Below are 461373 nucleotides of genomic sequence, written 5' to 3'. Positions count from 1 at the left end.
TTTTACTTACGAAAGAGATATTTATTCCGCTTACGCCACTTATAGTAAGTCATTTGAAAAATGGACAGTTCAAGTTGGAGCAAGGGCAGAAACAGTGAGCGAAAATGCTAATGGTATAAAAACTTTTGAAAGTTCAAAAGAAGAAACGCCTTTTGAAAATGATTATTTTCAAATATATCCGTCTGCCTTTTTTACCTTTTCTCCAAGTGAAAACAACTCGTATCAAGCCAGTTTTAGTCGCCGAGTAGACCGACCAGGCTTAGAACAAGTTAACCCCATTAGAGAATGGAGTACCCCATTAATTTCTTCTTACGGAAATCCAGAATTACAACCACAATTCACCAATTCCTTTGAAATTAACTACACCAGGAAATTAGAAAAAGGCAGTATCACTTCTGGGATTTTTTACAGAATAGTGGAGGATGAAATTAATAGAGTTTTATTTATTGATCGTTTAGATTTGAATAAAAGCATTTTAAGTTTTGATAATTTTAATAACACCACGGCTTATGGTTTAGAGTTAAGTTCAAATTATAAACCAACAAATTGGTGGAACTTCAATGCCAGTTTTGATTTGTATTCAAGAAAGCAGAAAGGCATTGTAGAGTCATTGGATGTGCCAATTGAAACGGCTGCGCCAAATGATATTTTAATATCTACTATTGAAGTTGATAATGTGGTATGGAATTTTAGAGTATTTAATAATTTTAAAGCTACCAAAAAACTGAACCTATCCTTATTTGCAATGTATAGAGGAGAAGAACAAGGTTTACAAATTAACAGAAAACCCATGTTTATGGTCAATACAGGTTTAAGATATAGTTTCTTGGAAGATAACAGAGCGACCTTTAGTTTTAATTACAATGATATTTTTAATACCATGAAATTTAAATTTGACGGTGACAGACCTTTCCCTTCAGTTGGACAATTTAATTGGGAAAGTAACACATGGAATATAGCTTTATCATATAGATTTGGTGGCGGAAAATATAGAGCGCTACAACGCAAAAACAGAGATAATAATGAAAAATCTGGCGGTGGTGGTTTTATATAAACAATATTTAATAACCTTCATAATAGTTGATGGTTAGTGTAATGTTTGGTTATTAAATAACAAAGTCCAAGGTAGAAATACTTTGGACTTTACATTTTAAAAATTCTAATCAATTGGGTTACAAACGTTAAAGTGTGTTAAAATTTATGTTTTAACACAACAAAAACACAATATCTTCGTTAACGGTATAATACTATCTATTTCTTCAACGTAATATTTTTTTTAGAATTAGTCAGCTTAATAAAATTCAAAAACGTTAAAAGATAGTATTCCCAAAAAAATAGCGCTAAAACTCGAAATACCTTATTTCGAGTTTTTTTATGTGTTAAAAAAAGTTAAATCTATAATGACACACAATAAATATTAAAATTTTACGTCTTAACAATAGTAACTTCTACTAGGTTAAAGTGTTAATGGGAGTTGGTTAATAGCAAAAAAAAATCCGAAATGTTAAATTTTCGGATTTTTTGTTTTTAAAGTATTACCATTTAATAATGGCACTAGCCCAGGTAAAACCACTTCCAAAAGCTGCTAATACTACATGATCACCTTCTTTTATTTTTCCTTGTTCCCAAGCTTCAGTCAAAGCAATAATAACAGAAGCGGCTGTTGTATTGCCATACTTCATAATATTATTAAAAACCTTATCATCACTCAATACAAATTTCTTTTGAATAAATTGAGCGATTCTCAAATTAGCTTGATGCGGAATTAACATGTCAATATCCTCTTTAGATAGATTATTTTTTATCAAACCTTCCATAATGACTTCGCTAAATCTTACTACGGCATGTTTAAACACAAAAGTACCATCCATATATGGGTAATAAGAAATATCTTCTTCTTCTGATTCAATAATTTCAGGAACCCAATGCTTAATACTTGGCGACGCCACAATTAATTTATCAGCATATTTTCCTTCACTATGTAAATGTGTAGACAAAATACCTTTCGTAGTATCTTCTTCTCTTGACAACACGCAAGCCCCTGCTCCATCTCCAAAAATAACGGTAACACCTCGTCCTCTGGTCGTTTTATCTAATCCATTACTGTGGTATTCAGCTCCAATCACCAATATATTTTTGTACATCCCTGTTTTTATAAATTGGTCTGCTACAGATAAGGCATATACAAATCCAGAACACTGATTTCTAACATCTAAAGCACCGACAGTGGGCATATCCAACAAATCTTGAATTTGCACGCCACAACCAGGAAAATAATAGTCAGGACTTAAGGTTGCAAATACAATAAAGTCTATATCATCCTTAGTTAAACCAGCACGTTCAATGGCAATTTTTGCAGCCTTAGCACCCATCACAGAAGAAGTGTCATCACTTCCTTCTGGAATCCATCGACGCTCTTGAATACCGGTTCTTTCCTGTATCCATTCATCACTGGTATCCATAAACTTGGATAAATCGTCATTGGTAACTATGTTATCAGGAACATATTTACCTAAACCTGTAATCTTTGAATTATACATAATTAGCTTAATTTATAAAGCAAAGTACAAAATTAAAACTTTATTGTACAATCATTAAAACACCTTTTTGACATTTTATTTTTATTTAAAACTGTGTCAGTTTGTCACCTTTTGACTCTTGGTACTTTTTTTGTCTATAAGAGAGTCATATTAATAAACATAATTAAAACTTATATAACATGACAAAAGGAAATATTAATGTATCAGTTGAAAATATTTTTCCACTTATTAAAAAATTCCTGTATAGTGATCACGAAATCTTTTTACGTGAGTTAATTAGTAATGCTACAGATGCAACTTTAAAATTAAAACATTTAACAAGTGTCGGTGATGCTAAAGTTGAATATGGCACTCCTCTAATTGAAGTTAAAGTTGATAAGAAAGGAAAAAAATTGCACATTATTGATCAGGGTTTAGGTATGACCGCTGAAGAAGTTGAAAAATACATTAACCAGATTGCATTTTCTGGAGCTGAAGAGTTTTTAGACAAATATAAAGACTCCGCTAAAGATTCTGGAATTATTGGTCATTTTGGCCTTGGTTTTTACTCAGCCTTTATGGTAGCTAAAAAAGTTGAGATTATCACTAAATCTTATACAGATGCTCCGGCTGCACACTGGACCTGTGATGGAAGTCCAGAATTTAGTCTAACTAAATCTAAAAAAACAGAAAGAGGTACTGAAATTATTCTTCACATAGCGGATGATTCTACAGAATTTTTAGAAGAAGCAAGAATTCGTGCTCTACTTTTAAAATATAACAAGTTTATGCCTATTCCAATTAAATTTGGAACAAAGGAAATCAATGACCCTGACTTTACACCTAAAACAACCAAGGATAAAGATGGTAAAGAAACTACTGAACCTCACAAAAAAATAACGGTAGATAACATAATTAATAATCCTAATCCTGCATGGACTAAACAACCGGCAGATTTAAAGGATGAAGATTATAAAGACTTTTACAGAGAATTGTATCCAATGCAATTTGAAGAGCCTTTATTCAACATTCATTTAAATGTTGATTACCCATTCCATTTAACAGGGATTTTATATTTTCCTAAAATGACGAATGATTTAAACATTCAAAAGGATAAAATTCAACTTTACCAAAATCAGGTATATGTAACCGATAATGTGGAAGGTATAGTGCCAGAATTTTTAACCATGTTGCGTGGTGTCATAGATTCACCAGACATTCCTTTGAACGTGTCAAGAAGTTATCTACAAGCCGATGGCGCCGTTAAAAAAATATCATCCTATATCACCAGAAAAGTAGCTGATAAATTAAAATCTCTTTTCAATAACAACAGAGAAGATTTTGAAGCTAAGTGGAATGATATTAAGATTGTAATTGAATACGGGATGCTTTCTGAAGAAAAATTCTTTGAAAAAGCAGATGCTTTTGCCTTGTATCCAACGGTTGATAATAAGTATTATACTTATGAAGAATTATTTAACAAAATTAAAGCCAACCAAACTGACAAAGATGGTAAACTGATTATTTTATACGCATCAAATAAAGATGCTCAACATAGTTATATTGATGCGGCTAAAGCAAAAGGATATGAAGTCCTTCTTTTAGATTCGCCAATTATATCACACTTAATGCAAAAATTAGAAAGTACTAAAGAAAATATTACTTTCTCTCGTGTTGATGCAGACAATATTGATAAATTAATTAGTAAAGACGATACTAAAATTTCTAAACTAACTGATGAGCAAAAGACAGAGTTAGAAACTGTACTTAAAGAAGTCATTCCATCGGAAAAATTCATGGTACAATTAGAACCTATGGATAGTGATGCCACACCTTTCATGATTACACAGCCAGAATTTATGCGCCGTATGAAAGAAATGCAGGCAACTGGCGGTGGCGGTATGTTTGGTATGGGTAATTTCCCTGAAATGTATAACCTGGTGGTAAATACAAACTCGCCTTTAGTCTCAGAAATTCTTGAAACAAAAACTAAAAAGAAGCAAGAACGACTGATAAATCAAAGTTTAGATTTAGCAAGGTTATCGCAAGGATTGTTAAAAGGTGAAGAACTCACCAACTTTATCAAACGTAGTTACGAAATGATCAAGTAAGAAGATTTTTGTTCTGTATTTTTTTGAAAAAATACAGATAACAAAAATGAACTTACAAAATTATTCAGCGAAGCTAAATGATAAAATAGTTGTTGATGCAAATATATATCTCGACTGCGTCGAGTTAAATCATATTAAAACCATTTATTACTCAATTCTAGTTAGTATTAAAGTGGTTTTTTTATTTTTTAACTTTATAAAGTATTAATAAATAGATTTTATAAAACATGAATGTACAAAATCAAAATAAAATACAAGTTTCAAATAATCCGGCTTTAGTTTCAATTATAATTTGCACTTACAATAGAGCCAATTATTTAAACAAATGCATATCGAGTATTTTAGCTCAAACTAATCAACAATGGGAATTAATAATTGTGGATGATGGTAGTGATGACCATACTTTTAATATTGTAAATACTTATGTTGAAAAATATTCAAACATAAGATATGTAAAACATAAAAATTTAAAACTTGCTTTATCAAGAAACGTCGGGCTCCTGTTAGCTACAGGAAAATATATTACGTTTTTAGATAGTGATGATACCTATAAAGAAAACCACATAGAAAGTCGCTTAGATTTCATGAAAAAAAATAGTCAAGTTGATTTAATTTATGGAGGTGTTGATTTACACGAAGAAATATTTGTAACAGACTATTATAAAGATTCCCTTTTAATTAATGTAAAAGACTGTGTGTTAGGTTCAACATTTTTTGGAAAAAGAAATGTTTTTATTGAACTTGGTGGTTTTGAGAACCTCAACTATGGTGAAGATACAGAATTTTTAGAAAGAGCTTCTAAAACATTTGCAACCAAAAAAATAACGCATCCACGAACTTATGTTTACACGCGAGCCAATGACAGTATCACTATTAAAAAAGAGCTCGAAAAAAATCATGACACCCTAATTTAATCACATTTGAAATTAAAACACGATTTATATTTTAGTTTTTTTTGAAAAATTGTAGTATAAAATAATAATAGTAAATTCGCAAACTAGTTTGGAATAATTCATGTAACAACCTCATATTCAACGTAACTTTTAAAAATGATGAAACGCCTTTCTTTTGTATGTCTTTTTTTTATCAGCCTTCTGTTGGTTTCACAAACCAATTCAGGTTTAAAAACTGATAGCATCAGTAATAACATTAGAACCAATCGTATTATAGATAGTTTAAATCATAATGATGGTCCATATATGTTTATTGATAAAGAGAAGATAATTGAAAAAAATATTGTCAATGGTAATGTAGAAACTAAAATATTAGAATTAAATACAATAAATACGGAATTTGAATATGACCCTTTTATATACCATAATGTTTCCAAAATTGCCGTTATAAGTGATGTTCACGGCCAATACGATTTAACTTTTAACATTTTAAAAAACAACCATATTATTGACGAAAACTTAAATTGGGTATTTGGCACTGGGCATTTGGTTATTGTTGGTGATATTTTTGACAGAGGCCCTAAAACAACTGAATTATTATGGCTTGTTTATAATCTTGAAAAACAAGCTGAAAATAATGGTGGAAAAGTACATTTTATTTTGGGCAACCATGAGTATATGGTCATGCAAAATGATTTAAGATATATTAATAAAAAATACTGGTTAACCTCTAAACTATTAAACACACCTTATAATGAACTTTATGGAAAGGAAACAGTACTTGGAAGGTGGTTGCGATCAAAGAACACCATACTAAAAATAGATGACAATTTATTTTTACACGCGGGCATTTCTGAAGTATTTATTTCCAATGGATTTAATTTGGAAGAAACGAATCAAAAAATGAGACAATCCCTATTTGATGACGACAGTGAACCTATGTGGCATACGTTATATGACAAATATTATGACAATAACGGTCCTATTTGGTATCGTGGTTATTTTAGTGCGGATTTTAAAAAAAGTGACATCAACAAGTTATTAAGAAAACTTGATGTAAAACATGTCATCGTTGGACATACTTCACAAAAACAAATTGAATCTTTATTTCACAATAAAATATTAGCTGTCGATTCAAGTATCAAAAATGGTATTTATGGAGAAATGCTTTTTATTGAAAACGGAACATACTACCGCCATACTATGGAAGGATATATAATCAAATTACACTAGTTTTCTTAAACTTCAAATTAAGCCTTATTCATTTCTTGCCTGATCTAAAATTTCATTTTTATAACTGCTATCCTTAACTATGATTTCAAAAAAACTAAGAATGTATTCCTTAGCAATTGAAAAAGCCCTTGGGTCTTCAAAATAGTTGGCATGAGCATCTAAAATTGCCAGCATTTCTATTTTATTAGCTAAAAATTCACGCCTTACTTGGTCAAAAATAGTTTTATCTCTTATAAATCCTCTATATTTTCTGTCAGTAACTGAATTAGTTCCTATACTTTCTCCTTGAATCTGAGATACTACTGCATAACTAGCATTGACAAATCCAGCCATATCAAAATCATAAGGTACAGGTGTCATTTTTTTATCAATATAAAAGATTTTGACATTATGCTGATAGGCCTGAGAAAAATCAGTATTCCCTATCATAAACTGAAAAAATGCATTGCGCACTGAAGTCAAGTCGTCCTGATTTAATGGATGTACAGATCGATCATAAACTTTTCCATCCACCCGCTTTGCTAAAGTTTTATCATCTTCAATAAAAAACCCCTTTAACAGATGCACTTTGGTCTTATTATTTTTTATTTGTTCAAAATCAATATCGACCAATCTTGTTTTAAAATGATATGGAGAAACAATCTCAAATAATTTATAGACTAAATATTCTTTAATCACATTATCATCATTATCACTTTTAAGTAAACAAGGCAGAACCGCTTTAAAGTTTTTATTCCCTTCAAACGGCGTATTATTTGAAATTGATTTTTTTATTTTAATTTTTAAGGGCGCGAAATAACAATTTTTAAGTCTATAATTCCCTCTTGCCCTTAACTCAATGGGCAGACTTTCCCATGAACCATTACTAAGTTGATACGATAGATTAGAATCTAAATAGGTAGAATCATTAGTTTCCTTTTTAATCTCGTTTATTGAATACGATAATTTTATGGGTAAAATCTTTTCTTCTGAAAAGATTCCTGAATTTACTTTTGAATCATCTGTTTTTAATGACTCTTGCGAATAAGCACTATTCAAAATAAACGTTGTTATAAAAACGAGGAGAAATCCTATTTGCTTTTTCATATTAATAGATTAACTTTATCAAATATAATAATTTAAAAATAGCGTATCAGACAATATTTATCCATAATAAATTTCAGGACTTATCTGGCCTTGATGATTGCATTTACGGTGACTTTTTTTTTCTGTAGATACAATATCAGCTTTGATTTAGATTTGACACTCTTAAGTATTGCCATCATATTCCCATTGGTTTTTACTATTAGAGGATCATTTAGACGGAGGGAAAACGCCTTGGAACATTTGAGTGATTTCAGAAGTTCACTTAAAACCCTGCACTATTTTTTTATGGGTCATGAACGTTTATCTCATGAAGATAAAGCTGAAATTCAAAAAATATTACTTGAAATAAATACGGATACTTTAGCTCATTTAAGAAATAAAGATTGTACAATTAAAGACCTTGATGACATTGTAGACAAAGTTTATCAGTTCACCGTTGATAAAAAAGAATTCATGACCAGAAATTTACGTGATAAAGTATTTCGCTTTTTGAAAGATCTACATGAGTCCATAGAAAATGTCTACGCTATCCACACCCACAGAACACCCATAAGTTTAAAAGCCTATTGTCAGGTTTTTATTTATGTTTTCCCGCTTATTTATGCACCAACCATTATTTATAGTATTAGTCCAAATAATTCAACTTGGATTACTTATTTTATTGTTTTACTTACCGAGTTTATTTTAATTTCTCTTTACAATATCCAAAATCAATTAGAATATCCTTTTGATAATGTTGGTATGGATGATATCAATCTGGATAGTTTTAAAATTCACAGGTAATTCACAAATTTCTATGAATACCAGATATAAAGTTGTTCTAACATGATAACATAAATAGCCCCTTTTAACTCTTAGCCATCAATTATATTTTAAAACATGCAAATCATATCCACCAACATAGCGCAACCAACCACCATTGTTTGGAATGGGCAAGAAGTTGTTACCGGCATTTTTAAAACACCAATAAATAAATCAATTTTTTTAGGAAAGCATGATGTTAAAGGTGATGAAGTAACTGATAGAATACATCATGGAGGTGAATATAAAGCATGCTATATGTTTTCAGCTGACCAATACCCTTATTGGAAAAACCTGTATCCGCATTTAAATTGGCAATATGGTATGCTTGGTGAAAACCTTACTGTTTCAGGTTTTGATGAATGCCAAATTATGATCGGTAGTATTTACAAAATAGGAAAGACCTTAATTCAAATTACCCAACCCAGAGAACCTTGTTTTAAATTCGGGGTTAAGTTTGGCACTCAAGAAGTGCTCAAACAATTTATTGATCATGGCTTTCCAGGAACTTATGTACGGGTTTTGGAAGAAGGATTGGTGAAAACTGGTGACACTTTTAAACTCATTGAATCTGCGAAAGACAGGCTTTCTGTTTATGATTTTTTCAATTTGCTTTTTTTAAAAGTTAAAGACCAGAAACTTTTAAAGCTTGCTATTGAAAATGAAGCCATTCCTTTAAAAAAAAGAGTGCAATTGAAAGCTTTTATTCATTAATCACGTTGATTAGATGCGCTTATTTTTATAAATCCAACTCATAAACTTTTGAGCTATCTTTGTGATAAATAACACCGTTGCATTTTGAAAGACCTTTTACTTATTACACCACCTTTCACTCAATTAAACACACCTTACCCTGCAACGGCCTATTTAAAAGGATTTCTAAAAACAAAAAATATCAATGCCTTTCAAATGGATTTGGGTATTGAAGTGATTTTAAAATTATTTTCAAAAGAAATATTGAAAGATGTTTTTTCACTGGCTTTAAGAACAAATACTATTCAATCTGAAAATGCTCAAAGAATTTACGCATTAAAAGACAGTTACCTAAATCCATTATATGATGTTATTGCTTTTCTTCAAGGAAAAAACGCCAGTTTTGCCAGACAAATTTGTACAGATAATTTTTTACCGCAAGCCTCACGCTTTCAGCAATTAGATGATTTAGACTGGGCTTTTGGGACCATGGGAATTCAGGATAAGGCTAAACATTTAGCCACCTTATTTCTTGAAGATTTATCGGACTTTATAGTAGAATGTGTTGATGAAAATTTTGGATTTAGCCGGTACGCGGAGCGTTTAGGACAAAGTGCCAACTCCTTTGATGAGCTATACACCTATTTGCAACAAGAACTAACTTTTATAGATACTCTTACATTAAATATTCTTGAAGAAAGACTTCAAGAAATACATCCCAAAATGGTTTGTTTTTCCGTACCCTTTCCCGGAAATTTATATAGTGCCTTTCGTTGTGCACAATTTATAAAAACCAACTATCCAAAGATTAAAATAGCCATGGGCGGTGGTTTCCCAAATACCGAATTACGTTCGGTTTCTGATGTACGGGTGTTTGACTTTTTTGATTTTATTACCCTTGATGATGGCGAGTTACCCATAGAGTTGTTACATCAATCGATTTCACATCCAAAAATAAATGAATTCAAAAGAACCTTACTTTTGGAGAATGGTCAAGTTATTTATAAAAACAACACCACAAGGTTAGACTATAAGCAAGCACAAGTTGGAACACCGGATTATTCTGATTTGTTACTAGACCAGTATATTTCTGTCATTGAAATAGCCAACCCCATGCATAGTCTTTGGAGTGACGGCCGCTGGAATAAACTCACCATGGCTCATGGCTGCTATTGGGGCAAGTGCACTTTTTGCGATATTTCCTTAGACTATATAAAACTTTATGAGCCAATAGCTGCAAACCTTTTAGTTGATAGGATGGAAGAGCTCATTGAACAAACAGGTGAAACAGGATTCCATTTTGTTGATGAAGCAGCGCCACCTTCTTTAATGAAAGCTTTGGCACTTGAGATTTTAAAACGTCAGATAACAGTAACCTGGTGGACTAATATTAGATTTGAAAAGAACTTTACTAAAGACCTTTGTGTATTGCTAAAAGCATCAGGTTGTATTGCTGTTTCTGGTGGCCTGGAAGTGGCTTCAGATAGATTATTAGCTTTGATAGATAAAGGTGTTACCGTTGAACAAGTAGCTCAGGTTACCAGAAACTTTACTGAGGCAAACGTCATGGTCCATGCCTATTTAATGTATGGCTACCCTACACAAACAATTCAGGAAACAATAGACAGTTTAGAAATGGTACGCCAACTTTTTGAGATAGGTGTATTACAATCAGGTTTCTGGCATCAATTTGCCTTAACGGCACATAGTCCAATAGGTTTAAACCCATCAGATTATGGCGTTAAACCAAACTATAAAGACATCTCATTCGCCAATAATGATATTGATTTTACTGACCAAACAGGAATTGATCACAACCAATTTAGCTTTGGGCTTAAAAAGTCGTTATATAATTTCATGCATGGTATCGGGTTTGAATTACCTCTTCAAGACTGGTTTGATTTTAAAGTTCCTAAAACCCAGATAAAACCAGATTATATTTATAATTGTCTAGAAACAAATATAGATTTCACTATTAAGCCAACAGCAAAAGTAGTCTGGTTAGGCAATACACCAAAAGTAAGTTCTCAGACCAAAACTAAAAAAGGAAAAACTATTGAATTGCTTAAATTGACCTTTTATGACAAGTCAGATAATTTTCAAATTACTCTAGATAAAGACCATGGTTTATGGTTTTTGAATACTCTGGAAACGCTATCACCAAGGCATAACAGACAACATACTTTTGTGAATTTAAAAACTCATTTTGAAACCCAGTTTGAAAATTTTGAATTGTTTTGGTTTTCAAAACCCCTGTTAAAATTAAGAGATTCTGGACTTTTGGTACTTTAAAGCATATATTAAATATGCCAAAAATTTTCAACTAACTGGTTTAACAAGTTGATCTCCTTATATATGAAGACCATTAAGCAAAACCATAAAACAAACTTCTTTACAATAAAACTGGAGTTATATCAGTGATACTAAATAATTTCTTCAACATGTATTTTAATGTTCGCCGAAATTTTTTCAATTGGTAAATCATTAGCGTCAAACCCAAAAGGTTCTTCAATTTCTTCGGCAATTAACTCCAAACTTGTTAATACGTAAAAAATAAAAACAACTACTGGTATGGCATAATACCCCAAACTAAACACATACCCAAACGGTAAGGTCATAACATAAAAAAAGATGAATTTTTTTATAAAGGCACTATATGAATATGGAATTGGTGTGTTTTTAATTCGTTCGCAAGCACCACAAATATCTGTAAACGACTGTATTTCATTATTTAAAATTATAAGTTGGTCGCCCGTGATTTTTTTCTGCTCATGTAAATCGTTAATCTTTTGGAAAATCATTGTAGCAACTTGGTTTGGCCAATGTTTATGGTGGTCTAAATCTATTCCCTCATAAAGAACCAAACTTGTTTCCACATCGGTTAAATGCTTTGACAAAATAGAGGCATAACCTGGTATCAATTTTCTAAAATACATCCTATCATGTTCTTCTTTTAAAATAACACTTAGTTTAATAGTAAAATTTCTACTGGTATTTACCAATGAACCCCACAATTTTCTGCCTTCCCACCAACGATCATAAGCTGTATTAGTCCTAAACACTAACAGCAAGGAAATTACAAAACCCAACATATTGTGCATCATAGTAATATTTGACAATGGATCCTTTTCGGATATTTTCCAATAAATAAGTTCCAAATAACACACGGCAAACGTATAAATTCCGATAAAAATCATCATGGGTATAAGTTTCCTAAACGTATCCGATTTATGGAATCTAAAAATAAAAGTAATCCAACCTTTAGGTTTGTATCGAATCATTGATAATGGTTTTAATAATTAATTTGAGACGTAAATTTAAATAATGTTTTATTTAGATTTTTTAAAAATAATAAAAATTGGCCGTATAAGTTTTCTTTACCTTTGTAACAAATTATAATACATGTCATTTAAAGACTTACAACTTAACAAACCCATTTTAAGAGCGGTTGCGGAAGCTGGATATGATAATCCAACTTTAGTCCAAGAACAAACTATCCCATTAGTTCTTGCTAAAAAAGATGTTGTTTGTACCGCACAAACAGGAACTGGTAAAACTGCGGCCTTTGCATTACCTATTATTCAATTATTGTTCGATAGGCAAGATGCCCCTAAAAAAGGTAAAAAAATAAAAGCATTAGTAGTAAGTCCTACCCGAGAATTGGCTGTTCAAATAGGTGAAAATTTTAAAACTTATGGTTCTTACAGCAATTTAAGAAGCACCGTGGTTTTTGGAGGGACCAGTATAGAACCACAAATTGATGTACTTACTAAAGGTGTAGACATTTTGGTGGCTACTCCAGGAAGACTCTTAGATTTACACAAACAAGATATTATTAATTTAGACTATATAGAAATCCTAGTACTTGATGAAGCCGATTTGATGCTGGACATGGGCTTTATAGACGACATTAAAAAAATTGAGCGTTTGTGTCCAAATGACAAGCAAATTTTATTGTTTTCTGCTACCATGCCTTTTAAAGTAGAACAACTGGCTAATACTATTTTAAAAACGCCTCAACGCGTAGAAGTAACGCCTACCTCATCAGCAGCAAAAAATGTAAGTCAGGTACTATATTATGTTCCAAAACGCAATAAAATAGAATTGTGTTTACATTTATTACGCAATACAATTAAAGGATCTATATTAATTTTTAGACGGACTAAATTTGGTGTAGATAAGTTAGAACAAACTTTAGTTAAAAACGGTTATAAAGTTGAAACTATTCATGGTGATAAAGCACAAAATTTAAGGCATGATGCTTTAAATAAGTTTAAAAACGGCTATGTGAATATTTTAATTGCTACTGATGTTGCAGCGCGTGGTATTGATATTAATGAACTTGATGCCGTAGTAAATTTTGACATGCCAAACGTTCCTGAAACCTATGTTCATAGAATTGGAAGAACAGGTCGTGCTGAAAGTTTTGGGAAGTCTTATTCTATGTGCTCAGAAGACGAAAAATCGTATGTAAAACTCATAGAACAATTGATAAATGTTCAAATCCCAGTGGAACATAATCATCCCTATCCATTAGATCCAAAAGCAAAACCACAGATTCATAAATCTAAAAAAACAGGAAGTAAGCATAAAAAAGGCCGTAAAAGTGAAAGCTCCAAAAAGAACAAGAAACGCTGGTATTAATTTCTGTTTTTAACTATAATTCCAAACGTTTACCCATATGATGTTTTAAAATAGGAATTTGAATAAAAAGCATAACAGTTAATAATATACAGGCATATAAAGTAGTTCGCGAAAAATGCAAACCAGAGAAAATGTTAGACATCCTAAACTTTGGCAAAGTTCCAAAATTATATTTTTCAAATAAACCACCAGATACTGTTGAATCATTAAATGACAGATAGGTTATTAACCCCAACATACTAATTAAAATGCCATACCAGATCCATTTTGAAATCAGCGGTTTATAAACCGTTACCTTATTAGTTTTAATCTTTAAAACCTGAGACATTACTTGAGAAGTAAAATCTAATGAAGGGGATTCTAAAGTGGTTTCCTTCATCATTTTATCTATCAATTTCTCTATTTCTTTATCTGCTTTAGCTTTCATAATATTCAATTATTTCTGGTTCTAATCGCTCCCTTAAAATAGTGGTCAACTTTTTTCTGCTTCTAAAGAGCTTCACTTTTACATTATTTGCTGTTAATCCTATTACTTTGGCAATTTCCTCTAAAGATTGTTCCTCAAAATAAAATAAGGTTAACAAAAAAGCATCATCACTTGGTAATAGATTAATACAATCTTGAATAGCCTTTTCACGCTCTTCATCTTCCATCTTGTCTAGGGCATTATCAATACTTTTTATTTGATTTGTATTAAAATCATCAATTGAAACCACTTGCTGTTCCCTTTTTGTTTTTTTCAATCTATCCAAACAGGTGTTATAAGTCACTTTATAAATCCATGTTGAAAATTTAGAATCGCCTTTAAATTGACTTAATGATTTAAATACTTTTATAAAAGTATCTTGTGCAACTTCCTCTGCTTCTTCCCTATTCTTAACCATTTTCAACGCTAATGAAAATACCAAATCCTTATAACGGTCAACTAAAATGTTAAATGCATTTGAGTTGCCTTCAATAATTAAATTGATATAATGTATGTCGTCGTTGGTGGTCATTTGAAAGTAAGACGATAATAAATAGTTTTAGGTTACATCACATTTAAAAAAAATTTAATTAAACGTGTAACCTAATTTAAAAAGGCGTCGTCATAAGCTATGAACACATTAAATATAATCAATTAAAAACAAACAATTATGGAAGAAATTTTAATCCCAATCAGCATGTTCCTTGCAATTTTCGGAATCGTATATTTATACTTATCTACAAGAAACAAAGAACGTTTAGCTCTCATTGAAAAAGGTGCGGATGCCAGTATTTTTATGAGAGACAGAAGTAATGCGTCTCCAATCTGGAAAATACTCTTATTGAATTTAGCCTTATTATTAATGGCAATTGGACTCGGAGTATTTATTGCTTCAATATTGCATTACAATATGGGTGTTGATGAAGACGTAGCTTATCCAGGAACCATATTTCTAATGTCAGGAATAGGTTTATTTGTGGGCTTTACGATGACCAAAAATCTTGATAAAAAGAACTAATCAAATATTAAGGTAAAACTAAAAACTGCTTTTGTATCAAAAGCAGTTTTTTTATTCAATAACAAAATCAAAATAAGTATCAGGAAATGGTTCCTGTATTAAAGTAAAATGCCACCATTCCTTTGGGTAATTTCTAAAACCATATTTTAACATGACTTTTTGTAACAACTCCCTGTTTTCCTTTTGTTTAAGTGTAATACCATCAAAATAGACCCAGGACTCTACTCCAAAAAAATCATAAGGACTACCCATATCTAAAGCCTCACCCGTATTGCCATCAATAATAGTTAAATCTAAAGTACTACCTCGACTATGTCCAGATCGGCTCGCTATATATGATTCCATAAACAAGTTTTTTTTATCTACGTTTGGATAAAATATTTTTTTGTTAATAGTGTCATTTAAATTCCGAGCCCAACGCATAAAATGATTTACGGCACGCTGAGGTCGATACCCATCATAAACTTTTAAGCATAAATTTTGATTTTCTAATTCTTCTTGCACTTGTTTTAAGGCATCAGCCGCTTCATTTGTTAAGATAAGTTTATTAGCCTGATAGCCATCTATTGGTGAACCAACAAAATTATTTGAGGTGTTATATCTTAATTCTACAGTTATATCTGGAATCACCTTTTCAACACTAATAAACCCTTCTGGTAATTGTGAAAAACAAGAGAATCCAACCAAAAATAATATGAAAAATAATTTAGATTTCATAAACGTTGCAATTTATGCTAAATTAGAAAAATTAATTTTTAGTTATGGCCTATCCTTGGCATTTATACTTCATGGCATTAATATATATAGTTGCGGGAATTAATCATTTTATAAACCCTAAAATATATCTTAGAATTATGCCAAAATACCTTCCTTACCATAAAGTTTTGATTGATTTAAGTGGTCTTTTTGAAATAGCGTTAGGTATCAGTGTTTGTATTCCTTCGCTGAAAAATGCTTCTATTTATGGTATCATAACCATGTTAATTGTTTTTTTGTTGGTTCATGTATATATGCTGTCCGGTAAAAAAGCATCAGCTGGAATCCCTCTATGGATTTTAATAATAAGAATACCTATTCAGTTTGGATTGATTTATTGGGCCTATTGGTATTTAAAATTGTAATTGGCATGCTTTTTAAAGAACCTATCAACTTAAATTTAAAAGATGCTGATGTCGTTTACTATCCTAATTTTTTTAATTCAGAATTATCAAATTATTATTTCAAAACACTTCTAAAAAATATTGAATGGCAACAAGATACTATCACTCTCTTTGGAAAGACTCATTTACAGCCACGACTAACAGCTCTATATGCCAATAATAATTTGCCATATTCCTATTCAAATATTATCATGTATCCAAAAACATTTAATCAAGAATTAGCACAAATAAAAGAAACTATAGAAAAGTTGCTTGATGTAAGCTTTACTAGTTGTTTAGCTAACCTCTATAGAAACGGACAAGACAGTAACGGATGGCACGCCGATGATGAAAAAGAATTAGGACAACACCCTATTATTGCTTCAGTAACATTTGGCATTGAACGTATATTCCATCTTAAGCATAAAAATGAATCAAATCATAAAGCCAAAATAATTTTACAAAATGGCAGTTTACTTGTCATGAAAGGCAGTACACAGAAATATTGGCTGCACCAATTACCAAAAACCAATAAAGATATAGGGGAACGCATTAATTTGACTTTTAGAATTATTACATAAAAAAAACCAAGATCCCTCAATCTTGGTTTTCTGTCAATTTGCTTTTTTATTTTGAAGATAGATTTAGGGTCGCTATAACTACAACAAAACGCAAATATTAATTAATTAATCCATTGAACTAAAAAGTATGTTATTTAGTACAGATCAAATATAAATCTATTTTTTATTTTAAACGTTTAAATGTTATTTTTTTCGTTGTAATGCATTTTTTTTTAACATTTAAAAGAAATCGTATGAAAATATACTATTTTTCTTCTGGAAGAACCTTTATAAGAAACCAGATACATAAACCTATATTTTGGACATAAAAAAACCGAGATCCCTCAATCTCGGTTTTTTCTCAATTTGCTTTTTCTTATTACGAAGATAGATTTAGGGTTACTTCATCTACAACATAATGCAAATATTAATTAATTAATCCATTGAACTAAAAAGTATGTTATTTAGTACAGATCAAAAGTAAAATTATATTTCAATTTAACCGTTTAAATGTATATTTTTTCGATGTAATACCACTTTTTTTAACAATTATCGTTTAAATATAGTTTATAATCGACGAAATACATGTTTTTTCATTAAATATAATATTCAAAATTCTTTATAAATTATCTTAAATTTTAGTATATTTTTACTTCTACAAATACTAAAACTGATAGTTCCAATGTTTATACACCTAAACCCAAAATCCTAAGTCAAAACAAAAATGAAAAATAGAATTTTAATTTTTACACTTTTTTGCTTTTTAAAAACATTTTCACAAAACACTAATTTTATAACTCAACAGATTGCAATTAATAATTTAATTGACGGAACACTCTTAATTCCAAATAATGAAGAAAAACCAAATTTAGTAATCATTATAGGTGGCTCCGGACCAACAGATAGAAATGGTAACCAAAGTTTTTTAAAGAATAACTCTCTAAAAAATCTGGCCGAAGGACTTTCCTCTAATAACATTGCTACGTTTAGATATGATAAACGGATTGTAAAACAAATTAAGCAGGGAAATATAGACCGTAATATTTTGTTTGATGATTTTGTAACGGATGCCATATCAGTTTTAACCTATTTTAAAAAGCCTAATTCATTTAATCATATTTTCATACTAGGTCATAGCCAAGGTAGCCTGGTTGGGATGCTTGCTGCTCAAGGACGGGCAGATGGTTTTATTTCTCTTGCAGGAGCGGCTCAATCCATAGATAATATAGTTATAGAGCAAATAGCTAAAACCTACCCAAGCCTTTCAAAAGAGGCTGAAAGTGTGTTCGACTATTTAAGGAAAGGCAAAAAGACAGATAATTACCCGATAGAATTAGCCTCTGTATTTAATAAGGATATTCAATCCTTTATGATGAATTGGATGCAATACAATCCACAAGAAGAAATAAAAAAACTTCAAATGCCTATTTTAATAATTAATGGTACAAAAGATTTGCAAGTTGAGCCCAAAGAAGCACAACTATTACATGAGGCCGTACCCAGCTCTAGTTTAGAATTAATTGATAATATGAATCATGTTTTAGTAACTATTGAAGGTGATAATATTGAAAACTCAAAATCTTATAATGAGTCATTTAGAAAAACTGCTCCTCAACTTATGGAAGCCCTATTAAGATTTGTTAAATAAAAGCACAAAAAAAGCACCCTTTACAGGGTGCTTTCTTACTAACCAACCAAAAATATAATTACAATTCTAAAGTTTAAAGTAACCACTCAATAAACCTTTTTTTACAAATTGAATGTAATTAATATAAGTATGACAATCTCTATGCCAAACATATTAAAATTACATTTTATTTTGGAAAGAAAATGTGAATAAATAGTTAAAAGACATTAGTAATTATAGCATATTTATAAGATATTTGCGATTCAAAATAAATCACAGAATTCATGAAAAAGTTACTGCCTTTAATCTTAACACTATTATTTCTATCCTGTTCAAATGAAGTACACGATTTGACAGTTAAAGCTAAGATAAAAGGATTAAAAAAAGGAATTGTTTATCTAAAAAAAGTTCAGGATACAATGTTAGTAACTGTAGACTCCATTGTAATAAATGGTAATTCAGAATTTGAATTATACAGTGATTTAGAATCACCTGAGGTCTTCTTTTTATACCTAGACAAAAACAGTGACGAAAATGACAGAATCAGTTTTTTTGCTGACAAAGGAATAACTGAAATTAATACGACTTTGAAAAACTTTGTGTTTGATGCCAAAATAAATGGTTCCAAACAACAAAAAACGCTCGAGGAATACCAATTAATGATGTCTCGTTTTAATGAGAAAAACCTTAATCTTATCAAAGAAAATTTTGAAGCCCAAAAAGATGGTGATACTTCTAGATTTAATAGCATTCAAAAAGAATTTGATAATCTTTTAAAACGAAAATATTTATATACTGTAAATTTCGCCCTTAATAATAAGGATAGTGAAGTAGCACCATATCTTGCTCTTACAGAAATTTACAATGCTCAAATTAAATATTTGGACACCATCAACACTTCTTTAACACCAGAGGTTAAAAATTCAAAATACGGAAAAGAATTACAATTATTTGTAGATAATATTAAAAAGGGAAATGCTGAAAAGTAATTTTTAAATACTGTTAAAATAAAAGGACCATTCAATTGAATGGTCCTTTTTATTTAGAGCCGATAGAGGGACTCGAACCCACGACCTGCTGATTACAAATCAGCTGCTCTAGCCAGCTGAGCTACATCGGCGTATTTAACGGATGCAAATATAATCGCAAAATTTAAATTTGCAATAACTCCGTTAAAATAATTATCCTAGTGTATTGATTTTTTCAATAAGAGCTCTCCCCTTATCTTCCAGCTCAGCACTTATTGCTTTAAAGTGAGCTTTTTTGTTTTCAACTTTCTTATCATTGATCTTTGCAATTAATCCATCAAAAGTGCTAATAGCTTCATCAATAATAGCCTGACTCTTTTTGGTTTCTTTGCTTGCGTTTGTCAATTCCCAAACATAAACCGCTTCAATAATATCACCTAAAACATAATTAATGTCTTTTTTTAGGTCTCTAACATTTGCCATATATAAAATTTTTATTTCATGCAAAATTACACATAAACTTCTAATAGATATAGAATTTTATAACTAATTTAAATATTGAATTAATCAATGATATAAAGCTCAATTTTCGCAGGTAATAAAGCTATTTACCTGAATAGGTCACAAAATTGCGAGGTGTTTCATAAAGAACCACCTCCAGATCAAATTTAGTATCTAACTTGGCTTTAATCTTATTATATATAATAACAACTATGTTCTCAGCTGTTGGATTTAAATCTTTAAATTCAGCAACATCTAGATTCAGATTTTTATGATCAAAGGCATCTTCAACCTCAGCCTTTATAATATCTTTTAAAATTTTCACATCAATCACATAACCTGTTTCTTGGTCAATATCACCTGTAACACTGGCAATTAACTCATAATTATGACCATGATAATTTGGATTATTGCATAACCCGAAAATTTCGTCATTTTTTTCAAAACTCCAGTCCTTTCTATACAATCTATGGGCCGCATTAAAATGGGCTCTTCTACTTACGGTTACCTTCATTGTCTAGAATATTTATATGTTGATAAAACTTTTCAAAAATAATCTTAAACCATTCCGTGTACAAATGTGGATGCAAAATCATATCTTCTTTAACTGCTTCCAAAGGCATCCATTTCCAGTTGGCCACTTCTGACATATTAATATTTGGTGTATCATTATATTTACCGATCAATATATGGTCATATTCATGCTCTGTTAAACCATTTTCAAATGGAGCTTTATAAATAAATGAAATGGATTCTTGCAAATCAACAACAAACCCCATTTCCTCTTGTAATCTTCTCTTCCCTGCTTGAATATTAGTTTCTCCAGCACGCTGGTGACTGCAACAAGTATTGGTCCAAAGCCCTGGAGAATGGTATTTATCTAATGCCCGTTGTTGTAACATGAGCTCATTATCATCATTAAAAACAAAAACTGAAAAAGCCCTGTGTAATACCCCTTTTACGTGAGCTTCCATTTTAGGCATTAACCCAATTTGTTCATCTTTTTCGTTAACTAAAATTACATTTTCTTCTGTCATAGTGTAAAAATACCAAGTTAATTTATAAAATCATCAATCTTATGATAAATTTAAAAAGCAGTATTATCAATTATTCTTATTGACGTTAATAATAGTATCTTTGCAACCGATTTGCAATTAAGAATATGAGTTTTATTAAAGAAATAAATAGACGACGTACATTTGGAATTATATCCCATCCTGATGCTGGTAAAACAACTTTAACTGAAAAGCTTCTACTTTTTGGTGGTGCCATTCAGGAAGCTGGTGCTGTAAAAAGCAATAAAATAAAAAAAGGTGCTACTAGTGATTTCATGGAGATTGAACGGCAACGTGGAATTTCGGTCGCTACTTCGGTATTAGCTTTTGAATATGATGGCATCAAAATTAATATTTTAGACACCCCTGGTCACAAAGATTTTGCTGAAGACACTTTTAGAACGCTTACTGCTGTTGATAGCGTTATTGTAGTTATTGATGTTGCAAAAGGAGTTGAAGAACAAACAGAAAAGCTTGTTGAAGTCTGCAGAATGCGCAACATCCCTATTATCATTTTTATTAACAAAATGGATAGAGAAGGTAAGGATGCCTTTGATTTATTAGATGAAGTTGAACAAAAATTAGGTCTTAAAGTAGTTCCTTTAAGTTTTCCTATTGGAATGGGATACGATTTTAAGGGTATATACAATATTTGGGAAAAGAACATCAATTTATTTAGTGGAGACAGCAGAAAGAATATTGAAGAAACCATTGAAATTTCAGACTTAGAATCTCCCCAATTAAATAAAATTATAGGTGATAAGGCAGCCATTACTTTACGTGAAAATCTGGAATTGGTTCATGGTATTTATCCTGAATTTGATAAGCAAGAATATTTAAATGGCCATTTACAACCTGTGTTTTTTGGTTCAGCCTTAAATAATTTTGGCGTACGTGAACTATTAGACTGTTTTGTTGAAATTGCTCCAAAACCTAGACCTAAACAAAGTGAAGAACGGTTAATAAAACCAGATGAAGATAAGTTTACTGGTTTTGTTTTTAAAATCCATGCTAATATGGATCCAAATCACAGAGACCGTTTAGCTTTTGTGAAAATTGTTTCTGGAGTATTTAAAAGAAATACCCCGTACCTGCATGTAAGGCAAGGGAAAAAATTAAAATTTTCAAGCCCTAATGCCTTTTTTGCTGAGAAAAAAGAAATTGTAGATATTTCATATGCCGGCGATATCGTTGGCTTACATGACACCGGCAATTTTAAAATTGGTGACACTTTAACGGAAGGTGAAGTTATTAATTATAAAGGGGTTCCTAGCTTTTCTCCGGAACATTTTAGATATATTAACAATGCAGACCCTTTAAAATCAAAACAACTATTTAAAGGGATCGATCAATTAATGGATGAAGGAGTAGCCCAATTATTTACACTAGAACTTAACGGAAGAAAAGTTATAGGTACTGTTGGAGCACTGCAATATGAAGTAATTCAGTATAGATTAGAACATGAGTATGGTGCTAAATGTACTTATGAAAATTTAAATGTTTATAAAGCCTGTTGGGTTGATCCTAAGGAATCAAAAAGTGAAGAATATAAAGAGTTTGTAAGAGTAAAACAACGCTACTTAGCTAAGGACAAACAAAATCAATTAGTCTTTTTGGCAGATTCTGCTTTTTCACTACAAATGACTCAACAGAAATATCCAAGTATAAAATTTCATTTTACCTCAGAATTTTAGCATATTAACGAAATTATTTTTATTTTTTTAAACTATTGATAATATTTAGAGCGTATTAATGTCAATTATACATTTTAGTAGATGTATTTTATGATTTTAATAATTCATAACCCCAAATATGAACGCCTATGGATTTTTATACTAATGAATTCAGTAATAATGACATAACTGTAACTTACAAACCTAGCATTTGCATTCACGCAGAAAAATGTGCAAAAGAATTATCTAGTGTTTTTAGAACTTCCATTATTCCTTGGATAAATCTTGATTATGCAGAAACTAATACTGTTATAGATCAGATAAAAAAATGTCCTTCAGGAGCTTTAAAATATTTTAAAAACAACACTAAAAAGGCAAGCTAATTTTTCTATTAAAGAGTATTTTAACAAAAAAGCCCTTTGTGATTTTCAAAGGGCTTTTTTATTTAAGCTTGTCCGGCTGGTCCAAAATTTAGTGGGATTGGTGGTTGCTCATAATCTTTAATTTCCCCATGAGCATTTTCAAATCTTGCAATATTCTCTCCCAAAGCTTTAAGCAGTCGCTTAGCATGCTGCGGAGTTAAAATTATTCTAGACTTCACTTTATTTTTTGGAACCCCTGGCATAATATTTACAAAATCAACAACAAACTCAGATACCGAATGATTAATTATAGCTAAATTAGAATACGTTCCTTCAGCTACTTTTTCATCTAACTCAATATTAATTTGGCCTTGTTTTGGTGTATTTTTATCTTCTGCCATGATACTAAATATTAGTAAAAAGAAAAGGATTTCCATATGGAAATCCTTTTCTTTTTTTTAATTATAATTTACTTCTTTTCTAGCTTGCATCATTTCATCAAACTCTTCTTTAGAACCTACTATAATATTGGTGTATTTACGCATACCGGTTCCGGCAGGTATTCTATGACCAACAATTACATTTTCTTTAAGTCCTTCTAGATCATCAATTTTTCCAGCAACAGCAGCTTCGTTAAGAACTTTTGTGGTCTCTTGGAAAGAGGCCGCTGAAATAAAGGATTTAGTTTGAAGTGACGCTCTAGTAATACCCTGCAATATTGGTGTTGCAGTTGCAGGCTTCGCATCTCTAGCTACTATAAGTTTCTTATCTTCTCTAAGTAAAATAGAGTTCTCATCTCTTAACTGTCGTGCATTAAGAATCTGCCCTGCTTTCACAGTAACAGAATCACCAGAATCTTCAACCACTTTTAATCCAAATATTTCATCATTTTGTTCAATGAAATCTGATTTATGAACTAATTGATCTTCTAAGAATAATGTATCACCAGAATCAATAATTCTAACTTTACGCATCATCTGTCTAACAACAACTTCAAAATGCTTGTCATTAATTTTCACACCTTGTAAACGATATACTTCTTGTACTTCATTTACCAAGTATTGTTGCACTGCAGAAGGCCCTTTAATATTTAAAATATCGTCGGGAGTTATTGAACCATCAGAAAGAGGCATACCAGCTTTTACATAATCATTCTCTTGAACAAGAATCTGACTAGATAATTTAACTAAGTATTTTTTAACTTCACCTAACTTAGATTCTACAACAATCTCACGGTTACCTCTCTTAATTTTACCAAAAGAAATAACACCATCAATTTCACTTACAACAGCTGGATTAGAAGGATTACGTGCTTCAAACAATTCAGTTACACGTGGTAAACCTCCAGTAATATCACCAGATTTAGCTGACTTACGTGGAATCTTAACTAAAATCTTACCTACTTTAATTTTCTCACCATCCTCAATCATTAAATGGGCACCAACTGGTAAGTTATAAGATCTTAGAACATTTCCTTTACCATCTTCGATATGAAGCGTTGGTATTAATCTTTTATTTCTTGATTCAGATATTACCTTTTCTTGGAAACCTGTTTGTTCATCAATTTCAACTTGGAAAGTCATCCCCTGCTCAATATTCTCATAAGAAACTTTACCAGCAAATTCAGAAATGATGACACCGTTATATGGATCCCATGAACAAACCACATCTCCTTTACTCAACTCATCACCATTTTTCACAAATACTGTTGAACCGTAAGGAATGTTATTTGTACTTAAAGTAATTCCAGATTTTTTATCGACAAGTTTTAACTCAGAAGTACGAGAAATTACAATATCTATAGATTTTCCTTCACTATCTTCACCTTTAACAGTTTTAAGATCTTCAATTTCAGCTATACCATTAAATTTAACTGCTAATTTATTCTCTTCTGATATGTTTCCTGCAATACCTCCCACGTGGAAAGTACGAAGTGTTAACTGAGTACCTGGCTCTCCAATAGACTGTGCAGCTACTACACCCACAGCTTCTCCTCGTTGAACCATTTTACCGGTTGCCAAATTACGTCCGTAACATTTAGCACAAATACCTTTTAAAGCTTCACAAGTTAATGCAGAACGTACTTCTAAACTTTCAATTGGCGATTCTTCAATTGCTTTTGCAATGTCATCTTCAATTAATTGTCCAGATGATACCAGTAACTCTTCTGTAATTGGGCTATATACATCATTCAATGCTACACGTCCAACAATTCTTTCTTCAAGAGTTTCAACAATTTCATCATTTTTCTTTAATGCTTCAACTTCAACACCTCTTAATGTTCCACAGTCTTCTGTATTAATAATAACATCTTGAGAAACATCAACCAGACGACGGGTTAAATAACCTGCATCGGCAGTTTTAAGCGCTGTATCGGCAAGACCTTTACGAGCACCGTGAGTAGAAATAAAGTATTCTAAAATTGAAAGTCCTTCCTTAAAGTTAGAAAGAATTGGGTTTTCAATAATTTCACCACCACCTGCATTTGACTTTTTAGGTTTAGCCATTAATCCACGCATACCTGTAAGCTGACGAATCTGTTCTTTAGATCCACGAGCCCCAGAATCAAGCATCATATAAACTGAGTTAAACCCTTGCTGGTCTTCACGAATACGTTTCATTGACAATTCAGTCAATGCAGCGTTTGTAGAAGTCCAGATATCAATAACCTGATTATAACGTTCGTTATTAGTTATAAGTCCCATGTTATAGTTAGCCATAATGCCATCTACCTGCTTATTCGCAGCAGCAATCATGTCAGGCTTTTCTGGTGGTATAATAATATCACCTAAACTAAAAGATAATCCCCCTTGGAATGCAAATTTGAATCCTAAGGTTCTGATTTCATCCAAAAATTCAGCCGTTTCAGGAACTGAAGTATATTTTAAAATATTACCAATAATATCTCTTAAAGATTTTTTAGTAAGAACTGCATTAATATATCCAGCTGCAACAGGAACCTTTTGGTTAAATAACACACGTCCAACAGTTGTATTGATAATTGTTGGAGCAAGTTTTCCGTCGGCATTAATATCTAAGGTTCTAACTCTAATAGAAGCATTTAAATCAACTTTCTTTTCATTAAAAGCAATCTCTACTTCTTCTGGAGCATAAAACGTAAGACCTTCCCCTTTTACAGGTGCTTCCGGAGTTGATTTACGTTCTTTGGTCATATAATATAATCCAAGAACCATGTCTTGAGAAGGCACAGTAACCGGTGATCCGTTTGCAGGGTTTAAGATGTTATGAGAAGCCAACATTAATAATTGACATTCTAAAATAGCTTCTGGCCCTAATGGTAAATGTACCGCCATCTGGTCACCATCAAAATCCGCGTTAAATGCAGTACACACTAATGGGTGTAATTGAATCGCTTTTCCTTCAATTAATTTTGGTTGGAATGCCTGAATACCTAATCTATGTAATGTAGGAGCACGGTTTAGCAATACTGGATGTCCTTTTAAAACATTTTCCAATATGTCCCACACTACAGGCTCTCTTTTATCAATGATTTTTTTAGCTGATTTTACTGTTTTTACAATACCTCTTTCAATTAATTTTCTAATTACAAAAGGTTTGTAAAGTTCTGCAGCCATATTTTTTGGTAAACCACACTCAAACAATTTTAATTCTGGTCCAACGACAATTACTGAACGTGCAGAATAATCAACACGCTTTCCTAATAAGTTTTGACGGAAACGTCCTTGTTTCCCTTTTAAGGAATCAGACAAAGATTTTAGTGGTCTGTTTGAATCTGTTTTAACAGCAGATGATTTACGTGTATTGTCAAATAATGAATCCACCGATTCTTGAAGCATACGTTTTTCATTACGTAAAATAACTTCAGGAGCCTTAATTTCAACCAATCTTTTCAAACGGTTGTTTCTAATAATTACTCTACGATATAGGTCATTTAAATCTGACGTTGCAAAACGACCACCATCTAAAGGCACTAACGGACGTAATTCTGGTGGAATTACCGGAATCACTTTCATAATCATCCATTCTGGACGATTTTCTCTATTTTGATTAGATTCACGTAATGATTCGACAACTTGTAAACGTTTTAATGCCTCTGTTTTACGCTGTTTAGACGTTTCTGTATTCGCTTTATGACGTAATTCATAAGACAAGGCTTCTAAATCAATTCTTGATAATAATTCAATCAAACATTCAGCTCCCATTTTTGCAAGGAACTTGTTTGGATCATTATCATCTAAATATTGATTTTCTTGCGGAAGTGTCTCAAGGATATTTAAATACTCCTCTTCTGTTAAGAAATCCATTTGTTGCAATGGCTCTCCATCTACGTTTTTAGCATTACCTGGCTGAATAACTACATATCTTTCGTAGTAGATTATCATATCTAATTTCTTAGAAGGTAATCCTAATAAATAGCCTATTTTATTTGGTAAAGAACGGAAGTACCAGATATGCGCAATTGGCACCACCAAATTGATGTGTCCTACTCTATCACGACGTACTTTCTTTTCAGTGACTTCAACACCACAACGGTCACAAACAATACCTTTGTAGCGAATTCTTTTATATTTCCCACAAGCACATTCGTAGTCTTTCACAGGACCAAAAATACGTTCGCAGAACAAACCATCTCTCTCTGGTTTGTGAGTTCGATAATTGATAGTTTCTGGCTTTAACACCTCCCCTTTAGATTCTGCTAAAATAGATTCTGGTGATGCTAAACCAATGGAGATTTTATTAAATCTCTGTACTGTATTCTTATCTTGTTTTCTTGCCATAATATATGGTGATATCGAATTATTTGTAAACTGTTAGCACATCACTTAAAAAAAGTGATGTGCAATGTATTATTCCTCTAATCTTATGTCTAATCCAAGTCCTTTCAATTCATGCATTAATACATTGAAAGATTCTGGTAGTCCAGGTTCTGGCATTGGTTCTCCTTTAACAATAGCTTCATACGTTTTAGCTCTACCAATAACATCATCAGATTTTACTGTTAAGATTTCACGTAATGTTGAAGAAGCTCCATAGGCTTCAAGTGCCCAAACCTCCATCTCACCAAAACGTTGACCACCAAATTGTGCTTTACCACCAAGAGGTTGCTGTGTGATTAATGAGTAAGGTCCAATTGAACGTGCATGCATTTTATCATCAACCATATGTCCTAATTTCAACATATAGATAACCCCAACAGTTGCTGGTTGATCAAAACGATCTCCAGTACCACCATCGTATAAATACGTATGACCATATCTAGGAATGCCAGCTTCATCTGTAAAACCATTAATTTGATCAATGGTTGCTCCATCAAAAATAGGGGTTGCATAAGTGCGACCTAATTTTTGACCAGCCCAACCTAATACGGTTTCATAAATCTGTCCAATGTTCATACGAGATGGTACACCAAGTGGATTTAATACAATATCAACAGGCGTTCCATCTTCTAAGAAAGGCATATCTTCTTGACGAACAATACGTGCTACAATACCCTTGTTTCCGTGACGTCCAGCCATTTTATCACCTACTTTAAGTTTACGTTTCTTCGCAATATAAACTTTAGCTAGTTTGATAATTCCAGCAGGTAATTCATCACCAACAGAAATAGTAAACTTCTCACGTCTTAAAGATCCTTGTAAATCGTTTTCTTTAATTTTATAATTATGGATCAAGTCAGCTACTAAGTCGTTTGTATGATCATCTGTAGTCCATTTTCCAGATACCAAATGCGCATAATCATCGACAGCATTTAACATTTTAAGTGTGAACTTTTTACCTTTTGGTAATACCTCTTCACCTAAATCATTATAAATACCTTGAGCTGTTTTTCCATTTACAATATTGAATAATTTGTCAATTAAAACATTCTTTAATTCTTCAAATTTAGCATCATAGATCGCCTCAAGTTGTGCGATATCATCCTTATCCTGAGCTCTCTTACGCTTATCTTTAACGGCACGAGCAAATAATTTTTTATCAATTACAACCCCATTTAATGATGGAGAAGCTTTTAAAGACGCATCTTTAACATCTCCAGCCTTATCACCAAAAATGGCACGCAATAATTTTTCTTCAGGAGTTGGATCACTTTCTCCCTTCGGAGTAATTTTTCCAATAAGAATATCACCAGGTTTCACTTCGGCTCCAATACGAATCATACCATTTTCATCCAAATCTTTTGTCGCTTCTTCTGAAACGTTTGGAATATCATTGGTTAATTCTTCATTACCTAACTTAGTGTCTCTTACTTCTAAAGAATATTCATCAATATGAATAGATGTGAAAATATCTTCTCTCACCACTTTTTCAGAAATCACAATGGCATCTTCAAAGTTATACCCTTTCCAAGGCATAAAGGCTACTTTCATGTTTCTACCTAATGCCAACTCACCTTTTTGAGTTGCATAACCTTCACATAACACTTGACCTTTAGTCACTTTATCACCTTTTACCACAATTGGTTTTAGGTTGATACTAGTTCCTTGGTTTGTTTTTCTGAACTTTACAAGAGGATATGATTTAACATCACTGTCAAAACTTACTTTCGCTTCATCTTCAGTACGATTGTACTTAATAATGATCTCAGTAGCATCAACGTATTGCACAACACCATCGCCTTCCGCATTTATTAATACTCTTGAATCTGAAGCTACTTGACGTTCTAATCCAGTTCCAACAATTGGTGCTTGAGGTAATAATAATGGCACTGCTTGACGCATCATGTTTGATCCCATCAATGCTCTGTTCGCATCATCATGTTCCAAAAATGGAATTAATGAAGCCGATATAGAAGAAATTTGATTAGGTGCTACATCCGTAAAATGAAGGTTTGCCGGATCAATTACCGGGAAATCTCCTTCCATTCGTGCAATTACCTTTTCATGCAATATTTTTCCATTATCATCAACCTTAACCGTTGCTTGAGCGATTAATTTTCCTTCCTCTTCTTCAGCACTTAAGTATATAGGAGTGTTTTTAATATCAACTACGCCGTTAGTAACAGGACGGTATGGTGTTTCAATGAATCCCATAGAATTCACTTTTGCATATACAGAAAGTGAAGAAATCAAACCAATGTTCGGTCCTTCTGGGGTTTCAATTGGACATAAACGCCCGTAATGTGTATAATGAACGTCACGAACCTCAAACCCAGCTCTTTCTCTAGATAAACCTCCAGGTCCTAGGGCGGATAAACGACGTTTGTGCGTGATTTCAGCCAATGGATTGGTTTGATCCATAAACTGAGATAACTGGTTAGTACCAAAAAATGAATTAATTACTGAAGACAAGGTCTTAGCATTAATCAAATCTATAGGGGTAAACACTTCGTTATCACGAACGTTCATACGCTCACGAATAGTACGTGCCATACGAGCTAAACCTACACCAAACTGTTGAGATAATTGTTCACCAACAGTACGTACACGACGGTTTGATAAGTGATCAATATCATCAATTTCTGCTTTAGAGTTAATAAGCTCTATTAAATATTTAATAATGGTGATGATATCTTCTTTGGTAAGCACTTGCTTATCCATTCCAATATCAAGACCTAATTTTTTGTTCATTCTGTAACGCCCAACTTCACCTAAAGAGTAACGTTGATCACTAAAGAATAATTTATCTATAATTCCACGCGCTGTTTCCTCATCTGGTGGCTCAGCATTACGTAATTGTCTATAAATATGTTCAACAGCCTCTTTTTCAGAATTTGTTGGATCCTTTTGCAAGGTATTATGTATGATGGCATAATCCCCTTGTTGTGCACTTTCTTTATGTAAAAGAATCGTCTGAACATCAGCTTCTATAATTTCTTCAACATTATCTTTATCAAGAACCGTGTCACGATCAAGTACGATTTCATTACGCTCAATAGAAACCACTTCTCCTGTATCTTCATCTACGAAATCTTCATGCCATGTGTTAAGAACACGGGCAGCAAGCTTGCGACCTAGTACTTTCTTTAATCCAGATTTTGATACTTTTACTTCTTCAGCAAGATCAAAAATCTCTAATATATCTTTATCACGTTCAAAACCTATAGCTCTGAACAATGTTGTAACAGGTAACTTTTTCTTTCTATCAATGTAAGCATACATTACCTGATTAATATCTGTTGCAAATTCTATCCAAGAACCCTTAAATGGAATTACCCTAGCAGAATATAATTTTGTTCCGTTAGCATGGAAAGATTGTCCAAAGAAAACACCTGGTGAACGATGCAATTGTGATACAACAACACGCTCGGCACCATTAATAACAAAAGTACCACTTGGTGTCATATAAGGAATTGTACCTAAATACACATCTTGTACAATGGTTTCAAAATCCTCATGCTCAGGATCAGTACAATACAATTTTAACCTTGCCTTTAGCGGAACGCTATATGTAAGTCCTCTTTCAATACACTCATCAATAGCATATCTTGGTGGGTCTACAAAGTAATCTAAAAATTCTAATACGAATTGATTACGTGAATCTGTAATAGGAAAGTTTTCCATAAAGGTATTATACAGACCTTCATCTCCTCTTTCTTCAGATTTTGTTTCTAATTGGAAAAAATCCTGGAAGGATTTAATCTGAATATCCAGAAAATCTGGGTATTCGGTTCTATTTACAATAGATGAGAAATTTAATCTTTCAGCTTGTGTTGATAACATCAATGGACGGAATTATGATTAAAAAAAATATTTAAAGCGTATCTAATGATTATATACGCAAAATGGTCTAGGTCTTGAAGTTAACCTTCAGACCTAAACCTTTGTATTGTCAGAATGCTAAGCTTACTTAAGCTCAACCTCAGCTCCAGCTTCTTCTAATGAAGCTTTTAATCCTTCTGCTTCGTCTTTAGAAACAGCTTCTTTTACTGGGCTTGGTGCATTATCAACTAGTTCTTTAGCTTCTTTTAAACCTAAACCAGTTAATTCTTTTACTAATTTTACTACAGCTAATTTAGAAGCACCTGCTGCTTTTAAGATTACTGTAAATTCAGTTTGAGCTTCAGCAGCATCTTCACCACCTCCTGCAGGACCAGCAGCAACAGCTACAGCTGCAGCAGCAGGCTCAATGCCATACTCTTCTTTTAAAATAGTAGCTAACTCATTTACTTCTTTTACTGTTAAGTTAACTAATTGTTCTGCGAAATTTTTTAAATCTGCCATTTTTCTATCGTTTTAATAAATTTTTAATTTTAATATAATTGTTATAGTGCGTACTATTTAATGTTATCTCTATTTTTCAGATAACGTTTTTAATATACCTGCCAGTTTACCACCACTTGATTTAAGCGCTGAAACAACATTTTTAGCTGGAGATTGTAGTAATCCTATAATCTCTCCTATCATCTCTTCTTTAGATTTGATATCTACTAAGGCATCTAATTGCTCATCACCAATATAAATCGCTTGTTCAATGAAAGCCCCCTTTAATAAAGGTTTGTCCGATTTTTTACGAAACGCTTTAATGATTTTGGCTGGAGCATTTCCAGTCTCAGAATACATTACAGAGGTATTGCCTTTTAAAACCTTTGGTAAGTCTCCAAAATCTTTATCTGAAGCTTCCATTGCTTTTGCAAGTAATGTATTTTTAATTACTGCTAATTTTACGTTTGATTTAAAACAAATTCGACGTAAATCTGAAGTGCTACCTGCATTTAATCCTGAAATATCTGCTAAATAAATATTAGCATTATCGGCTAATTGTAAAGTTAACTCTTCAATTACTTGTGATTTTTCTTCTCTTGTCATAATAAAAGTTTTTAACTAATTAACCAACTTTAGGATCAACAGCAACACTTGGACTCATAGTACTAGAGATATAAATACTCTTTACATAAGTTCCTTTAGATGCAGTTGGCTTTAATTTAATTAATGTATGTATTAGTTCATTTGCATTACCTGCAATTTTATCAGCACTAAATGATGCTTTTCCTATTGGTGCATGTACAATACCTGTTTTATCAACTTTAAAGTCAATTTTACCAGCTTTTACTTCTGTAACAGCTTTTGCTACATCCATAGTAACTGTACCTGTTTTTGGGTTTGGCATTAAGCCACGTGGACCTAATATACGTCCTAAGGGACCTAATTTACCCATAACACTTGGCATTGTAATAATAACATCAACATCTGTCCAACCATTTTTGATCTTATCCAGATATTCATCTAATCCAACATAGTCAGCACCAGCTTCTTTAGCTTCTGCTTCTTTATCTGGTGTTACTAATGCTAAAACTTTCATGTCTTTACCAGTACCATGAGGTAATGATACAACACCTCTTACCATCTGATTCGCTTTTCTAGGATCGACTCCTAATTTTACAGCGATATCTACAGAGGCATCAAATTTAGTAAACGTAATATCCTTTACTAATGCTGATGCTTCGTTAATAGAATAAAGTTTTCCTTTTTCTATTTTTGCTAAAGCTTCTTTTTGCTTTTTTGTTAATCTTGCCATTTCTTAATGTCTTTAATAGATTAATTTGGTGCGTTTCCGGTTACGGTTATACCCATAGACCTTGCGGTACCTGCAATCATTCTCATAGCTGACTCAATTGTAAATGCATTTAAATCTACCATTTTGTCTTCTGCTATAGTCTTGATTTGATCCCATGAAACTTTAGCTACTTTTTTTCGGTTTGGTTCTCCTGAACCTTTCTTTAACTTGGCCGCTTCTAATAATTGTACTGCAGCTGGAGGAGTTTTAATTACAAAGTCAAATGATTTGTCTTTGTAAACCGTGATAGCCACAGGTAATACTTTACCTGGCTTATCTTGTGTTCTAGCATTAAATTGCTTACAGAACTCCATAATGTTAACTCCAGCAGCACCTAAAGCGGGTCCAACCGGTGGCGACGGATTCGCAGCACCTCCCCGAACTTGTAACTTAACTACTTTACTAATTTCTTTTGCCATTTTAAATAATTTAATTTGATACGCTTCTTAAAATGAAGCTGAAGAGCGTATCGATATATTTGTGTAACAATTATTATACTTTTTCTACTTGCATAAAACTTAATTCTAATGGTGTTTTTCTTCCGAAGATTTTTACCATTACTTCCAGCTTACGCTTCTCTTCATTAATTTTCTCAATCGTTCCATCAAAACCATTAAATGGTCCATCTATAACTTTAACGGTTTCACCTTTCGTAAATGGTATTGACACATTAGAATCTGCATCCACCGCCAATTCATCAACTTTACCTAACATTCTATTCACTTCAGATTGTCTTAACGGCACCGGATCACCACCTTTAGTTTCTCCTAAAAAGCCAATAACATTTGTTACAGATCTAATAATGTGAGGCACTTCTCCAGTCAAGTTGGCTTGAATCATAATATATCCAGGAAAGAAAACTTTTTCTTTATGAATTTTTTTTCCGTTTCTTATTTGAATAACTCTTTCTGTAGGAACTAATACTTGATCAACATAATCTTGAAGACCTAAACGAGCAATCTCATTCTCTATGTAAGTCTTAATTTTATTTTCTTGACCACTTACGGCTCTAACTACATACCATTTTTTACCACCTGCTTCAGACATAGAATTTAATTTTACTGTTAATTAATTAATTGAAAGTAAAACGCTATCACTTTACTGAATACAGTATCAACGCCCCAAATTGCCAAAGAAAAAATAATTGAAAATACAGCCACTAAAACTGTTAAACTCTGAGCCTCAGCCCAAGGTGTCCAACTTACATTGTTTTTAAGCTCTCCAAATGATTCTTTGATATAATTTACAATTCCAGTCATTTATTTTCTTTATTAGAAAGGTTCAAAATTTATTCTTTATGAATAAATTCCTTTTATCTCATTTTTAACTTCTGAAATTTTTACAATTCAAAAGATATAATTTTCCAAGCACGGGTTGAGAGACTCGAACTCCCGACACCTGGTTTTGGAGACCAGTGCTCTACCAACTGAGCTAAACCCGTAAATATAAGTCAAGGTATTCCGTTTTATACGGAATACCTTAACTTCTTATTTTACTAAATTAATTAGTCTAAAATCTCAGTTACCTGACCAGCACCTACAGTTCTACCTCCTTCACGGATAGCGAAACGTAGACCAAGATTCATTGCAATTGGTTGAATTAAATCAACAGTAATTGTCAAGTTATCTCCAGGCATAACCATTTCTACGCCAGATGGTAAAGAAATAGTTCCAGTTACGTCAGTTGTACGCACATAAAATTGTGGACGATAGTTATTATGGAATGGCGTATGACGACCACCTTCTTCTTTTTTCAAGATATAAACCTCAGCTTTAAATTTAGCATGTGGTGTTACAGAACCTTTTTTACAGATAACCATACCTCTAGATATTTGAGTTTTCTCAATACCTCTTAATAAGATACCTACGTTATCTCCAGCTTCACCTCTATCCAAAATTTTACGGAACATTTCAACTCCAGTAATTGTAGAAGTCAATTTTTCAGCACCCATACCAATAATGTCAACAACATCTCCAGTATTAGCAATTCCAGTTTCGATACGACCTGTAGCAACAGTTCCACGACCAGTAATTGAGAATACATCTTCTATTGGCATTAAGAATGGTTTTTCAACATCACGTACTGGTAATTCAATCCATGAATCAACAGCTTCCATTAATTGCATCACTGTATCAACCCATTTATCTTCACCATTTAAAGCACCTAAAGCAGAACCAGCAATAACAGGACCATTATCTCCATCATACTCATAGAAACTTAATAAGTCTCTGATTTCCATTTCTACTAACTCTAGTAACTCATCATCATCAACCATATCCACTTTGTTCATGAAAACAACCATACGTGGAATACCTACTTGACGACCTAATAAGATGTGCTCACGAGTTTGTGGCATAGGACCATCAGTAGCCGCAACCACTAAAATAGCACCATCCATTTGAGCAGCACCAGTTACCATGTTCTTAACGTAATCCGCGTGACCTGGACAGTCAACGTGTGCATAGTGACGGTTTGCAGTTGAATACTCAACGTGTGATGTATTAATAGTAATACCTCTTTCTTTTTCTTCAGGAGCGTTATCGATAGAATCGAAACTTCTCATTTCAGACAATCCTGCTTTCGCTAATACAGTTGTAATAGCTGCAGTTAAAGTTGTTTTACCGTGATCAACGTGTCCAATTGTACCAATATTTAAGTGTGGTTTGGAACGATCAAAATTTGCCTTTGCCATGTTTAATTTATTTAATCTTAGTTATATAATAATATTAGTGTCTATTTTTAAAACTTTGATAGAGCCAATGACGGGAATTGAACCCGTGACCTCTTCCTTACCAAGGAAACGCTCTACCCCTGAGCTACACCGGCTTTAAAAAAGAGCGGGAGACCGGGTTCGAACCGGCGACATTCAGCTTGGAAGGCTGACGCTCTACCAACTGAGCTACTCCCGCAATTAATTACAAAATCCAATGTTTAAAATGTGGGGAGAGCAGGATTCGAACCTGCGAAGGTGAAACCAACAGATTTACAGTCTGTCCTCGTTGGCCGCTTGAGTATCTCCCCAATTAAAAACTTTTCACTCTATTTAAAGAACTTGAGCCGATAGAGGGACTCGAACCCACGACCTGCTGATTACAAATCAGCTGCTCTAGCCAGCTGAGCTACATCGGCTTTTTCTTGCTTTTTTCACATAAAAAAAGCCCGCTATTTCTAACGGACTGCAAATGTATAGAATTATTTTTTTAATCAAAACATTTTTCAATAAATTTTATTACAAATGTGGCCTTAATTTTTCTTTTCTCTTTTTTAATTGTCTTTCTAAGGAAGCTACAGCCATATCTACACCTTCTTCAAAGGTTTTGCATTGCTTTTTTACTACTAAACTATCTCCAGGCACACTTACTCTCGCTTCAAATATTTTATTTTCTTTATCACTTGTGTTTTCAACTTTTAAAAAAACATCCGAAGAAATGATTTTATCATAAAATAAATCCAACTTATCCATACGCTTTTGAACAAAATCTATCAGTTTCTGATCTGCATTAAAATTCACTGATTGCGTGTTTACTTTCATACTTTTTATTTTTCGGTTAGACAATAATTATTGCTGTTCTATTTTTTACTCCTAGGGTGCGCATTCACATGTACTTTTTTTAACTCTGCTATACTATTATGTGTATAAACCTGAGTAGCAGCTAAACTTGAATGTCCTAAAAGTTCTTTAACAGCATTTAAATCAGCACCTTGATTCAGCAAATGTGTTGCAAAAGAATGCCTTAATATATGTGGGCTCTTTTTTACCTTTGAAGATGCTATACTAAAATAATCATTTATTATTCTGTAAACAAGTGTTTCATATATTTTAACTCCCTTTTTTGTTAAAAACAAACGATCATTATCATATATAAATTCAAGACCATCTCGTGATTTCAAGTATTGATTCATTGTTTCTAGAACTGGCTTGATTAAAGGCACAATACGTTCTTTATTACGTTTTCCTAATACCTTTAAAGTTTTATTATTAAAATCAACACTGTTTAGTTTTAATTCAACCAATTCTATGCGTCTAATACCAGTTGAGTAAAAGAGTTCAATAATTAACCTGTTGCGTATTCCTTCAAAATCATCTTCAAAATGCAATTCATCAAGCACCATATTTATCTCGGCCTCTGAAAAAGGTATTTGAATTTTTTTGCTTGTTTTTAATGCCTTATGTTTTGCTAATGGATTAGCTTGAATCTCACCTATCTTCATCAAAAATTTATAATAGGTGTTTAATGAAGACATTTTCCTGTTGATACTTCTATTTGAAATATTGCTTTCAACCAGAAAAACTATCCAATTCCTTATTTGTGGATAATTAATACTTTGTATATCACTTGAAGCATACTCCTCTTTAATGAATTTTTTAAAACTTTCTAAATCATTTTCATAAGCAGAAACTGTAAGTTTTGAGTATTTTTTTTCTAACAGTAAATAATCTGTAAATGAATTAAATGACATTTATGGAAATTTTAGGCACAAAGCTAAATGTACAAAGTTTTATTGGTATTTGGAGTGAGATCAAAAAAAATCCCGCTAGACGCGGGATTTCATTTTATATAAGTACTGTAGATTATATATCTTCAGCATCTCTTAATCCTTGAATGTATTGAGCTTTTTGAATTTGAGCTCTACGTTCAACAGAAGGCTTTGTAAATTGCTTACGAGCTTGTAACTGACGTTTTGTTCCAGTCTTATCAAACTTTCTTTTAAAACGCTTTAACGCTCTATCTATATTTTCTCCTTCTTTAATTGGTATTATTAACATAGTGTCTTAACCTCCTCTCTTTTAAATTTCGGTCTGCAAATATAAAAACTAATTAATAATTAACAATTAAATTTTAAAAAATTATGTTGCTGGTTTATATTCTTTTTTATCGATTATAATTTTAGCCAAAATTTCTCTAAGTATTTCTGAGGTCCCTCCTCCTATTGGTCCCAATCTGCTATCTCTTAAAAGACGAGCCATTGGATAATTTTCCATATAACCATAACCTCCTAAAAATTGTAAGCATTGATAAATTACATCATCAGCCATTTTAGTTGATTTTAATTTGGACATGGTAGCCTCTTTTACCACATACTGATTTTTATTCAATCTGTATGCCACTGAGTAATTAAACTCTTTACATATTTCCATTTCAGTATATAAATCTGCTATATTATGCCTCAGCGCTTGAAACTTATCAATTGATCTTCCAAAAGCTTCTCTTTCAGACATATATTGTAACGCATATTCTAAAGCAAATTCAGCTCGCGCATGTGCATTGATTCCCATAATTAGCCGTTCCAAAGAAAAGTGTTGCATAATATATCCAAAACCTCCATTCTCATCTCCTAAAAGATTAGTGAGAGGCACTTTAACATTATCAAATGCAATTTCACCGGTATCTGAAGCTCTCCAACCTAATTTATCTAGTTTAGTAGCCGACAAACCTTCAGATTCTCTATCTACTACAAAAATACTGATCCCTTTATTTCCTAATTCTGGACTTGTTTTTGCTGCAACTATCAAATAATCGCTGTAAAACCCATTGGTAATAAAGGTCTTTGAACCATTTAATATATAATGATCTCCTTGTTTAACAGCTGTTGATCGCATTCCTGCCACATCGCTTCCACCAAAAGGCTCTGTTATGCATAAACAACCGATTTTATCTCCAGAAATACTTGGCGTTAAATAACGTTGTTTCATATCATGATTACCTTCTTTATTAAGATGCGTCATTGCTAAATAAACATGAGCCCAAATGGCAGCCGCAAAGCCACCAGAATTAATTTTTTGAAGCTCTTCTAACAGAATGACCGCATAAAAAAGATCTAAGTTTAAACCACCATAGGCTTCTGGGTATGAAATTCCAAAAAAACCCATATCGCCAAATTTCTTCCAAATAAACCTATCTATAGTTCCGGACTTTTCCCATTTTTCAATATGTGGGACAACCTCCTTTTTTAAAAAATCTTGAATACTCTCTCTAAAAAGTTTATGTTCTTCGGTGAAGTACAAACTATTCATAAGCCTTAATTTTTGTTTTTTTTAATCGAGGGACAAATATAATTTAATTATCTCGATTTTATTTACAGGGAAGTCTTTAACTTTTGTTAATTCGTCTATAGATTTATAACCTTCTCGAAGTTGCCTTTGCTCTATAATATTATAAGCAACCTCATAATCTATATGTTGTATAGTTACTAGCTGATCAACGGTGGCTGTATTTAAATTTATTTTTTGGATTTGTCTTGGAGTTTTGACTGTAAATTCATTGGTTATTTTTTCAATGACTTCTGGTGTTAATCCATTGACATCTTGCAATTGTACATCAGCTATAAACCCACCACCAAATTTACTTCTTAGCTTTATTATTTGCTCTGAATAATACGCTCCAATACCGTTTATGGTTTGTAATTGTTCTGCAGTGGCTTTATTTAAATCCTTTTTTTCTGCGAAAGTTTTTGTTTTATTATTTGAATATGAATTATTTTGTTTTGGACTGGTAACCCATTCCGGAAATTTAAAATAAGGTGAGATTTGATTTAATAAAGAATCTGAAACTTTGGTCACCTCTTGAAATTGTTTTATCGAATTAATCCAATCTCCTTGATCTCTAAACCTTAATAACCTGTCAATTTCATCAGTACTCATTCCTAAAGTATAACCTTTATAATCGGTAATATAATTTGGATTAAAAGGGTAAATCTTTAGAGCACTTTCTTCTCTCTCAATTTGTTTTAAAGAATCTATTTCCTGTTCATACCTTTTTAATTCCTCAGTATTGACTGGGTATTCTGAATTAGAAAAATCGACAAAAAAATAAATACATTGTAATGTCACAATGATTATAACCAATAAAAAAATCCCATTCCGTTGACTTTTAGAAAACTTGAAATGGGATTTCATTTTAAAACAAATTTATTGTTACATGTGTTTCGTAATATCAACTGCGCCGTCCTGAATCGCTTCCTTTTTAATTGAAATAGCATCCAGATATCGTTTCATCTCTTTTTTAACTCTTGGGAATAAAAATAACAATCCTATCATATTTGGGAATACTAAAGCCAAAATCATGGCATCTGAGAATTTAATAACCGCATCCAACGTTGCAGCAGCACCAATAACCACAAATAATAAAAATAAAACTTTATAAACTAAATCAGCTGTTTTACCCTTTCCAAACAAATATTTCCATGATTGCAGTCCATAATACGACCAAGAAATCATTGTTGAAAACGCAAATAGCACAATAGCAATTGTAAGCACATAAGAAAAATGTGGAATCACTGAATCAAATGCCAATGAGGTTAAATCAACACCACTGATAGGTAGTTCTGTAGCTTTTAAAATAACGCTACTACCGTGTGCTGCAGTATAGTCAAATACAGATTGTGGATCAGTACCATTAATATTAAAGAAAATAATAACCAAAGCGGTCATGGTACAAATTACAACCGTATCAATAAATGGTTCTAGTAAAGCAACCACTCCTTCTGAAGCCGGATATTTAGTTCGTACTGCTGAATGTGCAATTGCTGCTGAACCAGCACCTGCCTCATTTGAGAAAGCTGCTCTTTGGAACCCAACAATTAAAACTCCAACGAGTCCACCTAGGCCAGCCATTGGCGAAAACGCCCCGTCAATTATTAATGAGAACGCCAAACCGATATCACTAAAGTTAGCGAAAATGATTATTAAGGAAGCAACAATATATAAACCTGCCATGAAAGGCACAATTTTTTCTGTAATACTAGCAATACGCTTTATACCACCAATAATTACAACACCTACCACTATTGCCAGGATTATTCCGATAATAAAACCTGAAGAACCACCTGTTAAACCTAATAAGGAAGAAATTTGAACAGCTGCCTGATTAGATTGAAAAGCGTTGCCACCTCCAAAAGAAGCCCCTACGCAAAGTAAGGCGAAAATAAAAGCCAGAATTTTTCCAAAGGTTGCGAATCCCTTTTCTTTTAATCCTTTTGACAGATAATACATGGGGCCCCCATAAACCGTTCCGTCCTTACCAATATCTCTATATGTTACTCCTAAGGTACATTCAACAAATTTAGTAGACATTCCCAGTAATCCACAGACTATCATCCAAAAAGTAGCACCTGGTCCACCAAGACCTATAGCCACCGCAACACCCGCAATATTTCCTAAACCTACCGTACCAGAAACTGCCGTTGCTAAAGCCTGAAAATGACTCACTTCGCCATGCGCACTTTCATCTCTTATGGTATCAGGAATATCTTCAAGAGCTAAAGCTTCATCATTATTATAAAGTTTATCCACACCATGCTTTTCAATATCAACGTATTTACCACGCACTGTACTTATAGCAGTCCAAAACTTAGTAATACTTGGAAATTTAAAATAAATCGTAAAAAATGTTGCCCCAAATACTAACAGAAGTACTACAAAAGGAATATGATATTCTCCTAGAGGAACTTTTGTTAAAACAAATCCTTCCCACCACGTTGCAATAGGCATAAAGGCATCATTTATTTTTTCATCAAGCCCCTTTTCAACAGACTCTTGAGCAAAAATTAGATACGGTAAAAATAAAGTGACAATGGAAAGAAAATATTTCTTCATAAGGATCGGGTGTTAGTTAGTTTTTAATTGAATAATTAATATTAAAAGCAGGCAAGATGCTAAAAATAATTCATTTTTTAAAACATCTGTTGTTAAAATAAAGATTTCAATTAATTAATGTTGTATTCCGTATTGAGGCCTTCTATTTGTTCTGGTCTGCCTAAAACAATTATTTTAGATTTAGGAGTTAATTTAAGATCAGCCTCTGGATTTACTATGTATTCACCATTTTCATCTTTATAACCAATAACCGTACAACCCGTTTTTCTTCTTAAATCTAAATCCTTAATTGTTTTTACTTCTTTGGTATTATATAATTTTTCTACGGCAACCTCTTCAATATTGATATTCGTTTTACCAACGATAGATAAATTATCAAGAAATTCCATTAAACCAGGAACCACAACTAGAGAAGCCATGTGGTCACCACCAATTTTATCAGGTAAGATCACATTATTAGCACCTGCAAGTTTTAATTTTTCATAAGAAGATTCCTGAGAGGCTCTGCTTATAATATTTATGTTTTTATTAATCTGTCTCGTTGAAAGTACCACAAAAAGATTGTCTGCATCACTAGGTAAGGCTGATATAAAGCAAGAGGCTCTATCAACACCCGCCTGCAATAAAATATCGTCTTCATTGGCATTACCTATTACATAGGGCACATTATCTGATTGTAATCTTTCAAGCAAATCTTTATCCTTTTCTATAACAACAAACGGTTTTTTATAAGCTGCTAATTTAGTTGCTGCCTGTTTTCCATTTCTTCCATAACCACAAATAATGATATGGTTTTTTAAACTATCAATCAATTTTTGCATCTTTTTTTGATTTAATTCGTCAACATTATTTTTACTCAAAATATATTCAGTGATAACAGATAAGGCGTAACCAACTATTACAATACTTATTAAAATTAAAAAAACAGTAAATATTTTTGATTCATTGTCTAGGGGAACAACCTCACCAAAACCCACTGTTGTTATGGTAATAACAGTCATATACAAGGCATCAATCCAGGAATAATCTGAAACCACTTTAAAGCCTACAATACCAATAGTCAATAAGGCGAATAATAAAAATACTGCGGTGTAAATCTTTTTTTTAAAAAAAAACAAAAGTGGATTCATAAATCAAATACAGATGAGCGTTTAGTATACAATAAATCTTTAATACCCATCCAAAATGCAATAAACACATAGAGCGCAAAACCAAACCCAACAGTCACAAAGGTTAAATATATAAACGACGTTCTAACTATTTTTGCCCTAATACCTAATCTATCTGCGATACGCTGACACACATAGTAACCGTGTTTTTGAAAATATAATAAGATTCTATAAAATATATTCATTAGTTAATTTTTATTGCTTCCTAATGGTTGTTGAAATGTCATTATTAAAACGCAGCATACTTACCACTTTGTTAAGAGACATTTCACGCCGCAAATTAATGATTTCCTGTTAATATTGCACTACCTATCGCACATTGTAAACACCTATTTTTAATACAATATTCATTTTTTAGTTCAATTAAGCCCTGAGATTGTAAAGCAGTAGAAGAAACTGGTTTTAAAGACTCAAATTTTTCTACTATAGTATTTGCTTCTGAAGGTATTTGCTCAACCAAACTAATAATTTCGTCATTTATAGTTTCCCCGGTTTGCATGGCATAATTAAACTTTATTGGAATTATCGTATTGATCAATAATAAATTTATAAATGATTTTGTCAATGGTTTTTTTGCTGATTTTGAACCTTTCCCAAAGGTGTAATGCGATTCCCAATAAGATGAAGCAGCGACTGAAAACAAATCATAAAATTCATTTAAATTTTGGCAATCAACGACTTGTGAAAACAGATTTTGAGATTGGTGATATAAACCGGCAAACTGTGATAACCGTATCGTTGGAAAATTAGGAGGCCGTAATCTGAAAAACTGAATAGGCATCACGTTTTGGTTTGATAACTTAAATTTGTGTTTTAAAAAATGATATTCTTGAACCAGATTTAAATAATACGCCTCTTCAATATCATCTTCCAGCAAACCTGCCTGACCAAATAAAAGCGCCTCTAAAGCGGTTTGATTAGACTGTAATTTTCTAATTATTGAAAAGTCTATAGCTTTTGCCATGCTAAAAAAAGCTTCTCCATTTACTTTAAGTCCAAAGTTTTTGGCAAGCATATTAAACAGCACAGCTTCCCAGTTGTTTTTTGAATCGGCTAAAAGCTGATTGATACTTTCCGTTTTTCTTTCCAATCGTTCCAGATACAATCGTTCCAGCCAGTTTTTAAAAATAAAATTATCAACTCCGTAAAAATCGTTTTCACAATTAATCCATTTTTGAGATTTTGAAAATAATTTTTCATAATTATTTAAAGCGGTTTTAGAAACATAATGCTTTATCTCCAGCGTTGGAATCAACGAATTATCTTTTCTAAACACCTCGGTGTCATGCTCCCATACCACATGCAGAATGACATTATCATAATTGGAATCTGTTTCATGATTGTGTACATACCAGTCTGATGCCTTTACATGAATCTCAACCATGCCAGCCCATAGTTGATTGCCAATGTTTAGTTGTGCATTAAAAAAATCAGGACCCGTATTTTCATTATAAGTTCCTACAGAAATAATTGAAATAGATTCATTACCCGTAGTTTGTAAATTTGAAGTATCAAATTTTTTATGCTGCCATAAGTAATGTAAAAAGTCTTCTTGCATATTACTAAGCTAATAAAAGGAATGAGAATTAAATCTAAATTATTTATTTTTTCTATTTTTTTATTTTGGCTCAACCTATTTAATAAAAGTGAAGTCTAAATTATAAAATATTCAAGTCCTTAAACACCCTTATAAGTATTCCTTTAAAATTAATAACAAAATTTTAAAATTTTGAACTAGGTTATAATTTTTACTTTCCTTCTCTAGTTAAAACTGCACCCAACTTAAAAAGAAACAATTTCTTTAAATTTCTAATTGGTTATTTAATAGATTTTAGATAATGACTACAACAACACCCTAATTTCACGTAAATTGAGTTGATTTTGTCAGATATAACCGCTAACTTTGCTTAGGGTATAACGTTAAACACTAAGATGTTACATGCAAATAATCGTCAGTTTTTAATTGAAAAATACTACATATATCAATTCTAAAACACTAAAAAATGTCTACAGAAGTTGTAATCATTATTGTTGGGGCTATATTAGTTCTCCTTGCCATTGGAGATAGCATAAAACCTCTTGGTCTATTAAATGCAAAATTGAGAATTCCATTGGGTGCCATCGGTATTTTATTGATCATTTATGGCGGTTACTCTTATGGGTCTATTCATCTTCAAGGTCAAATTGAACAAGTCGCAGTTGGCAAAAAATCACCAATTCAGTACCCAATTGAAAAGGTTCAAGTCATATCGCCGGTTGCAGGTGATTCTGTTAAATGCCGAATTTTAACCATGGGCGTTTACCCAAATTCACATGATAAAGATATTTGGGTATTATTAAAACCCTCTAATAATAAATATTATCCGCAATCAGATCATACTAACACCTCCTATAAAAGGGATGGAGAATGGCAAGTTATTACCAGATTTGGTGGAGATAAAGGAGAGTCCTATGACATCATTGTTTATGAAACTGATTCAATAGCATCTCAATTTTTTAGTAAAACCATTCAAGACTGGAAAGACGCACTTTTATATCCTGGTCTTGAATTTGAAGAGCTTCCTGAAGGCGCCAAGGAAGTTGACAGACTGGCTGTGTATTTAAAAAATGGCTGTAGAGGCGTATTTTAAACACTTATGCGCAAACAATAATTTCCATAGTACAAAACATAGGAATTGGGTTCCGTTTTTTTGCATGAAACTCAATAAATGAGTAATTTTATCTAATATTAAAAAACATGCAAAATAAACTAGTAATCATCTATTCATCGGTAGATGGTCAGACCTTAAAAATTTGTAATGCTATTACAAAACAATTAAAAGAACACAACCAGCAAGTTGACCTTTTTTCAATTGACACTTTTGAAGGCGATTTAAAAGATTACGACAAAATTGTGATTGGTTCAAGTATTCGCTATGGGGTTCATCATAAAAAAATAATTGAATTCATTAAAGCCCATAAAACGGAACTAGAAGCTACAAAATCGGTCTTCTTTTCAGTAAACTTAGTGGCGCGTAAAGAAGAAAAAAGTGCACCAGATACCAATCCATATGTGATTAAGTTCTTTAAAACCATAGATTGGAAACCTACTTTGGTTGAATGCTTTGCCGGAAAAATTGATTATAAAAAATATACATTTTTTGATAGGCTCATGATTCAACTCATTATGTATATGACTAAAGGCCCAACTAATAAGGATGCCGAAATAGAATATACCAACTGGGATAAGGTAAAAGCCTTTGGCTTGAAGCTTATTGATTTATAAAAAAGCATCAAAACCAGATTTACTAAATGGAACAATTATCGCTTACTACACCTGCCCTATTATTTTCAGCCATCTCATTAATCATGCTTGCTTATACCAATAGATTTTTAGCTTACGCTGCAGTGGTTAGAAATTTACACGACAAATACCTTGAAAAAAAAGACAAAGCGCTTATAAAGCAAATTAAAAATCTGAAAAAACGTCTGTATCTTACGCGGTCCATGCAAATTTTTGGCATTAGCAGTTTATTACTTTGTGTAGTAACCATGTTTTTAGTTTATATACAGCAACACACCATTGCCGTTTGGGTTTTTGGGTTAGCCTTGATTTTATTAATTCTTTCATTAGCCTTTTTAATCAGAGAAATTCAAATATCAGTTGAAGCCTTAGAGCATCATATTAGTGATATTGAAAATAATTAGAAAATATTATAAACAATAACAAAAGAACCTATTATCCAGTAAATTTTTAGTATAATAAGCACATAAACTTCATATATAACTAGTTGGCAACAATTATGACAGAATGACGAAAAAGGAGCTACTTTCGAATTTGAAGTAACCAAAGAAAATTTTGAATTTATGGAAAGTTGGTTTGAGAGACCTAGTGAAAAAGAAATCGTTGACGGAATAATTATTACGGAATAAAAACGTATGGCAACACCTTATAAAATTAATTGTTATTTTAGTGCTTAAACAAAGACCGTTGCTATTTCGTTACGTCTGATTTTCCTACGGAAAATCCTCACACACAAAACCGCAACTAACCTTATAAAAACACTTTAAACAAACATCAAATTGAATAAAATACTATCACTAATTTTTATATTAACCTTATTTCAAAATACCATGACCCTTTTTAATTTTAATGACCAAAGTGACATTTCTAATTGGAACATTGTGGATGATGTGGTGATGGGTGGACGCTCTAATGGTACTTTTGGTTTAAGCAATTCTGGAAAAGGACTTTTTAAAGGTAAGGTGTCTTTAGAAAATAATGGTGGTTTCTCAATGGTGCAATATCGATTTAATGCTAAACAGGTTAATAATTTCACCAAGGTTAGCATCAGATTAAAAGGTGATGGGAAATCTTATCAATTCAGAATTAAAACTAATAATAGCAATGACTATTCCTATGTTGCCCCCTTTCAAACCTCTGGTGAATGGGAAACCATAGAAATACCTTTTAACAGCATGTATCCGGCTTTTCGTGGCAGAAAATTAAATATAGGAAACTACCGAGGCGAACAAATGGAACTAATTGCCTTTTTAATAGGCAATAAAAAAGCCGAGTCTTTTCAATTGGAAATAGAAAACATCGAGTTAAAATAGAAAAAGTCTATATTAATTTTATAAACAGATTGCTTTGTGACTTTATTTCTCGAAATAACGTTTTTTATTTTTAATCCTTATAACCCATTTTGCGCATCCAGTCGTCATTGAACATTTTAGCCACATAACGGCTGCCGTGGTCATGAAATAATACTACTACCACATCCTCTTTTGTGAAATGTTCTTTTAACTGGAGCACCCCTTTTATAGCTGCCCCTGCTGAATTACCTAAAAACATGCCTTCTTCCTTGGCTAAACGCTGCGTATAAATGGCAGCATCTTTATCGGTTACTTTTGTAAAACCATCAATAATACTGAAATCCACATTTTTAGGAAGGATATCTTCTCCTATACCTTCAGTGACATAAGGATAAATTTCTTTCTCATCAAAAACACCTGTTTCATGATATTTTTTAAAAACACTTCCATAGGTATCAATTCCCCAAATTTTAATATCAGGGTTTTGTTCTTTTAAATATTTACCAACCCCTGAAATAGTACCTCCCGTGCCTACACCCACTACAAAATGAGTGATTTTACCATCGGTCTGTTCCCAGATTTCTGGCCCCGTAGATTCATAATGCGCTAAGGCATTACTTGGGTTATCATATTGATTGACATACCATGAATTTGGTGTCTCCTCAGCTAAACGCTTAGAAACAGAATAATAAGACCGTGGATCTGTTGGTTCTACATCTGTTGGACACACCACCACTTCGGCTCCAACCGCACGCAGGATATCCATTTTCTCCTTGGATTGCTTATCACTTATTACAAATACGCATTTATATCCTTTGACTATAGCTGCTAAAGCCAGACCCATACCTGTATTTCCTGAAGTTCCTTCAATAATAGTTCCTCCCGGTTTTAAACGACCATCAGCCTCAGCATCTTCAATCATTTTAACAGCCATCCTATCTTTAGTTGAATTGCCAGGATTAAAGGTTTCATACTTTGCAAGTACCAAGCAAGGTAACTCTTTGGTGAGTCTGTTAATTTTAACTAAGGGTGTATTACCAATCGTTTCTAATATGTTTTCTGCGTACTTCATAAAATATTTTCAGTTGGCAAAATTAACAAAAACCCACTAGTAAAATGTTAATTGTTTACTATAATTGTGTTAGTGATGGAGCAACTGTTGGAGCTGTTTGAAAAAAGCGACTTGCAAGAGCACGACCATACTTGTAGTATGGGAACACCCAAATTATTCAAACCTAATGGCTTTTACCGGTGATATTTTTGTGATAACGTAAGACGGCACTAACAACATGATTAAACATAACACAAGGGTGCATATATTTAATGCCAATATATACCCGAAATTAATGTATATCGGGGCCTCACTCACATAGTACACACTGGGGTCCAGTGGAAATAGTTTAAAGTATTTCTGAGCAAATAACAAACTTAAGCCTATCAGGTTTCCCCAAAACAAACCTAAAACGATTAAGTAAGAGGCATTATATAAAAACAACTTACGGATACTCCAGTTATTGCTTCCCAGGGCTTTCAGAATCCCTATCATCTGCGTTCGCTCTAAAATTAACACCAGCAAAGCGGTAATCATGTTAATCCCTGCCACTAAAATCATAATGGCAATAATGGCATAAATGTTTTTATCAAATATTTTTATCCATTCAAAAATGGAAACATACTTTTCGCTAATGGTTTGTGTATTAAAAGTTGAAGGTGTGTTATGATATATTTCAATGCCTTTTTCTTGAAGCTGGTTGTAATCATCAACAAATACTTCAAAACTCCCCACCTGGTCACTATCCCAGTTATTAATGCGCTGTAAATGTCGAATATCGCCAATCACATAAGTCGCATCAAAATCCTGAAATCCCGAATTATATATACCCACAATAGTATAAGTAATAATATTTGGTAATTTCTCTGGGTCATCTTTGGCAAAAATCATTTGAAAAGTATCACCAAGTTTAAATTTTAAACGATTGGCAATGTATTCAGACATTAAAACCTCTTCATTTCTCTCTCCCGTATAGTCCGGCAATCTGCCCTCAAGTAAAAAATCTTTAAAATAATTCCAGCTGTAATCGGCGCCAACGCCTTTTAAAACAACCCCTTCAAAATCAGTCTCCGTTCTAATAACACCGAATTTTGTTGCTACCGCCTGAATATGCTTTATGCCTTCAACAGTTTTGAACTCCGGATAAAAATCTTGCTTAGTTGAAATAGGAAAAATACTTTCCTGTGAATTATTACTGTCAAAATTTGAAATGATCACATGACCATTAAATGCTACTACTTTATCACGGATTTTTTGTTGCAGTCCAATACCCGTTGCAATAGCGATCATCATGACCACTATACCAATGGCAATAGCAGAAATTCCAATTTTTATTATTGGTGCCGAAATACTACTTTTATACGCTTTACTACCAATAATGCGTTTTGCTATAAAATACTCGTAATTCAAATTTTGTAATGATATTTAATGTTTTCAAAAATACAGTTTTATTATTTCTTTTAGTATTGATTTCGTGCGGAAACTTTTCAAAAGGTGAATCAAAACAAGAAATGATCACCATTCAAAACCCAGAAGTAATTGTGGGTGCTAATCAGACGGACCACTATTTAAAGCTATTAGAAGGAAAACGAGTTGGTATTGTGGCTAACCAGAGTAGTGTAATTTTTAAAGACTCTGAACAAAATACATACTCTCATTTAGTGGATTCTTTACTAAAACTAAAAATTAATATCGTAAAAGTATTTTCTCCAGAACATGGTTTTAGAGGAAAAGCAGATGCTGGTGAATTAGTTGATGATAGTAAAGACAATAAAACGGGCTTATCCATCATTTCGCTTCATGGTAAAAATAGAAAACCAACGACGGAACAACTTAAGGATGTAGATGTAGTAGTTTTTGATCTTCAAGATGTAGGTGTACGCTTTTACACCTATTTATCTACCATGCACTATGTAATGGAAGCTTGCGCAGAAGCCAATATACCTATGATTGTTCTTGACAGACCAAATCCCAACGGGTACTACATTGATGGTCCTGTTTTAGATCTTACCTATAAAAGTTTTGTTGGTATGCATCCCGTTCCACTAGTCTATGGCATGACTATTGGGGAATATGCTCTAATGATAAACGGGGAACATTGGTTAGAAAATAAGTTAGTTTGTAATCTCACGGTTATTCGTTTAAAAAACTATACCCATAAAACCTATTATAGTCTGCCTATCAAACCATCACCCAATTTACCAAATGATAAAGCCATCAACTTATATCCCAGCTTAGATATTTTTAGAGGAACCATTATTAATGTGGGACGCGGCACTAATTTGCAGATGCAGTGTTATGGCGCTCCCTTTTTTCCGAAAAGTGATTTTAGTTATATTCCTAAACCTAATGAAGGTGATAAACATCCCAGGTTTGAGAATAAAATTTGTTATGGAGTAGATTTAAGAAAGGAACCAAAACTTCATAAATTCACTTTAAAATATATTATTGACGCCTATAATAAGACACCAAAAAGTGAAATATTCTTTGGCACTACATTTACTGTTCACGCTGGTAATGAAATTTTACAAAAACAAATAGAATCAGGATTAACTGAAGAAGAGATAAGAGCTACTTGGCAAGAAGATCTTGAAAATTTTAAGAAAATCAGAGTCAAATATTTAATTTACAAGTAAGTAACAAAAATAATAGCTTAAATGAAAAAGATTATGGCATTCATCATGCTGGCTTTAAGTTCTTTTGGTTTTAGTCAAACAACTGAGAAGCCTCCAGAAGTTAAACCAAAAACTGCAAAAAAAATAGCGAAAGAATTTTTAAAAACCAATCATATTCCTGGTATGGCCATTTCTGTTTCCAGACATGGAAAACTTATTTGGTCAAAAGGTTTTGGTTATGCCAGTTTAAAGCCAAAAAAACGAGTGAAACCAAACAAGACCATCTTTAGAATTGCCAGTATTTCTAAATCAATAACGGCCGTTGCATTGGTTAAATTAGCAGATGATAAAGTAATTGATTTAGACACTGGTATCTATAAATATCTGCATGATTACCCAAAGAAAAATTATGATTTTACGGTACGTCAATTAGGTGGAAATATTGCTGGTATTAGACATTATAAGAATGACAGTGAATATGCTTTAAACAAAAAAATGAGTATCACAGATGGTTTATCTCTTTTCAAAGATGATCCTTTGTTATTTGAACCTGGCACAGAATATAATTATAGTTCTCCTGGATACGTTTTATTAAGTGAAATTATTCAAAAGACATCCAAGCTGCCTTATGCCACTTTCGTAAGCGATTCCATTTTCAGACCCTTAGGAATGTCTCATTCCATGGTTGATGATTCAGAAAATAAAATTCCTAACAAATCCCAGTTTTATAGTTCTTCAGTAATGAATGGACCGGTTGTGGCCAAACCTGTTGCAAACGGATATAAAGCTGCCAGTGGTGGGTTTTTATCTACTTCAGAAGATATCATCAAATTTGGAAATGAAATAATTAACCCAAAAATAGTATCTAAACAAGCTGTTTCTGAAATTGTAACCAGTCAAAAATTGAATAATGGTTATAAAACGGGCTATGGCATTGGTTTTTCTGTTGAAAAATCAAAAAATGGCACACCTAAATATTATCATACCGGTGGTGGTATAGGAGCATCAAGTATTTTATTAATTTACCCTGAAGAAGAACTCGTAATAACGGTTCTCACGAATCTCACTGGAGTGAATATGAAAGAATTTGCAAATCAGTTAGAATGGTACTTTATGGATTAATAATGGTTGGTCTTTTATATTTTTGAAAAGGTTGTTTCAGTAAATTAGTGATTTGTCCATTTTCAACCTCATCAGGAAATACATCAACACCATATACCAGTTTTTCTCTATCTAAATGCCTGTAGGTTCCCAATAAACGATCCCATATTGAAAAAATATTTCCATAATTAGAATCCGTATAAGGCAACACATAATGATGATGCACTTTATGCATATCTGGTGAAACCAAAAAATAACTCAGTACTTTATCAATTTGCTTAGGTAGCTTTATATTGGCATGTGTAAATTGTGTCGCCACTAATGACATAGACTGATATAACATGACAATTCCCATTGGTACTCCTATCACAAATACCCCAAATAGTGTAAATGCAAAACGAATAACACTTTCTAAAGGATGATGTCTGTTAGCCGTGGTTGTATCAACATTGTGATCTGTATGATGCACTAAATGAATCATCCACAAAGATTTCACTTTGTGCTCCATAAAATGCGGTAAATAAGCCCCGAAAAAATCCATAAACAAAACCCCTAAAATGATATATAACCATAGTGGCAATTCCGGCAACCAATTAAGAATTCCAAAATTGTTCGCCATGACCCAATCCGCCGACATTAACAATAGAAAGGCCAAGACAAAATTGATGATGATGGTGGTTACAGTAAAAAATAAATTAGGAATGGCATGCCTCCACTTTTTATATTTGAATTTAAATAAAGGAACTGCACCTTCTAAAACCCAGAAAAATGTTAAACCACCCACTAAAATCAAGCTTCTATGTAAAGAAGGTATGGTCTCAAAATAATTTAAAAATTCTTGCATAGCATCTATCATTAATTTTTAAATATAACAAAAATAATAGTTCACTTTATCAACTTCTTCATCTCTTCAACGATATTAAAGGCCGCCGGGCAAATAGCCACATTTTTCAATGTAAGGTTTGATATTTGTTGAAACTTTTTTCTGTCGGTATGAGGAAACTCACTACAAGCCTTGGGTCTTACTTCATAAATTGAGCAATAATTATCAGCACTTAAAAAGGCACAGGGCACATTTTGTAACACATAATCATTCTCCTCATCCATGCGCAAATACTGACTTATAAATTGCTGTGGCTTCAACTTAAAATGTTTTGAAATCCGCTCAATATCTTTATCAGTAAATAATGGACCTGTAGTTTTACAGCAATTGGCACATTTCAAACAATCGGTACGTTCAAATTCCTGTTCATGTAACTCCTGCATGATATAATCCAAATTCTTTGGTGTTTTCTTTTTTAGCTTATCAAAGAATTTTTTGTTTTCGTTATGCTTATCTTTGGCCAGCTTAGGGAGATTATTTATAAAGTCTTGCATGGCGCAAAAATACTATTTTTAATGAAGGATTTATTTGGGCAAGCGCTTTTAGATTTTCAAAAAGGTGAATTTACTGAAGATATCATTACCTCTACAAATATTTCTGATGATGATATCCTTCCAATCTCCTATCTTTTCAGAGACTTCAAGGACATGCCAAAACTTGAGCAAAAAGCCATAAAATTAGTAAAAGGATCAATTCTTGATGTCGGTTGTGGCGCGGGAAGTCATAGTTTATATCTTCAAGAAAAAGGGTTTCAATTAAAAAGCATTGATATCTCAAAAGGCGCCATTGAAGTATGTAAACTGAGAGGTTTAAAAAATGTAGAAGTAAAAAATATTCTGAATGAAACAGAAACCTTTGATACTATTTTACTCCTCATGAATGGCACCGGTATTTTTCAAGAATTGTCTCAGGTTTCAAAATACCTAACCCATTTAAAATCATTACTCAATCCGCAAGGACAAATTTTAATAGACTCTTCAGATATTAAATACATGTATGAAGATGATGATGGTGGATTCTGGATTGATGCACATGCCAATTACTATGGAGAACTTGATTATTTTTTAAGTTATAAAGGCGAAAAAGAAACCCCTATGAAATGGCTATACTTAGATTTTGACACTTTGAAATTAGCTTGTGAAACCATTGGACTCAGCTGTGAACTTATTTTAGAAGGGGACCATTTTGATTATTTAGCTAAGTTGTCTTTACCATAAACAGATTGACCATCTATAACTGTATTTATTACTTTTATGTTTGGTATTTCATCTTCAGGAGCTTCCATAATATTTTTATCCAGAATTATGAAATCTGCAAATTTGCCTGCTTCTATACTTCCTTTTTCATGTTCTTCAAAGTTTGAATAAGCCGCCCAAATAGTCATGCCTTTTAAGGTTTCTTCTCTGGTCAACGCATTTTCCTTTTGAAACCCCTCTTTTGGATATCCTTTTAAATCCTGTCTAGAAACTGCGGCATAAAAGGTTAAAAACGGACTCACCTGTTCCACAGGGAAATCAGTTCCTAAAGCTACTTTTCCATATTTATTTAATAAATCTTTAAAGGCATAAGCGCCTTTGATACGGTCATGACCTAATCTATCTTCTGCCCAATACATATCACTGGTGGCATGTGTTGGTTGCACCGAAGGTATAATATCGCTAAATAACTCAAAATCGTCTGGAGAGATTACTTGAGCATGTTCTATTCTCCAACGTCTGCCCTCTTTACCTTCCAAAACATTTTTGTAAATATTCAACACGGCATGATTGGCTGAATCTCCAATAGCATGGGTATTCATTTGATATTCTGAATTAGCGATTCTCATGGCGCCTGATTTAATATCCTCAGCTGACATTACCGGAAGCCCAAATGAATGATTATTATCATGATATGGATTTCTTAATAACGCGCCACGTGAACCTAAAGCACCATCAGCATAAAATTTAAAGGAACGAACATTAAGTTTATTCGTTTTAATAATTCCTTTATCCAAAAAATAATTTAGGTTTTGTTCAGTTCCGGGAACCATCATATATAATCTAATCTTTAAATCTTCGGATTTTTGTAAGCTATCGATAACATTTATTGTTTCAATCCATGGGGATGTAAAAATATCGGGGCCGGCATCAGACAATGATGTGAGACCATTACTTAAACAAATATCCTGAGCTTTCAATAAAGCATCTATGAGTTCCATAGAGGTTGCCTTTGGCCAGTTTTTTTCAATTAATTGCTCTGCATTATCTATTAAAACACCGGTCAATTCACCGTTTTTAATAACAACTTCACCACCGTCAATTTTACTATCAATAGTTACTTTACCCAAATCTAAAGCTGCTTGATTGCATAAAACAGCATGTCCATCTATACGGGTTAAAGCAATAGGAGTGTCTGGAAATAAATTATCTAATAGTGTTTTTGACGGCATTTCCTTATTCTCCCAATCATTTTGATCCCAACCTCTGCCCTTAATTTGTGGCAAATTATATTTTTCTTGAAATTCAACAACTCGGTTAACAACCTCCTCAAAACTCAAAGTACCGACTAAATTAACCCGCTGTTGTAACTGCCCTAAACTTAAAAAATGGCAATGGGCATCTATAAATCCTGGAACAATAGTTTGTCCATCCACATCCGTAACATTCTTTGAAAAATACTTTCCTTGAATATCCTTAGCATTGCCAACTTCAACAAATTTTCCATCTTTAATAGCAAATGCTTCTGCTTTTTCAAAATTTGAATTTACAGTATAGACATTGGCGTTTACATAAATTGAATCCACTTCAATTTTTTTCTTACAGGAGACTATTGCAATGACAACAAAAATTAAAAGATACTTTTTCATTTTATATTTATTGAATTGATGTAAAAATACAAAAAGCGTTCAAAATTGAACGCTTCTTATTATTCTTTAAGATTTAGCAGATTAAAAATCAAACTTATAGGTCGCCCCGGCTAAAAACTGAATACTCTGCACTGGAAAATTTTGCCAGCGCTCATAACCTTTATTAGCTAAATTATTGCCCTTTGCATATATGGATAATTGCTCATTAACGTGATAGCCCAAATGCAAATTGGCATCAAAAAAACTCTCAAGTGTTACCGTAAATGGTGTTGAAGCAATTAAAGGATTATTCAGATAGAACTGATCTTTTCTTTCTCCTGTATAAAATAAATTAGCACCCGTAAACCAATGCTCATCTATTTGATAATCTAAGAACAGAGACCCTTTCATATCCGGCAAATTCCATGCTTCGTTTTGCGCACCTGTGGCATAGCTGAAATATTCAGCTTTAATTCCCAATTTAAAATTTCTATTAACATCTACATTTATTTCTCCGGCAAAACTAAAAGTATCTACATCATCATAAACAATTCCAAACGAGTTTCCGTAGGAATAGTTTTGAGAAGTAGCAGTAATTTCATTATTTATAAAAAGGGCCTTATTCCTATCTGCTACATATTTCCCACTTATATTATAACTCATGTTACTTGATACTTTACCTTGTAAACCAACGTAAGCATTATACAATTGATCTGTTGGTTTAATAATTAAGGTTGGTGAAACAAATGGATTTTCAGAAGCAAAATCATAATAGGAGTTTTGAATTAATCCTCCTTTTATGCCCCCATAAGCTATTAAAATATCATTGACCAACCTATAGGAAGCGGTCACATTAGGATAAATATAAAAATTACTCTCACTAGCTTCGTTATCATTTAAATAAAACAATGACAGCCCTAAAGAGATACTTAAATCATCCTGTTTAAATTCATACTTTGACGTTACTCCAATTTGAAAATTAGCATATTTTAATTCATCAGCCGTCATATAATTTCTATCAAAAGAACCCCCTAAATAATCAAAAACAACATCGGTTGAAATTTCTTCTTGGTTAACAGGAATATCAAAAGTCGATTTTACAACAAATCTGTTTTCTCCCGAACCTTGATTATCACCAAAACGTCTGAATAAGAAACTTCCTGAATTAATATACGTGTTTTCAAAAGTGACATCACTCCCAAAATGAGCTCCAAAAAACGAATGGCCGCCTTTAATATTATTAGTACTTGCTTCGTCAACCATAGCCTGTGGCAATCCATACCAGTTAAATTGTTGTTGTTGAAAACCCCCTTCAGCAGTCCATGTTAAATCTCTTAACCTATTGGCATAATTTACATTGACCTTTGAATCTGAAAAATTATCATCTAAAAGTAAATCTGGAATACCCCCTTGTGAAGAATGATGCCTAAAATAACCACCAACACTTTGCGACCGGCTGATAGCGTGATTCAAATAAACTTCACCTAAAATGGAGGTATAAGTTCCAACGCCCACAGAAGCATAATTATCGAATAATTTTGAAGGTTTATCTTTCTCAACAATAGCAGCTTTTCCTTTTGCCGGCGTAAATGTTGATGCGACCGGAAAAGAGAAGATATTATATTTTATTTCCTTTTTAGTACTTGTTTCTTCGTCATCAATTGAGGGAACTTCCTTAACCTTAAAGGCATCTGAAATTGTTGGTGTATAGGGTTTTACAACATTAATAACACCAGTACCAATAGTGTCCTTTTCTTGAGAAAACACAAGTGTAGAACTGAATGCTAAAACGGTTAATATTATTTTATTCAAGTGCTTGCGCATAGGTTTTGTTGTTTGATTTGATTTATGATTGATGAAAAAATTAATCTTTAGTTTTAATAGAGGCATTTGTTTTTGATTCTTCAGCCTTTATACTATTTAATTCTGATTGGGCTTCAGACACTACTTCTTCAAATTCTTTAAAGTTTTCAATGACACTCTGTAAGATATAAGTTGCTTGATAGGCATCCTTAAGAGCATAAAAATTCTTAGCCATAAGAACTAACCCTTTAGCGCTGTAAAATTTATACCCTGAAAAATCTTTAGCTAATTTTTGAACTGTCGTATTAGAGGCTTCATATTTTCCTTCTTTGTTTTTAAAATAGGCATTATAATATAACGCTTCAGCAGCCATTTCACCTGTAGCCACTTTTTCAACTTTTTCATAATTTCTTTTGGCTTTAATTTCATCACCTGTTTTCATAGCGGAACGGGCCATTATAATATGGGCATCTGCCTCAATTTTGTTATCAATTTTTACATTTGATAACACTTTTTCAGCATAAGTCACGGCTTCTTTATATTTCTCTAATTGATAATTAGCCTTCATTAAATTAGACTGTGCAAATACTACATTTTGAGGAAAATTGGCTTCTTTCTCTAATCTTAACAATAATGGCATGGATTCTTTATAGTTTTTACCTTCCAAATAAAATTGTGATAAACGCAGTAACGCCTCTTCTGTAAACTCGTTTTGAGAAGCTTCAACCACATATTTATAATGAGAAGCTGCATTTGAACCCAAATCATTTTTATAATACAATTGCGCTAAATAAAAATGAGCCTGTAAAGCATGCAATCCATTTGAGAATTGATTAATATAATTGTTAAATTGAGTAATGGCCTTTTCAGTATTACTATCTAAATATTGTTTCTCTGCTGCTTCATAAGTAGCATTATCTAAATCTGAATCGGATACTTCTACATAACCAAGTGTTTTCACCCAGGTGGCGTAATCATTAACACGACCTAAATCAATATAAATTAAACGCGCAGTAGAAACTGCTTGAGCCGCTTCTGGTGTATTGGGGAAATCAACAGCTACTTTTTTAAATTTAATTAAAGCTTGTTCATTTTGACTTGAATTATAATACACCAACCCTTGGCGTAATAAGGACTTTGACACGAATGAACTCATTCTATATTCGTCATTTAAACGATTATACATATGTAAGGCCTTATCTGTTTGATTCGCTTTTACATAAGAATTACCTAATTCATACATGGCGTCATCCCTGAGTTTAGAACTTTTATATTCAGAGATAAACTGCTCCAATTCAGAAATCTTTTTTGCATCCTGTCCAATATAACCTGCACTTATTGCCTTTTGAAAAAAAGCATAATCAGAATCTATCTCATTGAGCTTATTTGCATTGTTGTACGCCGAAATGGCTTTACTATAATCACTTGATACAAAATACGAATCTCCTAAACGCAAATAAGCATCATTCAATCTAACTTTATCATCCTTTTTACCAGCTATAAATTGATTAAAATAGCGAATGGCTGGTTCATAGTTTTTTAGTTTAAAATAGGTGTATCCTAAATTATAATCTAAATTCTTAAATTCTGGTGTTGACCTAGAAACGGCTTGCTGTTCAAATTGCTTGAAACCAATTAATGCCTCTTCATAATTAGTCAGATTATATTCTGTTTCTGCTTTCCAAAAAGTAGCTCTAGAGGTATATTTATCATTTCTCGGTTCTTTCAAGGATTGACTAAAAAGCACTCGTGCATCTACATATTTGCCCTCGTTGTAAATTTCAATTCCTCTATAAAAAGCAACTTTCTGATAAGCAACCTTATTTTCAAAACTTCTTTTTCCTTCTAATAATTTTAAAGCTTCAACATAATTTTTTGAGGTTATATAACTATCTATTAAAAGAGTTTCCAATTCTTCCTTGTGGGTTGAATTTGGATACTTAGCGACATAATCTGACAAAACCTGAGAGGCTGATTGATAGGGATTTCCAATTTCATAACTAATCTTAGCATAATTTAACCAAGCATCTTCCTGAATTTTTAAATCAAAACTCATTTGTGATGCGTTTCTAAAAGCATTTAGTGCTTCTTGTTTTTTATTAAGATTAATATAACTTTCGCCTAAATGATAATAGGCATTTTGTGCAGTGGCATCTTTTCCTCCAACTATTTTATTGAATTCTGAAATAGCCTTTTCATAATCCTTTTGTTTATAATAGGCATATCCTAATTGGTAAAAATCAGTGTTATTCCATTTCCCATTTTTACCTTTGTATTGATTTAAATAAGGAATAGCTTCAGCATATTTTTCTAAATTAAAATAACTTTCGCCTATAATTTTTGAGAGTTCAGAAACTTCATTACTATCACTTACCTCAAGTCTTTCTTTTGCTAATTCAATAGCCTTTTCAAATTTTCCTAATTTAAAATTAAGATCGGCCTGATAATAAGACAGCTTTTCCTTGTACTTTTCTTGATCGCTTACCTGCTCAAAATAGGCATTAGCCTGAGTATAATCATCGCCTTCATAAGCCATGAAACCAATATAATATTTCGCTTGAGAACCATATTCTTTGGAGTTTTCAACACGACTCAAATACTTTTTAGCGTCTTTATTTTGCTTGGATGCAAATGCTGAATACCCATTATTAAAATTAAATTTATCAATTTCCCTACCAGACAAAGCTTCTTCATTCACCTTTGCATACCATTTACGGGCATAAGCATATTTTGAATTTTCATAATAATAATCGCCTACATCAACATAAGCCGTATTGCATTTAGTACTTGTTGGATATTTTTTTACAAAGTCTTCAATTAATTTATCAGCATTTTGTTGGTTTAATCTGACTGCGCAATTGGCAATGTAATAAGCACAATCTGACTGTAAAGCATCTTCCTTCGATGTTTTTTCAATAGATTCAAACAATGATTGAGAAGCTAAATATTGCTGATTGTTATAAAGCGTTAATGCTTTTTGATAATCTGCCAAATCATTAGTAAAAATTTCTGATTGTTGTGCGCTTAATTGAAAGCTAATGATTGTTGCAACACCAAAGAAAACAATGTTTTTAAAAGTCATTAAAATTGTGGTTTTAATTTAAAAATCAAAGATAAATTAATCTAAATCTTATAACGTAAGAATCGCATTATAATTATAAACCGAGTTATTAAAACTTAAATAAAGATAATTATGCTTAAATTATAGCTAAAGTTTTACTGATCAGTTTTTAGGTTTTGACTTTTTAGTGATACATTTACAGATGTAAATTTATCTTATGCCCATGTCCAATCCTATATTACAATTAAAAGATGCTTCTATTTCACAAGGCGATAATTTGGTGCTTTCGAATGTTAACGTAGAAATCAATAAAGGCGAATTTGTTTATTTGATAGGAAAAACCGGATCCGGGAAAAGTAGTTTTATGAAAATCCTTTATGGGGATTTAATACTTACCGAAGGAGAAGGACATATTGTGGGTCATAATTTAAAAAACCTAAAAGATAAAGATATTCCGTTTTTGAGAAGAAAATTAGGGATTGTATTTCAAGATTTTAAATTACTGACGGACAGAACTATTAACGATAATTTATTGTTTGTTTTAAAGGCTACTGGTTGGAAAGATAAAAGTGAAATGAATAAGCGAGTTGAAGAAGTTTTAAACAAGGTAGGTATGAAAACTAAAGGCTTTAAATACCCTCATGAACTTTCTGGTGGCGAGCAGCAGCGCATTGCCATTGCTAGAGCTTTATTGAATAATCCGGAACTCATCCTAGCCGATGAACCAACTGGAAATCTTGATCCGCAAACTAGTATTGAGGTGATGGAGGTTTTGCAAGACATCAATAAACATGGTAATACTATTTTAATGGCTACGCATGACTATGCCTTGCTTTTAAAATATCCAAGTAAAACGCTGAAATGTGATGAAAATCAAGTTTTTGAAGTAGTTCAGAGAAGAGTTTAAATATGCTTTCTGTCTTAATCCCTACATATAATTATGACATTACTTATTTAGTTCATGAGCTTCATAAGCAAGCAACAAAAGCAGAAATTGATTTTGAAATTATATGTTTGGATGATGGATCAAAAGCAGAAATTAATTCTAAAAACGACTCAATAAACCAATTAAATTATTGCAAATTTAAAGTGTTGCCTTTAAATATTGGCAGAAGTGCCATTAGAAACTTACTTGCCAAAGAAGCTCAATATGAAAATCTTTTATTTATTGATGCGGGTACATTTCCAAAAAAAGACACTTTTGTAAAGGATTACATCCCTTTTATGGCAAAAGAAGCTTCAAGTGGTGGCATGACTTATATAGAAAAAGAGCCAGAATCAAAGTATAAACTGCGCTGGATTTACACAAAAAAAAGAGAACAAAACACATTATGTTCTTCAAATTTTATGATTAAAAAAAAAGTAGTACTAAATATAACGTTTGATGAATCTTTAATACAATATGGATATGAAGATGTACTCTTTTTTGAAACATTAAGAAAAAATAATATTGAAGTATTTTCTTTTAATAATCCAGTAATTCATGACTGCACAGATGATTGTTTAACCTTTTTAAAGAAAACTGAGTTTGCCATTCAAAATCTTAAATTACTTGCAGAAAGTAAAAAATTAGATAAAACGCAATCAAATATTTTAAAATATTATAGCATTATAGATAAAATAAAATTTGTTAAGATTACTGCATTTTGCTTTAAATTGATAAACCCAATTTTAAAAAGGAATCTTTGTTCTAAATTTTTATTATTGAGTGTATATGATTTCTACCGGCTGGGCTACTATTGTTTAATTAAAACAAAGGATAAATGACTTTTTTTTCTGTAATAATTCCTTTATATAATAAGGAAGACTATATTGAAGAAACTATTAAAAGTGTTCTAAATCAATCATTTAATGATTTTGAAATTATAATAGTTGATGATGGAAGTACCGATGACAGCTTAAAACTTGCATCTCAATTTACAGATTCAAAAATTACTCTTATAAAACAAAAAAATCTAGGAGCTTCAGTAGCTAGAAATAAAGCAATAGAAACTGCAAAAGGCAAATACATCGCCCCTTTAGATGCAGATGACATTTGGCACAAAAATCATCTTTTAGAATTAAAGAGCTTAATTAATTCTTTTCCAAATGCAGGCTTGTTTTGCAATAATTATGAAATTAAACTTAATGATAATTTTGTTATAAAAGCAAATTTTAATTTTAGTTATGGCTCAGATCATTTAGAAATACCAGATTTTTTTGATGCTAATATTATTAATTATATTCCGTCATCGTCATCTACGGCTTTTTTAAAATCTTCATTTGTTAAACTCGGAGCTTATGATACTAGTTTAAGAACTGGGCAAGACCTTGATTTATGGATTAGATTTGCGCTTCAATACAAAGTAGTGTTTAATCCAACTATAACAATGGTCTATAATAATTATGATGATTCAAGCCTTTCTAAAAGTGATTATAATTTAGATAGATATAATTATATTTCTAACTTCAATACAGAAGAACAACAAAACCCTTCTTTAAAAAAATATTTAGATGTTAATAGGTATGCTGTAGCTTTAAGATGTAAAATAAATAATGAAAAAAAGCTATATAGAAAGTTAAAAAACGAAATTGATTATAAAAATTTAAACATAAAACAAAAATTCCTTATTAACATACCTGCTTTTGGACTAAAACTTATAAAAAGGTTTCAATGTTTCCTGATAAACAGAAAAATCTATGTCACTGCTTTTAAATAATTCAAAAATCAATTTAGTAGATTTTTCCAGTCTTTAGAAATCTTTTTTATTGAAAATTGATTGACGCTACCAGTCGCATTTATTTTACATTGAGTGTATAGTGATTCGTTTTCTACAAAAAGATTAAAGGCTTCTGATAAAACATTTGGATTATAATTTTCTACTAAAAGACCATTAAATTTATGTTGAATAACTTCTTGAGGGCCAGATTTACAGTTAACAGAAATCACCGGAGTTCCACAAGCCAAAGATTCTATTAAAACCATTGGAAAACCTTCATATCTGCTCGTTAGAGTACAAAATTTTGCGTTTTTAACATATGGAAATGGATTTTTGAGAAAAGATATGAATTTTACACTATCCTCAATTTGCAAATCTTTAACCGTTTTTTTTACTTTAAAAGTATCCTTCCCATCTCCTATCATGTATAATTTAATTCCTCTACCTATCAAAATAGACTTTTTATATGCCTGAAAGAGCAGTTCAAAATTTTTAACAGCATCATCAATTCTCCCATAAAACAATATATAGTTATCTTTTATTTTAATCTTTTTATTCGATTTATTTGTGATGTCTTCTATATCAACTGGATTGTAAATTTGAGTACAATTATTAAACCCATATTTTGAAATAATCGCCGATTGAATTTCTTTACTGACAGCTATTAATTTAAAATTTTTCCTATAAAGTAACTTTGCCAAAAAAATGGATTCTGGTAAATAATTTAATAAATAATAGCTATGCACTATGGAGATTATCCTTTTCGCCTTAAACACATAATTATAAAGTACAAATTCTTTAAAAAACTGGCTCCTTGGTCTATTATCAATAATTACATCAAAGGCATGATCTTGAAAATATCGTTTTAAAATTTTTAATTTTTTGTAATTAGAACGATCCCCTTTTAATTTTTCTTCCAAATTAAATAAGGTCCCTTTAAATTCATATTCAATTAGATTTTTAGTACTCAGAATATGAACATCATAATTTAAGGCAGATAGAATTATTGAAAGTGAAGCACTGAATCGTTCCGCGCCTCCGGCACCTAATGATGTAGTAACAATGCAAATTCTTTCCATAATTTGTTTTTATATAAAAAAATTAGAAAAATAGAATTATGAAAAAATTATTTAAAAAAAGTGTCATAATCAATTGTGTCCCTTATTATTCGTTTCCGCTCTTTAAAATGTTCACTAAAAATACTTCGTGTTGAATCCACTTCCGTACTTCTTACCTGACATAAATCTGCAATGCTATGAAATATATCATCAATCATATACTTTACTTCTTTATTAATTGAGATGTCTTTATGGTGCTTAAAATCTTCTGAAAGCCACACAAACATGGGGATTTCATAAATATTTCTGGTTATTATCTGATCTGCTGAATGTCCAAAAAAATCTATGTCATCATAAACTTCTTCGCCATGATCTGAAAAATAAAAAACAAAGCTACTTACTGAAAGTTTTTTAGTTAATTCAATAACTTCTCTAATAACATAATCTGAATACCTTATGGCGTTATCATAAGAATTAATTTTTTTAAAGACTTCCTTGTTATTAAATTTAGTTCTTGGGGTATTTTTAAAATGATTGTACTCTTTTGGATATCTTTTACTATAATCAATATGAGCACCAATCATCTGCAAAAAAATAACCTTCTTATCTCCTTCTTCTAAAAACACTTTCTTTAACTGATCTATGAGGTCTTGATCAAAATTAGTTGTTTCATTGGTGTGCTTTGAATTTAAAAAAAATGACTTGTCTGCACCTAAACCAATTTTAGTTACCTGTGTATCAAATACGCCAATGGGCCGCTGGTTTGAAATCCAGTAAGTTTTAAAATTTGCTTGATTTAACAACTGAATAATAGAACCCTTGTATTTAATCTCTGTATTTTCAAAATTACCTAAAGTCAACCCTTTTGTTAGAGAAGCAATTGTATATGTATGAGGACTAATCACATTATTATAGATAATCATTTCTTTCTTAATTTCTTCAAGCAGTGGGGTGGTATTTCTATAATAATTATAAATTCCCATATGAGACCTAGACGTAGATTCCCCAATAATAATTATATATACTTCCTGCTTACTTATATTAGATTCTCGAGACACATTTTTAAAAGCTCCATTTTTATTGATTCTATAATCACTAAACTTTTTGGAATCCAAATAATATTCAATACTTGATTTAATTACTAAGTAGGGAAGGTTAAAACTAATTAAAGTAGATACTTTTAAAAAAATGAATATGGCCACCAGCGCAGCTAATATTCTAAATTTGTGCTTTTTTGAGGTCAACAAAGCTTTATGGCATTCCCTTCTTATAAATATTATTGAAATTATTGCTACTATTAAAAATAAAACAGTCAAAACAATAATTTGTGCATCTAAATATGAACTAGTAAACTCTTTGATTTCATTAGTGTTAGATTCCATGGCAATAAAAATAGCCGATGAACTAAAAAATGATTTAAAGAGATAATAATAAACTGTTTCTAAATAAAGAAAAATAGAAAAAACCAAATAAGCAAAAATTAAATAATATTTAAATAGATTCTTCCTACTTATAAAATACAGAGGACAAATAATCGCTAAAGCAAATAAAATGTTTTCTATTACAACATATAGAATCCTCAGGCTAATTCCTTCAAAAACTAATTCAAAGAAGAATACTAATAAAATAAGTAAACCAAACTTCAAAAATATTTTTAAAAATACTCTCATATTGTACAAAACTACATTCAATTTTATCTAATTATTTGAATTCTCGGTTTTCTCCATAAAAACTATTTCTCATAATGTAAATGACCACTAATAAATATAAAATATATCTTACAAAATGTGCAATAACAACCCCTTCTGTCCCATAAATATTAATAAAATAAACGGAAAAAACATAAAACAAAAACACTGATAATAGCTCTGTAAAAACAAAATATCCAATTTGTCTTTTTGCCAAAAATTGATAAGAAAGAACTATGGCAACAAATTTTATAAAATCACCTACAAGTTGCCATCTAAACAAATTGGACATAGCTAAGAAGTCTTCAGTATAAAGGGACTTAATTAAAAATATTCTAAATAAATATACCAGTAGCATACCTATAATAATTAGGGGAAGTAACATTTTATATATCATCATGACTTCTTTCCTAAATTCAAAAGTATTTTTGATATTTGAATATTTAGGCAAAATATACAACGGAAAAATGGCCGCTAAAAACTGCATATAAATTTTAGACACAGAGGTCATGGCTGTCCAGTAACCTGCATCAGATTTACTCACGGTTTTTTCAATCAAATTTCTAATAAAAACATCAGTGGTATTAATAAAAAAAACGACAATTATAGTCATAAAACTGTATGATAATAATTTATTTTTAAAACTAAAACTTGAGAATATTTTAGATAAATTAATATATACCATACTCTCCTTTAAAAAGAAAATAAGATAGCTTAAGAATTGTATTATTGGAATTAAACAAATGGCTAACAAAGCTCCGCTGATTCCATTAATCATGGTTAAACACACTATCACTATCGTGCTTACTATTATTGCAAATAAATTTAATCTTGAGTATAATTTATAATTCGACAGGCTGTTTATTAAGGAGCCCAAAATGGCATTTATTCCAATGAAAGGAATTAAAAATGAAAGAATTTTAAAAATGTACTCATATTTGTTGTCCGTTCCAAAGACTAAATCATTTAATAATCCTGAACCAAAAAACAAAATTATAAAAGAGAAGAAACTAGCTATTGCGGCAAAAATAAAAGTTGTTGAAAACAGACGATTGAGTTGTTTCTTGTCATCCTTGTTTTCAGAAATATATTTCACCAACCCATTGGAAGTTCCCAAAATTGAAAATTGATCAAGAAAACTTATAATATTTTTTAAATCACCAACTTGAGCGATTCCATCAGCTCCAATATATATTGCAAATATTTTTTGTGTAAATAAAGAAAAACCCATTCTTACCGCAACTAAAAAGGCATTAGCTGATGCAATCTTAAATAACAAATTATTCTTTATATAACCAGGTATATTCAATAATGATGGTGGATAATATTTTTATTATAAATCTATCTTTCAGTTTCAACCCCAAAAAGCGAACTACCGAATATTAATAAAACAACGCCATAATATAGCAAATAACTAACAAAATGGGCCATAACAGCACCTTTAACACCATATAAATCGATAAAGTAGATACTTGTTAAATACATTATAATAACTAAAAACGCTTCTGTGACTATATAATGCCAAAACATTTTTTTTGCTAAAAACTGATAGGCAATAACAAGAGATAAAACCTTTACAAAATCGCCTAATAATTGCCATAAAAATAGATCTTCCACAGGTTGAAATTCATTTGAAAATACACCTTGTACTATGTAAGGTTTTAAAAAGTAAATAAGAATCAAACCTAACCCAAAAAGTGGCATAACCGTTTTGTAAAAACTAAAAACTTCCCTTCTAAACTCTTTAATACCATCAATTTCACTAAATCTGGGCAAAATATAAAGCGCCATTAGCGAACTAACCAGCATTAAATAATATTTTGAAATTCTAGTCATAGCTTCCCAAAAGCCCGCATCCTTATAACCAATATTATCAATAATATAATTACGAATAGCCAATAAGACCAGCGGTAAAATGACAGCTGAAAACAATGCCATCACGGTATAAGAACTCATTTTTTTTAAAAAGCTAAAACTTATTTGTTTTACTGAAATTAAACCAACTAAACTACGCCTGTTTATAATGGCCACTAAGGTGATTAAACAAATCAGCGATTCTGAAATGGCCACAGAAATTAAGGCCCCTTGGATTTTATTTTGATATATTAATAATAACGTAATGGCTACAACCAAAATTTGACCTATTATATTTATCACAATAAGCATCTTGTAATTTGAAAACCCGTTCATTATTGAAAAGGAAAACATATTCAATGCATAAAAAGGCAGAACAATTGCGAAAATTTTTATGACGTATGGATAATTATTATACGTTGGAAAAATGATATCATTAATACTCTGAGCATTAAAATAACAAAAAAATGAGACTGAAATTGTAGCAATAAAACCAAGGTAAAACACCGTAGATAGCGCTTTACTTAACCTAACAGTGTTATCTTTAAACTCAGCAAAATATTTTACCGCGCCATTATAAAACCCTAAAATAGAAATAGTTTGAAATGAACTTACAAAATTCCTTAAATTACCAATTAAGGCTAAGCCCTCAGCTCCAATAAAAATAGCAATAGCTTTTGAAGTTAAAATTCCCGCAATTATTTTAGTCAATAAAGATACCGTTTGTAAAGACGTCACTCTAACTAAAACATTTTTGTTTATGTAAGCTATTAATTTCTTCAATTAATATAATTATTTATTAATTATGGAGAAAACAGATATTCACTACAAAAATTGTATGAAATCTAAAAAATTATATTTTTTTCAATTAGTCCAAATATACAAAATCATTTCAAGCAGCTTCCTTTAAAAAGGCCTATGATCTATATTTTGAAACAAATTAAAGAAACTAATTTTTCTTAAAAAATAAATAGTAAATATTAATCCCAAAAATTATGGTATTGGTAATAATAATGGGTTTTGATAAAGGTTCAAGTAAAAAACCATAAAGCACAAAAACTAAGCATCCCAGAGAGTTCACTATTCGCAGTTTCACTACTGATTTCATTAAAAAAGAAATCAGCACCGTTGTCATAGCCAAATAACCAACCCATTCAGTTATTGAAATTCCAAACACATCCATATTTTATAGTTGGGCTCTTAGAATTTAAACGCTTTTTTTACGTTTCCTTTCAACTTCAGTTAAGTATATTTTACGCAAACGCAAATGTTTAGGTGTCACCTCAACGTATTCATCTTTTTGAATATATTCCAAAGCTTCTTCTAATGAAAATTTAATAGCAGGAACAATTTTCGCCTTATCATCTGCACCAGAAGAACGCACGTTACTTAATTTTTTCGTTTTGGTAACATTCACAGTCATATCGTCACCACGTGAATTCTCACCAATAACCTGACCTTCATAAATATCTTCTCCTGGATCTACAAAAAACTTGCCTCTATCTTGTAATTTATCAATGGAGTAAGGAATCGCTTGACCTTTTTCCATAGACACCAAACTTCCATTTTGACGCTCAGGAATACCTCCTTTTAAGGGTTGGTATTCTTTATAACGATGCGCCATAATAGCCTCACCAGCAGTTGCAGTCAATAAATTATTACGCAACCCTATAATGCCTCTTGATGGAATCATGAATTTACAAATCATTCGATCACCTTTGGCCTCCATACTCAACATTTCCCCTTTTCTTAAAGAAACCATTTCAATTGCTTTACCCGATACTTCTTCCGGTAAATCAATAGTCATTTCTTCAATTGGCTCACATTTCACACCATTAATTTCTTTGATGATAACCTGTGGCTGACCAATCTGCATTTCATATCCTTCGCGTCTCATCGTTTCAATTAAAACAGATAAATGCAATACACCTCTGCCAAAAACTATAAACTTATCAGCACTCTCCGTTTCACTTAAGCGCAATGCCAAGTTTTTCTCAAGCTCTTTATATAATCGTTCTTTTATATGACGAGAAGTAACAAATTTTCCGTCTTTCCCAAAAAAGGGTGAATCATTAATTGTGAACAACATGCTCATGGTTGGTTCATCTATGGCAATCGTTTTTAAAGCCTCAGGATTTTCAAAATCAGCAACTGTATCACCAATTTCAAAACCTTCTAATCCTACTAAGGCACATATATCTCCAGCTTGAACCGATTCTACTTTTTTACGACCTAATCCTTCAAAAATATGAAGTTCTTTAATTTTAGATTTTGTGATTTTACCATCTCTTTTAACTAAAGAAATGTTCATACCTGTTCTCAATTCACCACGTTGTAAACGACCAATGGCAATTCTACCTGTAAAAGATGAATAATCTAATGAAGTGATGAGCATTTGCGTAGATCCTTCATCAATTTTTGGAGAAGGGATATGCGCAATGACCATATCTAATAAAGGCTCGATATTTGTTGTTGGTTTCTTCCAGTCATCACTCATCCAGTTATGCTTTGCAGACCCATAAACAGTAGGGAAATCTAACTGCCATTCTTCAGCACCCAATTCAAACATTAAATCAAAAACAGACTCATGCACCTCTTCCGGGGTACAGTTTTCTTTATCCACTTTATTTATAACCACACATGGCTTTAAACCTAAATCAATGGCTTTCTGCAATACAAATCGGGTTTGTGGCATAGGTCCTTCAAAGGCATCAACTAATAATAAAACACCATCAGCCATATTTAGTACACGTTCCACTTCACCACCAAAATCGGCGTGACCTGGGGTATCTATGATATTAATTTTTGTGTCCTTATATATCACCGAAACGTTTTTTGAAGTAATGGTAATACCTCTTTCACGTTCCAAATCATTGTTATCAAGAATTAAATCACCTGTATTTTCATTGTCACGAAATAAATGACAGTGATACATGATTTTATCAACCAAGGTGGTTTTACCGTGATCTACGTGCGCAATGATTGCAATGTTTTTTATATTAGCCATAATAGTGCCTTATTTTAAGCGTGCAAAGGTAATTATAAATAATGGATAAATTATACATTACTATTATTTTGGGTATTCCCTTTTTTTATCTATTAAAAAAAGGGCGTGCTATCCACTGTATCTTTCTTGTTTTTAACATATTAAAACCAGAAAGGATGCCGTTTCTATCGCTAATACAATCAAAAACCCAAATCCATTTTCGCATAATACATATTACCTAATAATTAAGTTTTAATAGTATCTTTGCTCAGAAATAATCAGAAACCCTCTTATTTATGACACTTAATGATGTCCCAAAATTAAAATACACCAATTCCAATAACTTTTTCTTGTTATGTGGCCCATGTGCTATTGAAGGAGAAGATATGGCTTTAAGGATCGCCGAAAAAGTAGTAAAAATAACAGATTCACTTCAAATTCCATACGTATTCAAGGGGAGTTTTAAAAAAGCTAACCGCAGTAGAATTGATAGTTTTACAGGAATTGGAGATGAAAAAGCCTTAAAAATACTTCAAAAAGTTTCTAAGACTTTTGATATTCCAACGGTCACTGACATTCATGAAATTTCTGATGCCGCTTTGGCTGCAGAATATGTTGATGTGTTGCAAATTCCCGCGTTTTTAGTTCGACAAACAGATTTAGTGGTAGCTGCTGCCAAAACCGGAAAAGTGGTGAACCTTAAAAAAGGGCAATTCATGAGTCCCGAAAGCATGAAACATGCCGTACAAAAAGTAAAAGACGCTGGTAATGATAAAGCATGGATCACTGATAGAGGTACCATGTTTGGCTATCAAGACATGATTGTTGATTTTAGAGGCATCCCAACCATGAGGGCCTATGCGCCTACCGTTCTGGATGTAACCCATTCCTTGCAGCAACCTAATCAGATGAGTGGTGTAACTGGAGGCAGACCAGACATGATTGAAACTATTGCCAGAGCTGGCGTGGTTAATCATGTAGACGGTTTATTTATTGAAACGCATTTTGATCCTGCCAATGCCAAAAGTGATGGAGCGAATATGTTACATCTTGATTATTTAGAAAAACTCTTAACTAATTTAGTGAGCATAAGAAAAACGATTAATTCACTCTAATTTTTTTTATAACAATAACTACCAGTCAGAAACCTGTTTTGGTTGTACTTTTTTCATCATTTTCAATAAATTGGCTATTTCATTTCTGATTGCTAAAGCATTTCTTTTATTTAAGATGGATGCTCTCTGTACGAGGTCTTTTCATAATTTAAGTGAAACGCTAGTTAATTTTTATTTCTGGGTAATGCCTCCTCAGGGAATGGGAATAATATCGTAGAGTTCTTTTCTGCAGCAATATGAGATAAGGTTTGATACAATCTTAATTTTATTGCTGATGGTGATTGATCTATAAGTTTACCAGCTGCTAATAAATTTCCGGCAGCTTGTTCTTCAGCTAGTGCTAATATTATTCGGGCACGTCTAGACCGTTCTGCTTCCGCCTGATTGGCCATCATTCTTTTCATGTTTTCCGGCAACTGAATATCTTTAATCTTTACATCAATAATCTCAATGCCCCAACCCTTAGTTTCAACTTCAACGATCTTCTTAATATTTTTACCCATCTCTTCCCGCTTTGACAAAATGGTATCTAACTCAACCTTTCCACAAACATCGCGCAAAGCAGCCTGAGATAACTGCGTAATAGCAAAATTGTACTCTTCAACTTCAAGTACGGCCATTTCGGGATCAGTCACTTTAAAAAACACCACACCATCAATGCTACATGGCACATTGTCCTCAGTCATGACTTCTTGAGATACTATATTTATTGTGATCACCCTAATATCTACTATTTGAATGGTATCCACCAATGGAATAATCCATCTAAAGCCCGGTTGTAATGTTTCAACGTATTTACCAAACCTAAATTTTAACGCCCGTTTATATTCAAAAATAATGCGAATTCCAGATAATAGAAAAACGGAAAAAATAACAAAAAGTATTAAAGGTGGAAACATGACATATATTTTTTAATTTACTAAATAAAAGGTTTTATAATATCACTCTTTTTTATGAAGTAAACAATGACATTTGTCATATTGATCTATAGTAAGTTACTATTTAAAACCAACGTTAAAAGTTATTTAAATCTGCCTTTTTAAATTTTGAGAATCATTTTTAAAAAACAGAACGCGCTATTATGCTTTTCTGTTCTTTTCCTGAAGGTTTCTAACAATTGTTGTAGCCATATCTCTGGAAACAAAGCGATGTAAACTTGCTAAAAATTTATTAAGGAATCCAGGAATAGCTACTGTTTTTCCTTTTTGCATGGCCTCATAACCATAAAGTGCCACCTCTGAAGGACATGCCATATTAAAGCCAATTTTATTATCGGCTGCTGATTCTGAAACAACTTCTTGAAAGGCTGTTTTAGTAGGTCCAGGACACAACACCGTAACCGTTACACCAGTTCCTTTCAGTTCATTCGCAATGGCTTCAGAAAATGATAATAAATAAGATTTAGAAGCATAATAAATGGCCATGAGCGGACCGGGCTGAAAAGCAGCTAAAGATGAAATATTTAGAATTTTACCCGAACCCCTTTTTATCATGCCTTCAAGTAATAATTTAGTTAAATGTGTACTGGTTATAACATGCACATGAATCATATCTAACTCTCGGTGCCATTCTGTGTTATTAAATGGTCCAAATAATCCAAAACCGGCATTATTAATTAAAACATCAATACTCACGTTTTTTATAGCTTCAAATATTTCAACAGCAACATTGGGCATACTTAAATCTTTGACAAGAACATCTACCTTACAGTTGTTTGCTTTATTAATTTCCTGTTTTACTAAATGCAGTTTATCAAAATCAATATCAACTAAAATTAAATTATAAGAATCTTGAGCTAACAATAATGATAACTCATAGCCCAATCCTGAAGCTGCTCCAGTTATCAATGCCGTTTTAACCATACTTTGAAATAAATTTGAGAATAAGTATAAGGTATAAAGTTAAGCTTTTCAATTAACTTCCTTAAGCATTCGTGCATAAGCTAAAGAATAATTAAAGAAAACACTTGCTAACATATCTAATAGCAACCAATCATTTATTTATCATATTTCAATTTAACTAAATAACTATATTTGTAACAACACTATAAAAAAGAAGTCCATAACACATGGAATCATTATCATTACAAAATTTTATAAGTTTAATTATTGTGTTTGTTTCATGGCTTTTGGTCATTTTTCTATTAACAGCTAAAACAAAAAATAAGACAAGCAATATAATTCTAGCATTATTTTTAATAGTAAATGCCCAAGATTCAAGTGGTTTGTTTGCCCATTTCTTAATATATCCTAAATTTCCGGGTTGGGGTATGATGATTAATTCTACCGTTGATTTTAAGCTACCACTGCTTTATTTATATATTCAATCCGTGGTATATGCAGATTTTAAGTTTAAAAAGATTCATTTATTCCATCTTACTGCCTGGATTCTTAATACAATAGTGTTAACTCCTCGCTTTTATGCTGTTGATTTTGATGCAAAATGGGCTTTTTTAAATGCAATCGACTTCCGTGAAACGATTGAAATTAGACTTTCATACATAATTGTACATATCCAAATTTTTGTTTATTTTATTATGAGTTTTATACTGATTAAAAAATATAAAACACTTTTACTTGAAAACTACTCAAACGCCAGCTTATTTAATTATAAATGGCTATATCAACTAGTTTTTCTATTTGCAGTTATAGCTTTTATCGCTACATTTAAAAATATGTTTCTTTTTTTACATCTAGAAAACATCCTCTTCTATACAAAAATAACAGTATCCTTTATTGCCTTAGGTTTTATGTGTTGGTTTGTGCTTAAAGTAATGCACTCACCAGAGATATTTAGAGGTGTCAACTCAAATTTGCAATTGGTAAAAAGTATTGTTCAAGAAGGTCAACAAATAAGAGAAGAAGACAGCATTGAGTCTCCAATAATAGTTGCTCTTAAAAAACATATGGTAGAAGAGAAACCTTATTTAAATGCCACATTAACTATTGAAGATCTATCTAAACAAATTAATTTTGAAACCAAAGATCTGTCTATTTTAATTAACCATCAATTAAACCAACATTTTTTTGATTTTATAAATGGCTATCGTATTAGAAAAGCTATGGATATTTTAAAGGATCCAGAGAAAAATGAGTTAACAATTCTTGAAATTTTATATAAGGTTGGTTTTAATTCTAAATCTTCATTTAATACGGCTTTTAAAAAATATACTAAACTCACGCCTACTCAATTTAGAAAAAGGGCTTTTAATAATTTATAGATAGTGAACCTAAATATTGATAACATATATCACCTTATTACCATTTGTTTGGCTTTGTTGTTTTCAATGTATCTGTTTTTTAACAAAACTAAAGAGCGTTTAGGCAATATTTTTTTAGGCTACTTTATTTTAGATTTTGCCCTTGAAAGTTTTGATGTACTATTGAGCAAAACCTCTTTCTATACAGAACACCCAAATTTTTATTTAATAATCCCTGCATTTGCATTTTTAATCTATCCGAGTTGGTTCTTTTATATTAAGACAACTGCCTTTAAAGATTATAAATTAAGAAAAGTTGATTTATTACATTTAATTCCTTTTATAGCCATTACAATTATCTTTCTTTTCAGTTATCACTTACAACCCGATGAAATTAAATTAGAGATAAGAACTAACCCTTATAATACGCCATTGTTTGTAAGTTTTATTTACTATCTATTAAGAATTCAAGGGATAGTTTATGGCATCTGGTCAATTAAGATAGTATATAGATTTAAAAAGATAGTCAACGAGAACTATTCAAATATTAACGATAAAAACTACAAATGGATATTGCAGCTAACCATTGTATTTGTTTATTTTATATTAACTGCTTTGGTCTATAACATTTTCAAATTTGGCTTTAAAGAATTGTATGAAGAACAAAACATTCATCATCATATATCATCTATTATAACTCTTATTTTTCTGTCTTGGATTGTTTATAAAGGAATGTCTCAGCCTTATTTATTTAATGGTGTAGATTCTAATATAAAATTATTAGAAGAATATCTAAAAGAGAAAAAGGGAGAAGAGAAAAAATCTAAAAGCAATGAAATCACCACTCAAGATTCAGCCTTAAAAGACAAAATAGAAGAATATGTAATCACAAATAAAATATATACCAACTCTTCAATTACACTTTTTGAATTGGCCAATGGGCTTGGAATGAGTAGTTATGAATTATCTCTTTTTTTAAACAAAACCTTAAACAAGAATTTCTTTGACTATATAAATGAGTTTAGAATAAAAAATGCCATGGAAATTTTGCAAAATCCAGACAAAAAAAACCTTACTATTCTTGAAATTTTATACGAAGTTGGTTTTAATTCTAAATCATCTTTTAATACTGCATTTAAAAAGTTCACAAAACAAACACCTACACAATATCGCGAAAACACATTAAAATCAAGGTCTTAAATAAAGTCGAACGCCTTGATTGAAAAAGTCGAACCAATTTGTTTTAAATAAAGGGTTTGACTTTTTTTATTCGGTCGATTCTCAATGATTTCTATCAGACATTTGCTTCATGAAACATAATCAACATGTTTTTACTGTAACGCTAAAAAAAATGGAATGTCTTTATTAAAAATCATAAAAATCATGATACAATCAAAAATCAAACAGTTAATCTTAGGATTCTTTTTAATATCAAATATCTTATCTGCAACAGATGTTAAATGGCAAATTACAGGTAAAATAATTGAAGACAAAACAGAAGAAGCTATTCCGTATGCAACAGTCGCCATTTATAATAAAATCGACTCTAGTGTTATTACCGGAACTATTAGTGATGAACATGGTCAATTTACTTTAGAAAAAATTTCTCTTGGTGACTATTATTTAAAAATCAGTTTTATGGGTTATCAAGATTATATTCTAAATAATTTAGTTTTAACTGAAAACATTAAAATTGTAGACCTCGGTACTATTACTTTAAAACCAAGCCTTGAAGAACTTGAAGCTGTTCAAGTAAAAGCCAAAGTTTCATCTATTAAAAATACCGTTGATAAACAAATACTTAATGTTGGATCTAATTTGTCTGCAATTGGTGGCACAGCAGTAGATGCTTTAAAAATGTCTCCATCCATACAAACCGATTCAGACGGCAATGTAAAACTTCGCGGAAGCGCCAACTTTATCGTATTAATTAATGGTAAACCAACTACTTTAACACCAACCGAGGTACTAAAACAAACGCCTGCCAATTCTATAAACAAGATAGAAGTTATCACAAATCCTTCCGTAAAATATAGTGCTGAAGGGGGTGCCGGAATTATTAATATTATTTTGAAAAAAGGCATTGAAAGTGGGTTAAATGGAATAATAAATGCCACTATAGGTTCAAGAAGTAAATATTCCAGCGATGCGAACTTTAACCTAAATAAAAAGAAGATTAGTTATTCCCTTGGTTTTGATTGGAGAGACTTTACAAAAGTTGCCTACAATAATTATTACAGAACCCTCTATAATGAAGATAATACACATTACGCTCAGATGCTTCAAGACAGAAGGTTTACCGAATCAAACTTAGGCTTTAGATTTGGATTAGATTATAACCCAAACGAAAAAAACAACTTCACGTACTCTTTTCATACAGGATATAATAAAGTGGATGGATACGTCCTTAACACAAACTCTGGTTATACCATTCCTGCCAGTACCGAAGAACATAAATACAATCCGTTTTACCTTAAAATGAAACCTGTTTTTTTTACAAATAATTTAGGATATACTAGAACATTAAATGAAGGAGATAATCTAGCTTTTAATTTATACTATTCCTATATAGACTATGATTTTAATAATCAGCAAGCCTCATATATTACCGACGAAAACGCAGTTATAATTGACACAGAACCTTACAGATTAAACGTTCTAAATAAAAACAACAGTAATGATGTAAGGTTTGATATTGATTATACCAATACCCTTAAAGAAAATACAACCCTTGAAACAGGCATGTCATTTCACCAATACAATCGGTTTTTAGATATAACCTATGCACAATATGATTATAACGTAAACGACTTTGTGAATCATCCAGATTATACCAATAAATATAATTTTGATGAAGCTGTTTATGCAGCGTATGTAAATTTAAATAGTTCCGTTTTAGGCTTAAACACCTCATTTGGTTTACGAATTGAATATACAGACAGATTGTTAAAACGTAAAAACTCAAATGAGAAATACGCATTTGACAGAGTTAATTATTTTCCAGGATTTTCAATTTCTAAAAATCTGAATGATAATAACAGTATTAAACTTGCTATGACAAATAGAATAAACAGACCCGATGAGTATATGATGAATCCATTTCCAGAATTTCAGGATGATTATTTTTATGCGGAAGGAAACCCATACTTAATCCCAGAAATAGTTAGAAATATTGAGGTTGGGTATAACTATTCAAAAAACAAAACCTCATTTTCTTCTAATTTATATTACAGACAAACAACCGATAAATTAGAGCAAAAATTAACAGTTCGAGAAGACGACAAAATTGGAACCATTTTTCATAACGACGCAGCCGACAAAGCATTTGGTCTTGAATTAATGGGGAACTTTCAAATAAATGATTGGTGGAGTGTGAACGCAAACACTAATTTATTTCATTATGATATTTGGGCCATTGTTGAAGATGTAAAAACATCACGTAATAATTTTACCTGGAGCGCTCAATTAGTCAACTCTATTAATATAAGTGAATCTACTTCCCTTCAACTTACAGGTTATTACAACAGTAAATCAGTTAGATCACAAGGAGAATTAAGCAGCTTCTATTTTCTAGATATTGCGCTTAAACAACAATTTATGAATGATAGATTATCTATTAGCTTACAATGTAAAGACATTTTACAGTCTTTAAACTATGAGCTAACAACTTATACAGCTAACATGGATTTATTAGGAGACTTTAACAATGAATCTCCAATCGTATTATTTGGTGTTAGCTACAAGTTAAGTAACTATAAAAAGAAAACTAAAGATGTTCAAACAGAATTTGACATGTAATCTGCAACCAAAATTTAAACAAAATGAAAACAAAAACTATTAAAACAAAACATGTGTATTCAGACAAGAAATAGAATACAGTTTATTAAAAAATAACCAAGAATGGTTTCCTATCAATTTCCTATGGATACCAGTATTAAAATTAAACCGTGAATTAAATTTAAAAGCAAACAAAATGAAACAAATACTTTTTTTACCAATACTATTCTTAGCAATCTTAGTATCATCATGTTCTCATGATACAATCAATGGTTCTGGCAATCTAAGTTCAGAAATAAGAACTATTTCTGCTTTCAATAAAGTAAGTATTGAAGGTGTTTTTGAAGTAACCATTACCCAAGGTGATACACAATCTGTAGAAATAATTGCAGACGACAACATCATGCATAAGGTTATTACAAGAGTCCTTAACAACGAGCTTAGACTATATCTTGATGATGATAATAATTACAGAAACATCAGTTTAAAGGCAAATATTACAGTACCAGTTATTACCGGTTTGAAAAACTCTGGTGCCGGAAATGTACTTATATTAAATGTTGAAAATGGCTCAGAATTTAACTTATTCAATTCTGGCTCAGGTGATATTAGTATAGAAGGCAGTGCACAAAGCCTTTCCTTAAAAAATGAAGGTTCAGGAACATTTGAAGGATTTTCCTTTTCCGTTTATGATTGTAATATAAAAATTATCGGAAGTGGCGATTGTAAAGTACATTGCACTAATAATTTAAACGCTAAAATTGAAGGAAGTGGTGATGTTCACTATTTAGGATCGCCAGCCATTGAAGCGGATATTTCTGGTTCTGGCAAAATAGTTAATGCTAATTAATATTAACATAAACCCTGAAAATAATCTTTCAGGGTTCTTTTTTTTATTCCAAGTCGTCCACATAGTCCTGTAAATACGAAAACCTTTCAGTAAGTTTTCCGTTTTCAGTCATTCTGGCACGTTTTAAAATACCCTCTTGATCATTATTAAAAAATGCTGGTATAACATATTGCAAAAACATGTCACCAAAGCCTTCACTGGCATCTTTTGGGAGTTCGCACGGCAGGTTATCTACTGACATCACAGCAATGGCATTTTTGTTTTTATAGTCAGTTTCTTCTCCAGTTTCTTTATCATAACCAAAAACAGGGTCGGCAATGGTGGACGCCTTAATGGTTGTAGCAATGGGCCCATTCACATCACAGCTAATATCGGCCACTACTTTAATATTGAAGTCAGCCGATTTTACGTCTTCTTTGGTATAAAACTTAGGCGCTCCGTTTCCATAAAAGTGTCCTGCAATATAATAATCGGTCACCTTTGCAAAACGCATAAAGTCTGACACATACTCTTGTGGGTTATCAAAAAAATCAAACATGTCTTTTACCTTGCCATCTTTGCGCTTATTATAATCTAACACATCAATTTTACAATATACCGGTTCACTAAATGTTTTATGTAAATAATCATCTACTGAAACACTTTTTAAGTGCATGCCATCCAGCATTTCTTGCGCGCCACTAGCAACCTTTCCGCTTCCTGTTAAAAGGATTTTTATGTTTGGTAACTTAAGCGTATTTAAAACAGCAATCAGTTTTTTCTGATCATGCAAAGTTTCAGCTTTAGGCAAATTGAAAGAATCATATTTTAAACCCCAGGCTCTAAATCCGTTATAGGTTCCAACAATACCTGCATAACGTCCAAAACCTATTAAACGAAATCCTTTTGCATTTACTATCGTTTCGTGATCATATAACTCTATGTTTTTTTCTAAAATGGCTTTTAGTAGTTTTCTGTTATAAGGCTGCTTTTTGATGGTATGCGAAAAGAAAAAATATTTTTTGTTAGGAATTAAGTTTTCAATAGGAACTTCTTTAACCCCAATCATCACATCACAATCAGACACATCATTGGTTACTGCAAAACCAGCCTCTTGATAGGCTTTATCTGGAAATACTCTAATATCACTCGCCTCGACTTTAAAGATGGCGTCTGGAAACTGCATTTTTGCAATAATTAATTCTGATGGCGAAAACACTACCCGTCTGTCTGGCGGATTTTTACGTTCTTTTATGATGGCGAATTTTATGCTCATATATTAAATTATTTGTTAGCTAATAAAACATTAGCTGCCAATTTTTTGTTTGGTATAAATTTTGCACTAAAGTAATAGGATTTGGAAGGTTATACAAACTTTTTGATACCTTTGCAATCCGCGTTAAGGATTAAGGCATTGTTGGAGCTCATTTTTGTTTTTTACAAAAAAAGCGACAGCCGAAAGCCTGACCCTTTAGGGTAACGCCTAAATACAATAATTAATGGGGTCGACTGGTTTTGACAGCGAGATTAATTAAACTGTAAGCACGTCGTGTAATGACTTTGAAACACGTAAAAGGCTAGGTCAAAATTTAAACGGCGAGAATAACTACGCTTTAGCTGCTTAATCTGAATAAAGTAAGATGAGCCTCGTCCTACTAGGTAGGAGAGCTAAATGTCTCTAGAAAGCCTTGGTTAGCGGCGGTCTGTATAGAGGCATCGTAAAAGTTAACATAGATTGGGTAGCGCTTTGATGCCCTTTTGAAACTAAAAAGCTAAGTTGTAAGTAGAGTGTTTTTAATCAGCTTGCAAACGAAAATCATGAAAAAACTAAACGTGTAGAAAGCCTTTTGGTTACTTGTTTGGACGAGAGTTCGATTCTCTCCGACTCCACAATTAAAAACCGTAATTGCTTTATTATTAAAGTATTACGGTTTTTTCATTTACTTTTTAGTCAACATTTAGTCAGTAATTTAGGAATAAGGGGAGGGGTACTCTTTTTTACCTTTGTAAAAACAGTTTCTTAAATCAATACAATTATGTTTTTGAAAGTTAGTTTTTAAAACTTCAATTAAAAAGATAGGAATTATATGACTTTTGTTAGGTTGTGAATGGTAAGTATAGAGCATAAAAAAAAAATCATTCTAACCAGAACAATTCTCAATTTCATACTATTAATTAATAGGGGATTATCATTAATCAACATTACAAAGTAAGCAGTCTTTTATTTGTTGAAATATGAGAAATATCATTCTTTTACACCTATAATTAAGTGGTTCAACAAAAAAAGTTCACAATTCATGTAAAGTACATACTTTAGATGCACCATAACATAAGTAGGTTAATTAATTACCCTACCTTTCAAGAAACAACTAACTAGTGATAAAATTCTTTAGAAAAATTAGATATAGCTTAATGGAGAAAAATAAAACCAGTAAATATTTTAAATATGCCATTGGTGAAATTATCCATGTTATGATAGGTATTCTGTTAGCTATACCAGTAAATAATTGGAATAACCTTAGAAAAGAAAGCTTAATAAAGAATAATTTATTAAATGCACTTGAAACTATCTCCGTAAACAACCAGAAATGAAAAATATTTTCATCCTTTATCTGCTACTTAGCCCATTCGTTTCACTCACACAAAACCCAAAAATCGACTCCCTGAACCAGGTTTTAAGAGCCGCGAAGGAAGACACGAATAAACTTAAAACGCTCAACGCTTTGGGAGATGAATATTTAATCAGAAGAGATTTTGAAATGATACCCAAGTATACCGGAGAAAATATAATTCTGGCAAATAAGCTACTGAGCTATGCAGAAAAAGGAAATGCGGTGTGGCTTGCTGCAAAAAAAGCACAGCAACGCTCATTCTACCAAATAGGAATCATGCATTATCATCAAGGGAATTACAGTGAATCAATTGAAAATCATTATAAGTCAAGAAAAATATCTGAAGAATTAAAAGACACCATTTCAATTGGTAAAACCTATATTAACTTAGGTAATATTTATATGAGTCAGGGAAATGGTCCTAAGGCACTTGATAATTTTTTTTCTGGTCTTAGAATAATGGAGAAATTTGATCAAAAACTAGATATAGCAAAGGCCTACATCAGTATTGGCGGTGTCTATTCTATGCTGAACACAACCCCGGAAGCGCGTCAATATTACCATCGCGCTTTAAAAATCATGCAAGAACTCGGCGATGAGCAGGGGGAGGCACATATCTACTTAAACCTAGGTAATTCATCTGGCAATATGGGCGAATTTAATGAAAGTTTAAAACAATACTTTGAAGCACTGCGCATTTATGAAAAACTGGGTATCAAAAATGGTATTGCCACTGCTGATTTAAATATTGGCGATACATATACCTACTTGGGCAATACCACCGAAGCGCTTCCTTACCTCACCAAAGCATTGTATTTGAACACTGAAATTGGAGATAAAAAAGGAATAGCGGTTGCCTCTATTTATCTGGGTAATGTTTATTTAAAATTAAAGAATTACGCTCTTTCAAGAAAGTATTTTACCAATGGTCTTGAACTTTCTAAAGAAATAGAAAGTTTAAAATATGTTATGGAAGCCTATGTCGGTCTTACAGCAGTTGATGAGCAGACCGGAAATTGGAAAGCCGCTTTTGAAAATCACCAATTGGTTATAATGCATAAAGACAGCCTTCTGAATGAAGAAAGTTCAAATAAGATGGTTAAACTCCAGATGCAATATGAGTTTGATAAAAAAGAAGTTAAAACGAAAGCAGAGCAGGAAAAGAAAGATGTTGTAGCAACACAAGAGCTAAAGCGGCAGAAATTGATGCGTAATGGTTTCATGAGCGGTTTTACCATTGTACTTTTATTTGCGGGGGTTTTTTTCGTGCAACGCAATCGTATCGGGAAGGAGAAGAAGCGCAGCGAGGAACTACTACTGAACATCTTACCTGAAGAAGTTGCTGAAGAACTAAAAGAAAAAGGCCATTCGGATGCCCAGCTAATTGATGAGGTAACAGTGTTATTTACAGATTTTAAAGGATTTACCGACTTGAGCGAGAGAGTGACACCCAAAGCACTCGTTGCCGACCTTCACGAGTACTTCTCAGCATTTGATAACATATGCGAAACGTATGGAATTGAAAAGATCAAAACCATAGGTGATGCCTACATGGCTGCCGGTGGTTTACCTACTCCCAACACAACCCATGCAAAAGATGTCGTGAAGGCGGCTCTGGAAATGGCGGAAGTAATTGAAAAAGGTAAAGCCGAGAGGATTGCTGCGAATTTACCCTACTTCGAAGTACGCATTGGCGTGCATACTGGTCCTGTGGTAGCAGGCATCGTAGGTGTCAAGAAATTTCAATACGACATTTGGGGCGATACGGTGAATACTGCCAGCCGCATGGAAAGCAGCGGAGAAGTGGGAAAAGTGAATGTTAGCGAAAACACCTTTGAACTTTTAAAATTTGAGAATGACTTGAGTTTTGAACCAAGAGGCAAAATTGAAGCGAAAGGAAAAGGTAAGATGGACATGTATTTTGTATTTAAGAACGGTAATAGTCTAGCTTAAAAGCGCGATTCAACAATGGCTAAAAAAACATGGCGACTACCCTACTCGCTCCATGGGGCGACAACGGGCACATCGAGTGAACGACTTTTAACGAACTTTGATCATCGCCACGATTACTTCGTGAGCTCCATTGTTTATCCAGACTTTGTCTTGACTATTAGTGGATTGCATGTGATTTTTTATATGTGGAGGTTTAAAAAGGTTTTTTGGGGGAAATTGCAAAAAGAAGTAAAATAGGATTTTGAATTTTGCAATAAATGAGAGTACCTATATTCTAACTATTAATATCAAAAAAGGCACAAATAATATTTAAAATCTACCAAAAAGAATTAGAATTTTAAATTCCTTTTCTTTGGTTATTTGAATACTTATCAAGGCTACCACCATATTTAAAACTTCTAACTTCTGTTATGGTGTTATGTTCTCCATCATAAATTACCTCAACGAAGAACTTATCTATGGCATAACAGTTATTGATTGATAATTATCATTGAAAACAAGTAAAATTACTCCTAGGTTTAAATAATATTTTAATTCTAATTTATTTATTATTATGTCAACAATAAGAACATATATTGAACATTTAGTTTTGATATTTATAACATTAATCCTTCTCCAAAGTTGTGTAGTCTATCAGAAAAATTCAGTTTCATTAGAGGCAGCAGTATTGCAAGAATTAAAGTCAAAAGTTGAAATGAAAACGAAGGAAACCTACAAATTTCAACGTATTGTATTTGAAGACGACCCTTTTTATGGCATTCAGGATATAATAGGGGAAAAAATAAAAAGACCTTTACAAGCAAACAACCTCACTTAAAATACTATTAAAAATCTAAAAAAGAATTAAAATATACTCAATTTGAGTATTGCGTGCGATACTTATTTTATCGTTTTTTGTAATGCTATTAATTAATTCTTTGGGAGAATTTAAATTGTGTCTAATAGGAAGAAATTCTTTTTAGGCACTTTTTGTTTTATACCCCCCTCATTTTATGGCGTGAGTAAAATATTTACTGTAATGCGATGTAACATTTGAAAGGTCTGTAGGGATCTGATAGTATCCCCCCTAAATTATACTGCAATCTCAAAAAGTTGTTGTTGCTTTGGTGGGTAAAGTCATTGTTGGGCAATCGTATTTTTAATTCAATATTAATTTCGATGATATTACTTTGGTATTTTCAAAATTTACTTTTATGAAGTATAACCCTTTTCTAAAATTCGACACATTAATTTTTATATCAGAGATATTAAAAACATTCCTATAGTAAATACGTTGACCTAAAGCATTATAAAATTCAATGAACTCAACTTTTTCAGAAACATTAGATTTAATATTCACAAAATCATTTGCTGGGTTTGGATATATTGATATTTCTTTTTCCAAATCAAAATATGTAAGACTCAATGTGCCTGTTGTATATTGATAAGTATCTGAATAAATGATATTCCCATTATTAGTTGCAACTAATCTGTAGTAATAAGTTTGATTTGGCAATGGGTTGTTGATTGAACCAGTTATCAAGTTAGTATTATAACCATAAGCAAAATTTGGTGTACCTGCTATTGATGAACCAAAACTGTTTGTGATGCCATATTCGAAATGAATATTTGTTAAATAAGCACCATAACTATTAATTAAGCCTTTTAACTCTAAAGAATTTGCTTGAGCTTCTTCTATTGTGCAGTTAACCATTATAATATCTCCTGAAAAATTGAAAATTCTTTCTTCACTATAAATAGCTTCACGATTATGCATAGCCTTTAATCTATAATAGTAATTTAAATTTGTATCTAAGTTAGTTATTGTTGTACTAATATAGTTTGAACTGTTAGCGTTGACTTGTGAAGGATTGGTCAAAGCATTATTTTCGTAATCAATAGTTCCGTATTCAAAGACGATATCAGTTAAATCTTGATTATAAGAAGTTAAATATGCTGATAATGTAACATCTGTTCCATTAATATTTGGATTGTTAAGATTTATATTGAACTCTGGATATGTTGTGAAAGACAGAATGTCACCATAAATATCTTCTCCTTGATGTGTCGCCTTTATTCTATAGAAATATTGTGTTTCAGGTTCTAAATTAATTAAATTCGCTGTAACATTTTCTGTTGTATTTCCTAAAACAGATGTTGGTGTTCCAGTTAAAGTTCTATCAAGAATATCAGAACTTGTTCCATATTGAAACGCTACATTTGTAATGTCATATCCATTAGAAACTATATTACCTGAAATCTCCGAAGTAGTTGATGAATAATTATAAGTGAAATTTGTTGTTATTTCATAATCGGGAAGAGTTGTGAAACTTAAAATTTGGCTAGTACTAATATTTGAGTTCTGTGTTCCCTTTAATCTATAGTAATGTGTTGTGTTTGGTTCTAAGTTTATTAAATCAATAGAAACATTCAAAGATTCATTTGCATCAACTGTGCTAGGTTTTGTAGAAATAATATTACTAAAAGAATAATCAATACTATACTCAAATTGAATGTTAGAAATAGATTCTCCATTAGAGGTAGCATTACCAGTTAAGCTAGTACTAGAATTAGTGATGTTTTCAGCAGCATTAACATGTAAAATTATGGTTTCATATTCTACAACACTTCTATAAATTTTACCATTTGTACCTGCTGTATAGATTTTGTCATTAATAAGTTCAATTGAATTTATAGTATATTGTTGGGTAAGATATTTCCAATTTAAACCTCCATTTTCTGTTTTATAGAGTTTTCCATCCTCGTCAGCTATATAACCTACATTTTTTGAATAAAAATTAACCTTAGTATACCATTCATAAGGGATTTCTAATTCTTCCCAGTTAGTTCCTCCATCATTTGTTTTATAGATTAAACCTTGGTCACCAACAAAATATCCATTGTTTTCATTGACAAAATGAAAAGCATTGATTTCTTCATCTACTTCAATACTTATGTTCCAGGTATTTCCACCGTCAGTAGTTTTATACATTCTACCATTAGAATACCCAACCCTATGCGCATAACCTATTTGATTATTGATGAATTGTATTTGTCCAAATGAAATTGATTCAACTTGTGTCCAAGTAGAACCTCCATTGATGGTTTTCATTACTTTTTTTTGATTGAAACCTCCAGAAATAAACCCAACATTTTCATCTATAAAAAAGACTGAACTTAAACCTTCGTCAACATAAATATTTAATTGACTCCAAGTATTACCGCCATCGGTAGTTTTAAAAACGTCACCAGATGGGCTGTTGGTTCCGCCTCCAATAGAGTATCCAATATTTTCATTAACAAAATAGAATCCGCTACAATATGTAAAATGATTAACAGATGATATATAAGACCAATTGTCTCCAAAATCAGTTGTCTTATAGTAATTAATTCCAGATCTAGCAAAACCAGTACCATTATCAAATATTTTTAGATCATTAAAATCATTGTAGTTTTCGGAATGTGATACCCAAGTATTACCACCATCTGTAGTTTTAATGATACGACCGCGTGCACCAGTTGCATAACCAATATTACTATCTTGAAAATGAATTCCATACATAGAAGTACCACCTACAAAACCATTCTGAAAAAAGATTTGCCCCCAAGTAGTTCCGCCATCATTTGTTTTATAAGTAGCACCATATTCACCAGTAGCAAAACCATTATTTTCGTCCAAAAAATGAAAGTCAAATATTGCTTGACTTGTTCCTGAAATTTCCACCCAAGTTTCACCTGCATCTGTTGTTTTGTACATGTAATCATGTTCTCTTGTTGCGAAGCCTATGTTCTCATTAATAAAATAAACCGTAAAATAATCTGAAGGTGAAATATTACTGTTATTTATTGTTGTATACCAATTCTCTCCACCATCTATAGTTTTTAGTATGATTCCATTATTACAAACTGCATGCCCAACTAAAGAACTGGTAAAAGACGTTTTATTTACTGCAGAGTTTGAAATACTCCAACTTTCCCATGTAGTTCCTCCATCATCAGTCTTTACAATACTATTTGAAGTTGACAAAATAATATTGTTATCATCAATAATATTAATAGTATTAAAACTGCTATTAAATCCTGTAGATATTTGACTCCATGATGCTCCGTTATCTACAGATTTTAGCACATATCCATAATTACCAACAATATAACCTGTTGTATTGTAGAAATTCATATCATTTCCACTAGAAATATTTTGCTTTTTTAACCATGTGTTACCAGCGTCAAGAGTTTCTAATAATTCATTAGATGTAATAATGTATCCAATATTATTTGTGACAAAATCAACATTCTTTCCTGTATTAGCAGTTGGTTTTGGATTTAGTAATTCCCAATTTATTTGAGAGTGAATTTTATTTGTGCATATAATAATACAAAATAGGATAAGTAGGTTTTTTTTCATTTCAGTTTTAATTTTGAGTTTATTCAACATGTTGCCCAACAATTGGATATAGGTATTAACTATATCCACAATATATGCTTAAATGTAACTTTGTTTTTGACAGTATTTTATGACAAAAGTCATACCTCATAACAATTGAGAATTTTATATTTGATAACATTATGGGAATACTATCGTACATTTTAGGAACCCCTGAAAAATTACCTATTAAAAAAACCTATCGATTTGAGAGAAACAAATCTGAATTTGATGTTAACATAGGAGAAGAACTCAATATTTGGAATAAACCAAATACAAAACAAGTAAATTTATATGCAAAAGGTTCTTCTGTAGGAGAAGGACTAGTTGGAACTATGTCAAATTCAGTAATAAGTCATCATTTAAGTAAAACAGAATATTTATTTATTGAGAATAAAGTTATTGGATTAACAGAAAATTCAATTGACTTATTTATCAATATGTACGCTGACAAAAAAGCCGTACAAGAAACCCAACAGAATTATAAAAAAGAATGGATTGAAAATCTAAACAAAAAATACAATCCCAAATCAAGTTGGGAACTTCGCTTTTTATCTGAAAACAAAATCGGAAAAAATGACTTTGTAATACAAACAATCGATAAAAGTCAGATAGAAGAATTTTATCAAAGAGACGTGGAAACAATTTGGTTAACTGACAAAAACGGAGAAAAACTTTTAGCGGAAAATCATATACGTTCTGGCGGAACTGAAAAAACATTAAAAGCAATATTCTCAGGTCACGAACTTGAAGTAATAAATTTTAAAAAGGACTATTTTTGGTATTACATAGAGGTTGGAATAAAAAAAGAGAGGTAATAATTACCTCCCTTATAATGAAACTAAATAAAAGCCTTAGGTATTAAATTCTCAAGGAATAAGTGAACCTCTTGAACAATAAAATAAGGCTTCTCTTTGAAGGTTTCATGCATCTAAACCGCACAAAAACACTTTGCGTGTAAGATTGAAGACCCTTTTATTTTGCAAAGATGCCATAAAATTAGCCTATTTAAGCTAGTCAATAACTTTTTAGAGTAAAACCAAAAGTCAAAAACCTATCTTCTTGTTTTTGGTTTTCTATCACAATACTTTCAAATGTATGACGGTAGTTTATTTTAAAATTCAAATGCTTCCAAACGGGTAATTCGAAACCAACATCAGCTTGCCAACGAAAATTATTACTTCGCTCAAGAGAAGGCTGAAAATAAATTTCATGATTTAAAATTATTTTCTTTTTAAGTACATGATATTTACCATTTACCCATATGGTGCTGCGAAAAGTATTAATAGATTTGCTTCCATCATACATTGAATAGTTAAAGTTAGTTTCGGAAAAATTAGTCTGTTCATATTCACTTGAAATTGACAATTTAAGCCAGTCGTTTTTTTTATTTAGAATTTGAAAAGTGGCTCCTGCTCCTAACAGATAGCGCAAGTCAATTTCCCTTCTAAAATTAGTGCTTACGAAACCCAATACAAACGGATATATTTTTCGCTCAGGGTTAAGATATAAAAAGTTAAGACTTAATAGATCTTCATCTGCCTTTTTCTTATCAAATGCTTGATAGACATATGAATTTTGATTTTTGAAAACCCAATTCTTCCAAGGCTTAAAACTCAAATCAGTTTTTGCTCTAAAAATCAAGGTTTCAACATTTCCACCTTGATAAAATCCAGTTATAGAAAGACTTGCTTTCACCCGAAGCGTATCACTTTCATTTATTTGTGCTGAAAGCAAGATGGGGAAAATTAAGAAATAATATAATATCTTTTTCATTCTATTTCACTTTGAAATTACTCTTCTTAATGACGCTCGAAATATAATTATTTATAAAATACTTACTACTCGTTTATTAAAAAAATTCTGTAACATAATTCAAGGTATCAGTAAATCTTTAATAGATTAAATTATAATTAAGAAGAATAGTTAATTTCATTTAACAATAATAAATCTCACGTCAAAAACCAGAAATAAGCCAAATGAAAAGCCAACACATATCAAAGTGTATATTCAATTACTGGTTTTAGCTAACCCAAAGTTTATTACTTGTTTGCTTACATCTGATTTTCCTGCGGAAAACCCTAGCTAGATGTTTAGGCAGAAGATTTTTGCTTACTTCACTTTTTCAATTTAAAATATAAACTTTGAATTTTATTTATCCCTTCAAACAAGATAATCTATGTAAATCCTTTTGAAAAAGTTCAACTTTTTTACTTTTAGTAAACAACAGCACCTTAAACCCTTTAAAATAATTTAGAGGTTTTTTTGTATTTTTAAAACTCATTTATTTCAATGAATATCTTTTGAAATGATTATTTTTAAAAAAAACAACTTGGTTCATGGATTACTTTTTTATCATTACAATTCTTATTGCTTTATCAGCTTTTTTCGGATATATCAATGTGCGGTTTCTAAAATTTCCTAATAGTATCGGATTGATGGTGATCACCATCCTGTTCACTTTAGCCATATTTGCATTGAGTTATTTTGATACAAGGCTCCTGGATGCTGAAAAGTTTATAATCAGTCAGATTAATTTTAAAAGTGTTCTCTTAGATATCATGCTTAGCTTTCTTCTGTTTGCAGGTGCTTTACACACCAATTTTGAGCAGTTAAAGATACATAGATGGCCCGTTTTAGTATTTTCCACATTAGGCGTTTTGGTCTCCACTTTTTTAGTTGGAACCACCATGTTCTTTATTCTCAAATGGTTAGGACTTGACATTAACTATATTTATTGTTTATTATTTGGCGCTTTAATTTCGCCCACAGATCCTATAGCGGTACTAGGTATTCTTAAAAAAGCGGGGGTTCCTAAAAAGCTTGAAACAAAAATAGTGGGAGAATCACTTTTTAATGATGGCATAGGTGTCGTGGTTTTTCTCACACTATTCCAGATTGCCTCTTTTGGTAACCAAAATATAGAAGTAAGTGATGTTCTTAAACTGTTTGGTCAAGAGGTGATTGGTGGTATAGCTCTTGGATTATTTCTAGGATGGGTAACCTATAGGTTGTTAAAATCTATTGATGATTATGATATTGAAGTTATTATTACGCTGGCAACCGTTATGGTAGGAACGGCCATTGCACAAAAACTACATCTTTCTGCGCCCTTAGCCATGGTGGCAGCCGGTCTTTTTGTAGGTAACGATACCGTACGCGTGAATGCCATGTCAGGCACTACAGAAACCTATGTAGATAAATTTTGGGAACTTATAGATATTTTACTCAATACCATCCTTTTTGTACTTATTGGAATGGAAATGTTAGTATTGGTATACGAAGGAAATTATATTATTGCAGGGTTATTAGCCATCCCAGTTATTTTGATATGCCGCTATGCTTCTTTAATGATGCCTATTAATTTCTTTAAAAAGAAACTTGATTTTGTCCCCTATACCAATCTGATTATGACCTGGGGAGGCTTGCGCGGTGGCATTTCTATAGCCTTAGCATTAGGTTTAACCCAAGAAATGCACAGAGATCTTTTTTTGGTAATCACCTACATAGTAGTTGTTTTTTCAATAATAGTTCAAGGATTAACTGTGGGAACATTGGTTGAAAGACTGGAGAAATTGCCTCATAAATATTTGTAAGCCTAAAGCTTAGGCTCTATAAAAATCTTATTCTTTGTCTGAAGACTCCTGAAAGTTATTATGTCCAATTAATTTCAAATTGACCAATATCAATTTATATGTCTTTAATTTTTATTTAATTAGATGTAGATAAATTTAGGGTTTGAAAAACCTGCTTGTTTTCCTCAAAAACAAGTTTTGTAATAAAAGGTTTTTTATAAATTAATTAACGAAAAAGAGATGTACTCTCATACATCTCTTTTTTATTTTTAGTTATTGATGGAAGTAGCATTAATTAATAAAATAACCCAACACTAAACTTATAACAAACAACAATAAAACGCCGCATATAATTACCAGTGCATCTTTTAAAAGCTGAGCAAAGCCTCCTTCATTTTTATAAGCAATATACGTTCTGATGGAGCCGAAAGCGATATAAATAAAAAGACACCCGTGAAAAAACAGAGAAAACCGGCCTCTAATTAAGAAAAATATTATGGCAACGGCAACGGCGGTTAACGTTGCTAAAGGAAGTGCTGCCCTTCCCATTGAAAATTTATTTAAAACCTGAAACACCTCCACTTATTTTATATTAAATAACAAAGCTACGCTTTTATACCATTTACAAAATACATTTTCATCATGCCTTTGTTTTTAACTTCTAATTCCCCGCGGTATTCGCAATCAAACTGATCTTTAATCAACTCATACGTATTTTCAGAAATATTTATTTTTCCAGGTTCTGAATTAGATTCCATGCGCGATGCAATATTTACAGTATCACCCCAAATATCATAAGCAAATTTCTTAGCGCCTACCACTCCTGCAACAACTGGCCCTGTATTAATACCAATGCGCACATCAAAATTCATTTCTGTGGCCTTTACATTTTTTTTGGTCTCTGCCACAAAATCGGCAATTTCCATGGCAGCCTTTACCATGTTTTCAGCATGATTTTCTGTGGGAAATGGCAAACCACCAGCGCACATATAGGCATCTCCTATCGTTTTAATTTTTTCCAAGCCATATTTTTCTACAATGGCATCAAATTTTGAAAAATAGAAACCAATGGTTTCCACCAGGACTTCCGGCGATAAATTGTTTGAATAACTGGTAAAACCTTTAAAATCAGTAAACAAAACCGTCACTGACTCAAACTTTTTAGCTTTAACCTTGCCACTTTCTTTTAATTCCTGAGCGGTTTCTTCAGGCAGAATATTAAGCAATAAATTATCTGAACGATTCTTTTCTTCTTCAATAATCTGCTTGGTTCTTTGTATAAATTTATTACGCCTAAATAACCCAAAAGCTAATATCCCTATTAAAAATAGCGCAATAGCCGTGGCAATCATCACCACGCGCTGGTTCTTTTTTTGCTGATTTGAAAGATTTAGTTCTGCATCTTTTAAATTGAGTTCCGTTTGTTTTTGAGAAACTTCAAAATCAGTTCGCAAATTGGCCATTTGCTGAACCTTTGCGACATTTTGCACACTATCTCTATAAACTATATGATCTTTATAATATTTATAAGCGGTTATCTTGTCTCCTGCCTTTTCATAGAGTTCAGATAATTTAAAATTTGCATCGCTAATCTCCTTTTTAAGGTTATATTTTGTTGCCAGAACTAAACTCTTTTTGGCATAAGATAACGCGGTTTTTATATTCCCTTTTCTAACATAAATATCTGCCATAAAAGTGAGAAAAATAGAAATAGGAGAATAATCTTGCATTTCTTCTAGCATATTTATAGCTTCATTGATATTTTGTTCGGCCAACGCATCCTTACCTTGCTCAGCATAGACCATACCCACATTACCTATATTATAAGCTGTACCTGATAAATAATTTTTCTCTCTAAAAATTTGACCCGACTCTTGGAAATTCTCAAGAGCTAAATCATATTCTTCTATATTAAAATAAAGGTCTCCTTGGTTTAATAATGCCGATGCTAATTCAATTGAAAATTCAGTATCTCTAAATAATTGTATGGCTTTATTATAATAGGTTATGGCATTATCAGGGTTATTCATTGTAGCATATACATCTGCTATTGAAAGGTAGGCTGCCCCTTCTCCAGAAATGAATTTTTCTTGCTTAGCAATCTCAGCAGACTTAAAAAAAGCTTCTAAGGCCTTTTCCAAATCCCCCATTTTATTATGGGCATTCCCCTTTCGAAGAAAACCTTGAGCTAAATACTTAAAATTTTTCTCGGAATCCGCTAGCGAGATTAACTCTTCAGCATATTTTAATGACAATTGATAATCATTAATTTGATTGAAAGATAAATCTCTTAATAATGCCATTTTGGCCTCACCTTCAAGATTACCCTTTAAATATATTTGAGCCAGACTATCCGCTTCCTTCTGATTTTGGCCAGAAGCATGGGGAATAAAGAAACAAAAGAAGCCTATTAAAACATAATAGGCTTGTTTTCTTAATTTCATAATAATTAATTAGACTGTCTGTGTAGGATTGATACTGATTTTAGGGTCAAAAGAATATGGACCCCTTTCAGGAGACTCATCAGTATACCAGGTTATTGTATAATTTTCAATACTTCCTCTCGCTATACCAGAATTAATTGTTCCTCTCCAATTTCCTGAACCACCACCTTGGGGTGCCGGCTCATTAGAAGAAGGCGGTCCAAATACATCTGTAGAACCCGCATCATCTGTTATTGCGGAAATCCTCCCAACGCCAGAACCTGTTCCAATTTTCCAAGTTATTTGATCCCCTGGATCTGCATAGGTGTTTCCGTTATCATCTAATGTTAATGAGCTATCCGCAGGGTTAGCATCATTTGGAAAACTTGCTGTAATTGTAATATTATAATTTTGTGCCATAACAAAAAATATTGGTTGGTTAATAATACTTCAATATATAAAATTAAAATAGAAAAATTAAATATTTTTAAGAAAAATATATGTATTAAGTACTCATACAGACTTAATAAAGAGGTTACTGACTTTTGTCATATGCCAACAGTTTATGATTGGTAATTTTGCATTAAACTAAAAAATTATGAATCTTCCATACGCTGAACCCTATAAAACCAAAATGGTTGAATATATAAAACCCTCAACTATTGAAGAACGCAAACAATGGATCAAGGAAGCTGATTATAATTTATTCAACTTAACTTCAGAAAAAGTATTTATTGATCTGTTAACCGATTCTGGAACCGGTGCCATGAGCGATAAGCAATGGGCAGAAATGATGGTTGGTGATGAAAGTTATGCCGGATCGCAATCCTTTTTAAAATTAAAAGAGACTGTAAAACGTATCACCGGATTCGACTATTTTTTACCAACCCATCAAGGAAGAGCAGCTGAAAATGTCTTATTTTCAGTTTTGGTAAAAGAAGGGGATGTGATTCCTGGCAACTCCCATTTTGATACTACCAAAGGCCATATTGAATTCAGAAAAGCGTCAACCTTAGACTGCACTATTGATGAAGCTTTCAATACCACCGTATATCATCCTTTTAAAGGCAACGTGAATATTGAAAAATTAGAAACGGCCTTAAAAAACAATCCAAAGAATAACATTCCTTTTGTTATTGTTACGGTAACCTGCAACTCGGCAGGCGGGCAACCCGTTTCCATGCAAAACATAAAAGAGGTTTCTAAAATTTGCAAAAAATATCACATTCCATTAATCATTGATGCGGCACGGTTTGCTGAAAATGCGTACTTTATTAAAATAAGGGAAGACCGCTATAAAGAGGCCACTATTAAGGAAATTGTCAAAGAATTCTTCTCATATGCCGATGGTATGACCATGAGCGCAAAAAAAGATGGTCTGGTAAATATGGGCGGATTTATTGCGCTTAATGATGAAGAGGTTTACAAAAAAGCGACGGTTTATAATATCATGTTTGAAGGCTTTATCACCTATGGTGGATTAAACGGAAGAGATATGGGAGCCCTGGCAGTAGGTTTAGATGAAGCTACAGAATTTGATTATCTGGAAACCAGAATAAAACAAGTGGCCTATTTAGGAACCCAATTAGTGGAATTTGGAGTCCCAGTTCAACAACCTTTTGGGGGTCACGCTATATTTTTAGATGCCAACAAATTTGTACCAACCATACCAAGAGATGAATTTAGAGCACAAGCTTTAGCCATAGAACTTTATATTGTTGGGGGCATTAGAGGTGTTGAGATTGGCACCATACTGGCAGACAGAGATCCTTTTACTCATAAAAACAGATATCCGGAATTAGAATTGGTTCGTTTGGCAATTCCTCGCAGAACCTATTCTTTAAACCATATGAAATATATTGCCTCGGTAATTAAAGAGATTTATGCAACTCGAAGCGAAGCAAAAAGAGGTTATAGAATCATTGAAGAAGCGCCCATTATGAGACACTTTACTGTAAAACTGGAAAAAATAACAGATTAATTTATGCTCACCTAATAAAAAAAATCCTTCATTTAAGTAAATTAAATAATGGATTTTAATGAGTAAAATAATTTATAATTTTACTGATATTTTTTTTCTAAGGTTTTAATTTTGTTTAGAATATAATCAGAGTTTTTGTCCATCCATTTTTTTTGTTCTTCGCTGGCCCTTATATATTGGTTGCAATACAAAGAATAAGGATTGTTAACATCATTAGCTACTTTTTTAAAATCATCCGATTTCTTAAGAGTATTTAATTTATTTAGAAAAACACTATCCATATTATTTCTTTTAAAAACGTTTAATTAATCGTTTAAATTATCCATTTTTAATTTATTTTTCCATGACAAAAGTCATGTTTTAATCAACTCTTTTTTTGTTAATTTGCATTGTAATATTGAGGTATCTTAAAATCAACAAAACCTGATATTATGGAAGAAAAAGGAAAGGCATTACGATGTGTTTCCTTTTTCTATTTCATATTTTATCTTCTTCATAAAATATGGAATGCCATTGTATTCTATTCTATTTCAAATTATATTTATCGAAAATTAAGGACACCATTCTATGAAAGCCATTTTGACCATTTGTCTTCTTGTATTAAGCAATACTTTTATGGTCATAGCCTGGTATGGCCATTTAAAATTTTCGGAATGGAAGTGGTCCAGCAAATTAGGCCTTATTTCAATAATTCTAATTAGCTGGGGTATTGCCTTGTTTGAATACATGTTTCAAGTACCCGCCAACAAAATAGGGTTCAAAAATAATGGGGGTCCTTTTACTTTAATTCAGCTTAAGGTTATTCAAGAAGTGATTACCCTTTTAGTTTTTGCTGTTTTTACTTTGGTAGTGTTCAAAACAGAAACCTTTAGATTTAATCATGTCATAGCTTTTATCCTATTGATTTTAGCAGTGTATTTTATGTTTAAAAAATAAACCCTGGTAATAAACCTATAAAAATTTACTATTTTTTTACTATCACACCATTTTCTAATATCAAATCATACTTATAACCAGCACCAAAGTCTTTATCTAAAACCACCTCTGCTCTGAGGGTCACTACAGAACCAACATCCACCATTTCATCTGAAGTGATGACTAGATCATAAGCATCTTGACTTCCATCTTTCAAATGAATCCAGTTCTTGCCCATGATTCCAAGATTGATTTTTGTGCATTCACCATCAATCTGAACGGTTTGTCCTTCATATTTTTTTGGGTTATTTACAATTTCAGAAATTTTAATCGATCCTTTTTGTCTTGTTATATTTATTTTCTCAGATTTAGCTGCCAACTCTTTAGGTGTTGAATTATTAGCCGTTATGTCACCAGATTGCTCACCATGATTTGAAGAAACTAAATTCCCAACCAAATACAATTCATCAAACACTTTATTTAATGCTTTACTTTCAAAATTATTTTTCAAAAGACCCCCAACGTAAAAATAAGTGTCTCCTATTTTCGCATCTGTGCTACTTACAGCAATCCAAAAGACTTTCTCTCCTTCTGTGACATTTAGATAGGTGTAATTTGAAGTAGGAAGAATCTCATTTACCACTACGGTATGTAATTTAGAAGATTCAGGGTTCACTACTTGATTTGTGTTTTCTACATTATTATTTATAACTTCTGAAGGAATTGTTTTGTATTGGTCTTTACACGAGAAAAACAAAAAAACAGTAAGAACAAAAGTAACTCTGAAATATTTCATGCTGTGATATTTATTATGATTAGAAAAATATGATGTTTAAATTATAAAGCAATATTACCTATAATTAATTAAATATTTTGTGACAGATATCATGTTAAATCACAAAAAAACCTAACTGTATTTTTACAGTTAGGTTTTAAATTTTTCTTTAAAAGATATTTTAATTATTCTTCCATTTCTGCCATGTCACCCTTGTCTTCATCAATATGATGCAATTTCATCATTAATCCACCAAAATCACCATAAACTTGTTGGTATAATATTTTACCATCAGCATCAAAATCAAAAGATTCATAAAGTTTTAATTGACCGGATTTGGCCTCAGTTGAATCTGTAGCAGGAAGTGTGATTTCCCATGTACTATAATGTCTTACTGAACCATCTGGTTTTTTAGTATCTGGATTAACCCCTGGTAGTAAAACCGGAGGACTGGTAAGTAGTTTAAAATCATAATACTCCCACATTCTCTTATCATTCGCTATAACCTCATCTAATGTTAAGGAATCTTTCTCTGCTCCTACACCAGTTTCTAACATGATAAAATCTTTGGAATACATTGAATAATCAATGTTTTCATTTTGCCACCCTTCAAGGTTAGCTAAAACGGTTTGTGAATTTTTTTCAAACGCTTCCTGAGCGGAATTGTCAGGTTTTTGTTGGCAACCTATAAGAATAGTTGCGCAGAATAAAATGAAAATAATTTGTTTCATAATGTTGATTTTAGTTTGTTATTTCGTTTAAAGTTAAGTAAAATATGCTCAAATTTATTAGAAAGAACTGGAAATCAACAATATCAGCTCAGTTAATGTTGTTTAATTAAAAGAATGCTGAAATGATTTTAGCTTATTTTAAGCCTTTTCACTTCTTTTTCCTTTTTCTTTTGTTCAAGGTTTTCAAGCTCAAGTCTTATTTCTTCACTTCGCTTATTTAACTGACTCATCTTTTCATCTCTGGCTTTCTGCTTGATAGCTTTCTCTTCAAGTCTCAATTGTTCCTTTTTAAGTTCCATTTTAAGAGCTTTTTTTTCTTGAATTTTTTCTAAAGCAACAGAAGCATAAGCATAACCATACATACTGATAAATAATAAGGCAACAATACCTAAAATAACGTAACCATTTTCCATGAGGGTAAGGGATTAAAATAATTAATTAATAAAAAAGCTACTTTAAAATTACATATTCCTAAAATAAAAACTGATAACTAAGAATAATTAATTTATTATAAAAGTATATAAATAGATGTTTTGAATAAAAATTAATAGTTGAAGGACTTAAAAAGTAGTTAAAAATAAGTTTATAACAATAAAAACCCCCATTTCATGACAAAATGGAGGTTTTTAATTTATTAGTGTAGGTTTATTATATGACCCTGAGTACAGAATTATTGACCGCTCATTTGAGCATTATATACCCAAATTTCATCCCATGAATTTTTAAAAGTGATATTGAATAAATCTTGTTGATTTTGCCAAGAATTTTCGCCATTAACTTTATTAAAGGTTTCTACCCAGTTGACATCTCTATCAAAATCGGCCCAGTTTGGACTAAAACTAAACGTTGCAATATGACGACCAAGATTTCCTTGTCTGAACTCATTGTAATATACGCCCCAAGGGTTTACACCATCTAATGCCTTAACTGTTTTACTTACTCTTTCAAAGAATTCATTGACTCCAGGTGCTGGTCCGTCAACAACTTCAAAATATCTTACAAAAGCTATTGGATATTTAGAATTATCATCATCCAACATATCCGTATTATTTAATTTTTTATCAGCAGTCCAATATTCAATTGTTTGAATCTTTTTTATATAAGGCATCACATTATCTCTCCAATCGGCATCATGAGCACCTTCTCCCGGACGTGAATCATTATGCTTATACATCATGGGTCCCATTTCCCAAATAATATTTCCAGCATTTGGTCCGGAGCTAATATTATAAACAGTGGCCTTAGATGGTCCTGCTTTGTGATAAGTCATATTATGCTTTCTCATATTTTCTTGTAAAACCTTCAGTTTTGTATTGTCTGGAGTTAACATAATATCTTCCCACATTTTGTAATCCTTAGATTCATCTTGGGCTTTTACTGTAAACATGGAGCCAAATACAATGGCAACCATACACATTAATGAAATTGATTTTTTAATCATAATTAAAATTATTTGGTTGGTTAATTAGCCATATAATTATTATATGGTCTGTGTGAAAAAAATTATAAATAATAGCTATATAATAAATGACAATACTATTTGATCATTTAAGATAAAGGGTCATCATTTGGAGTAAATCAAATATAAGAAATTTTTTATATACTGTTAAAAATGAATTATTTTATTAATATTTTGACTCAAAAATAAAACTGCTGAGCAAAAAAAACCTCTCAAAATTGAGAGGTTTTTTTTATTTGTTAGTTATTTCTTTGCCTTCATGTTCCCACTGGATAATACCACCTTCTAAGTTGTATATTTTTTGAAAACCTGCCTCTAATAGTTTTTCAGAGCAGTCCCTGCTCCTTTTACCACTGCGACAATATACAATCACAGGCTTATTCTTGTCAAGTTTAAGAATATCTTCATCAATAGTAGGAGAATAATAATCTATGTTTTGAGCATTAGCGATATAACCTGCTTTAAATTCTTCAGGGGTCCTAACATCTACCAACTGTACATCATCAATTTTTAACAAAGATTGCATTTCTTCAACAGAAATATCTTTTATACCTGATTCTAACTGGCCTTTACAACCAATTACGAAGAAAAAAATTAAGCCAAAAACAATTAATAACTTTTTCATTTTTATAATAATTATTCGATTTCACCTTGCCATTGCATGATACCACCAATAAGGTTGTAAGCATTTTTAAAACCTAATTGATCCATAATTTTGCAGGCCTGTCCGCTTCTATTTCCAGATCTACAATATACATAATAGTTTTTATCTTTATCGAGCTTTTGAATTTCGGCTATAAAATCATGTCCTCTATAAAAATCAATATGAATGGCATTTGGAATTATTCCAGCAGCTACTTCGTTATCTGTTCTTACATCAATTATAACAGCTTTATCATCATTTTCAAGCTGCTCAGCCCATTCATCTTGTGTTAGTTCTTCCATTTTAAAAAATAATAAGGGACAAAAATAACATATCTACATAACTTTTAATAGAAAAATTTATTTTGGATTCAATAGTGCTTATTTGTCATTATACTTTAATAGTACAACCAATGGCTTTCGTTTCTGTCTGCTTAATCTCTTCTCCCATTAATAAGGCATCAACAGCATTTTCAACATACTTTGTTTTAACAGCAGAGGCATCCTGATAATTATCATCAATGGCTCCAATATACTTCACAACAATTCCTTTTTTAGTTTTGTGCAAAACATACATGTGCGGTGTTTTGGTTGCACCATATTTTGGATATACTTTCTGACCCTCATCTACTAAATAAGGAAATGTAAACCCTTTTTCTATCGCTCTTTGTTGCATAGCCTTAAAACTATCACCTGGTTGAACAAGTGGATTGTTAGGATTAATAGCGATTACCGGATATCCTTTTGAGGCATACTTTTTATCAAGTGCTATGATTCTATCTTCATAAGCTACTGCAAAAGGACAGGTATTACAGGTAAACGTAATAATAAAGCCTTTTGCTTCATTATAATCTGAAAGCGAAATCATTTTACCATCCACATTTTTTAATTCAAAATCAGACACCACATCGCCTATTTGGTAACCTGAATCAATAACGGCATTATTGTTTGTAAAATCGCTAATAAATGAAATCATCATGATTGATAATATTACTGGTGTTTTCATAAGTCTTTATTTTAAAAATTTAAGTATTTCATTTTCTAATGTTTTATAAGTAAACGATTGTTCAAAAAACTTGGAGTTATCATTTTTATAAATGATGGTTGCAGGTATGGAACCTGACCAATCTGGATTAACCAACGGTATCCAGGTGTTCATATCAACATCATCCAACGCGATCACTTTGGATTTGATCTGATGTTCAACTATAAATGGTTTTAGTTTCGACTCATACAAATGTGGAAAATCTAAACTCACCAAAATAACCTCTACATTTTTATCACGGTATTCCTTATTTATCTTTTCAAAAAACGGTAACTCTTTTACACAAGGCGCGCACCAAGTAGCCCAAAAATTGACAATATATACTTTATCATCTTTCTGGTTTAAATATTTTTTAAAACCATTAAAATCATATATTTCAAGATCAATATTTCCTGTTTTTATAGTGTCATTTTTTACTTCAGAAGCCTTTTCTTGTTCTGTATTAATTGATGGTTTATTTTCTTTACAAGAAGTGAAAAAGAAAGCAAAAAGTATAATCCAAGTATATTTCATAGTCATAAATTTAAATATTACTTCGGCATTCAAAGGACGTTTAACATATTTTTAATTAAAAATTAATGAAACTATTGCGTAATTATATTTTCATTTCTATATTTGACCGAAATAACAAATATGAATACAATTTTAAATAATACTTGGTGGTGGTGCTTTCAGAAAATTAATTTCGTGAAGTAGTCGCTTAGTATATTTAAAAATAGAAATATCAAAAAGGCTTGTCATTCACGACAAGCCTTTTTTAATGTATAAAAATGAAAACATTTAACTTATTTACCCATTACAAAAAAATTCTGGCAGACACTATTACACCTGTTAGTATATATTTAAAAATAAGGGACAACTATCCTAACAGCATTTTGCTTGAGAGTAGCGATTACCATGCTAATGACAATAGTTTTTCTTATATCTGTTTTAATCCAATAGCTTCTATAAAAGTAGAAAATGAAACTATCATTCAAACATTTCCTGATGCCAGTTCAACAAGTTCTCCTATTTCTAAAACAGCAGATGTTACCGAACAAATACATCAATTCACCAAACGTTTTGAGGTAACTTCAGAAACAGCATTTAAGTTCATTAATAACGGCATTTTTGGCTATATAGCTTATGATGCCGTTAGATATTTTGAAGATATAAATATTTCAAAAAAAGATCATTCGGTAAACATTCCTGATATTTACTATGCTGTTTATCAAAATATTATAGCTATTAATCATCATAAAAACGAAGCTTATATATTTGCCCATTGTTATGAAAATGAAAGTAATATTGAGGATATATTTCAACTCATAAAGGCAAGAAACTTTGCCTCCTATGACTTTTCTTCAAAAGGGCAAATTGAATCCAACTTAACAGATGATGAATACAAACATCATGTTGAGTTAGCCAAAAAACATTGTGGCCGTGGTGATGTATTTCAGTTGGTTTTATCAAAAAGTTTTAGACAAGAATTTAAAGGTGATGAATTTAATGTCTATCGTGCCTTAAGAAGTATCAATCCGTCTCCTTATTTGTTTTATTTTGATTATGGAAATTTTAAAATTTTTGGAAGTTCACCAGAAGCGCAACTCATAGTAAATGACGGCAAAGCAGAAATTCACCCCATTGCCGGAACTTTTAAACGCACAGGAAATGATTTGCAAGATGCTGAATTAGCAAAACAATTAAAGATTGATGATAAAGAAAATGCCGAACATGTGATGCTGGTAGATTTGGCAAGAAATGATTTAAGCAGAAATGGGAGTCAAGTAGTGGTTGACACCTATAGGGAAGTCCAGTTTTTTTCTCATGTCATACATTTAGTCAGCAAAGTAACTGGACAAAAGCACAAAAAGGTTTCAACCATGCAAGTAGTTGCCGATACATTTCCGGCAGGCACTCTTAGTGGCGCGCCAAAACACAGAGCCATGCAGCTCATTGAACAATATGAAAAAACAAGCCGTTCCTTTTATGGGGGCGCCATCGGTTTTATGGATTTTGACGGTAATTTTAATCATGCCATCATGATTAGAACCTTCTTAAGCAAGAATCACAAATTACATTGGCAAGCAGGTGCTGGTATTGTATCTAAATCGATTCCGGAAACTGAATTACAAGAAGTATATAATAAATTAGGAGCCCTAACAAAAGCTATTGAATTAGCAGAAAATATTTGATATGACGAAAGTATTAGTGATAGACAATTATGATAGTTTTACCTATAATCTGGTTCATTATTTAGAAGATTTAGATTGTGAAGTGACCGTAGTTAGAAATGACAAACTAACATTAGATGACGTGGAGCCTTTTGACAAAATTGTGCTATCTCCTGGTCCGGGAATCCCTGATGAAGCAGGCTTATTAAAACCCATTATTGAAAGGTTTGCACCCACGAAAAGTATTTTAGGCGTTTGTTTAGGACAACAAGCCATTGGGGAAGTTTTTGGTGGCACACTTATTAACTTAGATAATGTGTATCATGGCGTGGCTACTAAAGTATCCATAACCGTTGAAGATGAACCATTGTTTAAGGGGTTAGGAAAAGAAATTGAAGTTGGTCGTTATCATTCCTGGGTGGTCAATCCAAATTTACCTAATGTTTTAGAAGCAACTTCAGTTGATGAAAATGGTCAAATCATGTCTTTACGTCATAAAGTGTATGATGTAAAAGGTGTACAATATCATCCGGAGTCAGTTTTAACACCGCATGGTAAACAAATTCTAAAAAACTGGATACATTCTTAAGCTATGAAGCACTTATTAAACAGACTTATAAATCATGAAAGCATTTCAAGCGAAGAAGCTAAGCAGGCCTTAGTTAATATTTCAAATGGCATGTATAACCAGAGTCAGATCGCTTCCTTTTTGACGGTTTATATGATGCGAAATATTACACTAGATGAATTAAGAGGTTTTAGAGATGCCCTTTTAGACTTGTGTATTCCTATAGATTTAAAAGAATTTAATGCCATTGATTTATGTGGAACAGGTGGCGACGGAAAAGACACCTTTAATATTTCTACCTTAGCTTCTTTTGTCACCGCAGGAGCTGGTGTGAAAGTAGCTAAGCATGGAAATTATGGTGTTTCATCGGCCTGTGGTTCTTCCAATGTTATGGAATATTTAGGCATCAAGTTTTCAAATGATGAAGCTTTCTTAAAACGCTCTATCGATAAAGCTGGAATTTGTGTGCTGCACGCACCATTATTTCATCCGGCCATGAAAAACGTAGGTCCTATTAGACGTGAATTAGGTGTAAAAACCTTTTTTAATATGCTGGGCCCAATGGTAAACCCTTCCTTTCCAAAAAACCAGATGGTAGGTGTTTTTAATTTAGAATTGCTTCGCCTTTATGGTTATTTATATCAAAATACAGATAAAAATTATTCCATAGTTCATGCCTTAGATGGCTATGACGAAATCTCTTTAACTGGAAAAACCAAAGTGATTTCCAATCAATCTGAAACTATGTTTTCACCTGAAGATTTGGGTGTTTCGCAAATTAAACAAGAAGCTATTTTTGGAGGAAGTACCGTTGAAGATGCCGCTAAAATCTTTATGAATGTTATTAATGGTAAAGGAACAGAGGCTCAAAATAATGTGGTTTGTGCAAATGCCGGTTTAGCTATTGCTACCACCAATCATATCGAACATAAAAAAGGTTTTGAATTAGCGAAGGAATCATTGCTTTCGGGTAAAGGACTAAAAGCATTACAAATCATTCAAGAATTAAGCAAATAGCATGACTATTTTAGATAACATAGTAAATGATAAACGAACAGAAGTTGATTTGAGAAAATCGCTTATTCCAATAAAACAATTGGAAGCTTCTGTACTGTTTCATAGAAATACCATTTCCTTAGCAGCTAATTTAAGACACAGTGATTCAGGAATCATTGCTGAACATAAACGCCGATCGCCTTCAAAATCTGTTATCAATCAAAATTTAAACGTATTTGATGTTGCTAAAGGCTATGAAGAAGCAGGAGTTTGTGGCATGTCTGTATTAACAGATAGTAAATATTTTGGGGGCTCGTTGGATGATTTATTAATAGCCAGAGCAAGTTGTAATTTGCCATTATTACGTAAAGAATTTATCATTAATGAATATCAGATTCTTGAAGCAAAAGCCCATGGAGCCGATGTTATTTTATTAATTGCTGCCATTTTAACCAGAGAAGAAATAAAACAATTTTCTGAATTAGCTAAAAGTTTACATCTTGATGTTTTATTGGAAGTTCATAATAAAGAGGAGTTGCATAAATCGCTCATGCCTAGTTTAGATATGCTTGGAGTTAATAATAGAAACTTAAAAACATTTGAAGTCAGTTTAGAAGTTAGTAAAAATTTAAGCACGTTTATTCCAAACGAATTTGTAAAAGTTTCTGAAAGTGGCATCAGCCATATTCAAGCTATTAAGGAATTGAAGCCTTATGGTTATCAAGGGTTTCTTATTGGTGAAAATTTTATGAAAACAGATAATGCCGGCCAAAGTGCTGAACAATTCATTAAAGACCTAACCCAATGAAACTAAAGGTTTGTGGGATGAAATATCAAGATAACATTAAAATGGTGGCCGCTTTGCAACCAGATTATCTTGGCTTTATTTTTTATGATAAATCTATAAGATATTTTCAAGGTGATATTCCTGAAATTTCACAAACAATAAAAAAAGTCGGTGTATTTGTTGATGCTGAATTACAGGAGGTCATTAAAACCATTAAAAAACATAAATTAAATGCGGTTCAGCTTCATGGTGCTGAATCTCCTGAATATTGTAAAAATCTCAAATCTCAAAACCTAGAAATCATAAAGGTTTTCTCAATAAAAGATCAGTTTAATTTTGATGACTTAAAACCTTTTGAGTTGGTGTGTGATTATTATTTGTTTGACACCAAAGGAAAATTACCCGGTGGCAATGGCTATACTTTTGATTGGAATATTTTAAAAAACTATCCTTATACCAAACCTTATTTTTTAAGCGGTGGTATAGGGCTTGATGAAATTGAAAATATTAAAGCATTTCTAAAAAGTGACGCATCAAAATACTGTTTTTCTATTGATGTGAATAGTCAATTTGAAATAGAACCTGGACTAAAAAAAATTGAAAAACTAAAAGAATTTAAATCTCAACTATGAGCTATAATGTAAATGAAAAAGGATATTACGGTGAGTTTGGTGGGGCATACATCCCAGAAATGCTCTATCCAAATGTAGAGGAATTACGTCAAAACTATCTTAAAATAATGGCGGAGCCTACCTTTAAAAAAGAATTTGACCAGCTTTTAAAAGATTACGTTGGCAGGCCCTCTCCTCTTTATTTAGCCAAACGCCTTTCAGAAAAATATAACACCAATATATATTTAAAGCGTGAAGACCTCAATCATACGGGTGCGCATAAAATAAACAATACCATTGGACAGATTTTAGTTGCAAAACGTTTGGGTAAACACAGAATAATTGCTGAAACCGGAGCGGGTCAGCATGGCGTTGCTACTGCAACTGTTTGCGCCCTCATGGGATTGGAATGTATTGTGTATATGGGTGAAATAGATATTGCCAGACAAGCTCCTAATGTAGCCAGAATGAAAATGCTTGGAGCAAAAGTAGTCCCTGCATTGTCAGGAAGCCGTACTTTAAAAGATGCCACTAATGAGGCTATACGTGATTGGATTAACAATCCGGTTGATACTCATTATATTATTGGTTCTGCCATAGGACCTCATCCGTATCCGGATATGGTAACTAGGTTTCAATCAGTAATTTCAGAAGAGATTAAATGGCAATTAAAAGAACAATTGGGTCGAGAAAATCCAGATTATGTGGTAGCATGCATAGGCGGCGGCAGCAACGCTGCAGGAACTTATTATCATTTTCTTCATGAGGAGGACGTTCAAATTATAGCCGTTGAAGCCGCCGGATTGGGAATTGATTCCGGTGAAAGTGCCGCGACTTCTGTATTAGGTAAAGAGGGCATTATTCATGGCTGTAAAACCTTATTGATGCAAACTAAAGACGGTCAAATTACGGAGCCCTACTCCATTTCGGCGGGATTAGATTATCCAGGTGTTGGCCCAATGCATGCTCATTTGTCTAGAACTGGGCGCGCCAAATTTATGTCTATTACAGATGCAGATGCTATGAAAGCCGGATTAGAATTATGTCAGTTAGAAGGCATCATTCCTGCTATTGAAACTGCACATGCGCTAGCCATTTTTGAATATAAAAAGTTCAAAAAAGACGATGTTGTTGTGGTTAGTTTATCCGGACGTGGAGATAAAGATTTAAACACCTATATAGATTATTTTAAATTATAATTTAGTTTTAAATGAACAGGATTAAACAAAAATTACAGGAAAATAAAAAACTGCTTTCTATATATTTCACTGCAGGATATCCCAGTTTAAATGATACGTCAGCCATCATTCAGAATTTAGAAGCAAATGGAGTTGATATGATTGAAATCGGCTTGCCTTTTAGCGATCCCCTAGCAGATGGCCCGACCATTCAAGCCAGTTCTACACAGGCTCTTAAAAATGGTATGACTACAGAAATACTTTTTAATCAGTTAAAGAATATTAGAAAAACTGTTGAAATTCCGCTCATTATTATGGGTTATTTCAACCCTATGTTGCAATATGGTGTAGAAGCCTTTTGTAAAAAATGCCATGAACTAGGCATTGATGGCTTAATAATCCCAGACTTACCGGTTGATGTCTATAAAGAAGACTATCAAGAAACCTTTGAAAAATACGGCCTGATTAATGTATTTTTAATAACGCCACAAACATCCAACGAGCGTATTCATTTTATAGATTCTATATCAAATGGGTTTATTTATATGGTAAGTAGCTCCAGTGTTACCGGAAGTCAATCTGGTTTTGGTGACAACCAAAAACATTATTTTGAGCGTATATCTAATATGAATTTAAAAAACCCGCAAATTGTTGGTTTTGGAATTAATAATAATGCCTCTTTTAATCAAGCAACTAAATATGCAAAAGGGGCCATTATTGGAAGTGCATTTATAAAATTCCTAACTAATCATTCTGTAAGCGAGATTGACAAATTCATTAAATCTATTAGATAAATAAATATTATAATTAATCCTTTACCCTCATGAAAAAAAATCTGAACGCCATCGTTTTTGCTATATCTATTGTAGCTGCTTCAATTATTCTAGGAAATGCTGTCATTAATAGAAATAAAAAAGTGGGAACTATTTCAGTGACTGGTTTAGGTGAAACTAACTTTACTTCTGATCTTATTGTTTGGGAGGCCCGATTTTCTCAAGTTAACAAAGATTTAAAACAAGCATATTCCGATTTGAAAACGGATAAAGAAACCATCGCTGAGTACCTTAATTCAAAGGGCTTAAGTGATAGCGTCATCATATTTAATGCGGTTAACACCGAAAAAAATATGAAGCAAAACTATTCAACCGACGGGAAATATTTAGGTCAAGAATTTATAGGGTATATTTTGAGTCAAACGGTTCAGATTAATTCTAAAGAAGTTGAAAAAGTTGAAAAAATCTCCAGAGAAGTTACAGAATTATTAAATAAAGGCATTCAGTTATATTCTATGTCTCCCAGATATTATTACACGAAACTTGAAGATTTAAAAATTGAAATGGTATCACGGGCAACTGAAAATGCCTTGCTTAGAGCCAAAAGCATTTCTGAAAATTCGGGTGCACAACTTGGAAATCTTTCTTTGGCACAAATGGGTATTTTTCAAATAACAGGCCAAAATTCAAATGAAGACTATTCCTGGGGTGGTGCTTATAACACCTCTTCAAAAGAGAAAACAGCTTCTATTACAATGAAACTTACATATCTTATAAAATAATTTATAAAATATGTACTTTCGCGATCTAATTTAAAACTATATTAAACATAAAACTTGCTATTCTCTTAACTTTTTTTAATTGAGATATCAGCAGAAAACATATAATGATCAACCTATGGAAGATATTGAGAATATTGAGTTAGCCTATTTAAACCTAAAGGACTATCAGGAGTTAAAACAAGCCATGATTGAGTCATATACTACCATGCCTGATTCTATCTGGAAAGAAGAACAAATCAGAACATTAATTCATAAATTTCCAGAAGGGCAAGCGGTCATAAAAGTGAATAATCAAATTGCAGGCTGTGCATTAAGCATTATTGTGGATTACGATAAATTTGATCACAATCATACATACGAGCAAATTACTGGTAATTATACTTTCAGCACGCATACCAATGATGGAGATATTATTTATGGAATTGATGTGTTCATAAAACCAGAGTTTAGAGGTTTACGTTTAGGCCGCCGTTTATACGACTACAGAAAAGATTTATGTGAACGATTAAATTTAAAAGGTTTAGCATTCGGTGGGCGTATCCCCAACTATCATAAATATGCTGATACGCTCAGTCCAAAAGAATATATTGATAAAGTAAGAAGAAAAGAAATTCACGATCCCGTTTTAAATTTTCAAATTTCAAACGATTTTCATCCGGCGCGTATTTTAACCAATTACCTTGAAGGAGATGCTTCTTCGCATGAATATGCCGTATTACTTGAATGGGACAACATTTATTATGAAAAGAAAAATAAATTAGCGACTACCATAAAAAAAATAGTACGTTTAGGATTGGTGCAATGGCAAATGCGCCCTTATAAAAGTTTAGATGATGTGATGGAGCAAGCTGAATTTTTTATAGACGCCGTCTCTGGTTACAGAAGTGATTTTGCTTTATTTCCTGAATTTTTCAATGCGCCTCTGATGGCAGAAAATAATCACTTGTCTACACCGGAAGCTATTAGAGAACTGGCCAAACACACCTCTGAAATGGTACAACGCTTTTCAAAATTAGCCATTTCCTATAATATCAATATCATTACTGGAAGTATGCCAGAAATGGTTGATGGAAAACTTCATAATGCCGGATATTTATGCAGACGTGATGGCACGATGGAACGTTATGAAAAACTACATGTTACTCCAGATGAAGCGAAGGTTTGGGGGATGGTTGGAGGCAATCAAGTGATTGCATTTGACACAGATTGTGGTAAAATAGGTATTTTAATTTGTTATGATGTTGAATTCCCTGAATTAAGCAGAATATTAGCTGATGAAGGCATGGATATTTTATTTGTCCCGTTTTTAACTGATACACAAAACGGATTTTCACGTGTACGGCATTGCGCTCAGGCAAGAGCCATTGAGAACGAATGTTATGTAGCAATAGCCGGTAGTGTTGGTAACTTGCCTAAAGTTCAAAATATGGACATTCAGTTTGCACAATCTATGGTGTTTACACCTTGTGACTTTGCCTTTCCAACAAACGGTGTAAAAGCGGAGGCGACTCAAAACTCTGAAATGATTTTAATTGCTGATGTGGATATTGATTTGCTTAGAGAGCTCAATCAATTTGGTAGCGTAAGAAATTTAAAAGATAGACGTTTAGATCTTTTTGAATTAAGGAAAAAATAAAATTAATATATGTATGTCAGCCTTTAACAACTGGAAACTTATTTTATTACTATGTTTAACCTTAGGACTGGCACCATACTTTCCTGAACCTCATGTACTGGGCAAATTACGTTGGGTATTAGGCGGAGCAAAAGGAATGCAATTAATGGATTGGTTTGATTTAGTACTTCATGGATTTCCTTTTATACTTTTAATCAGATTTATTATTTTGAAATTTTTGAGAAAAAATGCCAATTAATATCGTTTTAATTGAACCTGAGATTCCTAATAATACGGGTAACATTGGAAGATTAGCTTTGGCAACAGGTTCAACTTTACATTTAGTAAAACCTTTTGGGTTTGAAATTGATGACACCAGACTTAAAAGAGCCGGATTAGATTACTGGCAACATCTTGAGATAATTTATTATGATGATATTGCTTCTTTTTTAGAAATAAACAAAACTGCCGACTTAGTCTTTTTATCAAGTCATGGCAACAAATCACACTGGGATATTCCTTTTAAAGATAATATGTTTCTTGTGTTTGGAAAAGAATCCGTGGGATTACCAAAATCGATTTTAGAAACTAACGCTGACTCATTATTTAAAATCCCTTTATATAGTGAACATGTTAGAAGTCTAAACCTTGCAAATGCGGTTGGTATTGTAGTTTATGAAGGTTTAAAACATTTAAGATAATTACATACGTTCAGGCACTTCAATACCTAATAACTTAAAGGCATTTTTTATAGTTAATGCCACCTTTTTTGAAAGTTGAACTCTAAAAATCTTTTTATTTAAATAGTCTGCCCCCAAAATAGACACATTCTGGTAAAATGAATTAAATTCCTTAACCAAGTCATAAGTATAATTGGCTATTAACGCCGGACTATGGGTTTCTGCAGCATTTTGAATAACCTCTGGAAATAGTTGTAATTGTTTTAATAATTCCTTTTCCTTTTCATGCAATTCAATGTCCGTTAACACCACTGAATAATCAAAATCTGCTTTTCTTATTATAGATTGTATTCTGGCATAGGTATATTGAATAAAAGGACCTGTATTTCCCTGAAAATCAATAGACTCCTTAGGATCAAATAAAATGCGTTTTTTAGGATCTACTTTTAAGATATAATATTTCAAAGCACCCAAGCCAATAGTTTTATATAGTTCCTGCTTTTCTTCATCCGAATACCCCTCAAGTTTACCAAGTTCTTCTGAAATTTCTCCAGCCGTAGTTGCCATTTCTTCAATTAAATCATCGGCATCCACAACAGTTCCTTCTCTACTCTTCATTTTTCCAGAAGGTAGATCAACCATACCATAGCTTAGATGATATAAGTTTTCGGCCCATTCAAACCCCAACTTTTTCAAGATTAAAAACAAGACCTTAAAATGATAATCCTGCTCGTTACCGACGGTATAAACCATGCCACCAACATCAGGATAATCTTTAATTCGCTGTATCGCTGTTCCAATATCTTGAGTCATATAGACCGCCGTTCCATCACCACGTTGCACAATTTTTTTATCCAATCCATCTTGCGTTAAATCACACCAGACTGACCCATCATCTTCTTTTGTAAAGACCCCCGATCTTAAACCTTGAGCAACAAATTCCTTTCCCAATAAGTAGGTGTTACTTTCATAATAAAGGGTGTCAAAATCAACTCCTAAATTTTTATAAGTGATATCAAAACCCTCATAAACCCATTGGTTCATAGTTTTCCATAAATTCACTGTTTCTTCATCTCCTGCTTCCCATTTTAAAAGCATATTTTGTGCTTCCAATAAAATAGGAGCCTCCTTTTTAGCAACTTCTTCAGATTTCCCTTCTTGAATTAAATTACCAATCTCCTTTTTATATTCCTGGTCAAACTTAACGTAATAGTTTCCTACTAATTTATCGCCTTTCAACCCGGCACTTTCAGGCGTTTCCCCATTTCCAAATCGCTTCCAGGCTAACATACTTTTACAAATATGAATCCCCCTGTCGTTAATGATTTGTGTTTTGTAAACTTTCTTCCCTGAAGCCTTCAAAATTTCAGCAACACTATAGCCTAATAAATTATTTCTAATATGTCCTAAATGCAGTGGTTTGTTAGTGTTTGGCGAAGAATATTCCACCATGATTGCTTTTGAATTTGGTTTTACATTGATATAACCATACTGTTGATTAGCATTTATCTCATTAAAAAAATGAACATAATAAGCATCTATAATTTCAATGTTTAAAAAACCTTTAACAACATTAAAAGCTTTAACCTCTTTAACATTATCAACTAAATAATTTCCAATATCAGTTCCAATTTGTACAGGATTGCCTTTAATAAAGCGCAGCATTGGAAAAATAACCACGGTAATATCCCCTGTAAAATCCTTCCTAGTCGATTGAAATTCAATGTCATCTATTGCTGTATTGTATCTTGTCAGTAAGGCTTGTTTAATTTTTATTGATAAAGTCTCTTGAAGGCTCATTAACTCATGTTTTTTATAAGAAAACAAAGATAAAACATTTATTAAAGTTTGATTGTATAAAAAGGTTTAATAAAAAAGTGAAAATATTGTGAAAATTTCAACATGATTATAATTGAAGGCGTGTCGTTTTTCCGAGTTTTTTGCCGTTCAACTATTCGTCGGTTTTTTGCAAAATTTTCAAAGTCATTTAATCTAATTTATTGGTAGAAAAACGCAGAAATTAGATTTTTAACAGGCTTTTTACAACTTTTGTTAAGGTATTGCTATTGCTCTCTGATTAAATTGAGATGAATATAAATTAACTAACATAATACAACTATATAGCGTAGTCTTAATTCCCTCAACAAGAAACATTGTATGATTATAATATTGATGGTTGTATGTTAAATATTGTATGAGGAAAATAATTACTCTTTTTCTATTATTTTTTGTTTACTCTAGTTTCTCTCAAACTAAAGAGATAGACAGTTTATACATACAATTAGCTTTTGAGGAATCTGACACCTTAAAAGTAGACACCTCCTTAAAACTTATTAAACGCCTTTATGAAATTAAAGATTATGATAAAGCGTTAAAATATATTTATGAAAGTGAAAAATTGTCAAACGCCATGAATTACACCTATGGTATTGCTGAAATCACTTATTTTAAATCTTTAATTTACGCCAGTAAAAATGATTACATAAATGCAGTGACTGGTTATGCTAAATCAAAAGCGTTATTTGGTAATTTAAAAGACACCTTAGGAATTGCAAAAGTTAATAACAGTATAGGTTTAATTGAAATAAAAAGAGGCAACTATTCAAAAGGATTACAGTATTCTCTATCGGCCATTAACGAACTTGAAAAAAGAAACCTTAAACCAGAGCTCTCATTGGCTTATAATAATTTAGCAAAAGCTTATTTTAATATTAATGCCCAGGAAAAAGCCATTGAATTTTATGTTAAAGCTTTACAACTGCAAAAAGAGCTAAAACAAAATGATGCCATCATTGAATCGAACAGTCGCTTGGCTGAGTTATATTCTGCCAAACAGGAGTATAGAAAATCTATTGAATATTACGAAACCGTTTTAAAACAAGTTGGTGATTCCAATGATTCCATTAAGGGAAGTATACTTCCTAAATTAGGTGGCGAATATTTAAAATTTAATGATTTTGACAAGGCCACTGCCTATTTACTTGAAGGCTTAAATTTAAATAGAAAAATAAAAAACAAAACGGGACTAACCATTGCATTAAATAACCTTGGAGAATTAAATCTTAACCTAAAAAAGACGAAACTTGCTGAAGTGCAACTGCTTGAAGCGGGATCACTTGCTAAGTCTATTAATAATAATCAGGAATTACTCAAGTTTTATAAACTGATGAAAGATTTAGACTCAACCAAAAAAGATTTTTTTGGAGCTTACATTTGGCAACGAGAATATTATGACCTAAAACAAATCCTAGAAAAGAAAAGTATTATTAAAGACACCCTCACAGATGCCTCACTTGAACTAAGTCCTGACTTTGACCTGAGTTTGTCAAATGAAAAATCAAAAGATTTACAATACACTTCAATGGCTGAAAAGGATAATGAAATTAATCGTTTTCAGCTTATTTTTTATGCTTTATTAGGTGCCTTAGCCATTGTGTCAACCTTCTTAATTTTAATTTATTTAAAACGAAATAACAGTATCAAGTATACCCAAGAATTAGAAGAGAAAAATATTAAAATTGAACTACAAAACAAGGCCTTTCAAGAGCAAACCAAACATCTTGAAAATGTAAATAACGTAAAAGACAAGTTGTTTTCAATCATTTCACATGATTTGAAAGATTCACTCTCCTCAATTAACGGCTTTATAGATTTATTAAAAGAAGGATCCTTATCTAGAGAAGAGTTTGACAATTTAATTCCGGAATTAAGTGAAAATGCTAACAATGCCTCTTTATTACTTTTTAATTTACTTAACTGGTCAAAATCTCAAATGCATTCACTAGAACCTAAACCTACATTATTTGATGTTCAAGAAGTCTTTGAAGATAAAGCAAAATTAATTGAGCAACGTTTAGATAGTAAAGGCATTGATTTGATTGACCATTCCTTGCGCGACTTTGTGTATGCTGATAGAAGTATGATTGAGATAGTAATACAAAATTTACTGGCCAATGCTGTAAAATTCTGTAATAAAGGTGATTCTATAACCATTTCAAACCATATAAGCAATGGTAGTTGCATAATTAGTATCGCAGATACTGGTGTTGGGATTTCTAAGGAGAATATGGAAAAACTTTTTAAAAGCAACTCTTTCACCACCATAGGAACCAATAATGAAAAGGGAACCGGGTTAGGTCTTTCTATTTGTAAAGAATTGGTAGAATTAAACAATGGCAAAATTTGGGTTGAAAGTAATTTAAATGTAGGAAGCACATTTTATGTACAGCTTCCTAAATCTAAATAGATCAAAGGGATTAGGTTTTAGGCAAAAACACTTCAGCCATCATACAACGCGCACTTCCGCCACCACAAGCTTCAATAGTATCTAAAGAACTTGATACAATAGCCTTATTATGCCTTTTAAGCTTCTCAATTTGAGAACTGGTAAGTGAGTTAAAAGCTGATTGACTCATAACTAAATACAAGTCACCATTTGTTCCTTTTACCTGAAGCATATTACCAGCAAAATTATTAACCTGTTCTTCCGTAATATCTATAACTTCTTTACCATCTTCTTTTAAATGCTGAACCACATTTTTGCGCTCTTGTATATCATCAATACTAGATAGGCAAATCACCGCAAAAGTTTCACCCAGACACATCATTACATTGGTATGATAAATGGCTTTACGCACACCATCAACCGTTTGATTGGCATTAAATATAACAGGTGTAAATTCAAAATCTTCACAAAACTCAATAAACAAGTCTTCATCAGCTCTGGGAGAAAGAGCACAATAGGCTTTCCCATGAACTCTGTCTAACAATAAACTTCCGGTACCTTCAAGAAACACACCTTCTTCTTCTGCACTGGTGTAATCAACAATGTTATTGATGACATAACCTTTTGACTCAAGTGTTTCTAAAATATCTTCCCGTCGTTCTAAACGTCTGTTTTCTGCAAACATAGGATACAATCCTACATTACCATTTTGGTGAAAAGAAATCCAGTTATTTGGAAAAATAGAATCTGGAGTATCAAACGCCTTACTATCATCAATAACAATGACATTGACACCAACATTTTGAAGTTTTTCAACTAAGGTATCAAATTCCTGCTGTGCTTTTTTATTAACCGTTTCAGGCAATAAATTATCCAAAACCTTTTGGTAATAATTGTTTACAGCGGTTTGTTCATTCATCCTAAAATTAATTGGACGAATCATTAAAATAGTATTTGTAGTTTGTTGCATTAGAGTTAAATTACTTTACAAAAGTAAAACTTATTGACTTGATTTTTTGAGATCTATTCATTTATTAATCTATAGATCAATATAGCCGTTCTTTTTGTGAGTGCTTCAATGGTTTTTAAATTTACTGTTTCTTGAGGGGTATGTGCACCGCTTCCCATAGTACCAAGTCCGTCTAAACAATCCACATATTCTGCAACAAATGAGGTGTCTGCTGCACCGCGTTTTCCTGGATCATAAGCCTGAACACCGCCTTGATTTAAATCTAAACTCACCTGATTTAATGTTTTTAATAACCTATAATTTCCGTCCGTGGCTTCCATTGCTGGATAACTATCTGTAAATGTAATTTTTGCGCTTGTTTTAGGTAAGCTATTAGCTACTATGGCCTTCATTTTATTACGTGCAGTTTGCTTTTGTTCCTCAGAAATAAAACGCAATCCTCCCTCAACTACCGCCGTTTGCGCCACTACATTTCTTTTACCAAATGCTGTCCCTGCATTATGAGTTTCATCATAATTAACAGTAGTTCCGCCTAAAATAACACCTGGATTGAAGGTTAAATAGTCTTCACCCCGCACTTCATTATAAAAACTATTAAGGATTCTTGACATTTCAAAAATTGCGCCTGCGCCAATGTTTTCGTTAAAAATCCCGGAGGAATGCGCTCGCTTCCCTTCCACTTCAACTTTCCAATCTGAGGAACCTCTTCTGGCAACCGTGGCATAATTAAAGCCTGTTGATGTTTCAAAACATAAGGCAATATCACTTCGTTTAGCCGCATCTATAAGGTGCGACCTACTTATCTCTAAGGGTTTCCCTGTAGATTCTTCATCTCCTGTTAAGGCCACAATAATTTGATTGTTTTTTAATAAGCCATTATCCTTTAGTGCTTTTAATGCATAGAGTATAATAATGTCACCTCCTTTCATGTCGTTGCCCCCTGGCGCTTGTGCCATGCTATCATTCAACATTTTAAACTCTTGAAAAGGACTATCAGCTTCAAAGACGGTGTCTAAATGACCTATTAACAATAATTTCTTTCCCTCTTTTCCTTCATTTTCAGCAAATAAATGGCCTGAACGATTCACTTGTGACATGTCATACCATGCGGTATTAAAACCCATATTTGCATAGGCATGATCAAATTCCATCCCTACTTTCTTGACACCATCATGATTCATGGTCCCACTATTAATATTAACTACCTTTTCAAGAAAATTAATCGCCTCAGCGTTATTAGTTTCTATAGTTTTAAGTATTTTATTTTCTGTTTTACTTAATTTTTGTCCAAATGAAGAATAACATGAACTTATTAGGATCAAGGCTGCAAGTTTTAATAAATATTTAGTAAACATAGTTGAGAATTTATAAAATTAGTCTCTAATTAAAGGCATTGTTGAACAACGCAGTAAACCTTCTTGTTTTGCTATTTCAGCATAAGGTACTTCTTCAACAGTAAAACCTTGCTGGCGTAACCAGGTATTTAAACGCGTAAAGTTTCTTTCAGATACGATTACCGTTTCAGAAATAGAAAATACGTTGCTGTTCATGTTATACATCTCTTCTTTAGTGATTTCAAAAATATTTTCTTTTCCAAAAAAATCAACCAACCATTGGTATTCACGTTCAATCAAAAATCCGTTTTTGTGTAAAATGGCTTTGTTGGTTCCAATAGGTTGAAAACAGCAATCTAAATGTAGTGCATTTTCTTTTGCGTCAGCATTTGATTTCCTTAACTCAAAACTTTTAACCATTTTATCTGGAAACAATTCCTGTAAAGCAATAACTGCATCCATGTTTGTTCTGGCCGTTATATAATCTGAATAGTCATCACCTGAATAGGTTCCAACAAATATATAATCATTCCAAGGCATTACATCTCCTCCTTCTGCATGGCACTCTTTTGGCAGAATAATACGCTTATCAGGTTCTATTTGATTCCAGATGTAATCAATAGCCCTTATTTCTTCTTCCCTATTAGGCAAAATATTAGCTCTTATTATTTTATCTTCAATGACAAAAGCAATATCTCTAGAGAAAATCTGATTACAATCTTTTATAACCTCAGGTCGGTAAACTTTAACACCATATTTTTCTAAAATAGCCGCAAAAGCATCCATCTCTAAAATCATATCTTCTTCCTTAGGATAAGTACCCGCTTTTACGTGCTCAATACTTTTTGGATCATAACACTCCTCTATTTTAGGCACGGGACCATTACTCTTAGCAATTCCTAAGACAACTGCCTTTAGACGAGAAGTTTCATTATTTACATTTAGTTTTAACATAAGGCTAATATAAAAAAAAGCTTCATAGAAAATATGAAGCTCTTAATTTTGAATTTATAAAATTTATCTTTTATCAATTTCTACAAAAGTCCTTTTTGTAGCCCCAACATAAAGCTGTCTTGGCCTTCCTATTGGCTCTTTATTCAATCTCATTTCTTTCCATTGTGCTATCCAACCAGGTAATCTGCCTAAAGCAAACATAACTGTAAACATATCTGTTGGTATACCCATTCCTCTATAAATAATTCCAGAATAAAAATCTACATTCGGATATAATTTGCGGTCAACAAAATAAGAATCTTTTAAAGCTTCTTGCTCTAATCCTTTTGCTATATCTAAAATGGGGTCTTCAATACCTAAATCTTCTAAAACTTCATCAGCCGCCTTTTTAATGATTCTTGCACGAGGATCAAAGTTTTTATATACTCTATGTCCAAAGCCCATTAAGCGGAAAGGATCGTCTTTATCTTTTGCTTTCGCCATATATTTCTTTGTATCCCCACCATCAATTTTAATTGCTTCAAGCATTTCTAAAACCGCCTGATTTGCACCGCCATGAAGTGGTCCCCAAAGTGCAGAGATACCCGCAGAAATTGAAGCAAATAATCCTGCGTGAGAAGAACCAACTATTCTAACAGTTGATGTAGAACAATTTTGTTCATGATCTGCATGTAAAATTAACAACTTATCTAAAGCATCGACCAAAACCTTATTTTGAATATATTCCTCATTTGGTTGTCTGAACATCATTTTTAATACATTTTCAACATAACCAAGATTCTTATCACCATAATCTAAAGGCAATCCTTGTTTCCTGCGATGAGTCCAGGCAACTAATACCGGGAATTTACCCATAATTTTAACTATGGCTTTATACATATCCTCTTCTGAATTCACATTCACAGAGGATGGATTAAATGCCGTTAGAGCACTTGTAAGAGAAGATAAAACACCCATAGGATGCGCAGATTTAGGAAATGCCTCCAAAATCCTTTTAATATCTTCATCAACTACCGATTGCGCTTTAATATCAGCATGAAATTTATCACGTTGTTCTTTTGTGGGAAGTTCACCAAAAATTAAAAGAAATGCTACTTCTAAAAAATCAGCCTTTTCAGCTAATTCTTCAATGGAATAACCTCTATATCTTAAAATACCTTTTTCTCCATCTAAAAAAGTAATAGCACTTTCGCAAGAACCTGTATTTTTAAATCCAGAATCGAGGGTAGATATACCTCCCGTTAAACTCCTTAGATTTGAAATATCTATAACCACTTCATTTTCAGTCCCTGTTTTTAATGGGAATTCATATTTCTGAGCATTAATTTCTAAGATAGCTTTATCTGACATAATTTATAGCGTTTTATTTTTTCTGTGAGTTGCTAAATTACAAAAATTACAATTATTATTTGACCTACCATATACAAATGTTGGGAGTTTTTTAACAACAAAAAGCGTTTATTTTCAATAAACGCTTTTAAAAATTTCTTCGAAAATTATTAAGATTATTTTATATGAATTTAAGTCATGCTTGCTAATTCGTTCTTAGGTTCAACCATTTTTTCCAACATTTCAGTGGTTATGGATTTTGGCCTTTCAAGAGGATAACCTAAAGCTCTATCCCAAATGATATTAGATAAAACTCCAAAAGATCTACCTATTGCAAATAAAACGGTATAAAAATCATATTGAGTAACCCCATAATGCCATTGGACTACACCAGATTGTGCATCAACATTGGGCCAAGGGTTCTTTGCCTTACCTTGTTCTCTTAAAATATCTGGAACTACTTTGTATAAAGCATCAACATATTTAAATAATGGATCCTCTGGCATGTTTTTTAAACAAAATTCTCTTTGAACTGTATATCGAGGATCTGTTTTACGAAGCACTGCATGACCATAACCAGGAATGACTTGACCACTATTTAAAGTATCCCACACGTAGGCCTTCAAATCTTCTTCTGATGGTATTTCCCCTTTCATTTGCTCCATCAATCCTTGCAACCATCTTAGAACTTCTTGATTTGCCAATCCGTGAAGAGGACCTGCCAACCCATTTATCATGGCTGAAGTTGCATAATAAATATCGGAAAGTGAACTTGCTACTAAATGGCCCGTATGCGCACTGACATTTCCACTTTCATGGTCTGCATGAATAATAAAATACATCCTTGATACATCATCATAAGGACTATCTTTACCCATCATATAAGCAAAATTTCCTCCTAAATCCAAGGAAGGATCTGGGTAACGATGACCTTTTTCGGGGTGATATAATTTGTTATAAATATAGGCTCCAATTAACGGCATTTTTGCAAGCAAATTAGTGGCATCCTCATACGTAGTGCTCCAATAATCCATCTTGTTGATTCCATTTTTATAGTTGGAACTAAAATGAGATTCTCTTTCTAAACTCATCACTGCTGCAGACAAAATAGCCATTGGATGACTGTTACTAGGAAAAGCATCAATAACGTCCCAAACATATCTTGGTACGACCCTTCTGTTTTTAAAATCTACTACTAAAGATTCAACTTCTTCTTTTGTTGGTATTTCACCTGTTAACAATAAATAATATAATCCTTCAACAAAAGGCATATTGGCTCGATCTGGCTTTGGCAGTTTAGCTAGCACCTCTGGCAATGTGAATCCTCTATAACGAATACCTTCAAAAGGATCTAAATATGAAATATCTGTAACTAAACTTTTAATACCTCTCATACCCCCTATCACTTGCGCAACCGTAACATTATCAATAACCGTATCTCCATGTTCTTCCAAAAGTTGAGTAATTCTAGGTCTGTGCTCTTGAATTTTTTGGTATAATTTTTCTTTTAAATTATTCATGACCTTATATTTATATGTTTATTTGAAGAGTTAATTTTATAAATTTATCAATAATTTAACACAAAAAATATGACTTATGTCACTTAATAACAGTCATGTAACAAATGTTACATTAATAGAATAATAATATTGATAAAATAAAAAAAGCCAAATTCACAAATGAATTTGGCTTTTTAAAATCTATTAGTTTGATTTATTTTATCTTAAATGCTTTTTCTTGAGGGAAATAGGCCGTTGAACCTAGTTCTTCTTCAATGCGAAGTAATTGATTGTATTTAGCCATACGATCACTACGGGATGCAGATCCTGTTTTAATTTGACCACAATTTAAAGCTACTGCTAAATCAGCAATAGTGGTATCCTCAGTTTCACCAGAGCGATGAGACATAACTGAGGTATATCCTGCATTTTTGGCCATATTAACTGCTGCAATCGTTTCTGAAAGTGACCCTATTTGATTTACTTTTACCAGAATTGAATTAGCAATACCTTCTTTAATACCACGAGATAAACGTGTTACGTTAGTAACAAATAAATCATCGCCTACTAATTGTACTTTACTACCTATTTTATCTGTTAGCAATTTCCAACCTGCCCAATCATTTTCATCCATTCCATCTTCAATTGAAATAATTGGATATTTAGAGGCTAATTCAGCTAAATATTCGGCTTGTTCTTGACTGGTTCTTACCTTTCCTTTATCGCCCTCAAATTTTGTATAATCATATTTTCCATCTACGTAAAATTCAGCAGAAGCACAATCCAAAGCAATCATCACATCGCCTCCAAATGTATAACCAGCGTTTTCAACAGCTAATTTAATACTGTCTAAAGCATCTTCAGTTCCGCCTGCCAAGGTCGGTGCAAAACCACCCTCATCACCAACGGCAGTACTTAAACCTCTGTCATGTAACACCTTTTTCAGATGATGAAAAATCTCTGTTCCCATTTGCATAGCATGAGTAAAATTTTTGGCCTTTACTGGCATAATCATAAACTCCTGAAAAGCGATAGGCGCATCACTATGTGAACCTCCATTTATGATATTCATCATGGGTACGGGAAGCGTATTTGCAGAAACACCACCAATATAACGATATAAAGGCAACCCTAATTCAGCAGCAGCAGCTTTTGCAACCGCTAAAGAAACTCCTAAAATGGCATTAGCCCCTAATTTTGATTTGTTTGGAGTACCATCTAAATCAATCATGATCTGATCAATTAGATTTTGTTCAAAAACAGAAACACCAAGAAGCTCTTGCGCAATAATAGAATTAACATTATCAACTGCTTTTAAAACACCTTTTCCCATATATGCATTACCACCGTCTCTTAACTCAACCGCTTCATGTTCTCCTGTAGAGGCTCCTGATGGTACCGCAGCTCTTCCTAAAATATCATTTTCTGTTATTACATCTACTTCAATAGTAGGATTTCCTCTAGAATCTAAAATTTGTCTAGCATGGATATTAATTATTATACTCATAAGTACAGTTTTTTAACTTTAATTATTCAAATTTACGTTTTAATCTTATTTTAATTTGCGTATTTCTAAAGAATTACACAAATTCTTATCTATAACGTTTTAGTAATATAAAAGCCTCAAAACAAATGATATTTTGAGGCTTTATTTCTATTAATTCTTTTTTAAATTTTCAATAAATAGATCAAAGAGATAGGACGAGTCATGTGGCCCAGGGCTCGCTTCCGGATGATATTGTACTGAAAAACAATTTTTAGATTTCATTGCTAATCCCGCCACCGTATTATCATTTAAGTGTAAATGAGTAATTTCTAAATCTAAATGTGATTCAGCTTCTTCTCTATTCACTGCAAAACCATGATTTTGAGACGTTATTTCTCCTTTACCCGTTTTTAAATTTTTCACAGGATGATTAATTCCCCTATGACCATTATGCATTTTATAGGTAGAAACGCCATTAGCCAATGCTATTACTTGATGACCTAAACAGATTCCAAAAAGTGGTAAATTCCTTTTTATGATTTCCTTTGCCACATTTTGAGCATCTACTAAAGGTTCAGGATCTCCAGGTCCATTTGATAAAAAATAACCATCAGGATTAAAAGACTCTAAATCTTCAAAGGTTGCATTATAAGGAAATACTTTGATGTAAACATCTCTTTTGGCAATATTCCTTAGGATATTCTTTTTGATTCCAATATCAAGAGCTGACACCTTATAAGTTGCATTTTCGTTACCAAAATAATAAGGTTCCTTTGTAGACACTTTTGAAGCCAATTCTAAGCCATTCATACTTGGAAATTGAGCTAGCTGATCTTTTATCTGTTCTAAATTATCAACATCGGTAGTTATCACAGCATTCATGGCGCCATGATCTCTAATATAACTAACTAAAGCTCTAGTATCAACATCTGAAATTGCAAACAAATTATTGGTATTTAAAAAATCTTCTAAAGAGCTATCCGCCACATCTCTAGAATATTCATAACTAAAGTTTTTACAGATTAACCCAGCTATTTTAATTGAATCAGATTCTACTTCATCTTTTTGAGTCCCATAATTTCCAATGTGTGCATTGGTGGTTACCATGAGCTGTCCGAAATAAGATGGATCAGTGAAAATTTCTTGATAACCGGTCATTCCCGTATTGAAACATACTTCTCCAAAAGCTGTTCCTTGCTTGTTTCCAACAGATTTCCCATAAAAAATGGTGCCATCAGCTAGTAAAATAATTGCGATTTGTCTTTTTTGGTATTTCATTTTTTCGAAAGGTTTGGCAAAATTGCAAAAAAAAGGATAAACTTAAAAGTTTATCCTCTAATATTTTACCTGTGAACTAACATTATAAAGTATCACAGTAGTTTAAGATTTTAATAACATCATCATTTTTCTTATAGCTAAGCATGTGTTCTTTAACAAATTCCTTCACTTTAGCTTTATTATTCTCTTCCACTAAAGATAAAATAGCAGATTTATTTAGTTTAATTTTATCCAATTTATCTGAATCATCTTTTAAAATATAATATTGTTCCTTTTTAATATATTGATCATTTTGCAATTTTTGCATGGTCAAAGGATTAATTTGAGATTCCTTTATTGTTAGTTCATGCTTTTTCAACAAATATTTATCATTAAAATGAATAATATCTTCAAAATATGTATTTCTTTGAAAATCCGGATCTAAATGTCGTGAAAACGATTTACCCTTAACTTTTACTTTATCAAAACTTCCATGGTTTAGTACAAAAACAGAGTCTTCTGATATCTTTACTTCAAAACGTTCCACTTGAATGTTATAATTAAGTGCACTTAAAGTATAAACCTGATTCCCAATAAATATATCCCCTTTTTGTGACCAGTTATCAAATAAATAAGGAGAACCCTTGATTTGTTTAGTATTATTTTGGGCTGACACCCAAAATCCATGATCTCCTTGACCTATTATATAACTATTTGTTGGTGTATTTTGTGAAAAAGATACAAACTGTGTTAAAAGTAGGCTAAAAAAAACTATTAAATATTTATGCATTTTAAAATTGAGTGTTTTCTATAAGGTATTATAGTAGTTTAAAATAGTTTGAAAATTTCTTTCATCTTTTATCGAAACATTGTTTTTTGAAATATATTTTTTGATAGCCTCTGATTTTTCTCCAAACATATTTATAAAAGGCTTTTTAGCCAATTTTAATTCCTTTATTTTACCATGATTATAAAAATAATATGTTATAACATCAACATAATTATCAGGTGATGTCTGTTGCGTAAAAGGGTTTAATATTCCTTTTTTTAATTTCTTTTCATATTTCTTAAGAATTTCAATGTCATTACTAACCGCAACAACTTCAAAATAAGTTTTCATTCCAGTATTTAAATACCTTTTGAATTTTTTTCTGTTAATAATGACCTCCTTAATATTTTCATTATTAAAAACATACACAGAATCTTCAGATACTTTTGCTACAAAAGAATTAGTTTTGGTATCATAATTTAATCCTGTCAAGGATAGGTTTTGATCGTTATTTGTTATTAAGATTCCCTGTATACTCCAATCTTTAAACAGATAAAAACTTCCTTGAACATTATTAACTTCATTATTATATATCCAAGCCCCAGATAAATTTTGATTTAATGCCGAATAATCGTTTCTAATTCTTACTTCGGAGTTATTTTGTCCCAAAGCAAAAGTTATAAAAAGCAAGAAAATAATGACAACTCTCATGATGAAAAAATTTTTAGTTAATAATAATTATACAAAAAAAGGATAAACTTAAAATGTCTATCCTTTTTTATATTTTTATGTTAAGAACACTTATTCTTCTTCGTTTGAAGCTGGAGTCTCTTTTGCAGGAGATTCCACAACCGGTTTTTCAGCTTTACTTCCACCTCTTCTACTTCTACGAGTCGTTTTCTTAACAGCTTTATCAGCATTGTAAATTTCGTTGTAATCCACAAGCTCAATCATTGCCATATCAGCATTATCACCTAAACGGTTACCTAATTTTATGATTCTGGTATAACCTCCTGGTCTATCTCCAATTTTGGCAGCAACATCTCTAAACAACTCAGCAACCGCTTCTTTTTGTCTCAAACGAGCCATAACAAGACGTCTGTTTGCTGTAGTATCTGCTTTAGATTTAGTAATCATTGGCTCTACAAATTGTTTTAAAGCTTTTGCTTTGGCAACAGTTGTATTGATGCGTTTATGTTCAATTAATGAACATGCCATATTGGCCAACATTGACTTTCTGTGCGCTGTCTTTCTACCTAAATGGTTTATTTTTTTTCCGTGTCTCATGACTTTTTTTTAAATCTTCATCTTGCTTCAACCCATTATTGAGGAGCAAAATATGAAGTAATTAATCTTTATCTAATTTATATTTGCTTAAATCCATTCCAAAATTAAGACCTTTAACAATTACAAGCTCTTCAAGCTCTGTTAAAGATTTCTTTCCAAAATTACGGAACTTCATTAAGTCATTTTTATTGAATGATACTAAGTCGCCTAATGTATCAACTTCTGCCGCTTTTAAACAGTTTAATGCACGAACTGATAAATCCATATCAATTAACTTCGTTTTAAGCAACTGTCTCATGTGAAGTGATTCTTCATCATAAGTTTCTGTTTGTGCAATTTCATCAGCTTCTAAGGTAATTCTTTCATCAGAGAATAACATAAAGTGATGAATTAATGTTTTAGCCGCCTCTGTTAAAGCATCTTGAGGCGTAATTGAACCATCAGTAATGATTTCAAAAACTAATTTTTCATAATCAGTCTTTTGTTCAACACGATAGTTTTCAATACTATACTTAACATTTTTTATTGGAGTATAAATTGAATCTGTAAAGATTGTTCCTATTGGTGCTGAAGGTTTATTGTTTTCTTCTGCTGGAACATAACCTCTACCTTTTTCAATAGTAATTTCCAAATTAAAACTTACTTTAGGATCTAAATTACAGATTACTAATTCTGAATTTAACACTTGAAATCCTGAAATAAATTTCTGAAAATCACCAGCTGTGATTTGCTCTTGACCTGAAATTGAAATTGAAATAGATTCATTATCTATATCCTCAATTTGTCTTTTAAAACGCACTTGTTTTAAATTTAAAATAATTTCAGTCACGTCCTCAACTACACCTGAAATTGCAGAAAATTCATGATCTACGCCTTCAATTCTTACTGATGTAATTGCAAATCCCTCTAAAGAAGATAATAAAACTCTTCTTAAAGCATTTCCTACTGTTAAGCCATAACCAGGTTCTAAAGGTCTAAATTCGAATTTACCTTCAAAATCGGTTGAATCGATCATGATTACTTTGTCAGGCTTTTGAAAATTAAATACTGCCATACTTTTTTCTTCGTTTTGATTGTTATTTAGTTGCGCGGTTTATAAGTTTGAAGAAGCACGAATAAACCCTTTAGCTAAATACCAATATTGTTAATTTATTATTTAGAATATAATTCGACTATGAATTGTTCATTAATATTTTCTGGAATTTGAAGTCTAGAAGGAACAGAAACATATGTTCCCTTTTTAGTTTCATTATTCCAAGTAATCCATTCGTAAACACTACTTGAATTTGATAAAGATCTATCAATAGCTTCAAGTGATTTAGATTTCTCTCTAACGGCGATAATATCACCAGCCTTTAATGAATAAGATGGAATATTTACCACTTCTCCATTTACAGTAATATGTCTGTGAGAAACTAGTTGTCTAGCACCACTTCTAGAAGGAGCAATTCCCATTCTAAACACAACGTTATCTAATCTAGATTCACAAAGTTGTAAAAGAACCTCACCGGTAATCCCTTGAGAAGCTCTTGCACGTTTAAACATATTTCTGAACTGACGCTCTAATACACCATAAGTATATTTTGCTTTTTGCTTTTCCATTAACTGGATTGCATATTCAGATTTTTTTCCACGACGCTTGTTTGCACCATGTTGACCTGGAGGATAGTTTCTTTTTTCAAAAGACTTATCTTCTCCAAATATAGCTTCGCCAAATTTACGAGCTATTTTAGTTTTAGGACCAGTATATCTTGCCATTTTTAAAATTTAGTTATGAGAGTGTTTATGAATTAAGGTCTTAATCTTATCCTTCGATAAACGTTGATCTCCCGTTGATACTTGTTAAATAATTATTGTTAACTGAAAATTTCAGTTTAAACTTAAACTCTTCTACGTTTTGGAGGTCTACATCCATTATGAGGAAGCGGAGTAACATCAATGATTTCAGTTACTTCAATACCTGCATTATGAATTGAACGAATAGCAGATTCTCTACCATTTCCCGGACCTTTAACATACACTTTTACTTTCTTTAAACCAGCTTCTTGAGCTACTTTTGAAGCATCCTCTGCAGCTAATTGTGCTGCATAAGGAGTGTTTTTCTTAGAACCTCTGAATCCCATTTTACCAGCTGAAGACCATGAAATAACGTCTCCTTTTTTGTTGGTAAGCGAAATAATGATGTTATTGAAAGAAGCAGTAACATGTGCTTCTCCAACAGAATCTACAATAACTTTACGTTTTTTAGTACTTGCCTTTGCCATATTACTAATTATTATTTAGTTGCTTTTTTCTTGTTAGCAACTGTTTTTCTTCTACCTTTTCTAGTCCTAGAGTTGTTTTTTGTACGTTGTCCTCTTAATGGAAGACCAGATCTATGACGAATTCCTCTGTAACATCCAATATCCATTAATCGCTTAATGTTTAATTGTGTTTCAGAACGTAATTCACCTTCAATGGTAAAAGATGACACAGCATCACGAATGTTTCCAATCTGATCGTCTGTCCAATCCTGCACTTTAATGCTTTCGTCTACTTTAGCTACTGCTAAAATGTCTTTTGCTCTACTTCTACCTATTCCATAGATATAAGTTAAAGAGATGACTCCTCTTTTGTTTTTTGGTATGTCTACACCTGCAATTCTTGCCATAACTACCCTTGTCTTTGTTTGAATCTAGGATTCTTTTTGTTAATTACGTAAAGTCTACCTTTTCTACGCACGATTATACAATCTGCACTTCTTTTTTTTACTGATGCTCTTACTTTCATCGTATTAGTATCTATAAGTTATTCGAGCCTTTGATAAATCATAAGGACTCATTTCTAATTTTACTTTGTCTCCTGGTAATAATTTGATATAATGCATACGCATCTTACCAGAAATATGCGCCGTCACAATATGACCGTTTTCTAATTCAACACGAAACATAGCATTTGATAATGCCTCTATTATGGTTCCGTCCTGCTCTATTGCTGCTTGTTTTGCCATGGTATATTATTAAGCTAACGCTTTTCTATTTTTACCAGTTTTCATCAAGCCATCATAATGTCTATTTAACAAGTAAGAATTTACCTGTTGCATAGTATCAATGGCCACACCCACCATAATAATTAATGATGTTCCACCAAAGAATAGCGCCCAACCTTGTTGTACATTCATAAGTTTTACAATAAAAGCTGGGAACACAGCAATTAAAGCCAAAAATATAGATCCCGGTAAGGTTATCTGCGACATTATTTTATCTAAATATTCAGAAGTTTCAGATCCAGGTCTAATACCAGGAATAAAACCTCCGCTACGTTTTAAGTCATCTGCCATTTTGTTTGTTGGTACCGTAATTGCTGTATAGAAATAGGTAAATACAATAATTAATAAAGCGAATACTACATTATACCAAAATCCAAAAATATCAGAAAATTGAGTTTGCATCCATGCACCCGTAGCAGTATCTTTTAAGAAAGACGAACCACCAATTAAACCAGGTACAAACATAATTGCTTGTGCAAAGATGATTGGCATAACTCCAGAAGCATTCAGTTTTAAAGGAATGTATTGTCTTGAACCAGCCATCACATTTTTTTCATAACTTCCGGCAGCCGTACGTCTAGCATATTGAACAGCAATTTTTCTTACTGCTAATACTAATAGTATTGACGCTAAAATAATTACAAACCAAATAACTAATTCAAAAAGAATAAGCATGACATTATTACCTTCCAATCTGTTAGCAGCATTTTGTATAAATGCACCTGGCATTCTCGCAATAATACCCACCATAATTAATAATGAAATACCATTTCCAATACCTTTATCAGTAATCTTTTCTCCTAACCACATGGCGAATATACAGCCTGTTACTAAAATTGTTACTGAAGAGAAATAAAACAAAGGACCACTTCCTAAAAGAAAGGCGCTTTGAGGAATTCCTAATGCCGGTAGACTAGCCAAGTAACCTGGTGCTTGTAACAAACAGATTGCAATAGTTAACCATCGTGTAATTTGGTTTATTTTCTTTTGACCACTTGCCCCTTCTTTTTGTAGCTTTTGTAAATAAGGAATTGCTATTCCCATTAACTGTACTACAATAGAAGCTGAAATGTAAGGCATGATACCAAGAGCAAATACAGAGGCATTAGCAAAAGCGCCACCTGTAAAAGCATTTAAAAGTCCAAGTAATCCTGAATCAGTACTATCTGATAAACCACCTAGTTGAGCGGCATCAATACCTGGCAAGGTTACCTGAGCTCCAAATCGATACACTAATAATAATCCAAGTGTTACTACGATACGATTTCTCAGTTCCTCTATTTTCCAAACATTCTTTATTGATTCTATAAATTTCATATACTTAATAAGATCTTATAAAGTTACAGCTTCACCACCCGCAGCCTCAATTGCAGCTTTCGCTGTAGCCGTAAACTTATGAGCAGACACTTTTAATTTAGCTTTTAATTCTCCTCTTCCCATGATTTTTACTAAATCATTTTTAGTAGTTAATCTGTTTAAGAATAAGGTATCTAAATCTACTGTATCTTTTATTTTCTTATCATCTACTAATTGTTGCAGAGTATCTAAATTAATTCCTTGATATTCTTTACGATTAATATTTGTAAAACCAAATTTAGGAACACGTCTTTGAAGTGGCATTTGCCCACCTTCAAAACCTATTTTCTTAGAATAACCAGAACGAGATTTGGCTCCTTTGTGGCCTCTTGTAGCGGTCCCACCTTTACCAGAACCTTGTCCTCTACCAATTCTTTTTCCTTGATTTTTAACTGAACCTTCTGCAGGTTTTAAATTACTTAAATCCATTTCAGTATTTTATTATTTAATTTCTTCAACAGAAACTAAGTGATTTACTTTACTTACCATACCAAGAATACTTGATGTAGCGTCGTGCTCTACTACTTGACCAATTTTTCTAAGACCCAAAGATTCTAAAATTCTTTTTTGTCTTAAAGTACGATTGATTGCGCTTTTAACTTTTTTTACTTTAATTTTTGCCATCTCTATCGTGATTATGCGTTAAAAACCTTTTCAAGTGAAATTCCTCTATCTGAAGCTATTCTTCTGGCATCTCTCAGTTGCAATAAAGCATCAAATGTTGCTTTAACCACATTATGAGGGTTTGATGAACCTTGAGATTTTGATAATACATCATGTACTCCAACCGCTTCAAGAACTGTTCTAACCGCTCCACCAGCAATAACTCCGGTACCAGCAGCTGCAGGAATAATATTTACTCTTGCTCCACCATATTTACCTTTTTGCTCATGTGGTAAAGTTCCTTTTTTAATAGGAATTCTTACAAGGTTTTTCTTAGCATCTTCAATAGCTTTTGCAATAGCACTCGCTACATCTTTTGATTTTCCTAAACCCTGACCTACAACACCCGCTTCATCACCAACCACTACAATTGCTGAAAAACCGAATGCTCTACCACCTTTTGTTACTTTTGTAACTCTTTGTACACCAACTAAACGATCTTTAAGATCCAATCCACCTGGTTTTACTAACTCTGCGCTTTTGTATTTTCGATACATAATTTCTTAGAATTTAAGTCCTGCTTCTCTAGCTCCTTCAGCTAATGATTTTACTCTACCATGATATAAATATCCACCTCTATCAAAAGCGATGGTTTCTACACCTGCTTTTAAAGCTTTTTGTGCTACAGATTTACCTACTAAAGTGGCAATCTCAGTCTTATTAGCTTTTGCAGAACTAATATCTTTATCTCTTGAAGATGCTGCACTGATAGTTTTACCAGTCACATCATCTACTATTTGAGCATAAATTTCTTTATTACTTCTAAAAACAGATAATCTAGGTTTAGCTTCCGTTCCAGAAACTATCTTACGAATTCTGCTTTTAATTCTTATTCTTCTTTCGTATTTTGTCAATGCCATAACTTACTTATTACGCTGATTTACCTGCTTTTCTTCTTAATACCTCACCAACAAACTTAATTCCTTTTCCTTTGTAAGGTTCCGGTTTTCTAAAACCACGGATTTTTGCAGCAATCTGTCCTACAAGTTGTTTGTCATGTGACGTTAATTTAATGATAGGGTTTTTACCTTTCTCATTTACTGCTTCTACTTTAACTTCTGGAGCTAAACTCATTACAATATTATGAGAAAATCCTAAAGCTAATTCAAGGGTTTGACCCTGGTTACTAGCTCTATATCCTACACCTACTAATTCTAATTCTTTAGTCCATCCTTTTGAAACACCTTCAATCATGTTACGCATTAATGATCTATACAGACCGTGTTTTGCTTTTTGATCTTTAGTGTCAGAAGAACGCGTAACTAAAACATTTCCATCTTCAACTTTAATATCTACAGAATCAAAATTTTGAGTTAATTCTCCCAATTTTCCTTTTACTGTAACTATTCCGTCTTTTATATCAACTGTAACGCCGTTTGGAATTACTACTGGATTATTACCTATTCTTGACATTTCTTATTTTTTTAGTAAACGTAACACAATACTTCACCACCTACATTGTCTCTTTTGGCTTGCTTACCAGTCATTACTCCATGAGAAGTAGAAACGATGGCAATTCCAAGACCATTAAGAATTCTAGGTAATTCTTTTGAACTTGCGTATTTACGTAAACCTGGTTTACTTATTCTTTCGATTTTCTTAATTACAGGTTCTTTTGTTTCCTTATTGTACTTAAGAGCAATTTTAATTGTTCCTTGTACCCCAGAATCATCAAACTTGTAGCTTAAAATATATCCTTGTTCGAATAATATTTTTGTGATGTCCTTTTTTAAATTAGAAGCAGGTATCTCAACCACTCTGTGGTTTGCACTCACTGCATTTCTAATTCTTGTCAAATAATCCGCAATTGGATCTGTATACATAATGAATTGATTTTGTGATTTTGGTTTTCAACTAGTGTTGAACCTTAAATCTGATTATTTAAATAATATTACCAACTTGCTTTTCTAACTCCAGGGATAAGACCTTGATTGGCCATTTCTCTAAAGGTTACACGTGAAATTCCAAAATCTCTAATATATCCTTTTGGTCTTCCAGTTAATTTACATCTATTATGCATGCGAACAGGAGAAGCATTTTTTGGCAACTTTTGTAATGCTTCATAATCGCCAGCTTCTTTTAAAGCTTTGCGCTTTTCAGCATACTTAGCTACTGTTTTAGCTCTTTTTACCTCACGGGCTTTCATTGATTCTTTAGCCATATCTTAGTTCTTTTGAAAAGGTAATCCTAATTCTGTTAATAATGATTTTGCTTCTTTATCTGTTTCTGCAGAAGTTACAAATGTAATATCCATACCTGAGATTTTATTAACTTTATCAATATTAATCTCTGGAAAAATAATTTGTTCAGTAACTCCTAAATTGTAGTTACCTCTTCCGTCAAATCCAGTTGCTTTTATTCCGTTAAAATCTCTTACACGCGGTAATGCAGAAGTTACTAAACGATCTAAAAACTCATACATTCTTTCACCACGTAAAGTTACTTTTGCCCCAATTGGCATACCCTTACGTAATTTGAATGATGCAACGTCTTTTTTCGAGATCGTTGAAATAGCTTTTTGTCCTGATATAGTCGTTAGTTCTTCCACAGCGTAGTCAACTAACTTTTTGTCTGCAACTGCTGCCCCAACGCCTTTAGATATTACTATCTTCTTAAGCTTTGGAACTTGCATTACATTCTTATATCCAAATTCGTCTGTAAGAGCAGCAATTACTTTGCTTTTATACTCTTCTTTAAGTCTAGGTGTATATGCCATAACTATATTACTTCATTAGATTTTTTAGAGAATCTTACTTTCTTATCGCCTTCCATTTTAAATCCAACTCTAGTTGCTTCACCTTTTGCAGTTAACAATGATAAGTTAGAAATATGAATAGGCGCTTCTTTTTCTACGATTCCACCTTGAGGGTTCTTAGCACTTGGCTTAGTATGCTTTTTCACAACATTAATACCTTCAACGATCGCTTTATTCTTATCTAACAATACCTTTTGTACTTTACCTTCTGATCCTTTGTGATCTCCAGCAATTACTTTTACGGTATCTCCTGATTTTATTTTAAGCTTTGTCATCTTATAATTCATTAAAGCACTTCAGGTGCTAATGATACAATTTTCATGAATTGTTTATCACGAAGTTCTCTAGCAACCGGACCGAATACACGTGTTCCTCTCATTTCTCCTTGCGGATTTAAAAGGACACAAGCATTATCATCGAATCTAATATATGATCCGTCTGGTCTTCTTACCTCTTTTGTTGTACGTACAACAACTGCAGTTGAAACAGCACCCTTTTTAATGTTTCCATTAGGTGTTGCGTCTTTAACTGAAACAACAATTTTGTCTCCTACAGAAGCGTATCTTCTTTTAGTACCACCTAGAACACGGATAGTTAAAACTTCCTTCGCTCCAGTGTTGTCTGCTACTTTTAATCTTGATTCTTGCTGTAACATAATTATTTAGCTCTTTCAATTATTTCAACTAATCTCCAACATTTAGATTTACTTAAAGGTCTTGTTTCCATGATCTTTACAGTATCTCCAATGTTACAATCGTTTGTCTCGTCGTGTGCAACATATTTCTTTGTTTTTAACACGAACTTTCCATACATAGGATGCTTTACTTTTTTAACTTCTGCAACTACAATTGATTTTTGCATCTTGTTACTTGTAACAACTCCTATACGTTCTTTTCTTAAATTTCTTGTTTCCATCTTATAGCAGAATTATTGTAATTCTCTTTTAGTTAATTCTGTCGCAATCCTTGCTACGGTACGTCTAATACCGCGTAATTGAATTGGATTTTCTAAAGGAGATATTGCATGAGCTAATTTTAGATCTGAATAACTCTTTCTAGTTTCACTAAGTTTCTCTTGTAACTCAGCTACAGATAATTCTTTAATTTCTGATTGTTTCATAATATCAAATAAATTATGCTTCGTAATCTCTAGCGATTATAAACTTAGTTTTTACAGGTAATTTTTGAGCGGCCAAACGCAATGCTTCTTTTGCAATGTCTAATGGCACTCCTCCTACTTCAAAAAGCAGTCTTCCTGGCTTAACAACAGCTACCCAATATTCAACGGCACCTTTACCTTTACCCATACGTACTTCAAGAGGCTTCTTTGTAATTGGCTTATCTGGAAATATTTTAATCCAAAGCTGCCCTTCTCTTTTCATGTAACGTGTAGCGGCAATACGAGCTGCTTCAATTTGACGTGATGTTAAAAAATCTGAGTCTAGTGATTTTATCCCAAAAGTTCCGTTTGAAAGTTGATGACCTCTTTGAGAGATCCCTTTCATTCGTCCCTTTTGTTGTTTACGAAATTTTGTTCTTTTCGGCTGTAACATTTTTCTTTACTTTATAAAAAATTACTTTCTACGACGTGGTTTTGCAGGACTATTAGCACCTCCACGACCCGTTGCTCCACTTTTTCCTTGCTTTTTGGACATTCCAACTAGCGGAGAAAGCTCTCTTTTACCATATACTTCACCTTTCATAATCCATACTTTTACACCCAATCTACCATAAGTAGTGTGTGCCTCAACTAAAGCATAGTCAATATCGGCTCTAAAAGTTGATAAAGGAATACGTCCTTCTTTATAGTGTTCAGATCGCGCCATTTCAGCACCATTTAAACGACCACTAATTTGAACTTTAATTCCTTCAGCATTCATACGCATCGTAGCGGCAATTGCCATTTTTATTGCACGTCTGTAAGAGATTCTATTCTCAATTTGACGAGCGATACTTGATGCTACTAAAAATGCGTCTAGTTCAGGTCTCTTAATTTCAAAGATGTTAATCTGAACTTCTTTTCCAGTAATTTTTTTAAGTTCTTCTTTTAGCTTGTCTACCTCTTGACCACCTTTCCCGATAATAATACCTGGTCTTGCAGTTGTGATAGTAACGGTTACAAGTTTTAAAGTTCTCTCAATAATTACTCTTGATACACTAGCTTTAGATAAACGTGCATGTACGTATTTTCTAATTTTATCGTCTTCGGCAAGCTTATCTCCATAATCATTACCTCCGTACCAGTTAGATTCCCATCCCCTGATAATCCCTAAGCGATTTCCGATTGGATTTGTTTTTTGTCCCATACTTCTATCCTAGCTTTGTGTGTTATTGTTAGCTCCAACCACTAATGTAACATGGTTAGAACGTTTTCTAATTCTATGTGCGCGACCTTGTGGTGCTGGACGTAATCTTTTTAACATTGCGCCACCATCAACTCTAATCTCCGTTACTACTAATTCAGCATCTTCAATACTTGCTTCTTCGTTTTTAGATTGCCAGTTGGCAATTGCTGATAACAACAATTTCTCTAATTTACCTGAAGCTTCCTTTTGATTGAATTTCAAAATATTAAGCGCTTTTTCTACGCGTTCACCTCTTACTAAATCGGCTACTAAACGCATTTTTCTTGGTGATGTAGGACAATTATTAAGTTTAGCAAAAGCAATTTGCTTTTTCCCTTCCTTAATAGCGTCTGCCATTTGTTTTTTACGACTTCCCATTGCTTACTATTTTTTACCTTTATTTTTAGCACCTGCATGACCTCTAAATGATCGTGTTGGTGAAAACTCTCCTAATTTATGACCTACCATGTTTTCAGTGACATACACTGGTACAAATTGACGGCCATTATGAACAGCTATTGTTTGTCCAACAAAATCAGGAGTAATCATACTGGCTCTTGACCAAGTCTTGATTACCGTTTTCTTGTTTGCTTCAACATTAACAGCTACTTTTTTCTCTAATTTATAATGAACGTAAGGTCCTTTTTTTAATGATCTTGCCATGTCTTATTTCTTTCTACGTTCTACAATATATTTATTACTTGCATTCTTTTTAGAACGAGTTCTATATCCTTTAGCTGGGATACCGTTTCTTGAACGAGGATGTCCTCCTGAAGATTTACCTTCACCACCACCCATTGGATGGTCAACTGGGTTCATTACAACTGGTCTAGTTCTTGGTCTTCTACCTAACCATCTTGTTCTACCTGCTTTACCAGATACTAACAACTGATGATCTGAGTTAGAAACAACTCCAATAGTAGCTAAACAATTAACAAGAATTAATCTTGTTTCACCTGAAGGTAATTTGATAGTTGCAAACTTACCATCTCTTGCCATTAACTGAGCAAAAGCACCAGCACTACGAGCCATAATAGCTCCCTGACCAGGTCTTAACTCAACACAAGAAATAATAGTTCCTAAAGGAATTTGACTAAGTGGCATTGCATTACCGATTTCCGGAGCTACATTCTCTCCTGAAACTACGGTTTGACCAACTTGTAAACCGTTTTGAGCAATGATATATCTCTTTTCACCGTCTTGATAATTCAATAAAGCGATAAAAGCGGTTCTGTTTGGATCATATTCTATTGATTTTACTTCTGCAGGAATTCCTGTTTTGTTTCTTTTAAAATCAATAATACGATACTTCTTTTTATGACCACCACCTATATAGCGCATGGTCATTTTTCCTTGACTGTTTCTACCACCAGACCTTTTATTCGGAGCTAATAAACTTTTCTCCGGCTTATCAGTAGTAATGGCGTCAAATCCATTTACTACTCTAAATCGCTGTCCTGGTGTGATTGGTTTTAATTTTCTTACTGACATTTTTGTCTAATTACATGTTACTGTATAAATCAATCATTTCACCTTCCGCCAGTTGTACAATTGCTTTTTTAACAGCATTTGTTTTACCATGTTGAATACCTGTTTTTGTAAAACGGGTTCTTCTTTCTGGACGGACATTTATAGTACGAACTTTTTCAACAGAAACACCATAAACAGCTTCCACTGCTTTTTTAATTTCCACCTTGTTCGCCTTAGTATTCACAGCAAATGTATAGCAGTTATTCACTTCGCTATTAGCAGTCGCTTTTTCTGTGATTATAGGTTTAATTAAGATACTCATCTGTTCCTTATTTACTTAAATTCGATTCAATTCCTTCTAAAGAGCTCTCTAAAAGCACAATCTGATTTGCATTTAAAATCTTATAAGTGCTTAATTCTGAATTAGTTATAACTTCAGACCCTTTAAAATTGCGTGACGACAAATATACATTATTATTTGACGCTCCCAACACAAAGAGAGATTTTTTGTTTTCTAAGTTCAAAGCTTTTAAAACCGCAGTAAAATTTTTGGTCTTTGGAGCATCAAAATTGAAGTCTTCTAAAACTACAATTGACTTCTCACCTGCTTTAATACTTAAGGCTGATTTACGAGCCAAACGCTTTAAACTTTTATTTAATTTAAAGCTATAGCTTCTTGGTCTAGGACCAAACATACGTCCACCTCCTTTAAAAACTCCAGACTTAATACTACCTGCTCGGGCTGTACCAGTACCTTTTTGTTTTTTAATCTTACGTGTACTTCCAGATATCTCAGCTCTTTCTTTCGCTTTGTGAGTTCCTTGTCTTTGGTTTGCTAAATATTGTTTAACATCCAAATATACAGCGTGATTATTAGGCTCAATAGCAAACACATCTTGAGAAAGCTCTGCTTTTCTTCCTGTGTCTTTTCCGTTTATATCTAAAACTGCTACTTTCATTATTTTCTAATAATTACATAAGCGTTTTTATGTCCAGGCACACAACCTTTAACAACCAGTAGATTCTTTTCAGCAACTACTTTTAAAACTCTTAAATTTTCAACTTTTACATTTTCACCACCCATTCTTCCTGCCATGCGCATTCCTTTGAATACTCTTGAAGGATACGAAGAAGCTCCTACAGAACCAGGGGCTCTTAAACGGTTGTGTTGTCCGTGGGTAGCTTGACCTACACCAGCAAATCCATGACGTTTTACAACGCCCTGAAAACCTTTTCCTTTTGACAACCCTGCGATGTCAACAAATTCACCTTCTGTAAAGTGCTCAACAGTGATTGCATCACCTAACTTGTACTCCTTATCAAAACCTTTAAATTCGACGATTTTGCGTTTTACAGAAGTTCCTGCTTTTTTAGCGTGACCTTGATCAGCTTTAGTAGCACTTTTTTCTGTCGCGTCATCGAAACCTAATTGAACAGCTTTATAGCCATCCACTTCTTCAGTTCTGACTTGGGTAACGATACATGGTCCAGCTTCGATAACTGTACAAGGAATATTTTTCCCGTTGCTATCAAAGATGCTGGTCATACCGATTTTTTTTCCAATTAACCCAGACATAATTATTTATTTAATTTATTACTTACTTATTTAAAAAATTCAGGGTCGAAATACCTTCAACCCTGAATGTATTTTTACCGTTTTTCCTTCGCTCGCAGCTTAGGACATGTTTTCAAGGAAACTCCTTGATATATTAACTATACTTTAATTTCTACTTCAACACCACTTGGCAACTCTAGTTTCATCAAAGCATCAATAGTTTTTGATGAAGAACTATAAATATCAAGTAATCTCTTGTAAGAACTTAATTGAAATTGTTCTCTAGACTTTTTATTTACGTGCGGAGAACGCAATACAGTGAAAATTTTCTTATGAGTTGGTAATGGAATTGGACCCGTTACAACAGCACCTGTACTTTTTACTGTTTTTACAATCTTATCTGCAGACTTGTCTACTAAGTTGTGATCGTAAGACTTTAATTTTATTCTGATTTTTTGACTCATTTTCTTAACTTTTTAAGATTGTACACCTTTTGCTTCTTTGATAACTTCTTCAGAAATATTTGAAGGTGTCTCAGCATAATGTGAAAATTCCATTGTTGATGTTGCACGACCTGAAGACAAGGTTCTTAATGTTGTTACATAACCAAACATTTCAGAAAGTGGCACTTCAGCTTTAATAGTTTTAGCACCTGCTCTATCACCCATGTCATTCACATGACCACGACGACGGTTTAAGTCACCTACTATATCACCCATATTTTCTTCTGGAGTAATCACTTCTAGTTTCATGATTGGCTCAAGAATTACGGCACCAGCCTGTTTTGCAACAGATTTGAAACCTAATTTAGCAGCCAATTCAAAAGATAGAGCATCAGAATCCACCGCATGGAAAGATCCGTCTGTAAGTGTTACTTTCATACTATCTACTTCAAATCCTGCTAAAGGCCCATTAGCCATAGCTTGTCTGAATCCTTTTTCAACAGAAGGAATATATTCTTTTGGTACGTTACCACCTTTTACGGAGTTAACGAACTCAAGACCTACTTTTCCGCTTTCCGCTGGTTCAAGAGTAAATACAATATCCGCAAATTTACCACGTCCACCAGATTGCTTCTTATAAACTTCTCTGTGATTAGCCGTTTTTGTAATCGCTTCTTTATATTCAACCTGTGGCTTACCTTGATTTACTTCAACCTTAAACTCACGTCTTAAACGGTCTACAATAATATCTAAGTGTAACTCACCCATACCTGAGATAATGGTTTGCCCACTAGCCTCATCTGTACGTACTTGAAAAGTTGGATCTTCTTCAGCCAATTTAGCCAAAGACATCCCTAATTTATCAACATCTGCCTTTGTTTTAGGCTCTACCGCAATACCAATTACTGGCTCAGGGAAAACCATGCTTTCTAAAACAATTGGATGTTTCTCAGAAGTTAAAGTATCTCCGGTTTTAATATCTTTAAAACCAACAGCTGCACCTATATCTCCTGCTTCAATAAAATCAATTGCATTTTGCTTGTTTGCATGCATCTGATAGATACGTGAAATACGTTCCTTATTTCCAGAACGATTATTTAACACATAAGAACCTGCATCTAAACGACCTGAATAAGCTCTGAAGAATGCTAAACGACCTACGAATGGGTCAGTTGCAATTTTAAATGCTAAGGCTGCAAATGGTTCTTTTACATTTGGCTTACGTATTTCTTCTTTTTCAGTATCAGGATTAATACCAATAATACCTTCTTTATCCATTGGAGAAGGTAAATAACGGCAAACAGCGTCTAACAAAAACTGAACGCCTTTATTTTTGAATGAAGAACCACAAATCATTGGAATGATGGCCATATCCATAACAGCAGCTCTTAAAGCAGCATGAATTTCATCTTCAGTAATTGAATCTTCATCTTCCATGAACTTTTCAAGCAAGTTCTCATCATAGGTCGCCACTTCTTCAATAAGTTTTGCTCTATATTCTTTTGCTTCCGCTTTTAATTCTTCTGGAATATCAATAACATCAAAAGTAGCCCCTTGTGTTTCATCATGCCATATAATGGCTCTGTTCTTAACTAAGTCAACAACGCCTTTAAAATCTATTTCGTCACCAATTGGAAGAACGATAGGCACTGCATTAGAACCTAACATTTCTTTAACCTGCTTGTTAACCATCATAAAATCAGACCCTTGACGATCCATTTTATTAACAAACCCAATTCTTGGCACTTTATAATTATCAGCTAGTCTCCAGTTAGTTTCAGATTGAGGCTCTACACCATCAACTGCACTAAATAAGAAAACTAAACCATCTAAAACACGTAATGAACGGTTTACTTCAACCGTAAAATCTACGTGACCAGGAGTGTCAATAATATTAAAATGATAACTATTTGAATTATCTGCTGGCACACCATTTACTCTTGGGAAAATCCACTCACAGGTTGTAGCTGCAGAAGTGATTGTAATACCACGTTCTTGCTCTTGCTCCATCCAGTCCATAGTTGCAGCACCATCATGCACTTCACCTATTTTATGAGATACTCCTGTGTAATAAAGTATACGCTCTGTTGTTGTTGTTTTACCAGCATCAATATGAGCAGCAATTCCTATATTTCTTGTATATCTTAAATCTCTTGCCATTTTTTTCTATTAAAATCTAAAGTGAGAGAACGCTTTGTTTGCCTCTGCCATTTTATGAGTATCCACTCGTTTCTTAACAGCTGCTCCTTCTTCTTTAGCTGCTGCTAAAATTTCTGAAGCTAGTCTTTGTGACATTGATTTTTCGTTTCTTTTACGTGAATAACTAATAAGCCATTTCATAGCCGTTGAAACTTTACGGTCTGGACGAATTTGCATTGGAATTTGAAATGTTGCACCACCTACTCTACGACTACGTACTTCTACGTGAGGCATAACGTTTGATAAAGCATCTTTCCAAACTTCAAGTCCTGTTTTTTCTTCGTCTGTTTTTTTTGTTTCTACAATATCCATCGCATCATAGAATACTTTAAAAGCTACAGACTTTTTACCATCCCACATCATCATGTTCACGAAACGAGTCACTAACTGATCGTTAAAACGTGGATCTGGTAAAAGCGGTCTTTTTTTCGCTTGTCTTTTTCTCATGTCTTCTTCTTAAAGTTTTTAATTACTTCTTAGGGCGTTTTGCACCATACTTAGATCTACGTTGTGTTCTACCTGCAACACCTGCGGTGTCTAAAGCTCCACGAACAATGTGATATCTAACTCCTGGCAAATCCTTTACCCTTCCACCTCTAACCAATACTATCGAGTGCTCTTGTAAATTGTGTCCTTCTCCCGGGATGTATGCGTTTACTTCATTACCATTAGTTAACCTAACCCTTGCAACTTTACGCATTGCTGAGTTTGGTTTTTTAGGTGTTGTAGTATAAACACGAGTACATACTCCACGTCTTTGCGGACACGAATCTAAAGCAGCCGATTTACTCTTCTTGGTTATTTTGGCTCTTCCTATTCGTACTAATTGTGAAATTGTTGGCATATAATTTATATGTTTATTTAAATTACCTCTGTTTAGAGGGCTGCAAATGTAGAAATAAAAAAGTATTTTTCAAACCCTAATTGATTAATTTTCCTAACATAATCAATATTTTTTTAGAGGTGTTATGTAATCGCCCATTTTAAACCAGTGTTTTAGCGACTCAGACCCTATTATATAAAGGTATTTGACAAATATTATAAACGTAGAACTTAAAACGATTTCGATAGAATTTAAAAATTACTTTATTCACTATATTATAAATGGTCTTTTTCCGTTAGTTTTACAATGTTTAAACATGAACCTTGAATTTTAGTTGTGCAAAAAACATTATTTCTAACTTTAATTATTTGCCTGTTTTATTCCTCTAAGGTCATATGTCAAAATTTAAGTCTTCAGATTTACGGAATTAATAAGATAGAAAATCAAACAATTGATTCTATTGGTTATTTAAAATTTCACAAAAACTATACATCTATAACTAATGAAATAGATTCCATTCAAAATAAACTTTATAAAATTGGTTTTATTGAAAGTACAGTCTCTGAAATTAACAAAGAAAATGATTCTTCTTATTCTGTAAAATTCAATTTAAAAACGAAATTTTACACCATATATATATACTATGATAAAACGGGTATTAATACAGACCTCATTAAAACTGTTTCAAAAAAAGTAAATCCTTTATATTTTGAACTACCTATCGCACAAATTGAAAGGGTTTTAACTTTTTTAAATACAAAAATTTCAGATAAAGGCTTTCCTTTTTCAAAATTGTCTTTAGCTAATATTAAAACATCCCCTAACGGTATTATACAAGCAGACTTGGTGGTTAATTCTGAAAATCAAAAAAGACACATCAACAGCATTACCATTAAAGGGTATGAAAAATTTCCCAAATCCTTTTTAAAACATTATTTAAAAATCAAACCCGATCAAACATTTGATTTAACCTCTATTAAAAAGAAAGCAGATCAATTAAATAACCTGCGGTTTGCGAAACAAATAAAATCTCCTGAAGTTTTATTTACGAAAGACTCTACTACCTTATATATGTATATAGAAAAATCAAAAAGTAATATGTTTGATGGCTTTTTGGGTTTTGGCACTAATGAAGAAACCAATAAACTTGATTTTAATGGGTACTTAAATTTAAATCTGGTTAATAATTTGAACTTTGGAGAATCCTTTGGTTTACAATATAAAAGCACACAGGGCGATCAAAAATTTTTTCAAGCAGATGTCAATATGCCTTATTTGTTAGATACTCCTGTTGGCCTTGATTTACAACTATACATCTTTAAACAAGACTCCTCTTTCACTACTGTAAACCAAACAGCAAAGCTTAATTATCAAATAAATTCAAAACACAAACTATTCTCTGGTATTAAAACCTCTGAATCTAATAATTTATTAAATACCACAACCACGAACTCCATTTCAGATTACAAATCAAATTTTATTACAATAGCCTACCAATTTACTAAACCTCAATATTATAATTTTCTGTTTCCAGTAAACACCTCTATCTTTCTTGAAACCGGCTTTGGTAATAGAAAAACTTCGGTAACTTCTGAAAAGCAAACACAGTTGAACATGGATGTCTTTAAAATTTTTAATTTTAATCAAAAAAATAGTTTCTATTTAAGAATAAATGGCTCAAACCTTGTTTCTGATAGTTACTTTGAAAATGAATTATCAAGATTTGGCGGTATCAATTCTATAAGAGGTTTTAACGAGAACAGTATATTTGCTACATCCTATATCTTTATTAACACGGAATACAGACTGCTTTTAAGCCCAACCATATATATACATTCCATAATTGATTTAGCTTCTTTTGAAAACAAAATCACAAATACAAAAGAGAAATTATTTGCTTATGGTTTTGGCTTTGGTATTTTATCAAAGGCAGGTTTATTAAAACTTGATTTTGCCAATGGTAAAACAAATTCTCAAAAATTCAAATTCTCAAATTCTCAGGTTCATTTAAGTTTAACCGCTAATTTTTAGGCTTATATGCCTGAAAATTGATTTAATTTTTATAAAAACATGAATTTTAACCTAATTTTATTGTTTTATTAACTTTTTATTAGGATTTTTGATGTGACTAATTCAAATAAATCATAAAATGAAAACAAAGTTTAGTGGAATTCTAACGCTATTCCTAGCGTTAATTGTGCAAATAACATTTGCTCAAGAAAAGACTATCTCAGGTACTGTATCCGATAATTCTGGATTGCCCTTACCTGGGGTTAATATTGTTGTAAGTGGAACAACTAATGGTACTCAAACGGACTTTGATGGTAAATACACCATTAAAGCTAGTGTTGGTAACGTTATTGTTTTTAGTTATGTTGGGCAAAAAACACAAAGCGTAACCGTTGGTGCTTCTAACACAATGAATGTAGTTTTACTTGAAGATGCTCAGGCATTAGAAGAAGTAGTAGTTACTGCGTTAGGTATCAAAAGAGAAGAGAAAGCTCTTGGGTATTCTGTACAAAGCATCAAAGGTGAAGGCTTAACAGAAGCTAGAGAAAGTAATATCTCAAATGCTATTAGTGGTAAGATTGCTGGTGTTCAAGTAACAGGAACTTCTGGTAGTGTAGGAGCGTCTTCTCGTATTGTATTAAGAGGTAACTCTTCAATTACAGGAAACAACGAACCCCTTTATGTAGTTGATGGTGTTCCAATTGATAACAGATCTTATGGAAATGCAGGATCAGGAGGTGGTGTAGACTTACCGAATGGAGCTGCAGATATTAATCCAGATGATATTGAAACAATAACAGTACTTAAGGGCCCTAATGCTGCTGCATTATATGGTCTTAGAGCTGGTAATGGTGTGATTGTTATTACAACTAAAAGAGGTATTGCAGATAAAAAGTTCTCTGTTGCAGTAAATACTAACGTTACTTTTTCAAACCCATTAATTTTACCAGATTATCAAAACTCTTATGGTCAAGGTGATGGAAATTATTTTGAGTTTGTTGATGGAGCTGGTGCTGGAGTTCAAGATGGTGTTGATGAAAGTTGGGGACCAGCTTTAGATACTGGTTTAGAATTTATTCAATGGAATTCAGTGTTATTTGGAGGACAACCTTTACCTTGGAGATCTTATCCTGATAATGTAAAGGATTTCTTAGATACTGGTCTTAGCATGTCTAATAATATATCTTTAACAAATGAAAATTTAAGATTATCTATTGGTAATAGCGAAGAACGAGGAATGGTTCCAAATACAGAATTAAAAAAATTCACAATTGGGTTAAGTGGAAACATGGAAATTGGATCAAAAATGACCGCAGGTATTAATTTAAATTATTTTAATATTGACAGTGATAACATTCCTATTTCTGGTTATAATAATGAAAACCCCTTCCAACAATTCATATGGTCTGCAAGACAGGTTAATTTCGCAGACTTAAGAGATTGGAGAAATTTCCCATTAGCTAATGAAGGTACTGCGGCTGAAGGAACACCATTAAACTGGAATCACAACTTCCAGAATAACCCGTACTGGATATTAGAAACAAATACTAATACATTAGAGAAAGACCGTATAGTAGGAAATATCAATTTAGGATATCAATTAACCGACTTTTTAACTTTAACAACGAAAGTAGGTATAGATTCATATAATCAATTTGAAACCTCTAGACAAGCGAAAGGTAGTAACAATGCTAAAAACGGAACTTATAACGAAATTCAAAGACGTTATGAAGAGATTAATGCAGATGCATTATTAAGTTTCAATAAAGATATTTCTGAAGATTTCACTATTGGTTTAAATGTTGGTGCAAACCACATGAACAGATCATATCATAGCACTAGTGGATTTTTGCCAGGATTGGAATTACCAAACCTATATACATTATCCAATTTATTGACAGGTTCAACGGCTGTGCTTAATAGCTTTGAACAAAATCAAAAAATAAACAGTGTTTATGGTTATGGACAAATAGCATATAAGAATATGGTATTCGTTGACTTTACAGGAAGAAATGACTGGGCCAGTATTTTACCAGTCAAAAACAATTCTTTCTTTTATCCTTCTGTTTCTGCTTCTTTTGTATTATCTGAAATATTTAATACTCAAAATACCAGTCTGAATTTCTTGAAAATAAGAGGTGGATGGTCAGAAGTTGGTAGTACAGGAGCATTAGGACCTTACAATATTAACCAAACCTTTGGATTAACAAATACAGGATTTGGTAATCAAGCATTTGTTCCTAATACACAGTTTAATCCTGATTTAAAGGCTGAAACAGTTACTGGAATTGAATTTGGTTTAGATGCTAAATTATTTAATAATAGAGTACGTTTAGGTGCAACGTATTACGATCAAAAGTCTGAAGATTTATTAGTTCCTATTCAGGTGTCTTCTGCTACAGGTAGTACAAACTCATGGGATAATATAGCAGATATGCAAAATAAAGGTGTTGAATTATCTTTAGGTGTAACTGCAATTAAAACAGACGATCTTAGATTTGACATAGATTTGAACTGGGCTAAAAATGAAAATAAAGTTACATCATTAGGAGAATTAGATAGTTATATTTTAGGTGGACAATGGGGTGTACAGTTACAAGCTATACCAGGTCAACCTTATGGCTCTATAGTAGGTAGAGATTTTGCTAGAACTGATGATGGTCAGGTTATTTATTCAAATGGACTTCCAGTAATTGACCAAAGTCAACAAATAATTGGTAATATCGCTCCAGATTGGACAGGAGGTGCATCTTTTTCATTACAATACAAAGATTTTAGTATTTCAACGCTTATTGATGCAAAAATTGGAGGTGATGTTCATAGTATGACTTACGCTTGGGGTAGATATGCAGGTACTTTAGAAGAAAGTTTAATTGGTCGTGAAGGAGGTGTTATAGGAAACGGTGTTAGATTAGATAACAGTGGTAGCTATGTACAAAATGATGTTGTAGTTCCTGCTAAGGCATTCAACCAAGCTTCTTATAGTAACTCTATAGAGTCTAGTTCTGTTTTTGATGCGTCTTACGTTAAATTAAGACAAATAACAATAGGTTATTCTTTACCTAAAAAATTATTAAAACAGACTCCACTAGAATCAGTTAAATTTTCTGTTGTAGGTAGAAACTTAGCAATATTATATAAAGTGGCTCCACATATTGATCCTGAAACAGGTTTTAGTAGTGCCAACGGAAATCAAGGTCAGGAATTTGGACAATATCCATCCGCTAGAAATATTGGTTTTAACGTAAACTTAAAATTCTAAAAAAAAAACACATGAAAAATATAAAATTAATTTTAATCGCTTTTTTAAGCTTGTCACTCTTTATTGGTTGTGACAACAAATTTGAAGAAGTCAATACAGACCCTAATAATCCGGTGGCAATTCCTGCACATCTATTATTAGGCTATGCACAGCGTTCACATACTAACTCTATATACAGCACATTTGTTGGTGCTGATATGGGGGCTTGTTGGTCGCAACAAATGGCAAAAGTACAATACAATGATGAGGAAAGATATGTTCCAAGACGAGGTGTTATTGATGGTGTTTGGAACAATCAATATACTTTAGTTGCTTCTGAAGGAAAAGCTATTTCAGATTTAGCTGCAATTGATGGAAATCAAGTATTAGAAGGAGTAGGAAAGGTAATGCAAGCAATAGCATTTCAAACTTTAGCTGATATTTTTGGCCCTATTCCGTTTACTGAAGCTCTTGACCCTGCAATATTGAAACCTGCTTATGATGATGAGGCAACGGTTTGGGAAGGTATTAATCAATTACTTACAGATGCTGCTAGCCTTATATCTACTGGAAACGGAAGTATAGTTGCAACTTCTGATCTTTATTACGGTGGTGATTCATCAAAATGGCTAAAACTTGCTAATTCTTTAAAATTCAGAGCTCTTATGAGAATCTCATCTACTAGAAATGTAGGCTCTGAGCTTCAAGCGTTAATCAACGGAGGTAATTTAATGACCTCAAATGCCGATAGTGGTCAAGTATATTATTTAAAGGCTGTACCAGATGCAAACCCACTTTATGAAACTATTGTTGACGGATCTCGTTTAGAATTTAAGATAGGATTAGTAATGGTTGACCTTTTAGAAGGATTAAATGATCCAAGACTGCAAGTATATGCGTCACCAAATGCAAGTGGAAATATTGTTGGAAAACCAGTTGGATACGGCAACGTAATACCTTTACCAAATGAAGATCTTGGTTATACTTATGCTAATATTTCTGGTCTAGGTACTAAATATTTGGATCCAGAATTACCTGGAGTAGTTATGTCATATGCACAGTTATGTTTCTTAAAAGCAGAAGCTGCAAACGAAGGTTATATTTCTGGTGGTCTTGAGGCTGCACAAAATTACTTTAGTGATGGAGTAAAAGCTAGTTTTGCTTTTAATGGTTTAGATGCAACTAGCTATCTTGCTCAAGATGGTATTGGTTTCACCAATCAAGCTGACGGAAGAAATAAAATAGCTACTCAGGAGTATATTTCTTTATTTGGACAAGGTGTAGAATCATGGACAGAATGGAGAAGAAACAAAATACCTGTTTTAGAACCGGCTGCAGAAGGAGATATTGCTCAAATACCGTCTCGTTATTATTACCCAACAACGGAACCATCATTAAATGGTGTAAATTATAGTGCAGCAGCTTCTACAATTGGAGGAGATTTATTAACATCGCCATTATTTTGGCAATAAAAAAAATAAATATGAAAAATATCAAATATTTAGTACTAACAGTACTTACTGTGTTCGCATTTATTTCCTGTGTGGACGATGACAATGATGAATTAACTGGAAATGCCATAACTGGTGGTCTGGTTAGTGTTAATAATGCTCTTATAAGTTATGTAGTTGGAAGTGGTAATACTTATTCAGCATCAGGCTCTGTATATCAGGGAAATGTGCAGGTTACCTCTATCAATATATATAAGTCTTTTCAAACCGTTGGTGGAGATAAATCTGACGAAGTATTTTTTACTTCTGTAGATTTACCAGCAGTAATTGGACAAACTAGTAATTTTAGTTTATCATTTACCTATGAAGACCTTATTGATGGTTTAACATTAAATGGTAGTGCACTGCCTGCAAACGACGGTGAACTAAGTATTGGAGATTTCTGGACTTTAAGATACGCAAGTAATACAAGTACAGGATCTTTAAACTTTAATGGTAGCGTTACAAAAATTGCTGTTGGAACACGATATGCGGGTGTATATAGTACTGAAGAAGCTGCCTATTGGAACTCAGGTAGCTATCTAGGGTCTTGGGCGCCAGCAGACAGAATTATTGAATCTGTTGATGCTACAGTATACAAACACGTTGGACATGCTTATTGGGATGATCAAGAATGGTTTTTCACTGTTGATAACGAAACAGGTTACATCACTGTACTTCCTGAATATCCTGCAGGTACTGGAACTTTAATCAATGGTTCACCAATTATGACTTGTGAAGGTGCAGGTGGAGACTTTGAAATGATTACTTGTGATGCAACAACTTCAAAAGCAACACCTGATGATGTTAACGGAGAAGATATGCTTGAATTTACAGTGGGTTATTTTAGAGGTGTAGGAGCTACCCGCGAATTTTATGAAAAATTAATAAAGCAAGTAGACTAACAATTAAAAAATAAATTAATGAAAAATATAATTAAAATTTTAGCATTAACTTTGAGCGTTTTTGCCCTGATTGTATCTTGTTCTGAAGAAGATTATACTGGACAAAGTACAAAAAAAGCAACAAGCCCAAGTTTAAGCGTAGAACTAGGATTTGACAATTCGCAATCGTTAGTGGAATCTGAAACTAGTTTTCCATTTACGGTGACAATTAGTGAACCACAAATAGCCACAGTAGTTATTAAAATCGCTCAAGTTGGCGGTTCTGCTACTGATGGTGACGACTTTTCTATACCACATTCAGTAAGTATTCCTGTTGGGTCTACTTCTGTTTCTGATGTTATAACTATTCATGCCGACGATCTTGTTGAAGATACTGAAAATGCAATTATTCAAATCGCACTTGGTAACGAAGCTAATGTTGATCCCATAAATAGTGAAACTGTAACTTTTGAAATATTAAACGTTACTGATGGAGACCTTGCAATTGGAATGTCATGGGCAACAAGTCTTGTAACTGATGACCTAGGTGTTGAAATAGAAGCTACAGATTTTGCTGATTTAAGATTATTAGTATCTACTGGCCCAAATAATACTGATGTAATTGGTGAAGCAGATGGCGGATCATTTGAATCATTCGTATTCTCTTCAACAGAAGATGATGGAGAGTATTATGTGGTAGCAGATTTTTGGGATGCTGTTGATATTGAACGAGATATTGATATTACATTAACATTTGATCAAACCGGTGTTATTAATGGACAGACTCATGAATTTCCAGGAGTTTTAAATAATGCTTCTGTTTGTGATGCTTACTTTGCTGTATTAGCTAAATTCACTAAAACTGGTGATACATATACCTTTGAAGAAATTGGCACTAACAGCTTTGCTGTTACGCCATGGTCGGGTACTGATGCAGGCTATGATAGTCAAATTACATCATCTATTGATTGCACGGGATCATTTTTACGAGGTATAAATGCTGAATGGATGTTTGATTTCTGGGGAGAAACTATAGAAAAAGAAGGTAATGTTTATTATACCGTAGATGGTTCTGGTAATGTAACAATTCCTTCACAGTACATTTTCACAACACTTTATAGCGGTTCTAATTATGATTATACAATATCTGGAACTGGCGTGATAGATGGAACAGGAACGCTTACGCTTCAATACTATCTTGATCAGGATGGATTTGATGTAAGTGGTTGGTTACTTGATAATGGTTACTCAACAGTTCCTTATTTCGAAGCTATAATTACTGCAGACTAAATTAATCTTAAGAATTTTTAAAAAGCCATCTTTATATAAGATGGCTTTTTTTATACATATTCATCATTTTTATAAGTACTTTTAAACATAATTTTTTTATTAAAAACTAATGCAAGAAGAAACACAAATTTTTGGAATCAGGGCTATTATTGAAGCCATAAATGCGGGAGAAACCATTGATAAGGTTTTTCTTCAAAAAGGTTTAAAAGGAGAACTGTTTACTGAATTAGAAAGTCTTTTAAGGAAAAATGATGTGAACTGTTCTTACGTTCCTGTTGAAAAGCTTAATAGACTTACTAGAAGTAATCACCAAGGGGCCGTTGCACAAATTTCTCCTATTGCATTTCACGATTTAGAACAGCTCGTTTTAAACGTTATTGAATCAGGTAAAACACCCTTATTCTTATTACTTGACCAAATAAGTGATGTAAGAAACTTTGGTGCTATTATAAGAACGGCTGAATGTACTGGAGTGAATGGTATTATTATTCAAAAAAAAGGAGGCGCACCTGTTAATGGCGATACTATTAAAACCAGTGCCGGTGCGGTTTTTAAAGTTCCTATTTGCAAAGTTGACCATATAAAAGATGCTGTTTTTTACATGCAAGCCTCTGGTATAAAAGTCATAGCGGCCACTGAAAAGACTGAGAACACTTTATATGACGTGTCATTTAAAGAGCCCTGTGCCATTATTATGGGGTCTGAAGACCGCGGTATTAATCCTTCTATTTTAAAAGTAGTTGATGATAAAGCCAAATTACCATTATTGGGAGACATTGAATCACTCAATGTTTCTGTTGCTTGTGGTGCCTTTCTTTATGAAGCAGTGAGACAAAGACTATCTTAGATTCTTAAATTGTTAGACCTCTTGGATTCTTAGAATTAAATTTATTCTTTTTTTTCTTTGTAACTATAATTGATGATAGGTTGAGACTCATCTTTTTCTACTTTATCAAATTCAATGAAATTTCCTTGTTCATCAAAATGCCTTAAAAAAGGATCCTCTTCTGCCTTGTAATTCTCTTCTTCCCATAGATATTTCTTTGCTCTCGGAATTTTCTTTTTAAAATATAATGCAAAGAACAGCCCTGTAAATAAACCAGACAAGTGCCCTTCCCAAGATACGTGTTCTTCTATTGGAAATACATACCAGATCATACTTCCATACAGAAATACCACAAGTAAGGACAACGCAATTAATCGAAAATATTTTGTGAAAACACCCTTAAAAAAAATAAAACTCACTAATACATAAATTAATCCACTAGCTCCAATGTGAAAAGAGGGTCTTCCTATACACCAGGTTAAAAATCCAGATATTAAAATTCCAAAAAATAAAATTTTCCAGGCAATTGGTCTGTAAAAATAAAATAAGGCCAATGACAGTACAAATAAAGGTATGGTATTATGATAAATGTGTTGAATATCACCGTGAATAAATGGGCTTAAAATTATCCCTCTTAATCCTATAATCTCAAGTGGATAGATACCATATTTAGAAAAATTTAAACCAAAACGTACTTCAACCCAAAAAACAATCCATATCATAAGGATCATTAAGATAGGGTAAGCGACTACGCCATTTGAAAACTTAAAATGTTCTTCTTGATTCATAAACATAAAAATAGCAAATAGTCAACCAATAGTATCATAAATGCTAAAATGTCAGTTTATTATCCCATTTATTTTATTAACCCCAAGACCAAAACTTAAAAATTTACTTTAATTTTACGTTTATGAATGAACCATTAGCTGAACGATTAAGACCCAAAACTCTGGATGATTATTTGAGCCAAAACCATTTAATTGGCAAAAATGGTGCTTTAACTCAACAAATAAAACAAGGGCTCATTCCTTCCATGATCTTTTGGGGTCCACCTGGCACTGGAAAAACAACTTTAGCCAATATCATAGCCTCAGAATCCGGCAGACCATTTTATACCCTAAGTGCCATAAATTCTGGCGTGAAGGATATTCGTGATGTCATTGATAAAGCTAAACAAAGTGGCGGCCTTTTCACCACAAAAAACCCCATCTTATTTATTGATGAAATTCATCGGTTTAGCAAATCACAGCAAGATTCCTTATTACAAGCTGTTGAAAAAGGTTGGATCACCCTGATAGGCGCTACCACTGAAAATCCTAGTTTTGAAGTGATCCCCGCACTTCTATCTCGTTGTCAGGTTTATATTCTGAATGCCTTTGAAAAAAATGATTTAGAAATTCTTTTGGATCGAGCTATAAACCAGGATACCTATTTATCTAAAAAAAATATACAGCTTCAGGAAACAACTGCTCTTTTAAGACTCTCTGGTGGTGATGCCAGAAAACTATTAAATATTTTTGAACTAATAATAAATTCAGAAGATACTGATGACATTATTGTTACAGATGAATCTGTTTTAAAAAAAGTTCAAAACAACACTGTTAGATATGACAAAACTGGTGAACAGCACTATGATATCATTTCAGCATTTATAAAATCAATACGAGGAAGTGACCCAAATGCCGCTGTATATTGGCTGGCACGAATGATTGAAGGAGGAGAAGATGTTAAATTTATAGCCAGACGTTTACTTATTTTAGCCAGTGAAGATATTGGTAATGCCAACCCTACGGCACTAGTTATTGCTAATAATACCTTTCAGGCTGTGACCACAATCGGGTTTCCAGAATCCAGAATTATTCTGAGTCAATGTGCTACCTATTTAGCCTGCTCACCCAAAAGTAATGCCGCCTATATGGCCATTAATAAAGCTCAGCAATTGGTGAAGGAAAAAGGTGATTTATCAGTGCCTTTAGAAATAAGGAATGCTCCAACAAAATTAATGAAAGAACTTGGTTATGGTGACAATTATAAATACGCTCATAACTATGAGCAAAATTTTGCTGATCAAGAATTTATGCCAGAGGAACTCAAAGGCTATAAAATCTACGAACCTGGCAATAATCCACGTGAAAAGGCTTACCAAGAATTTTTAAAACAACGATGGAAAGATAAATATGACTACTAGCTATTAAAACTTAATGTTAAGTAATTTCTGTTTTAAAATGCCCTGTTCATAGTATTCAAGAATCCATTGTCCATCCTTATTGAATAAAGTTCCATCTATATCTTGAACCAGAAACACATCTTGTAAACTCGTCCTTTTTATTTTATAAACAACTTTAGGTGTACTATCAACTAATTGAAAACCAATTTCTGTAGCCTGCGCATACAAAATGTCTGAAACATCTTTAGTATTGGAAGGACTTATAGCGGTTTCAATAACCGCAACAGCCGCAACAGCCGCCACTTTTGTCTCTTCCGCAGGTATAACTTCTGCAATCTTTTCCTGCTTTAAAGTCTCCGGCTCCTTCTTTAACTCTTGATTCTCTATAACGGATACTTTATTTTCTTTTGGTTCATATTTATATGATATCGCCTCAAAAGATATAAACGCGTTACGCAAGGCCTCTGTATAAGCTTTTCCAAATTCCTTTTCTCTGGTTTCACCCATAACACTTGTAAAAATCACTTTATCAGTACAATCTTCAAGCTCAACTTTTAATTTTGTCTTAAAAAATCCTGAATCATTAATAACATTCGAATGTAAGGCCAAACATCTGTCTTTAAGCAGATCATCCGGATAATTATCACCTTCTATTAAAGTTAAAAATCCGTATTTTTCGAATAAGAACTTTGTTAATCCATTCAGTCTGTATTCATCTTCTTCTTTCAAAAAATCATACTTTTTAGGAACAATAACATATTTATAATTATTTAAATTAGTTTGAGAAAATGCACTTGAAATAATTGCCAGTGCCATGAGTATTGTAAAAATTTTAATCTTCATTTTCTTGTGTTTTTTTACCTTAACTTATAAAAAAGTTTTAAGTTGAATTAAATTATTTATTTGTTTGATTTTTTGTTCATTGCTATGGTTACTAATATTAAAAAAAATAGTATCCATTCCAATATTATGAGCTCCAAGAATATCTGCTTCATAATTATCACCAATCATGATGCTCTGTTTAACATTTGTTTTTGCTACTTCTATGGCATAATTGAAAATTATAGGGTTGGGTTTCTTTACACCTACTTGCTCTGAATTTGTCACTGTTTTAAAATAATGGTCAATATTAGATTGAGAAAGCTTTTTTTGCTGAACCTCTTCAAATCCATTCGTAATGATATGAAGGTTATACCTGACACTTAAATATTCAAGTACATCAATAGTGTTTTCAAAAAGATGATTAAAAGAAGTAAGGTGCGTGATATAATCCTCAGAAAGTTTAACTATTTTTTCCTTTTTTATCACTTTATTAATGGATAGAAAAGCATCATTTAACCTTCCAAACCTTAATGAGGCTTTATCTATTTTCTCTTCGCGGTATAGTTTCCAATAATTTAGATTAATGGGTTCATAAAAACTTAAAAATTCACTAATATTTACTTCAATCTGATTTAATTGAAAAATCTTTTGAAACGTTAATGAAGAGTTTTTATCAAAATCCCAAAGGGTATGATCTAAATCAAAAAAAACATCGGTTATATTTTCAATTTTCATTTGCTGAATCTAAAATCATATTAAACAACTCCTTAAAACCTTTCCACCTGTCTGAATCGCTAAAAGTATAATTATGAAAAACAGGCACAAATTCTCCATCTACCTGCTTTACCTCATTCATTATTTGATATAACACCTTCTTTTTATCTAATAGAGAATGTGTTTTTAACAAACAGTAATCCATAAGATGGTAAGACCAAAATTTTAGCGGTGTTTGCACTTCATAATCCAAGTCATAAAACAAAAAGGGAGAACAGGTACCGGCCCTAAAACCGATTTCGTTAACATAACCCATAGTATAATCCTCTTGAATCTCTAGTTCAATTAAATTCCTATAAGTTTCTGGCAAATTAAGTTTGGAAAAAGAATTTCTTGAAGCCGTTAAATCGGTATTGATAATGGCCTCCATTCTTAACTTTTCCTTTTTCAATACGACAGGGTCATGAATTGCAAAATAAGAGGCTTTTAAACCCACTTTACAATAATCGGCGACTTGTTTTATAAGTGACACAAATTTCTTTTTATTTGGATTGATTCCTTTGTCATAAGTAGAATAGGCTCCAATTAAAAAAAAGAATAAAAACTTATACTTTGTTTGTTTTTGCTTATTAATGATGTACTTAAACGTATCAAAAGGATCATGCTGAAATCCAAAAATAACCATGTATCTGTAGTACAGCTGTTTTAATTTAAATTCTGCCAGATCTTTAACAGTTCCCCCAAAAGTTCTTAAAATGCCTTTTAGCTTAAAATTATAAGCAGACGGCACATCTATAATGGGTTTTATACTATATACTCTTTTTGTAAATTCAAATTTAGGGTATTGAACCTGTAATTTCTCCTTGAACTTATAGGCCCATATATCTACCACTGGTTGGTGTAAAAAACCATGCTTATAAGCGATACTTTCTGTGGCAGAAAATCTGCCAAATTCATCATTAACATGAGGCAAATACTCTTCATATCTTGAAAGCAAATAAAAAGAGGCCGCAAATATATCAAAGGGAATAGAGCTTTTGTCTCCATTATAAAAGAAGCATTTGGTATTTTCCCAATCATGCACATTTATCTCAATATCCGACAAGCCCTGCTCAAACAAAATTTCGTGGCTTTTAACAAAAACCTCATTCCCAAGTTGTTGCTTTGTATATGACATTTTTAAACTATCATGTGCAATAAACTCTTCAATAGTTGTGGTAAAAGAAACTTCAATACCTAAAAGCCTAGTACAAATATGCTTAAAAACATATCTTAATCTTGGTGTTATTTTATGTGTATAAACTAAAAGCATTACAACAGGTTTTCATCGGCAAAACTAAAGTATGCCTTTTCAGTTACAATTACATGGTCCAGCACTTTTATATCTAAACTTTCTGAAGCCAGTTTAAGTTTATGAGTTAATTGTTTATCAGCTTCACTTGGCTGTAAGTTTCCCGACGGATGATTATGAGCAAGAATAATTCCTGTTGCTCCAACCTCAAGGGCATTCTTGAGCACCAGTCTGACATCAACCAGGGTCCCTGTAATTCCGCCTTTGCTCAACTGGTTTTTTTGAATCACTTTATTAGAATTATTTAAATAAATAATCCAAAATTCTTCATGATGTAGATCACCTATAATGGGCTGCATCAATTCAAAAGCAGAGGCACTTGAAATAATTTTCTTTTTTTCCAAAGCATCTTCACTTCTGCGTCTTCTTCCTAATTCTAAAGCAGCCATAATAGTGATGGCCTTAGCTTCACCAATACCCTTAAAATGCATCAATTGTTTGATTGACAACTTCCCTAAATCACTCAAATTGTTCTCCACACCCGCTAATATCCGCTTTGATAAATCAACCGCGCTTTCTTCTCTATTCCCTGAACCAATTAAAATGGCAACCAGTTCTGCATCGCTTAATGCCGCTTTACCTTTATTTAATAATTTCTCTCTTGGCTGATCATCTTGAGACCAGTTTTTAATAGAAAACGAGGTTGGTTTTTCTTGCATTTGATAAAGATAAATATTGTAAATTTATAAATCAACAATCCCTAATTTAAAATATTTAAGTACTTGAATTATCCACCAAAACATCATCAAGACCACAATATCAACCACATGATAGAGGTTATTAAAACCTACCCGTTAGCCACCTTAATTTCTGTTAAAAATAAGGAGCCTTTGATTACTCACCTGCCTTTAATTTATGATGAGACTACCGGGAATTTGATTGGGCATATAGATTTATACAATCCACAAGCTGAATTGCTTAAAAACAATCAGCCGGTGACAGTTATTTTTTCAGGACCTCAGTGTTATATTTCTCCCAGTATTTATACAACCACTCAATTACCGACCTGGAATTACATTAAAGTACATTTAAAAGGCCATGTCAAGTCCATAAATGATTCTGAGGCTATAAAAGAAAGCATGATAAAAATGACTGAATTTTTAGAACAGCCCGATCACAAATACGTGTTAGAACCCGATAATCCAAGAATGGACGGCGCTATAAATTATGTAAAAGGCTTTGAAATAAGCATTACCCATTGGGAAGGTAAATTTAAGCTCTCACAAGATAAAAAACCAAAAGATATTGCGAACGCCAGAGAAGAACTCATCAAAACAAATCAAGAAAGCATTGCTGACTTTTTAACAAAGGTTTTTTAGAATAATTATTTGCGTTTTTGTTTATTGAGCATCTCTAAGTACATACTTTCAACTTTAGCTCTTGCCCAGGGTGTTTTTCTTAAAAAAGTTAAACTTGATTTTACAGAAGGATTCGTTGTAAAACATTTTATTTTAATAGTGTAGCCCATATATTCCCAACCATAATGAGACACCAAATCGTTTATTATTTGTTCTAATGTAACGCCATGAAGTGGATTATTTGGCTGTGTTTCCATAACTTTTTAATGTCTTCTATCATTACTACGCCTCTCGTTATTACGTTTAGGCTTTCTAGATTTTTTGTTTTTAGAATTACTTGAATCCACCTTATTACTGGACCTGTTTCTTCCTTGTCTTTGCTGTTTTTTTTCAGGTTCTGTAGAGGCATTTGGATCAGGTTCAAAGCCTTCAATAATTTCAACTGGAAGTTTTAAACCCACAAGCTTTTCAATATCACTCAAGAAAGAAGTTTCATCAGCACTTACTAAAGATAAGGCTTCTCCACTGGCTCCTGCTCTACCCGTTCTTCCTATTCTATGTACATAATCTTCAGGAATGTTTGGTAATTCAAAATTAATAACATGAGGTAATAGCGGAATATCCAATCCACGTGCCGCTATATCTGTGGCCACCAAAACCCGAACATTTCCAGTTTTAAAACCTCCCAAAGCCTTCGTCCTGGCGCCTTGACTTTTATTACCATGAATGGCGGCAGCTGTAATTCCAGCAGATACCATTTTTTCACATAGCTTATTGGCCCCGTGTTTTGTTCTTGTAAACACTAAAACCTGTTTCCAATTACCATCAGAAATTAATTTAATTATCAACCCTGTTTTTAATCCCTTTGCTACTCTATATACTTTCTGAGAAATTGCATCTACCGTAGTGTTTTCTGGAGTGGCTTCTACCTGAACCGGATGGTGTAAAATACCATGTGCCAATTTCTTGATATCATGTGAAAATGTTGCAGAAAACATCAAGTTTTGTCTTCTAGATGGCATCAATTTCATAATACGTTCTATATCACGCAAGAAACCCATGTCAAGCATACGATCGGCTTCATCTAAAACTAATATTTCTATTTTTGTCAGAGATAATAATCCTTGGTTATTTAAATCTAATAAACGCCCTGGTGTTGCTACTAAAATATCAACCCCTTGACGTAATTGATTGACTTGTGAATTCTGATTCACTCCCCCAAAAATAACAGCTGATTTTAAATCAAGGAACACACTGTATTCTTTTACATTTTCAAATACCTGAGCAGCCAATTCACGCGTTGGCGTTAAAACCAAAGCTCTGACTGGTCTGTGTCTTAATGTTTGTCCTTGTGACAATAACTGTAATAAGGGTAAAGTGAAACCAGCGGTTTTGCCAGTTCCTGTTTGCGCCGAAGCTAAAATATCTTTTCCTTCTAAAATTGGTGGAATGGCCTTTTGTTGAATAGGACTAGGCGTTGTATAGCCCTTTTTGCTAATAGCTTTTAGCAAGGCTTCAGATAAGCCTAAGGTGTTAAATGACATATAAATTATTTGGTAAATGACCATCTAATTGTTAGTGTCATTCTTTTATTAAGCGGCAAAGGTACACTTATTTATTTGATACTGAGTAGAAGTTTTGCTTTGTGAAAAAAAATCATGAACTAGATTGCAACAATCAAGAGAGAATTTTCGAATTAATAATATATTTGGAGGCAAATTAAAAGTACTCTCTATACTGCAGTACTCTAAAATCAAACGTATTAAATTTAGTATTTCTGCTTTTAAGTTGCTGATATAAAGGCATACTTCCTATAGCTCTGTTGGCACTGCCAGAAGCCGACGTTAATGAAACTGTTTTGATCTGTCGCTCATTAAGAGTAAACCGATGAATTCTCGGTATTTCATTAGACAGCATTTCAAGTTTCAACCCTTGTTCCTTGAGATGTTTCCTAAAAAAATATTCCGGCCCATTTTTACTATTACCACCTGTAAACAAGAGTGTTTCAACCTTTGGATATTTCCTTAAATAAGCAACTAAGTTGCGTAAAACAATATTTTTCATGCCTAAATCTGAGGCATCTATTTTATCTCTTTCACAAGATTCCACAATATCGCAAACACCAATTTTACGGTTAATTAAAAATCGTTTACGCTGCTGAATGGCTTCTTGAGAGTTATCAAAACGCAGTTTTAAATCATGAATTTTATCAATAAATAACCACAATGAATTGTAATAACTTCCGTAACAAAAATCAACATCCTTTTCTAAAAGCTCTCCGGTTGAAAAACGAGGAGGTGGCAAGGTACCAACAATTAATTTGGTGGTATCCTTTTTAATAAATGGCATATATGGATGCTGGTGTTTAAACACGTATTTAAAAAAATATTTATTAAATGAATTAAAAGACAAAAAGTAATCATTAGCTAAAAATAGACTCTTACAAAAGGCACCCATGCCTCTGAGTAAATACTCTTATTTCTATCATAAAGCACATCAAATCTAATTCCAAAAGTTACTGGTCCGCTGTTATATCCCACTCCTAAAAATATGGCCGGATACCAGTAATTTTCATCTGCAAAACCGGTTCTGCTATCCCATTTTCTGCTTACATTAAGTTCTTCAAATTCGGCAGAAAGCTGAATTGCAGTTATAGGATTTACCAAACCCACTATACTAGCTCCAATAATAGATGATTTATACAAATCTTTCTGGGTGTTGTAAGTACCGCTTAACCCAAGGCCTAGAGCCACTTGCTCATTAAATTGATAAATGGCACTTGGTGCCAGTGTTCCACTAAAAAAGCCATCTCCAAAACTTAAACCAATACCACCGCCAAAGCGCACATGATTCCAAAAATCACTTGAAGTACCAATAGATTTGTTATTTTGCGCCAATAAAGGGAATGAAAATATAAAAAACAGGACTATTGAAATGGTCATTTTTTTATAATAATCAATAGATTTTTTCATAGCATCTTTTTTTTGTTGTATCCATACTCAAACTAAAATAATATTAAATTATTATAAATTTCGAGGTTTGAAAAAAATATTTAGTCGCCCCCCTTTGGTTTTTTAAAACACAAACCTCCAATTGACAAAGTATAAAAACCAAAACGAATCAATGAGTTACTTGTTTATTTCTATAAATTTTTGTATTTTATTACTTCCAAAATACACTAAATTATGGGTAAAGGAGACAAAAAAACAAAGCGCGGAAAAATAAACAGAGGTACTTTTGGTACCAGAAGACCTAGAATAAAAAAAAGACGTTCAGTTGAAAATAAATTAGATATCAACAATAAGGCAACTGCAAAATAATTACCTTATAAATACCAAGTGATTATCTTTTGACATGGCTTCGCTAAAACCATAGCCCTCATAATTAAAGCCTTTAATATCATCTAACGTTTTTGCATTGGTATCTATTATATGACGCGTCATAAGTCCGCGTGCTAATTTTGCAAAAATGCCAATTATTTTATATTCGCCTTTATTAAAGTCTTTAAATTCAATGTGAGTCACAGGCACTTTAAGTGACTTGGTATCAATAACCTTAAAATACTCACTGCTAGCAAGATTTAAAAATAACTCATCCTCCTGAAGTTCTTCATTTAAAGCTTTGGTAACTGCTTTACTCCAATACTGATATAAGTTCTTATGCTTACCAACAGGCATTTTTGTGCCCATTTCTAAACGATACGGCTGTATTAAATCCATAGGTTTTAAAACACCATATAAACCCGAAAGTATTCTAACGGTACTTTGAAGGGTATCTAATTGATCTTCCTTGATGGTATAGGCATCCAAACCTCTGTAAACATCACCATTAAAAGCATAAATGGCCTGACGTGCATTTTCATTTGTAAAAGGCAATTGCCATTCTTGGTTGCGCTCATAATTAAGTTGTCCCAAAGCGTCTGAGATGCTCATAAGCTTTGACAAACTTTTTGCCGATTTCTTTTTTAGTAGCTTATTAAGGCGCTCTGACTCTTTTAAAAATAAAGCTTGAGTAGCTTGGGTGGTTGGCAATTTAGTTTCAAAATCCAGCGATTTTGCAGGTGATAAAACAAGTTTCATAACATCATCAGTTTGTATTTCAGTTCAAATTTACAATTACTGCATAAGATTGAAAAATGTACATTACAATTATTTATAATAGTTAGATAGATTGAAGTGATAGTATCTTCTCATTAAAAATCGTCTTCTTCTAATTTTAAACCGATTTTAGATAACAAAATAATAAGAGTATTAACTTAAAAAAAAGCTAACTAACATGAAAACAGATTTAATAGCTTTTGGTCGGTTATAAGAAAATAAAATCAGTGTTTTATGTAAACATATCAAGTAATTATATAACTAATCCTGTTAATAATTAATAATCTTTGTTATGACTATTAACACGAATCTATAAAATAATGAAAACAAACAAAAAATCTTTACCTAAAACTATTAGTGTACTATTAATCATATGTACCTTGTCGTTTTCCACTGACATGAATGCGGCTACTCCATTAAATTTTGCAGATAGTGTATCAGAATTTTTCCATAATTTATTTAATGGTCGTCACAAAAAGCATCAAAAAAGTGAAGGTGCTAATAATGCCAATAATGCTAATAATGCTAATAATGCTAATAATGAGCATAATGAAGGTGGTGGTAACAACCAGAATAATGGAGATTCCATTCCATTAGATGGCGGTCTTGGAATCCTAGTAATTAGTGCTGCTGCTTTTGGAGTAAAAAAATTACGCAACAATAAAAATAATTCTTTGCTTTAACAATTAAACGCAATTTAATTGCGTTTTTACTCTATATCCTGATGTTTTACATATAAGCGCCATTTTTCAATACACTGCTGCATATCCTCAGGAATTTCTGATTCAAAACGCATAAACTCACCAGTTTTAGGATGGATAAACCCCAATGTTTTAGCATGCAACGCTTGGCGTGGTAATATTTTAAAACAATTATCTACAAATTGCTTGTACTTGGTAAACGTTGTGCCTTTTAATATTTTTTCACCACCATAACGCTCATCATTAAAAAGCGTATGTCCAATATGTTTCATGTGCACCCGTATTTGATGCGTTCTGCCAGTTTCTAACTTACATGACAGCAAAGTGACATAACCCAACCGTTCTAAGACCTTATAATGTGTGATGGCCGGTTTCCCTTTATCCGCGTCATCTCCAAAATAGACGGTGTTTTGTAGTCTGTTTTTAGGGTGTCTGCCTATATTACCTTCTACGGTCCCTTCTTCATTTTCAACATTTCCCCAGACTAAAGCCACATATTCGCGTTCGCTGGTTTTTTCAGCAAACTGAAGCGATAAATGTGCCATGGCCTGCTCTGTTTTAGCAATGACCAAAAGTCCACTGGTATCTTTATCAATTCTGTGAACCAGCCCAGGGCGATCACTGGAGTTATTTGGTAAATTATCAAATCTATAAATAAGGGCATTTATTAAAGTGCCTGAATAATTGCCATGCCCAGGATGCACTACCATACCCGCAGGTTTATTTACTACCAGCAAAGTGTCATCTTCATAAACAACATCTAAAGGAATATCTTCTCCAACCAACAAATTTTCATAAGGAGGATGGGCAAACAACACTTTAATCACATCATAAGGCTTTACCTTATAATTTGATTTTACGGGCACACCATTTACAAAAATACTGCCATTTTTGGCACCTTCCTGGATTTTGTTCCTTGTCGCATTTTCAATGCGATTCATTAAGTATTTATCTATACGAAGTGGTGATTGGCCTTTATCCACTGTAAATGCATGATGTTCATACAGATCATCATTATCATCTTCTGGCACGTTTGAAATATAGTCTTCTATCATTAGTCTGGTCTGTTTCCATTACCAAGTACTAAATCAATTTTTGATGTTTTAGGTAACATTGCTCCCGGTTTAATTTCTTTTCCTTCAAACGTCATTTTAAGCACCATATCCTTCCCAATATTATCAACATAAGTGACTTTTCCAATTGTAAAACCTATGGCCTCAAGGGTTGGTTTTGCTTGTCTGAAAGTCTGTTCTTTTAAATCTGGCACAGACATTTTTCTGTAACCTGAAGGATTTAGCGTGATATAAATTTTTCTGTCCTTTTTAACCTTGGTGCCTGCTTTTGGATCTTGTTCAATCACTGAGAACCTCGCGTATTTCGGATTAAAATTGGCCGAGTCCTGAATTTTAAGTTCTAAATTATTTTGTTCAAGTTCTATTTGAGCAACACTTATTGATTTACCGGTAAGGTTGGGCACCGTCTGAAAATCAGCGTGATTAGTTGAAATGTTTAACCATTTTAATAGTATAAAACTTAATACTATTATGGCAACAACGGCCAATCCCAATTGTTTAAAAAAGGTTTTACTAGAAAGGAATTTAATAAGGCTCATGGATATTCAATAGTTTTGACAAAACTAAACAATTTTATGTTTTAAAATTTAATTGGTTTAATTTTCGTTTGTATTATATACGTTGCACCCTTTGAAAAAAGTTTAAAAAGTTGCAATAATTTTTTTCCTGACACGATTGTTTGGAATAAATAAGTGATATTTTTACAAAACGTCTTTTACTAAAGAAATATTTGATTTAAGAAACCTGATTGACGACATGAAAAAAAATATTGCTATCATTATGGGAGGTTATTCCAGTGAATATGAAATCTCATTGAAAAGTGGAAACGTTGTTTTTGAAACTTTAAACCCTTCAAAATACAATGCCTATCGCATTCATGTTTTTAAAGATAAATGGGTGTATGTTGACACTAGCAATAAGGAATTCCCTATAGATAAAAATGATTTTTCAGTAACTGTAAACCAATCAAAAATTAGCTTTGATTGCGTATTTAATGCGATTCATGGTTCTCCGGGAGAAGACGGTTTTATGCAAGCTTATTTTAAACTTCTAAACATACCACAAACCAGTTGTGGCATGTATCAGGCAAGTTTGACCTTTAACAAGCGTGATTGCTTAAGTGTATTAAAACCTTATGGTATTAAAACGGCGGAATCTTTTTATGTTAATTTAGGTGACACCATCAATGAAGACGCCATCATTAAAAAAGTAGGCTTACCGTGCTTTGTAAAAGCAAATAAAGCCGGAAGTAGTTTTGGAATCACTAAAGTCTATAAAAAAGACGATTTACAACAAGCTATTGAGGTTGCTTTTAAAGAAGATGATGAAATTATTATTGAATCGTTTTTAGATGGCACCGAAGTGTCTGTTGGTGTGATTACCTATAAAGGCACCACCAAAGTATTGCCCATCACAGAAATAGTATCTAACAATGACTTTTTTGATTACAAAGCTAAATATCTGGGCGAATCTCAGGAAATTACCCCGGCACGCCTATCAAAAGAACAAGAAAACAAAGTAAATAAGGTAGCCAAACAGGTGTATGAGGTTTTAAAAATGAAAGGTTTTTCAAGAAGTGAGTATATTTTTAAAGATGGAGAACCTCATTTACTTGAAGTCAATACGGTGCCTGGTTTAACCAGACAAAGCATCTTACCACAGCAAGCCGCATGCGCCGGCATCAGTCTTAGTGAGTTATTTGATAATGCTATTGAAGAAGCTTTAAAATAAAAATTGTAATTTTAAATTATGAAGAAAGCACTTTTTCCTGGATCTTTTGATCCCTTAACATTAGGACACGTTGATATTATTAAACGTGGTGTGGCATTATTTGATGAAGTGATTGTAGCTATTGGTATCAACTCAGAGAAAAATTATATGTTCTCTTTAGAAGAGCGGAAACATTTCATTGAAGACACTTTTAAAGACGAACCAAAGGTTAAAGTGGTAACTTATGAAGGCTTAACCGTTCAATTTTGTAAAGAAATAAAAGTGCCTTTCATATTACGCGGCTTAAGAAATCCGGCTGATTTTGAGTTTGAAAAAGCCATAGCTCATACCAACAGGCAACTTTCAAAAATAGAAACCGTTTTCTTATTAACCTCTGCAAGAACCTCTTTTATCAGCTCAAGTATTGTACGGGATGTGATTAGGAACCATGGCGATTATACTGTTTTGGTGCCCGATAGTGTTAGGGTCAAGTAATCTAAAGTTTATATTCTCCCAATCCTTTTGTAAAGGCTTCAGGGTTTTCGGCTAAATGATATCTTGGATCGTCAATGTCTTCTTCAATGACTTCATGAAACTTAGGATTCGATTTGTAAAGCAATATTTTACAATCTTCACTTAAGTGCTTAAGTTTTATTGATTTGCCTTCAGCTTCATATTTATTTACCAGATTAAAAATAGCTTCAATGGCGGAATGATCGCTGATACGAGATTCCACAAAGTCAATCTCCACCTTTTCCGGATCGTTTTTAACATCAAACTTATCATTAAAAGCTATTATAGAACCAAAAAATAATGGCCCCCAGATTTCATACACTTTAGTGCCATCTTCACGCATGCGCTTGCGGGCTCTAATACGTTTGGCATTTTCCCATGAAAATACCAAGGCGCTCATGATAACCCCAGCAATCACCGCAATAGCCAAATCAAACATCACAGTTAAAGCTGAAACGGCCACTAAAACAATCACGTCACTTAAAGGAATCTTATTTAAAATTCTAAAACTACTCCAAGCAAAAGTGCCTATAACCACCATAAACATGACACCTACTAATGCCGCAATTGGCACTTGCTCAATGAGTCCTGATGCAAATAAAACAAATACTAATAAGGCTAAAGCGGCCACAATACCAGACAACCTTCCTCTTCCGCCTCCTTTAATATTAATCAATGATTGACCAATCATAGCACAACCTCCCATTCCACCAAAAAATCCAGTCACAATATTGGCGCCACCTTGAGCTAAACACTCACGGTTGGTATCCCCTCTGGTTTCAGTCAACTCATCAACCAAATTAAGGGTCATTAATGATTCAATGAGTCCAATAGCCGCCAGTATTAAGGCATACGGAAAGATGAATTTTATAGTTTGAAAATTGAAAGGCACTTTACTGAAAATATCAAATTGAAATTGTGGCAAACCGCCTTTTAAACCTTCTCCTCCACCATCTCTAATAAAACTTCCAACCGTAGCTACATCCAGTTTGCCAAAAATAACAATGGCTGAGACCACCAAAATAGCAATCAGGGCTTCAGGTAGTTTTTTGGTAAGTTTTGGCAAGCCAAACATAATTCCTATAGTTAAAGCAACCAGACCTACCATAATTAAAAGTTGTGAGCCTTGCATCCAGACCATCTCTCCGTCTTCATAAGTCATAAACATTTTTAATTGAGACAAGAAAATAACGATGGCTAAACCATTAACAAATCCCATCATAACCGGATGTGGAATTAAACGAATAAATTTACCGAGTTTTAAAAACCCGGCTAACATTTGTATAACTCCCATTAAAATAACAGTAGCGAACAAGTAATAGAGTCCTAAATTCTCTGATTCAGCACCCATGGCATTCCCTTCTGCCACTAAAGCCACCATAACCACTGCCAAGGCACCGGTAGCACCACTAATCATCCCTGGGCGCCCTCCAAAAACGGCTGTTATAAACCCAACCATAAAAGCGGCATACAAGCCAACCAACGGATCAACACCTGCAACAAAAGCAAAAGCAACGGCCTCTGGCACTAAAGCCAGTGCTACAGTGAATCCACTTAAAATATCATTTTTGGCGTTGGCCGTTTGCTTTCTTATAAATTCTTCCATGGTTCTATTTTTGAAGCGGCAAATTTACAGTTAATATAAAGATGACCAAGCCTTTATTTTTAATAATTCCTTAATTTAGACCATTAAATCGCGTGAAATGAAATTATTTTCTGTTGCTGCACTTCTTATTTTAATCATATCGTGTAATCCTTCTATTAAAAATGAGAATGATGATTTTGAAACTCCTTTTGAAAAATCTGATGGTTTTGAAACGGCTACCTATGATGAAACGATTTTATATTATAAAAATTTAGCAAATAAATACCGTAAGATTTCCATTCAAGAAATAGGAGAAACAGATTCTGGGAAACCATTACATCTGGTCACTTTTAATCCCGATAAAGAATTTAATTTTAAAACTATTCATAAATCAAAAAACATCATACTCATAAATAATGGCATTCATCCTGGCGAATCGGATGGTATTGATGCCTCTATGATGTTATTTAGAGATTTAGCAACTGGAAAAATTGAAACACCTAAAAATACGGTTTTAGTCACCATTCCCATTTATAATGTTGGCGGTAGTTTGAACAGAAACTCAACCACACGAACGAACCAAAATGGCCCCAGAGCATATGGCTTTAGAGGTAATGCCAGAAACTATGATTTGAACAGAGACTTTATCAAATGTGACACTAAAAACGCCAGGACATTTACTCAAATATTTCATTTGGTAAAACCAGATGTTTTTATTGATAATCATGTAAGTAATGGAGCCGATTACCAATATGCCTTAACCCATTTATTCACTCAACACGATAAACTGGGTGGTACTTTAGGAAATTATATTCAAAATAAAATGATGCCGGAACTGGAACAAAAATTAGCTACAAAAGAATGGGGCATCACACCATATGTTAATGTTTTCAACCGAGTGCCTGATACTGGATTTAGTCAGTTTTTTGATCATGCCAGATATTCAACAGGTTATACCACTCTATGGAATACATTAGGAATGATAGTAGAAACACATATGCTAAAGCCTTATAAACAGCGTGTTGAAGGCACGTATGAACTTATGAAAAGTATGATTGAAATCGTGGAAGAAGATCAATCAGCTATTTCTTCATTAAGAAATGAGACGAACAATAATTTTAAAGAAGGATCGGCCTATCCTCTTAACTGGGTCATAGATTCAACAAAAACAACGACTTTAAACTTTAAAGGCTATGAAGGTGAAACCATAACTAGTGAGATTACGGGATTTCCAAGATTAAAATATAACAGAGACACACCTTTTACCAAACCTGTAACCTATTATAATTATTTCAAACCAAGTGATGAAGTTACTATTCCCAAAGCCTACATCATACCTCAAGGTTGGTTTAATATAATTGATTTATTAAAACTAAATGCGGTTAAAATGGGGCGTTTTGATGCCTACACAACCATATCTGTGGAATCATATAAAATTAAATCTTACGAAACGGTAAAAACACCTTTTGAAGGTCATTATATACATTACAATACAACTTTAGACGTGAAAACTGAAAAGATCACTTTTGCTAAAGGTGATTATATAATTCATACCAATCAATCCGCCATAAGATATTTATTAGAAACCTTGGAACCACAAGCGCCAGACTCTTTTTTTAACTGGAATTTCTTTGACACTATTTTACAACAAAAGGAAGGTTTTTCACCCTATATCTGGGAAGATTTAGCCCTGGAACTATTGGATAAAAACCCTGATTTAAAAACAACTTTTGAGGCCAAAAAAACAACTGATACCACTTTCGCAAACAGCTGGTATGCTCAACTAGACTGGTTACACCAACAAAGTGACCATTATGAAAAAGCGCATTTGCAATATCCTGTTTATAGAATTATTAATTAGACTTTGCGATTGATTTTTTACCAAAAAAATGATAACTTTGTTTAACTGCTGATATAGGCCCTTAAAACCTTTGATATCATTTTATTAGGACATTTATAAAACAACTTTATATCAGAAAAATAAAGTGACAAAATGAGAATAATTATTTTAGGAATATTTATTTTATTTTCATTGGACTCGTTCAGTCAGAAACTTGATTTTAAAGTATTGAGCAATGAGATAGTTTTAGGTAAATCTCTTCTTGACAGTTCAGAAATAAAAGGAATTGAGTACATTTTTCCAGAAAGGATAGAAGAAATATATCTTGATACAATCACAGGATTTCTAACAGTCCAATTGAGAAAATTAAGTAAAAATGGTAAATGGCTCGACAATTTTGGAAATATCTTGCTTTATGACCTAAACAAAAAGAAACTCAAATGGAACAAAAAAATTGCCTATCAAACAAGCGATCTGCAGCAATTTAGCAACACGTTGATTTACACAACTTATAATAATAGTTATTGTTTAGATATTGATAATGGTAATGAACTTTGGAAAGTCAAAAACGACATCTATTTTGTTGACCCAAAACACAACATTGGAATAGGCTATAGAATTAAAAGTTTATCAGGAAATAAAGATGAGCTTGAAGGGATTAATCTGAAAAATGGAGAAGTAATTTGGAAAAAAGAATTAAATAGGGAATATACATGGAATAATATTTTTTATACTAATGATTCAACTTTAATTGTTGCTGCTGCTGGGTTACATTCAATAAATATTAAAAATGGAAGTGGTTGGGATTACCATACTATTACAGGAAAAAAAGACTATACGGAGACCATTGCAAAAAATGTAGCTGGGATGGCTCTTGGGGTATTAACTGGAGTTGGTGTAGTATCAACCGGACATAATTTGGTTAGAGATATTGTTTCCAATGTACTGCTGGACAGTTTAAATCTCTATTTATCCTCGAAGGACCAATTAGTGAAGATTAATAAAGATACTGGAGAAGTTATTTGGAATCATCCTTTTCAGGGTGATTTACAAAGTAAATCGTCAATTTTTACGAATGACAGCCTTGTCTTTATGATTAATAAAGGTTACGCATATATGGGCAATAGGAAATTGAATTTTGGAACTCCTTTTATTGCTGCATTTAATAAAGACACGGGCGAACAAAAATATTTGTCATTAATAAATGTAAAAGACGACCCAATTCTTGGATTTCATATTTTGGATAAGGAAATTTATTTGGTTTTCAAAAATCGACTTGCCAAATATTCTCAAGAGACTGGAGATTTGGTAAAGGAAATAAGTTTCTCTGAACAAGAATATGGAGACTTAAAGTATTTTGTTGGGAATCAAGTCTTTGGAACCAATGAAAATGGCGACTTGAGAAACATTATCCAATCGGATACCACAAAAGTTTTTGTTTTTACAAATAATAATAAAATAGTGGCGGTTGATAATCAATTGAACATAACTAAAACAATAGATTTTGAAGATTTAAATATCTATTACTTGAAAACCAAAGATTATAAATTTTTTGCAAAAGATAAATTAACTTTGATAATTGATAATGAAGGTAAGAAAGTTGCTGAAATTGAGGCGACCTCAAAAGCTTTTCTGATTGGTGAAACATTATATGACAGACAAGAAAATAGTTTTTTTGCGATTAATTTGACGGAAATCATCAATAAAGATTAAATAAATTCAATTACACGCAATATAAAAAACTATGAATACAGTACTAAATATGTTCTTTTTTAAACTATAAACCCCCGTCAAAATATATCAAATTTATGATATTTTAAAATGCGGAACTTTTCATTTTGCCATCGTTAAACAAACCTTAAAAAACTCAAATCAACCCTCTAATATTAGCATAAGAATTCTCAAGTGCTTCTGCAGTTTGCTCTTTATTTAGCCATTCCACCTTGGTAATACCTTCTCCTTCTTGCGCATATAATTGACCATCAAAATTGGTTTTCATTTCAAACCAATAAGTCACTTTTATTCTGTGTTTACCATTACGTTTAAAAATATGATAGGTGGTTTCTAAAGGTTTCACAATTTTTAATCCGTTAACACCAGTTTCTTCCGTAACTTCTCTTATGGCTGTATTTTCAATAGATTCGTTCCCTTCAATTTTTCCTTTTGGCAAATCCCATTTGTCATTTCTATAGATAAATAAGATTTCACCCCTTTCATTGAAGACTTTGCCCCCACCAGCAACTACATTTGGTAATTTTTTAAGAAACTTTTTAAGAAGTTTATCTTTATCTTTATGAATAAGCCGCACCTCTTTTAACGAGGTTGTATTTAAGTCCTTTATTACTTTTCCAATATGAACCGTATTAAGTAAATAATTCTTAAAATTGGTTTCTTGTTCAACTTTGGTTGTTAAGGTAATAGGTTTGTCATTGACAAAAACTTTAAACATGCGAGTTATTTAACAATTTCAATTTCGTAAAAATATCATTTTATAATACAATTTAACCAATGTTGAAAAAAATATTTTAAATCATACCCATCTGTTATGAAAAACTAATTTTATATGTAATTTTGCAGTTATGATTTTTAATAAAGAAATTGCTAGAAAGACGGCTGAAGTTTTATTACAAGTGAATGCCATAAAACTTAGTCCAAGTGAACCATTTACCTGGGCTTCAGGCTGGAAATCACCTATTTATTGTGATAACCGTATTATTTTATCTTTTCCTCCAATACGAAACTATATTAGAGAAATTATGGGGAAAGAAATAGAGAAGCTTTATGGGAAACCAGATGTTATAGCAGGGGTTGCCACAGGCGCTATAGGTATTGGAGTACTGGTTGCTGAATATTTGGGATTACCCTTTATATATGTTAGACCTGAAGCGAAGGGACATGGCAGACAAAATCAAATTGAAGGGTTTGTTCAAAAAGGCCAAAACGTAGTTGTCGTTGAAGATTTAATTAGTACTGGAAAAAGTAGCTTAAATGCGGTTAAAGCGTTAAAAGAGGCCGAAGTTCATGTGAAAGGTATGGTGGCTATTTTTTCTTATGGCTTTGATGTGGCAACTGAAAACTTCAAAAAAGAAAACATTACGCTTCATACCTTAAGTAATTATGAAAGTTTATTAGAACAAGCCTTGGCTACTAATTATATTGCTCAAAAAGAATTAGAAACATTGTCAGTCTGGAATTCAAATCCAAGCGAATGGAACGCTAATTGATACACATGACATGATGTTTAGTAATGAACTAAGCTCTTAATAAAAAACAACACGAATGAATTTAGAATCTCCGAAAATAAATGTTGATAAATCTCCTCAAGAGGTATTTGATTTTTTATCTGATATCAAAAATTTTGAGTCGTTAATGCCTGAAAATATCAGTAAGTTTGAAGTTTTAAGTGAGGATACTTTTCTTTTTGCATTAAAAGGAATGCCTGAAATTACGCTTAAAAAAAAGGAACTTTCTTCACCCAATAAAATTGTTCTTGGCGCCGCTGGTGGCAAATTAGACTTCTCACTTACCGGCAATATCGTCGAATTAAACGAAAATTCAAGCGAGGTGCAGTTGGAGTTTAGTGGTGATTTTAATCCTATGATGGCTATGATGATCAAAGGACCTATCACTAAATTTATTGAGACATTGGCTACTAGTATCCCAAAATCAATTTAGTATAAAAGCGTAAGCTCTTTAAAATCAAAATCTTTGATAATATCATCTTCTATTAAAACCTGAAGACTGCCTGAAGAAGAAACATTTTTTATAATTCCTGAAAAAGACACGCCCTCTATATCCTTAAATGTTGAGGGTTTATTTTTTCTAAAAAGAAAAGATTCATATTCTCGTTTTATTAAATAATATTCTTCTTTTCTTAAAAACATAAAATAATATTTTAAATATTTAATCAGAGTGTAAAGCACTTCCTCAACATTAAAAGTGTTTCCTAATAATAATTTTAGAGAAGCTGCCTTTGGTAAACCTTCAAAATCAGTTTGATTGACATTTAAACCAACCCCAATAATACTAGCTCGTAAACGATTTTGTTTTATGACATTTTCAATCAAAATACCACAGATCTTTTTATCCTCTGACAAAATGTCGTTAGGCCATTTTATACTCAGTTTAGGTATTGAAAAACTTTGTAATGTTTTAATTAATGCCAATGAAGTGGCCATACTTATATAAAACGGATGCTCTAAATATAACTTTGAAACATCTTTAAACACGCTCACTGTTAGGTTTTTAGAGCTTTCAGAATTCCAAACTGTCCCCATTTGCCCTCTGCCATTTGTTTGATATTTTGCGGAAACAACCGTATAATCTACTAACTCAGCATCGCTAGAAAGCTTTCTTAAATAGCTGTTAGTAGAATCGATGGCATTAAGTTTGATTAGATGCATTAAATAGTTATTATAGTACTATAGAATCTTATGATTAATTTAAGGTATAAAGAACTAAAAAAATAATAACTTTGCACAAATTTAAATAAAATTAATGGCGAAAGAACATATAAGCGCAGACCAACTCATATCGGTAATAATAAGTAGCATTGAAGATGTCAAAGGAAATGAAATAAGTATTCTTGATTTAAGAGACATAGAAAATACGGTTTGTGATTACTTTATTATTTGTGAGGGAACTTCAAATACACAGGTAAACGCCATTTCAAATTCTATCCAGAAGAAAGTAAGTAAAGAATTAAAAGACCATCCATGGCATGTTGAAGGAGCTGATAATGCGGAATGGATTCTTTTAGATTATGTAAATGTTGTAGTTCATGTGTTCCAAAAACATATCAGAGATTATTATGATATTGAAAGTCTTTGGGGTGATGCTAAAACAACAATAATAGAAACTAGTTATTAAAAAAGAATGGCAAACGAAAAAAATAATATAAAAGACAAAAAACCAAAATTCAATCCTTATTGGATTTATGGCATCGTGATCGCGGTTTTCTTGGCAATTCAGGTATTCAGTAGTGTTGGCTCTCAAGAAGGAAGCACAACAAATCCCACCCAATTTTTACAATTTGTTGCTGATGGTGATGTTACAAAGGTTGAAATTGTCAATAAACGCATTGCTAAAGTTTATTTAACAAGAGAAGCAGAGCAAAAAGAAATTCATAAAAAATCAATTCCAAATACCTTAATACCTACTGCCACCAAATTACCCAACTATAAATTTGAGTTTGGTGATTTACAGATTTTTCAAAATCAGTTAAACGAGGTTATTAAAGAGAACCAGTTGAACTTAACACCTGTTTATATAACAGAAGATAATTTCTTTGGGGATTTATTAATCAGTGTTCTTCCTTTCATATTACTTATTGGGGTATGGATTTTTATTATGCGCCGCATGTCTGGTGGTGCTGGTGGAGGTGCTGGTGGTCAAATATTTAATATTGGAAAATCAAAAGCTAAACTTTTTGATCAAAATACTGAAGTAAAAACAACATTTAAAGATGTTGCTGGTCTTGAAGGAGCTAAAGAAGAGGTTCAAGAAATTGTGGATTTTCTTAAATTCCCAGAAAAATACACCTCTTTAGGTGGAAAAATTCCAAAAGGGGCCTTACTTGTTGGACCTCCAGGAACAGGAAAAACATTATTGGCGAGAGCCGTGGCTGGTGAAGCTAAAGTGCCCTTCTTCTCATTGTCTGGATCTGACTTTGTTGAAATGTTTGTGGGTGTTGGAGCTTCAAGAGTAAGAGATTTATTCAAGCAAGCTAAAGAAAAATCACCTTCAATCATTTTTATTGATGAAATTGATGCCATTGGTCGCGCCAGAGGTAAAAATGCGATGTCTGGAAGTAATGATGAGCGTGAAAATACGCTTAATCAGCTATTAACTGAAATGGACGGTTTTGGCACCAATACTAACGTTATTGTGCTTGCTGCCACTAACAGAGCTGATATATTAGATACGGCTTTAATGCGGGCTGGACGATTTGACAGACAAATTTTTGTAGACCTTCCAGATGTTAGAGAGCGTAAAGAAATATTTGAAGTTCATTTACGACCTCTTAAAAAAGCTAAAGATTTAGACCTTGATTTTCTGTCCAAACAAACGCCTGGTTTTTCAGGAGCCGATATTGCTAATGTTTGTAATGAAGCCGCTTTAATTGCTGCCAGAAACGGCAAAAAAGAAGTTGACAGACAAGATTTCTTAGATGCTGTTGACCGAATTATTGGTGGATTAGAGAAGAAAAATAAAATTATAACACCTGGTGAAAAACGAGCCGTTGCGTTTCATGAAGCTGGACATGCCACAGTAAGCTGGATGCTTGAACATGCTGCACCATTGGTAAAAGTAACCATTGTTCCTCGTGGTAGATCACTAGGAGCTGCTTGGTATTTACCTGAAGAACGTCTCATTGTTCACCCAGAACAAATGCTTGATGAAATGTGTGCCGCCTTAGGAGGAAGAGCCGCAGAGAAAGTTATTTTTAATAAAATTTCTACAGGAGCACTTAGTGATTTGGAAAAAGTAACCAAACAAGCCAGAGCCATGGTCACTATTTATGGCTTAAGTGATAAAGTTGGCAACCTAACTTATTATGATTCTTCAGGACAGAATGAATACGGTTTCACAAAACCCTACAGTGAAAAAACTGCTGAATTGATTGACAAAGAAATTTCAGACCTAATTGAAACGCAATACAAACGTGCCATTAAACTGCTTGAAGATAATAAAGATAAACTTACAGAACTGGCTAATGTATTATTAGAAAAAGAGGTTATTTTTAAGGATAATCTTGAGAAAATCTTTGGAAAAAGGGATTTTAATAATGAGGAAATTGAAACAGTCGTCGAATAAATTTTTAAATTTCTTCTATAGCAATAACAAAAATCTTAAATTAATCGAATGATTAGTTTAAGATTTTTTATATTTGAGAAACTCCAATAAAAACTGAGTTAATAGCATAACCTTAAATGAGTCTTTTTAGAAAAATATTTGGTTCTAAATCTGATAATAAAGAAGAAGAATTAAAATCTGGCGAACGTGGCAAATATATGCCCGAAATTAAATTACCAATAGATGAAAAGTTTACAATAAACTTTAAAGCTAATGGTGGTAAGTTTCTGTATTGTGAAGATTTAGATGAGGTTTTTCAAAGTTTAGAAAATATTATTCAAGAGAATCATTGGGAAGACAAAAAGGCATTATTTATAGACTCTAATCTTAAAGATAAATTTAAAAATGCTGGTTTAACAACAACCAATAAAATAAGTGATTCTACATATTTTATTACTACTTGTGAAAATTTAATAGCCAATGACGGGTCTTTACTCATTTCATCCCTCCAAATTGCAGAAAAAAAATTAACAGAGCTTCCTCCCAATTTTGTTGTTTTTGCCACTACCAGTCAAATGGTTGAAACTATTGGAGAGGGTTTACGTGGCATTAAATTTAAAAACAAACAAAGAATTCCTACAAATATTACTACTATAAAACATTTTAAATCTTCTGACGAAAAAGACTTTTTAAGCTACGGAAGTAGTTCAAAAAATTTATATTTGCTACTTCTAGAAGATCTTTAAATAATATTATTGTTTATTTCCAAACATATTAATTTAATAAAACAAATCATTTAAAATGAAAGATATTTTAATTCGTGCCCTTTCTGGTTTGTTCTATGTATCGCTTTTAATCTTCTCACTTTATAGCATTGAAACATTAATGGCCTTGTTTTTTGTGTTTGGCATTATTTGTTTAATTGAATTCAATAAATTAATTCAGTTAAAAAGTAAAATACCATATGTCATTTTTGTGATATTCTTCATTGTATTTGGTTACTTGCAACTGGAAGTTAATTTTAATTTAGGATTAGATGAAGCCACACAAATTCTTATGGTAATCACTATTTTTGTTGAGCTCTTTTTAATTAAGGATCTATTTTCAGAAAAATCTATACCCCTTTTCATAACGAAGCGTTTTATACTTACTACATTTTATATTTCCAGTGCTTTTGTGTTTTTAATCCTTATTGCCAATTACCATAAATCATATAATCCTGATATTTTACTAGGATCATTTATATTAATTTGGGTTAATGATTCATTTGCTTATTTAATTGGTAAAAATTTTGGTAGGCAAAAATTATTTGAAAAAATTTCACCAAAAAAAACCGTTGAAGGATTTTTAGGGGGCTTGTTTTTTTCGTGTATTGCGAGTTATTTTATTGCTACCTTTACTTTAACTTTAACCTTTAATAATTGGCTGATTTTAAGTATTATTATTAGTGTTTTTGGCACTATTGGTGATTTAATAGAATCAAAATTTAAACGTCAGGCAAAGGTTAAAGATAGCGGAATTATTATGCCAGGTCATGGTGGTTTACTAGATCGCTTAGACAGTATTATTTTTGCTGCACCATTTATTTATTTATTTATAAGAATTATACAATATGTTTCATAAAGAAGGACATAAAATTATATTTACAACGTTCATATTTGTAGTTGCTTGCTTTCTACTTGTAGATAATTTCATCCATAAAGTTTGGATTCAAAACACCATTTGGTTTTTATTGTTGGGCTTTTTAATATTAATTCTTCAGTTTTTCAGAAATCCAAAAAGAAAAACAGTTCTTGATGATACTCAAGTTGTCTCTCCTGTTGATGGAAAAGTGGTAGTGATTGAAGAAGTTTTTGAAAAAGAATATTTTAAGGACAAAAGATTACAAGTAAGCGTTTTTATGTCACCCTTAAATGTGCATGTTACAAGATATCCCGTTGGCGGAAGTGTTGTGTTTAGTAAATATCACCCAGGAAAATACTTAGTAGCATGGCATCCTAAAGCCAGTGAAGAAAATGAACGTACCACAGTAGTGGTTGAAAACCCAACCTATGGTAAGGTTTTGTATCGCCAAATTGCTGGCGCACTTGCTAAGAGAATTGTTAATTATGCTGAAATAAATAATGAAGTAATTCAAGGAAGTGATTCAGGATTTATTAAATTTGGTTCAAGAGTAGATTTATTTTTACCTTTAAATTCTAAAATTAAAGTAAAACTCAACCAAAAGGTTAGTGGTGGAGAAAGCATTATAGCTGAAATTAATGACTAATAGAGATTTAGATAAAGAGTTTCAAGAGGCTGTTAATCGTGTGAATGCACATATTGAGCCTTTTCCTGCAGATTTTTTACTTCGACTCTATGCATATTATAAAAAAGCCACTAATGATTACGGGCAACCAAGTAGTAAAAAGCCCATAATAAATGCTTTTAAAACCAATGCTTTGTTTCAAATTAAAGATATCTCTCAAGATGAAGCGAAAAGCACCTACATTGAGCTAGTAAACACCTACTTTTTATATAGAAAATAGGTTTAGTTTGATTCCCATTTTATACTTAATTAATTTTTAATTAATACACAAGTGTATGATACACCCAAAAACGGAACTTAAATTTATAAGCAATGAGATTGGACATGGCGTAGTGGCAACAGAGTTTATTCCTGCTGGCACCATTACCTGGGCTTTGGATAAATTAGACCGGGAATTTAGCCCTGATGCATTTAAAGCCATGGATGCACTTTATCAAGATATTTTGGAAACTTATACCTTTAGAAATAGTAATGGCAATCTGGTGCTTTGTTGGGACCATGGACGCTATGTGAATCACAGTTTCAATTCTAACTGCTTAAGCACTGCCTATGATTTTGAAATTGCCATAAGAGACATTCACCCTGGCGAACAATTAACGGATGATTATGGTTACCTAAATATTTCTAAACCATTTAGAGGAATTGATGAAGGCACTAAAAGAAAAGTGGTGTATCCAGATGATTTGCTGAAATATTCAAAAATGTGGGATAAAAAACTACTAAAGGTTTTTAATAGAATTCCTAAACTTGAACAACCCCTCAGATCCTTAATACCAGAAAACCTCTGGAACGAAATTATGGAGGTTTCAGAAAACAAAAAACCCATGGAATCGATCATTAAAAACTTCTATTCTGCAAAAGATAAATTATAAACAAGAAAAAAATGAAAAGTTATTTATTAGACTACTGCACATTCATTTGAATTTTATGGAAATGTAAAAATCTAGTTTAAACTTGCCAAACTGGCTTTAATGGTTTCAATTTTTGCCAAGGCATCTGCTTCTTTGTTTCGTTCATTTGCAATCACTTGCTCCGGTGCTCCTGCTACAAAACGCTCATTAGATAGTTTCTTTTGTACAGATTTCAAAAATCCTTGCGTGTAATTTAATTCTTCTGTCAGTTTTTTAATCTCTGCTTCCACATCAATGGCACCAATTATTGGAATAAAATACTCATTTGATTTTACTCTAAAAGTTAATGCGCCATCAACTGTTTCAGACACATAATTAATTGCTTCTAGATTACCCAGTTTTATTATAACCTCATCAAAAGTCTTACTGACATTTTCATTATTGATTACTGAAAACTGAAGAGCATCCTTAAAAGGGATATTCTTTTCTTTTCTAATGGTTCTGATACCAGAAACAACTTCCGAAGCAAAATCAAATTCAGCTATTAACGCCTTGTCAAAGCTTGAATGCACAGGCCATTTGGAAACAATCAAAGCTTCCTCAGGTGTTCTTTCTAAAATATACTGCCAGATATCCTCCGTTAAAAATGGCATAAACGGATGTAATAATTTTAAATTATTCTCTAAAATTGAAATAGCCGCCTGATAAGTTACTTTATCTATTGGTTTTTGATACTCGGGCTTTATCATTTCTAAAAACCATGAACAGAAATCATTCCAAATCAGTTTGTATGTTTCCATCAAAGCATCACTAATACGGTATTTACTAAAGTGATCTTCTATAGTTAATAGGGTTTCCTGAAATTTAGCTTCGAACCAATCAATCGCTATTTTTGAAGATTTTGGCTGCTCTATTTCTGCAACTTCCCAACCTTCTATTAATCTGAAGGCATTCCATATTTTATTAGCAAAACCCTTTCCTTGTTGACATAAGGCCTCGTCAAATAACAGGTCATTGCCTGCGGCAGAACTCAACAATAATCCAACACGCACACCATCAGCACCAAATTCTTCAATCAGTTTTAAGGCATCCGGTGAGTTACCTAGCGATTTACTCATTTTACGTCGTTGCTTATCGCGTACTAATCCTGTTAGATATACATTTTGAAATGGTTTCTCACCTCTATATTCATATCCAGCAATAATCATTCTGGCCACCCAGAAAAATAAAATATCTGGCCCTGTTACCAAATCATTGGTTGGATAATAATATTGAATATCTTTATTTTCTGGATTTCTAATACCATCAAAGACGCTTATGGGCCATAACCAAGATGAAAACCAGGTATCTAAGGCGTCCGTATCCTGAGATAAATCAGCAAAGGTTAATACCGAATTATTTGATTTTTCCTTTGCCAGTTCTAAAGCATCTTCAATATTTTCTGCTACTACAAAATCTTCTTTACCATCACCATAATAATAAGCAGGTATTTGTTGTCCCCATAATAACTGACGGGAAATATTCCAATCACGAATGTTTTCCATCCAGTGTCGATAGGTATTTTCAAACTTTTTAGGAAACAACTTTACTTCTCCGTCTTCTAAAACCGCCTTAATAGCTGGCTTCACTAAATCTTCCATCTTTAAAAACCACTGATCCGACAATCTAGGCTCAATAACAGCCTTAGTTCGCTCACTAGTTCCTACTTTGTTTAAATAGTTTTCAGTTTTAACTAAATGCCCTTTCTCTTCTAATTCTATGTGTATTTCCTTCCTGGCAACAAAACGGTCTTTACCTTCATAATGCAATCCAAAACTATTTAAAGTTGCGTCGGGGTTAAAAATATCAATCACCTGAAGCTGGTGTTTATCCCCTAAAATCTTGTCATTTTCATCATGTGCAGGTGTTACTTTTAAACAACCTGTCCCAAATTCCATATCTACATATTCGTCTTCAATTATTGGGATGACTCTTTTACAAACAGGCACAATGGCCTTTTTACCACTAAGATGTTTAAACCTGTCATCATTTGGATTAATACATATGGCCGTATCCCCAAAAATAGTTTCTGGACGTGTCGTTGCTATGGTTAAATAATCCTTTGTTCCTTCAACCTGATATTTTATGTAATATAATAACCCTTGACGTTCTTCATATATAACCTCTTCATCTGACAAAGTTGTTTTAGCCTCAGGATCCCAGTTAACCATGCGGTAACCCCGATAAATTAAGCCCTTATTAAATAAATCTACAAACACTTTGATTACCGCCTCACTCATGTCATCATCCATAGTGAATTTTGTTCGGTCCCAATCACATGAACAACCTAATTTTTTCAATTGTTCCAGAATCACACCACCATATTCATGTGTCCATTCCCAGGCATGTTTTAAAAACTCCTCACGCGACAAATCGTTTTTATCAATGCCCTGCTCTTTTAATTTGGCAACAACTTTTGCTTCAGTAGCAATAGATGCATGGTCAGTACCAGGAACCCAACAAGCGTTTTTACCTTGAAGTCTAGCACGACGAATGAGCACATCCTGAATAGTATTATTAAGCATATGTCCCATATGCAAAACCCCAGTTACATTTGGAGGTGGAATTACAATAGTATATGGTTCTCTTTCATCCGGTTCTGAATGAAAAAAATTATGGCTCATCCAGTATTCATACCATTTACTTTCTACCTGACTAGCGTCATATTTTGATGGAATTTGCATACTTTGGAATAGTTTTTGAATATTGATTTGCAAAAGTACTTATATTTCTTTTTCTGTGAAAGCCAATAATTGGTATTGACAAAAAAATGATGTGTTTTTAAAATGTTAACAAAAGTGCATTTCATCTAATATTTTTGCAGATTATGGAAAAAGTAAGTATGTTTACTAACATTTAAAAATTTTAATAATGAAAAAATTAATTACTATTTTATTTATCGGTTTAATCAGTTTTTCAATAAATGCCCAAGATAAAGTGGCAAAAATTAAGTTTAAAACTGACACAGTAGATTATGGAACCATTGAAAAAGGAGCTGATGGATTAAGAATATTTGAATTTACAAATACTGGTGATGCTCCACTAATTGTTTCAAAGGTAACTTCTAGCTGTGGATGTACAGTTCCAAAATGGTCACAAGATCCAATATTACCTGGAAAAACTGGAGAAATTCAAGTAAAATATGACACCAATAGAGTGAATCCTATAAGAAAAACTATTACCGTTATTTCTAATGCTGACACGCCAACCGTCGCTTTAAAAATAAAAGGTGAAGTTATTGATTCAAGTAAAGAAAGTGTACTTGAAAAAAAAGATAAAAGTCTTATAGAAAAATAAAAAACTAATAAAAAAAAAGGCTCAAGCATCATTGTTGTTTGGGCCTTTTTTATTCGAGTAAATTTTCTAGTCTAAAATTAACAATAAAGTTTGTTCCATTCCTTTCTATATTTAATTTGATCCTAGATCCTTCCTTATCATAAAACTTTTGCATTAAGTCCTGCAAAGTAAACTCATACGTAGATTTTCCATTTATGCTTAAAATGATATCTCCTATTTTTAATCCAGCATTAAATGCCGGTGAATCTTCTCTAAGTTCTACTATTGCATACGCAGGCTTTAGTGTTAATTTATAACTAGAGCCCCAATTAATTACTGGTATACTGTTGGTTTCCTCATTAACCATATCAATCTTCTGATTATTTTTGTAATCTGCTTCTTTTACAAATCTTACCCCATGATGAGCCAATTCAATTCCACTTTTATTATAAGTAAATTCCTGCTTAAAAAATACGTTCTTTTTTAAAACTATAGATGCCTTTTGATAATCTACTATCAGATTAAACCTTTTTAAAATATTGCCTGCTAAACTTCCGTTTCTGTCTTTAAATTGTTTAGCAAATGCTATAGAGGAGGAATCTGGAAAGGCCACATTGGCATCCTTTATTTTAAATCCTTTAAAGGATATTTCATCAATTTTTGATCGTTTTCCATAGACACTTCCACTTAACCCATGACCAAGAAAATCTTCAAAATATTTATCACTATGCCGTATTCCCAAATTCTTATCTTCAAATAACCACAAGGCATCACTTCCGCCAGAATCAATGAGTAATTTTACAGATATATCTTTTTCTGCTATTTTAACATTGGCATTCAAATAAGGTTTGTTATTATAAAATTCTAAATTAAGTGTTTCACATTTTTTACAGTTTTTATAATGAAACTCCTTTGGTTCTGTTAATCTTATGTATTTATTGGAATAATTAATTTCAACAACTAAATCTTTAAACAAGTCAAAACCAACGATTCCGTGAACTGGAATACCAAGCCTTGGAGCAAAATTGATGTTTTCGTTATATATAGCGAATAAATCTTGATTTAATTTAATAGCGTCGCCAATTTTAAATACATTATTACGAGATTTTAAAGCTTCAACTGATTCTCCTTCACCCAAACCTCTCAAATAGATAGCCTCCGTATCTTTCATTTTTAATGAATCCGAAATATTTTTGTAATTAAAAATAATTGTTTTACTTACACCGGTATCTAATAAAAAAGATAATTCAATATCATTGACTTTAACAGGAATGATTATTAAATTATTGATTAATTCAAATTTAATTTTATCAGATTTTTTATTGTTTTGAATAGTAAATTTTCCTTGAGAAATTCCGAGGCTACTAAAACACAAAAACAATAATAAAAAGTTGAATAAATTTTTCATAATAAAGGACTTAACCCTTGATATATTCAATTTACAAATCCTTTTGTTATCAAATTGAAATATGGCTGTTTTTTAAATAAACTTTAAGATAATTTTCTCAACTTTGTAGTTGAAAAATTATAATTAACATGCCGAAAATTTCATTAAAAGGGCAATCCATGCCTCAGTCTCCCATCAGAAAATTAGTCCCTTATGCTGAAAACGCACATAAACAAGGAAAAACTGTTTATTATTTAAATATTGGGCAACCGGATATTAAAACACCTCAAATAGCTCTAGATGCTGTTAAAATACATTCATTAGATATTTTGGCTTATACCAGATCTGAGGGTTCTGAAGAATACCGTAAAAAAATCGCAGGCTATTATTACAAAAAGCAAATTCATGTGACTCATGATGATATTATTGTAACTACTGGTGGTAGTGAAGCCTTGTTATTTGCTTTTGGCAGTATTATGGATACTGATGATGAAATTATTGTTCCAGAACCATTTTACGCCAATTATAATGGCTTTTCAACAGCTTCAAACGTCAATATTGTACCAGTAATATCTAAAATTGAAGATAATTTTGCCTTACCTCCTATTGAAGAATTTGAAAAACTTATCACTCCAAAAACGAAAGCCATTTTAATTTGTAATCCAGGGAATCCAACAGGCTACTTATATTCAAAAGAGGAAATAAAACAACTGGCTTCTCTTGTTAAAAAGCATGATTTATTTTTAATTGCCGATGAAGTATATAGAGAATTTGCTTATGATGGTCATAGCCATTATTCAATTATGCAAGAACAAGGGATAGAAGATAATGCCATCATGATCGATTCTGTTTCAAAGAGATACAGTATGTGTGGTGCAAGAATAGGTTATTTAGTATCTAAAAATAAAGCTGTTATACAAACGGCTCTAAAATTTGCCCAGGCAAGATTAAGTCCTCCAACTTTTGCCCAAATTGCTAGTGAAGCCGCGCTAGAAACACCTCAAAGTTATTTTGATGATGTTATACATGAATATGTAGATAGAAGAAATATTTTAATTGAAGAATTACAAAAAATTGCAGGTATTAAAGTAGCCAAACCTAATGGCGCTTTTTATTGTGTTGTTCAATTGCCTATAAAAAATGCAGATAATTTTGCCCAGTGGCTTTTAGAACATTTTGATGTAAACGGTGAAACTGTTATGGTTGCGCCTGCGGCTGGATTCTATTCTACTCCAGGGGTTGGTTTAAACCAAATTAGAATTGCTTATGTACTTAAAAAAGAAAGTTTGATAAAAGCTGTAAATATTATTAAAGAGGCTTTAAAGGTGTACAAAGATTAATGCATATTCAGCAAGACATATCTTTAAAACCCTATAATACTTTTGGTATTGATGTTACTGCCAGACATTTTGTTTCAGTTTCTAATATTAAAGAATTAAAGCAAGTTTTATCTCTTCCTGAGTATACTGATAAACTTATTTTAGGAGGCGGAAGCAATATGCTGCTTACAAAAGACCAGAATAAACTCGTTATTCATATAAACTTTAAAGGTATAGATGTTATCTCTCAGGATGAGGATTTTGTATTTGTAAAAGTGAATGCCGGTGAAAACTGGCATGAATTTGTACTTTGGTGCATGAAAAACAATTATGGAGGTATTGAAAACCTGTCATTAATTCCAGGAAATGTAGGCACTTCTCCTATACAAAATATTGGAGCTTATGGAGTTGAGTTAAAAGACACGTTTGTGTCATGTGAAACTATTTCTCGATCGAATTTGGCATCGCAAACCTTTCTAAAATCTAAATGTGAATTTGGTTATAGAGATTCAATATTCAAACAACAAAAAGATCAATACATCATAACTAATGTCACATTTAAGTTTACAAAACGCAATCATAAATTAAATATTAATTATGGTACCATTTCATCTGAGTTAGAATTAATGGGCATTAAGAATCCAACTATTCAGGATATTTCAAAAGCTGTTATTTCAATAAGAGAAAGTAAATTACCCAATCCAAAAATTATAGGTAATAGTGGTAGTTTCTTCAAGAATCCAGTGATATCACTAAATGAGTTTGAAAAACTATTACAGAATTTCCCTAATGCACCAAGTTATTCGGTTTCTAATAATGAGGTTAAAGTGCCCGCAGGATGGCTCATAGAAAAAGCAGGGTTTAAAGGAAAACGTTTTGGTGATTATGGAGTACATAAAAATCAGGCATTGGTTTTGGTTAATTACGGAGAAGCAAAAGGTTCAGATATTTTAAAACTTTCAAAATTAATTCAAAAAACGGTGTTTCGCCTTTTTAACATATCCATTGAAGCTGAAGTAAATATCCTTTAATTTAAAAGAAATATCTAACTTTGGTGTTATTAGTATGTCTTTTATTCATCAACTAAAATAATTAATCTTGATTTCACCCATAGAAAATGAAATAGTAAGCTTGCTTAAAAATGGCGATAAAAAAGCCATTAATTTGTTGTATGAATATTATGCGGATGCCATTTATGGTGTTATATTAAAGGTGATATCAGACGAAGAAATTGCCCAGGATGTCCTTCAAGAAAGTTTTGTAAAAATCTGGAAAAATTCAAAAAAATATGATCCGGGAAAGGCAAAATTATTTACATGGCTTTACCGAATTGCCTACAACACGGCTATTGACAAGGTTAGATCATTAAAAAACAAAAACAATAATGAAGTCCAAATTGAAACTTCATCCGTATATAGAATAACATCAAACGAACTAAACCAAGACGTTTTAGATATTCAGAAACACTTGAACACGTTAGATGAAAAATATCAAATTGTAATTAATGCCTTATTTTTTGAAGGTATGACACAACAAGAAGCCAGTGAAGAATTAGATATTCCGCTGGGCACAATAAAATCAAGATTAAAAATTGGATTACGTGAATTGAAAAAAATTTACAATCCTTAATAAATAAAGTCATGAATGAAAAAATAATTACTTTTTTAAATTCTGGCCTATTAGAAAAATATCTATTAGGAGAAACTTCTTCTGAAGAAACTGAACATATCGAGTCTTATATAGCAAGACATCCAGAAGTAGAAAACGCATATAATACCATGCAGTTTAATCTAGAAGTTGTAGCAAAAAGTCAAGCTGTTGAAGCACCAAAAGGCATCTTAAATAACATTTTAGATGAGCTTGATGAAAAACCTGTTTTACAATTAAACCCTGCCAAAAAATATAAAAAATGGCATCAGTTGAGTATTGCAGCGAGCATTGCTGCTTTAATTTTTGCGGGTCAATCATTTTATCTACATTCAAAAAATCAAAAACTTTCTGAAGAAAACCAAGTTGTGGTTGATGAAATTTTCGATTTACGTAGTGATATTGAAATGAACAACAAAAAACTTGATGATATCATGTATCAGTTTAAACAACTTAATGACCCTGAGACTTATAAATATATTATGCAGGGAAATAACAGAGCTAAAAACTTAAAAACGGTTGCTTACATCAACACAAAATCAAAAACATCAATGATTGACGTGGTTTCTTTACCTCAATTACCTGAAGAACAATGCTATCAAATCTGGGCTGAATTACAAGGTAAAATGGTAAGCTTAGGTATATTAAATGAGACAGATAGACAACTTAGAGCCATTCCTTATACTGAAGACGCTCTTGGTTTAAATATAACTATTGAACCGAAAGGTGGCAATACAGTTGCCTCTTTGGAAAATTCAGTAGCTGCAATTCAATTAAAATAGATTAATAGCATCTTTTATCAGAAAGAAAAAGGGTTGTTTTATATAAAACAACCCTTTTTCTATTTTAAAAAAATATCATTATTCTTTTTCAAAAAGAGCCTTATGTATTAAACCTGCAATAATTGCTCCTGCTATAGGCGCTACCCAAAACAACCATAACTGACGGGTAAAATCAGCACCAGCAAATAATGCCTGACTTGTTGACCTAGCCGGATTAACCGATGTGTTAGTAATTGGAATACTAATTAAATGAATTAAGGTCAACGCCAAACCAATAGCTATTGGTGCAAAGCCCTTTGGAGCTCTGGCATTAGTGCTTCCTAAAATAATTAACAGAAAAAAAGCGGTTAATAAAAACTCTGCCACTAATGCAGATGTCATGGAATAACCGTCAGGAGACAAATCTCCATAACCATTAGCAGCAAAACCACCAATATCGACAAAATCAGATTTCCCTGTTACAATTAAATACAATGCTCCTGCTGCAGCAATTGCCCCAATAACTTGAGCAATAATATAGCCTAATAAATCTTTGGCTTCAAATTTTCCTCCTGCCCATAAACCAATTGAAACAGCTGGATTAAAATGCCCACCCGAAATATGACTTAATGCATAAGCCATGGTTAAAACTGTTAGACCAAAAGCCAATGCAACTCCTGCAAAACCAATTCCCAGATCAGGAAAACCAGCTGCAAAAATAGCACTTCCACAACCTCCAAAAACTAGCCAGAAGGTTCCAAAAAATTCTGCAAATAATTTTTTCATAAATAAAAGTTTAATAGTTAGTTAAATAAATATAAGAATATTTGTTTATTAGTTAAAAAAATGGTTCTCTTCGGTAATTTCCAACACTTTATTTTTATTAGTATTTTAGTCAAAAGCACTATCTTTGTGTCAAATTTTTAATCTAATGAAACTTCTTTTAATAACAATTGCCCTTCTTGGGTTGGGATTTGCTGGAATTGCCATAAAACTATGGGCAAAAAAAGATGGTAAATTTGCAGGAACTTGCGCTAGTCAAAATCCAGTTTTAAATAAAAATGGCGAATCTTGTGGTTTTTGTGGTAAAACTCCAGATCAGTTTAGTGACTGCAATGAACCTCAACATTCTTAATATTTTATGACCTTTCTTGACTTCGTATTCTACATCTTTATTTTTGTAGTTTGTATTCAAGTTTTTTTTAACTTACTTATATTTAGAAAGTTTGCCTTTTCAAAACATAAAACAGGAGCTTCAGAAACCATTCCTGTTTCCATAATTATTTGCGCTAAAAATGAAGCTGAGAATTTAAAGAAATTTTTACCTTCAATAATTTCACAAGACTACCCCCTTTTTGAAATCATTTTAATTAATGATGCGTCAAAAGATAAAACCTTAAAGGTTATGGAATCTTTTGCAAGTACCAACAATATAATAAAAATTGTAAACGTAAAAAATATTGAAGCTTTTTGGGGTAACAAAAAATACGCATTAACCCTTGGTATTAAAGTAGCCAAATATGATAATTTATTGTTTACTGACGCTGATTGCAAACCAGTTTCTCAGTATTGGATATCTGAAATGAGTTCTCATTTCAATGAAACCAAAACCATTGTTTTAGGCTATAGTCGTTACATGAAAATTAAAAAATCGCTTTTAAATAAACTCATTAGATTTGAAACTCTTTTAACTGGAATTAATTATTTTTCTTTTGCAAATATAGGATTACCTTATATGGGTGTTGGAAGAAATTTGGCCTATAAAAAAAGTGAATTCTTTAATGCGAATGGTTTTATGAACCATATGAATATTCGTTCCGGTGATGACGATTTATTCATTAATCAAATTGCCAATTCAAAAAATACAGCTATCTGCGTATCACATGATAGTTTTACGGAATCTATTCCAGAAACTACCTTTAAAAAATGGTACAAACAAAAGAGAAGACATGTTTCAACTGCCAATTATTATAAAATACAACATAAAGTTGTGTTGGCCTGCTTGTACATTTCTCAACTATTTTTTTGGGCACTGGCTATCGCACTTTTTTTAACTGCTTATAAATGGCAGATCGTACTAGCCTTATTTGTGTTAAGAATATCTTTACAATATACCATCATTGGATTTTCAACCAAAAAATTAGGAGAAAAAGACATACTTCCTTTATTTCCGTTTTTAGAACTTTTTTTAATTATTACGCAATTAACTATCTTTATAAATAATCAAATTTCAAAAACAAATCATTGGAAATAGAAGATGCTATCAAACGTGCTAAATTAAATGACCAAAAAGCTTTTAATTTCTTGTTGGATACTTTTTGGGATGATGTTTATGGATTTCAGCTAAAACGCATTGAAAACGAAAGTGACGCCGAAGACATTACCATTCAAACATTTTCAAAAGCCTTTGACAAAATAGAAACATTTGATGATAGTTTTAAGTTTAAAACTTGGCTTATTGCCATTTCTAAAAATATTCATATTGATTTATTAAGGAAAGAAAAAAAATACTTTTCTCCCAAAAACTTAAATTCAGATGAGCAAGCTTTTCAAATCTTAGATGAATCCCCTTCTGCTGAAGACACTTTGATAACAGAACAAAATTTAGCTAAATTACTTCGTGACATTAAAAAATTAAACCCACATTATCAAGAAGTGATTAACTTAAGATATTTTCAAGAATTAAGTTATAAAGAAATTTCCAAGGAACTTAATGAACCTATGAATAATGTGAAAGTTAAACTATTACGTGCAAAAAAACTCTTGGCTGATATTATTCAAAAATCCTAATGATTCATAAAATTAAAAATTTAGGTCCTGGTTTATTATTTGCCGGAGCAGCCATTGGTGTTTCCCATTTAGTACAATCTACTCGTGCTGGTGCCGATTTTGGATTAGGGTTGTTATGGGCTTTATTACTCGTTAATATATTCAAATATCCATTTTTTCAATTTGGCCCAAGATATGCCACTGCTACTGGTGAAAGTTTACTTGATGGGTACAAAAAATTGGGCAAAGGTATTTTAACAACCTACTTTATACTTAGCATCGCGACTATGTTTACCATTCAAACGGCAGTAACAATAGTTACAGCCGGTTTAGCTTCAACCCTTTTTGGAGATTTTATAAGTATAGAAATTTGGACTATAATTATTCTTGTTATCTGTCTTTCATTATTGCTTTTTGGTAAATACAAGTTACTTGATAAACTAATGAAAATAATAGTATTAACACTTACTATTAGTACCATCATAGCTGTTTATATGGCCTATTCAAAAACTTCAACTCCACTATCAATTAAACAAATTCTACCCAGTAATAGTTTAGAAATTGCTTTTTTAATTGCATTTATGGGCTGGATGCCTGCACCATTAGATATTTCTGTATGGCAGTCTCTTTGGGCTATTGAAAAAAACAAAGAAACTAAAGTTTACACTCCTAAATCAGCCTTATTTGATTTTAACATTGGTTATTTAAGTACTATAATTATTGGTATAGGATTTCTTATGTTGGGTGCCTATGTCATGTTTAATAGCGGAGAAACATTTAGTAATTCTGCGGGTGTTTTTTCAGGGCAGTTAATAAATATGTATACCAATAGCCTTGGAAATTGGGCTCATTATATTATTGCTATAGCCGCCTTTACCACCATGTTCAGCACCACAATAACCACCTTAGATGCCTCTCCCAGAGCGATGAACAGGGCTTCTGAACTGTTGTTTCAAAAACCCTCAAAGTATGGATATTTGATATGGATTACTTTATTAACTATTGGAACCATTTGCATTTTTTTCTTTTTAAATTCAGAAATGGGGTTACTTATTAAAATTGCGACTATTTTATCCTTTATTACTGCGCCTTTTTATGCCATCATTAATTATAGATTAATTTCAAGTCATCATACACCAAAAGAATGGCGTCCATCTAACCAACTGCATGTATTAAGTTGGTTGGGTATTATATTTTTAATAGGGTTTAGTATTTGGTATCTATCCACTTTATAGAGCCTGAATTAAAGAATACTTTGTATCTTTGTGGCTTTCTTTTTAAGCTATGGAATCAGAAATAATTTCAAATATATTACCTGAGCGTCAACCCAAACCAAAATGGTTAAGAGTGAAGCTACCTACTGGTAAAAAGTATACTGAGCTAAGAGGTTTAGTTGACAAATACAAACTTAATACTATTTGCACCTCTGGAAGTTGCCCTAATATGGGTGAATGTTGGGGTGAAGGCACGGCTACTTTTATGATTTTAGGAAACATTTGTACGCGTTCCTGTGGTTTTTGTGGTGTAAAAACAGGTCGTCCAGAATCGATAGATTGGGATGAACCTGAGAAAGTAGCCCGTTCTATTAAAATCATGAATATTAAACATGCCGTTTTAACCAGTGTTGATAGAGATGATTTAAAAGATATGGGCAGCATTATGTGGGCTGAAACGGTAAAAGCAGTTAGAAGAATGAATCCTGAAACAACGCTTGAAACACTCATCCCAGATTTTCAAGGGATTGAACAACATATTGATAGGATTATTGCGGTAGCTCCAGAAGTTGTATCTCATAATATAGAAACTGTAAGACGTTTAACTCGTGAAGTCCGGATTCAAGCAAAATATGACAGAAGTCTGGGCGTCTTAAAATATTTAAAGCAGCAAGGCCAACGCAGAACAAAATCTGGAATTATGCTAGGTTTAGGAGAAACAAGAGAAGAAGTTATTGAAACACTTCATGACTTAAAAGCGAATGATGTTGATGTAGTAACTATTGGTCAATATTTACAACCAAGTAAAAAACATTTACCAGTAAAACAGTTTATCAATCCAGACCAATTTAAAGAATATGAGGAAATAGGCTTAAACCTTGGTTTCCGTCACGTTGAAAGTAGTGCTTTAGTTCGTTCTTCATACAAGGCCCAAAAACACATTCATTAATCATGAATTGTGCTGTCAATGTTTTTGATAAGGATATGAAGATGTATTATTAGATTACCTCAAAATTGTAAGAATTTTAAAATTGAATTATCAACAATGTAGGTAATTTAAAAAAATTATTGGCTAAACATGTAATTTATCGGAAAAATGATGCGTTTTATCGGAAAAAAAATTATATTTGTTAGTAATAGTAAAAAGATGACCCAAATCTATAAACATATACTAGCTCTTTTTATGCTGTTGACCCTCAGTGTGTCATCACAGAATTCTATTGAAAAAGATCCGGAATTACTTCAAAACAAGATAAATTATTTCATCTCACAATCAGAAGATGATATTAATAAATTTAACTATTATGAAGCCCAAAAAAAACTTGATGATGCCTTAGAAATTGCCGAAAGTATTGATGATAAAATAAGTATTGGTTTAATTTATTCTAAAAAAGGAAATCTTCAACTCATTATTGAAGAATTAGATGCAGCCATTATTTCTATCAATAAAGCTATAGAAATGCAGCGATTTGCTAAAGATAATGCCAATTTAGGAAACTCTTATAAGACTTTTGGTGATATCTATAAAAGCAAAAAAAATTATAATCAAGCATTAGATTATTATATATCAGCTCAAACACTTTTTGAGCAAGTAGGTCTAAATAATAATTTATCTGGTGTTTTGTTAAGTGAAGCCGAAACTTATATTGAATTAAAAAACTACAATAAGGCAAGAACTATTATAGAACAAGCTCTGGCATTAGCTAAACGATTGCAATTACCTAGAATTGAAAGTAGCGCCCTTATTTACCATGGTAAAGTTTATAATATCTTAGGAGATAATGAAAAAGCCCTTACCTATGCCAATGAAGGTATCTTAATTGCTAAAAAAAAGAATTATGGTGACATACTGAATGAAGGTTATTTAGTTTTGAGTCAAATACATCAGGGTATTGGAGATTATAAACTTTCAAATCAATATTTAAGAGCTTACTTAAAACTTTCTGATTCTTTAAGAGCCGTTAAAAGGGAAAATTTATCGCCTGACAAGAAAATTCAATTTTTAATTAATGATCAAATTGCAAATAGCAAAAAACAAGAAGAACAGTTAAAAGAAGCTAAAGATAAAAATGATTTAAGCACTTTAATTTCTATTTTAAGTGTTGCCTTAATTACCATTTTATCATTATTAACATTATCTCTTTACAAAAACAATAATATCAGATTAAAAACCAACAATATGCTCCACAAGAAAAATGCGGAACTTATTGTGGCCAAAGAGAAAGCAGAATTAGCTTCAAAAACAAAAGCCAATTTTTTATCTACTGTAACTCATGAATTACGTACACCTCTTTACGCTGTAACAGGTTTAAGTAACATGCTCTTGGAAGAAAATCCAAAACCTGAGCAAATCCAACATTTAAAATCACTTAAATTTTCAGGAGACTACTTGCTAACATTTATTAATGATATTTTACAAATAAATAAAATTGAAGCCAATAAAGTTGAAATAGATCCGGAAGCATTTAATCTAAAAAAGAAAATAAATAATATTTTACTGGCATTAAACAACTCAGCAACTGATAACAACACCAAACTTCATTTAGAATATGATAAAGCATTACCTGAGAACTTTTTTGCTGACCAATTAAAAATTTCACAAATTTTAATCAATCTCGTTGGCAATTCTATTAAGTTCACAAAAGATGGCGATATATGGATACGAGTGATTAAAATAAAAGAAGAAAATGATATTTACAATTTGCGATTTGAAGTTGAAGATAATGGTATAGGCATCAGTCAAGAAAAGCAAGATAATATGTTTGAAAGCTTCTCGCAAGGATCTATACAAATTAACCGCAAATATGGTGGAACTGGTTTGGGTCTATCTATTGTTAAAGGATTAATTGATATTTTAAAAGGTAAAATTTATTTAAAAAGCGAGCTAGGCAAAGGCACAACATTCTATTTTGAAATTCCTTTAAAATATTCTGAAAAAGAAGCTAAAGAGGTAAAATCTACTCCGTTTAATGGTAATCAAGCGTTAGACTTAACCAATGTTAAAGTTCTCGTGGTAGAAGACAATAAAATCAACCAAATGATCACAAAAAAAATCTTAACTAAAATGGGACTTAAATGTGATGTGGTTGATAATGGAGAATCAGCTGTTGACATGGTTAAAACAAACAATTATGATATTGTATTAATGGATATTCATATGCCAGGCATTAGTGGTATTGAAGCAACTAAAATAATTAGGACCTTTGATAAGGAGCTTACCATTTTTGCTTTAACGGCAGTCACTATTGAAGATAAAATGCAAGAGTTTGATGAGGCCGGATTTACTGATATTATTCCTAAGCCATTTAAACAAGAAGAATTTGAGAAAAAACTATTCAATGCGTTGTCACCGTCCAAAAAATCAACTACTTCTTAGAATGTATAAATTTCTTAATTAAATCATTAAACGTTTCAGAATTATCAATAGTCACATGAATGGGTAAATAAAATAGCCTTCCTTTTAATGACTCAAAGTTTTGTAACCTCATAAAGTCTTTTTCAGTAGTTATAATAAGGTCATTTTTACTTAACTGTTCAACGTCTTTTAAAGTGAAATTATAATGATCGTGAAAATTTAAATGTTCAAATTTTAAATTTCTATTTCGCAAATATTCAACTAATGGGCCGGCATTGGCAATACCTGTTACAAGAGTAAAACCAGAAATATCATCCAATTTTCTACTTTCCTTAGATGATTTGATAACATCAGCATAATTTATTCTACTAAAAAATACATGCTGTTGATTAAGAGGATTTATTTTTCTAATTAAATTTTCCTTTTGGTCTTTGTTTAATTCTAAAGGACATTTGGTTACTATAATAAAATCGGCACGTTTAGCTCCATTTCTAGACTCTCTCAAATTACCTGCTGGTAATAAAAAGTCATTGACATACAAATTATCATAAGTTGTAAGCAGTAAATTAAATCCCGCTTTTACTTTTCTATGTTGAAAAGCATCATCAAGTAAAATAACTTCAGGCGTATTTTCAATGGATTTTAATGAATTAATGCCATGCACCCTATTATTATCCACAGCGACTTGAATCCCACTTTTATATTTTGAATAAAACTGATAGGGTTCATCTCCTAAAGATTCAGCAGAAGATTTATTGTTTGCTAATTGAAAGCCATCGGATTTTCTTTTGTAACCTCTGCTCAAGGTCGCTATCTTATGATCATCTTTAAGCAATTCAATCAAATATTCAATCATTGGCGTTTTACCAGTACCTCCAACACTTAAATTGCCAACACAAATAACAGGAAAATCAAATGACACAGATTTCTTAATTCCTAAATCGTAGCATTTATTACGCACCCAAGTAACCGCATAATAAACAGGAACAAATGGGAAAAGTAATTTTCTATAAAATTTCACTGAAATTGAAATGATTTTAATTCAACACTCCAATGACAAAGTAAAGATTATTTTTTTAAACGATTCACTGAGACTAAATGAAAATTATAAAATAGGTAAACATTAAATATTTTATCTTTGGTAAAAAACATACATACCATGATTATTCAAGACGTTATAAATCTTCTGGAAGAATTTGCACCCCTAGCCTATGCTGAAGATTTTGATAATGTAGGATTATTAGTTGGACACAAAAACACCAAGTTATCTGGGGTGTTAGTAACCTTAGACACCCTTGAAAGTGTTGTTGATGAAGCAATAGAAAACAATTACAATCTGATTGTAAGTTTTCATCCTATCATTTTTAAAGGATTAAAAAAAATAACTGAAAAAACCTATGTGGAACGTGTTATTTTAAAAGCCATCAAGAATGACATAGCTATATATGCCATTCACACTGCTTTAGATAATGCATTTCAAGGCGTTAATGATGCTATTTGTAATCAATTAGAATTAGTAAATAAACACATACTGATACCTCAAAACCAAACAATTAAAAAATTAACCACATTTGTACCTAAAGAGGAGGCGGAAATTTTGAGAAATGCTCTTTTTAAAGCAGGAGCAGGTAATATTGGGAACTATTCCAACTGTAGTTTTAATACGGAAGGAATTGGCACCTTTATGGGAAATGAAATGTCTTCACCAACAAAAGGATTAAAAGGAAATACTCATAAGGAAGAAGAAACACAAATATCCGTTACTTATTCAAAACATTTAGAGTCTTCTATTTTAAAAACTTTATTCCAAACACATTCCTATGAAGAAGTAGCTTATGAAATTACCACACTTGAAAATAAAAATCAGCACATTGGTATGGGAATGGTGGCAGAATTGAAGGCACCAATGGAAGAATTGGCGTTTTTAAATTATTTAAAAACAAAAATGAATGTGACCCACATAAGACATTCGGCCTTATTAGGAAAACCAATTAAAAATATTGCTGTTTTAGGTGGCTCCGGAAGTTTTGCTATTGAAGCCGCTAAAGCCTCAGGCGCTCAGGTATTTATAACTTCAGATTTAAAATATCATGACTTTTTTACGGCTGAAAATGAGCTGATTTTGGCTGATATTGGGCATTTTGAAAGTGAACAATTCACAAAAAATATTTTAGTAGCATTTCTTATTAAAAAAATCACTAATTTTGCAGTCGTTTTATCGAAGACACATACCAATCCTGTTAAGTATTTTTAAAGTATGACTAAAAAGAAAGAAGTAACTGTTGAAGAGCGTTTAAGAGCTTTATATGATTTACAACTTATAGATTCTCGTATAGATGAAATAAGAAATGTACGAGGAGAACTTCCACTAGAAGTTCGTGATTTAGAAGATGAAGTTGCTGGACTTACTACCAGATTAGAAAAATTGGTTTCTAGTTTAGAAGTTGTAGACAATGAAATTGTTGCTAAAAAAAATTTAATTGAAGAATCAAAAGCCTTAATTAAAAAATACGCTGAGCAGCAAAAAAATGTTAGAAACAACAGAGAATTTAATTCAATAACCAAGGAAGTTGAATTTCAAGAATTAGAAATTGAATTAGCTGAAAAACATATTAAGGAATTCAGAGTTCAAATTGAACAAAAGAAAGAAGTTATTGCAGAAACTAAAGAGCGCTTAAAAGCAAGAGAAACTCACTTAAAACACAAAAAAGGAGAGCTTGATGCTATTTTAGCTGAAACGGCAAAAGAAGAACAAGCGTTAATTGCAAAGTCTGAAGACTATAAAGATCAAATTGAGGAGCGTTTAGTTTCAGCTTATACCAGAATCCGTCAAAATGTAAAAAACGGATTAGCTGTTGTAGCTATTGAAAGAGGCGCTTCTGGCGGATCTTTTTTCACAATTCCACCACAAGTACAGGTAGAAATAGCTTCAAGAAAAAAAATAATTACTGATGAGCACAGTGGTAGAATCTTAGTAGACGAATTACTAGCTACTGAACAAAAGGAAAAAATGGAAAAGTTTTTTTCAAAGCTATAAACCATTAAAAATATACGTTAAAAGCCTTCATATTCTGAAGGCTTTTTTATTTAATAAAACTTTCACACAAAATAATTTTAGGATTTATAATTTTATAGCACAATTATTTAAAATAACCTATGAAAAAGTTAATACCCTTATTTTTAATCGCCTTATTATTTAGCTGTCAAAATTCGGCACAGGTTAACAAAGAACAGAATGCCGTTATCAATGCAAAACCCGTTGAAGTCCCAATAAAAAACGGAAAGGCTAAAGCTTATTTCGCTAGTGGCTGTTTTTGGTGTGTTGAAGCAATCTATGAAAGTGTAAAAGGGGTCGATGAGGTTATAAATGGCTATTCTGGCGGGCACACCAATAATCCAACCTATGAGGCAAGTAATACTGGCAGAACCGGACATGCAGAAGCTGTTGAAGTTATTTATGACCCACAAGTGATTAGTTTTGCAACACTAGTGGATGTGTATTTTGCTTCTCAAAATCCCACTCAGGTAAATGGTCAAGGCCCGGATAATGGTTCACAATACCGCTCCATCATTTTTTATCAAAACGACAATCAAAAACAAATCATTTTAATGAAAAAAGAAGCATTATCAAAAATTTTAAACAAAGAGGTTGCCGCAGAAGTGTATCCTTTTCAAAAGTTCTGGAAAGCTGAAGACTATCATCAAAATTATGAAAAATTACATCCAGAAAACAGATATGTTCAAGGCGTTTCTGTTCCAAGGCTAAATCGGTTTAAAGCAAAAATGCCTGAAGTCCTAAAAGAAAATCATTAAGACTTAATTGCCTTAATTTCAAATATTAAAGGATATAATTTGTCCTTTGTAACATACATACCCGATTTAGTCTCTATTAGATCTGGTAACACATTATATGGACTTTCATCATACTCATTTAAATATTCTATTTGCAATCCCGCTTCAATAAGGGCATTCACTACTTCACCCAATCCATGGTTCCAGCCATATTCTTTACTTATCATTTTAGAATCTGAATTGGCATAAGTGCCTTCATATTCTTCATAAATCACCTCATCTTGCATATAACCATATTTTAAAATGGGTTTTCCGCTTAAATAATCAAACATCCAGACTAAAGGATGAAACTCCACCATATAAAATACACCTCCTTTTTTTAACCGCTGAGCAATCATTTTACCCCAGGGTTTTAAATCTGGCAACCACCCTATAACCCCATAACTGGTAAACACAATATCAAAAGTGTCATTCAAATGTTTGGAAGTCTCTAAGACATTACAGCAAATAAAACTAGCATTAAGATTTAATTCTTTGTTTAATTGTTTGGCCATTTTAATACCTTCATCACTTATATCTAATCCAACGCAATGAGCGCCTAACCTACTCCAACTTAAAGTGTCTTGTCCAAAATGACATTGCAAATGCAATAAAGATTTACCATCAACATTACCCAAAGCATTGATTTCATAAGACATTAATGAGGATGCTCCTTTTTTAAATGCCTTTAATTTATACAAATCACCTTTAACGTGGGCCTTAACCTTTTGGTTCCAGGTTTTTCTATTAGTTTCAAAATAATAATTTATATTTTCCATTATAGATTAAGTTAAAAACTCATGTTCGTTTTAATGTTAAGGCCGCCATAAAAGAAATTAAAATGAAAATTAATAAAGCTAAAAAACTCAATTTCAAGCTCGATATTTCAGCTAAAAAACCTAACAAAACAGGACCAACTAAAAAACCAAAGAATCCTATACCTGAAATGAAGGATATACTTACAGATGAATCTATATGAGGCGTTTTAGCTCCTAATCTAAAAAGTTCAGGTATTATTACTGAAAGCCCCAGTCCTACCAACCCGAAACCAAAAATGGTAATTAGTGGTTGTACCAATAAGACAAATACAAATCCAATCATTGATAAAATCAAACCAACTAATATTAATACTTTGGAACCGAATTGACTACTAATGCCATCGCCAAGAAATCTACCAAATGCCATTGTTGCAGAAAAAATGGTAAACCCTAAACCAATCCAAGAGGCCTTTGCAAGAGAGATATTTTTTAAATATAAGGCACTCCAATCAACAATAGCACCTTCACTTGCCATTATAAAAAAAGCCATTATTGCCAGCAAAACCAAAGGTTTACAATGCTCTAGTTTAAATGGAACCCCATCCAACTTTATTGAAACGGTTTGTATATAAGTTCTAACAAATAGTATATTCAAAATAAATAAAACAGCAATGACTATTATTAAATGGTTCAATGGCATTAAATCAGCAGGTAAAAACAAACCTCCAATACCAGCTCCTAAAAAGCCTCCTAAACTAAAAAACCCATGATTGGCTGACATGATATGAACCGAATCTCTTTTTTCAATTTCACTTACCAAAGCGTTCATTGCAACATCCGTGAGTCCAGAAAAAGCACCAACAATATACATTCCAAAACACAACCAAAAATAACTTCCAGCACTAAAAGGAATAAGAAATGAAAATAGAAACAAAAAAACACCAGACGCGGTAACCTTGCCAACGCCAAACCTGCCAATAAATTTTGGCGCTAATAAAATCATGGATAAGGTGCCTAAGGCCATATAAAATATAGCTAGACCTAATTGCCCCTCATCAATACCTAAATTTGCTTTTATCCGCGGAATATATATGGCCCAGGTTCCATAAATAACATTTAAAGTCGCGAAAACTAAAGCTGGTCCAAAATACACGCCTTTAGAAAAAATTAGTTTTAGTGAATTCATATTTGAGTTTAATGAAGGTTTGACCCTACTAAAATAAAATAAGTTCTTGAATAAATACTTCTTTAGTATCTTTGAAAGAAAACATGAAAAAAATCATATTACTAATTTGTTTCGTTTCGCTACTTTCTTTCTGCAAATCAGATAAAACAGAAAAAGGCAACACAGTTACTGATGCTAACCAGTTAAATACTGCAGAAAAAATAGCTAATGCCTATGGTTTTGAGAATTGGGGAAAAATATCTCAAATAGTCTTTACTTTTAATGTTGATAAAGACAGCAGTCATTTTGAACGTTCATGGAAATGGCATCCTAAAACGAATGATGTTATATTGATATCTGGAAATGACACTATTTTATATAACAGAAAACATATCGATAGCATATCAATGAATGCTGACAAAGCCTTTATTAACGACAAATATTGGTTGCTGGCTCCATTTCAATTACTCTGGGATCAAGGAACTTCCATTTCAGAAGTTGTTAAAGAAGAAGCACCCATAAGTAAAAACCTATTGAATAAAATAACTTTAACCTATTCCAATGAAGGTGGATATACCCCAGGTGATGCCTATGATTTTTATTTTGGTGATGACTATTTAATTAAAGAATGGGTTTACAGAAAGCAAAACAGTGACACGCCATCATTAACAACCTCCTGGGAAAATAATCAAGATTTTAACGGTATCATATTAGCTTTAGATCATTTAAAATCAGAAGGTCCTTTTAAATTATATTTTAGCAATGTCAAAATAATCTTAGACTAATTAATCTTAGTGATTATCCCTTAAAAGCTTCTTTTACATGCATCCCATCACAATAAGGTTTATTATTTGATAGTCCGCATCTGCAAAAAGCTGTCGTTTTATTTTTGATCTCTTTATTACCATCTTTATGAGTAATATGTAAGGTCCCATAAATCAGCAAAGGGCCATTTTCTCTTACTTCAACTTTAGTTTCTATATGTTCAGCTGATTTATCTTTGTCATTATTCATTAAAAAGCTCAAGGCACCTGAAGGACAAGATTTAACCTGATGAATCAATTCCTCTGATGACGCTGCATCTATTTTAATCCAAGGCTTTTCTTTTGGTTTAAAAACATCTGGCAACCCTTTTACACATATTGCTGAATGAATGCATTTTTCAGGTTCCCAAACAATAGTCACCTCATTATTAGTATAATTCTTTGTTTTGCTCATAGTCCTACTTTTTCTAAATATACAAAATTGAAATAATAAAAACATCCCGGTTTTTAGGCTTCCTTTCTAAATTTATAATTCTTATTTTTGATGAAACGATAAAATAATACACTTTGTCAAACTTTCAATTAGGTCCTGCATTCGCCAAGAATCAAGATAAAAATGACCCATTAGCTACCTACAGAAATCAATTTCATATTCCTAAAGACAAACAAGGAAAGGAATTGATATATATGACTGGTAATTCATTAGGGCTGCAACCAAAAAGAACAAAGGCCTATATAAATCAGGAGTTAGAGGATTGGGCTAATTTAGGTGTAGAAGGTCATACAGACGCCAAGAACCCATGGTTAAAATACCATGAATATTTAACCGAAAGTATGTCAAAAATAGTTGGGGCCAAACCAATTGAAGTGGTTATTATGAATACATTGACCGCCAATTTACATTTTATGATGGTGTCGTTTTACCAACCAACTAAAACACGTTATAAAATTCTAATTGAAGCGGATGCGTTTCCTTCAGATAAGTATGCCGTAGAATCTCAATTAAGGCATCATGGTTTTGATGAAAAAGAAGGGATTATTCTTTGGAAAGCCAGAAAAGGAGAAGAACTCGCTAATTATGAAGATTTAGAATCAATATTTAAAGTTCATGGTCATGAAATTGCCTTGATTATGATTGGTGGTGTGAATTATTACACGGGACAATATTTCGATTTAAAACAAATTACAGAACTAGGTCATAAACATGGTTGCATGGTTGGCTTTGATTGTGCCCATGGCGCAGGAAATGTTGAACTAAATTTACATGATTCTGGTGCTGATTTCGCTGTGTGGTGTACCTATAAGTATTTAAATTCCGGACCAGGAAGTTTAGCAGGATGCTTTGTTCATGAACGCCATGCCAATAATAAAAACCTCAATAGATTTACGGGTTGGTGGAGCCATAATAAAGAAACCCGTTTTAGAATGCGAGATGAATTTGACCAGCTTCCCGGAGCTGAAGGCTGGCAATTGAGTAATCCACCCATTTTATCAATGGCAGCTATAAAAGCCTCTTTAGATCTTATTGATGAAGTTGGATTTAAAAGATTAATTGAAAAATCTAAAAAACTAACCGGTTATTTTGAGTTTTTATTAAACGAACTAAACGACAAACATATCAAAATTATCACACCAAGTAACCCCAAGGAACGTGGCTGCCAATTGTCCATTCAAGTTAAAAATGCCGATAAATCACTGCATCATAAATTAACCGAGGCTGGCGTTATTAGTGACTGGCGAGAACCAGATGTGATAAGATGCGCTCCGGTACCATTATACAATTCGTTTCAAGATGTCTATCATTTAGTTAACAAATTGAAAAATATTTTAAATGAATAAGCAGCAAAATATACTCATTATAGGTGCCGGACTCTGTGGGTCACTTTTAGCATTGCGTCTTGGCCAGAGAGGCTACAACGTGACTGTTATGGAAAAACGGCCCGATTTGCGCAAAGTAGCTATTAGCGCCGGGCGCTCCATTAATCTTGCCTTTTCTGATCGCGGTAATAAAGCGATGAAACTTGTGGGTTTAGAAAGCAAAGTGAATGCTTTATGTATTCCTATGAATGGCCGTATGATTCATGATAAAGAAGGCAATACTTTTTTATCAAATTATAGCGGTAGGGATTATGAATACATCAATTCCATTTCTCGTGGTGGCCTGAATGCGCTGCTTTTAGATGAAGCTGAAAAACATGAAAATGTAACGATTCAATTCAATCGTAAATGCAAATCCGTTGATTTTGAAAAAACTACCGCTTTGTTTTATGATTATGACTCAAAATCAGATTTTATAGAAGATACAGATGTCATCATTGCTACAGACGGAGCTGGGTCCATTTTGAGAAAAAGCTACTACTTAGAAAAAAAGTTCTTATTTAGTTTTTCACAGGATTATTTAACTCATGGTTATAAAGAATTATCTATATTACCTGCAGATTCTGGTGATTATAAAACCTATAAAAATGCGCTTCATATTTGGCCTCGTGGTTCATTTATGCTGATTGCACTGCCCAATTTAGATGGCAGTTTTACGGTAACACTTTTTTTGAGTTATGATGATGGCGATTATAATTTCAACAATTTGACCACCCCAGAAAGCGTAACTGAATTCTTTAAAAAAGAATTTCCTGACGCCCTTAATTTAATGCCGAATTTGATAGAGGATTTTTTCAAAAATCCAACTTCACCATTAGGCACCGTAAAATGTTCGCCTTGGCATTATAAAGGCAATACTCTGCTTATGGGTGATGCTGCACATGCTATTGTACCATTTTACGGACAAGGAATGAATGCCTCTTTTGAAGATGTGGTTGAATTTGACAACATTTTGGAAGCGCATAATAAACCATCCACAAAAAGTGATTGGGAAAACATTTTCAAATCTTACGAAAGCACCCGCAAAAAAGACACGGATGCCATTGCTGATTTAGCCATTGACAATTTTTATGAAATGAAAGACCATGTGAACAATCATTTGTTTAGAGAAAAGCGCAATTTAGAAATGGCCTTAGAAAAGAATTTTCCGGAGCAATACGCCTCTAAATATTCTTTGGTCACTTTTAATGAAAATATAGGTTATAGAGAAGCCATGTTAAAAGGACGCGCACAAGATAAAGCCATTTTAAATATGTTGGCAGAAGGAGAAATAGATTTAAATAGTGATTTAAGACTAGTTTTAGAAAAAATAAATTCTGAAACACAGGAAATACTTCAAGAAGATAACATAGCTGGACTAAAATAAATTATTATGAGTGAAGAAAAAGTTGTAACCCCCAGAGGAGCCTATCCCCATACCAAACGCGTAGGAGATTTTATATTTGTTTCAGGCACCAGTTCTCGCCGTGCTGATAATACGATTGCAGGTGTTGACATCATTGATGAAATGGGAACAAAACGCTTAAATATTGAGGCACAAACCCGTGAAGTTTTATTAAATATAGAAAAGAATTTAGCCAAAGAAGGCGCCTCCCTAAAAGATGTGGTTGATGTCACCTCTTTTTTAGTAAATATGAACGATTTTGCTGGTTATAATAAAGCCTATGCAGAATTCTTTAATAAAGAAACTGGACCAGCACGGACTACTGTTGCTGTGCATCAATTACCACATCCCGATTTGGTGGTGGAGATTAAGGTAATGGCTTATAAGAAATTGTAATGGACAAAATCCAAAATTATATCAATGGTAATTTTCACGATCCAATTCAAAATGAATGGTTAGACAACTATTGTCCTGCCAGTGGTGAAGTATATGGGCAGTTACCTAACTCATCCAAAGAAGATGTGGAAAACGCTTATATTGCAGCAAAATCAGCCTTTCCTACTTGGTCACAAACCACCATTGAAGAGCGGAGTAGAATATTAATAAAGATTTCAGAATTACTAGAAGCCAACTTACAAGGTTTCGCAGCAGCTGAAAGCAAAGACAACGGCAAACCCATCAGTTTAGCAAAAGCGGTTGACATACCAAGAGCCGCCAGTAATTTTCGCTTTTTTGGAAATGCTATTACACAATTTTCTAGTGAGAGTCATGAAAGTGTTGGTCAGGATGCCATCAATTATACCCTACGTCAACCCATTGGGGTTGTTGGCTGTATTTCACCTTGGAACCTACCACTCTATTTATTTACCTGGAAAATTGCTCCTGCCATAGCCGCAGGCAATTGTGTGGTAGCCAAACCAAGTGAAATAACACCTATGACCGCTTATCTTTTAGGAGACATATGTAATGAAGCTGGTTTGCCAAAAGGGGTTTTAAACATTGTACATGGTCTAGGAACAACCACTGGCCAAGCCATTATTGAACACTCAGACATAAAAGCTATTAGTTTTACGGGAGGCACCGCCACAGGAGCCCACATTGCGAAAATTGCCGCACCTATGTTCAAAAAACTATCTTTGGAGTTGGGAGGCAAAAACCCTAACATCATTTTTGCTGATTGTGATTATGATGCTATGTTAGAAATTAGTGTGCGTTCTTCATTCTCTAATCAAGGCCAGATTTGTTTATGCGGAAGCCGCATTTTTGTTGAATTGTCTATCTATGAAAAATTCAAAAAAGATTTTGTAGAAAAAGTAAAAGATTTAAAAGTTGGACATCCCTCAAAAGCGGATACCAATATTGGTGCTTTAGTATCAAAACAACACTTAAACAAAGTGCTGGATTATATAGCTATTGCAAAAAAAGAAAGTGCAACTATATTATGTGGCGGTCATAAAGTAAACATTAAAGGATTTGAAAACGGGTACTATCTTGAACCTACAGTGATTGAAGTCTCGACGGATGAATGCAGAATAAACCAGGAAGAAGTTTTTGGACCGGTAGTGACCATCATGCCATTCAATACCGAAGATGAGGTTTTGCAAATGGCTAACAACGTAAAATATGGTTTGTCGGCAACAATTTGGACCAATGATTTAAAAAGAACCATGCGTATGAGCAACCAAATACAAGCAGGAATTGTCTGGGTCAATACCTGGATGCTGCGTGATTTACGTACTCCTTTTGGTGGTGTAAAAGCTTCAGGTATTGGTCGCGAAGGTGGTTTTGAAGCTTTACGCTTTTTCACCGAAGCCAAAAATGTTTGTATAAAATATTAAAGAATTATGGAATTAAACTTAAACAATAAAAACGCCTTAGTTTGCGGTAGCACGCAAGGAATAGGAAGAGCGACTGCCATTGCTTTAGCTAAAGAAGGCGCCCATGTCACATTAGTTGCAAGAAACAGAGAGAAATTAAAAGAGGTATTATCTGAGTTGCCAAATAGCGAAAACCACAGTTATATTGTGGCCGATTTTTCAAACCCCAGAGACTTACAAGAGCAAGTCATAAAATTTATTGAGAAAAGTCATGGGTTTCATATTCTTATTAATAATACAGGCGGCCCAAGAAGTGGTGATATTTTAAACGCCAGTTTAGAAGAATTTGATAATGCGTTTACCCAACACTTAAAGTGCAACCATGTATTGGCGCAAGCGGTGGTTCCTTTTATGAAAGACATTGGTTTTGGCAGAATTATAAATATTATTTCTACCTCGGTTAAAGAGCCTATTCCCGGTCTTGGGGTTAGTAACACCATTAGAGGTGCTGTGGGTAACTGGAGCAAAACCTTATCCATTGAATTAGGGCCTTTTGGCATTACAGTAAACAATGTGTTACCTGGATTTACAGAAACTGAACGACTCAATGAAATTATTAAAATTAAAGCTATGGGTGCAGAAACTTCAGTTGAAGAAATGACTGAAATTATGAAAAATTATTCGCCCGCTAAACGTTTTGCACAACCAGAAGAAACGGCCATGGTTATTACCTTTTTAGCCAGTGAAGCGGCTAGTTATGTCAACGGTATCAACGTGCCTGTTGATGGCGGTAGAACAAAATCTTTGTAAATTTTAAAATACCAAACTAAAACTAACTCATGAAAAAAATAATAGTCTTCCTGTTTATTGCCTTAAACCTCATAACCCAGGCTCAAGAAAAAGACTGGGTTTTAACCACGGGAAAGGTTGAAGCCTATACGGGCATTGTTGCAGCTAATGGCCGGATTGGTATTCTTCCAGAGGACATACCCTTTCAAACAAAAAGCATCATTCTCAATAATGTTTATGAAAAAGAATCGGAATTAGGAGTGAGCAGAATAATATCTGGTATGAACTTTGCCAATTTAGATATTTTTATAGATGGCGAAAAAATCACGGAACAAAATGTAAGTGATTGGAAACAATCTTTAAACATGAAAATGGCTGCATTTGAAACGTCATTCACTTTTAAAGATAAAGCTAAAATTACCTATTCCATTTATGCTCTGAGAAATATTCAATATGCAGGATATATTGACATTAAAGTCCTTCCTTTAAAAAACATTAAAATTAAAGCCACTGGTAAAATCTCAACACCAGAAGAATTTATAAAACCACTGAGTACTTTTAGAATTTTAAAAGATAATGAAGTTACCATGCCTATATTACAAACCGTTGCGAAAAGCAAGTTTGGCAAACATACTATTGGTACCTCAGCAACCTTTGTCTGGCATGCTATTAATTCTGGCAGAGAAGAACAGAGACCCCATTTAACGCATGATATAGTATCTAATTATGAGAACCATTTATCATTTGAAAAGGAATTAAAGAAGAATGAAACCTATGAATTTGCATGGACAGGTGCAGAATGTTCTACTCAAGATTTTGAAGATCCGCAAACAGAATCAGAACGCTTTGTCATTTTTAATTTACTTACGCCCAGAAATGATTTAATTGACCAACATAAAAAATTATGGGACGATCTTTGGCAAGGTGATATCATCATTGAAGGCGATGTGCAATCTCAATTAGATGTGCGTTTGGCCTTGTATCATTTATATGCTTTTTCAAGAGGGGATTCTAATTTGAGCATCTCTCCTATGGGATTGTCTTCTCAAAATTATAATGGTCATATTTTTTGGGACACCGAACTTTGGATGTTCCCTCCGTTATTAATGTTGAATCAGGATATTGCGCGCTCTTTAGTAAACTATCGGTCAGACAGAATTAATAAAGCCAAAGAAAAAGCGATCAATTTTGGATATAAAGGCGCCATGTTCCCATGGGAGAGTGACGATACTGGTGAAGAAGCTACTCCTGCATGGGCATTAACGGGTACATTTGAACACCATATAACGGCGGATGTCGCCATTGCGTTTTGGAATTATTACCGGGTCACTCAAAATAAAGAATGGTTAATAACCAGGGGATATCCCATGTTAAAAGAAATTGCTGATTATTGGGTGAGTAGGTCTGTATTAAATGCTGATGGCAGTTACAGTATAAAAAACGTGGTTGGAGCGAATGAATTTGCCCCAAATGTAGATGATAATGCCTTTACAAATGGCTCTGCAATTACCGCTTTAAAATTCGCTACTGAAGCTGCTATGGAAGTTGGCGAAATACCAAACCCAGAATGGGGAAATCTTGCCTCAAAAATAAAAATCCATAAATTTCCTGATGGCACCACCATGGAACACAGTAAATATGCCGGTGAGATTATTAAACAAGCTGATGTGAATTTATTATCTTATCCATTAAATGTGATTTCTGATGAAGAAACCATTAAAAAAGATTTAAAATATTACGAACCAAAATTAGCTGATGAAGGTCCTGCTATGGGACAATCTGTCTTTGCAGTCTTATACGCTAAACTTGGTAATGCCAAAGAAGCCTATCGCCTATTTAAACGAAGTTATGAACCTAACAAAAGACCTCCTTTTGGAGCTTTGGCAGAAGCAGCAACGAGCAACAATCCTTATTTTGCAACAGGTGCTGGCGGTATGTTACAAGTCGTTTTATTTGGTTTTGGAGGATTGGATATTACCAATGATGGCATTGTTCAAAAAAATGCTATTCTACCTAAAGAGTGGAAGTCTTTAACTTTAAAGGGTATTGGTCCTGAAAGAAAAACATTTGTTATTACTGAATAATTCTTTGGTTAATGATAATGGCATAAAAGTTTGTAACTTTAAATTATAAAAATCGCGTGAGGGATTGAAGCTAGCTACCATGTAGCGCGTAAAGCCCGACGTTTTGAGCTCTTAAGCGAAAAAGCGGCACGCCCAAAATAATAAACTATGAGTAAATTGGTTTCTCCTTTAAATTTTAAAGCCTGGATTGAAGAAAACAGACATTTACTAAAACCGCCTGTAGGTAATAAAGTGGTTTGGAAAGACGGTGATTTTATTGTAATGGTTGTTGGTGGACCCAATAACAGAAAAGATTATCACTACAATGAAACGCCTGAATTTTTCTATCAGGTAGAAGGAGACATTGTTTTAAAAATTATTGACAATGGTACTCCTAAAGATGTTCATATTAAAGAAGGTGATATTTATTTATTACCCCCTAAAGTACCGCATTCTCCACAAAGAGGCGCTAACACTGTTGGATTGGTTATTGAATATAAGCGTCCTGAAGGGATGCGTGATGCATTGCTTTGGTTTTGTGAACATTGTGTAACCAAACTTTACGAAGAAGATTTTACGGTAAAAAACATTGAAACCGATATGCCTAAAATTTTTGACAAATATTATGGTGATTTACACAAACGAACGTGTCCTAATTGCGGAAAAACAATGGAACCACCTAAAAAAGTAAAAATTGATTAAATTTTTATGAAACCTAAATTAAGAATAAACGGGCATTCACACTTATTACCTTACCCTGAGGAAATACCTGATTTCATGAGAGAAAAAGGTATTTTTTGGGTAGATAAAGACCGGAAGTTCATGCTTCAGAAAGACTGGAGCCGTCCGGTAACTGATTCCAGTTTCTTCCTTCATGAGAAATTAGAATGGATGGAACGTTTTAAAATTGATCATGCGGTTGTTCTCAACTTATCACAACTGTATGGCAATGGTTTACGCGTGGAGGAAATGAAACAAGCCCTTCGTTTTCAAAACGATTTTAACGCTAAAATTCAGCATGAAAATCCTAGTAAGTTTACTTGTGGATTTGTGGTTCATCCTGGTTTTGTTAGAAGTGCCTGCTGGGAAATAGAGCGCTGTGTTGAAACTCATGGCTTACAGCTTTTATGTTTACCAACCCATTATATGGATACTATTGGTACCTGGCGTTGTATTTTTGATGAGGAAAATGAACCTATTTTTGAATTGGCCAATAAATATAATTTAGCCGTAGAAATTCACCCCTATGATGGTGAAAAATTTATAAAACTAGAAAACATCTCCTGGCGTTTTCACCTCATTTGGATGCTGGCACAATGTGCCGATGCCTACCATTTTTTAACACTGAATGGCTATCAGGAAAAGTATCCCAATATGCGTACTTGTTTTGCTCATGGCGGACAATTAGCTCAAATTAATTTAGGCAGACGTATTCAAGGCTTTGATGGAAGACCAGACTTATTTGAAGGTAAACATCATCCAAGAAAAGCTGTTGGTCATAAAAATATCTTTTTTGACACCCTGGTTCATGATACAGGATCTCTGCAGTTATTAATTAAAAATCAAGGTGCTAAACAAGTTTTAATGGGATTAGACGATCCTTACCCCTTAGGTGAAATGGAAAGTATTAAACAATCGTCTTATCCAGGGAAAATATTAGATCTTGCCATGGAGCGCAACATCATCACAGAAACAGAGCGAGATGCCATTTGGGAAGATAATGTGATTCAATGGTTATGCGGTGAAGATGCCAATGCCAAACAAAAATTACTTAACAGAATTCTATCCTAATGCATTTTATTCCTGAAGATCTAGATGATTATGTGGTTAATCACTCTGAAGACGAACCTGAATTACTTCAGGAATTAACCAGAGAAACCTATCAGAAAATTTTACAGCCACGCATGCTGAGCGGTCATTATCAAGGAAGACTATTGAGTATGATTTCAAAATTAACACATCCGAAAAACATATTAGAAATTGGGACTTACACAGGATACTCTGCCTTATGCTTAGCCGAAGGGATGCAAACTGATGGCGAACTACACACTATTGATATCAATGAGGAATTATTAGATTTTCAGCGGATCTATTTTGACAAATCACCTTATGGAAAACAGATTTTTCAGCATTTAGGAAATGCATTAGAGATCATTCCGTCACTTAATAAAACTTTTGACCTTATTTTTATTGATGCAGACAAAGACAATTATCCCGCTTATTTTAAGGTCATCATAGATAAACTAAATCCGGGTGGGATCATTTTATCCGATAACGTGCTTTGGAGTGGAAAAGTTATTCAGCCCTTAAAAGAAGACGATTTTTCAACTAAAGCCCTAATAGAATATAATACCTTATTAAAGGAAGATAAAAGAGTAGAGACCATTATTTTACCTATTAGAGACGGCTTAACCATAAGCAGAAAAATATAAATTAATTATTCTACTTCATTTTAATTACAAACTCTTTAAATCCAATCGATTTAAGAAGCTAATTCTAAAACTTTCACGCCTTTAAATGTGGTTTTTTTACGTTCTATTAATTTAGAAATTGTTTTGAAAAACAATTCATTATCAAACGGTTTTGTAATAATATCATCAAACCCTATCTCGATTTTATTTTTTCTAACCTCATCAGCACTAGAAGCAGTTAATGCCACAATCGGTATGTCACTATCTAATTTCTTAATCTCAATAGTTGCTTCATTACCATCCATAATTGGCATGTTAATATCCATCAATATAAGATCATATTTATTGCATTTAAAGGCATTTAATGCTTCAAGACCATTTTGTGCAATATCAAATTTATAATTTTCTTTTTTTAATAAATTACTGGTTACAATTTGATTGATTTTATTGTCTTCTGCAATCAATATTTTATAGTTTTTAGAATTTGATACTGAAAACTCATTGTTTGTGCTTTTTCGTTTTTGGTCTTCAATAGTTTTATGATCTATTTTAAAACTCACATTAAAACTAAATGTAGACCCTAGTCCTAAATCACTTTCTAATTCAATTTTGCTACCAAATAATTCTACTAGTTTTTTAGTCACAGAAAGACCTAGACCAGTGCCTTGATAATTGATGTTAATATTTTCATTTAATTGTGAAAAATTTTCAAAGATCACTGTTTGTTTATCCTTTGGAATGCCCATACCATCATCTTCCACTTCAAATCGAATTTGTACATTTTCAGTATCTGAATTTAAAAGAATTACTTTGACATAAATGTTTCCATTTTCTGTAAATTTTATACTATTTCCAATTAAATTAAACAAAATTTGGGTTAATCTTATTTTATCACATTTAACAAATTCAGGTAGTCCTTCATCATATGAAATATGAATTTGGTTATTTGATTCCTCTAATCTGTACTCAAATGAATCTACAATATTTTGAATGAGTGACTTTAATTTAACGGATACATTATTCAGTTCAAATGTATTTGATTCAATTTTTCCTGCTTGTAAAATGTCATTTATTAAATTTAATAAATAATCTCCCGAGTATTTTAAGGACTTTAAATATTTGGTATCACGTGCCGAAAAATTATTATTCTTTAACATTAAAGATGTTAATCCAACAACGCCATATAAAGGTGTTCGTAATTCATGTGACACATTAGAAATAAATTTAGTTTTTAATCTTGAGGATTCTTCAGCCATTTCTTTAGCTGTTTCCAATTTCTTATTTTGGACTACAAGAATTTTACTTAATTTCCTTTTTGATGCATAAATAATAAATAGCCCCACAAATAGTACCAGTAATAACAACGCCGTAAATGTGATATAGGTATTAAAGTTTTTTGCTTCTTGAGTAATTTTTTCTTGAAGACTTCTACCTTCATTGGCCCATTTGGCATCTTGTTTATATAATTCAATATTCAGTTTTGAATCAAAAATGGTGTCTTCATTTCTTTTTTCTTCATTAATGTACCTTTCTCTTCTGTAATCATTTAGTTTTAACATAGCATAGGCCAAATCGTTATGCCCCGTCTTTTCTAAAGAGATGGAATAGGCTTTATATATTTTACTTAATAACAAATTGTTATCTAGATTTTCTTTATCCTGTTTTAAAGTATTTAAGGCAATTTCAAACTTATCATTGGCTAAGTTATACAGGTTTCTTTTTAAATATAAATCTCCATAATAATAATTAAACTGACTCTTATAATAATGATTAGAAGATAATTTTGCCAAATTATCTTGAGCACTTAATAAGTAGAAAGTTGCATCATTTAGTTTGTTGTTTTCTAAATTTAAGGCGCCAAGATTGATGTTGATCTGAAATAATAAGCTTTGTCCATTATTAGTGTTATCGCCGTCATCGTTTTTAATTTTTAACGCGTAAGAATTAGCTTCTTTAAAAAATGGCACTGCTGCTAAAGAATTATTTTTTGCACGATTTAACAATGCTATGTTGAAATAGGAGATAGCGGTCAAGTAATTATCCTTAATTTGTTTAGAATGTTTTTGCATTCTTAAAAAACCAGCCTTGGCATTCTCATGTTTATGCATATGCATATAAAGTTTGCCAAGCGTAAAATTAGCAAGAGCACTCCCATAATCATCATTCAGAGAATCTGATAATTGCCTCGCTTGATTTGCTTTATTAAAAGCATTTAATATGCCCTTCGTATTATAATAATTAGAAGCTACAGTCTTGAAATTATCGATTTGATTTCTGATTTCATATTCGCTTTGACTAAAAGAAAAAGAAAAAGCAAGTAGATAAATGAAAAGCACAACGTTTTTCATAAGTCAATCATTATAGGTTTGGGATTACCAATCTAAATACAATAATCGATTTGTTTATTTTAATGAATAATATATTTGTTAAAGGGATTCCTTTTTACGATAAAAAATAACGCGTGCAAAAAAAATCGACGAAATGAAGGCGATAAAAACTAGAGTTTACGTTTTACAGAACCCGTAAAATCATCAAAATCGTCTTTTACTTTTTTGATTTCGTCTTTTATTCCTTTGGTTAAATCAGCGTCAATACCATTCTTTTCAGCACTTTTTGTAATCTCACTTTTTATGTCGTTCGTAGCATCTTTAAGCACTCGCATACCTTTTCCTAAGCCTCGAGCTATTTCAGGTATCTTATCTGCTCCAAAAACCATGACTACAATAAAAAGTATGAATGCTATTTCAGCACCACTTATAAATAGAAATGTAGGTTGTAGTATCACGATACAAATATAGTAAGTGTTTCATTAGAAAAACAAAAAGCCGACTATAAAAAATCGGCTTCATATGTTAATTTATTTTTAATTTTTAACCTTGTCCTTGAACTGGTCAAAATCACTTTGTTTTATTTCTTTTGGCCAAGAGTTATTTGAAGTATCAATATCTGCTGTTTCTAAATCTGGATCAACAATTATGCCGACTATTTCCTTTTCTGACGCAATGGTTTTACTCACTTCATTATCATTTAATCTCCAAATTTCAGCCGGATACGTTTCTTTTAATTTCGTGCCATCTGCATAGGTATATTCAACAATAATTGGCATTACCAATCCTCCTGGTTTATTAAAAGTGACACTGTAAAAATATTTAGGGTTTTTTATTAATTGGCGTTGCTCTGGGGTGAAATTATCCATAAGATATTCCTTTAAACTCGCAGAGGAATCCATTGGTGATTTATCTCTCATACTATCTTCGAAATCTTCACTACCTTCTTCTACCATATAAATCAAATCTTCAGGCTTTACATTATACCATCTCGCCACTCTTTTACCGTAATCGTTTGGTTTAGAAGATACATAGTATTTTTTTACTTCTTTCACGCCTATATCCACCCAGTCAGTTGTATAAAACCAACCTCTCCAATACCAATCTAGATCAAATGCTGAGGCATCTTCCATTGTTCTAAAGAAATCTTCAGGCGTTGGATGTTTAAACATCCAGCGATGTGCATATTCTCTAAATGAATAATCAAAAAGATCAGGCCCCATTACTGTTTCTCTTAATATATTTAATGCAGTAGCTGGTTTTCCGTATGCGTTTTCACCAAACTGATGCACATTTAGACCTTTACTCATTATAGGAGAAATAAAATCTTGATCGCCTCCCATATATGGAATAATATTTTTCGCAGGACCTCTCCTAGAAGGAAATGTTTTATCATTAGGTGATAGAGCGGTAGGATATTTTATTGCAAAATCCTGCTCTGCAACATACTGCACAAATGAATTTAAGCCTTCATCCATCCAAGTCCATTGGCGCTCATCACTGTTTACAATCATCGGGAAAAAATTATGCCCTACTTCATGAATAATAACACCCATCATACCATATTTAACTCGGTCACTATAAGTACCATCTTTTTCTGGTCTTCCAAAATTGTAGCAAATCATTGGATATTCCATTCCCATGGGCGCATGAACAGATATAGCCTTATGGTAAGGATAATCAAAGGTCATTCTTGAATATGAAATTAAAGTGCTCGCTACTGTTTTTGTAGACCAGTCTTCCCAAAGCGGATTGCCTTCTTTTGGATATAAGGAAACGGCCATAATATCTTTACCACCAATTTTTACAGCCATCATATCCCAAATAAATTTTCTTGAAGTAGCAAAACCAAAATCACGTACATTTTGAGCAGATAGCTTCCATGTTTTTTTCTTGCTACTCTTTTGTGTTTCAGCAGCCTCAGCTTCAGCCTGCGTCACAATTTTTACAGGTTCATCATATGTCTTTTTTGCTTTTTCGTAGCGTTCCAACATAACCTTTGAAAACACTTCTTTTCTGTTAACCAGTCTTCCGGTTCCATCTAATATATGATCTGCCGGAACGGTAATATTGACATCAAAATTTCCAAATGTTAAAGCGAATTCATCTCTTCCCCAAAACTGAGAGTTTTGCCACCCTTCTACATCACTGTAAACAGCCATTCTTGGATAAAATTGAGCCATGACATAAATTCTGTTGTCTGTATCAGGAAAGTACTCATAACCAGATCTTCCTCCGTCTTTTACATGATCATTTATATTATACCACCATTTTATAAAAAACGAAAATTGTTGTCCCGACTTAAGTGAAGATGGCAATTCTATTCGCATCATCGTCATATTTATCATGTATTCAAGCTTATTCCCATTGGTGTCCTTTACTTCCTGAATATTAAATCCCCCATCAAAGGGCTCTTTCATATAGGCACTCACAAACCTTGAAGCCGATGTTACAGGACCATAACCACCCCCTTCAATAAGTGGTGATTTTGAATCCTTTGCTCTCATATTCTGATCAAGTTGAACCCAAAGGTATTTTAATTCATCTGGTGAATTATTTGTGTAAGTAATAGTTTCACTACCGGATAATTTCGCATTGACATCATCTAATTCTATATCCATTTTATAATCAGCCTGTTGCTGATAATAAGCGGGTCCCGGAGCACCAGAGGCAGTTCTAAACATATTTGGTGTAGCAAATTCATCGTATAACTGCTTGAATTTGTTATTGTTTGTATGGCCTGATTTGACCTTTGATGGCTCTTCATTTTGAGCTATTAGTCCTCCAGAAATAAGAAGAATCGATAGAAAGCAAAAAATAGTTTTTTTCATCATAAAACGTTAAATTAAATGTAATTTTTTATGCATTTTTGTAATAATTATTAAATTATTTTAATAAAAGGCGTTCGAAATTAAGTAATTAATATTTCCAGTTGTGTTTTTTAATTAAAATTTAACACTGCTGTTTTATTATTTTGATTTAATAAAAAGCTTTTTTGTTTGGAGTTGATTTTAGTTTTAATCATATTTTGCTGATCTTCAAATAAATCAAACAAAACTTCATTCGTGATTTCAATAGATTTTACTTGTGTAACGTTCTGAATTTCAATATAACACTGTATAATATCAACATCATACTCCTTGCCAATAAAAATAAGGCTCATATCCTTATCATTAATTCGCACCCTAATTTTATTTCTTAAATAGGTCTCAATATATTTATTAACCTCTTTTGTTTCTTCTTTTCCTGCCAAGACAATATTTTCATTATATCGCTCTCGTAATATATTTTCAAAATCATCAATAAATATGCGTGTAGTAATTTGCACTGACCTTTTCTCTTGAATATAATCAACCTGTGTTACACTAATGTAATATTTATGAAAGCCTGAAAACGCCATCAAAGGAAGTATAACTATTAAGAGAAATATTTTTATTCTTTTCATTTTTTAAATGTTAACAAATTGTTTCGTTAAAAGTAGTTCATTATAATAGTTCAAAAAGCATTCCAAAAAAACGAATCCTTTTATTGTTTTAAATTAGTGATGTACTGTTTGTGTTTGACTTCCAGAAACTGTAATATTTTAAAATCAGATTGATTTTTACATGATGTCATAAAATTTTCATCTTCTTGACAGAAATAAAAAAAATCCATTATTAATGGCTCCTCTAAGGGATTTAAATCAAAAAAAACTTTTGATAATCTGGCTTTTATACTAAACAATAGTTCATCCTTAGCCTCCAATGCTACCTGTTGTTTTAGCATTTTAGTTCTACCAGAAATAGCATTTAAAATGGGGTTAAGAGGAATAATTCCTCCTCCCGTTGTTGCTTCATTTAATCTTCTTTCACTTTGTGTTGCTATTTTTCCTGTGTAACCCGGTATCCCTACATCATAAAAATTAATGGGCGGATCGCCTTCTGTATTATCAATATCTGAGAGTAAATTACCTGTTAAAACCCTTCCAACAATGACCTCATCCAAATGGTTGATCTGCTCCTCTAAAACAACTTTGACTGTCTTTTTAAAAACAATATCTTCATTTACTACTAGGACTTTTGTTTTATATTGAACTGAAGAAAAAACTAATGTATCGTTCAGTTTTACACTAATTTTGAAATTGCCACTTCCATTTGAAATAGTGAATACCTTAGCCGTTTTATTAATAACATGAATGTTTTCAACATCACCTGCACTTTCAATTTTTCCTAATACATCAACCGTTTGAGAAACCATGGATTCTACTTGAAAAACTACCATTAGAATTATAAAAAATTTAATTTTTAAAATCATTATTTTTCAAGTACAATTTACTTTGTAGCATTATATAATCAATAAGTTGTATTTCATTTTCAGTTTTCAAAAGTTCTGCATTTATCTCATTGGATTCTAAAAAAACTATAAAAGAAGGAACTTCGTCTAAAGGAATATTAAAATTTTCACTGATATATTCATGAGAAAAAATATCTGTTATTGCCTTTCGGTTTTCATTTAATGACAAATCTTTTTCTTGAATCTTTTTTGTTTTTGGTTTAACCAATAAACTATAGACACTGGTTGCAAGTCCAACAAAATCAACGCCATTATAAAATTGGCCTTTATTCATTGCAGTATTTAGATTATTTGCCACCACTTGATTGTCAAACGCCTTATCATCATTATACTCAAAAGCCTTATTCATATCACCCATATTTAATTCAATATCAGGTACCATTTTTACATTGTCAATATCTACCGCTATATTTCCTTTTAAACCATTAGAAAGTAAAACAGCGTCCAATTGATTCACTTTTTCTATTAAATATATTTTTATGTTTCTTGAATTAATGACTTCTTCATTAATTATTAATAATATAGGACTAAATTGTAAGGCAGAAACTTCAATGCGGTCATTTAAAGAAACTTCAATATTGAATTCTCCTTTCTCATTGGTAACTGCTCCTCTATTAGATGACGTATTAAAAATAGTCACTCCTTCAACATCTTGATTTTCTGATAGAACAATTCCTTTAATATCCATTCGCTGATTTACTTGAGCATAAAAAAAAGTCAAGTTAAACGAAAGAATAAAAAAAAGTATCAGTTTCTTCAAGGTCATATATTAAAGATATAAAGAAAGCCTTTCAAATCTTAATATAAATCAAAAAAGCGTTTAAATTTTTTTTAAAAAACCCTCCTATTAAAATAAGGAATTAATTAACTTTCTTTGAAAATTCCAAACTTTTATGATAGATTAGTTCTAAAAACTCCATTTCTTTTCCGTAATTAAGTAATGAGAAATCAAAATTGTCGCTTTCAACATACCTAATAAATTCTTCGACTCTATGCTCAGGAATATTGAAATTATCAATTAAAAACTCAGATCCAAAATAGTATTTTATAGATTCTATAGGAACCTCCGGAATTCCAATTTCCTTTTTGTTTTTAACTTCTGATCTAAACAAAGGCAATAATAATTGATCAACAACATTAACCATATTAAGTCCATTAATCATTCTTTGTCGTTCCGAATTCATTAAACTGTTGCTTACACCCGAGTTATAATCAATATCACTCTGAGATTGATTATTATTATTCAAAACACCAAAATACATTGAATTTAACTTTGGATTAAAATGGCCTGTATGATTAATTTGTACTTCTAAACTTTTTGACAATCTGCTCCCTGTAATAAATATTTCGTCAAGTCGGTTAATTTCTTCAATTAAGAATATTTTCACGTTTTTCGATTGCAAAATCTCTTCATTAATTTGAAAACTAATACTTTGAAATTGTATCGCACTGACTTCAATTGAATCATTTAACTTCACAGCTAATATAAACTCGCCATTTTCATTTGTTATTGCTTGTTTATTCAAAGATTTATTAATAATAGATATTCCTAAAAGGTCTCCACCTTCAACAATTATTTTACCTTTAACATCAATTGGTTTCAAGTCTTGCGAAACGATCTGCAAACCCGTTAAAAAAGTGATTAAAATGATGAATTTTTTCATAGCTTTTTTTTTGTTTAAAAATAATCTATAAAAAATTATTTGATTTATTAAATTACTATAATCTTTTGTTAAATTGTAGGAGTATATTGTCTTAATTAAAAAGTAGAGATCGATGAAAAACATTATTATAGCAAGTACTTCAACAGTGCATGGTACCGACTATTTAGAATACCTCTTAGACGAATTAAAGGTATTTTTCAAAGGGGTAAAGACCATACTTTTTATCCCATATGCAAGGCCTAGTGGCATATCTCATGACACCTACACAGAAAAAGTGAAAGAAGCATTTTCAAAAATCAATAAAAACATTATAGGTATTCACACCTCTAATAATCCTGTTTTAGCCATTGAAAAGGCAGAAGCTATTTTTGTAGGAGGCGGCAATACGTTCGTATTATTAAATCAGCTTTACAAACATAAAATACTTTCCGTTTTAAAAGACACTGTTAATAAAGGAACACCTTATTTAGGCACAAGTGCTGGTAGTAATATTTGCGGATTAACCATAAAAAACACGAATGATATGCCTATTATATATCCACCAAATTTTAATGCCTTAGGCCTGGTCCCTTTTAATTTAAATCCGCATTACTTAGATCCAGATACTACTTTAAAACATATGGGAGAAACTAGAGAAACACGCATAAAAGAATTTCATGCTTTTAATTCGCAGCCAGTCATTGGTTTACGGGAAGGAAGTTGGTTATTTGTTAAAGGTGATTCTATAGTTTTAAAAGGACCTTTGTCTGCTCGCATTTTTGAACAAAATAAAACGCCGTATGAAGTCCAACCTGAAACAGAACTAAATACTTTAAAATAAAAAAATCTTCATCAAATGATGAAGATTTTTTGAGCGGGAGACCGGGTTCGAACCGGCGACATTCAGCTTGGAAGGCTGACGCTCTACCAACTGAGCTACTCCCGCAAATCCGTAACAAATATAAACAATCTAATTTTTTATTTGCAAGATAAATCACAACTTATTATTAAAATAATACGATGATATTTTAAACTTCATTATTTTTATTTTCATCAAAATTGAACTTTAATGAGACATGGTAACTATAAAGTAAAATTATTTGTAGGATTAGCCATTGCACTTTTTGCATTTCTAAAATATTGTGCGAGTGCTGAAACCAATCCTTATACAGGAAAAGAGCAACATATCACTTTATCAGAAGAGCAGGAAATTGCTATTGGTTTACAAAGTACCCCCTCAATGAAAGAACAATATGGTGGACTGTATCCAAATAATAACTATCAGGCATTTTTAGATCAAGTTGGACATAAGTTAGTCAATAATAGTATTGCCAAGGAAACAGGGTATCAATATGATTTTCATCTTCTTGCCGATCCAAATACCATAAATGCCTTTGCACTTCCTGGCGGACAAATTTTTATTACTTATGCCCTGTTTTCAAAACTTAAAAATGAAGATCAACTGGCTGGGGTTATTGGTCATGAAATTGGCCATGTGGTAGGAAAACATTCTGCCGACAGAATGTCTAAGCAAGGCTTGACTGAAGGCTTGTTAAATGGCGTCGCTGTAGCCATAGACCCAAATACCGCTCAAGGAGCCGCCGCCATAGCGAGTATAATAAACATGAAATATGGCAGAGAAGATGAACTGGAAAGTGATGATTTAGGAGTTCTTTTTATGATTAATGCGGGCTATAACCCTGAAGAAATGATTGGTGTTATGGAAATATTAAAAACCACTTCAGAAGGGAATCGTGTACCAGAATTTCAAAGTACACATCCAGATCCTGAGAATAGAATTCAAAAAATAAAAGAAGCTATCACTAAATATAAAAAATCATAAAAAAAGCCATTTTTACATGGCTTTTTAAATTTGAGTGACTAATTCAAATATCAAAATTTCTTTTCTGAAATAACTCTAATATACTATTAAGACGAAAAAAAAATAAATGTGTTACATGAGAAATTCTTTTATAACACATTTTTAACCTTTCATTTTAATTTATTTAACAGTGCATATATTTGATATTTTTCAATAAACAATCAATTAAAATACATATTTCACATGAGGTTTATTAAGTTTTTCTATGCAAACTTCTTTATCTTTGAACCTTATTAAAATTAACTTAAACATGAACAAAAAAGTCATCTTAATGATTCTTGATGGTTGGGGGAAATCTCCTGATCCAAAAGTATCTGCTATCGATAATGCTAATACCCCTTTTATAGATTCTCTTTATACTAAATATCCAAATGCATCCTTAAGAACTGATGGTTTACATGTGGGTTTACCAGAAGGGCAAATGGGAAATAGTGAAGTAGGCCATATGAATCTGGGAGCTGGTAGAATCGTTTATCAAGATCTTGTAAAAGTAAATTTAGCAGTTGAAAACAAAACACTTAACGATGAAAAAGTGTTAGTTGATGCTTTTAAATATGCTAAAGACAAGAATAAAGATGTGCATTTTCTTGGCTTATTAAGTGATGGTGGCGTACATTCCCACATCGCACATTTATTTGGTTTATTGGAAGCTGCCCATGATTTTGGCTTAACTAACACTTACGTTCATGCATTTACTGATGGAAGAGATGTAGATCCAAAATCTGGTTTTGGTTTTTTAACGGCTTTAGAAGATCAACTTGAAAAAACAAATAGTAAACTGGCTACTGTAACAGGTCGCTATTATGCCATGGACAGAGATAAACGTTGGGAGCGGATCAAACTAGCTTATGATGCTATGGTTAATGGCATTGGTGAATTCTCTACAAATGTGACGGATTCTGTGGAATCAAATTATAAAAACGATATCACTGATGAGTTTATTAAACCAATTATTATGGTTGATAAAAACAATGAACCCGTCGTAAAAATTAAAGAAGGTGATGTGGTTATATTTTTTAATTTCAGAACAGACCGTGGTAGAGAGTTAACGGAAGCCTTATCACAAAAGGACTTTCATGAGCAAAACATGCATAAATTAAATTTATACTATGTTACTCTGACAAATTATGATGACTGCTTTAAAAATATTAATGTTGTTTTCAATAAAGATAATTTAACCGAAACTTTAGGGGAAGTTTTAGAAAAAAATCATAAAAAACAAATAAGAATAGCCGAGACGGAAAAGTATCCTCATGTTACATTTTTCTTTTCTGGTGGTCAGGAAACGCCTTTTAAAGGGGAGACCCGTATTCTAAGAAATTCTCCGAAGGTTGCTACTTATGATCTAAAACCTGAAATGAGTGCCTTTGAATTAAGAGACGCTTTAGTTCCTGAATTGCAAAAAAGGGATGTTGATTTTGTGTGTTTAAATTTTGCAAATGGCGATATGGTAGGACATACTGGTGTCATGGAAGCCGCTATTAAAGCCTGCGAAGCTGTTGATGCTTGTGTGAAAGATGTGGTGACTGCAGCACTTGAAAATGATTATACAACTATTTTAATTGCTGATCATGGAAATTGTGAAACCATGATAAACCCTGATGGATCTCCAAATACCGCACATACCACAAACCCGGTTCCTGTTATTTTGATAGACAAAGAATTAAAACATATTAATGATGGTGTTTTGGGCGATATTGCTCCAACCATTCTTAAACTTATGGGAATTGAGCAACCTAAAGCAATGACCAGACACCCCTTAATTTAAAGCCATTCAAAAAAATAATTATTGTACTTTTGCGTCAACCAAATGTGAAGTTTTAATGAATTTAAACGACAGGCTTATTATTGCAGTTGATTTTGATGGGACTATTGTTGAAGATGCCTATCCCAATATAGGTAAACCTATAATATTTGCTTTCGAAACTTTAAAAAAGTTGCAGGAAGATGGGCATAGACTTATTTTATGGACCTATAGATACGGAGAGCAATTAGAAGATGCCGTTAAGTTTTGTGAAAATAACGGTATTCATTTTTATGCTGTTAATAAAAGCTTTCCAGAAGAACAATACATCACTGACAGAAGCAGAAAGATTCATGCTGATCTTTTTATTGATGATAGAAATATAGGTGGTTTTATAGGTTGGGGTGAGATCTATCAAATGCTCATCGGCACAGTAGGAAGTATCCCTATAGAAAAAAAAAGAAAAGGCTTCTTTGGTCTATTTAAAATCTAGATTAAATTATAATATCCTTTCTCAATACTTTCGCGATGGTCTGGATGGGCTATATTTACCAAAGCCTTTACGCGATCGGCTATGGTCTTCCCGTATAAATTGGCAATACCATATTCTGTTATCACATAATGTACATGCGCTCTGGTAGTTACTACACCTGCTCCTGGTTTTAAAGAGGGGACTATCCTGCTAATACCATTTTTAGTTATTGAAGGTAAAGCAATAATCGCTTTCCCTCCTTCACTTAAAGAAGCGCCTCTTATGTAGTCCATCTGACCTCCAACTCCAGAATATATTTTTGAACCAATGGAATCTGCACAAACCTGACCAGTAAGATCAACTTCAATAGCAGAATTTATAGCGACCATTTTAGGATTTTGCTTTATAATAGAAACATCATTCACATAATCAGAAGCTCTTAATTCTATAAACGGATTATCATCAACATAATCATATAAACGTTTAGATCCCATTAAAAAAGTTGCCAAGGCACGACCCGGATTTATTGCTTTAAAATTTCCATTGATAACATCTTTTAATATAAGATCAATTACCCCATCAGAAAACATTTCAGTATGTAACCCTAAATTTTTATGATTTGTAAGACGAGACAATACGGCATTTGGAATCACTCCCACTCCCATTTGAAGCGTACTTCTGTCTTCAATTAAACTGGCAACATAATCACCAATCTTATTCTCAACATCTGTTGAAACAGGCATTTCATGAGTAGGGATAGGCTCATTGCACTCTACAAATAAATCAATTTCTGTATGATGGATAATGCCATCTCCATGCGTTCTCGGCATAAGCGGATTAACTTGCGCAATCACAATTTTGGCGTTCTCAATAGCTGCCAATGTAGCCTCAATAGAAACACCTAATGAACAATACCCATGCTTGTCGGGAACCGATACATGAATTAAGGCCACATCAAGTGGTAAAATATTTCGTTTAAATAGTAAAGGCAATTCACTTAAAAAAACCGGGGTATAAGATCCGTTACCTTCCGCAAGAGTATGTCTTACATTATGACCAATAAAAAAAGAATTCACATGAAAGCTTTCTCTTAATTCTGGATTTGCGTAGGGCGCATCTCCTTCAATATGTAAATGACAAACCTCCACATTTCGCAACTCTTCATAACGTTCAGTCATGGCTTTAATCAAAACCTGAGGTGCAGCAGCAGCAGCTTGTAAATAGACTCTATCATTAGATTTTATGACTTTAACAGCTTCTTGAGCACTTACAATTTTATACATAACTTATACAATTTATTTTGCAAAATTATTCATAAAAGATTTTAAAAAAACTGTCTAAAGTCATACTCGTTTAAAAAAGAATTAAAAATTTAATTTTAAGTATCTTTGCCAATATTTTATACTACATGATTATTATTAAAACCCGTGAAGAAATTGAATTAATGCGCGAGAGTGCTTTAATAGTTTCTAAAACTTTAGGACTTCTTGCCAAAGAAATTAAACCTGGCATTACTACCTTGCAACTTGACAAAATGGCCGAGGAATTTATACGAGACCAAGGAGCTATTCCTGGCTTTTTGGGATTATATGATTTTCCAAATACTTTATGTATGAGTCCAAATACACAGGTTGTACATGGTATTCCTAATGAAAAACCTTTAGTTGAAGGTGACATCATTTCCATAGATTGCGGCGCTCTAAAAAATGGTTTTTACGGAGATCATGCTTATACATTTGCCGTTGGAAAAATTAATCCTGAAACTGAAAAATTACTTCAGGTTACCAAAGAATCACTCTATGTTGGTATCAGAGAGTTTAAAGTGAATAATCGTGTGGGTGATGTTGGTTATGCCATTCAAAAATACTGTGAAGACCATGGTTATGGTGTGGTAAGAGAATTGGTTGGGCATGGATTAGGCAGAAAAATGCATGAAGATCCTGAAATGCCAAATTATGGTAAACGTGGTAGAGGTAAAAAATTTGTTGAAGGTATGGTAGTCGCTATAGAGCCTATGATAAATATGGGAACACATCGCATAAAGCAACATAAAGACGGCTGGACAATCACTACATTAGATGATAAACCAAGTGCTCATTTTGAACATGATGTTGCCATTATTGACGGCAAACCAGAATTACTTTCAACCTTTGCTTATATTTATGAAGCCTTAGGTATTGTTAGTAATGAAGAAGATGAATTCAGACAAAACGTTTTAAAATTATAATTTATGATTATTACTGATATAGAACCAAAGGAAGTTTTTAAAGGATTTAAAGGGCGTTTTGTGCATATGGAAAGCTTTACCATTGGTTTTTGGGATATTGAAGCCGGATCAGAATTACCCTTGCATTCGCATATACATGAGCAAACAACAGAAGTTATTGAAGGTGAGCTTGAAATGACGTGTAATGGGGTTACCAAGGTTTATAAGCCAGGTATGATAATTACCATTCCTTCCAATGTACTGCATGGAGGTAGGGCAATTACTCGTTGTAAATTAACCGATATTTTTTGTCCTGTTAGGGAAGATTATAAATAATTCAATCGGGATCATGCTAAAATATTTTAGAAGAACAAGACAAAAACTTTTCGTGGAAGGAAGTGCGAAACGCTACTTCTTCTATGCTGTTGGAGAAATTATTTTGGTAGTTATAGGGATTTTAATTGCTTTACAAATTAATAATTGGAACGAAAACAGAAAAGACAAAATACTAGAAAACGAATATTTAAATAGACTGTTGAGTGATATTGAGTTTGACCAACAATGGTTAAAAACTTATACACTTGATCGTTATGCCAAGAAAGTAAAAAGTCTTGAAATTGGTAAAGCATATTATCAAGACAATTATATTATTAAAGATACACTACAATTCTTAAACATTATTAGCTACGGAGGTGTTTTTGGCTTTGCCGATTGGAATCTAAATAAAAACACCTATAATGAACTTATTAGTACCGGTAATTTAAGAAAAATAAAAAGCGATATTTTAAGAACAAAAATTACTGATTATTATGAGGAGAGTAATGCCAAATCAAGTACTTCAAAAAATTACATAAGTAGTTATATTAATTTTATTAACTCATTTACTGCTTTTAATCCCAAAAGTCCTGATTCTATTTCTGAATTTGATCAAAAACTTTTTTTAAAGCATATAAAAACTGAAGAATATTACCGATTAGCAAATTCAGAACTTACACTTGCACACAGAATTTCTAAATTCGCAAAAGAATTAATTAAAAAAGCCGAAGAATTAACAATTAATATAAAAGCTCATTTAAAGGAATGATTTTTTTGTGAAAAAAATATTCAAATTCATATTAAATTTTTTACCCAGACCCTTTCTAATAAGGTTAAGTTATACGATACGACCTTTTTTGGAATTTTTCCTAAAAGGAACAAATTTCACAGATCCTATTGACGGAAAAAGTTTTAAAACCTTTCTTCCTTACGGATATGGAAAACAGCGTGATAATGTTTTATCACCTTCCACATTAAGTCTAGAACGTCACCGTTTATTATGGTTATATTTAAAAAATGAAACTGTTTTTTTTTCAAAACAACTCAAAGTCCTTCATTTTGCTCCAGAACAAGCTTTTTATAAGCGTTTCAAAAAAATGAAAAATCTGGAGTATATCACTACAGATTTAAACTCTCCATTAGCAGATGTCAAAGCCGACATTTGTAATCTACCTTTTAAGGATAATGAATTTGATGTTATTTTGTGCAATCATGTATTAGAGCATATTCCTGATGATACTAAAGCTATGCAAGAATTGTATCGCGTTTTAAAACCAGGAGGTTTTGGGGTTTTTCAAATTCCTCAAGACTTATCACGAGAGTTTACTTTTGAAGATAACTCCATAAAAGATAAGAAAGAACGCGCTAAAATTTTCGGACAATATGATCATGTTCGTATTTATGGTAAAGACTATTTCAATAAGCTTCGCAGCGTTGGATTTAAAGTGGATGAAATCGACTATACAGCTCGTCTCTCTGAAGACATGATTAGCAAATATTGTATAGCGAAAGGAGAAATTATTCCTGTGGTATTTAAGTCTTAAAATTCCGGAAAACTATTTAAACCAAGGGTTTCAAATTCATTCTTATCATTCTCAAAAATCAAAAAAACTTTTAACTCTTTATGCTTTTCCAAAAAGGCTTTTACTTTTTCTATTCCCATAGTTTTAAAAGCAGTAGCATAACCATCAGCCATCATACAGTTAGAAGCAATCACAGAGATGCTCAATAGACTGGTTTTACTAGGATAGCCGGTATTAGCATCTATGATATGTGAATAACGTTTACCTGCATCATCTAATTTAAACTTTCTATAGGTCCCAGAGGTTGCCATGGCTTCATCTTTCAAAGAAATAGCACTTATAATAGATTGTGATCCATCAAAATGGGGCATTTCAACACCAACTTTCCAAGGCTTGTCCTTTTCAATATTTATTCCTTTGGTTCTTATTTCACCGCCAATTTCAATAATATAATTTGAAATCTTTTGACTTTCTAAAAATTCAGAAATCACATCTACTCCATATCCTTTGGCAATCGCATTAAAATCCATAAAGGTATTTGCGTTTTCTTTAATCACTTTATTACCTTCTAAATGGACTTTGTTCAATCCTACTGACAGCATTAAGCTATCAATTTTAAGACTATCCAGATTTCTAACATTTCCTTCAGGCCCAAAATCCCAGGCATTTACTAAATTCCCAATGGTTGGATCAAAAGACCCTTCTGTTTCAGTATAAATTTCTTTGGATGCTTTAAAAACTTTTATAAAATGTGCGTCAACTGTATTAGCTTCGTTTCTGTTTAATTTAGAAATATCTGAGTTGGTTTGGTAGGTCGACATTGATTTATTGACCACATAAAACAAACTATCAATGCTATGTTGCAAATCCTGCCCATCTTCTGAATAATATTGAATGGAATATGTAGTTCCAAAAACCGGACCAGCCATCTTAATGTTGACAGGTTTACTGCAACTTACAATAGAAATAACAATAACAAGTGTATAAAAATAAGGGTTCATCTTTTTAATTTAAATTGGTTTCTAAAACCTGAATACCATTATATTCAATTAAGTACTCTTCGTTTAGATAAATTGGCAATTTTTCGTTTTCAGCATTTGCCAGACCAACACCAGCATAAAGTACTTGTGCATTTTTTTCTCTAGCATGTTTTTTAAAAGACTCCATCCAGATAACGTCATAGTTATTAGGGTTTTCAGGTAATAAAACTGCTCTAACGATCACAAAAAAGTATTGACTTTTCTTATCAATACACACAAATTGCGGATGCTTTTTAAGTTTACTATTTATGGCAATAAACTCAAAACCACGTTGCTCCAAATCTTTTCCAACATGGTTCATTGCCAGATTATGTAATTCCTGCTTTGAAAGTGCTTTACTCATAGTGCAAAATTAATATTTAAAATTTTCAATCACTAACTTTAAAATTTGTTTAACTTTAAAACCTAACTGTAACTATTTTTGTTTAATAATTACAGATCTTAAAACCAACCCAAACTGCACCATAGCTTCATTTACTTACAACTGTAAGAGATGTGAAATTCTTTAGGCGAATTTGCCCAAACCTTTTTATTTAAGGCAAATCATTCCCTGAAATCAGGTATTATGAATTGTGAAATTTGTTTAAAGTTTATAAAATATAATTATTAACTACCCTAAACCAAAAAATTATGAAGTCTGAAACAAAAAAATGGACCAAAGAAGAATTACAAATATATATTTTACTGCTCTGTGCGAATGTCGATGCTGATGAATCGAAGGAAGAAATTAAGTTAGTTAAGTCGAAAGTCGACAAGAAAACCTTTAAAAAAATGTATAAAGAATTCTGTAAAGACAATGAAGACGAAAGATTTGAAAAAATAGACAATGCCATACATTTACATGAATACAGCCATGTTGAACTTGAAAAATTCAGAAATGAAATTAATGAGATTTTCTTGGTTGATAATCATTTTGCGGTCATGGAAACAAACCTAAACAGGATATTAGACAACATCCTTTATTAAGAGACAACATTTTGTGTTTTAATATAAGTCGCTATCAAAAATATAATTATGCCCATTACAAAAGAACAATTACTAAAAAAATGTCATAAAGATTTTCTGGAGCTCTGTTTTGGTAATCTTTCATTGGAGCAAGTTAAAAATCTGGTCAGTGAAAAGATAACCGGATATGGCACCAATATAAATGAAAAGATTCAATCCTTGGACGACTTTATTTCTTTGCTTAATCTGCAGAGGGAAGAATCAGCCGGACTAATAATGGACTTCCAATTTAGCCCCGTTTCAAAGACTCTGTTCGCACAAAACAATGCTGCAGTCTGTATAGATGAAGTGATTTTAACGATGACCATTGAAGAAAACAAACTGGAATTATCTGTGCGCATTTCTTCTGTATTCGAGTTTTTAAATGAACATTGGCGTGTGGTGCATTTTCATGGTTCTCTGGCACAAGGTGTTGAAGGGGACCAGGATACCTGGACCGTCAATGAATGGAAACAAAAAAATGCCGTATTAGAAAAAATAATCAATGAAAGAACCGAGGAACTAAAACAATCACTTGAAAATCTTAAAGCAACGCAATCACAATTGATCCAATCAGAAAAGATGGCTAGTCTTGGAGAACTCACCGCTGGGATTGCTCATGAAATACAAAACCCCTTAAACTTTGTAAACAATTTTTCAGAGGTCACTAACGAATTGGTGGATGAAATGAATGAAGAATTAAACAAAGGAGATCTTGAGGAAGCAAAAGCTATTTCATCTGATATTAAACATAATTTAGAAAAAATAAATCATCATGGTAAACGGGCTGATAGTATTGTTAAAGGAATGCTTCAACACAGTCGTAGCAGCAATGGGACACAAGAACCAACCGACATCAATGCCTTAGCTGATGAATATGTGCGTCTGGCCTATCATGGTTTACGAGCTAAGGATAAATCATTTAATGCATCGATTATTACAGATTTTGATGACTGTGTGAATAAATTAAATGTGGTGCCTCAGGATATAGGCCGAGTGATGCTCAACTTAATCACCAATGCTTTTTACGCCGTACATGAAAGAAGTAAGCAAGATAAAGCGGATTATCAAGCAACTGTAACGGTGAGGACCCAAAAAGCGAGTAATAGAGTTGATATACAGGTGACCGATAACGGCTACGGTATTCCTGATGCTATCAAAGAAAAAATCTTTCAACCGTTTTTCACAACCAAACCGACTGGTCAAGGAACCGGCTTGGGGCTCTCATTAAGTTACGATATAGTCAAAGCTCATGGCGGAGATATTAAAGTGGAATCAACAGAAAAACAAGGAACACGTTTTGTTATATCCTTACCAATAAACACTAACGCATGAAACTGACCAAAAAAACCGAAGCTGAAGTTATAAAAGTTTATGAAACTTGGTTAAACGCCTATTTAAATGGAGATGTAAAAACGTATGACTTTTATTTGGATGATAGCTACCATTTTATTGGTTCTACCAATAATGAAGAGTTTTTAAACAGAAAAGACACTACAAAATTTTTTGAAAAAACGGCTGATCAACTTGCCGGCAAAACGGATTTGAAAAACAGAATTAAAAGCATTGAATTGTTTGAAGGATTAGTTTTTATCTCAGAATTTTTTGATGCTTACTTTCTTATTGGTAATGAATGGACCTATTACGGTCGGTTCCGTTTCTCCTCAGTAACAAGAAAAAACAAAGAAGGCTGGCGTTTTATCTATCAACATTTCTCCATGCCAGATTCAAAAGCTCAGGAAGGAGAATCTTTAGGAACTGAAAAAATATCAAAAGAAAATCAGGAGCTAAGAGATGCTATAAAAAGACGAACGGTTGAACTGGAAGAAAAAAACCGACAACTGGAAGTTGAAACGGCACTGGAAAAAGTAAGAGCCGTGGCACTTAGTATGGGTCAACCCGAGGACTTATCCAATGTCTGTGAAATATTATTCAAAGAATTAAAATCTTTAGGTTTTTCTGAAATCAGAAACACTATGGTCAATATTCATAATGACGAACAAGGAACATTTGTGAATTATGATTATTCTGATGAAATAGGAAAAAGTATTACGCCTTTATTTTATGACATCCATCCGGTTATAAAAAAACAGATTAAAAAGATAAGAAGTGCAGATGATGCATTTTCTGAAACGGTTTTTAAAGGAAAAGATCTGGAAAGCTGGAAAGCTTTCCGAAAAAGCCGAGGAGAAAAAGAAGACAAACGCATAAAGAACAGTACTGCCCTCTACTACTATTTCTATTCCATTGGCACAGGATCTATTGGTATTTCAGGCTTTAATGCTATTAATAATGAAAAACTAGAGATCATAAAACGCTTCAGAAATGTATTTGCATTTGCTTACCGCAGGTATATGGATGTAGCTTTAGCCGAAGCACAAGCGCGTGAATCGGAAATAGAATTGGCATTAGAGCGGGTACGAGCCAAGTCTATGGCAATGCAATCTAGTGACGAATTACATGAGGTATTAAGTGTTTTATTTAGACAATTTGATAGCCTAGGTATACAACCCATAAATGTATTTTTAAGTCTTTTTGATCGCAATAACAGAACCCTTACCTATAGAGCAACAGGTAAATCCGGAAAGAGAATTCCCGGAATGCAAGTTATTGGTATTGATAGTATGGACGTATTGAGAGCATTATATGAAAAATGGAAAAATGATTCCTCAGAGGCTGTAGAAGTGATTTACTATCCCAAAGAAATACTACCTGAACTCTTTGGCATTTTCGCCGAAACCTTCTCTGCAATGCCTAAAAAAGAGCGTATGGGCGTCGATGATTTTCCAAATGGGGGCTATTCTATTGCTGGTTATACTCCCTTTGGGTACTTAGGCTATGATCATGAACGAGATGCCACTGAAGAAGAGAAAGATATTCTCTCACGCTTTTGTATAGAATTCACAAGGGTTTATCAACGATTTCTTGATATCCAGAAAGCGGAAGCACAAGCAAGAGAGGCAGAAATAGAACTGGCATTGGAAAGAGTGCGCGCAAGGACTATGGCCATGCAGCGAAGTGAAGAGTTACTGGATGTTGCTACGGTCTTATTTCAACAAGTAAAAGCATTAGGTGTACCCCAATGGAATTGTGGATTCAATATCTGGAATAAAGGTGATACAGAATTTACCTATTATCCAGGAAGTCCGGATGGCATCATATCGCCTTCACCTTGCAAGATCCCATTAACAGAGCATGCAATATTTAAGCAATTTGATGTATCAAGAAACCGGGGTGATGAACTTCTGGTATATGAAAAAGAAGGTGAAATTCAAGCAGATCATTATCGTTATATGCTCTCACTAAGTGGTGTGGGTGATTTATTGCAAAGCATGCTTGATGCTGGTTTTGAATTACCCTCTTTTCAAATTGACCACGTAGCCAATTTCGCGTATGGTAACCTGATATTCATTACCTACCAGCATTTCCCAGAAATGCATGACGTCTTTAAACGCTTTGCCAAAGTTTTTGAACAGACTTATACAAGATTTCTTGATCTACAAAAAGCAGAAGAACAGGCAAAGGAGGCACAGATTGAAGCGGCCCTGGAAAGAGTGCGCGCACGATCTATGGCGATGCACCAAAGCGATGAGCTCAAGGATGTAATAAAGGTAATTTTCGACCAGATGGCCCACTTGAACATCAATGCGGAGCATGCCGGCATCGTGGTGGATTATGAACCCAAGAAAGACTGGCATTTTTGGGTTGCTGAGACTCAGGACATTCCAGCAAGAATAACTGTTCCCTACCTTGATTTGATTTGGGACAAGCAATTCACAGAAGCGAAAAAGAAAGGCAAGGATTTCTTCACGACGCAACTGGATTTTGAAGAAAAGAATAGCTTTTATAAAAAATTACTACCTCACATTCAAGGATTGACTAAAAAGGCACAAGACTTTTATTTTAATTGTCCCGGTCTGGCCGCATCAACTGTTATACAAAAGGATATCGGACTCTACATCGAGAACTTTTCAGGGATTCCCTATTCCCATAAGGAAAATTCAATCCTGATGAGAATTGGCAAGGTGTTTCAACAAACCTACACACGCTTCCTTGATCTGCAACAGGCAGAAACACAGGCAAGAGAAGCACAAATAGAAGCTGCTTTAGAACGTGTGCGCTCAAGAAGTATGGCAATGCATAAAAGTGATGAACTATCTGAAACAGCAGAAGTGCTTTTTGAGCAATTTGATTTACTGGGAAAAATTCCCGACCGGATGAGTATTGGAATAATCAATGAAGACAGCAAAAAAGTTGAACTTTGGGTTACAGATCAGGGCGGTAATCAACTAAGTCATGAATTCTTCTTTTCGCTTGAAGAACCAACCACCATAGCAAAAATTTATGCTGCCTGGAAAGATGGAAAAGACAGTGTTTTTGTAGATCTGATTGGTCAGAATCTTAAAGACTGGCTTCAGTTTGTGAAATTGAATGCACAGCTGCCTATTGATGAAACTGAAATCAAAGGCAGAAGAGTTCATCAAGTGGCATTTTTCTCACATGGTTTCCTTCTCTTAACTTCACATGAGCCGATGGCTAATGAAATCATGAATTTATTAGTAAGGTTTGCCAAAGTTTTTGAGCAAACCTACACCCGTTTTCTCGATCTTCAAAATGCTGAAGTACGAGCAAGAGAAGCACGAATAGAAGCTGCATTAGAACGGATACGATCCCAATCTATGGGCATGAAGTCCAGCAATGATTTTAGTGCCGTAACCACAGAAATGTTCAATCAACTAAGACGGTTTGATGGTGATTTATTTGCTACAGGCATCGTTTTTTGTGATAAACATCTGGGTCATGTTGAGCAGTGGCATAGCATTCCGGGAGCGGGTATGCTTACACCATTCATCGTACCCGTTGACCTAGATTATATTCATCAATATCGCTTTAATGAATGGAAAAAAGGAACAGAGTTGTTTTCGGTAGAAATCCCAGAGCATTTCATAGAACAGCATTTCAGTGCTATTTTCAACCTGCCTTCGGCACAAATTGTCTTAAAGGATTTTGAGTCAAGGAACACGCCCATGCCAAAAGCACCTGACTGGGAAATTGATTATGGTGCATCGTTCAAAAATGGATACATTTTGGTATCTGCTCTGAAGCCTTTTAAAGAGGTTGGTATCCTACCAAGATTTGCCAAGGTTTTTGAACAAACCTATACCCGTTTTCTTGATCTTCAAAAAGCAGAAGAACAAACCCGGGAAGCACAGATAAATTTGGCTGTTGAAAGAGTCAGAGCAAAAGCATTAGCCATGCATAAATCTGAAGAGATTATGGAAGTTGTAGCTAAACTTAAAGAGGAAGTGATGGCCTTAGATATTCCTGATGTAGTAGCTGCAACTATTTTTCTAAGTGAAGGTGAAGACAGGGTTAGAATGTGGGATTTAAGTTCCATTGAAAAACTGGAAGAAGGTTATCAGGTGCCTTTAGATATTACTTTTAAATTAAAAGAAAAAGACCCTTACTTATATGTTAAAAGAGTATGGGAAAATCCTAAAAATTACTTTGTAGAAATACAAGATAAAAAGGGGTTTAAAAGAATTATGGCCTGGCTGAGAGAGTATAACAAAAACGAAGTAGCCGATGAAGTTGAAGCATATCTAGAGGCATCCAAAATAAAGTGTTTATACCATGCTGCAAAAAAATTAAATAATGGAAAGTTAGTACTCGATTTATTGGATCCACCAACGGCAGAAATAGAAACTATCCTGACCAAAATGGGAACTGCATTTGATCTGGCATATAAACGTTTTGAAGATTTAAAGAAAGCAGAAGCACAAGCAAGAGAAGCACAAATAGAAGCTGCTTTAGAGCGTGTACGCTCTAGGAGTATGGCCATGCATAAAAGTGAAGAGCTCTTAGATGTGATTTCTGTGGTTTCGGAACAGTTGCAACAATTGGACTTCAAATTCATTCATGTGAGTTTTGCCAATAATGATATCAGTCAGGATTATAAATTTTGGACTGCTTCAAAGGGCATGTCCAAACCCATGAGGTTTAATACGCCTTATTTGGATATTGCCATGTTTAATAATTTGAGAGAAGCTCAAGAGAAATCTGTTTCATTTTATACTGATATTCTAACAAAAGAAGAACATATCCAATGGCATGAGCATTTGCTCAAGCATGGTGGGTCTCATGTGTTTTCAAAAGAGGAAAATGAGTTCATAATGAGTAGAGGAATGGCTCGGTCAATTGCTATTAATCCCAATATCATATTGATTCTTGCAAACTATGCATCGATTCCTTATTCAGAAGAAGACAACAAAATAATTGAACGATTTGGGCTGGTTTTTGAGCAATCTTATACAAGGTTTCTTGACCTGCAAAAAGCAGAAGCACAAACCCGTGAAGTACAAATAGAAAATGCTTTGGAAAAAGTACGAAGCCGCACTATGGCTATGCAACACAGTAAAGAACTTCCAGAAGCAGCCAACAACTTATTTCTCCAGGTTCAGGAATTGGGTATACCTGCATGGAGTGCCGGCTATTGTATTTGGAATGAGAATAAAGATACTGCCAGTTGTAATATGAGTAGTGAAGGACAAATTCAAAAAGGCTTTAATTTACCAACTATTGGTATTGGTTATAATTTTTATGATCCCTATAAAAAAGGAGAGACGTTCCATGTAGCTGCCTTAGGTGGCCAAGAATTGGTAGAGCATTATCAGTTTATGAGTACATTACCATCTGTAGGAGAGATTTTGGAAGAACTGATTAATGCAGGATTGGCCTTGCCTACTTTTCAAATATTCCATATTGTATATTTCACCTACGGTTATGTCATGTTTATAACCTATGAATCTGTACCGGAGGCACATGACATTTTCAAGCGCTTTGGTAAAGTTTTCGAACAAACCTATACCCGTTTTCTTGATCTTCAAAAAGCAGAAGCACAAACCAGACAGGCACAAATTGAAGTCGCCCTGGAACGGGTTAGAGCAAGGGCTTTAGCCATGCAACAACCCGAAGAATTAAAAGAAGTTGCGGAAGTACTTCGTCAAGAAATGGGAATACTTGGAGTAGAAGAACTTGAAACATGCAGTATTTATATTACTGATATGCAGACAGACCAAGCCGAGTGCTGGTATGCATTAAAAGATATACGAAATACTCGAAAAAAATTAATAACTGATTATTTCTCATTAAACTTAAAAGACACCTGGGTAGGACAAAAAATGTTTTCGTTCTATACATCATCGGAAAAACAAACTTCCATTGTTATGGCAGGCACGAACCGTAAGGAGTGGATTCATTATTGTGAAGCCAACTCTGCACCTTTCCGTGGCTATTATGGAGATAAGATACCTGCCAGAACCTATCATTTATATAAATTTTCACACGGCGCTATTGGTGCAGCCGCAGCTGGAGAAATTTCAACTGAAAGTTGGGGTTTATTAAAAAGAGCCGCCTCTGTTTTTTCATTAGCCTATTCTCGTTTTAAAGATTTAACCCAAGCAAGAATTGATTTGCAAAAATTAAAAGAGGAAAAGCAAAGAGCACAAGAAGCATTATCAGAATTACAAACTACACAAAAGCAATTAATCCAATCTGAAAAAATGGCCAGTTTGGGTGAACTGACGGCTGGAATTGCGCATGAAATTCAGAACCCTTTGAACTTCGTTAATAATTTTTCTGAAGTTAGTAAAGAATTATTGGATGAAATGAAAGAAGAACTTAATAATGGTAATCTGGAAGATGCAATGGAAATTATGCAAGATATCATTCAAAATCTGGAAAAAATAAATCATCATGGTAAACGTGCTGATGGCATTGTAAAAGGGATGCTACAACACTCCAGAAGCAGTTCAGGTTCCAAAGAACCAACCGATATTAATGCGCTGGCCGACGAGTATTTTCGTTTAGCCTATCATGGTTTACGCGCCAAGGATAAATCATTTAATGCTACTATGGTTAGTGATTTTGATGAAAGCATTGGAAATACTGATATCATCCCACAAGATATTGGAAGAGTCATTCTAAATTTAATTACAAATGCTTTTTATGTGGTTGATGAAAAAAAGAAATCTGGAATAGAAAATTATGAACCAACCGTTACGGTAAGAACCAAAAAAGGAGTTAAAAATATAGAAATACAAGTCGCTGATAATGGCTATGGGATCCCCGAAAAGATATTAAATAAAATTTTCGAACCCTTTTTTACAACTAAACCAACAGGAAAAGGAACTGGTCTGGGTTTAAGTATGAGTTATGATATTGTTACTAAAAGTCATGGAGGCGAATTAAAAGTACTAACAAAAGAAGGTGAAGGAACTGAATTTATAGTGGTATTACCTATAAAATAATATTAAGTAAAAAAGTAAGAGAATACTTTTTTTATTATATTTTAAACAACAAAATCAACTAAAAGGATATATTTTGATATTGATATAAAATATATATAAACTGTAAACCAATGAAAATAACAAGCAAATCCATTTTAACCACCGTAATTATAGGAGGTTTTATTCTATTTTTTACTGGATGCCATAATACAAATGAAACACCACCATTTCCTGTTTTGGAAAGTGAATTTGGACAACCTGGAATAAAGAATCTTACTATTCCCAAACCAGATACAGTTCATTGGGTTACCGAAAATAGACCAGATTTAAATGCGTTACCCACAACCAAATTTGATTGGGACAAATTGCCTGCAAAACCATTCGACATTGGTCAGCCGTTTTCCATTAGAAAACCAATGACATCACAAGCATTCGACTGGAATTCATTACCCCGTAGTTCGTTTACTTTTGAAAATTTACCTCAACATTCATTAAATGTAAAAGTTTCGGTTTTAGGCGATCCTAAAATTACCAAGGCTGGAAATATTAGTAACGAACCTGGTGCAACGCGAGGAGTGACAACTTTTGATGCTGGATTTGGGCTACCGACAATACCATTTTCACAAAACATAGATAGTAATGGTATGATGTGGTTTGGTGTTAATAACGGTATTGTAAGATATGATTCTGAAAACCTTGAAATATATAACATAGAGCAAAATCTTGAAGCCAAATATGTAAATTGCATTTATGAGGATTCGAAAGGAAGATTATGGATGGTTGGCAACCAAGGTAGTATTTCTGTTATGGATAAAAAAGCAAATCTCGTTTATGAAATTGCCAATCCCTTTAATCCTAGTCGCCTCTTTAAAATAATTGAAGATAAAAATGGCCTCTTTTGGCTGGCGGATAATATTAATGGAATTATAATCATCAATTTTGATGAAAAAATCATGTACCAATTGGATAGCAAAAATGGCCTGCTATCCAACGGAGGTTTCGAAGTCTATGAAGATCGAGAAGGCTATATTTGGATTACTACGCGCCGCAGGGGTGGTATAAACATTATAGATCCTACAAGAACTAAAAATTATGCACTAACCACAGACAACGGTTTAAATATAAATTTTGTCTCAATGATTGTTCAAGATAAGGAAGGAAAAATTTGGTTGCCGAGTTTTGGTGGCATCAACATTCTCAATCCAAACAAAACTTCAATCTCATTTTTACCTTCAGAAAGTTTTGACAGTTCACAGTTTATAATTACCAGTATTTTTCAAGATCATTTGGGTAATTTTTGGATGGGAACCAATAATGGATTACTATTTAGATATACTGAAGAATCTGGTGTATTCACAAAGTTTATTGTAAGAGCTACTTCAATAAACAGTCAATGGATCTATAATATCAGAGAAAATAGTGATGGCGACATTTTAGTAGTATCTGCACAAGGAGGTGTATTTAAAATAAGTGTCAATGGAGCCCGACCTGGTAATTATCGAACAGAAAGTGGGATTAGCAATAATAATGTTTGGGCTACACTTGAAGCAAAAGATGGTAAAATGTGGATTGGTACCTATGGAGGCATTGATGTTTTCGACCCAGTTGAAAACACTTTGAAGCATTTAGGTACTGAACAAGGTTTGGTCGATATCAGAACCAACAATCTCATGGAAGATTCCCAAGGCAGAATTTGGGCTAGTGGAAGTATTTCAGGGATAAGTATTATTGATCCAGTAAATGAAACCATAAAAAAATTAAGCTTATATGGTGGTTTAAAAGTTGAACAAATTGGAAATACCATTATGGCGCTGGATGGTACCTTTTGGACCTCTAGTTTTTCTGGGGAAATAAAGAATATAGACTTTGAAAATGCAACTGTAAAAAGTTTTGTCGATAATGATTCGGTGATAGGACAATCCAGAAAGGAACGTATAATTCAAACGGATAAAAATACGTTTTGGGTAGCCGATCAAGAATATGGCCTGCATAAATTGGACCTAGCTAAAAATTTGAGATGGCGATTTACCACCGATAATGGTCTAATATCTAACAATCTTTATTCTCTTAATAAAGACGATAAGAACAATATTTGGATTACTACGGAAAGAGGGGTGCAAATGATAGACGATTCAACCATAAAAATTACCACTTTCACTGTAGATGAAGGATTGGCCGCCAATGATGTTTATGATGTAGAAGAAAAGGATGGCAAAATCTATTTAGGAACCTCAAAAGGCTTAACAATCTTAGAGCCTTCAGAAGTTGATAACAAAACCCTTTGGAAGACAAAAACTATTGGAAAAGATCAAGGTCTTGATTATATTGATTTTGCTCAAAATAGTATCTCTTTCGATAAAAATGGACGTTTATGGGCTGGCGTAGAAGGTCAAATGCTTACCGTCATGGATATTACGGTTGAGGATACGACTTCCATTCCTGCAAGAATTACTTCCATAAATATTTTTGACAACCAATTAGTCTTTAAAAACAATAAGCTTCAAGAAGAAAAAGTTACAATTGATACCCTTGAGCAAACCCAAAATCAATCAAAAATTGATTCTAGTTATCAAACGTTAAATAACATAACCTGGGAAAAAGTTAATGGACCTTATAACCTGCCTGTTGGCCTTACATTGCCTTCCAATCAAAATTTTCTAAGTTTTAATTATAACGGTGGTCAATATAGCAATCCTAATAATGTTGTTTATAGATATATTCTGGAAGGAATAGATAAAAACTGGAGTGCTATCAGCGATAAAACAACTAGCGAAAATTACCGTGATCTCCCATCTGGTGAATACACATTTAAGGTAGCTTCCAAAGGTTTTAATGGCGTTTGGAGTCAGCCAGCAGAATTTTCATTTACAATAACCCCACCTTGGTGGCAATCATGGTGGGCCTATTTGGGCTATTTAATTGTGCTCGGTTTATTGGCTAAACAAATTCATAATTACCAAAAAGCAAAAACAATACGGATTGAACGCGAAAAATCTCGTGAAAAAGAATTAGCACAAGCTAAAGAAATTGAAAAAGCCTATACCGAACTCAAAGCCACACAGTCCCAATTGATTCAATCGGAAAAAATGGCCAGTTTAGGAGAACTTACTGCAGGAATTGCGCATGAGATTCAAAATCCGTTAAATTTTGTCAATAATTTCAGTGAAATAAACTCCGAATTAATTGTAGAAATGAAGGAAGAACTTGATAAAGGAAATTTAGAAGAAGTTCAAAGTCTGGCTAACCATATTAATGAGAATGAGAAAAAGATCATGTTTCATGGGAAACGCGCAGATTCCATTGTAAAAGGTATGTTACAACACAGTCGCATTAGTAATGGAAAAAAAGAACTTACCAATATAAATGCCTTGGCAGATGAATATTTACGTTTAGCCTATCATGGTTTACGTGCCAAGGATAAATCTTTTAATGCCACTATGGTTACTGATTTTGACGAAACTATTGGCGATGTTGAGATTATACCACAAGATATTGGAAGAGTGATTCTTAATTTAATCACCAATGCCTTTTATGTGGTTGATGAAAAAAAGAAATCCGGCATAGAGAATTATGTCCCAACGGTTACTGTTATTACCAAGAACCGAGATAAAAATATAGAAATACAGGTTACTGATAATGGCAATGGCATTCCTGAAAATATTTTAAGTAAAATTTTCGAGCCCTTTTTTACAACCAAACCAACTGGTAAAGGAACAGGTCTAGGCTTAAGTATGAGCTATGATATTATCAATCAAAGTCATGGAGGCAATCTTACCGTTGAAACAAAAAAAGGATTAGGAACCACCTTTGCAATAACATTACCAAAAAATAAAAAATGAAATGAGCTTGACAATTATCAATATCACCAAGATGTTTAATAGCGAATTACATTTGACCTTAAAAAAATAAATAAATGAAAATATTAGTAGTTGACGACGAACAAGATGTGAAAACACTTTTTCAACAACGTTTTAGAAGAGAAATTAAAAGTGGAGATATGACTTTTGTGTTTGCCTTTTCAGGTGAAGAAGCGATAAAATATTTAAACGAGAATAAACAAGAAGCCGTTCTCATTCTTTCTGATATTAATATGCCAGGAATGAGCGGATTAGACTTACTGGAACATATCAAACAAAAATTTCAAGCACCTCCTCCAGTGGTCATGATGATAACGGCTTATGGTGATGAAGAGAATTTTAATACAGCCAAAAGATTAGGAGCTGACGACTTTTTAACCAAACCTTTGGATTTTAATCTATTAAAAGACAAATTAAAAACATTAACCTAATGGCAAAGATACTTGTAGTAGATGATGAAACCGATTTAGAAGTTTTAATAAAACAAAAATTTAGGAAACAAATTCGTGAACAAGAATATGAATTCTTTTTTGCAATTAACGGTTTAGATGCTTTATTGAAAGTAGCAGAACAACCGGACTTAGACATTGTTTTAAGTGATATTAATATGCCTGAAATGGATGGTTTAACATTACTTTCAAAACTAAATGAAATAAAACCGCTTCTGAGGTCCGTGATGGTGTCCGCTTATGGTGATATGGATAATATACGCACTGCAATGAATCGGGGCGCTTTTGACTTTATCACCAAACCCATAAATTTTGAAGACTTATCCATCACCATGGAAAAAACTTTAAAACATACACGTCAAATAAAGGAAACCCTGCAAGCCGTCAAAGAAAACAATATTTTAAAAATGTATGTCGATGAAAACGTTTTGAATTTTATGGGTAACCGAGAATTTGAAACCACAATTATGGCAAATGAAACTATTAATGCCACCGTTTTATTTATTGATGTCTGTGGTTTTACAAAAATAAGTGAAACAGCTCCTGCCGATACGGTAGTTAAAATGATAAACACCTATTTTGATGTGATGGTTAAGGAGATTATGTCACAAGATGGGTTTATTGATAAATTTATTGGCGACGCCATCATGGCCGTTTTTAAAGGAGATTTTCATTTAGACAGAGCCATAGATGCTGCATTAGCATCCAGAAAAAAAATAAATAGCCTTCCAGATTTAGATGGCACGCAACAATTTAGACCAAAAGTTTCTATAGGTATAAAAAGTGGCGAAATGATATCGGGAAATATAGGGTCTGCCAGCTTAAAACGCTTGGATTATACGGTGATTGGAGATACTGTAAATACTGCGGCGAGATTACAGGATATTGCAAAAGAGAACCAAATCATTATTTGTGAAGCCTGTTACACAAAGGTCAAGGAAGCCTTTAACTGTGAAAAAATAGGAAGTATTAGTTTAAAAAACAAATCAGAACCTGTTACTATTTATAACGTGATTGATTAAATAGACTTATACTAATTGATTAAACTATCTGATTATTAATTAGTATAAAATAAAAAAGCCAACTCATAAAGTTGGCCTTTTTATTTTTATGAATTGAATTATCCTCCGAAGTCATCAAATCTGATATTCTCGTCTGGCATACCAAAATCTTCCCCCATTTTTTGAACGGCCTGGTTCATTAATGGAGGGCCGCAGAAATATAATTCAATATCTTCTGGAGATTCATGATGTTTCAAATAGTTGTCAATCACACAGTTGTGGATAAATCCAACAAAACCATCTCCAGGAGCATCTATATTTTCTTTAACTTTCCAGTTATCTTCTGGCATAGGCTCAGAAAGGGCTAAATAGAATTTAAAATTTGGAAAATCCTTTTCTAATTTATGAAAGTGATCTAAATAGAATAATTCGCGTTTTGAACGTCCACCATACCAATAAGTCACTTTTCTACCAGTTTTTAAGGTTCTGAAAAGGTGATATAAGTGAGAACGCATGGGTGCCATACCTGCACCACCGCCTACATATAACATTTCTGAATCTGATTCATTAATGAAGAACTCTCCATAAGGACCAGAAATAGTGACTTTATCTCCCGGTTTCTGATTGAATATGTATGAGGACGCAATACCTGGATTCACATCCATCCAGCCACCTTTAGCTCTATCAAAAGGAGGGGTTGCAATACGAACATTCAACATGATTTCTTTTCCTTCAGCTGGATAAGAAGCCATAGAATAGGCTCTTTCAACAGTTTCATTATTCTTCATCACTAAAGGCCATAGTTTAAATTTGTCCCATTCTGCCTGAAATTTATCAGGTGTTTCATGCTCTTCAGGATGTGCAGTGATATCCATATCAGCAAACTTCACTTCACAAGGTGGTATTTCAATTTGAATATACCCACCCGCTTTATAGTTCATTTCTTCAGGAATTTCAACAACAAACTCCTTAATAAAGGAGGCTACATTATAATTACGTACTACCGTTCCTTGCCATTTTTTAATTCCAAAAACTTCTTCAGGAATAGTAATATTCATGTCTTGTTTTACTTTAACCTGACAAGCTAAACGTGCCCCGTGTTGTAATTCCTTTCTGGTAAAATGAGGAGTTTCTGTAGGTAAAGCTTCTCCTCCACCCGATAACACATGACATTCACACTGAATACATGTTCCACCACCACCACATGCCGATGGTAAAAATATTTTTTGACCGCCTAAAGTTGATAATAAAGAACCTCCTGAAGCCACTTCAATTTCTTTCTCTCCATTGATAGTGATTTTTACCGGACCTGATGGTGAAAGTTTCTGTTTTACAACCAATAATAAAACTACCAATAACAAAGTAATAATTAAAAATGCTGCTACCGTTGCTACTACTGTTCCTAATGTACCTGCTGCTAATATCATGTTACTCATTTACTTTTATGTTGTTAGCTAACACTTTTTTATCCTCCTTTTTTTCTTCAGTAATTTTAATTTCTGTTGAAGGAGTTGTGTTAAATTCTTCTTTTGGCATAACTGTTTTTTGTTCTTCTTGAGGCTCTTCATCACCACCTGTTAACATACCACCAAAGCTCATAAAACCGATAGCCATAAGGCCAGTAATTATAAATGTAATTCCTAAGCCTCTTAATGGAGGAGGAACATTTGAATATCTAATTTTTTCACGAATAGCCGCTATAGCTAAAATAGCTAAAAACCAACCTATCCCTGAACCAATTCCATAAACTGTAGCTAAACCTAAGGTAGGTATCTCTCTAGATTGCATAAACAAGGAGCCCCCTAAAATAGCACAGTTAACAGCAATAAGTGGCAAGAAAATACCCAATGAATTGTATAATGATGGTGAAAATTTCTCCACTACAATTTCAACCAATTGCACCATAGTGGCTATGGTAGCAATAAACATGATAAATGACAAGAAACTTAAATCATAGCCGGCGTATTCTTCACCCAACCATGATAATGCCCCTGGCTGTAACAAATATTGATCAAGTAGCCAGTTTAAAGGCACCGTAATTGCTAATACGAATATAACAGCAGCACCAAGACCAACAGCCGTGGATACTTTTTTAGAAACAGCTAGGTAAGAACACATTCCTAAGAATGTGGCAAACACCATGTTATCTATAAATATTGATTTTAAAAATAATTCTAAATGTTCCATATATTTTAATTTTTAGTTTTGGATCTTAGCGATTAAACATTCACTTAACCTATAAACTAATTTTAATGATCTTCTATTAATGCTCTATTTCTGCTACGTTGCACCCAAATAATAATACCAACCACAATTAATGCCATAGGTGATAACAACATGAATCCGTTATTTTCATAACCCAAAGCATACAGACCAGTAAGTTCACCAGGAATCGGATTTCCTAAAACTGGGAAACCTAATAAAGTTCCAGAACCTAAAAGTTCCCTAAAAAACCCTACTATAACTAGAATTATACCATATCCAGCAGCATTACCAATACCATCTAGAAAAGATCTCCAAGGTCCATTTGCAAGCGCAAAAGCTTCAAAGCGTCCCATAATGATACAGTTAGTGATAATTAATCCTACAAAAACCGAAAGTGTTTTACTTAATTCATAAGCAAAAGCTTTCAAAACTAAATCAACTATAATTACCAAAGCGGCAACCACGATAAGTTGCACAATAATTCTAATTTTTGAAGGAATAATATTTCTCATTAAAGAAATAACCACATTCCCTATTCCTAAAACAAACAATACCGAGATAGACATTACAATGGATGCCTTTAACTCTGCTGTAATTGCCAAGGCAGAACAAATACCTAATACCTGAATCGTAATTGGATTATTATCTGCTAATGGGTCTAATATTAATTTGCTGTCTTTTTTTGAAAGTAAGCCCATAAATTAATTGTTTTTTAAGTTTTGGAAATAGGACACGTAAAGTTTCAAGTCACTTTTAATCATGGCTGTTACGCCATCACCAGTAATTGTTGCTCCTGCAATAGCGTCCACCTCATTATCTGTTTTATCATTATTTTTTGGATCGGCATTTCCTTTGGCTACATTGATTCCTTTAAAAGAACCATCGCTTGCCAATAAATGTTCACCAACAAAATCATCCATAAAAAAACGTTGTTTAATATTCGCTCCAAGACCAGGTGTTTCTCCCTTATGATCAAAATAAGCCCCTTGAACAACCATATTTGCGTCTAACGCAACATATGCCCAAATGGCATCCCAAAGGCCTTTTCCTAGTATTGGCACAATATAAAATGTCTTACCATCTTTTTCACCAATAAACACGGGGAGTTTTCTTGCCAAACCAGCTTTAGCATTTGTTTGTTCCTTTTTTACATCAATTAAATAAGGCTCATTTCCATTGTTAGCATCCATATACTCTTGCCTGTTCAATTCTGATATAATTTTACCGTTTTCGATTTGTAATACTAATTGTTCTTTAATGTATTTATTGAATAACTCAGGTGCCTTTTCAGTAGAAACAAAATTAGCATTGCTTTCATCGTTTTCATTAACACCCATGGCATACAAAATATTCTGCTGCTTTTCTAACCTTTTGTTATCATCAATAGTAGGTTTTAATGATGCTGCTGCAAAAGCTAACAATGTTCCAACCACTAATACCATTGCAATTGCAAATAATATGGTGTATGAATTTTTTTCTGTTGTATTTTCCATTATTGAGCCGTTTTTACTTTTAGACGTTTAAGTCTTTGTTTTACATTTCCTTGAACCACATAATGGTCTATAGTTGGTGCAAATACATTCATTAATAAGATTGCTAACATAACACCTTCTGGATAGGCTGGATTGAATACGCGGATTAATATAGAAAGTAATCCCACTAAAAATCCATACACCCATTTCCCTTTATTTGTTTGAGACGCGGTAACAGGATCTGTTGCCATGTAAACCGTACCAAAAGCAAAACCACCAATTATTAAATGTTGCCAAAAAGGTGCGCTCATTAAGGCATAAAACTTACTCCCTTGAGAAATAACATTGGCATCAACAACACTATTAAAAATCAATCCCATCACTATAGCTCCAATTACTGAAGACAACATAATTCTCCAACTTCCAATTTTTGTGAAGATCAAAAATAATCCTCCAATTAAAATTAACAAAGTTGACGTTTCACCAATGGAGCCAGGAATAAAACCATAAAACATGTCCATAACGGAATAGCTTAAATGCTTTCCTTGAGCCAGTCCTCCTAAAATAGTTTCACCAGAAATGGCATCTACCTTACCAACACTTTCTACTGCTCCTTGCACCCATACTTTATCACCACTCATCCATGTGGGATAAGCGAAGAATAAAAAAGCTCTAATAGTTAAAGCTGGATTTAATATATTCATTCCAGTTCCACCAAATACCTCTTTACCAATAACAACTCCAAAGGCAACAGCTACTGCAAGCATCCATAATGGAATGTCAATAGGCACAATTAATGGTACTAACATACCAGTTACTAAATACCCTTCTTCTACTTCGTGGTTTTTAATGGTTGCAAATAAGAATTCAATTCCTAATCCTACACCATAAGACACAATCACCAAAGGAATAATTTTCCAAAATCCTAAAGAAAAGTTAGCGATGGTCCAGAATTGGCTACTAAAAAACCCGCCGGTAACTGCCTCAATTTCTCCAGCTGCTAAATAATGCTGATATCCCGCATTAAACATTCCAAAAATCAAACATGGAATCATAGCCAGAATAACCGTATTCATGGTACGTTTTAAATCATCAGCCGCTTTTATATGAGTTCCGTTGTGAGTGGTTTCGTTTGGCAAATATAAAAAGGTATGAAGTGCACCAAACGCCGGAGCTAACTTGGTGCCTTTATACTTTTCTTTTAATTTGTGTAATTTATTTTTTAAACTCATTATCCTATTTCTTTAAGCATTACGTCTAATCCTTTTCTAATAATATCTTGATGTGGTTGTTTAGACACACATACAAATTCTGTTAAAGCGAAATCTTCAGGAGCCACTTCATACATTCCTAAGGCTTCCATTTCGTCTAAGTCATTATACATACAAGCTTTTAAGATCTGCATTGGAAAAATATCCAAAGGAAACACTTCTTCATAATTACCTGTAGTTACGAATGCGCGATGTTCCCCATTTGTATTAGTATTTAAATCGTATTTTTTATTTGGAAACAACCAAGAAAAGGTTAATGCTCTACTCGTTGATATTTTATTAAATACAGGTGCCGTCCATCCAAAAAATTCATAATCGTCTCCTTCTGGAATAACTGTAATTACATTACTATAATAATCTAAAGAACCATCTGGTTGTACTTGTTTTCCCGATAAAATGTTTCCAGAAATAATACGTACATGCGCCTCTTTTTCAATACCATGATCATAAAGCATGGTTGCAAGTTCACAACCTAGCTTGGTCACAAAGTACCTTGGTTTTTCAATGGAGGAACCAACTAAAGCCACTATACGCTCTGCGTTAAATTTTCCAGTTAATAATAATTCACCTATAATAACCAAGTCATGTGGATTAACAGTAAAAACAACCTCTCCCTTATTGACAGGGTCAATTCTGTTGATGAGGGTTCCTACGTTTCCTGAAGGATGAGGGCCAGAAACTTTATGCAAAGTAATTCCTGATAAACCAGACATAGGCGAGTTAGATTTACTCCCAACGGCAACATGCACTTTACCTTTAGTCAATTTACCCAATGCTGTTACTGCGGCTTGCAATTCTTTTTCTTTACCCTTCAAAGTAAAATCATAATCGGCTGCTAAAGGAGCCGACGCATAAGCAGATATAAAAATAGCTTTAGGTTCTTTGGTTGGATTTGCAATCACATCATAAGGACGCTGTTTAATAAACGGCCAACAGCCAGAGGCTAAAAGAAGTGTTTTAACTTCTTCTGGTTTTACGGTTTCTAAATTCAGAACGGGATATTCTAAGTAAGATTCCGTTTTATCCGCTTGAATTTTGATAGATAATATTTTGCGCTTTTCACCACGTACAATTTCTGTGATCTCCCCAGAAACCGGAGAAACAAACTTTATGTTTTCATTGGATTTATCATAAAAAACAGGTGTCCCTGCCTTTACTTTTGTTCCAACTTTAGAAATTAATTTAGGTATTACGCCATGAAAATCTTGAGGTCTTAAAGTATAAAAGTTGCTAATTACTGCCTTTTCAGAGGTTTTTTCAGCTTCACCTTTTAATTTAATGTCTAGACCTTTTTTAATACGAATGTCGTTTGACATATTTTGATTTATTGAGATTAGTTGTCTAAAAACGTGGCAAATTTACAAATTAAAAATGCAGTTTTCATAATAATTGACAGAGAAATTTAAACCCACTTTTAGAACAGCGGTTTTAGGTATAAAATTTGATTATATTTACAAAAAATCAGCTTATAGATGAGAATCAAATCATATATACTTTCCTTTTTTGTATTAATAATTCAAACCATTTATGGTCAAGTAGAAGAAGTGAATCCACCAGATTTTATTAAAACAATAAATTTTAAAGGAGATACTAATGAAAGTCAGTTACCGGTTTTGAAACTTGGTGATTACGTAGATTTAGAATTTGACGCACTAAATGGCCATGAAGATGATTATTATTATACGATTGATTACTATAACTTTGACTGGACACCGTCCGTTTTGGTGAAATCTGAATATTTAGAAGGTATAGATAATCAACGTATTAGAACCTATTGGAATTCTTTTAATACGTATCAAATTTATTCTCATTACAAACTTACTATTCCAAACGAACAAACTAAACGACTCAAAATTTCCGGAAATTATATGATCAACATTTTCAATGAGGACAATGAACTCGTTTTTTCGAGAAAATTTATGATTTATGAAAGTTTGGCAAGTATTGGCGTTAATATTAAACGCTCCAGAGATATTGCTTCAATAGACTATAAACAGCGTGTTGAAATAGCTATAGTCCCTAATGGTATTCAACTCAATAATCCAAAAGCAAATGTAAAAATTATTGTAGTTCAAAATAATAATTTGAATACAGCTATTAACAATCTCAAACCACAATTCACCATTGGTAGTCAACTTATTTATAAATATGATGATGAAGCCAGTTTTTGGGGAGGCAATGAATATCTGTATTTTGAAAACAAAGATGTACGTGGCGCCAATTCAGGCATACAAAGAATTGAGTTAGAAGACTTATATCATAACTATCTATTTGCCAATTATCCAAGGGTTGATAAACCATATACGTATAACCCAGATATTAACGGAAACTATGTGATCAATAACATTGACGCTGAAAACCCAGATATTGAAGCCGATTATGTTTGGATTCATTTTTCTTTATTATCAAATCAAACATTAGAAGGTAAAAAGATTCATGTGTATGGTAATTTTAATAATTACGCTATAGATAACAGTAACGAAATGATTTATGATGCCAATGACAAAGTTTTCAAGTGCTCGTTGCTATTAAAGCAAGGTTTCTACAACTATAAATATGTAGTTATTGAAAACAACAATCAAATAAATGAAGGTGCCGTTAGTGGTGATTTTTATCAGACTGAAAATAATTACAAAGTGATTGCCTACTATAGAGATTTAGGCAAGCGATATGATAGGATCATTGGGTTTGGAGAAGGATCCTCGGTAAATATATCCAATTAATCGGTTTTATGAATATTAATTAATAAGGAGCCAAAAAAAATCTTATTTTTGCTTCTTATATACATTGTATATCAGCAGATAACATGGTTCAACAAGTAACAAGAGGTATAAAAATTTCAGTAGAAACTAGTTTTGAAGGCTCATTTTATAAAAATTATAAAATACAATATGCCTTTGGTTATAAAGTAACTATTGAAAACCAAAGCAAAGATTCGGTTCAACTTAATGCACGTCATTGGAAAATTTATGATGCATTAAACAATATTGAGATTGTTTCAGGTGAAGGTGTTATTGGCAAAAAACCTGTTTTGAAACCTGGTGAATCTCATATTTATAGTTCAGGTTGTTTGCTAACCGCTCCATTTGGTGCTATGCGAGGTTATTATAGTATGATTAACTTTACCACTACTAAAAAGTTTAAAGTCATTATACCAACTTTTAAGCTAAGTGCGCCCTTCGCCATAAATTAAAAAGAAGTCTTTCTATTAAATCTATATATTTTTCCAGATTGCTGAATGTGCAAAAAACTGCAGTTTGAATAATGCACAAATTCAAAAGTTTGGCTATAATCAAAAGATTCATCTTCAACTGAAAATATATCCTGAACATCTATATTTCCATGTGGCGAAATACGTCTAAATTGATATTCCATTTGATGTCCTATATGATGTAACTCAAACCATGCCCCAGCCGCAATTCCAGAAAGCCACTGCGCTTTCTCATGAAGCTCTTCAATTGGTTTTGGTTTTAAAGTCCCTATAAAATTTGGCTCATGACCTTCTAATTTATCCAAAAAACAGCGCACATTTTCGCTCATTTGCGAACCTTTAAATTCTGTAATTATGCCTGTTTCTGAAACCTCATAAACCTGCTTTTCAGTATCCGCAAGAATGACATTACCAACCGTACTGGGAGTAAACCATTTAGAACTAATAAGTTTCCTTTTGATGTTGTAATCAGTTACGGAAGCTATTAACGTGTCTGTTACAAATCTTGCACAATTGCAAGCATCTTTTAAAAAAGCCGCATATCTAATAAAATGCTTTTGCTGCATGGCCGTTATATGAGCTCTTGCCTTGTCATAATCCACTACATTACAAACAGAAGCTATCAATTTTCCATCACCATGGGTTAATTTTGGATGCGTGCCTAAAAACTCTAAAATCTCCTCAATATTTGTAATGAGGTCATTCTCTACTTTTGCTTTTATTGCAAAATGCAACTCATTATCTGTTATGCTACCTCGGACACGTCCAAAAGGCTCAGGGGCAATATATCTGCCAAAATCGTGATATTCTAAGATACCTGTCTTTTTATTAATCAAAACCAAAGCGGCATGACCCGCTCTTACATAATTCTTTTTGCCAATACCTATAAATTTTAAAAATGGCGAAAACCATTCTTCAGAAACCATAACAATAGTATCCGGATATGCCAAGGTTAAAATAATTCCAGAACTACTCATTGACTATTTGAGATAAAATAAATTCACTTTTTGTTATAACCTGAGTTTGTAAATTCTCATAAAGCATTTCAAGCGTATGTTGAGATTTTTGAATTTGTGTAATACTTGTTGTTTTTACAAATCCTCTATCCATGATGACCCCATAATCAAGATTATCTGCGCCAGCCGTTTTGTGAAACTGTAACAAGGTCTCAGCCTCTATATTTTGTTCTTCCTTAAAATGTTCAAACCATTGTAATCTTTCCTGTTTCATTGTCGTATTATACAATGTAGAAGAGGACCATATTCTTGGTTCTAAGGGCAATTCAGAAAAATGTTTTGCAGTTCCATCCCAGACCAATTCATAAAACCTCAATCTAGAATTCCAGTCAACAATCACCATAGTAAACGGCTCAATATCAACTAAATTATATGAAGAAATAGCAGGTTTTATAAATTCAGCCGTTAAAAAATCCTTGGCTACAACACCTCTGCTTAGCCTATAATTTATCTTCCTTTTATGTGACTCAAACGCACCATTGAGCATGCATACCACTCGGTTTTTTTCACTTACACCTACCCATGTTCCTCCTGAAAGTTCATCTTTTGGAAATAACAATTTTGTATCATTGATAGTATAAACCCCAGGCGCTAATGAAACTCTATGAGGTGCTTCATCACGATTAGAGGTTAAAACAAAATCATTTTTCCCTTTGGGAATAATAGTAACTGTACACATGAAAAATATAGTCTTTATAGCAAATGACAACTTACAAAAAATATTCAAATTTAACTTGCATTTAATAATCCCTCATTTAAAGAATCCTTAAAAAATTCGTAAATTTGCAGCATATTTTCGAATTTTATTTAAATAAAACAATAAATTAAACAAAACTTATGGGAAACGGATTTTTCAATGTACCTGTTGCTATTAATGAACCTGTTAAAGGTTATGCACCAGGATCACCAGAACGTGAAGCTGTATTAACTACTTATAAAAAAATGTACAAGGAGCAAGTTGACATCCCTTTTTATATTGGTGGTAAAGAATATAGAACAGGTAATACAGTTGATATTCATCCACCACATGACAACAAACATTGTGTTGGTAAATACCATATAGCAGAGAAAGAACATATTGAATTAGCTATAGAAAAAGCAGCAGAAGCAAGAATAAAATGGGCTTCAACAAGCTGGGAACATCGTGCCGCTATTTTCTTAAAAGCAGCCGATTTATTAGCTGGACCTTTCAGATATAGAATGAATGCAGCTACCATGATGGCGCAATCAAAAAATGTATTTCAGGCAGAAATTGATTCTGCTTGTGAATTGATTGATTTTTTACGATTTAATGTTCAGTTTATGACTGAAATTTATAGCAATCAACCAATTTCGTCTCCTGGCTTTTGGAACCGTATGGAATACAGACCATTAGAAGGATTTGTATATGCTATTACACCTTTTAATTTTACAGCAATTGCTGGAAACCTCCCTGCAGCTCCAGCTATGATGGGCAATGTAGTAGTATGGAAACCAGCGGCTACACAGGTATATTCGGCCTATGTTATTATGGAATTATTTAAAGCTGCCGGATTACCAGATGGCGTTATTAATTTAGTAACTGGTAATTCTGGAATGATCACAGATACCATATTAGCAAATAAAGATTTTGCTGGTGTACATTTTACAGGATCGACTGCTGTATTTAATAGTTTCTGGGAAACTATTGGTAAAAATATTAATCATTATAAGTCTTATCCAAGAATTGTAGGTGAAACGGGTGGAAAAGATTTTATCTGGGCGCATCCAAGTTCAAATGCACAAGAAGTTGCAACTGCTATTTCAAGAGGCGCTTTTGAATACCAAGGTCAAAAGTGTTCAGCAGCCTCACGTGCTTATATACCAAAAAGTTTATGGGGTGATATTAAAAAAGCCATTTTAAATGACATCAACTCATTTAAAATGGGAAGTCCAGAAGACCCTTCTAACTTTATTAATGCGGTTATTGATAAAAAAGCCTTCACCAAATTATCAGGTTATTTAGACCAGGCAAAAAAAGATGCTGACGCAGATATTATTATTGGTGGCGGCTATGATGATTCAAAAGGATACTTTATTGAACCGACAGTTATTGTTACCACAAACCCAAAATACACTACGATGTGTACGGAGTTATTTGGCCCTATTATTACACTTTACATTTATGAAGATAAAGATTGGGAAGCTGTTTTAGAGTTAGTTGACAGTACTAGTGAATACGCTTTAACCGGCGCCATTTTTAGTGGCGACCGTTACGTTATTGAATTAGCTACTAAAAAATTAGAAAATGCTGCTGGTAATTTTTATATAAATGATAAACCAACAGGAGCCGTTGTGGGACAACAACCTTTTGGAGGTGCCAGAGCATCAGGCACTAACGACAAAGCTGGTTCTGTATGGAATTTATTGCGTTGGGTTAATAACAGAACTATAAAAGAAACCTTTGTACCACCAACAGATTACAGATATCCGTTTTTAGGATAACAAATATGTTTATTTTTTATAAGACCTGCCTTTTAGGCGGGTCTTTTATTTTTAAAAATAAAAGTAGATATGTAGAATATGAAGGCGTATTATAAAATCTTTTTAAAATGTTCTTATATTTATCTCATAAATGTGACTCCAATGAAAAAATATATATTCCTCATCTGCTTTATTTTTCCGTTAATTACCATTGGGCAAGCCAATAAATTGATTAGAAAAGCGCTTAAATCAGAGGATCCAAATGAGCAAATTCAACTGTATACTGAAGCACTATCTTTAGAACCTAAAAATCTGGACGCCTTATTTTACAGAGGCCTAACCAAACATAGTATAGGAGATTTTAATGGGGCTATTTTAGATTACACAAAAGTTATTTTTTATGAACCCAGTGCCGATGCTTATTTTAACAGAGGAAATTCAAAATACAGTTTAATGGATTTTAATGGTGCAAAAGAAGATTATGCAAACGCCTTGAAATTAAATCCCGAATTTATTGAAGCCAGATATAGCCTTGCTGTCACCAAAAATGATTTGAAAGATTACAAAGGCGCCATTTCGGATTTAGAGAAACCAACCGTTATTAAATCTTATCCCATTTTTTTACAATTGGCACGAGCTTATGCGGGTCTCGAAGACCATGTAAAAGCATTGCAAAATTATAATTCAGCCGTTTTACTTAACCCAGACAGCAACACGTTTTTTGCTCGTGGTGTTTTTTTTATGGATGTTAATTATTTTAAAAAGGCAAATAATGATTTTATTGCTGCTATTTATTTTGATAAAAACAATGCGCCTGCTTATTTTTTCAGAGGTATCTCCTCCTTTTTTCTAGGTGAATATCAAAAAGCATTATCTGATTTTTCAGCCGCTGTACAGTTTGATGCAACCGATTTTGATGCAGTCATTGGAGTAGCTTTAGCAAATTTAAAATTGAATGACATAGCTAATGCAAGGCTTAATTTCGATAAAGCCAAAAGCATTCTTAAAGGGACAGACTTGTCACTAGAAGATAATCTGGAATTATTTAAAAACACCTATTGGTTTCAAAAACAATATTACGCTTTCAACGAACTTTATAATGAAATTAATAAACTGTAAAACATGTTAACCTCTAAATTTCAAAGGCAAATACACCACTTTTTTTGTTTCAAAAAAGTCTTCTTCAAAAAACTCGTTTAAATCATAAATAACAGCAGTTTTATAATCTTGAAGCTCTTCGGTTAAATCACCGCCCTTTAAATAAATAATACCATTTTTTAATTGATGGACCTGCTTTTTATCTATTTTTCCTTTGGTCCAATGCACAAAAGTTGGCATGGCAGCTACCGCTCTGCTAACAATAAAATCATAAGTATCCTTAATTTCTTCAACTCTACTATGAGTTGTTTTTACATTTGTTAAACCCAAACCTTCAACAACCTCATCAACTACCTTTAGCTTTTTAGCTATACTATCAACTAAATGAAATGAACAGTTAGGAAACATAATAGCCAAAGGAATTCCTGGAAAACCACCACCTGTTCCTACATCTAATATTTTGGAACCATCCTTAAAAGTTATCACTTTTGCAATTCCCAAAGAGTGCAGTACATGACGCAAATACAATTCATCAATATCCTTGCGTGACACTACATTGATTTTTAAATTCCAATCTTGATAAAGTGATTCCAACTTTTTAAATTTAGAAATCTGGTCTTCAGTAAGATTTGGGAAATATTTTAAAATAAGTTCCATAACTCATAATTTTCTGCAAAAATATACTTTTTAGATACATATTTTTGCGAAAAAACGTTATAAGTTGGAATGGTTTATGCCTATCTTTGCCAAGTGTGTGATAAATCTAAAATATTTAACAACACCTTTTAAACCAATAGTATGACAAAACAAGCACTTTCATTCTCAAGAACAGACTCTGCAAAGTTTTTTAAAACATTAAATAAGCGTGTGAACGATTATTTTAAAGAAAATAAAATCAAACGTACGGGAAACTGGAAACTTTGGCTTAAAACCATTGTAATGTTTTCCATTTTTTTAATGCCCTATTTTTTAATACTAACCTTAGACTTTCCAGGCTGGGCACAATTACTTCTTACTGTAGTTATGGGCATTGGAATGGCTGGTGTTGGAATGAATGTTATGCATGATGGCAATCATGGCTCTTTTTCAAACAAAGAATGGGTTAACAGAATTATGGGTAGTAGTATTTATATTCTTGCTGGTAACGTTTATAACTGGCAGGTACAACATAATGTATTACATCATACTTATACTAATATTCACGGTCATGATGAAGATCTAGATGCCGGTCGAATTATGCGTTTTACTGAACATTCCGAATGGAAATGGTATCACAAATTTCAACATTATTACTCTGTCTTACTTTATGGCTTGTTGACAATAAACTGGGCTATTACTACAGATTTCCTTCAGATGAAACGCTATATGAAACGTAAACTGTCTTATGGCAAATTACCTAACCCAGTATGGAACTGGAGCAAACTAGTCATTTCCAAAATTATTTACATAGCCATATGGATTATCATTCCAATGTTATTTCTGGAAATAGCGTGGTGGAAAATACTTATTGGATTTTTTATTATGCACTATACAGCCGGACTAATTTTAAGTGTTGTTTTTCAATTAGCACATGTTATGGAAGAAGCGGAAATGCCTCAACCTTCAAAAGATGGCGAGATGAAAAATACCTGGGCTATCCATCAACTAAATACGACCATCAACTTTAGTACAAAAAACAAAATAGTTAATTGGTTTACTGGTGGTTTAAATCATCAGGTTGAACATCATATTTTTCCAAATATTAGCCATATTCATTACACTAAAATATCTAAAATAGTTAAAGAAACGGCTAAAGAATTCAATTTACCTTACCACGAATATAAAACAACGCGCAAAGCTATTATTGCGCATTTTAAGTACTTACGTGATATGGGAATGAATCCTGCGTTACAAGTCTAACCTTATTTATTCATTATTTTTAGATGCAATTATTATCTGATAGAATTTTAAACATGGCTACGTCTGCTACGTTGGCTATGGCTGCAAAAGCAAGAGAATTACGAACTGAAGGAAAAGATATTATTGGTTTAAGCTTAGGCGAGCCAGATTTTAATACTCCGGATTTTATAAAGGATGCAGCAATACAAGCAATTAATGACAACTATAATTCTTATTCACCCGTTGACGGTTATGTAGACTTAAAACAGGCTATCATCACCAAATTTAAACGTGATAATGGTTTGAACTACACTCCAAACCAAATTGTGGTTTCTACCGGTGCTAAACAATCATTAGCCAATATTGCGGCCGTTTTGACTAACAAAGGCGATGAGGTTATTTTACCTTGTCCATATTGGGTAAGTTATGCCGATCTTATAAAACTAAACGATGGGGTTCCTGTAGAGGTAAAAACGACTATTGCTACAGATTTTAAAATGACACCCGGGCAATTAAGAACTGCGATTACTCCAAAAACTAAAATGATTTGGTTTAGCTCACCGTGCAACCCAAGTGGATCTATTTATAGCAAAGAAGAGTTAAGAGCCTTAGCGGATGTTTTAGTTGATTTTCCAGATATATATGTGGTTTCTGATGAGATTTATGAGCACATCAACTATGTGGGTGGTCATGCAAGTATGGCTCAATTTGATGATATGTATGACAGAACCATTACAGTAAATGGCGTTTCAAAAGCTTTTGCTATGACCGGATGGCGTATAGGATATATTGGTGCTCCTGAAAAAATTGCCAGAGCTTGTAATAAAATGCAAGGGCAAATAACAAGTGGTGCCAACTGTATTGCACAGCGTGCAACTATTACAGCACTTATGGAATCACCTAGTCGTGTTCAATACATGATTGATGAATTTAAAATACGCCGTGATTTAATATTAGGATTACTAAATGAGATTGAAGGGTTTAAAACTAATGTCCCTGAAGGTGCTTTTTATGTATTTCCAAATATCTCCTACTTTTTTGGTAAAACCTTACATGGAAAAACCATAAATAATGCCTCTGATTTCTCAATGTATTTACTAGAAAAGGCTTTGGTAGCAACCGTTGACGGAGAATCGTTTGGAAATCCTGATTGTATTAGAATTTCCTACGCCGCTTCACAAGAGCAGATTGTAGAAGCCATCAAACGAATTAAAGAAGCTGTAAGCTAAGCTACTAATATTTATAAAATAAAGAAGGCCACTAAAATTAGTGGCCTTCTTTATTTAAGCATCTCCTTACCTCAAGGAAGACTAAAGATTATTCTATAAAAAGATTAATAAATAGAGAATCATAAAAACCGAAACTTTTAAAAAGCCCTCTATATTTGAAGTATTGCTATAATGATAACTTTTAATTCGTTGCTTAATTCCAAATATTGAATCAGCTTCTATATCTTCTAAATTTTCCTTTGCAATTTGTTGATAATTTGAATTTAATAATCCTTCAGGTTTAATAAATTCTTCAACTTTATTAGGTTTAATTTCTCTTTTTAAATCTTGTCTTGTTACTACTAATTCCATGACAACTTATTTAATTGGTTACATCATAATGACGCCTGAACAAATAAATTGTTACATCCATTTTATTCATAACTCCCTAAAAACCAATCGAAAATTTAAAAAACCCCAGTAAATAGAATGGTTTTAAGAATTTACAATTCCTTTTAAAAAAACCATACTATTTATCTGTTTCTCCAGAAAAAAGGAGTGAATAATATGAGAACAGTAAAAAGTTCCAGTCTACCAATGAGCATCAAAAAAGATGACCACCATTTGGCCAAAGGTGGTAAAAAAGCGTAATTATTTACGGGTCCAAAATGTCCAAGTGCAGGACCAATATTCCCTAAACTTGAAGCTGATAGACCAATAGAAGATTGAAAGTCTATTTGAAACATTGAAAATACCAAGGCTCCAACAATAAAGGATAACATATAGAGAATAAAAAAGGCTAAAATATTAAATACAATGTCTCCAGAGACTGCTTTAGTATTATACCTAACTGGCACAATCGCATTTGGATGTAGTGTGCGTTTAAATTCTAAAAACCCATTTTTAATCATAAGCAAATGGCGTACTACTTTTACGCCTCCAGAGGTACTTCCTGCAGATCCGCCTAAAAACATAAGGCCAAAAAAGAAGACCAACAAAAATGAGGTCCATGTTGTATAATCTGCAGTAATAAATCCTGTGGTAGTAATAACCGTTAATACTTGAAATAACGCGTGTCTTATAGCGCCTTCAGCCTTACCCCAAACCAAAGGATGATTGATGGTAGAAACCGTAATATCAGTTCTAAAATAAATAATAAGTGCCGCAATAATCGTAAATATAATTACAAAACGATAATACAATTTAAACTCCTCATCTTTAATTATTTTTTGTACTCTCCCTTTAAACGCAAAGTAGCTTAACACAAAGTTTGTACCTGCCAAAAACATAAATAAAATAATTATGTACTGAATTATCGGCTCATGATTCCAATAAGCAACACTTGCATTTTTTGTTGAAAATCCTCCAGTTGATAAGGTCGCCATTGAGTGATTAATGGCATCAAAAAATGACATGCCAGCCAGGTTTAAAAATAAGGTTTCAGCGGCTGTATACCCAAAGTAAATGAGCCATAATCTCTTAGCAGTATCTGTAATTCTTGGATGCAATTTATCTGTACTTGGTCCTGGTGCTTCTGCAGCAAAAAGTTGCATCCCTCCAATTCCTAACAGAGGTAAAATGGCAATGGCAAGCACAATAATTCCCATACCACCTATCCAATGGGTTAAGCTTCTCCAAAATAACACCCCTTTAGGCACCGCTTCAATATCATTTAAGATAGTAGCACCCGTAGTTGTATAACCGGACATTGTTTCAAAAAAAGCATTGGTAAAACTTGGTATACTCTCAGTAAAAAGATAAGGCAAAGTGCCGGACAAGGTCATAATTATCCAGCCAAAAGCTACCACTATATAGCCTTCTCTTTTATTCATCACCTTGGTGTGATTCCTTGTAAAAAGCATCACCAAGCCTCCCGAAACAATAGTTACAATACTTGCAAAGGACAATTCTAAAGTAACCCCGTCTTCATAAACCAAGCTCATAAACGCTGATAACAGCATAAAGCCTCCATTGAATAAGATGAGTAAGCCCAGAAAGTGAAAGATTATTTTATAATTTAACTTCATATTATAAAAATAATTTTTCTACCCCTTTAATAGATTTTAGCAAACTACACACTACTACCCGATCTCCCTCCTGGATTTTAAAATCGCCCAAAGCAATTAAACCTACTCCATCTCTAATCACGCCTCCAATAATAGCCGAACGAGGAAAATCAATATACTTAATTATTTTATTACAAATTTGAGACTTTGCTTTTACTTCAAACTCCAAAAGTTCAGCGTTCATATTACTCAATTTGGTCATGGCAACAACCTCTCCTTTGCGGATATATCTAAAAATACTATTAGCAGCTAATAATTTCTTATTTATAAGCGTGTCAATTCCTATTGAATGCGATAACTCAAAATAATCCATGTTTTCAACAAGTGCAATCGATTTTTTAACCCCTTTTGATTTAGCAACTAAACAAGACATGATATTAGTTTCAGAATTGGCAGCAACTGCTATCACCGCATCCATTTCGCTAATATTTTCTTCATCAAGTAAGTCAACATTTCTTCCGTCACTTTTAATTACCAACACATTTGGTAGTGCATCCGCAATTTCAAAAGCACGCTCTTTATTTTCTTCTAAAAGCTTAACATTAAAACCTTTATCACTTAAATCTCTTGCTGCCTTATAACCTATTTGACTACCGCCAAGAATCATCACGTTCTTAATTTCAGCATTCACTTTACCGGTAAGTTTACATAACTCTTCACCTCCACCCTCGGAGGTAATAAAAACCACATTATCTCCTTTTTTAAACACAGTATCACCACGAGGAATGATTGTATATTGCGTTCCTTGACGTTGAATGGCGATGGGGACAAAATGAATTTCCGGAAAAATATGAGCCGCCTCCTTAACGGATTTGCCAACAAATAATGCCGTTTTTGACAAGGTTAATCCTGCCATGTTTAAAGCGCCATTTTCAAATTCATAGGTATCACTAAATGAGGACTGCTTTAAAGCTAATTCAATCTCTGCCGCAGCTAACGCTTCTGGAGAAATGAGCTCATCAATACCAAATTTAGTGAAGCCTACTTCATCTTTATGCTGAATAAATTCAGTATTTGAAATTCTTGCTATTGTTTTTTTGGAACCCAATTGTTTTCCTAAAACACAAACCGTAATGTTTATGGTCTCAGAGGAGGTAACGCCAATTAATAAATCACTTGTTTCAATACGGGCCTCCTTTAATATAGCAATAGAGGTCGCATCACCCCTAATTACTTTTATATCTAGATGCGTATCAGCATAAGATAAACTTTCCTTATTGGTATCAATTAAGGTTATTTCCTGAGATTCATAAGAGAGTAATTTAGCTAAATGAAACCCTACTTCACCAGCTCCAGCGATAATTATTTTCATTTTTTACAATCATAAAAAGTAGGCAAATATAACATAAAATATATTTTAGGCTTATAAAATTGCATGCATTCAATTATTTGTCGTTAAGTTATTTAATGTTTATATCAAGTCTATTTTCTTTAAAGGATCCCTATTTAGATATTAACTGATATATCAAATTCAAAATAAATATGTAGGTTTGCCAAAAAAATAATTGTGTCTAAAGTAAAGCCTTATAAAAATAGTGATTTAGGAAAAAAGGAACAAGTCATCCAGATGTTTGATAACATTTCAGGTGATTACGACGGTTTAAATAGAGTCATTTCTTTTGGAATTGATATACAATGGCGAAAAAAAGTTGTAAAACTTGTTGAAAAAACCAATCCTAAATCCATTCTTGATATTGCAACTGGAACCGGTGATTTAGCTATTGCACTTGCAAAAACTAATGCCAATAAAATAATTGGCTTAGATATAAGCAGTGGCATGCTTGATATTGGAAAACAAAAAATCATAAAAAAAGAATTACAAGAAACTATTGAAATGGTATTAGGTGATTCTGAAAATATGCCTTTTGAAGATAATACGTTTGACGCTATTACAGTTGCTTTTGGTATTCGCAATTTTGAAACATTAGAAAAAGGACTTTCTGAAATATTAAGGGTTTTAAAACCAAATGGAATATTTGTCATTTTAGAAACCTCCGTGCCAACAAAAAGGCCTTATAAGCAAGGCTATAAGGCTTACACAAAATACATACTACCTGTTATTGGAAAACTTTTTTCAAAAGACCGAAGCGCCTATGCTTATTTGAGTGAATCTGCTTCAGTTTTCCCTTATGGTGATGCTTTAAACAATATTTTAACAGAAATTGGGTTTATTAATGTTAAAGATTTTCCGCAGACCTTAGGAGTTGCCACAATCTATACATCAACAAAGAAGTAACATGAAACACACCTTTTTTCTAATATTTTTTTTATTTCTATTGCACAACAGTCATGCCCAACTTTTCACTAAAGAAAAAGTAGCTTATGATGCTAATTCAGGTAGAGGGTCAACAGATAATAATTTGTTGCGTTGGGGTTATTTTTTAGGTTTTAATAATTATGACTTTAATTTTGATTACAATAAGGACTTAAGAGATATTTTTGTAAAAAGAAGTGTTGGTTTTAGTGTTGGTCTTATTGGAAATCTTCGTATTAACGACTATATTGATCTGCGTTTAGAACCTGGTTTGCTCATATCGACTAGAGAATTGTATTATAGCACCCAATATTTTGAAGGCTCTGCCTATGACAGTAATGATTTAGAGAGACAGGTTAAATCAACTTATATTCATGTTCCTTTATTAGTTAAATTCTCTACTAAAAGAATAAATAATTTTAAACCCTTTATTGTGGGTGGAGTTTCTACGGCATTAAACCTTTCAAGTAACGAGGATAATCCCGATGATAATAAGAACGGACAATTCAGAACCACAAAAAATTCTCTTTTTTATGAACTAGGATTTGGTATTGATTTTTATTTATACAACTTTAAATTCACACCTTCTATTCGTGGATTATTTGGCGTTAAGGATGAACTTGTTAGAGATAACGACCCCGATAGTCCTTGGACTAGCAACATTAACAGTATGAAAACACGAGGTGTTTTTATAAACTTTACTTTTCAATAATTCTACCTTCTTTTAAATTCACTTAAAAAGATAGCCGCTGCCGTTGCAACATTTAAGCTCTCTGTTGTCTGCAAATCACCAAATCTAGGAATGCTTATTTTTTCTGTAACAAAAGATTCAATTTCGCTTGAAATACCGTTGGCTTCATTTCCTAATATCAGAATTCCCTTTTTTGGCAAATCAGCTGTGTAGACAGAGGTTCCCGACATAAACGTACCGTAACTTGGCAATTTAGTGTCTTTCAAAAAAACAGATAAATCTAAATAGGTTACGTTCACTCTGGTTACTGAACCCATCGTTGCCTGGATCACTTTTGGATTAAAACAATCAACAGTCTCTTGGCTACAAACCAGGTCTTTAACACCAAACCAGTCACATAACCTAATAATAGTGCCTAAATTCCCCGGATCACGCACATCATCTAAGGCAACAATCAATTCATTAAAACCAATTTGTTTTGGCTTTGGTATCTTAAATAATGCCAAAGCTTTATTAGGAGACTTTAAAAAACTAATGCGTTTTAACTCACTTTCGGAAATAATTTCTGCCTGTTTGGCATTAATATTGAGTGGATCTGTTGTATATAATGATTCAAGTTCTAATTCAGATTGCAGAAGTTCCTTTATTGTTTTAACCCCTTCAACTACAAAAAGACCATATTGCAATCTGTATTTTTTCTGCTTTAAACTCGTTATTAATTTTATTTGGTTTTTTGACAGCATTCTTAAAAAGTTGCTTTTTAATTTTATGATATAAAGAAAATGAAAAAATATCGTTTTAGTGAACTCTTACTTATTTATTTAAATAATTTTTCTGCAGAAATAATGTATTTTTGAATAAACTATAAAAGCCCATAAGATTTTTTAAAAATTAAAATTTTTACAAAACCCATTACATACAACATTAATATCATTACTTGAAACTCTCAGTTTATAACATACTAATTTTATTAATAATTACTAGCTTAATTATTTCCTGTGATGCTGTAAAAAGAGTTCCGGAAGAAAGTTACCTACTGTCAAAAAACACTATTTATGTTAATGATAAAAAAGAAAATTCAGAAAACATAAACAACCTGTTATACCAAAAACCAAATAGCAAAATATTGAATGTACCGTTGCGCTTGCATACCTACAATTTAGCGCGTCCAAACATCGATTCAATTGTAAATGCAAAAATAGATAGGCGACCTAAAAAAAGACAGCACCTTGAATCATTCCTGTCTAAAAAGCAATTAAATAAATTTATTGATTCAAAAATCAGTTTCAATAGCTGGTTAAAAAAATCTGGAGAAGCGCCTGTTATTATTAATAGTGACAGAACTGAAAAATCTATTAAGCGTCTTAATGACTATTATATTAATAACGGTTGGTTTAATTCAGAAACCAGCTATATCATTAGTAAAAAAGAAAATAAACGTGCCGAAATAGATTATTTTGTTAAAACAGGAGATCCTTATATTATTGATTCTATCTCAAAAAAACGGGAGCCATCAATGGTGGATTCATTATACAGAATAATAAAAGACAATTCATTTATTAAGCCGAACGAACAATATAAAACCAGCACTTTTCAACAAGAACGTGAACGAATTTCTACTGAATTACGAAATCATGGTGTGTATCATTTTAATCAGGATTATGTGGCTTTTGAAATTGATACAGTAAATACCAACAAAAAAGTAAATGTTGAAGTTCAAATTCAACAAAGAGCCATAAGGATTCAAGATTCTATTGCTCGAGAACCTTTTAAAATTTATTACGTAAAGGATGTCAATATTTTTACAGATGGCACCTACGAAAACAGGAACGAAAAGAGAACAGATTCTACCATTTTTAATAATTTCAAATTATATAGTATAGGTAAAATGCGCTTTAGGCCTAAAGCTTTAACCGATGCTATTTTTATTGCACCAAACACGCTTTTTAAAGACATTGACAGAACGCGAACCTATCGGTATTTAAGCGAGCTAAGAACCTTTAAATATCCCGACATAAAATACACAGAAAATGACGACTCCACGCTTTCTACAGACATTTTCCTAACGCCTCTTAAAAAATTTAGTTTAGGTTTTAGTACGGAAGTAACCCAAAGCAATATTCAAACACTTGGACTGGCTATTAATCCAAGCTTAATGATTAGAAATATTTTTAGAGGGGCAGAAACATTACAGATATCTGCAATAGGTTCGATTGGCTCTTCCAAAGATGCTGCCAACAATAATTCCAAACAATTTTTTGACATAAATGAAATTGGGGCCGATTTAAAATTAACCATTCCTAGGTTTTTTTCACCCTTTAATACTGAAAGAATTGTTCCTAAATACATGTCTCCTAGTACTAGAATCAGCCTTTCAACAACCAGCCAGACTAATATTGGTTTAGATAAACAAACTTTTAATGGAATTTTAAGTTATAATTGGCATCCATCTCCTAAAGTAACAGATAGGCTAGATGTATTTAATGTTCAATACGTAAGAAACCTAAATGTTGACAGATATTTTGATGTTTACAGTGCATCCTATAATTCTTTAAACCAAATAGCTAAAGATGTAAATTATGAGGTGTTAGATAATATTGATGCTGATGGTAATTTAATAATCCCAGAGGGTACAGATGCCTTTTTAGAATATACATTAAACCCTTCTACTCCTAATGAAATTTCAGAAGACCAGCTAAAAGAGGTCAATAGTATAGATGAACGTAAAACCAGATTAACAGAAAACAACTTGATTATTGCATCAAGTTTTAGCCTAGTAGAAGATACCCGTCAGAATTTGTTTGATGAAGATTTTTCAATTTTTAGGGTAAAATTAGAATTAGCTGGAAATTTGCTTTCAAGTGCCGCCAAACTTATAGGTCTTCAAAAAAATGGAGCCAATCAGTACGAAATATTTAATGTGGCCTACTCACAATATGTTAAAACAGAATTTGATTTTATAAAACACTGGGATTTAGGCAAAAAAAATGTGCTGGCAGTGCGCAGCTATGCTGGTATTGCCATTCCATATGGCAACTCCAACAGCATTCCATTTTCTAAAAGTTTTTTTGCTGGTGGACCAAATGACAACAGAGCATGGACCGCCTATAATTTGGGTCCAGGAAGTACTAAAAGTTATAACGAATTTAATGAAGCAAATTTTAAATTAGCTTTTAGTGTTGAACAAAGGTTTAACCTTTTTGGAAATTTAAACGGAGCCGTATTTGTTGATACCGGAAATATCTGGAATGTTTTAGATTCAGTAGATGATCCTGATGCGGTGTTCTCCGGATTTAGTTCATTAAAAGATATTGCTATTGGCTCTGGTTTTGGTTTAAGGTATGACTTTAGCTTTTTCGTGTTTCGTTTTGACCTAGGTTTTAAAACCTATGACCCTTCCTATCCTAATAATGACCGATGGTTTAAAGATTATAATTTCGGAAATGCGGTTTATAACATTGGTATTAACTATCCATTCTAAAATTTAAATTTCAAAATAAACTATAACGTTTTAGTGCTATTTTGAACGTTACATACCTTAAAACACCATATACATAAACAAAAATTCACTACTTTTGATATATTAAAAACTTTATAAACTAATTCAATTAAAATGGGACACAATATAAAACCTGGGGTTGCAACAGGCAGAGAAGTTCAAGCTATTTTTAAACTAGCAAAAGAAAAAGGTTTTGCTTTACCAGCAGTAAACGTCATTGGTTCAGACACTATTAATGGTGTTTTAGAAACAGCCGCGGCATTAAATGCTCCGGTAATTATTCAATTCTCCAATGGTGGTGCTCACTTTAACGCAGGAAAAGGCTTAAATAATGACAACCAAAAAGCAGCGGTTGCAGGAGCCATTGCAGGAGCAAAACATGTTCATACCTTATCAGAAGCTTACGGTGTTCCTGTTATTTTACATACAGATCATTGCGCTAAAAAACTGTTGCCTTGGATTGATGGATTGCTTGATGCTAGTGAAAAACATTTTGCTGAAACTGGCAAACCTCTTTACAGCTCTCATATGATTGACCTTTCAGAAGAACCAATTAAAGAAAATATTGAGTTATGTAAGAAGTACCTTGAGCGTATGAGCAAAATGGGGATGACTTTGGAAATTGAATTAGGAATCACTGGTGGAGAAGAAGATGGCGTTGATAATAGTGATGTTGATGATTCTAAACTTTATACACAACCAGAAGAAGTTGCTTATGCTTATGAAGAATTAAGTAAAGTAAGTGACCAATTCACCATTGCTGCTGCTTTTGGTAACGTACACGGTGTTTACAAGCCAGGGAATGTTAAATTAACACCAAAAATCTTAAAAAATTCTCAAGATTATATTTCAAAAAAATACAATCTAGGTCATAATCATATTGATTTTGTTTTTCATGGTGGTTCAGGTTCTACAGTTGAAGAAATTCGCGAAGGTATTAGCTACGGGGTTGTAAAAATGAATATTGATACAGACATGCAATACGCCTTTATGAGTGGTATTAGAGACTATATGAAGAAAAATGAAGCTTACTTACAATCTCAAATAGGAAATCCAGATGGTGAAGATTCTCCAAACAAAAAGTATTATGATCCACGTGTTTGGTTACGAGCAGGTGAAGTAACTTTTGTTGAGCGTTTAAAAAAGGCGTTTGAAGATTTAAATAACGTCAATACTTTATAATATTTTTCTTTAGCCTAACTACAAAATTAAAAAAAGGATTAATTTTGTAGTTAGGCTTTATATTTTATCTTTATAAATGTTATTATTAAAAACAGCATTTATAGAGCATAATTTTGCAGGCCTTAAAAGGTAACGGTTGATAATAGCTACAATCGTAAATATAAAATCTAGAATTTATGTCTTGGTTTAAAAGAAAAACAAAAGGAATTACCACTACTACTCAGGATAAAAAAGACACTCCCAAAGGATTATGGTATAAATCACCCACTGGAAAAATTGTTGATGCCGACGAATTAGAAAAAAATTTCTATGTCAGTCCGGAAGATGGATATCATGTACGTATTGGTAGTAAAGAATACTTTGAAATCTTATTCGACAACAATGAATTTAAGGAATTAGATGCCAATTTAGAATCTAGAGATCCCTTAAAATTTATTGATACTAAAAAATATCCGGATAGATTAAAACAAGCTCAGGAAAAAACAAAACTTAAAGATGCCGTTCGTGCTGCTGTAGGTAAATCAAAAGGCAAAGACCTGGTTATTGCTTGTATGGATTTTGCTTTTATTGGCGGTTCAATGGGTAGTGTTGTTGGTGAAAAAATTACTCGTGCAGCTGACTACGCTTTAAAAAACAAGATCCCTTTCATGATTATTTCAAAATCTGGTGGAGCACGTATGATGGAAGCGGCCTTATCGTTGATGCAATTAGCAAAAACATCTGTAAAACTAGCTCAATTATCCGATGCAGGCATCCCATATATTTCATTATGTACAGATCCAACTACAGGAGGAACAACGGCCTCATTCGCTATGTTAGGAGATATTAATATTGCTGAACCTGGGGCATTAATTGGATTTGCGGGTCCACGTGTTGTAAAAGACACGACTGGTCAAGAGTTACCTGAAGGGTTTCAGACCTCAGAATTTTTGTTGGAACATGGCTTTTTAGATTTCATTTCAGAACGTAAACATTTAAAAAACAAAATCAATCAATACATCGATTTGATTACGAATCAACCTTTACGAGCATAATTAGTGCGAATTTATTTTTAGTGAATTATTCGTAAATCATTAATTATTACTATATTTGCCGCTCGAAAGAAAATCTTTCGTATACATAAAAATCATTTTAATAATATTAGCATGTATTTAACAAAAGAAGTTAAAGAAGGAATCTTCTCAAAACACGGTAAAGGCAAGAACGATACCGGTACTGCAGAAGGACAAATTGCGTTATTCACGCATAGAATCAATCACTTAACAGAACACTTAAAAAACAATCGTAAAGATTTTAATACTGAGCGTTCATTAGTAAAATTAGTTGGTAAACGTAGAGCTTTACTGGACTATTTAACTAAAAAGGATATCTTAAGATATCGTGCCATAGTGAAAGAATTAGGATTAAGAAAATAATAAAAAGAGGCTTCACGCCTCTTTTTTGTTTAAAAATATGACTCTTGTGTATGAGTATAAATAACACAAAATAAGAAGCTTACTATAGTTTTTCATTGGTCTCACAACAACAACTACTACAACACAACGACCATTGTTTAATTAGAATTAAAAAATTATGATTCCAAAAGTATTTAAAGAGGTCATAGACCTTGGCGACGGTAGAGAAATTTCTATTGAAACCGGAAAATTAGCAAAACAGGCCCATGGATCTGTTGTTGTGCAATCAGGAAAATGTATGTTGTTATGTACAGTCGTTTCCAACTATCAACAAAGTGATGTTGATTTTTTACCTTTAACTGTAGATTACAGAGAAAAATTTGCGGCCTCTGGACGTTATCCAGGCGGTTTCTTTAAAAGAGAAGCAAGACCTAGTGATGGTGAAGTATTAACCATGCGTCTTGTAGATCGTGTTTTACGTCCGTTATTTCCAAAAGATTATCATGCTGAAACACAAGTTATGGTGCAGTTAATGTCTCATGACGATGATGTTATGCCAGACGCTATGGCTGGATTAGCTGCTTCAGCTGCCATTCAATTATCTGATATTCCTTTTGAAACACCAATTTCAGAAGCTAGAGTGGGTCGTGTAAATGGAAAATTCATTATCAACCCTACAAGAGCGCAATTATTAGAATCTGATATAGACATGATGATTGGTGCCTCTGCAGATTCAGTCATGATGGTTGAAGGCGAAATGAGTGAGATCTCTGAAGAAGAAATGGTTGACGCTATCAAGTTTGCACATGATGCTATTAAAATACAATGTGCTGCTCAAATAAAATTAGCTGAAGCCTTTGGCAAAAAAGAAACTCGTGAATATGAAGTTGAAAGAGAAGATGACGATTTAGCCAAAAAAATAAGTGCCTTAACTTATGATAAAGTATATGCCGTAGCAAGAGCTGCTTCAGCAAAACATGAACGCAGCGCTGCATTTGAATCTATAAAAGAAGAAGTGAAAGCTACTTTTACAGAAGAAGAATTAGCTGATTATGGAGGACTGGTTTCAAAATACTATTCTAAAGCTGAGAAAAAAGCAGTAAGAGATTTAACCCTAAATGAAGGCTTGCGTCTAGATGGTCGTAAGACTGATGAAATCAGACCTATCTGGTGTGAGGTAGATTATTTACCATCAACTCATGGTTCTTCTATTTTTACTCGTGGAGAAACTCAGGCTTTAGCTACTGTTACTTTAGGAACCTCTAGAGAGGCGAACCAAATAGATATGCCATCGTTTGAAGGTGAAGAGCGTTTCTATTTACATTATAACTTCCCTCCTTTTTCAACTGGTGAAGCACGTCCTTTAAGAGGAACGTCTCGTCGTGAAGTAGGTCATGGAAATTTAGCACAACGTGCCTTAAAAGGTATGGTTCCTGCTGATTGTCCTTATACAGTAAGAGTGGTCTCAGAAGTATTAGAATCTAACGGTTCATCTTCTATGGCTACTGTTTGTGCTGGTACAATGGCATTAATGGATGCTGGTGTTCAAATTAAAAAACCAGTTTCTGGAATAGCTATGGGATTGATCACCGATTTGGAGACCGGAAAATATGCTGTGTTGTCTGATATCTTAGGTGATGAAGATCATTTAGGTGATATGGACTTTAAAGTAACTGGTACGGCTGATGGTATTACCGCTTGCCAGATGGACATCAAAGTAAAAGGATTGTCTTATGAAATTTTGGTAAATGCTTTGAAACAGGCACAAGCCGGACGTTTACATATTTTAGGCAAGTTAACTGAAACGATTGCTGCACCTAATGCAGACGTGAAGGCTCATGCACCTAAAATGATTACTAGAGTGATTCCTAACGAATTTATTGGTGCCTTAATTGGTCCTGGTGGAAAAGTAATTCAAGAATTACAAAAAGCTACCAAAACAACTATTGTTATCAATGAAGACCCTATTACTGAAGAAGGAATTGTTGAAATTTTAGGAACCAATCAAGATGGTATTGATGCTGTTTTAGCTAAAATAGATTCTTTAATGTTCAAACCAACGGTTGGTGGTACTTATAAAGTGAAAGTGATTAAAATGCTGGATTTTGGTGCCGTAGTAGAATATTTGGATGCCCCAGGAAACGAAGTCTTATTACATGTAAGCGAATTAGCTTGGGAACGCACTGAAAATGTTTCGGATGTAGTCAATATGGGTGATGTTTTTGAAGTGAAGTATTTTGGTGTAGATCCAAAAACACGGAAAGAGAAAGTATCTCGTAAAGCCTTATTAGAAAAACCAGAAGGTTACGTAGCCAGACCGCCAAGAGATGATAACCGAAGTGGTGGCCGTGATAACAGAGGTAGAGACAATCGCGGACGTGATAATCGAAGAGATGACCGTCGCGATGACAGAAGACCTAGAGAAGATAAAAAAGAAGATTAAGTTCTTTTAAAAATTATATGAAAAGCCCACCAAAATAATTTTGGTGGGCTTTTCTGTTAATATCAATAAACTATAAACTTTTTTACAATGAGTTGGGCCCCAACTTTAGCTACAAGTATTTTCATGCCAGTTCCAAACTGATTGGCTTCTAAGCTCATGTTTTTAGAATCGAGGTTTTTCCTGATAATCAAAGAACCATTAATATCAAAAATTGTAATCTCAACATTTTGGGAACTCATTTCTTTATTAATAATTAACCTTAGTGTTTCACTACTAGGGATGATGGTTTTTTCTAAATAAGCTTCCGTTTTATCTAAAAATCGCTCAAATTCCGTACTTAAGGTCGCCTCGTTTACAGAAACTACTTCCATTTTATCTATAATCCCTTGCTCAAACATTATGGTATTGTCACCAGCGTTTAGCGTTTTAATAATAGGAAAACTTGTTGGAACCCCGGATTGATAACAGTAAGCATCTGAATATGGTAAAATTACAGATTCCGTGTCACCACCATTTACAGTTACCTTTAAAGTAGATTTAAGTGGATTTGCATAAAACACATTAATTAAATATAAATCTGTACTAGAAACATTAACAGTATTAAAAGTCAACGTTTGTCCTGCACTTCCAACATTCACGGCTTTTCCTCCCGAACCGTTAGAGCAATTTATCTCACTACCCCCAACAATGATACCAGATTCAGCTTCATAGGTAACTACAGTTGGAATACTGGGCTCTCCAGAACCGTTATCTGCCCCTATATTTGTCGCTCCTGATAAATTTACAGGATTGCCATAAATATCTTTTGTAGCATCTGATGTAATTGCACTAAATATACCTAAACCGGCCAAGGGGAAACTAGGTTCTGTAAAACTTAATGCTGCACCTAAAGCCGGACTACCCGTTACCAGTTTATACCCTGAATAATGCCTTCTTCCTGGAGCCAATAACAAAGGAGATTGAATAATTTTTGTCGCATCCAAATTTTTAAAATCTAATTTAATGCTTCCTCCATACATAATATTTTTAGAGAAATTAGGCGTATTCACATCAAACAAATAAGCCTTCTCACCAAGTTTGGCAGCAGGCTCCAAATAAATGATATTATTAATAAAATTTAAGGAAGCCGCTTTTAAACTAATTTCTGAATCACCAATCACATTTTTATAGTCTTTACCTTGATATATGGTATTGTTATAAATGAAGACATTTGTACTTTTAGTGGGAACATACGCATAATCACTTACCCATAATAATTTATTCTTCCCACTTCTATCTATGGTACCATCATTTACACTGATATTATATCTCCAAATGATGTTATCATTTGCCCCTAAAGTTTCACAAAAACCACCTGCAGAATCTTCTGAATAATTATATTGAAATAGAATATTTGTATTCCCATAATCTACATGCATTCCGGATGAATCTCCGGCACCTCTGGCGTGTTGAGAACTATTATATTGGGCAACCACATCATCCGAGCCAAAAACCCACATACCACTTCCTCTTCCTGTCATTCTCGGGTCAGAATTAGACCCAGTAAAACGCATCATGTTTTTTTCATAAAGTACTCTTTTTGAACCGGATATTATGGTGCCAGAGCCTCCAAGGTCAATAAACTTATTATTTCTTATTATAGCATCTGAAACATATTTTCTCAGCCAAATGCCACAACGCTCAATATCTGTAAAATAACAATCTTCAATAATAACATCATTTACAAACGCATCAAGAAAATAAATACCCGTTGTACGAATATTGTTAAAAGCAGTACCTGAGCTATTTACTGAATAAATATTTTGAACGACTAAGTTAGAAAACCTAAAATAATTAAATAGCACTGCATCCTCAAAGTTACCCGAGCCTGGCAACGTTTTAAAGCTTTGTATATAGATCCCAAAAGATTGGTCATCATCTGTACCAGTAGTATCAAACCTGCCATTTTCAATTTTTAAGTTATGAAATTCCAAATATTGCTTACCTATTATTCTTATGGTGCTTAATGGGTCAGGGTTCCCATTAGGTCCATCACTTGCACTTAAAACTGGTAAATCTCCTGTACCATAACTATCATAAATAATTGGGGACCCATTAGCACCTGATTGAGACACGACTATTTGCCCTATAAATGTATCTCCTCTTTTAAATAGGATTTTATCTCCTGCAGCGAGTGACAGACTATTTAATTTTGAAATAGTCTGAAAAGGACTGGCTTCATTACCTGCATTAGAATCATTTCCCGCAGAGCTACTGAAATAGTAGATATTTTGTGCATAAGTACAACTGACACAAAACACTAATAAAATTATTGTAATTTTCTTAATCATGGATACTAAATTTAGTAAATACAATTTAGAACATCGCCACTAAAATTTAGGCTCATCATAGGTCAATAAATGGGGCTATAAAACCAAATGGTTCATTAGCAAGACATTCAACATCCAATATTATTAGTTTTGAAAGTAATAATCGAAGAGATGATCGTCGCGATGACAGAAGACCAAGAGAATATAAAAAAGACGAATAAGCTTTTTTAAATCTTATAAATTTAAAGCCTCACAAGATATTTTCTTGTGAGGCTTTTTTAATTTATTTAAACATTTGTGCACCAATCTTTTTTTTAAATGAATTCCAATTCACTTCACTCCCATTAATAATATGAGTTTCGGATTTTTTAAACAGCGAAGTTAAACCTCCTATAGCACCGCCCCCTATTGCTCCTAAACTACCAAAAACAAGAGCACCTTCTCCTGCAGTATATCCAAAAATCCAAGAGTCCGGGTCAGCTGATGATACTCCCATAATTACTCCTAAAGTTGCCCCTGAAGCAGCTCCAATAAGCACATTATTACCTGCAGATCGTTTTGTTTTTATAAAACCAATATCTTTCATACTTATTGCTATCTTATCACTGCTGTTTTTTAAACCAAGAAGTGAATCGTTAATAAAAATAATTGACCCTTTACTTATTTTTTTACCTTCCAGATTATATACTCTTAAGAATACATTGTGTGTTTTTGCCTCCTTTTGAGCATAAGCTTCCATACTAAATATTAAAGCCATGGCTAATGCCAAAATCTTGATTTGTTTAATTAGTGTTTTCATAATTTTTGAATTTAATTTTTTATATATGTTTCTAAAAGACATAATCAATTGATAGTTTAAAGCTATAATTTTTAACTTTTTGAAAATCAGAACTATCAAATTCTAACATCCCCACATTGTATAGTGCTTTTAAATTCAGACTTTTTTTGAACTTGTAGTTTAAACTTAAATTAAATCCAAAATCAAAATCATTATAATAATCTTTCAGGTTAATCCACACTTTTTTTGCTTCAACCGCCGTCATAAAGAGGTTACCAAATTGCGGTGATACCTCTATGTCTAAACCATTTAAAAAAAATAACTTATGATTTAGATTAAAAGTAGATTTAACTATGTTTTTTTCGATGATTTTAATTGACCCACCCTTAGTTTCCTGAGCATAACTATGAATGATCAATCCAAAAAAGAATAACATGTTCATTAATTTTTTCATGATTATTGGTTTTAATCAACATCAATTAGGCTTTTTTAAAAACCATGAAATGGCCTCTTTAATACCATATTCAATAGGTTGAAAATCAATTCTTAATTCACGCCTTGCTTTTTCGTTTGAATAATAATTATTTACTGAAAGGGCTTTCATATTTTCCATTGAAAAATTGGTTCTGATACCAAATTTTCTTAAAACACTTCCTGTTTGACCTAATAGCATCAAAAGTCTATTTGGCAGCCTTATAATTTTAAAATGGTTCTCTGTGTTTTCTCTGAGCAGATTGAAAAAATCGTAAAAATTAAGGTTTTCATTTGCCAACAAATAAGCTTCTCCATTAATTCCATTTTTCATGGCATTAATTATTCCGTTTGAAACGTCTTTAACCCAAACAAAATTCTTGCCGCCAGATGGGCATATTACAAATCTGTTTCTTAGGCCCATAAGTACTATTTTACCTGAACTAGGCTTGGTATCATAGGCTCCAATCATAAATGTTGGATTTACTATAACAACTTCAATTTGACTTAATTTTGTTAACAGATAATCATGTGCCGCTTTCTTGCTTTTTGAGTAAAATAATTTATTAAATGGATAACTAATATCTCTAGTTTCATCTCCCAGATTTTCTAAACTTCCATAGCCAAATTCATTAGCAGTACCAACATAAATTATTCTATTCACCTTATTTTTTATGGCTGCTTTTGTTACATTAATTACTCCTTTCACATTGACTTCATAATAATCATCATAATTCAAAAGACTTTGATCTGTAATAGCTGCTGTATGTATTACACAATCACAATTAAATAATGCTGCATTTAAATCATTTACATTTTTAATATCTCCTTCAATTAATTCTAAGTTTTTACTTACTTCACCATAATATTTGTTTGAATCTCTTAAAAATCCCTTAACACTATAACCATGAATTAACAATTCATTGATTGTATTGGATCCAAGAAAACCATTCGCTCCGGTAACAAGAATATTTTTCATAAGAATAGCCCTTATACTATTGTTGGTTTTTTTAATTCCTTTCTTAAGCGTAAAACAAAAAGTCTATAAGCTTCTTGCTTTAATTCTATTTGAAGAATAAACCAAAATTCGTTCTACTAAATCTGGTAAAATTGATTGCATCAAGGCATTGATCCTACCCATCAATGATAAAGTTGTTCTAAATTTCCGCTTCTTTATATTGTTAATTATAGAATGGGCAACTTCATCTAAGGACAAAACATTAAAATTTGACCTGTCCCTTAAAGTTATTAATGAGCCATCAGCTGCAATGGTTTTTTTATTTTTTTCAATTTCTGTGATACCAACCATTATTAATCCTACATGAATATTAGACTTCACTTCTTCTATTCTAATCGATTCCGCAATAGCTCGTAATGCCATTTTAGATGCACAATAAGCAGAATTACTTGGCAACCCTCTTATTCCTGCTACGCTGGACACAAACACAATACTACCCTGAGATTCTTTTATAAATGGAATGGCTTTAATTGTAGTATTGGTAGTTCCTAAAACATTAATATCAAAGACTGATTTGAACACTTCTGGATTTAAAGCGGAAAAATCACCACGCATGGAAACTCCTGCGTTATTAATAAGAATATCTAATTTTCCATACGTTTTTATTGTTTCCTCAATTAACTTTTCAACCTGATCTGGATTGGTAATATCACAACAATAAGACATGACTTTGCCTCCTGAATTTCTTATTAGATTTTCAACTTGAATTAAGCGCTCTTTATCACGCCCATTTATGACTAAACTGGCCCCTAAATTACTTAAAGCTATAGCAGTTGCTTTACCTATACCTCTGCTAGAACCGGTAATCAATACTACTTTATCCTTAAATTCTTCGTTTTTCATGATGTGGTTATTTTTGTTTTATATTATTAAGCTACAGGCAGCTTATTAAGTTCACGGTTTGCTAAATAATCTTTTAAAAATTCGGGCAATAACTTATCTAAAAGCATTAAAAATTTATTTATAAAACCAGGGACAATCACTCCTTTTTTATTAAACATTCCCATAATTGCAATCTTAGCCGCATCTTCAGGATTTAAGACTGATTCGCGCGTTAACCAGCCAACAATCCTGTTTTGATAACACAGACGTGATGTTGTATTTAAACCTCCAGGGCAAATGGTGGTTACAGAAATATTATCTTTTTTCAACTCCTTTCCCAAGCTTTTTGAGAAGGAGGTTAAATACGCCTTTGTACCGCCATACACCTGTTTTTTAGGTAAGGCAAAAAAACCTGCCATACTACTAATATTCATAATACCTGCTGGTGCATTGGCTTTAAGATTTTTTAATAACAGGTTGATTAATATGGTTGGTGCTGTCACATTAACTTCAATTTGCTTTAATATAAATTGATCACTCAATTCATCAAAATAGCCTCGGCTAAGTATTCCGGCATTGTTTACTAAATACTTCAGATGAATATTTTTAATCTTTATAAACTCCGCAATAGCGTAGTAACTATCTTTCATACTTAAATCGTTTTCTAAATAAAAAACCTCAACATTAAAATTCCTTTTAATAAAAACAGATAATTCCTTGAGTCCTGAATCAGGTAATGCCACCAAAACCAGATTCATGTCTCGCTTCGCAAATTCCAAAGCCATTGCCCTACCAAATCCTTTACTTGCTCCTGTTATTAATACATAATACTTTTTCATGACATTTATTTTTTTAAAAAATTAATGGTACAATCTAGTCCTTCATTAAGAGGTGTAATTTTATAGTTTAATTGAGATACCGCTTTTTGCGAAGAAGCACTTCTGTTTGTAAATAATGAGTCTAAAACTTTAGGTGTTACCATTGATTGACTTCCTAAAAGTTTATTACAGCCATTAATTAAGGAAAGTCCGTTTTTGATGAGATTATAATTAAGTTTAATAATTGATATTTTACTTTTAGAAATTTTTTTAATCCTATTAAACAAACCCAAATAATCTTCATTTTCTCCACCAATAATATATTTTTCACCACTTAATCCCTTTTCCAAAGCAAGTAATTGTGCATTCAAAACATCCTCCACATAAACATAATTGGCCTCTACATGAAGCTTGTCAGGCACATAGAGTACTTTGTCATTCATGATTTTTGATATTATTTTATTAACCCCATTTGAATAGGTATTTAATCCTGGACCATAAACTCTTGACAGATTTAAGATGGAGCATGAAATACCCTTTTTCACGTAGTCTAAAACCACTTCTTCAGACATTTTTTTGGTTAGCTCATAATCATTGCTGTAAGACGAGATGCGAGGTTGGTTTTCAGTAATTGGGACGTGATAAAGTGCCGGACCAAATACTGACAAGGTACTTGTGTAAATTACTTTTTTAATATTTTTATCTAAGGAGGCCTTCATAATATTGGCGGTTCCTAAAACATTAGTGTTATAAAATGTGTCAATCTTATTACATTTTAAATCGGTATAAGCCGCCGTATGGAAAACATAATCACAATCATTAATAGCCTTTTTTACTGAATCATAATCACAAATATTCCCATTAAAAGGTATGATGTTTTTATGCCTAGGCATATTGTTAGAATTTAAATCTCTTACTAAAGCATTGACCATAATATTATCATTGGCCAGTTTAAGAGCTAACTGATGACCGATATAGCCAGTGGCGCCTGTTAATAAAACTTTCATGACTTTCTTGAATTAAGGGTTAAATGATTAAATATGGATACTTCATAAATACCCGAAAGAGTGATATGAATAAGAAATGCCGCCCAGATACTATTGGTGAAATAAGAAAAAAGGCATAAGATGATTCCAAATGGAAGTGCACCAAAAACTTCTTCTTTGCTATCAAAAACATGAATCAGCATATATAATACTGTAGTAATAAAGATTGCTGTACCAAGCCCATTCCATTCTAATAAGGTGAAGAATAGAACCCCTCTAAAAAAGAATTCATAACATAGTAAAAACACAAGCCTAATGACAAAATATAAATAGGCATTATTAATTCTATATCTAGAATAATTCCTATTGTCAACAATATGTTTTTTAACAGATTTAAAGGATACAATTGCTGAAGCTACAACTGTCAAAGTAAATAACAATACTATTTTAAAACCCGAAAATTCAGGAAGGTGAAGTAAATAGCTGTAATCAGAAAAAAGTAAATAAAAACCCGATCCAAATACTAATATTCCTAATAAGTGCTTAATGTTTATTAGAATCAAACCATTTTCAGATAACAGCGCATTTTCAAGATTCCTAATATTTAAAATTTTATACTGATAACTGATTAGGAAATAAGTAATAAAACATGCAGAAATTAAACTAATTATTTGTGCTATTTTATCCATTATTTTATTGTTAATTTATTAACTATTAATTAAATATGAAATGATTAAAATCAAGTGCTCGAAACGATTTGTACTTTATAAAAGGACCCTTCAACATCTACACTAATACATTTACCATTTTGATAATGATATATACTGATGCTTTTATTTGGGAAAACCACTTTATAATTCCTATTACCTAAAGGCGTAATTTTTAACATTACTTTGTACTTGTCTGCGTAGATTTTATCAATTCCTATCGGTTCATTAAAAAACAGGGTTACTAAATTTCTGTTAATAACATTGAAGCCAATGTTTTCATCCTTCCCCATATTTTTCAAAATATATTTACCTTTTTCAAACAATAAGGCTTGATTTAATTTTACCTTATTATTTAACATGCGGTAAACGGAAGAGTAAACTAAAGTATCTTCTTTATAAACAGATTTCTCTTTTCCAACAGCATTAAAATTGAATATAATATTAGCATTCACTTCAGAATTTACAATGAAGGTGGTTATATTATTAACGGTTCGTTTCTCAATATTGATAAACCCGATTGAAGTATTCTTTTTAACTACACTAAACGAAATGTTTTCAACTACGGGAACATTGCTTTCCAATGGAATCATTGATAATAACAAAAAAGGGAGCGTGTACTTTAGTTTAAAAACCATACTTTTAATGACTCTCTTAAGATCTAAAGTTTCAGACTTATTGAAGATTTTATTATACGACATTACTAATAACATAATTAACATGGCTTTTTGAATTAAATAGGATTACTTTATGTTGAACCACCATTTTATTTTAAAATGTTTAAGAGCTTACGAAATCTGATAATATTAATTATGAAAATGATTTTTAAAAAGAAGACCAAAGAATCAAATCCAAAAACTAATCTTCTTTTATTCACAAATCAAAATTTGATATTAAATGATTACACTACAAACTTAATACGCGTTTATTGAAAACCATTTGACCAAAACCATTAACAATTCAGATTTTTTTCTTAAATTTCACAAAATCTTCCAAAAACCTGCTTGCAATTTTTCAAATAATGCAAAGTCAATTTATCAAGTATTTAAAGGCTAAAACAAATGATAATGCCTCCTTTGCCGATGAAATAGCAAGCATTTTAGATATAGGTTACGACGCAGCATACAGGCGAATAAACAATAAAACAAGTTTAACACTTGAAGAAGCCGTTAAGCTTGCCAGGCACTATAAAATTTCATTAAACAAGTTGTTTGAAGTTGGTAATACTAATACAATTACTGCAGAATTACCACCTCAACCCAAAGATGAAGCAGGATTAGAGCAATTTTTTAAAGTCTCTTTACAGAATGTGCAAGCGGCCTCTAAAGTTAAAGGCGCTGAAATAATATATTCTGCAAAAGACATTCCCTTGTTTCATACCCTTAATGATTCAACTTTGACACGTTACAAAATGTATGTATGGCTTAAAGACGTAAATACTCAAATGGCACAAAGCAAAATCACCTTTGATGATTGGATGAAAACAATTCCAGATTCATTGTTAAAAACTGCTCATGATTTATCAGATTCCTACAAGTATATAAGTATTACCGAAATTTGGAATGAAACTACGCTTACCGGATCATTACAGCAAGTGTTATATTACTTTGAAACAGGATTAGTTTCAACAGAAATGGCTTTAAAAGTATGTCAAGATATGGTAGAAATTGTCAACAAAATTGAACAACAAACTATTCAACAGAGCTTAATAGGTGGAAAAAACGAACAATCTTATCATCTTTATAGGTGTGACTTGCATACTTTACAAAATACTATATTTTTGAATACGAAGTTTGGACAAGTATTTTTTGCTCCATTTACAGTTTTGACCTATTTCAAAGTTGAACACCAAGAAACTTGTGCGCTGATGTTTGATTTTCTTCAAAAAATGATGCGCAATTCAACATTATTAGCAACAGCTGGAGAGCGTGACAGAACTTTGTTTTTTAATAAAATTCATCAAAAAATTGATATTGCCATTGCTCGTATTAAAATGGATGATAAAATGGCATTTATATAGATTTTCTGATCTTAAAAAGGGTAGGCAATAAATTGGTAAAATACGAGGCTTTTTTGAAACCAGTAAATCATTTGATTTTGAATAACAAAAGCCAAATCAAAGTTAAACTTGTGGTTTTATTTGCTTTTGTCCTTTATTTAATTAAATTGAACTTATGATGTACACAGATAAAGAAAAATATTTAGACATTTTAAATGAATCAGTGACCTATCTTGAAAACAGAGGGTATGAAAATATTAAGGCTGATACTGAAGGTTATGAAACACCTAAATCTTTTAGTAAAGTAGGAAGTGATATAAATATAACCCCTGACATTGTTGCGGAAAAAGAAGGTCAAAAGCATTATTTTGAATTAAGCTTAAAATCAGAAGAACCAAAGTTACTTAAATCAAAATGGTTATTCTTAAACGCCTTAAGCGCCTTAAAATCTCACAGATTCAGATTAATAACTACCAAAGGGCATTACAAGTTCACTAGTGAAATGATGCATGAACTCAACTTAAATGACAAAAATTTAATTAAAATTTAATATTTTGTAACAAAATGAATCTTTATTACGTATAACCACATAGTAAAGAAAATTCACTTAAAAATTACAGGAGACCATTAAATGAGACAACTTAAAATTACGAAGCAGGTAACTAACAGAGAAACCGCTTCGTTAGATAAATATCTACAAGAAATTGGAAAAGTTGACTTAATTACCGCAGACGAAGAAGTAGAATTAGCACAACGCATTAAAGCTGGTGATCAATTAGCTTTAGAGAAGTTAACAAAGGCTAATTTACGTTTTGTAGTTTCGGTAGCTAAGCAATATCAAAACCAAGGTTTAACTTTACCTGATTTAATTAATGAAGGTAATTTAGGTTTAATTAAGGCGGCTCAGCGTTTTGATGAAACACGTGGTTTTAAATTTATATCTTATGCTGTTTGGTGGATTCGTCAATCCATTCTTCAGGCATTGGCTGAACAATCTCGTATTGTGCGTTTGCCTTTGAATAAAATTGGTTCCATTAATAAAATTAATAAAACCTTTGCATTCTTAGAACAATCACATGAGCGTCCACCAAGTGCTGAAGAAATTGCTAAGGAATTAGACATGACTATAAACGATGTTAAAGAGTCTATGAAAAACTCTGGAAGACACGTTAGTATGGATGCACCTTTAGTTGAAGGAGAAGATTCAAACTTATATGATGTATTAAATAGTGGTGAGTCTCCCAACCCGGATAGAGAGTTATTACATGAATCATTGCGTACAGAGATTGAAAGAGCTTTAGAAACATTAACACCTCGTGAAGCAGATGTTATTCGTTTATATTTTGGTCTAGGCAATCAACACCCAATGACTCTTGAAGAAATTGGTGAAACATTTGACTTAACCCGTGAGCGTGTACGTCAAATCAAGGAAAAAGCTATAAGACGATTGAAACATACTTCTAGAAGTAAAATTTTAAAAACATATTTAGGATAACTATATTTGTATTCTATTACAGTTACAAACAGTTAATCATAACTGTTCGTTTTTTGATTGATGAAAGAACCCTCGGCTGATTACCGAGGGTTTGTTTTTTTATAGTACTTTTGCTAAATTAATATTTAAATAAAATAATGAGTTCAAAGTTAATAGCACCTTCCATTTTAGCAGCCGATTTTGCTAATTTACAACGTGATATAGAAATGGTTAACCAAAGTGAAGCAGATTGGTTTCATATTGATATTATGGATGGGGTTTTTGTGCCCAATATTTCATTTGGCATGCCCGTTTTAAAAGCCATTACTAATTATGCCAAAAAAACTATTGACGTTCATTTAATGATCGTTGATCCAGATAGGTATATTAAAACTTTTGCAGAATTAGGAAGCAATATTTTGACCGTTCATTATGAAGCATGTACTCATTTGCATAGAACGCTTCAGGCTATCAAAGCTGAAGGTATGAAGGCTGGAGTAGCTTTAAATCCTCATACCAATATCAATGTTTTAGAAGATACTATAAATGACATTGATTTAGTTTGTGTAATGAGCGTAAATCCAGGTTTTGGAGGTCAAAGCTTTATTGAAAATACTTATACTAAAGTGAAACAGCTAAAAGAATTGATTCTCAAAAAAGGGGCCTCAACTCTTATTGAAATTGACGGCGGTGTTACCAGCGTTAATGCTAAAAAACTAATTGATACTGGAGCGGATGTTTTGGTAGCGGGAAGTTTTGTATTTAAAAGCAATAACCCATTAGAAACAATAAAGGAATTAAAAATGATTGCCAATTCATAAAAGCTTTCTTTTTTAAATACTATCTTATCACGGCATATATATTTGCAAAAAGCCTTTTTTTTATACTTTTTAACTAATTTCATTGAGAAGAGCTATTTAATGATAAGAAAATAATATACCTTAACTTACTTTTAAGATAATATTTTGCTAAGATTTAACTACCTTGCGAAACTTGACTAATAATAGTCAAACATTTTATATTTAATCATAAAGTTAAAACATAGAGATTTTAACTTTTAAAAAAACTTTTTAATTATGGGAAGACCTGCAACTAAACCCGCAGAACTTAGAGATGGATATTATATTGAAATTAGAAATAGAAATTCAAATAGTGGTGTAAAAATTCGTAGAGATAACAGCGATCAAATGTATCGTGCTGCAAAAGAATATGAAAGAAGCAAAGATGTTATTATTTTAGGTAAATATAAAAATGGTAAATTAGTAGAATCTGCCTAAAAACCATTTCAATAACCTGCAAAATCAAAATTGAGCATCTGTCTTATTTTGTAATAAACTTCAGGAAATTGTAATTTAAAATCTTGTGGCGTTTCAATAAAAGTTTCAATTGTTACCGCCAAAAATTCAAACTGATTTGTAAAAGCATAATTTCTTAAATAATGAGATTGAGTTAACTCTTCTCTTAACAGCTGGTTTTTAGTGAGTAATTCAGTTAATTCCTCAAAAGTATCAGTAAATATTGTAGAACTTATGTCTCGCTCGTTTAAACTATTTAAATGTATAGCATGCACAAATTCATGAATGCCAAGATTAATATTATCTTTTGGCTTTTCATAACCAGTTTTAAAATCAGCCCACGAAATAACTAATGTTTTTAATTTAGGATTGAATTCGCCTTTATGATAATTGTTATTAGTTTTTGAATAAAACTTTTCGGGGTAAACAACAATTTTTTGTATCAAACCAATATAAAAATCTCTGAATCCAAAGGTTAACATAACGGCCGTTGATGCTACTAAAATTTTCATTTCTTCAGTTATTTGAACACCTCTACCAATAAAATCCTTATCAATAATAAATGAAGCCACTCTGTGTTCAAAAAAGGTTTTATCTTTTTCAGAAAGTTTATTAAAAAAGCTAAATTGATTTTTTAAAATGTCATTTTGCTGTGGGTTTAATTTTCTTAAAGAAGTATAAAAATGTACAAAATAGGGCTTTTTATTTTTTAAAACGTAACCCATTTCTAACAACTTTATGGCAAATTGTATAAGCATATACAATAATAAAGCGATGAATATCCCAAGAATAATTTTACTCCCTACTGTATAATTTTGTATGTAGTATATGTTTAACATTTTAAACTTAACGATTTAGTTTTATGTAAATTTTAAACACCAGTTAATTTATTTAATTGCGTTTTTTTAAAAGTATCAATAATAATAACAAAAAAAGCTCAAACTTAATAAGTTTGAGCTTTTTTGTGACCGCGAAGGGATTCGAACCCCCAACCCTCAGAGCCGAAATCTGATATTCTATCCAGTTGAACTACGCAGCCAATTATTTTTTAACAAAAAATGATTCTAAGCTAATTGAGCTTTTACAATGTTTGATATGGTTTTACCATCTGCCTTTCCAGCCAATTTTCCACTCACAATACCCATAACTTTACCCATATCTTTCATCCCCTGAGCACCAATCTTCTGAATGGCATCAACAACTACTTTTGTTATGTCCTCCTCGCTCATGGCTTCAGGTAAAAACTGACTGATAACTTCTGCTTCTGCTAATTCCGGAGATGCTAAATCTTCCCGTCCCTGTTCTAAATATATAGCAGCACTATCTTTACGTTGCTTAACTTGTTTTTGAAGTATTTTAATCTCCTGTTCTTCTGTTAACTCAGCAACAGCGCCACTTTCTGTTTGTGCTAATAAAATGGCAGATTTTACTGCTCTTAGCGCGGTTAAAGCTGTCGTGTTCTTCTCCTTCATTGCAATTTTCATTGCAGTCATTATATCTTGTTGTAAACTCATCTTTATAAATAATTAATGGATTGCAAAGATACTAAGAAAATAAGATTAGACCATTTGCTGCTTTACAAAATTTCAAAATAATAAAAACCCCAAAAGCTGAGGGAAACTTCTAGGATTTTTAAAAATAGATTAAATTAAATCGTTGTCTTTTTAGTCAACATTATCGTGTAAAAACGAATTATTACTTCTTAATTGAATCTCATCATTATCATCCAATCCTATACTTGTTCTTGACATGTCCGTCTCAGATGAATGCTGAACTTCTTTTAAATCGACTCCTTGGCGCTTATAAGCCGGAACTTTTTCAATATCATCAATCTTGGCATTATTGAATTTATAATTGAAATCCTTCATTTTACGTCTACGCTCGGCTGCACGCTCTTTAAGCATGTCAGATATTGGACTGTTAACAGGATCAATTTCTTCTTCTGTTTCTTTTGCCGGTGCCGGAGTTATAACTTTTTTCTCAAAAACAATTTCTTGATCATAACCTTCAATTATTTCTTCCTTAACAATTGGTTGTTTATTCATTGAAGATTCCATTTCAATATAATCATCCAAAGCATAACGAACATCCCCTGTTTCATTAGTTTCATTAACCGTAATGAGCTCGACATAATCATTCACTGGTATTTTCTTAACTTCCTCTTCATCTTCCAATTTGTATTCAATGACATTTTCTCTTTTTTCTGTAAATGAATCCGAAAGAGGTAAATCAAAAGTCAACGTGATTTGTTGTTCTTCTTCAATCTCTTCTTCAATAATATTTACCGGAGCAGTCATTTTGGTAACCGGTTTTATTATGAAATCGTCTTCTTCTTGGAAATTAGCTTTAACTTCTTCATAAACAACCTTAATATTTCTAATAAGTTGAGAAGTAGGAATTAAATCTATTTCTTCTAATTTACTTTCTATTTTATCATCTATGGTAGTTTTCTCAACATGTTGCTCTTCAACTGCATCTTCAACTTCCAAAACGTGTTTGAATACAGGAGGCTCCGTTTTTTCCATTTCAATAACAGGGGCAATTATAACGGGCTCCTTTAATTTTGCACTGGTTTCATTATCCTCAAGTGAATGAACCACTTTTTTAGTTTCCGTATTTGATATTTCATCTTGTTGTTCAACGTTAAACCCTGTGGCAATAATTGTTACCGCGATAGATTCTTCTAAAGATTCATCTTCACCAACACCCATTATAATATTAGCACCATGACCCGCTTCATTTTGAATATGGTCATTGATTTCACCTATTTCATCAATGGTAATTTCGTGAGAACCAGACACAATAAGCAGCAATACATTTTTGGCTCCGGTAATTTTATTATCGTTTAATAGTGGTGAATCCAATGCTTTTCTTATAGCATCCTGAGCTCTATTTTGTCCTGATGCCAAAGCGGACCCCATAATAGCCGTTCCGCTATTACTTAATACGGTTTTTGCATCACGTAAATCTATATTTTGAGTATAGTGATGAGTAATAACTTCAGCAATACCACGAGCAGCGGTAGATAATACCTCATCAGCTTTTGAAAAACCTGCTTTAAATCCAAGATTTCCATAAACTTCACGAAGCTTATTATTATTAATAACAATTAAAGAATCAACAACTGACCTTAAGTTTTCAATACCTGTTTGCGCTTGTTCAATTCGCATTTTTCCTTCAAATTGAAATGGCATAGTTACTATTCCCACAGTTAAAATATCTAAATCCTTAGCCATTTTAGCAATAATAGGAGCAGCGCCAGTTCCGGTTCCACCCCCCATTCCTGCAGTAATAAAAACCATCTTGGTATTAGAGTCTAACATATTGGTAATGTCATCAAAACTTTCTAATGCAGATTGCTCACCTATATCTGGGTTAGCTCCAGCTCCCAACCCTTCAGTTAAATTAAGGCCTAATTGAATTTTATTGGGAACACCACTATTTTGAAGCGCTTGGGCATCTGTATTACAGATATAAAAATCTACGCCTTTAATCCCTTGTTGGAACATGTGATTGATAGCATTACTGCCACCGCCTCCAACACCAATAACTTTAATCACATTTGATTGATTTTTTGGTAAATCAAATGCTATACTTTCGAATTCTTTTTTGCTGCTCATAAATTCTGTTTTACTGGTATTTATACTAAATTTTCTTTTTGTTATTCAATGGTTGATTTAATCTTATTTTGTGTTCTTTTCTATTCAGCGTTATCTAAGAAGTCCTTAACCCGTTCAGTTAACTTATCAAGAAAAGATCTTCTTTCTTTTACTGGTTTTTCTTCAATGATGTCTTGAGGTTTGGCATCATCTTTCTTTTTTTCTTCAATTTGTTCCATTCTTTTTCGCTCATGACGTTTCAATCCATCAAGCACCAAACCAACTGCTGTTGCGTAAAGCGGACTAGTTACATCCTCATCACTATCACCCGCTAAATGCTCGTTTGGATATCCTATTCTGGTATCCATCCCTGTAATGTATTCAACTAGCTGTTTTAAGTGCTTTAATTGGCTACCGCCACCCGTTAGAACAATTCCGGCAATTAATTTTTTCTTCTGCTCTTCGTGTCCGTAATTTTTTATCTCTACATAAACCTGTTCAACAATCTCAACTACTCGAGCATGTATAATTTTTGAAAGATTTTTTAAGGTGATCTCTTTTGGTTCTCTTCCTCTTAACCCTGGAATGGAAACAATTTCATTATCCTTGTTTTCTCCTGGCCACGCAGAACCAAATTTTATTTTTAATAATTCCGCTTGCTTTTCAATAATAGAACACCCTTCTTTTATGTCTTCTGTAATGACGTTACCTCCAAAAGGAATTACAGCGGTATGACGAATTATACCATCTCTAAAAATAGCTAAATCTGTAGTTCCTCCTCCTATATCTATTAAGGCTACTCCTGCTTCCTTCTCTTCTTGACTTAAAACTGCGTTTGCTGAAGCCAAAGGCTCTAAAGTGATACCTTCTAAGTTTAATCCGGCACTTTGCACACAACGACCAATATTTCTTATAGAAGACACTTGACCAACTACAACGTGAAAATTAGCCTCCAAACGACCACCATACATACCTATCGGTTCCTTAATTTCAGCCTGACCATCTACCTTATACTCTTGCGGCAATACATGAATAATTTCTTCCCCTGGAAGCATTACTAACTTATGTACTTGATTGATCAGTTTATCAATATCATTTTCATCAATAACCAAATCAGAATTTGCTCTAGTAATATAATCACTATGTTGAAGGCTACGAATATGCTGACCTGCAATACCTACGGTTACACCTTCAATTTTGATTTCAGAAGCTGCTTCTGCTTCCTGAACCGCCTGTTGTATAGATTGAATGGTTTGAGTAATGTTATTTACAACACCACGATGAACGCCAAGACTTTTAGATTTTCCAATTCCCAGAATTTCTACTTTGCCGTATTCGTTTTTACGCCCAATCATGGCCACAATTTTTGTGGTACCTATGTCTAATCCTACTGCTATATTATGCTCCATTGTTTATGTTTTGGTACATACTACCTGATTATCAAATTGTAAGTTGACCTTACTGTAATTATTAAGTGTTTTATCATGTAGGTTTTTTTGATAGAAGGCTTTGAGGTTATTGATTTTTTTATCCAGAGAACTGACACTACCAAGTTTTACTTCGAAGTTACACTGACGTAGTTTTAAATAAATTGTATGGTCAAAATCTTGACGAATTTCAATAACATTTTTCATTAGAAACTCATCATCTTTAATTTTATTAGCAACTGTATAGACATTTTTTAAATCATTCCTTTTTATAAAACCAGTAACCAAAGGCACTCTTGCCGTAAAATTACTTGACAATGGCATATACAAACCGTCATCATCAATATAATAAGACTCCTTAGTGCTCACTCTTGCTATAGGTTTTTTTTGCTTAATCTCAGCCTTAACTGCACCATTTACAGTAACATACACTTCAGCTGATTTAATCATAGGGTTAGAATTAAGGGACTTTTCTAATTGATTCAAATCTAAAGTGTTTTTAGCCAAATTTTTAACAGTACGTTGATTTTGTATTAACAATTTACTAACAGTTTCATGAGTCACAAAAAGGTTATTTTCTCCTATAAAGTGAATATCAACCTCAGACACCTTTCTAACTGCATTTCTTTTTGTAGAAAACGCAAATAAGAATGCTACTGCCCCAAGCAATACAATCATTTTTATGTAGTTCCAATTAACTCGCAACGCTAAATTCCTTTTTTATATGTTTAACTTCTTCCCCAATATCACCAGCCCCAATAGTCAGTAAAACTTGAGCATTACTTTTATGAATTTTATGTAATATCTCAGTCTTACTAGTTAACTGCTTATTTGGATTTGTAATTTTTTTCAATAACCATTCTGAGGTTATGCCTTCAATTGGTAATTCTCTTGCAGGATAAATATCAAGTAGCATTATCTCATCAAACTGAGATAAACTTTTTGCGAAATCATCAGCAAAATCTCTCGTTCTACTAAATAAATGCGGTTGAAAAATTGCTAATATTTTTTTTCCTGGGTACATTTCACGCACCGCTTGATACACGGCATTAATTTCTTCAGGATGATGCGCATAATCATCAATAAAAACAAAGTTTTCGGTTTTAATATGATAGGTAAACCTCCTTTTAACCCCTCTATAAGATGCTAATGCCTTAGCGAGCTGCCGGTAAGGGCAACCGTACTCTACAGCCATCGCTAAGGCTATTAATGCATTCGACAAATTATGTCTACCGGGCAGGTTAAATTGAAAATTTTCAAGCACTGTTTTTGGTGTCTTCACATCAAAAACATAGGTGCCATTTTTTATTTTTATATTTTGAACGGAATAATCCGAATTATCTTCAATTCCATAGGTTATTCCTTTTAATGGAAGACCATTTCTAACAAACAATTTTCCGTTGCTTTTAACTCTTTTAGAGAAATCTTCAAATGATTTTTTTAACTCTGAAGCATCTCCATAAATATCAAGATGATCTGCATCCATTGATGTGATACAAGCCATATCTGGTGACAAGGTTAAGAAAGACCTGTCAAATTCATCTGCCTCCACGACCGTAACTTCTGTTCCGTTAATGATCAGATTAGAATTATAATTCTCACTTATACCTCCTAAAAAAGCTGTAAGTGGCACATTACATTCATACATTAAATGCCCTAGTATACTGGTTGTAGTGGTTTTACCATGGGTACCCGCAATGGCCAAACAAAAGGTCTGCTCGGTAATTAAACCCAAAACCTGAGATCTTTTTAATACTTTAATTCCTTTATTTTTAAAATACTCCAATTGTTTATGGCTACTAGGCACCGCCGGAGTATAAATTACCAAGGTCTTATCTTTATTTAAAAACCTAACATCTATTTTTTGTACAGAATCTTCAAAATGAACATCGATACCATTAGCAATCAGACTTTCTGTTAATTCAGTTGGAGTCTTATCATAACCTGCAACCTGCTTGTTATTAGCATAAAAGTATCTTGCTAAGGCGCTCATTCCAATACCTCCTATCCCAATTAAATAAACATTATGTATGTTATTAAGATTCATATTATTTTTTTAGAAGTTTAATAACTTCATTGGTTATATCATTCGTAGCATTGACTAATGCTAATTTTTTAATATTTGACCCTAACTCTTTTTGTTTTTCTGGTGATTGAATTAATTTCGAAAAAATGTTTTCAAAATCAACCTCTAAATCTTCTTCCTTTATGAGTAATGCGGCCTGTTTATCAACAATAGCTAGCGCATTTTTGGTTTGATGGTCTTCTGCTACATTTGGTGATGGAACAAAAATTACTGGCTTTCCTACAATACACAATTCAGATACTGAACTTGCACCTGCTCTTGATATGATAATATCTGCCGCAGCATAAGCAAAATCCATATTATTTAAAAACGGATAGACCTGAATATCTTTGGTATTGCTGTATATCTTGTATTGGGGATAATATAAATTACCACACTGCCATATAACCTGAACATTTTGAGTATCCAGAAAATCTAATTTCTTCTCAATTAAATCATTGATGTTTCTTGCACCTAAACTTCCTCCTAATACCAAAAGCGTGTATTTTCCATGTCTCAGATTGAAAAAATCCTTTGCTTCAACAATTTTGCTTTCTATATCAAGTAAATCCTGCCGCACCGGATTACCTGTTTTAATAATTTTTTCTTTTGGAAAAAAGCGTTCTAAATTATCATATGCCACACAAATTTTCTGAACCTTTTTAGCCAATAATTTATTGGTGATTCCCGGAAATGAATTCTGTTCCTGTATTAAACAAGGCACTTTTTTTGAAGCCGCCACAAACAATAAAGGGCCGCTAGCAAAACCACCGGTACCTATGGCTATATCTGGCTTAAAGGAATTCACAATTTTCCTGGCATTCCACAGGCTACTCATTAGTTTAAATGGGAATAATAAATTTTTTAATGTCAGCCGTCTTTGAATACCAGAAATCCACAGACCTCTAATATCATATCCAGCCTGAGGCACTTTTTCCATTTCCATTCTATCTTTTGCCCCAACAAATAAAAACTCTGCATTTGGAAACCTTTCCTTTAAACTATTCGCAATAGCAATAGCCGGATAGATATGCCCACCTGTTCCACCTCCTGAAAGAATAATTCTGTATGCTTCGTTTTTTTTCGACACTTTTATTAATCTATAATTGTTATAATGCTTCTGACAAAATTTCTAATGGATTATCCTCACTATTTTCAAACTCTTTAATTTCTTCTCGTTTAGCACTCACGCTCAGTATGATACCTATTGCCAAACAGGTCATCCAGATAGATGTCCCCCCGCTGCTTATAAGCGGTAAGGTTTGACCTGTAACAGGAAATAATTCCACCGCAACGCCCATATTGATCATCGCCTGAAAAACTATGGGAAGCCCAACACCAAGGACTAACAACTTTCCAAACATAGTATCTGCTTTTTGAGCCACAATGACAATTCTAATAAGTAGCCACATATATAAAATGATGAGAGAAAGTCCACCAATCAACCCATATTCTTCAATAATTATTGCAAAAATAAAATCAGAAGACGATTGAGGTAAAAAATTCTTTTGAATACTTTTCCCAGGGCCAACTCCCTGTATACCACCAGATGCAATAGCTATTTTTGCTTTTTCAATCTGATAATCAGCTTCGCTATCTTCTCCATTGGTAAAACTATCCAATCGGCTCATCCAAGTATCAACCCGGTTAGGCATAGCATCCGGAAATGCTTTAGCCACTAAAATAAATAATGCTAATGCGATGACTCCGGAACCCAAAATAACAAGTAAATACTTAATAGGATAACCTCCCAGAAAAACTAACATAGCCACCATAACAAACATGATAGCCGCCGTTGAGAAATTGGCAGGTAAAATGAGTATTAAGATAAGAAATACTGGCAACCATAAGGGTAAAATAGTTGATTTAAAAGTGATGTCCTTATCTTTTATTTTTGACATATATCTTGCCACATAAACCATAAGAACCACGGATGCTAATGTTGATGTTTGAAATGACATTCCTACAATTGGAATTTGTATCCATCTACTAGCATTTGCCCCATCAATGGTAATTCCCTGAAACATGGTCACTATTAATAAAATAAGCACGATGGGAATCATTATTAAAGACAATCCTCTAAAATATCTGTAAGGAATTTTATGTACACCATACATAATTGAAAAACCTAAAAACAGATGCATAAAATGTTTCACAAAAAATGAAAAGGTACTTCCATTTCCACCAGAATAAGCCAAATTACTTGCAGCACTATATACAGGTAGAAACGAGAAAATAGCTAGCAACGCTACAATTGCCCAGATTAATCGATCTCCTTTTATGTTGTTAAATAAGGTATGCATTCTTACTATTCTGTTTCTCTAAAAAAATTATTACAGGTTTCTAACTGCTGCTTTAAATTGTCTGCCTCTATCTTCATAGTTTTCAAATAAATCAAAACTTGCACATGCTGGTGACAATAATACTGTATCTCCAGATTCGGCTATTTTATAAGCAATTTTAACAGCCTCGCTCATAAACTGTGTTTCAACAATAATATCGACTATATTCCCAAATGTGTTCAAAAGCTTTTCATTATCAACACCCAAACAAATGATAGCCTTGACCTTTTCATTAACAAAAGAAAACAACTCTTCATAATTATTTCCTTTATCCTGTCCGCCAACAATCCAGACAGTAGGTGTCTCCATACTCTCTAATGCATAATATGTGGCATTCACATTAGTGGCTTTAGAATCATTAATGTATTGCACTTTATTGATTTTTAACACATGCTCCAATCTATGCTCAACCCCCTGAAAATTCTCTAGACTTTCTCTTATTGTTTGTTTTCTAATATTTAATAAATGAGCTACTGTTGAAGCAGCCATGGCATTTTTAATGTTGTGTTTTCCTTCTAATGCTAGATTTGTTGTTGGCATAATAATTTGATTGTTATCTATAGTTATTTTAATATTATTATTTTCTAAATACGCACCATTCTCAATAATTTTAGTTAATGAAAAAGGCAATAATGTTGAATGAATTGAATTGTTTTTTAACCATTCATTAATCACTTCATCATCAGCATCATAAATCAAATAATCCTTTTTGGTTTGATTTTGAGTAATCCTGAATTTTGAAGCTATATAGTTTTCAAACTTGTAATCATATCTGTCTAAATGATCTGGAGTGATATTAGTTATAACAGCGATATGTGGTTTAAAATCCACAATGTCATCTAACTGAAAACTACTAATCTCAAGCACATAATTCTCATAATCCTTTTCAAGTATCTGCTTAGCAAAACTGTCTCCGATATTGCCAGCCAAACCCACATTTAATTCTTGTTTTAAAATATGATGTGTCAGGGTGGCCGTTGTTGTTTTACCATTACTACCTGTTATCCCAATGATGGTGGCCTCTGTAAAATTTGATGCAAATTCAATTTCAGAAACTACAGGAATACCCATTGCTCTAATTTGTTTTACCAAAGGCGCCTTATCTGGTATTCCAGGGCTTTTCATTATTAAATCTGCATTGAGAATTTTTGATTCAGTATGATTACTTTCCTCCCATTCAATGTCATTATGTATAAGAACTTGTTTGTATTTTTCCTTAATGGTTCCTTTATCAGAAACAAAAACTTCAAAGCCTTTATTTTTTCCTAAAAGCGCTGTTCCTACACCACTTTCTCCTCCTCCTAGAATCACCAATCTTTCCATCTATCTAATTTTCAAAGTCACAATTGAAATGATTGCCAGCAAAATGCCAACAATCCAGAATCTTGTTACTATTTTACTTTCGTGATATCCGGATTTTTGATAATGATGATGCAATGGCGACATTTTAAAAATGCGCCTGCCTTCACCATATTTTTTCTTCGTGTATTTGAAGTAACTTACTTGCATTACAACAGATAAATTCTCAGCCAAGAATATTCCACATAAAACAGGAATTAACCATTCCTTTCTAACGGCAATAGCAATGACAGCAATAATACCGCCTATGGTTAAACTTCCTGTATCGCCCATAAAAACTTGGGCCGGATACGTATTGTACCATAGAAATCCAATTAATGCTCCTACAAATGCAGCAATATATATGGTGATTTCTTCAACGCGTGGGATGTACATGATGTTGAGATAATCTGAAAAAATAATATTACCCGAAACCCATGCAAAAATGCCTAATGTAAGCACAATTATGGCAGAAGTCCCAGCCGCTAAACCATCAATACCATCCGTAAGATTTGCCCCATTAGAAACTGCTGTTATAATAAAAATAGTTATCAGTATAAATATTACCCAAGCGTATTGAGCTAAAACCGGATTAACCCAGGTAATCAAATCAGCATAATCAAATTCATTACTTTTTAAAAATGGTATGGTCGTTTTTGTTGATTTTTCTTCTTCTTTAAATTGCTTCGTTTGTACAGTATTATTTACAACCACTACTTGCGCTTGTTCATTTTGAGGTAATTCTTCCTTTATTGTAACATCAGGATGAAAATATAACGTACTGCCCACGATAATTCCCAAACCTATCTGCCCAAGAACTTTAAACCTTCCTTTCAATCCTTCTTTATCCTTTTTGAATTTTTTAATATAGTCATCAATAAAACCAATAGTTCCCATCCAAATAGTAGTAATCAAAAGGAGAATAATGTAGATGTTTTCCAATTTAGCAAGCAACACTACGGGAATTAAAGTTGCCAAAATAATAATTAACCCACCCATAGTTGGAGTACCAGCCTTTTGTTGTTGTCCTTCAAGACCTAAGTCTCTAATAGTTTCACCTACCTGCTTTTTCTGTAAGTACTTAATAATTCTTTTTCCGTAAATGGTAGAAATAAGCAATGATAAAATAATTGCAAAAGCAGCTCTAAATGTTATATAACCAAAAAGTGATGCTCCTGGAAATTGGAATTGTTTTTCTAAATATTCAAATAGGTAATACAACATTATTTTTGCATCTGTTTTAAAAGTTCTTTAACTATTTTAAAATCATCAAAATCAAATCGTTCTCCTTTAATTTCCTGATAGTTTTCATGTCCTTTGCCTGCAATTAGAATAATATCATTTGGTTTAGCCAATTGACATGCTGTTTTAATCGCCTGCTTTCTATCTACAATAGAAACTACCTTTTTTATATTTTGAGGTTCTACACCAGTTTCTATCTCATTAATAATTGCTTCAGGAACTTCACTTCTAGGATTATCACTTGTGATAATAACTTTTGTACTTAAAGTTGAAGCTATATTGCCCATTATTGGTCTTTTGGTTTTATCTCTATCACCACCACAACCTACAACCGTTATCAATTCTTCGTTTTTTGTGCGGATGTTATTAATGGTTTCCAACACATTTTTTAGAGCATCAGGCGTATGAGCATAATCAACAATGGCCGTGATTTTTTCATCAGAAATCAAATACTGAAAACGACCACTTACACTTTCTAATGTGCTTATTAATTGAAGTGATTCCTCTTTTTTCAGACCTAATAAATCAGCAGTTGCATAAATAGCAATCATATTATAAGCATTAAAATTACCTATAAGTTTTGTCCATACTTCACTATCGTTTATTTTCAATAACAAGCCTCTTAACTCATTTTCTAATATTTGCACTCTATAGTCTGCATAAGTTTTTAAAGCATAAGTATACTTTCTTGCTTTTGTGTTTTGTAGCATCACCAAACCATTCTTATCATCTATATTTACAAGGGCAAAAGCGGATGCTGGCAGATGGTCAAAAAAAGATTTTTTTACGTCTCTGTATTCAGCAAAGGAGTTGTGATAATCTAAATGGTCATGGGTAAGGTTTGTAAAAATACCACCTACAAAATGCAATCCTTCTGTTCTGTTTTGATGAATACCATGTGAGCTGACTTCCATAAAACAGAATTCCACACCATCATTACTCATTTCCTTTAAATACTTATTGATTGTTAAAGAATCTGGTGTTGTATGAGTGGCTTTATATTCTTTATTATCAACCATTATTTTAACAGTTGAAAGTAAGCCCACCTTAAATCCAGCCTTTTTAAATAACTGATAAAGCAAAGTGGCTACGGTCGTTTTACCATTAGTCCCGGTAACCCCAACTAGTTTTAAATTTTCTGATGGCATCTCATAATAATTGGAGGCCATAAAGGCTAATGCCCGAGAGGCATTTTGAACTTCTACATAGGTAATACCATTATGAAAATTATCAGGTAATTTTTCACAAATTATGGCTCTAGCTCCCTTTTTAATCGCTTTATCAATAAAGTCATGCCCGTCAACAAGAGTTCCTTTTATAGCAACAAATAAATCACTGTCATTAATACTTCTGGAATCAAATTGAATGGTATTTATATCCACCAAAGTGCTTCCTACAACTGCGTTGATAGTTACTCTATATAATATGTCTTTTAAAGCCATCATGAATTTTCCAAAACAATGATTTGATTTTTTATAATTTTCTGACCTTTATTTATAGATTGTTTCTTTACAATCCCAACACCATTCATTTTTACTTTAAGACCCATGTTTTCCAACAGAGCAACGGCGTCCATTGCAGGTAAACCCACAACACTTGGCATCACTGTTTTATAAGTTTCAGAAGCCTCATAAAAACTTTCATATTCATTCTCTGATGTTGCATATTTAACCTCTAAGGATTCAATTTCATCAACAATCGGTGTGTCTGTAAATATTTTTTGTGCAATCTTTTTAAATACAGGACCGGAAACATCTGCTCCATAATAACCTACACTTTTATCAGGCTCATGAATAACCACTATACAAGAATATTTAGGGTTATCAGCTGGAAAATAACCTACAAAAGAGGATATATAATTAAGTTTTTCCTTGTTTTTATAGTTTTTTTGACACGTTCCTGTTTTACCTGCCATTGAAAAATTTTCTGAATACAACCTATGTCCTGTCCCATGATCCTTTTCAATTACATTTTTGAGCAATTGTTGAACTTTTTTAATGGTTTCCTTTGAACATATCTGTTTGTTTAAAACTTCCTTTTCAAATGGCACTATTATTTTATCAAACTCTTTTACTTCTTTTAAAAATTGAGGCTTTACCATTTCCCCATCATTAGCAATCGCATTATAAAATGCTAAGGTTTGTAAAGGAGTAAACTGAACTCCATAGCCAAATGCCATCCATTGCAAGGCAATACCACTCCAACGCCCATTTTTAATTCTAGGATCAGGAATAGTGGGCTGTGGCTCACCCAAAATTGGAAGGTCTAATTTTTTGTTCAGGTTCATTTTATATAACCTATCAACAAATTTTTCAGGATTTTTAGAATATGCTTCATCAATAGCGCGAACTACTCCGGTGTTTGAAGACACTTCAAAAGCTTTGGAAATTGATATTTTCCCATAACCACCGTGATGAGAATCTCTTACAGGCTTTCCATAATAATAAATTATACCTTTTTCAGTATCAACCACATCGCTAGTATCAACGACTTTATCTTCAAGAGCTGCAGTAAGCGCCATTAATTTAAAAGTCGAGCCAGGTTCATGACTTTCTCCAACGGCATAATTTAACCTTTCATAATAATAACCTTCACTATTCCTACCAAGATTTGAAATGGCTTTCACTTCCCCCGTTTTAGTTTCCATGACCACCACACAACCATGATCTGCCTTGTATTTTTCTAATTGTTCTAATAAGGCATGATGTGCAATATCCTGTATATTAACATCGATGGTAGTGTAAACGTCATACCCATCTTGCGGATCAATTTGGTTATAATCTACTATGGGTTTCCATTGACCTTTGCCTATTTGCTGTTTTGCTCTTTTACCATCTTTTCCTCTTAAATATTTTATTCCGTAAGCACCATCAATACCTGCTCTTGTTACATTGCCTTGCTCATCAAATCTTTCATATCCTATAGATCGCTGCGCAATGCCACCCATGGGATGTTCTCGCTTGGTGGTTTGCTCAACAATCAATCCGCCTTTATAAGCACCAAGATTTAATAATGGGAAGCTTCTTAATCTGATATAATCCGAATAGCCAATATTCCTAGCTATTAGATAGTATCTGTTTTTATTATTCCTAGCTTTTCTAATGTCATTTTGAATATCACCAGATGGTTTTTTTAAATATTTAGATAAGGAATCACATAAGGGCTTTAAATATTTTTCAAATGTTTTATTGGTAGGCGTAAGCGCATCTAATCTTATATCATATTTAGGAATGGACGTTGCTAATAAATTCCCTTTTGAAGAATACACATTTCCTCTATTAGCTGGAATAATCACATTCTTCACAACACGCTCTTCAGCTAAAGCCCTGTATTTATCACCTTGTACAAATTGAATGGTTGCTAATTTAAAAACCACCGCCAAACAGAATATAAAAATACATCCAGCTATAAAATACAATCGGATTAATATGTTTTTCTCGCTTACTGCCAAGTGATTTATTGTTGAGATTTAACTTTTATTTTTTTTGGTGGAATAACGGATGGCGCTATTCCTTTTTCAACCATAGCACTCATAACTTCAGATTCCATTTTAAGTCTCATGAGTTTTGAACGACCATCAATAAATTGAGACCGCATATCATTCACTTCATTTTTCAACCTTGCAATTTCATAAACCTTTTTATCCGCGCTATGAGAACTCGCAATCATTACTATAGCTAATGTTGATATAAAAAGAATTACTCTCCAGTTCTTAAAAGAGTCGTCACTCACCAAAAAGGTTCCTTTTAATATGCTATAGATACTTTTCTTCATTTATAACTTTTCTGCTATACGCAATTTTGCACTTCTAGCTCTGCTGTTGGTTTTTATCTCTTCTTTTGATGGAACGATCAATCCATTTATTTTTTTTAACGGCACCGTAAAATTGCCATACATGTCACGTTCAGGTTCCCCTTCAAATAGACCATTTCTTATAAATCGTTTTACCAGTCTGTCTTCAAGTGAGTGATAGGATATAAAACTTAATCTCCCGCCTTGCTTCAATACTTCCGGGGTTTGTTCTAAAAACTCCTTTAACGCCTCAATTTCCTGATTTACTTCAATGCGTATGGCTTGATATATTTGGGCTAATACTTTATTTTCATGTCTTGGAGGCAAAAATTTACTCAATACCTCTTTTAGCTCTTCACTTGTTTTAATAACAGCATCCTTCCTATGTTCAATTATCACTTTAGCCATAGCTGCTGCTGCTCTTAATTCACCATACTGAAAAAAAACATTTTTTAATTGTTCTTCATCATATTCATTAATAACATGGAATGCAGAAAGCTGGTTTTTTTGATTCATTCTCATATCCAAATCCGCTTCAAACCGAGTAGAAAACCCGCGTTCTGCAACATCAAATTGATGCGATGAAACTCCAAAATCTGCTAAAATACCATCTACTTCCTTCACACCGTAAAACCTTAAAAAACGCTTTATATATCTGAAATTTTCATTTATCAATTGAAACCGACTATCATCAATGGTGTTTTCAAGAGCATCTAAATCTTGATCAAAAGCAAACAATCTTCCCTTTTCGCCAAGACGTTTAAGAATTTCCTTACTGTGTCCACCACCTCCAAAAGTGACATCAACATATACACCATCCTCTTTGATATTTAAACCATCAACAGTTTCTTTAAGTAAAACAGGGTTATGATATTCCATCATCATCGTCTTGTCCCATTACTTCTTCAGCTAAATCAGCAAAGTCACCTGTAGCATCATCAATAGCCTTTTCATAGTTATCCTTATCCCAGATTTCAATAATATTTATAGCAGAAGACATCACAATGTTTTTAGTAATATCAGCAAAGACAGTCAAATCCTTAGGTATTAGCAGACGGCCATTTGAATCAATTTCTACTACTTTAACACCCGCTGTAAAACGACGAATAAAATCATTATTCTTCTTTTTAAACTTATTTAGCTTATTAACCTTTTGCATCAAAACTTTCCATTCAGCCATAGGATACAATTCTAAACAGGGTTGAAAAACTGCACGTTTTAACACAAACCCGTTTTGTAACGAAGGATTCAATTGCTTTTTTAATGCCGCAGGGAGCATGAGCCTACCCTTGGCATCAACTTTACATTCGTATGTCCCTATTAATGAATTCAAAACAGTTAGGTCTAGATTTTGTCTTTAAGTTTCAAATATATTGAAAATTTTACCACTTTTTACCACATTATACCACTTTGTTAATAATTTTTCGACTAAATACATCAATTAATCCATTTCCAGGTTTAATTATTGACTTAAACACTTGTTTTCAATTGGTTATAAAAATGAACTAGATGAAATTATAATTGTTAACATCTGATATCTTAATAATTACCCAATAGCAATAATTAATGTCATTAAAATCTCAATGAATTAACTATATTTGTTTTTAACAAAATGCGAACTAGTTAAACATGCATCTTTTAAAAAAAGAAAAAAACTACAGTTATATTGAAGCCGGCGAAGGCACTCCAATCATAATATTACATGGACTTATGGGTGGCCTTAGTAACTTTGATGCAGTCACCAAATATTTTAGCACAAAAGGCTACAGAGTTATTATACCAGAATTACCTATTTACTCCATGTCGTTACTTAAGACCAATGTGAAAAGTTTTGCTAAATACCTTCATGACTTCATCGCTTTTAAGCAACTGGAAGAGGTTATCTTGTTAGGAAACTCATTAGGTGGACACATAGGTTTATATCACACCAAACTTTACCCGTCCAAAATAAAAGCACTGGTTATTACTGGTAGTTCTGGCCTTTATGAAAGCGCCATGGGTGGCGGTTACACAAAGCGCAGTGACTATGAAGTTATTAAAAAGAAATCTCAAGATGTTTTTTATGACCCTGAAGTAGCTACTAAAGAAATCGTTGATGAAGTTTACGCCACTGTCAATGACAGAAACAAACTTATTAAAACACTGGCTATTGCTAAAAGTGCCATCCGTCATAATATGGCGAAGGATTTACCTAAAATGCAAACGCCAACCTGCATTATTTGGGGTAAAAATGATACAGTAACCCCACCAGAAGTCGCTGAAGAATTTAACTCCTTATTGCCGGATTCTGATTTATACTGGATTGATAAATGTGGGCATGCTGCCATGATGGAACATCCGGAGGAATTTAACAAAATTCTTGAATCTTGGTTAAAAAATAGAAATTTATAAAATTTCGAAATACACCTTATGCTAGTTAAATCTGCTGAATTTGTAATGAGCAACTCTGATGTGGCTAAATGCCCTAAAAACAGATTGCCGGAATATGCGTTTATTGGCAGAAGTAATGTTGGGAAATCTTCCTTAATTAACATGCTTACCAACAAAAAAAACTTAGCAAAAACCTCAGGAAGACCTGGAAAAACCCAGCTTATTAATCATTTTTTAATTAACAAAAATTGGTATTTGGTTGACTTGCCAGGCTATGGTTATGCGAAGGTTTCAAAGAGTTCAAAAAAAACCTTTCAAAAATTTATTACGCAATATTTTAGCTTGCGCGAACAATTAGTATGCGCCTTTGTATTAGTTGATATTAGGCATGAGCCACAACCCATTGATTTAGAATTTATGCAATGGCTAGGGGAAAATGGTATTCCTTTCTCAATTATATTTACGAAAGCGGATAAATTAAAGCCTAAAGCTATTGAAAACCATGTTGAAGTCTATAAAAATATTCTACTTGAAACCTGGGAAGAGACGCCAAATTATTTCATAACTTCATCCTCAAATGACATTGGTAAAGAAGCCGTTTTAGCTTATATAGATCAATTGAATGAGAATATGAATATTGACTAATTCAAATTTTCTTTTTAATTAAGAATTATAAAAATGAACAATATATTCAGGGAAATTGAAGAGTCTCAAACCTTATTAATCAATACACAATCCAAATTATTAATAGATCAAAACAAAAAGGTGGTAAAGTTTGGTTTTGGTCAATCTCCTTTTCTACCACCCAAAAGCGTTCTAGAAGCACTGAAAGAATCTGTAAACCATAAGGAATATACCTCGGTTCAAGGTGATCCAGAACTTCGAGATTACATCTCGGCTTTCCACAAACAACATAATGGTTTAGAAGTTGAGCCAAATAATATTTTGGTAGCACCGGGGACAAAAATATTACTCTTCAATATTCTAATGGCCTTTAAAAAAGCAGATGTATTAATTCCAGCTCCCTCTTGGGTTTCATATGCTCCACAAGCAAAATTAGCAGGACATCATATTATTAAACTTCATACTTCTTTTGAAGAGCGTTGGAGAATAAATTCAAAAACTATAGTTGAAGGTGCAAAACATAAAAAACATGAGGCTTCCATATTAATTTTAAACTATCCGGGTAATCCTGATGGTTTAACCTATTCAGAACCGGAGCTTATTGACCTAGCACGCACTGCAAAATCACTAAACATGCTTGTAATTTCAGATGAAATTTATGGCTTACTTAATCATAATCAAGCTCACTTTTCATTTTTAAATTACTACCCAGAAAAAACGATTACCACTACCGGACTATCAAAATGGTGTGGTGCTGGAGGTTGGCGTTTTGGTGCAGCCTTTCTGTATAAAAATATTGAGCCTGAATTTAAACAAGCTTTAATTGGCATTGGCTCTGAAACTTATTCCTGTGCGGCAGCCCCTGTTCAAATAGCCGCTAAAACTGCCTATAAAAATTTCAATGACACCAAAGACTATCTTGATTATCAAATTGACATTCTCAAAAACATTGGTAATTTCTGCAGTGATCATTTAAACTCTGAAAAAATCAAAGTACATGCTCCACAAGGCGGTTTCTACATCTTCCCAGATTTCTCATTTCACAAGGAAAAATTAAATCACCGCGGTATTATGACATCTAATCAACTTTGCGAACGTTTATTAATTGAAACTGGTGTAGCGTTGTTACCAGCCACTGCTTTTGGTTTTGATGCCGATAATCTTGTAGCTAGGTTAGCTTATGTAGATTTTAAAGAACCAAAGGAAAAACATCCGTTTAACATCACTTATGATGGCCCAAACATTGTTGAAGGGATAGAGAAGATAGTGAATTGGATCGAAAAAAGTTAAACTGCATAAATAAACGGCCATTTATTGGATAATTACATTTAAAATTAACCCTTTACATCCAGAGCATCTCTAAGGGCATTTCCAATAAGCATAAATGCCATAACCAAACTCATAATACATAAACCAGGTATTATTGCTAAATAAGGTTTTCCTAAAATAATATAATTATAGTGGTCTTTAATCATAGCTCCCCAGCTTGCCATAGGAGGTTGGGCTCCTATACCTAAAAAACTCAAACCACTTTCTATTAATATGGCTGCTGCAAAATTAGCAGCCGAAATCACAATAACAGGTGCCATTATATTTGGCAGAATATGTTTAGTTATTATTCTATAATCATTATAACCTAAAGCCCTAGCAGCAGTAACATATTGCATCTCTTTGGCGCTCATAATTTGCCCACGAACGACTCTGGCCACTTCAACCCACATAGTTAGGCCTACGGCAATAAATACCTGCCAAAAGCCTTTACCTAAAGCCAAAGTAATCGCAATTACCAAAAGCAAGGTAGGTATGGACCACGTTACATTGATCAGCCACATAATAACGGCGTCTACCTTACCTCCAAAATACCCGGCAAGGCTTCCCATAAAGACACCAATTATTAAGGAAATAAACACAGCCACAAAGCCAATAAAAAATGATATTCTGGCCCCAACAAGTACTCTGCTTAGTAAATCACGACCATATTTATCAGTTCCAAAATAAAACGTTTTACTCTTTACGTATGGACTTAAATTGTCTCCAGGATTTATTTGAATGATTTTTTCAACTCCTTTTAATCCATCTGAAGCATATTCAGTATACATAAGAGTCTTTCCCTCAATATTATAATCTGAAATTGGAATTTCTGTATCTGTATTTTTTTTACCAAAAAACACTTTGTCCAAGGCACTTTGATTGACCTTGAGCTGTGATGGTATTATAAGCATTTCAACCTTAAAACCTGGTTTTTTAGAATGAATTGACAAATGCATTTGGTTCGCATATTGCGAATCATCTGGAGCGAGTAAATATGCAAATACAGAAATGAAGCCTACTAGTAAAATAAAATAAAAACTGAAAACGCCCCAAAAATTCCTTTTAAACTTTTGGAGCGCTAATTGTTTTAATGAGAGCGAATTACTACTCATTTATTTAATTTTTTACGGTTGCCACTTTTTTAATATTATATGATGTTTTTAAATCTTTAAGCACATTTAAAGCTTCCTCAACATAAACATCTTGGCTTAAACTTTGGTGCCAACGTTCACGTTTTTCTTTTAAATCGGTTGTATCCTGAGCAAAAAGTTCCTTTTCATACAGAGGTGATTGAAACGTTAAGTTTGTTTCATACTTATTTATCTCTTCAAATCGCTCAGCTTCCTTATTATTTAAAGCAATTTTAGCCTTATATTTTTCATAATTTAATGATACTGATTTCTCATCAATCTTACTTTTAACCCATTGTGCATTCTCTTCAATAAGGTTTAGTTGATGATTATTAGTCATTCTCTCCTTACTGTTTTTTATGGCAGCCGCATAATCAAAATAATTACTCCACGTAGAATATTTGGCCGAATCAATTTCATCCCATGGTAAGGCATTTTCTTTGTCTTTTTCTCCAACATCAATAAAACTAAATTTACCAGGAACTACTACATCACTTTTTACACCTTCTAATTGAACAGAACCACCACTGATTCTGTAATATTTTTGAGTTGTTAAAGCCAAGGCTCCTAAATCACCATTAGTATTATTTCTAACCCAGCCATTTAAATCTATGACGTTTTGAACAGTTCCTTTACCATAAGTTTGTTTACTTCCAATAATAATTGCTCTTTTATAATCTTGCATGGCTGCAGCCATAATTTCTGACGCAGATGCTGACAATTCATTCACTAATATGACCAACGGACCATCCCAAGTTATCGATCTATCTCTATCTTCTAAAACTTGTTTTGGCTCACCTGTTGAGCGTACTTGAACAACTGGGCCATTCTCAATAAACAACCCGGCCATATCAACTACAGCTGGCAAAGAACCTCCTCCATTATCTCTTAAATCTAAAACTAATCCCTGAATGCCTTCTGCCTTCAACTGTTCAATTTCCCTTTTTACATCTAAAGCAGCATTTAATTTTTTATAATTATTCATATCTAAATAAAAACTAGGAAGATCTATAACACCAAACTTAACATCATCCTTTTCTACCAAAGAGGCTTTTGCATAAGTCTCATCAAACTGAATAATATCTCTTATAAGAGTGACTTCTTTAATTGTACCGTCAACTTTTTTAATAGTTAATGTTACTTTTGTGCCTTTTGGGCCTTTAATAAATTTAATGGCATCATTAATAGGCATACCAACAATATTTACAGCAAACTCTTCATTTTCTTGTTTTACTTTTAAGATAACATCCTCAACTTCTAACTCATTACTTCTCCATGCGGGTCCTCCAGAAATGAGTTCCACTATTTTAATATAATCCATCCGTTTTTGCAATCTAGCACCTATGCCTTCCAGTTTGCCAGACATTTTAGTATCAAAATCTTCTTTACTTTTAGGAGCCAAATAATAAGTATGCGGGTCAAACTCTCCCACTATTGTATTAACATAAACTTCAAACCAATCCTCCCGTTTTAAATCGTCTATTACATCATTAAAATATATATCCATATACTTTAAGGTTGCTTCTCTTGCTTCCTTTTCAATTTCCTGCTCTGATTTCATTACATAAGTAGAATCCTTTTCTTTAGCCATCTTTTCCTCTGTATGTAAATCATCATAATTAGAAAGCGTTGAAAATTTCATTTCCTTTCTCCAAAGCTCCTTCATTTCCCTTTTATTCTTTACGTAACTAACCATGTCATAGTCAGTATTAAAAGTTTCATCTTTAGTATAATCAAAAGGTTCAGCCAAAGCCTCTTTATACAATATTTTGGCTTCTTCAATTCGTTTAAGAATAACATCATAAGTGATATTAAAAAAAGTAATATCATACACTTTTAATTGGTCATCAATATTGGTTTCAAATTTTTTGAAATCTTCAATATCAGATTCATAAAAATAATGTTTTGCCGGATCAAGATTTTCAACATAATCCTTAAACAATTCAGCTGAAAAAGCATCATCCAAAACAATTGGATCAAAATGCCCTTGTTGCAGTACGTAGGTTATTACTTGTATTAATAATTTATCTTTATCAGGATCTGCAAATGTTTTTGTAGTGAAACTGCAGGATGCAAAAGCCAATAATACCAGCAATAACAAAATTCTATAGTTCCTTTTCATGATTTTTTTCATATTTCATTTTAACTTATGCTCCTTCTTGTCTATTTAATCTACTACTTAAAATATTAAGATCAAAAGTAAGCACTATTTATTTTTACACTAAAATAGAGAAAAAACCATGCCAATAAAGTCAATCTGTACTAATTTTTTGTTAAACCGAACAAATTGGGCATTTACTAAGGAATTTATGTATTTTAGCGGTATTTATAAATGACCTTTTATGGCAAAGAAACCACTTATTTTAGTTACCAATGATGATGGAATAAATGCTCCTGGATTGAGAACACTGATTGAGGTTTTAAATACCATTGGAGATATTGTGGTCGTTGCGCCAGACAGTCCACAAAGCGGTATGGGACACGCCATTACCCTTGATTCTACGCTTTATGTTGAACGTGTTATTGTTGACAATGAAAAACAAGAAGAATATAGCTGCTCGGGAACTCCGGCAGACTGCGTAAAACTAGGCATTAGAGAAGTTTTAGAGAGAAAACCAGATCTTTGTGTTTCAGGCATCAACCACGGCTCAAATTCTTCTATAAATGTGATTTATTCAGGCACTATGAGTGCTGCCATTGAAGCTGGGATTGAAGGCATACCTGCTATTGGTTTTTCATTACTTAATTACAAGTGGAATGCTGATTTTAGTGCGGCAAAACGTTATGTTAAAACCATTTCTGAAATGGTTTTAAAACACGGATTACCGAACGGTATTGTACTTAATGTTAATATTCCTGACATTTCAGAAAAAAACATAAAAGGCATTAAAATTTGCCGGCAAGCAAAAGCCAATTGGGTAGAGGAGTTTGACAAGCGTAAAAACCCTCAAGGCAAAGATTATTATTGGCTTACTGGAAAATTTGTTAATTTAGATAATGGAGAAGATACCGATGAATGGGCCCTAGAAAATGGCTATGTATCTGTTGTTCCTGTTCAATTTGATTTAACAGCACATCATTATATTCAAAATTTAAACTCTTGGAATTTAAATGGTTAAAAAAGAAATTATTATTGGATTATTAGTTGGATTAATTGCAAATAGCATTGGATTATTTCTTGCCGCAACAATGCTTGGAAATGGAGACGACTTCATGACTGTTATAAAAGCAGCGGCGGCTGAAGGATTCCTTGGAAAACTGATAAGTTTAGGCGCTATATTGAACCTGGTTGCCTTTTTTATTTTCATAAAGAAAAAACAAGATTATAGAGCGCGTGGCGTTCTATTAATTACTGTCTTTGTTGCTGTTTTTACCTTTGTATTTAAACTTTTTTAAGTTATTCTGAATGAAATATTACATCATAGCTGGAGAAGCCTCAGGTGATTTACATGGTTCAAACCTTATGAAAGCATTACTAAATAAAGATGTCAATGCGAATTTTAGGTTTTGGGGTGGTGATTTGATGCAGCAAGTCAGCGATGGTTTGGTAAAACATTATAAAGATTTAGCCTTCATGGGATTTTTAGAAGTTGTCATGAATTTAAAGACCATTTCTAAAAACCTGAGTTTTTGTAAAGAAGATATTTTAAATTATAATCCTGATGTTATTGTTTTTATTGATTATCCCGGTTTTAATCTTCGCATTGCCAAATGGGCAAAAATAAAAGGTTTCAAGACACATTATTATATATCTCCTCAAATTTGGGCCTGGAAGGAAAACAGAATCAAAGATATTAAAAGAGATATTGATAAAATGTACGTCATTTTACCTTTTGAAAAAACATTTTATGAAAACAAACATCATTATCCTGTTGAATTTGTAGGTCATCCATTATTAGATGCTATAGCTGACAGAACTCAAGTGGACGAGTATGAATTCAGAAAGCAATATGCTTTAAGCGAAAAGCCTATTATTGCCTTATTACCAGGAAGCAGAAAACAAGAAATTAGTAAAATGCTCTCTGTTATGTTAAGTGTGGTTGATAAGTTTCCTGAGCATCAATTTGTGATCGCTGGCGCACCAAGTCAGGATTTTAATTTTTATGAATCGTTTATAAAAAATAAGAACATCAGTTTTGTTTCAAATAAAACATATGACCTGCTTAGTATTTCTATTGCGGCCCTAGTCACTTCAGGAACCGCAACGCTTGAAACTGCTATTTTCAAAATACCTCAAGTGGTTTGTTATAAAGGCAGTTGGTTATCTTATCAAATCGGCAAACGACTTGTCAACTTAAAATACATTTCATTGGTCAATTTGATCATGGACAAGGAAGTTGTTAAAGAGCTGATTCAAGACGAGTTTAATACAAAAAACCTTAGTAATGAACTCAAGATTATTTTAGACACCAAAAAGAGAAGTGACATTTTTATTAATTATTATGATTTAGAAAAAAGGCTCGGCGGAAAAGGTGCCAGTGAAAAAACTGCTAAATTTATATTTAAAGCAATTAAAAACTAACCAAGTTATGAGACTTAGCCTATTTCTATTAATGCTTTCTCTGTTTTTATTTAGTTGTAAATCCGGTAAAACTTTAAAAAACAAAAATTCTCATACCGTTTTAGCAGCAGATAAAGTCACTGATAGTATTAAAACGATAAACACTCTTAATTTTGAAACAGAACCTGCAACGGAAACAGATGCACCTTCTGAATCTTCTAATAAAGCGTTTAACATAATTGATTTTGCAAAACAATTTGAAGGTGTAAAATATAAGTTTGGTGGAACCACTAAAAAAGGTATGGATTGCTCCGGTTTAGTATATGAAACTTTTAAAGCTTTTGATATTTCATTACCAAGAATTTCAAGAGAGATGGCAAAAGAAGGCGTACAAGTATACATAGATGACGTCAAAGAAGGTGATTTGCTTTTCTTTAAAACAACTAAAAAACGAAATATAATAAGCCATGTTGGCTTAGTAGTAACGGCCCTTCCGGGAAATATTGAATTTATTCATTCTACAACAAATCAAGGCGTTATTATTTCCTCATTAGCAGAACGTTACTGGTATTATTCATTTTCTGAAGCACGCAGGATATTATAAGATATTTGTTATCTTTCCTGCATGAAGTTGCTTAATTTTAACATTATTAAGTTATCTGTTTGCCTCATTATAGGGATATTATTTGGTTATTTTTATAATACCACTACAATCTCACTTTTATATATTTTAGGGGCTCTATTATTACTTTTCACCATATCTTATTTTGTTGCCAAAAACCAATTCATCAAAACTATTTGGTTTGGAATGATTGGCTATGCAATAATGATCTGCATTGGTATATTGAATGTGAATATTCACAATCCGTTGAATAATTCAACACATTATTCAAATGTTATTAATGAAAAAAATGATTCTACAAAGCTTTTTACTTTAAGGATAAGAGAAGTTTTAAAATCTAGTTATTATGATGATAAATATATCGTTGATTTAATAAAAATTGATAGCCTTAAGGTTTCAGGAAAATCCATTTTAAACATTAAAAAAGATCCTCTAAACAACCCTTTAAAGGTGGGTGACGTCTTTATGACTAAAACGAGTCTTAGAGATGTAAATCCTCCATTAAATCCTGGCCAATTTAATTACAAGAACTATTTAGAAAAACAATATATCTATCATCAACTATTCGTTACAAAAGACATGCTTTTTAATTTAAAAACGAGTGATCAAACCGTTTTTGGTATTGCGAATAAAATAAGAGAACATATCAATTTTAAACTCATAAAATATTCTTTTAAACCTGACGAATTAGCTATTATTAATGCCATTTTATTAGGACAAAGACAAAATATAAGTGAAGATGTTTACACAAACTATAGGAATGCTGGAGCTATTCATATTTTAGCAATTTCTGGTCTACATATAGGTATTATTTTAATCATGCTTAGTTCTGTGTTCAAACCATTAGAAAGGTTACGTTATGGTATCTATATTAAAACTATTTTAATAGTCCTCATTTTATGGAGTTTCGCCATTATAGCAGGACTTTCAGCTTCCGTTTCACGTGCAGTAAGTATGTTCAGTATCGTGGCAGTTGGAATGCACTTAAAACGACCAACTAATATTTATAATACCTTGGCTATTTCAATTTTCCTACTATTATTGTTTAAACCATTATTTTTATTTGATGTTGGTTTCCAACTAAGTTATTTGGCGGTTTTTGGTATTGTAAGTCTTAATCCCACTTTAGACAATCTGTGGACACCAAAATATTGGCTTTTTAAAAAGCTATGGCAGACACTCACGGTTACTTTATCAGCCCAAATTGGCATCCTACCCATAAGTCTATTTTATTTCCATCAATTTCCTGGTTTATTTTTCCTAACTAATCTTCTAATAATTCCTCTTTTAGGAATCATTTTAGGTGTTGGAATTATTATATTGTTCTTAGCCGTTTTAAATATTTTGCCAATGGCTTTGGCCAAGCTATTCGGACTGCTTATTAATTATATGAACCATATTGTAGGTTGGGTTGCAGAACAAGAAGCTTTTTTAATAACAGATATTTCCTTTAGCCTATTATTTGTGGTTGTCTTTTATTTGTTTATTATCTCATGCTTTAGATTTATTATTAACCGAAATTATCAAAGATTCCTTTTGTTACTTAGTATAATAGTCGTGGCGCAAATTATTCTCATTTATACCAAAATAGAATCTCCAAAAAATCAATTTTTAATCTTTCATAAAAACCGATACAGCCTACTTGGAAATAGTCAAAGCAAAAAATTGACCTTAAGCGATAATTTGGATAGTATTAACAAACAAAAGGATCGAACGATTAAGGATTATATGGTTTCAAATCATATTAAAAATCTTGAAAAAGATTCTTTACAATCGGTTTACCTTTTAGGAAATAAAAAACTTTTGGTTATAGATAGTTTTGGCATATATAACGTAAAAACGTTTAAACCAGATTATGTGTTATTAAGAAATTCCCCAAAGATTAATTTGAATAGGTTGATAGTCGAACTAAACCCAAAACTAATAATAGCCGACGGCAGTAACTATAAATCCTATATTGAACGATGGGAAACGACTTGTGAGAAAACAAAAATCCCTTTTCATCAAACTAATGAAAAGGGTGCTTTAATTATAAAGTATTAATAAGTATTAGTCTTTAAATTCTGGTTTAAAGGCAGCATAGTAATTATTAAATTTTTCTTGGGTATCCATCATCTTATGCTCATCTTTTTTAAACAATTTCAAATATAATTCAAGTTGTGTTGCCGTTTGATAACCACGCACCGGTGCTAATAAATCCGCCTTTTCGTCCATAAATACAATGGTTGGATAAGCATTTACCTGAAAAAAACTTGTTAATTGATGAGGCGAATTACGTCTGTTGGCCATTTCGGGTTTATAATTTGGATTTGAATAAGTTTTCCCTTTAAATGTCACTACGTCATTTCCTTCAGCATTAAACTTAACGGCGTAATAATTCTTATTGACATAGTTTACAACATCCGCATTATGAAAAGTATTTCTATCAAGCATTTTACATGGTCCACACCAACTGGTATAAACGTCCATCATAATTTTTTTGGGAGCTTTCTTTTGAAGCGCAACAGCCTCTTCCAGTGACAACCAGTTAATTTCTTGAGCAAATCCTTGAAGCGAAGTAAAAGCTATAAAAACTAAGACATATTTTAATTGTTTCATTATTGAAAATTTAAGATTTAGGTATTTCTTTTCAAAAAGTGTTCCTAAAATATAAAAAACGCTTCTTAAAAGAAGCATTTTTTATATTTTTTAACTATTTATTCGATTAACGGACACCATGCATCAGTTTTTTAATCACTGGATTTAACACCATTAATATGACACCTCCTCCAATTGGAATTAAAGTAAATATTAAGAAAAAGGTTGTTAAAGAATACTCAGCAGTAATTTGATCAATCATTCCTCCCATTGAGCCTGCTGTTTTATTTCCAATGGCAATGGCCAAATACCAAACACCAAACATAAAGGCAATCATTCTTCCCGGCACTAATTTACTGACATAAGACAGTCCTACAGGCGATAAACATAATTCACCCAGTGTGTGAAATAAATAGGCTAAAATTAACCAAACCATACTTACCTTAATAACTGTTTCTCCAGGTATAATGGAATTTGCTCCATAAGCTAAGGTTCCAAAACCAATACCTAAAAGAATTAATCCCCAGGCATATTTAAAAGCGCCGCTTGGGTTATATTTACTCTCCCATATTTTTGAAAATAAAGGAGCAAACGCAATAATAAAGAATGAATTCAATATTCCAAACCAAGAAGCCGCAACTTCAGTTTCTGTTTTTGAATATTCATTCATTAACATCCAGATCACAATTCCCCAAATTATCAGAAAACTGGTCCCTAAGAAGATATTTGAAAGGGCGTATTTTGCAAATGTTTGTTGGAATAATTTAAACAATACCCAAGTTATAATCCCTAAAGGAATAACCGTTAATAAGGTATTAAATATATTAAACATTAAGGCATAATTACCAACCAGCGCCCTATTGGTATAGTCCTTTGCAAAGATGGTCATTGAGCCACCGGCTTGCTCAAAAGCTGCCCAAAAGAATATAGTAAAAAAGGCAAAAATAACAACCGCTATCATACGATCTTTTACTACAGTGGTATAACGCATAATTCTGCTGACTATCAAGAAAACCAACAACAATAAAGCAGTCATAATGGTAAAGTTTGAACCATCTATTGAACCCATTGAAAAATCCAACAATGAATTACCACTGACTTTTGAATAAGGATCATTCAAAATCCAAACTAATCCTGCCACAGAAATAATGACTATAATAATTAAATCTAAGCTTGTAAACGGATTTAATTTATCTTCTGATTTTACTTCAGTTTTAATATCAGAAACCACTGCCTTAACAGGCTTTTTACCAACATCACCAAATATATTTTGCGCAAAATAGAATTGTAACATCCCCAAAAGCATGAAAATGCCTGCTAATCCAAACCCCCAATTCCAACCAACCTTTTCTCCAATATAACCGCAAAGCATGATGCCTAAAAAGGCACCTGCATTGACGCCCATATAAAAAATGGTAAAAGCACCATCTTTTTTCTCAGGATGCTCTTTGTACATATGTGAAATAATAGAAGTCATATTGGGTTTAAAGAATCCATTCCCAACAATTAACAAGGTTAAACCACTATAAATATAAAATGGTTCAATCAATGCCATTGATAATGTTCCAATTGCCATAATAATAGCCCCGATAACAACGGCCCACCTGTATCCAATATATCTATCCGCAATAAATCCTCCTAAAATTGGAGTCAGATAAACCATAGAAGTATAGGTTCCATAAAGGGCAAGAGCATTCTCATTTGACCATCCCCAACCTCCATTCATAATGGCGGTAGTTAAGAAAAGTACCAGTAAGGCACGCATCCCATAATAAGAAAAACGCTCCCACATTTCTGTAAAAAATAAAACGAATAATCCCGCAGGATGCCCAATTACATTGGTCTTAAAAAACTCATTATTAGTTGTTGACATATTCTTCGGTATAAATCAAATTCATTTATAGATGTTCATCGTCTTCTGCACCATGAGTAAGACGCTTTAATGGTTTTAATAAGGCCACTATTAAAAGACCAAATATAATAGCAAAAACAGCAATTCCTGTGAAAATGACATATTCTCCCAGTCCTTCAGAAGCTTCGCCCAATATACCAGCCACTTTATTACCCAAACCTGTCATTGCAAAATAAACGCCCATCATTATAGAAGCATATTTAAGTGGCGCTAGTTTCGTAATAAAAGATAATGCCACTGGTGACATACTTAATTCTCCAATGGTATGGAACAAGTAAGCTAATACTAACCAATACATTGCAGAAGAGCCTTCAGCTTCAAATTGTGCTACTGCAGCCGTCATAAATAAGAATCCGGCACCCATTATAATGGTACCTATTGCCATTTTGAACAATGAAGAGGCTTCTTTTCCTTTTAGTTTTTTCCTCGCCCAGTAAGCGGCTACGGTGGTTCCAAACAAAATAATAAATAGGGCATTTAATGATTGAAACCATGAGGCAGGAACCTCATTGCCAATTAATGGTAAGGTAAAATCTAAAATTCTGTTTGTTTTTTCTTGTGTATAGATGTTTAATAATCCACCAGCTTGCTCAAATGCTCCCCAAAAGACAATTACAATTAAAAAAGAAATCAATAAGACTTTTACACGGTCTTTTTCAACATCAGTTAATGGTTTATTCATCGCAGCCTTGTCTTCATCAGAACCATCTTTACCAATAAAATTCCCAACATGTGCTAAATAAGGCATACCTAAGTAGTAAACAATCATTCCTAAAGTCATACCAATTCCAGCCAAACCAAATCCATAATGCCATCCAATTTTTTCTCCTACATATCCAACAATTAAAGCAGAAAGGAAGGCCCCTAAATTAATTCCTATATAGAATATGGTAAAACCTTGGTCTCTTCTTATATCCCCTTTTTGATATAATCCACCTACCATCGTAGAGATGTTAGGCTTGAGTAAACCAACACCCATTATGATTAAAGCCAACCCACTATAAAAGGCCCACGGCGCTGAAACTGCCAAAATGGATTGTCCTACAATAAGAATTAAACCACCATATAGTACTGATTTTTTTTGTCCAAGAAATTTATCCGCTATATAACCTCCTGGAATGGATGCCACATATACCAACATGGTATACCATCCATATAAAGCCAAGGCTTCTCCCGAAGTCCAACCTAATCCTGGATTAAAATTATCGGTGGTTTCATGAACCATGTATAAGGTTAAAATTGCACGCATCCCATAATATGAGAAGCGTTCCCACATTTCAGAAAAAAATAAAAAATAAAGGCCAATTGGTTGGCCAAAAAGTTCTTTTTGATGTGGTTGTAAGGTTGCTGCTGCCATAAATTAATTTTTATTTATATTAATACTAATAAATTCAAGCTTCTTAAAAAAACTTGAATTTATTAAAATGAATTATAATAATCTTTTCAAATTTAATCAATTATTGCTTTATCCATAAAAGTTATCAAGTTTACTAAAAATTATGCAAAAATCACCTATAATTTATACATAAATGCAATTTATTTTCAACATTAAAACCTATGTGTTATTTAAAATCAAGTTGTAGTATATTTGCTGTTTAAACAACATCTCAATGAGCAAAACGATTTCTGGATTTTCAAAACTATCAAAGGCAAAAAAAATTGAATGGATTGTAAGCACTTACTTTGCAAATAATGAGTCGGCTAAACAAATTTTAGAACAATACTGGAATAGTGACCAAAAAATTCAACAACTTCATGATGAATTTATTGAAAATACCATCTCAAATTATTATTTACCCTTTGGAGTTGCTCCTAATTTTTTGATTAATGACAAGCTTCATACCATACCAATGGCTATTGAGGAAAGTTCTGTGGTTGCAGCAGCCAGTAAATCCGCTAAATTTTGGATGGACAGAGGGGGCTTTAAAACTAAAGTACTTTCAACAACAAAAATTGGTCAGGTGCATTTTATGTATTATGGAAATGTTGATACCCTGACATCTTATTTCACTGCGATAAAACCGAAACTACTACAAGACGTTAAGCCCATTACTAAAAATATGGAGAAACGCGGCGGTGGCATTATTGATATTGAATTAAGAAATAAAACTCAAGATATAAAAGGCTATTATCAACTTCATGTATCGTTTGAGACTCTTGACGCCATGGGTGCTAATTTTATTAACTCATGTTTAGAACAATTTGCAAAAACCTTTAAAAACGACGCTTTAGAATTTAAAGATTTCTCAGAAGAAGAAAAGAATATTCAAATTGTTATGAGTATTTTATCAAACTATGTTCCTGATTGTCTAGTTCGCGCTGAAGTAAGTTGTAAAGTTGAAGATTTAAATGAAGATAAAGGCATCACTCCTGAAGAATTTGCTTCAAAATTTGTACAAGCAGTGAATATTGCAGAAGTAGAACCGTATCGCGCGGTTACTCATAACAAAGGTATTATGAATGGTATTGATGCGGTAGTGTTAGCCACAGGGAATGATTTTAGAGCTGTTGAAGCCGGTGTTCATGCCTATGCCTCAAGAAATGGTAAATACTCCAGTTTAACCCATGCTAAAGTTGAAAATGGTATCTTTTATTTTTGGATGGAAATACCATTAGCACTTGGAACCGTTGGTGGTCTTACAGGGTTGCATCCTTTAGTAAAACTAGCTTTGGAATTACTGCATCATCCCTCTGCAAAAGAACTGATGCAAATTGTTGCTGTTGCAGGCTTAGCTCAAAATTTTGCAGCATTAAGATCCTTAACTACCACTGGAATTCAAAAAGGACATATGAAAATGCATTTGATGAATATTTTAAATCAATTTGAGGCTAATGACTATGAAAAAGCGATTATTGTAGATTATTTTAAAACACATACGGTTTCTCATAATGCCGTGGTTGAGGCCTTACAGAATTTAAGAATTAAAAATTGAGTACAAAAACATTCTATAGTAACGGTAAATTATTAATTTCAGGAGAATACGTTGTTCTTGATGGTGCCGTTTCTCTTGCCATTCCTACTAAGTTTGGCCAATCATTAACAGTAGAACCTATCGCACCATCAAAACTTATATGGACAAGTTACGACGAGAACGGCCTAATTTGGTATGATAATGAATTTTCTATAAATGATTTCCATTCAGAAATTTCAATTGAAACTAATGAAATTTCAAAACGATTAATTCAAATCATAAAAACGGCCAGAACCCTAAACCCTGTTTTTTTAAATTCTCCTTCTGGATTCAAAATAAGCACACATTTAGATTTTAAAAAAGAATGGGGATTAGGCACGTCTTCTACTTTAATCAATAACATGGCACAATGGGCAAATATTGATGCTTTTAAATTACTAGAAATGACTTTTGGTGGTAGCGGTTATGACATAGCCTGTGCACAACATAATAAGCCTATTAGTTATCAGCTATATAACGGAAAACCATTGGTTAAAGAAGTGTATTTTAATCCTTCGTTTAAAGAGCAGCTATATTTTGTTTACTTAAATAAAAAACAAAATAGCCGCGAGGGTATTGCTCAATATAAATCAAAGAAACCAAACGAGTTAGTCATTAATAATATCAGCAAAATTTCTGATAAATTAATTCATTCAAAATCATTATCGGAATTTGAATCATTAATGATACTACACGAAGATTATATTTCAAAAATTATTGAACAAAAACCTATAAAAGAGTTATTGTTTAATGACTTTAAAGGTTGTGTCAAAAGTCTTGGAGCTTGGGGAGGTGATTTTATTTTAGTAACCTCACAAGAAAATCCAGGTGTTTATTTTAAAAACAAGGGTTATAATACTATCATACCCTTTAGCAATATGATTTTATAAAAAATAGCCAATAAAAAAAGCCTCAAAAATTGAGGCTTTTTTATAAATATATTTATTATACTATTGAATCTGAGTTTTTGCTCTGTTATCTTCAATCTCTGCAGCTTCTTTTAACGCATTATATAGTCTTGTATTAACAACATTTATTTTTTGTTGTTCAACTTGATTAGCTGCAGCTTGATAACTATCTAACTCAACAGCTGGCGTTATTTTATTTACCTCAATCATATAGATTCCATTATTACCATCAATTAGTTTTGAGGTTTGGCCTTCTTTTAAACCAAAAGCCGCTCCTACAATAAAAGGTTCTTTACCAGCACCAGATATTGTTGGATTCTTCATATTGATTGCCATTGCTGTTCTAACTGTAGTATTTTCGGCAGCTGCCAAATCATCAAGCGTAGTAGCACTCACTCTTTTTCTTATAATAGCCGCTTTTTTCTCCTTTCTGATTACTGGCATGGCTGTGACAGTGGCTTCTTCAACAGTCATTAATCCTTTTTCTCGTTTTGCAACTAATTGCACAATTGCGTAGCCCGAAGGAATATTAAAACGTTTAATCTTTCCTATTTTAGTCTCTTCATTGAAAGCCCATCTCACAATTTGTCTTTGGTTACCTATACCGGGTATGTTTTCATCTAATTCTTTAATACTGTTCACTGGACGAACTACATATTTATTTTCAGTTGCCAATTCTGTAAAATCTTTGGTGTCAGCTGAAATTTCAAAATTAGACGCATCTCTAAATACTTTATCAACGGTAGCTTGTGAAGGCTCAATTTTTCTAGCAATAGTGCCTACTTGAATCGCTTTCTTCTTGTCTTTTTGGCCTTCAATTTCAATCACATGGAACCCAAAAACCGTCTTAACAACACCTAAATCCCCCACTTTACCTTCAAATTCAAAATCATTAAATTCTGGTACCATAGTATTGTATGGATGCCAGTCATATCTCCCTTCATTTTCAACACTTCCTTTATCTGATGAAAATTTCGTTACGAGTTCAGTGAATTTCGACTTATCAGTTTTTAAAACAGCTAAAATACTATCCGCTGTTTGTTTCGCTTGTTCTTCTGTTTGTTTTACTTCTGCATCAGCACTTCTTGAGCCTAAAAACGGGATTAATATATGTCTAACCTTAGCAGAATCTGGAATTTGCTTTACAGCAACTACTTTTGAAAGTTTAAAATAGCCATTATCCTTATAAGGACCATAAATTTGTCCTTCATTAAGATTAAAAATACTATCAGCTACAGCTGTTGGCAACGCCGATTTAAAAACAAAACGACCATCAAATTTTATATCTGAATTTGAATTAATAAAAGCTTCATTATTTTCAGTTTTCAAAAAGCCAGTAACCGTTTCATTAGATTTTGAACTTTCATTATAAACTTCTTGATCATTTAGTAAAGCCGTTAATCCATTCTTTATTGCTTCTTCATCTTCTACAGTTGCTGCTTCTTTAAATTCAACATATTGAATATCTGTAGAAGCATCTGCTTTATACATATCTTTATGCTTCTCAATATAACTTTTAATTTCAGCTTTAGAAACGGTAACAGAACTGTCTGGAATAGAAGAAAAAGGGATTTGCACAAACTTAATATCTACCTTATTACCTTCTAATCCATGTTCAAATTTTCCTTCTTCAAGAGTCCCTGTTAATCCAGCTTTTACAAGATTAAAATAATTTTGCTGTAAGGCATTTGAAGCCAAAGATTTTTCATAATTGATCCATTCTTGATAGGTTGCTGCCGAAGTTTCTTTTAAGTTAATGATATACTCATTCAACTTGTTTTCATCAAATAAACCTGCTTCGTTTAAAAACTCTGGACTTGTTGCCAGGGCATTTTTAAGCAAATCTCTCATTTGATCCTTTTCAACTGTGATATTTAATTCTTCAAATTGAGTTTCCATTACTGCTTGTCTCACTTCTTGCTCCCATACTCTATTCATTACTTGAGTATTTGTTGCAGAAGGACCTGCTTGCTTTTGTGCTACCTCCACCTTTTGCAAAAATTCCGTACGCGTTATATCTTTTCCATTGATGGTTCCAACGGTATTTTGCGATTTTGCGGAAAGTGCATCACCGTTTTTAAATAGATCTGCTAGTACAAAAGAAAAAAGCGCAAGAGCAATAACGATTATTAAAAAAAGGGAACGTTGTCTGATTTTATTTAAAACTGCCATTTGTAAATTAAATTATTTTTAAAACCCCCAAAAAGGGTTATTTGCTTGTTTAGTTTATTGTCAAAATATTGTGCGCGAAAATACCATTTTCTATTTAATAATAAAATAGAAATATGCTTTAATTAATGTAAACATTATGATTTTAATCTTCTTTTAAAAGTTTGAGTTCAACTAAATCGATTTTAGTGGTTGAAACTTCTAAAACAGTGAATTGAAAGGTATCAATAATAACCACTTCATTTTGTTCGGGAATTTCTTCTGTATGATTCACTATTAACCCACCTAGTGTTTCATAATTTTCATTTTCAGGAAGATTTATTTTATAGGTTTCATTGATATAATCAACATCTAAACGTGCGGAAAATTTAAAAGTATCTTCATCAATTTTTTCCTCAATCAAATCATCTGTATCATGTTCATCTTCAATTTCTCCAAGTAATTCTTCCACAATATCTTCAACCGTCATAATTCCTGAAGTACCGCCATATTCATCTAAAACAACAGCAATACTCTTGCGTTTTTTAATAAGTACATTAAGAACATCTTTTATTAATACCGTCTCAGGGACAAACTCAACCGGTAACACTATCGATTCAATAGATTTAGGCTTTTTAAACAATTCAAAAGAATGCACATACCCAAGTATATCATCAATAGTTTCGTTATAAACTAATATTTTGGTACAACCAGACTCAGTAAATAAGGCATTAAGGGTTTTTATAGAACTATGTAATTCCACAGCTATAATTTCAGTTCTTGGAACCATCACTTCGCGCGCTTTGACTTCAGAAAATTCAAGTGCATTTTGAAATATTTGTATTTCAGAATCTACTTCATCATGTTCCTCAACTGATTCCATTTGCTCACTTATATAATTCCCCAACTCTACTTTTGTAAATGCCAGTTGAATTTGATCTCCTTCCGTTTTAAAAAACTGTCTTAAAACCATATCTGATATCCAAATAACAAAATCAGAAATCAAGGAAAAAAGCAGATAAAATATATAAGCCGGTAAGGCTAATATCTTGATTAAAGTGTTGGCATAAATTTGAAAAAAAACCTTTGGTAAAAATTCAGCTGTTATTAAAATTAGAAGTGTAGATATAATCGTTTGTGTTAACAAACTTAAATCTGTAAGTAAATAGTTTAAAAAACTTGATGACAAAGGCAGCATAGATTGAAACCATTGCACCAATAAATCACCCATAAAAAACCCGTAAATTACTAAAGCTATATTATTACCAATAAGCATGGTAGCAATATATTTAGAAGGTTTTGCTGTAAGTTTGGTTAAAATTTTAGCTAAAAGACCCTCTTGCTTTTTTTCAATTTCAATATGGATTTTGTTTGAAGAAACATAAGCAATCTCCATCCCTGAAAAAAAGGCCGAGGCTAATAAAGAAATAAGTATGATAATTACGTAAAGACTCATTTAGTTTGATTTGTCTTTATTTTCATATTTCTTTCTAAATTTTTGTCTGAAAAAATACATAAAGATTGCTAAAGCAGCTAATCCCAATGAAATATAAGAACCATTCGTCCCATTATTCCATTTTGAAATACCATCATAAATAAAAAGTACCGCAAAAATTAAATAGGCGTATTGAAAAAACTTAGCTAGCATCATAGAATATAATTAAAATAAGAACAAAGATACTTAAAAAATATTTTGAGAAATTCTATTATTACCTATTAATCATTTACGGTAATAATACCACTTATTTCAAGCACTTCTGCATTGGTAAACTTAGAGTCAGAATCAAAACCGTTTCCATGGATTAAATCTAAACCTGTTCTGAAAGTCACCGGTTTATTGGTAAATAACCATTCCTTTTTCTGGTCATAATACAACTGTTCAGCAAACAAAGTGTCATTATCTTTTGTAGCAATAACCACGTTGCCTTGTAAATCCATTAAATCAGTATTATTATAAACAATGGCATAATCTGCCACCACTGTACTTTTTTGATTTTCTTCATCAAACAAAGTAAGGTTTATTCCATCTGGAAATTCACTTGAAGAAAAAGACCTGTTTCTATAATCTAACATTTTGGGACTTAAAAGAATGGCTTTGATCTTTCCGGAATCTGTATATTTTAAATTAATATTTTCAGCAATTCCTATAGGTTCATTTTCAGATATCCCAATTTTCTGAACCTCTTTTAAGTTATTTTTACATGAAAAAAACATGGTCACCGCAAATACGGTGACCATGAATAATATGATATTTTTTTTGTTTAGTCTCATTAAATTTTTGGCACTACAACAGAAGCTCCAATCCAACATCCAATATTAATGGTTTGACCTGAATTTCCTGCACTAAATATTTCAGCTTTTGTTGGTGCTTTTGCCATATAGTTTTCCGCTGTTTGAGCTGATGCGCCTTTTAAAGTTGGATCTACTCTACCTGCTTTTCTGGCTTCCTCTGCAGCTAACCAAAACGTCGCTCTCTTATTAAAGTTAGTATCTCCACAATCATTAGCACTTGCGGCATACATAGCAGCTATTGACAAATAAGGATGCCCATTTGAAGGATTTAACCTAAGTGATTCTCTAAAGAAACCTCTCGCTCTTCCATAGCTACCTTTAGCTTTTAACTTTAAGCCAATATTATTGTTAAGTTTAGCTTTTTTAAAGTTATCCTTTTCTAACTTAATAGATTCTTCATAAAAAGCAATTGCTTCGTTAGATTTACCTTCCTTATCTTTTAAGATCCCTAAATAGTAAGCAGAATTTGCAGACGGACTCAAGTCATGATAAGCATTCACTAATTTAAAGAAGAGTGGGTCATCTGTACATTCCTTTTCAGACATTTTACCTGCCGCTCTTTGCAACCAAACTGCATTTCCTTTATTGTTATCAAAATCCCTTTGATATAAAGGAATTAAATTTTCGCAATTTGCTCTATCCCCTAATTTCTTATCAATGCCATCAGATATCTGATCATAAGCTCCTAAATAGCTTTCATAATAACTTTTTAATCTGGTCTCTTTACTACTTAACGCTGTTCCGGCATCTTCCTTTTCAATTAGTGTATTTAAATTTTCAGAATAATTTTTAACTTCACCTTCAACCTTTTCAACAACATCATCATATTTATTAAATAACTCTGCAGCTGTTTTTTTCTCGGCATCATACAAATCAACCATTAAAGAAAAATAAGTATATAAACTTTTTGGATTTGTGAATGTTTCCTTGTCCAATTTATATGCGGCATCAAAACATGCGTAAAGTTCTTCTGTGTTTTTATGCATAACATATTTATTATCGTAAAGCAATTGACATGCTTGGGCAGCATATTCTCCTTTAGGCGTTTTACTTGAAAAATGCTCAGCTCTTTCTTCCCAAAGTTTTATAAGATCATTTATCCAAGTTTCTTTTTCAGCACCAGAAGATTTTTCAATTTTATCTTCTAATATTTTCTCGCCATCAATGTAAATAGCATTATTGAATTTTGGACATTTGTTTCTTACATCCATCCAGGGTTGGTAAGCTGCATCAAAATTTTTAGCCTTTACATATTCGTGAAATATGGAAAGCTTAGTCATGCATTCTTCGTCTTGCTGAGCAAAACTCAAATTGCTTGCGAAAAATAAAAAAGCTAATAAAAAAGTAATTCTCGTTTTCATGATAATAATATTATGTTGTTAATCATATTTCCTTTTTTGGAACCATCTGTCATTCAAAGATAAACTTAATTGAAAATTAACAAAATTCTCTTGTATTAAATTATTATTTGTTGTTCCTCGTTGTCCAATTTCAAAACCTAAATTAGCATTTGAAAATAAGGTCCCTACTGGTAACCCTAAACCAAAAGATATGCCAAACTCTTTAATAGACTCATTATTTATATTTAATCCTGTATTTTCATAATGTAATCCTGCCCTATAAACAATACGTTTATAATAGCTATTGAATGAATTGTATCTAGGAATAAAAAATCCGCCTAAAGAAATATTATAGGCATCTTCATATTTAGTTGTTAAACTGCTATAAAGCGGATTATAAAACTTACTCGTGTTTTCAGCAGTATATTCTGCCCCAACAAACCAAGATCTTGGCTTCCCTATACCTGCTCCAAAAGATAATTTAGAGGGCATAGTTAAATCAGTCCTCTTTAATCCTTGAGCGTCTAAATCTGCTTCAAATGAATTCACTAAAAATTCACTTCCTGTAGATGGATTAATAGTTATGGTTGAAATTATTCTTTGATTATTTGAAGCTAAGTTACTCTCTGGCGCATAGGTCAGACCCGAAATTAATTCAAGCTTATCATTTAATTTAGTTTTATAGGACAAGCCCAAATTAAAATTGATACCACTTAAATCTGATCTATTACCCTCCTTAGATTGATATTGCAAAATCAAACCGTCAGCATCATAAGAATATTCAACAATATTGTTTTGAATATTTCCAAAGTTATAATTGGCATCAACGCCAATACTTAATCCTTTGGCCAAAAGATATCCTATCCCTATATTCACTTTATTAAGTCCGCCTTCACCTTTATATTGATTAATTAAATCACCGTCATCATTTAAATTTTCCAATTTATAACCAACAGCCGTTTGAGGCAGTAAACTAAACCCAACACCAAACTTACCAACAGGAATAGAAAGAGCCAAATAATTAAATGTAGAAGATGAGGCTTTAGCACTACTCGTCTCACTTTTAAAATTCAAATTTGAAAAGCCTCCACCTACCGTATATTTAACCGGTCTGCTTTCTCCATTAAAACCTGGAGAAGTTAAATTTTCTGAAGCATATGAAGCCGGATTTCTTAAATTAATATGAATACTATCATTATAAATACTCAATCTTCCCATACTTCTGTTCTCAACAGTACCTTTAAATTTTAAACTGCCAATACCATAAAATGAATATGGTGAAGCTGTTCCTTGTTGAGCATAACTTTGAATAGTGATAAAAGCTACAAAAACTAATACAAGTTTTTTAATCATTCTTTTGAATTAAATTGTAATAAAAAGTTCAATCCCTCTAAAAGAAAATTAGAGTTGGCAAATATGCTACTTTTTAATTGTTTTGACAAGAAATTAGTATCACCACCTGTTAAAATAACTGTTAAATCTTTATAATTTAACCTGTATGCATCTATAACCCCTTCAATTTCCTTTAAAACACCAAATACAACACCAGAATGAATTGAATTATTTGTTGAATTACCAATGATGTTTTTAGGCTCCTCCGTTTCTAACAACGGCAATTTTGCTGTTAAATTATTTAATGATTGATAACGCATCCTTATCCCAGGTGAAATGGCACCTCCCAAGTACTCATTCTTATCAGAAACAAAATCATATGTTATACAAGTACCAGCATCAATAATTAAGACATTACTACCAGGATATTGTTGAATTGCAGCACTAACTAAAGCCACTCTATCCATCCCCAAAGTATTTGGAGTTTCATAACAATTCTTAAATGGTAATTTTGCAGTATTATTTAGTTCAACTAGGTCGAAATTTTTCTTTAGGTAAGTTATATCCGCTTTTTTTAGTCTTCCGACGGAAGAAATTATTGTTTTATTAATAGTTTTGAATTCTTTTCTTAATAAATCAACATGTTTTAAAATAAAATCTAACTGGATGGCTTTTTTGTATATTATTTTAGTGTCCTCAAAAACAGCGAGTTTCACTAAAGAATTACCAATATCTATAACTAAATTCATGCTTATATTGAAAACGGTAAATTTACAAAACCATTTTTTATAATTTTTCTTTTGGCGAATAATAAAAATGAATATATATTTGCAACCGCATTTATGCAGCTGGTGCCTTAGCTCAGTTGGTAGAGCAAAGGACTGAAAATCCTTGTGTCCCTGGTTCGATTCCTGGAGGCACCACCAGAGAGGACAACTTCAATTTATTTGAAAATTGTCCTCTTTTTTTATTATCTAAACTCTTGTCTATCTGCAAGATAAACCTCAAAACATCGTTAATTCTTTCAGTTCGACATTGATCCTCTTCAAAATAAAGATTTTCAGGAAATATAGAACTTATTAACTTCTGTTTTTGTTCTACTGTAGATAGCTTATAGTGTTTTTTTAGGTCTTTCAACAAGTGAACTCCCTTGTTTATCCAGACTTTGTACTGATTATTAGTGGATTGCATATCATTGAGTTGCTGTTTTAATTCCTCGCGTTTTGAACTATATCTATGATTAGCATCAGAATAAGCTTCAGAATTAATTTTACCATCAACCAGTAAATCTTGAAGATTTTCTAAACGTTTTGTTAGCTCTTCAACTTCATTCTTTAATTTATCCTTCTTTTTTGCTAATTGCTGTTCATTGCCTGAAAGCAATTCTTTAACCAACATTTCATATAGCGTCTCTGCTCCCTTTGTGAATTTAAAATCATTTAATATAGATTCTATTGTTTTATTAAGTTTTATAGCAGATATTCGTTCTGATTTACAATGATTGCAATGATAATAAAAATATTGATTCCCATTTTGACTCCTTGAAGGACTTCCGGTCATCTTACCTTGACATTTGGAACAATAAATAAGCCCTCTAAGGGGTAACTCGTCTCGTTTCGTATTATAAACAGGTTTATTAGATTTCCTCTTTCTTTTGCTTAATATGTTTTGAACCTGATAAAATAATTCTTCAGATATTATACCATCATGGACTCCTTCAACTAATACTTTTGGTTCTTCCTCATGGGCTGGAACAACAATTTTTCGCATATAAATAGGATTTCGGAGTATCAATGATATATTATTTCTCGTAATAGTAACACCTTTTACTTTTAAATCATTTCTTATTTCGGATTGTGATTTCCCATTAACAATGGCATGAAATGCATATTGGATATGTTGCGCTTTGTCACTTGGGATAATTATAGGTTTGTTTTCTGTATCTCTAGAGTTCTCATAACCTACTGGAGCTTGTCTGCACCATCTCCCTGCTTTTAAGGAGCCCCGTATTCCTCCTTTAATCTTTAATGAGCGTCTGTCGTTATCTATTTCGGGAAATATTAAATAGAGTGCTAACATTGCTTTATTCTCGGGGATTGAAAAATCAATAGGCTGCTCTATAGCTTGAACTTCAATTCCTAAAGCATTCAACGTTCTTAACATTAAGTTGGCCTCTGTCATATTTCTGGAAAATCTGTCCCAAGTGGTTATGAATAAATAGTCAATCTGATGTTTATTTTTTTTTGCGTATTCCAGAAACTTTTGAAATTCTGGCCTATTGAAATTTATAGCGGAATGGTCTTCCCTATAATGTTTGACTATTTCTATACTCTGACGCTGACAGTATTTTGTTAGTTGCTCAAACTGTACATCTAAACTATAGCCCTTAGCTTGTTCGTCACTGCTTACACGGCTCATAATTGCTGCTCTTTTCATAATTCAGATTTATTTAAATAGTTCTACACTCATAAGGGCAAATTGTTCTAGTATTTTTAAAACTTGCTTTACTTCTGTATCATTTAGTTTTTCTTCTCTATTAGCATTTAATATTGTTTTTGCTTCTTTAAAATTCACGATTTCCAATATAGTGGATAAGAATAGAGCTACTATTGTTATCACACTTTTGGAGATGAAGTGCTAAGGGCTACTTAGGACTATATTTGATGTTTTATTATATTTTTAATCACTATGTGCTTATCGTTTCTAAAGATGACTTCAGCACGCTCATATTTCTTTAAACCAAGTAAGGTTCTCACAACCTGCGCCTCATTATTCTTTAGGTCTTGTTCACTGGTAATTTCTACTTCAAAGGTTTCTTTATTATGACTCCTGTAAATCCTTATCTGCTGAAAATCCTTTTGCTTTAATAGTTTTAATAGCTCCAACTCACTTGGCGAATAGAGTGCAAATACCTCTGTGTATTTATATAAAGCTTCGTCTCGATAAAATTTTGCTATTAAGGGCACAATAGGTATATTAATAATTGAAAAATGCATCATATTTGAAACCAGCTCATCTCTAAAGTCTCTTCCATTCATTTTAGCTTCAATTTCATTAGCAACAGGATTAAATATATGAAACCCTACATTAGGTCCAACTTCTTTATCTTTATCCTTAGTTTCTTCTAAAGGGCTCTTATATATCATGAGTGATGGTGAATGACCAAACAATAGTACAGAACTCACTAGCCCTCCAAGATTTGTAAAATACATGTTATAGCTCTCAGGCAGCTTATCTAAAACACTCTCTATAACTTCTTTATTAAAAGCTTTCTCCTTATCTATGTGATAAGTGATCTCGTCTGGCAACCCTTGCTTGATTATTTTTAATAACTCATCATTATGTAACGTATTAAAATAAGACCTATCTATAGGCGTAAATAAATATTCTTTAATCCTTTTTATGGTCCTTAACGGTATTCCTAATAGACGAAGTTCCTGCACTATAAGTATCCATAAGGCTTCAAAATAGTTGAGTTCTACACGCTTTCTTGTAACATCCTTATTTTTAGCAGAATCACTTACTTTATAATCTATTATTTCATTCTCACTCCAATTTACAAAGACCCGATATAGAATATCCAAGTCGCTCAGCGTAACACACTTTTCTGATAGTTTTGGAAACAAATTAAATAAATTCATAATTTTATGTTATAGGTAACAAATGTATTAAATTATTTTTTTTAAATTTACATAGATTAAATTTAAAAAGAAAGAAAAAATATAACAATGATTATGAAATTAAAAAAAATATGTAAAAACCCTGAATGCAATCAGGAGATAAAACAATATAAGAGTGCGAAAAGATTATATTGTGATGACGCGTGTAAAAGCAGAGCCAATTACCTTAAAAGGCTTACAGAAGAATACCATCTAAATGCAATGGATAAGGCCATGAGAAGAAATTATCAGAAATCACGAGAATTAAGGGATTTAGATTTAGGGCCTATTTCTTATCAAACACTTAAAAGTCATGGATTTGATTTTGACGCCATTCATAAGACTGAATTTTTTTACGACGACAATGGAAACCCAGTACAACTATATCACGTCTATGATATCTACTTTCAACTTGAAAATAATCATCTAATATTTAAATAATGGAAAAAATAGTATTAACAGAAATGGAAAGTCTTCTTTCTCCTGTTGAACAAGCAAAATTAGTCGGGTTAATAAAAGCCCCTGAACAAATACAAAATAAGCAAAAAAGTAATTTCATTTTGTACGGAATGGCCATTGCCGGAGTATGCGCAATTATAGGTTATTTTTTAAGTGAAAGAATTATTAAAAAAAATAAAAAGGACAAAATCAATTAATTTCTTTTGTTTGAAAATTGAAACAACGCAAAAACGATTAAACCATTTTAAAATCGTTGAAAACCGTTGAAAATCGATTTTAATACGGATTAATGTCTTAGCTAAAGATCCGTTTTTCGCTCATTATTAAGCAAATATTTAGCAGTATCTTAAATAATTAATAAACTAAAATATATTTTCAAAAATATTATTACCCTAGTTATTTCATATAAATTTCCATTTTAGGAACTTTTGATTTCAATTCATAAATTACTAGTTTAGCAATCTCTGTGGCTCCTAATTCTGACAGATGGGTGTCATCTGATTTACCTTCTTTATAATAGTCTGATTCTCCGGGTTCAAAATGTAAATGAAGTTTTTTAGACCCTTCAATTCCATAAGATTCCTCCAATTTTTCAGATAAATATTGAAGATCGATAAAAGGCACATTATATTCTAAAGCCACTAATCTCGTTTCTAAAGGATAGTCTCCATGGGTATCCACTAAAGTTCCAGATTCATTAAAATTTCTTCGTACAATTGATGAAAATAAAATTGGCGTCGCCCCTTTTTCTCTTGATTCTAAAACAAAGCGGATTAAATTATTTCTGTATGCCGTGTGCGGATTTGTATATCTATTAGGGTCATTTTCCTTTTCATCATTATGTCCAAACTGGATAAAAACATAATCTCCTTTTTTTAGATATTTATAAATGGCATCCCAGCGATTTTCATTTATAAAACTGCGCGTACTTCTCCCATTTACGGCTCTGTTGTCTATTTTAACACTATTATTAAAAAATTGTGGAAGTACCTGAGCCCAACCATGTTCAGGATTGACTTCTGGATTTATTTTATTGGCCATGGTTGAATCTCCAATAGTGTAAATGGTTGTTGTTTGGGAAAAACCATTCCAATGATAAATCAGAATGATCAAACAAAATAGCCATTTCAAACGCATTACTTCTTTATTTATAATTTTCATCTCTTACTATTATGCCCACTTATTAATTTTTGGTACCAGATCTGTCAAATCTGAAATTTTAACAGGTATTCCCTCATCAATACTTTTTCGTGCCGCAATACCAATTAAAACAGCCATTGACCCATCTCTAACGTTAGCGGGATGATGTAATGATTCATTAACACTGATGCCCCTGAATATTTCATCAAACATTAATTTATCACCACCCCAATGCCCTGAGCGTACATAAGGAAACTCGATTCTTTTATAATCTTCAAAATTGCGCTGAGTTACAATTTCATGATATTTGTGTTCCTGTTTTGTATGCGAAGTATTATCCATCTCCTTTTCATGAAGCTTGGCTTGATCTTCAGGGGCCGTATCTCTCCAAGGAATGCCTTCTTGAGTTTCCAATCTGCCCTCTTTTCCATTAAAAGCAAACCGAAACCCTTCAAACGGAGAGTACGTTGTTAAAGAATAGGTGACCTCAACGTTATTGGCATATTTAATTAATACTGACATTTTATCGAAAATATCAATCTCCTCTCTATATAAACAATTGTCTCTAAGATAACCATCATACTTTTCGTTGGCAGCATATAAATCCATATAGCCTTGATTCTTGGTTATATCCCAATAAAACTGACAATCTTTTGTATGCTCACAATTCCTGCAGTTAGAACCTCTAAAAGGGCCATTTTTTCCATATTTTTCAAGAGCACCATTGGCATAAACTTCAACTGGATCTGACCCTATAAGCCAATTTAACAAATCAAAATGATGTGCTGATTTATGAAGTAAGAGGGTTCCTGATTTATCTCTTAAACCATGCCATCTTCTAAAATAATCAGCCCCATGAAATGTATTCAAATACCAGTTCAAATCAACTGAAATTAAATCTCCTATCTCCTTTGAATCAATGATTTCCTTTAACTTTGTAAAAAGTTTTCCATAACGGTAATTAAAAGCCATTATTAATGTTCCTTTAGAGTTGCGTTGCGCATCAATGATGCTTTGACATTTTTTCTCATCAGTGGTCATAGGTTTTTCAGTAACCACATTAATATGCTTATTCAATCCTTTTATGATAAATTCATGATGCGTCGCATCAACCGTTGTGACCATGAGCAAATCCATTTCTACCGTTTGAAGCATTTTGTCAAAATCAGTAAAAACAGGGCAATCAACACCTATGTACTTTTTAGAATATTCAAGCCTGCCTTTGTTAATATCACATAAACCAACAAATTCAACCAAATCGCCATATTCCTCAATTAAATATTTTCCATATAAGGAATTACCTCTGCTTCCTGTTCCAACCATAGCCACTCTTTTCTTCGTACCAGAACTTTTTAGAATAGCACTAAATGCAGGTGATATAACCATGGAAGCCGCAATACAAGCTCCTGTTGTTTTAACAAATTTACGCCTTGTTATTTCGTTATCTATTATTGCATTCATAATAAAATAATATTATTTAAAATTTTAATACCATTGCTCTTTTGTATCCTTTTGTTTAGATTCAAAAATATTTTCAATCGTATATTTTTTAGCTTCTGATTTTTTTAATTGATGCGACCAACCTACTCTGCTATTTGGTTTAAATCCTTCACCACTATTTTCAAACTCTGCATAAAATGCTGTTTTTTCAGCTTCAGGTTTATTCCAATTGTGCCATCCTTCCACTTTTATATGGCCTCCCATTTCACAATTCATAAAAACTGTCTTTGCATAAATTCTCCAAGGTCTTCCCAAATACACTTCTGTGACATTTTCATTGGCGGTAAGTCTGCAGTTTTTAAATACAAAACCATAGCTAACACCTTTTGGAGTTGAAGCCGCTGTTATATAGGAATTCTTTTTACTATGGATAGTACAATTTTCAAATAAAACGGTCGCCTTTCCAAAAATAAAATCGGTGGTTCCTTCAATATAACAGCCTTTAAAATATTGCCTGTTACCTTCTCCAGAAGTATATAAGGTATCCTGATTTCCTAAAATATTACAATTGGATATTACGGCTCTATCAGCAAAAACAGACAATGCTACAGCCTGACCAACTTCGCCCGAAGTATTTTGAACGGTTAAATTAGATAACAAAAAATCTGCTGCTTCAATTAACAAAGTATAGGTATAAAAAGTACTGTTTCTGCCTAAATTCATTTTCCCAAAATAGTCATCATATGTAATAATCGTATTTTCTTTGCTTTCACCAATTAATGAAATATTAGTGTTCCACTCATGTACTTTTATTTTTTCATAATAAGTCCCATCTTTCACGAAAATGGTCACTCTTTGATACGGAAAGGATTTGGTCTCATTAATTGCTTCCTGAATACTTGTATAATCACCACTTCCATCTTTTGCAACCACCAGATTATATTCATCAACGGGAGATTTGCTACTGCTATATGTTGAAATGCTATTTTTTTCTTTCCACACTTCATATTTTTTAATCATTTCTAAAGGCTCATTAGTGTACCAAGCATATCCATTTCTGCGCTCTTCACCTATTTCTGCCAATGTTGCTTTTTTTATGCCGTCCCTATCACAAAAGAAAGGGGTGTTATCATCCAATTCCATGAAGCGAGCCCATAATGGGGCAGCATTAAGATCAGGTACTAATTTTTTATCAATAATTCTTCCATTTTTAAATTGTCTCTCTATTTTAAACCCTGTTATTTTTACTTTTTCAAACCAATTTACGGCATGAACAATGGCGTTTTTAACATCCACAGATGGGTTTTCAATAGACATTAAGAGGCTCACTATATTCGCAGATTCTTTACCACTTAAAGATGGCAATTCATAAGCTCTGGCTTTTGCTGGTTCTAATGTGTTTTCATCGTATTGTGCACACCATGCTGTTAAAACGCCCTGTTGTTTATACTGCGTTTTTAAGATACAATCGATGCCTTTATTAAAAGCAATCTTTATTTTCTCAATGATTTCTTCTGATGGCTCAATAGCATAAACATGCGTACCCTCTTTAATGTTTTTTAAAAGATTTAAAATGTTGACCATGGAATCATCATTATATGTAATGTGTGAATAATACCCCTTTTTTAAAGGATAAAACTGAGGCCATCCACCATTGTCATATTGTGCTTCCAGAAGATAATCCAAGCCTTTAAGAAATGAGTCTCTATATCTTTCATCTGGTATTTGTCTGTACATTTTCGACAAAAAAAGCATTTCTTGAATGGTGGCGCCATTATCTGTAGTGACTTCATGTTGGTCCTTTTTAATAGCCATCAATTCTTGCTTCTCATTATCAGACAAGGGATGCTGCATTTGAATATTTTTAGGCCATCCGCCAATATCTCGCTGATAAAGCAATACATTTTCTGCTATGGTTTTGGCCTCCTCTGAAGCAAACCAACTACCCTCTTTTCTTTCTGTTATAGATCGCCAGGATTTATCGTGAACTTGAGCGTTAACATTTACACTCAATAAAAGAAATAGTGCTATTAAAAATATTGTTTTTATAGGTTTCATAAGTCAATCACTTTTCTTTCTTTGTTACTTTTTAGGGCGGCTTCAATCACTTTGATGACTTGCATGGCATCTTTACCTGTTACTGGTGCATCTTTATTGTTTCTGACAGCTTCATACATGCCATTATAATATTCCATGTAATTGCCATTTAAAGTAGGAATAAATTCTTTGATAATTTTTCCATCCTTTTCAGTATGTAACAAGCCCTTTTCATTGTCTGGTTCAATGCCCCAATTATGAGCTCCAGGCATTTTTCCAGCTTGAAGGTCTTTTTCCTGAACATCTGCTTTTGGTTTTATAAAAGACCCTTGAGTACCATGTATAATGTTTCCAGGCAGCGGTTCACGAACAAAATAACTGGATTTAAGAATAACCCTATGCGAAGGATAATATAATTTTAAATCAAAATAATCAGCAACTTTTGAATTGGGACGATAGGTGTCTAAATCTGCAAAAACTGCTTTTGGCAATCCAAATAACTGTAAAGCCTGATCAATTAAATGCGACCCTAAATCATACAAACTCCCTACCGCATCCGTTGGTGTTTCTTTATGTACTTTATAACTTAATTCAGGTACAAAACGATCATAATGAAACTCGGCTTCCACCATGATGCCAAGACAACCCTCATTTAATATTTTTTGTACTGTTTTAAAATCGCTGTCATAACGACGATTATGATAAACGGACATCACAACCTGCTTCTTTTTAGCCAATGCTATTAACTCTTCAGCTTCAGTTACTGTTGCTGTAAATGGTTTTTCAATAACAAGATGCTTACCGGCATTGACAACCTTTTTAGCAAATTCATAATGGGTAATGTTGGGTGTATTAACAATAACCAATTCAATAGCTTCATCAGCCAGCATACTTTCCAAGGACCGAAATGTTTTTACCGCAGGATATATTGCTTTTGCCAGATTTTTTGTCCTTTCAAAAACACCGTATAAATTAAATTTAGGATTTACTGAAATAAAAGGCGCATGAAATAAGCGTCCGCTCATTCCAAAGGAACATAAAGCGGTATTTATAGGTTGCATGATATTTGTGTTTTAGATTTGGCCAATAGTATATCGGTTCATTAAATTACTACTTATACTTTTAATTTATATCAGGGGTTAATTGATTTCATATTTCTTAATCACTAAATATTTAAGTTCTGTGTCTCCCACATTTCGAATACCGTGTTCAACATTTGAGGGGCAATAAAAACTGGTATAGGGACCTGAAACAACTGTTTTACCATCAAGATAAAATTCAGCGGTTCCTTCTAAAACGAAAAAGAATTCATCTTCTATATGTTTGTGTGGTTCATGAGTGGCTTTGCGTGGCGCCACCACACTCATTTTTAAGGTTCTTCCGTCCAGAAAATCTTTATCAGCAAACCAATATTGATACCCCACTTTGGTGTTTATAGCAGCTTCTTGATTAAACTGATTGACACAGTTTTCAATATTAAACGTTTTATTTGAAACGCCTAAAGACTCATTTTTTTCTTGGGCGAAGGTTATGAGACCAAACAAAAATAAACCTATAAAACAACATGCTTTTTTTTTCATTTTAATAAACTTAAATAACTTTAAAATAAAAAAGATACCCAAATTGGATATCTTTTTTATTGTGTTTACCCAATAATTAATTTAATGAGTTAATAATTTAAACGCTTTTGCGCCTTCTTCTGTTTTAACAGTCGCAATCCAAAGTCCAGATTTAAAACTAAAGCTAGTGTCTTCATTTGTTTTAAATGATTTCACTAAAGCTCCGGTAATACTATAAATACTAACTTCAGTTTTTGATGACACATCTGATAAGTAAATTCTGTTTCCAATAGCTTTTAAATTTGTTTTAATCGCAGCTTTAAAATCATTGGTTCCAAGTAGTGTACTACTAATTTCTAGTTTATATAAATTATAAGCATTATTTGCACATAATACATACAAAGTGCCAGCTCCACCATTATAATTAGCTTCAATGTAACGAGGATCAGTATCTCCTAGACCATCAAAATGAAGCACCTCTGAAGTACCATCAGTTACCCAAAGAGCACGAGGTAAACTGGTCCCACTTTGTCTGAACCATATTTTAACCGCAACAGGTCCATCAACGGGAAATGTCATAAAACGTCTTGTAGGAACAAAAGTACTCCCATCTGAAGGGTCTATACTACTACTACCCATAAATTTAAAGCGGTTAATTGATGTATATCCATCTGGAAAAGTCGCAGAATTTGCTTCTATTACAGCAAAAGACGAACCACCTGGCTCTAGTGTCAAACCATCAACAACAGTTGTTGAAGTTACTCCAACAGCATCTACTGGCCAATTCGTAGTATCATTCCCAAAGTCCCAAACATGGTTTTGAGCTTGTAATGTCACTACACAAAGCATCATAGGTAAAATAAATAAAAGTAGTTTTTTCATCATAATTAAGTTTGTTTTAGTTAATCGATTACATAATTGTAATCGATTACCGAATATAGTTATAAAATCCTTTCCTAAAAAATATTTTAACATATTTTGTTATGACTGAATAAATTAACGCCGCATACGTCTTAGTCTTAATAGAAAAAAAGGAGCCCCTTCTTTAGGAACCCCTCATTTAAAAACTAAATATTCGAAAATCTAGTGTGTTATCAATTTGACTGTTTTTTGTCCAACGGCATCTTTAATCGCAACTATCCACAGGCCATTTTCAAAATCAAAACTTGTATCAACATTGGTTTGTATTGATTTAACCAAAGCGCCAGTAATACTATAAATATTAATGTTCGTTTTAGATTTTACTTGAGATACATGAATCTTATTATTATACCCAGAGACTTTAACTGAGGTTGATCCAACTTTAAAATCATCTATACCCAATGCATTTAATTCTGAAATGGGATCCCAATTATCCGTTCCTTTTGTAAAGTTAAATGTCGTGATGGCTGTATCATCCGTTAATGTAGGTGTTGATAATACTGTGGACCATGAAGCGCGTAAACTAGAATTATCAACTCCGGAAGCATTTTCTATGGTGCCATATTCATACATTTTGTTAGACTCTCCGCCTAATGAACTCGTCCATCCAACGGTTGAAATTAATGACAAGCCTTCAGACCCTGGATAGGTAGACTCATCAATAGTTGTATTGTAAAATACCACCTCGCTAGTATTAGGTGCCCATGGACGACCAAAATAGCCCGGTTTAGACCCATTTACAGAGGCAGTTTCCACTCCCGGAATAGGTGATTTTACATGACACTCATACATTAAGAATCCTCTTCCACTGCTTTGCTGCGCGGCTGTAATATATGCGGCATCACTACCTGAATCACTCGTGTTTAATACAAAGTCTGTTTGATAAAAGACGGCTGTCATGCCTCCAAAAATATAATCCACCGCTCCCATCATGGCCCCTTTATACACAACCACTCGAGAGCCAGAACCTCCATAAAAAGAATCCTGACGACCTATCACGCGACAGTTGTTCAAAATTACTTTATCTGTATTATTAGCAATCCCAATGGCTGCCGCCTGAGTCACATAACCAGCAGACCTGTCTTGAACACTGGTATTTCCATAGTTTGTAGGTCTTACAGGATCACTCGCTTTAGGTTGTACCACATCCTGTGATTCCTTTTGAGAAATGTATTGGTTAAATGAATTTTCAAGAATAATATCTTCTGCAATAAAACCATTCGCAGCAACCACAACGGTTGCATTCCAGTAAGAAGTACCATTACCGGTGCCTTCTTTATTTACATAATCTGTATAGCCATTATCTTTGTTTACCGCTAAAACATCCGCATGCCATTTATTATCAGTTCCCTGACTAAAAAAATTATATTTTTGTCCATAATAAGAAGTGATTCTAACGGCGTTCACATCTATATCTACTCCGCCATTTAGAAGCGCGATACTTGGTGACCCAGAGGCGTTTTTTAATGTGATATTAGGACTATTAATCACAAGCATTTCTTCATAATTACCTGGATCTATTTCAACAGTAACGCGTTCATCACTTGGTCTATCCATTAAAGCAATGGCATTTAATGCTTCATTAATAGATTGATAATCCTTGCCAACACCAACCGTTATCGTAGGATTATATGCCACAATTTCTAAAACTTTAATGGATACAAAATAAGAAGTACCTCCGGTGGTTAAGGTTACTGTCCCATCTGTGAGACCTTGGTATATATACTCAGTGGTTATTTTAGTACTTGTACTTCCCGAGGTATTCGCAATAGTCGCATCGCCTTCAATAGAATAATTTGACTGATAGTAATCTGTGATTAATACTTTATCACCTACTTTTACAGGAATGGAAATGGTGGCACCGGTTCCGGCATTTAAATCGCCACTTGAACCTCTCACATTCACACTTCCAGTAAAAACAAGACCCTTATACGCGGTTGCTGAGGAAATATTTCGGTCATTAAACACCCATTCCGTTATTGGATTAAATGTTAAATCTTTAGATGTATTTACTCCAGATATGGTTAAATTTGAGGTTAAAGCCAACTCAATTGGATAAGCATCTAAACCATCATATCCAACAGTATAAGTACCATCACGTAAGGCTACTGCTGATACATCTGTGAAATTATACGAATAACCTGGCTCGTTTTTGTTGGTAAATGTTAAACTTAAAACACTTCTTTGTGTGACATCTAAACCTGGGGTATTTATTGTTACGTTATAAAGTGGCTTCGATGTAAAAATAATATCTGCAGTATCATCTCCTGTAATTGTAATAGTATTCGCTAAAATTTCAAAATCATTTACGCCATCAGCAGAAATACCGTACTCAATACCAGGTTCAAGTTTAACACTATAAGTTGATAAACCAGCATCAATAACAGGCTTCGGAATGAATATTTTATTCGCAGAAGGATTCGGTGTATAATGCAAAACAAGGTTTGTGAGATCTGTTAAACCAGAAATAGCTCCAGTCACAGTATATAAATCAACCTGCAACACCTCAATATCATACGTTGTTGTTGTCTCTGTCACACTTAAGTTATCTCCATTAGAAATAACATAACCATTAGCTCCTCCTAAACTAAGTGCGTAAGTATATTCAATTGGTAAATCTATACTATACGAACCCGCTGTCACAATTGTAGAAAATGTTTTACCTGCTTCATTAGTAAAATCAATAGTATATCCATCAGGTATCCCAGGAGCATTCGTTTCATCAACAGAGCCTGTTAATGTTTTATAAGTTGCAGCTTTTCTAAAAACTCTAAAATAACTTGGTTTTCCCGATGTATCAAATACATGATATTCACCTGTTTGCTTTGCTACAAATTTAATGGTGGTTTCAGCAGCTGGAACAACTACCTGATCTGTTTGCGCTACGGGATCTGCAGCATACTCAAAATTAAAAGTTCCACCAGCATCCGTTCTGCCTTCAATAGTAACTTCATCATCCTCATTTAAATTTAAAGTTAAATAACGACCAGTATTTGCGCCTGAATTCACATACAACCTCCCTGTAAAGTTTACCGAGCTTGCAATGTTTGTATCCCATCTAGTAAGATTTAAATTAGTAGTTCTAAGTCGGTCACTCGTTCCATTGGTAACATACCCTAAATCACCAGCTGTGAATGACAGTATATTTCTACCTGCGTCTCCAGGCACTTGTGGGTCCACATAGGTATAAAATGAATTGATAACAGACTCTGTTAACATATTATTATAAAGCACATCATCCAGTTGTTCTGCACCAAAGTCCCATACGTCTGTTTTAACTATGGAAACGGGAAGGTTCGTTACTTCTATTGCAGGTGTGTAAGCATTTGAACCACTAAAAGTAAAGTATAAAGTAGTAGCCCCGCCAACATAATTAAATTCATAGTAACCTGTTTGATCGGCCATACCCGGATGATTATCCAAATCGACATCTATTGAACCTAAATCGCTAGCACCAGTAGTTGTTCCACCATTCATAGTACCTGCACTATATACAGAACCATAAAAACGAACGGTACTGCTTCCTTCAGCAACATCCACTTCCAATGAGTTACTATCTTTAAAAACAACACCATAACCTGCACTATGCCACTGAGTGGTTGCAGCTTGAGTTCTTATTTTACCATCTGGACTTGTGGTAGAAGTGACCGGATCCCATTGTGTTCCTGTATTGGTAAAAGTAGATTGGTCTCTTAAATTATATATAGTGTAAGGATACGTAATATCTATTGAAGGTGTGTAAGCATTTGCTCCGCTAAATGTGAAAAATAGAGTAGTAGCCCCACCAGTATAATTGAATTCATAAAAACCAGTTTTATCAGTACCAACGAGCACATCAACTGTACCCAAATCACTTGCACCAATAGTTGTACCCCCGCTCATAGTACCTGCACTATATACAGATCCATAAAATCTAATAGTAGAAGTTCCGGTAACATCAACTTCTAAAGAGTTACCATCCTTAAAAACAACCCCGTATCCTAAACTATGCCATTGGGAAGTAGGCGCTTGAGTTCTTAATTTACCATCTGGACTAGTTGTGGTAGTAACAGGATCCCATTGGACTCCAGTATTAACAAAAGTTGTTCCATCTCCAAGATTATAGGTAAAGGTTGTTTGACCCTGCACTAAAGTAGCAAGTAACAACAAAGTAATGATTAAAAATAAGGAAAGTTTATTCATCTTGTTCGTTAGTTTAGTTTATCAAATTGTACTATTATAATTATCAAATCATTTGGTAACTCCATTTTTTTTAAATAGAGTTAAATGAATGAGATCAATTAATTCATCCAAAAAAATAAGTAGGAAGTGGTGATTTGGGAAAATCGTATTTAGATTGCAAAACATATTTTATGTAATCGATTACGCTAATATATTATTAAAAACTTATTTTTCAAAATTTACAATCAATAATTTATTTTTGAGTTAGTCAGTAAAAAGTAAAGAACACCACTAGACCCCGATAATATTGGTATCTATAGTTTATTTTTTAATTAATTTCCAAGCAGTTGAAGCCCCGTTTAAGTTTAGATGACATATATAGAAACCACTGTTTAAACCAGCTAGATTAAAATCCCACTTACCTGTTGAAATATTTTTTTCCATTGTCAACACATTCTGGCCTGTAATGGAATATATATTTATAAAAGCTTTACCTGATATACCATTTGAAAAATCAATAGTAAAAATATCCTCAACAATAGTTGGATAAAAACTTATTGCTTCAGCCAAAATTGAATCTCCTACTCCTAAACTGTCACAACTTGAAGACATTTCTCCTCCAGCCGTAACCTGAAGTGTAGCACCGGCGCCACAAGACCCATCAGAGACAACAGACTCTACGTCATTCACGGGTAAAACTGTATAACTGTATGAAGGTTTTGGAGCTGCACCTACATTTGAAAAAGGCTTGGTGCTTATACAACCGTCATAGGTTACATTAACAGTGCCACCATCAGAACTAATATAACTTTTAAATACAGTTCCAATATAGGCAAAATTGGTGTTTTCAACATAGCATGTTAAGTTATTGCTGCCACCACCTAATCCTAAAGCTGTGGAATTTGAAACACCTGCCGTTTTATAATAGCAATTTAATATATGGAGTTCTCCATTTCTTGATCGCGGCATCCTGTCTTTGCAACCAGCCGCCCAATAACAATTCTGAAAAGTAACACTATAATGCCCATCAGCAGGTGCATCAGTACTACTTGAGCCGATTAAATTTGAAAACCGATGATCATCAGAACCACCTGATCCACCAGGAACTGGAGGTTTTAAATAAGTGAATTTACACCAGGATACCGTTACATTATCTGAAGTGTTTTTAATATCAAAATTCCCATCAGTTCCATCCTGAAATTCACAATGGTCTACCCAAAGATTGACACATCCTTCCGAGGTCAGATTGTCCCTGCCATCCGTATCATAGGCTCCCGGACCTTCAAAAATTAAATTCCTAATAATAACATTGCTCGAACCACTTTTTAAATTAAGAATTCCAGAGCCTGCCTGTGTTTGTGTATTATTTATAAGTCTTGCCCCAGGTAAGCCAATAATCGTTTTATTATTAACTTGTAAGCTTATCTGTTGTCCTGACGCCAATGTAATAGTTCCACTAACTAAAATAACCTGAGGCGTTGTTAATTGAAGCTTCGCCTTTAAATCGGTATATGTGGTGACTGTCACAGGAGTGGCATTACCTCCACCAGTTGTAGCAGCCCCAAAACCTTCAGGACTCGTCATATAATAGTTCTGGCTTTTGAGCCCTGACAAACTCACTACAAATAAACATAAGAGTAAATATTTTTTCATATTTAAAAATATTGTAATCGATTGCGCTAATATATTAAAAAATATTTATCGCTTAAATTATATTTTAATTTATTTGAAAAAAATATGTGACGACATGAATTCATTGTACTTGTAGCAATAGCATAGTCTTCAATTCATTTCCAGTGTATTAAGGCCTTAATTGTAATTTTAAACGTATATAAAGTTCTAATAACCTTTAATAGATACTCTTTACCGTATATGTGTTAATATTGTTTCATATTTCAATAAAACTATTATATTTGTAATCGATTACACTTTTCATTGAAAATCATGTAATCAGATCAATTATAAATGGATATTAATTTTAAAACGATGAAAAAATTATTCTTTTCTTTAATAATCCTTATAGTTTCCTTATCTACAAATGCTCAAACAGTTACCATTAATAAATCCGGCGGTGCATTAGAGTCCGCTTATGTCGAATGGCAACCAGTTTCAGGAGCTGAAAGTTATAATATTTATTACAGTGGTAATGGTATTACCAATCAAAAAATAGATAATCCACTGATCCGTAGTTATGGCACTTATTTTCGAGCTGATATATTGGGTATTTCTGCAGGCACATATACCATTGACGTAAAACCGGTCATATCAGGAGTAGAAGGAGCTGCAACAAATACTGGAAATGTGGAGGTATTGGCGCATGATAGAACAGGTTTTGCTTTTGCAAACGGGCGGGTTCCCGGTGCTTATAATGCCGATGGTACTCCAAAAAATAATGCCGTTATTTTGTATATCACTGAAAACACCAAAAATACCATTACTATGAATGTAACCGGTGCTAATGCGAATCCATGTGTGGGTCTTCAAACTATTTTGGATGGTTTCAAAAAAGGCAATGATACGCGGCCACTTATTGTACGTCTTATTGGTCAAATTACTGACTTTTCATATATGCTCAATGGTGATATTGTAATTGAAAACAAAAATAATGCATCAAGTTATATCACTTTTGAAGGCGTTGGTAATGATGCTGTGGCTTATGGCTGGGGAATCCGCATTAAAAATGCATCAAATGTTGAAATTCGAAATATTGGCACCATGCTTACTGATAGTGATGAAGGTGATAATATTGGATTGCAACAAAATAATGATTATATCTGGGTACATAATGTCGATTTTTTTTATGGAGAAGCAGGTGGTGCAGGAGACCAAACAAAAGGAGACGGTGCGTTAGATTGCAAAAAATCAACTTATGTAACGTTTTCATATAATCACTTTTGGGATTCTGGAAAATGTAACCTTTTAGGTTTAAGTGAGGGAACCACTACTGGTTTATATATCACCTATCACCATAACTGGTATGACCATTCTGATTCTCGTCACCCACGTGTTCGCTATTATTCAGCTCATATTTATAATAACTATTTTGATGGTAATTCAAAATACGGTTCTGGCTCTACAAATGGGTCATCATTATTTGTAGAAAACAATTATTTTAGACATTGCAAATATCCTATGCTAACATCTATGCAGGGTACAGATATTTTTTATGGAACTGGTGGCACTTTTTCAAGTGAAGATGGTGGTACTATTAAAGCTTTTAATAATACAATCATTAATGAAACACGATTTATTCCCTATGATGCTGCTAATTATCCTATTGAATTTGACGCTTACGTTGCTACAACCAGAAATGAAATTATGAGTAGCAGCATTACCTCAAAACAAGGAGGTAATACTTACAACAACTTTGATACGAATTCTGCCTTATATATTAAAAATTTAGTGGTTGAAACACCAGAAGTAGCAAAAGACAAGGTAATGCAATATTCTGGACGTATGCAAGGTGGTGACTTTAATTGGACTTTTAATGATGCGATAGATGACACCGCTGATGTTGTAAATACAGCATTAAAAACAGCGCTTGTTAATTACCAAACTACGCTGGTTTATGTGCAGGGGGAAGCTGTTCCGAGCAGTCAAACTTTAACAGTTACAACAGCTAATAGCAGTCAAGATGTCATTGAAGGTGATGCTCTTATCACCATAATCTTTACTTGGGGTGGTGATGCTACAGATGTTACTGTGGTTGGATTACCCGCTTCAGGAATCACTTATACAAAAGATAATGGTGCTAAAACAGTCACAATAACAGGAACTCCAATTGCTGATGTTTCATATACAATTACAACAGTTGGTTCTGTTAGTACTCCCGTTAGTGAATCTGGTACTATAACAGTATTACCAGTTGGTTCAACAACGGGTGATGAAATCCATAATTTCACCGAATCTGATTTAAACAGTACTTTCTATAGTTTTGTTAGTGCAAACCTTTCAACTTCAAAAGGAACTGAAACCTATGATGGACTCACGCTAACCCAATGTCTGAAAATTGAATCAGCAACTAATATTTCATTTACCACAACAGCTGCAGGAACATTGACTTTAGTTTTCAATATAGTTAATAGTACTTTTAACGGAAGAATTAATGTGGATGGCACTATTTACAATGCTTCTTCTGGTATTATAAATAATATCGCCTTATCAGCTGGTATCCATAACATTACTAAAACAGATACAGCTAACCTATATTATATGAAATTCGAATATAATCCATTGGGATTGGATGATATCGCCATAGAAAAAATAAGTATGTTTCCTAATCCTGTAATTGATAATTTACACCTTTCCTCAAAAATGAAAATAGAAAAGGTTAAAATTTACAGCATGTTAGGAATGCTCGTTAAGAATATTGAAAACAATGTTGAAACTATTGATTTTAGTAACCTTAGTGTTGGAACCTATTTGATAAAAGTATATACAAATCAAGGTATTGTAGATAAATTAATAATAAAAAAATAAATTTAAAAAACAGATTGCACAGCATGTTTAAAAAATATAGTTTATTATTCTTATTAAGTATACTGATATTCCATGCAAATTATGCACAAGAATTAGCTTTTCCGGGTGCAGAAGGTTTTGGAAAATATGCAACGGGCGGAAGAGGAGGCATAGTATATAAAGTAACTAACTTAAACGATGATGGCGAAGGTAGTCTTAGAAAAGGAATTGTAAAAACAGGCTCTAGAATTATTGTTTTTGATGTTTCTGGTACAATTGAATTGCAATCAAAATTAGACATAAACAAAGGTAAAGGAGATCTTAGCATATTTGGGCAAACGGCTCCTGGTGATGGTATCACTCTTAAAGGCTATCCTGTAACTATAAAAGCAGATAATGTTATTGTACGTTACTTAAGGTTTAGAATGGGTGATATTAATAAAGTTGAAGGAGATGCATTAGGTTGTGGAAATACACAAAACGTCATTATAGATCATTGTTCCATCAGTTGGGCTACAGATGAGAACACCTCCTTTTACAATAACAAAAATTTTACCTTGCAATGGTGTATCATATCTGAAGCTTTAAATAATTCAGTTCATCATAAAGGCGCCCATGGCTATGGCGGTATTTGGGGCGGTGTCCATGTCTCTTTTCATCATAATTTAATGGCTAGTAATAATAGTAGAAACCCTAGGTTCAGTGGTTCATCTACTACTGAAAATTCAGAAAATGAATTTGTTGATTTCAGAAATAACGTTATTTACAATTGGGGTATTAATAGTATTTATGGTGGTGAAAAAGGCACTTATAATATAGTCAATAATTATTTCAAATCTGGCCCAGCTACAAGTTCCTCAAAGCTTTATCGTATCGTCAATCCAAGTGAGCCCTATGGAGAATTTTATGTGAATGGAAATTTTATGAATGGTTATGAAAACATTTCAAAAAATAATTGGGATGGTGGTATCCAATGCGACAATCCGGAGGCGACAAAATTAGATAATGAAATTAATATTCATGATAATATTAAAACTAATACAGCTGTTGAAACCTATGAACAAGTACTGAACGATGTTGGCTCCAGCTTTAAAAGAGATGCGGTTGATTCCAGAATACTATTAAATGTAAAAGAAGGCAGCACAGATTATAAAAATGGCATTATAGATTCGCAAGAAAATGTAGGTGGATGGCCCATTTTAATATCCGAAAAAGCTCAAGAAGATTACGATGAAGACGGCATGCCCGATGCATGGGAAAATGAAATGCAATTAAACAGTAAGTCAAACGATTCTAATTTAAACACCTTAGATAGCACTTATACAAACATTGAAGTCTATTGCAACTCCCTGATTGATTCTATTTCAAAAAAAGATTAATAAATTTATTTTAGATTAAAGAAGGGCTAATTAGTATATAAATAAACTGGTGTTCTCATTAAAATTAAATATTTTTTATTAATTTTAAACATATTAAAGTAATCGATTACACTATTATATAATATCTATGAAAATCATTTCAAAAATTAGTTTTAGTCTGTCATTTCTAATTATACTATTTGCTCTTGTTTTTGGTGCCTGTAAAAACACAAAAAAGGAACCTATAACAATTAATAATTTTAGCGCCGCCGATGAAATAATTAAAAGTATTCAAGTTCCAACTTTTCCTGATACAAATTTCAATATCATGAGTTTTGGGGCAATAGCTGATGGAGAAACCAATAATTCAGAAGCAATAAAAAAAGCAATTGAAGCCTGTTTTAATGCTGGTGGCGGTAAAGTAATTATCCCGTCGGGTACTTTTTTAACTGGCCCTATTCACTTAAAAAGCAATGTTAATTTACATTTAGAGGAAGGTTCTATTGTCCTTTTTTCAACAAACAAAGAAGACTATTTACCAGCTGTACACACCTCCTATGAAGGTCAAGAATTGATGAATTATTCTCCTTTAATATATGCTTACAGACAGAAAAATATTGCTGTAACAGGTAAGGGAATATTTAACGGACAAGCAAGTAATACAAATTGGTGGCCTTGGTGTGGTAAAGAGGAATTTGGTTATATAGCTAATACGCCACGTCAGGCCGATGAACATAATTTACCTAGATTATGGGAAATGTCTGAAAACAACACGCCTGTTTCTGAACGAGTTTTTGCAGATGGCTATCAATTACGCCCTTCATTTTTTGAACCGTTTGAATGTGAAAACATCTTATTACAAGGAGTTACGTTTACAAATGCTCCTTTTTGGGTAATCCATCCTATAAAATCTAATTACATTAGAGTTGATGGCGTAACCGTGAAAAGTCATGGACCCAACAATGATGGATGTGATCCGGAATATTCAAAAAACATACACATAAACAATTGTACTTTTGACACAGGTGATGATTGTATAGCTATTAAATCTGGAAGAAATAATGATGGAAGACGGGTCAATATCCCTAGTGAAAATATAGTGATTGAAAATTGTGATATGAAAGATGGTCATGGTGGTGTGGTAATAGGAAGTGAAATATCAGCAGGTGTTAGAAATGTATATGTAAGAAATTGTAAAATGGATAGCCCAGAACTAGAGAGAGCCATTAGAATAAAAACAAATACGTTACGAGGTGGTTTTGTTGAAAATGTTTTTGTTAAAAACATTCATGTAGGTCAAGTCAAAGAAGCCGTTTTAAAAATTAATACCTATTATGGTACTTATGCGAATCAAGAAGGAAGTTTTATTCCTTCAATAAAGAATATTCATTTAGAAGATATTATAGTAGAAAATGGAGGAGAATTTGGAGTATTGATAAAAGGCCGTCCAGAAAACCCAGTGAAGAATGTAACTCTCACCAATGTACATATAGAGGGAGCTAAAACTCCATTATCAATTGAGAATTCAGAACCTGTTGTATTTAAAAACACCACTATTAACGGCAAAGAATATTAAAATAAAACAACTATCAAATCATGAAAAAAATAGTAATTGCATCAATTGCTTTAATAAGCATAATGTCTTGCAAACAAAATCAATCTAAAGACCAAATAAATACTAACGAAAACATTAAATCTCCAACCTTACACTATGCAGAACTTTCTATAGCACAGGGGGGAGAATGGATTGATGGTTCAAAAGGACATAAAGAATATACTGCTAGAACTTCTTTTAAAAACATAGATTCTCTTCATGTTCCTAAAGAACATACTGATCATTCTTGGTTTATTCGTTATGAAGGTCCGGGCTGGGAAAACAGTCAGATTGGATACCGTTTATATTTAGATTGGAGGAATGCAATTGATATCTATGGCAAAAAGGTAGATACTTTAGTACTTCCTTATGTGGGCCAAGATGGTTTTGATTCTTATCACGAGCCTTCCGGCTGGGGTCAAGATATATTAAAAGCTGGAAAATCAATGGGAATTGGCGGTTATGGTCGTTTATTAAATGACACCATTGCTCATTTTCAAAATGTGACAAACACCTTTGCAATTGTTCAAAATTCAGAAAATAATTCCAACGTAAATATTAATTATGAAGATTGGAAAACTGGTAATGATACCATTAATTTACATACACAACTTACCATTTATCCGGAAGACAGATATACTAAAGCTGAACTGACTCCTTCAAAAGAAATTTCAGGTCTTTGCACAGGCATTGTTAAGTTTAAAGACATTCCCTTAATAAAAAGAGATGGCGCTTCATGGGCTTATATCGCTACTTATGGCACTCAAACATTAGTTAGTGATACCGACAAACTAGGTATGGCTATTTTCTATAAATTGAATGAAGTAGTAGAACAAAAAGATGGCATTGATGACCATTTAGTAATTTTTAAACCTACAACTAAACCAATTACCTATTATTTTTTAGGTGCTTGGGAACAAGAACTAAATGGCATAAAAACTGAAGAATCTTTTATTCTAGATTTAAACAGCAAGTTAGAAGTACTAGAAAAAACGAATTCAATTAACTAAGAGATTAATGAAGAATACAATAAAATACTTTGCACTTTTTGTAATTGCTTTTAGCATTTCAATTCTGGCATGTAAAAACTCAAAAGAACATTCTAAAGCAGCAGATTCTTCAATAATTGAAAAAGTTGTTCCAGAAAATCTAAAATGGTCTGAACGTATGATGCTTTCTGAAATTGAGCGTGTTCCAAAAGCTTCAATGCTCGACTTTGTAAAAAAGCCACGCTGGAGTTATACCAATGGCTTAGTGCTTTCAGCAGCCATTAAAGTTTATGAAGAAACCAACAATCAAACTTATTATGATTACATCTATACCTATGCTGATGAAATGATTGATAGTACTGGCAACATTAAAACCTATAAATTATCAAATCAAAATCTGGATATGATTAAATCTGGTGATGTATTGCTCTATCTCTATCCAAAAACTAAAGAAGAACGATTTTTAAAAGCAATAGAAACTCTAAACAGCCAGTTAGAATCACAACCAAAAACTTCAGAGGGTGGTTATTGGCATAAAAAAGTGTATCCAAACCAAATGTGGTTAGATGGTCTCTATATGGCAGAACCATTTCACACCCATTATGCAAAAGATTATGTAAAAGACGCTACAAAAGCTGAAAATATTTACAATCATATTGTTTTACAATTCGATTTGATTCAAAAGCATAGCAGAGATGGAAAAACTGGTTTACTATATCATGGCTGGGATGAAAGTAAAGAACAAAAATGGGCGAACAAAGAAACCGGGAACTCCCCTAATTTTTGGTCCAGAGCCATGGGCTGGTATGGAATGGCAATGGTCGATGTTTTAGATTTTTTACCAGAAAATCACTCTGGAAGAGAACGCATCATTACCTATTTAAATCAGTTTGCCGAAGCTATTACTAAAGTTCAAGACAAATCTGGTTTATGGTGGCAGGTTTTAGATCAAGGTGATAGAGACGGTAATTATTTAGAAGCTACCGGAACTTCAATGTTCACCTATGCATTTGCAAAGGGGGTTCATAAAGGCTATTTAGATAAGAAGTATTTAGCAGTTGCAGAAAAAGCATATGAAGGACTTATAGATAATTTAGTATCTGTTGAAGAAAATGGCCTTGTAAATTTAAATAAATGTTGCGGTGTTGCGGGCTTGGGTGGTAATCCGTACCGAGATGGTTCTTATGAATATTATATAAATGAAATTATTCGTTCTAATGACCCAAAAGGAACTGGCCCATTTATTTTAGCAAGCCTCGAATTAAATAAATAATCCTTTACTTGTGAAATTCTGTTCAATTTTATTGATATGTTGTTATTCCGCCTTAATAGTGGCCCAAAACAATGAAGTCTACAAATCTGAAGTTTGGGTAGCTGATCAAGAAGATGGAACCTATAAAAACCCTATTATTTACGCTGATTATTCAGATCCAGATGTAATAAGAGTGGGTGATGATTATTATATGACGGCATCCAGTTTTAACGCTGCTCCTGGTTTACCTATTTTACATTCAAAGGACATGATAAACTGGAAATTGATTAACAATGCCTTACCCCAACTAATTCCTAAAGATACTTTTAAAATACCTCAACATGGTAATGGTGTATGGGCACCAAGCATACGTTATCACAATAATGAATTTTATATTTATTGGGGCGATCCTGATTTTGGAGTTTATATGGTAAAAACTAAAAATCCCAATGAGAAATGGGATGACCCTATTCTAGTTATGGAAGGCAAAGGGATTATTGACACATGTCCACTTTGGGATGATAATGGTGAGGTTTATTTAGTACATGCCTGGGCAGGAAGCAGAGCCGGTATTAAAAGTCTGTTAACCGTAAACAGAATGAATGCGGAAGGCACTAAAGTCATTGATGCTGGCATACATGTATATGATGGTCATGATATAGATAACACTATTGAAGGTTCAAAATTTTACAAACGTGATGGCTATTACTATATTTTCGCCCCAGCTGGTGGTGTTTCTACAGGTTGGCAGGTCGTATTAAGGTCTAAGAATATTTATGGACCTTATGAAAGGAAAGTTGTATTAGAACAAGGAAGTACTAAAATAAACGGTCCGCACCAAGGTGCCTGGGTTGAAACCACAAATAATGAATCCTGGTTTTACCATTTTCAAGACTTAGATGCTTATGGGAGAGTGGTTCATTTACAACCTATGCGTTGGGAAAACAATTGGCCCCTTATGGGTGAAGATTTCGACAAAAATGGTATTGGAGAACCTGTGACATCATATAAAAAACCTGACATTGGAAAATCAAACCCTATTGAAACACCAGCAGAAACTGATAATTTTGATGGATTTGGAATTGGATTGCAATGGCAATGGAATGCTAACCCAAATGTTGTTTGGCATGCAAAATTACCCGGAAATAATTATTTAAGATTATTTTCTATTAAAGCACCAGAAGGTGTTCCTAATCTCTGGATGATTCCAAATCTATTACTTCAAAAATTTCCTGCACCCAACTTCGCAGCATCAACAAAAATATCCTTATTTCCTGAAGAAGCTGAAACTGGCAAAACAGCTGGAATTATTGTTATGGGGACCGACTATGCTACACTAAGTATTACCCATGATAAAAAGGGATATATTATAAAACAAACTGAAGCTATAAATGCCATAAATGGCTCAGAAGAAATAATAAATTCTGAAAAACGATTAAAAACTAACATGGCCTATTTCAAAATTGAAGTAGAAGCACCAGACGGTATTTGTCAGTTTAGTTATTCAGAAGACGGTAAAAGATTTAAAAAAATTGGAAAACCATTTAAGGCACAACCTGGTAAATGGATTGGTGCTAAAGTTGGACTATTTAGTATTAGTTCTCAAGAAGCTATACGTGGTGGCTATTCAGATATCGATTGGTTTAAAATTTCCAAATAAATCATGGTGACCAGAATGAAATATTACTCTTTAATTATTTGCTGTTTTTTAGCAATATCATGCAAAACGCAAAACCCAGAAATAACTACTATTTATTTGATTGGTGATTCCACTATGGCTGATTACTCAGGTGATTATGATCCTGGAAAAGACTATGTGAAAACCCGGTTTCCTATTACTGGATGGGGACAAGTTTTTCAACAGTTTATGACTTCTGATAGTCTATATAAAGTTTCTGGAATCATACATACTGACAGCGTCTTAGTTGATGATAGAGCGCGTGGTGGTCGCAGTACTCGTACTTTTTTTCAGGAAGGCAGATGGCGAATGGTTTTTGAAAGCCTTAAAAAAAATGATATTGTCCTGATGCAATTTGGACACAATGACGCTGCTAAAACAAAAGCGGAACGTTTTGTTCCTGTGGAAGGCTATAAAGAGTTTTTAAGATTGTATGTCGCACAAACACGACAAAAGGGTGCTCTTCCAATAATTTTAACACCCGTGGCCCGAAATTATCCCTGGAAAGATGGTCAATTAAACAACGTTCATGGAGTTTATGATCAAGCTGCAAAAGATGTTGCTACAGAACTAGGGGTTTTATTGATAGATTTAAACCAAAGATCAATGGATTTATTCACCACAAAGGGGAAAGATTTCGTAACTGAAAATTATTTTATGAATCTTCCCACAGGAAAATATGAAGCCTATCCTGATGGTCAAAATGATAACACACATTTTCAAACTAAAGGAGCAATCGAAATAGCGCAACTTGTTTTTCAGGGGCTGATGGACCTAAGGAATCAAACTGATTAATTTATGTTAATGCGAAGATGTCAACAGGTAATATGTATTATAACACTGATTGTTTTTCATATCAGCGGGTTCTGCCAAGAAAAAAAAATTATTGTAAAGCCATATAGTATTGAATCAACTTATGAAAAGTTAAAAAAGAAGTATCCTTTTATCACTCCTATTAAGCCAATAGTTTCAAATAAAATCAAGTCAAAAGAAAATATTGTATATCTGAAAATTGGAAAGACGCAACTAAAAGCAGATGTCTATATTCCGCAAAGCGATGATAAAAAAACATTTCCAACGGTCTTATTAATTCATGGTGGTGCGTGGAATTCAGGAAGCAAAGAAAACGAACGTGTTATGGCTCAACATTTAGCTTTAAATGGTTTTGTGAGTATTTCAATTTCTTATAGGCTTAGTATAGAAGCGCACTACCCTGCTGCCGTTTTAGATATAAAATCAGCCATTAAATGGGCTCGAAAAAATGCAAAAAAATATCATATTGATCCAGATAGGCTTGCCATTCTCGGCGCATCCTCAGGGGCTCAGTTAGCTACCCTTGTTGGTGTAACTCCTAATAGTGCTATTTATAATAATTCTTCGATATTTTCTGATGATGTACAAGCAATCATAAATATTGATGGCATCGTTTCTTTTATTCATCCTGAGGCCCAAGAAAGTAACAGTGCTGGCATGTGGCTAGGAGGCCTTGTGGATGAGAATCCAAAAAACTGGAAAGAAGCGTCTCCTCTGGAGTATGTAAATGAAAAAACGCCTCCCACTCTTTTTATCAATAGCTCTCAACCCCGATTTCATGCGGGGCGTGATGACATGATTACAATATTAAATAAATATAATATTTATAATGAAATCCATACTATTCCCGATACTCCACACTCTTTTTGGCTCATGCATCCATGGTTTGAAACTACAGTAAACTTTACCGTCAGTTTTTTAAACAAAGTATTAAAGAATGACAATTAAAAAAGGTGTTTAAATAATTTCTTATTTATAGACCATGTTTATTCTTCCAAGAAGTATACTCAGAACCTATTAGATTTTTTGGCCAGTTGCCATACCAGGAATAACCTGTACGTCTCTCCAGTTCTATTTCTGCTAAGGTGTCTTTCTTAATACCATCTCTACCGCAGAAAAATGGCAAATTAGTGTCTAAATCATAAAATCTTGCCCAAATGACATTTCCAGGAGATGACACCACAATCACATCACTTCCTGTATTTTGTGTTGCAATATCCAAAATTTTAACTTCTTGAAACCAAGTAACAGCATCTATAACAGCTTGTATTAATTGAGCTGAAGGTTGTTCAACTAACATTAATGTTCTAACGATCCCAACAGATTCTGAACCACTATTAGAAGGTAACTCATAAGATCGAGCTGTTGCAGCTAATAAAGTAATCTCATCATGTTGTGCGCACCAGGCGGTTTTCTTACCATTTACAGTATTTTGGGTCTGTAAAATGACTTCAATTCCTTTGTTAAAAGCGGTCATGGCTTTATCAATATATGAGGTATCGATACTGTTGGTGTTATTAATGCCTTTTGTAATATCCCACATCAAATTCATAACATTGACCATGGCATTATCATTAAAGGTTATTTGATGTCTGTAGCCACTGCTATCAGGATAATACTGAGGCCAACCTCCATTGTCATATTGCGCAAGAAAGAGGTAATCAATGGCCCTCATTGCTCCGGCTAAATATTCCGGATTATTAGTAGATTTATAAGCACTTAGTAAATATCTGAGTTCTCCAACTGTATGATTATTATCAATAGTAGTATCTGTATTGCCTTTTGTGTTTAATGCTAAGTTTTTTTCTGCTTCCGTTTGTTCACGATAATAACCAGAAAAATCATTATAAGGCTCTTTGGGCCAACCTCCATTACTTCGTTGCCAAAGTAGCATATTATCGGCGGTGGCATTTCTTGGGTATATACCAGAAATAGTAATTGTAATTTGACCTGCTGTTGAACTACCATCCGTTGCAGTTGCAGTTACTGTAACTGATCCATTATTTTTGGGCGTAAGCATCCCATCATTTGAAATGCTCGCTATGGAAGTATCTGAAACCGAAAAATTAACAACTTTATTACTGGCATTTTCGGGTAACACTTCAACGGCTAATTGTTGTGGATTTCCATCCGTGATGGCATTTCCTAAAATGGTAATACTTTCAACCAAAACCGGCGGACCTTGCACGCCAGAAATAGTTACTTCTTTTTCAGCAAAAACACTAGAAGCGTCTTTTGCAGTAGCTTTAACCATTACTTTCCCGTTTTGAACAGCAGTTAACAGCCCAGAATCAGACACTGTCGCTATTTCAGTGTTTGAAACCGTCCAAGTAACCAATTTATTAGTGGCATTATTTGGAATCACTCCAACTGTTAACTGGCTTGAGCCTCCATCTGTAATAAAGCCACCATAAATAGAAATTGATTCTATCAGGATATCTTTTGTCACATCTTCAACGACACTATCACTACTGCATCCCATTAAATAAACAAGGAATACCAAGACCACAGGGACATGAAATTTACATCTATCTTTTTTCATAATCATTTACCTTAACTATTTGATTTGTATTCCGATTCAATTTATATAATGGAGGAATCAAACTAAAAATATATTTAAAGAGGTATGCTTTTTTTTGCATACCTCTTTTTTTTGCTATTAATTATTTTTTTTTGGATACTTTTATTGTAACCAACGAGGGTCACCCACATTATTATCAATTAAAGTTTGATTTGTTATCTTAAAATTACCAGTGGTTGCGCTTACAAAACCTGGATCTAAGGTCGTGTAAGTTCCAGAACCATCATACACAGTTTGCGCAGAATCAAAAAATCCCGGTGCATTAAAATAATTGTTATTTAAAAACGTAGGAGTTGGGTCCGTTCTACTTTGATTTGAATAATAGGCCGTTGTTTCTGCAAACAAATTATTTTTAACAGTAATTTTATTTAATTGAAATCTAACATATAAGATCCTGTCAGCCGTATTAGAAACACCGTATAAAGTACAACTTTCTAATAATACGTTACAGGTTAACCCTGTTTGAGTTGAAGTACCCGCATCATCAAGTCTGAAAAAATCACGAGCAGGTGCACAATTATTAAATGTACTTTTAGAAACACTCACATTTAGTGCGTCAGAATTTCTAAAATCAATAAAATCACCCCCATTGGTAAGTACGTTAGTTACAATACAATTTTCGACTGTAACAGACTGTACTATAGCGTCAGTAACATTACCCGCTATAAATGATCTATCATAATCATGAATATTACAACCTTTTACTAAAAGTGAGTTATAGTTACCTGCACCAGTATATCTTACAACATCGGTAAGAGCTAAAGGTACATCACCAGTAAGGTCTAAATCAATTATATTTACATCAGAGGCACCAGAAACAATCGCAAAACTAACTTTTAAAAGTGGTTTAAAATCTGTTCGTAACCCTTGAATAGTAATTGATTTATCTAAAGTAATTGTTCCAGTCTGTGAAGTGTAATCTCCTTGTTCTAATAACAAAATATCTCCTGGTGCGGCAGCAGCTATCATAGCAAATAAATCATCAGTAGGTAACACTAATGTATTATCACCAACATCAATTCCTGTAGTGAAGGTTGCTGTTCCTCTTACTTTGGTATTGTTATACAAAATAGCCGTATAATCTGTTTCACCTATTAACCCAGTTATTAAAGCGACGCCATCTATTTGTTCTTGTGCCGTAATATCATGTGTGATATCACCTGGTTGTAGAACAATTTGTGTTACGTTAATTCCTGCTACCCATCTTAAAGTTGCCTCAGTTGCCCCAATATCACCAGGTTGAGCAGGCAGCATAAGTTGTTCTGTTAATGTTGTTGCCTGTTCAAGTGCCCATTTAGAATCTTCCAATCCTCTCGCACTTATAGCCTTAACTCTTATTGAATAAACCGTTTCTCCTTCTAATGCTACCTGAATAGGCAATTCTGTTGCATCAATATCAAGACTTTTAAAAATAGTGTTGAAATCAGGATCATCTGCACTAAATTCAACTACATAATGGTCTATATTTTTATCAACAGTCCAGTTTAATTCTACAATTGTTTGATTTCTAACTCTTGCTGTAAGTGCGACGGGAGCAAATTCTCTACTAACTACCAGCTCATCAATCACCTCAGTATCATAGCCACAACCAACGAGAGTGAACGTCAGAAATGTTATAAATAATCCTTTTAATATATACTTTGTTTTCATAGTCATAATAACTTATTATTAATATTTATATGCTCTTAATAGCCGTAATCATTAAATAATTTTCCATTACTTCCATCAATAAATACTTGCCATATAGGCCAGAACTGTCTTTCATCTGGGTTAACTCCTACTTTGTATATAGAATTTATCTGATCGTCAGTTAAAGAATTCCATCCAAATGCAGAATATTCTACACCAGGATCAACATTTTCTCCTCTATTAAGTCCATAAATATCTAATGATTCATTATCCCCCTTATATTTGTAATACAAAGTCGTAGGCACATCTGCATATTCTCCTGTACGATTCCTGAAATTAATCATTTTTGCTTTGGCTTCATCTAAATTTGTTTTTAGCAAATTCCAACGAATAAGTGCTTGTTTACGCTCTATTTCTCCCGTAAATTCAAACTTATGTTCATTTACGATTGCATTAAACATGTCTTGTTTATTCGTTAATGCATTCACGTAATTATCTACTTTTTCTGCACGAACTGAAGGGTCAAACGCTCTACCGCGTAATTCTTTTAAGTAGGGTGCAGCGGCAGCAGGTCCTTCTAATTCATTGGCAGCCTCAGCAGCCATCAAAAGCACTTCTGCATAACGCATATACATTTTATTGACACCATCATCATTTGTTGATGTAACGAAACGTGTCATCCACTCGTATCTATACTTTCCAAAATACCAGGTATCAGATCCGACTAACTCCTGTTGAGAAATTCCATTAACGGCTGTTCCCCATTGATAAGGAACACATGTTATATCTCTACGTGTGTCTGTCTGATCATAATCATAAAAAACTGTTGGAAGAGGACCTGCAATACCTCCTCTGGCTTGACCAGTATATTGATCAACACTGCGATGACGTACGGCAAATGAAAACAATACACGCCCACGCCCATCAGCAAATGGGATTTCCCATAATGATTCTCTTCCTGCAGTTACATTTTCTTCATTATAGCTTTTCCATAAGGCTTCAAATGAAGACTCTAAATGAACAGTACCGCTATTTATTACAGAACGACATTCATCTAGTGCAATTCTATACATGTTCTCAACAGAAAGATCTGAATCATTACTCCTTCTAACGCCATCAGGATATTGCTGATAACCACTTGCAACCAGAGCTAATCGCGCTCTGAAAGCTTTTACAAAAGCCTTATTTATTTTCTCTACACTTGTAGTAGTAGCATTTTCATTAGGCCAAGCTACCAATGTTGAAGCTTCTTCCAAATCTTGAATTATCTGCTTATAAATGATATCGCGACTTGATTTTTCTAAATATATAGTTTCTGAGTTAATAGGCTCAAAACGCGCTGGCACATCTCCCCAGGCTTTCATTAAATCAGCATAATAAATAGCCCTTAATGTTAAAGCTTCACCTAAAAGCTGTCCAAGTTCAGTATCTGGTTCAGGACTTCCAAACGTACGCAATCCTCTTATACAAATATTTGCACGTTCAATACCTAAGTACATCATAGCCCATGCATTATTCGTAGAATTCATTTGAGAATTATTTGGTTTAGCATCATAAATCATAAGTTCTCCTTGAGAACTTCCGACTTCATCTGAACTATAATTCCATTCAGTATCTGTATTAAATCCATAAAAAGGAATAAAACGACCTCTATACGAGTTTGTTTGTCCCATAGGTTCTAAAATACCATCAACAGCTCCTCTAGCTAATCCTGGTGTTGAAAAAATAACGGATTCATCTAAAGTTGATTTTGCTGGTGCCTCTAAAAAATCGGCACTAACTTCTTGACAAGAACTAAAAAGCCCTGCGATTATTATTCCAAAAATTATTATTATATGTTTCATCTTCTAATAAATGTTTTAATTAAAAATTGAGGTTTAAACCAAAGACTAATTGTCTACTGCGTGGAAATGGTGAATAATCCACCCCAGGAGTAAGAGGCGTCTTTCTTCTTGTAGAAACCTCAGGATCAAGACCAGAATAGTTTGTAATAATGAAAACATTATTAGCGGTAGCGTAAAACCTTAGTTTTGTAACACCAATTTTTGAAAGTATTGATTCTGGAGCTGTATAACCCAATGTAAGTGTATTCAATCTTAAAAAGGATCCGTCTTCAACAGCCCAGTCACTGAAGACAAATCTTTGCATGTATGGTGACCACATGGCAGTATTCGCATTAATTGCCGCCAATTGGGCAGGATCAGATACTAATTGACCCGACGCTGGATCTAAATTAGTCCATCTATTACCATCAGACATGATAGTACTTAAATTTCTGTATTGTCCGTTTGGATTTGAGGTTGTAAACTCAATTTTATTTGCGTTATATATGTCGTTACCTATACTCCAGTTAAAGGCAGCTGAAAAATCAAATCCATAAGCAAATGCATTTATGATAAATCCGCCTGTATTTATTGGATTCGAATTTCCAATAACAGTATTATCATCTACAGTAACTAAACCATCACCATTTATGTCCTTTAATTTCATAGTACCAGGCATAACACTACCAACAACAGCACTATTATCTACCACACCAGATTTTAACGTATAAGTGCCTGTACCAGAATCAAAATCAAAATCTGATACCTCATAACGACCATCGTTCTGATATCCATACATTAACCCTAAAGGCTCACCAACTCTTACCACATAATCATCTCCTATTTGCGTTGAAGCCCAGTTAGTATTAGCACCGAAATCATCCATCACACCAAGAGAATTTATCTTGTTTTTATTGAAACCAACGTTGAAGGCAAAACTTAAACCATAATCCTTTTTACTGATGGCGGCAAAATTTATTGAGGCTTCAAAACCTGAATTTTGTATTTCTCCCATATTCCTATATTGACTTAGATAACCAGTTCCTGGTACAGGAAAATTAATTAACAGGTCTTTAGTCACATTTTTATATGCTTCAACAGAACCATTTAAGCGACCATTGAAAAAATCAAAATCTAAACCAACATTTTGAGTGACCGTGGTTTCCCATTTCAAATCTGGGTTTGCTAAAGTGCTTGATGCTGCCCAATAATTTGAAACATCATTTATATATGTAGTAGTTTTCGATTCAAAATTCTGTACTGTTTGTCCGGATGGTATATTATTATTACCTGCTTCTCCATAACTTAATCTAATTTTAAGCAAATTGAGCCAAGAAGAGTCTTTTAAAAAGTCTTCTTCAGAAATTTTCCAAGCTACTGCAGCTGATGGAAAATAACCCCAACGATTATTACCTAAAAACTTACTAGAACCATCTGCTCGATATGTAGCAGTTAATAGATAACGATTTTTATAATCATAGTTGGCACGTCCAAAAAATGATAATAATTTATCGTCTGGACTATAATAATTGTCAACTGTTAGCGGTATTCCTTGACTTGTAAGTTTTCTAGAAGTATCAAAGTCAAAAAACTTTGGAAACCCTTGAATTTCACTAGTGACTTCATTGGTACGCGAAATAATCATTTCTTCCCCTAAAAGAAGTTTTAAACTATGATCTTCACCTAATATTTTTTCAAAATCATAATTAAAGGTATTCGCATTTCTAAAGCGTTCCCTTTTTTCGTCACTCATCAATAATGACGGTAACCCTTGATTTTCTGCCGCCGGTCTATTCCTTGCGTAATAAGTTGAACGTCCGTAAAAACGATAATCTAAATCATTACGATTATCAAGTCCTAAATCCATTTGATATTTAAGGTCGTCTATTATTTTCCAAGAAAAACTTCCAACCATATTAAAGTTTTTTCTGAGTTGTAAACGTTGATTATCATCCACTGCTACAAACGGATTCACCAAATAACTTGAAAGGGCTTCATCGGTATCATCAGTTGTTAAGCCTGGCAATGGAATAGGTGAATACCCAACACTATGTCTTAGGCGTGCATCTGCTGACGACACTTCATTTTGTTCATTAGCACCACCTCCATTAATCTCTGTGTCAGAGTAACGGAAGGTTAATGATATATCAACTTTTTCAGTAGCTTTATTTTTCAAAGCAAATGATAAGTTATCTCTTTTAAAATCTGAACCTATCATTATTGTTTTTTCGTCATAATGAGCATAGTTAAAATTGAAATTAATTTTTTCAGAACCACCTCTTATTGATAAATCCCTACTTTGAACCTCACCCATTCGACCATAGATTTGTTTTTGCCAATTATTGCCTTGCATCCCTTGGTACTGATCATAATCTTGCCACTGGCCAAAATATTTTTCATAAGATGCCAAGTCATCTTCTAATAACGCAAATTCATATTGCCATTTCACAAAATCTTGAGGTTGTTGTACATCGATAATTTTGGCTATCTTTTTAACACCGTAAAACGTATTGAAATTAGCCGTTATTTTTCCATCCTTACCACTTTTTGTTGTGATAATAATAACGCCATTTGCTCCTCTAGACCCATATATAGCCGTAGAAGATGCATCTTTCAATACTGAAATATTCTCAATATCAGATGGCGACACATCCCCCATACTGTTCACGGGAAATCCATCAACAATGATTAATGGTGATGCATCCTGTGTTAATGATCCTCCACCTCGTACTCTAATATTAATTTCTGCATCAGGAGACCCTTCGGAAGATGTCACTTGAACCCCAGCTAATCGCCCTGTTAAGGCTTCAGCAACGCTTGAAATGGATTGCTTTTTCAAATCATCACCTCCAATAGTGACCACTGAACCAGTTAAATCTGATTTTTTAGCTGTTCCATAGCCAATGACTACCACTTCATCCAGTGATTCTAAATTAGCTTGAAGCACAACATTTATTACCTTTTTGCCAGCTACATTAATTTCTTGAGTAATGAAACCAATATAACTAACCACTAATATAGCATTAGCATTAGTTAGCTTAATTGAATAATTACCATCAAAATCTGTAACAGTTCCATTTTGTGTCCCTTTTTCTATAATATTAACACCAGGTAAAGGCATACCGGATTCTTCTGAAACCGCACCATTTACTGAAACACTTTGTGCAAACGAACTTAGGAAAGTAAAACAAAAAACAAAAATTAATAAAGTCAATCTATGATTGCTTTTTTTGTGGCTTAACTGTATTTTTAAAAAACGATTAAGCTTAAACGTGAAATAGTTTTGCATTGAAACAATTGTTTAAATGTTAGTTTAGTTTAATTATGATTTTCCGAATAAAACTTTTTTTTAAATAGAAAATTGTAATCGATTACACAAACGTAATAAAAAAATTCAAACTAAACAACCTTTTGTTCTATTTATTTAGGTTCTAAATAAGTAAAAATTGCACTAATTAACCCAAAAATCTTGCATACTTTACCAAATATTTGTCTTGAACGAAAACTATTTATTTATATAAAACTAATAATACATTTTCTAAAATATTTATCATTTAGCTTATTATCCTGAATAAATATTTTGTCATTTTGACGAATTAATATTTAAATCATGCTTAAATTATCAAATTATTATTTTATATTTACTTGTAATCGATTACATTTAATTGTTTTTATATAATACAAATAACAAATAATTTTTTACTTAAAAAATGTATTTTTACGAAATTAAAATAAGAACAATTTCCAATGAGTCATAAAATTACTATATACGATATAGCTAAAAAATTAAATATTACTGCGGCGACTGTTTCCAGAGCATTAAATAACAATGCGAAAATTAGCGAAAAAACTAGAATCCTTGTTCAAGAGACGGCTGCCAAGATGAATTATAAGCAAAACAAACTTGCTCAAGCTCTTAAAAGTGGTAAAAGTTATAATGTGGGTGTCATAGTACCACGTATTGATAGTAATTTTTTTGCATCCATTATTCGAGGAATTGAAGAAGAATTATATTCACAAGGGTATCATGTAATTATATGTCAGACATATAATAACGAACAAATGGAAATTGAAAATATTAATACCTTATTAAATGCACAGGTAGATGGTATTTTAATGTCAATTTCAAATGTTAGCATTGAAAAAAATGCCAGTTTTAATAGATTATTGGCAAAAAACATTCCTTTATTATTTTTTGACAGGAAAAAAAATATTGAGGGTGTAAGTTCTATTACGGTTAATGATTTTGAAGCAGGCTACAAAGCTACTCAACATTTAATTGATGAAGGATGTAAAAGAATTGCTCATTTATCAAATGATAGATTATTTGAGATCTTTAAAGATCGTTTTTTAGGATACAAACAAGCCTTAATAGACAATGGAATTCAATTTGATGAAAACTTAGTGATTGAAATAAAAAGTAATATAGAAGAAGGTAGAAAAGCAACCAAAAAATTATTAAGCATGAAAAATCCTCCAGATGCTATTTTCTCTTCAAGCGACTGGAGTGCTCTTGGAGCGGTTCAAGAATTAAAATCTCAAGGAATTAAAATACCAGAAGAATGTTGTGTAGTTGGATTTAGTAATGAACCATTCACAGAGTTCATGGAACTGTCTATAACATCAATAGACCAATTTCCATTAGAAATGGGAAAACAAGCTGCGAAAGTATTTTTAGAACAAGTCAACAATGGGGCACACATAACTACCGAAAAAAAGATTGTATTAACGCCAAAACTCCATATTAGAAAATCTTCATCAAGAAGAGACGCTTTAAATAAAAAGTAATTCTTTTATAAAGAAACACCACGTCTCCAAGGTATAAAATCATTTTGATTTAATATATCTGCTTTCGTTTTTACAGCCCCACTTGCCACTTTTATAATCAATTCCAGCATTTCTTCCGCCATTGTTTCAATGGTTTTTTCTCCACGAATAATGGCTCCAGTTTCAATATCAATAATATCAGGCATTCTTAATGCCAAATCTGTATTTGAAGACACTTTTATTACAGGTACAATGGGATTACCCGTTGGAGTACCTAATCCAGTAGTAAATAAAATTATATTCACTCCAGAACCCACCATAGCTGTTGTACTTTCAACATCATTCCCTGGAGTACACAATAAATTAAATCCAGATTTAGATAAATATTCGCCATAATCTAAAACATCCACAACAGGTGATGTCCCACCTTTTTTAGCCGCTCCTGCAGACTTCATTGCATCTGTTATTAAACCATCTTTAATATTCCCAGGTGATGGATTCATATCAAAACCAGAACCTGCATCTACAACTGATTTTTCATAAGCTTTCATTAATTCTAAAAACTTATTTGCTTTTTCCTCATCCACACATCTATTAGCTAATTCTTGCTCAACACCACATAATTCCGGAAATTCAGCTAAAACAGCTGTTCCTTTTAGCGCCACTATTAAATCTGAAGTATGACCTAAAGTTGGATTGGCGGATATTCCAGAAAACCCATCTGAGCCGCCGCATTCTAATCCAATAGATAGTTTCGATAAAGGTGCTGGAGTTCTTGGAATTTTGTTTGCCTCTTTTATACCTTCATAAGATTCTTTGATTATGGTACTTAGCATCTCATCAACAGTTCCCATTTTTTGTTGTTCAAAAATTAGAACTGGTTTTTTTAAGTTTGGGTTAATCTTATTTAAAGCATCTTTAAAAATATTTATTTGAAGATTTTGACAACCTAAACTCAATACCGTAGCTCCAGCAACATTAGGATTATTGACATAGCCAGCCAATAATTTTGCTAAACTTTCTGAATCTTGTCTAATACCTCCACAACCACCGGGATGTGTAATAAATTTTACATCTATATTATCAAATACATTGACAGAGCTACTGGTAACAGCCGTAACAGCAGTGCCATTATTTACCAGTGAACGAAGTAATTCCTGATGAGGATTTACTTTTTGTTTTAAAAGTTCCTTATCAAAAATTTCCTTAAGTGTTTCTATGTTTCTGTTTTCACAGAATACCAGCGGAAAAAATAACCAAACATTTTCGGTTCCAACCTGACCATCTGCTCTGTGATAACCTAAAAATGTTCTGCTTTTCCATTTTTCAACATTTGGAGCGGTCCAACCAGTTGTTTCAGTTTTACCAAACACTTTTTCGCTTTCATGTTTTACGTTATTTAATGTAAGAACATCTCCTTTTTTGATAATGGATGCCGCTTTTCCAACTAAAACACCATACATAATAATCCTGTCTCCAACGTTAAAAGTGTCAAGCGCTATTTTATGCTTTTCTTTAACATCAGATAATACATAAATATCCTCATCATTAAAATTAATAATGTCTCCAGCTACTAAATTTACTAAAGCTACGGCAACATTATCTGACGGATGAACTTTTAACAACTTCTTGAGCATATCAATCTTTCTTTAATTTATATTTTATTACTAAAATTGGCAAATCCAATTTCAATACCATTTGATTCAATTTCTTCTAGTGCAATAGTAATAGCATTAGTTAAGCCTTTTATTTCAGTTAAATCCTGACCCCAAAACTCAGTATTTTTAAGTACAGCTTTTGATATTTCAGAAAAATCATCTAACCTCCATATTTGGTTAAAAAACTTGACAATTTCAACACTATCATTAACAGGTAAACGTTCCCCGTGCCAATTACCCTTATAAAATCTAATTAAACAGGCAAAACCAAATATTAAATGCTTGGGAAGCTTATTATGAATATTTATATACTCTAAAATACTAGGTAAAACACGTACTTTAAATTTTGAAATTGAATTTAATGCTATATCTGCTAATTTATGTTTTATAAAGGGGTTTCTGAAACGGTCTAAAACTTCATCGGCAAAACTATTTAATTCCGCTCTGTCCATTTGAAGTGTCTCAATAATTTCTTCGAAAACTGCAGCATTTATAAAACTTCCTGTAAAAGAATTATCGACAGTTTCTTTTACTGTTGTATTTCCATATAATAATGAAAATGGAACCATAGTAGTATGTGCGCCATTTAATATTCGTACTTTTCTAGTACGATAAGGTTGCATATCAGACACAATTTTAACATCTAAACCAGTTTTGTCAAAGGGTAATTTCGCCTTAAGTTTAGCATCTCCTTCAATAACCCAAAGTAAAAAGGCCTCAGCAGCAACTATTAAATTATCTGAATAATCTAACTGCACATTAAAAGCTTCGATTTCATCTTTAGGGTATCCTGGAACAATTCTATCGACTAATGTACTATGGAAGGAATTACTTTCTAAAATCCACGTTTTAAAATCATCTCCTAATTTCCAATCCGACACATACTTCAAAATAATTTCTTTTAAAGTTTCAGCATTATGATTAATAAGCTCACAAGGAATAATTGTGAGTCCTTTATTGGTATCCCCTTTAAAATGTTTAAATCTTTCATGTAAAAGCACTGTTAATTTTGCTGGAAAAGAACTTGGCGGTTGCATTTCAGGCTTATCTGAACTGACGTACGCTATACCGGCTTCTGTAGTGTTGGAAATAATAAATTCTAACGACTCTTCTTTTGCTAGACTTAAATACTTATCAAAATTACTGTATGGATCTACACCTTTTGCAATATTTGAAATTAACTCAATATCCTGAATCTCTTTACCCTTTTTAACGCCTTTCATAAACAAGGTATACAAGCCATCTTGTTCATTTAGCATTTTTACCAAACCCCTTTCAATGGGTTGCACAACTGCAATTCCAGCGTTAAAACTAGCCGCTTTATTCAATTCTTGAAATGCATAGCCTATGAAAGCTCTTAAAAAATTTCCTTCTCCAAATTGCACTATTTTTATTGGAAATGTTTCTTCTAATCCAAGATTTTTTCTATTTAATTTTTTCATTTTTATTCTCTCGCCCTTTTAAGCGATTTTATAGTTACTTAATAAATATGTAACAAGAAAATTTTATTAATTACTCAGTGATTAGTTTTAAATTTTCATCAAGTGGTGTCATTTTTGGCATTAATAAATGTACTATCCCAAGAATCACCAAGTAACACGAACCTGCCACAAGAAATGCCCAAAAGTATCCAGTATTGCCTGCTTGGTCCAAAACAGAACCCAAAGCGGCATCTGCAACGATACCTGCCACTGCTCCAATCATTCCACCAATTCCTACAACCGAAGCGGTTGCTTTTTTTGGAAAGACATCCGAAGCCAATGTAAAAATATTGGCAGACCAAGCTTGATGGCCAGCAGCACCTAAACCTATTAAGAAAACCGCCAACCATTTATTATCTGTGATGGCTACAAATGCTACTGGTAATATAATTAAAGCACAAATTAGCAATGTGATTTTTCTAGCTTTATTTATAGTCCATCCTTTTTTAATAAAAACCCCAGAAAGATAGCCTCCTAAAATGCTTCCACCATCTGCCATGATATAAATAACAAAAAATGGAAGTGCTATATTATGAATGTTTACATCAAAAGTCTCTGCTAAAAACTTGGCTCCCCAGAAAAGATAAAACCACCAAACGGCATCTGTTGTTTTTGCTACTGCAAACGCCCAAGTTTGACGTTTTTTTGCCACTGCTTTCCAAGGTAATTTTTCTTCATTTTCTGCTTCTGAGTCACTTTGAATATATGCCAATTCTTCTTTTGAAACTTTAGGATGAACTTCTGGTTTTTTATACATTTTAAACCAAAGAAATACCCAGAGTGCACTTAATACTCCTGTAATTAAAAAAGGAATTTGCCAGTTTTTACCATCTTCATGTACAATCCATCCAACAACAAAGGGTGCAGCAATTGCACCTATACTTGTAGCTGCGTTAAACAGACCCGTTGCAAATGCACGATCTTTTTTTGGAAACCACTCTGCTGTAGTTTTAATAGCTGCCGGAAAGTTTCCAGATTCACCAAAACCTAAACCAAAACGCGCTGCAGCAAAACCGATAACACTAAATCCAGGGCGAACCAATGCATGCATCATACCAAAAACACTCCATATGGCAATTGATAAGGTATATCCTTTTTTCGTTCCTAAACGATCAATAACTCCACCCATTAAAAGCATACCAAGAGCATATGCTACTTTAAAAGAAATCATTATATAAGCATAATCGCTATTAGTCCATCCAAACAGTTTTTCTAATGTTGGAGCTAATACACCAATGATACTTCTATCAAAATAGTTAATCGTTGTGGCAAACATTAAAAGCCCTAAAATCCTGTAACGATAGTTTCCTATCTTTTGAGTTTCAATCATAATTATGCTTGTTTAGTTTAATTTGTCGAATTATTAATCTATTTATTTTTTTGAACTTCTTATTTCTTTACCGTCTTGATAATAGCAAGTGCATTTTTTACATCTTGCTCAAGTTTTGAATAGTCCTTATTTTTAATAATATCATTTGATATTAATTGGGAACCCATACCCACACAAGTGACTCCGGCATCAAACCATGCTTTTAGGTTTTCTTCTGTTGGTGATACGCCTCCAGTTGGCATCACACTGGTCCATGGTTGTGGCCCTTTAATCCCTTTTACAAATTGTGGTCCATAAATATCTCCGGGAAATAACTTGACAATCTCACAACCTAACTCTTCAGCTCTGGCTATTTCTGTCAAGGTTCCACATCCTGGTGACCATAATACTTTTCTACGGTTACATACTATAGCAATGTCTTCTCTTAATACTGGCGTTACAATAAAGTTTGCTCCTAATGCCATGTAAAGTGAAGCTGCGGCCGCATCAGTTACAGAACCCACTCCCATTATCATTCCTGGCAATTCTTTTATAGCGTATTTTGTTAACTCACCAAACACTTCATGTGCAAAATCACCACGCGCCGTAAACTCCATGAGTCTTGCGCCGCCATCATAACAAGCTTTTAAAATATGCTTACTTAACTCTAAATCCCTGTTGAAAAATAAAGGAATCATGCCTGTTTCCTTCATCGCCTGGGCCACTTCTATTCTTGTAAATTGAGCCATTTCTTTTAAGTATTTCTGTTTTATCTTGCTACTCTACCTGAAGCATCACCACCCATAAGTTTTGTTACTTCATCTACTGTGACTAAGTTCGCATCTCCCTTTATAGTGTGTTTTAAACAGGATGCTGCGACTGCAAAGTCTAAGGCATTTTGGTCATTATCCGGATAGGTTAACAACCCATAAATTAATCCGCCCATGAAACTGTCACCGCCACCTACTCTATCTACAATATCTGTGATTTGATACTGACGCGTTTCCAACATTTTCTTTCCGTCATATAAAACACCTGCCCAGGTGTTGTGGGATGCTGATATTGAGCCTCTTAAAGTAGTAATAACCTTTTTTGCTCTTGGAAATTTTGCCATCATTTGTTGGCATACCGATAGAAAGGCTTCAGCCTTCACATCGTGTCCATGTGTTTGAACCGCTAAACCTTCTGGCTTGATTCCAAAGTGCATCTCTGCATCTTCTTCATTCCCTAAAATCACATCACAATAAGACGTTAATTCAGTCATAATAGCTTCTCTATCACCGCCGTATTTCCAAAGCTTTGCTCTGTAATTCAAGTCTGTTGAAATAGTAACACCCATTTTACTGGCCGTTTTTACTGCTTCCAAACAGACATCTGCTGAACTTTGTGAAATTGCCGGGGTTATGCCTGTCCAATGAAACCATTCTACGCCTTTAAAGACTTCTTCCCAATTCACCATTCCTGATTTGATTTCAGCCATGGCTGAATGGGCTCTGTCATAAACAACTTTACTACCTCTTGATACAGCTCCCGTTTCTAAAAAATAAATCCCTAAACGGTCTCCTCCCCATACTATTTTGTCTACACCTACTCCTCGCTTACGCATTTCCATCATAGCACATTCACCAATATCATTTTTTGGTAAACGGGTTACAAAATCTACTGAAATTCCATAATTGGCTAAAGACACTGCCACATTAGATTCGCCGCCTCCATATACAACATCAAAGTTGTCTGCCTGTGAAAATCTTAAAAACCCTTGTGGTGCTAACCTCAACATGATCTCACCAAATGTCACTACTCTACTCATTACTTATTTTTTTATTGTTTAGTTTAGAATTTAAAATATTCTTTTGCATTATTATAACTAATATCTGACACTAATTTACCAATCCATTCCATGTCATTTGGTAATTCACCACGCTTAATTTCATCTCCTAAAAGGTTGCATAAAACACGTCTGAAATATTCATGACGCGGAAATGATAAAAAACTACGGGAATCTGTTAACATTCCAATAAAACAACTAATGAGCCCCATATTAGAAAGCGCATTTAATTGTTTGGTCATCCCGTCTTTTTGATCAAGAAACCACCACGCTGATCCCAATTGCACTTTCCCTTTTATGCTACCATCATTAAAGTTGCCAATCATAGTAGCCATGACTTCATTATCGGCAGGGTTTAGATTATAAATAATGGTTTTTGTTAATTTATTTTTACTATCCAAAGCATTTAAAAAAGCTGATAGTTTTTGGGCTTGCGGATAATCACCAATAGAATCCCAACCTGTGTCTGGTCCTAAAATACGATGCATGCGTGCATTATTATTTCTTAAAGCCCCTAAATGGAATTGCTGTACCCATCCAAATTCATGGTAAGTTTCACACAGGAATACCAAAATAGCACTTTGAAATTTTAATGCTTCTTTACTATTAAGTTCTTTACCTTCTCTTTTCTTTGAGAAAATAGATTTCACTTCAGATTCGGTGTAATTTTCAAAATAGATTTGATCTAAGCCATGATCGCAGAGTTTACAACCATTGGTATCAAAATATACAATGCGTTTTCTTAAAGCATCACATAAATCTTCAAAAGAATTAATGGACATATCTGCAGCCAATCCTAATGAATTGATATAGTCATTATAACCATCAGCAGCTATTAGAATTGCTTTGTCAGGTCTGAAGGCTGTACTTACTTTTACCTTAAAATCGCTTTTTACAAGTGCTTGATGATGTTCTAGAGGATCTGTAGGATCTTCAGTAGTGCATACTACTTCAGCATTCACTTTTTGAAGTAATTGTCTACAACTATAATCTCTTGATGATAATTTTTCTTTTGTCTCTTCCCAGATTTTTTCGTTAGACCTTTCATTTAACAAATCATAAATATCAAAATATCTGGCTAACTCTAAATGCGTCCAATGATATAAAGGATTGCGCATGGTATAAGGAACGGTTTTAGACCAATTTAAAAATTTATCTTTATCAGAAGCATTTCCTGTAATGAATTTTTCATTCACACCCAAAGTTCGCATTGCGCGCCATTTATAATGGTCTCCGTTTATCCATACATTGGTTAAGTTTTCAAAAATTTTGTCTTCTGCTATTTGTTGAGGAGGTAAGTGATTATGATAGTCAATAATAGGCTGATTTTTTGAATAGTTATGATATAATTCTTCAGCATATTTATTTTCTAATAAAAAATTGTCGTGAATAAAGTTCGTTTTCATTTTTTTATTCTGAAATATTAATCTTCATTTGAAGGTTTCCCAATAGTTGCCAAAATTCCGCCGTCAACATAAATAACTTGTCCGTTAACAAAATCACTGGCTTTTGAAGCTAAAAAAACAGCCGCTCCTGCTAAATCTTCAGGGTTACCCCATCTGGCAGCAGGTGTTCTATTGATAATAAACTCATTAAAAGGATGCCCGTCTACACGAATAGGCTCTGTTTGACTTGTAGCAAAATACCCAGGACCAATTCCATTTACCTGAATATTATATTTGGCCCATTCTGTGGCTAAATTTTGGGTAAGCATTTTCAAACCACCTTTGGCAGCCGCATAGGCACTAACACTATTTCTTCCTAGTTCGCTCATCATGGAGCATATATTAATAATTTTTCCCTCCTTGCGATCTATCATTTGTTTAGCCACCAATTGTGACATAATAAAAGGCCCTACTAAATCAACTTCTATTACTCTCCTAAAATCTTCAACCGGCATGGTAATAGCCAATTCCCTTTTAATAATTCCAGCGTTATTTACAAGAATATGAATCTCTCCAATTTCTTTAGTAATCTTGGATATGTTTTCTTTGGCAACTTTTTCATTTGTAACATCAAACAAATACCCATAAGCTTTGAACCCTTTTCTTTTATAGTAACTCAAGGCATCATCCATTTTTGTAGGTGTTGTCCCTGTAATAATAAGTTCTGCACCAGCAACTGCAAGACCTTCTGCCATGGCCATACCCAATCCATGGGTACCACCTGTTACGAGAGCTCTTTTTCCTTTTAAACTAAATAAATCCATCTTAATTATTTCAATTCATTCGGTGGACAAATATCCATATCACTATAATCTAAATTCTCTCCGGCCATACCCCAAATAAAAGAATAATTTGAAGTTCCTGCACCCGAATGTATGGACCATTCAGGAGACAATACCGCTTGATTATTTTGCATAAAAATGTGTCTGGTATTTTGTGGCTCACCCATAAAATGGGAAATAGTTTGACCAGCTTCTAAATCAAAATAAAAATAAGCTTCCATTCTTCTGTTATGAGTGTGCGCAGGCATCGTATTCCATACGTTGCCTGGCAAAAGTTCTGTAAGACCCATTTGAAGTTGACAAGTTTCAACAATGCTATTGACAATTAGTTTATTTAAAACTCTCTTATTTGCATACTTTTCTTCACCAAGCTGAATTATTTCAGCATCTTTTTGGCTTACCTGTTTTGTTGGAAACTTTTTATGCGCCGGAGCGGAATTTATATAAAATAAAGCCTGACCGCCTTTTGCAGTTGAAAACACCACTTCTTTACATCCTTGCCCTACATAAAGGGCTTCCTTTTTATTTAATACATATTCAATCCCATCAACCGTTACTTTACCCTTACCTCCAACATTTATAATTCCCAATTCCCTTCTATCAAGAAAATTTTCGGATTTTAAATATGGAATCGTCTCTAGTTTCAAGCTTTGATCTACGGGCATAATTCCCCCAACAATAAATCTATCATACATAGAATAAGTCAATTGAATACTATCCTTAACAAAAAGATCATGTACCAAAAATTCGTTTCTTAAATCAATGGTATCATACCTTTTTAAATCTTTAGGGCTTATTGCATATCTGAAGCTGTAATTTGTCATAATAAAATAATTAAATGTAATCGATTACACAAATATAACATAAAAAACTATTATACCAATAATAGAATAAAAAAGATTCGGTTTAATTAATATATTTAAATTTTCGAAAACGTAGTTCATCGCCATTGAGCTCCCCATTAGAACCTTAAACCCTTTAAAGAAATTTAGAGGGTTTTTTTATTCAAAATATTTAAATCATCATAAAAATAGTTCGATATCACTCCTTTTGGCTCCACACTAGAACCTTAAACCCTTTAAAGAAATTTAGAGGGTTTTTTTATTCAAAATATTTAAATCGTCATAAAAATAGTTCGATATCACTCCTTTTGGCTCCACCAGAGAGGACAACTTCAATTTATTTGAAAATTGTCCTCTTTTTTTATTATCTAAACTCTTGTCTATCTGCAAGATAAACCTCAAAACATCGTTAATTCTTTCAAGTAACTCATGATACGTAACTTTTGTTTTATTAAGACAAAATTATTTCTTAAATAGTAATTAACATGCGACACTTAATGTCATATCTTCCAATAAAACTTTACAGAATACTTATCAAGACTGTTACCGCTTTTAGACCTCTTGACTTATATTTGAGTGTTTGTCCTTATGCGAGTAAATTATTCCTTCAAAATTTCGATCAGAATTTCTTTCTCTTTTGCCGACAAGTTTTTACCTTTTATAAGCTTCAAAAGGTTTGTAATATCATCTAATGAGTTTTCAGGTATCAGTTCATTTTTTTGATCAACTTCTAAAAATAAATTTTTAAGTTTATTTATAGTTTTAACTTTCCTTTTACTTTTAATAATAGTAAATTGTAAAGCACATTCAAGTTCTTTTAGTTTATATAAAATCATTTAAAGAATTGATAATTTGTTTTGCAAAATTAAATCTATGTGAAACATATAACTATGACATTCTGTGTCGTATTCAAAATCTTTTTTTGTTGATATCTTTGTGGAAACCTAAAACAAATAATATGAAAAATTTCAAGTATTTACTAATTATGATTGTTGCTCTTGCCTTATCTGCATCATCATGTAGCAACGACGATGATAACAACCACGACTATCACTTAGAATATGTAGGTGTAATAAATGCAGACCTTCCAGATGAATTTATTTACGGACAGACTTATCGAATTAATGTCACCATAGAATTACCAAATAGTTGTTATTATCATTATGGTCAATTTGATTATTTCTATGAAGGAACCTCAAGACTTGTTTATCCTATTGCCCATGTAGATGATGGTGTTGCTTGTGCAGAGATCATTACTGAAACTACATTTTCAATACCAGTACAAGTCCTACAGTCTGAACCTTATATTTTTAAATTTTACCAAGGTGAAGATGAGAATGGGCAAGATATTTACTTAACTATTGAGGTCCCTGTTATTTAAAATATATGATTTGAGTCTTTCTAAAATCACCATCTGAGTCATTTTCAATTTTTATTATATTTACATTGATTAAAATTGACTAATGAAACGATATTATTCCTTTGGTGAACTACTAATTGATTATAGAAAATTCTATAAATTATCCCAATTAGATTTAGCAAATAATATCAAGGTAGATTTAAGGACTGTGCAACGTTGGGAGAAAGATTTAACATTAATTAGTTCAGATAAAGAAGAAGATTTTGTTCTTGAAACTTTAATACCTTATCAATTAATACGTAATTTGAATGCTAAAGTACCAATTCCAACTTTTTATGATTTTAAAATTAGAAAATATTCTTTAGATGAGATAACAAATAATTTACCAAAAGCAAAATGGTTTAAAGAGCACATAAATTTAATATCAAAACAATTAAGACCCATTGATTTTGATTATGATAATAAATATTTGCGAAAATTTATTAAAAAAGCTGAAAAAGACAGTCATATCTTGAATGAAGGTCTCTTAAAACAAGCAACTGTTCTATTGCCGGAATTAAATAATATTTTAACCAGTGAATCTGGGTTTTATTCCGGCCATTCAATAATTCTACCATTAAAAGAAAGTACATATCAAAAATTAAGGAATAGAACAATACACAACAAAGACTTAAATGAAAGTGACTTAGTTGATTTCAGAAAGTTTGACAAACCTATTTTTTATAGTTATGATATTTCAGCTGATTGCAATTATACTTATTATTACATAGCTACTGCATTTTTACGATTTTTTAAAGAACATCATAAAACAGATTATTTGTTTTGCACCTATAGTGATAGAGATGATGGTTATGAACTAAACCAACAAGCTGGATTAAATATTGTTTGGGAAGATAAAGAATTACAAAAAGTCCTTAGCACAAAATACCCTCCGAGGTTTATGGAGGGAAATTATCGTCAATTTTTAGCAGATCTAAATTAATTACTTTTCACTGTCTATTATTTCTGGTCTAACATTTTTCGAAATATTATTAGTCAATAATTCATTTAAAATTGATTGGATTTATTTTAATAATAATAAATCATAAAAATTGTTCGATATCACTCCTTTTGGCTCCACAAATAGCCCTTGTAAAACAAATGAATACAAGGGTTATTATTTTTTTAGTTGACAATACAGTTAACATTTTTTTTTGATTTTTATAATGATATCCTAAAACTCTATTTCGATACATAAAGTAATTTCGTAGCATTAATAAGGGTTTGACTTAAAAAGACACAAATATGAGACAAATAATATCAAATTATTTCATAATAAATAAAACTAAATAAGTCATCAAGAAAATTTCTTTAAATTAAAAAAATTAGATTTATCTAAAAAAACTTAAAACTTAAAAAAAACTAAATAACAAACACTGTGTAAATAAAAAAACAACTGACCCCAAAAGGAATGATATCGAACTTTTTAGAAGATGTTGAGGAGGTTATTAATTTACCATACCAAAAGATCATCCAGTTCTCTTGTACCTGTTAAAAAGTGATAAAAATTATCTTTTAAATTATGGCTTAGACAGCTAAAGAATATGTTAAAGCTATTGGCAAAAGTTTTGATAAAAAATAATTGACCCAAATTTTAAAAATTAAAAATTTTACATACTATTATAATTCAACACGTTATTATGACTCATAAAACGGGCCTTACTGCCAATATTTTTTAATCCTATTTCAATCTTGTTCAACAGTAAAAATGGCCAATGCCTAGAAAGCAGACAAACCAAATGTTGAAGATTTTAAAAAGAGAAATATTATCGTTTTGGCAAGAACAAATAACGATCAGTCCAGAATTGCTTTTGAAATGGAAATTGCAAATCAATTGCAGGCCAAAGCTATAAAAGGTACAGAAAGTTATGCCAGAGCTCCAAAAAAATTACCCAAATAAATATATGAGTGAAGGGCGTGTTGCTTTTATAAAAAGCCTCTTAGAGAGCAAAGGTTATGACGGGATTATAATTACTGTTGTAAAGGATAAACAACAAACAACTAAGGGTTACAATAGCCTTTATATGGGTGCCGCTTATTCCAATTTCTATCCCGGTTATAGCAGTAGTTTCTGTAACTATTATTCCTATCCTTATGCTTATGGCTCATATTATGATTCTTTTGGAGGTCAAATTGCAGGGACAACTTATTATAAAAGAACGTAATATTAAGTACGTTTTAGAAACTGTTGCCTATGATCTTAATGAATCTAGTGAACAACAATTAATTGCCGTCGTTAATACTAACCTAGGCGATCCTAAAGATGCTTTTAAAACTTCAAAAAATATGTGGATGAAATGATGAAATCACTGGAATACTAATTATATTATAGCTTATTTAAAAAGGCCATTTATTTCTATTTAAGCAAATTGCCTTTTTATTCTTTCCCATTGTTTGAATCTAATTTTTCTAAAAAAGGAATCTCAAATCCCACCACAAATTGCCATCTGTTATAATCAAGCTTCGTGTTGGCATAATTACCATTTTCAGTTTCACTTTTTACTAAGCTAAGTGGAGTTAAGAATTCATTGGAACTACTTATATAATTGGCCCCAATAATGACACTAGCCCATCGCAATTTCAGGTCAATCCCAACACTATATTGGATAAAATCTTCCCCAATATTAACATCTCTATTACCGTTACTTGATAAATCAAAAATATTGGTATTTTTTATAAAGGCATTATAATCTGTAGTAAAACTACCATAAACATTAAATCTATCATGTATATATAATTCTAAACCTGCACCAAAATTTAATACACTTTTTCTACTTTCTTCGAATAAAACTGGGGTAGTATTTTCTTCTCCTGTATCAATATTAGGAATACTTATTCTATCATAATATTTAAGACCAGTAACATAATCTAGGTTAACGTGTAATTTACTCCTGCCAATTGAAATACCAGAACCAACAGAAATACCCAGTGGCTCTTTTCTTTGAGCATTTAAATTTTTTAAATCATAATTATAAAATTGATCAAAATCTGCTCCTGCGATTACTTCGTTATATAAAAAGCTTCCTTTATTATAAACCTCAAGGTAAGGAATATTAATATTAAGGCCCACATCAAATTTTGAGAAATGATAATTCCCTCCCATTTTTATAATTAACCCATAAGATTCTTGGTTAAATCCAATAGATTTTCGATAAAATGCCACATTATTTGAAGTTGACACAATAGTATGATCTAAATTACTACCTCCGCTATATTTATATACGGACCCAAATAATGACACTCCTAAACTGAAATTAGGTTTTACTTTCTTCGCCCATGTTAATCCAACCCAATCATCTTTAACTATTGTTTTGAGCAAAACATTTACTCTATAAGACTCAGTCTCCGGATATATTTCTAAAATGGCCTCACTAATAACATCACTGCCATATCCTAAAACGTTATCAGTTCTAGATTTGGATATAAATGAATATGCAAAGCGGTTATTGAAAAGATTAAAAGTTCCACCTGCCATAGATGGTACACCATCAAAATTAGTTGACCTTATTTTAGACTCTTCTCCCAATAAATTTGAAAGTTTCAACGAACTAAGTTGGTAAGCTTTAGCATTAAAAGCAAATCCGGTATGCTCAATCTCGGTTAATCTGGAAGGATTATAATACGCCAATCCTAAATCTGTTACACTTCCGGTGACATTACCAGACAACAAAATAGATCTGTTTCCAAAATTATTGAATTTATAATTTCCTTGTTGTGCATAACTTAAAAACCATATAAAAGAAAGTAAAAAAATTAATAATCTCTTAGGCATTATTGTTGAAACTTTAATTAAAGTTAAAGAAAATTAAAACATAAAAACAAAGTTTTTAAAATCCATCTTCATCATAAAATTTAATTCTTGTTTTTTAGGATTTCCCTTATAAATTCACAATCTTAAATTGAAATGGTTGTATTTATTATTAGTTTATGTTCTGTTGAATATAGCAGTAAAGTCATAATCCAGCCAAAATTGAAATTCAACTATATGCCATGTTTAACAATACTATCTCGAAAGTATCTGTTTTTAGAAAAATAGTCTTGCAATTATAACCAACCCTAATTGTTACATAATCAAATCACTACGCATTAAATAATAATCACATTAATGATTTTTTCCTTTTATAAATTTTAATGCTAAAGACAATAATAAAATACTTATGGGTAAAATAAGCTGTTCGTATTGCAAGTTATGAGAATCTACAAAAAAGTTAAGTGCACACCAAACCGTAAGTGTTAACAATATAGTTTCCCAAAGCAAAATTTTTAAGTGCATAAAACCATTTATCTTAGAAAAAATAGCACTGTCTTTAAAAGTGTTTTCGTTGCCCTCAAATAGCTTAAAAATACCGCCACCAAGCACCAAAATAACTAAAGAAAACAAATACGTATCTACTGCTTCAATCAAATAAATGCCGGCCAGCCCTTGATGTAAACCAAGTAAAATTAATATACTTTTAACTAAACGAATGGTCCCCATAACTACGGCTATAATGCCGCAAAAAAGTGTAAGTATAGAAATAACTATAGCAAAAGATTTCAACTGAAAAATTCTTTCAAGCTTAGATGGTTTTAGGTTTTTTAAATCCGTTTCTGACATAATTTTAGTTTAAATTTAAATATCACATTAATAGCAGCAAATATTTGTTATTAATGGATTTACTCCAGAATCGTTTAAAGAAATTAACTATTCATATATTTTTAATGTGTAAAGGCTCATAAGTTACTCTTCTTAATTCAAATTATAGAATTATTATTACAGCCTTCTACTGATACCAAAAGTTAAGGACCAAGCACTGTATTCCTTCTTAAAGTCATAATTAAAAGCAGGAAAAAAACCCCATCCATTTCCTATTTCAAAAGTGTATTCAGTGCTAGCTCTAAGGATAAATAAATTTTTATTTTTTTCAAATTCAACGCCGGGTCCAAAAAAAATTCCCCAATGGGGTGCTAATTCATAACCTACTAAAATCCAGGTAATTACAGGTCTTTCTCGCTCTAACTCTTCTTTATTATAATCAACTGTATAATTTGCGAATTCCAGATCTATCACAGCTCCAATTGCCCATCTCTCCTTGAATTGATAAATATAATCAAAACCAATGGTGGGAGCATAAACTGATTCTCTTGAATGTCCATCTATAAAAGCCGCTGGAATATGGGTATACCCAAAAACTAAAGCTAAATGATGTTTATTAACTTCCTCTTTATTTGCCTCCTGGGCGTAACTAGCCACGGTTAAACATAATGTTAAACCAAATAAAATAATATTTTAATCATGAATTTAAAAAAACAGGTTAGTATTTTAGCTCACTTCTGAAACCTATATAAAAATAAAATATTTTGTAGACATCTACTTCTTAAAAATTGAAAATTATCTAAATAAAACCAAAAAGGTTGAATAAATTTTATTCAATCTTTTTTTTTTATTTTAATTTCTAACTTTTACCTTCTTCGAACACCTGAAGAAGGTCTGGCAGCTGGTCTACTTGCAGGTCTGGGTGCAGGCCGATAGCTTGGTGTGCTTGGTCTGGTTGAAGGCCTTGTATTAGGGGTGTAATTAGGTCTGTTACTCGGCATTGTACTTGGTCTATCAAAACCTGGTGAAGGGCGCGTAGTAGGTCTATTAGTTGTAGGTCTGGTTGCGGGCGTTGTTGAAGGCCTTGTGGCAGGTCTGGTTGCGGGCATTGTTGAAGGCCTCGTTGTAGGTCTGTTGGCTGTAGGTCTTGTAGAGGGTCTGTTTACTGGTCTATTTGGCCTTGTGACTGGTCTGCTGTAATTACTTACGCCTCTTCTTCCAGTATAAATGGGACGGGAAGGTCTTGCATAATATCCAGGGCGATAATATGGAGGTCTGTAATAAGGAGGTCCCCAATAATGATGACCATGACCCCAATAAGAATGTCCATACCAAAAATAAGGTGAGCCAAATCTAAACCCAAAACTCCAGCCATAATATGGATTATAACGAACTGAAAAACCGTATGAATAATGGTGATGGTAATAGAATCCTCGATACCATGGGTTATAATAAAATCCTGTTCCATACACTACCGTTGGCCCATAAACATAAGATCCGTAATACCCTGGGGTATAACCTACATAAACTACTGTAGGGGAGGTTTCATAGATATATACATATTTGGTATTGTATTGTGGATTATTTGCAGGAATTTTTTCAATATCCTCAGGGCGATCTTCTGAAACTGCCCATGGGCCATTTGGTGTGCTAGATTTAAACCAAATAGCATTATCACACAAATAATAGGTGTTTTTATCTTTAAACACAGAACTCTCTGTATTTACTGCATATTGTAACTTTAAGTCTTCTATATTATTAAATTCTGGATTTCCATTATAAACGACCGTTGTTGCCTTGGTATCTTTTTTAACTGCAGCAGTTTGCGGAATTTGAGCATCATAAACAGCGTCCTTAGCTTCCTTGGTTCCTGGAACATTACTCAACACATTGGCCTTTTTACTGTCACTTGAAATCTTTTTAAAATCTTCCGGCAACTTTTCTGAAGCTAAATAATTCCATGCCCCTTTAATGTCTTTAGTAGTAAACCATCGTCCTGAAAGCAAAACATAATACGTTTGCGAAGTAATATTCATAAAAATATTACTTTCAGTGTTCTCGACGAATAGTAAATTCGTATTCTGTATTGGGCTGTAGGTTGGTTCACCCTCAAAAACAATGAGTTCTGAAGGTTCTTTCACTATAAGAATTTTTGGAGCTGGACCAGAATATTCATCAGCCGATTCTGAGTCATCTTTCTCCTCTGGCTCTGCTTTTTTAGAAATACCTTCTATTTTTGAGGGCACCTTTTTTACAGTAGAATAGGGTCCTAATACAGCTTTTGACTGATACCAAAAATCACCTCCTTTTAAATAATAATTATTCGTTTTGGCCTCTTTTAAAATAAAAGCCCCTGTATTTTCAACAAGTTCATAACCCTTTTCTACTTCTTTTAATTTAGGTTCTCCATCGATCAGAATCAGCGCTGTTGGCTCTTTAGCAAATAAGATTTTTGGAGCTGCATTATTTAGTTCTGAAGTTGTGACACTTACTTCTTCAAGACTCTCTAATAAGTCTTCCAAAGAAAATTCAATGTCCCATTTAGGCACTTCTGAATTAATTAACTTTTGAAATTTTGCCTTTTGTCCCTCATTTATTTCGTTAGGCAGCCTTATTTCATCAACGTTAACTGAGACTAAAGAGGCACGTCTACTGGTTCTATCAACATCTAGTAAAGAAGTTGTCCAAAGCATGCCAAATACTGGCTCTTGTCCTTCTTTCTTCACCCCGAACGCTAAACTAGAGGTTAATTTATTATCTACATAGGCAGTGTTTTCAGGCTGGTACAAAGAAATAGTATACTCCCCTGAAACAATATCCTTTGGCCAATCTTGGGCATTTTCATTTTGTGCCAACAAGCCTTTTGGCACAAGTACCATAAAGCATAAAAGCATAATTATTTTTTTCATAGTTATTTTTTAATTATTTAACGTTTAGCTCAAAAATAATACCAATTCATAAAGTCAAAGGTAATTAACAAGTTCGTAATAAAGAAAAGAGGTTTATCTTTAACCTCTTTTCTTTTATAAATTTATAATTATAAATTTATTATTTCTTGAATTCAAATTTATTAAATAAAATAGCCTTTCAATTTTTAATAGTGTCTAGCTTATAAAATGGTTATCCTTTATTTATTTGTGCGAATCAAACAAAACAATTCATTATTATTGCCAAAACTAATGTTTTTGATATCTTTGATTTGTTAAGCTAATTATTATTTATCGCAAAATTATAAAACTTAATAGTCATATAATTCTATCTTATATTTTTACAATTTAATACCAATTATTGAGTTTTGATTCTAAAGATTTTTATACTGGAATAAATTATAAATAAACATGAATAATGAAAACTCTTGCATATTTTCTTTTATCCTGAATTCACCTACTTTGCTTTTATTATTGTTATTATTTTCTATGAATGTTTTTTCTCAATCACCTAAAGATTCTATTCAAAGGTGTGAAGTAAAATCATTTCCAGATCTTTTTAAAAATAAAGATTCCTCACACAAAATAAAATCTCAACGAAAAAAAGATAATTTTTTTTTTAGTGCTCCCTGTTATGGGATCCTCTCCTGCTACTGGTTTTTTATATGGTGGTGTGGCACAATATACCTTTAAAGGCAAAAAGGATATTGATAGATACTCATCCTTTAATGTTGGAGCAACGTATACAACAAATAAACAAGTACTTGTAAATATTAAAAATAATTTACTGCTAAATGACAATAAAATATGCTAAAGTGGTGATTGGAGATACTATATTTTTTCACAAAACAATTACGGATTAGGTACAGACATTATTCCTTCATCTAAAGAGGATAAGGATTTTGTTATAGAATCTTTGGCAGAACCCATGAACTATAATTATTTTAAATTTCATCAGACTGTGTCATTTGAAGTTGCACTTGATTTTTATATTGGTGCATGTATTCATTTAGATGGTTATACCGATATTTTTGACAAGCAACTGGATGTGACTAACAACCTACTAACAGCCCATTACAACAATAATAATAATTATGGATTTAATAATTATGAATACTATGTCAATGGTTTAAGTCTTAATCTTGTTTTTGATTCAAGAGACAATCAGGTGAATGCTAATAACGGCTGGTATGGCAATGTAAATTATAGGGTTAATACCGATTTTGGTAGAAATCAAGCCTCTAGCTCTGTTCTATTTACAGAATTTAAATATTATATTCCTTTAAGTCAAAAAAATCTTCAACACGTTCTGGCTTTTTGGACTTATGGACAGTTTTTAACTCATTGTAGATTACCTTATCTTAATTTACCTTCTATTGGTTGGGATAAAACCAACCGGGGTGGCCGTGGGTATACCCAGGGATTATTTAGTGGACACGATTTGGTTTATAGGGAAACTGAATACCCTTTTCCTATTACGTGTAACCAGCTCATTAGTGGTACAGTATTCGCTAATTTTACAACTGCTAGCGATAAAGAAAGAACTGTCAAACTTTTTAATGCGATGCAACCAGCCTTTAGTGTGGGGTTGCGAATATTAATTGATAAATCTACAAAAACCAATCTTATCGTAAATCAGGCTTGGGTTAAACAATCCAAAGCATTTTACCTGAACGCTGGTGAAACTTTTTAAATATTATATCTATAATTTTTAAATTAAAATAGCTAAGTTTATTTTACAAACTACTGGAATGATTTTCAACAAGTTTACTTCATTAATTTAGGACTTAAATTATTATTTATACATGGCCATTAGAATAAAGATATTAAAAAGAGGACACTTAATTTTTTTAGGATGTGTCTTTTTACTATTATTTTTTTTACCTCTAATTATAAAAAATTATGTGGTTAAAATCAGTAAGGAATTTGTTGGAAGACAAATTGAAATAGGCACCTTAAAATATAATTATTTTACAAGTACCGCTAGAGTTTATGATTTTAAAATGTTTGAACAAAATGAAAAAGATGTTTTCACATCGTTCGATACTTTAATAATTGATTTAGAGCCCATTAGACTCTTTTATAACGAAAAAGACATTGAACAATTTTACTTAAAAGGGCTTGTGGTAAAAATGGTTATGAAGGATTCAGTTTTTAATTTTCACGATTTAATAACCTTTCATACCTCTTCAGAAGACACCACAGCAAATAATAGTGTAACGGCAGAGCCTGTTAAGTATAACTTATCAAATATAGAAATAAAAGATGCTAATTTCTTTTTCGATAATCAGACGGTTGGGAAAGAAACTCATATTGAAGATTTTTCATTTATAATTCCATATGTTAGCTGGGATCAAAAAGAAAAGAGCAATGCTGATGTTAAATTTAATTTTAGAAACGGCGGTTATTTAGAGTCTGATTTAAATATAAATCCTGTTGATGGTGAATTTGATGCCATGATCACAGTAAAGGATTTATTTTTAGAACCTTTCTACGAGTATGTTTTAGAATATTCAGAAGTTAACAGTTTTGATGGCCTACTGAATTGTCAAATTCTTATTAAAGGGAACACGAATGATCCTGTAAAATCTATTGTGACTGGACATGTAGATGTCCATGACTTTGTAATGACCAATGCTAATAACAAAAAGTTTTTGGGAGCAACTCGAGTGGATTGTATTCTGAAAGATATTGATTATCATAATAGCCATTACGTTATTGATTCTCTAAAATTATATGAACCATATGCTTATTTTGAGATGGATTCAGTGACTAATAATATGTTTAGAATTTTTAAATTGTATCCAGAACCTGAAGAAACAGCCATTGATTCTACCTCTAGTATGTATTATGCTATTCACAATTTAAGTGTGAATAAAGGTGTTTTAGACTATAGTGATAATTTAACCGGTAAACGATTTGATTATCATTTAAGTGACGTCACAGCAGAATCTAAAGATATTTTTAGTGATGCTGAATGGGTAAATATTTATTCTGAAATGTTGCTTAATAATCGCGGAACCTTGAACGCCAAATTGGGCTTTATCCCATCTGACTATACGAACTTAAATTTAGATTTAACTATAGAGAATTTTTTACTTTCTGATATCAATGTTTACTCCAGTTACTATACAGGGCATAATATTTTAAAAGGGGATTTCTACTATTATTCACAATCAAAAATTACCAATGGAAACATAAAAAGTGAGAATAAATTATTAGTTAAAAATGTATCAGTATCTAACAATAAAAGCGGGCTTTATAGTTTACCATTAAAATTTGCATTGTTTTTATTAAAAGACAAAAATGGTGATGTTAATTTGGAAATCCCTGTAAGAGGCGATTTAAACGACCCCCAAGTAAGTGTTGGTAAAATAGTTTGGAATACTTTTAAAAACCTTATTATTAAAACCGTTGCAAGTCCTATTAACTTTTTAGCAGGTTTGGTGGATGGTGATCCTAAAGAGTTTGAAGAGCTGAAATTCACTTATACCGATACAATCCCTTCTGAAAGGCAATTTAGGAAATTGGATAAATTATTGGAAATGGAATCTAAAAAAGAAGGTCTAAAAATAGAATTAAACCATTTTGTTGACCCTGATTTACAACGAGAGGCTATTGCTTATTCAGAATTAGGAAAACAGTATTTTAGAGATACGGAAAAAGATTATTTGACAGAGGATACAGATTTTGAAATGTATTTGAGAACCCTAATGGGAAATGACTCTATAAGTATAAAAGAGGCTGTGCATCAATTAATGAAACCACAAACTGCTGATTCACTAGCAAACCTATTTAACAAAGCTTTAATTAAAAACACTCAGGAATATCTTTTCAGAATGAAGGACTCCACGAATATCACGGTCATAACGTCAGAATTAAAAGAACATGAAAACATAGGTTCTATATCGCGATTTAAAATTAAGTATGATATGTTGGAAGCGTCTGATGAAAAAAAATCTAATAGCGACTCAAAAGAATTGAATTAATAATACTGATAAAAATAAAGTTATTTACCCAATAGATAACTTTAAATAGAGCAATAAAAATGTGATAGAGTAAAATAAACCTTTTAGCTCAGTACAATCTTAAAGCTAATGAGGCACATATTTGATACACGTAAAATCAAATTCTTTCATGATATATCAAACTAAAAAAGTCAAAATGAAAACTTTATAGAATAAAATGATCAATATACTAATGGGCAGTAAAAATAAAATACTACCCGCAAGAGTTGTTCTATTAAATAAAACTACCGCTTTCATATGGTTAAATGGATTAGTGTTAATTAAATTTAAAAGTTCGATGATGCAGCCATAAAAATTAATGAATTAACATACGGGAAATATAATATGTCAATATATTTTATTTTATAATAGAATATATTAATTTTAAACTTTATCAAAACCAAGATATCCTTAAACCTATATTAAATTTTAGATATAATGAAACTTAACAATTTAAAAAAAACATTAGTTCTTCTCATAATTCTGACATTGTTTTTTGGTACTTCTTATGCCCAAGTAGGTGGTTGGAATCCTGAATTACAAAAAGAAGCCAATCAAGCCTTAACAACAATGATAGAACAAACACCTAAGCTACAATCTTTTAAGGAAAAAGCTTATGGTTATGTGGTTTTTCCTAAAGTAACCAAGGCTGGCTTAGGTATTGGAGGTGCTGCAGGATCTGGAATTGTATATCAAAATAACACTGTTATAGGATCGTCAAAATTGAAACAGGCTTCTATTGGGCTGCAAGCAGGTGGCCAGCAATATAGTGAGGTTATTTTCTTTGAAAACAAAAAAGCTTTTGAGACTTTTACAAAAGGTAATTTAAAGTTTGATGCACAGGCTTCAGCAGTTGCCATAACCTCTGGGGCTTCAATTGATGTCGCTTATCAAAACGGGGTTGCTGTATTTACGCAAACTATTGGTGGTTTAATGTATGAAGCATCGCTTGGTGGCCAACATTTCTCATTTAAACCTAAAAAATAATTACAAATATTTTTATAATAAAACATTAGATTTTTTTTATTTCTTTTTTGCAATATTTGTTAAAAAGAAAATAATATTACTTTTAAATATATAACACCTATGAAGTTAAAAATATTTTTATCTACGGTCACTTTGATTTGTTTAACTTTTGTTGCCTTTTCCAATATTAATATGCATTCTCCTATTAAAAATGAAATTATTTGGAAAAAACACTTTTAGGAGCCACCAAACTTGCCAGTTGGAACTATAATACAATTAAAAACAAGTAAAGATATTTATGCAAAGAATTTTAAATCTGGAGATCATTTTTTTGCAGATCTGGCAAGAGATATTACTTCAAAAGGAAAAGTTTTGATTCCTGCAGGCACCCTGGTACAGATTGACGTATTAGAATCTGACAATAAGAGTCGTAGATCGAGTATTTTTATTGTAACGGTAGGAGGTTTTATTATAGACAATTATTTACAACCGGTAAAAACAGAAACAAAACAAGAACCACTGAAGATCAAGCCGAACAAACCATAAAAAAGCGGCAATTGGTGTGGGCATAGGGGCACTCTTTGATGGTGGAAGAGGCGCAGGAAGAGTTGCTGCAATTGGGGGGGGGTGCCGCAAGTTTATTAACCCCGGGACAAAGTATTTATTTTCCAAAAGCTAAGGAAGCCACTTTTCAATTAGCTTCTGAATTGAAGATTGACTGTTTATAATAAAAAAGAAGAAAAATTGAAAAAATATATCTTAACATTAGTGGTTATCCTTTTTGGTTTTACCATGCAATCTCAAATTTTACTAACGCTTTTATTTGGTGATAAATTAAATTCTGACGGATTAGAATTTGGGTTAGTCGGTGGTTTTAACTTTTCTAATATTTCTGAATTAGAAGCAAATAGACCTTTAACCTCATTTAACCTTGGTTTTTATTTTGATTTCAGATTAAAAAACCAATGGAATATTTATACTGGAGTATTAGCAAAGGCTAATCTTGGTGATAATAAATTAACATCCAATGATCTTGATTTTATTGGAATTGAAGCGTATCCTGAAAATGGTGCTTACAGTCAGAAAATAAAATATTTTATAATTCCAGCTTTTTTAAAATATAATTTCCCAAACAGAATACATATTACATTTGGTCCGCAGTTTGGACTCATGTATAAATCATGGGTTGAATTTAATTCTGATATTGACCATAGAGAAATTAAAATAAAAGATTTTAATAGTAATCAGATCAATAGATTGGATGCAGGTTTAACACTAGGTACAGGATACAAATTAGTGCCAAAATCGGGCATGACTATAAGTTTAAAATATTATTATGGTTTGACTAATGTTTACAAAGGTATTAATGGCTCTAATAACAGTTCTTTTTTTCTTGATTTAAACCTACCCATTGGAGCCAATAAGAAAAATAAAACGTTAGAATAAATAAAGAAAAAAGATGTTTTGAAAATCTTGAAATCTCCTTTCCTTACTCTTTAATAGATTCGTTTTTTCCATTATAAGATATACTTCCTCTGTTATAACTTGAAACATTAAAAGAAGCAGAACCTTCTAAACCAATTGTTAAGTACATGTTATAATATTGGTTTTTATCTTTAATATTAACCTTTATTTCATATTTCTTTTTAAAATTATCCAAAGTATATAGTTCAGGCTTTAAAGTTTATGCCAACGCCATTTGATCTTAACGGAGTAATAGCAAATGTTCTTGTAAAAAAAATTAAATACCTTTCAATAATCTCAGGTTGAAATATCACTTCATAATTGTTAGAGTTTAAATTAATGGCTCTTCTTCACGTTTGTAAAGCAGTTGTTGGTTTAAACACAAAAGATTTTCGATGCTAGTCCGCAATGGTATTATTTAAATATTTAATGTATTTCATCGAATATTTTTGTTTTTTAACGATTATTCTAAATATTATTATTAAGTTAGCTGCAAGAATTAAAAGAGTGAAACAAACAGAGATTGTTAATAGCTTCTACAAGAAACACTCCTTTTACACAATTTATAAAGGCTCTTCCTTGATATCTTCTTGACGGATTGATATTGATTTAGGGTCTTTTTCATTCCAATAAAATCTTAATACGAAATTATTAGATATCTATTTTTATAAGATTGAAGTCTATACAATTTAAACCAATGTTATTTTAAATCAAGTCTCCAGTTAACAAACTAGATTGTTGAAAACTAAAATTTAAAACTTCAATATTTCAGTATGATTGTTCCATTGATACTGACAAACCAAAGTTGAAACTTTCTTGAAGAGATAATGGATATTTTTAGATTCCTCCAAAAATTAGATGACCCTGGATTAATTTCAAAGATATAACCGTTGTGTTATCGTTTCATTAGCACATTGGCAATAGTCATAAAATAAAAGCCCTGCGAAAAAAATCGCAAGGCCTTTTACTAATTGACTAATACTTAAAAAACGTACAAAAAAATTAACTTAATTTATATTAGAGGCTTACACAAAAAAATCATTGTTCCAAGCCCTCAAATTTATGCTTTAACAATTGCTCTATTAATGATACCCAATCTTCTGAATAGTTAAGAAAAAAGAGGTATTCTTTCTTTTTGCCTACAATTGTCAGTTTATCCTTCACAGCAAAAATATGCTTGTTAGATTTCACCAATTCTATTTCATCTAAGTCCAGAGATATACCCTGCCCAGACTTTGATGAAAAAACAATGCGCTGACTTGTAATTATCAATTCTCCTGATATTTTGCGTTCACCATCAAAATATTTTGCATGGGCACTAGTAATTTCATACTCCTCCTCCTTCAGTTTATCAGATGAAATCAAATTGCGATTAATCATATTTCTCACTATTTTTAAATTATCCCAATACATAAATTATATGCAGTTAAGTAATGTGTGTCAATTATTTACAATAATATTTATCCATGAACCTTTAAACCTTCCTTAAAGCTTAAATGACTTTAGCCTTTTTCTTTGTACGGCTATTTTACTATTATTTTAAAACTTTTATATGCTTTGTCTTCTGCACTTAAAACACAGATATAAAACCCTGGTGCTATTTTTCCAAAAGATAATCTTTCTACATGTTCGCCAGCTGACACAGCAGTTTTACTTGTTTCTTGTTGTAATTGACCAAATGAATTGTATATTTTAATACTCACATTTGCAGGCACATCTAACCTGTAATAAAGTTTTGCGAAATCATTTACCACAGGATTTGGTGTAAAAATTGCGGGTAACTCTGAGTCATCAAAAATAACATCCTTAAAAAACCCGTCGGGCACACCATCTGCTTGCTCTAAATCGTTAATTACATTAACGTAGACTAAATACAATACAAACCCGTCTGCTTTGCCGTCATCGGCTCCAAATACAAGCTGACCTGTTCCTACTTTTAAAGGATTTAAATTTATAAAAGAGCTACCAAGTGCCATATCAACAATTTCCGGATTGTAATTTCCTGCCAACACTTGTATGCCATCGCCATCTGGATCACTAAACATATCGAACGGATCAATAGTTAATGTTTTATTAGTTGAAGCCAAATTAAGCGTGATGACCTCATATTTAATATTAAATACTGGTGCCCGGTTTTTTTCAAGTACTTTAATTGCAAGAGTATCAGTTGTGACATTACCAACAGCATCTTTTAATGCGATTGGAATTCTATAATAACCCTCACTTTCATAATCTGTATTAACAGATACCTGGGCTGTATTCTCTCCTGTCTGAGTTAGTTCATATTCAATCCCTTTAATAGTCTCATCCATTGAGATGGTCATATCTTCACCTTCACCGTCTTCAAATAAATAATTGAAAACTTTAGATTCTGTTTCAACAATACTTAAAGTATCTTTATAAATATTTGGATAAAACTTAAATTCTGGCGCTCCGTTTACGTTTAAGGTAATTTTAACTTCCGCTTTGGAATTATTTAGGTCATTCGACTTCGCAATTATTTTTCCAATATGAGTTCCCTTTCCAGCAATTTTTGGATCAATACTTGCATTTATGGCTACACTGGATCCTGCAGGTAAAACGCCTTCTTTTGTATCTAGGGTTAACCATTGATTTTTTCCAGATGCTGTTAAAGGTCTTATTTTCCATACCATAAATTCACTTTGCGTGTATCCAGGATACCAATAATACTTGCCGTTACCTTGATACACACCGCTAAAACAGTTCTTTAAAACATTTTCATCATAGGAATTATCAAAACCTAAATATTTATTTGTGACAGGGTGGGTTATGATGATAAAGAAATCTTCGCCCTCTGGAATAAAAAATGGTTTTTCTAAAGGAAAATAAATCCATTCTTCATCTACCCTTTTATTTATGACAAATTGTTGTTCATAAATTTTCTCTCCATCCTGAGGTAAATCAACATTGCCTTTATAAATCATAATGGTTACTAATTCTTCTATTTTATCAAAAAATGAATAGCTTTTAATATGGGTAAGGTTGAAACCTCCTGCCGGTGCTGTAAACCGATTTGAAAATGCGAGATTAGCTCCTGATGCCCAAGGTGTAAATACGCCGTCTCCAATATTTTTAGTATCTAAAGCTAATGAATCTACGGTAATTCTATCTTCAAACTCGTACTCACCAATTTTATCAGAAATATACACTGGCCCGGGTGTTGGATCTATATAAGGAACAGTAGCTGGTGTTAAAGTATAACGCAGATTGGTTTCACTTTTGTTTTCTACATTAAAAGTATAAACTTCTGTTTCAACATTTGTTAAAGTGTATTCTTGATCTTGCGCATCCCAGCTAAAAATTGGAGAATCTACAATGATAGCCGAAACAACAGTAGATTCACTTGTGAAATTACCAGAAAAATATATATTCCCATTTTGGTTTTTATTTTCAGAAACTAATATTTCTGCATAAACATTGATTGTCTCCCATGGATTTATATTTATTTGACTAAGCAGAGCCCCCGAGCTATTGCGTATAATCTTTTTTCCGGCCTCATCATATAAAGTTAAACCCTGCAATCCATCAGAAGTAATAGTAGCTAATTTTAAAACCGCGTATCCTTTATTTGTTAAACTAATCGCTTTCCGTAAAGTTAAATTATCCTTAAAAACAATGTTATTCCAAATGATGGTGTCCGTGGCAACCAATGCAGGTGTCCCTGTTACATTTAATGTAACCGGAATTTCAAATGTTTTTTGATTTCTACTATTTGTTCCGAGCATTAAAGTATCTTGATAAGTTCCCGGATAGTAAATATCTTCAGCTGAAACCGTTAAATTAAAAACATCTTGTTTCTGTGCTTCTATATGCCCTCTTTGTGGAGGTGAAATAATAATAGAGGTGTTATTTTTAATATTGGCCCACATCATTATATTTGCCTTTGGCTCTTCAAGGAACTCGGTTCCATCTGGACTTTTAATACCATATTTTATTATGCCACCCCAAGTTTCAATGTCTCCGTAATGAAATTTAATATAACCTTCTGCATCAATTTCAACCTGAAATGATAAGGTTCCAGATTCTGAACTTGAATTTTGTCCTTTTATCTCGTACCATTGAACAATCAGTTTATTGTCTTTTATCTCATAGTTAATGCCATCTCCATTATCATTAGGTTTTATATTTGACCATAAAGGAGCAATTACACCATAAAATTTATCATCTACTTTAAATTCAAAATCTAGAGGTTCGTTTTTTGGTTCAATTACTGAAATATATCCTTTTGAAGAAATCCAAATAGTTTTATAATACTTACCGTAATAGGGGAACTCAAACGGCAATTCAATAGATGTATAATTATTTGAAGTCCACTCCAATCTTCCCTCTTTTAGATTCAAAACATCCCATTTGTGGAATATTTTTGAAGCATCGCTTAGCGCCCAATTATATCCATAATCAGAAGTAACTTTCTTGTTGTTTTCTCCAATAGCTTTTCCGATTACCTCATTAGCAACAGATGCATATTTACTATTTTTAAAAACATAATCTAAATCAACAGTATTACTTGTATTGGTAATATTAAACGGGATTGATGTTTTCGCTCCACCAACGACATTTACTGAAATTGGTAAGGTTAAATCATGGGTATATTCAGAATCATCTAAACCTTCTGCGGTAACTATTGCCTTATTAACCGAACCATCTTGAAAAACTACAGTAATTTGACCCAATAATTCATTGGATACAGTAGGGGTAAATTTAACAGGGATCATCACGTTAGAAATACCTTTTACCTCTAAGGGAAATAATGAATTATCAATGGTAAACGGTGATAAATTCACAGATGCAGAAACTAAATTAATAGCCTGGGCTCCTTTATTTTCTATCCTTAAATACTTTGTTTCAGATTGTCCGATATATACAGGCTCGTTAAAGTTAAGCGAATCTTTAACGATAACATTTGTCGCACCTAAAACATTAATAATTAAAGGAATTGATTTAAATTTTGTTCCTGTATTGTTGTAAACAACAATAGTATCATTATAGATTCCTGAGGTTTTACCAAACCCTTTAGGATCAATATTTAAACGAACCTCGTCAGAATTTCCACCTAAAATAACACCTTCTAATTTACTTGCCTCACTAATCATAGAAATGCTATGATCTGGAGTAAATCTAACTACAAACCCATTGTTTATTTGAACTGTATCACCATAATCTCTAAAAATAAGACTATCAGAAGTTTCAATGCCTTGCATAAAGATTTTATAATCCTTACCATTAGCTAAAGCATTGACATCCTTATAACGATATTCTACAATGCCATCTTTAAATAAAACTATCTGATATGTAACACTTTCTCCATAGGTTGCATAGCCTTTAGATCCAGTTCTCATAAGGTCACAATAAAAAGTAAAAACGGCTCTATCTCCAAAGGTATAATAGGTTAGTTCTTTTACATTTAAAGGTTCTCCTTGTATTATAAGCGGTGTCAAGGCTCTGTAATTAAATATTTGAGCATTTCCTAATAAATCAATATTCAAATATTCTAAAAGTTGATTAAAAAATGGAAATTTCATTCCCAGTGATTTGTTGTCTTCTAAAGTTTCCCTAGGGACAGAAATACCAAATCCTGAAATATCTTCCCATGTATTTGCTGCCGGCCCTCCTAAATCTAGAGACGAACTGATTGTATAATTAATTTTTTTATCTAGCCGCCCAGCGCTTTTGTTTACTATACTATAATGATTAAGATCATATTTTAAAGTGGCACCTGTTGCATCGTTAGAAATGGTTAACGCAACTTCCTTCTTATCACCATAATTAACATTAACATTGTTTGATGATAAACTTAAGGCCATCGAAGGTCCTATTTCACTTATAATACGCAACGAAAACGGCAAATCTCCAATATTTGTATGCAGTATTATTTTATCATTGATGACACCTTCAATAATTGGAAGATAGGTAAATCTAACTTTTTCCAAATTTGAAGGTTTTACAATTAAAGTGTCTGTAAATACTTCTGAATTTCCTGCATCTTTAACCGTATATCCGTAAACTTCAAAGTTTGCTAATCCAGTATTTTCAACTTCCAATTCTAAATCGTTCACTTCATTTGTGAATGCCTCATACTCATTTAAAGCGGTATTATCTACAATGGCAACCTGCCCTACTACCTTTAGCTTCAACTCGATATTCACTACTGGTTTATGAATATCGTTTGTTATAATACCTATGGAAGCCAAATGATTTCCGTTTTTTAAATTACTGGCATCAACCGTTATATTAACATTCTGATTTGATTTTTCCTGAATTTCCCCATTATTAGGGGTCAGAAATACAAATGAACCATTTTCACCAGTACTGTAAACTCCAAGTATTGGGATAACCGATCTTAATGCTAAATTTACAGCTTGTTCATAGCTTCTGCCATTATCTCTTGATAAAATAAACCGATCATTATATTCACTACTACCAATTTGCAAAAGTAAAGGTGTTAGCATCTCTTTTGGAAAATGGAGCACCACCCAAAAGGTTTCGTTATCCTTAAATTTTTGAGGTTTGTAAATTGGAATTCTATAATATTTTAATTCATTAATGGTATCAGGATAATATTCTTGAAGATAAACTGTCTCTGCTTTGGTCATGTCATTTCTAGAGCCCTTTTTTACTTCAATGGTAATAGGATATTGGTTTGTTTCTGGCAATAATCCTACTTCCACATGTGTTAAATTAAATGAATAATCATATGGAATATCAAATCGGGTACCGAAGATTAAACCGGCATTAGAATTACCAGAACCAGCTAAAAATGCTGGAGGATTTCCATTTTCATAAGATAAACCAGCTTTATATTCTGTTGTATCATCTTTCCAATAATCATTGGCAGATAGAGAACTTCCTGCTAATTCTGCTTCACTTAAATATCTTATAGCTTCAAAGGGAGTACCAAGATCCCCATCGTGCAGGGTTGTTTCAGAACTTGTTGATTTTGAATTGTATATTATTTTTGGTACTGTTTTACCTGTTTTTTTAATGCCCTTAAAATAAGTCTCATTTGAAATTAAACTTTCCCAATAAATGATTCCTTCTGAAATATTTGAAAATGTTATTGGAGTATTGGCCAATGCATTATCATTGACATCAATAGTTAAATCTATACTTCTAGTTGATTCCATAAAATGTGGTTCGCTAGAGGTGGTAACAGCAAGAATATTTGATATATCAGATACGTTGTCAAACTGATCTAATGACTTAACGGCAAACCAATAATTAGTTTCTTTTAACAGACCTCCAATATTTAGGTTAAAGGTCCCCCCTGTTTCTATGTTATTTTCAATTAAGAAAAGGCCTTGATTTTCAAAATTTGTTGCTGTTATAGGTTTTTCTCCGATAGCTAAATAATAAGTGCTTGGGCTAAATCCGTCTTCATCATCTGGAACCGTCCATGCTAAACGTATTTCATTATGAAACGTTTCACTAGCTCTTAGATCTGTTATTGCATTTGGAGGTATTCTGTTATCATCAATAAGTGCTTTAACTGCATTTACAATGCCCTTTCCGTATTTACTATTATGCTGAAATCTGAATGGTGTTGTTGAGTTAAGAATGATTCTTCTTAAATCATCTGGCGTAAAGTTATCTCCTCCAATTTTAGAAATAATTAATGCAGCAACCCCAGATACATGTGGACAGGCCATGGAAGTTCCTTCCATATAGCCGTATTGATTGTCGGGTAGTGTACTTAAAATACCTCCCTGTTCCCCAAAATTTGTCATATCACCCCCTGGTGCAGAAATATCTACCCAGTCCCCAAAATTAGTATAAGGTGCTGGCAAACCAGTTGGCCCTGTTGCAGAAACCGAAATAACCTCATCAAACGCACCCGGATATCGCGTTGAATCAATCCCATCGTTTCCTGCTGCAAAAAAAAGAATACCACCTTTCATGCGACTACTAGGGTATTGACCAGCTTCCTTTATAAAATATCGAATGGCATCAAGTACTTCGGGCTCATAATAATCAGGTCTGTTATACCCCCAAGAATTTTGAGAAATTACAGCACCGTTATCCGCGCCGTAAACAATAGCTTCAGCAAAATCACCACCACTATTGGAACGGTAATCAAACACCTGCGTTGACATTAATTTCACGCCATTTCCTAGGCCATTCCCTCCGGCAACTCCTGCAACACCTAAACCATTGTTGCCCACCGCACCAACCGTTCCGGCAACATGTGTCCCATGGTCTCCAATAGTAATAGCGCCGGGAATATTAAAATTTGTTCCATGAAAATCGTCAATATATCCATTTTGATCATCATCCACACCTGCTACACCATTCACTTCTGCCTCATTGACCCACATATTAGCTTTAAGATCTTCATGGTTGAAATCAATTCCTTGATCAACCACAGCAACAATAATATCTGAACTACCAGTGGCAGTTTTCCAAGCTTCAAACAAATCAATATCAGAACTAAATTCACCAAAACGGCCGTCACTTTCATAATGCCATTGATCTTTTAAATACGGATCATTAGTTTGTAATACAGCCTGACTATAGAAGACCTCAGGATGCTTTCCAGGTTCAGGTTTAAACACAACCGGTTTTTTGTTAGCGTCAATTCTAATTGTTTTATAAACAGGTTTGATGATCTCTATTTCAACCAAACCTTCATACTGCCGCATCACATCCTTCGCCGTTTTAGTGCTGTCAAACTCGACTTCATACCATAAATGAAGTCCATATCTTCTATGCTTAGCTTCAAATTTAGGTGAGAAAGGAAATACCCGTTTTATTTTATTTATACCTATTTGAGCACTAACTCTATCAATATTTTGTAGACCAACTTCTTTAGATATATTTTTGCTTTCAGAAACCTTGATCTCTTTTGCATTAATCAGCGCTTCTTGCTTAAATTTTATTCTTATTTTACCTTTAACAATATCATCTTCGGGAATATTTCCAACTTGTGCATTCAAAACACCAAAGTGCAGAATACTCAATATAAAAAACACATATATTTTAATCTTTTTCATTTTTGTCATTTTTTTATTCTTGAATCACAGCAATTAGAATACTAATCTTGAATCGCTCTAACATAGCGTACAGGCAAGGCATAATAACTCGCAAACAAAACTACTAAGTCTACTGATTCACTATTCACAGAAGTTGCAATAGCTATTGCCCCATCATTAAATGCGTTATAATCATTGGTCCAGTATTGCGCAGTTTTATCTTGTCCTCTAAAAACATTTCGATAAGCAGGGTCAGAACCACTTGAAAATTCTAAATATCCTGGATAACCAAGATCAAACCCGGTTTTTCCACCAGTTGTTAATTTGTCTTTTGCATATAATGTTCCACCTTGTGAAACAATTAAATTATACACCTCTTCCGATGTTGGCAATCTCCATCCCTCAGGAGCAAAATTTACAGCGGTGTCATGCGAATAAAGGCGTCCATACTTTTTACGATCTTCATTGGTTTCTAGTGGATAACCGTCTTCAATTACCCCTCTGTAGGCATGTCCATAATACCAGGAGCCATTACCAGGTTCTGCAACATAATTATAATTTTCAGACATCCATTCTAAGCCATTTATTGCTGTAAATCGATATGTTTGATTATCTCTATTATCTTTCCACATACCCCATTTACCCCTAAACCTAACATTTACACTATCGACTGATTCATATTCATCTAAAACAACCTTCCATTTAAGCGTATATAGAGAATCCGCAATTCCCTTTATCAAAGAATTTGGGTTATTTTTAGTGTATACAGTGGCTAAAGAGGCGTTTTTGATCACCTCCCATTCTGCAGTAGATCCTGCAGGTAAATAGGCCTCTAGGGTGAAATATTTATCGACTACTTCTTTTTGGTTTTTTATATCTAATTGATCTGGTCCGGCATAAGCATGAAGTACATCGGTTATAAAATCAATTTCTTTATAAACCGCCTTTGAACCATAACTTAGCGTCCATCTTAATTTATAACTGGTCTTTTCCTTACCAATAAATTCCGCCTTAAAATTTTGGCTATTTTCTATTCTTCCATTATTTCCATTAATAATTTCCCATAGACCTGTGGCTCCAAATTTTGGTTCTTCGGCTTTTAAATAAGCCGATACATTATTTTTTAGGGTATCAACATCTGCTTCAGGAGCTATAATCACAGGATTTAAAGGTTTGAATGATACCGTGATACTTGAGGCCTTATAGTCATCACCATTACCAACTTCCCAACCCAAAGTATAAGACTCACCAGGTTCTCCATAGAACTTGGTATTTGGGTCATGTATATCTTCAAAATAACCATTTTCTCCTATGTATATCCGCCATGTACCAACAAGCGGTGGCTTAACTGGTACTGCATTTAATTGTACAACATACCCGTCATTTTCAATATCAACAAAACTAGGTCCGCCATTAGGATTTAACTCAATAGGCTTGTCATCGGGCGCACAGGCATGCACCAAAAACGCCATAGCCAGAAGCAGTATGATACTGTTCAGTATTCCTTTAGTTCTTACAAATGTTACTACCTTATCTTTCAGCATCTTCTAAAATTTATTAATATCCAGGATTTTGATCTAAATTATCTAATGCATCGTTAGCATCAATTTCAGATTGTGGTATAGGGAATGTCAATCTAAAATAATCTGGATCTTGTGCTGTAAATGAATACGTTACCCAATGATCACCCGTTCTAATAAATGATAATTGTCTTCTTTTAATATCCAGCCATCTAAATCCTTCACCAAATAATTCCTTTCTTCTTTCTAATAAAACTTGATCAATTAGAACTTGACCAGTTGCTGTACTTTTTGAAATTCCAGGATTTGATCTTCTTTGAATTTCGTATAAGGCATTTTGAGCTTCAGAATAGTTTTCTAATTCAGCTTCACATTCAGCCTCTATTAAAATCATTTCAGACGCACGAATACAAATTCTTTCAGCATTTCCAACAGCGTTGTTATGGGCGAACTTAACGATAAGATATCTATCTGGATCTATTTCATCTAGTTTTAAAAAGAAAGACTTTCTAGAATCTGCAACTGAAAATTTACTCACAAAATCATTATTTGCGCGCATCGAGCTATACCCGTTTACCGGCCAATAAAAGGATGGTAAAGAAAGATAGGTATTATTGTCTTCTTGCGTATATGCTATGGTATATATAGTCTCTGAATTCCTATAATTGAAACCAGCAAACATATCATTTAAATCCATTAAAACCAGGTCTTTAGAAGCTATTTTTGCATGATCTCTTGCTAATTCCCATTTACCCATATCTAAGTATAATCGGGCTAAAATGGCATGTGCAGCACGATTATCAAAAAAGCCTTTATCATCATTCTCTTCAAGCTGACTTGTCGCCGCTAATAAATCACTTTCAATTTGAGAATAAACCTCGTATAGCTTAGCACGCTCAAAGCCTGAATACAGATCGTCAGACCCTGTATTTATTAGAATGGATGGTGCCTCAGGATCTCTGGCATATGCCGGGCTATAAATTTGTGCTAATTTTAGCATGACATAAGCGCGTAACACACGTGCTTGACCCACCAAATTATCTAATTGTTGTGGTGTTGCATCTGGTATATAAATCGAGTTATTAATAATCTTGTTTGTATCATAAATTAATTTATTTCCGGACCACCACGGACTATCTACATAAACATAATTTGGCAGTACTTGCATTTGGTAAACAGGAATAAACCAGTTCCAGTTATTTACTGAATTAATCATAACATCTTCTCCCATGATATCCGCCATAATAGGATTATAGAGCCCTTCCAAATTAAAACTACTTAACTGATCATAAGCACCTATTAATGCTGCATTTGCAGTTACATAAGAATCAAAAACTAAATCTTCAGAAATAGAATCTGTTGGTTCTAACTCTAAAAAGTCATGACTACATCCTGCTAAAACCAACACTAGAAAAGCAGTTTTTATTAGATTTATTACTTTTGTCTTCATTACAAATATTTTTATTTTTCTATAGCTCTAATTTTAGTCCCATGGTCACCACCTTAACACCTGGAATGCTGTTATTGGTGGTTCCATTAATGGCTACTTCCGGATCGAATCCTTTAAACTTCGTAAATGTTAAAAGGTTCTCTGCCGAAATAAAGGCCTTTAAACTATTTAACCTTAATAAGCTACAAGTGCTTTCTGGAAATTGATAGGATATATTAATATTTTTCAATCTTAAATAAGACGCATCCTCGATAAATCTGGAAGACATTTGTTCTGATTGATCTGTATTGTTTTTAACATACCTGGGCACATTGGTGTATCTGTTATTTGGTGTCCAGGCATTGGTGGCATCAACAGCAAGGTTGCTTCCGGTTTGCGTACCATCATGCATATTTGCAGCATAATCACTATTATAAACTTTGCCCCCTAAACTATAGTACAGGTAAAAATTAAGGGATAGGTTTTTATAGCTTAAATCATAATTAAGGCCACCAAATATTTTAGGTAACGAATTCCCTAGTCGCTTTCTTTCAGCATCAGTATAATCACTGGTTACCTGTCTTCCTGTTCCTAATGGATCGTCAAAAGCAGAAACGGGTATTGTATTCTCTTCTTTATCATCAGAATCAGCATTTACAAACCACATGGGCATACCATTATCTGGATTTACTCCAGCCCACTCCCGCATATAAAATTGATAGATGCTACTTCCTTCTTCTAATAATTTAGTTCCGGATACAATTTTTTCTGTGGTTAACTGAGTAATTTTATTGGTATTGGTAGAAATATTCAGTCCTATTGAACTATAAAATTTTTCATTATCAATGATATTATATTTGAAAGAAGCTTCTATACCTGAATTTTTCATGGCTCCAAGGTTGGAAAGAATAGAGCCAATACCGGTACCAGCAGACAATGGTCTTGCGAATAATAATCCATCCGAATTACGGTTATAAAATTCGAAAGAGGCATCAAATTTTGAAAAAAGGTTTAAATCAAGGCCAATGTTGAAACTTTGTATTTTCTCCCAACTTAAATCTTCATTCGGTAATTGAATAGGTGTTAACCCGGGATATCCCCCATAATTGGCGCCACTTCCATAAAGACCTAAAGAGGCATAATTACCAATAGAATTATTACCAGATGTACCATAACTAGCCCTTAGTTTGGCCTTTTTAAGCCATGACCATTCTGGCATCCAGTTTTCTTTTGATAATTGCCATCCGGCACCTACAGAATAAAATACACCGTATTTATTATTTTTACCAAATCTGGAACTTCCATCAACACGTGCGCTTGTGGAGAGATAGTATCGATTATCAAAATCATATTTTATCTGTGATAAATAAGAGATCATATGCCATGAAGAAGTATAACTTCCAGGTTGTTCTGGCTTAGCACCCCATACTAAATCTGGCTTACCAGGGACAGAAAAATCTGTTACTTCTGCTGATAATACTGAATAATCTGATCCTAGTGCTTCTTGCCCAAGCAACACTTCAAAATTTGAATTATCATTGGAACGTGAATAGGTTAAAATATTTGAAATATTCCAGGTTAAAACATCCGATCTTGAAGCGGCACTGCGCCCGTTAACCCCAGCGCCATTACCATGGTCTGGATTATAATAATTTAAACCATCATCTATACTTGTGTCAATACCAGCTGTGGTGCGGAATTTAAATGCCGTAGAAATATCCACATTTAAATACGTATTTACTACTGCTCTTTTAGATTTATAGATATATTTATCTAAGGCCGCTAAACCTACTGGATTAAAATCAAAAACTGCTTTATTATCCCAGTCGTAATTTCCATCACCGTCATAAACTGGGGATGCCGCGTTAATGACTTCGGCTGATCTTACAGGGTTAGCGCCTTGAGACCCACCTGGTGGCGCATTGGTTTTTGAATAAGATAAATGAGAATTCATCCCTGCTTCTAAAAAGCTGTTTATTTTATGTGATACGTTAATTTTGTTTGTAACTCGAGAGAAGTTAGATGCTAAGGTTGTCCCTGAGTCCGTATAATATCCTAAAGACATAAACACTTTAGTAAGGTCTGAACCTCCTGAGACATTTAAATTGTATGTTTGAATGATGCCATTTTTGTAGATTTCGTCTCTCCAATCGGTATTGGTATGCACCAGTGTTCCCGGTATTAACTTACCATTATTATCTAACGGATTGGCAACCTCAAACGGGTTGTAACCTACAATCGCTTCTACATCATTTTGTGCGTAAGCCTGCGCTTCGCTAATTGTTTTTCCATCTAGTAGTGCTTCATTATAAAGGCCCATCCAGGACTGTTCGTAAAACTGTGTTGAATTCATTAAATCGTATCCTTTAGAAATTCTATCAGAAACACCTGCTTGGGCACTAAAACTAATTAAAGTGGACCCGGATTTTCCTTGTTTTGTAGTAATAAGGATAACACCATTGGCTGCTCGTGAACCATATAGTGATGATGCGGCCGCATCTTTTAAGATTGTTACACTGTCAATATCATTTGGATTGATATCTGAAATAGATCCCGACATCGGCACCCCGTCAAGTACAAATAAAGGAGCACTTCCTGCACTTAAAGATCCAATGCCCCTAATTCTTACTGTAGATCCTGCTCCTGGTTGGCCAGAACTACTTGACACCATAAGACCTGGTGTAGTCCCTTGAAGCGCCTTTTCAAACGAACTTACCGGCCTATCTTCAATAGTTTCACTATCAACAACCGATGCCGCTCCTGTATAGGCCTCTTTAGTTGACGTACCATAAGCCACAACAATAACGGATTCCAATTCTTCTAAATTTTCTTGTAATACAACATTAACTACTGTTCTGTTATTAATTGGCACTGTTAGTGTCTGCATCCCAACATAAGAAAATACAAGTTTTGCCTCTCCACTAGGAACAGACAATGTATAATAACCATCAATATTTGTTGTTGATCCCTGACTTGTTCCCTCTATAACAATTGTTACTCCGGGTAAGGGTAGTCCATTTTCATCATTCACATTACCTTCTACTGTCATAGATTGGGCAAAAGTGTAATTCACCCCCATCAGGCAGAATAAAATAAGGCAGCCTATTAGTCTGTTCATTCTTTCTTGGATTAATATAATTTTATTAGTGTTTTGGGATACTTAATAGTTAAGATTATACAAGTGCTATATTATTTTGTTAATTTCTCAGCACCCCCAAAATAGGAGGTGCCGCGAAATTGGTTGCTATTAATCTTTTCTTTTTAATAAGATGTAATTAGGGTGTACAAGGTGCAAGCAATTGATCAATGGCAGTATCTCTATCCTGCTCAGACCAATTTAATGTGAATACCGCTTTTCTTGTTCCATTCCAGTTGTCAAAAGCACCACTTTTTATCTTGGTAAAAATTGGCTCCATTGAACATAAACCTACGTTAGGATCATTAGGCATATAAACTGTAAGGTATGTTTGGTAATTTTTAAAATTGTTTAAAGCTCCAAAGGCATTAAACTCAGTAACTTCAGATACCGTTAATTCTAAAACAGAAACATCTGTTAAATTATCGAATCCTTCAAACTTAGAGGTATCGCCTCCTGGTTCAAATTCCCCAGTTACTTCATTGAATACGCCTGCGGTCTTTGCTATTGAGACATTTAAATTAAGAGCTTCTGTAAGAGCATTAAAACCAGTAAACCAGAATGTATTGGCATTAACATTTATACTTGCGTGTGAATAATCTCCCCATTGGCTGGCAGGATTTGCAGTATCTACCAAAGCATTAAAAATATTTACATTGTCTAAATTTCCATTTCCAGAAAATTCAATACTTGTTCCTCTAACTTCTGTAACATTATTGAAAGCCTCAACTGTTGTTAAATTTGAATTACTGGAGATATAAACATCACCGCCAATAAAAGTTAGAGCAGCAAATGAAGGCATTGTAGTTAAACCAGATCCTGGAGTGTTCCAATCATAATTTGAAACCATTCTTAATTTCCCCTCAATTCTTGAAAGACTTACCACATCAATACTTGATAAAAATTTATTGTATTCCATTATAAAATCGCCACCAATGGTAGCAGCATTTGAAGTGATTTTTGCAAGGTCTGAATATTCACAGATGAAATCTCCACCAATGCTACCTAAAGCTAGGTTTGCAACGGCTCCTAAATAATGTATACTCACATCATTATTTACATTGGCTGATGACAATTCTAATGTAGCTAAATCACCTGCAAGACTGTCAAAATCTCTGTCGTCATATTCATTGACGTAAATGTCATCAACCTGATCAAGTTTTGCAAAAGATAAAGTTGTAAAACCTAAGTTTCTCTCTGAGTTTAAACCACCAGAGATTAATACCAGGTTATTTGCCATAAGACTAGTAAGACCAGAATTATTCATGACTTCAAAATCTCCACCTACTGAAGATAATGTAGATAAGTCTATGGTAGCATCCTCACTTATGTTTGAAACAAGTAAATTTTCGCCAACGCTTTGCAAAGCAGTCATAGTAATGGTTGAGCCACCCATGATTTCAAGATTTTTGCCGATTAATTTTACATCAGCTAAAGCTTGAACATGCGCGTCACTTGATATGACTACTCTACCAGTAATAATAGTAGCACCCTGTGCAGTTAATAAGGCATAGTCTCCATCAGTGATGACATTTCCATAATAAACCGCATTTGCATTATTTTCAACTTCTTGTTGTAGCAATTCTAAATCACCCACTAACTCACTATTCAATAATGCTAAGTCTGCTTGTAAACTAGCAATGGCTGCTAATAAAGCTTCTTGTTGAGTTCGCTGAAGATCTTCTAATTTAGAGTTTAAATCATTTATTTGATTTTGTAACTCGTCAATGTCTCCCTGTACACAACTGTTAAGTAATAAAATACCTGCTAATAAAAAACAAGTAAAGATTCTAATTCTCATAATTTTAAAGTTTTGTTAATTAATTTTTTAAAGTTTTGTTAAAATTTGCTCTATGCGATGGCATAATTAATTATTTAAGAAACATTTAGAGTGTCCCTAAATAATTTTACGTGTCATTGCATGTATTGATACGAAGTATTTAATGAAACTTTTATTATATTAATTTGACTAACAAGTATTTAACTTATTTGTTATGAAATTAAAAAGGACGCTTCAAATAAAGCAACATGAATTTAATAAAGATGGTGTATGGTTTTTTTCGTTTTAAATCTGATTAAAACAACACTCTAAAAAGACAAATAAATACACCATTGGTATTCTGAGAAATAATTTTAAAAAAGTATTTAGGCTTGTAGGTGGTTTAATTATAAAAATAAAATTCAGAGAAAATCATTATTTTAGAGAGCGGATTCTTCTAAATTCTTAATATAATCGCTTGGGGTCTGATCTGTATATTTTTTAAATATTCTATTAAAGGTGGTTTTAGAATTAAATCCAGCTTTTTCAGCTAAATAACTTAAAGTATGTTCTCGATGAAATCCTTTAGAAATTAAAACCTTTGCTTCTTCTAGTCTGTATTCATTCATAACATCATAGAAACTCTTATTAAAATTTTTATTAAATACTTCTGATATTCTTTTGTAGGTGATGCCAGTGGACTCCACAAGATCCTGCATTTTAAGATCATTCTTTAAATATGGCTTTTGCTCAACAATAAATTGAGACAAAACTTTAAAATCCTGATTATTTTGATTAGTAATACTTTTAAGTCCAGAAGCCTTATTAATATGAACCAAGTTTATAATATCTTCAGATTCTGAAAACAGTTCTGGTCTTTTTATAGTGAATATGGCTAGAATTATAGTAAATAAACTTAAACCGGCATAAAACAATTTAAAAAGGTCTATAAATAAACGGATGCCCAATATATCTAAAACGGCTCCAGTTGTTCCAAAAACCCAAAGAATTACATTTACAAAAACAAAGGTTCTTAACCAATTAAGAGTAGATAATTGAAATTTAGAAAGATGCTTTTTGCGAAAATATTGAAATCTGTGTATAGTTCTCAAACAAAAAACAGTATAAATTACCCCTTGAATAATAATTATAACATTAAAAACAGTTTGAGAAACAGTGTACCACAAAGGAAATCCATCTTGAATCATTTTAAGCTTGGCATCGGCAGATTTAATGAAGAATGGCATAAAAACGAGCAAATAAAAAAGGGCAGGTAAAAAATGGAACAATTGAAGATGAGGTTTTTTTATATCTCTATATAAGTAATTCCTTAAATAAAGATACATCAAGGGGAAAAACATTAATGTAAAAAAGTCAAAGACGGCATAGACATGAATATGTTTTAAATAAAAATCAGTTGAATGAAGAATAAAAACAAAAACGGTGATAGTCCATGAAAATACCAAAGCCCCTAAAATTCTATTTGGAAAAAAATTCCCTGGGTAAAATATGAGATACATAGATAACAGAAAGGACAAAACCCCTCCCAAAAGTAAAATCAGTTCAAAATAACTTTCAATAATCATTCAGCGGTTTTTTGAATTAGCATAGATCATATTTCAATTCACACATTACGTTTTTAAACATAATTATTACCAATTAATATATTGATTAGCTTCATTTTGCAATAAAATTAGCATTTATTTTGATTCTGTGGTATTTATTACTTTTTTTTAAGATTATTGGTACAAAAAAACCTGTTATTGATTATTTTCAGGTGATTATAAGGAATAATACAAAAAGCTATTCTACACTCTAAACAGAGCTTTAAGCACCATGAGGAGCTGCAACTTATCAAAGAGAAATCAGTTTAGCATAACATCCCTTTGCCTTCTTCTAAAAAATGTAAATATAAAAGAAAGAATATGTCACAAAAATCATTTCTTTCAAAAGAGACAAACATTATTATTTTAAGCATTTTTATTATATTTTATTCTCAAAAAAACATTAAGAAACAATAAAACAATACTCTCCTACTCCACACTAGAACCTTAAACCCTTTAAAGAAATTTAGAGGGTTTTTTTATTCAAAATATTTAAATCGTCATAAAAATAGTTCGATATCACTCCTTTTGGCTCCACCAGAAAAACCCGAACAAATTGTTCGGGTTTTTTTATGCTATAATTTTAAATTTACTAGCACAGGCAAATGATCTGAAAGATACCTAGAATCTTTAGAATCAATTAAAACAGCATATTTTTCAACTTTAATTTCAGGACTTACAAATATAAAATCTATTCTTTCGGTTACTGGTTTATTAAAATTAAAACCGTTAAAAGTACCGGACGGACCAAATGGCTCTGATTTTGAAACAGTTTTTGAATCTTTTAAATACTTTGATATATATTGGATACTTTCATGGTTCTCTTGCATATTAAAATCTCCCATTAAAATTAAAGGATACCCTTCAGTATTTATTTCTTTGATTTTTTGAATAATTAAAACAGCGCTATTCTTTCTGGCCTCGACTCCTATATGATCAAAATGAGTATTAAATACATAAAATTGTTTTTGGTTATTTTTATTTTCAAATAAGGCATAGGTACAAACTCGATTACAAACAGCATCCCAACCCATTGAAACCTTTTCAGGGGTTTGAGACAGCCAAAATGTGCAGGTATTTAAAACCTTAAACTGATTACTCTTGTAAAATATGGCTGAATATTCACCTTGATTGTTTCCATCGTCCCTGCCAACCCCAACAAAACTGTAATCAATTAACAGACTATCTAAATCCTTCATTTGATTAGGCATGGCTTCCTGGACTCCAAAAATATCGGGCTCGTAAAATTGCAATTGCCTTACCATTAAAGGTTTACGATTTGTCCAACTATTTTTACCTTCTTTTGGGAAATCTAACTTAATATTATAGGTTAAAAACACCATGTTGTTTTGAGCATAAAATGCTATAAAAAAGAAAAAGAATACAACTATTAATTTTAATTTCATTTGTTATTAATATTTTTGAATCTTATTTAATTTGTTGATAAACAATTATGTCTGGAATTTACAAATATTTAATTTTAAATAAGCTAAAACTAATTATTCAATTTCATCAAAATGACTTGACTTTTGAAGGAATAAAAAAATTAAAACAATCCATTATAATTGACCCAAATTATGATGCCAGTTTTAATTATATCATTGACCTTAGATTAACTAATGTAAAATTGTCATTAAAGGAACTTCAATTATATGGAAACTGGGTTCAAGAAACACTCAATACTAATCATAAAAATCTGGCGCTGCTTACCTCAACCCCCAATCAAGTTTCAAACGCTTTATTATTTAAGTTAAATGACAATATAAAAAGTTTGTATTATGAGGTTTATAGCAGTATGGAAGGCGCTTTAGGTCATGTAAATGTTGATCTTTCCAATTTAGAATATATTGAAAATGAAATTAACAAGCTAAAAGTCTTAGGTTAACTTCTAACTTAATTAAAATTGTGTAAAGTCTATTTAAACCATTCAACTAATTAGATTAGATTCATATCTTTAAAGAAAATTCAAATTAAATGCAAAAAACATATTACGATCCGGCGGATTTAAAAAAATTCGGAAAAATTTCTGAATGGAATGAAGAATTAGGCAAAAAATTCTTTGATTACTACGGCAAAGTTTTTGAAGAAGGCGCCTTATCAGAACGAGAAAAATCATTAATTGCTTTAGCCGTTGCCCATACAATTCAATGCCCTTATTGTATTGACGCCTATACAGGCGATGGATTACAACGTGGAATTACAAAAGAAGAAATGATGGAAGCACTTCATGTTGCTGCCGCTATTAGAGGTGGAGCTTCTTTGGTTCACGGCGTACAAATGATGAATAAAGTTAATAAGCTTGAAATGTAAGTTTTATTATTTTAATCGTCTTATTAATTAAATCTCAATCCATTCTTTACATTGGTTACAAAATCATTACATAAACGCGAAAGCGAATTAGCAAATAGCAAAAGACAACTCGAAATATTATCAAATGGCATTTTTAGAAGTGGTGATTTACCAAAATTTGCTGACAAAATAGCTGAAACGAATCAGTTTCCTTTAAAAGCAAAAAAATTAGAAATACTTCAAATTAATGTTGGTTACATGTGCAATCAGGTATGTGAACATTGCCATGTGGATGCTGGTCCTGACAGAAAAGAAATCATGACCAAAGAAACCATGATAAAATGTTTGGAAGTCATCAAAAAAACAGGAGCCCATACCTTAGATTTAACCGGAGGCGCCCCAGAAATGAATCCAAATTTTAGATGGTTTGTTGATGAAGCCAGTAAAGTGGGCATTAAAGATTTTATAGTTCGATCAAACTTAACGATTATAAAATCCAACAAAAAATTTGCAGATTTACCTGAGTTTTTTAAATCTCATAACGTGCATGTAGTTTCTTCAATGCCGCATTGGACTAAAGGTAAAACAGATAAACAACGTGGAACAGGTGTTTTTGACCAATCCATAGAAGCATTAAAAGAATTAAATGCTATAGGCTATGGTATGCCAGGCAGTAACCTTCGATTAGATTTGGTTTACAATCCATCAGGAGCCTTTTTACCTGGAAATCAAACCTCTTTAGAGAAGGATTTTAAAAAGTCCTTGTTAGAAGATTTTAACATTCAATTTCATAATTTATTTGCTATAACTAACTTACCAATTAGTAGGTTTTTAGACTATTTAATCGCTTCAGATAATTATGAAGACTATATGTATTCATTGGTTGAGGCTTATAATCCAACAGCTGTTAAAAACGTCATGTGCACCAACACGCTTTCAGTAAGCTGGGATGGGTTTTTATATGATTGTGATTTTAACCAAATGCTTGAACTACCTGTTAACAGTAAGATAAAACACATTTCAGATTATAATGAGGAACTCCTTTTTAACAGAGATATAGTTATTTCTCAACACTGTTATGGTTGTACAGCAGGTGCCGGAAGTAGTTGTCAAGGAAGTGTCGCTTAATCATGAAAGTTTTTATATCAATTGCCCTTTGCTTTTTTACGTTCTATAGTAATGCTCAAGAATCACTTCCAGAATTGTTAAAGCATTATAACACCAAAAACATACCCTATATAACCGTTCAGGAATTGGCAATGCCAAAAACTAAAGCCTTTATATTAGACGCCAGGGAAAAAGGAGAATACAATACCAGTCATTTAAAAAATGCCATTTTTGTGGGATACAATAATTTTGAGTTAGATTCTGTTATTGCAAAAATTCCAAACAAAAATTCAGAAATAGTGGTGTATTGTTCAATAGGCATTCGCTCAGAAACCATAGCCTCCAAATTGAAAAAAGCTGGTTACACAAATGTTTTCAATCTTTACGGTGGCATTTTTGAATGGAAAAACAACAATTTCAGGGTTTATAATTTAGAAAATGCAGAAACAGAAAATGTACACGTCTATTCAAAAGAATGGGGTAACTGGTTAAAAAAAGGTAAAAAAGTGTTTTAAAATGGGGTTATTCAGCACAAAGGGTTCAGAATCTGATAATGAATTAGTAACTAATTTTTATTTTCCCACTTCAAAAAATGCGCTCATTATTTTTACCAGAAATCCAGAATTAGGAAAATGTAAAACCCGATTAGCAAAGGTTATTGGTGATGAAGCCGCTTTAGAAATTTACAAATACTTGTTAAACCATACTGCTGAAATTTCTAAAAATATTAAGGCAGACAAATTTGTGTTTTATTCTGATGACATTGCTAAAAATGACCTTTGGAACAAAGATATCTTTAGAAAAAAATTACAATACGGTACAGATTTAGGCACACGCATGGAAAATGCCTTTACAGAATTATTTCAATTGAATTATGAAAAGGTTATTATTATTGGAAGTGATTTATTGGATCTGAATACTAAACATGTGGATGATGCTTTTGAATTATTAGAGACCAATGAACTGGTCATAGGTCCGGCAAAAGATGGTGGTTATTACCTTTTAGGAATGAAAACACTACATTTAAACGTATTTAAAAACAAAGCTTGGGGAACTTCAACCGTATTTAAAGATACTATTAAAGATATTCAAAATAGTACCTATACCCTCATGGAAAAATTAAACGATATTGATACCTTTGAAGATATCGAACCGTATCAACAACTTAGAAAATTTTACAATACAAATGATTAAATATATTACAGAAACCACTGATTATTTGATATCAAAAGGTTTTCATAAACCTGAAATAGGTATAATACTAGGAACTGGATTGGGCCAGCTTATTCAAGAAATTGAAATCATTCATGAAGTGAGCTATAATCACATTCCTTATTTTCCAACAGCGACAGTTGAATTTCATAAAGGCAAACTGATTTATGGCAACTTAGAAGGTAAAAAAGTAGTGGTCATGCAAGGTCGTTTCCATTTTTATGAAGGCTATTCATTACAGGATGTTACTTATCCTGTTCGAATTATGGAGAAGTTGGGTATTCATACCCTGCTGGTATCCAATGCTGCTGGGGCCATTAATCTTAATTTTAAAAAAGGAGAATTAATGCTTATTGATGATCATATCAATCTTCAAGGTAATTCGCCACTAGCTTTTAAGGGCGTTGAGCATTTAGGTGAGCGCTTTACAGACATGAGTGCTCCTTATGATTTTGACATCAATTCAAAATTCGAAGAGATCGCCAAAGCCAATAATATTACTTTACATAAAGGGGTCTATGCCAGTGTTATTGGGCCGCAACTTGAAACACGAGCCGAATACAAAATGCTGAAAATTATTGGTGCCGACGCTGTTGGAATGAGCACCGTTCCAGAAATTATTGTAGCAAATCATTTAAAAATAAAAGCAGCAGCTGTTTCTGTTTTAACAGATGAATGCGATCCAAATCAATTAAAACCCATTAACATCAATGAAATTTTAGCCATGGCAGGAAAAGCAGAGCCCAACATGATTACCCTATTTAAAGAATTGATTAAGACCCTATAATTATGAGTTATTTAGAAACCACACATAATGTTTATAAAGAAGCAGCACTAACTCCTGATATTGGATTATGCTGCACCACGAATCCTATATGGGAATTACCAGGTTTAAAAATACCTAAAATCATGCAGGAAATGAATTATGGTTGTGGTAGCACGGTACATGCGCGCGATTTAACCAATAACCCTAAAATACTTTATGTTGGTGTTGGTGGTGGTATGGAATTATTGCAATTTGCCTATTTCAACCGTCAAAAAGGAGGGGTTGTAGGTATTGATGTGGTTGACGAAATGTTAGAAGCATCACGTAAAAATTTTATGGAGGCCGAAGCACAAAATGACTGGTTTAAAAGTGAATTTGTAGACCTGAAAAAAGGAGATGCTATGAACTTGCCAGTAGAAGATAATAGCATTGATGTAACAGCTCAGAATTGCTTGTTTAATATTTTTAAAGCAGACGATTTAAAAAAAGCCATAGCTGAAATGTACCGTGTTTTAAAACCTCACGGACGTTTAGTGATGAGTGACCCAACTTGTGAACAACCCATGAATGACGAGTTGCGCAATGACGACAGATTACGGGCTTTATGCTTAAGTGGTAGTTTGCCTATTTCAGAATATGTAAAAGCTTTAACAGATGCTGGTTTTGGAACCATTGAAATTAGAGCCAGAAAACCCTACCGTATACTTGACTCAAAACATTACCCAACAGAAGAATTAATTTATATTGAATCTATTGAAGTAGCAGCGATTAAAGACCCCATGCCCTTAGATGGCCCCTGTATTTTCACAGGAAAGGCTGCTATTTATTATGGTTCAGATGATTATTTTGATGATAAAAAAGGACATGTCTTAATTCAAAATCAGCCCTTAGCTGTTTGTGATAAAACAGCCGGTGCTTTAGCCAGTTTAAAACGAAATGATATTTTTATAAGTGAATCTACCTATCATTATGATGGTGGTGGGTGTTGTTAACCAAAAAATGATCTCAAAATTTTATAGTTTTATTTTTTGTTTCTTTCTGCTCTTAAATGTTCAAGCGCAAAAGAATGACTTTTCTTTATGGAATAATTTTCTAAAAAAACATGTTTCAAAAGAAGGTAAAGTAAATTATGAGGGCATAAAAAATAACCCAGACAATCTTAATTTCGTTTTACAAAGCTTAACAAAAATAATTCCAGACGAAAACTGGTCAAAAAACGAAAAATTAGCCTTTTGGATTAATACCTATAATGCTTTTACAATCAAACTAATTATGGATAACTATCCTGTAAAAAGCATCAAAGACATACAAAGACCATGGGATAAAATATTTATTAAAATTGGCTCAAATACCATGTCATTAAATAACCTAGAACATGATATTCTCAGAAAAATGGATGAGCCACGGATTCATTTCGCCATTGTTTGTGCCTCAATTTCTTGTCCCAAATTACAGAATGAAGCCTTTTCATCTTCTAAAATAGAGTCGCAATTAACAAATGCTACTAAAGAGTTTTTATCAGACACCTCCAAAAATTTTATTAGCCCAAATAGTCTTGAACTCTCAAAAATATTTCAATGGTTTTCAAAAGATTTTAAACACAAGGGCTCTTTAATAAATTTCTTAAATAAATACTCTGACATCGAGATTTCAGAGCATGCTAAAATCAAATTTAAGGATTACAACTGGAATTTAAATGACTAAGATTTCAATCATAATTCCTATTCTTAATGAAGCAAAAACCATCAATTCCTTGCTTAATTATCTTATTGAATCTTCATTAAAAGAAAATATTGCTGAAATAATTGTGGTTGATGGTGGTAGTTCGGATAACTCTATTGAAGTTGTCTCTGAATTTAAAAGCATTCTTTTAATTAAATCTGAAAAAGGCAGAGCCAAACAAATGAATGTCGGAGCAAAAAAAGCTATAGGTTCCGTTTTATATTTTTTACATGCAGACTCCATTCCGCCTAAACACTTTGATCAATTAATAATTAATCAAGTTGAAAACGGCAAACATTCCGGTTGTTTTAAAATGCAGTTTGACAGTAAACATTACTGGTTAAAACTTATGGGGTGGTTTACTCAATTTTCCTGGCCAATTTGTCGTGGTGGAGACCAAAGCCTTTTCATAACAAAAACATTGTTTCATAAGGTTGGTGGTTACAATGAAAGCTATATTATTTATGAAGACAATATTCTGGTTAAAAAACTTTGCCAGCTAAAAGAATTTAAGGTCATTCAAAAAAATATCATTACTTCCGCTAGACTGTATAAAAAACATGGCGTCTGGAAATTACAATATCATTTTTTTGTGATACACCTAAAACATAGGCTTGGTGCTTCCGCAAAAACATTACACAATTATTATTTGAATAATATTAGTTAATTATTAGAATAAATCTCCTTAATAATAAACTCAACAGGTTTATTTTGGGGTGTAAACTGGTTGTCTTCTTTTCCCCCAGATTTATCATGATTGTGAAACCACTTCCATATAAAACCTCCGGCAACCCAATTTTCATTCCAAAAAGCATCAAAAAATGCTTTTGTTGCATTGGTCTGAGCTTTCAAATTTACTTCATCCAAGTAACCATCAGAACGCCATGGTTGTTTTGCATTAAAATCAACACTTCTGTATCCAAACTCTGTAAATAAAACTGGTTTTTTTAACTTGCTATAAAACGCTTTCATTTCATTTTTCCAAGGCTGTAATCCGGTTTTACAATCTTCAACCGAGGGAGTTTTTAAATCACTAATAGGAAAATATCCGTCTATACCAATATAATCAAGGTTGCTCCAAAAAGGAGTTTTAAGATATTCATTCCAATTAGCAGCATAAGTAAGTTTTCCATGATATACCTGCTTCACTTGTGAAATTAACTTTTTCCAATAATTTGGACGTTTATCTATAAAATTCTCTAATTCTGTACCAATACAAAATATTTCAACATCAGTTTCCTCGGCCAATTTCGCATAATCCATAATAAACTTGGTATAAGAATCTTCTAAAAATTTCCAATCTTCTTCTGTCGTCATACTAATTTGTCCAGTAAACTCTCCTCGCCATACCCAAATTTGAGGTTTCATCATTACATGAACACCTTCCTCCTTTAATTCTAGTATATATTGTTTAACTCCAGTCTTAGTTTCACCAAACCACTGCCTATTAGAATTATATTGAATTTCAGGATGTGATAAATTTTTAATAAAACCAAAGGGCATGACAGAGGCATAATTAGCGTGTATTTTTAAAATCGGATCAATATTTTTTTTACTTATTGAATCTCTTGAAGCCACAAAACTCACGCCGTTTATTTTAGTTGGATTAATACTTGTCATGGCACAGCTGCCTAACAAAAACAATAAACAAAATGCATAAATTAGCCTCATAAGCATTAATTTTTTTCTAAATTTAAGGAAACAAATGAAAACTTAAATAGGTTTTAACAATTCATACGACTAAGCATCTAATTAAATCATTTTATGGAACACGTTGTTATTATTGGAAATGGAATTTCAGGCATCACAGCCGCCAGACATATTCGAAAACTTTCTGATAAACGCATTACCATTATTTCTGCTGAAAGTGATTATTTTTTTTCAAGAACAGCACTCATGTATGTATATATGGGACACATGAAGTTTGAGCATACGCAACCTTATGAAAATTGGTTTTGGAAAAAAAATAATATTGAATTGGTAAAAGGTTATGTGAAAACCATAGATACTGAAATCAAAACACTTTTTTTTGAATCTGGAAATTCCCTAAAATTTGATAAACTTATCATCGCCACAGGGAGCAAACCCAATAAATTTGGTTGGCCCGGGCAAGACTTAAAAGGGGTGTTAGGCATGTACCATAAACAAGATTTAGAACGTCTGGAGCAACTTGCTCCTAACAACAAAGTCTGCAAGCATGCTGTCATTATTGGAGGAGGCCTGATTGGTATTGAACTGGCTGAAATGCTACATTCCAGAAATATTCCTGTTACTTTTTTGGTCAGAGAACCCAGTTTTTGGAATGGTGTTTTACCAAAAGGAGAAAGCGACATGATTAACAGACATATTATAAGTCATCATATTGATTTGCGCTTATCCTCAAATTTAAAACAGATCATTTCAGACGAAAATGGGCATGTAAAATCTATTGTAATAGAAGAAACTGGTGAAGAAATCGCGTGTAATTTAGTTGGTTTAACCGCAGGTGTATCGCCAAATATAGAATTTTTAAAATCTACAAAAATAGAAGTTAATAAAGGTGTTTTAGTTAATAGACATCTCGAAACAAACATTCCAAATATTTATGCTATTGGGGATTGTGCAGAACAACGAGAACCCATTGGAAACAGAAGACCAGTTGAAGCTGTTTGGTATACTGGCCGGATGATGGGAGAAGTGATTGCACAAACTATTTGTGGAAATAAAATGTCATACAATCCCGGTCACTGGTTTAACTCGGCTAAATTTTTTGATATTGAATATCAAACTTATGGATGGGTTTTTTCAAAACCTAAAGAAGGCCATACACATTTTCATTGGCAACAGGCAGATAACACCAAATGCATAACCATTGAATACAACACCAAAACCAATGAATTTTTAGGAATCAATACTTTTGGAATAAGAATGCGTCATGAGACTTTTAATACATGGCTTAATGAAAAACGAGATATTGATTATGTTATCAATCATTTAAGTGAGGCAAATTTTGACCCCGAATTGCACAAATGTTATGAAAATGACGTTTTAATTACTTATAAAAATCAAATACAAAAAGCATAAGATGAGCCATAAATTTCAAGAAAGTATGTCTTTAGCCAAACCTGATGCTAACGATTTATCTCTAAAGCAGAAAATCTCTGTTTTCATTGGAGTTACCGGCCTTTTTATTTTGATTTTATCTCTTTTTAATATTGACTTCCCTTCTAAAAGTCTGTTTTTGTCACTCGCTTTAGGAGGTATCACTTTAGGCGTTACATTGTTCTCAAATGACATTTATTTGACCAAATCAAAAGGCATTAAAAATGATGGTGTTTGGTTTAAATCTATCTCATCAAAAGGATTTTTAGGTTGGGTTACAGGTGTGACCTTGACACTGTTTTATATTGTGCTTTACTTTTACCCATATCTGTTAGGATTAGGACAAAAAGGAGAAGCCAATACTGGAATGATCGCTCTCTTTGATCCGTTAAGTAAGTTATTAAATGGTCATCAAGCAAGCCAATGGTTTGTTTATGGTACACTCTATACCGTTGGCATTTTAGTGTTTGGATATAAATTTATGTTGAAATATAGACATAACAAATACCAACAATTAAGAACAGGTTCTGTCATGTTTTTTCAGTTGGCTTTTGCCTTTTTAATTCCAGAATTCATGTCAAGGTTAAATTCAGAAACATTTAGCCTTCCCTATTATGATTTGAAAAGCATTTGGCCTTTAAACTATTACAACTTTGAGAAATATAGAATTGACGAATTTATTAATGCCGGTAATATTGGACTTGCACTTCTTATTTTCGGGATTATTTCTATATTCATCATTACCCCTGTTTTAACCTATAAATATGGGAAACGCTGGTATTGTTCATGGGTTTGTGGCTGTGGTGCCTTGGCTGAAACCGTTGGTGACCCATTTAGACAATTAAGTGACAAACGGCAAGTAGCCTGGAAAATTGAACGCTGGGTAATTCACAGTGTTCTGGTATTTGTTATACTCATGACTACTGCGGTGATTTATTCCTATTTAGAAAAAGACACATCTAAATATTGGTTAACAAAAGAGGTGTTTTTAGCTTTAGTTGGAGGCTTGTTATCTCTGGTTTTTGCTTTAACTATGATATTTAAAAGACAAGAACTTGGGAAAGATGCACGCTATGGAGCCATTGGTTATTTTGTCATTATAATAACCCTTATTGGTATTCACTTTCTTGACCCTCAATCAAAACTATTTTTATTCAAGGCTGAAACTTTAAGAACCGCCTATGGTTTTATAATCGGTTCTATTTTTTCAGGGGTTATTGGAACTGGGTTCTACCCTGTTTTTGGGAGTAGAGTTTGGTGCCGTTTTGGTTGTCCTATGGCAGCCATTTTAGGTTTTCAACAACGTCTATTCTCAAAATTTAGAATCACCACCAATGGAGGCCAATGCATTTCATGTGGAAATTGTTCCACCTATTGTGAAATGGGAATAGATGTCAGATCTTACGCCCAAAAGGGAGAAAACATAGTGCGCTCTAGTTGTGTGGGTTGTGGAATTTGCAGCGCTGTTTGTCCAAGAGGTGTTTTAAAATTAGAAAACGGAAACCTGCATGGTCGAGTCAATCCGAATGAAATATTATTAGGAAATGACGTTAATTTAATCGATTTATTAAAACATTAACAAATTCATAAATTATTGTACTTTTGCAGCACGAAAGTTAATACTTTATGCCCAATATAAAAGTGATCATTCCTGCTTATAATGAGGAAAATTCAATAGCGCAAGTTATTAATGATATACCCAAAATTGTTAATGAAGTTATAGTTGTCAACAATAACTCGAACGACAATACTGCTAAAAATGCAACAAATGCTGGTGCTACTGTATTAACTGAATTAAATAAGGGTTATGGTTATGCCTGTTTAAAAGGAATGGATTATATTTCTAACCAAAATTCAAAACCAGATATCATAGTGTTTTTAGATGGTGATTACAGTGATTACCCTGAGGAACTTATAAAGCTTATAAATCCAATTATAAACGACAATATTGATTTGGTTATTGGAGCAAGAAACAAAAACTTAAGAGCACCTGATTCCATGACACCACAACAAGTTTTTGGTAATTGGCTTGCTACTTTATTAATGAAATTTATTTTCCGGGCTCGTTTTACAGATTTAGGACCTTTTCGAGCTATAAAATATGAAAAGTTACTAGCTTTGCATATGCAAGACAAAACATATGGCTGGACTGTTGAAATGCAACTGAATGCTTTAAAACAAAAATTGACATATGTAGAAATCCCTGTTAAATATAGACAAAGAATTGGGGTCTCAAAAGTGTCAGGAACGATAAAAGGTAGTATCTTTGCAGGCCTCGCAATTTTAGGTTGGATTTTTAAATACAGTATTAAAAAATGATTTTTGTTACTTTAATTATAGTGATTTACACTATCTCATTATTACTTATTTTCATGTATGCTCTTGCACAGCTTAACTTGTTATTTAATTATTTATCCTCAAAAAAGAAAATTGACACCTCCGAAGAATTCGATTTTTCAAATCCGGAAGAAATACCTTTTGTAACTATTCAATTGCCTGTTTATAATGAAATGTATGTGATGGACCGTTTATTGGACAACATTGCTCTAATAGATTATCCTAAAGATAAATTAGAAATTCAGGTCTTAGATGATTCAACTGATGAAACAGTAAAAACAACTTTTGATCATATTGAAAAACTAAAACAAACCGGATTAGATATTAAACAAATAACCAGAGTTGACAGAACCGGTTTTAAAGCGGGAGCACTTAAGGAAGGTTTAAAAATTGCCAAAGGAGAATTTATTGCGATATTTGATTCTGATTTTCTTCCTCAAGCAGATTGGTTAAAACGCACCATTCCTTACTTCAAAGACGAAAAAATTGGTGTTGTTCAAACACGTTGGGGGCATATTAACCGAAATTATTCTATTCTTACTAAAATACAAGCTTTCGCCTTAGATGCTCATTTTACATTAGAACAAGTTGGCAGAAACAGTAAAGGTCATTTTATTAATTTTAATGGAACCGCTGGTGTTTGGAGAAAGTCCTGCATAATTGATGCTGGGAACTGGGAAGGCGACACCCTAACGGAAGATCTGGATTTAAGTTATAGGGCACAACTCAAAAACTGGAAGTTTAAATATCTAGAGGATGTTGAAACACCTGCTGAACTTCCTATAATTATAAGTGCCGCAAGATCTCAACAATTTAGATGGAATAAAGGTGGAGCTGAAAATTTCAAAAAAATGTTATGGCGTGTTTTAAAGAGTCACAACATTTCAGCCAAAACAAAAATTCATGGGATTTTACATTTACTTAACAGCACGATGTTTTTGAATGTATTAATTGTTGCCGTTTTAAGTATTCCAATGCTTTACATTAAAAATGAGTACGCCCATTTGAAACCATACTTTTATGTGATGAGTTTTTTTGTAATTAGTACCATCATATTTTTTATCTGCTATTGGATTATGTACAAAAATATTTATGGAAGCGGTATTAAAAACTTCATTAAATACATAGGAATGTTTTTTACTTTTTTCTCAATTGCTATGGGCTTTTCATTACATAATTCCATTGCCGTTCTAGAAGGCCATTTCGGTAAAAAAAGTGAATTTATTAGAACCCCAAAATTTAACATTAGCACTTTAAAAGAAAGCTGGAAAGGCAACAAATACATTAAAAAAGGCATATCAATACACGTCATATTTGAAGGCCTTTTAATGCTGTATTTTGCCTTTGGTATGTATAGCGCCTTTATTGTAGGTAACCAAGGTGGTGACTTCGGTTTATTCCCTTTTCACCTCATGTTATTCATTGGTTTTGGTTATGTGTTTTTAAATTCAATAACATCAAAAGCATAAATTAACTATATTTCTTATTTAAAAAGTCACATCTAACACTAGAATCTCTCCTTTTCTGTCGATAGTTACTTTGGTAATACTCCCTTTTTCAAACTTGCCAAGAGATTTCATGTAACTCATCATATCTTCAATATCATTATCACCCATTTTAATAACGATATCACCCTTTTGCATGCCTGCCTTTTGTGCAGGCTTATCCTCACTAACACCGTCAATTCTCATTCCCTTACCGTCAAATAAATAATCAGGTACCACCCCTAATGTTACTTTAAATGCCGGTACTTCTTGACTTTCATTCTTAGTTTTCCTGAAAGCTATTTTCCCATCGTCATTTAATTCTGTTATAATTGATAATATAAACTGAGTAATCGTATCCATTCCATCATAATTCAACTTATCAGCATCATCAGAAGGTTTGTGGTAGTCTTCATGTTGCCCAGTAAAAAAATGAAGTACAGGAATGTCCATAAGATAAAACGAGGTATGATCACTCGGCCCCACACCAGATTCATGTTCTGCAATATGTAATTCCCCTTTATTAGCAAACAGGACTTGCTTAAAAATTGGAGAGGTTCCCACACCATGAACAGCTATAGCATTCTCATTGTTTAAACGACCAACCATATCCATATTAAGCATATAATCCACTTTTTTCAAATCAATAGTTGGATTTTTAACATAATAATTAGATCCTAATAAGCCCATTTCTTCTCCTGAAAATGCAATGAATAAGTAATTATTATTGGTATTTACACCTTTAAGACTTTTAATTAAATGCAACATGGCGGCAACGCCACTGGCATTATCATCTGCGCCATTATGAATTTCAGGATTTTCTCCTCTATATAAAGTGCCTTCTATTCCCATTCCTAAATGATCATAGTGTGCCCCGACAACAATAATATTTTCCGCATGATTATCTAAATAACCAACCACATTAGTACCTGTTATCGTGCTGTCTTCAGATTTACTGACGTAATCTACATTTCCATGCGGATCACTTTTATCTTTAAATGAAAATTCTTGGAAATATCCATTTGTTCCTTTTGGTACTAATCCCAGATTTTTAAATCTATCTGCAATATAATCAGCTGCCATCACTTCATAAGTAGTCCCTGTCTGTCTTCCTTGAAGACTATCAGATGCTAATATCAAGACATCTTCCTTCATTGACACATCAACTGGTTGAACTTTTTTACATGAAATAAATAGGGCTATTAAAAAAAGAAGATACATTGGTTTCATAAGTACAATATTTAATATAAATGATAAAAAAATTGATTATCTATTAACACAATAAACTAGAATGTTTATTTTTATATAAAAATAGTTTAAAAATGAAATTCATCATAATTATATCAGGTTTATTATGTTTTCTTTCTTGTAAAAATGATAAGACCACCCAAACGAATACAGAAACATCAGAGACATCAAGTATTGAAGTTAAAAAGGATTCATTGATTTTTTCTGAAGAGAAACACTTTAAATCTATTAAACAAATCACATTTGGCGGCGATAATGCCGAAGCCTATTGGAGTTTTGATGATAAGCAATTGGTTTTTCAATCCAACAATAAAACTTGGGGCCTTAATTGCGACCAGATGTTTATAATGAACAATGGAGAAAACTTTAAAGATTCTAAACCAAAAATGATTAGTACTGGTAAAGGAAGAACTACATGTGCCTATTTTCTGCCCGACAACAAACATTTTGTTTATGCCTCGACCCATTTAGTAGATGAAAACTGCCCTGAAGTTCCTTTGAGAAAAAATGGGAAATATGTTTGGCCGGTTTATGACTCCTTCGATATTTTTGTGGCTGACCTTGATGGCAATATTACAGAGCAACTTACCAATGAACCTGGTTATGACGCTGAAGCCACTGTTTCTCCAAAAGGTGATAAAATAGTATTTACCTCAACCAGAAGTGGTGATTTAGAGCTTTATACCATGAATATTGACGGAAGTAATGTGAAACAAATCACTAATGAATTAGGATATGATGGCGGTGCTTTCTTTTCTCCTGACGGAACAAAATTAATTTTCCGTTCTTCCAGACCAAAAACAGAAGAAGCTATCAAAGCTTATAAAGAGCTTTTAGCGAATGGTCTGGTTGAACCAACAGAAATGGAGTTATATATATGCAATGCAGATGGAAGTGACATTCGTCAATTAACTAATTTAGGCAATGCCAACTGGAGTCCGTTTTTCCATCCATCAGGTAAAAAAATATTATTTTCTTCAAATTTTGAAGCAGAAAGAGGGTTTCCATTTAACCTATATATGATTGATCTTGATGGAAAAAATTTAGAACGTGTTACACATAGCGAAACCTTTGACGCTTTTCCTGTTTTTTCAAACGACGGCAAATATTTAGCCTTTTCATCCAATAGACACAATGGTGGCGGAAGAGATACGAATCTATTTATTGCTGAATGGGTAGATTAGACTAACTTTTATTAAATAAACTTCTTGAACTTTTGTTTTTAAAACGATACAAACCTTCACTCATATTTGTTTTATTAACTGTTCTTTTTTATTTAAGTTTTGCTTATGATTTAAACCGAAATGACTACATAAAACTCATTTCTTTATATGCAGCATTGTTTTTTATGTTTTATAAATTCATAAAATTAAATGCACAAAATTTCACATTTTTAGCAGTATTAGCATTTAGTTTCAGATTCCTTTTTTTGTTTTCTATCCCCAATTTATCTCAAGATTTTTATAGGTTCATTTGGGATGGCCGAATGATTCTTGAAGGATTTAACCCGTATTTATATACCCCAGAATCATTTATTATAAATGGCGTTTCTCCGGTTTACCAAGCACAAGAATTATATAATGGCATGGGTATTTTAAATGCAAGCCATTTCACTAATTACCCACCACTTAACCAACTTTGTTTTGTTATTGCTGGTTTATTTGCCGGAAAAAGCATTTTGGGTTCAACTATAGTGTTAAGATTAATAATTATTGCAGCAGATTTTGGAACCCTTTATTTTGGAAAAAAATTATTAGAAAAATTAAATATACCTGTCAATGCTATATTTTGGTATTTACTCAATCCCTTTATTATCATTGAACTTACGGGTAATTTACATTTTGAAAGTGTTATGATTTTCTTTTTAATATGGAGCTTATATCTATTTCAAGTTGGTAAGTGGCGTTATGCCGCTTTCGCATTGGCCTGTTCAATTTCAATTAAACTTATTCCATTAATATTTTTACCTCTATTTTTTAATTGGTTTTTTAAAACAAATATCATCACTCATAATTGGAGATCTCATTTTTTTGAATTGAAAAGCCTCTTTATCTTTTATAGTATTATCCTTTTAATAAGTATAGTTTTATTTATTCCATTTTACAATTTAGACTTTCTAATTAATTATGCTCAAACTGTTGCATTATGGTTTCAAGATTTTGAATTTAATGCAAGCATTTATTATATAGCCAGATTCATAGGATACTTATTGACAGGCTATAATGAAATAAGTATTATAGGAAAAGCTATTCCTTTGATAATTATATTTTTTGTTTTTTATGCTTCATTTTTTAGAAATAATAAATCACTTAAGGCCTTAATTACTAACATGCTCATCGTTCTATCTTTTTATTATTTTATGAGTACTACCGTTCATCCATGGTATATAGCAACACTTTTAATATTATCTATATTCTCAAATTACAAATTCCCCTTAGTTTGGAGTTTTACAGCTATATTGAGCTACTTGGCATATGCTAATTCAAACAACGCAGAAAACCTCTGGATTATTGGTTTGGAATATACAATAGTATATGGATTTCTTATATGGGAAGTGTTTACAAAAAAGGCTACCAAATTGGTAGCCTTAAATTCTAAACCAGAAAAGTCTTAAATTTTTTCAAGTTTTGTAATGGTATTTACAATATTTTCATCTTCATAACCATCAGCATCCTTTGTTACAATTATTTCTGTTTTATAGGTGATTTTAAACTTAGTTCCTATTAAAACATCTGATTTCAAATCAAATTCATTTGAAACCGCTTCAATAACTTTTTGAAAAGTTAAAGTGTATTCTTCATCATCACTGTGTTTTGCAATGAAATTGTAACCATAATCTTCATGGCCATCAAATGTAGCTTCAACAGTAATGGTGTCTTGAGTAACTAAAATAATTGGATTCGTTTTTAATGTTGTGAATGAAAAAAGAGGGGCAATAAAAAAGACAGTGATTAAAAAATAAATTGTTTTCATAAGTTTATATTATTTGATTTACGAGTACCGACATTTGATAATCTTTATATAAAAAAATTATACTATCAAATACTAAGTAAAAAGTTAATTGAAATGATATGTTGTTTTCAGAAATTTGCCACCTCAAGTCTGAAAATGCTTTTAGTAAAACCTATTATAATTTTACACGTGGTATTAGCTATTATAATTTAAGCTTTAAATATATCTTTGGATTCCTTAAATGTCTTAAATTCCAGCATATAACCATTAGGGTCTTTCACAAAAAAAGATGCATGTTCGCCTAATTGATCTTTAAGATATGTAGATTCAGTCACTAAGTCTAATTCATAACCTTGAAACTTGGCATAAACCTTTTTCCAAGCATCATAATCTACAATCACACCAAAATGAAATGATGGTAATATTTTACCTTCAAAAATATAATTTGGGTTATTAAAATTGAATTTTTTAGCTTTAATAAATGTTATTTGATGTCCAAATAAATTTATATCAATCCAATTTTGAGTATTTCTACCATAAGTAGCACCAATGTTATTTATATAAAAGTTTTTCGTTTCTTTTACACTTAAACATGGTAAGGACATGTGAAATGGTGTATTCATATAAATGTGAATTAAAGTGTTTTCAAACTTTCTATTCTGTAAATTACAAAATCGTCATCAGAATCTTCAATAATTTCAATAAAAGAGACTCTGAATGATTTACCAATCAAACTTTTATCGTTTTTTAAATCAAATTGCTTTAATACTCTTGGGTGTACTTCTTCAAAAACCATTTCTTCACCACTTTCAAACAAAAACCTGTAATACCCGTCTTTGTATGATATAAAAACAGCGTCAACCATTTCAATACCTCATTTAATCTATATCCATTTCTTCAGAATCCTCCTCTATTTCAATATCAGGATCTTGAATAGCGTCCGGATCATCACTGTCAAAATCTTCATAATCATCTTCATCATAGTTTTCCATCGTTTTCACCAATTTAGTACTCACTTTAATAAGATATTTTGTGTCTTCAGTATTCACTTCAACAGCTTCAACTAATTCGTTTTTAGCATTTCTAAAAGTGATAATATCTTCTTCATCATATCCTTCAGGATATTTTTCAACTAAAAGCCCTAAAATCTCTGGGGTTAATTTTTTAAAGTCAACAATGACTCTTTTTCGGTTGTCTTTTTTGTTCATAATTACATATCTAATAGGTAGGCAAATATAAGTGGCGCAACTATTGTAGCATCACTTTCTATAATAAATTTTGGTGTGTTAATATCTAATTTTCCCCAGGTTATTTTTTCATTTGGAACTGCTCCGGAATAAGAGCCATAACTTGTAGTTGAATCACTTATTTGACAAAAATAACTCCAAAACGGCGTGTCTGTGCGCTCCATATCCTGATATAACATTGGCACTACGCAGATTGGAAAATCTCCCGCGATACCTCCTCCAATCTGGAAGAAACCAATGCCATTTTTTGAATTGTCAGTATACCAATCTGCTAGGAAGGTCATATACTCAATACCCGACTTCATGGTACTGGCTTTAAGTTCTCCCTTAAGCACATAACTAGCAAAAATATTTCCCATTGTACTATCTTCCCATCCCGGAACAATTATAGGCAAATTTTTCTCTGCTGCTGCATACATCCATGAGTCTTTTAAATCTATTTCATAATATTGCTCAAGCACTCCTGATAAGAGCATTTTATACATAAATTCATGAGGTAAATAGCGTTCTCCCTTATCATCTGCATCCTTCCATATTTTAAAAATATGTTGTTGCAAACGTCTGAAAGCCTCATGCTCTGGGATACAGGTATCTGTCACTCTATTTAAACCCTGCTCCAGTAAATCCCATTCTTCCTGCGGGGTTAAATCACGATAATTCGGAACACGCTTATAATGTGAATGTGCCACCAAATTCATAATATCTTCCTCAAGATTGGCTCCGGTACATGAAATGATTTGAACTTTATCTTTACGAATCATTTCAGCAAATATCTTACCTAATTCAGCAGTACTCATAGCCCCTGCTAATGATACTAACATTTTAGAACCTTGATTTAATTGCGCTTCATAACCCTTGGCTGCATCAACAACCGAGGCCGCATTAAAGTGTAAATAATACTTTTCAATAAAATTAGAAATGGCTCCTTTAGTATTCGTCATCATCTTCAAATTTAGAAGGGTTATTTTTTTGATTTAAGCCTTCATATGAATTATCATAATCATCGCCAATGTTTTCTTCTGCAAACTTATAACTTAACAATTTGTAATATAATCTAGCCGCTAAAAAGTCTGAAGAGGCATTATATTCATTCGGACTTAATCCAACAAGTGCTATCCCAACAATGTTTTTTTCTTGTATTAGCTTGTTTAAAAACTCCAAAGTTTCATACCAAAATAAACCTCCCGGTTCTGGATTCGAAACAGAGGTCATAATTGAAATGTCAATTGCAGATAAATCAAGAGACATAAAAACATTTCCCGTCATTTGATCTATAGCCGAATCCATCCATGAATCATCAACAGCCATTTCATGTGCATAATATACTTTTTCGTTATCAACCACTGTCTTCTCCTTGGCATTCATTGATCGAATACCAACTTGAATTAAATTAGTTGTTTGGCTTGCTTCATAAAGTGCACAGTTTTTATGGAAAGCCGAACCTTGATAGGTTTTAAGCAAGTTTGTATGGGCGTCTATATGAAGTACTGTTAAACTATCAAAGCATTCATTAAAGGCTCTAATAGCCCCAATTGACACGGCATGATCACCTCCTATTAGAGTTACAAACTTGTTTTTCTTTATATATTTTTTTGTTGACTGATGCACGGCATTGACCATTGCTTCGGCAGACTCATTTTCAGTTACTGCTTCGGCTAAATATATCCCTTGTTGATATACTTCAGTATCTGTTTCAATATCGTAAAGATTAAGCTTTTCTGATGCATTTAAGAAAGCTTCAGGTCCGTTTTTTGGGCCTTTTAAAGAATTTGTTCCATCATAAGAAACCGGAATCAGTACAATTTTTGATTGTTCTTGTTTTGAAAATTCCTCCGGAATTCCAGCATACGTTTTATTATTCATTATAACCTAAAATTTTAAGTAAGTCTTCACTTTTTTGTTCTTCACTAAATAATTCATGGGTAAGGTTACCCTCTTCATCTTTGTCTATTAAAATATGTTTTGGTGATGGAATCAAGCAATGTTGCAAACCACCAAATCCTCCAATTGTCTCTTGATAAGCACCCGTATTAAAAAAGCCTATATACAAAGGTTTTTCTCTATTATATTTTGGCAAATATATAGCATTCATATGTTGCTCACTATTATAATAATCATCACTATCACAGGTTAGTCCGCCTAAAAGCACACGCTCATAACTATCATTCCATCTGTTTATTGGTAACATAATAAACCTTTTATTTATGGCCCATGTATCAGGAAGCGTCGTTATAAAAGAAGAATTAATCATGTTCCATTTCTCTCTATCATTCTGTTGTTTTTGATATAATACCTCATAAATGGCACCCCCACTTTCACCAACAGTAAAACTTCCGAATTCTGTAAAAATATTAGGCACTTTTACTTCCTCCTCATCACAAGCCAGTTTTATTTGATTGAGTATTTCATCAACCATATATTCATAATCAAAATCAAAAGCCAGTGAATTTTTTATTGGAAAACCGCCACCTATATTTAGACTATCTAATGATGGACATATCTTTTTTAAACTTGTATAGACCTTTAAACATTTTGATAATTCGTTCCAGTAATAAGCATTATCTCGTATACCCGTATTAATAAAAAAGTGCAACATTTTTAACTTCACCTTTTTATTATCTCTAACCTGCTTGTTATAAAAAGGAACGATATTCTTGTATCCAATGCCTAACCTAGAGGTGTAAAATTCAAATTTTGGTTCTTCCTCAGAGGCAATTCTTATTCCTATATTAAATTTGCCATTTATTTCTTCTGATAATAATTCTATTTCTTCATAATTATCAATAATCGGAATACAGTTTTTATGACCATTATTTATTAAGCGCGCAATATTTTCAACATACTGAGCGCGTTTAAATCCATTACTAATAACATAGGTGTCATTTGTAATTTTACCTTCTATTTTTAATTTTTCAACAATATCAATATCAAACGCAGAAGAGGTTTCAATATGAATATCATTCTTTAATGCTTCATTTAAAACGTGCTTAAAATGGGAGCTTTTTGTACAATAACAATAATTGTATTTCCCTTTATATTTATTGTTTTTAATGGCTTTTTCAAACCATCCTTTAGCTCTATGAATGTTGTTTGAAATTTGAGGTAAGTAAGTAAACTTTAATGGTGAGCCATATGTTTCAACCAATTCCATTAAATCAATATCATGAAATTGCAAATTCCTATCTTCTAACTTAAATTCTTCTTGTGGAAAATCAAAAGTTTGACTAATAAGATCAATATATTTAGTATTCATTATTCTCTTTATGGTATAAATTTCTCAAAAATATTTTAATTACAAGTAATAAAATCGATAATTTCTAAGAAATTCAAATTTGTTTTTGAACACATGTTGTTGGTACAAACCCATAAATATGCTGGCTTGATATAATTGATTCAATGGAAGTTAGCTTTAAAATTCGGTTACTTAATCTAAAAGCAGCTTTTGAGCATGACTTCCTACTGCTCATAAGCCCAAACATATAAACATATTTCAATATTGTTCAGCTAAATGCAGTACAAATGAAATATAAAAAATTGAATTTTAAACCTTTTTTTGATTTTTTTTGAAAAAAATGCAAGTAAGTAGATTATAGCATTTTAAGCGTATTTAATTCTTGCTCTGTTAGATGTTTCCAATGACCTCTTGGGATATCCTTTTTAGTAAGATGCCCAATAGCCACACAATCAAGACCCACAATTTCATATTTTAAATAATCAAAAATGGATCGAATGATGGTATTCCCCGTATTTTTAATTTTTAATCCAATTTCATTTTTAGAAGCACCGTCAATATAACTTATTTCTTCAACGGCTATCAATTTACCTTCTATTTTAATTCCTGCCTGGATTTTCTTTAAATCCTCCAATTTTAAATTTTTATCTAATTCAATATGAAATAATCTTGGAACCCCATTTTTTGAATTAGTGAACTTTTCCACAATAACCTCATCATTTGTAAATAGTAATAAACCTTTTGAATTCCTTCCTAATCGCCCAATAGGTTTAATTCGCGACGTGGTGGCATTAGCAACTAAATCCATTACGGTTCTTCCTTTACCTTCACTAGTAGTAGTAGCGAACCCTTTTGGTTTATTAAGGAGCACATAAGCCTTTTTCTCCGGATTTACCCTAGCGCCATCATAACGAACCTCATCACCTGGTTTTACTTTATAACCCATCTCAGTAATTACCTTTCCATTCACTGTAACCAGGCCAGTCGCAATATGTGTGTCTGCTTCTCTTCGAGAACATACGCCTGAATTGGCTATATATTTATTTAATCTAATCTCATCTGGATTAGATTTTTTTGCACTACTAGTTTTTTTAGAATCTAATGATTGAGAAGATTGCGCATTCCTTTTAATCGGTGAATTTCCTCTTGCAAAACTTTTAGATCGGCTATTATCACTGCCTCTTCCCGAAGTTGTTCCTTTTCCTTTACTACCTTGATGTCTGCTCATTATGAATTATTTTGTGCAAAGATACTCTATAAATTACGATTTGCTATTTTTCAAATTTATATTTTACTAGTCGCAATTATTAAATGAAACTAGGATTAAATCAGTCTATTTAAAATCCGATTGATGTCAATTAAAAGAATACAAAATACTCCAAATACTATGATGAATTTTAAAATATTATGAAGAATTAAATAATGTGTTTTTGTTTTTGATTTCCAAAGTAACCATAGAAAAACAGTTAACAAGAAAATGCTCAAATAAAAGAACACATACATTTGTCCAATTTCAAATTTAATTAAAAGAAGCATTATAGGAATCAACGTTAAAAACGATAAAATAGTTAACATATATTTTGAAACCTTTTCACCATATACAACAGGAATTGTATGATAGTCAAGTGCCAAATCACCTTTTATATTTTCTAAGTCCTTAGTCAGTTCTCTCATGGAAATAACCAAAAATAAAAAGGTTGCGTGTACAAAAATGACAGATTCAAAATTTTTATAATATATAAAAACAGCGAAAAATGGCGTAATGGTAAGAATGGCCGATGTTAAATTCCCAATAAAAGGCAGCTTCTTTAATTTGTGCGAATAAAACCAAATACCAAAAATATATATTGAAAAAAATATCACTGATCTAAAAGACACATAGCTCGCAAAAATGACAGCAATAAAGTTTAACACAAAATAAAAAGACAACTTGGTATTTTGATTGACCAATCTGTCCAGTTTAGATTTAATAGGTCTATTGATTAAATCCTTTTCTGAGTCATAAAAATTATTAATAATATAACCTCCTGCTATTGTAGCTACTGATGCTAACACTAACATGAATAAATTAATATCAAAAATTACATGACGTAATGATTTATTATGAGCAAGAATAAATATTGATGTTAAGTATTGTGCTAAAACAATGATAAGAATGTTATACCCTCTTACTACAGAAAACATACTAAAAAACTTAATTAGAATATGTTTCTGCTTTCGAGTTAACATAGAAAAGATACTTGATTACACTCTAAACTAAGCGTAAAATAATGATGATTTTTTAGAAGTTATAAACTACTTCCAATTTATATCCTTTGAGAGCTTCTTTGGCTTTGTCTATATCTTCAGTAAAACCAAGAATATAACCACCACCACCAGAACCACATAATTTTAAGTAATATTCATTAGTTTGAATACCTTTCTTCCAAAGCGCATGAAACTCTTGAGGTATCATAGGTTTAAAATGATTTAAAACAACCTTTGATAATCTTTTTGTGTTTTTGAACAATGATTTAATATCACCTTTTAAGAAATCGTCAACACATGCATCAGTATGTTTAATAAACTGGTCTTTTATCATCTTCCGAAATCCTTCCTGCTTCATATTTTCCATGAAAATACTCACCATAGGAGCTGTTTCACCAATGATGCCACTATCTAATAAAAAAACGGCATTTTTTCCATCAGTTATTTGCGAAGGTATACCGGTAGCTTCAATATTATCTTTTGAATTTATAAGAATAGGAATGCTTAAATAACTATTTAATGGATCCAATCCTGAAGATTTACCATGAAAGAATGATTCCATTTCAGAAAAAATAGCTTTTAACTTTAATAGCTTCTCTCTCGTTAAATTTTCTAAAACAGTAATTTTATTCAAGGCATATTTATCATAAATGGCAGCCACTAAAGCACCGCTACTCCCAACACCATAACCTTGAGGTATTGAAGAATCAAAATACATTCCTGCCTCCACATCATTTTGAAGCGACTCAATATCAAAAGTCACCAATTCTGAATTGACATTTTTCAAATACGAAACAAATTGTTTTAAACTTGCATTAGATTTTAGAGCATCTTCAGATGGTTTATCATCTTTTTTTAAAGCGCCATTATAAAAGTTATATGGAATTGACAAACCTTTGGAATCTTTAATAATTCCGTACTCTCCAAAGAGTAAAATTTTAGAATAAAAAAGGGGTCCTTTCATTTAGCTGATTGATATATGGCTTATAAAGTTACAATTGTTTTGCACCGAAACCAATTTTGTCGCAAATATAATGTCCATTTTGACAATATGCAACTAATTCATTCTTAATGAATTCTAAAATTTGTTTCATGTGCTTTTCAGGATAAAGTACATGTACGTTTGCACCGGCATCTAATGTGAAACTAATGGGTAAACCCGTATTTTGTCTGAACAACCATATTTTATTAATAATTTCTAAGGTATTTGGCTTCATTAATATAAAATAAGGTATGCTGGTCATCATCATAGCGTGTAATGATAATGCTTCACTTTCCATAATTTCAATAAAGGCATCAACATCTCCATTTTTTAACACCCCAATTAATTTAGCCATATTATCATTTGCCTGCTTAAATCTTTGATTGGCAAAAGCATGACCATGCATTAAATCATGACCCACAGTACTACTGACTTGCTTTTCACCCTTATCAACCAATAATATAGTGTCTTGATAATTCTTAAAGACAGGATGTACGTCATAAGGATATTTTATACCAAACAGATTACTGCTGCCATCTATCATACCATGCTTACCCCAAACAATTAAATCGCCTTCAATACTTCTACAAGCACTACCGGACCCTAATCGTGCCAGAAATGAAGCCTTTTGGTTAAAATAATGAGTCGTCATTCCTGGGTTTGCCTGTTTTTCAATACTCATCAAACACATGGCTAAAGCACTCATTCCAGAAGCAGAAGAGGCAATTCCTGAACTGTGTGGAAAGGTATTTGTGGTTTCAATAACAAAATGATAATTCTTTAAAAAAGGTAAATAGACTTCAATTCGCTTAAAAAATGTTTCAATTTTTGGTTTAAAATCTTCCTTTTTTTCATTGTCTAGAAAAACATCATAGGAGAAATTTGAACTTAATTTTCTCTTTGTGAAACTTAAGGATGTCATTGTTTTACAAGTTTCAAGTGTAAAACTTATTGAAGAGTTTTCTGGAATCTGGTCTTTCTTTTTGCCCCAATATTTAACTATAGCAATATTACTTGGTGATGACCAAGTAAATTTACCACTATCAATAGTATTTGAATATTTTGTTGGAATAAATTGTTGTTCGTTCATTCTACTTTAAATCTGACGACAAAGATAATAGTTTTAGCATTGTTTTATAATTTCTTGCCGTGGCAGTTACTTTTAATTTGCGTTCAAAAAAGTTGTTGTTATATTTTGTGTTGCCATAGCCCATTGAAGAATAAAAATAAATGCAACTATTTGAAATAATAATTTCTTCGTTAGGATATTTTAATTCGCCTAAATTCTCTACTAATAATTGATCAGGTGTCCAATATAAAAGCGTAAAATAGCTGCTTTCCTTTTTTTCTTGAGAAAAAGGACAATTTTTAAAAATGCATAACAATTCATCATGTGTTTTTATTAAAATTGGCACCTCAAAATCAAAATGATTTTTAATTTCCTTTTGTATCACGTTAGTTAACTTTTGGGGTTCTTCTTCAGTTGATTGAAAAATCACATTGCCACTTTGAATGTAGGTTTGCACATTAACAAACCCAACTTTAGAAAGTATCTTACGCAATTCAGCCATAGGCACTTTTTTATGTCCGCTCACATTTATTCCTCTTAAAAGTGCTATATACGTTTTCATGCTTGAATTGATTTTGCAACAATATATCCGCTAGTCCATGCATTTTGAAAATTAAACCCACCGGTAACCGCATCAATATTTAAAACTTCACCTGCAAAATACAGGTTTTTAAACAACTTACTTTCAAAAGTTTTGAAGTTTACTTCTTTTAAATCAACGCCGCCTGCAGTTACAAATTCTTCTTTAAATGTGCTTTTACCTTCAACCTCAAAAACAGCTTTTGTTAATTGCTCAGATAAACCTTCCAATTGAAATCTATTCATGTCGCCCCATCGGGTTTCTATTTCTATTTTAGATGCCAAAACCAATTTTTGCCATAAGCGTTTTGGCATTTCAAACTGGGCCGATTTATAAATTGTTTTTTTTGCCAGTTCCTGTTTTATCTGCTTTAATATATCCAAGCAATCTTCAGATGATTTTTTAATAAAATTAATTTCAATTTGAAATTTGTAATCTCTTTTTGCCAGTTCTAAGGCTCCAAATGCTGACAGTTTTAAAATTGCTGGGGCACTCATTCCCCAATGCGTGATGAGCAATGGTCCTTCAGAATACAAATTGGAATCTACAACATGAATTTCAACATTTGAAGATACCACTCCAGGAATGTCACTAATTCTTTCATCTTTAATATTAAAAGTAAACAATGAAGGCACCGGTTGTAAAATGGTATGTCCTAATTCTTCAAGTAGGCTCCATATTTTTAGATTACTGCCGGTTGCGATAACAACATTCTTTGCAGTAAAAAAACCTTGATTGGTTACAAGATGCCATAGATTACCAACTTGGCTTATAGCTTGTAATGAATGGCTATATAAAATCTCAACATGATATTTTTTAGCTTCATTTAAAAAACAGTCAATAATGGTTTGCGATGTGTTTGAAACAGGAAACATTCTGCCATCATCCTCAATTTTAAGGGTAACGCCCCTTTTTTCAAACCATGCCATAGTATCTCCCGTCATAAACTGATGAAAAGGCCCTAACAATTCCTTTTCACCTCTTGGATAATTTAAAACCAATTCTGACGGTATAAATTCTGCGTGAGTCACATTACATCTTCCGCCACCCGAAACCTTAACTTTTGCCAAGCCTTCTTTACTGCGTTCTATAATACATACGTTTAGGTTTGGGTTTTGTTCGGCAATGTTAATTGCCGTAAAAAATCCAGCGGCTCCACCTCCAACAATGATAACATCTTTATGATTCATATTCTATCAGGGAAATCTGAAATGATGGCATCTACACCATATCGTTTCATTCGTTTAATTGTTTGCTCATCATTGACTGTCCATGTATTGACTTTCAATCCTTTTTCCTGCGCTTCTATCACATTTTTTGAAGTAAGCAGAAAATAGTTAGGATGAATCGCTTTTGCCTCTATGGTCTGTGCAAACTCTATCGCCTCATTAATACCGACTGCTGTTAAAATTGCAAGTGGAATGTTTTTGTTTGTTTTATAAACTTCTTCTAATTCCAGTTTTTGAAAACTTGATACCAGAAAATCGGAATGATTCCAAGAATTAAGTTTTACATACCTTTCAATAACTCTGCACGTTTCAAAAGCCGTATGCTGACCTTTTAATTCAATATTTAAGATGCATTTTTTGTTTATAAGTCTTAAAACTTCTTCTAAGGTGGGTATTTGAAACTTATTGCCAATCTTTAATTGCTTTAATTCAGAAAGGGTATATTTTGAAATAGCTCCTATGCCATTGCTAAGGCGTTCTAAAGTAAAATCATGAAAAACAACCAACTCTCCTGAAGCACATAAATGAACATCAATCTCAATGCCGTGAACTCCAAAACCCAGCGCTTTTTCTATGGATTCTAAAGTATTCTCCGCAATATAACCCATAGCACCCCGATGCCCTATTTTTAACGTTTCAATGGCCTTTTTCATAAGCCAATTACTTTTGTATGGGACGCATGAGGCCTTCTTGGGCTACTGAAGCAATTAATTTCCCATCTCTGGTAAAAATATTTCCTCTGGCAAATCCTCTGGCACCAGATGCATTTGGAGATTCCATTGAGTAAAGTAACCAGTCATCAAAATCAAAATCTCTAAAGTACCACATGGAGTGATCTAAACTTGCGGTTTGGGTATTTCCCCAATGTGCCTTACTTGCATGAGGATTTAATGCTGAAATTAAAATATTATAATCTGAAATATAGGTTAAAATTTGTTGTTTCGTGGCTAAATCTAATCCAGTGATATCTCCTTTTAATTTAAACCAGACATCACTAAAAGGCGGCAAATCATTTCTTTCCAAAGGATTAACAATAACTGTGGGTTTAAATTCTACCGGGCGATCAATTGAAAAAAACGCCTTTAAACTTTTTGGTAAAAAGTCACCAAATTCATTCAATATATCAGTCCAGCTCATCAAATCTTCGGGCTGATTTAAATTAGTTTTCATTTGAATTTGATGATTATAACCTTCTTCCTTCTTATGAAATGAAGCCGATAAAATAAATATGGTTCTTTCCTTTTGATGTGCGGTTACTCTTCTAACAGAAAAACTTCCGCCATCTCTTACTTTACTAACATTGTATGTTATGGGCAATTCTAAATTTCCAGCTTCCAAAAAATAGGCATGCATGGAGTGCAATACCCTTTTATTGGTGATTGTTCTACTGGCCGCATTAAGAGCCTGAGCCAACACCTGTCCTCCAAAAACATTGGGACTGCCAATAGTTTTACTATCGCCGTTAAATTCAGTATCACTGATTTTTTCTAAAACTAAAAGATTTAATAGATCTTGAACTGATGTCATTTTTGCTTTATTATTTGAATCTATAAAGCTATTAAAATCGAATGGCTTTTCTAAAAAAGTTACCCAAAGTTTGAATTAAATCTTAGTTAATCGAGTTATTTCATTAAACTCAGTGCAAATCCTCCTCCAGCAGCAAGCTGAACAGTTATTTTTGAATTTTTATCAATGGTTAATTGCTCTATTTCGATATCTGTTGGATTTGTGTCCCAATGCGCTTCTGTTGCGTCTTTATATAGTACCGCATTATAGACTTGACCTTCCTCCAGAAAATCAAAATTAAGATCTATAGTTCTTGGGTTTTCATCCGTAATTCCGCCAATAAACCAATTGCCTGTGCCTCTTTCTTCTCTTGCGATGGTTACATAATCTCCAACTTCACCATTTAAAACTTTACTCTGTTGCCAATCTACACCTACATCGGTTATAAACTGAAAAGCGGGATGGATTTTACCCTTGATCATATAATGTTCTGGTAAATCACATGCCATCTGAATTGGACTATAAATAACCACATACAATGCTAACTGTTGAGCTAATGTTGTATTGACCTGATTGTCTTCTTTATATTCATTAAACTTAATATTGAAAACGCCCGGAGTAAAATCAAATGGACCAGAAAGCATCCTTGTGAAAGCCACTGTTGGTAAATGACTTGGTGGATTGCCCCCATCTTTTGCCCATGCATTGAATTCTTGTCCACGATTGCCTTCGCGTGAAATAGCGTTAGGATACGTTCTGCGTTTTCCTGTATCCTTTATTGGCTCATGAGCATTAACCGCTATTTTCTTTTTGGCAGCTTCTTCCAGCACTTTTTGATAATGGTTTACCATCCATTGTCCGTGATGGTATTCACCTTTTGGAATAATTTTTCCGACATATCCTGTTTTTACAGAGTTCATACCGTTAGCTTTCATAAAATTATAAGCCACTTCCATTTGTTTTTCATAAGTTCTTGGTGCCGCAGACGTTTCATGATGCATAATCACTTCTACTCCTTTTTTCTTTGCATACTGCATCACTTCATCAAAATCATAATCAGAATAAGGGGTCATGAAATCAAAGACGCCTTCTCTGTCATCTGTATTGATCCACTTGTCCCAACCCGTATTCCAGCCTTCCACCAACAATCCCTTAATCCCATTTTGGGAAGCAAAATCAATATACTTTTTGGCATTCTCTGTGGTTGCACCATGTCTTGATGTCCCAACTTTCCCAGTTGTAAAGGTATTCATATCTTGACTTCCTTCTAGATCCCAGGTAGATTTCCCAATATGCATTTCCCACCAGATACCTACATATTTCATGGGCGTAAAATAACTTACGCCTCCAATGATATTCGGGTCATTCAGATTTAAAATCATTTTAGATTCAATTAAATCACCCGCCTTTTCAGCAACTTGAATGGTTCTCCATGGTGTATTAAATGGTATTGAAACTTTTGCTTTTCCACCTAAAATTTCAGAACCAACCAACTCGCTAACCATATTCATCTTTTCTGCATCTACTTTTAAAGTCATCCCTGCATAATTGGTTAAATCTGCTTCATGGAAACTTAAATATACACCATCATCTGTTTTCATTGTGACGGGCGTATTTACCGCATTTTCCGGAATGTAAGTAGCATTCAAATTCACATTATTCTGTTTTGAAAGCGCATCAATTTCAGAAAATTTAGTTTCATTATATAAATGCTCATAGATATCCCAATCCCCTGGGATCCACCAAACCTTATGGTCTCCGGTTAAATTGAACTCTGTATTTTCATCAGTGATTAATACCTCTTTTAAATTATCTTGTTCTGGAAACTCATATCTAAATCCTAAACCATCATCATAAATTTTAAAATGAATATTAAGTTTTCTTTTGAGTTCTGACTTTTCTTCTAAATTTATAATTAATTCATTGTAATGATTGCGCACATCCAGTTGTTCTCCCCATGGCATTTGCCAAGTTTCATCAGTAGTTCCAGCTATTGAACTTACAATTTTAAAATTGTTGTTTAGTGGTGCCAAATCTTTAAAATCAAAACTCATAAATGAAGTATCAATGATGGTCTTGTTATTGAAATTAACTACATAATAAGGTTGTCCAGCACTATTTAAGTTAAAATCTAATTTGATTTTACTGTTTGGAGATTCTGTAATTAAATGATTCGATTTTTCTTGGCATGATATTAATAATATGGTAACACAGCATATAAATACTAATTTTTTCATGATTATCATTTTTTTATAGTCTTTTAAAATACGATTTTTATTTTATTTCTAAAAGGACAATCTCATAATCAGAATCAATTGTCACTTTTCCATTTTTAACATAAATATCCTGGTTTGAATAAGCATCATGCACTAAATCATCCTCTTTAAATATTTTTGAAACATCCAATATTTTTACTCCCAATGGTAACTCTAAACCAACAACCACTAAATCCTGATATTCCTCTTTATAGAAACTTCTGTAAAATAAATAAGGGCTTTTGGTAATCATTTGATGCGTTCCAGCTCCAACAGCAGGGTGATTTGCTCTAAATTGTCCTAATTTTTGAGCGTGTTTTAAAAGTTCTTTTGTGTTTTGATTATTCTTAATATCATTCCAATTCATAAAAGACCTCAACGTAGCATCTCCAACAGTACCTTCAATAATTAATGGTCTTGCAGACTCGTCACCATAATACATTTGGGAGGTCCCGGGTGACAATAATAATTTTGTGATGGCTTCAAAAGATTTGATTCTTTGAGCATCAAAAGGGCTTCCATCATCATGGGAAGTTAAGTAATTTAAAGTTCCGAAACCCTTTAATTCATTGTGCAAAATATTTGAGTATTTTGAAAAAATGCTTTCATAATCCTTTTGGGCATCATATTTAAATTCAAAATTTATTAAACTATGAAAGCTATCATCAAAGTAGTTCACTTTTTTATCTCCAAAATCGAATACTGTTCCGTTAGAAATATTATAATTATAAACTTCGCCTACCAAATAGAATGGATTATCATCTAACACCTTTTCCGGATTGTTCTTTTTCCATTCAGAAAAGGCAAAATCACATTCCTTCCTGAATTCCTGCCATACATATTCTTCGGTATGTTTAACAGTATCTGCCCTGTATCCATCAATTCCAAATTCTGTAATATAATCTGTTAGCCATTTAATAATATAAAATCGAGGTGCTTTTGGATAGCCGGTGCGTTTAAAAAAGGCCTCTAGCTCAGCAATTTCTTGATCATATCTGCCTTCAGTCTTCCATTTTTCAATTAAATACTGGGGTAATTCAACTGCCTCATTACTTTCTGTTCTTATATCCGGCAGGTTTTTAACCAAGGTACAACTTACCGTGCTTTCATAATCTTTGTATGTACATTGATTGTCGGTTCGAACCCAATCTTCAGGATATACTGCATCTTCGTTTGTAACTGGCCCGGTATGGTTTATGACCCCATCCAAAACAATTCTAATCCCTTTACTGTGGGCTACTTCAACTAATTGTTTTAAATCTTCTTTAGTTCCAAAATTAGGATCCAGAGCAGTCCAGTCTCGCGCCCAATACCCATGAAATGCATATGAAAGTCCTGTACCTTCATCAGTTGCTCCATGAATTTGTTCAACAATAGGTGTCAGCCAAATAGCATTAATTCCTAAATCAGTAAAATATCCTGCTTGAATTTTTTGTGTTATTCCTTTTATATCCCCGCCTTCAAAACCTCTTAATTTTCCAGCCTCTTCAGTTCTATTAAAATTGATATCATTTGAAGCAGCTCCATTATTAAATCTATCGGTTAATAAAAAATAGAGATTAGCACCTTCCCAAACAAAGGGCACTGCTGATTTTTCAACTTTAACAACTTCTTTATGTTGAACACAACTTATTAGTGTTAATAAAGTGAGTACTATTATGAGTCTTTTCATCTTAAATAATTTATTTGATTTTCAAAATATAAGATCCTAAAGGACCAATATCTATTCTGACTTTTCCTGTATTACCTTCAACCTTCAAAATTGATTTATAAGTATTATAAAGTTGATCTGACACTTCATAATTACCGTTCTTTAAATGCCATTTTTCAATAATATCTTTAGGTAATTGCAATTCAAAACCATAAGTGTTTTCAGCATTAAAATTTGAAACTAGAATCAATTTTTCCTTATCACTCCATCGCACAAATGATAAGACTTGATCATTATACCATTCTGTTTGTTGCCTGTTATAATGATGAATATCTTGATAATTTTCTCCAAGTGCTGAACTGTTTATTGTAAAATTGAGTAATCTCTTGTAAAAATCTCTCAGTTCTTTTTCTTCCTTAGTAGATTTGCCACCATCAAACTGTTTATCATTTACCCAACGTTGCAATGTTGGAACACCTACATAATCAAAAATGGAAGTTCTAGAAGGACTTCCAAAACCAGCGTCTTCTGCTCCTGGTTCTCCCACTTCCTGTCCAAAATAAATCATGGTTGGTGACGTACTAATAGTTGCTGACACTACCATAGCAGGTTTTCCTTTTCTTGCATCTCCAGCAAATTGGGGACTCGCTATACGTTGTTCATCATGGTTTTCCAGAAAATGCAGCATATGGTGTTCAATATCCCTTAAATCTTCCTGTATGTGAGGAATATGATCTGTACTTCCATGACCTTGCATGATATGTTTGATAGTATCATATAATTGCACCTTGTCATACAGATAATCCATTTTTCCCTTTTTAACGTAATCTCTATATAAACTAGTGTTGTAAACTTCAGCAATTATATAAGCTTCCGGGTTTTTGGTTTTTATAGACGAATTCATAAAACTCCAGAATTCTACCGGGACCATTTCGGCCATATCAAAACGGAAACCATCCACTCCAAAATCTAACCAGTATAAAGCAATGTCTCTAAATTTAATCCAAGAATCAGGCACTGTTTTATCCTTCCAAAATTCAAAATGAACCTTATAATCTTTGTTGTCAAATCCATCAGGTAACTCATTAAAATCTTTTCTGCCATCTGGGCTTATACCATAATTAACTTTTACCGTTTCATACCAATCATTAAAGTGAGGTTGTGATAAACGAGAACCATTTCCCGTCCATTTAGCTGGAACTTCGTTAAATTTATTATCGGATAAAGTATGCTTTTCTCCCCCAAGTGGCTGATAGCCATTTAAAAATTCTGGAACTTGAAATGCTTCACCTGGGTTGTAATAAAAGTTATTGTTTACATCATAAGTTTTTGTCTTATCGTCTGAAGCTCCAAAGTCTTCAACCCCTTCAGGATTTGTTACACTATGGTAATTTCTGGCTACATGATTAGGAACAATATCTATTATAACTTTCATTCCTGCCTTATGAGTTCTCTCAATCAACGCTTTAAATTCTTCCAATCTGTTGGCTGGATTTTCAGCTAGATCTGGATTGACATTATAATAATCTTTAACGGCGTAAGGTGATCCTGCTCTTCCTTTTACTACATCTGGGTCATCATTAGAAATGCCATATTTAGTATAATCTCGTATGACATCATGATGTGGAACTCCTGTATACCAAATATGTGTAACCCCTAAATCCTTTATCTCATTTAGAGCTTTCTCTGTAAAATCATTAAACTTACCAACACCATTTTCTTCAATGGTTCCCCAGAGTTTGTTGGTTGTATTAATATTCCCAAATAAACGGGTAAACACTTGATAGATGACTTCTTTATGTTGTTTTTTATTCACAGCTTCTGTTTCTTTAAAATTTGTTTTGACACTATCATTACAGGCAAAACAAAACACTATTATCATTAATACTAAATATCTGAATGGTTTAACCATTTTATTTGTTTTAAAAATTTACTCCCTTTTATTTCCAAATAAATACATTAAAGGAATTTCTAACCTTTGACCCCATGAATTTTCTGAATGATCTGCTCCATCAAACTTTAAATTTGTTGTATATCCTTTGCTTGCTAAAAGTTTTGAAACTTCATCTTGATATTTTAAATACTGTTCATCTAAAGTCTCTGTTCCGTAATCAAAATATATATTATGAGTTTTTGAGTCAGGTAAATTGGTTCTCATATACTCAAAAAAAGCATCAGGAATTTGATTGTCTTTGTTATTGTAAGTTCCAATCCAATGGGTTGATAAACAGGCAGCAGAGCCAAAAACTTCAGGATACTCAGAAATGGCATACATAGAAATCAAACCACCTCTACTAGAACCCATAATACTGGTGTTATCTGCATCCGTATAAGTTGAAAAATGAGAATCTATATATGGCTTTAATTCTTCAACAACAAATCTTAAATAATTATTGGAATTAATTGTATTTATCCAGTTCTGCTTTTTCCCAGTTTCAATAAGTGAGTCTTTGTCTTTTTCAGACATCATTTCATAAACCTTTTCAGGAAAATAATTACTGTTTCTTAATGCCGCAATATTCCAAATGGCCACCACTATAAAATCTTTAGTTTGCCCTTCATTCATTAAAAGAGATGCTATTTCATCTACTTTCCACTCTTGTTTATTCCAAGTGGTTGTGCTATCAAAAAGCATTTGCCCGTCTTGCATATACAACACTGCATACTTTTTAGATTTTCTATAATTATTTGGTATCCACACATCAATATTCCTGGGTTGAATAAATTTTGATGGGAAATTTTCAATATGTATTAATTCTCCTCCAAATAAATTAATATTAGAAACTTTGTTTGAGGTTATTCTATCAACATTCTGAGACATTGCTGTACATACCATTAAAAAAAATAAGAAGTTTTTTATCATTTAATTAAAATTTATTTTCTGAAAAGCCAGCTAATAGCCTCTTCAAATTCTGTTCTCCACAAAGATTCACTATGTGTTCCTTTGGGTACTACTTTTAAAAATAAATTATTTTCAGAGAATCCATTAGTTTTCATAATCTCCATCATACTTTCAGTATTTTGAACCATATCTTCTCCTTCCTGATCTCCAACTAAATAATATATCTTTTCATGTTTTAAATGAGCGCGTGTTTTTGTAAAATTAAAGATTTCATCAGCATACCAAAAGGAAGGTGAAAAAACACCTACTTTACCAAAAACTTCTGGATATTTCAATCCGGCATAATGAGAAATTAATCCCCCCATAGAACTACCCATAATGGCTGTATGATTTGCCGCAGTTTTAGTTCTGTATACCTTATCAATTTCAGGTTTTAAAGTATGAACAATAAAATCAAGATAGGCTTCACCTTCAGCCATCCCATACTTCTTATTTTCCCAAGGTGAGTATTCACTAAGCCTTTTATCACCTCCATTTTCAATAGCCACAACAATAAGATTTAACCCTTTGCTTTCGCTTAATCTATTTAGTGTTTCATCTATCTGCCATTCCCCAGCAAAGGAAGTAGTATCATCAAACATATTTTGACCATCCTGTAAATATAAAACGGAAAATGTTTTTCTAGAATTTTCATAATTCGGAGGCAGATAGATCCAGATTTTTCTTTCTCTGTTCAGTTGAGGCATTTTAAACCGTTCTGAAAACACATGAACATTATACGTTGAAGTAGATTTGTTTGCTACCGATTTACTATCCGACCAATTATTAATTTGTACATTAACTGAATCCTGCGATTTATAAAAATCATAAACTCGATTATCAATAGAATTACCTTTTGCATCGCATTCCACTGCATCCCAAGATCCTAAAGTAAATTTAAATTTTATGCTTTCATTGAACTTGGGAACTGTAATAAAATAATTGGTTTTATTCTTTTCAAGCTTAAACTGGTCTTTCCCTCCAGACCATCCTTCAAAATCACCAGAAATATAAATATTGTTGTTATAATTATGATTATCTGGCAACTTATTTATTACAAATGTTACTTGGCAAAGTAAGATTTCACTTAGTAAAAAACATATTATAAATAAAGCACTTTTCATGAAAGTTTACTTTGTGGTCAGTATAATTACCCCTTCTCCTTTTAATGTTAAATAATCGTTCCAGACAACTTTCTCTGAAGTAATTATATTTTTTAAATTTCTTCCTTTTAGACCCAACTCGTCAAATCTTTCCAAATTTAACTTGACCAGTTTCTTATTCTTATTAAGTATCACTGCAACTATTTCATCTTCTATTATTCTAAATAAGACATAAATCCCATTTTCAGGTGCAAAATGAATGGTTTCACCTTCAATAATTGCTTTACTGTCTTTTCTATAATTCAACAGTTTTTTTACAAATAACTGCATATCCTTTTGAGTTATGGTCAATCCTTCACCAGTAAAGGCATTCACCTTATCTCCTTGCCAGCCTCCGGGAAAATCGGTTCTGATTAAACCGTGATCACCAGGTTTTGCCGAATCATTCATTAAAATTTCTGTCCCATAATAAAACTGAACGATTCTCGTTAAAGTAAAAATATACCCCAAGGCCATTTTAGTTTTGGTAATATCTTTATTTAATTGTGTAAATATTCTACTCATGTCATGATTATCAGGAAAAATCATAAGGTCCTTTGGACTTGCATAATAAAAATCATTTGCCAAGCCTTCATACATTTTCACAAATCCGGTATCCCATTGTTCATCTTCCTTCAAAGCGTCAACAATTTGCCGTTGCATTGGGAAATCCATTGGAGATTTTAAACGTGATTTATAGCCGTCTTTATTATTCATTCCCTGCTGCCAATAACCAACTATAAGGGGATTATAACTCCATTCTTCACCAACAATGCTAAAATTTGGATATTCAGTCATGATGGCTCCAGTCCAATCTGCCAAAAATGTTTTATCTGAATACGGATAGGTATCTTGTCTTATACCGCCTAATCCCAAAGTTTCAATCCACCAAATACTATTTTGAATAAGATATGTTGCCATAAAGGGATTATTCTGGTTTAAATCTGGCATAGCCTCTACAAACCAGCCTTCACTCATTTCCTTTTTATCTCTTTCAGAAGCATAGGAATCTTGATTGATGGTTCGCCTATGACTTGAATTTTTTAATTCTGTATTTTCTTCAAATGCTTTTTGTTGATTTACCCAGTCTGAAAAAGGTAAATCTTTCATCCACCAGTGCTCACTTCCACAGTGATTAACCACCTGATCCATGACGAGTTTAATATTAAATATTCTTGCTTTATCAGCAAGTTCTTTATATTCTTCCAGAGTTCCAAAACGCGGATCAACCTGATAAAAATCGGTCATTGCATAGCCATGATAAGACGCTCTTGGCATATCATTTGTCAATAATGGACAAGGCCAAATAGCTGTAAAACCCATCTCATTAATATAATCTAAATGATTCGTTATTCCTTTAATATCTCCACCATGTCTGGCATAATCATTTTTTCTATCAATTTTTTTTTCTTTTAAATAAGCTATGATATCATTTGATTCATCACCATTTGCAAAGCGATCTGGAGTAATCAGATAAATAACATCGGAACTGTTAAAACCTATATAATCTTCAGAAGCTTTGATTCTTGATTTTAATTCATACGTTTGAATTTTCCGTGAACCATTTTCAAACTTGAAATAGATGTTAAATTTCCCCGGTTTAGTTTGTTCTGAAATTTTCAAATCGACAAATAAATAATTTGGACTAGTTCCTTTAACTATGCTTTCAATAGTGACGCCTTCATAGGAAATTTCAATATCTGCGGTGTAAACATTTTCGTCTTTAACCAATAATTGAAGTGTTTGATTTTTAAACCCAACCCACCAATGAGATGGCTCCACTCTCTCAATATCATTATATTCTGTAAAAGATTTCGAAATCATTTTCTCTTTTGTTTTTTGTGAAGGATCATTATTGTACGCTGAACAAAAGTTAACAACAATAACTGAAACCATAAAAATTAGATACTTCATTTTATTTATTATTATGATTTAACCGTAATCAATGTATTTGGTTGGATACTAATTAATTTGTCATTTACCAAAATATCTAAAGCAGTGTTGCCAACCAATTCAAAATGTGTTTTGTTTTTCTGAACATTAACTTTTAGTATTTGATTTCGAAAATTGATTTTAAAAGAATAGGCATTCCATTGTTTGGGAATTTTTGGATCAAAAGACAACTTGTTATTTTTTACACGCATACCACCAAATCCTTCAACTATACTCATCCAGGTTCCAGCCATACTGGTAATATGAAGTCCTTCATGAACTTCGTGATTATAATCATCTAAATCCAATCTGGAAGTACGTAAATAAAAAGTATACGCTTGTTCCATTCTTCCCAATTTAGCCGCTTGAATGCTGTGCACGCATGGCGATAATGAACTTTCATGAACCGTGAATGGTTCGTAGAAATCAAAATGCCTTTCTAATTCTTCAACAGTAAAGTCCTCTTCAAAAAAGTAAAATCCCTGAAGCGTATCTGCTTGTTTGATGTAGGGTGAACGCAGAATTCTATCCCAGGACCATTTTTGATTAATGGGTCGTTGCGACTTGTCAAGATCCGCTACTGTAATAAGTTCTTTATCTAAAAAACCATCCTGCTGTAAATAAACCTGTTCCGCTTCTGAATAAGGAAAATACATGTTATCTGCCACTGTTGTCCACTGCGTCACTTCTGCTTTTGAAAGTTTTACTTTATTCATGATTCTTGTAAAATCTGAAGGGTAATCTGCCTCAACTAGCTCAATATTTTCAGCAGTATACTTAATACACCATTTAGCTATATAATTGGTATAAAAGTTATTATTAACGTTATTTTCATATTCATTAGGTCCGGTAACCCCAAGAATGACATACTTGTTTTTTGCTTTGGAAAAAGTGGCACGCTGATGCCAAAAACGAGCGATTCCTATTAAAACCTCTAAGCCCTTTTCTGGAATATAGCTGTAATCTGAAGTAAAACGATGATAGTTATAAATAGCAAATGCAATGGCCCCGTTTCTGTGAATTTCTTCAAAAGTAATTTCCCATTCATTATGGCATTCTTCCCCATTCATGGTCACCATAGGATATAAGGCCGCGCCATTTTTGAATCCTAGTTTCTCTGCATTTTCAATGGCTTTATCCAATTGCTGAAAACGATAAGCTAATAAATTTCTGGCTACCTTTTGATCTTTAGTAGCTAAATAAAAAGGAATACAATAGGCTTCTGTATCCCAATAGGTGCTTCCTCCATATTTCTCTCCAGTAAAGCCTTTTGGACCAATATTTAAACGGGCATCTTTACCTAAGTACGTTTGATTTAATTGAAATATATTAAAACGAATACCTTGCTGCGCTTTGACATCACCGTCAATAGTGATATCTGCCATTTCCCAAATTTTAGCCCAGGCCGCTTTTTGCAAGTCTAAAAGAGACTGAAATCCGATTTTAGAAACTTCATGAAGCGTTTTTTTAGCCACAGAAATCAATTCTTTTTTGTCATGATTTCTATCCGTGGTATAGCCTCCAAATTTAGTAAGCGATATAGTATCTCCTTTTTTTACATAATTTTTATATTGAAACTCAACATAATTGATATTCTCTGATATTTGCTTTTCCTGATTTAAAACTTTGCCATTTATTGCGATTTGTGAGCACATGGCTGTACACACATAAAAATGAGTTTTCATGGTACGAGACACAATAAATGCCTGATTATCTTCATGATTAACGCTTAAAACATCCCAGAATTTATCATCCCAATTTGAGTCTTCATTAGTAATACCATTATCTAAATAAGGTGAAAAATTAATTTGAGCATCCCTATTTAAAAGTTTGACTTTATATACAATAGCACCAACCTCATCAAAATCAAGACTTAAAAATCGTTTTGATTCCACTTCAATCTCTATTGAATTTTGAAGCGTTGCTGTAAAACTTCTTGACAGCCAACCTTCTTTCATATTAAGTTCTCTGCGGAACTTTTCTATTTTTTTGCATTTGAATACATCTAATGCCTCTCCATTTATGGAAACATTGATACCAATCCAATTGGGTGCGTTCAATACTTTAGCAAAATATTCCGGATAGCCGTTTTTCCACCAACCCACTCTTGTCTTATCTGGATAATAAACACCGGCAATATAACTTCCTTGAAATGTAGGTCCTGAATAATGTTCTTCAAAATTAGCACGTTGGCCCATAGCACCATTACCTATACTGAATAAACTCTCTGAAGATTTTACCTGATTCACATCAAAACCTTCTTCAATTATTGACCAATGATCTGCTTTAATATAATCCTGATTCATTTTAACTTTTTAATAATCACTTTATAAATGATCCTTATACTTTTTTTAATTCACTCTTAGTAACCGACAATAGTTTTTCCAGAAAGTCAGTACTTATTTCGGTAAAATCTTTAAAAACAACATCTGCTTCATTCAAAATAGAAGCTTCTCCAATGCCGATACTAATCATATTTGCTCTATTGGCCGCTTGAATTCCGGCTACAGAATCCTCAAATACAATACAGTTTTCAGGAGAAAAATGAATGGATTGAGCTGCTTTCAAAAATACTTCGGGGTCTGGTTTCGCTTTTGTAACTGCATTACCGTCAATAATGGCATCAAAACGATTTAATAAATTTACTTTATTCAGTATTTCCACAGAATTTTTACTTGCTGAACCCAAAGCAATCGGTTGCTTTTTGTCAATGAGATACTGTAACGCCTTAATGACACCAGGCAGAATTTCTGACTCATCCATTGTAGCAATATAACTTAAATAATTGGTGTTTTTTTCGGCCATTAATTTATTAAAATCAGCTTCAGACAATGTGACCTTACCCCATTTTAAAATCTTTTTTAATGATTCAATTCGGCTCACTCCTTTAAGCTGCTCATTTTGATGTTCAGTAAAATCAATACCAATACCATTGGCCAATTTTTTCCAGGCTAAAAAATGATACTTGGCCGTATCAACAATAACACCGTCCAAGTCAAAAATAAATCCTCTTTTTCTATTCATAATTTAAGATTGTACAACATCATCCACATCTTTTACTTTAAAGACTAATGCCGCTGCAATAATAAAACTGACACCACTCATCATTAAAGCAAAAATGGCGTGATTATCATAAGCGTATTTAACCAGTGGCCCACCTATTAAGGCATTAATTATTTGAGGAATCACTATGAAAAAATTAAATATCCCCATATAAACTCCCATCTTTTTTGGAGAGATGGATCCTGCCAAAATTGCATACGGCATAGCCAGAATACTCGACCAAGCGATACCTACACCAATCATTGACAGTATCAGCCAGTTTTTATCTGGCATAATATAGATAGATAATAACCCTATGCCTCCTATAATTAATGAAATGGCATGAGTCCGTTTTCTTCCTACTTTTTTTGCAATATATGGTAATGCAAATGCGTATAAAGCCGATACCAAATTATAAACGCCAAAAAGTATCCCTATCCAATCACCGGCATCCTGATACGTTGAGCTACTACTATCTGTATACGGTAAACCGTAAATATGCTGTGCAATTGCAGGCGTTGCAAATACCCACATCCCAAATAAACCAAACCAAGAAAAAAACTGCACCCAGCTCAATTGTCGCATGGTAGTAGGCATTTTTCTAAAGTCCTCAAAAATATCCAACAAACTGGATTTTTTATCTTCACTAATAGTTTCAGCATGTACATGGTCTTCTTCAAAACTATCAAGTTCTTCAGGCGTATACTCTTTAGTTGAAATTATTGTAACCAAAATAGAGCTCACTAAAACCGCGGCTCCAATGATAAAAGATAAAATTAAATTAAAAGGCACGACCCCTTCTGAGGTTTCATTCGAAACTCCAAACCAATGGTGCAAAGCATAAGGTAGCCAGGAGCCTATAACTGCCCCAAAGCCAATTAATGCCGTCTGTACACTAAACCCTAAGGTACGTTGATCTGTTCTTAAATTATCGCCAACCAAAGCGCGAAAAGGCTCCATAGCAATATTAAAAGAGGCATCCATAATCATTAGCATTCCTGCTCCTACCCATAGTGCAGGCAAGAAAGCTATAAAAATTTCAGCTTGAGGCATTAAAATTAATCCCACCGAAGCAAGTATGGCTCCAACAAGAAAATAAGGTTTCCTTCTTCCAAAACGACCCCATGTTTTATCACTGTAATGCCCAATTATAGGTTGTACAATTAATCCCATTAAAGGGGCTATGATCCAAAACCACGAAAGTTCATGAACATCAGCTCCAAAAATTTGGAGAATTCTACTGGCATTAGCATTTTGAAGGGCAAAACCCATCTGGATTCCTAAGAAACCGAAACTCATGTTCCAGATTTCCCAGAAACTTAACCTACGCTTTTCCATAAATAGTAAAAATTAATTATTACTATTTTGATAAACATGGTAGCTTATCAAAACTTTTTTAGTGAGAAGTAAAAATATAAGTTTTGATTTGGTTCAAAGATATAAAATAAAATAATTACTTCTGATAATTATTTTATTTGGTTGACTCTCGTTCTATTAATTCAGTTTCTATAACCACTGTTCTAAAGTTCATGTCTCTTTCAAAATCAAAAACTTCATCTTCTTCTTCATCATGATCTTGCTGTAATCTATCAATTAACAAATGTGCGGCCTCTTCTCCCATTTTTTGTCCATGCTGACTAAGCGTTGTTAAGCTAGGCCTAGCATGTTTTGACAACACACCATCTGTAAATCCAATAATTTGAATATCCTCAGGAATTTTGAAATCCAATTTTCTGGCCACTTTCATGGCGGTAACTGCATATAATTCATTAACCGCAAAAATGGCGTCAATTTGTTTATTCCGTTTAAAAAATTTCTCAATTTCAGTTTCTAATATATCGAGATGCTCCTCTAAAGCTAAACCATCATCTAATTTTAAAATTAAACTTCCTTTAGCATGAATTTTGCCGTCTTCTAAAGCCTGCAAATAACCTTGAGTTCTTAGTTTTCCAACACTTACATAATCCATGGTAGTAATCAGTGCTATATTTTTGCAACCATATGAAATTAATTTTTTTACCGCAGTATAAGACCCTTTAAAATCATCAACAATTACTTTATCACAGTCAATATCGTTAACTACCCTATCAAACATAACAATAGGAATACCTTGACTGATTGTTTCTTTAAAGTGATGATAGTCCTGGCGTAACAAAGTTTCTTTAGAAATAGATAAAATGAAACCATCAATACTTCCGTTTGCGAGCATTTCCATGTTTATGACTTCTTTACTAAACGATTCATTTGACAATCCTATAATAACATTATAACCTCTTTGATTGGCCACAATTTCAATACCCCTGATTACGGTTGAAAAGAAATGATGTACAATTTCAGGAATGAGAATACCAATAGTTTTTGTTTGACGGTTTTTTAAACTTAGTGCAATATTGTTGGGTTTGTAGTTATAAAACTTGGCAAAAGCCTGAATTTTTTGACGTGTTTCTTCTCCAATTTCTTTACTGTCATTTAAAGCTCTTGACACTGTGGATATTGAAACATCCAATTCTTTTGCTATTTGTTTTAGCGTAACTTTTCGTCTCATTTTTAAATTTGCTTTATAAGGCTCAAATTAGTACATTTAGTACTTTAAATTTGCTGATGAAGCTAATTTAACAATTTCCTATCAACCCACCTATAAATTTTATCGAGTTATCAACATGCAAACGTTTACGTTAAGAATTATTTAAAAGTTGTCAACACGCAAACGTTTTCGTTGCGGATTTCACAATTATATGTTAAAACTTAATGTTAATTTTATGCTGTTTTTTACCCGAGAAGTGAAAATATAACAAACTAAATTATTACACTAATTTAAAAGTATTGTATGAAAACAACTTTAAGTAGCTTGCTGTTCGTTCTGTTATTTGCCCCTATTTTGATGTTTGGGCAAACTACAGTAACAGGAACAGTGACAGAACAATCGACTGCAATACCGCTTCCAGGAGTGAATATCCTTATTAAAGGAACTGCTACTGGAACGGCAACAGATTTTGATGGTAAGTATCAAATTAGCTTAAAAAATGGAGACATTGTGGTGTTTTCATTTGTGGGTTATAATCCAGTAGAAATTACTTATACTGGTCAATCAACATTAAATGTTGGACTTACTGAAAATACCGCTCAATTAAATGAGGTGGTAATCATTGGTTATGGATCAACAACAGTCAAAGATGCAACAGGATCTTTAGACAGAATTGATTCAGAAGAATTTAACAAAGGAGCTATCGTGTCTCCAGAAAACCTCTTAGCTGGTAAATCTGCCGGAGTTAGAATTACTTCTTCTTCAGGTTCTCCAGGAGCCGGTGCTGAAATTAGAATTAGAAATGGTGGCTCACTTAGTGCCAATAACAGTCCGTTGATTGTTGTTGATGGAATTCCATTAAGTGGAGGCAGTTTAAATGCTATTAACCCAAATGAAATTGAAAGTTATACCATTTTAAAAGATGCCTCTGCAACTGCCATTTACGGGTCTAGAGCAACTGCAGGTGTTGTCATTATTACCACTAAAAAAGGAAAGTCAAAAGCACCTTTTAATGTGGAATATGATGTTCAGGCTTCTACCGGTCAAATTATCGATAAAATAGATGTTTTGAGCGCTTCTCAATTAAGAAAATACGTGATAGATAATAGAGAAGACCCAAGCTTTTTAGGGAATGCTAATACTGACTGGCAAGATGAGATTTATAAGCATGCCGAAGGCGGTATTCATAACTTGACCTTAACAAAAGGATTTGAAAACGGGTCTATCAGGGTTAACTACAACTTATCTAATCAAAATGGTGTTTTAAAAACATCTCAATACCGAAGAAATGCCATTAACCTTAATTTAGAGAATCGTTTTTTAGATGATCATTTAAAAGTGAATGTCACTTCAAAAGGAAGTTTAGTTGATAACCGTTTTGCTAATGAAGGAGCTATTGGAAGCGCTTTATTTTTTGACCCTACACAACCTGTAGAAGGAAACTGGGGCGGTTATTTTGAATTTGAAGATGCCGATGGTGTTGCAAATTTAGCACCAAGAAACCCTGTCTCTTTATTGATGTTAAGAGACAACAGACAAAGAGCCAAAAGAAACATCTCCAATATTGTATTAGATTATAAATTTCATTTTTTACCTGAATTACGTTTAAATGTAAATGCCGGGTTTGATTATGAAGAATATGACGGAAGATTTTTTACAAACAAAAATGCTGGTTTTAACAATTTAAATGATGGCCAATTTGCCGATATAGGAACTTACGATGGCATTAACAAAAACAAATTATTAGACTTCTATTTGAACTATAAAAAGAATTTCGACGGATCTCTGTTATCCGGTATTGATATGACCGCTGGTCATACCTATCAAAGGTTTTATAACATAAGTTATAGCAGAAACAGAAATACTTCAACCGGAATTTATGATGTTCCGTTACCTTCAATTCCATTCGAATTAATTTTGGAATCTTATTTTGCACGTGCCAATTTTACTTTAGACAGCAAATATATTTTTACTGCTACCTATAGAAGAGATATTTCATCACGTTTTTCAAAAGACAATAGAAATGCCGATTTCCCATCTGCTGCTTTTTCTTGGTTAGCTTCTGATGAAGATTTCTTAAAAGATTCTAGTGTTATTTCGAATCTGAAATTAAGATTAAGTTGGGGTATTACTGGGCAACAAGAGATAGGGGGTGCTTTCCCTTATTTAGGAGTGTATTCAAGAGGAGATATTAGATCACAATACCAGTTCGGATCAGAATTCATTCCTACCATAAGACCTGAAGGCTATAATGAAGATATCAAATGGGAAGAATCTACCATGTATAACGCGGGTGTTGATTACGGACTCTTTAATGATAAAATCACTGGTACTTTAGACTTCTATTATAGAAAAAATAAAGATTTACTGCAATATTCACAAGTGCCCGGAGGTAGTAACCTTGAAAACTTTTTAGATCAAAACGTAGGCGAAACGGTAAGTAGAGGTATTGAAATTGGTATTAATGCAACTCCTGTAAAAACAAAAGATTTTTCATGGGATGTAAGCGCCAATTTTACTGTAAGCGACGTTGAAATTACTAAACTTACTTTAACTGATGACCCTAACTTCCCTGGCCAACCAATTGGTGGTATTGCTGGTGGTGTTGGTAATACCATTCAGATTAACGCCTTAAATGCTGAACCTGAAAGTTTTTATGTGTATAAACAGGTTGTTGATGCTGGTGGCGCGCCACTTGAAGGTGTTTATGTTGATTTAAATGGCGATAACATTATTAATGACAGTGACAAATATAGATTCCAATCTGGAACACCAGATGCCTTTTTCGGATTTACTTCAAGTATGAATTATAAGAATTTAGATTTTAATTTTACATTGAGAGGTAGTTTAGGCAACTATATGTATAATAACTTTAGATCAGCCAACGGTTACGGTCAAGCCATTTTAAATCAAATAGGTGATTATTATGGAAATGGTAGTGTTGACGCTATAAAAACTGGATTTATAAATAATCAGCAGTTTTCAGATTTATATGTTGAAAATGCTTCCTTTATGAAACTGGA

Annotated in this window: 417 protein-coding genes, 9 tRNA genes, 1 other RNA gene and 1 pseudogene (2 of these 428 cut by a window edge); 178 read left to right on the top strand and 250 right to left on the bottom strand. The window is 32.7% G+C overall.

The window, feature by feature from the left end; all coding sequences use genetic code 11:
* Positions 1-1054, top strand: partial view of a TonB-dependent receptor domain-containing protein gene (locus V8G56_RS05730; RefSeq protein WP_395437463.1) — the 3' end only. 1430 nt of this gene lie to the left of the window's left edge; 1054 of the gene's 2484 nt are visible here — the last part of the coding sequence; its start codon lies off the left edge, out of view; its stop codon occupies positions 1052-1054.
* Between the two features lie 481 nt (positions 1055-1535).
* On the opposite strand, the gene V8G56_RS05725 is transcribed toward V8G56_RS05730, so the two are convergent.
* A complete protein-coding gene (locus V8G56_RS05725; RefSeq protein ID WP_395437462.1) occupies positions 1536-2540 on the bottom strand; it encodes a 3-oxoacyl-ACP synthase III family protein in 1005 nt (334 codons plus the stop codon).
* 179 nt (positions 2541-2719) lie between these two features.
* Here V8G56_RS05725 and htpG point away from each other — a divergent pair, with 179 nt between their 5' ends.
* The 3 genes from htpG to V8G56_RS05710 all read left to right on the top strand — a co-directional run bounded on the left by htpG (position 2720) and on the right by V8G56_RS05710 (position 6756).
* Complete coding sequence (gene htpG / locus V8G56_RS05720; protein WP_395437461.1) at positions 2720-4630, top strand: molecular chaperone HtpG; 1911 nt, start codon at positions 2720-2722, stop codon at positions 4628-4630.
* 227 nt (positions 4631-4857) lie between these two features.
* A complete protein-coding gene (locus V8G56_RS05715) occupies positions 4858-5544 on the top strand; it encodes a glycosyltransferase family 2 protein (protein WP_395437460.1) in 687 nt (228 codons plus the stop codon).
* A gap of 135 nt (positions 5545-5679) precedes the next feature.
* Positions 5680-6756, top strand: a complete 1077-nt coding sequence (locus tag V8G56_RS05710) for a metallophosphoesterase (RefSeq protein WP_395437459.1) — start codon at positions 5680-5682, stop codon at positions 6754-6756.
* A gap of 24 nt (positions 6757-6780) precedes the next feature.
* Here the strand turns inward: V8G56_RS05710 and V8G56_RS05705 are convergent, their stop codons facing one another.
* Positions 6781-7842, bottom strand: a complete 1062-nt coding sequence (locus tag V8G56_RS05705) for a hypothetical protein (protein WP_395437458.1) — start codon at positions 7840-7842, stop codon at positions 6781-6783.
* A 93-nt stretch (positions 7843-7935) separates the two neighbouring features.
* On the opposite strand from V8G56_RS05705, the gene V8G56_RS05700 reads away from it, so the two are divergent.
* From V8G56_RS05700 to V8G56_RS05690, 3 genes are all read left to right on the top strand, one after another.
* Positions 7936-8625 (top strand): hypothetical protein, encoded by a 690-nt coding sequence (locus V8G56_RS05700; protein WP_395437457.1) that lies wholly within the window; start codon positions 7936-7938, stop codon positions 8623-8625.
* 96 nt (positions 8626-8721) lie between these two features.
* Positions 8722-9357: an MOSC domain-containing protein gene (locus tag V8G56_RS05695; protein WP_395437456.1), complete on the top strand. Its 636-nt coding sequence runs from the start codon at positions 8722-8724 to the stop codon at positions 9355-9357.
* Positions 9358-9441: 84 nt separating this feature from the next.
* The gene (locus V8G56_RS05690; RefSeq protein WP_395437455.1) at positions 9442-11628 is read left to right on the top strand and encodes a B12-binding domain-containing radical SAM protein; all 2187 of its coding nucleotides are present in this window, start codon (positions 9442-9444) and stop codon (positions 11626-11628) included.
* A gap of 131 nt (positions 11629-11759) precedes the next feature.
* Here the strand turns inward: V8G56_RS05690 and V8G56_RS05685 are convergent, their stop codons facing one another.
* A complete protein-coding gene (locus V8G56_RS05685; RefSeq protein ID WP_395437454.1) occupies positions 11760-12617 on the bottom strand; it encodes a bestrophin family protein in 858 nt (285 codons plus the stop codon).
* A gap of 121 nt (positions 12618-12738) precedes the next feature.
* On the opposite strand from V8G56_RS05685, the gene V8G56_RS05680 reads away from it, so the two are divergent.
* Entirely contained in the window at positions 12739-13980 is a 1242-nt protein-coding gene (locus V8G56_RS05680; RefSeq protein ID WP_395437453.1) for a DEAD/DEAH box helicase, read from the top strand.
* A 13-nt stretch (positions 13981-13993) separates the two neighbouring features.
* Here the strand turns inward: V8G56_RS05680 and V8G56_RS05675 are convergent, their stop codons facing one another.
* Positions 13994-14407, bottom strand: a complete 414-nt coding sequence (locus tag V8G56_RS05675) for a hypothetical protein (RefSeq protein WP_395437452.1) — start codon at positions 14405-14407, stop codon at positions 13994-13996.
* The gene (locus V8G56_RS05670) at positions 14397-14978 is read right to left on the bottom strand and encodes an RNA polymerase sigma factor (RefSeq protein ID WP_331628378.1); all 582 of its coding nucleotides are present in this window, start codon (positions 14976-14978) and stop codon (positions 14397-14399) included. Before V8G56_RS05670 ends, V8G56_RS05675 begins: the two co-directional genes overlap by 11 nt.
* Before the next feature lie 138 nt (positions 14979-15116).
* Here V8G56_RS05670 and V8G56_RS05665 point away from each other — a divergent pair, with 138 nt between their 5' ends.
* Positions 15117-15464 (top strand): DUF6249 domain-containing protein, encoded by a 348-nt coding sequence (locus V8G56_RS05665; RefSeq protein WP_395437451.1) that lies wholly within the window; start codon positions 15117-15119, stop codon positions 15462-15464.
* 51 nt (positions 15465-15515) lie between these two features.
* Here V8G56_RS05665 and V8G56_RS05660 read toward each other — a convergent pair whose 3' ends face one another.
* On the bottom strand, positions 15516-16181 hold the full coding sequence (locus tag V8G56_RS05660; protein ID WP_395437450.1) for a M15 family metallopeptidase: 666 nt from the start codon (positions 16179-16181) through the stop codon (positions 15516-15518).
* Between the two features lie 44 nt (positions 16182-16225).
* Here V8G56_RS05660 and V8G56_RS05655 point away from each other — a divergent pair, with 44 nt between their 5' ends.
* The 4 genes from V8G56_RS05655 to V8G56_RS05640 all read left to right on the top strand — a co-directional run bounded on the left by V8G56_RS05655 (position 16226) and on the right by V8G56_RS05640 (position 19779).
* Positions 16226-16585, top strand: coding sequence for a DoxX family protein (locus V8G56_RS05655; protein ID WP_395437449.1), 360 nt, complete (start codon positions 16226-16228; stop codon positions 16583-16585).
* A 5-nt stretch (positions 16586-16590) separates the two neighbouring features.
* On the top strand, positions 16591-17184 hold the full coding sequence (locus V8G56_RS05650) for an alpha-ketoglutarate-dependent dioxygenase AlkB family protein (RefSeq protein ID WP_395437448.1): 594 nt from the start codon (positions 16591-16593) through the stop codon (positions 17182-17184).
* A gap of 703 nt (positions 17185-17887) precedes the next feature.
* Positions 17888-18811, top strand: a complete 924-nt coding sequence (locus V8G56_RS05645; protein ID WP_395437447.1) for an alpha/beta hydrolase — start codon at positions 17888-17890, stop codon at positions 18809-18811.
* 263 nt (positions 18812-19074) lie between these two features.
* Entirely contained in the window at positions 19075-19779 is a 705-nt protein-coding gene (locus V8G56_RS05640) for a DUF4369 domain-containing protein (RefSeq protein WP_395437446.1), read from the top strand.
* Between the two features lie 57 nt (positions 19780-19836).
* Here the strand turns inward: V8G56_RS05640 and V8G56_RS05635 are convergent.
* From V8G56_RS05635 to idi, 4 genes are all read right to left on the bottom strand, one after another.
* Positions 19837-19910, bottom strand: a tRNA-Thr gene (locus V8G56_RS05635).
* A gap of 61 nt (positions 19911-19971) precedes the next feature.
* The gene (locus V8G56_RS05630; protein ID WP_395437445.1) at positions 19972-20241 is read right to left on the bottom strand and encodes a hypothetical protein; all 270 of its coding nucleotides are present in this window, start codon (positions 20239-20241) and stop codon (positions 19972-19974) included.
* Positions 20242-20362: 121 nt separating this feature from the next.
* Positions 20363-20773 carry a 6-pyruvoyl trahydropterin synthase family protein gene (locus V8G56_RS05625; RefSeq protein ID WP_395437444.1) on the bottom strand — a complete coding sequence of 137 codons (411 nt, stop codon included), beginning with the start codon at positions 20771-20773 and terminating at the stop codon, positions 20363-20365.
* Positions 20754-21296 (bottom strand): isopentenyl-diphosphate Delta-isomerase, encoded by a 543-nt coding sequence (gene idi / locus V8G56_RS05620; RefSeq protein WP_395437443.1) that lies wholly within the window; start codon positions 21294-21296, stop codon positions 20754-20756. The genes V8G56_RS05625 and idi overlap by 20 nt, the downstream gene beginning before the upstream one ends.
* Positions 21297-21421: 125 nt before the next feature.
* On the opposite strand from idi, the gene V8G56_RS05615 reads away from it, so the two are divergent.
* Positions 21422-23008 carry a peptide chain release factor 3 gene (locus V8G56_RS05615; protein WP_395437442.1) on the top strand — a complete coding sequence of 529 codons (1587 nt, stop codon included), beginning with the start codon at positions 21422-21424 and terminating at the stop codon, positions 23006-23008.
* A 128-nt stretch (positions 23009-23136) separates the two neighbouring features.
* Positions 23137-23370 (top strand): (4Fe-4S)-binding protein, encoded by a 234-nt coding sequence (locus V8G56_RS05610; protein ID WP_395437441.1) that lies wholly within the window; start codon positions 23137-23139, stop codon positions 23368-23370.
* Between the two features lie 62 nt (positions 23371-23432).
* On the opposite strand, the gene V8G56_RS05605 is transcribed toward V8G56_RS05610, so the two are convergent.
* The 24 genes from V8G56_RS05605 to V8G56_RS05490 form a co-directional block, all read right to left on the bottom strand.
* Entirely contained in the window at positions 23433-23750 is a 318-nt protein-coding gene (locus tag V8G56_RS05605) for a DUF3467 domain-containing protein (protein WP_395437604.1), read from the bottom strand.
* 57 nt (positions 23751-23807) lie between these two features.
* Entirely contained in the window at positions 23808-28109 is a 4302-nt protein-coding gene (gene rpoC / locus V8G56_RS05600; protein ID WP_395437440.1) for a DNA-directed RNA polymerase subunit beta', read from the bottom strand.
* Between the two features lie 69 nt (positions 28110-28178).
* Positions 28179-31991: a DNA-directed RNA polymerase subunit beta gene (gene rpoB, locus V8G56_RS05595; RefSeq protein WP_395437439.1), complete on the bottom strand. Its 3813-nt coding sequence runs from the start codon at positions 31989-31991 to the stop codon at positions 28179-28181.
* Positions 31992-32114: 123 nt separating this feature from the next.
* The gene (rplL, locus tag V8G56_RS05590; RefSeq protein ID WP_331630875.1) at positions 32115-32492 is read right to left on the bottom strand and encodes a 50S ribosomal protein L7/L12; all 378 of its coding nucleotides are present in this window, start codon (positions 32490-32492) and stop codon (positions 32115-32117) included.
* A gap of 69 nt (positions 32493-32561) precedes the next feature.
* Positions 32562-33077 (bottom strand): 50S ribosomal protein L10, encoded by a 516-nt coding sequence (gene rplJ, locus V8G56_RS05585; RefSeq protein ID WP_331630877.1) that lies wholly within the window; start codon positions 33075-33077, stop codon positions 32562-32564.
* 19 nt (positions 33078-33096) lie between these two features.
* Positions 33097-33786 (bottom strand): 50S ribosomal protein L1, encoded by a 690-nt coding sequence (rplA, locus tag V8G56_RS05580; protein ID WP_331630879.1) that lies wholly within the window; start codon positions 33784-33786, stop codon positions 33097-33099.
* A 20-nt stretch (positions 33787-33806) separates the two neighbouring features.
* Positions 33807-34244, bottom strand: a complete 438-nt coding sequence (rplK, locus tag V8G56_RS05575; RefSeq protein ID WP_395437438.1) for a 50S ribosomal protein L11 — start codon at positions 34242-34244, stop codon at positions 33807-33809.
* Between the two features lie 73 nt (positions 34245-34317).
* The gene (gene nusG / locus V8G56_RS05570) at positions 34318-34872 is read right to left on the bottom strand and encodes a transcription termination/antitermination protein NusG (RefSeq protein WP_331630883.1); all 555 of its coding nucleotides are present in this window, start codon (positions 34870-34872) and stop codon (positions 34318-34320) included.
* A gap of 17 nt (positions 34873-34889) precedes the next feature.
* Positions 34890-35084 (bottom strand): preprotein translocase subunit SecE, encoded by a 195-nt coding sequence (gene secE, locus V8G56_RS05565; RefSeq protein ID WP_395437437.1) that lies wholly within the window; start codon positions 35082-35084, stop codon positions 34890-34892.
* Between the two features lie 109 nt (positions 35085-35193).
* Positions 35194-35266 (bottom strand) — tRNA-Trp (locus tag V8G56_RS05560).
* Positions 35267-35329: 63 nt separating this feature from the next.
* Positions 35330-36517, bottom strand: a complete 1188-nt coding sequence (gene tuf / locus V8G56_RS05555) for an elongation factor Tu (RefSeq protein WP_395437436.1) — start codon at positions 36515-36517, stop codon at positions 35330-35332.
* Between the two features lie 62 nt (positions 36518-36579).
* Positions 36580-36651: transfer RNA gene (locus tag V8G56_RS05550), tRNA-Thr, on the bottom strand.
* A 10-nt stretch (positions 36652-36661) separates the two neighbouring features.
* A tRNA-Gly gene (locus tag V8G56_RS05545) sits at positions 36662-36734 on the bottom strand.
* 30 nt (positions 36735-36764) lie between these two features.
* Positions 36765-36846 (bottom strand) — tRNA-Tyr (locus V8G56_RS05540).
* 34 nt (positions 36847-36880) lie between these two features.
* Positions 36881-36954 (bottom strand) — tRNA-Thr (locus V8G56_RS05535).
* 100 nt (positions 36955-37054) lie between these two features.
* Positions 37055-37357 carry a ribosome hibernation-promoting factor, HPF/YfiA family gene (hpf, locus tag V8G56_RS05530; protein ID WP_331630889.1) on the bottom strand — a complete coding sequence of 101 codons (303 nt, stop codon included), beginning with the start codon at positions 37355-37357 and terminating at the stop codon, positions 37055-37057.
* A gap of 38 nt (positions 37358-37395) precedes the next feature.
* Positions 37396-38286, bottom strand: coding sequence for a tyrosine-type recombinase/integrase (locus tag V8G56_RS05525; protein ID WP_395437435.1), 891 nt, complete (start codon positions 38284-38286; stop codon positions 37396-37398).
* Positions 38287-38398: 112 nt separating this feature from the next.
* On the bottom strand, positions 38399-38593 hold the full coding sequence (rpsU, locus tag V8G56_RS05520) for a 30S ribosomal protein S21 (RefSeq protein WP_117176144.1): 195 nt from the start codon (positions 38591-38593) through the stop codon (positions 38399-38401).
* Positions 38594-38674: 81 nt separating this feature from the next.
* Positions 38675-39841 carry an acyl-CoA dehydrogenase family protein gene (locus V8G56_RS05515; protein WP_395437434.1) on the bottom strand — a complete coding sequence of 389 codons (1167 nt, stop codon included), beginning with the start codon at positions 39839-39841 and terminating at the stop codon, positions 38675-38677.
* Positions 39842-39862: 21 nt separating this feature from the next.
* On the bottom strand, positions 39863-40723 hold the full coding sequence (locus V8G56_RS05510) for a ComEA family DNA-binding protein (RefSeq protein WP_395437433.1): 861 nt from the start codon (positions 40721-40723) through the stop codon (positions 39863-39865).
* A gap of 18 nt (positions 40724-40741) precedes the next feature.
* Positions 40742-42421 (bottom strand): alanine/glycine:cation symporter family protein, encoded by a 1680-nt coding sequence (locus tag V8G56_RS05505; RefSeq protein WP_395437432.1) that lies wholly within the window; start codon positions 42419-42421, stop codon positions 40742-40744.
* Positions 42422-42531: 110 nt separating this feature from the next.
* The gene (locus V8G56_RS05500) at positions 42532-43551 is read right to left on the bottom strand and encodes a potassium channel family protein (protein ID WP_395437431.1); all 1020 of its coding nucleotides are present in this window, start codon (positions 43549-43551) and stop codon (positions 42532-42534) included.
* Positions 43548-43775 (bottom strand): PspC domain-containing protein, encoded by a 228-nt coding sequence (locus tag V8G56_RS05495; RefSeq protein ID WP_395437430.1) that lies wholly within the window; start codon positions 43773-43775, stop codon positions 43548-43550. The genes V8G56_RS05500 and V8G56_RS05495 overlap by 4 nt, the downstream gene beginning before the upstream one ends.
* Before the next feature lie 95 nt (positions 43776-43870).
* Positions 43871-45148, bottom strand: a complete 1278-nt coding sequence (locus tag V8G56_RS05490) for a DUF2851 family protein (RefSeq protein ID WP_395437429.1) — start codon at positions 45146-45148, stop codon at positions 43871-43873.
* 445 nt (positions 45149-45593) lie between these two features.
* Here V8G56_RS05490 and V8G56_RS05485 point away from each other — a divergent pair, with 445 nt between their 5' ends.
* The 4 genes from V8G56_RS05485 to V8G56_RS05470 all read left to right on the top strand — a co-directional run bounded on the left by V8G56_RS05485 (position 45594) and on the right by V8G56_RS05470 (position 48186).
* Positions 45594-46220, top strand: a complete 627-nt coding sequence (locus V8G56_RS05485) for a hypothetical protein (protein WP_395437428.1) — start codon at positions 45594-45596, stop codon at positions 46218-46220.
* Positions 46221-46327: 107 nt separating this feature from the next.
* Positions 46328-46855 carry a menaquinone-dependent protoporphyrinogen IX dehydrogenase gene (gene hemG, locus V8G56_RS05480; protein WP_395437427.1) on the top strand — a complete coding sequence of 176 codons (528 nt, stop codon included), beginning with the start codon at positions 46328-46330 and terminating at the stop codon, positions 46853-46855.
* Positions 46856-46881: 26 nt separating this feature from the next.
* Entirely contained in the window at positions 46882-47277 is a 396-nt protein-coding gene (locus tag V8G56_RS05475; protein WP_395437426.1) for a DUF2721 domain-containing protein, read from the top strand.
* Positions 47278-47652: 375 nt separating this feature from the next.
* Positions 47653-48186, top strand: a complete 534-nt coding sequence (locus V8G56_RS05470; RefSeq protein ID WP_395437425.1) for a CIA30 family protein — start codon at positions 47653-47655, stop codon at positions 48184-48186.
* 70 nt (positions 48187-48256) lie between these two features.
* On the opposite strand, the gene V8G56_RS05465 is transcribed toward V8G56_RS05470, so the two are convergent.
* Together V8G56_RS05465 and V8G56_RS05460 are read right to left on the bottom strand one after the other, a co-directional pair.
* The gene (locus tag V8G56_RS05465; protein ID WP_395437424.1) at positions 48257-49237 is read right to left on the bottom strand and encodes a PLP-dependent cysteine synthase family protein; all 981 of its coding nucleotides are present in this window, start codon (positions 49235-49237) and stop codon (positions 48257-48259) included.
* Between the two features lie 153 nt (positions 49238-49390).
* Complete coding sequence (locus V8G56_RS05460; protein WP_395437423.1) at positions 49391-50626, bottom strand: ABC transporter permease; 1236 nt, start codon at positions 50624-50626, stop codon at positions 49391-49393.
* An 8-nt stretch (positions 50627-50634) separates the two neighbouring features.
* Here V8G56_RS05460 and V8G56_RS05455 point away from each other — a divergent pair, with 8 nt between their 5' ends.
* Positions 50635-51852, top strand: coding sequence for an exo-beta-N-acetylmuramidase NamZ family protein (locus V8G56_RS05455; RefSeq protein ID WP_395437422.1), 1218 nt, complete (start codon positions 50635-50637; stop codon positions 51850-51852).
* A 21-nt stretch (positions 51853-51873) separates the two neighbouring features.
* Positions 51874-52953 (top strand): serine hydrolase domain-containing protein, encoded by a 1080-nt coding sequence (locus tag V8G56_RS05450; RefSeq protein WP_395437421.1) that lies wholly within the window; start codon positions 51874-51876, stop codon positions 52951-52953.
* Here V8G56_RS05450 and V8G56_RS05445 read toward each other — a convergent pair.
* Both V8G56_RS05445 and V8G56_RS05440 read right to left on the bottom strand, forming a co-directional pair.
* Positions 52943-53776 carry a sterol desaturase family protein gene (locus V8G56_RS05445; protein WP_395437420.1) on the bottom strand — a complete coding sequence of 278 codons (834 nt, stop codon included), beginning with the start codon at positions 53774-53776 and terminating at the stop codon, positions 52943-52945. The two genes, V8G56_RS05450 and V8G56_RS05445, sit on opposite strands and share 11 nt — an antisense overlap.
* 41 nt (positions 53777-53817) lie before the next feature.
* Positions 53818-54309 carry a YkgJ family cysteine cluster protein gene (locus V8G56_RS05440; protein ID WP_395437419.1) on the bottom strand — a complete coding sequence of 164 codons (492 nt, stop codon included), beginning with the start codon at positions 54307-54309 and terminating at the stop codon, positions 53818-53820.
* 21 nt (positions 54310-54330) lie between these two features.
* Here V8G56_RS05440 and V8G56_RS05435 point away from each other — a divergent pair, with 21 nt between their 5' ends.
* Entirely contained in the window at positions 54331-55032 is a 702-nt protein-coding gene (locus tag V8G56_RS05435; protein ID WP_395437418.1) for a class I SAM-dependent methyltransferase, read from the top strand.
* On the opposite strand, the gene V8G56_RS05430 is transcribed toward V8G56_RS05435, so the two are convergent.
* The 3 genes from V8G56_RS05430 to V8G56_RS05420 form a co-directional block, all read right to left on the bottom strand.
* Positions 55005-56660, bottom strand: a complete 1656-nt coding sequence (locus V8G56_RS05430; protein ID WP_395437417.1) for an amidohydrolase — start codon at positions 56658-56660, stop codon at positions 55005-55007. The genes V8G56_RS05435 and V8G56_RS05430 overlap by 28 nt on opposite strands.
* Positions 56661-56741: 81 nt before the next feature.
* Complete coding sequence (locus V8G56_RS05425) at positions 56742-58463, bottom strand: TonB-dependent receptor (protein WP_395437416.1); 1722 nt, start codon at positions 58461-58463, stop codon at positions 56742-56744.
* A 40-nt stretch (positions 58464-58503) separates the two neighbouring features.
* Positions 58504-61524, bottom strand: coding sequence for a tetratricopeptide repeat protein (locus V8G56_RS05420; RefSeq protein ID WP_395437415.1), 3021 nt, complete (start codon positions 61522-61524; stop codon positions 58504-58506).
* 202 nt (positions 61525-61726) lie between these two features.
* On the opposite strand from V8G56_RS05420, the gene V8G56_RS05415 reads away from it, so the two are divergent.
* Genes V8G56_RS05415 through V8G56_RS05405 form a run of 3 tightly spaced genes read left to right on the top strand, consistent with a single transcriptional unit; the run spans position 61727 to position 64202 of the window.
* On the top strand, positions 61727-62410 hold the full coding sequence (locus tag V8G56_RS05415) for a cell division ATP-binding protein FtsE (protein WP_395437414.1): 684 nt from the start codon (positions 61727-61729) through the stop codon (positions 62408-62410).
* Positions 62411-62412: 2 nt separating this feature from the next.
* On the top strand, positions 62413-63270 hold the full coding sequence (locus V8G56_RS05410) for a glycosyltransferase family 2 protein (protein ID WP_395437413.1): 858 nt from the start codon (positions 62413-62415) through the stop codon (positions 63268-63270).
* Positions 63267-64202 (top strand): glycosyltransferase family 2 protein, encoded by a 936-nt coding sequence (locus tag V8G56_RS05405; RefSeq protein ID WP_395437412.1) that lies wholly within the window; start codon positions 63267-63269, stop codon positions 64200-64202. The genes V8G56_RS05410 and V8G56_RS05405 overlap by 4 nt, the downstream gene beginning before the upstream one ends.
* Before the next feature lie 8 nt (positions 64203-64210).
* Here V8G56_RS05405 and V8G56_RS05400 read toward each other — a convergent pair whose 3' ends face one another.
* The 5 genes from V8G56_RS05400 to typA all read right to left on the bottom strand — a co-directional run bounded on the left by V8G56_RS05400 (position 64211) and on the right by typA (position 71809).
* Positions 64211-65281 carry a glycosyltransferase gene (locus V8G56_RS05400; RefSeq protein ID WP_395437411.1) on the bottom strand — a complete coding sequence of 357 codons (1071 nt, stop codon included), beginning with the start codon at positions 65279-65281 and terminating at the stop codon, positions 64211-64213.
* Between the two features lie 47 nt (positions 65282-65328).
* On the bottom strand, positions 65329-66642 hold the full coding sequence (locus tag V8G56_RS05395) for a phosphoethanolamine transferase (RefSeq protein ID WP_395437410.1): 1314 nt from the start codon (positions 66640-66642) through the stop codon (positions 65329-65331).
* Positions 66643-66961: 319 nt separating this feature from the next.
* Entirely contained in the window at positions 66962-68227 is a 1266-nt protein-coding gene (locus V8G56_RS05390) for an O-antigen translocase (RefSeq protein ID WP_395437409.1), read from the bottom strand.
* Positions 68228-68289: 62 nt separating this feature from the next.
* Positions 68290-69585 carry an O-antigen translocase gene (locus V8G56_RS05385; RefSeq protein WP_395437408.1) on the bottom strand — a complete coding sequence of 432 codons (1296 nt, stop codon included), beginning with the start codon at positions 69583-69585 and terminating at the stop codon, positions 68290-68292.
* Positions 69586-70009: 424 nt separating this feature from the next.
* Positions 70010-71809 carry a translational GTPase TypA gene (typA, locus tag V8G56_RS05380; protein WP_395437407.1) on the bottom strand — a complete coding sequence of 600 codons (1800 nt, stop codon included), beginning with the start codon at positions 71807-71809 and terminating at the stop codon, positions 70010-70012.
* Positions 71810-72084: 275 nt separating this feature from the next.
* Between typA and kdsA the strand changes: the two genes are divergently transcribed.
* On the top strand, positions 72085-72903 hold the full coding sequence (gene kdsA / locus V8G56_RS05375; protein ID WP_395437406.1) for a 3-deoxy-8-phosphooctulonate synthase: 819 nt from the start codon (positions 72085-72087) through the stop codon (positions 72901-72903).
* Between the two features lie 164 nt (positions 72904-73067).
* Here kdsA and V8G56_RS05370 read toward each other — a convergent pair whose 3' ends face one another.
* Both V8G56_RS05370 and V8G56_RS05365 read right to left on the bottom strand, forming a co-directional pair.
* Positions 73068-73802 (bottom strand): slipin family protein, encoded by a 735-nt coding sequence (locus V8G56_RS05370; protein ID WP_395437405.1) that lies wholly within the window; start codon positions 73800-73802, stop codon positions 73068-73070.
* Between the two features lie 180 nt (positions 73803-73982).
* A complete protein-coding gene (locus V8G56_RS05365) occupies positions 73983-74765 on the bottom strand; it encodes an SDR family NAD(P)-dependent oxidoreductase (RefSeq protein WP_395437404.1) in 783 nt (260 codons plus the stop codon).
* 206 nt (positions 74766-74971) lie between these two features.
* Here V8G56_RS05365 and V8G56_RS05360 point away from each other — a divergent pair, with 206 nt between their 5' ends.
* The 4 genes from V8G56_RS05360 (at position 74972) to V8G56_RS05345 (ending at position 80729) form a co-directional block, all read left to right on the top strand.
* Positions 74972-76123, top strand: coding sequence for a helix-turn-helix domain-containing protein (locus tag V8G56_RS05360; protein ID WP_395437403.1), 1152 nt, complete (start codon positions 74972-74974; stop codon positions 76121-76123).
* Between the two features lie 3 nt (positions 76124-76126).
* The gene (locus tag V8G56_RS05355; RefSeq protein WP_395437402.1) at positions 76127-77302 is read left to right on the top strand and encodes a helix-turn-helix domain-containing protein; all 1176 of its coding nucleotides are present in this window, start codon (positions 76127-76129) and stop codon (positions 77300-77302) included.
* Between the two features lie 183 nt (positions 77303-77485).
* The gene (locus V8G56_RS05350) at positions 77486-79900 is read left to right on the top strand and encodes a TonB-dependent receptor domain-containing protein (RefSeq protein ID WP_395437401.1); all 2415 of its coding nucleotides are present in this window, start codon (positions 77486-77488) and stop codon (positions 79898-79900) included.
* 175 nt (positions 79901-80075) lie between these two features.
* Positions 80076-80729: a GIN domain-containing protein gene (locus tag V8G56_RS05345; protein WP_395437400.1), complete on the top strand. Its 654-nt coding sequence runs from the start codon at positions 80076-80078 to the stop codon at positions 80727-80729.
* Positions 80730-80772: 43 nt separating this feature from the next.
* Here the strand turns inward: V8G56_RS05345 and V8G56_RS05340 are convergent, their stop codons facing one another.
* Entirely contained in the window at positions 80773-81978 is a 1206-nt protein-coding gene (locus tag V8G56_RS05340) for an NAD(P)-dependent oxidoreductase (RefSeq protein WP_395437603.1), read from the bottom strand.
* Positions 81979-82209: 231 nt separating this feature from the next.
* On the opposite strand from V8G56_RS05340, the gene ssrA reads away from it, so the two are divergent.
* The 4 genes from ssrA (at position 82210) to V8G56_RS05320 (ending at position 86090) form a co-directional block, all read left to right on the top strand.
* Positions 82210-82601: a transfer-messenger RNA gene (gene ssrA, locus V8G56_RS05335) on the top strand.
* 519 nt (positions 82602-83120) lie between these two features.
* On the top strand, positions 83121-83300 hold the full coding sequence (locus tag V8G56_RS05330; RefSeq protein WP_395437399.1) for a hypothetical protein: 180 nt from the start codon (positions 83121-83123) through the stop codon (positions 83298-83300).
* Complete coding sequence (locus tag V8G56_RS05325) at positions 83297-85273, top strand: adenylate/guanylate cyclase domain-containing protein (RefSeq protein WP_395437398.1); 1977 nt, start codon at positions 83297-83299, stop codon at positions 85271-85273. Before V8G56_RS05330 ends, V8G56_RS05325 begins: the two co-directional genes overlap by 4 nt.
* Positions 85274-85826: 553 nt before the next feature.
* A complete protein-coding gene (locus V8G56_RS05320) occupies positions 85827-86090 on the top strand; it encodes a hypothetical protein (RefSeq protein WP_395437397.1) in 264 nt (87 codons plus the stop codon).
* Between the two features lie 321 nt (positions 86091-86411).
* Here the strand turns inward: V8G56_RS05320 and V8G56_RS05315 are convergent, their stop codons facing one another.
* Complete coding sequence (locus V8G56_RS05315) at positions 86412-89657, bottom strand: YCF48-related protein (RefSeq protein WP_395437396.1); 3246 nt, start codon at positions 89655-89657, stop codon at positions 86412-86414.
* Between the two features lie 161 nt (positions 89658-89818).
* Between V8G56_RS05315 and V8G56_RS05310 the strand changes: the two genes are divergently transcribed.
* Positions 89819-90493 carry a hypothetical protein gene (locus V8G56_RS05310; protein WP_395437395.1) on the top strand — a complete coding sequence of 225 codons (675 nt, stop codon included), beginning with the start codon at positions 89819-89821 and terminating at the stop codon, positions 90491-90493.
* Positions 90494-90692: 199 nt separating this feature from the next.
* Here the strand turns inward: V8G56_RS05310 and V8G56_RS05305 are convergent, their stop codons facing one another.
* Positions 90693-91451: a DUF481 domain-containing protein gene (locus tag V8G56_RS05305; RefSeq protein WP_395437394.1), complete on the bottom strand. Its 759-nt coding sequence runs from the start codon at positions 91449-91451 to the stop codon at positions 90693-90695.
* A gap of 563 nt (positions 91452-92014) precedes the next feature.
* On the opposite strand from V8G56_RS05305, the gene V8G56_RS05300 reads away from it, so the two are divergent.
* Positions 92015-93271: a cation:proton antiporter gene (locus tag V8G56_RS05300; protein WP_395437393.1), complete on the top strand. Its 1257-nt coding sequence runs from the start codon at positions 92015-92017 to the stop codon at positions 93269-93271.
* Positions 93272-93541: 270 nt separating this feature from the next.
* Here V8G56_RS05300 and V8G56_RS05295 read toward each other — a convergent pair whose 3' ends face one another.
* The 3 genes from V8G56_RS05295 to V8G56_RS05285 are packed head-to-tail and all read right to left on the bottom strand — an operon-like array spanning position 93542 to position 96093.
* Positions 93542-93799: a hypothetical protein gene (locus tag V8G56_RS05295; protein ID WP_395437392.1), complete on the bottom strand. Its 258-nt coding sequence runs from the start codon at positions 93797-93799 to the stop codon at positions 93542-93544.
* A 56-nt stretch (positions 93800-93855) separates the two neighbouring features.
* Positions 93856-95694 carry an adenylate/guanylate cyclase domain-containing protein gene (locus tag V8G56_RS05290; RefSeq protein WP_395437391.1) on the bottom strand — a complete coding sequence of 613 codons (1839 nt, stop codon included), beginning with the start codon at positions 95692-95694 and terminating at the stop codon, positions 93856-93858.
* A gap of 9 nt (positions 95695-95703) precedes the next feature.
* Positions 95704-96093: a hypothetical protein gene (locus V8G56_RS05285; protein WP_395437390.1), complete on the bottom strand. Its 390-nt coding sequence runs from the start codon at positions 96091-96093 to the stop codon at positions 95704-95706.
* A gap of 178 nt (positions 96094-96271) precedes the next feature.
* Here V8G56_RS05285 and V8G56_RS05280 point away from each other — a divergent pair, with 178 nt between their 5' ends.
* Both V8G56_RS05280 and V8G56_RS05275 read left to right on the top strand, forming a co-directional pair.
* Positions 96272-97654, top strand: a complete 1383-nt coding sequence (locus V8G56_RS05280) for a tryptophanase (protein ID WP_395437389.1) — start codon at positions 96272-96274, stop codon at positions 97652-97654.
* 567 nt (positions 97655-98221) lie between these two features.
* A complete protein-coding gene (locus V8G56_RS05275) occupies positions 98222-98590 on the top strand; it encodes a DMT family protein (protein ID WP_395437388.1) in 369 nt (122 codons plus the stop codon).
* Between the two features lie 28 nt (positions 98591-98618).
* Here V8G56_RS05275 and V8G56_RS05270 read toward each other — a convergent pair whose 3' ends face one another.
* The 8 genes from V8G56_RS05270 to V8G56_RS05235 form a co-directional block, all read right to left on the bottom strand.
* Positions 98619-99365: a GW dipeptide domain-containing protein gene (locus tag V8G56_RS05270; RefSeq protein ID WP_395437387.1), complete on the bottom strand. Its 747-nt coding sequence runs from the start codon at positions 99363-99365 to the stop codon at positions 98619-98621.
* Positions 99366-99529: 164 nt separating this feature from the next.
* Positions 99530-100075 carry a hypothetical protein gene (locus tag V8G56_RS05265; RefSeq protein WP_395437386.1) on the bottom strand — a complete coding sequence of 182 codons (546 nt, stop codon included), beginning with the start codon at positions 100073-100075 and terminating at the stop codon, positions 99530-99532.
* A gap of 128 nt (positions 100076-100203) precedes the next feature.
* Positions 100204-100488, bottom strand: coding sequence for a hypothetical protein (locus V8G56_RS05260; RefSeq protein WP_395437385.1), 285 nt, complete (start codon positions 100486-100488; stop codon positions 100204-100206).
* A 257-nt stretch (positions 100489-100745) separates the two neighbouring features.
* The gene (locus V8G56_RS05255) at positions 100746-101516 is read right to left on the bottom strand and encodes a hypothetical protein (RefSeq protein ID WP_395437384.1); all 771 of its coding nucleotides are present in this window, start codon (positions 101514-101516) and stop codon (positions 100746-100748) included.
* Positions 101517-101766: 250 nt separating this feature from the next.
* On the bottom strand, positions 101767-102159 hold the full coding sequence (locus V8G56_RS05250; RefSeq protein WP_395437383.1) for a rhodanese-like domain-containing protein: 393 nt from the start codon (positions 102157-102159) through the stop codon (positions 101767-101769).
* Between the two features lie 11 nt (positions 102160-102170).
* Complete coding sequence (locus tag V8G56_RS05245) at positions 102171-102479, bottom strand: rhodanese-like domain-containing protein (protein ID WP_395437382.1); 309 nt, start codon at positions 102477-102479, stop codon at positions 102171-102173.
* Positions 102480-102567: 88 nt separating this feature from the next.
* The gene (locus V8G56_RS05240) at positions 102568-103182 is read right to left on the bottom strand and encodes a thioredoxin family protein (protein ID WP_395437381.1); all 615 of its coding nucleotides are present in this window, start codon (positions 103180-103182) and stop codon (positions 102568-102570) included.
* Between the two features lie 6 nt (positions 103183-103188).
* On the bottom strand, positions 103189-103734 hold the full coding sequence (locus V8G56_RS05235) for a TlpA disulfide reductase family protein (protein WP_395437380.1): 546 nt from the start codon (positions 103732-103734) through the stop codon (positions 103189-103191).
* 257 nt (positions 103735-103991) lie between these two features.
* Here V8G56_RS05235 and V8G56_RS05230 point away from each other — a divergent pair, with 257 nt between their 5' ends.
* The 11 genes from V8G56_RS05230 to V8G56_RS05180 all read left to right on the top strand — a co-directional run bounded on the left by V8G56_RS05230 (position 103992) and on the right by V8G56_RS05180 (position 113385).
* Entirely contained in the window at positions 103992-105395 is a 1404-nt protein-coding gene (locus tag V8G56_RS05230; RefSeq protein ID WP_395437379.1) for an anthranilate synthase component I family protein, read from the top strand.
* A 1-nt stretch (position 105396) separates the two neighbouring features.
* Positions 105397-105963 (top strand): anthranilate synthase component II, encoded by a 567-nt coding sequence (locus V8G56_RS05225; protein WP_395437378.1) that lies wholly within the window; start codon positions 105397-105399, stop codon positions 105961-105963.
* Between the two features lie 3 nt (positions 105964-105966).
* A complete protein-coding gene (gene trpD / locus V8G56_RS05220; protein ID WP_395437377.1) occupies positions 105967-106959 on the top strand; it encodes an anthranilate phosphoribosyltransferase in 993 nt (330 codons plus the stop codon).
* Position 106960: 1 nt separating this feature from the next.
* Complete coding sequence (gene trpC / locus V8G56_RS05215) at positions 106961-107746, top strand: indole-3-glycerol phosphate synthase TrpC (RefSeq protein ID WP_395437376.1); 786 nt, start codon at positions 106961-106963, stop codon at positions 107744-107746.
* Positions 107743-108357, top strand: coding sequence for a phosphoribosylanthranilate isomerase (locus V8G56_RS05210; RefSeq protein WP_395437375.1), 615 nt, complete (start codon positions 107743-107745; stop codon positions 108355-108357). The genes trpC and V8G56_RS05210 overlap by 4 nt, the downstream gene beginning before the upstream one ends.
* Positions 108354-109535, top strand: a complete 1182-nt coding sequence (trpB, locus tag V8G56_RS05205; protein ID WP_395437374.1) for a tryptophan synthase subunit beta — start codon at positions 108354-108356, stop codon at positions 109533-109535. The genes V8G56_RS05210 and trpB overlap by 4 nt, the downstream gene beginning before the upstream one ends.
* Positions 109536-109546: 11 nt before the next feature.
* On the top strand, positions 109547-110308 hold the full coding sequence (gene trpA / locus V8G56_RS05200) for a tryptophan synthase subunit alpha (protein ID WP_395437373.1): 762 nt from the start codon (positions 109547-109549) through the stop codon (positions 110306-110308).
* Positions 110309-110337: 29 nt separating this feature from the next.
* Positions 110338-111069, top strand: a complete 732-nt coding sequence (locus V8G56_RS05195) for an SIMPL domain-containing protein (RefSeq protein ID WP_395437372.1) — start codon at positions 110338-110340, stop codon at positions 111067-111069.
* 115 nt (positions 111070-111184) lie between these two features.
* Complete coding sequence (locus V8G56_RS05190; protein WP_395437371.1) at positions 111185-112705, top strand: carbon-nitrogen hydrolase family protein; 1521 nt, start codon at positions 111185-111187, stop codon at positions 112703-112705.
* Between the two features lie 13 nt (positions 112706-112718).
* On the top strand, positions 112719-112943 hold the full coding sequence (locus tag V8G56_RS05185) for a hypothetical protein (RefSeq protein WP_395437370.1): 225 nt from the start codon (positions 112719-112721) through the stop codon (positions 112941-112943).
* Positions 112933-113385 carry a tRNA (cytidine(34)-2'-O)-methyltransferase gene (locus V8G56_RS05180; protein WP_395437369.1) on the top strand — a complete coding sequence of 151 codons (453 nt, stop codon included), beginning with the start codon at positions 112933-112935 and terminating at the stop codon, positions 113383-113385. Before V8G56_RS05185 ends, V8G56_RS05180 begins: the two co-directional genes overlap by 11 nt.
* Here V8G56_RS05180 and argS read toward each other — a convergent pair whose 3' ends face one another.
* Entirely contained in the window at positions 113386-115164 is a 1779-nt protein-coding gene (gene argS / locus V8G56_RS05175; protein ID WP_395437368.1) for an arginine--tRNA ligase, read from the bottom strand. It lies immediately after the preceding gene.
* A gap of 394 nt (positions 115165-115558) precedes the next feature.
* Between argS and V8G56_RS05170 the strand changes: the two genes are divergently transcribed.
* Positions 115559-117610, top strand: a complete 2052-nt coding sequence (locus V8G56_RS05170) for a tetratricopeptide repeat-containing sensor histidine kinase (protein WP_395437367.1) — start codon at positions 115559-115561, stop codon at positions 117608-117610.
* Positions 117611-117620: 10 nt separating this feature from the next.
* Here V8G56_RS05170 and ctlX read toward each other — a convergent pair whose 3' ends face one another.
* From ctlX to rpsL, 41 genes are all read right to left on the bottom strand, one after another.
* Positions 117621-118559 carry a citrulline utilization hydrolase CtlX gene (gene ctlX, locus V8G56_RS05165; RefSeq protein ID WP_395437366.1) on the bottom strand — a complete coding sequence of 313 codons (939 nt, stop codon included), beginning with the start codon at positions 118557-118559 and terminating at the stop codon, positions 117621-117623.
* A 53-nt stretch (positions 118560-118612) separates the two neighbouring features.
* Positions 118613-119914 (bottom strand): M20/M25/M40 family metallo-hydrolase, encoded by a 1302-nt coding sequence (locus tag V8G56_RS05160; RefSeq protein WP_395437365.1) that lies wholly within the window; start codon positions 119912-119914, stop codon positions 118613-118615.
* An 18-nt stretch (positions 119915-119932) separates the two neighbouring features.
* On the bottom strand, positions 119933-120847 hold the full coding sequence (locus V8G56_RS05155; RefSeq protein ID WP_395437364.1) for a dimethylarginine dimethylaminohydrolase family protein: 915 nt from the start codon (positions 120845-120847) through the stop codon (positions 119933-119935).
* Between the two features lie 63 nt (positions 120848-120910).
* Complete coding sequence (locus V8G56_RS05150; protein ID WP_395437363.1) at positions 120911-122197, bottom strand: citrate synthase; 1287 nt, start codon at positions 122195-122197, stop codon at positions 120911-120913.
* A 170-nt stretch (positions 122198-122367) separates the two neighbouring features.
* Complete coding sequence (locus tag V8G56_RS05145) at positions 122368-123696, bottom strand: citrate (Si)-synthase (RefSeq protein WP_395437362.1); 1329 nt, start codon at positions 123694-123696, stop codon at positions 122368-122370.
* A 193-nt stretch (positions 123697-123889) separates the two neighbouring features.
* On the bottom strand, positions 123890-125182 hold the full coding sequence (eno, locus tag V8G56_RS05140; RefSeq protein WP_395437361.1) for a phosphopyruvate hydratase: 1293 nt from the start codon (positions 125180-125182) through the stop codon (positions 123890-123892).
* Between the two features lie 150 nt (positions 125183-125332).
* Positions 125333-126439 (bottom strand): glutamine-hydrolyzing carbamoyl-phosphate synthase small subunit, encoded by a 1107-nt coding sequence (gene carA, locus V8G56_RS05135; protein WP_395437360.1) that lies wholly within the window; start codon positions 126437-126439, stop codon positions 125333-125335.
* An 82-nt stretch (positions 126440-126521) separates the two neighbouring features.
* Complete coding sequence (locus tag V8G56_RS05130; RefSeq protein WP_395437359.1) at positions 126522-127208, bottom strand: hypothetical protein; 687 nt, start codon at positions 127206-127208, stop codon at positions 126522-126524.
* A gap of 18 nt (positions 127209-127226) precedes the next feature.
* On the bottom strand, positions 127227-127898 hold the full coding sequence (locus V8G56_RS05125; protein ID WP_395437358.1) for a hypothetical protein: 672 nt from the start codon (positions 127896-127898) through the stop codon (positions 127227-127229).
* Positions 127899-127988: 90 nt separating this feature from the next.
* Complete coding sequence (rplQ, locus tag V8G56_RS05120; protein WP_395437357.1) at positions 127989-128474, bottom strand: 50S ribosomal protein L17; 486 nt, start codon at positions 128472-128474, stop codon at positions 127989-127991.
* Between the two features lie 61 nt (positions 128475-128535).
* The gene (locus tag V8G56_RS05115) at positions 128536-129528 is read right to left on the bottom strand and encodes a DNA-directed RNA polymerase subunit alpha (protein WP_395437356.1); all 993 of its coding nucleotides are present in this window, start codon (positions 129526-129528) and stop codon (positions 128536-128538) included.
* Positions 129529-129626: 98 nt separating this feature from the next.
* Positions 129627-130232, bottom strand: a complete 606-nt coding sequence (gene rpsD, locus V8G56_RS05110; protein ID WP_331632776.1) for a 30S ribosomal protein S4 — start codon at positions 130230-130232, stop codon at positions 129627-129629.
* Between the two features lie 122 nt (positions 130233-130354).
* A complete protein-coding gene (rpsK, locus tag V8G56_RS05105) occupies positions 130355-130738 on the bottom strand; it encodes a 30S ribosomal protein S11 (protein ID WP_331632774.1) in 384 nt (127 codons plus the stop codon).
* A gap of 11 nt (positions 130739-130749) precedes the next feature.
* Positions 130750-131124: a 30S ribosomal protein S13 gene (gene rpsM / locus V8G56_RS05100; protein ID WP_395437355.1), complete on the bottom strand. Its 375-nt coding sequence runs from the start codon at positions 131122-131124 to the stop codon at positions 130750-130752.
* 2 nt (positions 131125-131126) lie between these two features.
* The gene (gene ykgO / locus V8G56_RS05095) at positions 131127-131243 is read right to left on the bottom strand and encodes a type B 50S ribosomal protein L36 (protein WP_074961360.1); all 117 of its coding nucleotides are present in this window, start codon (positions 131241-131243) and stop codon (positions 131127-131129) included.
* 4 nt (positions 131244-131247) lie between these two features.
* A complete protein-coding gene (gene infA, locus V8G56_RS05090) occupies positions 131248-131463 on the bottom strand; it encodes a translation initiation factor IF-1 (protein WP_028289261.1) in 216 nt (71 codons plus the stop codon).
* A gap of 9 nt (positions 131464-131472) precedes the next feature.
* Positions 131473-132819, bottom strand: a complete 1347-nt coding sequence (gene secY / locus V8G56_RS05085; protein ID WP_395437354.1) for a preprotein translocase subunit SecY — start codon at positions 132817-132819, stop codon at positions 131473-131475.
* A 15-nt stretch (positions 132820-132834) separates the two neighbouring features.
* Positions 132835-133287: a 50S ribosomal protein L15 gene (gene rplO / locus V8G56_RS05080; RefSeq protein WP_331632759.1), complete on the bottom strand. Its 453-nt coding sequence runs from the start codon at positions 133285-133287 to the stop codon at positions 132835-132837.
* A 12-nt stretch (positions 133288-133299) separates the two neighbouring features.
* Positions 133300-133482 carry a 50S ribosomal protein L30 gene (gene rpmD / locus V8G56_RS05075; protein WP_395437353.1) on the bottom strand — a complete coding sequence of 61 codons (183 nt, stop codon included), beginning with the start codon at positions 133480-133482 and terminating at the stop codon, positions 133300-133302.
* Positions 133483-133493: 11 nt separating this feature from the next.
* Entirely contained in the window at positions 133494-134018 is a 525-nt protein-coding gene (gene rpsE / locus V8G56_RS05070; protein ID WP_331632755.1) for a 30S ribosomal protein S5, read from the bottom strand.
* Between the two features lie 6 nt (positions 134019-134024).
* The gene (gene rplR, locus V8G56_RS05065; protein ID WP_331632753.1) at positions 134025-134381 is read right to left on the bottom strand and encodes a 50S ribosomal protein L18; all 357 of its coding nucleotides are present in this window, start codon (positions 134379-134381) and stop codon (positions 134025-134027) included.
* 10 nt (positions 134382-134391) lie between these two features.
* Entirely contained in the window at positions 134392-134934 is a 543-nt protein-coding gene (rplF, locus tag V8G56_RS05060; protein WP_395437352.1) for a 50S ribosomal protein L6, read from the bottom strand.
* Positions 134935-134945: 11 nt separating this feature from the next.
* Positions 134946-135344, bottom strand: coding sequence for a 30S ribosomal protein S8 (rpsH, locus tag V8G56_RS05055; protein ID WP_331632749.1), 399 nt, complete (start codon positions 135342-135344; stop codon positions 134946-134948).
* Between the two features lie 68 nt (positions 135345-135412).
* Positions 135413-135682: a 30S ribosomal protein S14 gene (rpsN, locus tag V8G56_RS05050; RefSeq protein ID WP_331632747.1), complete on the bottom strand. Its 270-nt coding sequence runs from the start codon at positions 135680-135682 to the stop codon at positions 135413-135415.
* 3 nt (positions 135683-135685) lie between these two features.
* Positions 135686-136237 (bottom strand): 50S ribosomal protein L5, encoded by a 552-nt coding sequence (gene rplE, locus V8G56_RS05045; RefSeq protein ID WP_331632745.1) that lies wholly within the window; start codon positions 136235-136237, stop codon positions 135686-135688.
* Between the two features lie 2 nt (positions 136238-136239).
* Positions 136240-136551: a 50S ribosomal protein L24 gene (gene rplX, locus V8G56_RS05040; protein WP_331632743.1), complete on the bottom strand. Its 312-nt coding sequence runs from the start codon at positions 136549-136551 to the stop codon at positions 136240-136242.
* Between the two features lie 11 nt (positions 136552-136562).
* Complete coding sequence (gene rplN / locus V8G56_RS05035; RefSeq protein WP_237231812.1) at positions 136563-136931, bottom strand: 50S ribosomal protein L14; 369 nt, start codon at positions 136929-136931, stop codon at positions 136563-136565.
* 2 nt (positions 136932-136933) lie between these two features.
* Positions 136934-137191 (bottom strand): 30S ribosomal protein S17, encoded by a 258-nt coding sequence (gene rpsQ / locus V8G56_RS05030; protein ID WP_072399584.1) that lies wholly within the window; start codon positions 137189-137191, stop codon positions 136934-136936.
* Between the two features lie 12 nt (positions 137192-137203).
* Positions 137204-137395, bottom strand: a complete 192-nt coding sequence (rpmC, locus tag V8G56_RS05025; RefSeq protein WP_331632737.1) for a 50S ribosomal protein L29 — start codon at positions 137393-137395, stop codon at positions 137204-137206.
* Positions 137396-137408: 13 nt separating this feature from the next.
* Entirely contained in the window at positions 137409-137828 is a 420-nt protein-coding gene (gene rplP / locus V8G56_RS05020; RefSeq protein ID WP_331632735.1) for a 50S ribosomal protein L16, read from the bottom strand.
* A gap of 21 nt (positions 137829-137849) precedes the next feature.
* A complete protein-coding gene (rpsC, locus tag V8G56_RS05015; RefSeq protein WP_331632733.1) occupies positions 137850-138581 on the bottom strand; it encodes a 30S ribosomal protein S3 in 732 nt (243 codons plus the stop codon).
* Between the two features lie 9 nt (positions 138582-138590).
* Positions 138591-138998 carry a 50S ribosomal protein L22 gene (gene rplV, locus V8G56_RS05010; RefSeq protein WP_395437351.1) on the bottom strand — a complete coding sequence of 136 codons (408 nt, stop codon included), beginning with the start codon at positions 138996-138998 and terminating at the stop codon, positions 138591-138593.
* Positions 138999-139004: 6 nt separating this feature from the next.
* A complete protein-coding gene (gene rpsS, locus V8G56_RS05005; protein ID WP_044399704.1) occupies positions 139005-139283 on the bottom strand; it encodes a 30S ribosomal protein S19 in 279 nt (92 codons plus the stop codon).
* 3 nt (positions 139284-139286) lie between these two features.
* Positions 139287-140111, bottom strand: a complete 825-nt coding sequence (gene rplB, locus V8G56_RS05000) for a 50S ribosomal protein L2 (RefSeq protein ID WP_395437350.1) — start codon at positions 140109-140111, stop codon at positions 139287-139289.
* 10 nt (positions 140112-140121) lie between these two features.
* On the bottom strand, positions 140122-140412 hold the full coding sequence (gene rplW, locus V8G56_RS04995; RefSeq protein WP_395437349.1) for a 50S ribosomal protein L23: 291 nt from the start codon (positions 140410-140412) through the stop codon (positions 140122-140124).
* Between the two features lie 7 nt (positions 140413-140419).
* Positions 140420-141049: a 50S ribosomal protein L4 gene (rplD, locus tag V8G56_RS04990; protein WP_395437348.1), complete on the bottom strand. Its 630-nt coding sequence runs from the start codon at positions 141047-141049 to the stop codon at positions 140420-140422.
* Positions 141049-141666, bottom strand: coding sequence for a 50S ribosomal protein L3 (gene rplC / locus V8G56_RS04985; RefSeq protein WP_395437347.1), 618 nt, complete (start codon positions 141664-141666; stop codon positions 141049-141051). The genes rplD and rplC overlap by 1 nt, the downstream gene beginning before the upstream one ends.
* Positions 141667-141803: 137 nt before the next feature.
* Positions 141804-142109: a 30S ribosomal protein S10 gene (rpsJ, locus tag V8G56_RS04980; protein WP_007650482.1), complete on the bottom strand. Its 306-nt coding sequence runs from the start codon at positions 142107-142109 to the stop codon at positions 141804-141806.
* A 12-nt stretch (positions 142110-142121) separates the two neighbouring features.
* Positions 142122-144248, bottom strand: coding sequence for an elongation factor G (gene fusA, locus V8G56_RS04975; RefSeq protein WP_395437346.1), 2127 nt, complete (start codon positions 144246-144248; stop codon positions 142122-142124).
* A 9-nt stretch (positions 144249-144257) separates the two neighbouring features.
* Positions 144258-144734 carry a 30S ribosomal protein S7 gene (gene rpsG, locus V8G56_RS04970; protein WP_395437345.1) on the bottom strand — a complete coding sequence of 159 codons (477 nt, stop codon included), beginning with the start codon at positions 144732-144734 and terminating at the stop codon, positions 144258-144260.
* 22 nt (positions 144735-144756) lie between these two features.
* A complete protein-coding gene (gene rpsL / locus V8G56_RS04965) occupies positions 144757-145131 on the bottom strand; it encodes a 30S ribosomal protein S12 (RefSeq protein WP_188606684.1) in 375 nt (124 codons plus the stop codon).
* 315 nt (positions 145132-145446) lie between these two features.
* Between rpsL and V8G56_RS04960 the strand changes: the two genes are divergently transcribed.
* The 6 genes from V8G56_RS04960 to rlmB all read left to right on the top strand — a co-directional run bounded on the left by V8G56_RS04960 (position 145447) and on the right by rlmB (position 154872).
* Complete coding sequence (locus V8G56_RS04960; protein ID WP_395437344.1) at positions 145447-147141, top strand: POTRA domain-containing protein; 1695 nt, start codon at positions 145447-145449, stop codon at positions 147139-147141.
* A 118-nt stretch (positions 147142-147259) separates the two neighbouring features.
* Positions 147260-150382, top strand: coding sequence for a SusC/RagA family TonB-linked outer membrane protein (locus V8G56_RS04955; RefSeq protein WP_395437343.1), 3123 nt, complete (start codon positions 147260-147262; stop codon positions 150380-150382).
* A gap of 11 nt (positions 150383-150393) precedes the next feature.
* On the top strand, positions 150394-151833 hold the full coding sequence (locus V8G56_RS04950; RefSeq protein ID WP_395437342.1) for a SusD/RagB family nutrient-binding outer membrane lipoprotein: 1440 nt from the start codon (positions 150394-150396) through the stop codon (positions 151831-151833).
* Positions 151834-151844: 11 nt separating this feature from the next.
* Positions 151845-152756 carry a hypothetical protein gene (locus V8G56_RS04945; protein ID WP_395437341.1) on the top strand — a complete coding sequence of 304 codons (912 nt, stop codon included), beginning with the start codon at positions 151845-151847 and terminating at the stop codon, positions 152754-152756.
* 18 nt (positions 152757-152774) lie between these two features.
* Complete coding sequence (locus V8G56_RS04940) at positions 152775-154025, top strand: hypothetical protein (protein ID WP_395437340.1); 1251 nt, start codon at positions 152775-152777, stop codon at positions 154023-154025.
* Between the two features lie 109 nt (positions 154026-154134).
* Positions 154135-154872: a 23S rRNA (guanosine(2251)-2'-O)-methyltransferase RlmB gene (gene rlmB, locus V8G56_RS04935; RefSeq protein ID WP_395437339.1), complete on the top strand. Its 738-nt coding sequence runs from the start codon at positions 154135-154137 to the stop codon at positions 154870-154872.
* 41 nt (positions 154873-154913) lie between these two features.
* Here the strand turns inward: rlmB and V8G56_RS04930 are convergent, their stop codons facing one another.
* Entirely contained in the window at positions 154914-155639 is a 726-nt protein-coding gene (locus V8G56_RS04930; RefSeq protein WP_395437338.1) for a rhomboid family intramembrane serine protease, read from the bottom strand.
* A 122-nt stretch (positions 155640-155761) separates the two neighbouring features.
* Here V8G56_RS04930 and V8G56_RS04925 point away from each other — a divergent pair, with 122 nt between their 5' ends.
* Complete coding sequence (locus tag V8G56_RS04925) at positions 155762-157039, top strand: replication-associated recombination protein A (protein WP_395437337.1); 1278 nt, start codon at positions 155762-155764, stop codon at positions 157037-157039.
* A 3-nt stretch (positions 157040-157042) separates the two neighbouring features.
* On the opposite strand, the gene V8G56_RS04920 is transcribed toward V8G56_RS04925, so the two are convergent.
* From V8G56_RS04920 to radC, 4 genes are read right to left on the bottom strand one after another with little or no spacing between them, the layout of a single operon-like run.
* Positions 157043-157861 (bottom strand): hypothetical protein, encoded by an 819-nt coding sequence (locus V8G56_RS04920; protein WP_395437336.1) that lies wholly within the window; start codon positions 157859-157861, stop codon positions 157043-157045.
* Between the two features lie 24 nt (positions 157862-157885).
* Positions 157886-158575 (bottom strand): YjjG family noncanonical pyrimidine nucleotidase, encoded by a 690-nt coding sequence (locus tag V8G56_RS04915; RefSeq protein ID WP_395437335.1) that lies wholly within the window; start codon positions 158573-158575, stop codon positions 157886-157888.
* The gene (locus tag V8G56_RS04910) at positions 158565-159866 is read right to left on the bottom strand and encodes a polysaccharide deacetylase family protein (protein ID WP_395437334.1); all 1302 of its coding nucleotides are present in this window, start codon (positions 159864-159866) and stop codon (positions 158565-158567) included. The genes V8G56_RS04915 and V8G56_RS04910 overlap by 11 nt, the downstream gene beginning before the upstream one ends.
* Positions 159866-160564, bottom strand: coding sequence for a RadC family protein (gene radC / locus V8G56_RS04905; RefSeq protein ID WP_395437333.1), 699 nt, complete (start codon positions 160562-160564; stop codon positions 159866-159868). The genes V8G56_RS04910 and radC overlap by 1 nt, the downstream gene beginning before the upstream one ends.
* A gap of 63 nt (positions 160565-160627) precedes the next feature.
* Between radC and V8G56_RS04900 the strand changes: the two genes are divergently transcribed.
* A complete protein-coding gene (locus V8G56_RS04900; protein WP_395437332.1) occupies positions 160628-161224 on the top strand; it encodes an FMN-binding negative transcriptional regulator in 597 nt (198 codons plus the stop codon).
* A 5-nt stretch (positions 161225-161229) separates the two neighbouring features.
* Here V8G56_RS04900 and V8G56_RS04895 read toward each other — a convergent pair whose 3' ends face one another.
* The 4 genes from V8G56_RS04895 to V8G56_RS04880 form a co-directional block, all read right to left on the bottom strand.
* Positions 161230-161460 (bottom strand): VF530 family protein, encoded by a 231-nt coding sequence (locus V8G56_RS04895; RefSeq protein WP_395437331.1) that lies wholly within the window; start codon positions 161458-161460, stop codon positions 161230-161232.
* Positions 161461-161466: 6 nt separating this feature from the next.
* A complete protein-coding gene (locus tag V8G56_RS04890) occupies positions 161467-162747 on the bottom strand; it encodes a DEAD/DEAH box helicase (RefSeq protein ID WP_395437330.1) in 1281 nt (426 codons plus the stop codon).
* A 175-nt stretch (positions 162748-162922) separates the two neighbouring features.
* Positions 162923-163552: a uracil-DNA glycosylase family protein gene (locus tag V8G56_RS04885; RefSeq protein WP_395437329.1), complete on the bottom strand. Its 630-nt coding sequence runs from the start codon at positions 163550-163552 to the stop codon at positions 162923-162925.
* A 77-nt stretch (positions 163553-163629) separates the two neighbouring features.
* Positions 163630-164175: an alpha-ketoglutarate decarboxylase gene (locus tag V8G56_RS04880; protein WP_395437328.1), complete on the bottom strand. Its 546-nt coding sequence runs from the start codon at positions 164173-164175 to the stop codon at positions 163630-163632.
* Between the two features lie 213 nt (positions 164176-164388).
* Between V8G56_RS04880 and V8G56_RS04875 the strand changes: the two genes are divergently transcribed.
* Positions 164389-164523 (top strand): 30S ribosomal protein THX, encoded by a 135-nt coding sequence (locus V8G56_RS04875; RefSeq protein ID WP_395437327.1) that lies wholly within the window; start codon positions 164389-164391, stop codon positions 164521-164523.
* Here the strand turns inward: V8G56_RS04875 and yaaA are convergent, their stop codons facing one another.
* Positions 164524-165282, bottom strand: coding sequence for a peroxide stress protein YaaA (yaaA, locus tag V8G56_RS04870; protein WP_395437326.1), 759 nt, complete (start codon positions 165280-165282; stop codon positions 164524-164526). It abuts the gene before it with no gap.
* A 338-nt stretch (positions 165283-165620) separates the two neighbouring features.
* Here yaaA and V8G56_RS04865 point away from each other — a divergent pair, with 338 nt between their 5' ends.
* Positions 165621-165983, top strand: coding sequence for a PID-CTERM protein-sorting domain-containing protein (locus V8G56_RS04865; RefSeq protein WP_395437325.1), 363 nt, complete (start codon positions 165621-165623; stop codon positions 165981-165983).
* 26 nt (positions 165984-166009) lie between these two features.
* Here V8G56_RS04865 and V8G56_RS04860 read toward each other — a convergent pair whose 3' ends face one another.
* Both V8G56_RS04860 and V8G56_RS04855 read right to left on the bottom strand, forming a co-directional pair.
* Positions 166010-167056, bottom strand: a complete 1047-nt coding sequence (locus V8G56_RS04860) for an RluA family pseudouridine synthase (RefSeq protein WP_395437324.1) — start codon at positions 167054-167056, stop codon at positions 166010-166012.
* Complete coding sequence (locus V8G56_RS04855; RefSeq protein WP_395437323.1) at positions 167056-167613, bottom strand: PASTA domain-containing protein; 558 nt, start codon at positions 167611-167613, stop codon at positions 167056-167058. The genes V8G56_RS04860 and V8G56_RS04855 overlap by 1 nt, the downstream gene beginning before the upstream one ends.
* Positions 167614-167830: 217 nt before the next feature.
* Here V8G56_RS04855 and V8G56_RS04850 point away from each other — a divergent pair, with 217 nt between their 5' ends.
* Both V8G56_RS04850 and coaD read left to right on the top strand, forming a co-directional pair.
* A complete protein-coding gene (locus V8G56_RS04850) occupies positions 167831-168805 on the top strand; it encodes a D-alanine--D-alanine ligase (RefSeq protein ID WP_395437322.1) in 975 nt (324 codons plus the stop codon).
* Between the two features lie 18 nt (positions 168806-168823).
* Entirely contained in the window at positions 168824-169279 is a 456-nt protein-coding gene (gene coaD, locus V8G56_RS04845; protein ID WP_395437321.1) for a pantetheine-phosphate adenylyltransferase, read from the top strand.
* Position 169280: 1 nt separating this feature from the next.
* Here coaD and V8G56_RS04840 read toward each other — a convergent pair whose 3' ends face one another.
* On the bottom strand, positions 169281-170903 hold the full coding sequence (locus V8G56_RS04840) for a SulP family inorganic anion transporter (protein WP_395437320.1): 1623 nt from the start codon (positions 170901-170903) through the stop codon (positions 169281-169283).
* Between the two features lie 97 nt (positions 170904-171000).
* Here V8G56_RS04840 and V8G56_RS04835 point away from each other — a divergent pair, with 97 nt between their 5' ends.
* Complete coding sequence (locus V8G56_RS04835) at positions 171001-172743, top strand: M14 family metallopeptidase (RefSeq protein ID WP_395437319.1); 1743 nt, start codon at positions 171001-171003, stop codon at positions 172741-172743.
* 132 nt (positions 172744-172875) lie between these two features.
* Positions 172876-174435: an outer membrane protein assembly factor BamB family protein gene (locus V8G56_RS04830; RefSeq protein WP_395437318.1), complete on the top strand. Its 1560-nt coding sequence runs from the start codon at positions 172876-172878 to the stop codon at positions 174433-174435.
* A gap of 154 nt (positions 174436-174589) precedes the next feature.
* Here V8G56_RS04830 and V8G56_RS04825 read toward each other — a convergent pair whose 3' ends face one another.
* Positions 174590-175171: an NUDIX hydrolase gene (locus tag V8G56_RS04825; RefSeq protein WP_395437317.1), complete on the bottom strand. Its 582-nt coding sequence runs from the start codon at positions 175169-175171 to the stop codon at positions 174590-174592.
* Positions 175172-175301: 130 nt separating this feature from the next.
* Between V8G56_RS04825 and pyrE the strand changes: the two genes are divergently transcribed.
* Positions 175302-175946 (top strand): orotate phosphoribosyltransferase, encoded by a 645-nt coding sequence (pyrE, locus tag V8G56_RS04820; RefSeq protein WP_395437316.1) that lies wholly within the window; start codon positions 175302-175304, stop codon positions 175944-175946.
* A 55-nt stretch (positions 175947-176001) separates the two neighbouring features.
* A complete protein-coding gene (locus tag V8G56_RS04815) occupies positions 176002-176397 on the top strand; it encodes an SRPBCC domain-containing protein (protein ID WP_395437315.1) in 396 nt (131 codons plus the stop codon).
* Here the strand turns inward: V8G56_RS04815 and V8G56_RS04810 are convergent.
* Positions 176394-177125 carry a biotin--[acetyl-CoA-carboxylase] ligase gene (locus V8G56_RS04810; protein WP_395437314.1) on the bottom strand — a complete coding sequence of 244 codons (732 nt, stop codon included), beginning with the start codon at positions 177123-177125 and terminating at the stop codon, positions 176394-176396. The two genes, V8G56_RS04815 and V8G56_RS04810, sit on opposite strands and share 4 nt — an antisense overlap.
* Positions 177126-177219: 94 nt before the next feature.
* Between V8G56_RS04810 and rsfS the strand changes: the two genes are divergently transcribed.
* From rsfS to V8G56_RS04775, 7 genes are all read left to right on the top strand, one after another.
* Complete coding sequence (rsfS, locus tag V8G56_RS04805; protein WP_331630546.1) at positions 177220-177591, top strand: ribosome silencing factor; 372 nt, start codon at positions 177220-177222, stop codon at positions 177589-177591.
* A 6-nt stretch (positions 177592-177597) separates the two neighbouring features.
* Positions 177598-179538, top strand: coding sequence for an ATP-dependent zinc metalloprotease FtsH (gene ftsH, locus V8G56_RS04800; protein WP_395437313.1), 1941 nt, complete (start codon positions 177598-177600; stop codon positions 179536-179538).
* 116 nt (positions 179539-179654) lie between these two features.
* Complete coding sequence (locus V8G56_RS04795) at positions 179655-180263, top strand: LUD domain-containing protein (protein ID WP_395437312.1); 609 nt, start codon at positions 179655-179657, stop codon at positions 180261-180263.
* Between the two features lie 55 nt (positions 180264-180318).
* Positions 180319-181140 (top strand): phosphatidate cytidylyltransferase, encoded by an 822-nt coding sequence (locus V8G56_RS04790; RefSeq protein WP_395437311.1) that lies wholly within the window; start codon positions 180319-180321, stop codon positions 181138-181140.
* Positions 181130-181786 carry a phosphatidylserine decarboxylase family protein gene (locus V8G56_RS04785; RefSeq protein ID WP_395437310.1) on the top strand — a complete coding sequence of 219 codons (657 nt, stop codon included), beginning with the start codon at positions 181130-181132 and terminating at the stop codon, positions 181784-181786. The genes V8G56_RS04790 and V8G56_RS04785 overlap by 11 nt, the downstream gene beginning before the upstream one ends.
* Positions 181779-182045 carry an acyl-CoA-binding protein gene (locus V8G56_RS04780; protein WP_395437309.1) on the top strand — a complete coding sequence of 89 codons (267 nt, stop codon included), beginning with the start codon at positions 181779-181781 and terminating at the stop codon, positions 182043-182045. Before V8G56_RS04785 ends, V8G56_RS04780 begins: the two co-directional genes overlap by 8 nt.
* Positions 182046-182100: 55 nt before the next feature.
* On the top strand, positions 182101-182697 hold the full coding sequence (locus V8G56_RS04775) for an SET domain-containing protein (protein ID WP_395437308.1): 597 nt from the start codon (positions 182101-182103) through the stop codon (positions 182695-182697).
* Positions 182698-182768: 71 nt separating this feature from the next.
* On the opposite strand, the gene V8G56_RS04770 is transcribed toward V8G56_RS04775, so the two are convergent.
* On the bottom strand, positions 182769-185399 hold the full coding sequence (locus V8G56_RS04770; protein ID WP_395437307.1) for a valine--tRNA ligase: 2631 nt from the start codon (positions 185397-185399) through the stop codon (positions 182769-182771).
* 187 nt (positions 185400-185586) lie between these two features.
* Between V8G56_RS04770 and V8G56_RS04765 the strand changes: the two genes are divergently transcribed.
* Positions 185587-186012, top strand: a complete 426-nt coding sequence (locus tag V8G56_RS04765; RefSeq protein WP_395437306.1) for a DUF1573 domain-containing protein — start codon at positions 185587-185589, stop codon at positions 186010-186012.
* 49 nt (positions 186013-186061) lie between these two features.
* Here V8G56_RS04765 and V8G56_RS04760 read toward each other — a convergent pair whose 3' ends face one another.
* Complete coding sequence (locus V8G56_RS04760) at positions 186062-187399, bottom strand: aspartyl protease family protein (protein ID WP_395437305.1); 1338 nt, start codon at positions 187397-187399, stop codon at positions 186062-186064.
* A gap of 128 nt (positions 187400-187527) precedes the next feature.
* On the opposite strand from V8G56_RS04760, the gene V8G56_RS04755 reads away from it, so the two are divergent.
* The 4 genes from V8G56_RS04755 to V8G56_RS04740 all read left to right on the top strand — a co-directional run bounded on the left by V8G56_RS04755 (position 187528) and on the right by V8G56_RS04740 (position 191126).
* Positions 187528-188718 carry a pyridoxal phosphate-dependent aminotransferase gene (locus V8G56_RS04755; RefSeq protein ID WP_395437304.1) on the top strand — a complete coding sequence of 397 codons (1191 nt, stop codon included), beginning with the start codon at positions 187528-187530 and terminating at the stop codon, positions 188716-188718.
* Positions 188718-189728: a UDP-N-acetylmuramate dehydrogenase gene (gene murB / locus V8G56_RS04750; protein ID WP_395437303.1), complete on the top strand. Its 1011-nt coding sequence runs from the start codon at positions 188718-188720 to the stop codon at positions 189726-189728. The genes V8G56_RS04755 and murB overlap by 1 nt, the downstream gene beginning before the upstream one ends.
* 67 nt (positions 189729-189795) lie before the next feature.
* Complete coding sequence (locus V8G56_RS04745; RefSeq protein ID WP_395437302.1) at positions 189796-190326, top strand: RNA polymerase sigma factor; 531 nt, start codon at positions 189796-189798, stop codon at positions 190324-190326.
* Positions 190327-190337: 11 nt separating this feature from the next.
* Positions 190338-191126 (top strand): anti-sigma factor domain-containing protein, encoded by a 789-nt coding sequence (locus V8G56_RS04740; protein WP_395437301.1) that lies wholly within the window; start codon positions 190338-190340, stop codon positions 191124-191126.
* Positions 191127-191204: 78 nt separating this feature from the next.
* Here the strand turns inward: V8G56_RS04740 and aqpZ are convergent, their stop codons facing one another.
* Positions 191205-191891: an aquaporin Z gene (gene aqpZ / locus V8G56_RS04735; RefSeq protein WP_395437300.1), complete on the bottom strand. Its 687-nt coding sequence runs from the start codon at positions 191889-191891 to the stop codon at positions 191205-191207.
* A gap of 145 nt (positions 191892-192036) precedes the next feature.
* Here aqpZ and V8G56_RS04730 point away from each other — a divergent pair, with 145 nt between their 5' ends.
* The 6 genes from V8G56_RS04730 to V8G56_RS04705 all read left to right on the top strand — a co-directional run bounded on the left by V8G56_RS04730 (position 192037) and on the right by V8G56_RS04705 (position 198464).
* Positions 192037-192240 carry a membrane or secreted protein gene (locus V8G56_RS04730; RefSeq protein ID WP_331629340.1) on the top strand — a complete coding sequence of 68 codons (204 nt, stop codon included), beginning with the start codon at positions 192037-192039 and terminating at the stop codon, positions 192238-192240.
* Between the two features lie 6 nt (positions 192241-192246).
* Positions 192247-193359 carry a glycosyltransferase gene (locus V8G56_RS04725; RefSeq protein WP_395437299.1) on the top strand — a complete coding sequence of 371 codons (1113 nt, stop codon included), beginning with the start codon at positions 192247-192249 and terminating at the stop codon, positions 193357-193359.
* Positions 193350-193895, top strand: a complete 546-nt coding sequence (locus tag V8G56_RS04720; protein ID WP_395437298.1) for an RNA polymerase sigma factor — start codon at positions 193350-193352, stop codon at positions 193893-193895. Before V8G56_RS04725 ends, V8G56_RS04720 begins: the two co-directional genes overlap by 10 nt.
* A complete protein-coding gene (locus V8G56_RS04715; RefSeq protein ID WP_395437297.1) occupies positions 193895-195109 on the top strand; it encodes an Nramp family divalent metal transporter in 1215 nt (404 codons plus the stop codon). Before V8G56_RS04720 ends, V8G56_RS04715 begins: the two co-directional genes overlap by 1 nt.
* A 49-nt stretch (positions 195110-195158) precedes the next feature.
* Positions 195159-196037 (top strand): lipoyl synthase, encoded by an 879-nt coding sequence (gene lipA, locus V8G56_RS04710; protein ID WP_395437296.1) that lies wholly within the window; start codon positions 195159-195161, stop codon positions 196035-196037.
* A 198-nt stretch (positions 196038-196235) separates the two neighbouring features.
* Positions 196236-198464 carry an ATP-binding protein gene (locus tag V8G56_RS04705; protein WP_395437295.1) on the top strand — a complete coding sequence of 743 codons (2229 nt, stop codon included), beginning with the start codon at positions 196236-196238 and terminating at the stop codon, positions 198462-198464.
* Here the strand turns inward: V8G56_RS04705 and lpxK are convergent.
* Positions 198454-199464, bottom strand: a complete 1011-nt coding sequence (gene lpxK / locus V8G56_RS04700; protein ID WP_395437294.1) for a tetraacyldisaccharide 4'-kinase — start codon at positions 199462-199464, stop codon at positions 198454-198456. The genes V8G56_RS04705 and lpxK overlap by 11 nt on opposite strands.
* A gap of 138 nt (positions 199465-199602) precedes the next feature.
* On the opposite strand from lpxK, the gene V8G56_RS04695 reads away from it, so the two are divergent.
* The 3 genes from V8G56_RS04695 (at position 199603) to msrA (ending at position 202256) form a co-directional block, all read left to right on the top strand.
* The gene (locus V8G56_RS04695; RefSeq protein ID WP_395437293.1) at positions 199603-200697 is read left to right on the top strand and encodes a Nif3-like dinuclear metal center hexameric protein; all 1095 of its coding nucleotides are present in this window, start codon (positions 199603-199605) and stop codon (positions 200695-200697) included.
* A 3-nt stretch (positions 200698-200700) separates the two neighbouring features.
* Entirely contained in the window at positions 200701-201480 is a 780-nt protein-coding gene (locus tag V8G56_RS04690; RefSeq protein ID WP_395437292.1) for a zinc ribbon domain-containing protein, read from the top strand.
* 119 nt (positions 201481-201599) lie between these two features.
* Positions 201600-202256 carry a peptide-methionine (S)-S-oxide reductase MsrA gene (msrA, locus tag V8G56_RS04685; RefSeq protein ID WP_395437291.1) on the top strand — a complete coding sequence of 219 codons (657 nt, stop codon included), beginning with the start codon at positions 201600-201602 and terminating at the stop codon, positions 202254-202256.
* Here the strand turns inward: msrA and V8G56_RS04680 are convergent.
* Both V8G56_RS04680 and V8G56_RS04675 read right to left on the bottom strand, forming a co-directional pair.
* Positions 202253-203053: a class I SAM-dependent methyltransferase gene (locus V8G56_RS04680; RefSeq protein ID WP_395437290.1), complete on the bottom strand. Its 801-nt coding sequence runs from the start codon at positions 203051-203053 to the stop codon at positions 202253-202255. The two genes, msrA and V8G56_RS04680, sit on opposite strands and share 4 nt — an antisense overlap.
* A 19-nt stretch (positions 203054-203072) precedes the next feature.
* Positions 203073-204218, bottom strand: a complete 1146-nt coding sequence (locus V8G56_RS04675; RefSeq protein ID WP_395437289.1) for an MFS transporter — start codon at positions 204216-204218, stop codon at positions 203073-203075.
* An 83-nt stretch (positions 204219-204301) separates the two neighbouring features.
* On the opposite strand from V8G56_RS04675, the gene V8G56_RS04670 reads away from it, so the two are divergent.
* A complete protein-coding gene (locus V8G56_RS04670; RefSeq protein WP_395437288.1) occupies positions 204302-204982 on the top strand; it encodes a hypothetical protein in 681 nt (226 codons plus the stop codon).
* Between the two features lie 13 nt (positions 204983-204995).
* Here V8G56_RS04670 and V8G56_RS04665 read toward each other — a convergent pair whose 3' ends face one another.
* Positions 204996-205415: a (4Fe-4S)-binding protein gene (locus tag V8G56_RS04665; RefSeq protein WP_395437287.1), complete on the bottom strand. Its 420-nt coding sequence runs from the start codon at positions 205413-205415 to the stop codon at positions 204996-204998.
* Between the two features lie 113 nt (positions 205416-205528).
* Here V8G56_RS04665 and kynU point away from each other — a divergent pair, with 113 nt between their 5' ends.
* The 9 genes from kynU (at position 205529) to V8G56_RS04620 (ending at position 215324) form a co-directional block, all read left to right on the top strand.
* On the top strand, positions 205529-206800 hold the full coding sequence (gene kynU / locus V8G56_RS04660; RefSeq protein ID WP_395437286.1) for a kynureninase: 1272 nt from the start codon (positions 205529-205531) through the stop codon (positions 206798-206800).
* The gene (locus tag V8G56_RS04655; protein WP_395437285.1) at positions 206793-208205 is read left to right on the top strand and encodes an FAD-dependent oxidoreductase; all 1413 of its coding nucleotides are present in this window, start codon (positions 206793-206795) and stop codon (positions 208203-208205) included. The genes kynU and V8G56_RS04655 overlap by 8 nt, the downstream gene beginning before the upstream one ends.
* 6 nt (positions 208206-208211) lie before the next feature.
* Positions 208212-208619 carry a RidA family protein gene (locus V8G56_RS04650; RefSeq protein ID WP_395437284.1) on the top strand — a complete coding sequence of 136 codons (408 nt, stop codon included), beginning with the start codon at positions 208212-208214 and terminating at the stop codon, positions 208617-208619.
* Entirely contained in the window at positions 208619-210061 is a 1443-nt protein-coding gene (locus V8G56_RS04645) for an aldehyde dehydrogenase (RefSeq protein ID WP_395437283.1), read from the top strand. Before V8G56_RS04650 ends, V8G56_RS04645 begins: the two co-directional genes overlap by 1 nt.
* A 6-nt stretch (positions 210062-210067) precedes the next feature.
* On the top strand, positions 210068-210850 hold the full coding sequence (locus V8G56_RS04640) for an SDR family oxidoreductase (protein WP_331631085.1): 783 nt from the start codon (positions 210068-210070) through the stop codon (positions 210848-210850).
* Between the two features lie 29 nt (positions 210851-210879).
* Complete coding sequence (locus tag V8G56_RS04635; RefSeq protein WP_395437282.1) at positions 210880-212913, top strand: glycoside hydrolase family 65 protein; 2034 nt, start codon at positions 210880-210882, stop codon at positions 212911-212913.
* A gap of 147 nt (positions 212914-213060) precedes the next feature.
* On the top strand, positions 213061-213594 hold the full coding sequence (locus V8G56_RS04630) for a 3-hydroxyanthranilate 3,4-dioxygenase (RefSeq protein ID WP_331631090.1): 534 nt from the start codon (positions 213061-213063) through the stop codon (positions 213592-213594).
* Between the two features lie 6 nt (positions 213595-213600).
* On the top strand, positions 213601-214683 hold the full coding sequence (locus V8G56_RS04625) for an amidohydrolase family protein (protein ID WP_395437281.1): 1083 nt from the start codon (positions 213601-213603) through the stop codon (positions 214681-214683).
* The gene (locus V8G56_RS04620; RefSeq protein ID WP_395437280.1) at positions 214683-215324 is read left to right on the top strand and encodes an O-methyltransferase; all 642 of its coding nucleotides are present in this window, start codon (positions 214683-214685) and stop codon (positions 215322-215324) included. Before V8G56_RS04625 ends, V8G56_RS04620 begins: the two co-directional genes overlap by 1 nt.
* A 50-nt stretch (positions 215325-215374) precedes the next feature.
* On the opposite strand, the gene V8G56_RS04615 is transcribed toward V8G56_RS04620, so the two are convergent.
* The 7 genes from V8G56_RS04615 to V8G56_RS04585 all read right to left on the bottom strand — a co-directional run bounded on the left by V8G56_RS04615 (position 215375) and on the right by V8G56_RS04585 (position 223626).
* Complete coding sequence (locus V8G56_RS04615; protein WP_395437279.1) at positions 215375-217651, bottom strand: response regulator; 2277 nt, start codon at positions 217649-217651, stop codon at positions 215375-215377.
* Between the two features lie 149 nt (positions 217652-217800).
* Entirely contained in the window at positions 217801-218088 is a 288-nt protein-coding gene (locus V8G56_RS04610) for a Sec-independent protein translocase subunit TatA/TatB (RefSeq protein ID WP_395437278.1), read from the bottom strand.
* A 78-nt stretch (positions 218089-218166) separates the two neighbouring features.
* Entirely contained in the window at positions 218167-220461 is a 2295-nt protein-coding gene (locus V8G56_RS04605; protein WP_395437602.1) for a M1 family metallopeptidase, read from the bottom strand.
* Between the two features lie 110 nt (positions 220462-220571).
* The gene (locus V8G56_RS04600) at positions 220572-221075 is read right to left on the bottom strand and encodes a DUF6702 family protein (protein WP_395437277.1); all 504 of its coding nucleotides are present in this window, start codon (positions 221073-221075) and stop codon (positions 220572-220574) included.
* A gap of 80 nt (positions 221076-221155) precedes the next feature.
* Positions 221156-221890, bottom strand: a complete 735-nt coding sequence (locus V8G56_RS04595) for a hypothetical protein (protein ID WP_395437276.1) — start codon at positions 221888-221890, stop codon at positions 221156-221158.
* A gap of 16 nt (positions 221891-221906) precedes the next feature.
* Positions 221907-222650, bottom strand: coding sequence for a carboxypeptidase-like regulatory domain-containing protein (locus V8G56_RS04590; RefSeq protein ID WP_395437275.1), 744 nt, complete (start codon positions 222648-222650; stop codon positions 221907-221909).
* Positions 222651-222822: 172 nt separating this feature from the next.
* Positions 222823-223626 carry a carboxypeptidase-like regulatory domain-containing protein gene (locus V8G56_RS04585; protein ID WP_395437274.1) on the bottom strand — a complete coding sequence of 268 codons (804 nt, stop codon included), beginning with the start codon at positions 223624-223626 and terminating at the stop codon, positions 222823-222825.
* Positions 223627-223738: 112 nt separating this feature from the next.
* On the opposite strand from V8G56_RS04585, the gene pepE reads away from it, so the two are divergent.
* Positions 223739-224446, top strand: coding sequence for a dipeptidase PepE (pepE, locus tag V8G56_RS04580; protein ID WP_395437273.1), 708 nt, complete (start codon positions 223739-223741; stop codon positions 224444-224446).
* Between the two features lie 32 nt (positions 224447-224478).
* On the opposite strand, the gene V8G56_RS04575 is transcribed toward pepE, so the two are convergent.
* A tRNA-Gly gene (locus V8G56_RS04575) sits at positions 224479-224551 on the bottom strand.
* Between the two features lie 123 nt (positions 224552-224674).
* Here V8G56_RS04575 and V8G56_RS04570 point away from each other — a divergent pair.
* The 3 genes from V8G56_RS04570 (at position 224675) to V8G56_RS04560 (ending at position 227724) form a co-directional block, all read left to right on the top strand.
* On the top strand, positions 224675-225448 hold the full coding sequence (locus V8G56_RS04570) for a M48 family metalloprotease (protein WP_395437272.1): 774 nt from the start codon (positions 224675-224677) through the stop codon (positions 225446-225448).
* A gap of 289 nt (positions 225449-225737) precedes the next feature.
* Entirely contained in the window at positions 225738-227255 is a 1518-nt protein-coding gene (gene gpmI / locus V8G56_RS04565; protein ID WP_395437271.1) for a 2,3-bisphosphoglycerate-independent phosphoglycerate mutase, read from the top strand.
* A 55-nt stretch (positions 227256-227310) separates the two neighbouring features.
* Entirely contained in the window at positions 227311-227724 is a 414-nt protein-coding gene (locus tag V8G56_RS04560) for a BT0820 family HAD-type phosphatase (RefSeq protein WP_395437270.1), read from the top strand.
* On the opposite strand, the gene V8G56_RS04555 is transcribed toward V8G56_RS04560, so the two are convergent.
* Positions 227721-228986, bottom strand: a complete 1266-nt coding sequence (locus V8G56_RS04555; RefSeq protein ID WP_395437269.1) for an acetyl-CoA hydrolase/transferase family protein — start codon at positions 228984-228986, stop codon at positions 227721-227723. The two genes, V8G56_RS04560 and V8G56_RS04555, sit on opposite strands and share 4 nt — an antisense overlap.
* A gap of 125 nt (positions 228987-229111) precedes the next feature.
* Here V8G56_RS04555 and map point away from each other — a divergent pair, with 125 nt between their 5' ends.
* The 4 genes from map to V8G56_RS04535 are packed head-to-tail and all read left to right on the top strand — an operon-like array spanning position 229112 to position 231768.
* On the top strand, positions 229112-229930 hold the full coding sequence (map, locus tag V8G56_RS04550) for a type I methionyl aminopeptidase (protein WP_395437268.1): 819 nt from the start codon (positions 229112-229114) through the stop codon (positions 229928-229930).
* Positions 229931-229933: 3 nt separating this feature from the next.
* Positions 229934-230245 (top strand): cupin domain-containing protein, encoded by a 312-nt coding sequence (locus V8G56_RS04545; protein ID WP_395437267.1) that lies wholly within the window; start codon positions 229934-229936, stop codon positions 230243-230245.
* Between the two features lie 13 nt (positions 230246-230258).
* Positions 230259-230993, top strand: coding sequence for a DUF6090 family protein (locus V8G56_RS04540; RefSeq protein WP_395437266.1), 735 nt, complete (start codon positions 230259-230261; stop codon positions 230991-230993).
* Between the two features lie 7 nt (positions 230994-231000).
* Positions 231001-231768 carry a class I SAM-dependent methyltransferase gene (locus V8G56_RS04535; protein WP_395437265.1) on the top strand — a complete coding sequence of 256 codons (768 nt, stop codon included), beginning with the start codon at positions 231001-231003 and terminating at the stop codon, positions 231766-231768.
* Here V8G56_RS04535 and V8G56_RS04530 read toward each other — a convergent pair.
* Together V8G56_RS04530 and V8G56_RS04525 are read right to left on the bottom strand one after the other, a co-directional pair.
* Positions 231765-232748, bottom strand: coding sequence for an FAD:protein FMN transferase (locus V8G56_RS04530; protein WP_395437264.1), 984 nt, complete (start codon positions 232746-232748; stop codon positions 231765-231767). The genes V8G56_RS04535 and V8G56_RS04530 overlap by 4 nt on opposite strands.
* 4 nt (positions 232749-232752) lie before the next feature.
* Positions 232753-233130, bottom strand: coding sequence for a Na(+)-translocating NADH-quinone reductase subunit F (locus tag V8G56_RS04525; protein ID WP_395437263.1), 378 nt, complete (start codon positions 233128-233130; stop codon positions 232753-232755).
* Positions 233131-233417: 287 nt separating this feature from the next.
* Between V8G56_RS04525 and V8G56_RS04520 the strand changes: the two genes are divergently transcribed.
* The 6 genes from V8G56_RS04520 to V8G56_RS04495 all read left to right on the top strand — a co-directional run bounded on the left by V8G56_RS04520 (position 233418) and on the right by V8G56_RS04495 (position 247387).
* Positions 233418-233753 (top strand): hypothetical protein, encoded by a 336-nt coding sequence (locus tag V8G56_RS04520; RefSeq protein ID WP_395437262.1) that lies wholly within the window; start codon positions 233418-233420, stop codon positions 233751-233753.
* A 48-nt stretch (positions 233754-233801) separates the two neighbouring features.
* Positions 233802-235106, top strand: a complete 1305-nt coding sequence (locus tag V8G56_RS04515; protein WP_395437261.1) for a sensor histidine kinase — start codon at positions 233802-233804, stop codon at positions 235104-235106.
* Positions 235103-242080 (top strand): ATP-binding protein, encoded by a 6978-nt coding sequence (locus V8G56_RS04510; RefSeq protein WP_395437260.1) that lies wholly within the window; start codon positions 235103-235105, stop codon positions 242078-242080. The genes V8G56_RS04515 and V8G56_RS04510 overlap by 4 nt, the downstream gene beginning before the upstream one ends.
* A gap of 110 nt (positions 242081-242190) precedes the next feature.
* Positions 242191-245898, top strand: a complete 3708-nt coding sequence (locus V8G56_RS04505; RefSeq protein ID WP_395437259.1) for a sensor histidine kinase — start codon at positions 242191-242193, stop codon at positions 245896-245898.
* Positions 245899-245972: 74 nt separating this feature from the next.
* Positions 245973-246347: a response regulator gene (locus tag V8G56_RS04500; protein ID WP_395437258.1), complete on the top strand. Its 375-nt coding sequence runs from the start codon at positions 245973-245975 to the stop codon at positions 246345-246347.
* Positions 246347-247387 carry a response regulator gene (locus V8G56_RS04495; protein WP_395437257.1) on the top strand — a complete coding sequence of 347 codons (1041 nt, stop codon included), beginning with the start codon at positions 246347-246349 and terminating at the stop codon, positions 247385-247387. The genes V8G56_RS04500 and V8G56_RS04495 overlap by 1 nt, the downstream gene beginning before the upstream one ends.
* A 98-nt stretch (positions 247388-247485) precedes the next feature.
* Here V8G56_RS04495 and nqrF read toward each other — a convergent pair whose 3' ends face one another.
* From nqrF to V8G56_RS04465, 6 genes are all read right to left on the bottom strand, one after another.
* On the bottom strand, positions 247486-248793 hold the full coding sequence (nqrF, locus tag V8G56_RS04490) for an NADH:ubiquinone reductase (Na(+)-transporting) subunit F (RefSeq protein ID WP_395437601.1): 1308 nt from the start codon (positions 248791-248793) through the stop codon (positions 247486-247488).
* 1 nt (position 248794) lies between these two features.
* Positions 248795-249553, bottom strand: a complete 759-nt coding sequence (gene nqrE, locus V8G56_RS04485) for an NADH:ubiquinone reductase (Na(+)-transporting) subunit E (protein WP_395437256.1) — start codon at positions 249551-249553, stop codon at positions 248795-248797.
* A gap of 62 nt (positions 249554-249615) precedes the next feature.
* Positions 249616-250269: an NADH:ubiquinone reductase (Na(+)-transporting) subunit D gene (locus V8G56_RS04480; RefSeq protein WP_395437255.1), complete on the bottom strand. Its 654-nt coding sequence runs from the start codon at positions 250267-250269 to the stop codon at positions 249616-249618.
* A gap of 3 nt (positions 250270-250272) precedes the next feature.
* Positions 250273-251064, bottom strand: a complete 792-nt coding sequence (locus V8G56_RS04475) for a Na(+)-translocating NADH-quinone reductase subunit C (RefSeq protein ID WP_395437254.1) — start codon at positions 251062-251064, stop codon at positions 250273-250275.
* The gene (locus V8G56_RS04470) at positions 251064-252275 is read right to left on the bottom strand and encodes an NADH:ubiquinone reductase (Na(+)-transporting) subunit B (RefSeq protein WP_331631130.1); all 1212 of its coding nucleotides are present in this window, start codon (positions 252273-252275) and stop codon (positions 251064-251066) included. The genes V8G56_RS04475 and V8G56_RS04470 overlap by 1 nt, the downstream gene beginning before the upstream one ends.
* Complete coding sequence (locus V8G56_RS04465) at positions 252275-253630, bottom strand: Na(+)-translocating NADH-quinone reductase subunit A (protein WP_395437253.1); 1356 nt, start codon at positions 253628-253630, stop codon at positions 252275-252277. The genes V8G56_RS04470 and V8G56_RS04465 overlap by 1 nt, the downstream gene beginning before the upstream one ends.
* Before the next feature lie 156 nt (positions 253631-253786).
* Between V8G56_RS04465 and V8G56_RS04460 the strand changes: the two genes are divergently transcribed.
* A complete protein-coding gene (locus V8G56_RS04460) occupies positions 253787-255037 on the top strand; it encodes a type IX secretion system plug protein (protein WP_395437252.1) in 1251 nt (416 codons plus the stop codon).
* Between the two features lie 83 nt (positions 255038-255120).
* Positions 255121-255507, top strand: a complete 387-nt coding sequence (gene apaG, locus V8G56_RS04455) for a Co2+/Mg2+ efflux protein ApaG (protein WP_395437251.1) — start codon at positions 255121-255123, stop codon at positions 255505-255507.
* Here apaG and V8G56_RS04450 read toward each other — a convergent pair.
* Both V8G56_RS04450 and V8G56_RS04445 read right to left on the bottom strand, forming a co-directional pair.
* Positions 255504-256502, bottom strand: a complete 999-nt coding sequence (locus V8G56_RS04450) for a DUF6695 family protein (protein ID WP_395437250.1) — start codon at positions 256500-256502, stop codon at positions 255504-255506. The two genes, apaG and V8G56_RS04450, sit on opposite strands and share 4 nt — an antisense overlap.
* Positions 256495-257220 carry an NRDE family protein gene (locus tag V8G56_RS04445; protein ID WP_395437249.1) on the bottom strand — a complete coding sequence of 242 codons (726 nt, stop codon included), beginning with the start codon at positions 257218-257220 and terminating at the stop codon, positions 256495-256497. The genes V8G56_RS04450 and V8G56_RS04445 overlap by 8 nt, the downstream gene beginning before the upstream one ends.
* Before the next feature lie 158 nt (positions 257221-257378).
* Between V8G56_RS04445 and pruA the strand changes: the two genes are divergently transcribed.
* Both pruA and V8G56_RS04435 read left to right on the top strand, forming a co-directional pair.
* The gene (gene pruA / locus V8G56_RS04440) at positions 257379-259004 is read left to right on the top strand and encodes an L-glutamate gamma-semialdehyde dehydrogenase (RefSeq protein ID WP_395437248.1); all 1626 of its coding nucleotides are present in this window, start codon (positions 257379-257381) and stop codon (positions 259002-259004) included.
* A gap of 141 nt (positions 259005-259145) precedes the next feature.
* Entirely contained in the window at positions 259146-260102 is a 957-nt protein-coding gene (locus V8G56_RS04435; RefSeq protein ID WP_395437247.1) for a tetratricopeptide repeat protein, read from the top strand.
* Between the two features lie 6 nt (positions 260103-260108).
* Here the strand turns inward: V8G56_RS04435 and rsmG are convergent, their stop codons facing one another.
* The gene (gene rsmG, locus V8G56_RS04430) at positions 260109-260738 is read right to left on the bottom strand and encodes a 16S rRNA (guanine(527)-N(7))-methyltransferase RsmG (protein WP_395437246.1); all 630 of its coding nucleotides are present in this window, start codon (positions 260736-260738) and stop codon (positions 260109-260111) included.
* 141 nt (positions 260739-260879) lie between these two features.
* On the opposite strand from rsmG, the gene V8G56_RS04425 reads away from it, so the two are divergent.
* Together V8G56_RS04425 and V8G56_RS04420 are read left to right on the top strand one after the other, a co-directional pair.
* Positions 260880-261980: a fatty acid desaturase family protein gene (locus tag V8G56_RS04425; protein WP_395437245.1), complete on the top strand. Its 1101-nt coding sequence runs from the start codon at positions 260880-260882 to the stop codon at positions 261978-261980.
* A 23-nt stretch (positions 261981-262003) separates the two neighbouring features.
* Positions 262004-263188, top strand: coding sequence for a pyridoxal phosphate-dependent aminotransferase (locus tag V8G56_RS04420; RefSeq protein ID WP_395437244.1), 1185 nt, complete (start codon positions 262004-262006; stop codon positions 263186-263188).
* Between the two features lie 93 nt (positions 263189-263281).
* On the opposite strand, the gene V8G56_RS04415 is transcribed toward V8G56_RS04420, so the two are convergent.
* The 3 genes from V8G56_RS04415 to trkA form a co-directional block, all read right to left on the bottom strand.
* Positions 263282-263539, bottom strand: a complete 258-nt coding sequence (locus V8G56_RS04415) for a hypothetical protein (RefSeq protein ID WP_395437243.1) — start codon at positions 263537-263539, stop codon at positions 263282-263284.
* 161 nt (positions 263540-263700) lie between these two features.
* Complete coding sequence (locus tag V8G56_RS04410; RefSeq protein ID WP_395437242.1) at positions 263701-265194, bottom strand: TrkH family potassium uptake protein; 1494 nt, start codon at positions 265192-265194, stop codon at positions 263701-263703.
* Between the two features lies 1 nt (position 265195).
* The gene (gene trkA, locus V8G56_RS04405; RefSeq protein WP_395437241.1) at positions 265196-266545 is read right to left on the bottom strand and encodes a Trk system potassium transporter TrkA; all 1350 of its coding nucleotides are present in this window, start codon (positions 266543-266545) and stop codon (positions 265196-265198) included.
* 195 nt (positions 266546-266740) lie between these two features.
* Between trkA and ubiE the strand changes: the two genes are divergently transcribed.
* Both ubiE and porT read left to right on the top strand, forming a co-directional pair.
* Entirely contained in the window at positions 266741-267469 is a 729-nt protein-coding gene (gene ubiE / locus V8G56_RS04400) for a bifunctional demethylmenaquinone methyltransferase/2-methoxy-6-polyprenyl-1,4-benzoquinol methylase UbiE (protein WP_395437240.1), read from the top strand.
* Between the two features lies 1 nt (position 267470).
* Entirely contained in the window at positions 267471-268199 is a 729-nt protein-coding gene (porT, locus tag V8G56_RS04395; RefSeq protein WP_395437239.1) for a type IX secretion/gliding motility protein PorT/SprT, read from the top strand.
* Between the two features lie 2 nt (positions 268200-268201).
* Here porT and V8G56_RS04390 read toward each other — a convergent pair whose 3' ends face one another.
* Positions 268202-268921, bottom strand: coding sequence for an RNA methyltransferase (locus V8G56_RS04390; protein WP_395437238.1), 720 nt, complete (start codon positions 268919-268921; stop codon positions 268202-268204).
* 194 nt (positions 268922-269115) lie between these two features.
* Here V8G56_RS04390 and tamL point away from each other — a divergent pair, with 194 nt between their 5' ends.
* The 5 genes from tamL (at position 269116) to V8G56_RS04365 (ending at position 276696) form a co-directional block, all read left to right on the top strand.
* On the top strand, positions 269116-271659 hold the full coding sequence (gene tamL, locus V8G56_RS04385; RefSeq protein ID WP_395437237.1) for a translocation and assembly module lipoprotein TamL: 2544 nt from the start codon (positions 269116-269118) through the stop codon (positions 271657-271659).
* Between the two features lie 132 nt (positions 271660-271791).
* Positions 271792-272859, top strand: a complete 1068-nt coding sequence (fbaA, locus tag V8G56_RS04380; RefSeq protein ID WP_395437236.1) for a class II fructose-bisphosphate aldolase — start codon at positions 271792-271794, stop codon at positions 272857-272859.
* A gap of 176 nt (positions 272860-273035) precedes the next feature.
* Positions 273036-273893 carry an acetyl-CoA carboxylase, carboxyltransferase subunit beta gene (gene accD / locus V8G56_RS04375; RefSeq protein ID WP_395437235.1) on the top strand — a complete coding sequence of 286 codons (858 nt, stop codon included), beginning with the start codon at positions 273036-273038 and terminating at the stop codon, positions 273891-273893.
* A 111-nt stretch (positions 273894-274004) separates the two neighbouring features.
* Positions 274005-274274: a 30S ribosomal protein S15 gene (gene rpsO / locus V8G56_RS04370; protein ID WP_395437234.1), complete on the top strand. Its 270-nt coding sequence runs from the start codon at positions 274005-274007 to the stop codon at positions 274272-274274.
* Positions 274275-274431: 157 nt separating this feature from the next.
* On the top strand, positions 274432-276696 hold the full coding sequence (locus V8G56_RS04365; protein ID WP_395437233.1) for a polyribonucleotide nucleotidyltransferase: 2265 nt from the start codon (positions 274432-274434) through the stop codon (positions 276694-276696).
* 62 nt (positions 276697-276758) lie between these two features.
* On the opposite strand, the gene V8G56_RS04360 is transcribed toward V8G56_RS04365, so the two are convergent.
* From V8G56_RS04360 to V8G56_RS04320, 9 genes are all read right to left on the bottom strand, one after another.
* Positions 276759-279026: a right-handed parallel beta-helix repeat-containing protein gene (locus V8G56_RS04360; protein WP_395437232.1), complete on the bottom strand. Its 2268-nt coding sequence runs from the start codon at positions 279024-279026 to the stop codon at positions 276759-276761.
* A gap of 262 nt (positions 279027-279288) precedes the next feature.
* On the bottom strand, positions 279289-279804 hold the full coding sequence (locus V8G56_RS04355) for a hypothetical protein (protein WP_395437231.1): 516 nt from the start codon (positions 279802-279804) through the stop codon (positions 279289-279291).
* Between the two features lie 31 nt (positions 279805-279835).
* Entirely contained in the window at positions 279836-280237 is a 402-nt protein-coding gene (locus V8G56_RS04350) for a hypothetical protein (protein ID WP_395437230.1), read from the bottom strand.
* A 21-nt stretch (positions 280238-280258) separates the two neighbouring features.
* Positions 280259-281233 carry an NAD-dependent epimerase/dehydratase family protein gene (locus V8G56_RS04345; protein ID WP_395437229.1) on the bottom strand — a complete coding sequence of 325 codons (975 nt, stop codon included), beginning with the start codon at positions 281231-281233 and terminating at the stop codon, positions 280259-280261.
* Positions 281234-281296: 63 nt separating this feature from the next.
* Positions 281297-282115, bottom strand: coding sequence for an SDR family oxidoreductase (locus V8G56_RS04340; RefSeq protein WP_395437228.1), 819 nt, complete (start codon positions 282113-282115; stop codon positions 281297-281299).
* Positions 282116-282141: 26 nt separating this feature from the next.
* On the bottom strand, positions 282142-282933 hold the full coding sequence (locus V8G56_RS04335; protein ID WP_395437227.1) for an SDR family NAD(P)-dependent oxidoreductase: 792 nt from the start codon (positions 282931-282933) through the stop codon (positions 282142-282144).
* Positions 282934-282938: 5 nt separating this feature from the next.
* Positions 282939-283919 (bottom strand): NAD-dependent epimerase/dehydratase family protein, encoded by a 981-nt coding sequence (locus tag V8G56_RS04330; RefSeq protein ID WP_395437226.1) that lies wholly within the window; start codon positions 283917-283919, stop codon positions 282939-282941.
* Positions 283916-284587, bottom strand: a complete 672-nt coding sequence (locus V8G56_RS04325) for a CPBP family intramembrane glutamic endopeptidase (RefSeq protein WP_395437225.1) — start codon at positions 284585-284587, stop codon at positions 283916-283918. Before V8G56_RS04325 ends, V8G56_RS04330 begins: the two co-directional genes overlap by 4 nt.
* Positions 284588-284637: 50 nt before the next feature.
* Positions 284638-285243, bottom strand: coding sequence for a DUF6134 family protein (locus V8G56_RS04320; RefSeq protein ID WP_395437224.1), 606 nt, complete (start codon positions 285241-285243; stop codon positions 284638-284640).
* 383 nt (positions 285244-285626) lie between these two features.
* On the opposite strand from V8G56_RS04320, the gene V8G56_RS04315 reads away from it, so the two are divergent.
* The 5 genes from V8G56_RS04315 to V8G56_RS04295 all read left to right on the top strand — a co-directional run bounded on the left by V8G56_RS04315 (position 285627) and on the right by V8G56_RS04295 (position 289355).
* Positions 285627-286625: a hypothetical protein gene (locus tag V8G56_RS04315; RefSeq protein ID WP_395437223.1), complete on the top strand. Its 999-nt coding sequence runs from the start codon at positions 285627-285629 to the stop codon at positions 286623-286625.
* Positions 286626-286779: 154 nt separating this feature from the next.
* Positions 286780-287154, top strand: a complete 375-nt coding sequence (locus V8G56_RS04310) for a hypothetical protein (protein ID WP_395437222.1) — start codon at positions 286780-286782, stop codon at positions 287152-287154.
* An 81-nt stretch (positions 287155-287235) separates the two neighbouring features.
* Complete coding sequence (locus tag V8G56_RS04305; protein WP_072402889.1) at positions 287236-288099, top strand: sigma-70 family RNA polymerase sigma factor; 864 nt, start codon at positions 287236-287238, stop codon at positions 288097-288099.
* Between the two features lie 137 nt (positions 288100-288236).
* A complete protein-coding gene (gene rpe, locus V8G56_RS04300; RefSeq protein ID WP_395437221.1) occupies positions 288237-288899 on the top strand; it encodes a ribulose-phosphate 3-epimerase in 663 nt (220 codons plus the stop codon).
* 255 nt (positions 288900-289154) lie between these two features.
* Positions 289155-289355, top strand: a complete 201-nt coding sequence (locus tag V8G56_RS04295; RefSeq protein WP_331633140.1) for a hypothetical protein — start codon at positions 289155-289157, stop codon at positions 289353-289355.
* Between the two features lie 8 nt (positions 289356-289363).
* Here the strand turns inward: V8G56_RS04295 and V8G56_RS04290 are convergent, their stop codons facing one another.
* The 16 genes from V8G56_RS04290 to mraZ form a co-directional block, all read right to left on the bottom strand.
* Positions 289364-290131 carry a zinc-dependent peptidase gene (locus tag V8G56_RS04290; RefSeq protein ID WP_395437220.1) on the bottom strand — a complete coding sequence of 256 codons (768 nt, stop codon included), beginning with the start codon at positions 290129-290131 and terminating at the stop codon, positions 289364-289366.
* Positions 290132-290338: 207 nt separating this feature from the next.
* Positions 290339-290412 (bottom strand) — tRNA-Arg (locus V8G56_RS04285).
* Between the two features lie 25 nt (positions 290413-290437).
* Complete coding sequence (locus V8G56_RS04280) at positions 290438-290887, bottom strand: GatB/YqeY domain-containing protein (protein ID WP_395437219.1); 450 nt, start codon at positions 290885-290887, stop codon at positions 290438-290440.
* Between the two features lie 150 nt (positions 290888-291037).
* The gene (ftsZ, locus tag V8G56_RS04275) at positions 291038-292993 is read right to left on the bottom strand and encodes a cell division protein FtsZ (protein WP_395437218.1); all 1956 of its coding nucleotides are present in this window, start codon (positions 292991-292993) and stop codon (positions 291038-291040) included.
* An 80-nt stretch (positions 292994-293073) separates the two neighbouring features.
* Positions 293074-294381, bottom strand: a complete 1308-nt coding sequence (gene ftsA / locus V8G56_RS04270; protein WP_331632406.1) for a cell division protein FtsA — start codon at positions 294379-294381, stop codon at positions 293074-293076.
* Between the two features lie 3 nt (positions 294382-294384).
* Positions 294385-295077 (bottom strand): cell division protein FtsQ/DivIB, encoded by a 693-nt coding sequence (locus tag V8G56_RS04265; RefSeq protein WP_395437217.1) that lies wholly within the window; start codon positions 295075-295077, stop codon positions 294385-294387.
* Positions 295078-295093: 16 nt separating this feature from the next.
* The gene (murC, locus tag V8G56_RS04260; protein WP_395437216.1) at positions 295094-296446 is read right to left on the bottom strand and encodes a UDP-N-acetylmuramate--L-alanine ligase; all 1353 of its coding nucleotides are present in this window, start codon (positions 296444-296446) and stop codon (positions 295094-295096) included.
* A 1-nt stretch (position 296447) separates the two neighbouring features.
* Positions 296448-297554, bottom strand: coding sequence for an undecaprenyldiphospho-muramoylpentapeptide beta-N-acetylglucosaminyltransferase (gene murG / locus V8G56_RS04255; protein WP_395437215.1), 1107 nt, complete (start codon positions 297552-297554; stop codon positions 296448-296450).
* A 19-nt stretch (positions 297555-297573) separates the two neighbouring features.
* Positions 297574-298767 carry an FtsW/RodA/SpoVE family cell cycle protein gene (locus V8G56_RS04250; protein ID WP_395437214.1) on the bottom strand — a complete coding sequence of 398 codons (1194 nt, stop codon included), beginning with the start codon at positions 298765-298767 and terminating at the stop codon, positions 297574-297576.
* A gap of 30 nt (positions 298768-298797) precedes the next feature.
* On the bottom strand, positions 298798-300129 hold the full coding sequence (gene murD / locus V8G56_RS04245) for a UDP-N-acetylmuramoyl-L-alanine--D-glutamate ligase (RefSeq protein WP_395437213.1): 1332 nt from the start codon (positions 300127-300129) through the stop codon (positions 298798-298800).
* Positions 300130-301368 (bottom strand): phospho-N-acetylmuramoyl-pentapeptide-transferase, encoded by a 1239-nt coding sequence (gene mraY / locus V8G56_RS04240; RefSeq protein WP_395437212.1) that lies wholly within the window; start codon positions 301366-301368, stop codon positions 300130-300132.
* Entirely contained in the window at positions 301368-302831 is a 1464-nt protein-coding gene (locus tag V8G56_RS04235) for a UDP-N-acetylmuramoyl-L-alanyl-D-glutamate--2,6-diaminopimelate ligase (protein ID WP_395437211.1), read from the bottom strand. The genes mraY and V8G56_RS04235 overlap by 1 nt, the downstream gene beginning before the upstream one ends.
* A complete protein-coding gene (locus tag V8G56_RS04230) occupies positions 302828-304837 on the bottom strand; it encodes a penicillin-binding protein (RefSeq protein WP_395437210.1) in 2010 nt (669 codons plus the stop codon). The genes V8G56_RS04235 and V8G56_RS04230 overlap by 4 nt, the downstream gene beginning before the upstream one ends.
* A 5-nt stretch (positions 304838-304842) precedes the next feature.
* Positions 304843-305160 carry an FtsL-like putative cell division protein gene (locus tag V8G56_RS04225; protein ID WP_331631755.1) on the bottom strand — a complete coding sequence of 106 codons (318 nt, stop codon included), beginning with the start codon at positions 305158-305160 and terminating at the stop codon, positions 304843-304845.
* A complete protein-coding gene (gene rsmH, locus V8G56_RS04220; protein WP_395437209.1) occupies positions 305161-306057 on the bottom strand; it encodes a 16S rRNA (cytosine(1402)-N(4))-methyltransferase RsmH in 897 nt (298 codons plus the stop codon).
* Positions 306044-306511 (bottom strand): division/cell wall cluster transcriptional repressor MraZ, encoded by a 468-nt coding sequence (gene mraZ, locus V8G56_RS04215; protein WP_395437208.1) that lies wholly within the window; start codon positions 306509-306511, stop codon positions 306044-306046. The genes rsmH and mraZ overlap by 14 nt, the downstream gene beginning before the upstream one ends.
* A 296-nt stretch (positions 306512-306807) precedes the next feature.
* Here mraZ and V8G56_RS04210 point away from each other — a divergent pair, with 296 nt between their 5' ends.
* From V8G56_RS04210 to V8G56_RS04200, 3 genes are read left to right on the top strand one after another with little or no spacing between them, the layout of a single operon-like run.
* Complete coding sequence (locus V8G56_RS04210) at positions 306808-307569, top strand: alpha/beta fold hydrolase (RefSeq protein ID WP_395437207.1); 762 nt, start codon at positions 306808-306810, stop codon at positions 307567-307569.
* Positions 307570-307587: 18 nt separating this feature from the next.
* Entirely contained in the window at positions 307588-308193 is a 606-nt protein-coding gene (yihA, locus tag V8G56_RS04205) for a ribosome biogenesis GTP-binding protein YihA/YsxC (protein WP_395437206.1), read from the top strand.
* 33 nt (positions 308194-308226) lie between these two features.
* Positions 308227-309462: a pyridoxal phosphate-dependent aminotransferase gene (locus V8G56_RS04200; RefSeq protein ID WP_395437205.1), complete on the top strand. Its 1236-nt coding sequence runs from the start codon at positions 308227-308229 to the stop codon at positions 309460-309462.
* Between the two features lie 44 nt (positions 309463-309506).
* Here V8G56_RS04200 and V8G56_RS04195 read toward each other — a convergent pair whose 3' ends face one another.
* Positions 309507-310595 (bottom strand): ABC transporter permease, encoded by a 1089-nt coding sequence (locus tag V8G56_RS04195; RefSeq protein WP_395437204.1) that lies wholly within the window; start codon positions 310593-310595, stop codon positions 309507-309509.
* A 4-nt stretch (positions 310596-310599) separates the two neighbouring features.
* Positions 310600-312735: a carboxy terminal-processing peptidase gene (locus tag V8G56_RS04190; protein WP_395437203.1), complete on the bottom strand. Its 2136-nt coding sequence runs from the start codon at positions 312733-312735 to the stop codon at positions 310600-310602.
* A gap of 220 nt (positions 312736-312955) precedes the next feature.
* Between V8G56_RS04190 and surE the strand changes: the two genes are divergently transcribed.
* From surE to V8G56_RS04165, 5 genes are read left to right on the top strand one after another with little or no spacing between them, the layout of a single operon-like run.
* Positions 312956-313732 carry a 5'/3'-nucleotidase SurE gene (gene surE / locus V8G56_RS04185; RefSeq protein WP_395437202.1) on the top strand — a complete coding sequence of 259 codons (777 nt, stop codon included), beginning with the start codon at positions 312956-312958 and terminating at the stop codon, positions 313730-313732.
* A complete protein-coding gene (locus tag V8G56_RS04180; protein WP_331631740.1) occupies positions 313725-314009 on the top strand; it encodes a hypothetical protein in 285 nt (94 codons plus the stop codon). The genes surE and V8G56_RS04180 overlap by 8 nt, the downstream gene beginning before the upstream one ends.
* Before the next feature lie 10 nt (positions 314010-314019).
* On the top strand, positions 314020-315135 hold the full coding sequence (gene lpxB / locus V8G56_RS04175; RefSeq protein WP_395437201.1) for a lipid-A-disaccharide synthase: 1116 nt from the start codon (positions 314020-314022) through the stop codon (positions 315133-315135).
* Between the two features lie 7 nt (positions 315136-315142).
* Positions 315143-315718 carry a C40 family peptidase gene (locus V8G56_RS04170; protein ID WP_395437200.1) on the top strand — a complete coding sequence of 192 codons (576 nt, stop codon included), beginning with the start codon at positions 315143-315145 and terminating at the stop codon, positions 315716-315718.
* A 21-nt stretch (positions 315719-315739) separates the two neighbouring features.
* Positions 315740-317779, top strand: coding sequence for a ComEC/Rec2 family competence protein (locus tag V8G56_RS04165; RefSeq protein WP_395437199.1), 2040 nt, complete (start codon positions 315740-315742; stop codon positions 317777-317779).
* 6 nt (positions 317780-317785) lie between these two features.
* On the opposite strand, the gene V8G56_RS04160 is transcribed toward V8G56_RS04165, so the two are convergent.
* From V8G56_RS04160 to V8G56_RS04150, 3 genes are all read right to left on the bottom strand, one after another.
* Positions 317786-318334: a thioredoxin family protein gene (locus V8G56_RS04160; RefSeq protein WP_395437198.1), complete on the bottom strand. Its 549-nt coding sequence runs from the start codon at positions 318332-318334 to the stop codon at positions 317786-317788.
* A gap of 106 nt (positions 318335-318440) precedes the next feature.
* A complete protein-coding gene (locus V8G56_RS04155; protein ID WP_395437197.1) occupies positions 318441-320186 on the bottom strand; it encodes a peptide MFS transporter in 1746 nt (581 codons plus the stop codon).
* 25 nt (positions 320187-320211) lie between these two features.
* On the bottom strand, positions 320212-321582 hold the full coding sequence (locus V8G56_RS04150; RefSeq protein ID WP_395437196.1) for a peptide MFS transporter: 1371 nt from the start codon (positions 321580-321582) through the stop codon (positions 320212-320214).
* A 253-nt stretch (positions 321583-321835) separates the two neighbouring features.
* Between V8G56_RS04150 and V8G56_RS04145 the strand changes: the two genes are divergently transcribed.
* Together V8G56_RS04145 and V8G56_RS04140 are read left to right on the top strand one after the other, a co-directional pair.
* A complete protein-coding gene (locus tag V8G56_RS04145) occupies positions 321836-323158 on the top strand; it encodes a hydroxymethylglutaryl-CoA reductase, degradative (RefSeq protein WP_395437195.1) in 1323 nt (440 codons plus the stop codon).
* Complete coding sequence (locus tag V8G56_RS04140) at positions 323155-324066, top strand: GYDIA family GHMP kinase (protein ID WP_395437194.1); 912 nt, start codon at positions 323155-323157, stop codon at positions 324064-324066. The genes V8G56_RS04145 and V8G56_RS04140 overlap by 4 nt, the downstream gene beginning before the upstream one ends.
* A 60-nt stretch (positions 324067-324126) precedes the next feature.
* On the opposite strand, the gene V8G56_RS04135 is transcribed toward V8G56_RS04140, so the two are convergent.
* The 7 genes from V8G56_RS04135 to V8G56_RS04105 form a co-directional block, all read right to left on the bottom strand.
* A complete protein-coding gene (locus tag V8G56_RS04135; protein WP_395437193.1) occupies positions 324127-326256 on the bottom strand; it encodes a SurA N-terminal domain-containing protein in 2130 nt (709 codons plus the stop codon).
* A gap of 142 nt (positions 326257-326398) precedes the next feature.
* On the bottom strand, positions 326399-327688 hold the full coding sequence (locus V8G56_RS04130; protein WP_395437192.1) for a hemolysin family protein: 1290 nt from the start codon (positions 327686-327688) through the stop codon (positions 326399-326401).
* Complete coding sequence (locus V8G56_RS04125; protein ID WP_331631714.1) at positions 327689-327883, bottom strand: hypothetical protein; 195 nt, start codon at positions 327881-327883, stop codon at positions 327689-327691.
* A 65-nt stretch (positions 327884-327948) separates the two neighbouring features.
* Positions 327949-328503, bottom strand: a complete 555-nt coding sequence (lptC, locus tag V8G56_RS04120) for an LPS export ABC transporter periplasmic protein LptC (RefSeq protein WP_395437191.1) — start codon at positions 328501-328503, stop codon at positions 327949-327951.
* Entirely contained in the window at positions 328503-329885 is a 1383-nt protein-coding gene (locus tag V8G56_RS04115; protein WP_395437190.1) for a tetratricopeptide repeat protein, read from the bottom strand. The genes lptC and V8G56_RS04115 overlap by 1 nt, the downstream gene beginning before the upstream one ends.
* Before the next feature lie 18 nt (positions 329886-329903).
* Complete coding sequence (locus V8G56_RS04110; protein WP_395437189.1) at positions 329904-331217, bottom strand: hypothetical protein; 1314 nt, start codon at positions 331215-331217, stop codon at positions 329904-329906.
* Positions 331214-331945: a type III pantothenate kinase gene (locus V8G56_RS04105; protein ID WP_395437188.1), complete on the bottom strand. Its 732-nt coding sequence runs from the start codon at positions 331943-331945 to the stop codon at positions 331214-331216. The genes V8G56_RS04110 and V8G56_RS04105 overlap by 4 nt, the downstream gene beginning before the upstream one ends.
* Before the next feature lie 101 nt (positions 331946-332046).
* On the opposite strand from V8G56_RS04105, the gene V8G56_RS04100 reads away from it, so the two are divergent.
* Positions 332047-332122 (top strand) — tRNA-Phe (locus V8G56_RS04100).
* Between the two features lie 571 nt (positions 332123-332693).
* Here the strand turns inward: V8G56_RS04100 and V8G56_RS04095 are convergent.
* Positions 332694-333614 (bottom strand): annotated as a pseudogene (locus tag V8G56_RS04095) (recombinase family protein); the annotation flags it as partial.
* Positions 333615-333850: 236 nt separating this feature from the next.
* Positions 333851-334837 carry a hypothetical protein gene (locus tag V8G56_RS04090; protein ID WP_395437187.1) on the bottom strand — a complete coding sequence of 329 codons (987 nt, stop codon included), beginning with the start codon at positions 334835-334837 and terminating at the stop codon, positions 333851-333853.
* 87 nt (positions 334838-334924) lie between these two features.
* Here V8G56_RS04090 and V8G56_RS04085 point away from each other — a divergent pair, with 87 nt between their 5' ends.
* Positions 334925-335296, top strand: coding sequence for a hypothetical protein (locus tag V8G56_RS04085; RefSeq protein WP_395437186.1), 372 nt, complete (start codon positions 334925-334927; stop codon positions 335294-335296).
* Positions 335296-335511: a hypothetical protein gene (locus tag V8G56_RS04080; protein WP_395437185.1), complete on the top strand. Its 216-nt coding sequence runs from the start codon at positions 335296-335298 to the stop codon at positions 335509-335511. Before V8G56_RS04085 ends, V8G56_RS04080 begins: the two co-directional genes overlap by 1 nt.
* 199 nt (positions 335512-335710) lie before the next feature.
* Here V8G56_RS04080 and V8G56_RS04075 read toward each other — a convergent pair whose 3' ends face one another.
* The 8 genes from V8G56_RS04075 to V8G56_RS04040 all read right to left on the bottom strand — a co-directional run bounded on the left by V8G56_RS04075 (position 335711) and on the right by V8G56_RS04040 (position 348225).
* On the bottom strand, positions 335711-336475 hold the full coding sequence (locus tag V8G56_RS04075; protein ID WP_395437184.1) for a rhamnogalacturonan acetylesterase: 765 nt from the start codon (positions 336473-336475) through the stop codon (positions 335711-335713).
* A gap of 9 nt (positions 336476-336484) precedes the next feature.
* Positions 336485-337915 (bottom strand): Gfo/Idh/MocA family oxidoreductase, encoded by a 1431-nt coding sequence (locus V8G56_RS04070; RefSeq protein WP_395437183.1) that lies wholly within the window; start codon positions 337913-337915, stop codon positions 336485-336487.
* A 24-nt stretch (positions 337916-337939) separates the two neighbouring features.
* Positions 337940-339952 (bottom strand): pectate lyase, encoded by a 2013-nt coding sequence (gene pelA, locus V8G56_RS04065; protein WP_395437182.1) that lies wholly within the window; start codon positions 339950-339952, stop codon positions 337940-337942.
* On the bottom strand, positions 339949-340992 hold the full coding sequence (locus V8G56_RS04060) for a Gfo/Idh/MocA family oxidoreductase (RefSeq protein ID WP_395437181.1): 1044 nt from the start codon (positions 340990-340992) through the stop codon (positions 339949-339951). Before V8G56_RS04060 ends, pelA (V8G56_RS04065) begins: the two co-directional genes overlap by 4 nt.
* Positions 340993-341070: 78 nt before the next feature.
* Positions 341071-341511: a cupin domain-containing protein gene (locus tag V8G56_RS04055; RefSeq protein ID WP_395437180.1), complete on the bottom strand. Its 441-nt coding sequence runs from the start codon at positions 341509-341511 to the stop codon at positions 341071-341073.
* A gap of 81 nt (positions 341512-341592) precedes the next feature.
* A complete protein-coding gene (locus tag V8G56_RS04050) occupies positions 341593-342375 on the bottom strand; it encodes a T9SS type A sorting domain-containing protein (protein WP_395437179.1) in 783 nt (260 codons plus the stop codon).
* Positions 342376-342573: 198 nt separating this feature from the next.
* A complete protein-coding gene (locus tag V8G56_RS04045) occupies positions 342574-346593 on the bottom strand; it encodes a pectinesterase family protein (RefSeq protein WP_395437178.1) in 4020 nt (1339 codons plus the stop codon).
* A gap of 300 nt (positions 346594-346893) precedes the next feature.
* The gene (locus V8G56_RS04040; RefSeq protein WP_395437177.1) at positions 346894-348225 is read right to left on the bottom strand and encodes a pectate lyase family protein; all 1332 of its coding nucleotides are present in this window, start codon (positions 348223-348225) and stop codon (positions 346894-346896) included.
* 333 nt (positions 348226-348558) lie between these two features.
* Here V8G56_RS04040 and V8G56_RS04035 point away from each other — a divergent pair, with 333 nt between their 5' ends.
* From V8G56_RS04035 to V8G56_RS04000, 8 genes are all read left to right on the top strand, one after another.
* Complete coding sequence (locus V8G56_RS04035) at positions 348559-351051, top strand: pectate lyase family protein (protein WP_395437176.1); 2493 nt, start codon at positions 348559-348561, stop codon at positions 351049-351051.
* 23 nt (positions 351052-351074) lie between these two features.
* The gene (locus V8G56_RS04030) at positions 351075-352409 is read left to right on the top strand and encodes a pectate lyase family protein (RefSeq protein ID WP_395437175.1); all 1335 of its coding nucleotides are present in this window, start codon (positions 351075-351077) and stop codon (positions 352407-352409) included.
* 127 nt (positions 352410-352536) lie between these two features.
* Positions 352537-353964, top strand: coding sequence for a glycoside hydrolase family 28 protein (locus V8G56_RS04025; protein ID WP_395437174.1), 1428 nt, complete (start codon positions 352537-352539; stop codon positions 353962-353964).
* Positions 353965-353984: 20 nt separating this feature from the next.
* Positions 353985-354992: a DUF4861 family protein gene (locus V8G56_RS04020; RefSeq protein WP_395437173.1), complete on the top strand. Its 1008-nt coding sequence runs from the start codon at positions 353985-353987 to the stop codon at positions 354990-354992.
* A gap of 7 nt (positions 354993-354999) precedes the next feature.
* Positions 355000-356244 carry a glycoside hydrolase family 88/105 protein gene (locus V8G56_RS04015; RefSeq protein WP_395437172.1) on the top strand — a complete coding sequence of 415 codons (1245 nt, stop codon included), beginning with the start codon at positions 355000-355002 and terminating at the stop codon, positions 356242-356244.
* Between the two features lie 58 nt (positions 356245-356302).
* The gene (locus V8G56_RS04010; protein ID WP_395437171.1) at positions 356303-357883 is read left to right on the top strand and encodes a glycoside hydrolase family 43 protein; all 1581 of its coding nucleotides are present in this window, start codon (positions 356303-356305) and stop codon (positions 357881-357883) included.
* A gap of 15 nt (positions 357884-357898) precedes the next feature.
* Entirely contained in the window at positions 357899-358696 is a 798-nt protein-coding gene (locus tag V8G56_RS04005) for a rhamnogalacturonan acetylesterase (RefSeq protein WP_395437170.1), read from the top strand.
* Positions 358697-358705: 9 nt separating this feature from the next.
* Positions 358706-359662, top strand: coding sequence for an alpha/beta hydrolase fold domain-containing protein (locus V8G56_RS04000; RefSeq protein ID WP_395437169.1), 957 nt, complete (start codon positions 358706-358708; stop codon positions 359660-359662).
* A gap of 25 nt (positions 359663-359687) precedes the next feature.
* On the opposite strand, the gene pelA (V8G56_RS03995) is transcribed toward V8G56_RS04000, so the two are convergent.
* The 4 genes from pelA (V8G56_RS03995) to V8G56_RS03980 all read right to left on the bottom strand — a co-directional run bounded on the left by pelA (V8G56_RS03995) (position 359688) and on the right by V8G56_RS03980 (position 367961).
* The gene (pelA, locus tag V8G56_RS03995; protein ID WP_395437168.1) at positions 359688-361256 is read right to left on the bottom strand and encodes a pectate lyase; all 1569 of its coding nucleotides are present in this window, start codon (positions 361254-361256) and stop codon (positions 359688-359690) included.
* 141 nt (positions 361257-361397) lie between these two features.
* Positions 361398-362945: a DUF5123 domain-containing protein gene (locus tag V8G56_RS03990; protein ID WP_395437167.1), complete on the bottom strand. Its 1548-nt coding sequence runs from the start codon at positions 362943-362945 to the stop codon at positions 361398-361400.
* A gap of 35 nt (positions 362946-362980) precedes the next feature.
* Positions 362981-364768: a RagB/SusD family nutrient uptake outer membrane protein gene (locus tag V8G56_RS03985; RefSeq protein ID WP_395437166.1), complete on the bottom strand. Its 1788-nt coding sequence runs from the start codon at positions 364766-364768 to the stop codon at positions 362981-362983.
* 19 nt (positions 364769-364787) lie between these two features.
* Complete coding sequence (locus V8G56_RS03980; RefSeq protein WP_395437165.1) at positions 364788-367961, bottom strand: SusC/RagA family TonB-linked outer membrane protein; 3174 nt, start codon at positions 367959-367961, stop codon at positions 364788-364790.
* 533 nt (positions 367962-368494) lie between these two features.
* Between V8G56_RS03980 and V8G56_RS03975 the strand changes: the two genes are divergently transcribed.
* On the top strand, positions 368495-369535 hold the full coding sequence (locus V8G56_RS03975; RefSeq protein WP_395437164.1) for a LacI family DNA-binding transcriptional regulator: 1041 nt from the start codon (positions 368495-368497) through the stop codon (positions 369533-369535).
* 5 nt (positions 369536-369540) lie between these two features.
* On the opposite strand, the gene V8G56_RS03970 is transcribed toward V8G56_RS03975, so the two are convergent.
* The 9 genes from V8G56_RS03970 to V8G56_RS03930 form a co-directional block, all read right to left on the bottom strand.
* The gene (locus V8G56_RS03970) at positions 369541-371151 is read right to left on the bottom strand and encodes a UxaA family hydrolase (protein WP_395437163.1); all 1611 of its coding nucleotides are present in this window, start codon (positions 371149-371151) and stop codon (positions 369541-369543) included.
* Positions 371152-371168: 17 nt separating this feature from the next.
* Positions 371169-372614, bottom strand: a complete 1446-nt coding sequence (locus tag V8G56_RS03965) for a tagaturonate reductase (protein ID WP_395437162.1) — start codon at positions 372612-372614, stop codon at positions 371169-371171.
* Between the two features lie 70 nt (positions 372615-372684).
* Positions 372685-373983: an MFS transporter gene (locus V8G56_RS03960; RefSeq protein WP_395437161.1), complete on the bottom strand. Its 1299-nt coding sequence runs from the start codon at positions 373981-373983 to the stop codon at positions 372685-372687.
* Positions 373984-374042: 59 nt separating this feature from the next.
* Positions 374043-374711, bottom strand: a complete 669-nt coding sequence (locus tag V8G56_RS03955; protein ID WP_395437160.1) for a bifunctional 4-hydroxy-2-oxoglutarate aldolase/2-dehydro-3-deoxy-phosphogluconate aldolase — start codon at positions 374709-374711, stop codon at positions 374043-374045.
* Positions 374712-374731: 20 nt separating this feature from the next.
* Positions 374732-375772: a PfkB family carbohydrate kinase gene (locus V8G56_RS03950; protein WP_395437159.1), complete on the bottom strand. Its 1041-nt coding sequence runs from the start codon at positions 375770-375772 to the stop codon at positions 374732-374734.
* 23 nt (positions 375773-375795) lie between these two features.
* The gene (gene uxaC, locus V8G56_RS03945) at positions 375796-377196 is read right to left on the bottom strand and encodes a glucuronate isomerase (RefSeq protein ID WP_395437158.1); all 1401 of its coding nucleotides are present in this window, start codon (positions 377194-377196) and stop codon (positions 375796-375798) included.
* Between the two features lie 17 nt (positions 377197-377213).
* On the bottom strand, positions 377214-377999 hold the full coding sequence (locus V8G56_RS03940) for a gluconate 5-dehydrogenase (RefSeq protein WP_395437157.1): 786 nt from the start codon (positions 377997-377999) through the stop codon (positions 377214-377216).
* Between the two features lie 5 nt (positions 378000-378004).
* Positions 378005-378841, bottom strand: coding sequence for a 5-dehydro-4-deoxy-D-glucuronate isomerase (kduI, locus tag V8G56_RS03935; protein WP_395437156.1), 837 nt, complete (start codon positions 378839-378841; stop codon positions 378005-378007).
* A gap of 617 nt (positions 378842-379458) precedes the next feature.
* Positions 379459-379695 (bottom strand): hypothetical protein, encoded by a 237-nt coding sequence (locus V8G56_RS03930; RefSeq protein ID WP_395437155.1) that lies wholly within the window; start codon positions 379693-379695, stop codon positions 379459-379461.
* A gap of 122 nt (positions 379696-379817) precedes the next feature.
* Here V8G56_RS03930 and V8G56_RS03925 point away from each other — a divergent pair, with 122 nt between their 5' ends.
* From V8G56_RS03925 to V8G56_RS03910, 4 genes are all read left to right on the top strand, one after another.
* On the top strand, positions 379818-380240 hold the full coding sequence (locus V8G56_RS03925; RefSeq protein WP_395437154.1) for a hypothetical protein: 423 nt from the start codon (positions 379818-379820) through the stop codon (positions 380238-380240).
* Positions 380241-380322: 82 nt separating this feature from the next.
* A complete protein-coding gene (locus tag V8G56_RS03920; protein WP_395437153.1) occupies positions 380323-381201 on the top strand; it encodes a hypothetical protein in 879 nt (292 codons plus the stop codon).
* A gap of 831 nt (positions 381202-382032) precedes the next feature.
* A complete protein-coding gene (locus tag V8G56_RS03915; RefSeq protein WP_395437152.1) occupies positions 382033-382158 on the top strand; it encodes a hypothetical protein in 126 nt (41 codons plus the stop codon).
* On the top strand, positions 382127-382423 hold the full coding sequence (locus tag V8G56_RS03910; RefSeq protein ID WP_395437151.1) for a hypothetical protein: 297 nt from the start codon (positions 382127-382129) through the stop codon (positions 382421-382423). The genes V8G56_RS03915 and V8G56_RS03910 overlap by 32 nt, the downstream gene beginning before the upstream one ends.
* A gap of 212 nt (positions 382424-382635) precedes the next feature.
* Here the strand turns inward: V8G56_RS03910 and V8G56_RS03905 are convergent, their stop codons facing one another.
* The 4 genes from V8G56_RS03905 to V8G56_RS03890 form a co-directional block, all read right to left on the bottom strand.
* The gene (locus V8G56_RS03905) at positions 382636-384030 is read right to left on the bottom strand and encodes a hypothetical protein (RefSeq protein ID WP_395437150.1); all 1395 of its coding nucleotides are present in this window, start codon (positions 384028-384030) and stop codon (positions 382636-382638) included.
* 330 nt (positions 384031-384360) lie between these two features.
* Entirely contained in the window at positions 384361-384855 is a 495-nt protein-coding gene (locus tag V8G56_RS03900) for a YqhA family protein (RefSeq protein WP_395437149.1), read from the bottom strand.
* Between the two features lie 156 nt (positions 384856-385011).
* On the bottom strand, positions 385012-385491 hold the full coding sequence (locus V8G56_RS03895) for a hypothetical protein (protein ID WP_395437148.1): 480 nt from the start codon (positions 385489-385491) through the stop codon (positions 385012-385014).
* A gap of 209 nt (positions 385492-385700) precedes the next feature.
* The gene (locus V8G56_RS03890; protein ID WP_395437147.1) at positions 385701-387743 is read right to left on the bottom strand and encodes a hypothetical protein; all 2043 of its coding nucleotides are present in this window, start codon (positions 387741-387743) and stop codon (positions 385701-385703) included.
* A 652-nt stretch (positions 387744-388395) separates the two neighbouring features.
* On the opposite strand from V8G56_RS03890, the gene V8G56_RS03885 reads away from it, so the two are divergent.
* From V8G56_RS03885 to V8G56_RS03855, 7 genes are all read left to right on the top strand, one after another.
* Complete coding sequence (locus V8G56_RS03885) at positions 388396-388575, top strand: hypothetical protein (protein WP_395437146.1); 180 nt, start codon at positions 388396-388398, stop codon at positions 388573-388575.
* Positions 388576-388722: 147 nt separating this feature from the next.
* Entirely contained in the window at positions 388723-389454 is a 732-nt protein-coding gene (locus tag V8G56_RS03880; protein ID WP_395437145.1) for a BamA/TamA family outer membrane protein, read from the top strand.
* A 112-nt stretch (positions 389455-389566) separates the two neighbouring features.
* Positions 389567-391750 carry a DUF748 domain-containing protein gene (locus V8G56_RS03875; RefSeq protein WP_395437144.1) on the top strand — a complete coding sequence of 728 codons (2184 nt, stop codon included), beginning with the start codon at positions 389567-389569 and terminating at the stop codon, positions 391748-391750.
* Between the two features lie 456 nt (positions 391751-392206).
* Complete coding sequence (locus tag V8G56_RS03870) at positions 392207-392755, top strand: lipid-binding SYLF domain-containing protein (protein ID WP_395437143.1); 549 nt, start codon at positions 392207-392209, stop codon at positions 392753-392755.
* Between the two features lie 231 nt (positions 392756-392986).
* Entirely contained in the window at positions 392987-393280 is a 294-nt protein-coding gene (locus tag V8G56_RS03865) for a hypothetical protein (protein WP_395437142.1), read from the top strand.
* A 35-nt stretch (positions 393281-393315) separates the two neighbouring features.
* Positions 393316-393462, top strand: a complete 147-nt coding sequence (locus V8G56_RS03860) for a hypothetical protein (RefSeq protein WP_395437141.1) — start codon at positions 393316-393318, stop codon at positions 393460-393462.
* Positions 393463-393478: 16 nt separating this feature from the next.
* Positions 393479-394180 carry a porin family protein gene (locus V8G56_RS03855; RefSeq protein ID WP_395437140.1) on the top strand — a complete coding sequence of 234 codons (702 nt, stop codon included), beginning with the start codon at positions 393479-393481 and terminating at the stop codon, positions 394178-394180.
* A gap of 43 nt (positions 394181-394223) precedes the next feature.
* Here the strand turns inward: V8G56_RS03855 and V8G56_RS03850 are convergent, their stop codons facing one another.
* From V8G56_RS03850 to V8G56_RS03810, 9 genes are all read right to left on the bottom strand, one after another.
* Positions 394224-394394, bottom strand: a complete 171-nt coding sequence (locus tag V8G56_RS03850) for a DUF4251 domain-containing protein (RefSeq protein ID WP_395437139.1) — start codon at positions 394392-394394, stop codon at positions 394224-394226.
* Between the two features lie 842 nt (positions 394395-395236).
* On the bottom strand, positions 395237-395578 hold the full coding sequence (locus tag V8G56_RS03845) for a hypothetical protein (protein WP_395437138.1): 342 nt from the start codon (positions 395576-395578) through the stop codon (positions 395237-395239).
* 143 nt (positions 395579-395721) lie between these two features.
* The gene (locus tag V8G56_RS03840) at positions 395722-403206 is read right to left on the bottom strand and encodes a S8 family serine peptidase (RefSeq protein ID WP_395437137.1); all 7485 of its coding nucleotides are present in this window, start codon (positions 403204-403206) and stop codon (positions 395722-395724) included.
* 41 nt (positions 403207-403247) lie between these two features.
* On the bottom strand, positions 403248-404729 hold the full coding sequence (locus V8G56_RS03835) for an FISUMP domain-containing protein (protein ID WP_395437136.1): 1482 nt from the start codon (positions 404727-404729) through the stop codon (positions 403248-403250).
* Between the two features lie 13 nt (positions 404730-404742).
* Entirely contained in the window at positions 404743-406155 is a 1413-nt protein-coding gene (locus V8G56_RS03830; RefSeq protein ID WP_395437135.1) for a RagB/SusD family nutrient uptake outer membrane protein, read from the bottom strand.
* A 19-nt stretch (positions 406156-406174) separates the two neighbouring features.
* Positions 406175-409252, bottom strand: coding sequence for a SusC/RagA family TonB-linked outer membrane protein (locus tag V8G56_RS03825; RefSeq protein WP_395437134.1), 3078 nt, complete (start codon positions 409250-409252; stop codon positions 406175-406177).
* A 157-nt stretch (positions 409253-409409) separates the two neighbouring features.
* Entirely contained in the window at positions 409410-411071 is a 1662-nt protein-coding gene (locus V8G56_RS03820) for a coiled-coil domain-containing protein (protein WP_395437133.1), read from the bottom strand.
* A 398-nt stretch (positions 411072-411469) separates the two neighbouring features.
* Complete coding sequence (locus V8G56_RS03815; protein ID WP_395437132.1) at positions 411470-412615, bottom strand: helix-turn-helix transcriptional regulator; 1146 nt, start codon at positions 412613-412615, stop codon at positions 411470-411472.
* Positions 412616-413208: 593 nt separating this feature from the next.
* Positions 413209-414039 (bottom strand): endonuclease/exonuclease/phosphatase family protein, encoded by an 831-nt coding sequence (locus V8G56_RS03810; protein WP_395437131.1) that lies wholly within the window; start codon positions 414037-414039, stop codon positions 413209-413211.
* Positions 414040-414086: 47 nt separating this feature from the next.
* Between V8G56_RS03810 and V8G56_RS03805 the strand changes: the two genes are divergently transcribed.
* The 9 genes from V8G56_RS03805 to V8G56_RS03765 all read left to right on the top strand — a co-directional run bounded on the left by V8G56_RS03805 (position 414087) and on the right by V8G56_RS03765 (position 420396).
* Complete coding sequence (locus tag V8G56_RS03805; protein ID WP_395437130.1) at positions 414087-414518, top strand: hypothetical protein; 432 nt, start codon at positions 414087-414089, stop codon at positions 414516-414518.
* Positions 414519-414607: 89 nt separating this feature from the next.
* Complete coding sequence (locus V8G56_RS03800) at positions 414608-414943, top strand: arsenosugar biosynthesis-associated peroxidase-like protein (RefSeq protein WP_331633607.1); 336 nt, start codon at positions 414608-414610, stop codon at positions 414941-414943.
* Positions 414944-414994: 51 nt separating this feature from the next.
* Complete coding sequence (gene arsS, locus V8G56_RS03795; RefSeq protein WP_395437129.1) at positions 414995-416050, top strand: arsenosugar biosynthesis radical SAM (seleno)protein ArsS; 1056 nt, start codon at positions 414995-414997, stop codon at positions 416048-416050.
* A gap of 2 nt (positions 416051-416052) precedes the next feature.
* Positions 416053-416544 carry a rhodanese-like domain-containing protein gene (locus V8G56_RS03790; RefSeq protein WP_395437128.1) on the top strand — a complete coding sequence of 164 codons (492 nt, stop codon included), beginning with the start codon at positions 416053-416055 and terminating at the stop codon, positions 416542-416544.
* Between the two features lies 1 nt (position 416545).
* Positions 416546-417223 carry a TIGR04282 family arsenosugar biosynthesis glycosyltransferase gene (locus V8G56_RS03785; RefSeq protein WP_395437127.1) on the top strand — a complete coding sequence of 226 codons (678 nt, stop codon included), beginning with the start codon at positions 416546-416548 and terminating at the stop codon, positions 417221-417223.
* Positions 417216-418028 (top strand): purine-nucleoside phosphorylase, encoded by an 813-nt coding sequence (locus tag V8G56_RS03780; RefSeq protein WP_395437126.1) that lies wholly within the window; start codon positions 417216-417218, stop codon positions 418026-418028. The genes V8G56_RS03785 and V8G56_RS03780 overlap by 8 nt, the downstream gene beginning before the upstream one ends.
* A 2-nt stretch (positions 418029-418030) precedes the next feature.
* A complete protein-coding gene (gene arsM / locus V8G56_RS03775) occupies positions 418031-418999 on the top strand; it encodes an arsenosugar biosynthesis arsenite methyltransferase ArsM (protein WP_395437125.1) in 969 nt (322 codons plus the stop codon).
* A 7-nt stretch (positions 419000-419006) separates the two neighbouring features.
* A complete protein-coding gene (locus tag V8G56_RS03770; RefSeq protein ID WP_395437124.1) occupies positions 419007-419711 on the top strand; it encodes a DUF547 domain-containing protein in 705 nt (234 codons plus the stop codon).
* On the top strand, positions 419704-420396 hold the full coding sequence (locus tag V8G56_RS03765) for a TIGR04283 family arsenosugar biosynthesis glycosyltransferase (RefSeq protein ID WP_395437123.1): 693 nt from the start codon (positions 419704-419706) through the stop codon (positions 420394-420396). The genes V8G56_RS03770 and V8G56_RS03765 overlap by 8 nt, the downstream gene beginning before the upstream one ends.
* Here V8G56_RS03765 and V8G56_RS03760 read toward each other — a convergent pair.
* On the bottom strand, positions 420393-421400 hold the full coding sequence (locus tag V8G56_RS03760; RefSeq protein ID WP_395437122.1) for a glycoside hydrolase family 113: 1008 nt from the start codon (positions 421398-421400) through the stop codon (positions 420393-420395). The two genes, V8G56_RS03765 and V8G56_RS03760, sit on opposite strands and share 4 nt — an antisense overlap.
* 93 nt (positions 421401-421493) lie before the next feature.
* On the opposite strand from V8G56_RS03760, the gene V8G56_RS03755 reads away from it, so the two are divergent.
* Genes V8G56_RS03755 through V8G56_RS03740 form a run of 4 tightly spaced genes read left to right on the top strand, consistent with a single transcriptional unit; the run spans position 421494 to position 426616 of the window.
* Complete coding sequence (locus V8G56_RS03755; protein ID WP_395437121.1) at positions 421494-422792, top strand: NAD(P)/FAD-dependent oxidoreductase; 1299 nt, start codon at positions 421494-421496, stop codon at positions 422790-422792.
* A 1-nt stretch (position 422793) separates the two neighbouring features.
* Positions 422794-424389, top strand: coding sequence for a 4Fe-4S binding protein (locus tag V8G56_RS03750; protein WP_395437120.1), 1596 nt, complete (start codon positions 422794-422796; stop codon positions 424387-424389).
* Between the two features lie 47 nt (positions 424390-424436).
* Positions 424437-425129, top strand: coding sequence for a glycosyltransferase family 2 protein (locus V8G56_RS03745; protein WP_395437119.1), 693 nt, complete (start codon positions 424437-424439; stop codon positions 425127-425129).
* Complete coding sequence (locus V8G56_RS03740; protein WP_395437118.1) at positions 425126-426616, top strand: cellulose synthase family protein; 1491 nt, start codon at positions 425126-425128, stop codon at positions 426614-426616. The genes V8G56_RS03745 and V8G56_RS03740 overlap by 4 nt, the downstream gene beginning before the upstream one ends.
* A gap of 18 nt (positions 426617-426634) precedes the next feature.
* Here V8G56_RS03740 and V8G56_RS03735 read toward each other — a convergent pair whose 3' ends face one another.
* Positions 426635-427861 carry a M20/M25/M40 family metallo-hydrolase gene (locus V8G56_RS03735; RefSeq protein ID WP_395437117.1) on the bottom strand — a complete coding sequence of 409 codons (1227 nt, stop codon included), beginning with the start codon at positions 427859-427861 and terminating at the stop codon, positions 426635-426637.
* Positions 427862-427953: 92 nt separating this feature from the next.
* Here V8G56_RS03735 and V8G56_RS03730 point away from each other — a divergent pair, with 92 nt between their 5' ends.
* The gene (locus V8G56_RS03730) at positions 427954-429063 is read left to right on the top strand and encodes a TolB family protein (RefSeq protein WP_395437116.1); all 1110 of its coding nucleotides are present in this window, start codon (positions 427954-427956) and stop codon (positions 429061-429063) included.
* Between the two features lie 164 nt (positions 429064-429227).
* Positions 429228-430493: a mannosyltransferase gene (locus tag V8G56_RS03725; protein WP_395437115.1), complete on the top strand. Its 1266-nt coding sequence runs from the start codon at positions 429228-429230 to the stop codon at positions 430491-430493.
* Here the strand turns inward: V8G56_RS03725 and V8G56_RS03720 are convergent.
* The 25 genes from V8G56_RS03720 to V8G56_RS03600 all read right to left on the bottom strand — a co-directional run bounded on the left by V8G56_RS03720 (position 430490) and on the right by V8G56_RS03600 (position 458371).
* Positions 430490-430852 carry a hypothetical protein gene (locus V8G56_RS03720; RefSeq protein WP_395437114.1) on the bottom strand — a complete coding sequence of 121 codons (363 nt, stop codon included), beginning with the start codon at positions 430850-430852 and terminating at the stop codon, positions 430490-430492. The two genes, V8G56_RS03725 and V8G56_RS03720, sit on opposite strands and share 4 nt — an antisense overlap.
* 188 nt (positions 430853-431040) lie before the next feature.
* A complete protein-coding gene (locus tag V8G56_RS03715) occupies positions 431041-431454 on the bottom strand; it encodes a VOC family protein (protein WP_395437113.1) in 414 nt (137 codons plus the stop codon).
* 11 nt (positions 431455-431465) lie between these two features.
* Positions 431466-431696, bottom strand: coding sequence for a hypothetical protein (locus tag V8G56_RS03710; protein WP_395437112.1), 231 nt, complete (start codon positions 431694-431696; stop codon positions 431466-431468).
* A 13-nt stretch (positions 431697-431709) separates the two neighbouring features.
* Positions 431710-432039, bottom strand: coding sequence for a hypothetical protein (locus tag V8G56_RS03705; RefSeq protein ID WP_395437111.1), 330 nt, complete (start codon positions 432037-432039; stop codon positions 431710-431712).
* Positions 432040-432041: 2 nt separating this feature from the next.
* Positions 432042-433019 (bottom strand): deoxyhypusine synthase family protein, encoded by a 978-nt coding sequence (locus tag V8G56_RS03700; protein ID WP_395437110.1) that lies wholly within the window; start codon positions 433017-433019, stop codon positions 432042-432044.
* On the bottom strand, positions 433006-433941 hold the full coding sequence (locus V8G56_RS03695; RefSeq protein ID WP_395437109.1) for an arginase family protein: 936 nt from the start codon (positions 433939-433941) through the stop codon (positions 433006-433008). The genes V8G56_RS03700 and V8G56_RS03695 overlap by 14 nt, the downstream gene beginning before the upstream one ends.
* Positions 433934-435331 carry a type III PLP-dependent enzyme domain-containing protein gene (locus V8G56_RS03690; RefSeq protein WP_395437108.1) on the bottom strand — a complete coding sequence of 466 codons (1398 nt, stop codon included), beginning with the start codon at positions 435329-435331 and terminating at the stop codon, positions 433934-433936. The genes V8G56_RS03695 and V8G56_RS03690 overlap by 8 nt, the downstream gene beginning before the upstream one ends.
* Before the next feature lie 334 nt (positions 435332-435665).
* Entirely contained in the window at positions 435666-436538 is an 873-nt protein-coding gene (locus V8G56_RS03685) for a pseudouridine synthase (protein ID WP_395437107.1), read from the bottom strand.
* Positions 436539-436633: 95 nt separating this feature from the next.
* Positions 436634-437539, bottom strand: coding sequence for a geranylgeranylglycerol-phosphate geranylgeranyltransferase (locus V8G56_RS03680; protein ID WP_395437106.1), 906 nt, complete (start codon positions 437537-437539; stop codon positions 436634-436636).
* Between the two features lie 52 nt (positions 437540-437591).
* Complete coding sequence (locus V8G56_RS03675; RefSeq protein WP_395437105.1) at positions 437592-438521, bottom strand: mevalonate kinase family protein; 930 nt, start codon at positions 438519-438521, stop codon at positions 437592-437594.
* Between the two features lie 28 nt (positions 438522-438549).
* On the bottom strand, positions 438550-439629 hold the full coding sequence (locus V8G56_RS03670) for a diphosphomevalonate/mevalonate 3,5-bisphosphate decarboxylase family protein (protein ID WP_395437104.1): 1080 nt from the start codon (positions 439627-439629) through the stop codon (positions 438550-438552).
* A gap of 1 nt (position 439630) precedes the next feature.
* Complete coding sequence (locus tag V8G56_RS03665) at positions 439631-440170, bottom strand: DUF1697 domain-containing protein (RefSeq protein ID WP_395437103.1); 540 nt, start codon at positions 440168-440170, stop codon at positions 439631-439633.
* On the bottom strand, positions 440167-441378 hold the full coding sequence (locus V8G56_RS03660) for a BaiN/RdsA family NAD(P)/FAD-dependent oxidoreductase (RefSeq protein WP_395437102.1): 1212 nt from the start codon (positions 441376-441378) through the stop codon (positions 440167-440169). Before V8G56_RS03660 ends, V8G56_RS03665 begins: the two co-directional genes overlap by 4 nt.
* Positions 441375-442070, bottom strand: a complete 696-nt coding sequence (locus tag V8G56_RS03655; RefSeq protein ID WP_395437101.1) for a glycerophosphodiester phosphodiesterase — start codon at positions 442068-442070, stop codon at positions 441375-441377. Before V8G56_RS03655 ends, V8G56_RS03660 begins: the two co-directional genes overlap by 4 nt.
* 7 nt (positions 442071-442077) lie before the next feature.
* Positions 442078-442944: an acyl-CoA thioesterase gene (locus V8G56_RS03650; protein WP_395437100.1), complete on the bottom strand. Its 867-nt coding sequence runs from the start codon at positions 442942-442944 to the stop codon at positions 442078-442080.
* 95 nt (positions 442945-443039) lie between these two features.
* Positions 443040-445160, bottom strand: coding sequence for a glycoside hydrolase family 97 protein (locus V8G56_RS03645; RefSeq protein ID WP_395437099.1), 2121 nt, complete (start codon positions 445158-445160; stop codon positions 443040-443042).
* 37 nt (positions 445161-445197) lie between these two features.
* The gene (locus tag V8G56_RS03640; protein WP_395437098.1) at positions 445198-446850 is read right to left on the bottom strand and encodes an alpha-amylase family glycosyl hydrolase; all 1653 of its coding nucleotides are present in this window, start codon (positions 446848-446850) and stop codon (positions 445198-445200) included.
* 10 nt (positions 446851-446860) lie between these two features.
* Positions 446861-448741 (bottom strand): alpha-amylase family glycosyl hydrolase, encoded by a 1881-nt coding sequence (locus V8G56_RS03635; RefSeq protein ID WP_395437097.1) that lies wholly within the window; start codon positions 448739-448741, stop codon positions 446861-446863.
* 18 nt (positions 448742-448759) lie between these two features.
* The gene (locus tag V8G56_RS03630; RefSeq protein ID WP_395437096.1) at positions 448760-449692 is read right to left on the bottom strand and encodes an alpha/beta hydrolase; all 933 of its coding nucleotides are present in this window, start codon (positions 449690-449692) and stop codon (positions 448760-448762) included.
* 11 nt (positions 449693-449703) lie between these two features.
* Positions 449704-450756 (bottom strand): alpha/beta hydrolase, encoded by a 1053-nt coding sequence (locus V8G56_RS03625; protein ID WP_395437095.1) that lies wholly within the window; start codon positions 450754-450756, stop codon positions 449704-449706.
* A gap of 84 nt (positions 450757-450840) precedes the next feature.
* Positions 450841-452766 carry a glycoside hydrolase family 13 protein gene (locus tag V8G56_RS03620; protein WP_395437094.1) on the bottom strand — a complete coding sequence of 642 codons (1926 nt, stop codon included), beginning with the start codon at positions 452764-452766 and terminating at the stop codon, positions 450841-450843.
* A gap of 11 nt (positions 452767-452777) precedes the next feature.
* Positions 452778-455090, bottom strand: coding sequence for a glycoside hydrolase family 65 protein (locus V8G56_RS03615; protein ID WP_395437093.1), 2313 nt, complete (start codon positions 455088-455090; stop codon positions 452778-452780).
* Between the two features lie 34 nt (positions 455091-455124).
* Entirely contained in the window at positions 455125-455808 is a 684-nt protein-coding gene (gene pgmB, locus V8G56_RS03610; RefSeq protein WP_395437092.1) for a beta-phosphoglucomutase, read from the bottom strand.
* Positions 455809-455811: 3 nt separating this feature from the next.
* Positions 455812-457164 carry an MFS transporter gene (locus tag V8G56_RS03605; protein ID WP_395437091.1) on the bottom strand — a complete coding sequence of 451 codons (1353 nt, stop codon included), beginning with the start codon at positions 457162-457164 and terminating at the stop codon, positions 455812-455814.
* A 133-nt stretch (positions 457165-457297) separates the two neighbouring features.
* Entirely contained in the window at positions 457298-458371 is a 1074-nt protein-coding gene (locus V8G56_RS03600) for a LacI family DNA-binding transcriptional regulator (RefSeq protein ID WP_395437090.1), read from the bottom strand.
* A 282-nt stretch (positions 458372-458653) separates the two neighbouring features.
* On the opposite strand from V8G56_RS03600, the gene V8G56_RS03595 reads away from it, so the two are divergent.
* Positions 458654-461373 carry the 5' portion of a SusC/RagA family TonB-linked outer membrane protein gene (locus tag V8G56_RS03595; RefSeq protein WP_395437089.1) on the top strand. It continues 187 nt past the right edge of the window, so only the first 2720 of its 2907 coding nucleotides appear in the window; its start codon is at positions 458654-458656; its stop codon lies beyond the right edge, outside the window.

The sequence above is a fragment of the Gaetbulibacter aquiaggeris genome (assembly GCF_044003965.1).
GTDB lineage: Bacteria > Bacteroidota > Bacteroidia > Flavobacteriales > Flavobacteriaceae > Yeosuana > Yeosuana aquiaggeris.
This window is presented reverse-complemented; position numbering and strand designations above follow the sequence as displayed.

What these genes read in the sequence shown, in the direction of transcription:
- V8G56_RS05725 (WP_395437462.1), bottom strand. Translation starts at nt 2,540, where the DNA reads ATGTATAATTCAAAGATTACAGGTTTAGGTAAATATGTTCCTGATAAC.
- htpG (WP_395437461.1), top strand. Translation starts at nt 2,720, where the DNA reads ATGACAAAAGGAAATATTAATGTATCAGTTGAAAATATTTTTCCACTT.
- V8G56_RS05715 (WP_395437460.1), top strand. Translation starts at nt 4,858, where the DNA reads ATGAATGTACAAAATCAAAATAAAATACAAGTTTCAAATAATCCGGCT.
- V8G56_RS05710 (WP_395437459.1), top strand. Translation starts at nt 5,680, where the DNA reads ATGATGAAACGCCTTTCTTTTGTATGTCTTTTTTTTATCAGCCTTCTG.
- V8G56_RS05705 (WP_395437458.1), bottom strand. Translation starts at nt 7,842, where the DNA reads ATGAAAAAGCAAATAGGATTTCTCCTCGTTTTTATAACAACGTTTATT.
- V8G56_RS05700 (WP_395437457.1), top strand. Translation starts at nt 7,936, where the DNA reads ATGATTGCATTTACGGTGACTTTTTTTTTCTGTAGATACAATATCAGC.
- V8G56_RS05695 (WP_395437456.1), top strand. Translation starts at nt 8,722, where the DNA reads ATGCAAATCATATCCACCAACATAGCGCAACCAACCACCATTGTTTGG.
- V8G56_RS05685 (WP_395437454.1), bottom strand. Translation starts at nt 12,617, where the DNA reads ATGATTCGATACAAACCTAAAGGTTGGATTACTTTTATTTTTAGATTC.
- V8G56_RS05680 (WP_395437453.1), top strand. Translation starts at nt 12,739, where the DNA reads ATGTCATTTAAAGACTTACAACTTAACAAACCCATTTTAAGAGCGGTT.
- V8G56_RS05675 (WP_395437452.1), bottom strand. Translation starts at nt 14,407, where the DNA reads ATGAAAGCTAAAGCAGATAAAGAAATAGAGAAATTGATAGATAAAATG.
- V8G56_RS05670 (WP_331628378.1), bottom strand. Translation starts at nt 14,978, where the DNA reads ATGACCACCAACGACGACATACATTATATCAATTTAATTATTGAAGGC.
- V8G56_RS05665 (WP_395437451.1), top strand. Translation starts at nt 15,117, where the DNA reads ATGGAAGAAATTTTAATCCCAATCAGCATGTTCCTTGCAATTTTCGGA.
- V8G56_RS05660 (WP_395437450.1), bottom strand. Translation starts at nt 16,181, where the DNA reads ATGAAATCTAAATTATTTTTCATATTATTTTTGGTTGGATTCTCTTGT.
- V8G56_RS05655 (WP_395437449.1), top strand. Translation starts at nt 16,226, where the DNA reads ATGGCCTATCCTTGGCATTTATACTTCATGGCATTAATATATATAGTT.
- V8G56_RS05650 (WP_395437448.1), top strand. Translation starts at nt 16,591, where the DNA reads ATGCTTTTTAAAGAACCTATCAACTTAAATTTAAAAGATGCTGATGTC.
- V8G56_RS05645 (WP_395437447.1), top strand. Translation starts at nt 17,888, where the DNA reads ATGAAAAATAGAATTTTAATTTTTACACTTTTTTGCTTTTTAAAAACA.
- V8G56_RS05640 (WP_395437446.1), top strand. Translation starts at nt 19,075, where the DNA reads ATGAAAAAGTTACTGCCTTTAATCTTAACACTATTATTTCTATCCTGT.
- V8G56_RS05630 (WP_395437445.1), bottom strand. Translation starts at nt 20,241, where the DNA reads ATGGCAAATGTTAGAGACCTAAAAAAAGACATTAATTATGTTTTAGGT.
- V8G56_RS05625 (WP_395437444.1), bottom strand. Translation starts at nt 20,773, where the DNA reads ATGAAGGTAACCGTAAGTAGAAGAGCCCATTTTAATGCGGCCCATAGA.
- idi (WP_395437443.1), bottom strand. Translation starts at nt 21,296, where the DNA reads ATGACAGAAGAAAATGTAATTTTAGTTAACGAAAAAGATGAACAAATT.
- V8G56_RS05615 (WP_395437442.1), top strand. Translation starts at nt 21,422, where the DNA reads ATGAGTTTTATTAAAGAAATAAATAGACGACGTACATTTGGAATTATA.
- V8G56_RS05610 (WP_395437441.1), top strand. Translation starts at nt 23,137, where the DNA reads ATGGATTTTTATACTAATGAATTCAGTAATAATGACATAACTGTAACT.
- V8G56_RS05605 (WP_395437604.1), bottom strand. Translation starts at nt 23,750, where the DNA reads ATGGCAGAAGATAAAAATACACCAAAACAAGGCCAAATTAATATTGAG.
- rpoC (WP_395437440.1), bottom strand. Translation starts at nt 28,109, where the DNA reads ATGGCAAGAAAACAAGATAAGAATACAGTACAGAGATTTAATAAAATC.
- rpoB (WP_395437439.1), bottom strand. Translation starts at nt 31,991, where the DNA reads ATGTTATCAACACAAGCTGAAAGATTAAATTTCTCATCTATTGTAAAT.
- rplL (WP_331630875.1), bottom strand. Translation starts at nt 32,492, where the DNA reads ATGGCAGATTTAAAAAATTTCGCAGAACAATTAGTTAACTTAACAGTA.
- rplJ (WP_331630877.1), bottom strand. Translation starts at nt 33,077, where the DNA reads ATGACAAGAGAAGAAAAATCACAAGTAATTGAAGAGTTAACTTTACAA.
- rplA (WP_331630879.1), bottom strand. Translation starts at nt 33,786, where the DNA reads ATGGCAAGATTAACAAAAAAGCAAAAAGAAGCTTTAGCAAAAATAGAA.
- rplK (WP_395437438.1), bottom strand. Translation starts at nt 34,244, where the DNA reads ATGGCAAAAGAAATTAGTAAAGTAGTTAAGTTACAAGTTCGGGGAGGT.
- nusG (WP_331630883.1), bottom strand. Translation starts at nt 34,872, where the DNA reads ATGTCTGAAGCAGGTGGTAAAAAATGGTATGTAGTTAGAGCCGTAAGT.
- secE (WP_395437437.1), bottom strand. Translation starts at nt 35,084, where the DNA reads ATGACTGGAATTGTAAATTATATCAAAGAATCATTTGGAGAGCTTAAA.
- tuf (WP_395437436.1), bottom strand. Translation starts at nt 36,517, where the DNA reads ATGGCAAAGGCAAATTTTGATCGTTCCAAACCACACTTAAATATTGGT.
- hpf (WP_331630889.1), bottom strand. Translation starts at nt 37,357, where the DNA reads ATGAAAGTAAACACGCAATCAGTGAATTTTAATGCAGATCAGAAACTG.
- V8G56_RS05525 (WP_395437435.1), bottom strand. Translation starts at nt 38,286, where the DNA reads ATGTCATTTAATTCATTTACAGATTATTTACTGTTAGAAAAAAAATAC.
- rpsU (WP_117176144.1), bottom strand. Translation starts at nt 38,593, where the DNA reads ATGTTAATAATACCAATTAAAGAAGGAGAAAATATAGATAGAGCGTTA.
- V8G56_RS05515 (WP_395437434.1), bottom strand. Translation starts at nt 39,841, where the DNA reads ATGAATAGTTTGTACTTCACCGAAGAACATAAACTTTTTAGAGAGAGT.
- V8G56_RS05510 (WP_395437433.1), bottom strand. Translation starts at nt 40,723, where the DNA reads ATGAAATCCCATTTCAAGTTTTCTAAAAGTCAACGGAATGGGATTTTT.
- V8G56_RS05505 (WP_395437432.1), bottom strand. Translation starts at nt 42,421, where the DNA reads ATGAAGAAATATTTTCTTTCCATTGTCACTTTATTTTTACCGTATCTA.
- V8G56_RS05500 (WP_395437431.1), bottom strand. Translation starts at nt 43,551, where the DNA reads ATGAATCCACTTTTGTTTTTTTTTAAAAAAAAGATTTACACCGCAGTA.
- V8G56_RS05495 (WP_395437430.1), bottom strand. Translation starts at nt 43,775, where the DNA reads ATGAATATATTTTATAGAATCTTATTATATTTTCAAAAACACGGTTAC.
- V8G56_RS05490 (WP_395437429.1), bottom strand. Translation starts at nt 45,148, where the DNA reads ATGCAAGAAGACTTTTTACATTACTTATGGCAGCATAAAAAATTTGAT.
- V8G56_RS05485 (WP_395437428.1), top strand. Translation starts at nt 45,594, where the DNA reads ATGTCTACAGAAGTTGTAATCATTATTGTTGGGGCTATATTAGTTCTC.
- hemG (WP_395437427.1), top strand. Translation starts at nt 46,328, where the DNA reads ATGCAAAATAAACTAGTAATCATCTATTCATCGGTAGATGGTCAGACC.
- V8G56_RS05475 (WP_395437426.1), top strand. Translation starts at nt 46,882, where the DNA reads ATGGAACAATTATCGCTTACTACACCTGCCCTATTATTTTCAGCCATC.
- V8G56_RS05465 (WP_395437424.1), bottom strand. Translation starts at nt 49,237, where the DNA reads ATGAAGTACGCAGAAAACATATTAGAAACGATTGGTAATACACCCTTA.
- V8G56_RS05455 (WP_395437422.1), top strand. Translation starts at nt 50,635, where the DNA reads ATGATATTTAATGTTTTCAAAAATACAGTTTTATTATTTCTTTTAGTA.
- V8G56_RS05450 (WP_395437421.1), top strand. Translation starts at nt 51,874, where the DNA reads ATGAAAAAGATTATGGCATTCATCATGCTGGCTTTAAGTTCTTTTGGT.
- V8G56_RS05445 (WP_395437420.1), bottom strand. Translation starts at nt 53,776, where the DNA reads ATGCAAGAATTTTTAAATTATTTTGAGACCATACCTTCTTTACATAGA.
- V8G56_RS05440 (WP_395437419.1), bottom strand. Translation starts at nt 54,309, where the DNA reads ATGCAAGACTTTATAAATAATCTCCCTAAGCTGGCCAAAGATAAGCAT.
- V8G56_RS05435 (WP_395437418.1), top strand. Translation starts at nt 54,331, where the DNA reads ATGAAGGATTTATTTGGGCAAGCGCTTTTAGATTTTCAAAAAGGTGAA.
- V8G56_RS05430 (WP_395437417.1), bottom strand. Translation starts at nt 56,660, where the DNA reads ATGAAAAAGTATCTTTTAATTTTTGTTGTCATTGCAATAGTCTCCTGT.
- V8G56_RS05425 (WP_395437416.1), bottom strand. Translation starts at nt 58,463, where the DNA reads ATGCGCAAGCACTTGAATAAAATAATATTAACCGTTTTAGCATTCAGT.
- V8G56_RS05420 (WP_395437415.1), bottom strand. Translation starts at nt 61,524, where the DNA reads ATGACTTTTAAAAACATTGTTTTCTTTGGTGTTGCAACAATCATTAGC.
- V8G56_RS05415 (WP_395437414.1), top strand. Translation starts at nt 61,727, where the DNA reads ATGTCCAATCCTATATTACAATTAAAAGATGCTTCTATTTCACAAGGC.
- V8G56_RS05410 (WP_395437413.1), top strand. Translation starts at nt 62,413, where the DNA reads ATGCTTTCTGTCTTAATCCCTACATATAATTATGACATTACTTATTTA.
- V8G56_RS05405 (WP_395437412.1), top strand. Translation starts at nt 63,267, where the DNA reads ATGACTTTTTTTTCTGTAATAATTCCTTTATATAATAAGGAAGACTAT.
- V8G56_RS05400 (WP_395437411.1), bottom strand. Translation starts at nt 65,281, where the DNA reads ATGGAAAGAATTTGCATTGTTACTACATCATTAGGTGCCGGAGGCGCG.
- V8G56_RS05395 (WP_395437410.1), bottom strand. Translation starts at nt 66,642, where the DNA reads ATGGAATCTAACACTAATGAAATCAAAGAGTTTACTAGTTCATATTTA.
- typA (WP_395437407.1), bottom strand. Translation starts at nt 71,809, where the DNA reads ATGGCTAATATAAAAAACATTGCAATCATTGCGCACGTAGATCACGGT.
- kdsA (WP_395437406.1), top strand. Translation starts at nt 72,085, where the DNA reads ATGACACTTAATGATGTCCCAAAATTAAAATACACCAATTCCAATAAC.
- V8G56_RS05370 (WP_395437405.1), bottom strand. Translation starts at nt 73,802, where the DNA reads ATGTTTCCACCTTTAATACTTTTTGTTATTTTTTCCGTTTTTCTATTA.
- V8G56_RS05365 (WP_395437404.1), bottom strand. Translation starts at nt 74,765, where the DNA reads ATGGTTAAAACGGCATTGATAACTGGAGCAGCTTCAGGATTGGGCTAT.
- V8G56_RS05360 (WP_395437403.1), top strand. Translation starts at nt 74,972, where the DNA reads ATGGAATCATTATCATTACAAAATTTTATAAGTTTAATTATTGTGTTT.
- V8G56_RS05350 (WP_395437401.1), top strand. Translation starts at nt 77,486, where the DNA reads ATGATACAATCAAAAATCAAACAGTTAATCTTAGGATTCTTTTTAATA.
- V8G56_RS05345 (WP_395437400.1), top strand. Translation starts at nt 80,076, where the DNA reads ATGAAACAAATACTTTTTTTACCAATACTATTCTTAGCAATCTTAGTA.
- V8G56_RS05330 (WP_395437399.1), top strand. Translation starts at nt 83,121, where the DNA reads ATGGAGAAAAATAAAACCAGTAAATATTTTAAATATGCCATTGGTGAA.
- V8G56_RS05325 (WP_395437398.1), top strand. Translation starts at nt 83,297, where the DNA reads ATGAAAAATATTTTCATCCTTTATCTGCTACTTAGCCCATTCGTTTCA.
- V8G56_RS05320 (WP_395437397.1), top strand. Translation starts at nt 85,827, where the DNA reads ATGTCAACAATAAGAACATATATTGAACATTTAGTTTTGATATTTATA.
- V8G56_RS05315 (WP_395437396.1), bottom strand. Translation starts at nt 89,657, where the DNA reads ATGAAAAAAAACCTACTTATCCTATTTTGTATTATTATATGCACAAAT.
- V8G56_RS05310 (WP_395437395.1), top strand. Translation starts at nt 89,819, where the DNA reads ATGGGAATACTATCGTACATTTTAGGAACCCCTGAAAAATTACCTATT.
- V8G56_RS05305 (WP_395437394.1), bottom strand. Translation starts at nt 91,451, where the DNA reads ATGAAAAAGATATTATATTATTTCTTAATTTTCCCCATCTTGCTTTCA.
- V8G56_RS05300 (WP_395437393.1), top strand. Translation starts at nt 92,015, where the DNA reads ATGGATTACTTTTTTATCATTACAATTCTTATTGCTTTATCAGCTTTT.
- V8G56_RS05295 (WP_395437392.1), bottom strand. Translation starts at nt 93,799, where the DNA reads ATGGGAAGGGCAGCACTTCCTTTAGCAACGTTAACCGCCGTTGCCGTT.
- V8G56_RS05290 (WP_395437391.1), bottom strand. Translation starts at nt 95,694, where the DNA reads ATGAAATTAAGAAAACAAGCCTATTATGTTTTAATAGGCTTCTTTTGT.
- V8G56_RS05285 (WP_395437390.1), bottom strand. Translation starts at nt 96,093, where the DNA reads ATGGCACAAAATTATAATATTACAATTACAGCAAGTTTTCCAAATGAT.
- V8G56_RS05280 (WP_395437389.1), top strand. Translation starts at nt 96,272, where the DNA reads ATGAATCTTCCATACGCTGAACCCTATAAAACCAAAATGGTTGAATAT.
- V8G56_RS05275 (WP_395437388.1), top strand. Translation starts at nt 98,222, where the DNA reads ATGAAAGCCATTTTGACCATTTGTCTTCTTGTATTAAGCAATACTTTT.
- V8G56_RS05270 (WP_395437387.1), bottom strand. Translation starts at nt 99,365, where the DNA reads ATGAAATATTTCAGAGTTACTTTTGTTCTTACTGTTTTTTTGTTTTTC.
- V8G56_RS05265 (WP_395437386.1), bottom strand. Translation starts at nt 100,075, where the DNA reads ATGAAACAAATTATTTTCATTTTATTCTGCGCAACTATTCTTATAGGT.
- V8G56_RS05260 (WP_395437385.1), bottom strand. Translation starts at nt 100,488, where the DNA reads ATGGAAAATGGTTACGTTATTTTAGGTATTGTTGCCTTATTATTTATC.
- V8G56_RS05255 (WP_395437384.1), bottom strand. Translation starts at nt 101,516, where the DNA reads ATGATTAAAAAATCAATTTCATTAATGTGTATGGTTGCCATTGTATTT.
- V8G56_RS05250 (WP_395437383.1), bottom strand. Translation starts at nt 102,159, where the DNA reads ATGAAAAAGTTATTAATTGTTTTTGGCTTAATTTTTTTCTTCGTAATT.
- V8G56_RS05245 (WP_395437382.1), bottom strand. Translation starts at nt 102,479, where the DNA reads ATGGAAGAACTAACACAAGATGAATGGGCTGAGCAGCTTGAAAATGAT.
- V8G56_RS05240 (WP_395437381.1), bottom strand. Translation starts at nt 103,182, where the DNA reads ATGAAAACACCAGTAATATTATCAATCATGATGATTTCATTTATTAGC.
- V8G56_RS05235 (WP_395437380.1), bottom strand. Translation starts at nt 103,734, where the DNA reads ATGAAATATACTTGGATTATACTTTTTGCTTTCTTTTTCACTTCTTGT.
- V8G56_RS05230 (WP_395437379.1), top strand. Translation starts at nt 103,992, where the DNA reads ATGAAAACATTTAACTTATTTACCCATTACAAAAAAATTCTGGCAGAC.
- V8G56_RS05225 (WP_395437378.1), top strand. Translation starts at nt 105,397, where the DNA reads ATGACGAAAGTATTAGTGATAGACAATTATGATAGTTTTACCTATAAT.
- trpD (WP_395437377.1), top strand. Translation starts at nt 105,967, where the DNA reads ATGAAGCACTTATTAAACAGACTTATAAATCATGAAAGCATTTCAAGC.
- trpC (WP_395437376.1), top strand. Translation starts at nt 106,961, where the DNA reads ATGACTATTTTAGATAACATAGTAAATGATAAACGAACAGAAGTTGAT.
- V8G56_RS05210 (WP_395437375.1), top strand. Translation starts at nt 107,743, where the DNA reads ATGAAACTAAAGGTTTGTGGGATGAAATATCAAGATAACATTAAAATG.
- trpB (WP_395437374.1), top strand. Translation starts at nt 108,354, where the DNA reads ATGAGCTATAATGTAAATGAAAAAGGATATTACGGTGAGTTTGGTGGG.
- trpA (WP_395437373.1), top strand. Translation starts at nt 109,547, where the DNA reads ATGAACAGGATTAAACAAAAATTACAGGAAAATAAAAAACTGCTTTCT.
- V8G56_RS05195 (WP_395437372.1), top strand. Translation starts at nt 110,338, where the DNA reads ATGAAAAAAAATCTGAACGCCATCGTTTTTGCTATATCTATTGTAGCT.
- V8G56_RS05190 (WP_395437371.1), top strand. Translation starts at nt 111,185, where the DNA reads ATGGAAGATATTGAGAATATTGAGTTAGCCTATTTAAACCTAAAGGAC.
- V8G56_RS05185 (WP_395437370.1), top strand. Translation starts at nt 112,719, where the DNA reads ATGTCAGCCTTTAACAACTGGAAACTTATTTTATTACTATGTTTAACC.
- V8G56_RS05180 (WP_395437369.1), top strand. Translation starts at nt 112,933, where the DNA reads ATGCCAATTAATATCGTTTTAATTGAACCTGAGATTCCTAATAATACG.
- argS (WP_395437368.1), bottom strand. Translation starts at nt 115,164, where the DNA reads ATGAGCCTTCAAGAGACTTTATCAATAAAAATTAAACAAGCCTTACTG.
- V8G56_RS05170 (WP_395437367.1), top strand. Translation starts at nt 115,559, where the DNA reads ATGAGGAAAATAATTACTCTTTTTCTATTATTTTTTGTTTACTCTAGT.
- ctlX (WP_395437366.1), bottom strand. Translation starts at nt 118,559, where the DNA reads ATGCAACAAACTACAAATACTATTTTAATGATTCGTCCAATTAATTTT.
- V8G56_RS05160 (WP_395437365.1), bottom strand. Translation starts at nt 119,914, where the DNA reads ATGTTTACTAAATATTTATTAAAACTTGCAGCCTTGATCCTAATAAGT.
- V8G56_RS05155 (WP_395437364.1), bottom strand. Translation starts at nt 120,847, where the DNA reads ATGTTAAAACTAAATGTAAATAATGAAACTTCTCGTCTAAAGGCAGTT.
- V8G56_RS05150 (WP_395437363.1), bottom strand. Translation starts at nt 122,197, where the DNA reads ATGTCAGATAAAGCTATCTTAGAAATTAATGCTCAGAAATATGAATTC.
- V8G56_RS05145 (WP_395437362.1), bottom strand. Translation starts at nt 123,696, where the DNA reads ATGAATAATTTAAAAGAAAAATTATACCAAAAAATTCAAGAGCACAGA.
- eno (WP_395437361.1), bottom strand. Translation starts at nt 125,182, where the DNA reads ATGAGTATAATAATTAATATCCATGCTAGACAAATTTTAGATTCTAGA.
- carA (WP_395437360.1), bottom strand. Translation starts at nt 126,439, where the DNA reads ATGAAATACCAAAAAAGACAAATCGCAATTATTTTACTAGCTGATGGC.
- V8G56_RS05130 (WP_395437359.1), bottom strand. Translation starts at nt 127,208, where the DNA reads ATGCATAAATATTTAATAGTTTTTTTTAGCCTACTTTTAACACAGTTT.
- V8G56_RS05125 (WP_395437358.1), bottom strand. Translation starts at nt 127,898, where the DNA reads ATGAGAGTTGTCATTATTTTCTTGCTTTTTATAACTTTTGCTTTGGGA.
- rplQ (WP_395437357.1), bottom strand. Translation starts at nt 128,474, where the DNA reads ATGAGACACGGAAAAAAAATAAACCATTTAGGTAGAAAGACAGCGCAC.
- V8G56_RS05115 (WP_395437356.1), bottom strand. Translation starts at nt 129,528, where the DNA reads ATGGCAGTATTTAATTTTCAAAAGCCTGACAAAGTAATCATGATCGAT.
- rpsD (WP_331632776.1), bottom strand. Translation starts at nt 130,232, where the DNA reads ATGGCAAGATATACTGGTCCTAAAACTAAAATAGCTCGTAAATTTGGC.
- rpsK (WP_331632774.1), bottom strand. Translation starts at nt 130,738, where the DNA reads ATGGCAAAGGCAAGTACTAAAAAACGTAAAGTTATTGTAGATTCTGTT.
- rpsM (WP_395437355.1), bottom strand. Translation starts at nt 131,124, where the DNA reads ATGGCAAGAATTGCAGGTGTAGACATACCAAAAAACAAAAGAGGAGTC.
- ykgO (WP_074961360.1), bottom strand. Translation starts at nt 131,243, where the DNA reads ATGAAAGTAAGAGCATCAGTAAAAAAAAGAAGTGCAGATTGTATAATC.
- infA (WP_028289261.1), bottom strand. Translation starts at nt 131,463, where the DNA reads ATGGCAAAACAAGCAGCAATAGAGCAGGACGGAACCATAATAGAGGCA.
- secY (WP_395437354.1), bottom strand. Translation starts at nt 132,819, where the DNA reads ATGAAATTTATAGAATCAATAAAGAATGTTTGGAAAATAGAGGAACTG.
- rplO (WP_331632759.1), bottom strand. Translation starts at nt 133,287, where the DNA reads ATGGATTTAAGTAATTTAAAACCTGCAGAAGGTTCAGTTAAAAATCAA.
- rpmD (WP_395437353.1), bottom strand. Translation starts at nt 133,482, where the DNA reads ATGGCAAAAATTAAAGTAAAAAAAGTTAAAAGCGCAATCAATCGTACT.
- rpsE (WP_331632755.1), bottom strand. Translation starts at nt 134,018, where the DNA reads ATGTATCGAAAATACAAAAGCGCAGAGTTAGTAAAACCAGGTGGATTG.
- rplR (WP_331632753.1), bottom strand. Translation starts at nt 134,381, where the DNA reads ATGGCATTGACAAAATACGAAAGAAGAATAAGAATTAAAAGCAGAATT.
- rplF (WP_395437352.1), bottom strand. Translation starts at nt 134,934, where the DNA reads ATGTCAAGAATAGGTAATAATCCAGTAGTAATTCCAAACGGCGTTACA.
- rpsH (WP_331632749.1), bottom strand. Translation starts at nt 135,344, where the DNA reads ATGTATACAGATCCAATTGCGGATTATTTGACAAGAATTAGAAATGCA.
- rpsN (WP_331632747.1), bottom strand. Translation starts at nt 135,682, where the DNA reads ATGGCTAAAGAATCAATGAAAGCCCGTGAGGTAAAAAGAGCTAAAACA.
- rplE (WP_331632745.1), bottom strand. Translation starts at nt 136,237, where the DNA reads ATGGCATATACACCTAGACTTAAAGAAGAGTATAAAAGCAAAGTAATT.
- rplX (WP_331632743.1), bottom strand. Translation starts at nt 136,551, where the DNA reads ATGACAAAGCTTAAAATAAAATCAGGAGATACCGTAAAAGTAATTGCT.
- rplN (WP_237231812.1), bottom strand. Translation starts at nt 136,931, where the DNA reads ATGTTACAGCAAGAATCAAGATTAAAAGTAGCAGACAACACTGGAGCG.
- rpsQ (WP_072399584.1), bottom strand. Translation starts at nt 137,191, where the DNA reads ATGGAAACAAGAAATTTAAGAAAAGAACGTATAGGAGTTGTTACAAGT.
- rpmC (WP_331632737.1), bottom strand. Translation starts at nt 137,395, where the DNA reads ATGAAACAATCAGAAATTAAAGAATTATCTGTAGCTGAGTTACAAGAG.
- rplP (WP_331632735.1), bottom strand. Translation starts at nt 137,828, where the DNA reads ATGTTACAGCCGAAAAGAACAAAATTTCGTAAACAACAAAAGGGACGA.
- rpsC (WP_331632733.1), bottom strand. Translation starts at nt 138,581, where the DNA reads ATGGGACAAAAAACAAATCCAATCGGAAATCGCTTAGGGATTATCAGG.
- rplV (WP_395437351.1), bottom strand. Translation starts at nt 138,998, where the DNA reads ATGGGAAGTCGTAAAAAACAAATGGCAGACGCTATTAAGGAAGGGAAA.
- rpsS (WP_044399704.1), bottom strand. Translation starts at nt 139,283, where the DNA reads ATGGCAAGATCATTAAAAAAAGGACCTTACGTTCATTATAAATTAGAG.
- rplB (WP_395437350.1), bottom strand. Translation starts at nt 140,111, where the DNA reads ATGTCAGTAAGAAAATTAAAACCAATCACACCAGGACAGCGATTTAGA.
- rplW (WP_395437349.1), bottom strand. Translation starts at nt 140,412, where the DNA reads ATGAGTATCTTAATTAAACCTATAATCACAGAAAAAGCGACTGCTAAT.
- rplD (WP_395437348.1), bottom strand. Translation starts at nt 141,049, where the DNA reads ATGAAAGTAGCAGTTTTAGATATAAACGGAAAAGACACAGGAAGAAAA.
- rplC (WP_395437347.1), bottom strand. Translation starts at nt 141,666, where the DNA reads ATGTCTGGGTTAATTGGAAAAAAAATCGGTATGACCAGCATCTTTGAT.
- rpsJ (WP_007650482.1), bottom strand. Translation starts at nt 142,109, where the DNA reads ATGAGTCAAAAAATCAGAATAAAATTAAAGTCTTACGATCACAACTTA.
- fusA (WP_395437346.1), bottom strand. Translation starts at nt 144,248, where the DNA reads ATGGCAAGAGATTTAAGATATACAAGAAATATAGGAATTGCTGCTCAT.
- rpsG (WP_395437345.1), bottom strand. Translation starts at nt 144,734, where the DNA reads ATGAGAAAAAGACAAGCGAAAAAAAGACCGCTTTTACCAGATCCACGT.
- rpsL (WP_188606684.1), bottom strand. Translation starts at nt 145,131, where the DNA reads ATGCCAACAATTTCACAATTAGTACGAATAGGAAGAGCCAAAATAACC.
- V8G56_RS04955 (WP_395437343.1), top strand. Translation starts at nt 147,260, where the DNA reads ATGAAAACAAAGTTTAGTGGAATTCTAACGCTATTCCTAGCGTTAATT.
- V8G56_RS04950 (WP_395437342.1), top strand. Translation starts at nt 150,394, where the DNA reads ATGAAAAATATAAAATTAATTTTAATCGCTTTTTTAAGCTTGTCACTC.
- V8G56_RS04945 (WP_395437341.1), top strand. Translation starts at nt 151,845, where the DNA reads ATGAAAAATATCAAATATTTAGTACTAACAGTACTTACTGTGTTCGCA.
- V8G56_RS04940 (WP_395437340.1), top strand. Translation starts at nt 152,775, where the DNA reads ATGAAAAATATAATTAAAATTTTAGCATTAACTTTGAGCGTTTTTGCC.
- rlmB (WP_395437339.1), top strand. Translation starts at nt 154,135, where the DNA reads ATGCAAGAAGAAACACAAATTTTTGGAATCAGGGCTATTATTGAAGCC.
- V8G56_RS04930 (WP_395437338.1), bottom strand. Translation starts at nt 155,639, where the DNA reads ATGAATCAAGAAGAACATTTTAAGTTTTCAAATGGCGTAGTCGCTTAC.
- V8G56_RS04925 (WP_395437337.1), top strand. Translation starts at nt 155,762, where the DNA reads ATGAATGAACCATTAGCTGAACGATTAAGACCCAAAACTCTGGATGAT.
- V8G56_RS04920 (WP_395437336.1), bottom strand. Translation starts at nt 157,861, where the DNA reads ATGAAGATTAAAATTTTTACAATACTCATGGCACTGGCAATTATTTCA.
- V8G56_RS04915 (WP_395437335.1), bottom strand. Translation starts at nt 158,575, where the DNA reads ATGAAAATTGAAAATATAACCGATGTTTTTTTTGATTTAGATCATACC.
- V8G56_RS04910 (WP_395437334.1), bottom strand. Translation starts at nt 159,866, where the DNA reads ATGCTTTTAGTTTATACACATAAAATAACACCAAGATTAAGATATGTT.
- radC (WP_395437333.1), bottom strand. Translation starts at nt 160,564, where the DNA reads ATGCAAGAAAAACCAACCTCGTTTTCTATTAAAAACTGGTCTCAAGAT.
- V8G56_RS04895 (WP_395437331.1), bottom strand. Translation starts at nt 161,460, where the DNA reads ATGGAAACACAGCCAAATAATCCACTTCATGGCGTTACATTAGAACAA.
- V8G56_RS04890 (WP_395437330.1), bottom strand. Translation starts at nt 162,747, where the DNA reads ATGTCATTTAACACCTTAGGCTTATCTGAAGCCTTGCTAAAAGCTATT.
- V8G56_RS04885 (WP_395437329.1), bottom strand. Translation starts at nt 163,552, where the DNA reads ATGCCATTTATTAAAAAGGATACCACCAAATTAATTGTTGGTACCTTG.
- V8G56_RS04880 (WP_395437328.1), bottom strand. Translation starts at nt 164,175, where the DNA reads ATGAAAAAATCTATTGATTATTATAAAAAAATGACCATTTCAATAGTC.
- V8G56_RS04875 (WP_395437327.1), top strand. Translation starts at nt 164,389, where the DNA reads ATGGGTAAAGGAGACAAAAAAACAAAGCGCGGAAAAATAAACAGAGGT.
- yaaA (WP_395437326.1), bottom strand. Translation starts at nt 165,282, where the DNA reads ATGAAACTTGTTTTATCACCTGCAAAATCGCTGGATTTTGAAACTAAA.
- V8G56_RS04865 (WP_395437325.1), top strand. Translation starts at nt 165,621, where the DNA reads ATGAAAACAAACAAAAAATCTTTACCTAAAACTATTAGTGTACTATTA.
- V8G56_RS04860 (WP_395437324.1), bottom strand. Translation starts at nt 167,056, where the DNA reads ATGATAGAAGACTATATTTCAAACGTGCCAGAAGATGATAATGATGAT.
- V8G56_RS04855 (WP_395437323.1), bottom strand. Translation starts at nt 167,613, where the DNA reads ATGAGCCTTATTAAATTCCTTTCTAGTAAAACCTTTTTTAAACAATTG.
- V8G56_RS04850 (WP_395437322.1), top strand. Translation starts at nt 167,831, where the DNA reads ATGAAAAAAAATATTGCTATCATTATGGGAGGTTATTCCAGTGAATAT.
- coaD (WP_395437321.1), top strand. Translation starts at nt 168,824, where the DNA reads ATGAAGAAAGCACTTTTTCCTGGATCTTTTGATCCCTTAACATTAGGA.
- V8G56_RS04840 (WP_395437320.1), bottom strand. Translation starts at nt 170,903, where the DNA reads ATGGAAGAATTTATAAGAAAGCAAACGGCCAACGCCAAAAATGATATT.
- V8G56_RS04835 (WP_395437319.1), top strand. Translation starts at nt 171,001, where the DNA reads ATGAAATTATTTTCTGTTGCTGCACTTCTTATTTTAATCATATCGTGT.
- V8G56_RS04830 (WP_395437318.1), top strand. Translation starts at nt 172,876, where the DNA reads ATGAGAATAATTATTTTAGGAATATTTATTTTATTTTCATTGGACTCG.
- V8G56_RS04825 (WP_395437317.1), bottom strand. Translation starts at nt 175,171, where the DNA reads ATGTTTAAAGTTTTTGTCAATGACAAACCTATTACCTTAACAACCAAA.
- pyrE (WP_395437316.1), top strand. Translation starts at nt 175,302, where the DNA reads ATGATTTTTAATAAAGAAATTGCTAGAAAGACGGCTGAAGTTTTATTA.
- V8G56_RS04815 (WP_395437315.1), top strand. Translation starts at nt 176,002, where the DNA reads ATGAATTTAGAATCTCCGAAAATAAATGTTGATAAATCTCCTCAAGAG.
- V8G56_RS04810 (WP_395437314.1), bottom strand. Translation starts at nt 177,125, where the DNA reads ATGCATCTAATCAAACTTAATGCCATCGATTCTACTAACAGCTATTTA.
- rsfS (WP_331630546.1), top strand. Translation starts at nt 177,220, where the DNA reads ATGGCGAAAGAACATATAAGCGCAGACCAACTCATATCGGTAATAATA.
- ftsH (WP_395437313.1), top strand. Translation starts at nt 177,598, where the DNA reads ATGGCAAACGAAAAAAATAATATAAAAGACAAAAAACCAAAATTCAAT.
- V8G56_RS04795 (WP_395437312.1), top strand. Translation starts at nt 179,655, where the DNA reads ATGAGTCTTTTTAGAAAAATATTTGGTTCTAAATCTGATAATAAAGAA.
- V8G56_RS04790 (WP_395437311.1), top strand. Translation starts at nt 180,319, where the DNA reads ATGAAAGATATTTTAATTCGTGCCCTTTCTGGTTTGTTCTATGTATCG.
- V8G56_RS04785 (WP_395437310.1), top strand. Translation starts at nt 181,130, where the DNA reads ATGTTTCATAAAGAAGGACATAAAATTATATTTACAACGTTCATATTT.
- V8G56_RS04780 (WP_395437309.1), top strand. Translation starts at nt 181,779, where the DNA reads ATGACTAATAGAGATTTAGATAAAGAGTTTCAAGAGGCTGTTAATCGT.
- V8G56_RS04775 (WP_395437308.1), top strand. Translation starts at nt 182,101, where the DNA reads ATGATACACCCAAAAACGGAACTTAAATTTATAAGCAATGAGATTGGA.
- V8G56_RS04770 (WP_395437307.1), bottom strand. Translation starts at nt 185,399, where the DNA reads ATGCAAATTCCATCAAAATATGACGCTAGTCAGGTAGAAAGTAAATGG.
- V8G56_RS04765 (WP_395437306.1), top strand. Translation starts at nt 185,587, where the DNA reads ATGAAAAAATTAATTACTATTTTATTTATCGGTTTAATCAGTTTTTCA.
- V8G56_RS04760 (WP_395437305.1), bottom strand. Translation starts at nt 187,399, where the DNA reads ATGAAAAATTTATTCAACTTTTTATTATTGTTTTTGTGTTTTAGTAGC.
- V8G56_RS04755 (WP_395437304.1), top strand. Translation starts at nt 187,528, where the DNA reads ATGCCGAAAATTTCATTAAAAGGGCAATCCATGCCTCAGTCTCCCATC.
- murB (WP_395437303.1), top strand. Translation starts at nt 188,718, where the DNA reads ATGCATATTCAGCAAGACATATCTTTAAAACCCTATAATACTTTTGGT.
- V8G56_RS04740 (WP_395437301.1), top strand. Translation starts at nt 190,338, where the DNA reads ATGAATGAAAAAATAATTACTTTTTTAAATTCTGGCCTATTAGAAAAA.
- aqpZ (WP_395437300.1), bottom strand. Translation starts at nt 191,891, where the DNA reads ATGAAAAAATTATTTGCAGAATTTTTTGGAACCTTCTGGCTAGTTTTT.
- V8G56_RS04730 (WP_331629340.1), top strand. Translation starts at nt 192,037, where the DNA reads ATGAAACTTCTTTTAATAACAATTGCCCTTCTTGGGTTGGGATTTGCT.
- V8G56_RS04725 (WP_395437299.1), top strand. Translation starts at nt 192,247, where the DNA reads ATGACCTTTCTTGACTTCGTATTCTACATCTTTATTTTTGTAGTTTGT.
- V8G56_RS04715 (WP_395437297.1), top strand. Translation starts at nt 193,895, where the DNA reads ATGATTCATAAAATTAAAAATTTAGGTCCTGGTTTATTATTTGCCGGA.
- lipA (WP_395437296.1), top strand. Translation starts at nt 195,159, where the DNA reads ATGGAATCAGAAATAATTTCAAATATATTACCTGAGCGTCAACCCAAA.
- V8G56_RS04705 (WP_395437295.1), top strand. Translation starts at nt 196,236, where the DNA reads ATGACCCAAATCTATAAACATATACTAGCTCTTTTTATGCTGTTGACC.
- V8G56_RS04695 (WP_395437293.1), top strand. Translation starts at nt 199,603, where the DNA reads ATGATTATTCAAGACGTTATAAATCTTCTGGAAGAATTTGCACCCCTA.
- V8G56_RS04690 (WP_395437292.1), top strand. Translation starts at nt 200,701, where the DNA reads ATGACTAAAAAGAAAGAAGTAACTGTTGAAGAGCGTTTAAGAGCTTTA.
- msrA (WP_395437291.1), top strand. Translation starts at nt 201,600, where the DNA reads ATGAAAAAGTTAATACCCTTATTTTTAATCGCCTTATTATTTAGCTGT.
- V8G56_RS04680 (WP_395437290.1), bottom strand. Translation starts at nt 203,053, where the DNA reads ATGGAAAATATAAATTATTATTTTGAAACTAATAGAAAAACCTGGAAC.
- V8G56_RS04675 (WP_395437289.1), bottom strand. Translation starts at nt 204,218, where the DNA reads ATGAATTCACTAAAACTAATTTTTTCTAAAGGCGTGTATTTTGGACCA.
- V8G56_RS04670 (WP_395437288.1), top strand. Translation starts at nt 204,302, where the DNA reads ATGAAAAAAATCATATTACTAATTTGTTTCGTTTCGCTACTTTCTTTC.
- V8G56_RS04665 (WP_395437287.1), bottom strand. Translation starts at nt 205,415, where the DNA reads ATGAGCAAAACAAAGAATTATACTAATAATGAGGTGACTATTGTTTGG.
- V8G56_RS04655 (WP_395437285.1), top strand. Translation starts at nt 206,793, where the DNA reads ATGAATAAGCAGCAAAATATACTCATTATAGGTGCCGGACTCTGTGGG.
- V8G56_RS04650 (WP_395437284.1), top strand. Translation starts at nt 208,212, where the DNA reads ATGAGTGAAGAAAAAGTTGTAACCCCCAGAGGAGCCTATCCCCATACC.
- V8G56_RS04645 (WP_395437283.1), top strand. Translation starts at nt 208,619, where the DNA reads ATGGACAAAATCCAAAATTATATCAATGGTAATTTTCACGATCCAATT.
- V8G56_RS04640 (WP_331631085.1), top strand. Translation starts at nt 210,068, where the DNA reads ATGGAATTAAACTTAAACAATAAAAACGCCTTAGTTTGCGGTAGCACG.
- V8G56_RS04635 (WP_395437282.1), top strand. Translation starts at nt 210,880, where the DNA reads ATGAAAAAAATAATAGTCTTCCTGTTTATTGCCTTAAACCTCATAACC.
- V8G56_RS04630 (WP_331631090.1), top strand. Translation starts at nt 213,061, where the DNA reads ATGAGTAAATTGGTTTCTCCTTTAAATTTTAAAGCCTGGATTGAAGAA.
- V8G56_RS04625 (WP_395437281.1), top strand. Translation starts at nt 213,601, where the DNA reads ATGAAACCTAAATTAAGAATAAACGGGCATTCACACTTATTACCTTAC.
- V8G56_RS04620 (WP_395437280.1), top strand. Translation starts at nt 214,683, where the DNA reads ATGCATTTTATTCCTGAAGATCTAGATGATTATGTGGTTAATCACTCT.
- V8G56_RS04615 (WP_395437279.1), bottom strand. Translation starts at nt 217,651, where the DNA reads ATGAAAAACGTTGTGCTTTTCATTTATCTACTTGCTTTTTCTTTTTCT.
- V8G56_RS04605 (WP_395437602.1), bottom strand. Translation starts at nt 220,461, where the DNA reads ATGAAAAAAACTATTTTTTGCTTTCTATCGATTCTTCTTATTTCTGGA.
- V8G56_RS04600 (WP_395437277.1), bottom strand. Translation starts at nt 221,075, where the DNA reads ATGAAAAGAATAAAAATATTTCTCTTAATAGTTATACTTCCTTTGATG.
- V8G56_RS04595 (WP_395437276.1), bottom strand. Translation starts at nt 221,890, where the DNA reads ATGGTAGTTTTTCAAGTAGAATCCATGGTTTCTCAAACGGTTGATGTA.
- V8G56_RS04590 (WP_395437275.1), bottom strand. Translation starts at nt 222,650, where the DNA reads ATGGATATTAAAGGAATTGTTCTATCAGAAAATCAAGATGTTGAAGGA.
- V8G56_RS04585 (WP_395437274.1), bottom strand. Translation starts at nt 223,626, where the DNA reads ATGAAAAAATTCATCATTTTAATCACTTTTTTAACGGGTTTGCAGATC.
- pepE (WP_395437273.1), top strand. Translation starts at nt 223,739, where the DNA reads ATGAAAAACATTATTATAGCAAGTACTTCAACAGTGCATGGTACCGAC.
- V8G56_RS04570 (WP_395437272.1), top strand. Translation starts at nt 224,675, where the DNA reads ATGAGACATGGTAACTATAAAGTAAAATTATTTGTAGGATTAGCCATT.
- gpmI (WP_395437271.1), top strand. Translation starts at nt 225,738, where the DNA reads ATGAACAAAAAAGTCATCTTAATGATTCTTGATGGTTGGGGGAAATCT.
- V8G56_RS04560 (WP_395437270.1), top strand. Translation starts at nt 227,311, where the DNA reads ATGAATTTAAACGACAGGCTTATTATTGCAGTTGATTTTGATGGGACT.
- V8G56_RS04555 (WP_395437269.1), bottom strand. Translation starts at nt 228,986, where the DNA reads ATGTATAAAATTGTAAGTGCTCAAGAAGCTGTTAAAGTCATAAAATCT.
- map (WP_395437268.1), top strand. Translation starts at nt 229,112, where the DNA reads ATGATTATTATTAAAACCCGTGAAGAAATTGAATTAATGCGCGAGAGT.
- V8G56_RS04545 (WP_395437267.1), top strand. Translation starts at nt 229,934, where the DNA reads ATGATTATTACTGATATAGAACCAAAGGAAGTTTTTAAAGGATTTAAA.
- V8G56_RS04540 (WP_395437266.1), top strand. Translation starts at nt 230,259, where the DNA reads ATGCTAAAATATTTTAGAAGAACAAGACAAAAACTTTTCGTGGAAGGA.
- V8G56_RS04530 (WP_395437264.1), bottom strand. Translation starts at nt 232,748, where the DNA reads ATGAACCCTTATTTTTATACACTTGTTATTGTTATTTCTATTGTAAGT.
- V8G56_RS04525 (WP_395437263.1), bottom strand. Translation starts at nt 233,130, where the DNA reads ATGAGTAAAGCACTTTCAAAGCAGGAATTACATAATCTGGCAATGAAC.
- V8G56_RS04520 (WP_395437262.1), top strand. Translation starts at nt 233,418, where the DNA reads ATGAAGTCTGAAACAAAAAAATGGACCAAAGAAGAATTACAAATATAT.
- V8G56_RS04515 (WP_395437261.1), top strand. Translation starts at nt 233,802, where the DNA reads ATGCCCATTACAAAAGAACAATTACTAAAAAAATGTCATAAAGATTTT.
- V8G56_RS04510 (WP_395437260.1), top strand. Translation starts at nt 235,103, where the DNA reads ATGAAACTGACCAAAAAAACCGAAGCTGAAGTTATAAAAGTTTATGAA.
- V8G56_RS04505 (WP_395437259.1), top strand. Translation starts at nt 242,191, where the DNA reads ATGAAAATAACAAGCAAATCCATTTTAACCACCGTAATTATAGGAGGT.
- V8G56_RS04500 (WP_395437258.1), top strand. Translation starts at nt 245,973, where the DNA reads ATGAAAATATTAGTAGTTGACGACGAACAAGATGTGAAAACACTTTTT.
- V8G56_RS04495 (WP_395437257.1), top strand. Translation starts at nt 246,347, where the DNA reads ATGGCAAAGATACTTGTAGTAGATGATGAAACCGATTTAGAAGTTTTA.
- nqrF (WP_395437601.1), bottom strand. Translation starts at nt 248,793, where the DNA reads ATGATATTAGCAGCAGGTACATTAGGAACAGTAGTAGCAACGGTAGCA.
- nqrE (WP_395437256.1), bottom strand. Translation starts at nt 249,553, where the DNA reads ATGGAACATTTAGAATTATTTTTAAAATCAATATTTATAGATAACATG.
- V8G56_RS04480 (WP_395437255.1), bottom strand. Translation starts at nt 250,269, where the DNA reads ATGGGCTTACTTTCAAAAAAAGACAGCAAATTAATATTAGACCCATTA.
- V8G56_RS04475 (WP_395437254.1), bottom strand. Translation starts at nt 251,064, where the DNA reads ATGGAAAATACAACAGAAAAAAATTCATACACCATATTATTTGCAATT.
- V8G56_RS04470 (WP_331631130.1), bottom strand. Translation starts at nt 252,275, where the DNA reads ATGAGTTTAAAAAATAAATTACACAAATTAAAAGAAAAGTATAAAGGC.
- V8G56_RS04465 (WP_395437253.1), bottom strand. Translation starts at nt 253,630, where the DNA reads ATGTCAAACGACATTCGTATTAAAAAAGGTCTAGACATTAAATTAAAA.
- V8G56_RS04460 (WP_395437252.1), top strand. Translation starts at nt 253,787, where the DNA reads ATGAGAATCAAATCATATATACTTTCCTTTTTTGTATTAATAATTCAA.
- apaG (WP_395437251.1), top strand. Translation starts at nt 255,121, where the DNA reads ATGGTTCAACAAGTAACAAGAGGTATAAAAATTTCAGTAGAAACTAGT.
- V8G56_RS04450 (WP_395437250.1), bottom strand. Translation starts at nt 256,502, where the DNA reads ATGAGTAGTTCTGGAATTATTTTAACCTTGGCATATCCGGATACTATT.
- V8G56_RS04445 (WP_395437249.1), bottom strand. Translation starts at nt 257,220, where the DNA reads ATGTGTACAGTTACTATTATTCCCAAAGGGAAAAATGATTTTGTTTTA.
- pruA (WP_395437248.1), top strand. Translation starts at nt 257,379, where the DNA reads ATGGGAAACGGATTTTTCAATGTACCTGTTGCTATTAATGAACCTGTT.
- V8G56_RS04435 (WP_395437247.1), top strand. Translation starts at nt 259,146, where the DNA reads ATGAAAAAATATATATTCCTCATCTGCTTTATTTTTCCGTTAATTACC.
- rsmG (WP_395437246.1), bottom strand. Translation starts at nt 260,738, where the DNA reads ATGGAACTTATTTTAAAATATTTCCCAAATCTTACTGAAGACCAGATT.
- V8G56_RS04425 (WP_395437245.1), top strand. Translation starts at nt 260,880, where the DNA reads ATGACAAAACAAGCACTTTCATTCTCAAGAACAGACTCTGCAAAGTTT.
- V8G56_RS04420 (WP_395437244.1), top strand. Translation starts at nt 262,004, where the DNA reads ATGCAATTATTATCTGATAGAATTTTAAACATGGCTACGTCTGCTACG.
- V8G56_RS04415 (WP_395437243.1), bottom strand. Translation starts at nt 263,539, where the DNA reads ATGGAATTAGTAGTAACAAGACAAGATTTAAAAAGAGAAATTAAACCT.
- V8G56_RS04410 (WP_395437242.1), bottom strand. Translation starts at nt 265,194, where the DNA reads ATGAAGTTAAATTATAAAATAATCTTTCACTTTCTGGGCTTACTCATC.
- trkA (WP_395437241.1), bottom strand. Translation starts at nt 266,545, where the DNA reads ATGAAAATAATTATCGCTGGAGCTGGTGAAGTAGGGTTTCATTTAGCT.
- porT (WP_395437239.1), top strand. Translation starts at nt 267,471, where the DNA reads ATGAAACACACCTTTTTTCTAATATTTTTTTTATTTCTATTGCACAAC.
- V8G56_RS04390 (WP_395437238.1), bottom strand. Translation starts at nt 268,921, where the DNA reads ATGCTGTCAAAAAACCAAATAAAATTAATAACGAGTTTAAAGCAGAAA.
- fbaA (WP_395437236.1), top strand. Translation starts at nt 271,792, where the DNA reads ATGGGACACAATATAAAACCTGGGGTTGCAACAGGCAGAGAAGTTCAA.
- accD (WP_395437235.1), top strand. Translation starts at nt 273,036, where the DNA reads ATGTCTTGGTTTAAAAGAAAAACAAAAGGAATTACCACTACTACTCAG.
- rpsO (WP_395437234.1), top strand. Translation starts at nt 274,005, where the DNA reads ATGTATTTAACAAAAGAAGTTAAAGAAGGAATCTTCTCAAAACACGGT.
- V8G56_RS04365 (WP_395437233.1), top strand. Translation starts at nt 274,432, where the DNA reads ATGATTCCAAAAGTATTTAAAGAGGTCATAGACCTTGGCGACGGTAGA.
- V8G56_RS04360 (WP_395437232.1), bottom strand. Translation starts at nt 279,026, where the DNA reads ATGATTAAGAAAATTACAATAATTTTATTAGTGTTTTGTGTCAGTTGT.
- V8G56_RS04355 (WP_395437231.1), bottom strand. Translation starts at nt 279,804, where the DNA reads ATGAAAACACTAATTAAACAAATCAAGATTTTGGCATTAGCCATGGCT.
- V8G56_RS04350 (WP_395437230.1), bottom strand. Translation starts at nt 280,237, where the DNA reads ATGAAAAAATTAATGAACATGTTATTCTTTTTTGGATTGATCATTCAT.
- V8G56_RS04345 (WP_395437229.1), bottom strand. Translation starts at nt 281,233, where the DNA reads ATGAAAAATATTCTTGTTACCGGAGCGAATGGTTTTCTTGGATCCAAT.
- V8G56_RS04340 (WP_395437228.1), bottom strand. Translation starts at nt 282,115, where the DNA reads ATGAAAAACGAAGAATTTAAGGATAAAGTAGTATTGATTACCGGTTCT.
- V8G56_RS04335 (WP_395437227.1), bottom strand. Translation starts at nt 282,933, where the DNA reads ATGAAAAAGTATTATGTATTAATAACAGGAGCAAGTAAAGGATTTGGT.
- V8G56_RS04330 (WP_395437226.1), bottom strand. Translation starts at nt 283,919, where the DNA reads ATGAAAGTTTTATTAACAGGCGCCACTGGCTATATCGGTCATCAGTTA.
- V8G56_RS04325 (WP_395437225.1), bottom strand. Translation starts at nt 284,587, where the DNA reads ATGGATAAAATAGCACAAATAATTAGTTTAATTTCTGCATGTTTTATT.
- V8G56_RS04320 (WP_395437224.1), bottom strand. Translation starts at nt 285,243, where the DNA reads ATGGTTTTTAAACTAAAGTACACGCTCCCTTTTTTGTTATTATCAATG.
- V8G56_RS04315 (WP_395437223.1), top strand. Translation starts at nt 285,627, where the DNA reads ATGCAAAGTCAATTTATCAAGTATTTAAAGGCTAAAACAAATGATAAT.
- V8G56_RS04310 (WP_395437222.1), top strand. Translation starts at nt 286,780, where the DNA reads ATGATGTACACAGATAAAGAAAAATATTTAGACATTTTAAATGAATCA.
- V8G56_RS04305 (WP_072402889.1), top strand. Translation starts at nt 287,236, where the DNA reads ATGAGACAACTTAAAATTACGAAGCAGGTAACTAACAGAGAAACCGCT.
- rpe (WP_395437221.1), top strand. Translation starts at nt 288,237, where the DNA reads ATGAGTTCAAAGTTAATAGCACCTTCCATTTTAGCAGCCGATTTTGCT.
- V8G56_RS04295 (WP_331633140.1), top strand. Translation starts at nt 289,155, where the DNA reads ATGGGAAGACCTGCAACTAAACCCGCAGAACTTAGAGATGGATATTAT.
- V8G56_RS04290 (WP_395437220.1), bottom strand. Translation starts at nt 290,131, where the DNA reads ATGCTTATACAATTTGCCATAAAGTTGTTAGAAATGGGTTACGTTTTA.
- V8G56_RS04280 (WP_395437219.1), bottom strand. Translation starts at nt 290,887, where the DNA reads ATGAGTTTACAACAAGATATAATGACTGCAATGAAAATTGCAATGAAG.
- ftsZ (WP_395437218.1), bottom strand. Translation starts at nt 292,993, where the DNA reads ATGAGCAGCAAAAAAGAATTCGAAAGTATAGCATTTGATTTACCAAAA.
- ftsA (WP_331632406.1), bottom strand. Translation starts at nt 294,381, where the DNA reads ATGGAGCATAATATAGCAGTAGGATTAGACATAGGTACCACAAAAATT.
- V8G56_RS04265 (WP_395437217.1), bottom strand. Translation starts at nt 295,077, where the DNA reads ATGATTGTATTGCTTGGGGCAGTAGCATTCTTATTTGCGTTTTCTACA.
- murC (WP_395437216.1), bottom strand. Translation starts at nt 296,446, where the DNA reads ATGAATCTTAATAACATACATAATGTTTATTTAATTGGGATAGGAGGT.
- V8G56_RS04250 (WP_395437214.1), bottom strand. Translation starts at nt 298,767, where the DNA reads ATGCATACCTTATTTAACAACATAAAAGGAGATCGATTAATCTGGGCA.
- murD (WP_395437213.1), bottom strand. Translation starts at nt 300,129, where the DNA reads ATGGAAAGATTGGTGATTCTAGGAGGAGGAGAAAGTGGTGTAGGAACA.
- mraY (WP_395437212.1), bottom strand. Translation starts at nt 301,368, where the DNA reads ATGTTGTATTACCTATTTGAATATTTAGAAAAACAATTCCAATTTCCA.
- V8G56_RS04235 (WP_395437211.1), bottom strand. Translation starts at nt 302,831, where the DNA reads ATGATGGCTTTAAAAGACATATTATATAGAGTAACTATCAACGCAGTT.
- V8G56_RS04225 (WP_331631755.1), bottom strand. Translation starts at nt 305,160, where the DNA reads ATGAAGAAAAGTATCTATAGCATATTAAAAGGAACCTTTTTGGTGAGT.
- rsmH (WP_395437209.1), bottom strand. Translation starts at nt 306,057, where the DNA reads ATGGAATATCATAACCCTGTTTTACTTAAAGAAACTGTTGATGGTTTA.
- V8G56_RS04210 (WP_395437207.1), top strand. Translation starts at nt 306,808, where the DNA reads ATGCATCTTTTAAAAAAAGAAAAAAACTACAGTTATATTGAAGCCGGC.
- yihA (WP_395437206.1), top strand. Translation starts at nt 307,588, where the DNA reads ATGCTAGTTAAATCTGCTGAATTTGTAATGAGCAACTCTGATGTGGCT.
- V8G56_RS04200 (WP_395437205.1), top strand. Translation starts at nt 308,227, where the DNA reads ATGAACAATATATTCAGGGAAATTGAAGAGTCTCAAACCTTATTAATC.
- V8G56_RS04195 (WP_395437204.1), bottom strand. Translation starts at nt 310,595, where the DNA reads ATGAGTAGTAATTCGCTCTCATTAAAACAATTAGCGCTCCAAAAGTTT.
- V8G56_RS04190 (WP_395437203.1), bottom strand. Translation starts at nt 312,735, where the DNA reads ATGAAAAGGAACTATAGAATTTTGTTATTGCTGGTATTATTGGCTTTT.
- surE (WP_395437202.1), top strand. Translation starts at nt 312,956, where the DNA reads ATGGCAAAGAAACCACTTATTTTAGTTACCAATGATGATGGAATAAAT.
- V8G56_RS04180 (WP_331631740.1), top strand. Translation starts at nt 313,725, where the DNA reads ATGGTTAAAAAAGAAATTATTATTGGATTATTAGTTGGATTAATTGCA.
- lpxB (WP_395437201.1), top strand. Translation starts at nt 314,020, where the DNA reads ATGAAATATTACATCATAGCTGGAGAAGCCTCAGGTGATTTACATGGT.
- V8G56_RS04170 (WP_395437200.1), top strand. Translation starts at nt 315,143, where the DNA reads ATGAGACTTAGCCTATTTCTATTAATGCTTTCTCTGTTTTTATTTAGT.
- V8G56_RS04165 (WP_395437199.1), top strand. Translation starts at nt 315,740, where the DNA reads ATGAAGTTGCTTAATTTTAACATTATTAAGTTATCTGTTTGCCTCATT.
- V8G56_RS04160 (WP_395437198.1), bottom strand. Translation starts at nt 318,334, where the DNA reads ATGAAACAATTAAAATATGTCTTAGTTTTTATAGCTTTTACTTCGCTT.
- V8G56_RS04155 (WP_395437197.1), bottom strand. Translation starts at nt 320,186, where the DNA reads ATGTCAACAACTAATAATGAGTTTTTTAAGACCAATGTAATTGGGCAT.
- V8G56_RS04150 (WP_395437196.1), bottom strand. Translation starts at nt 321,582, where the DNA reads ATGGCAGCAGCAACCTTACAACCACATCAAAAAGAACTTTTTGGCCAA.
- V8G56_RS04145 (WP_395437195.1), top strand. Translation starts at nt 321,836, where the DNA reads ATGAGCAAAACGATTTCTGGATTTTCAAAACTATCAAAGGCAAAAAAA.
- V8G56_RS04135 (WP_395437193.1), bottom strand. Translation starts at nt 326,256, where the DNA reads ATGGCAGTTTTAAATAAAATCAGACAACGTTCCCTTTTTTTAATAATC.
- V8G56_RS04130 (WP_395437192.1), bottom strand. Translation starts at nt 327,688, where the DNA reads ATGAGTCTTTACGTAATTATCATACTTATTTCTTTATTAGCCTCGGCC.
- V8G56_RS04125 (WP_331631714.1), bottom strand. Translation starts at nt 327,883, where the DNA reads ATGATGCTAGCTAAGTTTTTTCAATACGCCTATTTAATTTTTGCGGTA.
- lptC (WP_395437191.1), bottom strand. Translation starts at nt 328,503, where the DNA reads ATGAGACTAAACAAAAAAAATATCATATTATTCATGGTCACCGTATTT.
- V8G56_RS04115 (WP_395437190.1), bottom strand. Translation starts at nt 329,885, where the DNA reads ATGAAAACGAGAATTACTTTTTTATTAGCTTTTTTATTTTTCGCAAGC.
- V8G56_RS04110 (WP_395437189.1), bottom strand. Translation starts at nt 331,217, where the DNA reads ATGATTAAAAAACTTGTATTAGTTTTTGTAGCTTTTATCACTATTCAA.
- V8G56_RS04105 (WP_395437188.1), bottom strand. Translation starts at nt 331,945, where the DNA reads ATGAATTTAGTTATAGATATTGGTAATTCTTTAGTGAAACTCGCTGTT.
- V8G56_RS04090 (WP_395437187.1), bottom strand. Translation starts at nt 334,837, where the DNA reads ATGAATTTATTTAATTTGTTTCCAAAACTATCAGAAAAGTGTGTTACG.
- V8G56_RS04085 (WP_395437186.1), top strand. Translation starts at nt 334,925, where the DNA reads ATGATTATGAAATTAAAAAAAATATGTAAAAACCCTGAATGCAATCAG.
- V8G56_RS04080 (WP_395437185.1), top strand. Translation starts at nt 335,296, where the DNA reads ATGGAAAAAATAGTATTAACAGAAATGGAAAGTCTTCTTTCTCCTGTT.
- V8G56_RS04075 (WP_395437184.1), bottom strand. Translation starts at nt 336,475, where the DNA reads ATGAAAATTATAAATAAAGAAGTAATGCGTTTGAAATGGCTATTTTGT.
- V8G56_RS04070 (WP_395437183.1), bottom strand. Translation starts at nt 337,915, where the DNA reads ATGAATGCAATAATAGATAACGAAATAACAAGGCGTAAATTTGTTAAA.
- pelA (WP_395437182.1), bottom strand. Translation starts at nt 339,952, where the DNA reads ATGAAACCTATAAAAACAATATTTTTAATAGCACTATTTCTTTTATTG.
- V8G56_RS04060 (WP_395437181.1), bottom strand. Translation starts at nt 340,992, where the DNA reads ATGCAACCTATAAATACCGCTTTATGTTCCTTTGGAATGAGCGGACGC.
- V8G56_RS04055 (WP_395437180.1), bottom strand. Translation starts at nt 341,511, where the DNA reads ATGAAAAAAAAAGCATGTTGTTTTATAGGTTTATTTTTGTTTGGTCTC.
- V8G56_RS04050 (WP_395437179.1), bottom strand. Translation starts at nt 342,375, where the DNA reads ATGATGAAAAAACTACTTTTATTTATTTTACCTATGATGCTTTGTGTA.
- V8G56_RS04045 (WP_395437178.1), bottom strand. Translation starts at nt 346,593, where the DNA reads ATGAATAAACTTTCCTTATTTTTAATCATTACTTTGTTGTTACTTGCT.
- V8G56_RS04040 (WP_395437177.1), bottom strand. Translation starts at nt 348,225, where the DNA reads ATGAAAAAATATTTACTCTTATGTTTATTTGTAGTGAGTTTGTCAGGG.
- V8G56_RS04035 (WP_395437176.1), top strand. Translation starts at nt 348,559, where the DNA reads ATGAAAAAATTATTCTTTTCTTTAATAATCCTTATAGTTTCCTTATCT.
- V8G56_RS04030 (WP_395437175.1), top strand. Translation starts at nt 351,075, where the DNA reads ATGTTTAAAAAATATAGTTTATTATTCTTATTAAGTATACTGATATTC.
- V8G56_RS04025 (WP_395437174.1), top strand. Translation starts at nt 352,537, where the DNA reads ATGAAAATCATTTCAAAAATTAGTTTTAGTCTGTCATTTCTAATTATA.
- V8G56_RS04020 (WP_395437173.1), top strand. Translation starts at nt 353,985, where the DNA reads ATGAAAAAAATAGTAATTGCATCAATTGCTTTAATAAGCATAATGTCT.
- V8G56_RS04015 (WP_395437172.1), top strand. Translation starts at nt 355,000, where the DNA reads ATGAAGAATACAATAAAATACTTTGCACTTTTTGTAATTGCTTTTAGC.
- V8G56_RS04005 (WP_395437170.1), top strand. Translation starts at nt 357,899, where the DNA reads ATGAAATATTACTCTTTAATTATTTGCTGTTTTTTAGCAATATCATGC.
- V8G56_RS04000 (WP_395437169.1), top strand. Translation starts at nt 358,706, where the DNA reads ATGCGAAGATGTCAACAGGTAATATGTATTATAACACTGATTGTTTTT.
- pelA (WP_395437168.1), bottom strand. Translation starts at nt 361,256, where the DNA reads ATGAAAAAAGATAGATGTAAATTTCATGTCCCTGTGGTCTTGGTATTC.
- V8G56_RS03990 (WP_395437167.1), bottom strand. Translation starts at nt 362,945, where the DNA reads ATGAAAACAAAGTATATATTAAAAGGATTATTTATAACATTTCTGACG.
- V8G56_RS03985 (WP_395437166.1), bottom strand. Translation starts at nt 364,768, where the DNA reads ATGAAACATATAATAATAATTTTTGGAATAATAATCGCAGGGCTTTTT.
- V8G56_RS03975 (WP_395437164.1), top strand. Translation starts at nt 368,495, where the DNA reads ATGAGTCATAAAATTACTATATACGATATAGCTAAAAAATTAAATATT.
- V8G56_RS03970 (WP_395437163.1), bottom strand. Translation starts at nt 371,151, where the DNA reads ATGCTCAAGAAGTTGTTAAAAGTTCATCCGTCAGATAATGTTGCCGTA.
- V8G56_RS03965 (WP_395437162.1), bottom strand. Translation starts at nt 372,614, where the DNA reads ATGAAAAAATTAAATAGAAAAAATCTTGGATTAGAAGAAACATTTCCA.
- V8G56_RS03960 (WP_395437161.1), bottom strand. Translation starts at nt 373,983, where the DNA reads ATGATTGAAACTCAAAAGATAGGAAACTATCGTTACAGGATTTTAGGG.
- V8G56_RS03955 (WP_395437160.1), bottom strand. Translation starts at nt 374,711, where the DNA reads ATGGCTCAATTTACAAGAATAGAAGTGGCCCAGGCGATGAAGGAAACA.
- V8G56_RS03950 (WP_395437159.1), bottom strand. Translation starts at nt 375,772, where the DNA reads ATGAGTAGAGTAGTGACATTTGGTGAGATCATGTTGAGGTTAGCACCA.
- uxaC (WP_395437158.1), bottom strand. Translation starts at nt 377,196, where the DNA reads ATGAAAACGAACTTTATTCACGACAATTTTTTATTAGAAAATAAATAT.
- V8G56_RS03940 (WP_395437157.1), bottom strand. Translation starts at nt 377,999, where the DNA reads ATGGATTTATTTAGTTTAAAAGGAAAAAGAGCTCTCGTAACAGGTGGT.
- kduI (WP_395437156.1), bottom strand. Translation starts at nt 378,841, where the DNA reads ATGACAAATTACAGCTTCAGATATGCAATAAGCCCTAAAGATTTAAAA.
- V8G56_RS03930 (WP_395437155.1), bottom strand. Translation starts at nt 379,695, where the DNA reads ATGATTTTATATAAACTAAAAGAACTTGAATGTGCTTTACAATTTACT.
- V8G56_RS03925 (WP_395437154.1), top strand. Translation starts at nt 379,818, where the DNA reads ATGAAAAATTTCAAGTATTTACTAATTATGATTGTTGCTCTTGCCTTA.
- V8G56_RS03920 (WP_395437153.1), top strand. Translation starts at nt 380,323, where the DNA reads ATGAAACGATATTATTCCTTTGGTGAACTACTAATTGATTATAGAAAA.
- V8G56_RS03910 (WP_395437151.1), top strand. Translation starts at nt 382,127, where the DNA reads ATGCCAGAGCTCCAAAAAAATTACCCAAATAAATATATGAGTGAAGGG.
- V8G56_RS03905 (WP_395437150.1), bottom strand. Translation starts at nt 384,030, where the DNA reads ATGCCTAAGAGATTATTAATTTTTTTACTTTCTTTTATATGGTTTTTA.
- V8G56_RS03900 (WP_395437149.1), bottom strand. Translation starts at nt 384,855, where the DNA reads ATGTCAGAAACGGATTTAAAAAACCTAAAACCATCTAAGCTTGAAAGA.
- V8G56_RS03890 (WP_395437147.1), bottom strand. Translation starts at nt 387,743, where the DNA reads ATGAAAAAAATAATTATGCTTTTATGCTTTATGGTACTTGTGCCAAAA.
- V8G56_RS03885 (WP_395437146.1), top strand. Translation starts at nt 388,396, where the DNA reads ATGGGATCCTCTCCTGCTACTGGTTTTTTATATGGTGGTGTGGCACAA.
- V8G56_RS03875 (WP_395437144.1), top strand. Translation starts at nt 389,567, where the DNA reads ATGGCCATTAGAATAAAGATATTAAAAAGAGGACACTTAATTTTTTTA.
- V8G56_RS03870 (WP_395437143.1), top strand. Translation starts at nt 392,207, where the DNA reads ATGAAACTTAACAATTTAAAAAAAACATTAGTTCTTCTCATAATTCTG.
- V8G56_RS03845 (WP_395437138.1), bottom strand. Translation starts at nt 395,578, where the DNA reads ATGATTAATCGCAATTTGATTTCATCTGATAAACTGAAGGAGGAGGAG.
- V8G56_RS03840 (WP_395437137.1), bottom strand. Translation starts at nt 403,206, where the DNA reads ATGAAAAAGATTAAAATATATGTGTTTTTTATATTGAGTATTCTGCAC.
- V8G56_RS03835 (WP_395437136.1), bottom strand. Translation starts at nt 404,729, where the DNA reads ATGCTGAAAGATAAGGTAGTAACATTTGTAAGAACTAAAGGAATACTG.
- V8G56_RS03830 (WP_395437135.1), bottom strand. Translation starts at nt 406,155, where the DNA reads ATGAAGACAAAAGTAATAAATCTAATAAAAACTGCTTTTCTAGTGTTG.
- V8G56_RS03825 (WP_395437134.1), bottom strand. Translation starts at nt 409,252, where the DNA reads ATGAACAGACTAATAGGCTGCCTTATTTTATTCTGCCTGATGGGGGTG.
- V8G56_RS03820 (WP_395437133.1), bottom strand. Translation starts at nt 411,071, where the DNA reads ATGAGAATTAGAATCTTTACTTGTTTTTTATTAGCAGGTATTTTATTA.
- V8G56_RS03815 (WP_395437132.1), bottom strand. Translation starts at nt 412,615, where the DNA reads ATGATTATTGAAAGTTATTTTGAACTGATTTTACTTTTGGGAGGGGTT.
- V8G56_RS03810 (WP_395437131.1), bottom strand. Translation starts at nt 414,039, where the DNA reads ATGAAATTAAAATTAATAGTTGTATTCTTTTTCTTTTTTATAGCATTT.
- V8G56_RS03805 (WP_395437130.1), top strand. Translation starts at nt 414,087, where the DNA reads ATGTCTGGAATTTACAAATATTTAATTTTAAATAAGCTAAAACTAATT.
- V8G56_RS03800 (WP_331633607.1), top strand. Translation starts at nt 414,608, where the DNA reads ATGCAAAAAACATATTACGATCCGGCGGATTTAAAAAAATTCGGAAAA.
- V8G56_RS03790 (WP_395437128.1), top strand. Translation starts at nt 416,053, where the DNA reads ATGAAAGTTTTTATATCAATTGCCCTTTGCTTTTTTACGTTCTATAGT.
- V8G56_RS03785 (WP_395437127.1), top strand. Translation starts at nt 416,546, where the DNA reads ATGGGGTTATTCAGCACAAAGGGTTCAGAATCTGATAATGAATTAGTA.
- V8G56_RS03780 (WP_395437126.1), top strand. Translation starts at nt 417,216, where the DNA reads ATGATTAAATATATTACAGAAACCACTGATTATTTGATATCAAAAGGT.
- arsM (WP_395437125.1), top strand. Translation starts at nt 418,031, where the DNA reads ATGAGTTATTTAGAAACCACACATAATGTTTATAAAGAAGCAGCACTA.
- V8G56_RS03770 (WP_395437124.1), top strand. Translation starts at nt 419,007, where the DNA reads ATGATCTCAAAATTTTATAGTTTTATTTTTTGTTTCTTTCTGCTCTTA.
- V8G56_RS03765 (WP_395437123.1), top strand. Translation starts at nt 419,704, where the DNA reads ATGACTAAGATTTCAATCATAATTCCTATTCTTAATGAAGCAAAAACC.
- V8G56_RS03760 (WP_395437122.1), bottom strand. Translation starts at nt 421,400, where the DNA reads ATGAGGCTAATTTATGCATTTTGTTTATTGTTTTTGTTAGGCAGCTGT.
- V8G56_RS03755 (WP_395437121.1), top strand. Translation starts at nt 421,494, where the DNA reads ATGGAACACGTTGTTATTATTGGAAATGGAATTTCAGGCATCACAGCC.
- V8G56_RS03750 (WP_395437120.1), top strand. Translation starts at nt 422,794, where the DNA reads ATGAGCCATAAATTTCAAGAAAGTATGTCTTTAGCCAAACCTGATGCT.
- V8G56_RS03745 (WP_395437119.1), top strand. Translation starts at nt 424,437, where the DNA reads ATGCCCAATATAAAAGTGATCATTCCTGCTTATAATGAGGAAAATTCA.
- V8G56_RS03740 (WP_395437118.1), top strand. Translation starts at nt 425,126, where the DNA reads ATGATTTTTGTTACTTTAATTATAGTGATTTACACTATCTCATTATTA.
- V8G56_RS03735 (WP_395437117.1), bottom strand. Translation starts at nt 427,861, where the DNA reads ATGAAACCAATGTATCTTCTTTTTTTAATAGCCCTATTTATTTCATGT.
- V8G56_RS03730 (WP_395437116.1), top strand. Translation starts at nt 427,954, where the DNA reads ATGAAATTCATCATAATTATATCAGGTTTATTATGTTTTCTTTCTTGT.
- V8G56_RS03725 (WP_395437115.1), top strand. Translation starts at nt 429,228, where the DNA reads ATGTTTTATAAATTCATAAAATTAAATGCACAAAATTTCACATTTTTA.
- V8G56_RS03720 (WP_395437114.1), bottom strand. Translation starts at nt 430,852, where the DNA reads ATGAAAACAATTTATTTTTTAATCACTGTCTTTTTTATTGCCCCTCTT.
- V8G56_RS03715 (WP_395437113.1), bottom strand. Translation starts at nt 431,454, where the DNA reads ATGAATACACCATTTCACATGTCCTTACCATGTTTAAGTGTAAAAGAA.
- V8G56_RS03710 (WP_395437112.1), bottom strand. Translation starts at nt 431,696, where the DNA reads ATGGTTGACGCTGTTTTTATATCATACAAAGACGGGTATTACAGGTTT.
- V8G56_RS03705 (WP_395437111.1), bottom strand. Translation starts at nt 432,039, where the DNA reads ATGAACAAAAAAGACAACCGAAAAAGAGTCATTGTTGACTTTAAAAAA.
- V8G56_RS03700 (WP_395437110.1), bottom strand. Translation starts at nt 433,019, where the DNA reads ATGACGAATACTAAAGGAGCCATTTCTAATTTTATTGAAAAGTATTAT.
- V8G56_RS03695 (WP_395437109.1), bottom strand. Translation starts at nt 433,941, where the DNA reads ATGAATAATAAAACGTATGCTGGAATTCCGGAGGAATTTTCAAAACAA.
- V8G56_RS03690 (WP_395437108.1), bottom strand. Translation starts at nt 435,331, where the DNA reads ATGAATACTAAATATATTGATCTTATTAGTCAAACTTTTGATTTTCCA.
- V8G56_RS03685 (WP_395437107.1), bottom strand. Translation starts at nt 436,538, where the DNA reads ATGAGCAGACATCAAGGTAGTAAAGGAAAAGGAACAACTTCGGGAAGA.
- V8G56_RS03680 (WP_395437106.1), bottom strand. Translation starts at nt 437,539, where the DNA reads ATGTTAACTCGAAAGCAGAAACATATTCTAATTAAGTTTTTTAGTATG.
- V8G56_RS03675 (WP_395437105.1), bottom strand. Translation starts at nt 438,521, where the DNA reads ATGAAAGGACCCCTTTTTTATTCTAAAATTTTACTCTTTGGAGAGTAC.
- V8G56_RS03670 (WP_395437104.1), bottom strand. Translation starts at nt 439,629, where the DNA reads ATGAACGAACAACAATTTATTCCAACAAAATATTCAAATACTATTGAT.
- V8G56_RS03665 (WP_395437103.1), bottom strand. Translation starts at nt 440,170, where the DNA reads ATGAAAACGTATATAGCACTTTTAAGAGGAATAAATGTGAGCGGACAT.
- V8G56_RS03660 (WP_395437102.1), bottom strand. Translation starts at nt 441,378, where the DNA reads ATGAATCATAAAGATGTTATCATTGTTGGAGGTGGAGCCGCTGGATTT.
- V8G56_RS03655 (WP_395437101.1), bottom strand. Translation starts at nt 442,070, where the DNA reads ATGAAAAAGGCCATTGAAACGTTAAAAATAGGGCATCGGGGTGCTATG.
- V8G56_RS03650 (WP_395437100.1), bottom strand. Translation starts at nt 442,944, where the DNA reads ATGACATCAGTTCAAGATCTATTAAATCTTTTAGTTTTAGAAAAAATC.
- V8G56_RS03645 (WP_395437099.1), bottom strand. Translation starts at nt 445,160, where the DNA reads ATGAAAAAATTAGTATTTATATGCTGTGTTACCATATTATTAATATCA.
- V8G56_RS03640 (WP_395437098.1), bottom strand. Translation starts at nt 446,850, where the DNA reads ATGAAAAGACTCATAATAGTACTCACTTTATTAACACTAATAAGTTGT.
- V8G56_RS03635 (WP_395437097.1), bottom strand. Translation starts at nt 448,741, where the DNA reads ATGGTTAAACCATTCAGATATTTAGTATTAATGATAATAGTGTTTTGT.
- V8G56_RS03630 (WP_395437096.1), bottom strand. Translation starts at nt 449,692, where the DNA reads ATGATAAAAAACTTCTTATTTTTTTTAATGGTATGTACAGCAATGTCT.
- V8G56_RS03620 (WP_395437094.1), bottom strand. Translation starts at nt 452,766, where the DNA reads ATGAAGTATCTAATTTTTATGGTTTCAGTTATTGTTGTTAACTTTTGT.
- V8G56_RS03615 (WP_395437093.1), bottom strand. Translation starts at nt 455,090, where the DNA reads ATGAATCAGGATTATATTAAAGCAGATCATTGGTCAATAATTGAAGAA.
- pgmB (WP_395437092.1), bottom strand. Translation starts at nt 455,808, where the DNA reads ATGAATAGAAAAAGAGGATTTATTTTTGACTTGGACGGTGTTATTGTT.
- V8G56_RS03605 (WP_395437091.1), bottom strand. Translation starts at nt 457,164, where the DNA reads ATGGAAAAGCGTAGGTTAAGTTTCTGGGAAATCTGGAACATGAGTTTC.
- V8G56_RS03600 (WP_395437090.1), bottom strand. Translation starts at nt 458,371, where the DNA reads ATGAGACGAAAAGTTACGCTAAAACAAATAGCAAAAGAATTGGATGTT.